The organism is Streptomyces stelliscabiei (assembly GCF_014873495.1).
Classification (GTDB): Bacteria; Actinomycetota; Actinomycetes; order Streptomycetales; family Streptomycetaceae; genus Streptomyces; species Streptomyces bottropensis.
The window spans coordinates 8195592-8655293 of record NZ_JADBGF010000001.1; the positions used below are offsets into that span (position 1 = coordinate 8195592).

Sequence of the window (459702 nt, forward strand, 5' to 3'; positions counted from 1 at the left end):
AGTTATGCAGCGACATCATGCAGTTGACCGACCACGACGGTCAGGAACTGCCCGGCTTTCTGGACAAGAGGATGCATCCCGGCGACGACTGGGAGGGCCGGCTCAAGCACGCCCTGGCCACCTGCCGGGTCTTCGTGCCGATCTACAACAGCCGGTACTTCAGAAGAGAATGGTGCGGCAAGGAATGGGACGCCTTCGCACGGCGTCAGCGGCTGCGTACCGGGCCCTACACGGGCAACGCGATCATCCCCGTCCTGTGGGTGGGCGAGCAGCATCTGACGCTGCCGTCCGTCGCGGCCAAGGTGCAGTACGCGCATTCCGATCTGGGTAAGGATTACCTGCAGTCCGGCCTCTACGGACTGAAGCAGGCGGGCCGCCACGCCAAGTACCGCAGCTCCGTATGGGCGCTCGCCCAGATGATCGTCAAAGTGGCTCAGCAGACCAGCCTGGAACCGTGCGACGTGGAGCTGTTCAGTGACCTCCGGAACGTCTTCGAGGGGGAATAGCGGGATGCCGATGTTCTTCATGAGCTATGCGCGGGTTCCTGCTCCCCGGCACCGGGACATCTCCCAGGACCCCAACCGCCTGGTCTTCCAGTTCTTCGACGAACTGTGCGAAAAGGTGGCCCGCCACGCGAGAGTGCCGCGGGAGGAGGCCGGTTTCGTCGAGCGGCCCGGGGCGCCGGGGGAGAAGTCGATCAAGGCGCTCCTCGGCTGCCAGGTCTTCGTCCCGCTGTACTCCAAGCGCTACTTCAGCAATCCGCAGTGCGGGCGCCAGTGGACCGCCGTCACCCAGCAGACCGCCCAGGGGGTGCGGCCGGGCATCGTCCCCGTGCTGTGGACGCCGTACTCGCCCACGTCCCTGCCCGAGAGGGTCAAGCAGCAGTATCCCGAGGTGCCGGAGGGCTTCGGCGAGGCCGCCGAGAACTACGCCTCCATGGGCCTGCACCGGCTGCTCGACCAGGTGCTCGACCTGACCGAACGGCCGGACCCCGACGACGAGCACACGGCGGCGCAGCTCTCCGCCCAGGTCACCCAGCTGACGGACTGGCTCGCCCGGCGCATCGTCGACGAGGCCGCCGCGGTCCCCCGGCAGACCCCGCCGCTCTCCGGCGGGGGACGGACGGCCGAACCGACGACACTGGCCGGGCTGGACGACGCCTTCGCCGCTCCACCCTTCGCCTCCCCGCTGCACATCACCGTGCTCGCCCCGACCGAGGAGCAGTTACCGGTCGGCCGGGACAACACGCGCTACGGACCCCGCGTCGACGACTGGCGGCCCTACGGGCAGGCGGTGGGACCGCTGGTCGAGCAGATGGAGGCCCTTGCCCGCAACCTCGGCTTCGAGCCCACCGTGCACCCCTTCCACAAGCACCAGGCGGAGCTGAGGAGCGCGGAGATCCCGACGGCACCCTGGATCCTGGTGGTGGACCCCTGGGCCCTGGAGAATCCCCAAATGGCCGCACAGGCACGGGAGTTCGACACGGCCCGCCGACCGTGGACGGGTGTGCTGAGTACCCTGGCGGGGGACGACGTGCAGACCAAGGAGCAGGCCGACCGGCTGCGCGGTCTGCTGCTCACGCACTTCCCCCGCTTCCTCAGCGAGGGGCGGACGGGGGAGCAGGAGGCGGTACGCGGTCTGGCCGGGGCGGATGTCTTCACCCGCTGGTTCAGCGAGCTGGCCGAGGCGACCAAGATCCGGTATCTACGGTACATTCATTCGCAATTGTCCCGGAGCGCCGTTGACGCCCGGGATGTTCCGGAATCCGGTGCGGACCTGCCCCGACGGCCCGACGCCGGCAGGGACGACGGGGCACCGAGCGACGGAGGTCGCGTGGAGGGCAGGCCATGACCGGCGACGACGCGGGCAGGATCATCACGTTCTACTCGTACAAGGGCGGTACGGGACGGACGATGGCGCTCGCCAACACGGCCTGGATCCTGGCCTCGGCGGGCAAGGCCGTCCTGGTCGTCGACTGGGACCTCGACGCTCCGGGCCTGGACCGCTTCCTGCATCCCTTCCTCAGCGAGAACCAGCTGCGCTCCACGCCCGGGGTGCTCGAACTGGTCAGCCGTTCCACCCAGTCCATGCTCCAGTCCTCCGCGGTCGCGGAGCAGAAGCGCCCGGGTGAACTGGATTCCGAATCACCGATCTCGGTCGACATGTGGGCGGCCGACGGCATCCCCCTCAACAGTTGTCTCATCCAGGTCGACTGGGACTTCCCCGAAGGCGGCCAGCTCTACTACCTCCCGGCCGGGACGAAGAACAAGGGCTATCTGTCGGCGTTCTCGCAGTTCGACTGGAAGCCCTTCATGGACGGGCCGCTGGCCACCAGGTTCCTTGAGGCGCTCAAGCGGGAGTTCGTCGGCAACTTCGACTACGTCCTCATCGACAGCCGCACCGGGCTCAACGACATCTCCGACATCTGCACCGTCAACCTGCCACACACGCTGGTCACCTGCTTCACCCCGAGCAGCCAGAGCATCGAGGGCGCGGCCGGCGTCGCCGAGCGCATCGACGGGATGTACGGCAACCGGGACATCCGCATCCTGCCCGTCCCCATGCGCGTCGAGAACGCCGAGGCCGACCGGCTGGACGCCGCCCGCGGACAGATCCAGTACCGCTTCGACCGCGTCGTGCGCAAACACATCCCGCACCAGGACCCGGAGGACTACTGGGGGAGCGTGGAGATCCCCTACCGGCCCATCTACTCCTACGAGGAGACGCTGGCCCCCTTCCGTGAACAGCCCGGGGACCCCAAGAGCCTGCTCGCCGCCTACGAGCGACTCACCGAGGTCATCACCGACGGCCAGGTCACCTCCATGCCGCGCATCGACGAGCCGCTGCGCCGCAAGACCCTGGAGCGGTACACCCGCCACCGCCCGCCGCGCATCTCCGACGTCTACGTCAGTTTCGTTCCCCAGGACCGTAGTTGGGCCCACTGGGCGGGCGCGGTCCTGGAACAGGCCGGCTTCAAGGTGCACCTCGCGCAGGAGGGCACGGTCGAGAGCGCGCAGCGCAGGGACGAGATCGAGCGCGGCGTCGAGTCGGCCTCGCACACCCTGGTCATCTTCTCCGAGGCCTATCTGCGATCGTCCCGCTTCCGCACCACCTGGGAGGCGGTCTACGCGGAGGGCGACCGGCGTGCCCACCAGCTCGTCTCCATGCAGGTCGACCGCAAGCTGTCGCTGGACGCGCCCTTCACGGAGCAGCTGGCCGACATGACCCGCTGTGACACCGGGGAGGCCGGCCGCGAGGCGTTGCTGAGCAGCTTCGGCCGGTCGGCGGAGTCACTGACCCGCAACCACTTCACCGGCGCCGAGCAGAAGCTGCCCCGCTTCCCCGGAGCCGAGCCGCCGATCTTCTCGGTCCCGCTGCGGACCTCGTCCTTCACCGGCCGCACCGAACTGCTGGAAGGCATCCGGGCGAAGCTGTGGCGGGAGGACACCCGGGCCCTCGTCCTCAAGGGCATGGGCGGCGTGGGCAAGACCTTGCTGGCCCAGGAGTTCGCCTACCGCTACCGCAGCGACTACGACGTCATCTGGCACATCCAGGCCGAGCAGCGCATCCTGGCCGTCGAGCGGTACGCGGGCATGGCCGAGTCGCTGGGCCTGCCGGAGCGGACGAACCCCACGGACACCGCCAAGACGGTATACGAGGCCCTCAACCACGGTGAGCCGTACGGCAGTTGGCTGCTCATCCTGGACAACGTGACCGAGGCCGACCACCTCCCCGAGTTCATGCTGGACGGCCGCGGCGGCCACATCCTGATCACCAGCCAGCGCTCCGAGGGCTGGGGCCGCTTCGTGGACACCGTCGACGTCCCCGTCTTCGAGCGGGACGAGAGCATCGCCCACCTGCACAGCCGACTGCCCGACTGCGGCTGGCCGGAGGCCGACCAGATCGCCGAGGCCCTGGGCGATCTGCCGATCGCCATCGAGCGGGCCGCGGCCTACATCGAGCAGACCAGGGTCGACGTCCGCGGCTACATCAAGCAGCTCCAGCCCCAGGCGACCGGCGCCCCAGCCGACAACACGGTCGGCGAGGTCGTCAAGTCCAGCACCAACACCTGGGAGTTCGCGCTCGGACAGCTCAAGGAGAACTTCCCGCCGGCGGTGAAGCTCCTGCAGATCTGTTCCTACTACAGCCCCGAGCCGATCTCCATGGACCTGCTGGAGGGCGTCGAGGTCTCCCGCGCTCTCGGCGGGGCCCGCACGGTCTCCCGCGCCTACAAGGAGCTGAGCCGTTTCTCCCTGGTCACCGTCGACCGCAAGGCCCGCAGCCTGACGGTGCACCGGATGATGCAGATCGCCATGCGCGAGGAGATGACCGAGGCGGAGCGCGAGGACGCCCGGGAGGTGGTCTACCGCTCGCTGATCGCCGCCAGACCCAACGGCGACGACCCGGAGAACCCCAACACCTGGGAGAAGTACCGCATCATCTGGCCGCACCTCGGCACCCCCTGGGCCGAGACGTCCTACGACGAGGGCATCAGGGAACTCTTCGTCGACCGCGTGCGCCAGCTGCGCCGCCGGGGCGAGCTGACCCAGGCCATGGACTACAGCGTGCGGCGGGTGAAGGCCTGGACCGCACTGGGCCCGCCGGACGAGCGCTGGACCCTCCACATGCGTTTCCAGATCGCCAACATCCTGCGCGCCCAGGGCAGATACGAGGAGTCGCTCTCGCTGGACCAGGAGATCCTGGAGCGGCAGCTCGCCGTGCTCGACGACGAGGACGACCAGCACATCCTCATGACCACCAGCAGCATCGCGGCCGACCTGCGCGGTCTGGGCCGGCTGACGGAGGCGCTGCGGTACGACGAGGAGACGTACCAGCGATACGAGCTGATCTACGGGGAGGACCACGCGCGCACCCTCAGCGCGGCCAACAACCTCGCCGTCGCGCTGCGGCTGTCCGGCGACTACTACAAGGCGCGCGAACTGGACCGCAGGACACTGGAACTGCGCGAGGCGATCCAGCTCCACGACCATCCGCTGACCATCGAGTCCGCGGTCAACCTGGGCCGCGACCTGCGTGACTGCGGGGACTACGAGGAGTCCGTCACCCTGCTGAAGCGCGCCTACGAACGCTGTCTGCGCAACCCGCGCCTCACCCAGGGCTCGCCGACCGTGCTCAACACGGCCAAGGGCCTGGCCGGTTCACTGCGCCGCGCGGGCCAGCCGGTGGAGGCCGAGGAACTCGTGCGCCATGTGCTGAGAAGCACGCCCGAGGGGGAGAAGGGATCGTCCTCGGAACGGTCGCTGCTGGAGATGAGCCTGGCGGGCGACATGGCCGCCCAGGGCCGCGTCGACGAGGCGCTGACCCTCATCCGCAGGGTGCTGGACGACCTGCGGGACAACCTGGGGGACGGCCACTCCCAGACCGTGGCCTGCTCGGTCAACTACGCCGTCCTGCTGCTCGACGACGTCGCCTCCATCCGCCCCGAAGCCGCCGACAAGGCATGGGAGTTGCTGCGCCTGGCGCGGGCGACGTTCCGCGAACTGAACGGCGACCACCACCCCTATGTGCTCATCTGCCGCGCGAACCTCGCCGTCGCGGAGGCCGCGCTCGGCAAGTGGGAGGAGGCCAGGAGGACCAGCCACGACGCCTACGAGCTGCTCAAGGAGGTCCTCGGCCCCACGCACCCGTCGACGCTGACCTGTGCCGGGAACCTGGCCGTCGTCCTGAGCCATCTGGGCCGGGCCGAGGAGGCCCGCACCAAGCACCATGACACCCTGGCCGCGCTGAGCAAGCGCATCGGCCGGGACCACCCCCGCGTGGTGGCCCTCCAGGAGTGGAAACTCAGCTGCCTCGACCTGGAGCCGCACCCCATCTGACGGCGACGGGCCCGGATGTGCGGCCGGTGCCGGTGTCGGCGGCCGGCCGCGCACACCGTGCGGGGTGGAGTTGTCAGCGCCCGGCCGCGTCCCGGGTCCAGGCGAGCACCTGGGGCAGGGCCGGCAGCGCCGCGAAGTGGGCGGCGGACGGCTGCAGTACGGCCTTGGCCGAGGGGATCCGCTTGGTCAGCCAGTGGAAATGGGCGACCGGGGCGAACACGTCGCGCTCGCCGTGCCACAGCATCACGGGCACCGAACCGTCGATCTCCTGGAGTTTGAACCCCCAGTGCGTCCGGAACGCGACCAGGTCGTCCACCCAGCCCATCGGCGCGCGCGGATCGACCGACTCCTCCTCGCCCTGCTCCGCCCGGCCCACGGCCGACAGGTAGTTCCGGAGAAGGTGCTCGCGGATCCCGGCGTCCTCGACGATCACCCGGTCGACGCTCGGCATCTCCTCCCGGAGGGAGGCGAGGAACACGGTCGGATCGCGTCGGATGGTCTCGGCGTTACGGGCCAGCAGCGCACCCAGCTCGGTCACGTCGGGGGCGTGGCGGTCGAGCAGATCGTAGGTCGACACATTCGACTCGGACATCTCGCTGTGCCAGTCGAATCCGTCGCCGTCGGCGTCGGGCGGGGCGAGCGAGACCAGCGCGGCGACACTCGCCACCTGGCTGCCGATGTTCCGGGCCGCACAGGCCAGGGCGTGCGGGGCGCCCCCCGATCTGCCCACCACGGAGTACTTCTTGAGATCCAGGTCCTCGGCGATGACACTGACGTCATGGGCCGCGTCGACCACCGTGCGTCCGCCGTGGCGGTCGGAGCCGCCGTACCCCGGCCGGTCGTAGGCGATGAGCCGCACGCCGAGCTTGTGGAGGTCGAAGGTGCGCAGGCGGGGCCCGAGTCGGCTTCCGGGAGTTCCGTGCAGCAGAAACACCGGGTGTGCGTCCGGATCACCCCAGGTCTCGTAGGCGATCGTCCGTCCGCCGGACGGCGTCTTCACTGTCTTGACCACCCGATGCCCTCCCGTGCCAGCGGCTGTGGAGTGAAGCGCGGGACCTCCCAGCATTACGCATGGGAAGCCCCGCTCCTAGTAGCTGCTCAGCCGTTCTGGCTTCATGTGGCAAGAATTGGGTAAACGTGGGCCGCTCGGCTGTTCACGCCCCAAGGTAGTGCACACGGGCACGGGTCGCCGGATCAGGAGGGAATTCGTGGTGACCGAGTGAGTCATGGGGTATGCCCCCTCCTCGCGCTTGTGACGTCCGTTCCGTTCCTTCGTGATGCCCGGCACCTGGGTGAACACACATCCACCCGTACGGAGCATGGCGGACGCTGACGTTCCGGAAAGTGGCCCGCGTCACGCCCCCGGCGCCGGTTCGGGACGGTGCACACCGCGCGGCCGATAACCGAGGAGGTCGGAGCGGCCCTGCAGATCGGCCAGCAGCCAGACGATCGCCAGCCACATCTCCGTCCCCTGCAACCCCGGTTCCGGGCCGGGCCCCGCCGGGCCGGGGCCGAATCCGAACCCCCTGCCATCCTGCCAGCGGGTCAGGACGGCCGAGAGCCGCTGTTCGGCCCAGCCGCGGATCTCGGCCGACCGGTAGCCGTCGGCGCTCGCGCCCTGGCCGCCGATCTGCCCGGTGCACAGCCACAACGGATGGGCGACGTCGAGGACGTTGCAGGCGTTCTCGCGGCCCGCGCCGAAGTGGCGGGTGTCGCGGGCGTGGTCCAGGACCGCGTCCACGACCCTTTCCGGATGCGGCACGGGTACCCCGAACTGTGCGAAGGAACCCCGGGTGAGCCGGTAGTAGCCGTTCACCACCTGCAGGCGCCCGGTGGCGGCCGAGGGGTTGCCCCACATGCCGGTCCAGGGGTCGGCGCGGGTGAGGAGCCAGCCGAAGAGTGCGTCCAGGGTGCCCGGGGTGAGTCCGGTGGCGTCCGGGTGCCGGAGGTTCCAATGGGCGGCGGTGGCCCAGGAGTCGACCCAGGCACCGGCGCCCCATGCCTGGTCCGTCCAGGGCAACTGCTCTAGTCGCGCGATGAGTTGAGGGGCCGTCATGTCGCGGACGCCGCCTATCGGCCGGGGGAACGACGAACCCAGGAGATCCAGCGCGTAGCCCACGGACAGGACGTGGTAGAGCGCCGGACCCTCGCCGACGAACCCGTCGGCGTCCGGGCGCGGCGGCCGGTCACCGAACTCGGGCACCAGACCGGTCTCCCGGTCCTGGAGCCCCGCCAGACGCTCGATGTGCCGCTCCCGGTCCAACTGCTCAGGCACGGAGGCCAGGAGGAGGTCGGCGATCTCCACCGCGTCGCAGTGCGCCCGCACGGTGGGGGCGACTCCGGGGCGGTCGGTGTAGTGGTCGCCGTTCCAGCAACGGGCGATGATGTCGGCGGCCTGGGCGCGGGCGGTGTCGGCGAACCGGGCCAGCGCCTCATCGGCCACCCGGCCCCCGGTCATCCCCTGCTCGGAGCGTCCCCGGCCGCCCGTCTCCCGCCGGTCCCGGATCCGCCGCGCCGGATTTCCCGCCGCCACCGACCACGCGGGCAGGTCCTTCGTCACCACCGCCCCGGCGCCGATGACGCAGTGGTCGCCGACGGTGACCCCGTCGACCACGACCACATGGGAGCCGATCCAGACGTCGTCGCCGACGGTGATGCCCCGGCTGGTCAGGGGCTGCCGGAAGACCGGCCGGTCGGGGGCGGTCGAGTGGTTGAAGCCGAGGAGCGAGGTGTGGGCGCCGATACGGACGCCGCTGCCCAGGCGGACGGTGCCGCGGACCACGGTGAACGGGTTCAGCGTGCAGTCCGTGCCGGTGGTGAGGTCACCGGTGACGTAGGCGTGGGCGGCGATGTACGAGTCGGCGCCGAGGCGGAGCCGGTCGGGGTACACCGCCGCCGACCCGGCCACGTGACAGCGCTCGCCGACCTCGCTGTCACCGCCGAGCAACCGCTGTCGTCCCCGCTGCGCGGCTCGCTGCTCCGCCGTCGCCTCCTTCTCGAACAGCCAGGGGCAGTGGTCGAAGCGGTCGGAGTGCGCCGCGGGCGGCTGCTGTCGGTGGTCGTCCATGGGGCGCACGCTAGGCAGACGGGCGCCCGATGAGGAAGAGGGTCTCGCGGAGGAGGGACGCAGGACCGGCCCGTCGCCCGCGCCACGCGCCCCGGATCAGGAGACGCCCGTCGTCAAGCCGTCCCTAGCCGTGTCGAAGACGGGGCGGTAGGTGTCCCAGTCGAGGTCCGGGGCCGACAGGTAGATGTCGTACTCCCGTTCGCCCTCGCGGCCGAATCCCAGATCGATGGCGCGGAAGGCGCGGGCGCGGCCCTGGAAGGTGAACTCCCAGATGGCGGCGGGCAGTTCACGGAAGGTCGTCTTCTGCAGGCGCAGTCTGCGGTACGAACCGGGGTAGTTGAGCTTGGTGTTCGCCTCGATGTCCTCGAAGTGGGCCATGGGGTGCGAGCCGGCGGGGTCCACGACGCCGATCGTGAGTTCGGCCAGTTTCGTCTGGTCGGTGTAGGTGACCGTCTCGGCCGTCCGCTTGCTGACCTTCCAGCCGTCCGGGACGGGGAGGGAGATGCCGAGCCCCTTCTCCGTGACCAGGCGGAAGCCGTCCGGGACGGGCGGGGTGGAGGACGGGGTGGCGGTCGCCGTCCTTCCGCCGCTCGGTGACACCGTGTTCCCGTCGGGGTCCGCCGTCACGTACAGCGCGGCCCCGACGACCATCGCGGCCACGGTCACCGCGACGGCGACCGGGACGAGGATCCGGCGCTTCTTCCGGCCCTGACGGGACGGTCGGTCGGCGTCGGGGCCTGTCGCCCTTCCCGCGCCGGGATCGGTGTACGACTCCCCGGCGGACCACCCGGCGAGCAGCGTGTCCTCGTCGGCCGGAACCCTGCTGTCGCCGCTGTCCCGAGCCCCGTCGGCAAGGCCGCCCCCGACCCCCGGTATCGGCAGGGCGGTCGTCGGCTGGCCGGCCACCGCGGCTCGCAGTGCCCGTTCCGTCTGGTCGATGGTGGGGCGGTCGGCGGGGTCCTTGGCGAGCAGGGCCTCGATGAGGGGTTCGAGGGCGCCGCCCTGCTTCAGGGGCTCCAGGGGGTCCACCGCGATGGCGTACGCGGCCTCCATCGCGGTGAGGCGGCGGAACGGCGGGCGGCCCTCGACGGCTTGGTAGAGAGTCGCGCCCAGGGCCCACAGATCCGAGGCCGGGCCGGGCTTCTGGCCGCGGATGCGCTCCGGGGCCATGTAGTGGATCGAGCCGACCATCTCGCCGGTTCTGGTGAGGGTGGAGGCGTCGGCGGTCATCGCGATGCCGAAGTCGGTGAGGACGACCCGCCCTTCGGCGGCGAGCAGGACGTTGCCGGGCTTGACGTCCCGGTGCAGTACGCCGGCGGCGTGCGCGGCGCGCAGCGCGGCGACCATGCCCAGACCGATCCGGGCCGCCTCCTCGGGCGGGAGGGTCCGGCCGTCCGTGAGGAGGTCGGCGAGCGTGGGCGCCGGGACGTACTCCATGACGATGCAGGGCCGGCCGTCACCCGTCCCGGCCCCGGCCCCGAAACCGCCCCGCACACCGTCCTCGTGGCCGTCCGGATGGCCGTCCACATGGTCGTCCACGACGTCATGGACGACGATCACGTTCGGGTGGGCGATCCGGGCCGCGCTCCGGGCCTCACGGCGCGTGCGCTCGTACAGGGTGACGAGGTCGTCGGGGGACAGATGCGGCTGCACGTGCAGCCGCTTCACCGCGACCTGACGGCCGAGGACCTCGTCCCCGGCGCGCCACACGGTGCCCATGCCGCCGCGGCCTATCTGCTCCGTGAGCCGGTAGCGCCCGGCGACGAGCCGCCCTACGTCCGACACCACGTGCCCTCCGCCAGCCCTGCATACGTTCGATTCGCCTCGTCACCTTAACCGGCTGTGGGCGAGGGCCGGGAAGGAGGACCACCCGCAGACGTGGTCGACCCCCTGGACGGCGCCGCGCGGGCTGACGGCGGCCGCGGGCCAGCGGTGGGGCGTGGGCGGTGGTTCGGCGTACCGTCGTGACTGTGGACCTCACGGCTGACGGTCTCGTGTCCCGCGTCGCGCGTGAGCTCGTCCCCCGGGCGGACGAGCTGACCGCCGAGGTGGAGTGGTGCCTGCGCCGGGAGATGCCCGAACTGTGGGCGCACCCCGACGCCATGGCCTCCAAGAACGTCGCCGAACACGTCATGGCGGTGCTGTCCGCCCTCCAGTACGGCGTCGACCCGGACGGCATCGAGGTGCCGGACGCCGAGCTGGAGCGCGTCCGTCGCGTCGCCCGGCACGGCATCCCCGTCAGCGCGTTGCTGCGGGCCTTCCGGCTCGGACAGGGCATCATCCTCGACCGGCTGCTGGAGGAGATGGCCCGGCGTACCGACGACGCGGCCCTGATCAGCGAGGCCACGCGCAGCCTGATCGCCACGGCGACCGGGTACGTGGACCGCACCTCCGAGCAGGGCGTCGTGGCGTACGAGGAGGAACGGGACCGGCGGCTGCGGTGGCGCCTGTCGATGGTGAACGAGGCGAGCGTGCGCATCGGCACCACCCTGGACATCGCCCGCACCGCCCAGGAACTGGCCGACTTCGCCACCGAGCACTTCGCCGACCTCGTCACCGTCGACCTGCTCCGCTCCGCGCTCACCGCCCACGACGCCCCGGCGGACGAACCGCCCGCGTCACCCGCGCTCCACCGCCTCGCCCAGCGGTCGGCCACCCACCCGGACCCGGCGCCCTCCCGGCGGCACCCCCACACCTTCCCGCCCGGCTCGCCACCGGCCCGCGCTCTCGCCACGGGCCAGCCGACCAGGCACCGCCTCGCCGACGGCGGCCGGGGACCGCACGACCCGCACGGCCCCGCGGAACCCCCGGCCGACGGCGGCGCGGGGGAGGACGCGGGGGAGGCCGTGAGGGACGACGGCGACGACACGGTGGGGGACAGGGGACGGGGACCGGCGAGCGCGGACGGCAAGCCCCCCGGCTCTGCCCGCACGGTCCACTCCACGCTGGTGGTGCCGTTGCGCGCCCGGGGCGCCACGCTCGGTGTCGCGCAGTTCTGCCGGGACCGCAACCCCGACGCGTTCGACGACGAGGACCTGCTGCTGGCCCAGGAGATCGCCGCCCGCGCGGCGGTCGCCGTGGACAACGCCCGCCGCTACACGCATGCCCGCGCCACCGCCCTCACCCTGCAACGCAGCCTGCTCCCGCGCCGAACTCCGCGCCAGTCCGCCGTCGACGTGGCCTTCCGCTACCTGCCGGCCGATGCCCACGGCGGGGTGGGCGGCGACTGGTACGACGTCATCCCGCTCTCCGGGGCCAGGGTCGCCCTCGTCGTGGGTGACGTCGTGGGCCACGGCATCCACGCCGCCGCCACGATGGGCCGCCTCAGGACGGCCGTACGCACCCTCGCGGACATCGACCTGCCGCCCGACGAACTCCTCACACACCTGGACGACGTGGTGATCCGCCTGGCCGCCGAGGTGGAGGACGACGACGCGGACGATGGGGCGGGCGCGGGGAGCCGGACCGGGGCCGAGGCCGGGGCGGGAGCCGATGCCGGCGGCGGAGGCGGGGACATCGGTGCCACCTGCCTCTACGCGGTGTACGACCCCGTCTCACGCCGCTGCACCCTCGCCCGCGCCGGGCATGTGCTGCCCGCCCTGGCGAGGGCGGACGGCACCGTCGACATCCTGGACCTGCCCCCGGGTCCGCCCCTCGGCCTCGGCGGGCTGCCGTTCGAGACGGCGGAGATCGAACTGCCCGAGGGCAGCCTGCTCGCGCTCTACACCGACGGTCTGGTCGAGGCGCGGGACCACGACATCGGCGCGGGCCTGGACCGGCTCCGTGACGCCCTCGCCCGGCCCGCCGCCTCGCTGGAGGCCACCTGCGACGCCTTGCTCGAAGCCCTGCTGCCCGCCAGGCCGCCCGACGACGTCGCCCTGCTCCTGGCCCGGACCCGCCGCCTCGGTGCGGGCCAGGTCGCCACCTGGGACCTGGAGGCCGAACCCGCCGCCGTGGCCAGGGCCAGGGCCCACGTCACCCGGCAGCTCGGCGACTGGGGCCTCGCGGAGCTGGAGTTCACCGCCGAGCTGGTGGTCAGCGAACTCGTCACCAACGCCATCCGCTACGGCCGGCCCCCGATCCGGCTGCGCCTGATCCGCGACCGCACCCTGCTGTGCGAGGTCTCCGACTCCGGCGGCACCACCCCGCACCTGCGCCGCGCCCGCGTCTTCGACGAGGGCGGCCGCGGGCTCCTCCTGGTCGCCCAGCTCGCCGAGCACTGGGGCACCCGCCGCGTCCGCCGGGGCAAGACGGTCTGGGCCGAGCTGAGCGACTCCGCCACCGTCCCGCTCGCGGCCCTGGCGGCCTTCTAGGGGCCGTCCGGGGGGTGCGCGAAGGCCCCACGCGAGGCAGGGCCGGCCCGGCGGGCCGGGGCTAGCTCGGCGCGACCGTGTCGAGGAGGGCGTCGGCCATCCGCCGGGCGGGCTCCTCGGTCCGGTCCGCGACCCGGCGGAAGGTGTCCTCGGCGGGGCGGGCCGGCCAGTCGGGGGGAAGGTGGCGGGCGGGGAGGCGGGGGTCGGCGCGGACGGTCCGGAGCCAGTCGCTGACCAGCCGCAGACGTGTCGCGATCGGGTCCTCGGCCGAACCGGCGCCCAGGTGGGCCGTCCAGCGCTTGTCGAAGGCGACGTAGCGGGCGGCGATGCCCTCCAGGTCCCAGGTGTCGCGGATCATCAGCTCGATGTCGGTGGCGACGTCCGCCCGGGCGTGGAAGATCTTGACGTGGCCGGTGAGTCCCAGCTCCGCGACGACACCGGTGATGTCGACGTCCCCCGGGGCGATCCACAGCCCGTTGTAGAGGGCGCCGAACCCGGACCAGGTCAGTCGCGAGCGCAGGTCGTGCCGCTGGCGCTTCCAGGAGTCGGGGAGGGAGAAGCCGAGGAGGGTCCAGGTGCCGTCCCAGTCGTCGTTGACCGCGCCCTGCCGCCAGATGCGGGTGCGGCCGTCCAGCAGGACGCGTGTCGCCTGCGGTGTGAGGCCGAAGTACATCCTGCGGCCCTCGCGCCGGCGCCGCAGCAGACCGCGGTTGACCATGCGGGTCAGCGTGGAGCGTACGGCCTGTTCACCGACGCCGACCCGGCCCAGCACGTCGATGATGCTGCCCGAGTACACGCACCGGTCGCGATCGCCCTCCTCCAGCACGTGGTTGCCGAAGAACGCGAGCATCAGCGACTGCGGGCGCGGCTGCGGGCCGCCCGCGGTGTCGCTGTCCGGTGTCTCGCGGTCCGGGGTGTCCAGGATGTCGTAGTCCTCCACGGGGGCCAGCGTACGGCCGCCCGTCGGCGCTCCCGCGGGCGGCCGTACCAGGTCACCGTGCCGTGGACGGACCGGGGGCGTCCTGCCGACGCGGGGGCGCCCTGCGTCACGATGGGGACCGTCGAACGCGTCCCCGGGGCGGGGCCGCACCGCCCCTCGGCCAGGAAAGCTGGAAGCCATGACCACCATCGCCGTCATCGGAGCCGGGCCGGGCCTCGGCGCGGCCGTCGCCCGTCGCTTCGGCCGTGAGGGGTTCGCCGTGGCGCTCGTCGCCCGCGACCCGGAGCGGACGAGGGCGCTCGCCGCCGACCTGGCCGACCAGGGCGTCACGGCCCAGGGCTTCGCCGCGGACGTACGCGACCCGGACGCCCTGACCGCCGCGCTGGAGGCGGCGCACACGGCGCTGGGGCCGGTCGAGGTCCTGCAGTACAGCCCGCTGCCGCACCGGGACTTCATGCTGCCGGTGCTGCGGACGGGCCCCGCCGACCTGGTCGGCCCGATCGAGTTCTCCGTCTACGGCGCGGTCGCCGCCGTCCGGCAGGTGCTGCCCGGCATGCGCGACCTCGGCCGGGGCACGGTCCTCCTCGTCAACGGCGGCACCGCCGTGGTCCCGCACCCCGACCGGGCCGGCACGTCCGTCGCGTTCGCCGCCGAGAGCGCGTACGGCCGGATGCTGCACGACACCCTCGCGGGAGAGGGCATCCATGTCGCCCAGCTGGTCGTGCCCGGCGCGATCGTCCCCGGGCACCCCAGGAAGGACCCGGCCGTCCTCGCGGACACCCTGTGGGGCATCCACCGCGACCGGCACGGCTTCCGTCACTTCGCCGACGACCTCGACGCCTCCTGACCCGACGCCTCGCAGCAGTCCCTCCGCGGTCCGGCGGCGACCGGCCCGCCCGCCCGTGACGCGGCCGACGCGCGGTCGCGCGGGGCGGGTGTCAGGCTGGGATCACCGGATCCGCGAACGCGAAGGGGTATCCCGTGATCACCACCGACCTCACCCCCGGCTCCCCCTGCTGGCTCGACCTCGGCGCCCCCGACGTACCGGCCGCGGCGGCCTTCTACCACTCGGTGCTCGGCTGGGAGTACGAGCCGATGGGCGGCGGCGGGGACGCGGACGAGGGCATGGAGGGTGAGGGTGGAGTCTTCCGCAAGGACGGCAAGATCGTCGGCGGGCTGGGCGAACTCACCGAGAAGGGCGCGCGCCCGGCCTGGATGATCTACTACACCGTCACGGACGCGGACGCCACGACCCGGGCCGTGGAGAGCGCCGGTGGCACGGTGCGCGTGGCGCCGCGGGACCTCGGAGACTGGGGGCGGATGGCGCAGTTCAGCGACCCGCAGGGCGGCCAGTTCGCGGCGTGGCAGCCGGGCGCCAACGCGGGGTTCGAGCTGGCGGACGAGCCGGGCTCACTGTCCTGGACCGAGCTGTACACGACCGACGCCGCGGCCGCCAAGGAGTTCTACGGCGGCGTCTTCGGCTGGCGGTTCGGCGACATGCCCCTGCCGGAGGGCGCGGGCACGTACAGCCTCGTCACGCCCGCCGGACTCCCGGAGGAGCGGATGCAGGGCGGCGTGATGCAACTCCGCCCGCAGGACCTCGCACTGACGGACGGACGGCCCTACTGGCACCCCGTCTTCGCCGTCACCGACTGCGACGCCGCGGTCGCCGCCGTCACCGGGCACGGCGGCAGTGTGCAGATGGGACCCGTGGACATGGAGGGCGTCGGCCGGCTGGCCGTCTGTCTCGACCCGTCCCGCGCGGACTTCGTGCTCCTCGCCCCCGCCGAGAGCTGACCGGCGCGTCCGCCGGACCATATCTCCCGGCTCCCGGCCATTGCGCGAAACAGGATCAGCGGCCATCATCCCATCAACAGGAATCCTGTTAATTCAACGTTGTAGGGATGGGCGGGGCCGATCATGCCGTTCAGTGCCAGTTTCAAGGCCAGAGGGGTCCAGCTGCTGCTCAGCGGCGTCATGACCCGTGTCCACAAGGACCTGCGCTTCACCGATGTCCCGACGCGGACGGAAACCCTTCGCGTCGAGACCGGCGCCGGACCGGTCCAGTGCACGGTCTACCGCCCGCCGGCCGACACCGCCGCCCCGGCCCCCGTGTACGTCAACTTCCACGGCGGCGGCTTCATCGTGGCCCGCCCCGAGCAGGACGACCACATCTGCCGCTCCATAGCCGCCACGGCCGGCTGTGTGGTGATCAACGTGGACTACGCCGTCGCACCGCAGCGAGTCTTCCCCACCGCCGTCACGCAGGCCTACGACGTCACCGAGTGGATCGTCGAGAACGGCTCGGCGCACGGCTGGGACGGTACACGGGTCGCCGTGGGCGGACACAGCGCGGGAGCCAACCTGGCCGCCGGGATCTGCCGTACGGCCCGCGACCGGGGCACCTTCACCCCCCGCCTCCAGATCATCGACTCCGCCCCGCTCGACATGCGCGCCGACCCGGCCACCAAGCGGTCCCGCATCGCCAAGCCGCTGCTCACTCCCCAGCTCATGCGGATCTTCACCGCCGCCTACGTCCCCGACCCGGCCGACCTCACCGACCCTCTGGTCTCGCCCGGCCTCGCCGACGACCTCACCGGACTGCCGCCCGCCCTCGTCATCACCGCCGAGAACGACCGTCTGCGCGACGAGGGCGACGCCTACGCCAAGGCCCTCCAGGCCGCGGGCGTCCCGGTCACCCACCGCCTCTTCGAGGGCGTCGACCACTACTTCACCCACACCGGCCCGGTGCCGGAGGGCAAGGAGGCGATAGCCCTGATGGCCGAGGCCCTGCGCACGGCGCTCGACGCCACGGTCCCCGACGCCGCCTGATCCGGCCCCCGCCGACGGCCCGGCGTCCACCCCTCGCCGGCTCGCCGCGCAGGCCTCCCACGGCCGAACAGACCTCCCCCGCCGCATCGTTGGGCGCGGGAGGTCTCGCCGTGCCGGGAACGGCCGGGTGGCCCGGGGCGCTCGAAGCCAGGGGACCGAGGGCGTTAGCCTGAGGCGCAGCGGGAGGCCGGCGCTCCGTCGGTCTCCGTGGACGAAAGGTGCGATGTGCGGCTCCACACCCGGGAATGGGGCGCGGGTGAGCGGACGGCCCTGCTCGTGCACGGCATCATGTCGGACTCCCGTACCTGGCGACGCGTGGCTCCGGCGCTCGTGGAGCGCGGCTACCGGGTGATCGCCGTGGACCTGCGCGGCCACGGAGTCTCGCCACGCGGTGAGTACAGCCCGGAACTCTTCGCCGACGACCTCGTCGACACGCTGCCCCGCCGGGCGGACCTGGCCCTCGGTCACTCCCTGGGCGGGCTCACCCTGTCCCTCGCCGTGGAGCGGCTGCGCCCCCTGCGGGCGGTCTACTCGGACCCGGCCTGGTCCTCGGCCGACCCCGCCCGGCACATCGGCCCCGAGATCTTCGCCGCCTTCAAGCGCGCCGGCCGCGCGCAGACCGTCGCGCTCAACCCGCGCTGGGACGCCGAGGACGTCGACATCGAGATGGCCACGCTGGCCGCGTGGGACGCCGCCTCCGCGCACTTCCTCGGCGGCCGCCCGCTCACCGGCTTCGTCCCCGACCGCCCCGCCGTGCCCTCCCTGGTCCAACTCGCCGACCCCAGCTTCCTGGTGGGGCCCGAGGACGCCGACCGGCTCCGGGCGAGCGGCTTCGAGGTCCGTACGGTCACCGGCGCGGGACACACCATCCACCGCGACGACTTCGACGGCTTCATGAAGTCCCTGGACGGCTGGATCTGACGTCCGCGCCGCCCGCCGCCCCGCGACCGGAGCGCCCCCGACCGGCTTTCGAGCCGTCCTTCAGGCCGTCCTTCACGCCGTACCGCGCGCCCTCTCCCACAGCACGGGATCGTGCGCGTTGACGATGCGCAGGTCGCTCTCCTCGCGCCGGTGCAGCTCGGCCAGCCGGGCGTGGTTGTCGCGGACCTTCCTCCGGTCGTCCGCCAACAGGTTCTCCACCGTGCGCAGGGCGCGCGGCACCGGGGCGTGTCCGTCGAGCGTCGCGCGGTGGAAGAAGGCGTCACCGGCGTGCAGGATCCAGCCGCTTCCGGTGTCCACCGCGACGCAGGCATGGCCCCGGGTGTGCCCCGGCAGGGAGATCAGCACGATCCCCGGGGCGACGGCGTCGAGTTCCTCGGCGGCGGCGAAACCGCGCCACGCCTCGCCGTCCGGGGTGTGCTCGACGATCTTCGGGCCGTGGGCCCACTGGACCGGCCGGTAGCGCGAACGCTCCCGCCGCGACGGGGAGACCATGGACCCCAGGGCCTCGGCGGCGGTCGTGTGGACCTGCGCGTCGGGGAAGTCGGCCAGCCCTCCGATGTGGTCGAGGTCGAAGTGCGTGACGACGATGTGCCGCACGTCGTCCCGCCGGAACCCGAGCGCCTCGACCTGACACGCGGCCGTCTCCTCCTCCCGGAGCACCGGCCTGAGCAGATGCCGGTCCCGCCCCAGCCGGCGCCGGGGATCGGCGACATCACGCAACCCGAACCCGGAGTCCACCAGCACGAGCCCGCCCGGCGTCTCGACGAGCAGGACGTGGCAGACCAGCGCGCCGGTGAGGGGGAGCATGGTCCCGCAGTTGAGGTGGTGGACCTTCACGGCAGCACCGCTTTCGCGACGTCGACGGGAGAGCGACGTATCCCGCTCCCGGCCCCCTTCCGAGAGGACCGGGAGACAGCGTACGGCCGTCACTCCGGTCACGAGGCGGGGCCGGGGCTCCCGACGGGTGCTGGTGCTCGGGGCCCTCAGCGAGTCACTCCCCCTCTCGATCCCGCAGCCAGGATGCGCCCCGCCGGGGTCGAACGACCTCGTGAAAGGCGGTGTGCTCGCGGCCGAGCAGCGAGCTGAGCCCGACCTCCACGATCGCTTTCGGTCAACGTCACCTGATCGTCGATGTTGCCCGCAACATCGGCGTACAACTCGTGGGTCCGATGTGCACCGGTGTGGGCGTGATGGGAAGGCGACTCGTGCTGTCCGATGAAGTCTGGCGCGACCTGCGCAGTCAAGGCGTGACCAGGACGTTTCCGAAGCGCAGCGTGATGCTGCGGCAGGGATCTCCCGGGACCCACCTCCTGGCCCTTACCTCCGGGTTGGCCAAGGTGGTGTGCCGAGAGCCCAACGGTGCCAACACCTGGCTTGCGTTCCGAGGGCCGGGGGACCTCCTGGGCGAGGTCTCGGTCTTCAACGGAACCGCACGCACGGCAGACGTTGTCGCCTTGACGCCCTGTGTTGCGGTCGTCCTGGACGCCGAGCGCTTCGTGCGGTTCGTCGAGGAGCGCGGACTGGTCATCCACCTGATGCGCCAGGCACTCGCCAGGATGCGCGAGTCGGACCTCCACCGAGGTGAACTGCAGACCCTGCCCTTGGTCGTGCGGCTGGCGCGCACGCTCCTGAGGCTGGCCGTGCTCACCGGGCAGATGGCGGAGAGCAACGCCGTTCGGCTGACCGGCCTGAACCAGGAAGAGGTCGCGCAGGCAATCGGCGTGACACGCAATGCGGTCATCAGCGCGTTGGGGCAACTGCGGGCCGTCGGGCTCATCGAAACGGCGCGGCGGGTGATCGTCATCAGGGACATGGAAGCCCTGCAGCGCTGGGCGGCGGCCGATTGACGACAGTCTGTGACCCGGGCCACACTCCATGCGCCCAGCGCTGTGCACTGAGCGGAGCGGCACGGATGGAACCTCGAAGCAGACCGAATACGGCTGCTCAACGGACCATTCGTCAGGAGATTCCGCGTGCCCGTCCCCATGCCTCATCCGTATGCCGAAAGCCGACCGCTCCCGCCGTACCGTGCCCTGTTCGCCGTTGACGCAAAGGACTTCACCGGCCTGCCTGCCGCTCAACACGGCCCGGTCAGCCAGCTCATTCCCCAACTCGTGGACCAGGCCCTCGAGCGGGCCGGCTTGCACCAGTTGCGCGATGCCCAGAGGTTTCCCGCCAATACGGGGGACGGCGTCGTCTTCGGGTTCGATCCGATGCATCTGCCCTTCGTGCTCTGGCCCTTCCTGGGCGTTCTGGACGACGTGCTCGGTTCGTACAACCGGCAGGCCGTGGGACCGCGGATCAGACTCCGGGCCAGCGTCCACGTCGGCCCGCTGCCCGACGGGGGCGAGCCCGGAGACGGCAACGGTACGGCCCGCAACGACATGCACCGACTCCTGGACGCACGTCCGGTCAAGGCGATCCTCGCCGCGGCGAGCGAGGAGGTGACCCACCTCGCCGCAATCGTCTCGGAACGGGTCTACGAAGACGTCGTGCTGGGCGCCTACACAGGGCTCCACCCCGACCGGTGCGTCGAGGTTTCGGCCACCGTCGAAGGAAAGAACTTCTCGCAGCGGGCCTGGCTGTACGTCCCTTCGCCTTCCGGGAACCTTGTGCGGGCGGGCATCCAGCCGCGTGAGGAACCCGTAGGCGTGGTGCCGACGGCGCCCGCCGCGGCACCGGACAAGGGGCCAGGCGCGGAGTACAGCGGAAACGCCCAGCATGTCGGGGAGGGTGCCGCGGTCATGGGCAACGTCGGTCGTGACTTCACCTATAGCGCGCCCACGACTACGTACCGCGGAACCAACCAGCACTGGGGCAGCGGAGACAACGTCGTGGGTGACAAGCGAGCCGGCGACGGGGACCGGCGGTGAACGCCGGACGGGACTCGGCCGCTGAGCCGGACATCCAGCCGGACACCGCCCAGCCTGATCCGTCGGTCGGCCCGGGCGCAGCTCAGCGCAGTTCCCTCCGTGAGGGCCGGCAACGGGTGGACAGCGGCGTCGCGTTGATGGGAAACGTCGGCGGTGACTTCACCTACCTGAACATCAGTGCGTGGAACGACGAGGCCACCGAGCGAATCCTCAAGCCGCGTCTGCGCGAGGGGCCCTATCCGGCGGAAGAGGTGCGCGACCGGCTGTACGGATTCGTCGAACCGCCGTCGTACGCACGCTGTCGGAAGGCGCTGGACAGCCGGATCGTGCTGCTCAGAGCGAGGGCTGGAACGGGCGTCGCCACGGCGGCGTTTGCCCTTCTCGCTGACAGGCACGGCGAGGGTGGTGTCACGGGCCTGGACGCGATGGTGGATCTGTCGACATGGCGTCCTAAGGCCGACCGTGGGTACCTCCTACAAGGCTTGCCGGCGGCATCCGCCCGATCCCTCGACGACGTGCGGCTGGCGGGCCTGGCCGAGGCCTTGCGCGGCGCCGGGGCGCACCTGGTCGTCACCATGGCGCAGGATGCCTGGTTGCCGTCAGACACCAGCCGGTGGGAAGAGGTGCATGCCGGGCCCGGACCGCACGAGGTTGCTGAGAGGCGACTGAGGCTCGCGGCCGCTGAAGAGAGGCTCGACAGTGCACAACTGGAAGCCTCGCTGGGGCACCTGGCCTCCCCCGAGTTCACCGACTACCTCTCGACGCATCCGCTGCCCGGCGACGCCGTCGACGTGTCGGACGCGTTGCGGCAGTCTGTGGAGACCTCGATACCGACCGGGTCCGTGCTCAAGGACCTCCTGACCGGCACCGAAGCTGCCGCCCGGTCCGCACTCGCTCAGGCTCGGCACAGTGCCGACAGGGTCTCCTTGATGGCGGCCGTCGCCCTGCTTCCTGGACAGGACCGCACGGTGATCGAGCAGTTCGCCACAGCGATGCGCCCCCTGCTCGGTGCGCGTGCGGCCAAGAAGGGACAGCACGAGAGCCCTGAGGATCTGTTGCCGGACGTACTCGGCCCTTCGTTCGAGGACCGACTCGAAGCCATCGGTGCCCGCCCGCTGGCACCTCGTACCTCTACCGCCGACCGGTATCGCTACCCCGTGCAGCCGATCGTCTTCTCCGGCAGGCACCGCTCGGCGACACTCCTGCGGCACCTGTGGCTGGACTTCGAAGGCATGCCGGACGTGCTGTGGGAAGCGCTTGAGCAGCTGCGCTATCAGCCAGGCCTCGATCTGGCCGCTGGAGAGGCCATAGGCCGGGTACTCGCGCACGCCACCGGTCCCGGCGCGCTGACTCAGCTGCACCGCTTCGCCTCCTCGAGCGACCGTTGGCGCCGACGTCTGGTCGCAGTCGCGCTGGGAGAGATCGTCCAGCATCCGCTGGTGTCGGGGGCGGTCAAGGAGCAGATGCGCCGGTGGAGCCGATCGTCCGCCGTTCTTCGCTGCACGGTCGCCGAGACCTGTGCAGGCAGCTACGGTCTCGCCAGGCCGGCCGCGGCCCTCAGGCTCCTGGACACCATTCTCGACGGTTCCTCTCCGGAGCTGGAAGCGAAGCTGCGTGCCGCCGTCGCCTTCGCGCTCGGCGCTCTCCTCACCGAGGAGGGGAACCACGTCGCGGTCCTGGAGACGGTGGCGAGGTGGCTGGAAACCGGCCGGGGAACACCTCGGCACACGTTGGCAGTGCACGTCGTCCACTCCCTGTCGCTTTCGACGTTCCCTCAGCCGGGGGCACCAGGCGCCGTCCGGATGAGCCTGGCCCAAACTTTGGAGCGCTGTCCGGCGCAGGGCTTCGCCATCGTCGTGCTCGGCCTTGACGATCCCACCACGCACGAAGCGGTGGCCCAAGGGCTGGGGCGGATCGAAGCCGAGCCCGACATGATCCAGAGGACGGCCTTTGGCCACGTGTTGAGCGAGCTCTCCCGTACCGCTCGCCATCGGCGGGGAGTCATCCGTTTCCTACTGGGGCGCCACCGAGATCACACGAACGCATCGCGAAAGGTGGGTGTGTCATGAGTAGGCCACTGTTTGCGCCGGTCAAGTCTTCACCGGTTCGGCAGCTGTTGAGGCAGCGGTTCGGATCGCCTTCGGATCGCGCGCTGGTCTTCCTCTCGGATCCGGAGGCGGACTGCCTTGAGCCCCCTCGCGGTGGAGACTTCTGGGGGTACCCCCGACCGTCGTTCCGGACCGCCTTCCGGTGGGAGTTCGACTCGTTCGGATGGGTCTCGCTGGCGGAACGCCGGACCGTGGTGGAGGTGCCACGCCGGGACCCCGCGACATCAACCCCATCGCGAGCACGCTACGAAGTCGCCTGGAAGGTCAGCAACCCGGTAGTCGCGGCGCGGAGTGGCCTCACGGAGGACACCGTGTGCCGACTGATCGACCAGGACGTCCGTGGAAGTGGCGGACTGCCGGGTGCTTCTGATCCCCTTCGACAGCCGCCGATCCTGTACGGGACCTCTCAGGTTGAGCCCCCTGGTCAGCCACGGAGCATCGACGGGTCGGGTCTGACCTACTGGTTCCTTGACCCTCCAGCCGGCCTTCTGCCGGCTTCGAGTCATCCGGCCGAACTCCTCCTTCCGTCGGGCTTCGGTGAGGCCCACCGCGAGGCGTACCGCTTCTACCGCGAGGTGGTCGCCGGTGGGCCGGTCGGTCTGGCGGCGCTCTGGCTGCTTCACCACCCCGACCAGGCCAGGGAGGTGCTCGACTGGACGGTCGCACACGACAAGCTGCTCACCGAGCGGGATGGATGGGAGCGGACGTTGGCCGCAACGCTCCAGGGACTGACGAAGGAGGACCGGGGCTTCGTCGGGGTGAACCTGGCACGCCTCCTCGGCGAAGTCGGTGTACCCCAAGGTGAGGAGGTGTTGCGCAGGCTGGATGACTCGGGTGTACCGCGCAGCGGCGTGAACGGCTTTCGGGGAGGGACGCCGTGACAAGGGGTCTGTCGTCGCGCCTCGCCCGATTGAGGACCCGGCCCGAACGCCATGCCTCGGACACGGACCACGCGGTGGTTCTGTCGCGAGAACTCATCGCGCAGAACTATCTGGAGATCGGGCGAGCTGACGGCAAGGCGGCCGTTCTTCTGGCTACAGGGGGAACACTCTTCGGATTCATTCTCGTACGGCGTCCCCTTGATGCCGTGTGGGCCGTCCCCTTGTGGTGGACGGCAGCGGCCACCGCGACCGGGGCGTTGGTCTTTCTCCTCCTGGCTCTTGCCCCGCGCCGTGGGGCACGAGCCGAAGAAGGGTGCGGCCTCCTTGCATACTACGAAGACGTGGTGCGTGCGGAAACGCGCGCCGATTTGTCGGCTGGGCTCAGGCGGGACGGTTCGGATCCCCAGGCCCGGCTACTCCGTGCGCTGACAGAGACCAGCAGGATCGCCCGAGCCAAGAACCGCTGCGTGCGGCACGCCATAGTCCTGCTGCTGCCAGCGATCACCGCGGCGTTCACGTTGCTTGCGCTCGGTCACTGACCGGCGCATCGTCTCGCAGAAGCTCGGAGGGCCCTCGAAGGAGGGCCTGCTTGCGAGGCCGTCGAAGAGAGGGAACCCGAAGGGTCGATGTGAGGGCGGAGGCCCCTCTGTGAAATGGTCTTCCGCTCCGCAACTGATCCGCGGGCACGGAGGTATCGCCAAGAGGGAGTCTCGCCCGAGTGTGATCAGTCGATGTCGAGGTCACCGGACACTTCGAGGAGACGCGTCGCGAGATCGTCGGCCCATTCCACGGCCCAGGCGCGCAGAGCGGTGATGGCGGCCTCGTCGAGGCCGTAGGCGGTGAAGGCTTCGTCGTCGGTCCACTCGGCGCCGGTCAGGTTCGCCTGGAGGTCCTCACGCTCGAAGCGACCGCGGGCGTGACGTCGGCCGAACTCCTCCAACTCGGCATTCGTCCAGCGGCGGGACGCGGCGAACACGTCGATCAGGTCGCGGGGCGCTCCGCGGTCGGCGAGGGCGCGAACCTTGGTCCCGATCACGTCCTCCTCCGCGAGGACAGGCCCGTAAGGGCTCTGGGCGATGGGCCGCCAGAAGATCTCCTTGAGGATGTCGACTTCGCACTCCTGCCCGGTGGCCGGGTCTGTCACGGTGAAGCGAGCGGACAGCGGGGCAGTTTCCAGCGCCAGCACCTTCCAGCCACGGGCCGATAGACCGCTACGGAGCGCGGCTGCGATGTCGGCCATGGGCGCTGGATTCTCGGTGGCGACATCCAGGTCCTGGCTGGGGCGGTTCACGAGGCGGTGCGCCCGCACCGCATACCCGCCAGTGAGGACCAACGGGTACGACGAGCCGAGTGCGATCACATCCGCCAGGAGCCGCGTGTGCAGCTCCGGCATGTCCGTCACGCGGCTGCCCGGGTGCGGGAGGCGAGGTCGGGGAAGGCGTCCTCCCACACACTGCGCACGGTGCGACCGACGAGGGTGCGCAGTACGGGCCACAGCTGGAGGAGCAGATCCCGGTTGAGGTAGCGGGGCAGGTCGTCGTGCAGGCCCTCGTGCAGGACGGTGCGGTAGAGCCCCATGCGCTGGCGGGGTTTGTTCAGGTCGTACGAGGTCATGCCAGACCAGGCCAGGTGCAGCGGTAGTTCCACCATGCCCTGGGTCGGGCCGTGTAGCTCGTCCAGCGACTCCGGTAGACGGCGCAGGAACTTTTCCCGGTACAGCGCGAGGTCCTCGGCGTCTGCGCCAGAGAGGGGCCTCGGCGCGGGGCCGGTGTGCTGCGAGTGGGAGGCCATGCCTCCATTATGGCGGCCGCACAGGCCCAGGGGCTTGTGGCTCCCATTCATGGGGCCAATGTCACTGTCCGTTATCCATTGCGGATATAGCAGCGACACGGGCGAGATCCTTGGAGGGGAACGGGACGGCGGCGAAGCAGCAGGGACAGGGGCTGTACCGTCGGCTGATTCTCCCCGGATTCTCCCCAACGACTTCAGGAAAGCAAAAGTCGTGGTCAGGGTCCAACGGAGGCAGGTAGACGAGATCCCTCGCATCACTTCTCCCCAGGGACTCCCCAGAGCCGATTCTGGACCGTCCGTGACCGGTGCGGGAGCGAAGGCCGCATCAGAATTGAGCTCGGCAAGAGGAGTTCAGAGCCAGTCCCGCCGCTTGAAGATGACGTACAGGCTGGTGCACACGACCGCCATCAGAACGATCGCGAAGGGGTAGCCGCCCGCCCACTTCAACTCCGGCATGTGCTTGAAGTTCATGCCGTAAATGGTTCCCACCAGCGTCGGAGCGAACAGGATCGCCGCCCAAGAGGAGATCTTCTTGATCTCCTCGTTCTGTTCGAAGCCCGCCTCCGCCAACGCCCGCATCTCCGCGTTCTGTTGCTGGGTGACGAGGGTGGCGTTCACCGTGAGGATGTCGGTGAGGGCCTGGCGGAAGCCGTCGACCCGTTCGCTGGTGTGGGTCACGTGGTCGGCGACGTCGCGGAGGTAGCGCTGGAGTTCGTCGTCCGTCTCGTACTTGGCGAAGCCGGCCATGAGGCCGTGCAGCATGCCGACGAGGGGGCGGGTGGCGCGCTGGAACTCCACCATCTCGCGGGAGAGTTCGTAGATGCGGCGGGAGACCTCCGGGTCGCCGCGGAAGACCTCCGTCTCGATCTCGTCGACGTCGTTCTGCACTCCGGCGACGACGGGCGCGTATCCGTCGACCACCGCGTCGAGGATGGCGTAGAGGACCGCCTCGGGACCCAGCTTCAGCAGCTCCGGGGTCTCCTCCATGCGGCGGCGGACGGCCGACAGGTCCGGTGCCGCGCCGTGCCGGACCGTGATGACGAAGTCCGGCCCCACGAAGACGTGCAGCTCGCCGAAGTCGACCTCCTCGGAGGCGTCGAGATAGCGGGCGGCGCGCAGGACGACGAAGAGGGTGTCGCCGTAGCGCTCCAGCTTGGGACGCTGATGGGCCTCCATCGCGTCCTCGACGGCGAGCGGGTGGAGGTCGAACTCGGCGGCCAGGGAGAGGAGTTCGCCCTCGGTCGGGCGGGCGAGGCCGATCCACGCCATCCCGGCCGGCGCCTCCCGCAGCTCGCGGAAGGTATCCGCGAGCGTTGCGGGGGAGGAGACGCGTACGCCGTCCTGGTAGAGGGCCGCCTCCACCACGCTGGCCGCCCGTTCGGCCGGGGTCGGCGCCGCCGGTTCCCGGCTCGGGGTCGTGGGCCGGGCGGGTGGTGCCGACGCGGGGGGCAGGGCGCGGCGCCAGCCGGACTTCCGGCCGCCCCTCGCGGCAGGGCCGGCGCTCTCCGAGCCCCGGCGTGCGCGTCGATCGGCCATCGTGGATGCCTTCCGAGTTGCGCGTCACGTACGACTGTGCGATCACCGAGCAGGATATACGGGGCAAACGGCGCGGGGGTGGTGAGGGGTGGGCGACGCGACGCGGGAGGTGCGGCGGTGACGGCGTCGCGGACCGGGGACGGGTGCCTCGCGCGCACCGGCAGGGGGGACCGCTCAGCGCTCGCCGCACCCGGTGACGAGCGCACCGCCGCACCCGGTGACGAGCGCACCACCGCACCCGGTGAGGAGTACACCGCTGCCCCCGGTGCGGGGCAGATCGCCGCGAACACCGACCGCGCGCGTCGAGACCGCCGCGGACAGAACCTGTCCGCAACTCCCGCTAGCGTGCGCAGCATGACGAACAAGGCGACCCAGACCGCCCCCCGGCTCGGCACCCAGGCCCTCAACCGCGCGACCCTGGCCCGCCAGCTCCTGCTGCACCGGGCGCCCGTGTCCGCCGAGGCCGCCACCCGGGCGACCGGCGGCCCCACGCCCCCGCCCATGTCCGCCCACGCCGCCATCACCCACCTCCTCGGGCTCCAGGCGCAGAACGTGAGGCCGCCGTACTACGCCCTCGCCGCCCGGCTGGACGGCTTCGCGCCCGAGCAGCTGTCGGCGCTGATGGCCGACCGGGACGTCGTGCGCATCGTCACCATGCGGTCCACGATCCACACGCACACCGCCGACGACTGCCTCTCGCTGCGGCCGCTGGTGCAGCCGGCCCGGGAGCGGGAGCTGAACCTGTTCCGCAAGGGGCTGGCCGGGGTCGACCTGGAGCGGCTGGAGGCGATCGCGCGGGAACTCGTCGAGGAGGAGCCGCGCACCCTGAAGCAGTTGCGCGAGGCGCTGATCGTGGAGTGGCCGGACGCCGACCCGTTCGCCCTCGGCCTCGCCGCACGCTGCCGGCTGCCGCTCGTGCAGGTCACCCCGCGCGGCCTGTGGGGCAGGAGCGGGCAGGTCGCCCTGACCACCGCCGAGCACTGGCTCGGGCGTCCCGCCCGGCAGGCACCCGCGCCCGAGACCGTCGTCCGGCGCTATCTCGCCGCCTTCGGGCCCGCCTCCGTGAAGGACATGCAGGCCTGGGCCGGAGTGACCCGCCTGCGCGAGGCGTTCGAGCGGCTGCGACCGGAGCTGCTCGTCTTCCGCGACGACCGAGGCACCGAACTCTTCGACCTCCCGGACGCGCCTCGCCCCGACCCCGAGACCCCGGCCCCGCCCCGGCTGCTCCCCGAGTTCGACAACCTGCTCCTCTCCCACGCCGACCGCTCCCGCGTGGTCCCTCCGGACCTCAAGGGCCGTTCCTGGCAAGGGAACCAGGCCTATCGCACCTTCCTCGTCGACGGGTTCCTGGCCGGTCTGTGGAAGCTCGACGAGAACCTCCTCACGCTGGAACCCTTCGGCGCCCTCGCCGGGGAACAGCGGACCGGCCTGGTGGAGGAGGCCGAGCGGACGCTCCGCACCCTGCACGGCGACGGACCGTACGACATCCGCTTCGGCACGGTCGTCGCATGAAGCGCTGCGCCAGGGTCGCCACGTGATCCGCTTCGCCATCGCGGCCGGGTGAGCGGGCGCCCGCCCCACGCATGGAGAGGGGGCGCCGCGAACCGCTCGTGGCAGGTTCGCGGCGCCCCCTGGCAGTTCCCGGGGACGTACCCCGGGAGTCTGTCGGCTCGCGTTCGCCTCGACTACGAGGCGATCTGCGCGGCCACCGTGTTGGAGAAGGTGGTCAGCCGGGTGTAGATGCCGGGGTACTGCGCGTCGGCGCAGCCGTAACCCCAGGAAACTATGCCTGCCAGGACGCCCCCGATCATCAGGGGACCGCCGCTGTCGCCCTGGCAGGTGTCGACGCCGCCGGAGGAGAATCCGGCGCAAACCATGGAGCTCGCCACGAACTCGGAGCCGTAGGAGCTGGAGCTGCCGCAGACCGAGTCGGCCACGACCGGGACGGTCGCGGTGCGCAGCTGGTTGGAGGAGGAGCCGCCCGAGGAGGTGGTGCCCCAGCCGATGATGCGGGCGGTGGTGCCGGCCGCGTAGACGCCCGTCTGCGAGGCGCTGACGTAGGACGCCGTGGTGTAGGGCTGCGCGACGGCGAGCGTCAGCACGGCCACGTCGCTGGTCATCGTGGAGCTGTTGTAGTTCGGGTGGATCCAGATCTTGCTGAGCGTGCTGACCGTGCCGTTGGTGCCGTTGCGGTAGGTGCGGCCACCCACGACGCGGGTGTTGGAGGTGGTTCTGCCGACCATGCAGTGCGCGGCGGTGATCACCTTGGTGGGCGACACGAGGGTGCCACCGCAGAACTGGCTCTGCGAGGCGTTCGTGATCTGCATGACGTACGGGTACGCGCTCGCGGTGGTGGTCGTACCACCCACGATGGGCTGGGGAGCGGCGACGGCGCCCGGCGCGGTGAGCAGCGCGGCAGCGGCGGCGGCAGCGGTGGCGGCGGCGGCGACCATCGACTTCTTGACGCGGTTGAACCCGAACATGGTTCTCCTCAGGGGGGAGTTGCCGGTGGGGGACGCGCGGGTGGGGGGTTGGAGCACAGAGCCTGCGGTGCCGCCCCCGCTCGGGGGAGCCGAGCGGGGGCGGCGGGCCGGTCTGTGTGCCCTGGCGTGCGGCACGTCACAAAAAATAGGAGCCGGAGTGATCCCCTCCCAAGGGGGGATCCCCCTAAGGGAGTTGGGAAGGGAAAACCCTCGATGACCCGGGCCGGGGTTTGAGCCTAGGCTGGAGCCGCAAGGTCGCTGCGCGCACCTGGTCCCGTCGAGGCGCGGCGGACGGGGACGCGACGACAGGGCCCAGGTCCCGGGAGGGGCTCGTCAGCCGGTCCCGGGGAGGTCAGTTCGTACGGTGTCCCGCCGCCAGTCGCACGATGTCCACACGCGACCGGATGCCCAGCTTCCGGTAGACGCGCGTCAGTGTCGCCTCGACCGTCTTCACGCTGATGTAGAGCCGGCCGGCGATCTCCCGGTTGGTCGCACCCTCCATGACCAGCTCCGCGACCTGCCGTTCGGTCGCCGCGAGCACGGCGAGGGCGTCCAGCGCCGACGGCGCGATCGCGGGCTGCTGCGGAGGCGCCGGGGCGACGGAGGCCTCCTCCACCCGGCGCAGCCACGGCAGGGCACGGCAGCGGCGGAACAGCCGGGACGCCTCGTCGTACGAACCCGGCCCGGACGCCGGCGCCGCTCCCGGCCGGGCGAGGCCCGGCCCCTGCGGAAGGGCGCGCAGCCCCGCGAGGGCGAAGGCGGCCCGCGCCTCCTCCAGACCGTAGCCGAGCTTGGCCAGCCGGTCCTGCGCGGACGTCAACTGCCGTACGGCGGCGTCCTGTTCACCCCGCGCCGCGCGCACCAGCGCCTCGGCCCGGTCGAGGACGGCGAGCACACTCTCCCGGCCGAGCCGCAGCGCCTGCTGCCGGGTGACGTCGATGACGTCCTGGGCCTCCGTCAACTCGTTCACTCGCACCAGGGCTTCGGCGAGATCGCCGTGCCACCGGCCGCGCGCGGGGTCGTAGATCCCGAGGCCGTCCTCCAACTCCCGTACGCGGCGCAGGGACTGCACCGTGCCCGAAGCGTCCCCGGCGACCAGCTGGGCGTGCCCGAGGGCGCCCAGGGCGCGGGAGAGGTACATCAGGTCGCCGTCCTGCTCCGCGCGGTCGGCGGCCTCGCGGGCGAGCGCCCGGGCCCGCTCCACATCGCCGCCGGCGGCCTCCGCGAGCGAGGTGAGCATGGCGGACGCGCCCTCGCCGATACCGGAGTCGCGGGCGAGGACGTAGCCCTCGCGGGCGAGGTCGAGCGCCCGGCCACAGTGCCCGGAGCGCAGCTCGGTCTCGGCGAGGAAGCGCACGTAGTGCACCTCGCTCTCGACCATGCCGCGCCGGCGCACCTCGCGCAGCAGCGAGGTGATCGTGGCGCGGGCCTCGCCGAGCTGGTCGCTCATCATCAGCCAGCGGAAGCGGGTCGCGCCCGCCCCGTTGTGGTGGCAGGCCAGCTGCGGGTCCTGCGGCTCCTTCAGCGCCCGCTTGATCGTCATGGGCGCGTCCGGGTGGCCCATCAGCATCTCGGTCTGGGCCTGGAAGGAGAGCGCGAGCAGCTCGGTGCGCCGGTCCTCGGCCCGTGCCGCCAGCTCCGCGGCCCGGGCGGCCTCCTCCCGGCTCTGCGCGAAGTCGCCTTCGAGGACCAGGGCGCGCCAGGCCAGCTGGTAGCGGACCAGGCCGAGCAGCCGGGGGTCGTCGCCCGCGTCGGCGAGGACCTGCGGGTACACGGCGTCGACCTCGGCGAGCGACTGCCCGGCCGCGTCGATCACCACCATCCAGGCCCGGACCCGCTCGGCGGGCTCGGTGGCCCGGCTCAGCACCTCACGGGCGATGTCCCGGCCGAGGTCGTTCTCCCCGGCGGTCAGCGCGTCCTCGGCGGCCTGCAGTCGCCGCTCGTCGGGACCCGGTGTCGCGTCCGCCGGGGTGCGCCGGGCCGAGAGGAGCCCCAGCTCGGCGGCGACCGAGGGCGCGCCCCGGTCGCGGGCCACGGCCGCGGCCTCGCCGAGCCGCGCGGCGACCAGCGGATCGGTGCCGTGCGTGGACAGCGCCAGGTGCCGGGCCCGCTCGATGGGGTCGACGGCGGCGGTGGACAGCGCGGCGTGGGCGGCCCGCCGCTCCTGGGCGGTCGCCTCGGCGTACAGCGCGGCCGACACCAGCGGGTGCGCGAACCGTACGCCCGGACCCTCCCGCTCCGGCGCGAGCAGCCCCAGCTCGACGGCCTGCGCGGCCTCCGCCTCGGCGTTCTCCCGCCCGGCGGCGCGCAGCAGCGCCACGGTGGGCCGGGCGCCGGCACTGGCGACGAGCAGGGTGCGGCGGGCCTCGGCCGAGAGCATGTCCAGCCGGTTCAGGACCAGGGTCCGCAGCGAGGTCGGCACGGGCAGCTGCTCACCGGGACGCGGCGGCGTCGGGCTGTCGGCGAGGGCCCGGCCCAGCTCCAGGGCGAAGAGCGGGTTGCCGCCGCTGGTGCGGTGGATGTCGCGCACGGCGGAGCGGGGCAGACCGGTGTGGCCGCGGTGCTCCAGCAGCTCGGCCACGTGCGTCCTCGACAGCGGGGTGAGCCGGAGGGCGAGGGTGTCGGGCGGGGACGCGCGTAGATACCTGTCCTGCTCGTGACCGTGCGGGTCCGTCGAGGTACGCACGGCGCACAGCATGCGCACCGGCAGCTCGCCCAGCCGCCGCGCGGCGAAGCCGAGCAGCTCCACACTGGCCGGATCCAGCCACTGGAGGTCGTCCGCGACGATCAGCACCGGGCCCTTGGCGGCCAGGGCGCGCAGGGTCGACAGCACGGCCAGCCGGAGCGCGAGCCCGTCGCGCTGGAGGGTGGACTCGCCACGGCCGGTGAGCGCGGACTCCAGCGCGGTGCGCTGCGGCGCGGGCAGCTGCTCGGACACCTCGTCCATGACCAGCCCGAGCAGATCGGTCAGCGCGAGGAACGGCAGATGCGACTCGGACTCCGTGGCCGAGCAGCGCAGGACCGTCCGTGCCGATTCCTCGTATTCGGCGGCCAGAGCGCGCAGGATCGTCGATTTCCCGATACCCGCGGAGCCGTGCACGAGCACGCTGCCGCCCCGCGCCAGCTGTTCACGCGCCGCCGTGAACAGCTCCTCCCGGCCAATGACCAGGTCGGGGCGGGGTCTCCCAGGCTCCTTGTACTCCCGTCGCACGGGCCACCGCTCCCCTCGAGTGTCGTGTCCGGGCCAATATTAGGCGTCCGTTCTTTGAATTTCGGAACGTAGACCCGGTGTGGGAAATAACAGGAAGGGTACGGCACAAGGAATTTCACCTGCCCGTTACATGAAAGCCGGGCTCCACAACGCCCCCGTCGGAGCGCGGGACCACGCCCGACGAGCCCCCGCCGGGCCGCCGGGACGGGGTTCTACGGCAGCAGCCCCGCCCGCCGGGCGGCCACCACCGCCTCCAGCCGGGTGTGCGCCCCCAGCTTGCGCATGGCCGACCGCAGATACGCCTTCACGGTCTCCGGACGCAGTCCCAGCCGCCCCGCCGCGACCGCGTTCGTCGCGCCCATCGCCACACAGGCCAGCACGTCCACCTCACGCGCGGTGAGGACGGTCCGCTCACCGCCGCCCGGGGCGGGCACGGCCTGATCGGTTGCGACCTCGCCGGAGGCGGACGCGCCCGCCAGCCGTCCGCACACCCGCAGCAGCTCCGCCCGCAGCGCCGGATCCTCGATGCGCGGGGCCAGCGCGCGCAGCGCCCCGTGCGCCTCCCGGACCTCCTCCCACGCCCCGGCCGAGTCCCCGTGCTCGACGGTCGTCCGGGCCGTGACCAGCAGGTTCCGTGCCTCGTCCCGCACCACCAGCGCCTGCTCCAGGTCCCGCGCCGCGTCCAGCGCGGCACCCACCGTGCGGTCGCCCAGCGGCTGCGCCGCGCGCAGGGCGCCGTACAGCACCCCGCGCACCTGACGCCGTACGACGACGGGGACCGCGAGGACGGAGCGGATGCCCTCGGCGGCGACCGCGGCGTCGTACTCGTGACTGATCTGGCGTGACAGTGAGTAGTCGGTCACCCAGCAGGGGCGGGCCAGGGCCACCGTCTTGCCGCCGAGGCCGTTGCCCGCGTGCACGGCGAGACCGCTGAGCGCGGTCGTCCGGTGGCCCTGGAGTTCGCTGATGCGCAGTTGCCCGGGGCCGGGCTCGACCAGCCCGGCGAAGGCGAGCGGCAGCCCGGTGGACCGCCGCAGGACGCGCAGAGCGCTCCGCAGGTCCGCCTTTTCCGGCCAGACCGTCTTGAGGGGACCCGAGGGATCGGATGCCACGAACTCACCCCTTCCGCGCGGCGCACCCCCGTTCGGGGGTGGTGAGACGTGTATCACGCATTACACGATGTCAGGCAACGGTCCGGCAATGAGGAGGACACATGTCGGCGAGGACGAGCGCCACGGACGAGTTCCGGGTGGCCCGGGACTTCCTGCTGGCCCATCGTGAGGACTACGCCACGGCCTACGAGGGCTTCACCTGGCCACGCCCGGAGTACTTCAACTGGGCGCTCGACTGGTTCGACGTGATCGCACGCGGGAACGACCGCGCGGCGCTGCACATCGTCGAGGAGGACGGCACCGAGACCGTCGTCTCCTTCGCCGAGATGTCCGAGCGCTCCTCCCGGGTCGCCAACCGGCTGCGGGACCGGGGAGTCCGCGCCGACGACCGCATCCTCGTCATGCTCGGCAATCAGACGGAGCTGTGGGAGACGGCCCTCGCCGCGATGAAGCTGCGGGCCGTCGTCATCCCCGCCACCCCGCTGCTCGGCCCCGCCGACCTGCGCGACCGGGTGGAGCGCGGCCGGGTCAGGCACGTGATCGTACGGGCCGAGGACGCCCCCAAGTTCGCTGACGTGCCCGGCCGTTACACCCGTACGACCGTCGGCGGCACGGTGGACGGCTGGCGGCCGTACGAGGAGGCCTACGCGGCCCCCGCCCGGTTCGAGCCGAACGGGCCGACCAACGCCTCCGACCCGCTGATGCTGTACTTCACCTCGGGCACGACCGCCCGGCCCAAGCTGGTCGAGCACACCCATGTGTCGTACCCCGTGGGCCACTTGGCGACCATGTACTGGATCGGCCTCAAGCCCGGCGACGTGCATCTCAACATCTCCTCGCCCGGCTGGGCCAAGCACGCCTGGTCCAACCTCTTCGCCCCCTGGAACGCGGAGGCGACCGTGTTCATCCACAACTACACCCGCTTCGACGCGGGCCGGCTGCTGTCGGAGATGGACCGCGCCGGAGTCACCACCTTCTGCGCCCCGCCGACCGTGTGGCGGATGCTGATCCAGGCCGACCTCACCCAGCTGACGACCCCGCCCCGCGAGGTCGTCGCCGCCGGCGAACCCCTCAACCCCGAGGTGATCGAGCAGGTGCGCCGCGCGTGGGGCGTGGACATCCGCGACGGCTTCGGTCAGACCGAGACCGCCGTCCAGGTCTCCAACAGCCCCGGCCAGGAACTCAAGACCGGCTCGATGGGCCGGCCCGGCCCCGGCTTCAAGGTCGTCCTCCTCGACCCCGTCTCGGGCGCCCCCGGCGCCGACGAGGGAGAGATCGCCCTCGACCTGTCCAACCGCCCGGTCGGGGTGATGACCGGCTACCACGGCGACCCGGACCGTACGGCGGAGGCGATGGCCGGCGGCTTCTACCGCACCGGTGACATCGGTTCCCGCGACGAGGACGGCTACATCACCTACGTGGGGCGCGCGGACGACGTGTTCAAGGCCAGCGACTACAAGATCAGCCCCTTCGAGCTGGAGAGCGCCCTGCTGGAGCACGACGCGGTCGCCGAGGCGGCCGTCGTGCCCGCGCCGGACGAGCTGCGCCTCGCCGTGCCGAAGGCGTACATCGTGCTGGCGGCCGGCTGGGAGCCGGGCCCGGACACCGCGAAGGTGCTGTTCGAGCACTCCCGGACCGTCCTCGCCTCCTACAAGCGGCTCCGTCGCCTGGAGTTCGGCGACCTGCCGAAGACCGTGTCCGGCAAGATCCGCCGCATCGAGCTGCGCGAGGCCACGGCCGCGGGCTCGGACGCGGAGTACCGCGAGGAGGACTTCCGATGAGCGGCGAGCTGTCCTACACCCACGGAACCGGTGGCACCGCCCTGCTCGGCGACACCATCGGCGTCAACCTCGACCGCGCGGTCGCGGCCTGGCCCGACCGCGAGATGCTCGTCGACCTGCCGTCCGGCCGCCGCTGGACGTACGCCCGGTTCGCCGCCGACGTCGACGCGCTGGCGTACGCGCTGCGCGCGAGCGGCGTCGACAAGGGCGACCGGGTCGGCATCTGGGCGGTCAACTGTCCGGAGTGGGTGCTCGTCCAGTACGCCACCGCCCGCATCGGCGCGATCATGGTGAACATCAACCCGGCCTACCGCACCCATGAGGTCGAGTACGTTCTCAACCAGGCGGGCGTGTCCCTGCTCTTCGCCTCGCTCAGCCACAAGGCGAGCGACTACCGGGCGATGGTCGAGGAGGTGCGCACCCGCTGCCCGAGGCTGCGGGAGACCGTCTACTTCGGGGACCCGAGCTGGGACGGGCTGATCGCGCGCGGGACACCGGTGCCGTTCGAGGACCTGTCCTGCGACGGCCCCATCAACATCCAGTACACCTCCGGCACCACCGGCTTCCCCAAGGGGGCGACCCTCTCCCACCACAACATCCTCAACAACGGCTACTTCGTGGGGGAGTCGCTCGCCTACACCGAGCAGGACCGGATCTGTGTGCCCGTGCCCTTCTACCACTGCTTCGGCATGGTGATGGGCAACCTCGCGGCCACCTCGCACGGCGCCTGTGTCGTCATCCCGGCCCCGTCCTTCGACCCGAAGGCCACCCTGGAGGCCGTCCAGCGCGAGCGCTGCACCTCCCTGTACGGCGTACCGACCATGTTCATCGCGGAGCTGAACCTCCCCGACTTCGCCGCGTACGACCTCTCCTCCCTGCGCACCGGCATCATGGCGGGCTCGCCCTGCCCGGTCGAGGTGATGAAGCGGGTGGTCACCGAGATGCACATGAGGGAGGTCTCGATCTGCTACGGCATGACCGAGACCTCGCCCGTGTCCACCCAGACCCGGCGCGACGACGACCTGGAACACCGCACCGCCACCGTCGGCCGCGTCCTGCCGCACATCGAGGTGAAGGTCGTCGACCCGGTGACCGGGGTGACGCGACCACGCGGCACGGCAGGAGAGTTGTGCACCCGCGGCTACAGCGTGATGCTCGGCTACTGGGAGGAACCGGAGAAGACCGCCGAGGCCGTGGACCCCGGCCGGTGGATGCACACCGGCGACCTGGCGACCATGCGCGAGGACGGATACGTCGAGATCGTCGGCCGGATCAAGGACATGATCATCCGGGGTGGCGAGAACATCTACCCGCGCGAGATCGAGGAGTTTTTGTACGGCCACCCGAAGATCGCCGACGTCCAGGTGGTGGGCGTGCCGCACGAGCGGTACGGCGAGGAGGTGCTGGCCTGCGTCATCCCGCACGAGGGCGCCGATCCCCTCACCCTGGAGGAGCTACGGGCCTACTGCGAAGGGCAGTTGGCGCACTACAAGATCCCGAGCGCGCTCCGTGTCCTGGACACCTTCCCGATGACGGTGTCGGGAAAGGTGCGGAAGATCGAGCTGCGGGAGCGGTACGCCGCCGGATAGCCGCCGCGCGCGATCGCCGCCTCAGGCCCCCGCACCCAGGGCGACCAGCTCCGTCGCCGCGCCGTTCACGGGCTGCGGGGTGCCCGTGAGGTCCAGGACGAACAGGCAGACGCCCAGGCCGTCGGCGCGGTCGCGGGCGTCCTCGCCGTACCCGGCGAGGGAGAAGTAGAGGCAGCCGGTGGACTCCGTCATGGCGGTCAGCCACAGGCACTCGACATCGCGCGGCGAGGCCGGGCGGACCGACGGGTCCACCTGGGCCAGGACGCCCCGCGCGGCCAGGCCGATCCCCGACGGCTGGCGCTGGTCGGCGCGCCGGATGTCCCGGTAGCCCAGCCAGCGCAGATAGAGGGCGACGGCGGTGACCGCGTCGCGGGCCGTGCGGATGGTGAAGGGCCGGAAGGCCGCCCGGGGACCGGCGGGCGCTCCGGCGGCGCCGAGGGCGCCGCCCGGGCTCGGCGCGGGCAGGGTGCCGGACACGGGCACGCGCAGCACGGTCCCGCAGGCGCAGCCCAGCTCCGGACGGGGCCACTCACCGGCGCGGCCGCAGCCTCCGCAGCGGACGGTGACCCAGTCCTCGTCCCAGGTGTGGTGGGTGACGGAGGTGGGGGTGGCGCGGCGGTTCAGGGGCGGGGCGACCGGGGTGCCGCACGCGCAGGGGTAGGCCGGCGCGGCGTACCGGTGTTCCCGCCCGCAGTCCGGGCACCGCACCGCCATGCTCTCGCTCATGATTCCCACCCCACCACCCGAGCCGCACCGAGAACGCCTCCTCATCGTCCTCCAGCCGGGGCCGCTCCGGCAGGGAAACACCCCGAGACGCCCGCGTGGATCGGCGCTGCCCGTGCCCTTGACGCTCCCTGCCGCCCCTCTTAATCTGATTCCAGATAGCAGAAAAACTTTTCCGCAATACGGAATAGTGGCGGAAAGGTCACTGACGGAATGACGGAAGTGCTCACCGCGGGGCGCGACGGGAGTGAGTCCGGCAGCTGAAGCAGGAGTGAGCACATGACTCGTATGACCGCTGCCCGCGCGGCAGTCGAGATCCTCAAGCGCGAGGGTGTCCGTGACGCGTTCGGTGTCCCCGGCGCGGCGATCAACCCCTTCTACGCGGCCCTGAAGGCCGCCGGCGGGATCCAACACACCCTGGCCCGGCACGTCGAAGGCGCGTCGCACATGGCCGAGGGCTACACCCGCACCCGTCCCGGCAACATCGGCGTGTGCCTCGGCACCTCCGGGCCCGCCGGGACCGACATGATCACCGGCCTCTACTCGGCCACCGGCGACTCCGTCCCGATCCTCTGCGTCACGGGCCAGGCGCCCACGGCCGTGATCCACAAGGAGGACTTCCAGGCGGTCGACATCGCCTCCATCGCCGGGCCGGTCACCAAGATGGCCGTGACCGTGCTGGAGGCCGCGCAGGTCCCCGGAGTGTTCCAGCATGCCTTCCACCTGATGCGCTCGGGCCGCCCGGGGCCGGTCCTCATCGACCTCCCGATCGACGTCCAGCTCACCGAGATCGAGTTCGACCCCGACACCTACGCGCCGCTGCCGGTCTACAGGCCGGTCGCCACCCGCGCCCAGATCGAGAAGGCGATCGGGCTGCTGAACGCGTCGGAGCGGCCGCTGATCGTCGCCGGTGGCGGTGTCATCAACGCCGACGCGGCCGAACTCCTCCTGGAGTTCGCCGAGTTGACCGGCGTCCCGGTGGTGCCCACGCTCATGGGATGGGGGGTCCTGCCCGACGACCACGAGCTGAACGCCGGCATGGTCGGTCTGCAGACCTCGCACCGCTACGGCAACGCGACCTTCCTGGAGTCCGACTTCGTCCTCGGCATCGGCAACCGCTGGGCCAACCGGCACACCGGCAAGCTGGACGTCTACACGGCCGGACGGAAGTTCGTCCACGTCGACATCGAGCCCACCCAGATCGGCCGGATCTTCGCCCCCGACTACGGCATCGCCTCCGACGCCCGGGCCGCGCTGGAGCTGTTCGTCACGGTGGCACGGGAGGCGCGGGCGGACGGCCTCCTGCCGGACCGCTCCGCGTGGGCGGCCGCCGCGCAGGACCGCAAGGCCCGCCTCCAGCGCCGTACGCACTTCGACGACATCCCGATCAAGCCGCAGCGCGTGTACGAGGAGATGAACAGGGCGTTCGGCCCCGAGACCCGGTACGTCTCCACCATCGGCCTCTCCCAGATCGCCGGCGCCCAGATGCTGCACGTCCACCGTCCGCGCCACTGGATCAACTGCGGCCAGGCGGGCCCGCTCGGCTGGACGATCCCGGCCGCGCTCGGCGTGGCGAAGGCCGATCCGGAGGCGTCCGTGGTCGCCCTGTCCGGCGACTACGACTTCCAGTTCATGATCGAGGAGCTGGCGGTCGGGGCACAGCACCGCATCCCGTACATCCACGTCCTGGTCAACAACGCCTACCTGGGCCTCATCCGCCAGGCCCAGCGCGCCTTCGACATCGACTTCCAGGTCAACCTGGAGTTCGAGAACGTCAACTCGCCCGAGCTGGGCGTCTACGGCGTCGACCACGTGAAGGTCGCCGAGGGGCTCGGCTGCAAGGCGATCCGCGTGACGGACCCGGCCGAGCTGGGCGCCGCCCTCGAAGAGGCGAAGAAGCTCGCGGCCCGGTACCGGGTGCCGGTCGTCGTCGAGGCGATCCTGGAGCGCGTCACCGACATCGCGATGTCCACGACCAACGACATCGGCGACGTGGTGGAGTTCGAGGAGATCGCGACGGAGCCGGGCCACGCGCCCACGTCGATCAGGTCGTTGCGGGTCTGAGAGGTCGTACGCGGCCGGGGGCGGCTCGTCCGGGGGGTGGGCCGCCCCCCTCGGCGGTGCGTGGCCGCGAGCGGACGGTGATGTGAAGCGCGACGAGGGGAGGCCCTGCGGCGGCACGACCCCGCTGGACGCGAGCCGCTTTGTCGTGCCGCCGCAGGGCCTCCCCCTGCCACCCCGGATCTCCCCCGATCCCCGGGCCCCCGTTTCCCCCGTGGTCCCCCGTGCGTTTCCCCCGTGCCTCCGCGTTCCCCCGTGGAGGCTTCCCCCGTGGAGGCCCGCCGCCCCCGTGCCGACGGGCCTCCTGTGACGAGAATGTGCCCTGCCTCACTGGTAGTTGAAGCCCCCACGCACGGGTTCAGAGGTTGATTTGAGGGTTCCGTAGACGGCCTACGCACGCTTGCGTAGGCAGGAGGGCGATGGTGCCGGCCGTGATCGGGTTGTCGGACAGAACCGCTGTCGGCGCGGGCGCGGGCCCGTCGACCACCTGCCGGGCGCCGGCAAGGACCGGCACAGCCTGCGCGGTACCGGTCCTCGCCGGCGCCCACCGGGCCGGTGCGCCGGTGTTCGCCGTGCCGGGCCCGGACCGCGGCGGATGCGTCGGCGCCGGTTCCGCGTCCCTCACGTCGAGACGCGGAACCGGAGCCTTCACCACCGCACTGGCGTGCACACCGCCGCGGTCCGTCCCCTGCCCGCGCGCGTCCGACACGTACCCCTCATCCGGGTCGGTCGGAAACGGTCGCGGGCGGTGCGTCCGGTGGCTGATGGGTGACCATCAGGGACCGGACGCCGTTCGGGAATGCAGGAAGTCGATCGCCGGATCGTGCGGTTGCCGCAGCTCGGCGCGCCCCCGTGGCCTCGGCCAGGCCCTCACCCACCGTCAGGCGGCGTACGCGCCTCATGGCGCGGCGCCTACGCCGCTCAGGAAGTCGGCGTAGGCCGGACGGTGGTTCCGGCCCGCGGCGGTGCCTGGGCGCGACAGGACAGATGTCGGCGCCGCCGCGGACCGGAAGTTCGGGGAGGTGCCGGCCTCAGACCCGGGCGCCGGAGAGGCGCTCCACGCCCCGCAGCAGGGCCGAGTGGTCGAGGCCGCCGTCGCCCTGGGCGCGCAGTGAGGCGACGAGCTGGGTCACCACGGCACCGACGGGCAGCGCGGCGCCCACGGCGCGGGCGGCGTCGGTGACGATGCCCAGGTCCTTGTGGTGCAGGTCGACGCGGAAGCCCGGCTGGAAGTCGCGGTTCAGGAAGTTGTCCTTCTTGCGGGTCAGCACGGTCGAGCCCGCGAGCCCGCCGTTCAGGACGTCGAGCGCGGCCGCCAGGTCCACGCCCGACCTCTCCAGGAAGACCACGGCCTCGGCGCACGCCTGGATGTTCACGGCGACGATCAGCTGGTTCGCGGCCTTCACGGTCTGCCCGGCGCCGTGCGGACCGCACAGCACGACGGTCCTGCCGAGCGCCTCGAAGACCGGCTCGGCCTCGGTGAAGTCGGCCCGCTCGCCACCGACCATGATGGACAGCACGGCCTCGACCGCGCCCGCCTCGCCGCCGGACACCGGGGCGTCGAGCACCCGGATACCCTTCTCCCGCCCGGCCTTCGCCAGGTCGACGGAGGTCTGCGGGGTGATGGACGACATGTCGATCAGCAGTGTGCCGGGCCCGGCGTTCTCCAGGACGCCGTCGGGGCCGTACGCGACGGCCTCGACCTGAGGCGAGGCGGGCACCATCGTGATGACGACGTCGGCGTCGCGCACGGCCTCGGCGACGGAGGCCGCCGCGGTCCCGCCGGCGGCGGTCAGCCGGTCGAGCTTGTCCTGCTCCAGGGTGTGGCCCGTGACGTCGTAACCCGCCTTGATCAGGTTCTCCGACATGGGGGAACCCATGATGCCGAGACCTATCCACGCGACCTTGGGGAGATTGCTCATGGTGAGGGTGCCTCTCTGACTGCTCTGCTGCGTCTTCGGGGAGGGGCCACGACCGCGGGACGGGCCTGCTACGGCGCGGCCCTCAGCGGCCCTCAGCGGCCCTCAGCGGCCCTCAGCGGGCCGCCCCCCGGGCCTCTCGGGGGAGCCATGCGAACGCCTCGGCGCTCGGGCGGTCGCCCGGCTTGTACTCCAGGCCGACCAGGCCCTCGTAACCGGCCTTGGCCAGCTGGTCGAGGAGGTCCGCCAGCGGGACGGTGCCGGTGCCCGGGGCGCCGCGACCGGGGTTGTCGGCGATCTGCACATGGCCGGTCCTCGCGGCGTACTCGGCGATCACCCGCGGCAGGTCCTCGCCGTTCATGGACAGGTGGTAGAGGTCCATCAGGAAGCGCGCGTTGCCGAGGCCCGACGCCTCGTTGACCCGGTCGACGACAGCGACGGCGGCCGGGGCCGACACCAGCGGATACCGCGGCGACTCCACCCGGTTCAGGGCCTCGATCAGCAGGATCGCGCCGATCCGGTCGGCCGAGCGGGCCGCCGCCACCAGGTTGTGCAGGGCCAGCGCGTCCTGCTCGGCCGGATCCACCCCGTCGACGCGGTTGCCGTACAGGGCGTTGAGCGCCGTGCAGCCGACCGACTCGGCGAAGGCCGCGGCCACCTCGATGTTGGCGCGGAACCTCTCCGACTCCTCGCCCGGGACCGACAGCGCGCCCCGGTCCGGACCCGGTAGGACACCGGAGTAGAAGTTCAGCCCGGTGAGTTGTACACCCGCGCCCTGCAACGCGCCTCGCAGGGCGTCCAGTTCGGACGGTGCGGGGGTGGGGGAGTCGACCCACGGCCACCACAGCTCGACCGCGGTGAAACCGGCCGCGGCGGCCGCCGCGGGGCGCTCCAGGAGCGGGAGTTCCGTGAAGAGGATCGACAGGTTGACGTTGTAGCGCTGCTCTGCGAATCCCATGGGGCTTCCGGCGCTCCCTTCCGTTCCAATTTCCATATTGTGGAACTTTGTTTCTGCCTAACGGAAGAGTGCCGTCGGTCTTCGAGGCTTGTCAAGGGGGCTCGGTGGAAAACGGCGCCGCGCGTTAGGTTGTGCCCGTGCGATTGAGAGTGGAGTTCACGACCGAGCCCTTCGACCTCGACGAGGCCCCGGCGCACGCGCTCGTGGCCCGTGAGGTCGTCGAGGCGGCCGCACTGGACGCGGTCGACGTCGGCCCGTTCGGCAACACGGCGGAGGGGGGCGCCGACGCGGTGCTCACCGCCGTGGACGCCCTGCTGCGCCGGACCCTGGAGTCCGGCGCCACCCGGATCTCGCTCCAGATCAATGTGCTCGGGGAGGGCGGCGAGTGACCCGCGCCGGTGACGAACCCTTCGTCGCGGCCGTCAAGCCGCTGGTCGACGCCATGGGCGGGCTCATGCTGCCGCCGGACGAGGCCGGCCCCGACGACGTGGTCCTCTCCTGGGAGGGCGCCGACGTCGTCGCCGTACGCCTGCCGCAGCTCGCCGAGTCCCTGGACCACATCCTCGCCGCGATGGAGCGCCGCAAGGGCCGGCCGCTGGCGGACCTCGACCGCAAGGCCAAGCAGGAGGTCGTACGGACACTGGAGGCGCGCGGCGCCTTCTCCGTGCGCCACGGCGTGGAGACCGTCGCGAGCGCGCTCGGCGTCAGCCGCTTCACCGTCTACAACTACCTCAACCGCGAGAAGGAGGCCTGAGGGCTTCCGGGGCCGGAGAGCTTCCGGGAGCCTCGCGGGCCTCTCGTGAACGCCTCTGCGCAGCGCGTTGGCACCGCGATTTTTCAACAAACTGTTGACGTGATGTCGTCGCGAGGCGTTAGCTTGCCGTAGCCAGTCCAGCACCACGGCTAACGGAGGCACCCGTGATCTCGCGTTCTTCGGCGCCGGGCCTCGCCCGTCTCAACACCCTGGAGGAGCACGCGGCCACCGCGGCGCTCCACGAGGCGTGCGCCTCGGCGGCCTGGGGCCGCAGGCTCCTCGCCGCTCGCCCGTACACCACCGTCGAGGAACTCCTCACCGCCAGTGACGCCGCCATGGCCGAGCTGACCGAGCAGGATCTCGCGGAGGCCATGGCCGGGCACCCGCCGATCGGCCGTCCGAAGCCGGGCGACCCGACCTCCGCCCGTGAGCAGCGCGGGATGGCCGGCGCCTCCGACCGGCTCCGGGCCGAGATGCTCGACCTGAACCTGGCGTACCAGGAGAGGTTCGGCCATGTCTTCCTGATCTGCGCCACCGGCCGCACCGGAGAGCAGATGCGCGACGCGCTCAGGGAGCGGATCGGCAACGCGCCGGAGCGCGAACGCGAGATCGTCCGCACCGAACTGGGCAAGATCAACCGCATTCGCCTGGCCCGGCTCGTCGAAGTGGAAGAGGAAGCCCCGTCATGAGCACCAGCACGACCGCCTCGGTGTCCACGCACATCCTGGACACCTCCGTCGGCCGCCCCGCCGCGGGCGTCGCCGTCCACCTCGCCGCCCGTACGGGACGCGACGGCGACTGGCAGGCCCGCGGCGGCTCGGCGACCGACGCCGACGGCCGCTGCAAGGACCTCCCGGCGCTGCCGGAGGGCACGACCCACGTACGGCTCCTCTTCGAGGTCGAGCCGTACCTCGCACAGACCGTGGACAAGCAAGCCGATGCGCAGCAGGACGCCCCCGCGAACCGGGACAGCGGTGCCGTGTTCTTCCCCGAGGTCGTGATCACCTTCGCGGTGACGCCCGGTGAGCACTACCACGTGCCGCTGCTGCTCAACCCGTTCGGCTACTCCGTATACCGAGGGAGCTAGCACCCATGCCCATCCTGGGACCGAACCAGTACGGCAAAGCCGAGAACCGGGTCGTCAAGATCACGCGGGACGGCGCCACCCACCACATCAAGGACCTCAACGTGTCCGTGTCGCTCTCCGGCGACATGGCCGAGGTCCATCTCTCGGGCTCGAACGCGAACGTCCTGCCGACGGACACCACCAAGAACACGGTGTACGCGTTCGCCAAGGAGCACGGCATCGAGTCCGCCGAGCAGTTCGGCATCCACCTGGCCCGGCACTTCGTGACCTCCCAGCCGGCCATCCACCGGGCCCGCATACGCATCGAGGAGTACGGCTGGGAGCGCATCGAGCACGGCGGCGAGGGCGCGCACTCCTTCGTCCGCACGGGCCAGGAGACCCGGCTGGCGCAGATCACCTACGACGGCTCGTCCTGGGAGGTTCTCTCCGGCCTCAAGGACCTCACCGTCATGAACTCGACCGACTCCGAGTTCTGGGGCTACGTCAAGGACAAGTACACGACCCTGCCCGAGGCACACGACCGCATCCTCGCCACCGAGGTCTCCGGTCGCTGGCGCTTCAACTGGACGGACGACGCGGAGGAGATGCCCGACTGGGAGACGTCCTACGAGCAGGTGCGGCAGCACATGCTCCGGGCGTTCGCGGAGACGTACTCGCTCTCGCTCCAGCAGACCCTGTACCAGATGGGCGCGCGGATCATAGACAACCGGAGCGAGATCGACGAGGTCCGCTTCTCCCTGCCCAACAAGCACCACTTCCTGGTCGACCTCGCCCCCTTCGGCCTCAAGAACGACACCCCCGACGGAGCCGTGTACTTCGCCGCCGACCGCCCCTACGGCCTGATCGAGGCCACGGTCCTGCGGGACGGGTGCGAGGCGAGGATCCCGGCGGACCTCACCAACCTGTGAGGCGACCTCCGCAGTGACCTCCGCAGTGACCTCCGAAGAGACCTCCGAAGGACGGACCATGGCAGCAACCCAGCGCATCGTCATCGAGAACGCGGCGATCGCGACCGTGGACGCGCAGGACACCGAGTACGCGTCCGGTCACGTGGTCGTGGCGGACGACGTCATCGAGTCGGTCGGCGCGGGCCGGGCCCCCGAGGGCCTGACGGACGTCGTACGCCGGATCGACGCGAGCGGCCACCTCGTGACCCCGGGCCTGGTCAACACGCACCACCACTTCTACCAGTGGATCACCCGGGGCCTGGCCACCGACCACAACCTCTTCGACTGGCTCGTCGCGCTCTACCCGACCTGGGCCCGCATCGACGAGCGCATGACGTACGCGGCGGCCCAGGGCTCGCTGGGCATGATGGCCCGCGGCGGTGTGACCACGGCCATGGACCACCACTACGTCTTCCCCAAGGGCTCCGGCGACCTGTCCGGCTCCATCATCCGGGCCGCGCGCGAGACCGGCGTCCGCTTCACCCTCGCCCGGGGCTCCATGGACCGCAGCCAGAAGGACGGCGGCCTGCCCCCGGACTTCGCCGTCGAGACCCTGGAGGGCGCGCTCGCCGCCACCGAGGAGACCGTCCGGCAGCACCACGACGCCTCCTTCGGCGCGATGACCCAGATCGCCGTCGCGCCCTGTTCCCCCTTCTCGGTCTCCACCGAACTGCTCCGCGAGGGCGCCGAGTTGGCCCGTCGCCTCGGGGTGCGGCTGCACACCCACGGCTCGGAGACGGTGGAGGAGGAGAAGTTCTGCCACGAGCTGTTCGGCATGGGCCCCACCGACTACTTCGAGTCGACGGGCTGGCTCGGCGAGGACGTGTGGATGGCCCACTGCGTCCACATGAACGACTCCGACATCGACGCCTTCGCCCGTACGAAGACGGGGGTCGCCCACTGTCCCTCGTCCAACGCCCGGCTGGCCGCAGGGATCGCCCGCGTACCGGACATGCTGGCCGCCGGCGTCCCGGTCGGTCTCGGCGTCGACGGCACGGCTTCCAACGAGTCCGGCGAACTCCACACCGAACTGCGCAACGCGCTGCTGGTCAACCGCCTCGGCACCCACCGCGAGGCAGCCCTCACCGCCCGCCAGGCACTGCGCCTGGGCACCTTCGGCGGAGCCCAGGTCCTCGGCCGGGCCCGCGAGATCGGTTCCCTGGAACCCGGCAAGCTGGCCGACCTCGTCCTGTGGAAGCTGGACACCCTGGCCCACGCCTCGATCGCCGACCCGGTGGCCGCCCTGGTCCTCGGCGCGGCCGCCCCGGTGACGGCGTCGTTCGTGAACGGCCGGCAGATCGTGGCGGACGGCCGCCTGCTGCACGTCGACGAGGACGCGATCGCCCGCTCCACGAGGGACGAGGCCCGGCGGCTGGCGCGGATCGCCGCCGAGGCGTGACCCGCTGAACTCCGGTCGAGGGGGACGGCCCTCGGCCGGAGCCGTGGACCCGGCGAGGTCCACGGCAGCCGTCTCCGGGGCGCGCGTCCACGCGTGCCCCGGAGCGGCCCGCTCTCGTGTGACATCACCGTGGGCCTGCTGTGCCGCGGGGCTCAGGAGAGCGCGGTGAGCCGCTCCCGGACGCGTGTCGCGACCGCGTACGTGTCCCCGGTCGGCTCGGTCGCGAGCGGCCCCGGATTCCGCGCCCAACGGTCCTCCAGGGCGAACCAGTCGATCTTCTTCGGTGCCCGGCCCGCCGCCAGCGCGGCCCGCAGCTCCTCGAAGTACGTCGACCAGCGCAACCGGTACAGCCCGCCGACCAGCCCCGCCCACTCCCGGTTGGCGTAGTCCCGCAGTCCCGCGTCCGCGCCCTCCCGCGTCCCCCACACGGTGAGCAGCGACAGGTTGTCGTAACCCAGCTCCGTCCGCTCGGCCGCGCCCGCACCCCAGGAGCGGGCGTCCGCGACCCAACGCCCCAGCAGATGACGGGAGTCGGTGGCCACCAGCTCGTCCAGCAGGTCCATGAGGGAGAGCCAGTCACGGCTCGCCGTCGCCAGCCGCGTGGCGTCCTCGGCGTCGTACGCGGCCTTGATCTGCGGCAGCATGACCCGGCTGCGGTTGGACAGGGCCTGACGGGCCACGTCGAGCAGGTCGCGGCGGTACGCGGAGGACGCCCGCAGCTCCGGCCGTACCCGCAGCATCTCGCCGAGCGCGGGCTCGAAGTCGGCCGCGTCGTAACGGAGTTGCTTGGGCGACCAGCGGCCCGCCCGTACGGCGTTCAGCGCGGGCCGGGAGCCGAACAGGCCGTCGGCGCCCTCGCTCCAGGAGTCGGCGCGCGTGGTGCCGTACGCGGTGCGGCGCAGGATGTCCCAGGCCGCCTCGGCATGCGGGTCACGGGCCCCGTACCGCGCGTGCGCCCACTCGGCGAACCAGGTCTTGAGGTCCAACTCGCCCTCTCTCCAGGCGAGTTCGGAGAAGAGGGCGAAGGCGGCCGGGTTGTTGTCCGCCGCCTCCGGCATCAGGGCGATCCCGTGCAGCGTGCTGCCGTCCTTGGTGCGCCACTTCTCGTACAGCGCGGCCCAGTCGGGGGTGTTCGCGCCCAGCGCGGTGTGCCCGCCGAAGTTCCAGATCGACCCGAACGCGTACGGGGTGTCGCCCCAGTCGGCCTCGCGGTCGGTGACCGTGGGGAAGCGGTCGGAGAGTCCGTCGACGACGAGCATGTGCTGCTTGTCGACCGCGTCGACGATCGCGCGCGGCGGGTTGTGCTGCCAGCCGAGGATCACCCACGTGGCCCCGGGGCGGGACCGCCGCAGCGCCCGCTCGACACCCTTCGCCGCGTCGGCGACGGGCACGTCACCCGGGTCGCCGCCTTCGTGCAGCAGATCCATCTTGTACAGGGACGAGGGGCCGAACATCTCGTCCTGCACCCGGTAGAAGGCCGCGGCCACCCGCGCGAACTCGTCCGTGCGCGGGTCCAGCCAGTCGGGGCGCGCGAAACCCATCCACTCGCCCTGCGAGACGGTCCGCGCCCCCGGGACCCGCTCCGCGAACCCGGCCGGGACCGTCCCGAAGTAACCGGGGAACACCGGTGTCATCCCCAGCTCACGGGCCCGGTCGGCGATCCGGCGTCCGAGGACGGCCCGCGCGTCCAGGAGCTGCCGGGAGACGGGGGACGGGAAGGCCGACAGGTTCTGCAGCAGCCACCACGGCTGATGGGCCGGGCCCGGCACCCACGTCCGCAGCTCCTCCTCCCCGTACCCGAACTCCTGGAACACCCGGTGGTACAGCGCGTCCGCGCCCGCGTAGACGAGAACCTCGTTGTAGCCGTGCAGCGCCAGCACGTCCAGCTCGCGCTCCCAGTAGGTCCAGTCCAGGTACGCGCCCGTGTAGCCGTCGTTGGTGTCGTTCAGGGCGAAGCGGTGGGTGACGTTGGCCTGCCGGGCGACCGTGCCGTCGAGGCCGGGCAGCTCGCGCGGCAGGAGGTTCGTCTGCTCTCCCGCCCAGTTGATCTCGGCGTACGCGATGTGCCGCAAGTACCAGTTGAGGCCGGTGAGCTGCGTGGCCGGTGTGTCGCCGGCGACGGTGACGCGCCCGGTGCTCCCCGACACGCGGAAGGTGTCGAGCTCCCTGGTGTCCGTGAACGTGATCTGGCGCCAGTGGTCCGGCAGCAGCCGCCGGGCCGCCGCCGAGGCCGTACGCAGCGCCTTGTCGGCCCGTGGGGTGTCGTCCGAGGGGATCGCGCGGGCCGGGGCGCAGGCGACCGCGGGAGTGGCGGCGAGGGCGGCGAGCAGGGCACGGCGGGCGAGCGGCATGGTGTCTCCGGGGTGCGGTGGGGGTACGCCGTGGGAGGAATACCCGCCGAAACCGCACGTGTGCGCAGACACAGGGCCACACGGGGGAGAAACCGGCATGAACGACTCCTTCCGCCGCGCCTGGATCTCGGGGCCGGTGCGACGACCCGACGCTACGTCGATATGAGTAGATTGATACGCGTAGATCTCCTGGTTCGGGAACCCCTCGTCGCGGACGGCGCGTTGTCGGGAAACAGGGATTCATCCGAATGATCGCTTCGCGTCCGGTGGGGGCCGGTACCGACGGAGAGAACCGGTAGATCCGGTTATGACCGTTCGCGGAGCAGGGGGACAGAACGGGGACACCCATGGTGCATCGACACCATCGCGAGACCTACTACGTCGTCGACGAGGGCCGGATCCTGGAGTTCGAGAAGGGGGAGGCGGTCGCGCGCGTACCGAGCGCGACCGAGCAGCAGATGGCCTTCCGCTTCTCCCGGTTCGGCGGGAAGGGGGTCCAGCTCGACGAGGCGCTCCGCGCCAAGCTCGCCGAGGCCATGACCACGGGCACGGGCGGCGTCGACCCCGACTCGGGGGATCTCGGCGGCAAGGCGGTCCCGGCGGGCTTCACCTACCTCGGTCAGTTCGTCGACCACGACCTGACCCTGGACCGCACCCAGGTGGGGCTGGGCGAGCCGGTCCCGGTCGAGGATCTGGTACAGGGCCGCAGCCCCGCCCTCGACCTCGACTCGCTCTACGGTCTGGGCCCGCACCACAGCAGCAGCGCCCGCTTCTACGAGTCCGGCGGGCGGCTGCGGACGGGCACCACGCTCGGGGTGGGCTTCCCGCCCGAGTCGACGTCCAACACCGACCACGAGGGCTTCGATCTGCCGAGGGCCGGCGCGGCGGCCGGCGGCACCCGCGCGGACCAGCGTGCCGCGCTCATCCCGGACGCGCGCAACGACGAGAACCTGGCCGTCGGCCAGATCCACCTGGCGTTCATCCGCTTCCACAACCGCGTCGTCGACCACCTCGCGGAGCGCGGAGTGCCCGAGCACCGGCTGTTCCAGGCGGCCCGGGACCTCGTCGTGAAGCACTACCAGTGGGTGCTGCGCACCGACTTCCTGCCCCGCATCGTCGACCCGGACATCGTCGAGCGCGTCTTCACCCGAGGACGCCGGCACTTCGAACGCCCCGGCTACACCCGGCCGGGAGACCTGCCGACGATGCCGATCGAGTTCTCCGTCGCCGCCTACCGGCTCGGACACAGCATGGTGCGCGGGGCCTACCAGTGGAACAGCGTGTTCCGCGCGGGCGGTCCCGGCCCGATCGCCTCGCTCGGGCTGCTGTTCCGGTTCAGCGGCACGGCGGGCAACCTCACGCCGGGCCCGGGCGACCTGAGCGACCTCGACGACCCGAACTCGGGGGAGAACCTGCGGCTGCCGAGCAACTGGATCGTCGACTTCCGGCGGCTGTTCGACTTCGGTGAGATCGGCCGGGACGACCTGGTCGTGCCCGCGGGCGAGTTCAACACCGCCAAGCGTCTCGACACGCTCCTCGTCGACCCGCTGTCCACCCTGCCGACCGGCACGTTCGACGGTCGTGGCCGTTCGGCCCCGCCGCCGATCCAGCGCAACCTCGCCTTCCGCAACCTCACGCGGGCCGCCATGGTCGAGCTGGCCACCGGGCCGCAACTGGCCGCCCGGATGGGCCTCAAGCAGCTGACGGAGGACCAGATCCTGCGGGGCAACGGCGGCGCCGTGCTGGACGGCCTCACCGACACCGAGCGCGCCCAGCTCGTGGAGCACACACCGCTGTGGTTCTACGTCCTGCGCGAGGCCGAGGTGAACGAGGCCCGCCCCGGCAGGCTCACCGGCGTCGGCGGCACCCTCGTCGCCGAGGTCTTCCACCGTGCGATCGAGGGCAGCCGGAGGTCGATCGTGAAGCACCCGGGCTGGCGACCCAGCCTCCCGTCCCACCGCAAGGGCAGGTTCACGATGACGGACCTGCTCCTCTTCGCCTTCGAGAACGACCCGGAGCTGCTCAACCCTCTGGGCTGAGCGCACACCCTCCGCCACGCGTCCCCTCCGGCACGCGCCCCGTCCGGCGCACGTCCCTTCCGGTACGCGTCCCTTCCGGCACGCATCCCGTCCGGGTGCGGACCGGACGTCGGGACGCGACGGCCGCCGACCGGGCCGCGGGCGACCCCGCCCGCGGCCCGGTCGGCGATGTGCGTCCTCACAGTCCGAACAGCGAGGGATCCTTCGCCAGCGCCCGGAAGTACGCCCGCGGGTCGGCCACCAGCTTGCGGAGCCTGAGGTCCATCAGGCCGCCCACGCCGGCGATCTCGGCCGCGACGGTGCCGTCCGTCCTGCGCACGGTCTGCTCGATGCGGAACGTCCTGCCCTCACCCCAGACGAAGACGCAACTCACCTCGACCTCGTCGCCGGCCAGCAGTTCACGCCGGTAGCTGATGGTCGTCTCCAGCGCCACGGGCCCGACGCCCTTCGCCATCAGGTCGGCCTGGCGAATGCCGGCGGCCTGCAACAGCGACCAGCGCGCGTGCTCGCCGTACTGCAGGTACACGCTCTGGTTCAGGTGCCCCTGCACATCGGTCTCGTATCCCCGCACGGTCACCGGAACGGAGAACGGCTCGGCCATGACTTCCCCCTACTGAGGCTTGCGGCTGAAGCGAACGGAACGCGCGCACCACTTTACTGAGCGCTTGCTCAGCTCCTCGCCCGGCCCGCCGCTAGGCCCGTCTCGGTGAGGCCAGCAGATACCGCTCCCGGGTGCGCGGATCGGTGTGCTCGCTCACCTGCCAGCCGGCCTTCTCCAGCGTCGCCGCGCAGGCCCCCAGCGCCGCCGTGTCCGGCTCCCGCACGGCGACGGCCTCCGGCTGGGGGGTGGCCCGCACGCGGTAACCCCCGCCCGCCGGGTCAGCGCCCGCCGGCCGGTGACCCGCGGCCTCCAGCGCCAGCGCGGCGGCCCGCACCAGATGTGTGCGCTCCCAGTCGCAGGGACGGTCCATCAAGCCGCCCGGACTGGTCATCCGGCGCAGCTCCAGGAGCCCCTGCCAGGCGCTGTGCACCTCACGGTCGCGGGCCGGGCCCCCGGCCGTGGTCTCCTCACCCCCGACCCGCGCGGCGAAGACCCCGCTCTCGGTGGGGGCGGGTTGCTCCGGAGCCGCCCGAGCGGCGTCGACCGGTGCCGTCTCCCGTACCCGGTGGCCGGCCGGCGTCAGGAAGTGGTCGTGCGGCGGGCGCGGATGCCGGAAGGCCAGCCCCCGCTTCACCAGCGCGGCGAGCTGCGCCTGCGTACCCGTCAGCCGCCCGGTCACCGGCTCGGCGGTGTCGATGATCCGCCGCTGCGCGGCGGTCGGCGGTCGTGTCACGGCACCCTCCCTCACCCGAGCCCGCTGGGGTCACCCCACGCGAAGACTACGAGGGGGGTCTGACATTCCAGCCCGCGACGACCGGGCGTCCGTGCTCCGTGCCGAGGCGGCAGACCGTGCCCGTGGCCAGCTGGAACAGCGCGCCGCCGGAGGCGGGCAGGCCGAGATAGCGGGCCGTGAGGACTCGCAGGACGTGCCCGTGCGCCACGAGCACCACGCTCCCCTCGCTGTTGGCCAGCGCCGCGTGCGCCTTCGCCAGCATCCGGTCGGCGCGCGCCCCGACCTCCTCCGGGCTCTCCCCGGGATGCTCCGGTGGACCGGGCGCGACCCCGTCCGTGAACAGGAACCACTCCGGCCGGGTGCGATGGATCTCGACGGTCGTGACGCCCTCGTACCCGCCGTAGTCCCACTCGACGAGATCCGCGTCGACGCGCGCGCCGGTGAGCCCGGCCAGCTCCGCGGTCTCCCGGGCCCGCTTCAGAGGACTCACGAAGACGGTGCCGACGCGGTGCGAGGCGAGCAGCGGGGCGAGACCGCTCGCCTGCTCGCGGCCGTGGTCCGTCAGTGAGATGTCGGTCCAGCTGGTGTGCTGCCCGGACGCCGACCACTCGGTCTCGCCGTGCCGCACCAGAAGAAGATCACCCATGCCCCCAGGCTACGAGCCCGCCGCACCGACGCCATCCCGGCCGCCCCCCAGGGCGTGGGCCCACCGCTCCAGCTCCGTGAACTCCTGCTCCCGCAGCCCCCGGCGCGGATCGATCCGCAGCAGCAGGGCCGGTGTGCCGTGGTGCTCGGCCACGTGCCGTACGTCGAGGTCGGTGATCATGTCGTCGACCCAGACGAACGGCCGTCCCGCCGCCCACTCCAGGACCCGCCGGGTCTTCCAGTACAGCCCGTCGGCGTCCGTGGCGAAGAGGTTGCCGAACTCGATGACCGGCAGATCGCGCGGCAGCCCGATCACCGGCCCGATCATCTCGTTGGCCTCGTGCATCCAGGTCGTGGCCCACGCCAACTCGTAGGGCAGTGCGAGCAGTCGCTCCCCGTGCGCCGGGTTCAACCGGATCCGCAGGCCCCGGCGCAGCCGGCGGGACCCCGGTTTCTGCCGGGAGGACCAGTTCGTGGGATGCACCCGCCGGGTCACATAGCCACGGGGACGCCACAGCCGGGCGCCGAAGGGATTGAGGGGGCCGTCGACATCGAGGAGGAGCAGGGGTCGGCTCGTCATGGGAAGGGTCTACCCAGGTCGAGCCGACGCCTCGCGCGCGCCGTTCGACCGTCTCCGTGACGGGGGCGAAGCGCACCGACGTTCCTCCGGCGCACCGCTGAGCGGGCGACTACTGTCGCGGGCATGGTCGACCACGATGTCCTCGCTGCCACACGCGACGCCTACGACGCCGTCGCCTCGACCTATGCGCGGCTGTTCGGCGACTCGCTGCGGGACAGACCCCTGGACCGCGCGATCCTGGGTGCCTTCGCCGAGGTCGCGCGGGCGTGCGGGGGCGGTCTTGTCGCGGACCTGGGGTGCGGGCCCGGCCATGTCACCGCCCATCTCGCCGAGTCGGGACTGGAGGCGTTCGGGGTCGACGCCTCGCCCGCGATGGTCGAGCTGGCCCGGCGGGCCCACCCCGGGCTGCGGTTCGAGGTGGGCTCGATGGCCGCGTTGGACATCGCGGACGGTGCGCTCGGCGGCGTACTGTCGCGTTGGTCCATCATCCACACCCCGCCGCACGAGGTCCCCGTCCTCCTCGGGGAGTTCCACCGCGTGCTGGCGCCCGGTGGGCACCTGCTCATCGGCTTCTCGGCGAGCGAGGGGCCGTCCCACCCCACGCAGGTCTTCGATCACACCGTCGCGCCCGCCCACCGGTGGTGGCCCGATCACCTCGCCGCGCTGCTGCGCGCGTCCGGGCTGGCCGAGGTCGCCCGGATGGTGCGCGAGCCGCAGCCCACCGACCGCAGGCAGTTCCAGGAGGTCCAGTTGCTGGCCCGCAAGGCCGAGGAATGACGCGGGCGACCGGGGCCGCTACTGCCGGTACCCGCTCAGGAACCGGCCGATCCGGCTGATCGCCGCGTCCAGGTCGTCCGCGTGGGGGAGGGTGAGGATGCGGAAGTGGTCGGGGGTGGGCCAGTTGAAGCCGGTGCCCTGGACGACCTGGATCTTCTCGCGCAGGAGCAGGTCGAGGACGAACTTCTCGTCGTCGTGGATCTTGTGGACCTTGGGGTCGAGCCGGGGGAAGGCGTAGAGGGCGCCCTGGGGCTTCACGCAGGAGACGCCGGGGATCTCGTTGAGCTTCTCCCAGGCCACGTCGCGCTGTTCGTACAGGCGGCCGCCGGGTGTGGTGAGGTCGGTGATGGACTGGCGGCCGCCGAGGGCGGCCTGGATGGCGTACTGGGCGGGCGCGTTGGCGCACAGCCGCATGGAGGCCAGCATCGTCAGGCCCTCCAGGTAGTTGCGGGCGTGCTGCCTGGGGCCGGTGACGACCAGCCAGCCGGAGCGGAAGCCCGCGACGCGGTAGGTCTTCGACAGGCCGCAGAAGGTGAGGACGACCAGGTCGGGGGCGAGCGCGGCGGCCGAGTGGTGCACGGCGTCGTCGTAGAGGATCTGGTCGTAGATCTCGTCGGCGAAGACCATCAGGCCGTGGCGGCGGGCGAGGTCGAGGATGCCCTCGATGATCTCCTTCGGGTACACCGCGCCGGTGGGGTTGTTGGGGTTGATGATGACGACGGCCCGGGTGCGGTCGGTGATCTTCGACGCCATGTCGTCGAGGTCCGGGTACCAGTCGGCCCGCTCGTCGCAGAGGTAGTGGACCGCCTTGCCGCCGGCGAGGGTGGTGACCGCCGTCCACAGGGGGAAGTCGGGGGCGGGGATCAGGATCTCGTCGCCGTCCTCGATCAGCGCCTGTACGGCCATGGAGACCAGCTCGGAGACGCCGTTGCCGAGGAAGACGTCGTCCACGTCCACGTCGAGGCCGCGGTCCTGGTAGCGCTGGGCGACCGCGCGGCGGGCCGAGAGGATGCCGCGCGAGTCCGTGTAGCCGTGGGCCCGGGGGAGCATCCGGATCATGTCCTGGAGGATCTCCTCCGGTGCCTCGAAACCGAAGAGGGCGGGGTTGCCCGTGTTGAGGCGCAGGACGCTGTGGCCCGCCTCCTCCAGTGCGTTGGCGTGCTCGATCACGGGGCCGCGGATCTCGTAACAGACCTCGCTGAGCTTGCTCGACTGCCGGAACTCCATGCGCCCTCGCCCTCCGGTTCGTGTGTTGCTTGGTTTTACCAAGTAGGTGCTTGGAAAGTCCAACGACATGTCTAGACTGCGTTCCATGTCACCTCGCCGAAGCTACGACCAGTACTGCTCCGCCGCGCGGGCGCTCGACCTCGTCGGGGACCGCTGGACCCTGCTGATCGTGCGGGAGCTGCTGGCCGGGCCGCGTCGCTACACGGACCTGCACGCGGACCTGCCGGGGGTCAGCACGGACGTCCTCGCGTCGCGGCTGAAGGACATGGAGCGGGACGGGCTGACCACGCGCCGCCGGCTGCCGCCGCCGGGTGCGGCCTACGTCTACGAAGTCACCCCGCGCGGGCGGGAGTTGCTGCCGGTGCTGCAGGCGCTCGGGGAGTGGGGGGAGTCCGTGCTCGGGGAGCGTCGGCCCACCGACGCCGTGCGGGCCCATTGGTTCGCGCTGCCGTTGCTGCGCGCGCTGGAGGGGGGCAGCGCGGGGCTGGTCGAAGTCCGGCTGGAGGAGGGGGAGTTCCACGTGCGGGTGGGCGCCGGGGACGGGCCGGTGTACGGGGAGGGGGCCGCGCCGGGGGAGGCGGACGCGCGCCTGTCCCTCGACGCGGGCACCTGCGGTGTGCTCGGCCGGGGGGAGCTGGGGTTGCGTGAGGCTGTGCGGCGGGGGTTGGTCGAGGTGACGGGGGAGGGGGCGCTGGCGAAGGAGCTGCGGGACGCCTGAGGTTCATCGTCGACCGCGGGCCCGGCGGGGCTTCTCGCGCAGTTCCCCGCTCCTCCAAAACCCAGGCCCTGCGGGCCTGAAAGCTCAGGCCCGGGGATCTGAAGGGGCCGGTGGGGCCGATGGGCCGATGGGGCCGACGGGAAAAGCACGGGGCGAAGCCTCTGCTTTTCAGGGGCGCGGGGAACTGCGCGAGAAGCCCGGCCGGGCGCGCGGACGGGGGCGAGGGGCAGCGAAAAGCCCGCCGAACCGTGGAACACGGTTCGGCGGGCCTGCAGCCACCGGTCAGGCGCCCGGGGGCGGCGGTACCCGGGTCGGGCGGCCTGTGCCTCGGGTCAGGGTGTAGCCGCCGATACCCGCCAACGCGGCCAGCGCGGCGCCCAGCGCCGTCCAGACCCAGCGGTCGCTCCACCAGCCCGAGGACCAGCCGTCGTCGGGTTCGAGGGAGGACAGGGCGGCCACCGTGGAGGAGTCGTCCTCGGCGTCCTCCCGCGCGGAGGTGACGGCGACCCCGGGCACCAACGGCCGCGCCAGCGAACCGTCGACGGCCGCGGCCCCGCCCATGTCCTTCGACTCGACCTCGACCTCGGTGCCGACGGGCAGCCCCAGATCGGCCGTGGCCACCCGGACCGTGGTGAGGCGGACGTAGTACGTGCCCGGCAGCGGATCGTCGGCCCACGGCTCCGACCAGGCACGCACCGTGCGCAGGGTGCAGGACAGCTCGACGGAGGCCGCCCCCGCCCCGGCGGTCCGGGTCTGCGCACCGTACTGACAGGCCTGGCGGCGCCGCAGCCCGTCGTACACGTCGATCTGCCAGGTGGAGGCGGACCCGGCGCCCTCGGGCAGCTTCACGGTCGCCCGTACGGTGGGCCGTTGGCCGGCGTCGGCCGGGAACGACCAGTACAGGTAGTCGCCGGTCGAGGCGCTCGCCGTCGCGGTCTGCCCCTGCTCGAACTCCGTGGCCGTACGGAAGGAGGTGCCCGCCTTCGTGGGCGCGTCACCGTCCTTCGCGGGGCTCGCGGAGGGGGTGGTGTCGGCGACGGCCGGGGAGACGGCCAGACCCAGCATCAGCAGGGCAGCGCCCAGCACACGTGTGATCCGCATCAGTTGGTCCTCCAGACCGCGAGCCGCCAGCGTGACAGCCAGCCCCACAGCACACCCGCCAGGAACCCGGCGAGCACCAGCACACCGAGCAGCCACCAGCCGCGGCCGAGGCCGAAGGAGGCCACATCGCCCGCCCGGTCGGGGCCTTCGACGACGTCGACGGTGATTTCGAGCGGCAGACCGGGCGTGGTCTTCACACCGGCCGCCGGCGAGTAGGCGTGGGTCACCTGCAGACACACGGTCTCGGCGCCGTCCGTGGCGTCGTCCGCGTCCTCGGCCTCCGCCTTCGGGTAGCGCAGCCCGGTCGAGATGACGTCCGTACGGCCGTTCCCGGCCGACTCACCGCGCACGATCTCGCGGTTCTTGGTGGTCACCGCGCGCAGCAGCACCCCGTAGTCCGGGTTGACGTCACGGTCGGCCGCGACGCTCACCGAGGCGCGCAGCTCCTGGCCGGGCTTCACGTCCACCCGGTACCAGCGCTGCCGGCCGAACTCCTCACGGTCGGTGTACAGCCCCGACGTGAGCGTCGGCGCCTTCGCGCACGCCTCGGCGCCCTCGACGGCCTTCGGCACGACCACCGGGTCGGCGGCGCGGTCGACCAACTGATTGACGCGGTCGGTGAGTTCGTCACCGTGCTCGATCGAGGTGTACGTGCCGCCGGTCGCCTCCGCGATACAGCTCAGCTGGAGCCGCATCTTGGCGTTCGGGACCAGGCCGAGCGTGTCGATGGTCAGGCCGATGCCCTTCGCCGCGATCTCCCGGGCCACCTCGCACGGGTCGAGCGGGGCGCAGGTGTCCTCGCCGTCGCTGATCAGCACGATGCGCTTGGTGCCCTCGCCGCCCTCCAGGTCGTCGGCCGCCTTCAGCAGCGCCGGGCCGATCGGGGTCCAGCCGGTCGGGGCGAGCGTCGCCACCGCCGTCTTCGCCTCGGTACGGTCCAGCGGCCCCACCGGATAGAGCTGCGCGGTGTCCTTGCAGCCCGTCTTCCGGTCGTCCCCCGGGTAGTTGGCGCCCAGGGTGCGGATGCCGAGCTGGACCTCCTCGGGCGTGGCGTCCAGTACCTCGTTGAACGCCTGCTTCGCCGCGGACATGCGGGACTGGCCGTCGATGTCCTTGGCCCGCATCGAACCGCTGACGTCCAGCAGGAGGTTGACCTTGGGCGCGGTGGCCGAGATCTCGTCGGCGACTGCCGTGGAAGGGACCGCGATCCCGGCCGTCAGGACGGCGAGCAGGACGAACGCCCCTGTCGCCAGCCTTTGTCTTGTGATCATCGGCGGATCCTATTGATCCGGAGGGCCACGCTTCAAAACGAGACCGCCTGTTGACGATCCGTTCACCGGGCGGACGGCACGCGAGCACGGCCCCTTTCGGCCCCGCCGCTCACCTCAGCGGACTCGGCATCTCGGCCCAGATGTCGCCGGGCCGCTCCGGCGAAAGGCGCATCAGCGTCAACGCCTTCGTCGGTACGGGCCCCTCCAGCAACGTGCGCAGATCGGGCGTGCGCGGCAGATCCCGTACGGCGGCGGACAGCGCCTCGCGCAGCACGGGCGTCGAACCGGCCGTCGCGCCCAGCGTGCCCGTGATCAGGGCGCCGAACAGCTTGCGGCGCAGTGTGGCCTCGTCGTCCGTGATGATGCGGCCGGTCATGGCCGGGGCGGGGATGCCGTGCCGGGCGAGGCGGGCGGGGCTGACCCGGATGTCCGCGAGGTCCCGGTAGACGAGCCGGCGGGGGGCACCCGAGGGGGACAGGACCACCAGGAGGTTCTGGCCGTGCGCCTCCAGGGCCACGCCCAGGTCGAGGAGCCGGAGGGAGACCGTGAGGGCGAGACGGGCGAAGTCCGCCAGCCAGGACGGCGACCGGGGCAGCCCGGTCGCCGCGAGCGCGGCCACCGGCAGGACCCGCTCGCCGGTCGCCGTGTCCGCGTACGTCTCCGGCGATTCCCGCAGCACGGCCGCGAGATCGGGTGAACCGGCGGTGACCGCGCCGAGGGTGCGCGTGACGTGCAGCAGTCCCTCGGTGCGGGCGGCGACCTCCGTCATGAAGTCCGACACGATCGCGGACGTCTCGATCGAGTAGACCGAGATGTCCCGGACGGACGAGGTCAGCCGGGCGCTCAGCGCGGTCTTGACGTGCGGGCCGCCGTCCGCGAGGGCGAGGGTGCGCAGGGACATCAGCGGATGCGCCTCGATCACCTCACCCGGCATCCCCGGCGGGCACTTGAGCACATGGGCCGCCTGCCACGGATGCACCGGAACCAGCACCCGCCCACCGTCCCGGAACTCGGCCGGCCACTCCCCGACGACCAGCGCGTCCTCCACCGGGGCCAGCCCCAGCCGTACGACCTGCCGGTGCTCGGGCCCGTAGGAGAGCTGGTCGCCGGCCGAGAACCCGGGCCGGGAACGGCAGTTGGGATGGAAGGGGTGGCCGTCGACGATCCGCTGCTCCCACTCCCAACTGGTGACCGGGTCGGCGACGGACTCCGCCCGGTCGGCGCGGGACAGCGCCAACGAGGCCACGCTGTGGTCGAGTTCGACCGCGAAGGCCGCGCTGTGCGGCACCGCCAGGGCGGTCATGAGCCGCGCGGGACGGTCGTAGCACCGCTCGTCGAGCCACACCTCCGCGGTGTGCGCGGCCGTGCCGTACGGGTCCACGGCCGGGCCGTGCAGCCGGCGGCCGTCGGCCAGGTGGAGCGTGACCCCGTCGCCCCCGGCCGCGTCCCGGCGTACCACCCACGGCAGCGGCTCGTGCACGAGGCCGCGCCACAGCCGGGACAGCACCGCCGCCCGGGCGCCGGGCAGGGCGGCGGTGTACGGCAGCGTCAGATCGGGGCGTACGGCGCCCAATTCGGCGCCCAGCGCCGCCTCGGCGTCGGACAACGGGTGACGGTCCACGGACGGGCTCCTCGGTGAGGGACGGGCACGGAACCCGCATCGGCATCGACATAGGCGTACGACCACTGCCCGCCCGCCTCCGCCGCGACGCCGGACGGCAGCGCGGCGCAGCCCCACGTGGACGCTTCGCGACGCCGACGCGCACGGCCCGCCCCCGGACGGGACGGCCCGCGGCAGTCTCCCGCCGGAACCGCACCCGGCAGCGTCGCGAGGCTGCGCGACGGGCAGACATACTGATCACGAGTGCACCGTAAGGAACGAATGGACCCCGTGGACACCGACCCGCCTCGTGGCACCCCCGGCCCGCCCGGCGTCACCCCCGATTCGCCCGACGTCACCCCCGATCCGTCCGCCGCCGCCCCCGATCCGTCCGGCGGCGGTACATGTCCGGTTCGCGGAGGCGACGTCCCGCCCGGCGGCGGGAGCGGCCCGGCGGGTCGCGACGCGGGTGTCCTGTCCCGTGATGGTGTCGGCCGGGCTCACGGCGGCGGCGTCCCGTCCGGGGACGACCCCGATGACGCCCTCGGTCTCGCCGCCGACGCCCATGCCGCCGCTCCGCTGCTCAACTGTCTTCTGCGGGAAGCGGCGGAGCCCGTCGCGTCGTCGGGTGGGGTCATGGTGCATCGTCTCCGGGCCGGGGGGCGGCTTCTGCGGGTGCGCGGTACCCGGCGCCCCACGCACCCCGAGGTGCGCTCGGCGGGTGCCTGGCAGGCGCTCGACCACACCGAACTCGTCGACCTCACCGCCGGGGAACTCCGCGCCCTCACCGGTCTGTCCAACTCCGAACTGCCCGCCGAGATGCTCGACAGCCGCGAGGCGGTGGCCGCTCTCCTCGCCGCGCGCGCCCGCACACCGGCGCCCGAGGACCCGTACCGGCGCTCCGAGCAGTCCCTGATCACCGGTCACCCGTTCCACCCCGCCCCCAAGGCCCGCGGCGGCGGCCCGGTCACCGGCTGGCTGCCCTACGCGCCCGAGGTGTACGCCGCGTTCCCACTGGTCCTCCTCGGGGTCCGTGCGGACACGGTGGTCGAGGAGGGGGACACCAGCGCCCTCGACGCGCTGGGCACGGCCCCGCCCGGCTACCGGCTCCTTCCGGCCCATCCCTGGCAACTGGACCTTTTGGGCGGTGAGTTGACCGACGCCTTCGCCGACGGCCGCCTCGTCCGACTGGGCCGGACGGACGCCGAGGCGTGGCCGACGGCGGCGATCCGCACGCTGTACGTGCCCGAGGCACCGCCCGCATCCGGGCCGGTCGCCCCCGACCTCTTTCTCAAGTTCAGCCTGGACGTGCGGATCACCAACGACATCCGCCGCCTGTGGCGCCACGATCTGCTCAGGCTGCGCCGGACCGACCGTGCGGTCACCGAGGCCTTCGGCGGGGCGCCCGGCGCCTGGCTGAGCGACCGCGGCTACCGCACCGCCGACTTCGCCTTCGAGGAGCTGGCGGTCCTGGTCCGGGACGGCCTGCGCGGCCATGTGCCCCCCGGCACGACCCCTTTCCTCGCCGCCGCCCTCACCGAGGACGCCGACGCCTTCCCGGACAACCCGCTGGCCCGTGCCGCCGACCCCGGCGCCTGGTGGGAGGCGTATCTGCGCGCGGTCGTCCCCCCGGCCCTCGCCGCCTTCCACGACCACGGTGTCGTCCTGGAGGCCCACCTGCAGAACACCCTCATCGCCTGCGACTCCTCGGGAACGGCCGTGCGGGCCCTGTACCGGGACGCCGAGGGCGTGAAGCTCCTCCCGGACGTGACACGCGAGGCGGGCTGGGAGCGGCTGGTCTACTGCCTCTTCGTCAACAACCTCCTGGAGATCGCCGCGGCCCTGGTCGAACACCACCCCGGGATCGACCCCTGGCCCGCCGTGCGGAGGCAGTTGGCGCGCCACGACGACGTGCCCGAGGCCGTCGGCCTCCTCGACGCGCCCACGCTGCCGGGCAAGACGAACCTGCTGCTGAGGTGGACCGGCGCGGACGGCGCGGACGCGCGCTACCTGCCGCTGCCCAACCCGGTCAGGCGGACGCCCGGCCGAGCGGGGCGACCGTCCGTCTGAACGCCCGCCCACCCGATCCGCGGTGACGGGTGTGCTGCGCGCGGTGACTGCTGTGCGATGGACCCCGCTCCGCGAGGGCGGCTCCGTGCGCGGGGTCGTCGAGTCCGACGACCTGGGGACGTATGGCCGCGAGCCGTGCTGTGCGCGGGCTGCGGAGTGGCGCAGCCCTACGCCGTGCTGCCGGTCAACGCCCGGCGACGTCCCGTGTCGACGCGGGCTCGACGTGGACGGGTTCAGGGGGCCGGGCAGGGGCCCCCGGGGCGAGCGGAGCCTCCATGGGGGCTTCGGCAGCCTGGACCGGTGGCGTCGGCAGGATGCGGTCCTCCCACCAGGAAAGGGCCATCACGGCGGCAAGCAGCACGAAGGGGGTCGAAGCGGGAAGGATCAGCGCGTACATGTGTACCGCCTGCGGGATATGTGCGACGCGGCGGGCAGCAGCTGATGCCCGCTTGGAGCACATCGGGGGCGCGCCAGGGTCATACGACGACGGACGCGTGCGGGAGCGACCTCGCTCGTGACGACGCGGGTTCCGGCACCGATGCGCGGAGTGCGCCCCCTCGGGGCGCCTGGGCGGTGCGACGCTGCCGGGGGCCGGGGCGGCAGTTGGCACGCTAGCCCTTGCGGCGGGTTTCCGACAGGTGCCGAGCGGCCATTCACGGAAGGCGGCACGCGTTGACCTCGCACGGTATCCGTGACCCTTGCGCAGGGCTACGCTGTGGGCTGAGGCCCCAGTCCCCGGCGTCGACGCTGTGTTCCGTTCCTGGGGAGGCCCATCGTGTTCGTCGTGCTCTTCGTCCTCATCGCGGTCCTGTTCGGCCTCGGCTTCCTAGAGCCCCTCTGGTGGGTGGCCGCGGCGGTGATGTTGTTCGTCGCCACCCGCCACGGCCGCGAGCGTGGGGGAGGCTGGATCCATGGCGACGGGTCCGATCTCGGTGACTATCGGGACTACGAGAACCGCCGGGATCGTCAGGACCGCTGGGACCGCCGCTACAGCCGTCAGCACCGGGCGCGCCGGCGGCGCGAGGACCGTCAGGACCGCGAACGCCGTGGATGACCAGTCAAGTGGCCCGGTAAGCGGTGGGATCCGCGTGCCGAGGCCCTGTGGAACGCGCCCGCGGCACGGAACGCCGGTGCGGACCGGGCGCGAGCCGCGTCGTGCGCCGCGGCGACGTCCGGTGCGGGACCGGGGGCGCGACTCACGTTCCTCGCCCCTATCACGAACGCGATCGTCGGGCCGGGCCACCTCAGGGTCGGCTACGTCAGAGCGCTCGTGAAGCAGGCCCCTTCGATCGGTACCGACGACGTGCTGCCCGCCGGGCAGGAGGAGGAGATCTTCCACCACTACGGACCGGCCTACAAGCCCCGGCGCGGCCGGAGAACGGCAACTGACACGTCGTTGACCACCTTTGGACGGGATGACTGCGCGATGAGATGCGGACCATGCGCCAGGTGAACCCGCCCGGTGCGGAACAACGGTTGCCGAGGACCGTGCCGTCGGCGGCGCACGCGGTCCTGCTGTCCGAGGTCGCCGAACTGCGCGCCGAGAACCAGCAGTTGGCGCAAGCGATGGAGAGCCGGGAGGTGATCGACCAGGCGCGCGGCATGCTCATGGCCTTGGCACCGTGTTCCCGTGACAGAGCCTGGGACCTGCTGGTGGACGTGTCGCAGCGCAGCAACACCAAGCTCCGGGACGTGGCCGAGGCTCTGGTCGCCACGACCGAGGACCGGAGCCTTCCGGAACCGGTACGGCGGGAGCTGCGCGGAGCACTGCGGCGCTTCCACACGGCGGGAACGGCACTTCCGTGACGAACTCCGGGTCGAGCATGTGTCGCGGCGCGTACGGGAACTGCGCCGCCGGGCACACGACCGTGCGCGGCCGAGCGCAGGCCCGGCGGCCCGTGGCTGAGTCACCGGCTTCCGCTGCGCACGCCTCGGAGGTCCGCCGGAGTGAAGTCTGGTCAGGAACCCGAGAGGTCCGTTCCCCGCCGCCGTCGGTGCACCGCGGACTTGGGCGATTTCGTCCGCCCGTACCCACGCGATCACCTTCGCGCTGCGGATGCTCGTCCAGCGAGGCCCGCCCCCGGCCCGCGGTGCCGCTCGGCGTACGACGGGAGGTGGCCTCCTGCGCGCAGCGGCAGCGGGTCTCCGCAAGGGTACGGGTCAGGACCCCAGGCCGATGAGGGGTTCGGAGTCGTCGATGAGGGCGCGGGCCACGTCGGCCAGGCGCCGGTTGTGGGCGCGGGCGTAGCCGCGCAGCGAGCGGAACGACTGCTCCATGTCGATTCCCTGGCGTTCGGCGAGCTTTCCCTTGGCCTGTTCGATCAGCACCCGGCTGTTCAGCGCTGTCTGCAGCTGCTCGTTGAGCATCGTGCTGCGCTGAGCGGTGCGTTGTTGCAGCAGGCTGATGGTGGCGACGTCCGCCAGCGCCTGGGCGATGAGGGTGGCGGCCGGGTCGAAGGGGCCGGGGGCGGCGCGGAAGAGGTTCAGGGCGCCCACGGTCTCCGCCCGCAGGCGCATGGGCAGGGCCTGCACCGCTCCGAAGCCGCTGCGGTGGGCCGCCGTGACGAAGCGCGGCCAGCGGTCGATCTCCCGGGTCAGGTCGTGGATGACCACCGGTGTGTTGGTGCGGAAGCACTCGAGGCAGGGGCCTTCGTCGTTCTGCAGCTGGAAGAGTTCCAGCAGGCGCACCTGTTCGTCCGAGGCGGCCATGAGTCGGAGTTTGCCGTCCTGGTCGGCGAGCAGCACCCCGGCGGCGCTCGCGTCCAGAATGCCGACGCAGCGGTCGGTCAGCAGGCACAGGAAATCGATGAGGTCGAAGTCGGCGACGAGGTTGTCGGCCAGCTCGACGAAGGTCTTGGCCAGAAGTTGTTGGTCCATGGTGGGCACCCTCGATTGGGACCGGTCCCGGCCCGAAGGGGCGGGAAGGACGGCCTGTTGCTCGGCCGGTAATGCCAGGTCAGGTTTCCTCATCGGACTGCTCCGGCTCCGACTCCGTGCCCGTGGCCGGTGAGAGACGAAGCCGACGGGCCACCACATCCGCGGCCACGTCGGCGAGCCGGCGTCCCCGCGCGTAGGCGTAGGCGCGGAGCCGGACGAAGGCTTCCTCGATGCCGACTCCGAGCTGGACCGTGATCATCCCGCTGGCCTGGTCGATCTCCGCCCGATACGCGCCCAGGTCCTCGAAGCCGCGGCCAGGCATCGGTCCGTCGGTGGGTGCGCCCGTCTCGTCGATCCCTGTATCGAGCAGGAGCAGTGTCGCGAGGTCGGCGAACGCCATGGCGTCGGCCAGTTCCTCCGCGGCCAGTGCGGTCGGAATGCCGGCGTACAGGTCCAGGACTCCCGGGCTGATCGCGCCCTTCCGCAAGGGGAGGGAGAACACCGCGCGGGCTCCTGTTCTCAGGGCCGCATCGGTGAACACGGCCCAGCGAAACGGAAGTTCAGCGGTGAGCAGATCGGGTGTCAGAACGGCCGAGCCGCTTGCGAAGGCGTCCACGCAGGGCCCCTCGCCGAGCGTGAGCTGGAGCTCCTCCAACTGCTCGCTGATGTCGTCGGTGCTGCACAGAGGATGGCTCGCAGCGGTCCGTGACATCGCCGACAGCCCTGCACCGCCGACCGGCAGCGCGGCCACGGCCGCGGTGCACACATCCACGACACCGACGCGGGCGCCTCGCCGGACCGCCTGCTCGGCGACCAGCAGCCGTATGCGGTCCGATCGCCTGTCAGGTCCCACCCGGGTCACCGCCTCGGGGGATGGTGACGAGGCTCTCCAGCTTCGTCGTGAGGGCGATCCCCGAGGGGGTACACCAGCGCGCGCAACGTGGTGGCGGCCAGCGGCCTGCGAAGCTCTCCGATGTCCAGCCACCCCCAGGAGCGAAGCGCGGAGAGAGTCGGGCGATCGGCATGGTCCACCAAGGTGGCGCCGAGCGATGCCTGGCGGTCGGTCAGCAGCCGCTCCTGCACACGACGGGCGATCACCCGGTCCTGCGGGTGGGGCCGGATCATGATGTCGGCGAACGCGAAGACGCCGCCGCACACGGTGAGTTGCCCGACGCGACGCGGCAGTGTCCCCTCGAAGCCGAGCCACCAGGAGCCGTCGCCGCACACCGGGAACCCGAAGGCGCATCCCGTCAGGCCGTCCGTCTCCGCGATCACCATGGTGAATCCCGGTCGGCGCATGTCCGTGGTGAGACGGTCCGAGAAGTCCTGGCGGCCGGGACGGCGGTACGGATCACCCGGTGTCGTCGCGCGGGACGCCCCATACAGATCCATCAGTTCCTCGCGCAGGCTTTCCACCAGACACCGGTCGACTCGGCGCAACCGACTCGGAGCCATGGCGGAGGTCTCGCCGTCCGTCTGCTTCCGTGACCGCCCCCGCCCGGGTGCGGCCGTCATCACGCATCGCCCGAGAGAACGGACGCGCGGTCGATCTCACCGGCCGGGGTGATCGGCGCCCGTGTCCTTCGGTCGTGGCGATGGACGGTGAGCTGTGGCAGGGGCATGACGCCTCGGTTCGGAAAGGCCGGCGGGCAACGGACGCGGGTGTCGGAGTCCCGACTCCCGGAGCGCGCTCCCGGCAGGTGCGATCTACGGCGGAGGCGGGAGCAGCGGCCGGCCCGGCAGCCTGCGCAGTGTGCCGGATACGCCCGGCTCCCTCCGGGGATGGGGCGGGTGACGGACGAAGTCCGCACCCCGCGGGCCATCTCTGTACAGCAACAGCATGCCGCCGGGGTCTGGGGCGTCTCCGCACCATCCTAGCCCTGGCGCCGCGTGCCGGACGGGTCCGAATCAGCCCGATCCCAGGATGTCGATCTCACCGGCCGGGGCAATCAGTGCTCGCCTGTGCCGGTCGTGCCGGTAGATGTTCGGCCGCGGAACAGTCCTGACGCCCCGGTTCACGGGTCCCGGCCGCTCCTCGCGCGGTTCATGGTCCCGAGGGGTTCCCGGGCGTACCCGGTGGTAGGAGCCGGTTCGGCGACCCCTGCGGGGGCATGGCGGACAACCGGCTGGTCACCTGGGGCGAGCGGTGCGGTTGCGGCCTGGCGGGAGACGGCCACGGCTCCCGTCATGCCGGTCCGTCCGCTCGCCGCCGACCGACGACCCGGACCGGTCCGTTCCCACCGCCGGCCGCGGCCTGCCGCGACTGCGCCGGCCGGGCGGTGCGGCGCTGTACCGGCGGGCGGCGATTCTGTCGGCGTGCTGGATGTTGAGCCGATGGATCACGTAGGCCCCCGCTGCGATGAGAACCACGAAGGCGGCGGCCGTCAGGAGGACGTTCACAGCCGCCCCCTCACATACCGATGATCGGACGGCCGGCCCGACCGAGCGGTCCGGTCTGCTCCGGAACGGCCGCGGACACCGTGGAGGCACCGCCTTCGTACTCCCATGATTCGTCCGGGTCCAGTGGTTCGCCGGTCGCGCAGACGCCGTACCGCGCCTCGTCCGCGGCGATGAGCGCGCTCGCGGTCAGTGGCGGGCCGTCGTAGTCGGACGCGGCTGCCATGAGCCGGGCCGCCGACTCCGCCCCTGTCTCGGGCGGGATGACCAGCAGGTCCCAGCGACCGGCGCCGTGGGAGAGCAGCAGCAGCTTGTTCGGGTCTATTTCCGCGGTGAACCAACCGACCTTGACGACGTGGCCGTCCACGGGAACCTTGCGGGGGATGACCGGCCAGTGCGTCGGGTTGACGGCGATGCGGGTGATGCGGCCCCAGAAAGGGTCCAACACGTCGGTCAGTGCGGGCAGTTCCACCAACAGATCTCGGGAGCGGGGCCACCAGGCCCCGTCCAGGAGCCCGCGGGACGCGCCGTCGGTCTTCAACGCGAGACGTGCGGCCGGGGCAGCTGCGTGGTGCGGCGGAGTGGGGAGCAAGGTCGCCGTCATGGTGCGAACCCGTCTCCGGACCGCCTCTGCGGCGGCCCGGGGTTCATCTCTCGCCGAGAGCGACCCGGCGTGGAAGCCGGTGTGCGAAATGCCCTCGGTAGTGACCACACTACTCCGCGCTGTGCCGCGATGCGCACCTACGGCCCTGGTGACGTGAGTCGGAGGCGTCCAACGGGCCGGGGCCGTCCGAGATCCCCTGAGGCCGACGTCCATGGGGGTACCCATCGCGATGCGTCCTCGACCGGGCGAGAGGTGGCCGTCGCCCGCGGTATCCGCGTCCACGGGTACGACCGAAGGCCGGTGGCAGGCTTCGGCGAGACAGCCGGTGCATCGTGGTGGGCTCAGTCGAGGGTGGTGAGGTGAGCGGCGTCGCCGCCTCGCCACTCGACGAGGAAGATGGTCGCGTCGTCGGTCGTGGTGCCGCCGCGTTCGTGTTTCAGGGCGTGGGAGAGCGCTCGCACCACTGCCCGTACCTCTGTGCGGTCGCGGAGGATCCGGTTGGTCCATTCGATGAGCTGCTTCTCACCGAACTGATCCCCGCCGACCTGGTGCTCCTCGATCAAGCCGTCGGTGAAGCACAGCAACCGGTCACCGGGTCGCAGCATCCGCTCGCTGACCACCGGTTCCTCGCCGCCGAAGCCGACCGGCAGCGTGGTCGGACTCTCCAGCCGGTCCACCACGGCGCGGTCCCGGATCAGGAACGGGGCCGGATGACCGGCGTTGACCCACTGCAGCCGGCCGGTGGCGATGTTCAGAATCATCATCTGCGCGGTGACGAAGTGGTCGGGGCCGAACTGCTCGTCGATGGCCCTGTCCATGAACGCGTACACCTGGGACAGATCCGTATGGGCCCGCCGCGTGTGGCGATAGGCGCCGACGGCCACCGTCGCCATGGTCGCCGCGTCGAGTCCGTGGCCCATCGCGTCGAGCATGGCCATGTGCAGGATGTCTCCGTTGAGGGCGTAGTCGAAGCTGTCGCCGGCCACGTCGTAGGCGGGCTCCAGGATCCCGGCCACCTCGACCTGCGGAACGGTCATCGACAGCGGGGGCAGCAACGACCACTGGATCTCCGCGGCCACGCTCATCGGGGCGCTGCGGCGGGCCTGGAAGAACAGGTCGGTGTAGGCGTCCTTGGTGACGATCATGTCCGCGACCAGACCGGCGAGTCTGCGGAGCAGTCGCCGGTCGTTGTCATCGACGTGGTCCAGGGTGACGGCCATCACCCCGATCTGGTCGCTACCGTCCAGCAGCGGCAGATACATCCGCACATTGCCGTTTCTCGGCACCTCCACCGTCGTGCGGCTCAGGAAGGCCTCGCCGGCGGGGGAGTCCTCGACCGGCTCGGGGCCGCCGACCTTCAGCCTCCGGCCCGGCAACGGCACCAGCAGCACCTGTTCGTAGTCCTGCAGGAGGATGGAGACCTCCCGCCCCCCTACCCTGGCCACCTCTTCCGCGACGAGTGGGGCGATCAGATCCGGCGGCATCTCGTGGGCCCGGTCCAGCAGCACCCCGAGCAGCCGTTCGCCGAACCCCTCCGACCGGTCCACCCCGAGCCTGTCCGGCCTGAGCCCATCGTCCGTCATCGCTGTCCGGTTCCCTTCGTCCCCTGGCAGGCAGAGCTCATCGGGGTGACTTCGTCCACGCGGTGTTCGCCTGGCGGCCCTGTGCCGCCCGGAACGGATTCGGCGCCTCCGGCACCTTGCCCGTGTATCCGGACGCCGTCCCCGGCACAACGCACACCCCGTCCCGCTCGGATCCACCAGCAGGCAACGGCGATCAGCGTGGGGCGAGACCGTCGACCGGCACAGGCTCGCATCGCCGACCGCCCAACGAGCCGATTACGCCATGAGCAGCATGTCGCCCCCAAGTTGCCGTTCACCACAGAGGGCTTGGGGAGACGAGGACAGAGGCCCGCCCGTGAGCGGGCCGGGTCTGGGCAACCGGTCCTGACCGGAGGGGCCGACGGTGGCCATGGCCGACCGGTCGGTGGCGGTGTCCGGGTGGACCGCCACAAGCGTCACCAGAGTGCCGACCCTGTGCCCCTTCCGGCCCACGACGTCGTGGACGCGCTTCGGACGCCGGCGGAACGGATCACGCCGTCCGCCAACGACCCCGGCGTCTACACACCGGGGTCGCCCTTCCGGGCCGGTCGCACGTGAGAGTGTGCCGACCCGCTTTCATGCTATGCCTGGTTCACCTTTCGGGCATCCGGCCTTTCGTCGTTCTCTTGCCCCAACAGACACATCTCGGCCTACGACCACAGCCGCTCCCGGACGATGGTGCGGGACCCGCCCGGCCTTCTCCGCGGAGCATCGGACGGCGCACGAGGTCCGGCCACGGACGGCGCACGACGTCCGGCCGCGTCTTCGCGATCACCTGGACCGTTCAAGCCCTGCACGGACGAGCAGGGGCCCTCCCGCCTCCCTCGGCGGCGCCTGCTCGCCGATCGGCACGTCTGGCTGGTGCGAGGCTCGGGCACTCATCACCGGCGATCACCCTCGGTTACTATGCTCACTTCATGCCGGAGACCATGGGCAAGTGGCGGGCGGCCGTCGACGGGCTGCTGGTCAGGCAGTGGGAACCGCTGATGGGCCGATGACGGGGAAGTCCCGCTGTCGGAGGCCCCGTTGTTCGGACGCCTCCGAGATTGTTCATGGATTGCAAGGTCGATGAGGCAGGGTGGTCTGAGAAAGTGTTGAGGGAAGTCAAAGCGACCCGCTATGTCGAACCACTCCGGGCGGGCGGCTCCGTCCCAGGCATCGTCGAGGCCGACGACCTGGGGACGTACGTCGTGAAGTTCACCGGCTCCGCGCAGGGGCGCAAGGCCCTGGTCGCCGAGGTGATCGTCGGTGAGCTGGCGCGGGCGCTCGGCCTGCGCTTCCCCGAGCTGGTCCTCGCGCACTTCGACCCGGCGATCGCCGCGAGCGAGCCCCACCAGGAGGTGCGGGAACTGCACGGCGCGAGCGCCGGCCTCAACCTCGGCATGGACTATCTGCCGGGCGCGCAGGACTTCACCCCGGAGGTCGCGAAGGACTTCCGGGTGGACCCCCTCGAAGCCGGCCGGATCATCTGGCTCGACGCGCTCACCGTCAACGTCGACCGCACCGTGCACAGCTCGAACCTCATGGTCTGGCCCACGCTCGGCGTCGCGCCCGCGCGGCTGTGGCTGATCGACCACGGCGCGGCCCTCGTCTTCCACCACCGCTGGGACGCCTCCGACCCCGCCAAGGCGTACGACTTCCGCCACCACGCGCTCGGCCACTACGCCCCCGACGTGCGCACGGCGAACGCCGAACTCGCGCCGAAGGTGACGGAGGAACTGCTGCGGCGGATCGTCGCCGAGGTCCCGGACGCCTGGCTGCCCACCGAGGACGGCTTCGCCTCGCCCGACGAGGTCCGCGACGCCTACGTCCGCTACCTCCACGCCCGCGTGCGGGCCTCGGCCGCCTGGCTCCCCACCGACTTCCCCACCCGGGAGGAACTCGCCGCCGAGGAGGCCCTCCGCGCGGCGAAGACCCGGCGAGACCGCCCGAACTGGCTCAAACAGGTCCCCGACCTGCACGGCGAACCGGCGGCCGAACAGGATTGGTCGGTGCATCTCGGATGAGCCCCGTCGTACAGATCGAGTACTGCACCCAGTGCCGCTGGCTGCCGCGCGCGGCCTGGCTCGCGCAGGAACTGCTCACCACCTTCGAGACGGAGCTGACCGAGCTGTCGCTCAAGCCCGGCACCGGTGGCGTCTTCGTCGTCCGGGTCGACGACGAGGTGGTGTGGGACCGCCGTGACCAGGGTTTCCCGGAGCCGACGGCCGTCAAGCAGGCCGTACGCGACCGAGTGGCCCCGGGAAGGTCCCTGGGCCACTCGGACAGGTCGGCGGGGGAGTAGAGCGGGTCAGCCCTTGAGCTGCTCGTACGCCGGGAGCGTCAGGAAGTCGGCGTAGTCCTCGTCGAGGGCGACCTGGAGGAGCAGGTCGTGGGCCTGCTGCCAGTGGCCGGCCGCGAAGGCCTCCTCGCCGATCTCGGCGCGGACGGCGGCCAGTTCGCCGGCCGCGACCTCGCGGGCCAGCTCCGGCGTCACCTTCACCGTGCTCCCGTGGTGCTCGAACGCGACGCCCGCGTTGATCCACTGCCAGATCTGGGAGCGGGAGATCTCGGCGGTGGCCGCGTCCTCCATGAGGTTGAAGATGGCGACGGCGCCGAGGCCGCGCAGCCAGGCCTCGATGTAACGGATGCCGACCTGCACGGCGTTGACGAATCCGGCGTACGTCGGCTTGGCGTCGAGGGAGTCGACGGCGATCAGGTCGGCGGCCTTGACGTCGACGTCCTCGCGGAGGCGGTCCTTCTGGTTCGGCCGGTCGCCGAGGACCGCGTCGAAGGAGGCCATGGCGATGGGGACCAGGTCGGGGTGGGCGACCCAGGAACCGTCGAAGCCGTCGTTCGCCTCGCGGTCCTTGTCGGCCTTGACCTTCTCGAACGCGACCTTGTTGACCTCCTCGTCGCGCCGTGAGGGGATGAACGCGGCCATGCCGCCGATCGCGTGCGCGCCGCGCTTGTGGCAGGTGCGGACGAGGAGTTCGGTGTACGCCCGCATGAACGGGGCCGTCATCGTGACCGCGTTGCGGTCCGGGAGGACGAACTTGGCCCCGCCGTCACGGAAGTTCTTCACGATGGAGAAGAGGTAGTCCCAGCGGCCCGCATTCAGCCCCGAGGCGTGGTCGCGGAGTTCGTAGAGGATCTCCTCCATCTCGTACGCGGCCGTGATCGTCTCGATCAGGACGGTCGCGCGGACGGTGCCCTGCGGGATGCCCACGTGGTCCTGCGCGAAGACGAAGACCTCGTTCCACAGGCGGGCCTCCAGGTGCGACTCCGTCTTCGGCAGGTAGAAGTACGGGCCCTTGCCGAGGTCCAGCAGCCGCTGGGCGTTGTGGAAGAAGTACAGGCCGAAGTCGACGAGCGCGCCGGGGACGGGGGTGCCGTCGGCGTCGACGAGGTGGCGCTCGTCGAGGTGCCAGCCGCGCGGACGCATGACGACCGTCGCCAGCTCCTCGTTCGGGCGCAGGGCGTACGACTTGCCGGTGCGCTCGTCGGTGAAGTCGATGTTCCGGGTGTAGGCGTCGGCCATGTTCACCTGGCCGAGGACCACGTTCTCCCAGGTCGGCGCGGAGGCGTCCTCGAAGTCCGCGAGCCAGATCCGGGCGCCGGAGTTCAGGGCGTTGATCGTCATCTTGCGGTCGGTGGGGCCGGTGATCTCCACGCGGCGGTCGTCCAGCGCGGCCGGGGAGGGGGCCACCCGCCAGGAGTCGTCCGCGCGGATCGCCGCGGTCTCCGGAAGGAAGTCGAGCGTGGAGGTGCGGGCGATCTCGGCGCGCCGCTCCGCGCGGCGAACCAGCAACTCGTCACGCCGGGGCGTGAACCGCCGGTGCAGTTCGGCCACGAACGCGAGAGCGGCCTCGGTGAGGACCTCGTCCTGGCGGGGCAGGGGCTCGGCGTCGACGATGGCCAGCGGGGACGGCGCTGGTGCGGACATGAGCGGTCACTTCCTTCGGCGGGCGTGGCACCGGGTGTCGGTCGACCCGGGTGGGGCGGTGAAGACCCGCGGATGAGTCGGGCGCTTCTGAGCAGTGGATACTAGTTTCCTCATGGTGGAAGTTCAATCTTTTGTTGATGTCGAGATTCTTCGGGTCGAGGGGGCGGTGCCGGGTGCCGTGCCCCTCACTCCAGGTGGGCGAGGTCGGCCTCGGTGTCGATGTCGTACGGCCGCGCCACGTCCCCGCACTCGACGAGCGTGAGCGCGTCGCCGTGGGCCCGGAGATAGGCGCGCGCCCCGCGGTCGCCGGTGGCCGTGGCGGCGATCCCCGCCCAGTGGCCGGCGCCGAAGAGGACCGGATGGCCCCGCTCGCCCTCGTACGCGGCCGCCGCCAGCGACTCTCGCGACCCGTACGCGGCGAGGACGCGGGCCACCGCCTCCGGGCCGATGCCCGGCTGGTCGACGAGCGAGACCAGAGCGGCGTCGGCGCCCGTCCCGGTCAGCGACTCCAGTCCGGTCCGCAGTGACGAGCCCATGCCCTCGGTCCAGTCCGGGTTGTCGACCAGGACGCAGCCGGGCAGTTCGGCGCGGGCGCGCACGGTCGCCGCGTCGGCGCCCAGGACCACGTGGATCCGGGTGCAGCCGCCCGCCCGCAGTACCCCGACCGCGTGTTCGATCAGGGGGCGGCCGCGATGGGTCAGCAGGGCCTTGGGGCGGCCGCCGAGGCGCCGCCCGCCGCCGGCGGCCAGCAGCAACCCGGCGACGTGGCTCCCGGGGTGTCGCCGGGCCTCGTGGTGTGTCATGTCTCCTGCATACCCGACCGGACGCGGCTGTCCCGTGCGGCCGGACCGAGCGGGGAGGCGCTTTGCGATGCCCCGGGACTGAATTTCGGTCCCCGTGGTGGCGTTCGCCACACCGTTGGCGTTAACTGTCCCGCGCCACCCCCGGCGCCCGACCGACGCCATGGGTGGCCGGCCGTGCTCGGGCGCGCGGCCAGGCTCGCGCACGAGGGAGTGGGCGAGAGGGGGGAGAGCTGTGTTGCGGAGCTTGGGGCAGAGGCCAGTGACCGGCAGTGACGAGGATCCGAAGGTGGCGGGGCTGCGGTCGGCCGTGTCCCGGTTGCGCCGTGAACTGGCCGCGCATCCGGCCGAGTTCCCCGACCGGGGCATCGCGGAGGACGAGCTGGCGGCGCTCGCGGCGATGGCGGTCACCGGGATGCCCGAGGTGCCGCGACTGCGTCGGTCCCTGCTGCTGATCGCGGGGTCGATCGGGTCGGTGAGCGCGTTGTCGCGGGGGCTGGCCGAGGTGCGTACGGCGGTGGAACTGTTCGGGGAGCCACCTCGGCGCTGACCGAACCGGCCCGAGTCGAACCGGCCCGAGTCGAACCGGCCCGAGTCGAACCGGCCCGAGTCGAACCGGCCCGAGTCGAACCGGCCCGAGTCGAACCGGCCCGAGTCGAACCGGCCCGAGCCGAACCGGCCCGAGCCGAGCCGAGCCGAGCCGGGCCTGTTCGTCGCCCGGCCCCCGCTGAACTCTCGGTCGGACGCCCGCTCCTACTGCCTCAGCCGCCCGTCCCCGAACTCGCCAGCGCCTCCGACAGCTCCACGGCCACCTGGCGCAGCACCGGCACGATGCGTTCGGTCGCCGCCTCGGTGACGCGTCCCGCCGGCCCGGAGATGGAAATGGCGGCGGCGGTGGGGGAGTTGGGGACGGAGACGGCCAGGCAGCGGACGCCGATCTCCTGTTCGTTGTCGTCGACCGCGTAGCCGAGCGTGCGGACGTCCTCCAGGGCGGCGAGGAAGCCGTCGGGCGTGGTGATCGTCTTGTCCGTGGCGGCCGGCATGCCCGTACGGGCCAGCAGGGCGCGGACCTCGTCGGCCGGGACGTCGGCGAGGAGGGCCTTGCCGACGCCGGTGGAGTGGGGCAGCACCCGGCGGCCCACCTCGGTGAACATCCGCATGGAGTGCTTGGACGGCACCTGGGCGACGTAGACGATCTCGTCGCCGTCCAGGAGTGCCATGTTCGCCGTCTCGCCGGTCTCCTCCACCAGGCGCGCGAGGTAGGGGCGCGCCCAGGTGCCGAGCAGCCGGGACGCGGACTCGCCGAGGCGGATCAGGCGCGGGCCGAGGGCGTACCGCCGGTTGGACTGCTGGCGCACGTAGCCGCAGACGACCAGCGTCCGCATCAGGCGGTGGATGGTCGGCAGCGGCAGCCCGCTGCTCGCGGACAGCTCGCTGAGGCCCACCTCGCCGCCGGCGTCCGCCATCCGCTCCAGCAGATCGAAGGCGCGCTCCAGGGACTGGACGCCACCGGAGGACGACTTGGTGGACTCGGTGGCGCTGGCGCTGGAGGTCGGCACGGGCACGGTCCTTTCGGATGGCAGGGAGGTCGCAGCCTACCGGGCAGTTCGTTGACTGCTCGCTTGTGCGTCACTACGTTCTGCTCAGTGGAATTTTAATTCCGTCTTGTGAAAACATCCAGTGTGGATGCGGTCGAGGCAGAGTGGAGGAGTGCGCCCTTGACGGGGCGGAGGCGGGGGTGAAAACTCCTTCAACAGAACGTTGAATTCCGTTACGCGGAAGTAAATACCGTGACGCGGAAGTGAACAGCGGTACGGCGAGAGGGGTCCCGGTGTCCGAGGCTGAACTGGTGGTGCGCTCGACGCGTGTCCTGACCCCCGGCGGATCGCGCCCCGCCGCGGTCGCCGTCGCGGACGGCAGGATCACGGCCGTACTCCCGTACGACGCCGAGGTACCGTCCGGTGCCCGCCTGGAGGATCTCGGCGACCACGTCCTGCTGCCCGGCCTCGTCGACACCCACGTCCATGTCAACGACCCCGGCCGCACCCACTGGGAGGGCTTCTGGACCGCCACGCGCGCCGCGGCGGCCGGCGGCATCACCACCCTCGTCGACATGCCGCTCAACTCCCTCCCGCCGACCACGACACCCGACCACCTCCGCACCAAGCGCGAGGTGGCCGCCGACAAGGCGCACATCGACGTCGGCTTCTGGGGCGGCGCCCTGCCCGACAACGTCAAGGACCTGCGGCCGCTGCACGACGCCGGGGTCTTCGGCTTCAAGGCGTTCCTGTCACCCTCGGGCGTGGACGAGTTCCCGCACCTCGACAGGGGCGGACTCGCCCGGTCCCTGGCCGAGATCGCCGGCTTCGGCGGCCTGCTCATCGTTCACGCCGAGGACCCCCACCACCTCGACGCCGCACCCCGGCGGGGCGGACCGCGCTACGCCGACTTCCTCGCCTCCCGCCCCCGCGACGCCGAGGACACCGCCATCGCGACCCTCATCGCCGAGGCCCGCCGCCTCGACGCGCGCGTCCACGTCCTGCACCTCTCCTCCAGCGACGCGCTCCCGCTGATCGCCGAGGCCAAACGCGACGGCGTACGCATCACCGTCGAGACCTGCCCCCACTACCTCACCCTCACCGCCGAGGAAGTCCCGGACGGGGCCAGCGAGTTCAAGTGCTGCCCGCCCATCCGGGAGTCGGCCAACCAGGACCTCCTCTGGCAGGCCCTCGCGGACGGCACGATCGACTGCGTGGTCACCGACCACTCCCCGTCGACGGCCGACCTGAAGACCGACGACTTCGCCACCGCCTGGGGCGGCATCTCCGGCCTGCAACTGAGCCTCGCGGCGGTCTGGACGGCGGCCCGGGGGCGCGGCCACGGCCTGGAGGACGTGGTCCGGTGGATGTCGTCGCGCACGGCCGAACTGGTGGGCCTCGACGACCGCAAGGGCGCCATCGAGGCGGGCCGCGACGCCGACTTCGCCGTCTTCGCCCCGGACGAGACCTTCACCGTCGACCCGGCCGCACTCCACCACCGCAACCGCGTCACCGCGTACGCCGGCAAGACCCTGTACGGCGTGGTCAGGTCCACCTGGCTGCGCGGCGAACGCATCGTCGAGGACGGCCGGTTCACCGCCCCGAAGGGACGACTCCTCACCCGCACCCCCTGATCCACCCACCGCACCCGCGGCGGACGACCACCGAAAGGCAGACCTGATCATCGTGACGGCGCAGCAGCACTCCCCGTCGGCGAGCTTCACCGGCGACGCGAGCCCGTACGGCGGCGGTGACCCGTACGCGGACTACCGCACCGCCAACTTCCCCTTCACCCGCTACGCCGACCTCGCCGACCGACGGCTCGGCGCCGGTGTGATCGCCGCCAACGACGAGTTCTTCGCCCAGCGCGAGAACCTGCTGGTGCCCGAGCGCGCCGAGTTCGACCCCGAGCACTTCGGGCACAAGGGCAAGATCATGGACGGCTGGGAGACGCGCCGCCGCCGGGGCGCCTCGGCCGACCACCCCTGGCCGACCGCCGAGGACCACGACTGGGCCCTGATCCGCCTGGGCGCGCCCGGCGTGATCCGCGGGATCGTCGTCGACACGGCCCACTTCCGCGGCAACTACCCACAGGCCGTCTCTGTCGAGGCCGCGTGCGTGGCCGGAGCCCCCTCCCCGGAGGATCTGCTCGCCGACGACGTGAAGTGGACGACCCTCGTCCCGCGCACCCCGGTCGGCGGCCACGCGGCCAACGGTTTCCAGGTCTCCGTCGAGCAGCGCTTCACCCACCTCCGCCTGAACCAGCACCCCGACGGCGGCATCGCCCGTCTGCGGGTGTACGGCGAGGTCGTGCCGGACCCCGCCTGGCTGGCCGCCCTCGGCACCTTCGACGTGGTCGCCCTGGAGAACGGCGGCCTGGCCGAGGACGCCTCCAACCTCTTCTACTCACCCGCCACCAACACCATCCAGCCCGGCCGCGCCCGGGTGATGCACGAGTGCTGGGAGACCCGCCGCCGCCGCGACCAGGGCAACGACTGGATCCGCTACCGCCTCGCCGCCCAGTGCGAGATCCGCGCCCTGGAGATCGACACGGCCTATCTCAAGGGCAACGCGGCGGGCTGGGCCACGGTCTCGGTGCGCGACGAGGAGGACGGTGACGACGGCGACTGGACCGAGATCCTTCCCCGCACCCGCCTCCAGCCCGACACCCCGCACCGCTTCGTCCTCGACACCCCGGTCGTGGCCACCCACGCCCGCGTCGACATCTACCCCGACGGCGGCATCTCCCGTCTGCGCCTCTTCGGCTCCCTGACGCAGAAGGGCAGCACCCACCTGTCGACCCGCCACCAGGAACTGGGCGGCTGAGCAGCGCCCCCGCCACCCCGGAGCCCCTCGGCGGGGGTCTTGCCTGGGACGGCAGGGCCTCGAAGGACGCCCGACCCCGCGGCGCGACCCGTCACGGCCGAGGGGTCACCCGGACTTCCGGCTCTCCGCCGCCGCGAACAGGGCGAGGGCCAGGACGATGAGCGCGATGCTCACGTACAGCTCGTAGCCGTCCAGGACGCTCCACCGCTGCGTCACCCCCCACCCCAGCTTGCCGGTGACTTCGTACACGAGACCGCCCGTGCCCTGCAGCAGGGCGAGGAACCCGAAAAGCTCCAACAACCGCTTCATGCCCAGGATCCTCGCCCCGCCGCCTCCCCGCCCGCATCGGCCGCGGGGCCAGGCCTGTCCGACCGGAGTACCGATCCACCGGGCCGGGAACCGACCGAAGTCGCCCGGCCCGCGACTTTCGTCGCGATCCCCGGCGTGAGGGAGGTGGCGGCCGCCGCGCCTGCGTAGATTTGTCGACCGTGAATGGTGACAAGCCGGTGCCGGAGCCCCCGGCCTTCCCCGGGCGGAGCTGGCTGTTGCCGTCGGCCCTGCTCGACGACGACCACGACCCCGGACTCGACCAAGGCCCCGGACCCGGCCCCAGCCCCGGACCAGGGCTGGTGTCCGGCCGCCCCGGACGCCGGTCCCGGCGGACCGCGCGCGACTGGGTCGTCGACTTCACCTGCTTCCTGCTGGCCGTGTTCATCGGCCTGCTGGGCGTGGACGCGGTCAGGAACGAGCCCGACCTGCCGCAGGCCTTCGCCGTCCTCGACCAGGTCATGGGCGCGCTCGCCTGCGCCGCCGTATGGCTGCGCCGCCGTTGGCCCGTCGGCCTCGCCGTGGCGATGGTGCCCGTCTGCTTCGTGTCCAACACCGCGGGCGGGGCCGGCCTCGTCGCCCTCTTCACGCTCACCGTGCACCGGCCCTTCCGTTACGTGGCCTGGATCGGCGGCGCGGGCCTCGTACTGAACCCGCTGTTCTACTTGCTGCGCCCCGACCCGGACATCGCCTACCCGTGGTCGGTCGTCCTCACCGTGCTCCTCACCGCCGCGATCGTCGGCTGGGGCATGTTCGTACGCTCCAAGCGGCAGCTCATGCTCAGCTTCCGGGACCGCGCCCGGCGCGCCGAGCGGGAGGCGGCGCTGCGGGCCGAGCAGGCGCAACGGCTCGCCCGTGAGGCCATCGCCCGCGAGATGCACGACGTCCTGGCGCACCGTCTGACCCTGCTGAGCGTGCACGCGGGCGCACTGGAGTTCCGGCCCGACGCGCCCCGCGCCGAGATCGTCCGCGCGGCGGGCGTCATCCGGGAGAGCGCCCACGAGGCCCTCCAGGACCTGCGGGAGATCATCGGCGTACTGCGCGCCGGTGAACCGGACGACGCGGGCCGCCCCCAGCCCACCCTCGCCGCGCTCGACACGCTCGTCTCCGAGTGCCGGGAGGCCGGCATGAAGGTCGTCCTCGACCAGCACGTCACCGACCGCTCCGCCGTCCCCGCCTCGATCGGCCGCACCGCCTACCGCATCGCCCAGGAGTGCCTGACCAACGCCCGCAAGCACGCCCCCGGCGCCGAGGTCACCGTCACCGTCACGGGCGCCCCGGGCGACGGACTCACCGTCGCCGTACGCAACCCGGCGCCCCCGGGGGAGGTCCCGCCCGTCCCCGGCTCCGGTCAGGGCCTCATCGGCCTCACCGAACGCGCCACACTGGCCGGCGGCCGCCTGGACCACGGCCCCGAGCCGGACGGCGGGTACCACGTGCGGGCCCGGCTGCCCTGGGACTGACGACGGATCGCGACGTGCGCGACGCCATCTCGTCCACCATGATGGCCAGTTGACGCGTGCGTGCCGTGCGGCACGGCACACCTGGTGGGTCTCGGGAGGACAGGTCAGTGAGTTCCGGGGGACACAACCCGTATCAGCCGCCCTGGCAGCCGAACGGAGGGCCGTACCCCCCTCCTCCGGGCGCGCCCCCGGGACCGTACGTTCCACCCCGGCCGGGCCCGCCGCCGTACCCCCACCCCCCGCACCCGTACGGTCCGCAGCCGCCGCCCACCCTGGTGCGGCGGCTGCGGGAGGACGAATGGCCGCCGCTGCGGGAGTTCCTGAGCGGGCTGCGGCTGCACGGCTGCCTGTGGGCGATGGCCGTGATGTGCGCCTGGCCGATGGTGTTCGGCCTGCTGGTCGGCTATCCGCTGGCCCGCTCCGCCCGCCGCCCGGCCCGGCGGATCTTCCCCTCCCGCGCCCGCCACCGCCTCGTGGACGACGACGTGGCGCGGATGCAGAAGCGGCGAGCCTGGACGGCCACCCTCATGTCCCTGCTGATCCTCGCGGTGTACGGCAAGCCCGAGGACGTGGACCAGGCGCAGCAGCAGTTCACGATGCGCCTGTTCGTCACCCCCTGGCTGCTGCTGCTCAGCGCGCCCGTGGTCGTCGCCGCCCTCTTCCACTGGTCGTCGCCGGGCACCCGCCGGGCCATGCGCGCCCCGCTGCGCACCGCCGGGAGATCGGCCCTGTGGTACGTCGGCGCCTTCACGGCGGTGCCGCTCCTCGCGGGCGCGATCTACTACACCCGCACCCACCTGGCGCCGGACATGAACGTGTGGGCGCCGTTCGCCCTCCTCGTGCCCCTGCTCTGGGTACTGCTCTTCATCGCCTTCGCCTCCGGCCCCGCCGTGCGCAGCGCCTTCAACACCGCCGATGTGCATCCGGCGCTCCCGGCGCTGCTCACCGGCGGCCTGGTGTGGGAGTTCGCCGCCCTCAACCTGGCCGTCGGCGGGCCGCCGCCGGGCCCGCCCCTGGTGCAGCTCGCCGCCCTCGTCGGCGGTCCGGCCTCGGTGACCGCCGTGGCGTGGTGGGAGGTACGCCGTCTGCGTACCCGGTACGGGGTACGCCTGCGTGCCTGAGGAGTGCTCCCCGGCGCCGTCACACCGAGCGCGGCACCACCCGCTGTCCCGCCGAGCCGTACACCCACGCCGACGCCTCGTCGATGAAGTCGCCCGGGAAGCCGAGGCGGAAGGCGGTGGTCTCCTCCAGCCGGGCCAGCACCTCCTCGGGCAGGACGAGCCGGGCCGCGCCCAGGTTGTCCATGAGCTGCTCGACACGGCGGGCACCGAGGATGGGGTGCACGGCGGGGGAGTGGGCCATGGTCCAGGCGATGGCGATCTGCGCCGGGGTGGCCCCGAGTTCGTCCGCGGCGCTCTGCACGGCCTCCGCGACCGCCCGCTCGCGCTCCCCGACCGCCTCGGCGGACAGCCGGGTCGCGGTGCCCGGTGCCACCCCGCCCGGCCGGGTGTACTTGCCGGACAGAAGGCCGTTCTGCAGCGGGCTCCAGGCCGCCACCGACATGCCGAACGCCTCCGCCATCGGCAGCAGCTCGCGCTCGATGTCCCGGTTGAGCAGGCTGTACGGCACATGGAGCGCCGACAGCGCCGACCAACCCCGCCACTCCGCCAGGGTGTTGGCGCGTGCGACCACCCAGGCCGGGGCGTCCGAGATGCCGATGTAGAGCACCTTCCCGGACCGTACGGCGTCGTCGAGGGCGCGCATCGTCTCCTCGACCGGCGTGTTCCGGTCCCAGATGTGCACCCAGTAGATGTCGACGTAGTCGGTGTTCAGGCGCCGCAGGCTCGTCTCCAGGGACAGCGCGAGGTTCTTGCGGTGGTTGCCGGCGGCGTTGGGGTCGCTGCCGTCGCGGGAGACGGTGTACTTGGTGGACAGCACGAACCGGTCGCGCCGCCCCTTGAGCAGTTCGCCGACGATCCGCTCGCTCTCCCCGCCCCGGTAGTTGACGGCCGTGTCGATCACGTTGCCGCCGGCTTCCGCGTACACGTCGAGGATCCGCGCGCACTCCTCCCGGGGCGCCCCCACCCCACCCTGCTCCCCGAACGTCATGGCGCCCAGGAACAGCTCGGAGACGCGCAGCCCGGTCCGGCCCAGGAGTCGGTAACGCACCCAAAACCTCCGTCAGTTGAATGCCGTACCGGCCGACACTAACGGGTCGGCCGTGGCGACGCGGCGGTCCGGGCCGGGCGGTCATTACGGTAGGACCCCATGACCGACACCGGGCATGCCCCATGACCGACTCCCGTACGTGCTTCACGACCGACTCCCGAACGGTGGGCCGATGACCGCGATCCGACTGCTCCTCGTCGACGACGACCCCCTCGTGCGCGCCGGGCTCTCCTTCATGCTGGGCGGCGCCGACGACATCGAGATCGTCGGCGAGGGCGCCGACGGCGACGAGGTGGACGCCCTGGTCGAGCGCACCCGCCCCGACGTCGTCCTCATGGACATCCGGATGCCGACCGTGGACGGCCTCACGGCCACCGAGCGGCTGCGCGCCCGCGCGGACGCGCCGCAGGTCGTCGTCCTCACCACCTTCCACGCCGACGACCAGGTCCTGCGCGCCCTGCGCGTGGGCGCCGCCGGCTTCGTCCTCAAGGACACCCCGCCCGCCGACATCGTCGAGGCGGTACGACGGGTCGCGGCCGGCGACCCGGTCCTCTCGCCCGCCGTCACCCGCCGGCTCATGGCCCACGCCGCCGGCAGCGCCCCCGACACCCGCCGCGGCGCCGCCCGTTCCCGGGTCGCCGTCCTCAACGACCGCGAACGCGCGGTCGCCGTCGCCGTCGGCCGGGGTGCCTCCAACGCCGAGATCGCCGGTGAACTCTTCCTGAGCATCGCCACCGTCAAGACCCACGTCTCCCGCATCCTCGCCAAACTCGACCTCAACAACCGTGTGCAGATCGCCCTGTTGACGTACGACGCCGGGCTCTTGGACGACGACGGGCACTCCTGAGCCGGGCGGGGAGTTGGAGGGGCGAGGGGGGAAGTCATGGGGCATGAGCATGTGATCGACCTGGGGGAGTACGGGCCGGGGTTCACCGAGAACCCGCATCCCGTCTACGCCGAACTGCGCGAGCGCGGCCCGGTGCACCGGGTCCGGCTGCCGAAGCACGACGCGCACCACGAGGTATGGCTCGTCGTGGGGTACGAGGAGGCGCGGGCGGCGCTCGCCGACCCCCGGCTGTCCAAGGACGGCTCGAAGATCGGGACGACGTTCCTCGACGAGGAGCTGATCGGCAAGTACCTGCTGGTCGCCGACCCGCCCCAGCACACCCGGCTGCGGGGGCTGATCACCCGCGAGTTCACCGGTCGCCGGGTGGAGCGACTGCGGCCCAGGGTCCAGGAGATCACCGACTCGCTGCTGGAAGCGATGGTGCCGCGGGGCCGCGCCGATCTCGTGGAGTCGTTCGCGTACCCGCTGCCGCTCACCGTCATCTGCGAGCTGCTCGGTGTGCCCGAGATCGACCGGGCGGCCTTCCGCAAGCTGTCCACGGAGGCGGTGGCGCCGACCAGCGGGGAGAGCGAGTACGAGGCCATCCTGCAACTCGGCGTCTATCTGGGTGAGTTGATCGAGGACAAGCGCTGCTCGCCGCCCGCCGAGGACCTGCTGAGCGCCCTGATCCGGACGACCGACGAGGACGGCGACCGGCTGTCCCCCGCCGAACTGCGCGGCATGGCCTTCATCCTCCTCGTCGCCGGCCACGAGACCACGGTCAACCTCATCACCGGCGCCGTCCACGCCCTGCTCACCCATCCCGGGCAACTCGCCGAGGTGCGGGCCGACATGGGCCTGGTCGACGCGGTCGTGGAGGAGACCCTGCGGCACGAGGGCCCGGTGGAGAACGCGACGTTCCGCTTCGCCGCCGAGCCACTGGAGATAGGGGGCACGGCCATTCCGGCGGGCGACTCGGTGCTGATCGGCCTGGCCGCCGCCGACCGCGACGACACCCGGTATCCCGCCCCCGACCGCTTCGACCTCCACCGCGACACGCGTGGCCACCTCGCCTTCGGCCACGGCATCCACTTCTGCCTCGGCGCCCCGCTGGCCCGGCTGGAGGCCCGCGTCGCCCTCCGGGCTCTTCTGCGGCGCTGTCCCGACCTGGCCCTCGACGGGCCGCCGGGGGAGTGGTTGCCGGGCATGCTGATACGGGGGGTACGGAGCCTGCCGCTGCGTTGGTGAGAGGGGGTCTCGCCCCCGCCGCCCTACCCGTCCCATCCCACAGGGGCTGCGCCCCTTCGACCCCCCGGCAGCGGCTGAGCGGGGCTTCTCGCGCGGTTCCCCGCGCCCCCGAAGACCGGCCCTGCGGGCCCGGAAGGCGGCAGCCCGGCCGGGGCGCTGAAAGGCAGGGGCGCGGGGAACCGCGCGACAAGCCCCCACCGGACCCGCAGCCGCGAAACCCACCCAGGCCCACCCGGACGGAGCGGAACCCGCACGCCGGAGGCCGGCCGCTACTCCCGACCCCCCGCGATCTCCCCGAGGTTCACGGGCCGGTGCTCCGCCCGGGACAGCTCGCACGCCTCGGCGACCCGCAGCGCCTGGAGCGCCTCACGCCCGTCGCACGGATTGGCCCGCTCCCCGCGCACCACCTCCACGAACGCGGCGATCTCGGCCTCGTAGGCGGCGGCGAAGCGCTCCAGGAAGCCGGTCCAGGGCTTGTCCGCCGGCGGTGGCCCCTTCGGCTCCGTGGACGCGACCGGCGTACGGTCGTCCAGCCCGACCACCACGGTGTCCAGCTCCCCGGCCAGCTCCAGCCGCACGTCGTACCCGGCACCGTTCACCCGTGCCGCCGTCGCCGTCACGAGCGTGCCGTCCTCCAGCGTGAGCACGGCGGCGGCGGTGTCCAGGTCGTGCGCCTCCCGGAACATCGGGTGCCCGGCGTCCGACCCGGTGGCGTACACCGTGGCGACCTCGCGCCCCGTCACCCACCGCACGATGTCGAAGTCGTGGATCAGGGTGTCCCGGTAGATCCCGCCGGACACCGACAGATAGTGCGCGGGCGGCGGCGTCTGGTCGGCCGTGAGCGCGCGTACGGTGTGCAGCCGTCCGAGCCGGCCCGCGCGTACCGCCTCCCGCGCGGTGACGTAGCCGGAGTCGAAGCGCCGCTGGAAGCCCATCTGCAGCACCGTCCCGGCCGCGTCGACCTCGGTCAGCGCGCTTAACGTGCTCGGCAGGTCCACGGCGACGGGTTTCTCGCAGAACACCGGGAGACCCGAGCGTGCTGCCCGACCGATCAGTTCGCCGTGGGCCGAGGTCGCGGCCGTTATGACCACGGCGTCCACACCCCAGGTGAAGATCTCGTCCACTCCCGGCGCCACCGTCTCGCCGAGGCGATCCGCGAGGTCGTGGGCCCGGGCCGGATCGACGTCCGTGATGATCAGAGAGCCGACATCACGGTGGCGGCTGAGCGTGGTCGCGTGGAACGTCCCGATGCGACCCGCGCCGATGAGTCCGATGCGCATGGGAAACAAAGTGGGGTCGTACCCGCCGCTGTGTCAATGCTTTGTCCGGACAACCGAACCACGCAACTTCCCGTCACCAGGCACCGGGGCTACGCTCGGCCCGTGCCGAAACCAGAAGAGGCTCCGACCGTGTCGCTCCAGCTCAGCGTCGACCGCAGCAGTCCGGTCCCGCTCTACTTCCAGCTGTCCCAGCAGCTGGAGGCGGCGATCGAGCACGGCGAGCTGACTCCGGGCAGTCTGCTGGGCAACGAGATCGAACTGGCCGCCCGCCTCGGCCTCTCCCGCCCGACCGTCCGCCAGGCCATCCAGTCCCTGGTCGACAAGGGCCTGCTCGTACGCCGCCGCGGCGTGGGCACCCAGGTCGTCCACAGCCAGGTCAAACGCCCCCTGGAACTGAGCAGCCTCTTCGACGACCTGGAGGCCGCCGGCCAGCGCCCGGCCACCCGCGTCCTCCTCAACACCACCGTCGCCGCCTCCGCCGAGGTCGCAGCGGCCCTGGCCGTCGCGGAGGGCGGCGAAGTCCACCGTATCGAGCGACTCCGTCTGGCCCACGGCGAACCCATGGCCTACCTCTGCAACTACCTGCCCGCCGACCTCATCGACCTCGACTCCCCCCAGCTCGAAGCCACCGGTCTCTACCGCCTCATGCGCGCCGCGGGCATCACCCTGCACAGCGCCCGCCAGACCATCGGAGCGAAGGCGGCCACCCCGGACGAGGCCGGCCGCCTGACCGAACCCGAGGGCGCCCCTCTGCTCACCATGCAGCGCACCACCTTCGACGACACGGGCCGAGCCGTCGAATACGGCACCCACATCTACCGGGCATCCCGCTATTCGTTCGACTTCCAACTGCTGGTGAGGACGTAGGAGCTGTGAAAGCACGGGGCGCAGCCCCTGCTTTCACAGGGGCGCGGGGAACTGCGCGACCAGCCCCCACCCATCCGCACTCGAAAAAACCACCCATGGCACCCCCGCCCCCACGGCGCACCGAGCGGAGCGCTAAGGCAGAATCGGCCCGATGAGCACTTACCGCGACTTCACCCACCGCGGCTCCGCGCGGGCCACCGTCCTGCGGACCGTGGGAACGCGCGAGCGCCGCTCCCACCTGACGGCCCCCCGCGTCCCCACCGTCGGCATCGACATCGGCGGCACGAAGGTGATGGCGGGCGTCGTGGACGCCGACGGCAACATCCTGGAGAAGCTCCGCACGGAGACCCCGGACAAGTCCAAGAGCCCCCAGGTCGTCGAGGACACCATCACGGAACTGGTCCTGGACCTCTCCGACCGGCACGACGTGCACGCCGTCGGCATCGGCGCCGCCGGCTGGGTGGACGCGGAGCGCAACCGGGTCCTGTTCGCCCCCCACCTGTCCTGGCGCAACGAGCCGCTGCGCGACCGCCTCGCCGGCCGGCTCGCCGTCCCGGTCCTGGTCGACAACGACGCCAACGCCGCCGCCTGGGCGGAGTGGCGGTTCGGCGCAGGCCGCGACGAGGACCACCTGGTCATGATCACGCTGGGCACCGGCATCGGTGGCGCGATCCTGGAGGACGGCCAGGTCAAGCGCGGCAAGTTCGGTGTCGCGGGCGAGTTCGGCCATATGCAGGTCGTGCCCGGCGGCCACCGTTGCCCCTGCGGCAACCGCGGCTGCTGGGAGCAGTACAGCTCGGGAAACGCCCTGGTCAGAGAGGCGCGGGAACTCGCGGCGGCCGACTCGCCGGTGGCGTACGGAATCATCGAGCACGTCAAGGGGAACATCGGGGACATCACCGGCCCGATGATCACCGAGCTGGCCCGTGAGGGCGACGCGATGTGCATCGAACTGCTCCAGGACATCGGCCAGTGGCTCGGCGTCGGCATCGCCAACCTCGCCGCCGCCCTCGACCCGTCCTGCTTCGTCATCGGCGGCGGTGTCTCGGCCGCCGACGACCTGCTGATCGGCCCCGCCCGGGACGCCTTCCGCCGCCACCTCACCGGCCGCGGCTACCGCCCCGAGGCCCGCATCGCGCGCGCCCAGCTGGGCCCCGAGGCCGGCATGGTGGGCGCCGCCGACCTCGCCAGACTCGTCGCCCGCCGCTTCCGCCGCGCCAACCGGCGCCGGGTGGAGCGCTACGAGCGCTACGCGCGGTACGTGGAGGCCCGCCGCACCACCCAGGACACCGCGTGACCACCTCGGTGCCGCGCCAGGGTTCCTCCCCGGAGGAGCCGGAGCGGCCCGCGGAGGACCGCGGGCACCGCAACCGCCGCCGGGCCATCACCCTGGCGATCATCGTGCTGCTCATCGGCGTACCCGCCGGCTACCTGGTGATCTCCGCCAACCAGAGCCGCGACAGCGGCAAGGACAAGGAGGAGAAGTACTCGGCGACCGGCCTCACCGCCCACTGGCCCTCCCGGGTCCAGCAGCGTCTCTACCAGGTGCCGATCCCGCCGTACTCCAAGCACGTGGCGTACTACGAGACGAACAACTGGCGGACCAGCCGTCTCTACGTGCAGTTCTATACGAGCAACGAGGGCCTGGAGAGCTTCCTCGGCCAGGTCGGCGTCAGCACCGCCGACCTGAAGAAGGACAAGATCGCCATCAACGCCCGCGACCGGGGGATCGTCGGCTGGGACTTCACCGGCGTCGGCCCCTGGTACGGCCTCGTCAGCGACCGCAAGAACCCCGCGCCCACCCATGACATCGTCGTGAACCGGACCAACCCGGACCATCCGATGGTGTATGTGGTCTCGCGAACCGTGCCCTGACCAGGGAGAATCCCGGTCCGGACGCGGTCGCCGGCGTCGATTGTCGTACCCCGCCCGTAGAGTCGGAGGCAGTTGATCGGAGCCGCACCCCAGGCGGCTCCCGCGACCGAAGGCGGGTGACCGGACACATGGGGGACAGGGCTGCTCCCGAGGCCGGCACGGCCGTCCCCGCGCGGCCGGCCGTGCCCGTCCGGCTGGCGGCCGTCTTCCTCCCGGCCCCGCTGCCCCGCCACGGCCGGTTCGCGTTCTGGGACCCGGCGGGCGGCGAGCCGCCACCGGGAGACACCGAGGACCTCACGGTCGTACGACAGCACGGCACCGGAGCGCGCAGAGGCACCGTCCCCGCCCGGTACGTGACGGTCGGCGAAGCCCTCCCCCTGCTCACCCGCGCCCGCCGCGACCCCGCCGCCCACCCCGCCACGGCCTGCTGGGGCGCGGCCGCGCTGCACGCGCTGCGCCTGGTCGCCCGGGGGCGGCTGCTGCCGGGCCTGACCGCCGACGGGTACGACGCATGGCGGGCGGGACCGCTCGACCCGGACGACATCGCCCACCTCAGGGCCGTCGCCGCCGCACTGCCGTACGAGGGCCACGCGGTCCCGCTGCCCGGCAGGGGCCCACTGCGGCTGCCCGAACCGGAACCCCTGCTGCGGTCCTTCCTGGACGCGGTCGCCGACACACTGCCGCGTGGCCCGGCGGCGCCGTACGTCTCCGGGAAACCCTTCGCCGCGCACACCGGACAGCGGCTGCCGCAGGCCCGTGACTGGGCCGCCGAGGTCGCCGCCGGCATGGACGCGGGCGTACGCGTCTCCCTGCGGCTGGACCTGGCCGCGCACGACCTCTTCGACGACAGCGAAGGTGCCCTGCGGGCGGGCGCGGCGGTCGTCCAGGTGCACAGCCTCGCCGACCCCACCCTCGTCGTCGACGCCGCCGCGCTGTGGGCCGGGGACGCGGACGCGGCGTTCGGGCCCCGCGCACGCGTGGACGCCGCCCTTGCCGTCCGGCGCGCCGCCCGTGTCTGGCAGCCCCTGGACCGGCTCTGCGAACAGGACGTGCCCGACGTCCTCGCCCTGTCCGAGGACGAGCTGTCCGACCTGCTCGGCGTCGCCGCGACCCGGCTCGGGGCGGCCGGCGTCGCCGTGCACTGGCCCAGGGACCTGGCCCACGACCTGAGCGCCCGCGCCGAGGTGCGCCCCGCGCCCGGCTCCGCCACGGACGGCACCGGCTTCTTCGAGGGCGAGGAACTGCTGCGCTTCCGCTGGCAGTTGGCGCTCGGCGGCGACCCGCTCACCGAGGCCGAGATGGACACCCTCGCCGAGGCCCACCGCCCGATCGTGCGCCTGCGCGACCAGTGGGTCCTCGTCGACCCCGCCCTCGTCCGCAAGGCCCGCAAACGCGAGCTGGGCCTCCTCGACCCGGTGGACGCCCTGTCCGTGGCCCTCTCCGGCACCGCGGAGGTCGACGGGGAGACGGTGGAGGCCGTGCCGGTGGGCGCCCTGGCGGCCCTGCGCGACCGCCTGACGGCCGGCGTCGGCCCGGTCGACCCGCCCCCGGGCCTGTCCGCCACCCTCCGCGACTACCAGCTCCGGGGCCTGGCCTGGCTGGACCTCATGACCTCCCTCGGACTCGGCGGCTGCCTCGCCGACGACATGGGCCTCGGCAAGACGATCACGGTCATCGCCCTCCATCTGCGCCGGGCCCGCCCCGAACCCACCCTGGTCGTCTGCCCCGCCTCCCTGCTGGGCAACTGGCAGCGCGAGATCGCCCGCTTCGCCCCCGGCGTGCCCGTGCGCCGCTTCCACGGCCCCGACCGCACCCTGGACGACCTCCAAGGCGGTTTCGTCCTCACCACCTACGGCACCATGCGCTCGACGGCCCCGCGCCTGGCCCAGCAGGACTGGGGCATGGTCGTCGCCGACGAGGCCCAGCACGTCAAGAACCCCTACTCGGCGACGGCGAAGGCCCTGCGCACGATCCCGACCCCCGCGCGCGTCGCCCTCACAGGAACCCCGGTCGAGAACAACCTCTCCGAGCTGTGGGCCCTCCTCGACTGGACGACACCGGGGCTCCTCGGTCCGCTGAAGTCCTTCCGCGCCCGCCACGCCCGCGCCGTGGAGAACGGCGAGAACCCCGGCCACGACGAGGCCGTGACCCGTCTCGCCCGGCTCGTCCGCCCCTTCCTCCTGCGCCGCAAGAAGTCCGACCCGGGCATCGTCCCCGAACTCCCGCCCAAGACGGAGACCGACCACCCCGTCCCCCTCACCCGCGAACAGGCCGCGCTGTACGAGGCCGTGGTCCGTGAGTCGCTGCTCGCCATCGAGACGGCGCAGGGCATCGCCCGCCGGGGCCTGGTCCTGAAACTGCTCGGAGCCCTCAAACAGATCTGCGACCACCCGGCGCTGTATCTCAAGGAGGAGCCGGACAGCGCCACCGGAGACCGGTTCGCCGCCCGCTCCGGCAAACTGGCCCTCCTGGACGAGCTGTTGGACACGCTGCTCTCCGAGGACGGCTCCGCGCTGGTCTTCACCCAGTACGTCGGCATGGCCCGTCTGATCACCGCGCACCTCGCCGCCCGCGCCGTCCCGGTCGAGCTGCTGCACGGCGGCACACCGGTCAAGGACCGCGAACACATGGTGGACCGCTTCCAGAGCGGGGCGACCCCGGTGCTCGTCCTGTCCCTGAAGGCCGCCGGCACCGGACTGAACCTGACCCGCGCCGGTCATGTCGTCCACTTCGACCGCTGGTGGAACCCGGCCGTGGAGGAGCAGGCCACCGACCGCGCCTACCGCATCGGCCAGACCCAGCCCGTCCAGGTGCACCGGCTCATCACCGAGGGCACCGTCGAGGACCGCATCGCCGAGATGCTGGAGTCCAAGCGGGCCCTCTCCGACGCCATCCTCGGCTCGGGCGAGGCGGCCCTCACGGAGCTGACCGACCGGGAGCTGACCGACCTGGTGTCGTTGCGGAGGTCGGCGTGAGCGGGGAAGAGGAGACACCGGCGGGCGAGGAGAGGCCGGATCGCGCGGCCGGGGCCCGGCCCGCCGACGCGGCCCGCCGGGCCTTGCGGGCGGCGCGGGAGCGGGACAGGTACGGCGCCGAGGCCGAGGACCCGCAAGAGTCGGCGGCGGGCGGTGCGTCCGTGGCCCGGACGGCTCGCGAGGCCGCCGCTCGGCCGGGTGACGCGGCACGGGACGCGTTGCGCCGGGCCGCGCGGTCCCGGGCGGCGGGCCTCGACCAGCCGGCGGTGATGCCGGAAGCGGTAGAGCTGGAAGAGGGGGAGCCGGAAGAGGGGGAGCCGACGGAACGGCCGCGCGAGGACGGGCCGTTGACGCCGGGCGCTGCGGGTGCTCTGGGCGCTGCGGGTCGGCGGCCAGCGGAGCGTGCTTCCGCCGATCCCGGAGACCCCCCGTTCACCGGCGGGCCCGGCCCGGGCGCGTCGACGGGGGAGGGAAGCAGGCCCGCCCCTCGCCCCGGTGACATCGCCCGCGAGGCGTTGCGGGCGGCCCGTGAGGCCACGGACCGGGCCCGGTCCGAGGCCGTGACCACGCGCGCCGAGGCCACCGCCGGGGAGGGCCGGACTCCTCGGCGCGCGGCGACGGGACGCGACCGGGCCTCGGCCGGCCGGGTGGGGGACGTACGCGAACTGCTCGCCGACGCCTTCGAGTTGCCCTCCGAGGCGGCACGCGAACCTGCCGGGACCTCCATGCCGGGTCCGGACACCATGAGCGAGGAGACGGCGGACCCGGGTCCGGAGACGGAGGCCCCGAAGGTGCTGCGAGATGAACCAGGTTGGGCACCTGACGAGTCACCTGAGACTCCTGGGGCACCGTCACCCCGCCCGTCCCCACCGCCGGGCGGCCGTGTCCCCCGCACCATGGCCGCCCCCTCCCGGGACGGTGAACTGCGGCGTACCTTCCGCCCGTTCCCGCCGCGCCCCTCGGCCGGGGAGGCGTTCGCGGAGAGCTGGTGGGGCAACGCGTGGGTGACGGCGCTGGAGGAGGGCGCGCTGGACCCGGCGCGGTTGGCGCGAGGGCGGGCGTACGCCGACAAGGGGCGGGTGGACGCGATCACCGTCACACCGGGGCTGGTGCTGGCGTACGTGCACGGCAGCAGGGCTCGGCCCTACCGGGTCCAGCTGCGCCTGCGGACACTGGACGACGACGAATGGGACCGCTTCCTGGACGCGGCGGCGGAGCAACCGGCCCACATCGCCGCGCTGCTGGACAAGGAACTGCCCCAGACGCTCGCCGGACCCGGACCCGGACCCGGACCCGGACCCGGACCCGGACCCGGACCCGGACCCGGACCCGGACCCGGACCCGGACCCGGACCCGCATCCGGAGCCACCCCCAGGTCCGGACGCGGCGTGCGCCTGCTGCCCGGACCCGGTGAGCTGGAACCCCGTTGCAGCTGCCCCGACTTCGGGCACCCCTGCAAGCACGCGGCCGCGCTCTGCTACCAGACGGCGCGACTGCTGGACGAGGACCCGTTCGTCCTGTTGCTGCTGCGAGGCCGGGGCGAGCGGGAGCTGCTGGACGCCTTGTCGCGGCGGAACGCGGCCCGCGCCGCGCGTGCCGCCCAGGAGCAGGAGCCCATCCCACAGCCGGGGATCCGGGCCCGCGACGCCCTCGCGCCCCGCACCCTCCCTCCGCTGCCCGCCCCGCTGCCCCCGCCGCCGCACCCGGAACAGCCGCCGGTGTACCCGGCCGCGCCCGGCGGCCCGGACCCCTTCGCGCTGGACCAGTTGGCCACCGACGCGGCCGCCCGCGCGCACACGCTGCTCACCACGGGCCGCGACCCGGTCGCCGAACTGACGCTGTGGCAGGACGCGGTACGACTCGCCGCCGCCCGCCCCGGCTCCGGTCTCACCGCCACGACCCGCGCCCTGTACTCGTCCCTGGCCGCCGCCACCGGGCGCACCCCGGCCGACCTGGCCCGCGCGGTCGCCGCCTGGCGGCAGGGCGGCCTCGAAGCGCTGACCGTCCTGGAGGAACCCTGGGACCCGCCGGCCGGCCGCTTCGACCGCGCCCGCCCCCTGCTCCTCGCCGCCGACCTGCCCGCCTTCCGCCCCTGGCGCAACCACCTCACCCATCCCCGCGGCCACGTGCAACTCCGCCTCGGCCGCGACGGCCTGTGGTACGCGTACGAGTCCGAACCGGGCCACGACGACTGGTGGCCGAGAGGCACCCCGGACCTCGACCCGGTGGGCGCGCTGACCGGCCTGGGAGCGACCGACGACTGACGCGTCCCGGCCCGCACGCGATCCGGCGACCCCGAACGTGCCGCGGGCCGCGCGACACGACACGCGACACGCGGGGAAATGTGTTCGACTCCGTGGACCGGGGCTCGGCGCGGACCGCGCGCCCGCCCCGTGACCTGCGCTCAGGTGAAGACGATGTGAGAGTTGCCCGCTGATGTTCGGGAGTCGTCCGGGCCGATTCGGGGGCCCGGGACCGAGCACGGGCCGAGGGACGTTAGCGTGGAGCGGTGAGTGAGACGCAGACCCCCGCCCTCCAGTACCGGTTCGACGGGCCGGACGACGCCCCGGTCCTGATCCTCGGACCCTCGCTCGGCACGACCTGGCACATGTGGGACCGGCAGGTCCCCGAACTGGCCAAGCAGTGGCGGATCTTCCGCTTCGACCTGCCCGGCCACGGCGGTGCCCCCGCGTACCCCGGCGGCTCGGTCACCGAGCTGGCCGCCCGGCTGCTGGCCACCCTCGACGCCGTCGGGGTGCAGCGCTTCGGCTACGCGGGCTGCGCGCTCGGCGGCGCCATCGGGGCCGAGCTGGCGCTGCGTCACCCCGAGCGCCTCGCCTCCCTCGCGCTGATCGCCGCCTCGCCCCGCTTCGGCACGGCCGACGAGTTCCGGCAGCGCGGAGTGATCGTCCGGACGAACGGCCTCGACCCGATCGCCCGTACGTCCCCGGACCGCTGGTTCACCGGCGGGTTCGCGGCGGCGCAGCCCGCGATCACCGAGTGGGCGGTGCAGATGGTCCGCACCACCGACCCCGGCTGCTACATCGCCGCCTGCGAGGCGCTCGCCTCCTTCGACGTGCGCGCCGAACTCGGCCGCATCGGCGTCCCCACCCTCGTCCTCGTCGGCTCCGACGACCAGGTCACCGGCCCCGCCGAGGCCCGCACGCTCGTCGCGGGCATCCCGGACGCCCGCCTCGCCGTCGTCCCCGGCGCCTCGCACCTCGTCCCGGTCGAGCAGCCCGCCGCCGTCACCGACCTCCTGGTCCGGCACTTCTCCACGGCCTGGCAACCCGCCTACGACTCCACCACCGGCCAGGTCGCCGTCCCGGCGACCCCGGTCAAGCCGGCCCTGGCCGCCGTGCCGCCGCAGGCGGGGCCCGTCGCCGCGATCGCCCCGGCCGCCGCCCAGCCCGAGGCGCTGGGGAGACCCGACCCGTACGACGCCGGGCTCAAGGTCCGCCGCGAGGTGCTCGGGGACGCGCACGTCGACCGGGCGCTGGCCACGGCGGACGAGTTCTCCGGCGACTTCCAGGAGTTCATCACCCGCTACGCCTGGGGCGAGATCTGGGACCGGCCCGGTCTCGACCGCCGCTCCCGCAGCTGCGTCACGCTGACCGCGCTCGTCGCCGGCGGCCACCTGGACGAACTGGCCTTCCACACTCGTGCGGCCCTGCGCAACGGCCTCACCCCGGACGAGATCAAGGAGGTCCTCCTCCAGGCCGCCGTCTACTGCGGGGTGCCGGCCGCGAACAGCGCCTTCCGGGTCGCCCAGCAGGTCATCCGTGAGGAGACCACCCCCGACGAGTGAGGCCGGACCGCGGCCGGCCTCCGGGGGCCCGGCACCGGTGGGCGGGGGCAGGATGGACCCATGAAGCTCACGAAGAAGTCGCACGCCTGTGTCCGTCTGGAGAAGGACGGACGCACGCTCGTCATCGACCCGGGCGGGTTCAGCGAGCAGGACGCCGCGGCCGGCGCGGACGCCGTCCTGGTCACGCACGAGCACCCCGACCACTTCGACGAGGGACGGCTGCGGGCGGCCCTGGAGGGCAACCCGGCCGCCGAGATCTGGACGCTGCGCTCCGTCGCCGAGAAGGTCTCCGCCGCCTTCCCCGGCCGGGTGCACACCGTCGGCCACGGAGACACGTTCACGGCCGCGGGCTTCGACGTCCAGGTCCACGGCGAACTGCACGCCGTGATCCATCCGGACATCCCCCGCATCACCAACGTCGGCTACCTCGTCGACGCCGGCCGCGTCTTCCACCCCGGCGACGCCCTCACCGTCCCCGACCACGCCGTCGAGACGCTGATGCTGCCCGTCATGGCCCCCTGGAGCAAGATCTCCGAGGTCATCGACTACGTCCGCGAGGTGAAGCCGCACCGCGCGTACGACATCCACGACGCTCTCCTCACCGACCTCGCCCGCCCCATCTACGACCGCCAGATCGGCGCCCTGGGCGGCGCGGAGCACCTGCGCCTGGCGCCCGGTGCCTCGGCGGACGTCTGAGCCGGGCGCATGTCCCCGCCCGCGAACGGGCGGGACCGGCGCTGTCGGACCCGCCCGGTAGGTTGGGGAACATGCGCATCGCGACCTGGAACGTGAACTCGATCACCGCCCGCCTCCCGAGGCTCCTGGCCTGGCTGGAGAGCAGCGGCACGGACGTGCTCTGCCTCCAGGAGGCCAAGATCGCCGAGGCCGGCTTCCCGCTCGACGCCCTGCGCGAGGCGGGCTACGAGGCGGCCGTGCACGCCACGGGGCGGTGGAACGGCGTGGCGGTGATCTCGCGCGTCGGCATCGAGGACGTGGTCAAGGGCCTGCCGGGCGACCCCGGGTACGACGGCTCGGTGGAGCCCCGCGCGATCTCCGCGACCTGCGGCCCGGTCCGCGTCTGGTCGGTGTACGTGCCGAACGGCCGCGAGGTCGATCACCCGCACTACGCGTACAAGCTCCAGTGGTTCGAGGCCCTCAAGGCCGCCGTCGCCGGTGACGCCGCGGGCAGCCGTCCCTTCGCGGTGATGGGTGACTACAACGTGGCGCCCACGGACGACGACGTGTACGACGTCGCCGCCTTCGAGGGCCTCACCCATGTCACCCCCGCCGAGCGCGCCGCCCTCGCCTCCCTCCGCGAGGCGGGCCTGAGCGACGTCGTCCCCCGTCCCCTGAAGTACGAGCACCCGTTCACGTACTGGGACTACCGCCAGCTCTGCTTCCCCAAGAACCGGGGCATGCGCATCGACCTGGTGTACGGCAACGAGGCGTTCGCGAAGTCCGTGACCGACTCGTACGTGGACCGCGAGGAGCGCAAGGGCAAGGGCGCCTCGGACCACGCGCCGGTCGTGGTGGACCTGGAGGTGTAGACCCACGCCCCCACGCTCAGGCCCCTCACGCTCACAGGAGCGTGAGGTCCACCGACCCGGCCAGCGCCGCCAGCCCCGCCTCGTTCGGATGCAGATGGTCCCCGCTGTCGTACGAGGGGAGCAGCCTGGCCGGGTGGTCGGGGTCGCGCAGCACCGCGTCGAAGTCGAGGACGCCGTCGACGTCCTCGCCGCCCCGGATCCACGCGTTCACCGCGACACGTTCGGCGTCCGCGGCGGCCGTGCAGCGGGCCTCTCCCTCGCACGGCGCGATCGTCGCCACCAGCACGCGCAGGCCCCGTTCGTGCCCCCGGGCCACGATCTCCCGCAGACCGGCGACGACCTCGCCGGCCGTCGTGCCCCAGCGGACGTCGTTGACGCCCTGGAAGACGACGACGGTACGGGCGGAGGTCTGGGCGAGGACGTCCCGGTCGAGGCGGTGCAGGGCGCTCACGCCGCCCGTGTCGGCGGAGACGCCGTCGCCGGGATAGCGGTCGGTGACCACGCGGTTCGCCGAGATCCCCTGGTTGAGGACGCCGTAGCGCGGGACCTCGTCCTGGTCCCGCAGCCGCCCGGCCAGCACGTCCGGCCACCGTCGGTCGGCGTCGACCGTCACCTTCTCGCCGTCGGTGATCGAGTCCCCGAGCAGGACCACGGAACCCGGGCCGCCGCCCACGTCCACCCCGGTCAGCAGCGGCCAGGTGGTCACCGTCGAGGTGTACGCCGCCGCCGAGGTCTCGCCCGCGTGGTCGCCGGGCCCGCTCACGTACGACGTCTGCTGGGCCAGCCGGTGCACGGGCGCGGCCGTCACCGTGTCCGGCAGATGGAAGCTCACCAGGAGGTCGGTGTCCGGGGGCACCTCGAAGCCCAGCGGGTCGCTGAACGCCTGTGCCCCCGCCGGGATCCGGGTGCCCGCCACGCCCCCGAACGACAGCGCCACCGGCGTGCTGCGCGCGGCGGCGCCCTCCGCCCGCAACGCCACCGTCGCGCTCCCCACCCGTACCGGCGTCGACGCGAAGGTGTTGTCGAGCCGGATCCGCACCCGGGGCCCGCCCGCCGAGGTGTGCACCACCAGCCGCAAAGTCCGGTCGGTCCAGGGGCCGACGGCGGTGTAGCCGGAGGTGGACGCGGCCCAACCGCCGGTCCAGCCGCGCGACTCGGGGCGGACGGAGAGGGCGAACACATGCAGGTCGCCGTTGCGCGGCAGCGTGACGGAGGCGACCTCGCGGCCCCGCCCGACCGGCACCGTGACGACGTACAGCCGTGCCTTCTCGGCGAGTTGACCGCCGGGGGTGTTGATGTGGGGGAGCGCGACGGCCTTGGTGGCGAGCGGGCCGGTGCGCCAGTCGGGCGCGGTGAGGCGGTACGCGGTGCGGGCGCCGTTCGCGTACCGGACCGTCCCGGTGCCGGTCGCCTCGGTGCCGCCCGTGGCGGCGACGAGGAAGGCGAGGGCGTCGCCCCGGCCCCGTACGCGGACCGACTGGCCGGCGGCGCGTACGTTGTCGGGCTCGCCCGCCGCGCGGCGCGGCCAGGTCAGACGCGCGCCCTGCACGGTCAGCGCGCGCCCCGGCGTCCACCCGGCGGCCGTCAGGTCGTCGGCGGAGAGTGAACCGCCGCGTCCGTCGAAGTCGGCCTCGGCGGGCCGCGCGTCGTCGCTGACCGCACGGTTGTCGAAGAGACGTTCCAGCGGCGCCGGTTCGCCCCCTCCGGCGTCGGCGGCGCGGGCCGTGGCGGCCGGCGCGGCTGTCGCCAGGAGTGCCAGTACGCAGGCCGTTCCCCAGACGCGTAGGCGCACGCGGGACCCCTCCCGTTCGCTGATGACCATGATGGCGACGATGATGACGGATGTGGCATCGGTACGGTGACGAGGCGACTGATGTGTCATGAACCTAAAGAGGCGTCAGGAACCCGTCAATGAGGCGTGCGTCAACGGCGAACGAACTCCCGACGAACAGGGGGACCCGCGCGCCTGTGGTGCCGGGGGTGAGGTGGATGACACGCTGAGCGCATGAACATCTCTTTCCTGGGCAACTGGCGCAAGAGGCGTGGTCCCGCCTTCGGGGTCGCGGTGTTCACCGGCGACGGTGACGACGACGGTCACGAAGGCCTCGCCGAACTCCTCGCCGAATGCGAACTGCTGCGCGCTCAGGCAGCCCAGGCAGGTGTGCGACTGGACGATTCCGCGTCCTCGTTGGAAGCCCTCGACCAGCTCGTCCCGCGCTGGCGCGACGACGAGGAGACGGCGGCCTGGCTCGGCAACGACGCCGGGCTCTATCTGGGCACGGTCGTCGTACGGACCGTCCCCGGCGCCCGCTGGGAGATCTGGCCCAACGGGCAGCCCGTGGTGCGGCTGGTGTCCGGCCGTGAGATCGACGTGGTCGCGGCCGGCCAGGAGTGGGCCGCGAGCGGCGCGCCGGAACTCTCCCAGCTGTACGCGGAGGTCGCGGAGAGCTGACGGTCCCTCACCATGCCCACGCCGCCGCCGGTCCCCGACAATACGGCTAATCCACGGCCGAGCGTGTCGTGTACGGGGGGCACGGCCGTCCGGATAGTTTGCGGCACCTGCGACACGACACACGCGAGGGCACGACACGCCGGGGCAGGCCACGCCTGGGCACGACACGACATGGCACACCATCGCACGGCCGAGAGCGAGTAGGGCGGGCAGGGCATGGCGGTCGATCCGCTGATCGAGATGCACGACGTGAACAAGTACTTCGGCGAGCTGCATGTCCTGCAGGACATCGACCTCACCGTCGGCAAGGGGGAGGTGGTCGTGGTCATCGGCCCGTCGGGGTCGGGGAAGTCGACGCTGTGCAGGGCGATCAACCGGCTGGAGCCCATTCGCTCCGGCACCATCCTGCTCGACGGGCAGCCGCTGCCGGACGAGGGCAAGGCCCTCGCGGCGCTGCGCGCGGACGTCGGCATGGTCTTCCAGTCCTTCAACCTCTTCGCGCACAAGACGGTCCTGCAGAACGTGTCGCTCGGTCAGGTCAAGGTCCGCAAGAGGAAGAAGGAGGACGCCGACCGACGCTCCCGCCAACTCCTCGACCGGGTGGGCCTCGCCGACCAGGCGGACAAGTACCCGGCGCAGCTCTCCGGCGGCCAGCAGCAGCGCGTGGCCATCGCCCGCGCCCTGGCGATGGATCCCAAGGCCCTCCTGTTCGACGAGCCGACGTCGGCCCTCGACCCGGAGATGATCAACGAAGTCCTGGAGGTCATGCAGCAGTTGGCGCGCGAGGGCATGACCATGGTCGTCGTCACCCATGAGATGGGCTTCGCCCGCTCCGCCGCCAACCGTGTCGTCTTCATGGCGGACGGCCGCATCGTCGAGGACCGCGCTCCGGACGCGTTCTTCACGGACCCGGAGAGCGACCGCGCCAAGGACTTTCTCTCCAAGATCCTCAAGCACTGACCTCCGCCACCGGACCGGGCGCGGGCCTCGACTACGATGAGCGGTTCATCCACTTGGGGTGAGCGAGGCCGTGGACGCCACCCCGGCCGAAACAGGGAAGCCGCTGCCGGACAGGCGGCGGCCAGGGGCCAGGCCCGTCCGGCGGCAGCCGGAGATCACTGCTCGCGCAGCGGGATCGACACGTACGACGGGTCGTTCGGCGGCGAGGAGAAGGTCAGCTGCGCGCCGGTCGGGTTGTGCTCGATGTAGAGCGGGTCGACCGTGTCGACGACCAGGGCGAGACGGTGGCCCGCCGGAACGTCGTAGGCCGTGGAGAGCAAGTCCAGGTCCAGGCCGAAGGACTCGCCGGGCGTCTCGCCGTGGAAGGTGTACGGCGCGTGGCTGACCAGCTTGCCGAGGCCGAGCGGGCCCACGTCGTACAGATAGGCGACGAGGGTGCCGCTCTCCTTGGTGGGGGTCACCGTGGTGTGCAGCTTCGCGGTGCCGCGCACGGCCTGCGTCGTCGCGTACTTCTCCGACTGCCACACGGCCGCCCAGCGGCGCGGCAGCAGCGGGATCGAGGCCACGGGCGGGAGTTGCGCCACCTGGTCCAGGATGCTGGACAGGAAGACGATCCCGCCGTTCGCGCCCGAGTCGACGTTCGCGCGGATCGTGGTGCCGCTCGTCAGGGCGATCTTCTGACGGGTCGCGGTGACCGACTTCCAGTCGGGATAGCCCTCGAAGGCGCCGCCCGTACGGGACTTGAGCCGGACGGGCCGCTCGCGGTCGATGCCGTTGTCGTTGCCCCTGAGATAGCGGTCGAACCAGCGCCGCGTGTCCGTCCACACGTCGTTCGGCAGTCCGAACAGGCCGGTCAACTCCGTGGTCGCGTGGTCGCCGGGGCGCAGCTCCAGCCGCTTGGGGCCGGTGAGCTTCTCGTAGAAATCGGCGTACTGGTTGGGCGGGAAGACAGAGTCGCCCCAGGCGTTGGCGAGCATGACGGCCGTGCCGTTGCTGTTGAGCTGGTCCAGATAGGTCTCGGGGGAACGTTTCTTCCCCCAGGCGATCATCTCCTCCTCCGTCGTCAGGTCGGAGGCGTAGAAGTTCTTGAAGATCTGCTGGATCTCGGGGCCCTGGCGGCCGGTGATCCGTCCCGCGCCGTCCAGCAGGGCGCCGGCCTGGAGGTGCTGGGTGCGCCCGCCGTAGATCGAGTCGATCAGGTCCGCCCAGCCGCTCAGCGCGGCCACCGCCTTGACCCGCTTGTCGTGCGCGGCGGTGAGCAGACTGATGCCGGCCCCGTAACTCAGCCCCGCCATGCCGATGTGCGCGGCGTCGGCCGGGGTGTTGGCGAGGGCCCAGTCGATCACCTTGGAGGCGTCGGCCGTGTCGGGTGGGCCCGCGACCTCTATGTACCCGCCGGACTCCCAGAAGCCGCGGACGTTGTAACTGACCACGACATAACCGGCGTCGGCCAGTTCCCGAGCCTGGGCCAGGTACTCGATCTGCGGGAGGCCCCAGCTCGTGGGCAGCACGAGGAGCGGGTAGGCGCGCGAGGTGTCGGCGGGTGCGACGACATTGGCCTTGAGGACCGTGCCGCCGTCGCCCGCGATGTCCACGAAGCGGGTGGTGGGGGCGGCGGTGGAGCCGGACGCCGCCTGGGCGGCGGGGGCGAGACCGAGGGCCGTGCCGGCGATCAGGGTGGCCGAGACGGCGCCCGCGGCGCTCGTCCGCAGCGCCCTGGCCGTACGCGAGGTGGTGCCGTGCTGGTGTCTCATGGGTCGCCTCACTCGTGTAAGTGCAAAGTGACCCGACGGTAACCGGACGCCCTTACCGGAAGTAACTCCCCGGTAAGTTACGTGACGGTAACGTTCGGCGGTGGACTAGGAGGCGCGGTGCGAGATCTGGGCCGGCGCGGAGGGGGCCGGGGCCTGGGCCGCGCGGGTGACGTCCGCGACGAGTTCGACCAGGTCGGGGCCGTACGCCTGGGAGTTGACGACCTTCAGCAGCAGGACGAAGGTGCCGGTGCCGTACTTGCGGTGCAGGCGCTCGTGGTTGCGGGCGAGGTAACGGGTGGCGGCCTGGTTGGTGATCGCGCGCTGCCCGCAGAAGAGGAAGACGGGCCGGGCCTGGTCGGGCTGGCCGGTGGTGAGCCGGGCGAGGATGACGTGCTCGGTGATGCCGGGGTCGAGGCGGTACTGCTCGCCGCCGATCTGGAAGGCGGCCCGGTGGGGGCCGGGCTCGGGGTCGTTGTTGAAGCTGACGCCGGGCAGCATCGCCGATATGTGCGCCGCCATCCGGCGGTTGGAGACAGGGCCGCCCACGCAGAACTCGGTGCGCTCGCCGAACCCCTGCTGGGCCGCGTCCTGGGTGATCATCTGCGCGTGCGAGCCGCAGTCCTTGATCAGCGCGGACAGCTCCAGCAGCGCGAACACGTCGTACCGGTGGACCGCCAGGTCCGCGCTGGACGGGTCACGGTTGACCACCAGCAGGGACTCGGAGTTGTCGGGCAGCCCGAAGAACGTCTGCTTGCGGCGGAGCTTCCGCTTCCACAGGTACGTCCGGAAGAACCAGCCCAGCGAGGCGCTGAGCCCCGCCGCTATCACGCCGAGGACGATATTGCGCACGTCGTCATTCATGGCCGCGCATGGTAGCGGGCGCGGCCGAACAGCGCTCGAATCCCTGTCCGATTCAGGGCTCGGTGTCCTGGTTCGCCCCGCCGTCGCGGGAGTCGCGCGGGACCGCCGGATGGCCGAGACGCCGCTGCCGGGGCCATGGCACCCGCGTTAGTCTGCGCAAACGGTCCTGACTGGAGGTACGGATGCGTCTGCGTCGTCCTGTCGCGCGGAAACTGGCGGTACTGGCGGCGGCGTCCGCCGTGGTCGCGGTGGGGGCGGCCCCGCCGTCCTCGGCCGCGCCGGACCCCGTGGAGAAGGTCCCGCTCGCCGTCGGCTACGGCGGTGCCGTCTCCAGCGTCGACCCGGACGCCTCCGCCGCCGGTATCGAGGTGCTCCGCAAGGGGGGCAACGCGGTGGACGCGGCTGTCGCCACGGCCGCCGCGCTCGGCGTCACCGAGCCCTACTCGGCCGGTATCGGCGGGGGCGGCTACTTCGTCTACTACGACGCCGGCTCCCGTACGGTGCACACCATCGACGGCCGGGAGACCGCTCCCCTGAGCGCCGACGAGGGCCTCTTCCTGGAGAACGGCACGGCGATCCCGTTCGCCGAGGCCGTCACCAGCGGGCTGAGCGTCGGCACGCCCGGCACCCCCGCGACCTGGCAGACGGCGCTGAGCAGTTGGGGCAGCAAGCCGCTCGCCAAACTGCTGAAGCCCGCCGTGAAGCTCGCCCGCCACGGGTTCACCGTCGACGCGACCTTCCGCGCCCAGACCGCCTCCAACGAGGCCAGGTTCCGCAACTTTCCGGCCACGGCCGACCTCTTCCTCCCCGGCGGGCAGTTGCCGGTGGTCGGCTCGACCCTGAAGAACCCCGATCTGGCCCGCACGTACGCGGAGCTGGGCCGCAAGGGTGTCGGCGTCCTGTACCGGGGCGACCTCGCCGAGGACATCGTCGACACGGTCAACAAGCCTCCGGTGGATCCGGGCTCGGGCTACAACGCCCGGCCCGGCGATCTGAGCGCGGCCGACCTCGCCGGGTACCGGGCCAAGCGCCAGGCGCCCACGAAGGCGTCGTACCGAGGTCTCGGGGTCTACGGGATGGCCCCCTCCTCCTCCGGCGGCACCACGGTCGCCGAGGCGCTCAACATCCTGGAGCGGACCGACCTGTCCAAGGCGAGCGACGTCCGGTATCTGCACCGCTACATCGAGGCGAGCCGTATCGCGTTCGCCGACCGCGGCCGCTGGGTCGGGGACCCCGCCTTCGAGGACGTGCCCACGAAGGAACTGCTGTCGCAGAAGTTCGCCGACTCGCGCGAGTGCCTGATCAAGGACGACTCGGTGCTCACCAGCCCCGTCGCGCCGGGCGATCCGCGTCATCCGGCGGCCTGCGGGACCGGCGGCACCGCCGCGCCGACGACCTACGAGGGCGACAGCACGACCCACCTCACGGTCGCCGACAAGTGGGGCAACGTCGTCTCGTACACGCTCACCATCGAGCAGACCGGTGGCAGCGGCATCACCGTGCCGGGCCGTGGCTTCCTGCTCAACAACGAGCTGACGGACTTCTCCTTCACCCCGGCCAACCCGGCCGTGCACGACCCCAACCTGCCGGGTCCGGGCAAGCGGCCGCGCTCGTCGATGTCGCCGACGATCGTGCTGGACCGGCACGACCAGCCCGTGGTGGCGCTCGGTTCGCCGGGCGGCGCGACCATCATCACGACCGTGCTGCAGACCCTGACCGGCTTCCTGGACCGGGGCCTGCCGCTCGTCGACGCGATCGCCGCGCCGCGCGCCAGCCAGCGCAACCAGACCACCACCGAACTCGAACCGGGCCTGTGGAACAGCCCCCTGCGGACGGAACTCGAAGCGATCGGGCACGGCTTCCGGCAGAACCCGGAGATCGGCGCGGCCACCGCCGTCCAACGCCTGTCGGACGGCAAGTGGCTGGCCGCCGCGGAGACCGTACGGCGCGGGGGCGGCGCGGCGATGGTCGTGCGGCCCGTCAGGTAAGGCCGCCGGAGTCGGGCGGCGTCGTACGGAAGGCGAGCCGTCCGTCCTCCTCCTCCGCCACCACCCGGCTGCCGGACGGCAGCCGGCCGTCGAGGAGGAGGCGCGACAGGGGGTTGTCGACCTCGCGCCGGATCGTGCGGCGCAGCGGGCGGGCCCCGTACTCGGGCTGGTCGCCGTGGCGGGCGAGCCAGGCTACGGCCCGCTCGCCGAACTCGATGGTGACGCCCCGTGCGAGCAGCCGGTCCCGGGTGCTCTCCAGCAACAGGTCGGTGATCCGCCGCAGCCGTTCGTCGGTGAGACGGCGGAACACCACGATCTCGTCGACGCGGTTGAGGAACTCGGGCCGGAAGTGCTCCCGCAGCGGCCGCAGGATCCGCTCGCGCCGGTTCTCCTCGGCCGCCTCCGCGTCGGCCGCCGTGAAGCCCGGCGCGGTCCCGCCGCGGCCGATGGCCTCCGAGCCCAGGTTGCTCGTCATGACGATCACCGTGTGGGTGAAGTCGACCGTGCGGCCCTGCGCGTCGGTGAGCCGTCCGTCGTCGAGGACCTGCAGCAGCAGGTTGAAGACGTCCGGGTGGGCCTTCTCCACCTCGTCCAGCAACAGCAGCGCGTACGGGTGCCGCCGCACGGTCTCCGTCAACTGACCGGCCGCCTCGTGGCCGACGTAGCCGGGCGGGGCGCCGACCAGCCGGCTGACGGTGTGACGCTCCTGGTACTCGCTCATGTCGAGCCGCACCATCCGGTCCTCGGCGCCGAAGAGGGCCTCGGCCAGCGCGCGGGCCAGTTCGGTCTTGCCGACGCCGGTCGGGCCCAGGAAGAGGAAACTGCCGATCGGCCGTTCGGGTCCGGCGAGCCCGGCGCGCGAGCGCAGCACGGCGTCCGCGACCACATCCACCGCCTCGTCCTGCCCGACGACCCGCCGACGCAGCCGTTCCGCCAGTCCGAGCAGCCGCTGTGTCTCCTCCTGGGTGAGGCTGCTGACGGGGATGCCGGTCTGTCGGGAGACGACCTCGGCGATGTCCTCGGCGGTGATCTCCAGACTCTGCCCGTCGTCGGCCCGCCCTCCGGCGTGGTCCGTGCCGATCCGCTGCCGCAGCTCGCCGATCCGGTCCCGCAGCCGGGTGGCCCGCTCGTACTGCTCGCCCGCGACCGCCTGGTCCTTGTCCCTGGTCAGCTGCTCGATCTCACGCTCCAGGGTGCGCAGATCCGTTCCCTTGGTGCGGGCGCGCAGCCGGACCCGGGCACCGGCCTGGTCCATCAGGTCGATGGCCTTGTCGGGCAGCCGTCGGTCGGCGAGATAACGGTCGGACAGGTCGACGGCGGCCGTCAGCGCCTCGTCGCGGTAGCGGACCTGGTGGTGGGCCTCGTACCGGTCGCGCAGCCCGCGCAGGATCTCCAGGGCGTCCTCGCCGCCGGGCTCGGGAACCAGCACCGGCTGGAACCGGCGGGCCAGCGCCGCGTCCTTCTCGATCCGACGGTACTCCTCCAGGGTCGTCGCCCCGACGATGTTCAGCTCGCCGCGCGCCAGGGCCGGCTTGAGGATGTCGCCCGCGTCCATGCCGCCGCCCTCGCCCGAACCGGCGCCGACGACGGTGTGCAACTCGTCGACGAAGACGACCAGTTCCTCGGAGTGCGCGCGGATCTCGTCGACGATGTTCGTCAGGCGCTCCTCGAAGTCGCCCCGGTAGCGGGTCCCGGCGACCACCCCGGAGAGATCCACGGCGACCACCCGGCGTCCGGCCAGCACGTCGGGCACGTCCCCCTCGGCGATCCGCTGGGCCAGCCCCTCCACGATCGCGGTCTTGCCGACGCCCGCCTCGCCGATGAGCACGGGGTTGTTCTTCCCGCGCCGGGAGAGCACCTCGACGGTCTGCTCGATCTCCTCCTGCCGCCCGATCACCGGGTCGATACGGCCCTGGCGGGCGAGGTCGGTCAGATCGCGGCTGTACCGGTCGAGGGTCGGGGTCGGGGTCGCGGTCGGGGTGCGGCGCGGCAGGTCGGGGTGCGGCAGTCCGGAGAGGGGGATCCCGGCGGGCGGGGTGTCCGCCGACGGGTCCGACGCGTCCGGCGGCGGCGCGGCGGCCGACAGCCGTGCCGCGCCGAGGATGTGACCGGCCGCCGAGTCCGGGTTGCCGGCGAGGGCGCTCAGGACGTGTTCGGGACCGATGTGGCCGGAGCCGGTGACCCGGGCCAGTTCGTGCGCGTCCAGGAGCGCCCGTTTGACCGCGGGGGTCAGGGCCAGGGACGCGGGTGCCGGTCCCTGGCCCGGTCGGTGGCGCTCCGGGCCGGACCGTTCGTCGATCTCACCGGCCAGCGCGTCGGGGTCCGCGCCCGCGCGGGCCACCAGACTTCGGGTCGGTTCGGCGGTGAGCGCGGCGCGCAGCAGGTGCTGGGTGTCCAGGTCGGTGCTGCCGTGCCGCGCCGCGTACGCCGCGGCGTCGGCCACCAGCCGGCGGGCCGGGCCGCTCATCAGGCGGCCGATCTCGATCCGCCGGGGGCGCGGGCCGCCGAAGAAACGGGCGAGGAACTCACTGAAGGGGTCCGGACCGTAGCCCTCGGGCCCCGGGAATCCGCTGTTCATTCGCCACCGGGTTCCCTGGTGCGGTGCGGCTATGCGGGGCGCCACGGGAGTTCCGGTGCTCTTGCGACCGCGGGTACGCCGTGGTGGCCCGCGCAGTTCCCCGCGCCCCTGAAATCCGGGACTGCGCCGTGGGTTTTCATCGCTCCGCGCGGCCGAGGGGCGCGCTGCACCGGCGCCTCCAGGCCCCAGGGCCTGGCTTCTCGGGGGTGCGGGGAACCGCGCGAGAAGCCCCGCGCATCCGCAGCCGCAAGAGCACCCGAACCCCGACCCCACCCCCCACCGGTCCCCTAGCGGGCGGTCAGCACGCGGGGGCCCGTCTCCGTGACGGCGACCGTGTGTTCCGCGTGGGCCGCCCGGGATCCGTCGTCCGTGCAGAGCGTCCACCCGTCCGGTGCCGCGTGAAACCCGTCCGCGCCCCCACCGAGGACCATCGGCTCGATCGCCAGGACCATCCCGTGCCGCAGTCTCATGCCCCGCCCGGCCCGCCCCTCGTTCGGCACGCCCGGGTCCTCGTGCATCTGGCGCCCGATCCCGTGCCCGCCGAACCCGTCGGGGATCCCGTACCCGGCGGCACGGCACACGGTGCCGATCGCGTGCGCGATGTCGCCGATGCGGTTGCCGACGACGGCCGCGTCGATGCCCGCCGCGAGGGCGCGTTCGGCCGTTTCGACGAGCCGCAGGTCGGCCGCGCGCGGCTCGCCCACCACGAAGCTGATCGCCGAGTCCCCGGCCCAGCCGTCCAGAACGGCGCCGCAGTCGATGGAGACGAGGTCACCGTCGCGCAGCCGGTACGCGGTCGGGATGCCGTGCACGATCGCGTCGTTGACCGAGGCGCAGATCACGGCGGGGAACGGCGTGGGCGCGAACGAGGGCCGGTAGCCGAGGAACGGCGACGAGGCCCCCGCCTCGCGCAGCACCTCGTGTGCCACCTCGTCCAGTTCGAGCAGCGACACCCCCACGTCGGCGGCCTTCCGCACCGCCGTCAGCGCACGCCCCACGACCTGCCCGGCCTCGTACATCGCGTCCATCGACGCATCCGTCTTCAGTTCCACCATGCCAATTACTATACCGCTCGCTATCCAATTAAAATACCGGTCCATCGACGAGGATCGGTATTAGAATGGGGTCATGGTGCGCACCCCCCTGACCCCCGAAGAGCGCGAACGCGGCGAGCGGCTCGGCCGGTTGCTGCGCGAGGCCCGCGGCGGTCGCAGCATGGCGGAGATCGCCGCTCACGCGGGCCTCTCCGCGGAGACCCTGCGGAAGATCGAGACGGGCCGGGCCCCCACTCCCGCCTTCTTTACGATCGCCGCCCTCGCCCGCGCCCTGGGCCTGTCCATGGATGAACTGGTCACCCGGTGCGCACCGGCCGCCGGGACCGTGCCGACGGCCGCGGTGGCCTGACTCGTTCGCCGTCCTGGCTCGAACCCGTCACGCACAGCCGTCGCGCGACCGCGTACGGCACACCGCGTCCACTCCGAAAACTCCACGTAGCCCCGCCGTAACACAACTGGTGTTTTCTTGCGGGTCGGAGCACTCCAGTCGGCCGGGGAGCATGCGATGACTGTGGATCAACTCCCGGGACAGGTGCGGGAGTTCGCGCAATACCTGAACAAGCTGATGACCAAGCTGGACCAGGGCGGCGGCTGGTGCGCGGTCTTCTGGCAACGTGATCCCGACGGCATGCGCGCCTGCCTGGACGGTCTGGAGGTGCCGCCCTGGGACGTCGTGGAAGCGCTCATGCACGACCTCGACACCGCCTACGGCCCCGCCGCCGCGGCCCAGGAGACCGAGCGGGCCCGCGCCCTGCACCGCGCCTCCCTCGCCGCCCACGACTCCCGGCCCGGCGGCCGGGACGCCCTCGGCGACCGGCTCGACGTCATGCTCCGCGAACAGCGCTACGCCGCCGAACGCACCGCCGAGCTGACTCGCCGGCTCCAGTCAGCCACCACCCAGGTCGAGGCCGACGCCGTCCGCCTCGACCTGGCCTGGGCGCACGACGACCGCGAACGCGCCACGGCCCGCTGCGCAGAGCTGCGCACCCGCATCGAGCACGCCGACCGCCGCGTCCCGCATGGTCCGGCGCAGGACGCGGCACACGTTTCCGGGAACACCGCCGGCGACGTCTTCCGGGTGCACGCGCGGGTGGAGGCACGGGTGGACGCATGGATGGAAGCACCGGAGGCGGGCCAACCCACGGCCGGCCCGGCGGAGCACCCCGGACAGCGTGCGCGCGAGGACCGCTACGGCGCCGCAGACGTGTTCGCCGAGCCCGACGCGGGCGCCCGTGCCACTCCGGTCGCCGGCACCGGCTCCGGCACGGGCTCCGGCTCCGGCACCGCCGAGCCCGCCCCCGGGGCCGCCGACCCCGAACCCGCCGCCCAGGCGCCCGCCAGGCAGCGCGCCAAACGCCGCCCGCGCGGAGGCGCGCGTTTCGCCGGGGCGGTGGAGGCCGAGCAGGATCCGCCCGTCGTACCCGGGGCCGCACCGGCCGCCGACCGCAAGGAGCGTGCTCCCCGGGGCGCCCGGTACGCCGGTGTCGCGGACGGGGGCGAGGCGCCGGCGCCTCGGCAGCCGCGGGCGCGACAGCCGCTGGACGACGACGCGCGGCGCGAGGTCGCCGAGACCGTGGAGCGACTGGTCCGGCTGCGCCGGGAGAGCCGCAGCGGCGAGGCGCACGCCCTCCTCGTGGAGGTCGCGCGCTGGCCCGCCGCCCGCTTCCCGCTGCTCGCGGCCGATCTGCACCGCGCGGGGCTCGGCGCCGACTGGGCGACCCTGCTGTGGGAGGCCGGCTCGCTGCCCGCCGACCGGCTGGTCGCGGTGGCGGACGCCCTCACCGCGGTGGGCCGGGCCACGGACGGCGAGCAGTTGCTGCGGCAGGGTGTCTCGCGGCCCGCCGAGGAGATCGGCGAGGCGGTGCTCGCCTTCACCGCCGAGGGGCGCGAACGGGAGGCGCGTGCGCTGCTCGACGTCTATGTACGCGTGCGCACCCCGGAGGAGGCGGCGCGCACCGCGGAGGCCCATCCGCGACGGCTCAGGCCCCTCGTGCTGGCGGCGGCCCGCGGTGTCTCGGAGCAGCGCTACCGGGACGTCGTGCACGCCCTGCGCGTGCAGGGACTCACCTGACCCCTCGGCCACGGCCGCCCCGCCCGCCCCAGCGGCCCGCGCCCGACGGCGCGGGCCGGTTCCGCGCGCGAAACACGGCCGTGATCACCCACTGGAGTGCGAAACGTGATCGACTCGGCCGGTTGACGACGATGGTCTTGCCCAGCCCGTCGACGGGGCTTAGTTTCAAGCCTCTACGGCCTTCGTCTACGGGCGTAGAGGCTCTCTGAGGTCCCTGTCGAAGGAGCAGCTGAGATGGCCCACGTCGTACGCGCCGCCCTCGTCCAGGCGACCTGGACCGGCGACACCGCATCCATGGTCGCCAAGCACGTCGAGCACGCCCGCGAGGCGGCCCGGCAGGGCGCGAAGGTGATCGGCTTCCAGGAAGTCTTCAACGCCCCCTACTTCTGCCAGGTCCAGGAACCCGAGCACTACGCCTGGGCGGAGCCCGTGCCCGACGGCCCCACCGTCACGCGCATGCGGGAACTGGCCCGCGAGACCGGCATGGTGATCGTCGTCCCGGTCTTCGAGGTCGAGCAGTCCGGGTTCTACTACAACACCGCCGCCGTGATCGACTCCGACGGCACCTACCTCGGCAAGTACCGCAAGCACCACATCCCCCAGGTCAAGGGCTTCTGGGAGAAGTACTACTTCAAGCCCGGGAACCTCGGCTGGCCGGTCTTCGACACGGCCGTGGGCAAGGTCGGCGTCTACATCTGCTACGACCGCCACTTCCCCGAGGGCTGGCGCCAGCTCGGTCTGAACGGCGCCCAGCTCGTCTACAACCCCTCCGCGACGCACCGGGGCCTGTCCTCCCACCTGTGGCAGCTGGAGCAGCCCGCGGCCGCCGTCGCCAACGAGTACTTCGTCGCCGCGATCAACCGGGTCGGCGTGGAGGAGTACGGCGACAACGACTTCTACGGCACCTCCTACTTCGTCGACCCGCGCGGCAAGTTCGTCGGCGAGGTCGCGAGCGACAAGGGCGAGGAGCTGGTCGTACGGGACCTCGACTTCGACCTGATCGAGGACGTACGGCAGCAGTGGGCGTTCTACCGGGACCGCCGGCCCGACGCGTACGAAGGACTCGTCCAGCCCTGACGTGGGCACGTACAGCCGTGACACACGCAGAACCCGTACAGGAGTGAAAGGAGTGGTGCAGCCGTGACCGACGAACTGCTCGGACGCCACAAGGCCGTACTGCCCGACTGGCTCGCGCTCTACTACGCGGACCCGCTGGAGATCACCCACGGCGAGGGCCGGCACGTCTGGGACGCCGGGGGCAACAGGTACCTCGACTTCTTCGGCGGCATCCTGACCACGATGACGGCGCACGCGCTGCCCGAGGTCACCAAGGCGGTGAGCGAGCAGGCCGGGCGGATCATCCACTCCTCCACGCTCTACCTCAACCGGCCGATGGTCGAACTCGCCGAGCGGATCGCCCAGATGTCCGGCATCCCGGACGCCCGCGTCTTCTTCACCACCTCCGGCACCGAGGCCAACGACACCGCGCTGATGCTGGCGACGACCCACCGCCGCAGCAACCAGATCCTGGCGATGCGCAACAGCTACCACGGCCGCTCGTTCAGCGCGGTCGGCATCACCGGCAACAAGGGCTGGTCCCCGACCTCGCTGTCCCCGCTCCAGACGCTGTACGTGCACGGCGGCGTGCGCACCCGAGGCCCCTACGCCGGCCTGAGCGACGCCGACTTCATCACGGCCTGCGTCGCCGACCTGGAGGACCTGCTCGGTCACGGCCGCCCGCCCGCCGCGCTGATCGCCGAGCCGATCCAGGGCGTCGGCGGCTTCACCTCACCGCCGGACGGCCTGTACGCGGCCTTCCGCGAGGTGCTCGCGCGGCACGGCGTGCTGTGGATCGCGGACGAGGTGCAGACCGGCTGGGGCCGTACCGGCGACAACTTCTGGGGCTGGCAGGCGCACGGGCAGAACGGCCCGCCCGACATCCTCACCTTCGCCAAGGGCATCGGCAACGGCATGTCCATCGGCGGTGTCGTCGCCCGCGCCGAGGTCATGAACTGCCTCGACAGCAACTCGATCTCCACCTTCGGCGGCACCCAGATCACCATGGCCGCCGGGCTCGCCAACCTCAACTACCTGGTCGAGCACGACCTCCAGGGCAACGCGCGGCGCGTGGGCGGACTGCTCATCGAGCGGCTCCGGGCGATCACCGCCCAGATCCCCGAGGTGCGGGAAGTGCGCGGCCGGGGCCTCATGATCGGCATCGAGCTGGTCAAACCCGGCACCGACGAGGCGAACCCGGACGCCGCGTCCGCCGTCCTCGAAGCCGCCCGCCGGGAGGGCCTGCTGATCGGCAAGGGTGGCGGCCACAACACCAGCGCGCTGCGCATCGCGCCCCCGCTGTCGCTGACCGTCGCCGAGGCGGAGGAGGGCGCCGACGCCCTCGAACGCGCTCTGCGGAGCATCCAGTAGCGCACGAGCCGAGCAAGGGCGAGTGAACCGAAGGAGCGCACCCCGGTGACACCGGTGGGGGCGCTCCGGAGGCGACCGAGCCGGCAGAAATAAGGGGCACGCCGCATGACCACCGCCTTGGAACCCGCCCTGTCGGTACGCCAGGTCCTCAACCTGGACCGGGTCCTCGCCGGAGAGCCCGAGGTGGTGGCCGGCGCCGGTCAGCTCGACCGGCCCGTGCGCTGGGTGCACGTGGCCGAGGCCCCCGACGTGGGTGTGATGCTCAGCGGCGGCGAGATGGTCCTCACCACCGGGGTCCTGCTCGCCGGGAACGAGGACGCCCAGGCCGAGTACATCCGCTCGCTGTACCGGGCCGAGGCCGCCGCGGTCGTCCTCGGCCTCGGCCGGGCCTTCCCCACGCCGCCCGACGTGATGCGCCGGGCGGCCGAGCGGTGCGGTCTGCCCATGGTGGTCCTGCACCGGCCGTTCCCCTTCGCGGAACTGACCGAGGAGGTCCAGTCCCGGCTGGTCAGGCGCAAGTTCGCGGCCGTCAGCCTGTCGGAGACCGTCCGCACGGCCCTGACCTCGCTGATCACCGCCGGGGCCCCGCTGCAACGGCTCCTCGACGAGATCGCCCACCACGCGGGCTGTCCGCTCGTCGTCACCAATCTCGCCCATCGCGTCCTCGCCACGGCGGGGGAGCGGTCGGCCGTCGACGACGTGCTGCGCGACTGGGAGCGGATCTCCCGGCAGGCGGGCGGCAGCGAGGGCGACGGCTGGGTACGGGCCGAGCTGGGCGGGCGCGGGGAGCGCTGGGGCCAGATCGTGCTGTGCGGGCACCGGGGCGACACCGCCACGGCGCGGCTGCTCGCCGACCGGGCCGCCGAGGCGCTCGTCCTGCACCGCATGCTCGGCGGTTCGGCGCACAGCTGGGAGGAGCAGTCCGCGCAGAGCCTGCTGACGGACCTCGTCTCCGGGGTCGTACCGGCGCGACAGCTGCTGCCGAGGGCACGGGCGGCCGGGCTGCCGGTCAACCGCCGTACCTTCGTGCCGCTCGTCGTGCGGGAGGAGGACCCGGCCCAACTCGACCGCGTGCTGCGGATGCTGGGACTTCCCGGGCTCGTCGCCGAACTGGCGGAGGGCGCCACCGCCGTCCTCCTCAGCCTCGCCCGGGACCAGGACGCGGTCGCGCTCACCGCGCACTTCGCTACCCGGCTGCGGTCGGAGTCGGGGGCGCGCGGGACGGTCGTGGCGGCCGCGGAGGCGCGCACCACCTGGGAGGACGTGCCGGGCGGGCTGCGGGAGGCGCGGCACGTGGCGGACGCCGTCGCCCAGTCCGCGACGACCGGGCTCGATCTGCCCCTCGTCGTACGGCTGCGCGATGTCCATCTGCGCGGGCTGGTCCGGCTGCTGCGGGACGACCCGCACGTCCAGGCCTTCGCCGAACGGGAGCTGGACGGCCTGCTGTGCGGTGACGGGCACGCCGAACAGGATCTGCTGCCCGTGCTGCGCACCTACCTCGCGACCGGCCGCAACAAGTCGCACACGGCCCAGCTGCACCACGTCAGCCGGCCGGCGCTGTACCGCCGGCTCGAAGCCATAGAGGCCCGCCTCGGCGTGGACCTCGACGACTTCGAACAGGCCGCGTCCGTGCACATCGCCCTCCTCGCGCACGACGCGCAACAGAGCTGAAACATGCCGGGACCTGCGAAAACGGCGGTGAAACATGCACCCGCGAAGGGGTGACACGGTGGAACGGAGAAGGCCCGCAGACGTGACACCGTGCAACTCAAACCGGCTTCCCGGACTTTCTACTCTCACTGCACACCGAGTGACCGGAGGTCCCGATGAGCAGAGTCATCCGCGCAGCCATCTTCCAGACGGCCTGGACCGGCGACAAGGAATCGATGATCCAGGTCCACGAGCAGGCGGCCCGCGACGCCGCCGCGCAGGGCGCACAGGTCATGTGCTTCCAGGAGCTGTTCTACGGGCCCTACTTCTGCCAGGTCCAGGACAAGGCGTTCTACGAGTACGCCGAACAGATCCCCGACGGCCCCATCGTCAAGCGCTTCCAGGCGCTCGCCAGGGAACTCGGCCTCGTCCTCGTGCTGCCGATGTACGAGGAGGAGCAGCCGGGCGTCCTCTACAACACCGCGGCCGTGATCGACGCGGACGGCACGTACCTCGGCAAGTACCGCAAGCACCACATCCCGCAGGTCCCCGGTTTCTGGGAGAAGTTCTACTTCCGCCCCGGCAACGCGGGCTGGCCCGTCTTCGACACCGCCGTGGGGAAGATCGGCGTCTACATCTGCTACGACCGCCACTTCCCGGAGGGCTGGCGTGCGCTGGGCCTCGGCGGCGCCGAGATCGTGTTCAACCCCTCGGCCACCTCACGGGGTCTGTCCCGCTACCTGTGGCAACTGGAGCAGCCGGCGTCGGCGGTCGCCAACGAGTACTTCATCGGCGCCATCAACCGGGTCGGCGTCGAGGAACTCGGCGACAACGACTTCTACGGCACCTCCTACTTCGTGGACCCCGAGGCGCAGTTCGTCGGCGAGGTCGCCAGCGACAAGGAGACCGAACTGGTGGTCCGCGACCTGGACCTGGCCAAGCTCCGCGAGGTCCGCGACCGCTGGCAGTTCTTCCGCGACCGCCGCCCGGACGCGTACGGCCCGCTGACGGCGCCGTAGCGATGCACCCCCCGCGCCCTTGGGACCCCACAGGGGCCTTCAAGGGGCGCGGGGCAGCATCCGAACTGCGGCTTCCGCCGCGTGGGCGCGACCAGCCCAAGACAACCGGCACTTTCCCGACAACCGAACGGAGCGTGACCGAATGACCGGCCGTACCCTCATCCGCGGCGGTCTCGTCATCACAGCGTCCGACGAGATCCACGCCGACGTCCTGATCGAGGACGGCCGAGTGGCCGCCCTCGCCGCCGCGGGCACCACCACCGCCGACGCCTGGACCGCCGACCGCACCCTCGACGCCACCGGCAGGTACGTCATCCCGGGCGGCGTCGACGCCCACACCCACATGGAGCTGCCGTTCGGCGGCACCTCCGCCTCCGACACCTTCGAGACCGGCACCCGCGCCGCCGCCTGGGGCGGTACGACGACGATCGTCGACTTCGCCGTGCAGAGCGTCGGCCACGCCCTGCGCGAGGGCCTCGACGCCTGGCACGCCAAGGCGGAGGGCAACTGCGCGATCGACTACGGCTTCCACATGATCGTGTCCGACGTGAACCAGGACACGCTCAAGGAGATGGACCTGCTGGTGCAGGAGGGAGTCACCTCCTTCAAGCAGTTCATGGCCTACCCCGGCGTCTTCTACAGCGACGACGGCCAGATCCTGCGCGCCATGCAGCGCTCCGCCGAGAACGGCGGACTGATCATGATGCACGCGGAGAACGGCATCGCGATCGACGTACTGGTCGAACAGGCACTGGCCCGCGGCGAGACCGACCCCCGGTACCACGGCGAGGTCCGCAAGGCCCTCCTGGAGGCCGAGGCCACCCACCGCGCCATCAAGCTCGCCCAGGTCGCCGGCGCCCCCCTGTACGTCGTGCACGTCTCGGCGATGGAGGCGGTCGCCGAGCTGGCCAGGGCACGCGACGAGGGGCTCAACGTCTTCGGCGAGACCTGCCCGCAGTACCTGTTCCTGTCCACCGACAACCTCGCGGAGCCGGATTTCGAGGGCTCCAAGTACGTGTGCAGCACGCCCCTGCGGCCGCGCGAACACCAGGCCAAGCTCTGGCAGGGACTGCGCACCAACGACCTCCAGGTGGTCTCCACCGACCACTGCCCCTTCTGCTTCGTCGGCCAGAAGGAACTCGGCCGCGGCGACTTCTCCAAGATCCCCAACGGTCTCCCGGGCGTGGAGAACCGCATGGATCTCCTCCACCAGGCGGTCGTCGACGGGCACATCTCGCGCCGCCGCTGGATCGAGATCGCCTGCGCCACCCCGGCCCGCATGTTCGGCATGTACCCGAAGAAGGGCACCATCGCGCCGGGCGCGGACGCCGACATCGTCATCTACGACCCGCACGCCGAGCAGGTCATGTCCGCCGAGACGCACCACATGAACGTCGACTACTCGGCGTACGAGGGCAAGCGCACCACCGGCCGGGTCGAGACGGTCCTCTCGCGCGGCGAACTCGTCATCACCGAGCGGGAGTACACCGGGCACGCCGGGCACGGCGTCTACACCCCCCGCTCCACCTGTCAGTACCTCAACTAGGAGTGGCGCCCATGGACTTCGGACTCGTCCTGCAGACCGACCCACCGGCCTCGCGTGTCATCGAGCTGATGAAGCGCGCCGAGGACAACGGCTTCACGTACGGCTGGACCTTCGACTCCGCCGTGCTCTGGCAGGAGCCCTTCGTCATCTACAGCCAGATCCTGGCCGCCACCACGAAACTGACGGTCGGCCCGATGGTCACCAACCCGGGCACCCGCACCTGGGAGGTCACCGCCTCGACCTTCGCCACGCTCAACGACATGTTCGGCAACCGCACGGTCTGCGGTATCGGCCGCGGCGACTCGGCGATGCGCGTGGCGGGCCGCAAGCCCAACACGCTGGCCCGGATCAGCGAGGCCATGAAGGTGATCCGGTCGCTGGGCAGCGGGGGAGAGGCCGACCTCGGCGGCACCGTGATCAGCTTCCCGTGGATCAAGCCCGGTGCCGAACTCCCGGTCTGGATGGCCGCGTACGGCCCCAAGGCCCTGAAGATGACCGGTGAGGAGGCCGACGGCTTCATCCTCCAGCTCTCCGACCTGTATCTCACCGAGTACATGGTCAAGGCGGTCAAGGAGGCGGCGGTCGCCGCCGGGCGCGACCCGTCCGAGGTGAAGATCTGCGTGGCCGCCCCCGCGTACGTCACCGAGGACGACTCGCCCGAGGCGCTGGCGCACGCGCGGGAGCAGTGCCGCTGGTTCGGCGGGATGGTCGGCAACCACGTCGCCGACCTCGTCTCGAAGTACGGCGAGCACTCCGCGGCCGTCCCCGAGGAGCTGACCGACTACATCAAGGCACGCGAGGGGTACGACTACTCCCACCACGGACGTGCCGACAACCCCGACACCCAGTTCGTGCCGGACGAGATCGTCGACCGGTTCTGCGTCATCGGCACCCCCGAGGCGCACATCGCGAAGCTCGACGCGCTGCGCGCGCTGGGCGTGGACCAGTTCGCCGTCTACGACATGCACGACGCACAGGAGCGGGTGATCGACGTGTACGGCTCGACGGTCATCCCGGCCGTCAACGGCTGAGCCGTTCTCCCTTCCCGGAACCGGTCGGCGACTGCGACAATCCGGCCACCGCAATGAACCGGAATCAGTAGCTCCTCTTCCTGCGCCGACCGCTTCGACCGCTCCACCCGTCGACCCCCCACACCTTGTCTCCCTTCCCTCCGCCGTCCCGGAGGGAAGGGGCCCAAGGCCTCCGCACGGCCTCTCGTTCCCGTCCCGTCTCCCCTGATTGGCCTGCCCATGACCGAAACAGTCCCCACGGGGTCGTCGATATCCCAGTCCGCCGACCCCTCCGGCCGGATCGAGCTGGCCCCCGGGGCCTTCCCCGCCGAAAGCCCCTTCGCCAACGAGGACCTGCGCCCCGTACCCGTCTCCGAGCGCAAGTGGACGACGTACAACTTCGCGGCGCTGTGGATCTCCATGGCCCACTGCATCCCCAGCTGGACCCTGGCCTCCGGCCTGGTCGCCCTCGGCATGGACTGGAAGCAGGCCGTCTTCACCATCGCCCTGGCCAACATCATCGTGCTGCTGCCGATGCTGGCCACCGGGCACGCCGGACCCAAGTACGGCATCCCCTTCCCGGTGCTCGCCCGCGCCTCCTTCGGGCTGCGCGGCGCCAACATCCCGGCACTGATCCGCGCGGCCGTCGCCTGCGGCTGGTTCGGCATCCAGACCTGGATCGGCGGGTCCGGCATCTTCGCGCTCGGCTCCAAGCTGACCGGCGGCGAGTGGGAGAAGGCGGGGCAGATCGCGGGCAACCCCTGGCCGCTGTGGCTCTGCTTCATCCTGTTCTGGGCGCTGCAGATAGCGATCATCTACCGGGGTATGGACTTCCTGCGGCACTTCGAGAACTGGGCCGCGCCCTTCGTGATCGTCGGCGCGCTCGTGCTGCTGATCTGGATCGCGGTCAAGGCCGACGGCTTCGGCGCGCTGCTCGACCAGCCGTCCAAGCTCGGCTGGGGCCCCGACTTCTGGCCGGTCTTCTTCCCGTCCCTGATGGGCATGATCGGCTTCTGGGCGACCCTGTCCCTGAACATCCCCGACTTCACCCGCTTCGGCGCCAGCCAGAAGGCGCAGACCTGGGGCCAGGCCCTGGGCCTGCCGACCACGATGACCCTCTTCGCGGTCCTCGCCGTGCTGGTCACCTCGGGCTCCGAGGTGGTCTACGGCGAGGCCATCTGGGACCCGGTCGCGCTCGCCGCCAAGACGGACAGCGCCTTCGGGCTGCTCTTCGCGCTGATCATCGTGCTGGTCGCCACCATCTCCGTGAACATCGCGGCGAACGTGGTCTCCCCGGCGTACGACCTGGCGAACCTCGCCCCGAAGCTCATCAACTTCCGTACGGGCGCGCTCATCACGGGTGTCGTGGGCATCCTGATCTTCCCGTGGAAGCTGATCTCGACGCCCGAGTTCTACATCTTCACCTGGCTCGGCGTCGTCGGCGGTCTGCTCGGCACGGTGGCCGGCATCCTCATCGCCGACTACTGGATCATCCGCCGGACGGTCCTGCACCTCGCGGACCTGTACACGCCCGGCGGGCGCTACTGGTACGCGTCCGGCTGGAACTGGCGGGCCATAGCGGCCTTCGTGGTCGGCGGTGTCCTCGCGGTCGGCGGCTCCTACTCGACCGTCTCCGAGGACGGCGTGGCCTCGGGACCGTTCCCGCACGACGGCATGATCCCGTTCCTCAAGCCGCTGGCCGACTACGGCTGGGCGGTGGGTCTGGGTACGTCGATGCTGCTCTACGTGGCGCTGATGGCCGGGGAGAGGAAGAAGGTGCGGGAACAGGCGGCGAAGGCGACCGTCTGACGACGGCACCGACCGGGGCGGCGGTGGCCGTGCCGGAGGGACCTACCCCTGGCGGGCGCCCTCCAGTACGGCCGCCGCCTCCTTCGCGGCCTTGATGGCACCCTTGTTGATCACATCGGTGCCGGGCGCCTTCTGGGACTCGAAGTCGCTGCCGTTGTAGGTGACGACCACCAGGGCGTTGGACATGCGGACGTACACCACGCCCTCACGGGTCTGCTGCTTGTCCTCGGTCGTGAGGTTCACCACCGAGTAGGCCTCGTCGCCGAGACCCGGGACGGCGCCGCCGCCGTTCTTCTCCGTGGTGCGGGTCCGGTAGGCGCTTTGTGCCTTCTCGTCCGATTGCTGGATCTCGTACGAGACGTCGAGCCAGCGGTAGTCGAAGCCCTTGAGCGCGTTCCACGAGCAGGTGCGGCGCACGGACTCGTTGGTCGACGCGATCTCCTTGCCGGCCGTCTTCGCGCCCGGGACAAGGGATTTGACCGTTTTCGTCGTGACACCGGAGCAGGGCGACGGCGCCTTCGCGTACGTCTTGGTGGCGGTCACCGTCGACGGCGCGGACCCGGAGGTCGAGACGGGATTCGACGCGGTGTCGGGCGTGGAGTCCTTCCCGGCCGGGCTCACGGACAGCGGACCGGACGACATCGCCCAGCCCGCGGTGGCGAGTACGGCGACGGGCAGCAGTCGCGCGGTGAGGGCGAGCGGCAGGGGCAGATCACGCACAGCGCACTTCTCGGGGTCGAGGCGGCGGTACCGCCGGGCGGTGGGATACGTCAGTGTCACATGACTCTCTGTGGGACGAAAGTGCGAACTCTCTCCGTGCATACGTGGTGACAGGGGTGTCCGGTTCAAGAGAGGCCCGCCGTCTTCGTGTCGGCGGCGGAGTCGCGGCCTCCGCGGAGTGTCCGTGTCAGGATCGGGTCCATGATCCCGATACGCGATCGCGGGGCCTCTCGCTCCCGCATGCTCCTCGTGGCGGCGCTGACGCTGGCCGTGGCCGGCTGCGGGCTCTCCGAGGAACTGGACCGCGAGCGCGACCCCGACCGCGCCGGGCCCCCGGCGCCCGCCTCGTCGCCCGCCTCGCCGACCGGCACGGACGCGCCCGAGGAACCGCGGGACCCGGAGCCGACCGGAACCCCGGCCGCCTGCCCGCCCTCCGGGGTGCGCATGACCCCCGGTCCCGTGGAAGCGGCGATGGGCCTGCGGGCGATGGGCGTCACCCTCACCAACTGCGGCACCGAGCCGTACACCCTCAAGGGCTACCCGGCGATCCAGGTGCTCGACGAACACGGCGAGCCCTACGGCGACATACGTGTCCTGCGCGGCTCCCGGCACATCACCACCGGCGTGCCCGACCTCGGTCCGCACCCGGTCACCCTGAAGCCCGGCGAGTCCGCCAGGACCGAACTGGTCTGGCGCAACACGGTCACCGAAGCGGACGTACCCGCCGTCGACGCCCCGACCCTGAGCATCGCCCCCCGGCCGGGCCGGCCGGCCGAGGTCATCGATCCCGGGGGTGGCATCGACCTCGGCACCACGGGCCGCCTCGGCACGACGGCCTGGGCCCAGGTCGCCGGGGCGGGACGTTAACCGGTTGCGGGGCCTCGCGGGCGATCAGCACCCTGGGTGCATGACGCGGTCACAGGACGCCACGCAAACCCAACTCCCGCCCCTGCCAGGGGAGATAATCGCCTACTACGAACGCGGAGGGGAGCACACCCGCCTCAGGGAGGGCGCGGGGCGGCTGGAGTTCTGGCGCACCCAGGACATCCTGCGGCGGCTCCTGCCGGGCGCCCCCGCGCGTGTGCTCGACGTCGGCGGCGGCACGGGGATCCACGCCGAATGGCTGGCCGAGGACGGGCACGAGGTCGAGGTCGTCGATCCCGTACCGATGCACGTGGAACGGTCCGGGCGCCTGCCCGGGGTCATCGCCCGGCTCGGCGACGCCCGGGCGCTGCCCGCCGAGGATGCCGCGTACGACGTCGTGCTGTTCCTCGGACCGCTGTACCACCTGCCCGAACGCCCGGACCGGGTACGGGCGTTGACGGAGGCCGGCCGGGTGGTCCGCCCCGGTGGCGTGGTGGTCGCGGCCACGATCAACCGCTTCGCGGGGCTCAACGACACCCTCAGGCAGGGGAACTACTTCATCCCGGAGCGCCGCGAGCGCACCGACGCCGTGTCGGGCGACGGCAGGCACCGGTGGTCCCCGGCGGAACCGCACTTCACCACCGCCTACTTCGCCGACCCCGCCGACGTCCCCGGCGAGTTCACCGAGGCCGGGCTCGCCCACGAGGGGCAGTACGGCGTCGAGGGGGTCGCCTGGCTGATGGGCGGGGTGGAGGACTGGCTGGACGATCCGGAGCGCCGGGAGGCGGTCCTCGCGGCGACCCGGCGGATCGAGTCGGAGCCGTCACTGCTCGGGGCGAGCGGGCATGTGCTGACGGTGGGGCGACGGCGTCCCTGAGGGGGCGGCGGTCGTGCCCGATGGGCCGGTGGCCGTCCCCGAGGAGGCGTGGTCGGCCCTGAGGGGGCCGGTCGAGGGCTGCGTACGATCATCGGACGTCCGTCGCGCAGCGAGGAGTCCGTCCGTGTTCACCACCCGCCCCACCCTCCAGGGCACCTTCGGCATGGTCTCCTCCACGCACTGGCTCGCCTCCCAGTCGGCGATGGCGGTCCTGGAGGACGGCGGCAACGCGTTCGACGCGGCCGTGGCGGCCGGCTTCGTCCTGCACGTCGTGGAACCCCACCTCAACGGTCCCGCCGGCGAGGTGCCGATCCTCCTCGCGCCGGCGGACGGGGAGGTCCGGGTGCTGTGCGGCCAGGGGGTGGCGCCCGCCGGGGCGACGGCCCGGCACTACCGGGCACTCGGACTCGAACTGGTCCCCGGCACGGGACCGCTGGCCGCCGCCGTGCCGGGCGCGTTCGACGCGTGGATGCTCCTGCTGCGCGACCACGGCACCAAGGACCTGGCCGACGTGCTGAAGTACGCCATCGGGTACGCCGAGCACGGCCACGCGCCCGTGGAGAACGTGGGGGCGACGGTCGAGTCCGTGCGGGACCTCTTCGAGGAGGAGTGGCTGTCGTCGGCGGAGGTGTACCTGCCGGGCGGACGGGCGCCCCGCCCCGGCGAGCTGTTCCGCAACCCGGCACTGGCCGCGACCTGGCGCAGGCTCCTCGCCGAGACCGCGGGGGCGGGGGACCGGCAGGCCCGTATCGAGGCGGCCCGCGAGGTCTGGCGCGCCGGATTCGTCGCCGAGGCCCTCGTCCGCCAGTCCGGGCGGCCCACCCTGGACACCAGCGGCGAACGGCACACCGGGACGCTCACTCTCGCCGACCTCGCCGGCTGGTCCGCGTCCTACGAGGCCCCGGTGACGTACGACTGGAACGGCTGGACCCTGTGCAAGGCGGGTCCCTGGAGCCAGGGCCCGGTCCTGCTCCAGCAACTCGCCCTGCTGCCGCCGGAGCTGCCCGCCCATGGATCCGCCGCGTACATGCACCTCCTCATCGAGGGCTGCAAGCTCGCCATGGCGGACCGGGAGGCCTGGTACGGGGACGCGGCGCCGGTCCCGCTCGACGAGCTGCTGTCCGACGAGTACAACGCCGCGCGGCGGGCGCTCGTCGGTGACTCGGCGTCGTACGAGCTGCTGCCGGGCGCCCCGGGTGGCCGTACGCCGCGACTGAGCGCGCACGCCGGCGTGGTGGCCGGCGACGAAGCGGGCGGCGCTGCCCCGGGGGCCGGTGAGCCCACCGTCGCCAAGGGGCCCCGGTCGCCGGTGCCGGGGGAGCCCGAGGTCGCGGCCGACGGGAGCACCCGGGGCGACACCTGCCACCTCGACATCGTCGACCGCTGGGGCAACATGGTCGCGGCCACGCCCAGCGGCGGCTGGCTGCAGTCCAACCCCGTCGTCCCCGAGCTGGGCTTCCCGCTCGGCACCCGGCTGCAGATGGCCTGGCTGGAGGAGGGGCTGCCCAACTCCCTCACCCCCGGCCGCCGCCCCCGCACCACCCTCACCCCCTCGCTGGCGCTGCGCGACGGCGTGCCGGTGATGGCCTTCGGCACCCCCGGCGGCGATCAGCAGGACCAGTGGCAGCTGCACTTCTTCCTCGCCGTCGCCCTGCGCCCGCCGGTGCGCGGCGGACCCGACCTCCAGGGCGCGATCGACGCCCCGAACTGGCACAACGACAGCTTCCCCGGCTCCTTCTACCCGCGCGGCACGCGCCCCGGCAGTGTCACCGTCGAGTCCCGGACGCCCCCGGAGGTCGTCGAGGAGCTGCGCCGGCGCGGCCACGACCTCGTGATCGGCGAGGCCTGGTCCGAGGGCAGGCTGTGCGCGGTCGCCCGCGACCCCCGCAGCGGGGTGCTGTCGGCGGCGGCCAACCCGCGCGGGATGCAGGGGTACGCGGTCGGGCGCTGAGCGCGGGGCGCGTCGCGGATCCTGCTCGCGGCGGCACCGTCCGCCCCCGGTGTTCACGGCGATTCCCTACCGAATACACCGAGCGGGAGGGGATTGTCAGTGCCACGTGCTGTCATGGAGACATGATCGAAGACACCGAAACCATCGACGAGTTTCTCGCCCGGCACGCCTCGGACGTCGAGGAGGCGATCCGCAAGGCCGCCGCGGCGGAGATCATGCCGCGCTTCCGGCAGCTCGCCGCGCACGAGGTGGACCAGAAGGCCGGCCCGCACGACCTGGTGACCGACGCCGACCGCAAGGCCGAGCTGTATCTGACGGAGGCGCTCTCCGCGCTGCTGCCGGGCTCGGTCGTGGTGGGGGAGGAGGCGGTGCACGCCGACCCCGCGTCGTACGGGGCGCTCCAGGGCGACGCGCCCGTCTGGATCGTCGACCCGGTGGACGGCACCCGCCAGTTCGTCAACGGCGACCCCGGCTTCTGCACCCTCGTCGCCCTGGCCCGGGGCGGTGTCCTGCACGCCTCCTGGACGTACGCCCCCGCCCTGGACCGGATCGCCGTGGCGATCCGCGGCCGGGGTGCCACCGTCGACGGCGTACCCCTGCGCGCCGGTTCGCCCGACCCGGGCCGGGACCTCGACATCGCCACCTCGCACCCGGACTACACCACGCCGGAGCAGAAGCGGGCCCTGCTCGGCCTCTGGACGGACGGCGTGGCGCCGCGTGCCTGCGGTTCGGCGGGGCTGGAGTATCTCGCCGTCGCCGAGGGCCGGCTGGACGCGACCGCGTTCTCCTGGGAGGCCGCCTGGGACCACGCGGCCGGGCTGCTGCTCGTCGAGGAGGCGGGCGGTGCCCACCTCACCCTGGCCGGCGAGCCCTTCCGTATAACCGGCGGCAACGCCCTGCCCTTCACCGCGGCCCGGGACGCGGCCACGGCCCGCCGGGTGGTGGGGCTGCTGGCGGGCGGCGCTTGACGCGACAGGCGGAAGCGCCACCTCCGCCGGTTGGCCGTGGCCGCCTCCCGGGCCCGTCGGTGGCCGGGCATATCCTGAGCGCAGGTCTGTCCGCGGGCGGGGATTGCGTCGGCGGAGTACGGCCATCGGCTGACGAAGGGGTCCGGACGTGCCGTCGATGCTCGACGCGGTGGTGGTGGGGGCGGGGCCGAACGGCCTGACGGCTGCCGTGGAGCTGGCTCGCCGCGGCTTCTCCGTGGCCGTGTTCGAGGCGAAGTCCACCGTGGGCGGGGGCTCCCGCACCGCGGAGCTGACCCTGCCGGGGTTCCGCCACGACCCCTGTGCGGCCGCGCACCCGCTCGGCGTCAACTCTCCCGCGTTCAAGGCGATGCCGCTGCACCGCTACGGCCTGGAGTGGCTGCACGCCGAGCTGCCCATGGCGCACCCCTTCCCCGACGGCTCGGCGGCCGTGCTGTCGCGCTCGGTGGGGGAGACGGCCGCCTCGTTCGGTCCGCGTGACGCCGGCGCGTACCGCAGGCTGGTCGAGCCGTTCCTGCCCAAGTGGGACACGCTCGCCCGGGACTTCATGTCGCTGCCGCTGTCCGCGCTGCCCCGCGACCCGGTCACCCTCGCCCGGTTCGGACTGGCCGGGCTGCCGCCGTCCACCTGGCTGATGCGCCGCTTCAAGGACGAGCGGGCCAAGGCGCTGTTCGCCGGCCTCGTCGCCCATGTCATCGCCCCGCTCGGCGGCCTCGCCACCGGTGCGGTGGGGCTGGTCTTCGCGCTGGCCGCGCACGCCGCGGGCTGGCCGGTCGCCCGGGGCGGCTCGCAGGCCATCGCCGACGCGCTCACCGCCTATCTGAAGGACCTCGGCGGCACCGTCCACACCGACTACGAGGTCAAGCGCCTCGACGACCTGCCGCCCGCGCGCGCGTACGTCTTCGACACCTCGCCCACCGCGCTGGCCCGGATCGCGGGCTTCGGCGGTCACTACGAGCAGTACCGCTACGGTGCGAGCGTCTTCAAGCTCGACTACGCGCTCGACGGCCCCGTGCCGTGGACCGCCGAGGAGGCGCGCCGTGCCGGGACCGTGCAGGTCGGGGCGAGCCGTGCCGAGATCGGCGCGGCGCTCGACGCGGCCTCCCGGCACGGCCGGGCGCCCGACAGGCCGTTCCTGATCACCGTGCAGCCCAGCCTGGTCGACCCGAGCCGGGCCCCCGAGGGCAAGCACGTCTTCTGGGCCTACGGCCATGTGCCCAACGGCTGGACGGGCGATCTGACCGACGCCGTCGAGCGGCAACTGGAGCGGTTCGCCCCGGGGTTCCGCGACCGTGTCCTCGCGCGCGCCACCGCCGGCCCGCCCGAACTCGCCGCGCACAACGCCAACTACGTGGGCGGTGACATCGCCTGCGGCGCGGCTTCCGGACTCCAGTTGCTGCTCCGCCCCAAGCTCTCGCTCGCCCCGTACAGCACCCCGCACCCGGCCGTCTTCCTCTGCTCCTCGGCGACCCCGCCCGGCCCCGGCGTGCACGGCATGTCGGGACACAACGCGGCCAAGGCGGTCTGGCGCAGGCTGCGCCAGGAACGCTGAGACGCGCCCGGCGCGCTGGGCATGTCACGAACGGACAAAGATCTTCACGTTTTCTCCATGTGAATGTTCAAGTCACCTGGGTAAGTTGCCGCCATGAATGATCGGAGTGCGTTACCGGACTCCGGCTCGCGGCCTGCCGTGGGCCTCGCCGACCTCGCACAACTCGTGCGCGCACCCGCCGCCCTGAGCGTTCCGGGCGACGTGCTCGCGGGTGCCGCCGCGGCGGGACACCCGCTCGGTGCGCGGACGTTCGGTGTGATGGGTTCGTCCGTCTGCCTCTACTGGGCCGGCATGGCCCTCAACGACTACGCCGACGCCACGATCGACGCGGTAGAGCGTCCCGAACGCCCCGTCCCGTCGGGCCGGGTCCCGCGCCGCACCGCCCTCGCCGTCGCCGGCGCCCTGACCGCCGGGGGCCTCGCGCTCGCCGCCGCCTCGGGGGGCCGCCGGAGTCTGCTCGGGGCGCTGCCCCTGGCCGGCGCCGTCTGGGCGTACGACCTGAAGCTCAAGTCCACCCCGGCGGGCCCGGCCGCCATGGCCGGCGCACGTGCCCTGGACGTCCTCGCGGGCGCCCTGGCCGCCGGGCGCGGCAGGGAGCGTGCGGCCTCGACCGGTACCGCCCTGCTGCGCGGTGCCGTCCCCGCGGCGCTGATCGGTGCCCACACCTACACGTTGACCGCGCTGAGCCGTCACGAGATCTCGGGCGCCCCCGCCCGGCTGCCGGCCACGACCCTCGCCGCCTCCACGACCACCGCCCTCGCGGCGGCCCTCCCGGCCGTCCGCACGGCCGTCGCCCACCGCGCGGAGCGCGAGGGGACCGCCGACGTGTCACCCTCGGCCGCGGCCCGGGCCGTCGTGGTCACCGCCGGAGCCCTCGCCTACCTCGGCAGCTACGGCACGGCCCAGGCCCGCGCCGTACGGGAGCCGTCGGGCGAGAACGTACGGCGGGCCGTCGGGGCCGGGATCCTCGGTCTGATGCCCCTGCAGGCCGCGCTGACCGCACGGAGCGGAGCCACGGCCGCGGCGGCGGCCCTGGGTGTCGTCCACCCCCTCGCGCGACGGCTCGCGCGACGCATCTCCCCCACCTGAGAAGCACGGACCTCTACGGAGGAAAGCCGACATGACCCCGCCCCCCACCCCCCTCAGATTCGGCTACGGCACCAACGGCTTCACCAACCACCGGCTCGCCGACGCCCTCGCGGTCCTCGCCGACCTCGGCTACGACGGCGTCGCGCTCACCCTCGACCACGGCCACCTCGACCCCTACGCGCCGGACCTGCCCCGACGGGTGGACGCCGTCGCCCGGGACCTGGCCCGGCACGGACTCGACGTGACGGTCGAGACCGGCGCCCCCTATCTCCTGGACCCCTGGGGCAAGCACCACCCGACCCTCATGGCGGACGGGGCCGAGCGCAGGATCGACCTGCTGCGGCGGGCCGTCCGCATCGCCGCCGACCTCGGCTCGCCCACCGTCCACCTGTGCAGCGGCCCCGCGCCGGACGACGGACTGCCGGAGCGGGACGCCTGGAAGCGGCTCGCGGCGGGCGTCGAGACCGTCCTGGACACGGCGGGGGAGTGCGGCGTCTCGCTGGCCTTCGAACCCGAGCCGTACATGTTCGTCGACACCGTGGAACGGTGCCTGGAACTCGCCGAGTTGACCGGCGGACACGAACTGTTCGGGATCACCCTGGACGTGGGGCACGCGCACTGCGTGGAGGACCGGACGGTTCTGGAGTGCGTCCGCCTCGCCGCCCCGCGCCTGCTGAACGTGCAGATCGAGGACATGCGCCGGGGCGTCCACCAGCACCTCGAACTCGGCGCCGGCGAGATCGACTTCCCACCCGTACTCGCCGCCCTCCAGGACCTCGACCACCGTGGACTGGTCTCCGTGGAGATCCAGGGCGGCTCCCTCGACGCCCCCGAAGTGGCCCGTCGCTCACTGGACTTCCTCCGCGCGGCGACGGCCTGACCCCGACCCGGCCCGACGACCACCCCCCTCAAGTCCTCCCACCCCACAAGAGGTCGTTCCGTCATGCTCTCCACCGGACTGCCGAACGCCGCGTCACCCGATCCGGCCGAACCCCCCGACCCCCCCGATCCCCGAACCCTCCTCGCCCGGCACCCGCTGGACGCGGCGGCCCGCGCCTGGCTCGACGAGGCCGTGGCCCGGGTCGCCGACCGGCCCGCCGCGATCCGCGCCCTGTTCCCCGCCGTCCGACGACGCTGCGGCCGCGCCCCGCTGGACGCGCGCCTCACCGTCGACGAGGCCGCCCGCGCCGTGCTGCTCACCGCGCTGCCGCTGGGCGGCCAGCCGCTCGCCGACGAACTGGCGGGTCTCTTCCGCCACGGCGACCCGGCCGAACAGCGGGCCGTCCTGCGCGCCCTGCACCTGTTCACCGACGCCGAGGGCGGCGGCACGGGCCGCGAACCCCTCGGCGACCTCGCCCTGCCGCTCGTCCGCGAGGCGCTGCGCGGCAACGACAGCGGCGTCGTCGAGGCCGCCCTCGGCCCGTACGGAGCCGCGCTCCTTCCCCAGGCCGAGTACCGGCAGGCCGTGCTCAAGTGCGTCTTCCAGGAGATCCCACTGGACCGGATCGCCGGTCTCACCACCCGCGCGGACGCCGAACTCGCCCGCATGCTCGCCGACTTCGCCCACGAGCGGGTCGCCGCCGGACGGGACGTACCGGCGGACATCTGGCCCGTCGTCGTCGCCTTCCCCGCCGCCGGGCGCCCGGCCGGCCGGCTCACCGCCGAGACGCGCGCCGCCGCGCCCGGCCGCCGGGAGGCCGCCGAGCGCGCCCTGCGGGCTCTGAACCGCGCCGCGGCCCACGCCCGGACCACCACCGCCCCCTGAGCACACCGCGTCGTACCGCCCCCTGAGCACACCGCGTCGTACCGCCCACGGAACACCCCGAGACAGAGGTCCGCACGTGCGCATCTTCGACCCCCACATCCACATGACCTCCCGCACCACCGACGACTACGAGGCGATGCACGCGGCCGGAGTGCGCGCCGTCGTCGAGCCGGCCTTCTGGCTCGGCCAGCCCCGCACCTCGCCGGAGAGCTTCTACGACTACTTCGACGCCCTGCTCGGCTGGGAGCCCTACCGGGCCGCCCAGTTCGGCATCCAGCACTTCTGCACGATCGCGCTCAACCCCAAGGAGGCCAATGACCCGCGCTGCCGGCCCGTGCTGGACGAACTGCCGCGCTATCTCGCCAAGGACCGGGTCGTCGCCGTCGGCGAGATCGGCTACGACTCGATGACGCCGGAGGAGGACGAGGCCCTCGCGCTCCAGCTCCGGCTCGCGATCGAGCACGAACTGCCCGTCCTCGTCCACACCCCGCACCGCGACAAGGCCACCGGCACCCGCCGGACCCTGGACGTCGTACGGGAGTCGGGCATCGCCCCCGAACGCGTCGTCCTCGACCACCTCAACGAGCTGACCGTCGGCATGGTGCTCGACAGCGGCTGCTGGGCCGGGTTCTCGGTCTACCCGAGGACCAAGATGAGCGAGGACCGCATGGTGACCATCCTCCAGGAGCACGGCACCGAGCGCGTGCTCGTCAACTCGGCCGCCGACTGGGGCCGTTCGGACCCTCTCAAGACCAGGAGGACCGCCGACGCCATGCTCGCCGCCGGGTTCGACGACGACACCGTGGACCGGGTGCTGTGGCGCAACCCCGTCGCCTTCTACGGGCAGAGCGGCCGGCTGGACCTCGACGAGCCCAAGCCGGACGAGGAGTCGAGCTTCCAGGGCAACTCCGTCCGGCGCGGCGGCGAGTGAGAGGACGGACCATGCGCTTGCGGCACCCGGACGGCACCGCCGTCCACCTCGGCTACTGCAGCAACGTCCATCAGGCGGAGGACCTCGACGGCGTCCTCGCCCAGCTCGCCGACCACGCCGAACCGGTGCGCGAGCGCCTCGGCGTCGACCGGCTCGGCGTCGGCCTCTGGCTCGCCCGCGACGTGGTGACCGAACTGGCCGCCTTACCGGGCGAGTTGAAGCACCTCAGAGACGAACTCGCGGTTCGTGGACTGGAGACCGTCACCCTCAACGCCTTCCCCTACGCCGGGTTCCACCGGGAGGTGGTCAAGAAGGACGTCTACCTCCCCGACTGGGCGGACGAGGCCCGGCTGCGCCACACCCTCGACTGCGCCCGCCTCCTCGCCGCCCTCCTCCCGGACGACGCCGCGCGCGGCAGCGTCTCCACCCTGCCGCTGGCCTGGCGCACACCGTGGCCACCGGACCGCGCCGACACCGCGCGCCGCGCCCTGGACCGGCTCACCGCCGGGCTCGCCGAGGTCGAGGCGGACACCGGCCGCCGTATCCGGGTCGGCTTCGAACCGGAGCCCGGCTGCGTCGTGGAGACCACCGCCCAGGCCGTACGGGAGCTGCGCGGCCTCGACCCCGAGCGGCTCGGGGTCTGCCTCGACGCCTGCCATCTCGCCGTACAGTTCGAGGAACCGGGCGCCGCCCTGCGCCGCCTCGCCGACGCCGGACTGCCTGTCGTCAAGCTCCAGGCGTCCTGCGCGGTCGAGGCCGCCGACCCGGCCGACCCCGCCGCCCACGCGGCCCTGCGGCGCCTCGCGGAGCCCCGGTTCCTGCACCAGACGCGCACGGCGACGTGGCAGGAGGCGCCGGACGTGCGGGGCGTCGACGATCTGCCGGACGCGCTGGACGGGGGTCTGCCCACGGACACCGGCCCCTGGCGCGTCCACTTCCACGCCCCGCTGCACGCCGACCCCGAACCGCCGCTGCGCACCACCGCCGACCAGCTGACCCAGGTCCTGGCAGGGCTGCTCGGCGGGACATCGGCCGACTGCGACCACATCGAGGTCGAGACCTACACCTGGTCCGTCCTCCCCGAACCGCCCACCGACCTGCCCGGCGGTATCGCCGCCGAACTCGCCTGGGCCCGCGACCGGTTGACCGGTCTCGGCCTTGAGGAGGACCACAAGTGAGTGTCCGGACCAGCACCCGACCCCACCGGCTCGTCGTCCTCGACATCGTCGGTCTCACCCCCGCGCTGCTCCGCCACATGCCCGCCCTGGCCGCCCTCGGCGAGCGCGGCTTCCGCGCCCGGCTCGACCCCGTCCTGCCCGCCGTGACCTGCGCGGCGCAGTCCACGTTCCTCACCGGCGAACCACCCTCCGGGCACGGCGCGGTGGGCAACGGCTGGTACTTCCGGGACCTCGGCGAGGTGCTGCTGTGGCGCCAGCACAACGCGCTCGTCGGCGGCGAGAAGATCTGGGAGACCGCCCGCAGGGCCGACCCCGACTACAAGGTCGCCAACATCTGCTGGTGGTACGCGATGGGCGCCGACGTCGACCTCACCGTCACCCCACGCCCGGTCTACTACTCCGACGGCCGCAAGGAACCCGACTGCTACACCTGGCCGCCCTCCCTGCACGACGAACTCACCGACCGACTGGGCCCGTTCCCCCTGTTCACCTACTGGGGCCCCAACGCCGGCATGCCCTCCACCCAGTGGATCCTCGGCGCCGCCCGCCAGGTCTTCGACGAACACCGACCGGACCTCACCCTCGTCTACGTCCCCCAACTCGACTACGAGCCGCAGCGCTCCGGCCCCGACTCCCCGGCCACGCTCCGCGCCGCACGCCGACTCGACGACGCCCTGCGCCCGTTGATCGACCACTTCCTGAGCGAGGGCGCCACCGTGGTCGCCCTCAGCGAGTACGGCATCACCCCCGTCTCCCGCCCCGTGGACATCAACCGCGCCCTGCGCCGGGCCGGTCTGCTCCAGGTGCACACCCAGGACGGCATGGAGTACCTCGACCCCTGGACCTCACGGGCCTTCGCCGTCGCCGACCACCAGATCGCCCATGTGTACGTACGGGACCCGGCCGACACGGCGGAGGTCGCCAAGCTCCTCGCCGAACTCGACGGCGTGGACGAGGTGCTGGACGACGCGGGCAAGGCGGCCCACGGCCTGGACCACGAACGCTCCGGCGAACTGGTCGCCCTCGCCGACCCCGACGCCTGGTTCACCTACTACTACTGGCTCGACGACGCACGCGCCCCCGACTTCGCCCGCCAGGTCGAGATCCACCGCAAGCCCGGCTACGACCCCGCCGAGCTGCTGTACGACGAGACGGTCCCCGCGGTGAAGCTCCGCGCCCTCGGCCAGGTCGCCCGCAAGAAGCTGGGCTTCCGCTACCGCCTGAGCACGGTGCCGCTGGACCCCTCCGGCGTCAGCGGCAGCCACGGGCGCCTCCCGGCCGACCCGCGGTACGGGCCCGTACTGCTGTGCTCCGCAGGCGAGTCGGCCCGTGAGGCGTACGCCGCCACCGAGATCAAGTCCCTCCTGCTGGAGCTCGCGGGACTGCGCGACGAAGGGCGATCAGCATGACCACCCACCCTCCCCTGCCCACCCTCCGCCCGCTCCTCGACCCCGCGCCCGAGTACGCCAAGTGGCGTGCCGAGGAGCCGATCCGCCGGGTGACCGTCTGGGGCGACACCACCCCCTGGCTGGTCACCCGGCACGAGGACGCCCGCACGGTCCTGGCCGACCCGCGGTTCAGCGCCGACTCCACCCGCGCCGGCTTCCCCGGCTTCCGCCCGCAGTCGCCGCCGCGGGCGCCGGGACAGTTCTTCATGATGGACCCGCCCGACCACACCCGGCTGCGCCGCGTCCTGATCCCCGACTTCACCTTCCGCCGCATCGGACAACTGCGGCCGGCGATCACCCGGATCTGCGGCGAACTGCTCGACGCGATGACGGCCGCCGGCGCCGGCGGGGCGGATCTGGTCGAGGCGTACGCCATGCCGCTGCCGTCCCTCGTCATCTGCGAGCTGCTCGGGGTGCCGTACGAGGACCACGACTTCTTCCAGCGGCAGGCACGGTCCTTCAGCAGCCTCGCCTCGGGGCCGCAGGAGATGATCGCCGCCCGCAAGGCCCTCCACACCTACCTGGGCGAACTCCTCGTCCGGCGCACCCGCGAGCCCGCCGACGACCTCGTCTCGCGGCTGGCCCGGGACCGGGTGGCGACCGGCGAGGTGAGCGCGGCCGAGGCCGTCGGGATCGCCTCGCTGCTGCTGGTGGCGGGTCACGAGACGACCGCCAACATGTTCCCGCTCGCGGTCGTGGACCTGCTGCGCCACCCCGGACAACTCGCCGCCCTGCGCGCGGACCCCGGCCTGTGGCCCGGCGCGGTGGAGGAACTGCTGCGCCATCTGACCGTCGCGCACTCGGGGCTGCGCCGCATCGCCACCGAGGACGTGGAGGTCGCGGGCGTCCGCATCCGCGCGGGCGAGGGCGTGATCGTGGCGGTCCACGCCGCCAACCGCGACCCGTCCGGCTTCGCCGACCCCGACACCCTGGACGTCCGCCGTGACACCACCGGCCATCTGGCCTTCGGCCACGGGCTGCACCAGTGCATCGGCCAGTCGCTCGCCCGGGCGGAACTGCAGGTGGGCCTGCCCGCCCTGTTCGACCGCCTGCCGAACCTGCGCCTGACCGCACCGCCGGAGCACTTCGCGTTCACGAGGAGCACGACCCACGGGGTGCGGTCGTTGCCGGTGAGCTGGTAGGTCGCCGAGCAGGTGGGCCGAGGGGCCGGTGGTGCGCCGGGCCGACAGGGCGGCGAGCCGGTCGTCGGCCGGGTCGCGGGCCCGTCGGGGCACCGCCGAATCGGGAGGCTCGTACGGCCCCGCGGCTGATATAGAGGCGGGCATGACCACCATCACCCTCGTCCGGGGCGACATCACCCAGCAGTCCGTCGACGCCATCGTGAACGCCGCGAACTCCTCCCTCCTGGGCGGGGGAGGAGTGGACGGCGCCATCCACCGGCGCGGCGGCCCGGCCATCCTGGCCGAGTGCCGCAAGCTCCGCGCCTCCCACTACGGGCGGGGCCTGCCCACCGGCCAGGCCGTCGCCACGACGGCGGGCGACCTGGACGCGCGCTGGGTCATCCACACGGTCGGCCCGGTCCACAGCCAGAGCCTCGACCGCTCCGCCCTCCTCGTCTCCTGCTACCGCGAATCCCTCCGCGTGGCCGACGAACTCGGCGCCCGCACGGTCGCCTTCCCCGCCGTCTCCGCCGGTGTCTACGGCTGGCCGATGGACGACGCGGCCCGTATCGCCGTGGAGACCGTCCGCACCACGGAGACCTCGGTCGAGGAGGTCAGGTTCGTCCTCTTCGACGACGAGGCCTACGCGGCCTTCGCCGCACGGACGGGCTGACATCGGCTCACATCGACGCGCCCGAAGCGGCGCCGAGCGCGCGGCGGGGTGCATCGCACGGACCGGCGTGCCGTCCTGCCGCACTCCGACGGACGAACGGCCGGAGTGGTTCGAACGGAGTCGTACGCAGCCGTACGCCGGAAGAAAGACGCTGGTCAGCGTCGTCGGCGTGGCACGTTGACAGACCGGGCCCCGGCGCCGTGATCGGTTGCGGCGGGCCGTGCGGCCTTCCACGGTGAGCGCAAGGACAGCTGCTTCGAAAGGAACGTGCATGCGCGCCCTCGTCTCCCGTGGTCTCCTCCTCTCGCCCCTGGTGTGCGGGGCACTGGTCTTCGGTCCGGTCGGCACCGCCACCGCGGCCGTCGACGCGGGCCGCACCGCCTCGGACCGCACCTCGACCGGGGCCGCGGCGGTCCCCGAACCCGATCTGGACGCCCTCTTCGACGCGTTGGACGCGGAGATCGACGCCCTCCTGGCGAAGGAGGAGGCCGACGCGGACGCTCTCATCGCCCAGGAGATCGCCGACGTGGACGCGCTGCTCGCACGGCTCGACCTCGACATGGACGGGCTGCTGGCGGACATCGAGGCCGACGTGGACGCCGCCACGGCCACGGCGACCGAGACGGAGACGGTGACGGTGACGGAGACGGCTACCGAGGCCGACACCGTCGCGACCGACACGGACGTGCTCCTGGACCAGCTGGACCTGCTCGACCGCATGGACCAGGGCGATGTCCTCGCCCCGCTGCTGGACGAGCTGACCACCATCGCCAAGTTGGACTCAGACAGGCTCGACGCGGCCGAGGCCGCCCGGCACGCCACGGCCCTGCGGACGGCCCACACCACCGTGCAGCAGCGGCTGCAGAAGCTGAAGGCGGCGGCCCCGGCCGGCACCGACCGCACCACCGCGGCGGCCGACCCGGTGGCGGATCTGCTCGCCGCGCTGCAGTCCGCGGTCGACGGCCTGCTCAAGGCGCTGGCCTCGCTCGACCTGGGTGCCGTCCTGGGCGCGGTGACCGGTCTGCTCGCCCCGGTCCTCGGGGTCGTCACCGGCCTCCTGCAGCCCGTGCTCGGCCTGGTCACCGGCCTGGTCGGGGGGCTCCTCGGCGGTCTGCCGGCCGTCACGCCGCCGGCACTGCCGGCGGCGTGAGCGCCTCAGTCCCCGTCGGGAGCGTCGCTGAGGCCCAGCCTCAGGTGCTCCACGTGGAAGACGGCCTGGTCCAGCAGCTCGGCGACATGGTGGTCGTGCAGCGCGTACACCACCGAACGTCCCCGCCGCTCGCCCACGACCAGGCCGAGGTTGCGCAGCAGACGCAGCTGGTGGGAGCAGGCCGACTGCTCCATCCCGACCTCGGCGGCCAACTCGGTCGCCGGGAGCGGGCCTTCGCGCAGCCGGGCCAGGATCAGCAGGCGGGAGGGGGTGGAGAGGGCCTGGAGGGTGGTGGCCACCTTGGCGACGTTGCCCCCGTCCAGGCGCACGCGAGGGGTGGCGTCCTGCGCTGAGGTGACGGCTCCATGACCCATGGTCCGTATCCTACCCATCTCACATGAAGGCATGAATGAGTCTTCATGTGTTCCTGTATGGTGTGCCGCGTGTCTGCCACCCTCGCCCCGTCACCGGCCCCCCGTTCGTCCCTGCCGACGGCCCCCCGCCGCCGCACCCGGGTCCTCGCCCTGCCCGAGGCCCGCTGGGCGCTGGCCTCGACCGTCGCCTTCCTGCTCGCCTTCCCGCTGGACCTCGCCGGGGCCTCCGCCTGGCTGTACGGCCCGCTCTACGCGATCGCGTACGTGGCCGGCGGCTGGGAGCCCGCGCTCGAAGGGCTGCGGGCGCTGCGGGACAAGAGCCTCGACGTCGACCTGCTGATGATCGTCGCGGCGCTGGGCGCGGCCGCGATCGGCCAGGTCCTCGACGGCGGTCTGCTGATCGTCATCTTCGCCACCTCCGGAGCCCTGGAGGCTCTGGCCACCGCCCGCACCGCCGACTCGGTACGGGGGCTCCTCGACCTCGCGCCCACCACGGCCACCCGGCTGCCGGCGGACGGCTCCGCCGAGGAGACCGTGCCCACCGACCGGCTCGCCGTCGGCGACGTGGTGCTGGTCCGCCCCGGCGAGCGCATCGGCGCCGACGGGCGGGTCCTGGAGGGGGACAGCGAGGCCGACCAGGCCACCATCACCGGCGAACCCCTGCCCGTGCCCAAGGCCCCCGGCGACGAGGTCTTCGCGGGCACCCTCAACGGCACGGGAGTGCTGCGCGTCCGCGTCGAACGGGACCCGGCCGACTCCGTGATCGCCCGCATCGTGAGCCTCGTCGAGGAGGCCTCGCGCACCAAGGCGCCCACCCAGCTGTTCATCGAGAAGGTCGAACAGCGGTACGCCGTCGGCGTCGTCGTCGCCACCCTCGCCGTCTTCGGCATCCCGCTGGCCCTCGGCGAGGACCTCACGGCCGCGCTGCTCCGCGCCATGACCTTCATGATCGTGGCCTCGCCCTGCGCGGTCGTCCTCGCCACCATGCCGCCGCTGCTCTCCGCCATCGCCAACGCCGGCCGCCACGGTGTCCTCGTCAAGTCCGCCGTCGCCATGGAGCGGCTGGGCGAGATCGACCTCGCCGCCCTCGACAAGACCGGCACCCTCACGGAGGGCGCGCCCGAGATCGCGGCCGTACGGCCGCTGCCCGGCTCCGGGCTCGACGAGGACGGGCTGCTGGCACTGGCCGCCGCCGCCGAGCACCCCAGTGAGCATCCGCTGGCCCGCGCCGTGGTGGCCGCGGCCGGCGCCCGCGGGCTGCGGGTGGCCGCCGCCGGGGACTTCACCGCCCTGCCCGGACGGGGTGTGCGGGCGACCGTGGAGGGGCGCGTGGTGACGGTGGGGCGGCCCGGGGAGAGCGAGGGTGCCGACTCCGGCGCGGCGGCCGAGGGGACGACGGTCGTCGTCACGCGCGACGGGGAGGCCGTCGGGACGCTCACCCTGGCCGACCGGCTGCGCCCCGACGCACCCGGCGCCGTGGCCGCGCTCGTGGCCGTGACCGGTGTGTCGCCGGTCCTGCTCACCGGGGACAACGCCGGTGCCGCGGCCCGGGTGGCGGCGGACACCGGCATCGCCGACGTGCGGGCCGGGCTGCTGCCGCAGGAGAAGGTGGCGGCGGTGCGGGGCCTCCAGGACGAGGGCCGGAAGGTGCTGTTCGTCGGGGACGGCGTCAACGACGCACCCGCGCTCGCCGCCGCCCACTCCGGGCTGGCGATGGGCCGGGCCGGGTCCGATCTCGCCCTGGAGACGGCGGACGCGGTGGTGGTGCGCGACGAGCTGGGCGCGATCCCGGCGGTGGTGCGCCTGTCGCGGGCGGCCCGGCGGCTGGTGGTGCAGAACCTCGTGATCGCCGGGGTGTGCATCGCGGTGCTGGTGGTGTGGGACCTGGTGGGTCATCTGCCGCTGCCCCTCGGGGTGGCGGGGCACGAGGGGTCCACGGTGGTGGTGGGGCTGAACGGGCTTCGCCTGCTGAGGGAGTCGGCCTGGCGCAGGGCCGCGCGCGACTGAGGGGGCGGCTCGTCCGAGGGGGAGGGCGGCTCGTCGGGTGCCGACGGGCACGCATCCGCACAAGCCGGTCGCACAAGCCGGTCGCACAAGCCGGTCGCGCAGGCCGGTCGCGCGGTTCTCCGCGTCCTCCGACGGGCCTGAAGCCGGCGGGACGCCCGCACCTCGATGTCGGATTCTCGCCAGCCCTCCTCGCTCCCCTCCCCGATGCTGGTGTCATGCGGAACGGGATGCACGAAGACACGGAGCGGTGCGTGCGGGCCGTGCGGTCGAAGGACGCGCGGTTCGACGGGTGGTTCTTCACGGCCGTGGTGACCACGCGGATCTACTGCCGGCCCAGCTGTCCGGTGGTGCCGCCGAAGGCGGAGAACATGACGTTCTATCCGAGTGCGGCGGCCTGCCAGCAGGCCGGGTTCCGGGCCTGCAAGCGGTGCCGACCGGACACGAGCCCCGGATCGCCGGAGTGGGATCAGCGGGCGGACCTCGTGGCGCGGGCGATGCGGCTGGTGGGGGACGGCGTGGTGGACCGCGAGGGCGTGCCGGGGCTGGCGCGGCGCCTCGGGTACAGCTCCCGCCAGGTCGAGCGGCAGCTGCTGGCCGAGCTGGGGGCCGGGCCGCTGGCGCTCGCACGGGCGCAGCGGGCGCAGACCGCGCGGCTGCTGATCGAGACGACGGCGCTGCCGATGGCGGAGATCGCGTTCGCCGCCGGGTTCGCGTCGATCCGGACGTTCAACGACACCGTGCGGGAGGTCTTCGCGCTGTCGCCGAGCGAACTGCGCGGGCGCGCCACCCGCTCGGCCGGGCAGCGCGCCGACTCCCCCGGCACCTCCGGCGCGCTGAGCCTGCGGCTGCCGTTCCGGGCCCCGCTCAACCCCGACAACCTCTTCGGTCACCTCGCCGCGACCGCCGTGCCCGGGGTGGAGGAGTGGCGGGACGGCGCGTACCGGCGGACCCTCCGGCTGCCGTACGGTCACGGCATCGTGGGCCTCACGCCGCGCCCCGACCACATCGCCTGCCGGCTCACCCTCGGTGATCTGCGCGACCTGCCCGTCGCCATCAGCCGCTGCCGCCGCCTGCTCGACCTGGACGCCGACCCGGTCGCCGTCGACGAGCAGCTGAGCGGTGATCCCGTGCTCGCGCCGCTGGTGGACAAGGCGCCGGGGCGCCGGGTGCCGCGTACCGTCGACGAGGCCGAGTTCGCCGTACGGGCCGTGCTCGGCCAGCAGGTGTCCACGGCCGCGGCCCGCACGCACGCGGCCCGGCTGGTCGTCGCGCACGGTGAGCCGGTCGACGACCCCGAGGGCGGCCTCACCCGTCTCTTCCCGACCCCCGAGGCGCTGGCGGCCGTCGACCCCGAGACACTCGCGATGCCCCGCACCCGCCGGACCACCTTCTCCACCCTGGTAGGCGCTCTCGCCGACGGCGAGTTGCACCTGGGCGTCGACAGCGACTGGGCCGAGACCCGCGCCCGCCTCCTCGCCCTCCCCGGCTTCGGCCCCTGGACCGTCGAGGTCATCGCCATGCGCGCCCTCGGCGACCCCGACGCCTTCCTCCCCGGCGACCTCGGAATCCGGCGCGCGGCCCGGGAGCTGGGCCTGCCCTCCACCCCGGCGGCGCTCACGGCCCGGGCAGCGGCCTGGCGGCCCTGGCGGGCCTACGCCGTCCAGTATCTGTGGGCGACGGACAGCCACCCCATCAACTACCTTCCCGTATGAGCCCGTTCAGGGCGGACGCATCTTTCAAGGACCCTTCATGAAGCACCAGGCGTCGCGGAAGCGGCACACGGTCGTCGACAGTCCCTACGGCCCCCTCACCCTCGTCGCCGACGACGACGGTGTGCTGTGCGGGCTCTACATGTCGGAGCAGCGGCACCGCCCGCCGCAGGAGAACTTCGGCCCCCGTGACGACTCGCTCTTCGCCGGGGCGGAGGAGCAGCTGACGGCCTATTTCGCCGGCGAGCTGCGGGAGTTCACCCTCGAACTCCGACTGCACGGCACCCCGTTCCAGCGGCTGGTCTGGGAGCGGCTCGTGTCGATCCCCTACGGCGAGACCCGCGCGTACGGCGATCTCGCCGACGACCTCGGCAACCCCAAGGCGTCCCGCGCGGTCGGCCTGGCCAACGGCCGCAACCCCGTCAGCATCATCGTGCCCTGCCATCGGGTCGTCGGCTCCGACGGCAGCCTCACCGGCTACGGCGGCGGCGTCGAACGCAAGCGGCGGCTGCTGGACTTCGAGCGGGGGGCGGCCCTGTTCTAGCCCGAGGACGCGGGAGAACGGAGGAACGGGGGCGCGTCGGGCGCGGGGGCGCGGATCACGACAGCAGACGGCGTTCCTTCGCCACGGCCACCGCGCCGGCCCGCGTCTCCACGCCCAGCTTGGCGTAGATACGGCCGAGGTGGGTCTTGACGGTCGCCTCGCTGATGAAGAGGGCCCGCGCTATCTCCCGGTTGCCCAGACCGCGGGCCAGCTGGCCCAGGATCTCGTGCTCGCGCTCGGACAACGTGGGCCGGGGGCTGCGCAGTTGGGCCATCAGCCGGTCGGCCACCGGTGCCGACAGCGCGGTACGGCCGGTCGCGGCGTCGCGGATCGCCGCGAACAGTTCGTCGGGCCGCTCGGCCTTGAGGAGGTAGCCGGTGGCTCCCGCCTCGATGGCGCGGCTGATGTCGGCGTCGGTGTCGAACATGGTGAGCACGAGAACGCGGGGCACCGGCGCGGCGGGTGCCTCCGCGTCCTCGGCCGGGCGCGCCGTCAGCCGCCGGGTGGCCGTCACCCCGTCCATGCCGTCGCCGAGTTGCAGGTCCATCAGCACCACGTCGGGGCGCAGGCGGGCGGCCAGTGCGAGCGCCTCCTCGCCGGTGCCCGCCTCACCGACCACCTCGATGCCGTCGGCACTGGACAGCAGCGCGCGCAGCCCGGCGCGTACGACGGCGTGGTCGTCGCAGAGCAGGAGCCGCACCGGCGGCCGGTCGACGGGCGGCGACCCGGCCGGCCCCGAGGACACCGGCCCGCTCATCGGACGTACCCCCCGGCGGTGTCGCGGACGATCGGCGTACGGGGGACGGCCGCCGACACCACCGTGCCCTCGCCCGGAGCGGACTCCACGGTGAGGGTGCCGCCCGACTGCCGTGCCCGGATGCGCATGGCCGGCAGCCCGTGCCCGCGCTCCCGCCCCGGCACCGCCCCGTCCGTCCCGGTGGCCGTCCGGCGCTCCGCGTCGAAGCCCCGCCCGTTGTCGGCGATGTCCAGCGAGACCTGGTCGTCGAGGCAGGTCAGGGTCAGTGCGGCCCGGGTCGCGGCGGCGTGTTCGCGGACGTTGGCCAGGGCGCCCTGGGCGATGCGCAGCAGGGCCGCCTCGGCGCGTTCGGGGAGCGGGCCGGGGGTGCCGTCGAGGCGGAACTCCACCGTCAGGCCCGGCCCGCTCTCCCGTTCGGCGAGGGCGCCGAGCGCGGCGGGCAGCGAGCGCTCCACGAGGTCGGCCGGAGCCAGGTCGTGCACGAACCGGCGTGCCTCGGCCAGGCTGTGGGAGGTGATCTCGGCCGCCCTCCCGATGTGTCCACGGGCCGCGTCCGGGTCCGTGTCCCAGACGCGTTCGGCGGCCTGGAGCAGCATCCGCTGGCTGGACAGCCCCTGGGCGAGGGTGTCGTGGATCTCCGTGGCCAGCCGCTGCCGCTCCGCGAGGACCCCCGCCCGCCGTTCGGTGGCCGCGAGATCCCGTCGGGTGCGGACCAGGTCGCCGATGAGGACGCGCTGCCGGGCCGCCTGCCGCCGCAGATGGACGAAGAGGGCGGTGGCGACCGCCGCGATGGCCGGCGGGGCGGCGACCATGTTGGGGTTGACGGTGCCCTCGGACACCCGTATCTCGGCGGCGACCACCAGCGTGGTCAGCAGCACCGCCAGCGGTACGGCCAGCCGCGGCGGCAGCGTGTGGAGCCCGGCGAACAGCAGCGGCATGGCACACCAGGTGGCACTCGGCGCGAGCGCGAGCAGGACGACCCAGACCGCCGTCACCGACCCCAGCCAGGCCAGATGCCGGGTGGAGGGCCGGCTGCCGGGAGGCGGCGCGGGAGCCAGCAGATGCCCGACGGCGTAGAGGAGCCCGAACACCGCGAACAGCGCCATCACCCAGCCGGCACGCGTCCCGCCCTGATCGCGGGTCAGGAACCGGGCGAACGAGGAGCACAGCAGCAGGAAGAACGCGGCGTGCACGACGGCGGCCAGCCAGCGGCCGTCCGGGTCCGTGCGCTCCTGCTCCGGCCAACTCATCGCCCCACCGGCTCTCTTGTCGTGCTCCTCGGGTACTTCACAGGTCGCCCTCCTGTGTCTAACGTGACCGGCTCCCGGCCGCATCAACCGATCGGCTGATACGAGGATCGCCCGAACCGCCCGCGGACCGGAGCCGGTCGACCGAACCGCACACCCCGCCGCAGCCCCGAGGCTGGCAGCACGACCCGAGCCGCCTCGGGACGCGACCCCCGAGTCCTCAGGGAAGGAAGCCCCGTGCCGCCGACCGAGAAGAACCTCACCGTCAACCGGGCCGCCCTCGGCCACCGCGTCACCTACGCCCTGCGCCACCCCGGCCGCGTGCCGCGCCATCTGATCCGCGTCACCCGCGACATGTGGCTGCGCCACCGCCACCCGGACCACATCGACTACTACCGCGCGGTGATGCGCTCCGACACCCGCGCCGACCCGGACGCGGCGGTCGGCAGCCGCAGCCGGGAGAGATGGCTGGCCCTGGGCGCGATGCAGTTCGACTACCTGCTCGGCCACGGCCTGCGTCCCGAGCACCGGATGCTGGAGATCGGCTGCGGCAACCTGCGCGGCGGCTGGCGGTTCATCCGGCACCTGGAGCCCGGCCACTACTACGGCCTCGACATCTCGCCCGACATCCTCGCCGCCGCCCAGGACACCATCGTCGAGATGGGGCTGCAGTCACGCCTGCCCACCCTGACGCCCGTCCGCGACCTGACCCTGAAGTTCCTCCCCGACGCCCACTTCGACGTCGTGCACGCGCACAGCGTCTTCTCGCACTCGCCGCTCCACGTCATCGAGGAGTGCCTGTCCCACGTCGGCCGGGTGCTGACCCCGAACGGCTGGTTCGACTTCACCTTCGACCGCACCGAGGGCACGGAACACCACGTCCTGCGGGAGGACTTCTACTACCGCACCGAGACGCTCGTCGCCCTCGCCGAGAAGCACGGACTCCAGGCCCGCTTCATGGACGACTGGGAGGAACTGCCGCACGGCCAGTCCAAGCTCCGCGTCAGCCGCCCCGCCGCGGACTGAAGCGCGGGGGCCCGGCGGCCCGGTCAGCCGCTCGCGGCACCGAGCCCCCGCAACAGCTCCGGCAGCGCGGTCCCGATCGGCTCCCGTACGACCTCGTCCGCCCGGTCGTCGTACGGGGTCGGGTCGGCGTTGACGATGATCAGCCGTGCCCCGTGGTCGGCGGCGACTCCGGCGAGCCCGGCGGCGGGCTGGACCTGGAGGCTGGTGCCGACGGCGATGAAGACCTGGCTGGCCTTGGTGATGGCGACGGCCTCGCCGAGCACCACCGGGTCCAGGCGCTCGCCGAACATGACGGTGGCCGACTTCAGGATGCCGCCGCACGCCAGGCACGGCGGATCGTCCTCACCGGCCTCGACCCGGGCGAGGGCGTCCTCCATCGGCGTACGGGCGTGGCACGCGACGCACACCACGGACCGCGCGCTGCCGTGGAGTTCGAGGACCTTGCGGGTGGGCATCCCGGCGAGCTGGTGCAGCCCGTCCACGTTCTGCGTGATCACCCGCACCGGCACCCCGGACCGATCCAGCTCGGCCACCGCCCGGTGCGCCACGTTCGGCTCCGCCCGCAGCGTCCGGTTCTGCCGCCGCATCCGCCACGCGCGCCTGCGGATCTCGGGATCACCCATGTAGTACGCGTACGTCACCAGCTTCTCGGCCTCGGGATCGCGACGCCACAGCCCGTTCGGGCCCCGGTAGTCGGGGATGCCGGAGTCGGTGCTGATGCCGGCGCCGCTGAGGAGGGCGACGAGGGGCTTGTTCATGGGGTGAGGGTAGGTCGGGGTTCCGGCCGGGGCGAGCGGATATCGGGGCGGCGCCCCGGCCGCGTGGTGTCAGGGGGCGGGCAGCCCGTACGTGCGGTCGTAGTGCTGGGCGACCAGGACGCCGCTGTGGTCGCAGGCGAGCTGCCAGTCGTTGACTCCGGTCTCCACGCCGTCGGTGAAGTTCCACAGGAGCCGGCCCTTGGCGGCGCCGATCGCGTAGATGCCGTCCCTGTTCTGGTAGGCCGGGACGTAGACGGCGCCCGGGCCCGCGGTGACCGGCTGGTCGATGTTGAGGCGGGGGGTGGGGCAGAACCAACGGCGGGCGCCGGTACCGGCGTTGAAGGCGTACACACCGGCGGGGTCGGTGCCGGTGACGTAGACCGTGTTGCCGTAGCCGCCGAGGGAGGCGAACATGCCGCGCTCGGGCTTCACCCGCCAGCGGAGCTTGCCGGTGGTCAGGTTCAGGGCCTCCAGCTGCCGGCCGATGGCGAACACCGTGCGGTCGAGGACGGCGAGGCCGGGCCGGAGGTCGTAGCCGACGGGGTGGCGCCACACGACGCCGGAGTCGATCAGGTTGCGGGCGGTGACATTGCGCAGGCCGTCGGCGTAGACGAAGAAGCCGGGGACGATGACCGGCGCCAGCCGGACCCCGACGTCCTCCGGGCTGATGGGGATGACCTCGGCGCGGCGGCCCGCGAGGTCGACGCTGAACACCGTGTCCGTGGAGGTCGCGACGCCCTGCTCGTCGGACTGTCTCCTGAGGCGGACGCCGATGACGGAGATGGCCCGGTCGTCGGTGGCGCCGAGCAGCGTGTCGAAGCGGAAATCCGGCCCGAAGTCGATGGTGAAACGTTTCGTTCCGTCGACCGGGTCGACTCCGATCACCGTCGCCCCCTCACCGAGCGCGACCGCGGCGTCGAAGGCCAGCACGGTCGGGGTCGGCGACGGGCTGATGCCCTCGTAGACCCACCGGGGCCGGGTGCCGTCCCGGAGATCGAGGCTGAGCATGTCACCCGGGCGGGTCTTCAGCAGGGCCGTGCCGTCCTTGAAGACGGCGGGCGCCTGGACCAGCGGGCCACCCCGATAGGTCCACAGCGGCTTGGGAGGCGGGCCCGCGGGCTTCGTGGAGCGTGTGGCCGGCTTCTCCGGCCGGCCGAGCACCACGGCGGCACCGACGGCGGCGGCCGTGGCGGAGCCGGCCGACACGCCCAGGACCATACGCCGGGAGGGGCCCCGCCGCGACACCGCGCGGCGGTGCCCGCCGGAGGCCCGGTAGGGCTCGGGCTCCTCGGGAGGGGAGAACGGCTCCGCACCGGTGCGGGGCCCGGTCCCCGAGCGCGGTTCGCCGCCGGCACCGCCGGGCGGCGGCTCCTGCGCGGCCCGGCCGGGCTGTCCGGAGCCGTCGTACGGGCGGCCGGACTCCGTCGCCGACGGGCTCCGGGTGTCGCGGGCCCCCTCGTCGTCCCGCTCGAAGTCGTACGCGGCCCGGCTGTGCCGTGCGGTGTGGGCGTCCGGCTCGGTGCCGGTCCCGGCCGAGGGGAACGTGACCTCCGTGTACGGCGCGGTGTCCAGGCTCCGCACCGCCGCCGCGCGCAGCGCGATCGAGGAGGCCACCGACGCGGGCAGCCAGCCGTCCCCCGTCAGCTGCTCCACACCCCCGGGCGCGCAGGCCGCGGCCAGCTTGTCGGGAGTGATGCGCAGCCGGGGGTCCTTGGTGAGACAGAGATTGATGATCTTGTCCAGGGGCTCGGGCACCCCGGTCAGATCGGGGGTGCTGTGCACGACCTGGTAGAGGAGCGTGGCCGCCGCGGTGCCGCTGAACGGCGCGTGTCCGGTCGCGGCGAACGTGAGCACCGAGCCGAGCGAGAAGACGTCGCCCTCGGGCCCCAGCGGCTCGCCCGTGGCCTGCTCGGGGCACATGTACTCGAAGGAACCGAAGAGGGCGCCGGAGCGGGTGAGGTCGTAGCCGTCGCTCGCCCGGACGATGCCGAAGTCGATGACGCGCGGGCCGTCGGCGGCGAGCAGCACGTTGGAGGGCTTCAGGTCGCGGTGCACCAGCCCGGCGGCCTGCACCGAGATCAGCGCCTCGGCGATGCCGGCGCCCAGCACGAGCACCGACTCCACCGGGAGCGGGCCGTGCGCGGCGATCGCCTCGGCCAGGGTGGGACCGGCGATGTAGTCCGTGGCCAGCCACGGGACGGGACCGTCCGGGTCGGCGTCCACCACCGGCGCGGTGTAGCGGCCGCCGACCGCTCCGGCGGCCTCCACCTCCCGGCGGAAGCGGATACGGAAGCTCTTGTCCCCCAACAGCTCGGGACGGATGGCCTTGACCGCGACGGTCCGCCCCTCGGGGGAACGCGCCAGGTAGACCCGCCCCATCCCTCCTGCGCCGAGCCGGGCCACGAGACGGTAGGGACCTAGCTCCTCGGGATCGTCTGAGCCCAGTGGTTCCATGACCTCAGCTGCCTGTTCGGTGAGGACGGGCGACAATCGGCCCGCGGGCGGGGGAGACGCACTGCTCCGGGCGGCTCCCGGTGACCGTTCCCCCAGGTGCTCCGGGTCTCCCGGAGCCACGGCCCGCGCCCGGGCCGCCGATCACGGTGTCCCGAGTGCTGCCCCGGTTCCTGAGCGGGACGCGAGGCGCCATTGCTCGGACGGGGGTGATGTCAGCCTAGATGCTGGAGTGACGAACGGGCAGCGTTTTCGGCCAGCGCTTTAAAGTTGCATTAAATGTCCCCTCCACCCTTCTCACGTTCTGTGCAAGGGCAGTTGACCCGACGTCAGGTGACTCCTGTCAATAACCGAGCGCCCCCGCCGTGGCCGGTCGTCGTCGGTTCAGCCGACCCGGCAGCCGTTCTCCAACTCGACCGGACCCGTGCCGTCCGCCAGCACGTCGAGGGCGGCGAGCACCCGCGGGCCGAGCGCCCCCGGGAGGTACCCGGCGAGTTCGGCGCGCGGGACGAGCCGCCACGACAGCAGCTCCTCCTCCTGCAGACGGATCCGCTTCAGATCCTCCTCGCCGAGCACCCCGCCGTCGTACAGGTACGCCACCAGCGGCGGCCGTCCCACCCCGCGCACCCAGTCCACGGCGAGCAGCCGCCCCGGCTCGACGTCCAGCCCGATCTCCTCCAGCGTCTCGCGCCGCGCCCCCTGCCGCGGGCTCTCCCCGTCGTCCGACTCGATCGTCCCGCCCGGGAGCGCCCATCCCTCGCGGTAGTTGGGCTCGACGAGGAGGATCCGCCCCTCGGCGTCCCGGAAGAGGGCGGCGGCGCCGGCCAGGACACGGGGCAGGCTCGCGATGTACGCGGCGAAGTCCGGAGTGCTCATCCAGGCAGGGTAGACGGCCCGCGGAAGGCGGGAGATCGGCGCTCGGGGAGCACGACGACCGGCGCTCAGGAGCCGGCGGCCTCGGCCAACCGCACCGTGCGCTCCGCGAGTTCACTGATGCGCACCCCGTCGAAACCGAACACGGCGCTGCGCACGGTGTCCTCCAGGGGGTCCTTCCACCGGTCCGGGATCGCCGCGGCCCCGCACAGCACCCCCGCCACCGACCCGGCGGTGGCCCCGTTGGAGTCGGTGTCCAGGCCACCGCGGACGGTCAGCGCGATCGTCCGGGTGAAGTCGCCCCCGCCGTACAGCAGCCCGGCGGTCAGCACCGCCACGTTCGGCACGACATGGATCCAGCCCAGCCCGGCCGTCTCCTCGCCCACCGTCGTCAACGTGTCCGCCCAGTCCAGCCCGGCGTCGTGCAGGGCGACGACCCGGCGCACGATCCGGGCGAGGCGGCTGCCCGCCGGGATCACCGCCTGCGCCTCGTCCACGGCCGCCCGCACACCCGTGGCCGTGAACGCCGCCGCGACCAGGGCCGCCGCCCACATGGCGCCGTACACCCCGTTGCCGGTGTGCGAGAGCACCGCGTCCCGCCGGGCCAGCGAGGCCGCGCGCCGGGGCAGACCGGGACACGTCCAGCCGTGGACGTCGGCGCGGATGAGGGCGCCGATCCACTCCTGGTACGGGTTGTCGTACGTCGCGGTCACCGGCGGCTTCAGACCCCGGGCGAGATTGCGGTAGGCCGCCCGCTCCGCCGTGAACGTCTGCAGATACGGCAGCCGCAGCAGCCACAGGTCGCCGACCTGCTCGGTGCTGAAGCCGAAACCGTGCGTCTCCAGCAGGTGCAGCCCGAGGATCGCGTAGTCGACGTCGTCGTCGCGGCAGCTGCCGTGGATCCGTCCCCGCACACAGCTGCGCCACTCCGGCCGCAGCGCGCGCCGGTCGCTCTCGGTGGCCGGCTCCGGGAGGTAGTCCGTCAGGGGGAGGGCCCCGGCCTCGCGGAGGTACCGGTCGATACGCTCCCGCGTCCACAGCTCGCCCTGCTCGACCGGTTTGCCCAGCATGTTCCCCGCGATCCGGCCCAGCCAGCCCCCGAGGACACGGTCGCCGAGTTCGGCCCCCACCGGGGGCGTGAGGGTCGCGGGGCTCGTGGGCGTCATGGTCCAGGTCTACCCACTTCCGGGCACGGCGGCCCGTCCGGCGGTGTTCGGTGGTCGGGACGGGGCATGACGTACGGGTGCCCGGCCGGTTAGGGTCGCAGCGGCGCGACTGCCTTGACGTGCGCAAGGCCCGACGAGCGAGGGGAACGCAAGGTGGCGAACGCCGCAGTGGACGGGATCGGTACGTCCATCGACACGGACACGGCAGTCCCGCGGGTGCTGATCGCCGCGGACAAGTTCAAGGGCACGCTGACGGCGGTCCAGGTCGCCGAGCGGGTCACGGCGGGCCTGCGCCGGGTCCGGCCCGAGCTGGCGGTGGAGGCCCTGCCGGTCGCCGACGGCGGTGACGGCACCGTGGCCGCGGCGGTCGCCGCCGGCTTCGAACAGCGCGAGGTACGGGTCGCCGGTCCGCTCGGTGAGCCCGTCACCGCCGCGTACGCCCTGCGCGACGGCACGGCCGTCGTCGAGATGGCGGAGGCGAGCGGCCTGCAGCGGCTGCCCGCCGGGACCTTCGCCCCGCTCACCGCCTCCACCTACGGCTCCGGGGAACTGCTGCGCGCCGCTCTCGACGCGGGCGCCCGGACGATCGTGTTCGGCGTGGGCGGCAGCGCGACGACGGACGGCGGCGCGGGCATGCTCGCCGCGCTCGGGGCCCGCTTCCTGGACGCGGCGGGGGAGCCCGTCGGGCCCGGCGGCGGAGGTCTGCGCGACCTGGTGACGGCGGACCTGTCGGGCCTCGACGAGCGGCTCGCGGCGATCGACCTCGTCCTCGCCAGCGACGTCGACAACCCACTGACCGGGCCGAAGGGTGCGCCCGCCGTGTACGGGCCGCAGAAGGGCGCGAGCCCCGAGGACGTGGCGACGCTCGACGCGAACCTGGCCCACTTGGCGGCCGTCCTGGCGAAGACCCTCGGCGGACGGGCCGCCGAACACTCCCTCGCGCCCGGTGCGGGCGCCGCCGGCGGCATCGGCTTCGGCGCCCTCGTCCTCGGCGCCCGGTTCCGCCCCGGCATCGAGGTCATGCTCGACGTCCTCGGCTTCGCGGCGGCGCTGGAGAAGGCGACCCTGGTGATCACCGGCGAGGGGTCCCTCGACGAACAGACCCTCCACGGCAAGGCCCCCGCGGGCGTCGCGGCGGCCGCCCGCGCCGCCGGCAAGGAGGTCGTGGCGGTCTGCGGCCGCCTGGCCCTCCGGCCGGAGGCGCTGGGGCGCGCGGGCATCCGCCGGGCGTATCCGCTCACGGAGGTCGAGCCGGACGTGGCGCGCTGCCTCGCCGATCCCGGCCCGATCCTGGAGCAGGTGGCCGAACAGATCGGCCGGGACTTCCTCGCCTGACGGCTACGGCAGGGGGATCAGGTTGCCGTCCAGTTCCCTGAAGTACTTGCCGCTGCTCAGGCCCTCCACCTTGCCGTTCTTGAACCAGTGCTTCGAGAAGTGGTGGATGGCCTGGGCGGTGGTCTCCCAGACCAGGGAGTGGCTGGATCCCTCGAAGCAGAACATCAGCTTCTTCGTGCCCCCGATGGCCGCGTAGAGATCCGGGACTGAGAAGTACAGGTCGTCGGGCATCGACGTCGAGCTGTTGGCCGTCCGGTCCAGTTCCCCATAGGCGATGAGCACGGGGACCCTGTCGCCGAGCACGTACCGGCCCTCGCTCTTGTGCGGCGCGGTCTTGCTGTTCCAGCCCCACCAGTAGGTGTTCCGGTACCGCAGGACACCCTCGTGTTCGCCGTTCGTGAGGGGGCCCCACTTACTGGCGACGGGGTCGTCCTCCATGCAGGCCGCCCAGGCCAGCTCGTCGATGCCGGGCTCCCACAGGGACGGGGTGCCGGTCAGCGATTTGGCGAATCCGCTCTTGCTGGTGACGTGCATCGGGAAGCCGAACTGGTTGGCCGGCTTGCCCACGGGCAGTGACGTGACCCCCGGCGGGCGTCCGAAGGGCGCCTCGGGCTTGCCCGACCACCGTCCCCGTGGCGGGAACATCGGAGCGAGCAGGAACATGCTCTCGACGTCCTCGGGGTGTTGGAGGGTGTAGGGGCCCATGACGAACGAGGCAGCGGACCAGCCCACGAAGCGGATCCGCCGGCCGGGTCCGACCTGGGACTTGATGAACCGCACCACCGTCGCCAGCTCCGCCGCGTCACTCTCCGCGTTGCCGAGCTCGGACTTGTACGTCGGCTGGCCGGGCGTCGGGATGGTGTGGTCGACGAGGACCGGCTGCTGCTGCGCCGGGTTGGTGTTGTACGGATCGTCCATCTGGCCCGGACGGGGCGACCGACCGGAGCCCTGGAGATCCACGAGGAAGACGTCGTATCCGGCCGCCGCCAGTTCCTGTGCCCAGCTGTACCGGTCGGGGTCGCCGCCGGGTACCGGCGACAGGTCGAAGCCCGCCAGCTCCGGCACGCTCCTGCCATGCAGCATCAGCACCGGTTCACGGTCGTGCGCGTGTCCGTTGCCGGGGGTGCCGTCGTACTCCCGGACGGGCAGCTCGATCTCCACGCCGTCGGTCGCCGGCATCGTCGACCTGTGCTTGACCTTGTGCTCGTCGTATCTGGTCATGACCATCTCCTGACGGTCCAAGGCGGACAAGTGGTGGGAAATCTCCCTTTCCACCGTCCACCTCTTCCTCACCCCCAGCAACTCGGCCCCCACACCAGGTAGTTGACCCGTCAAGGGCACACCGCGGACGCCCTTGAACCCGAAACGGGTGTGGCCCGAGCCAAAGAAGGCTCGGGCCACACCCGTCGGTGCTGAAGCGAAGGTCAGGGCAGCTGGGCCGCGCGGGCCTCGCGTCGGTTGCCGCGGAAGTTGTTCACCCGGCGTGCCGTGGCGAACAGCGGGATCACCGCGCCCAGGACGAGCTGCAGGGCGCAGCCGGTCTGGAGGAGGAACTGACCGCCGGGGGCGTCGAACGCCCAGGCCAGCAGCAGGCCCATCGACAGGACGATCCAGGAGAGCATCGCCACCGCGAGCGGACCTCGCGGCTTCGGGTACTCGACCCGGCTCACCATCAGCCACGCCGTGCCGATGATCGCCAGGAGGGTCGCCTCGAAGGGCAGCTCCAGGAGCACGATCGACACGACGGTCAGCGCGCCGAACGGCGAGGGCATGCCCTGGAAGGTGCCGTCCTTCACCGTCACGCAGGAGAATCTCGCGAGCCTCAGCACCACGGCCAGCAAGACGACGATCGCCCCCACCGCCGCCACCCGCTGGTGCGCGTCGTTCGCGACCATGCCGTAGACGAGGACGAAGTACGCCGGCGCCAGGCCGAAGCTGATCAGGTCGGAGAGGTTGTCCAGCTCCGCGCCCATCGGCGAGGAGCGGAGCTTGCGCGCCACCAGCCCGTCGAAGAGGTCGAAGATCGCCGCGCACAGCATCAGGATCACGGCGGTGGCCGCGCTGTGGCGGGCCATGCCCGTCTCCTGGCTGCCGGTGAGGTGCGGGATCAGGATGCCGGTGGTCGTGAAGTACACCGCCATGAAGCCGCACGTGGCGTTGCCCAGGGTGAGGGTGTCCGCTATCGACAGCCGGAGCGACAGCGGCATCTCCTCCGCGTCGTCCTCCACGTCGACCTCGGGCACCCAGCCCGCCCCGGTCTGGCCGGGTTGGGTCTCAGGATCAGTCACGGTCAATGCGAGTCACCCCAGCCACGGTCTTCTGCCCCACCTCGACGTCGATCTCCACACCCTCGGGCAGGTAGATGTCGACGCGCGAGCCGAAGCGGATCAGCCCGATCCGGTCACCCTGCTCGACCTTGGTGCCCTCGGGGATGTACGGGACGATACGGCGAGCCACGGCGCCGGCGATCTGGATCATCTCGATGTCACCGAGTTCGGTGTCGAAGTGCCAGACGACGCGCTCGTTGTTCTCGCTCTCCTTGTTGAACGCCGGTACGAACCCGCCCGGGATGTGCTCGACCGACGTCACCGTGCCGGACAGCGGTGCCCGGTTGACGTGGACGTTGAGCGGGCTCATGAAGATCGCGACGCGGGTGCGGCCGTCCTTCCACGGCATGATGCTCTGCACCACTCCGTCGGCGGGCGAGATGACCCGGCCCTGGGCGATCTCACGCTCGGGGTCGCGGAAGAACCACAGCATGCCCGCCGCCAGCGCGGTGGCGGGTACGGCCACCGCCCGCGCGGCACCGGAGCGGCGCGAACGGGCGAGGCTGAGTGCTGCGGTGGCGACGGTCGGGAGAAGCCACGGCGATGCTCCGCGCGCGAGCCGTACACCGGCAAGGCTGTCGCGAGGTGCAGAGGTTTGGCTGTGGGGCATGGATGACCTTCGTAGCGGATGATGCCGCGCGGTGACTGGGGACGGCGGCTTTCCTGGGAATCGTACCGGTCGCGGACCGCAACTGGGCAAGCCAGGAAGCCGAGTCGACAGCCGGAACGTGCTGACGGGGTGTGATCTTCTTCTCGAAGAAAACACCCCCAAGCGGACAACCGGCCCTCGACCAGCCCTTGACTAACCCTGGAACCGATACTCCTCGAGCAGTCGACGACCGATGATCATTTTCTGGATTTCGGCGGTACCTTCACCGATCAGCAGCATCGGTGCCTCTCGGTAGAGGCGCTCGATCTCGTACTCCTTGGAGAAGCCGTAACCGCCGTGGATCCGGAAAGCGTCCTCGACGACTTCCTTGCAGTATTCGGAGGCGAGATACTTCGCCATCCCTGCTTCGAGGTCGTTTCGTTCACCCGAGTCCTTTTTGCGCGCTGCGTTCACCATCATCGCATGCGCGGCCTCGACCTTGGTAGCCATCTCGGCCAGCTTGAACTGGATCGCCTGGTGCTGGGCGATCTGCTTGCCGAAGGTGTGGCGCTGCTGGGCGTACCGGACGCCGAGTTCGAAGGCACGCTGAGCGACACCGCAGCCACGTGCGGCCACATTCACCCGGCCCACCTCGACGCCGTCCATCATTTGGTAAAACCCTCGGCCGGTGGTGCCGCCCAGTACACGATTGGCCGGAATGCGCAGTCCGTCCATGATGAGCTCGGTCGTGTCGACGCCCTTGTAGCCCATCTTGTCGATCTTCCCGGGAATGGTGAGGCCGGGGCGGACCTCTCCGAAGCCGGGCTCCTTCTCGACCAGGAAGGTCGTCATCGACTTGTGGGGGGCCGTGCCCTCCGGGTGTCCTTCGTCACTTCGGACGAGAACGGCGACGAGTGTTGACGTTCCGCCGTTCGTCAGCCACATCTTCTGACCGTTCAGGACGTACTCGTCGCCGTCCTTGACCGCCTTGGACGTGATCGCCGACACATCGGAGCCGAGACCCGGCTCCGACATCGAGAACGCGCCCCGGACGTCACCGGCCGCCATCCTCGGCAGGAAATGGTCCCGCTGCTCCTGCGTGCCGTGCTGCTTCAGCATGTACGCGACGATGAAATGCGTGTTGATGATGCCGGACACCGACATCCAGCCCCGGGCGATCTCCTCCACGCACAGCGCGTAGGTGAGGAGGGACTCGCCCAGACCGCCGTACTCCTCGGGGATCATCAGGCCGAAGAGGCCGAGTTCCTTGAGTCCGTCGACGATCTGCTGCGGGTATTCGTCCCGGTGCTCCAGCTCGGTCGCGACCGGGATGATCTCCTTGTCCACGAAGTCACGGACGGTGGACAGGATCTCCTGCTGGACGTCCGTGAGGCCGTGGGTCTGGGCGAGTCGTGCCATGGCTACTTCTCCTGCTCCCTGAGCTCGGGGCGGCCCGGCTGCTCGCCGCCGCGCTCCTTGATGTACGTCTCGGTCGGCACCATGACCTTGCGGCGGAACACGCACACCAGCGTGCCGTCCTGCTTGTAGCCCTTGGTCTCGACGTGGACGATCCCGCGGTCGTTCTTCGACCTGGACGGCCACTTGTCGAGCACGGTCGTCTGGCCGTAGATCGTGTCGCCGTGGAAGGTCGGCGCCACGTGCCGCAGCGACTCGATCTCCAGGTTGGCGATCGCCTTGCCGGAGACGTCCGGCACGGACATGCCCAGCAGCAGCGAGTACACGTAGTTGCCGACCACGACGTTCTGGCCGAAGTCGGTCGTCTTCTCGGCGTAGTTGCTGTCCATGTGGAGCGGGTGGTGGTTCATGGTGAGGAGGCAGAAGAGGTGGTCGTCGTACTCCGTGACCGTCTTCCCGGGCCAGTGCTTGTAGACCGCCCCGACCTCGAACTCCTCGTAGGTGCGTCCGAACTGCATCGCGCTCAGGCCTCCGGGATCTCGAACTTCGACGTCCGCCGCATGCCGGCGGCCCGCCCCTTGCCGGAGATGACCAGGGCCATCTTGCGGCTCGCCTCGTCGATCATCTCGTCGCCGAGCATCGCCGAGCCCTTCTTGCCGCCCGCCTCGGACGTGCAGTAGTCGTAGGCGTCCAGGATCAACTCGGCGTGGTCGAAGTCCTCCTGCGAGGGCGAGAAGATCTCGTTGGACGCCTCGACCTGGCCCGGGTGCAGCACCCACTTGCCGTCGAAACCGAGCGCGGCGGCGCGCCGCGCGACCTCGCGGTAACCGTCGACGTTGCGGATCTGCAGGTAGGGGCCGTCGATCGCCTGGAGGTCGTTGGCGCGGGCGGCCATCAGGATCTTCATCAGGATGTAGTGGTAGGCGTCCGCCGGGTAGCCGGGCGGCTGCTCGCCCACGACAAGCGACTTCATGTTGATCGAGGCCATGAAGTCGGCCGGGCCGAAGATGATCGTCTCCACGCGCTGGGAGGCCGTCGCGATCTCGTTGACGTTGTTCAGGCCCTGCGCGTTCTCGATCTGCGCCTCGATGCCGATCCTGCCGACCTCGAAGCCCATGGTCTTCTCGATCTGCGTCAGCAGCAGGTCGAGGGCGACGACCTGCTGGGCCGTCTGCACCTTCGGCAGCATGATGCAGTCGAGGTTCTGCCCGGCGCCCTCCACGACCGTCACGACATCGCGGTACGTCCACTCCGTCGTCCAGTCGTTGACCCGCACGACCCGCGTCTTGCCGGTCCAGTCGCCCTCGTTCAGGAACTTGACGATGGTGTGCCGCGCCTCGGGCTTGGCGAGGGGGGCGCAGGCGTCCTCCAGGTCGAGGAAGACCTGGTCCGCCGGGAGGCCCTGCGCCTTCTCCAGGAAGCGGGGGTTGCTTCCGGGGACCGCGAGACACGAGCGGCGCGGACGCAGACGGTTGACGGTCATGCGGGGACCTCCAGGGGGTCGAGCTTGTTGGCCTTGCGGATCTCGTCGACGATACGGCCGATGATCCCGGTGATGTCGAAGTCCTTCGGGGTGAACACGGCGGCCACTCCGGCGGCCCTGAGCTGCGCGGCGTCCGCGTTCGGGATGATCCCGCCGGCGATCACGGGTATGTCGTGGGCGCCCGCCTCGCGCAGCCGCTCCAGCACGTCCGGGACCAGCTGGGCGTGCGAGCCGGAGAGGATGGAGAGCCCGACCGCGTGCACGTCCTCGGCGAGGGCCGCGTCCACGATCTGCTCCGGGGTGAGCCGGATGCCCTGGTAGACCACCTCGAAGCCCGCGTCGCGGGCCCGTACGGCGATCTGCTCGGCCCCGTTGGAGTGCCCGTCCAGACCCGGCTTGCCGACCAGGAAGCGGAGCTTGCCGACGTTGAGGTCCTTCGCGGTCAGCTCCACCTTGCGGCGGACCACCGACATGGCCGAGCCCTCCTCGGCGGAGACGGCCACCGGGGCCGACGACACCCCGGTCGGCGCCCGGAACTCCCCGAACACCTCCCGCAGGGCACCGGCCCACTCGCCGGTCGTGACCCCGGCGCGGGCGCACTCCAGGGTGGCCTCCATGAGGTTGCCGGTGCCCTTCGCGGCCTCCTTCAGCCGCTCCAGCGCCTTGCACGGGCGCGGGTGGTTGAAGGGCGGCTGGTAGCGGGTGTCACGCCAGTTCCGCAGCGATGTGATCACCCGGGCCTCGACCGCCGGGTCGACGGTCTGGATCGCCGCGTCCAGGTCGGCGGTCAGCGGGTTCGGCTCCGTCGACTCGAAGACGTTGACGCCGACGATCTTCTCCTGGCCGGACTCGATCCGGGCCCGGCGTTCGGCGTGCGAGGAGACCAGCTGCGACTTGAGGTAGCCGGACTCGACGGCGGCCATCGCGCCGCCCATCTCCTGGATCCGCTCGATCTCGGCGAAGGACTGCTCGACCAGCTCGGTCACCTTCGCCTCGATGACGTGCGAGCCCTCGAAGATGTCCTCGTACTCCAGCAGATCGCTCTCGTGCGCCAGCACCTGCTGGATCCGCAGCGACCACTGCTGGTCCCACGGCCGGGGCAGCCCGAGGGCCTCGTTCCAGGCCGGCAGCTGGACCGCCCTGGCCCGCGCGTCCTTGGAGAGGGTCACGGCCAGCATCTCCAGGACGATCCGCTGGACGTTGTTCTCCGGCTGCGCCTCGGTCAGACCGAGGGAGTTGACCTGGACGCCGTACCGGAAGCGCCGCTGCTTGGCGTTCTCGATGCCGTAGCGCTCGCGGGTGATGCGGTCCCAGATGCGGCCGAACGCGCGCATCTTGCACATCTCCTCGACGAAGCGGACGCCCGCGTTCACGAAGAACGAGATACGGGCGACGACGTCACCGAACTTCTCGGCCGGGACCTGCCCGGAGTCCCGCACGGCGTCCAGCACCGCGATCGCCGTGGACATCGCGTACGCGATCTCCTGCACCGGCGTGGCCCCGGCCTCCTGCAGGTGGTAGCTGCAGATGTTGATCGGGTTCCACTTCGGTATGTGGGAGACCGTGTACGCGATCATGTCCGTCGTCAGCCGGAGCGAGGGTCCCGGCGGGAACACATGGGTGCCCCGCGACAGGTACTCCTTGACGATGTCGTTCTGGGTCGTGCCCTGGAGCCGGGTGATGTCCACACCCTGTTCCTCGGCGACGACCTGGTAGAGCGCCAGCAGCCACATGGCGGTGGCGTTGATGGTCATCGAGGTGTTCATCTGGTCCAGGGGGATGTCCTGGAACAGCCTGCGCATGTCACCGAGATGGGCCACCGGGACGCCGACCCGGCCGACCTCGCCGCGGGCGAGGATGTGGTCGGAGTCGTAGCCGGTCTGGGTCGGCAGGTCGAAGGCGACCGACAGACCCGTCTGCCCCTTGGCGAGGTTGCGCCGGTACAGCTCGTTGGACGCCTCGGCCGTGGAGTGACCGGCGTACGTGCGCATGAGCCACGGCCGGTCCTTGGCTTGCCTGCCCTCGGCGGGCTGACGCTCGCTCATCGTGGACCTCAGATGTTCCGGAAGCGGTTGATGGCGTCGATGTGCCGGGCGCGCTTGTCGTGGTCGCGGACGCCCAGGCCCTCCTCGGGGGCCAGCGCGAGGACGCCGACCTTGCCCTGGTGGAGGTTGCGGTGCACGTCGTACGCGGCCTGCCCGGTCTCCTCCAGGGAGTAGACCTTCGACAGCGTCGGGTGGATCTTGCCCTTGGCGATGAGGCGGTTGGCCTCCCACGCCTCGCGGTAGTTCGCGAAGTGCGAGCCGATGATCCGCTTCAGCGACATCCACAGGTAGCGGTTGTCGTACTCGTGCATGTAGCCCGAGGTCGAGGCGCAGGTGGTGATGGTGCCGCCCTTGCGCGTGACGAAGACGCTCGCCCCGAAGGTCTCGCGGCCGGGGTGTTCGAAGACGATGTCGATGTCCTCGCCGCCGGTGAGTTCGCGGATGCGCTTGCCGAAGCGCTTCCACTCCTTGGGGTCCTGGGTGGTCTCGTCCTTCCAGAACTTGTAGTCCTCGGCGGTGCGGTCGATGATCGCGTCGGCGCCCATCGAGCGGCAGATGTTCGCCTTCTGCTCGCTGGAGACGACACAGATCGGGTTGGCCCCGCCGGCCAGCGCGAACTGGGTGGCGTACGAGCCGAGGCCGCCGCTGGCGCCCCAGATCAGCACGTTGTCGCCCTGCTTCATGCCGGCGCCGTTGCGGGAGACCAGCTGCCGGTAGGCGGTGGAGTTCACCAGCCCCGGGGCGGCGGCCTCCTCCCAGCTGAGGTGGTCGGGCTTCGGCATCAGCTGGTTGGACTTGACGAGCGCGATCTCGGCGAGCCCGCCGAAGTTGGTCTCGAAGCCCCAGATCCGCTGCTCGGGGTCGAGCATCGTGTCGTTGTGGCCGTCGGAGGACTCCAGCTCGACGGAGAGGCAGTGCGCGACGACCTCGTCACCGGGCTTCCAGGCGTTGACGCCGGGGCCGGTGCGCAGGACGACGCCCGCGAGGTCGGAGCCGATGATGTGGTACGGCAGGTCGTGGCGCTTGGCCAGCTCGTTGGTGCGGCCGTAGCGCTCCAGGAACCCGAAGGTGGACAGCGGCTCGAAGATCGAGGTCCACACGGAGTTGTAGTTGACCGAGGAGGCCATGACGGCCACCAGGGCCTCACCCGGGCCCAGCTCCGGGAGCGGGACCTCGTCGAGGTGGATCGACTTGCGGGGGTCCTTGTCGCGGGTGGTGAGCCCCGCGAACATCTCCGTCTCGTCCTTGTGCACGGTGATCGCGCGGTACGACTCGGGGAGCGGCAGAGCGGCGAAGTCGGCCGACGTGGAGTCCGGCGACTGGATCGCGTCCAGGATTTCCTTCACGGTGGTGCCTCCGGCGACGAGCGTCCTGAGGGAAGACGCTGTTGAGGGTTACGTCGGGTGCTGCTGGTGGGAGTGGTGCCGTCGGTTCGGCGGAGGTGGTGCTACGGCGGCGCTTTGTGGCGCGGAGGGTGCCTGTGACGCAGGCGTCCGGGCGCGCGGACCGTGGTCTGCGGGGACAGCCGGCGTACGGGAGTTCTCTGCACGCCGGCCGCCCGGACTCCTTCAACGTATGGCACGCCGTGTCACCCCGCAAGGCACCGAGTGCCAGAAAGTTCGCTCAGGTGAAATCTTTACGTAACACGTGAGCGATGATCGATCAGAGGGCAGGCCAAAAGGGCCTCTGACATGGCAAAACGGCCACCCCGCAGGGTGGCCGTCCTCACAGTTACCGATGAGTAGAACGTGGTCCGGATCGGGTTCAGCGGTCCCGGAGTGCCTCTTCGATCGTCCGCATGACCTCGTCGAGGGGGGCGTCGGTGCGGGCGACCGTCACCAGGACCTCGCCGTGGGCGGAGGCCGTCGCGGCGGCCGGCTCGGGTGCCAGGGTGCGGCCGGCGCCCGTGCCCGTGCCGAACGTCCTGCGCACGATGGCGAAGGCGTGGTCGAGATGGGTCTCCACGTCGCCCTGCCCACCTGAGCGGAGCCACCGGCGCAGTACGTGGTTGTGCGCGGTGACGACCGCGGAGGCGGCCACCTCGGCGAGCAGCGGATCGTCGTTGCCGGCGTCGTGGTGGGCGTTCTCGTCGAAGTGACCCAGCAGATAACGGGTGAACAGGCGCTCGTAGCGGGCCACGGAGGCGATCTCCGCCTCCCGCAGGGTGGGGACCTCACGCGTCAGCTTGTAGCGGGCGACCGAGATCTCCGGCCGGGCCGCGTACATCTTCATGACTTCCTTGATGCCGCGGCACACCGTGTCGAGCGGGTGCTCGTGCTGGGGTGCCGCGTTGAGCACCGCCTCGGCCCGGATCAGGGTGTCGTCGTGGTCCGGGAAGATCGCCTCTTCCTTGGAGCGGAAGTGGCGGAAGAAGGTGCGGCGGGCGACCCCGGCCGCCGCCGCGATCTCGTCGACGGTGGTCGCCTCGTACCCCTTGGTCGAGAACAGCTCCATGGCCGCGGCCGCCAGTTCCCGGCGCATCTTGAGGCGTTGGGCGGCGGCGCGACTTCCCGCGGCGCTCTCCGGAGCGTCGGGCGCAGCTGGTGTACGTGAGGACTTGGCGGGCTGGGACATGCCCCGAACGTACTGCATCCGTGCAGGAGAGCGCGCGTGTCCGGCCATCCCCCCGTCCCGCTCGGACGAGGAGGTGACCAGGTGGGCGGGCGGGGGAGCGGCGCAGGGGCCGGACGCGGAGGCGGCGGAGCGGGCCGGCGTAGAACGGCTGCCCGGGACGAGCAGCCCGCCCCAGTCCGTGCCCGCCCCCGACGGACCCGGAGGACCGGTCCCGCCGACTGCGGGGCGGTCGGCGGGAGCGGTCTTGGACCTCGGCCGGTCCGCCGGGCCGTCGGCCACCGTCGGCCGGCGCACCGGATCGGCGTCCGCCGTCGACCGGCCCGCCCGGGGCACCCCGGGCGGGCCCGACCAGGACGCCGGGCCCGGGGGCGCTCCGATCCCGTCGTCCGCCCGCTCAGCGCTTGGCATGTTCGCGGAAGCCACGGCCCGTCTTGCGGCCGAGGCAGCCCGCGGCCACCAGGTGCTCCAGCAGCGGCGCCGGGGCCAGTCCGGGATCGCGGAACTCGCGGTGCAGGACCTTCTCGATGGCCAGCGAGACGTCCAGGCCGACCACGTCCAGGAGCTCGAACGGGCCCATCGGGTAGCCGCCGCCCAGCTTCATGGCCGCGTCGATGTCGTCCAGCGTCGCGTAGTGCTCCTGGACCATCTTGATCGCGTTGTTCAGGTACGGGAACAGCAGCGCGTTCACGATGAAACCGGCCCGGTCCCCGCAGTCCACCGGGTGCTTGCGGACCTTCGCGCACACCTCGCGGACGGTGGCGTGCACGTCGTCGGCGGTCAGGACCGTGCGGACCACCTCGACCAGCTTCATCGCGGGCGCCGGGTTGAAGAAGTGCATCCCGATCACGTCCTGCGGGCGCGAGGTGGCGCGGGCGCAGGCGACCACGGGCAGCGAGGAGGTGGTGGTGGCCAGGATCGCGCCCGGCTTGCAGACCTTGTCGAAGGTCGCGAACAGCTGCCGCTTGACCTCCAGGTCCTCGGCCACGGCCTCCAGCGCCAGATCGACGTCCGCGAAGGCGTCGTAGGAGCCGGCCGGGGTGATCCGGTCCAGGGTCTCGGCGGCGGCCTCGACCGTCATCCGCCCCTTGTCGACGGAGCGCGCCAGCGACTTGCCGATACGGGCCTTCGCGGCCTGCGCCTTCTCCTCGGTGCGGGCGGCCAGCACGACCTCGTACCCGGACTTCGCGAACACCTCGGCGATCCCGGACGCCATGGTCCCGGAGCCCGCGACGCCCACCGAACGGACGGTACGGCCCGGGACCGTGACGACCCCGTCCAGCGGCGTCAGCGCGTCCCTCACGACGGTGGCGGAGCCGGGGGCCTCGTAGGAGTAGAAGCCGCGCCCCGTCTTGCGGCCGGTCAGGCCCGCCTCGCTGAGCTGCCGCAGGATCGGCGCCGGGGCGTGCAGCCGATCGTGCGAGGCCGCGTACATGGCCTCCAGGACCGTGCGCGCGGTGTCGACGCCGATCAGGTCCAGCAGGGCCAGCGGGCCCATCGGCAGGCCGCAGCCGAGCCGCATCGCCGCGTCGATGTCCTCGCGGGAGGCGTACTTGGCCTCGTACATCGCGGCTGCCTGGTTGAGGTAGCCGAACAGCAGTCCGTCGGCGACGAATCCGGGCCGGTCGCCGACCGCGACGGGCTCCTTGCCCAGGTCGAGGGCGAGATCCGTGACCCGGGCGACGGCCTGGGGCGCGGTCAGCACCGAGGAGACGACCTCGACCAGCTTCATCGCCGGCGCCGGGTTGAAGAAGTGCAGGCCGAGCACCCGCTCCGGGCGCGCCGACTCGGCGGCCAGCCGCGTCACCGACAGGGCGTTGGTGCCGGTGGCGAGGACGGCGTCCGGACGCACGATCGCGTCCAGCTCACGGAAGACCTGCTGCTTGATCTCGTACGACTCCGGGACCACCTCGATCACCAGGTCGGCGTCGGCCGCGGCCTGGAGGTCGGTGAAGGTGCGGAAGCGGGCGAGGGCGTCACCACGCTCCTGCTCGGTGAGGCGCCCACGGGCCACGGCACGCTCGGTGGCGGTCTCCAGCGCGGCGACGGCGCGGGCGGCGGCGGCCTCGCTGAGGTCGATGCCGACGACCTCACGGCCGGCCCGGGCCAGCACTTCGGCGATACCGGTGCCCATGGTGCCGAGGCCGACCACGGCGATCGTCTTGAACGGGGACTGCGGGGACAGCGACGAGTCGGAAAGGGGAGTGGCCATCGCGGGACTCCAGACGAGGTGACGACTGAGGGAAACGCCGCGGGTGCGCGAAGAGCGCGCAACCGGCGCGTGGCGTGCGGGTGTGGGTGGTGCCGGGCTGATGAACGCACACGCCCGGTGCCGTCGCCCGGGGCGTGCACACGCCCGGGGGAACGGCTGAACCGACCGGCCCTGTCCCGAGGCCGAGCCGTACTGGTACTCCAGGTACCGAACCGACTGTGCTCACGACGGCTGCGTCACCAAACCGTCGGGAGCGAACACGAGTGGGTAACTCGCTCGTCTGAGCTTAACCGGCGGGTAACGAGCGCGCCAGCCCCCGTGTGTTGTGACGTACGTCCCCCAAGTGCGCCGGGCGCCCGTACGCTCGACGGCATGGACGAGGAGTTGCGATCACTCACGGAGCGTGTGCGGAGCGAGTCGGGCGGCGCGGCGGGATACGAGCGGCTCGTGCGGACCGAGTCCACGGACGAACTGGCGGGCGTGCTCGTCGAGCAGGGGCAGCCGCTGTGGGCGCGGGAGCTGGCCGCGTTCCGGCTCGGCGTCGCGGGGGACCGCCGGGCCTTCGAGTCCCTCGTCCTCCTGCTCAACCACCGCGACCCACCGCGCTGCGCCTCGGCCGCCTACGCGCTCGCCCGGCTCGGCGACCCGCGCACGGCGCGCGCGGCGGCCGCCCTCGCGACCAACGAACTCCGGGTCGCCTACGCCCTGCACCCGGTGCGCCTCCTCGTCGAACTGCGCGCCCCCGAGTCCGTCCCGGCGCTGATCACCACACTCCGGCGCCGTCTGCACCCGCACGATCCCTACCGCCGGGTGGCGCTCGCGTGCGTGGACGGGCTGGGCGCCCTCGGGGACGCCCGCGCCAGGACCGTACTGAACGACGCCCTCGCGCATCCCACGCTCGCGGAGGCGGCGGTGCGGGCGCTGGCACGCATCCCCCGGCAGCGTTAGGCGCCGAGTTCCCGCACGTACCGGACCTCGGGCACCTCGGTTCCGTCCACCTCGAACGGCTCCTCGGCGCCGTCCGCGGTGAAGCCGTGGTGGGCGTAGAAGCGGCGGGCCCGCACGTTCTCCTTCAGCACCCACAGGCGCACCGCGGCGTGGCCGGCCGCCTCGCAGCGCGCGGCGGACTCCCGCAGCAGCGCGGTGCCCACTCCGGTGCCGTAGTGTCCCGGGCGGGTGTAGAGGGCGTACAACTCGGCCTCCCCGGTGCGGACTTCGCCGTCGCGGTAGGGGCCGTACGCGGCCCAGCCGACGATCTCGCCGGCCCGCTCGGCGATCAGGTTCACCACGGGGTTGCCGGCCTTCGCCAGCATCACGCGGCGCCTCTCGGCGTCCTCCTCCACGTCCATGGCGTCGAGGTGGGACGAGGGGACGAGGCCTGCGTACGCGGTCCGCCAGCCGCCCACGCGGATCTCGGCGACGGGACGGCAGTCGGCCGGGTTCATCTCGCGGACGCGGAGTTCGCCGCGGTCGTGGGGGGTGTCGTTCATGGCGGCACCCTAGGCGGGGCGGGCTGCGGGGGTCCCGTGCTTTTCCGGCGGGACCCCCACGGCCCCGGCTCAGCCGCGGAAGCCCAGCAGACCGTGCAGCGTCGTGCCCCGGGACGAGGCGGACGCGGCCTTGCTCTTCAGGGGCTCGGGGTCGGCGAGCTTCGCGCAGGTGGCGTCGATCTCGCCCTGGCCGCGCGGCACCCTGCCGTCGGTCAGATAGGCCGCCAGGTGCTTGTCCAGGCAGGCGTTGCCGCTCAGCGAGATGCCGTGGTTCCCGCCGCCCTCCTCGACGACCAGGCTGGACCCGCGCAGCAGCTGGTGGGTGACGATCCCACCCTCGTAGGGAGTGGCCGCGTCGTCCGTCGCCTGGAGGATCAGCACCGGCGGCAGCGCGGTGTTGGAGACGTCCACGGGGTCCAGGGACGCGGTGGGCCAGAACGCGCAGGGCGCGTTGTACCAGGCGTTGTTCCAGGTCATGAAGGGTGCCTTCTCGTACATCGCCCAGTTGTCGTCGCGCCACTCGTCCCAGTCGCGGGTCCAGCGCGCGTCACGGCACTGCACCGACGCGTAGACGCTGTAGCCGTTGTCACCGGCCGCGTCGACGGCGCCGAAGTTCTCGTACGCCTCGACCAGCGGATCGTCGTTCTTCTTGTTCACGAAGGCCGCGAACGCCTCGGCGAGATAGGGCCAGTAGCCGTCGTAGTAACCGCCGGGCATGAACGTGTCCTCCAGTTCGGAGGCGCCCACCTTGCCGTCCGCGGGGCGCGCGGCCAGCGCCGACCGCATCGCGTACCACTTGGCCTCGATCTTCTCCGGATCGGTGCCGAGCCGGTACGTCCGGTCGTGCCGGGCGATCCAGGCCATCAGCGCCCGGTGGCGGTCGTTGAACGCCTGGTCCTGCCCGAGGTTGCCGTCGTACCAGACCCCCGTGGGGTCCACGACGGAGTCCAGCACCACGCGTCGTACCCGGTTCGGGAAGAGCTTGGCGTACACGGCGCCCAGGTAGGTGCCGTACGAGTACCCGAAGTAGTTGATCTTCTTGGCGCCGAGGGCCGCGCGGATGGCGTCCAGGTCCCGGACGGTGCTGACCGTGTCGATGTACGGCAGCACGTCCGCGTACTTCTTGGCGCATGCCTGGGCGAAGGCTTTGGCACGTGCGAGGTTGGCCCGCTCGGCCTTCGGGGTGCTCGGCAGGGAGTCGGGGCGCACCGCCGCGAAGTGGCCCGGCCTGCAGTTCAGCGCGGGCTTGCTGGCGCCGACGCCGCGCGGGTCGAAGCCGATGACGTCGTACTGCGCCGCCACCTTCTTCGGCAGCGACGACGCGACGAAACCGGCGAGGGTGCGGCCGCTGCCACCGGGGCCGCCCGGGTTGACCAGCAGGGGGCCCTGGTAGGTCTTCGCGGTGTGCGGGACACGGGAGAGGGCGAGCGTGATCTTTCTGCCGTTCGGCTTTCCGTGGTCCAGCGGCACCTTCAGGGTGGCGCACTGGAGCTTGGGATGGTCGGCGGTGGCGCACTTCTTCCAGGCCGGCTTCGCCATCGGGGCGGCGGCCATGGCGCCGCTCGCGCCGGCCGGGACCGCCGTGACCATTCCGGCCAACAGGGCGACGGCACCGCACAGAGCAGCTGTGCGTTTCTTCATCGTCAGGCCTCCCAGGACGGAGGATTTCGGGCCGTGCACGCCACGGCCTTCGTCGCATCGTCCCGAACCGGGCCCCGCGAAGAACGCGTTCCCCCGAGACTTGACCCGTTCGGGGCGGGAGAAGCGCCCGGATGCTCTCCGAGGGGCCGGAGGAGGCCGCGGAAGGTTCGGAGAGTGTCGGAAGCGTCGTGGACGGGTCCGAGGAGGGTCAGAGGAGAGTCAGCTGGGTCGGTTCCGTGTCCCGGGCCGTCTCCGGCGCGGGCCGCTCGCGTACCGGCGGCCGTCGCAGCCCCTCCGTGCGCCGGGGCCCGATGCCGTACTCCTCGGCCAGTTCGTGGACCTGACGGGTGATCTGCCGCTGATACCACTTCGGGGCGTAGGCGCCCTCCGCGTAGAGCAGCTCGTAACGCCGTACGAGACGGGGGTGGTGGCGTTCCAGCCAGGCCATGTACCACTCGCGCGCGCCGGGCCGCAGATGCAGCACCAGCGGGGTCACGGAGGTGGCGCCGGAGGCCGCGACGGCCCGCACGGTCTCGCGCAGCCGGTCGGGGTGGTCGCTGAGGAAGGGCAGCACGGGGGCCATCAGCACCCCGCAGCCGATCCCCTGCCCGGTGAAGGCCCGTACGACGTCCAGCCGGCGCTCCGGCGCGGGCGTGCCGGGCTCGACCGTGCGCCACAGCTCGGGGTCGGTGAAGCCGACGGAGACCGACAGGCCGACCTCGGTGACCTCCGCCGCCTGCCGGATCAGCTCCAGGTCGCGCAGGATCAGCGTGCCCTTGGTCAGGATGGAGAAGGGGTTCGCGTGGTCGCGCAGGGCCGCGATGATGCCCGGCATCAGGCGGTAGCGGCCTTCCGCGCGCTGGTAGCAGTCGACGTTGGTGCCCATCGCGATGTGCTCGCCCCGCCAGCGCGGCGAGGCCAGCTGCCGGCGCAGCAGGTCGGGCGCGTTGATCTTCACGACGATCTGCGAGTCGAAGTCGAGGCCCGTGTCGAGGTCCAGGTAGCTGTGGGTGCTGCGGGCGAAGCAGTAGACGCATCACTACTTCAACGCATAACCCCATTGAAGTAGGCAGCCCCCGGCGGTGTTGGAAGCACCGACCGAGGGCCTGACGGATCAACCTGACTTCACCAGGAGCCCGCTGTGCTGAACCTTCTCATGTCCCCCCGTGCCGTCCGCAACATCCGTGGCCTGCTCGGTACCGTCTCGGCCGCCGTCCGCTCCGTCGTCGCCCCCGCGACGCTCGTCGAGCAGACCGCCACCGAGACGCCCGTCGTCGAGGCCCCGGACCCGGCCGGCCTGTACGAGGCCGACGAGCTTCCCGCCACCGAGACCATCGAGTCCGCCGCCCGCGAGTACGACCGCGCCGCCGACCAGGCCCGCCGCGCCGACAGGGCGAAGCGCGCCAGCAAGAAGATCCTCGACCGGCTCCCGGCCGGCGTGTACGGGATGTACCGCGTGTTCCGTACCCCGTCCTCGCGGCAGACCCCGGACCTCGCCGAGATCACTCGCATCTTCAAGGCCAACAACCTCGGCCCCGTTCCCATGAAGGCCTGCGCCCCGTCGCTGAAGGTCGAGCTGGTCGAGGTCGCCCCGGCCTCCGTCGAGGTTCTGGCTGGGGTGGCTGTCTGATGGAGAAGACCACCACGCCGGGCGCCCTGCCCCCGGCCACCGACCTCGCCTCCGCCATCCGCGTCGGGCAGAAGATGCTCGCCCTCTACGGCGACTCCAGCGGCTTCGACGTGTTCGCGTTCGCCCAGGCCCACGGCGGCCTCGCCGAAGCCCTGCGGATTCTGTTGCGCGCCCTCGACGTCGAGCCGGACCCGAAGCCGATCCCGCCGGCCGTCGCCGACCTGCACCGCCTCTGCCGCGACGACTACACCAGCAACGCCGACCGCCGCGCCCAGCACCACCGGGACGACGCCCACCTGATCGAGGACGCCACCGAAGCCGTAGCCGCGACGATGGTGTTGACGGTCCGCTGCCCGGCCGCCCACGGCGACGACCCCACCCCGTGCGACGGCCCGCCGGTCGTGACCGTCCTCGACGCCCAGAACGCGGGCGCCGACGGGTGCGCACACCACGGCGCCCGGCTCCTCGCCTCCCTCGACGGCGGACGCGTCTACGCCCTCCCCGACGCCCCGGCCGGTACCGCGATCCGCGTCTTCAAGGCCGCCCAGGACATCCGCCCGTTCCCGTGGATCGACGGCCCGCGTACGCGGCCGTCGCAGCTGTCCCGCGCCGAGACCCGCGGCAGGGGTGAGGGCCAGTGAGCACACCCCGCACGATCACCCTGCCCACCGCCGACTACGGGCCGGTCACCCTCGCCTGCCCGGCATGGTGTGACGGTCACGCCGACCACGACCCCCAGGCCGAGCGCGCCGACATCCTGCACTGCGGCCCGGACGCCGTTCTCGCCTTCCACGGCGCCGAACTGTTCACCGCGTGCCTCGTCCAGTCCCCCTACTCGACGTCCACCAACCCCGAGCTGGGCAGCAGGACGCCCGGGGTGTCGGTGTTCCCGCCCGGCCGGACCCTCACCCCCGTCAGCCTGTACAGCCTCGCCGCCGCCCTCGACGGATACGCGGACCAGCTGCGCGGCCTCGCCGACCAGCTCGCCGCGATCCTCGCCGGGGGTGCCCGGTGATCTCCCTGACCGACACCGAGCGTGCCGCGCTGTCGAAGAAGGTCGCCGACGCCAACAAGCGCTCCGAGAGCAGGCCCCGCTGATGGCCGGCCGCTCCCGTATCGCCCGCCCGACCGAGGTGGCCGCCATTCGCGCGGCCGCCCGGTCGGCCCGGCGCCTGCCCCCTGTCCCGAGCCTCATGGCTGCGCTGCTCGTCGCGAACGAGCGCCGTGACCGTGAAGGCGTCCAGCTTGCCGCGCACCTCGTCGTGCGCGCCGCCGCCCCGGAGGTGGGCGAAGCATGAACCGTCTGAAGAAGGCTGGCACGTGGGCTCTCCCCGTCCTGCTGACCGTCATCGCCGTCGTGTGGGCCGTCGTCGCCATCGGCGGCATCCTCACCGCCACCGCGCACCCCGTCCTCGCGTACGGCACCGCCGTCCTCTACGACGCCGTATGGCTGTACGCCCTCGCGCAGGAGACCGCGCACCGCCGGCAGGGAACCAGCGCCCGACTCCCGAAGGTGATCGGCTGGCTGTTCCTGCCGCTGACCGTCGCCGTCCTCGCCGTCCACGGTGTCCTCGCCGCCGACCTGCTGGCCGCGGTCGTGGGCGCCCTGGTCCCGGTCCTCGCGAAGATGACCCTGATCATGGCGATCGACCGGGATGCGACCCGGATCACCGCCCGCGCTCAGGCCGCGATCGACCGGACCCGCGCCACCACCCGCGACAAGATCGCCGTCTCGCGTGCGATCGCACGGGCGCGCACCGACGAGACGAAGGCCGCCGCCGACATCGTCAAGCAGTCCCGGAAGGCGGAAGCGGAAGCCACCACTACCGTTCACCAGGCGTTGGAAGCACACGCCGAGATCATCGACCAGCACCCCGTGCCGGACTGGCACACCAGCCTGCCCGCCCTCGTCTCCGACCACGAGCTTGACGCCCTCCTCGCCGGGGGTGTGCCGGACGACGAAACCGCAGGCGGCACGGGGGGTTTCGCCCTCACCGAGACCCCCGTGACGGTCACACCGTGCCAATCCGGCACGCCCTCCCTGGAAGGCGCGCAGAACGCGAACCTGCGGGCGGTCGCCATGCTCGCCGCGGAGATGTACGCCACCACCCCACCGCCCTCGAAGCGGAAGTTCCGGGAGGCGATGCGGGAGGCGATGAAGGCCCGCGGCCTGACCGGCGGATGGGACGTGGTCGACGCCCTGTACGACCGCGAGAAGGCTCTCGCCGAGGGAGGTGAGCGCTCATGAGCGACGCCCTCGACAAGGCCGAGCACGCGGTCCGCGCCGCCGAGACGGACACGGCCGCCGTACAGCTGGCCATGGCCGCGATGGAGTTGGCGAAGCTCGCCACCCAGCAGCAGGCACAGGCGCCGGCGCAGCAGTGCCAGCACGACCACGGCAAGGCCCGCCGCAGCACCGGGGAGTGGGTGGGCATCGCGTGCGCGGTGTGCGTCGGCTCCATCGGCGTGGCGTTCGCCTCCCTCGCGCTGGCCATCCTCGGCGGCGTCGCCGCGATCGTCGTCCTCGTCCTGCGGGACATGTGGCGCGACACCCAGAAGGGCCGCCGCTGACGGTCCCTCCGTCCTCCGCCAGTTGTGGCTCTCCTGACCACAACTGCGGGGGTGCGGTGGGGCCGGACCAGCCGAGCCCGCAACCCGAGAGGACCCCGGCATGGGCATCTTCAGTCGCAAGCCGCACGTCAACTCCAACGGCATGACCGACGCCGAACTGCACGCGTCACTCCGCGGCGACCTGGAACGGCGCGAGCGCCAAGCCGAAGCCGACGCCCACATCGCCCGGCAGCAGGCCGCCAAGTGGGACCGCATCGTCCGCAACATGACCAGCCGCGGCGAAGACCACGAAGGCCGCGACTACGCCATCCGTAACCGCACCCGCGCCCAAGGCGACCTCGCCGCAGCCGAAACCGAGCAGCTCACCGCCAAGGCAGAACGCTCCAACTACCGCCGCTGACCAGCCGCAACCCACGGAGGATCCCGTGACGACCCGCCAGGAACAGATCACCCTCGCCGCCGAGGCCGCCACCCGCGCGGACTACCTCGCCAAGGAGACCGAGAGGGCCGCCAACCACCCCGACAAGCGCAGCCTCGTGCAGAACCTCTCCGCCGCCAGCACCGCATGGTCGGACGCCGCCCAGGCCCACGCCGCGATCGCCGCGCTCCTGCCCGAGACGGAGGCCTGACATGGCCGACAACCCCGACATCCGCTTCGGCGACTTCACCACCGGCGAGAAGCTCCGCGTCATCGGCCTGACCGCCCGCATGGCCAAGCGCGGAGCAGGCGGTGACGGCGTCGACATCTCCGACCTGAAGGCCCGCGTCGAGCGGATCGAGCGCCAGGCGCTCAAGCGCAAGAAGAAGTAGCCACGCCCCGGGGGCGGTCCATCCCGCCAGGTCAGCGACCACCCCCGGGCCCCGGACCGCCATACAGAACGACCGGAGAGACCAGCATGACGGACACCGTCGTACCCGCCAGCACCGACGCACCCGAGGCGCCCACCGCCCCGGTGCCCGTCGACAACCCCAAGCTCCCGGCGCCCGGCGTCACCGAGGAGAAGCGCCGGCCGATCCTCCCCGCCTGGCTGAAGGACCGCACCGAGTTCGCCACGGCCACCCGCCACACCAGTGGCCGCCTCGGGTACGCCAGCCTCTACCACGGGCTCCGGCTGCCCTGGTACGGCGTCCAGTTGACCGCCATGGCCCCGCGCGGCGCCTGCCGCTTCATCGCCGAGACGAACCGGTGGCTGTGGGACCGCGAGGCCGCCCCCCTACGCGGGCACGCCGTCCGCACCGAGGACGTCGACGAATACCTGCACCTCGCCCGGCTGCGCGGCAACCGCGTCCGGCTCCGCGGCCTGGTCACCGTCGTCGCCACCGTGTTCGGACTCGGCTTCGCGATCTGGCTGTACGTCATGGCCCCCGCGTACCTGTGGGCGTTCGCCGCCGGCGGCGTCCTCACCCTTGGCTACTTCGGGCAGCAGCCCGACGCCCCCGTCATCGGCCCCGCCGTCATGCGCACCGAGCTGCAGAAGCTCACCGGCACGATCGTGCTGCGCGCCCTGGACTCCATCGGGAACTCGAAGATCTCCGCCGCCGTGAAGAAGGGCGGCGACATGAACGGCATGCGCTTCACCAGCGAGATCACCCGCGACGGGCCCGGCTACCGCGCCGACCTCGACCTGCCGTACGGCGTCATCCCCGAGGACGTCATGGAGGAGCGGCAGGCCCTCGCCTCCGGCCTGCGCCGCAAGCTCGGCTGCGTATGGCCGTCCGGCGACCCCACCGAGCACGAGGGCCGGCTGATCCTGTGGGTCGGCGACAAGCCCATGAACGAGACCACGAAGCCCCCGTGGCCACTGCTCCGCGAGGGCGAGGTCGACCTGTTCAAGCCGGTCGTGTTCGGCAACGACCAGCGGATGCGGGCCATCGTCGTCACCCTCATGTTCGCGTCGGTCGTGATCGGCTCCATCCCCAGGATGGGGAAAACCTTCCTGCTCCGCCTGCTGCTGCTCGTCGCCGCCCTCGACCCGCGCGCCGCCCTGTACGCGTTCGACTTCAAGGGCACCGGCGACCTCGGCCCGCTGGAGCCCGTCTGCCACCGCTACCGCTCCGGCGAGGACGACGACGACCTGCTGTACGTCCTGCACGCGATGCGGGAGCTGAAGGAGGAACTGCGGCGCCGCGCCAAGGTGATCCGCAACCTGCCCAAGTCCCGCTGCCCGGAGTCGAAGGTCACCCCGGCTCTGGCCAGCGACAAGAGCCTCGGCCTGCACCCGATCGTCGTCGGCTTCGACGAGTGCCAAGTCCCGTTCGAGCACGAGAAGTACGGCGCAGAGCTGGAGTCCATCTGCACGGACGTCGCCAAGCGCGGCCCTGCCCTCGGCATCGTCGGCATGTTCGCCACCCAGCGGCCCGACGCGAAGTCCCTGCCGCCCGGCATCTCGGCGAACGCCGTGCTCCGCTTCTGCCTGAAGGTCATGGGGCACACCGCCAACGACATGGTCTTGGGCACCGGCGCCTACAAGGCCGGCATCCGCGCCACCATGTTCACCCGCTCCGACCGCGGCATCTGCTGGATGTCCGGCGAGGGCGACGACCCGCTGATCGTGGCCTCGGCCTTCGTGGACGGCCCTGGCGCCGAGGGAGTGGTAGCCCGCGCCCGCCAGCTGCGCGAGGACTACGGCAACATCACCGGCCACGCCCTCGGCGAAGGCCCGGCCGCCACCGTCGGCATGGACATCCTCGGCGACGTCCTGAAGGTCATGGCCACGACGGAGAAGGCCGTGTGGTGCGAGCGCCTGGCCGCCCGCCTGGCCGAGCTGCGGCCGGACGTCTACGGCGAGTGGAAGGGCGAGAACGTCACCGCCGCGCTCAAGCCCTGGAGCATCCGCACCGGGCAGGTGTGGGGGCAGACCGACGAGGGCGAGGGCAAGAACCGGCGCGGTATCGAGCGGGCCGACGTGGTCGCCGCGATCGCCCGTCGGGAGGCCGACAGGCTCGCCGCCTGACCCCCGAAACGGCCACTAGACCTAGCACCCTGCCCCGCTAGGTCTAGCAGGCCCGCTAGCACCGAATACGGCCCCTGAGCAGGCACCTAGCGTCTAGCAGGGGCGCCGCTGAACCCCCGGGAAACGCCCGGAATCGAGGAGGAGAGACCTCATGCTGATCGCTATGGCCGCGGCCGTCCTGTGGCTCGGCGGGTACGCCGTGCTGTGCGCCGTCCGGCCGTTCGCCCCGTGCCGCAGGTGCGACGGGCTGGGCGAGATCGAACGGTTCGGGAAGACGAAGATGTGCCCGCGCTGCCTCGGCAAGAAGCTCCGGCTCCGCGTCGGCCGCCGCGCCCACAACGCCTGGCGACGCACCCACCAGGCCGGCGCCCGCTGAGTACGACAACGGCCCCCGCCTCAGTCGAGGACGGGGGCCTTTGCCATGCCCGAGCGCGGAGACGCGTACGCGCCCGGATAGGGCCCGGTCCGGCCGTCAGGAGCGGCGGGGCGGGGGGTTGCCCGGGTGACAGCTGCACCCGCAGCGCAGGACCTCGACGGGCGCCTCCCACACGGGCGCCCCCGCCCGCCGTACGACACCCGGGCCGGGACAGTACCGGTGCGCCCCGAGCCCGCATTCCGGGGTCTTCGCGTCCAGCGTCACGGCTGGTCTGCCAGCGGGGCGAGGCCATGCTTCAAGCGGCAGCCCCGGCAGGCGAACAGGCGCCCGGCTTCACCGGTCTGTACGAGCCGCGCGGTGTCGGACAGGCCGTTGTGCCAGGAGCAGTAGGCGATCGTGCGAGGTTCCTCGGCCTGGTTCACGCCGCGCCCTCGCGGTGCCTCGGGTGGCGGCGCATCTCCACCTCGAACATCGTGGCGCGACGGACGTCACCGTCCTGCTCCGCCTCGGCACGCTGCTTGTCGAGGGCCTGGCACACCCCGCAGCCGGGCGCCGGGCTCGGCGGGCGCGTCGGGTCGGGCAGCGAGATGGGCGGCTCTGACGTGGTCTGACGGCTGGTCATGGTCGGCTCCATGGACAGGCAGTGTGGATACCGTCACATCGTGCCGACCTGGCAAGGCCCCGGCGTTGACCAACTGTCAACACCCAGACCCTTGACCAGCCATGACCAGCGCGCTACACGCCGCACCAGCCCGCGAACTCCAGCAGATCCCCCGACGCCTTCGTACGGGCCCGCAGCAGCGTCGCCACCGTCTCGTGCACCCCCGGGTGATACCGGGTCTGCTGCGGGGCCACCTTCCGCGCCTTCGCCAGCGACACGAACGCGTCCTCGTGCCGCGCGGTCCACGTCTCCGCGCGCGCCCGGTCCACCCAGTAGTGGCCGGCCCTCGCCTCCGGGTAGTCCTCCGGCAGGCGCACCTTCCGCGCCTTCTCCAGTGCGCGAGCGTGCTTGTCCCGGTCGCTGGACGCCGACATGCCGTGAATCACGACGTTGACCGGGCCGAACACGAGCCCGTAGTCACGGGTCTCCCCGGTCTCCTCGGCGATCTCCCCGGCCGCCCCCAACCAGTCGTCCGCGCCAGCCGTGTCCCCCTGCCGGCTGGAGAGGATCGCTCCCTTCAGGTGCAGGGCACCGCGGACTGCCTTCGTGGCCTGCTCCCCGTCGTCGTCGAGATCCTTGAGCGCCTGGCGGACGAGGAGGACCCCGCGGTCGTGGCGGGCGGCGTCCGCCATCAGCTGCGCCCTGTCCCACCGTTCGATGGCCACCTGCCGGGGGTCACCGGACTGCGGGGCCGCGGCAGCCATCCGGGAGAGGGCCAGCCGGGCAAGGTCCAGGAACCCGATCTGACGGCCGACGACGTACACGGTGCGGCATAGCTCCGCCTGGAGCCACGCGGCCCGCTCAAGGGCGCGCCCTGGCCGTTCGGTGAGGACGTGGGCGCCTACCTCGGCGAGCAGCGCGGGGAGTTCGTGGGCGATCTCGATGTACTCGGCGCGGGCGCGCTGCTGCTCCAGCCCGGTCACCACGGCTTGCAGGTCGGCGAGCGTACGGGGCGGCGGGTCGCCGTCCCCGAGGGGGATGTCCCAGTCGTCGAGGGCGACGCTGATCGGCGTTATCAGCCGGTCGAGCTGGTCGGCCTGGAGCTGGTGAATGTAGGGCTGGCCGTGCAGCACGGAGATGCTGACGGACAGGGCGCGGGCGACGGCGGAGACGATGGCGGGGCTGGCCTGGCGCTGGCCGGTGATGATGCGGGAGAGCATCGACGGGGAGACGTTGGCGCGGCGTCCGAGTTCCCTGAGGGAGTAGCCGCGCAGGGCGCTCACTTCCTCGATACGCGCCCCGATTCCGCCGGTGTCTCGGCGAGTTGGGTATGGCATGCTGACACTCCGTTCTGACCTCGACACTCAGAACGTACCCCCGGTCGGCTCCGGGGATATACGGCCTCCGTGAAGCTTCGGCCCACGGAGGCCGTCGCCTTAGTTGCCGCCGGAGATCGCGGACCAGTCGAGGGACTCGGGCCGTGTCTTCTCGACCAGGGCCAGGAACTCGGCGCCCATCCGGCGCGGGAAGCGCGGCTCGGCCCACTGGTGGGAGTCGTCGCACTTCATGAACGACGGCGTCTCGGTGAAGTCGTCCGAGTCGATGATCAGCGTCAGGCCGTCGTCCTGGCCACAGACCGGGCAGGCGATGACCACGCCGCCCTTCGTAAGGACGGGCATCTCCGCCTCGGCGATCTTGTTACGCATCCCGCTCCCCGTGCACGTCCCGCAGCTCGTCGAGGTGGGCCAGAAGGCTCGGGGCGATGTCGAGGGCGTCGGCGAGCAGCAGCGCCCCGAGACGGCGCGGCATCCGTGGCTCCGCCCACGAGTGCCCGCTACCGCAGCTCATGTACGAGGGGGCGTCGGTCTGGTCGTCGAGGTCCATCCCGAGCAGCAGACGATCCACCGCGCCGCACGTCGGGCAGGCAATGAGCCGGCCTGCCTCGTCGACGGCTCGGCCGGGTATCGGCCACCGCAGAACCGGCGGTGTACTCACTGGGCGCGCCCCCTGTTCCAGCGGCGGACGGCTTCGTTGATGTCGCCCGCCATGGCGTCGGCGAACCGCTTGCGCTCGGCGGCGCTCGGCATGGTCAGGCTGTTCACGGTCATGTTGACGACCACCTCGCCCACGCCCGGTATCCCGCTGTTGCGGACGATGGCCCGGAACGCCGCGTGCTCCTCGGCCGTGAGGACAGCTTCCGGCTTCCCCGTGTTGTTGATGGCCATCGTCGCGCCCGGCTGGAGCAGGCCACCCGAGTCGAACTTCGCGGCCGGCGCGAACCCCCAGCGGCTGGTGAACATCGAGTCCCTGTAGGAGCGGGCGCGCTTCCCGATGACTACGCCATCGCCGCCCCTCGACTCGACGTTGACGCCTGCGATCGTGCCCGCGGTGTGGCCGACGCCGCTGTTCGTGATGCCGATCATGTACGGGGAGTTCAGGTTCCGGACCCAGCCGGCGGGCCCGTTGTTCCCGACGAAGCTGCCGGTGGCCCACCGGCGGTGCGGGCGTTCCCCGCGGATGACGGACTCGATCGCGGAGGTCAGGCCGGAGCAGTCCCACGAGGGGTTGCCGTTGCCGCCCCACTGGTACTTCTTGCCGTGCTGCGTTTTCGCCCACGACAGGGCCTTCTGCACTGCCGGGCCGCCGACGGCCTTCTTGTCCTCCCTGCCGAACCAGCCCATCATCCCGTCGACCGCCTTGTTGGACAGGCCGCGCATCAGGTTTCCGATGCCGGTGTTGGGGATCTTCCCGATGAGCGGGCGCACCAGCGAGGAGAGGGCCTTCTTCGCGGCGTCCTTGAGGCCGCCGACGACGAGGTCTTTCGCCCAGGAGGTGACGTCGCCGACGACGTTGCTGATGCCGCCGGTGACGTTGCCGACGATGCCGCCCACGTCGAAGTGCTGCACGGGCTGCTGCTGTCGGCGGCGTTCCTGCTGCCGGGTGGGGTTCCCGCCGGTCTTCGTCGGGCGGTCCTGGCCGAGCATGGCGTCGATGCCGCGGTGGCCACCGAGGGCGGTGACTTGGCTGGTGGAGAGGACCCGTTCGCCGGGGGTGAGCATGGCGGGGACGGTGTCGCGGTTGCCCTGGCCGGGGACGACGCCGCCCTTGTTGAAGCCGAGCTTGATCGCGGGGAGGGTGATCCCGGAGTTGATCTTTCCGGCGATGGCGTTCCACATGCGGCGGATGCCGTTGTTGTAGACGGTGCCAACGACGTACCGCACCGGCGAGGCGAACTTGCTCTTGATGCCGTCCCAGATCCGGCCCAAGCTGTCCCGGAGATTGGTGAACGCGTCCTTCATGGACGTCTTGAAGCTGCCGACCCGGTCCTTGATCGTGGAGAAGATGCCGGTGACCTTGTCCCGGGCGCCGTTCCACAGGTTCGTCCAGGTGTTGGAGACCGATGTCTTCAACCCCGTCACGCTGTCCCGGAGCGACTTCCACGCCCCGGAGATCGCACCCCGCAGGCCGGACCAGAACGAGTCCCAGCGCTGACGCACGGCCGACCACAAGTCCCGCCAGGTCTTGACCAGCCAGTCCTTCAGGCCCGTAAAGATCTTCTTGGTGGAGGTCCACAGCGACGTGAACCAGGCCACGATCTCGCGGACCATGTCGGGGATGATCGAGTTGCCGACGAGCTTGTTGTAGAGCATCTGGAACTTCTCGACGATCCAGCCGACGACCTCCGTCACCTTGTTCGTGAACGTGGTCAGTGCGCCGACGATGGTCGTGATGACGGGAATGAGGATGTTGAACGCCCCCGCCAGAACGCCAGACATGAAGCCGGCGAGACGGACGATCAGCGGCAGCATCGGCTCGATGACGCCCATGGCGAGGTTGATGAGCGCCGACGCCATCTGACCGAGGACCGGAATCAGCGGGGTGACGGCCGCGTACACCGGCTTCAGCAGCGGAGCTATCTGCCCGATCGCACCACCCAACGTCTTCACCGCGGGGATGAGCGCGGCGATCACCGGACGCAGACCGGTGACGAGCGACTGGACGAGCATCGTGACGATGTCGCCGACGACGGGCAGCACCGGGGCGATTGCACTGATGACGACGCCGAGGAGGTCACCGATGGGCTTGAGGAGCGGCATCACCGCCTCGACGAGGTTGACGATGATGTCGCCCAAGTCCCCGACTACGGGCAGCAGGGCGTCCATGATCGGCATGAGGGCTTTGCCGAGGGTGTCGGCGAGCGTCAAGAGGATCGGCGCGAACTTCCGGGCCAGCTCAGATACGACCGGGGCAAGGGCGGCGAGCAGCGGGAGTGCGGCCTGGAGGACGGCGCCGAAGGTGACGGCGAGCAGCTTCCCGACGTCGTTGAGCGCCTTGAAGATCGCGGTCAGCGATTCCTGTACCTCGGGCATCGCCGTGATGCGCCGCAGCTCTTTGAAGACACTGCCGAGCCCGCCGAGGACGTCGCCGGCGCCCGTGCTCGCGGCCGACATGATGTTGCCGACGGTCCCGAACACGTCCCCGAGGACCCGGCCGAACGCGACCGCCAGGTCGAGGGCCTTCTCAATCGCCTTCTCAAGCCGCCCGGACTTGAAGGCCTCGTCGAGTTTCCCGCCGACCCTGGTGAACGCACTGCCGAGCGCTGTCGTGATCCGCTTCATGGCGGGCGCGGCGGCGATGGACAGCTTCACGAACATCTCGCCGAACTGGCCGGGCACCTTCTCCAAGGGCCGCATGCCCTCGGTGAACCCGTCGAACATGCGCTTGAGTAGGCCCTGGTCGGCGAGGCGGGTGAAGGTGTCCATGAGCCCGCGGCCCATACGGTTGAGGACGTCGGCCATGCCGCCGAGCCCCGACCGCAGTGCGGGCAGTGACGCCGTCGCCATCCGGGTGAAGGACTCCCCGAGCCCGGCGAACAGTCGGTCCTGGACTTCGAGGCGCAGGGCCGAGAATGCCGGGCCCATGCTGCGGACCGCGTTGACGAAGTTCCGGGCGTTGGGCGACAGCTTCGCCATCGCCTCGTTCAGCTTGTTCGCCGTCGTAGCGCCCTGCTCCTGCGCCGCGGTCACCGCCCGCTGCGCGTCCGCGAGGGCTTCCTGCGCGCCACGGACCTGCCGGGCAGCAGCGAGCTGGGCGTCCGCCACACCCTTCTGCGCGTCGGCGAGACGGTCTTGGGCGTCGCGTACGGCTTCGGCGCCGTCCTTGGCGACCTGCGCCGCCTCACCCTGTGCGTCACGGACGTCGCGGGTGCGGTCGCCGACGTTGCGCTGCGAGTCCGCGACACGGTCCTGCGCGTCCCGCACCGTGTCGGAGCCCTCGACGCCGGCTCGGTTCGCTTCCGAGGTTTCCTCGCGGAGGCGTTCCGTCTCCGTCTGCTGGTCCTTCAGGCGTTGGACAGCGCGGTCGTAGTCGAGCTGGGCCTGCTCCAGTTCCTCGGCGGTCGCCTTGGCGCCCTTGGCCTTGACCGCCGCCAACTCCTCCTCGGCGTCCTGGAGGTCGAGAACGGCTTGCCGCTCGTCGAGCTGCGCGCCCGCCATGCGGCTGTTGAGGTCTTCGAGCTGGTCGGCGGCGTCCTTGCGGGCTTCGTTGAGGTCTTCCTGCGCCTGCTTCGCATCGTTGACGGCGTCAGTGAGGTCCCGCTCGGCATCGGCCACCCGCCGCAGCGCGGCCTTGCGGTCGGCGGCAGCCCGGACCTCGGCGTCGCGTACGTCCTCAGCCGCGTCCTTCACCTGCTGCTGCGCGTCGGCGATCTGCCGGGCGGCATCCGTCTCGGCTTCCTTCAACGCCCTCGCGGCGCGCGACACGTTGAGGTGCGCGGACTCCATGGCGCGGGCTGCTGCGGCGACCGAGGCGCCGGTCTGGCTGCTGGCGTCCGATGCGGCCCTGAAGGCGCCGCCCACGCCGCGAAGGCCGACGGCGAGCGTTGCACCCATCGTGATCAGCGAGCCGAGCGCAGGCACCGCGACGGCGGCGGCCGGCCCCATCTGCACGATGGCCTGACCGAGGGAGGCGACGGCAGGGAGTGCGACGAGTGCGGCAGCCGCGAGGGCGGCGAACCGGGATCCGAGCATGCCGGCGCTTCCGGCAGCGCCGCCGAGGCTGCCGAGCATGCTGATCGCGGACCGGTCGACGTTCATCCGTACGTCGATCCGCCGGTCGCGGGTGAGCGTGGCGATTCGTGCGGAGGCGGCGGCGGTGTCGGCGTCTGCGGTGACGCGGACGGTGCGACGGCGGGTCAGGTTGGCGATGTCGTCCGCTGCGACGCGGGTGTCGACGTCGACGCCGATACGGACCCGGCGGCGTTGGGTGAGGTTGCGGAGTTCCTCGGCTGCGACGCGAGTGTCGACGGTCGCGCGGATGTTCACGACGCGGTCTGCGGTGAGCTTGTCGAGCTGTCGCTGAACGATCCGGAGGGCGGCGTTCTGGAGCTTGGGGACAAGCTTGACCGTCAGGTCCTGCATCCGCAGTCGGGACAGGGCGGTCTGGTCGAGGTCGACCTTGACCTTCAGGTCGCGTTCGCGGAGGAACCTGTCGAGTGCAGTGCGGGCGGTCTTGTCGTCGAGGTCGACCTGGACGCCGACCTTGTGCTTCTTCGCCCTCAGCCGGTCCATCGCGCGGTCATAACCGGACTCGTCGGCTGTGACCTCGACAAAACCCTCCGCGATCCTAAAGCTGCCGGCCATCAGGCGACCGCCTTCTCGGCGGTGCGCAGCAGCTGTTCGAGGCGGAGGTCGAGGGCGTCGGCCAGGTCCGCGGCGACATCGACGGACGGCCGGATACGGCCCGTCTCGTAGCTCCACACCGTCCACTCGGTGCGGCCTATGGCGGCGGCGAGTTGAGCGGCTGGGATTCCGGCAAGCCGGCGCGCATCGCGCAGCGCGGCACCGTCGAAGGCGCGGGCCATGGGTGCTCCAGACGAGAGCGGCAAAAGGGGGAGGTACTGGCCCGACCTGGGCGAACTGTGAGCTACCTGCTCGAACCCTGTGAGCTGCTGCTCGACTGCCCTGGTGCTGCCCATCACGGGCGTCCTACGGCCCCATCACGGGCTCCGCGACCTGACTTGAGTCTAACTCCAGTCGCCTACGATCCGTAAGTCTGGAGTACTAGCCACCTTTGAATCGAAGGTCATTGTCGGCGGCTGGCGCTACGCTGATGTCTGGGCGATCCGCGCGGGTGAGGCGGAAACGCAAGGACCCCCGGCCACCTGCCCGGCCGGGGGTCCTTGTGCGTCTGGGGTCAGAGGCCCGTGCCTGCCACGGGGTTGTCCTCCCACTTGTCGGAGTCTTCGAAGTAGCCGAGGAGGGCCTTGCTGCCGTCGGCCCATCCGCCGTGCCGGCCGATGCGTACGAGGTCGTGCCCGGCCTTCCTGGCGGCTGTCGCGAATCCCCGGCGGAGACTGTGTCCAGTCCACTGGCCTTCAAGGTCGGCCGCCCCGGCGGTCCGCTCGACGACCTGGGCGGCGGCCTGGGCCGTGAGGCGCCCGGCAGGATCGCCGATCGGTACGCCACGGCGGTACATCGGAGGCGCGATACGCCCGTGCCGGTCGATCCGGACGAACAGCGGACCCTCGGTCCGGCCCACTTCCGCCAAGGCTTCCCGCAGGGCACGGACGGCGCGCACCGGGCAGGTGGCCGGGTTGGATCCGTACGGCACGGCGGAGTCCGTGAACGCCTTGATCTTCCGCCGGTAGACGGAGGCCTCGATGCCCCGCTCGGTCTCGGGGGCGTCCGCCAGGTCGAGGGCCGCCAGCTCGGAGACGCGGGCGGCCGTGGCGTAGCCGAGCAGCAGCAGGGCGGCATCGCGCTTGCCGATGAGCGTGTCCCGGTCGAGGGTGGCGAGCATCGCCCGGAGCGCCGAGGGCACGGCCGGCTGCGCCTTGCGGGCTTTGGCGGCCGGGTCCTTGGCGCGGGCGAGGCGGTCGCGGTAGCCGCGCAGCACGATGCGGGCACCCTTGGTCGACGGGGGTACGACGTTCGCCGCGGCGTGTGCGGTGCGGATGGCGGCGACGGCCCGCTCGATGGAACTCGGGGAGTACGGGCGTCCAGTCTTCGGGCGCGGGGTGGTCGTGAGCGCGGTGACGTACTCGACGACCGTCTCGGGTGCCGCGGGAAGCGGCCGGTGTCCGGTCGAAGCGCACCACGCGGTGAACGTCCCCCAGTCCGTGGAGTAGGCGCGGCGGGTTGAGTCGGCGGTGCCGGCGGCGAGCGCGTCACGGGCGGCACCGGACAGCGGCTGACTTTCGTTCAACATGCCTGCGGGAGGTACTTCGTCCCGGACGGCGACCTCGTAACTCTGGCTCATGAGAAGGAACATTATCGTGAGTCAGGAAGTCAAGGGCGGCATTCGTCAGGCTGTAGCCCAGCCGTTACGGCTACGCGTGACAGACGCTCCCTGCCCGAGTAGCGTTACGGCTATGAGTGAGGAACAGTCCCCGGCCGTCTGCCCCATGTGCGATGCCGAGTTCAACGGCGCCGGCTTCCTCGTCGAGGGCGGCCGATCTAAGGGGCGTCGACGGTGGGGCGTACGGGAACTGATCTGTGAGCCCTGCTACCGGCTTGGCTGGCCCACCGTGGACGGCCGGTCCGTCACGGCCGCCGCGACAACCCGCCAGCGCCCCAACTTCGAGTGGCACCGCCTCGTCGGCCGGGGCACCGAGCAGGCACCCGCCCCGTGCGAGGCGTGCGGACGGATGATCGTCCGGGCCAGCGACCCGCTACTGAAGCGGGTGACGTGCTCGCACTCCTGCTCTACGTCCCTCACGCGTACCCGTAACGGGGGTAAGGGGAGCGGGCGACCATGTGAGTCCTGCGGGGAGCCGGTGACGACCGGGCGGGCCGATTCCCGGTACTGCGGCTCAGCCTGTCGACAGAAGGCGTACCGGCAGCGACAGTCTCACGCACAGCCGTAACGCATAAATGCGCCCGGCCGCCGTGGAGGCGACCGGGCGCAAATTCAGCAGGCGATGATTTACGACGCGGTAGGCCAAGGGGTCGTCCGCCGGTACTGCTGCGCCACCCGCTCCGTGTACTGGTGCACCTGCGACGGCGCGGCCGCCTGCCCGACGCTCCTGTGAGCCGCCAGCGTCGCCGCATGCTCAGCCTGCTGCCGCTCACGCTCCCGGCGGGCGTACAACTCGGCCGTCGTCACCGGCACCTCGTCACCCTCCTCCTCGTCGACGAGAACCTCCTCGTCGTACTCCTCATCCTCGTCGACAGGCTCGTCCTCGGCCGCGATGACGCCGCGCGCCCGAAGCTCGCCCAGCCGCGCCTGCTGGCGCAGAGCCTCGTCCGCGCGGTAGCCGGGCAGGATCCGGGCCGCGATCCGCTCGGCGGTCGACTGCCCGCCCCCGGTGCCGGCCTGCTCTGCGGGCCGCCCTTCCGTACTCGCCCGGATCCGTTCGGCGTGCGCGACGGCGGTCGGTGTGGCCGGCGGGCCCATTCGATTCGTCATGTTCTTCTCCTCAGCTTCTTCTCCGGGGTGGGGTACGGACTGGCCCGTACCCCCGTCAGGTCATGCGGCGTCGGGCGGTCCGTCGTCCTCGGGGCTGTGCCCGAGCCGGTCGAGGAGCCGCTGTTCCCACGGCTTCCTCGGCGGTCGTACGGCCGTGTGCGCCTCGCGAACGGTCTCCGGGTCGGGCGTACGGCCCTGGGCCCGGTCGATGACCGCACGCGCCCACGGCGCCCGTACTGGCTCCTCGGCGTTCTCCTCGACGGGCGCGGGCCGGCCCGCCGCGCGGGCCGCCACCCGCTCCGCCCAATCCTGTCCAGCCATGCGGTTACCTCTCTCGCTTCCGGTGGTCACTCGACGTCTTCGGGCAGCGCGTCGGCGGCTTCGCGGACCTGGCCGACGGCGAACATCGCGCGCAGCCGCCCCGGGGTCTGGTCGCCGCGCTCGGTGTTGACCGTCGGCCGGCCCGGCCGCACGCTGCCCCATACCGCGGCGTGCCTGGCCGCCGCCCGCAGCTCGGCCTCGGCCTGCGCCAGATGCTCACGGGCCTTCTCGACGCACGCGGCGAACGCGGCGTTGGAGTGGTCACGGATCGCGGACGGCTGCGCCCTGGTGGCTTCGCACAGTGCCGTGTGCGCGGCCTGGGCGTCGGCGACAGCCTTGTCCGCGACCGGCTTCAGGGTGTGCTTGTCGGCGACGGCCGCGACGTTCACCGCCCGCCGCGCCTCACCGGCTGCGAGCTGCGCGGCCTCGTACTCCTTGAATGCCGGGCGGAGCGCTTCCGGCAGTTGTTCGGCCTTGATCGTGACGGTGGTGGACATGGGTCTCCTTCGGTTCAGGCGCCGGAGGCGCTGAGGGTCTGGTTGCTGAGGGAGTCGGCAAGGTTGCGGAGCTTCTGGGCGTGCCGATACGCGAGGCCCTTCCGCCGGGCCGCAGCAAGTTCCGCGCGGCGCTGCTTCTCCGCCTCCGCCTTACGACGGGCCTGCTCGATCCGCTCGCGTACGACGTCGTTCACGTCCACGGCTGCACCCCCGCATTCAGCCCCGCCTCGATGGCCGCGTTCCGGGCCTTCAACTCCGCGAGGAGAGCCGCGTACTCCTCCGCGTCACGGGCCCGCTCCTCCCGCGTCATCAGGCGGTGCTCGTCCAGCGGCGGCACCGGCATTCCCGCCCGCCGCTTCCCCTCGATGGCCATCACGTACAGCTCGGGAAGCGGCTGCGCACCCATGGCGCACGCGGCCCTGTGATGCACACACATCGGCTCGTCGTCCTCGCCCGGCCGCCCGAACTCCAGCCACTGCGCCGCAACGTTCAGGAAGTCGCCCATCAGCTCGGCCCGTCCACGAGACGCAGATGCTGGGCCGCCGCGCGCCGCGCATCGATCATTCGGTCCCCGCTCACACCGGCCGCGGTGAGCCCGGCCTCGATCGCGCCGATCACCGCCTCCGCCTGCCGTTCCGACACGGCCGTCAGCCGTTCGTCGATGTTGAGACGGGCGATCGTCGCCAGCACCGAGCACGCGCGGTCCGTTGCCCGCTCGAACAAGGTGACCTCGGCGCGCAGCTGCTCCGTGCCGTTCGCCGCACGGAAGCGGATGCTCTCCAGTTCGTTCACGAGGCGGGCGGTCGCCTCCTGCCAGGCGAGGACCTGCCCGCCGAGCTTCAGCAGGGCGGCGAGCGGGTCGCCGACGGGGGTGACGTCGAGGTCGGCGAGGAGCTTCTGCACGTCGGCTTCGGTCTGTCGGCGCACGGCCGCGGTCTTCGCCTGAGGTGAGGCGCCGCCGTGCATGCGGCAGCGGGTGGCCGCGTTCATCGGCGGGTTGGAGCAGGGCAAGCCGTCTCGGCAGCGGGCCCCGCATGTCGTCGGCATGGGTTCCTCCGGGGTGGTTGGTGGTCGGGGGTTGTCCATGGGTCTCCGGTTTTCGGGGGGTTCCATGGGTCGGTGGCCGGGTGATGCATGGGGTCGGACCGTTTCGGGGCGTTGCATGGGGTGGGGGCCCGGCCGCCGCGACGACGACCAGGCCGGAGACGGGTCAGCCGGCCTGGCCGACGCTGGCGAGGAACTCGGCGTTCTTGACGGGATCCTGGAGTTCGCGGGCGTCGGCCTCCCACACGGCGCGCGTTCGAAGGACGTTGTCCCGGTGGTCGGCGCACGCCACGGCCCGGAGGGTGCTGACTTCCGTCGGGCGCTGCTGGTCCACGGTGTTGCGCACAGCGATGACCGCAGGCTTGCGGCAACTGCCGTGTCCGTGGCTGCACTCGCCAGTACGGACGGGGATGGTCTGCACGATGAACGTGGTGTCGCGGTCGTCGCCCAGCGGGATGACCGTGACCTGGTCGGTGCGGGTAAGGAGTTCGTCGACGTGGCACGGCTGGTCGAGCGGGCATCGGCACGCGAAGCGCACGTCGGCCTCGACGACGGCGGCCAGGCAGGCGAGGTCGGGGTTCTCGTCGAGGTGTTGGCGGTAGAGGCTGAGGGATTCGGCGAGGGTGTGCCGTACCCCGCAGATGGGGCATGGGGTCTTGCGGCCGTTGTCGACGGGGTGCGGGTTCGCGAACGGCGACTCCGCCAGGTGTGGGCGTCGGCGTCCGGCCCAGTGGGCGCGGTCGGGCAGTTGGGGGTGGAACGTGTCGCCGGTCACCTGCACGCGGCGGGGGTGCGGGGTGTGCATCGGGTTCTCCTCCGTGGTGTCCTTGGGGGTGGCCGGCCCGGTTCCCGCGGGCCGGCCGTTCTCATGTGCGGGTCAGGCGCTGGGGAGTGGCAGCAGCGGCATCTCCATGACGTCGGCCGCCTTGATCAGGTCGGCGGCGATCCGTCGGGCCTGCTCTGGGGTGAACAGGAAGACGGGCGCCTCGGCCTCGATGCGGATGGATCGCTCGCTGGTCTCGGTGTCGATGACGGAGGCGACGTCGAGCGGGTCGCCGTGCCGGTCGGTGTGAGTGCTCACGGTGCTGCTCCTTCGGGTTGGTTGGGCGTCGCGTTGGTTGGCCGGCCGCCGGGTGACGGCCGGAAGTCAGGGGTCAGGGTTCGGGAGGATGCCGATCGCCCTGTACGTAAAGGGGAATGAATGACATACATGGCAAACATGGGGATGACCTGCGGTTTTGAGGTGACATTTATGGGTGACACGCGGTGACACGGATGGCATGAATGGCTGTCCATGCGTGTCACCATGCGTGCCATGTTTGTCACCTGACCCGTATGGCATCGCCGCAGGTCACGGCCATGTCTGTCATTCGTGCCATGTGTGCCATGGGGGTAATGGGGCGGGCGTTCACGACTCGTTTCCGTCCTCGGCGAGGGCCTCCGGAAGGCTCCACGTGGAGCGCCGGTCCTTGCCGAATCCGGACTGCTGCATCGACACCCCGAGCTTCCGGCGGGCGCGCTGGAGACTGGACTCGCTGATGCCGTCCTTCTTCGCCGCGATCTTGACGTCGGCCGCGAGGTCGGAGCCGCCCTGATCAGTGAGGTAGGCGCGCAGCCATACGACGGTTTCGTTCGTCTCACCGCGGTTGGTGTCCGGCATGGACTCGTCCCGCATGACCTCGCGCACGCTGGTCGTCGTCTCGCCGCCGAGGACGAACCGGGAGACGTGCGACGGACCCTCGTCGGTGTCGATCGTGACGGGCTGGATCGCGTACTCGTACGAGGGGAGCCCGAGCCGCCCGAGGTTGTTCTTCTCCAGCGACATGACGAACCGGTCGGGCTCGTCACGCTCGCCCTCTTCCTTGGCGAACGCGATCAGGCTGCGGATGAGCTGGCCGAAGGCGCCGGATCCTGCAACGCGGGCGAGCGGGTCCGCTGCCCCAGACTTCGTGAAGTGGGCCAGGCCCAGGATCGTGAAGCGGTGCCGGTCGGCCGCCTCGACGAGAGGCTCCAGCGCCTGCCGGACCTCGGCGGCCCGGTAGTCGTTGACGCCCTTGTCGATATACGACAGCAGCGGGTCCATGACGAGCAGGGCGACGCTGTGCCGCTCGGCTTCCTTCGCCAGCAGGGACGTGTCGATCGGGAGCGTGAGCCGGGCGTAGACCCGTTCTTCGTCCCGTACGGAGACGTGGAACACCATCTCCATGTCCGCTCCGGCGGCCAGCAGGCGGGGAGCGATGGTGAAGGACCATGAGTCCTCGGCAGCGGCGTAGATGACCGGGCGCGGCTTCCCGTACAGCTCGCCGGGCAGCGTGCCCGTCGTGATGCGCGCGGTCATCCACACGGCGAACTGCGACTTCCCGAGCCCCGGGCCCCCGGCTGCGATCGCCAGGGAGTGCAGGGGGATCCGGCCGTGGCTGGTCGGCGGCGCCCCTTCCGGGGTCGTGTCCCACAGCCAGCGGACCGGCCGGATCCGGATCCCCGAGGCGGGCCGCAGCAACAGGGCCCGCGGCTGTGCCTCAACTTCGGCATCGGCCGGACCGCTGCCCACAGGTGTGGAAATGGGTCCGGCCTGACACTGCACGTGCTGGCACGGCAGGTATTGCCCGTGCGACTCGCACATGCCGAGCGCCGCGCCCATAAGGTTCGCGGCCAGGTCGAAGGTGTCGGTCACGCGGCCACGTCCGTCCGCTGGACGTCGACCTGACGGCCGTCCACGTGGCACCGATACCAGCCGGGCCGTCCCGGTAGCGCGATGGGCGGCCATCCGGGCGTGGCCTGAACGGGCTTGGCCGGCTTCAGCCGGGCCAGGGCATCGAGTTCGGCGAGGGTCCTCCGACCGGCCAGGGGCTCCCGGTTTCGGTATGCATCGCGGAACCAGGTCATCAGCTCTTGTTCGTCTCCGTAGCGGCGCCACATTTCGGCGGCCGTGATCATGGCGGCGGCCTTGCGTGGGTCGCCGTTGGGGAGTTCCTGCCACTCGCGATTTCCGTACTTGGGCGGGTCGCCTTGGCCGTCGAGGAGTTCGCTGACCCTGGCGGATGCCCACAGGCTGACCGGGTCGGCGTCGCGGGAGATCTGGCTCATCGCTGCACCTCCCGCTCGTTGATGACCTTGTCGGCGGTCATCTGGACCTCTGCGGAGATCCGGCGGGCGGTGGTCCGTACGAGGTGCGGAGAGGGCTGCTCGCCGAGAATCTGCTGTACGGCTTCGCGGAGTTGGGTCCAGGGTGCGCGGGCAGCGGCGAGGGCGGAGCGGAGGGTTTCGGTACCCGCAGGGGTGCCGTCGGCGGCGGCCGCCGGCTGGTCGTTCTTCACGGTGCGTCCTTGGTCGCGAGGCGAAACCGGCCGGTGCGGGTTGGGTTTCGGAGATGAGGCGGCTTCGCGATGGGCGGATGCGGTCGTGCGGGTTGTGGGGCCCGGTCGCCGCACCCTCGCGCCAACCACGAGCAGGCGGCGGATACGGCGACCGGACGGCGGGTCACTTGCCGGCGACCTGCTCGGCGGCAACGACGGCGACCTCGACCTGATCGGCCAGCGCGTCCATCTCGTCGGCGAACTTCCGCAGATGGACCGCCTTCTCGCGAGCCTGGGCCGGGGTGAGGGTCTCGCCCATGAACCCGATGTGCGGGGTGCCCGCGGAGACGTGTACGAACTCGGCCCAGATCTCCGGGTCTTCCCGCCGCGTGGCGCTGGGGACCGTGTATGAGTGGCCAGCGTGGTCGTAGTGCCGGCCGTGCTCGTCGACCGCGTCGCCGCTCTCGCCGTCCTCGACGATGCAGAGGCCGGGGTAGACGTGGCAGGCGTTCGGGGCGCTCTTGGCGCGCTCCCGGGCGAACACCTGCATGAGCCGGTCGAGGGTGGCGGCGGGGTTGGGGGCGACGGCCAGGAGGAGCGCCATCTCGTCGTGGAAGCGCTCCACGGCCGGGGTGTGGACGCCGCGGGCCTTGGCGAGGTCAGCGACCTCGTTCCACGTGTCGAGCATGCGGCGCCGGGTGGCTTCCGCCCCGTCCTCGTTGATGAACTCCGCGACCTTCACGCCCTGCTCGGCGAGCTGGGTGCTGACCCACTTCTCGGCGTCAGCGAGGCTGATCCGCTTCGGGTCGTAGACCGCCTCGTAGCCGTACCCATAGTCGAAGTCCGTGTCCGTGGTGGCCCAGTACTCGCAGGGCACCGCCATGCCGGTGGTGCGGCCGATGGCGACGTTGACGGTCTTGGTCACGGCCTTGAGCCGGGGCTTCGATGCCTGACCCGCGAGCATGCACGGGATGCCGTCGGCGGACGCCTGCCCGGCAGGGGCGATGGCGGTGACGGTCCGACTGGTCTTAAGCTGAGTCACAACGTTCTCCGTTCTGATGCGGGCCCCGGGTAGCTGGCGAGCTGATAGCCCGGGGTTTCGTCTTGCGGTTGATCGTTTGAGGCCCCCCTCTCGTCGGCACCTCTAATGCCGGCGCGAGAGGGGTCGTTTCATGCGGCAGTCGACTGCCTGCCGGGCCGCTTCCCAAGGAGGGCCTTGATGCGGTCCTGCTGCTCGGGGGAGAGCGGCGGCGCTTCGTCGGCGAGGGCCTGGGCGTATTGCCGGATAGCCTCGCGCTCCTGCTCGGAGACGGCCATCAGGTCGCGTCCTTGCAGGCTTCGAGGGCTTCGGCGTAGTCGTCGAGCCGACTACCGTCCGGGGTTCGGCGCCCCGCTTCCCAGTGGGCGATGGCCGTCCGGTCGACTCCGAGGATCTCCGCGAGTTCCTTCTGCGTGAGTCCCGCGCGCTTCCGAAGAGCAACGCGTAGCGCTGGTTCGGGCAGCGAACGGCGCACGTGAATACGGGCCTTAACCCGCTCTGTCACCTTCACGTCACCATCTTCCCGCCTGGCTTAGTGACGTGTCAAGCCACCATCCAACATGGTTAATCGGTCATTCCGGCGGCCCGAGATTGACGTCAATTCACCAACTCGGGAACCTAGGGGTATGACCCCCAACCCCCCACCGACGATGGGCGACCTGCTGAAGGCGGCAGAGCGCGCTTACCAAGGGTTTCCGATCACATTCGAGGAACCGACTCCCCAAGAGTTGGAGGCGCACGAGCGGCGCTTCGCCTACGAGGGCCCCGAATGGGCCGTGAGCGGCCGCGTGCGGGACGAGGAGGGGGGCCCGAGGCTCCTCAGTCTGGAGATCCGGCCGACGGATCCTGACGGCGCGGTGAGCGCCGCGCTCGTGCGCGGCATTCCCGTGGGGAAGATCGTCGGTTCGCTGCGCACCCGGCTGGTCCTGGACAGGTCCTATCGCGAGGGAGTCCGCTACGACTCACCGTCTGGGTTGCCTTCCGGCTACGAGTACACGCCACTCGTTGAAGGCCCGCCGAAGCCACAGCGACGCGGCGGGAAGCCCGCCGTAACTGATGAGCGACTCCGTGCGGTGGCAGAGGCGTACCTCGCTGAAACGGCGCCGGGTCAGCCGGCGCGGCCCTTGCCGCGGCTCGCCGAGAAGTTCGGGAGCCCGGAGGAGACCGTCCGTACCTGGATCGCCCGAGCCCGCAAAGAAGGATGGCTCGCCCCTGGCGTAAAGGGGCGAGCTGGGGGCGAACCGGGGCCGAAGCTGCTTGCGGCGCAGCTAGCCGAGCTTGAGCAGGAGAATCCAGGGCTCATCTCGCATGTCGAGGTAGACCAGGACGGGAACGTCACGGACATCAGCAATTCGAGTGAGTAGCCTCCGCTCGACTACTCCATGCCGCGCTTCGGAACGATCTGAACCGTACGAGGATCGAACGGAGCGCGGCCCGGTTGGCCTGGCAGGATCGTCACGGTGATGAGTGTCTCGACCACGGCGCGGCGGCGGTCCAACGGCAGGTCCTCCCATGCCTTGTTGGGGTCCTCGGCTGTCACGATGTCGACCAGCGTCCGCGCGCGCTGCGGGTGGTGCATCTGCCCTTCGACCTCCGCCAGCCGCTCCTTGATCCGCCGTGTTGCACGACGGAACTCGACCGAGTCGGCGTCGTCGTCCTCCGCGAACTCGTCCGCCAGGCCGCGGAGTCGTGCCCGCAGCGAGACGGCTTTGGCGCGCAGCTGGGCTGCATCCGGCGCTTCAGCGTCCAGGAGGAGGCCGATCGCGTCCGAGCGTGAGAGACGGCGGACGACGTACTCCTCGACCGTGAGATCGATGGGTTCCGTGCCCCGGGCCAGATGCTTGGTCCTTCGGCAGCGGTAGATCGGCTGCGTCAGCGTCGGGTTCTTTTTCGTGCCGCCGCGAGACCCTGACGTCACGGTCGTCCCGTCGTCGCACACCCCGCACCGCGCGATCCCGGACAGCAGCCACCGCCGGCCAGGACCGGGGCTGGTGGCGCGTCCGTCGTCCTCAAGAACGTGCTTTGCTGCGCGCCACGTTGCTTCGTCAACGATGGTCGGCCAACTGCCTGGGAACAGTTCGCCGCGGTACTCGCGCAGCGCCGCGTACCGCTCGTTCAGCAGTAGGTTCCGCACGGCGTTGTGCGTCCACGGCCGACCGTTGCGGTTCGGCCGCCCCCGCTCGTTCAGGCCCGCAGCGATGCCGGACAGGCTCGCGCCCGCCAACAGATCGTCGAACATCTGGCGCACGTCGTCGGCCTCGTCGGGCACGATCTCGTTGCCCTTGCTGGTGTAGCCGTAGCAGCGTGGCCCGGTCGGGGGGACACCCTTCTCGACGCGCTGACGCATCTCCCGCTGCTCGCGCTCGGACATCTGCTCGACCTCGAAGGTGTCGACCTCCCCGAGCAGACCGGCCAGCAAGCGACCCGAGGCGGTTGTGAGGTCCAGCTCGGGGCCCTTGACGCACAGCACGCTGACTTCGTGCCTGCGCAGGATCTCCATGCCCTCGGCGCGCTCCCTGCGGTTCCGCCAGAAGCGGCCGAGCGCGTAGACGATGATGACGTCCACCTCGCCGCGCTGCACGGCATCCATGAGTCGTTCGTAATCGGGGCGGTGCTTGCCGTGGGTGGCGGACTTGTCGTTGTCCTGGAAGCGGCGCTTCTGGAGGGGGATTCCGCGCTGTCTGGCCAGCGATTCCGTGTCCTCGCCCTGCCGGATTACGCCGTCCTCGTCGCCTGTGTCCGCCTTGCTGATGCGGGTGTATGTGGCGCCCTTGCTAAACGGGGTCATGCAGTGCAGTATAGGCACGCGTGCGTGCAGCCCCGGTAGGGGTTCACCGTCCATTCGAACGGCATCCGGGAGGCGCCCGGCACCCGGTTCACGATCGTCCTCGCCCGGACCTCGTGGAAGGTCATGCCGCGGAACTCGGGCGTGTCGAAGGTCCGGCTCGTCACCATGTCCGCGCCGAACAGCGCGGCGTCCCGGGCCGTGGCGGGGTTCTCGGCCAGATGGTCCCAGCGCATGGACGCCTCCTCGGTTGCTCTCCCGCCAGAATAGAACACATGTTCCCTTGATCGTGCGAACTGGTTTTCGAACATCGTGTGGAGGTCTCGTCGGTGGTCCTCCGGGCGGACCCCCGGGGTACCTTGGGGCACCCCGATTTGGGCCCTCCGGCCGGGGGGTGGTTGGCTTTCCGCACATCCCCGAGTTACCAAGTGCTGGAGGAAGTGCAATGGCGCAGGTCGAGGCCACGACTGAACGAGTCGTCGCGGCGGACGCGGAGACGGTGTTCGACACCCTGGCCGACTACAGCGGCGCGCGCGGGAAGCTGATGCCGCAGCACTTCAGCGAGTACGAGGTGCGCGAGGGCGGCGACGGCGAGGGCACCCTCGTCCACTGGAAGCTCCAGGCCACCAGCAAGCGCGTGCGCGACTGCCTCCTGGAGGTCACCGAGCCCTCCGACGGAGAACTCGTCGAGAAGGACCGCAACTCCTCCATGGTCACCGTCTGGCGGGTCACCCCGGCCGGCGAGGGCGGCTCCCGCGTCGTCGTCACCACCACCTGGCAGGGCGCCGGCGGTATCGGCGGCTTCTTCGAGAAGACCTTCGCCCCCAAGGGCCTCGCCCGCATCTACGACGCCCTGCTCGCCAACCTCGCCGCCGAGGTGGAGAAGTAGTCTCCTGGCCGGGGGAGCCGCGTCGCCGGCGGTGCCCGGCCCAACGAACGCACCTCGGGGGCGCGTTGCCGCCCTCACCGGTTCGAGTGGATCTCCATGACGGGCGCCGGAATGCCGTAACTCGTCGCACTTGCCGACAGTTCCCGCTTATCGCGGGAATTGTGCGGTAAGTGCGACGAGGGGAGCGGTACGCATGAGCGCGATCACACTGGTGAAGGACGATCCGGCCACCACACCCGCGACACCACCACCGGCGGACGAAGCTCCCCCGCACGGCCCGCACCGCGTCCGGCTCGTCTTCTTCGCCCTGCTCCTCGTCCTGCTCCTCGCCGCGCTGGAGCAGATGGCCGTCGCCACCGCCCTTCCCGAGATCGTCGGCGAACTGCGCGGCGCCGACCGGATGTCCTGGGCGATCACCGCCTATCTCCTCACCGCGACCGTCACCCTGCCCGTCTACGCCGCGCTGAGCGGACTCCGCGGCCCCAAGGGCGTGTTCCAGTGCGCGCTGGTGCTCTTCGTGACCGGCTCCGCCCTCGCCGGACTCGCCCGGGACATGGACCAGCTCATCGCGTTCCGCGCGCTCCAGGGCGCCGGCGCGGGCGGCCTCATGATCGGTGCGCAGGCGATCGTCGCCGCCGTCGTGCCGGCCCGGAGACGCGGCCGCCATCTGGGCGCCGTCGGCGCCGTGTTCGGCCTCGCCTCCGTCACCGGGCCGCTCCTGGGCGGCTGGCTCACCGACCACCTCTCCTGGCGCTGGTGCTTCTACGTCAACGTGCCCTGCGGGCTCGTCGCCCTGGCCGTCGTCACCTTCGCGCTGCGGCTGCCGAGGACCTCCGCCAGGGGGCGGCTCGACGTCCTGGGCACGCTGCTGCTCGCCGCCGCCTCGACCTGTCTGGTTCTCCTGGCCGGTTGGGGCGGTACCTCGCACGCCTGGAACTCGCGGCTCGTCCTCGGTCTCGCCGCCGGCGCGGTCCTGGCGACCGCGCTCCTCCTCGTCGTCGAGCGGTTCGCGATCCAACCCCTTTTTCCTCTGCGGCTGTTCAGGAACCCGGTCTTCGTCGTGAGCGGCCTGGTCGGGATCACCGTCGGTCTCGCCCTCTTCGGCACCGCCGGTTACCTGCCCACCCAGCTGCGGATGGTCGGCGGGATCTCGGCCACCGAGTCCGGGCTGCTCATGCTGCCGATGACGGCCGGCATCGTCGGCGCGTCCGTCGTCTGCGGCCGGCTCATCGCCCGCACCGGGCACTACCGGACGTACCCGGTCCTCGGCAGCGCCCTGACCACCCTCGGTGTCTGGCTGCTGTCCCGCCTGGAGCCGGACACGCCCCGGCTGCAGTTCGGCATCTGGACGGCCCTCCTCGGCGCCGGTATCGGCATGGTGATGCCCGTCCTGGTCCTCGCGGTGCAGAACTCCGTCCGCCCCGCCGACCTCGGGGCCGCCACCGCCGCCGGCGACTACTTCCGGCAGCTCGGCGGCAGTGTCGGCGTGGCCGCCTTCGGCGCGCTCCTCACGACCCGCCTCGCCGAGCGCCTGCCGGAACGTGCGGGCGGCGTCCTCCCCGACCCCCGCTCCCTCACCCCAGGACTCGTCCACGCCCTGCCCGCCCCGCTGCGCGACGCCCATGTCGAGGCCTACGCGCAGACCGTGCCGCGCCTCTTCCTGTACCTCGTGCCGGTGCTCGTGCTCGGGGCGCTCGTGGCCTGCTTCCTCCGGGAGAGGGCGCCGTTGGCGGCCCGCGACGACGCCCCCGGCGGCCCCGCGCCTGCGTCGGCCCCCGCCCTGGTGCCCGCCGCCCGGGTGCCGCAGACACGGGCCCCCTACGAGCCCGGGGTCCCCGTCCGCGGCACGGTCCGGCAGTCCGACGGCACCGTCGTACCCCGCGCCGCGCTCACCCTGATCGACGGCACCGGCCGGCAGACCGGGCGCGGCGCCGTCGGCGAGGACGGGCGGTACGCGCTGTCCACCCCCGGGCCGGGGGCGTACGTGCTGATCGCGGCCGCGGGCGGCCACCAGCCGCAGGCCGTGAGCGTCACCGTCGGGGACGGCCCCGTCGACGTCGACATCGTGCTCGGCGGCGCGGGGCGTCTGGCCGGGACCGTACGGACGGCGGACGGGCGGGCGGTCGGCGACGCGACCGTCACGCTCACCGACGCGCACGGCGAGGTCGTCGTGACCACCCGCAGCGGGGCCGAGGGCGCCTACCTCATCACCGAACTGGTCGCCGGGGACTACACCCTCGCCGTGAGCGCCCACTCCCACCGCCCGGCCGCGCTCCCCGTCACCGTCCGGGCCGCCCGCGAGACCCGCCGGGACGTCGAACTCGCCGGGGGCGCCGTCCTGCGGGGCACGGTCCGCGCCGGGAGCGGCAGGCCGGTGGAGGAGGCGCGCGTGACGCTCCTGGACGCCACCGGGGACGTCGTCGACACGATCACCACCGGCGTCGACGGAACGTTCCGGTTCGCCGACCTCGCCCCCGGCGAGTACACCGTCATCGCCACCGGATATCCCCCCGTCGCGACGGTGCTCCAGGTCGCCGGCGGCGGCACGGAGCGGGACCTGCGGCTGGGGTACGAGGACTGAGCCCACGTCCTCCGGGGAGGCCGGTGACCGGCCTCCGGGCAGCCGGTGATCGGCCGACCGGGGGGTGATCAACCGGTGTTCCTGCGACCGCGCGCGCATGATCGTGCGCCGCCCGTGCGGCCTGCGCGTGCGCCGGAGCCTCCCCGGGAGCAATTCGCGTATTGCCACACATCGCGACGCTACGCGGTCGTACGGTAGTGGGGGCGGCGCAGATCTTGGGAGCCGTGGGGAGAGAGGGCCTTGGCCATGGACCGTGGCACCGACACGGGCGCGACCACCGGCCACGGAGCCGGTGACGGCACGGCCGAGGGGGCCGCGGTCGGTCGTATCCCCCTGGGCGTGGTCGTCGTCGACCGCGCCGGCCTCGTGTCGCACTGGAGCACCGGCGCACGCCGTCTCTTCGGCACCACCAAGGACGAAGCGGTGGGCCGGCCCGCCCTGGACCTGCTGCCCGTCTCCGGCGCCCTCCCCGACGAGGACGACATCCCGCCCCATGGGGCGTACGGCGCGTACGACGCGCTCGGCCACGACCTGGAGACCTCGCTCGACGGACACCTCTCCTACCCGGCGGCCGGCCGCGCCCGGCTCACCGTGCCCGGCCGCGACCGGATGGACGTCCTGTGGTGGGCGTACCCCCTGGTCGGCCCCGGCCGGGAGCGTCTGCTCGTCCTCGCGGCCGACGCCGAGACGCTGCGTCGAAGGGACGACGAGCCGGTCGTCGCCGTCGAGCGCATCGCCCCCGGCTTCGCCCTGCACACCGACTTCCCCGGCGCCGAGGAACTCGCCCGCAGACTCCCCGAGATCCTGCCCAGCATGAGCGTCGGCGAGAGCGCCCGCATCGTCGCCCAGGTCCTGGAGCTGGGCTATCCGGTGCTGGAGTTCAGCCAGAACGACCGGGTGCCCGTCACCCCCGACTGGGGCGTGCCCCGGCGCGCGGAGCGCCGGGCGCGCCGCGAGCGGGCCGCGCGCGCCGTCGCCGAGGGGCTGCCGGTCCCCCCGGACGCGCGGGAGGAGGACGAGGACCTCGAATACGCGGCCGTACGCGAGCGCCTGGAGTTCCTCAACGAGGTCAGCGGACGCATCGGCACCTCCCTGGACCTGTCGCAGACCATCGTCGAGGTGAGCCGGGCGGTCGTGCCCCGCTTCACCGACGTCGCCGGCACCTATCTGCGCGAGCAGGTCGTCGCCGGCGAGGGCTTCCCCGAGGGCGTGCCGGACACGACGACCATGTGGCACCGGGTGGCCCTGGAGCACACGGACGAGCCGGGCCGCTGGGACGACGTCGTCCCCGTCGGCGAGGCCATGCCGTTCCCCGCGCACACCCCGTTCTTCCGGTGCATGACCACCGGCGAGCCCGTCCTCGTGCCCCGCATCAGCGAGCAGATGGGGCACGCGATCGCCGCGCAGTTCGAGAAGCGCGACATCCGGCCGCTGATCACGGGCCGCTCCATGCTGGTCGTCCCCCTGAAGGCCCGCAACGTGGTGCTCGGCTTCATGATCCTGCTGCGCCACCCGGAGCGCGAGGTCTTCGACGACATGGACCGCGTCACCGGCGCCGAACTCGCCGCCCGCGCGGGCCTCGTCCTCGACAACGCCCGGATGTACACCTACCAGGAGAACGTCGCCGAGACGCTCCAGGACAGCATGCTCCCGCAGATCGAGGCCCACATGACGGGCTGCGACATCGCCACCCGCTATCTGCCGGGCACCCTGCTCGGGCGGGTCGGCGGCGACTGGTTCGACTCGGTGAAGCTGCCGGGCGCCCGCACCGCCCTGGTCGTCGGCGACGTCATGGGGCACGGGCTCAACTCCGCCGCGATGATGGGGCAGCTGCGCACGGCCGTGCAGACCATGGCCGCACTCGACCTGCCGCCCGCGCAGCTCCTGCGCAACCTCGACGACCTCGCCCAGCGCCTCGGCGAGCACTACCTCGCGACCTGCCTCTACGCCGTCTACGACCCCGTCGTGGGCGAGCTGCACCTCGCCAACGCCGGGCACATCCCGCCCGTGCTGGTCCGCGCGGTGGACGGTCGCACCGAACTCCTCGACCTGCCCACGGGCGCCCCGATCGGTGTCGGAGGGGTGCCGTTCGAGGCGGTACGCGTGCGCGTGGAGCCCGGCGACCGGCTCGTCATGTGCACCGACGGCCTGGTCGAGGTGCGCGGCGAGGACATCGGCGTGGGGCTCGCGACCCTCTGCGAGTCCGCCGCCCACCCGGCCGCCTCCATGGACGACGCCTGCGACACGATCATCCGTGCCCTCAACACGCGCGGCGGCCGCAAGGACGACGTGGCCCTGCTGATGGCCCGGCTCAACGGCATCGCACCCGAGGACGTCGCCGAGTGGCGTCTCGCCCCCGACCCGGTGGAGGCGGCCCGCGCCCGCGCCGCCGTCCGCGAGCAGCTGTACGTCTGGGGTCTCGACGCCCTCGCGGACACCACCGCGCTTCTGGTCGGCGAACTCGTCACCAACGCCGTACGGCACGCGCGCGGGCGCCGCATCGAAGTGCGCCTCGTCCGGGGCGACACCCTGCAGTGCGAGGTCTACGACGACGACCCCACCCTGCCGACCCTGCTCAGCGCGGCGCCCACGGACGAGTTCGGCCGCGGACTGCGCGTGCTCACGACCCTGGCGCGCGAGTGGGGGACCAGCCGCGCGGGGGCGGGCAAGACGGTGTGGTTCGAGCTGACGCTGCCGAGGCGGCGCTGAAACACCCGCGGGAGCGCGTAGGGCCGGGGCGCTGACGCCCGGGTCGCTGACGCGCGAGTTGCCGACACGCGGGTTCTGGACGCGGGGTGAAGGTGCGTGCAGGGTGCTTGCCCGCGCGTGCCGGGCGCGGTAGACCGATCTGGGCCCGCCGCGGCGGCGGGCCACGACGCGTTCAACGGGGGGTTGCGCATGAGTGTGACGAGTCGGTACCGGGAGGCCTGGGAGGGGTTCTGGCGGGAGGTTCCCGAAGGACCGGGAGAGGTCTTCTGGGACGCCGGGCCGGAGCGGACCGCCGCCGTCCACCTCGCTCTGTTCGAGCCCCACCTGACGGCCCCCGGCCTGCCCCTGGTCGACCTCGGCTGCGGCAACGGCACCCAGACCCGCTACCTGGCCGACCGCTTCTCGCAGGTGATCGGCGTCGACCTCTCCACCGCCGCCGTCGACCGGGCCCGCCGCGCCGACCCCGGCGGCCGGGCCGCCTACCGCGCGCTGGACGCGGCCGACCGCACGGACGCCGAGACCCTGCACGCCGACCTCGGCGACGCCAACGTCTACGTACGCGGGGTGCTCCACCAGTGCGAACCCGACGACCGGCAGCGGCTCGTCGACACCGTCGCCACGCTGGTGGGCGAGCGCGGCCGGGTCTGTCTGGTCGAACTCGCCGAGGCCGCCAAGCCCGTGCTCATGGGCCTCGCGCAGAGCCCCGCCGGCCCTCCCGCCAAACTCGCCCCCGTCTTCCGGCACGGCATCGCCCCGGGCGAGGTCAGCGACGCCGCGGTCCCGCGGTATCTGCGGGCGGCCGGCCTCACCCTCGTCGCCGAGGGCGAACTCCCGCTGATCACCACGGAGCACACGGCCGACGGCACCCTGATCGAACTGCCGTCGAGGTGGTACGTGGCGGGGCGCCCGGCGTAGGGGGCTCGGGCGGTCCGTGAGCCGTCCCGGGGGTGTCCGTGGGCCGCGGCGGTGAGAGTTATCCACAGGTCTGCCACGGATCGGCGCGACCGCGTACGGTTTCGAGCCATGAAGATCCTCATCAGCGCCGACATGGAGGGCGCCACCGGTGTCACCTGGCCGGCCGACGTGCTGCCGGGGACACCGCAGTGGGAGCGGTGTCGTGCGATGTTCACCTCGGACGTGAACGCCGCCGTGCTCGGCTTCCTCGACGGCGGCGCCGACGAGGTGCTGATCAACGAGGCGCACTGGACCATGCGCAATCTGCTGCTGGAGGAGCTGGACGAGCGCGCGCAGATGCTGACCGGCCGGCACAAGGCGCTGTCCATGGTGGAGGGCGTGCAGCACGGCGACGTGGACGGCATCGCCTTCGTGGGCTACCACGCGGGCGCCGGTATGGAGGGCGTCCTCGCCCACACCTACCTCGCCAACTCGATCACCGGCGTGTGGGTGAACGAGGAGCGGGCCAGCGAGGGGCTGCTCAACTCGCATGTCGTGGCCGAGTACGGGGTACCGGTGGTGCTGGTGACTGGCGACGACGTGGCGTGCGAGGACGCCCTCGGGTATGCGCCCGAGGCGCTCAAAGTGGCGGTCAAGGACCATGTCTCGCGGTACGCGGCGGTGTGCCGCACCCCGGCGAGAACGGCCGCCGACATCCGCGCGGCGGCGAAGGAGGCCGCCTCGCTCGCCGTGCGGCACACACCCGTCAGGGGCGGGCCGTTCACCGTGGCGCTGGAGTTCGACGCCGAGCACCTGGCGATGGCCGCGACGGTCGTACCGGGTGTGACCCGTACCGGTGAACGCAAGGTCGCGTACACCAGCCCGACCATGTACGAGGGAATCCGCACCTTCAAGGCGGTCACCACGATCGTCTCTGCCGCGGTGGAGGAGACATATGGCTGAGTCGGCGAAGCTCCCGCAGGCGGCGGAGACCTCGCGGCTGCAGGCGCTGGACGAGGTCGTCCGGTTCACCTCCGACCTCATCCGCATCGACACCACCAACCGCGGCGGCGGGGACTGCCGGGAGCGGCCCGCCGCCGAGTACACCGCCGCGCTGCTGGCCGAGGCGGGCCTGGAGCCCACACTGCTGGAGCGCACCGAGGGCCGGACCAACGTCGTGGCGCGCATCGAGGGCACCGACCCGTCGGCGGACGCGCTGCTCGTCCACGGTCATCTGGACGTGGTGCCCGCGCAGGCGGCGGACTGGACCGTGCACCCGTTCTCCGGTGAGATCCGCGACGGCGTGGTCTGGGGCCGGGGCGCGGTCGACATGAAGAACATGGACGCGATGATCCTCGCGGTCGCCCGGCACTGGGCGCGCTCGGGCCTCAGGCCCCGCAGGGACGTGGTGATCGCGTTCACCGCCGACGAGGAGGCGAGCGCCGCGGACGGCTCCGGCTTCCTCGCCGACGCGCACCCCGCGCTCTTCGAGGGCTGCACCGAGGGCATCAGCGAGTCGGGGGCGTTCACCTTCCACGACGGAGCGGGGCGGCAGATCTACCCGATCGCGGCCGGGGAGCGCGGCACCGGCTGGCTGAAGCTCACCGCGCACGGCCGGGCCGGCCACGGCTCCAAGGTGAACCGCACCAACGCGGTGACCCGGCTGGCGGCCGCGATCGCCAGGATCGGGGCGCACGAGTGGCCGCTGCGGCTCACCCCGACCGTCCGCGCGGCCCTCACCGCACTCGCCGCGTTGTACGGCGTCGAGGCCGACCTCGACGACCCCGGCGGCGTCGACCGGCTCCTCGACAAGCTCGGTCCGGCCGCCGCCCTGGTGGAGGCCACCGTCCGCAACAGCGCCAACCCGACGATGCTGGACGCCGGTTACAAGGTCAACGTGATCCCGGGGGAGGCCGTAGCCCGCGTGGACGGGCGGTACCTCCCCGGTGGCGAGGACGAGTTCCGGCAGACCCTCGACCGGCTCACCGGACCGGACGTGGAATGGGAGTACGAGCACCGGGAGGTGGCCCTCCAGGCGCCGGTGGACTCGGTGACGTACGCCCGGATGCGGGCCGCCGTCGAGGAGTTCGCGCCCGAGGGGCACGTGGTGCCGTACTGCATGCCGGGCGGCACGGACGCCAAGCAGTTCTCGCGCCTCGGCATCACCGGGTACGGCTTCTCGCCGCTGAAGCTGCCCGAGGGCTTCGACTACGCGGCGATGTTCCACGGGGTGGACGAGCGTGTCCCGGTCGAGGCGCTCCACTTCGGCGTCCATGTGCTCGACCGCTTCCTGCGGACGGCCTGAGCGATGACACACGGGGGACCAAGGCAGATGGGGAACAAGGTGCAGACCCTGGCGTACGGTTCGTGGCCCTCGCCGATCGACGCGGCGCTCGCCGCCGCGCACGACGGGCATCCCGAGTTCGTGGGCTTCGTCGGCGACGAGGCGTGGTGGACCGAGCCACGCCCCGCCGAGGGCGGCCGGCGCGCCCTGGTCCGGCGCACGGCCGACGGCACCCAGGAGTCGGTGCTGCCGGCCCCGTGGGACGTGCGCAGCCGGGTCATGGAGTACGGCGGGCGGCCCTGGACCGGCGTCGTGGGGGACAACGGCCCCCTGGTGGTCTTCGTCAACCACGCCGACCAGCGCCTCTACGGCTTCGAACCGGGCGGCGAGCCCGTCCCGCTCACCCCGGTGTCGACGGTGGGCGGCGGCCTGCGCTGGGCGGACCCGCGCCCGCACCCGGAACGCGACGAGGTGTGGTGCGTCCTGGAGGAGTTCACCGGGGACGGGCCCACCGACGTCCGGCGGGTCGTCGCCGCGGTGCCACTGGACGGCTCGGCGGCCGAGGACCGGAACGCCGTACGCGAACTCACCGACGACAGCCGCCGGTTCGTCACCGGCCCCCGCCTGTCGCCCGACGGCCGCCGTGCCGCCTGGCTGGCCTGGGACCATCCGGCCATGCCGTGGGACGGCACCTCACTGCTGGTCGCCGACGTGACCGGGGACGGACTGCTGGGCGAGCCCCGGACCGTCGCGGGCGGCCCGGAGGAGTCGGTCGCGCAGGTCGAGTGGGCGGCCGACGGGACCCTCGTCCACTCCAGTGACACCACCGGCTACTGGAACCTCTACCGGCTCGACCCCGACAGCGGCGACCGCACGGCTCTCTGCGCGCGGGAGGAGGAGTTCGGCGGACCGTTGTGGAAGATCGGCCATCGCTGGTTCGCGCTGCTGGACGGCGGACTCGCCGCCGTGGTGCACGGGCGGGGCGCCACCGCGCTCGGCATCCTCGACCTGGACACGGGTCAGGTCGTCGACGCGGCCGGACCGTGGACCGAGTTCGCCCCGTCGCTCGCCGTGCGCGGCAGCCGGGTCGTCGGCATCGGGGCCAGCCCCCGCAGTGCCTACGAGGTGGTCGAGCTGGACGCGGCCACCGGCGACGCCCGTGTGATCGGGGCCGCGCACGACGACCCGGTCGACCCCACCTACTACCCGGAACCCCAGATCCGCTCCTTCCTCGGCCCCGCCGGACGCGAGATCCACGCGCACGTCTATCCGCCGCACCACCCCGGCTGCGTCGCCTTCAGCACCGAACTGCCGCCGTACGTGATCTGGGCGCACGGCGGACCCACCAGCCGGGCGCCCCTGGTCCTCGACCTGGCGATCGCCTACTTCACCTCACGCGGCATCGGGGTGGCGGAGGTCAACTACGGGGGGTCGACCGGATACGGGCGGGAGTACCGCAACCGGCTGCGCGAGCAGTGGGGTGTCGTGGACGTCGAGGACTGCGCGGCGGTGGCCCTCGCCCTCGCCGACGAGGGCACCGCCGACCGGACCAGGCTCGCCATCAGGGGCGGCAGCGCCGGTGGCTGGACCGCCGCCGTGTCCCTCACCACGACCGACGTCTACGCCTGCGGAACCATCCTGTATCCCGTTCTCGACCTCACGACCTGGGGGTCGGGGGAAACCCACGACTTCGAGTCCCAGTATCTGGAGAGCCTGGTGGGGCCGCTCGCGGAGGAGCCGATGCGGTACGGGGAGCGGTCGCCGAGCCAGCACGCCGACCGGATCACCGCGCCCTTCCTGCTGCTCCAGGGCCTCGACGACGTGATCTGCCGGCCCGCGCAGTGCGAACGTTTCCTGGCCGGGATGGAGGAGCGGCGGGTGCCGCACGCGTACATCGCCTTCGAGGGGGAGGGGCACGGCTTCCGGCGGGCGGAGACGACGGTGCGCGTCCTGGAGGCGGAGCTTTCGCTGTACGCGCAGGTCTTCGGGTTGAATCCTCCGGGTATCCCTACTCTGGAGCTCACCAAGTGACACCACTGACCCGACCCGCCCGTCTCGCCCCCGGTGCCCGTGTGGCCGTCGTCGCCCCCAGCGGGCCGGTGGCCGAGGAGCGGCTCAGCGCCGGGCTGGACATCCTGCGCGGCTGGGATCTCGACCCCGTCGTCGCCCCGCATACGCTCGACCGGCACCCGGATTTCCCCTACCTCGCCGGTACGGACGCCGACCGGGCCGCCGACCTCCAGGCCGCCTGGTGCGACCCGTCCGTGTCCGCCGTGCTGTGCGCACGCGGCGGCTACGGCGTGCAGCGCATGGTCGACCTGCTCGACTGGGACGCCATCCGCGCGGCGGGCCCCAAGACACTCGTGGGGTTCAGCGACATCACCGCGCTCCACGAGGCGTTCGCCACCCGTGCCGGGCTGGTCACTCTGCACGGCCCGATGGCGGCGGGCGTCGACTTCATCAAGAACACCCGATCCCAGGAGCATCTGCGGGCCACCCTGTTCGCCCCCGAGACGGTACGCACGATCCGGGCCGCCGAGGGCAGCATCGCCCTGGTGTCCGGCCGCGCCCGGGGCGTCCTCCTCGGCGGCTGCCTCTGCCTGCTCGCCGCCGAACTCGGCAATCCGCACGCCCGCCGGTCCGCCCGGGGCGCCCTGCTGTGTCTGGAGGACGTGGGCGAGGAGACCTACCGCCTGGACCGCTACCTCACCCAGCTGCTCCGCGCGGGCTGGCTCGACGGCGTCGCCGGCATCGTCCTCGGCTCCTGGGCGGAGTGCGAACCGTACGACAAGGTGCGGGCGCTGCTCGTGGACCGGCTCGGCGGGGCCGGGGTGCCGGTGGTGGAGGAGTTCGGCTTCGGGCACGGAGAGGGCGCGCTGACGATCCCGTTCGGGGTGACGGCGGAGCTGGACACCGAGGCGGGGACGCTGACGCTGGACGAGCCCGCGCTGATCTGAAGGCCGCATGCCGAGGCAGCCGGAAGGGCTCCCACCGGGCGGGACCCGGCAGCCCGCGTCATCCTGGAGTCATGAGCCCGAAGACATCGGAACGGGTCGGCACGCACCGGCGGAAGCGGTGGGGTGATCTGCTGACACCCGGCAGGGTGGTCGTGGGGCTGCTGGCGGCCCTGGCGCTCGTCTTCGTCTTCCAGAACACCCAGAGCACCGAGATCCGGCTGCTGGTCACCGAGGTCACCATGCCGCTGTGGATGGCGCTGCTGGGGACAGGCCTGGTGGGGGCGGTGTGCGGGGCGTTCTTCATGAGACGGCGCAGGTGACACCTGGCCCGAAGTACCGTGGCGGGATGTCCGGACATGTTCGTCACCTCATCGCGGGCTCCCGCGTCGCCATCCGGCACTTCACGCCCGAGGACGGCTCCGAGTTCACCGCGCGGGTGCGGGAGAGCGGGGATCTGCACCACCCGTGGCTCTTTCCGCCGGCCACCCCCGCCGCGTACGCGGCGTACGCGGGGCGGCTGATCGGGGATCCGACGAAGGCCGGGTTCCTGGTGTGCGAGCGGGACGGCGGGGGGATCGCCGGATTCATCAACATCAACAACATCGTGGAGGGCGGCTTCCGCAGCGGAGCGCTCGGCTACGGCGCCTTCGCGCATGCCGCCGGACGGGGGCTCATGGGGGAGGGGCTCGGGCTGGTCATCGATTACGCGTTCGACTTCATGGGGCTGCACCGACTGGAGATCAACGTCCAGCCCGGCAACGCCGCCTCCATCGCGCTGGCCCGGCGCTGCGGGTTCCGGCTGGAGGGGTTCTCGCCGGACTTCCTCTTCATCGACGGGGCGTGGCGGGACCATCAGCGGTGGGCCCTGACCGTGGAGATGGGGCGCCCGGGATCCGCTCGGGAGTCCTGAGCCGGCCGGCCCGCGAGTCAACGCAGCCCGACCCCGACGGACTCCTTCCCGACGAACTGGCCGCGCTGCCGGGTCCCTTGGTCGCCTCACCGCACTGCGTCGGCCTCGACGCCACCGTCTACGACCCCGATCTGGATCCCGACGGCACCGCGGGCGCGCTGCTCACGGACATCGTCGTGCGCACCTTCGCCGAACCGGCCCCGCCGCACTGACCGGCCGCCGGGGACCCGGCCGGCACCCACCTCCGTGCACCGAACGGCTAGCCCGTCGCCCGGCGGTCGGCGTACTCGTAGACCGAGCCGTCGGGATGGACCGCGATGAGGTTGCGGCCGACGGGGGTCGGGATCGGACCGGCCAGCACCTTGGCGCCGGAGGCGGTGAGGATCCGGCCGGCCTCGTCGACGTTCTCGACGGCGAGGGTGGCGGTGACCTTCCGCAGGATCTCCAGCTCGGACTCCGGGCCGCTCATCAGCAGGAAGCAGCCGACGGCGGCGACCTGGACGCCACCGCGTTCGAAACGCATCGCCGGTGCGCCCGAGAGTCTCTCGTAGAACGGGACCGCCGCCTCCAGGTCGTCGACGCAGATGCGGAGCGTGGTACCGAGAATCTCCATGCGCACGAGCCTAGTTGGGGCCGGGCGGCGACGGTGATCGAAACGCGGATCACCGCACGCGTGTCCGCGCCGCCCGCGTGCGCGGTGCCGTGGTGCCGCGTTACGGGCGCAGGGGGCCGGGTACTCGGCCGCGATGGACCGCTTGGATCATCTGGAACATCTGGACAGGCACCTGGTCGACGAGTTGGCGCAGGTGGCCCGCGAGACCATCCGTGAGGAGCTGCGGCAGCAGACGCGTAAGCAGCGGCGCAAGGCGGCGCTGTACGCGGCGTCCGGGGCGCTCGCCCTGTACGCGGGTGCCGCCGTGGCGCTCGCCGTCGGGCTGGCGCTCTGTCTGGTCCTGCCCGACTGGGCCGCCGCGCTGATCACCGCAGTGGTGCTCGGTGTGGCCGCGTACCTGCTCAGGGGCGCGGCGCGGCCCTCGGCGGACCGTGACGGGGCCGTCGGCGGAACGGCGCCGGGGACACCCCCGGGCGGCCGGGGACCGGCCGGGTATCCGCCGCCTCCGCCCGTCGCACCCGGTGTCGGGACCGCGACCGACGGCGTGACCGGGGCCGCGGGCGGCGCCGCGTCGACAGGGGCGGACTTCGAGGACCGGCGCCACCGGGGCCTGTGAGTCCCTGTGAGCCAGGGCCGCCGAAAAGGCGGTACGTGTACGTGCGGCGGGGCCGGGACGGTACGACCGTCCCGGCCCCGCCGCACGTGCTCGCCCGAACCCGCTCAGCGCGGGAGTCGCGGCAGCACCTTCGTGCGGTAGAAGTCGAAGAAGCCGCGCTGGTCCGGGCCGATCTGGCTGACGTAGACGCGGTCGAAGCCGGCGTCGGCGAACGCCCGCAGTTCGGCGACATGTTCGTCGACGTCGTCGCCGCAGACCGTGTTCTCGCCGACCATCTGCTCGGTGACCAGCGGTTCCAGCTGCTCGAAGTGGCTCGGGGTGGGCAGGATCTGGCCCATCTCGCCGGGCAGGAGCTGGCTCGACCAGAGGTGGCGGACGCGGCGGACGGCCGCGTCGCGGTCGGTCCCCCAGCACACCTTCGTCCCGCCGCTGACGAGGTTCGCGCCCCCGCCGCCCTTGCGGTACTGCGTGACCAGCTCCTCGTCGGGGCCCATGGTGATGAAGCCGTCGCCGACGCGGGCGGCGAGCGCGGTGGCCTTGGGGCCGAAGCCGGAGATGTCGATCGGGACGGGCTGGTCCGGGAGCGTGTAGAGGCGGGCGTTCTCCACGGTGAAGTGGGGGCCGCGGTGGGTGACCTCCTCGCCGGTGAACAGCCGCCGCATCACCTGGACCGACTCCTCCAGCATCTCCAGGCGGATGTCCGCCGAGGGCCAACGGGTGCCGAGGATGTGCTCGTTGAGCGCCTCGCCCGAGCCGATGCCGAGACGGAACCGGCCACCGGTCAGCACCGCGCTGGTCGCCGCGGCCTGCGCGACGATCGCCGGGTGGATCCGCACGGTCGGGCAGGTCACCGCCGTCTCGATGGGCAGCGACACGGCCTCGGAGAGCGCCCCGATCACCGACCACACGAACGGGCTCTGGCCCTGGGCGTCGTTCCACGGGTGGAAGTGGTCCGAGATCCACAGGCAGTCGAACCCGGCCTGTTCGGCCATCCTCGCCTGCTCGATCAGCTCCGCGGGACCGAACTCCTCGGTCGCCAAGAAGTATCCGTACTCGGGCATGGGGGGTACCTCCGCGACATCTGCGATCGGGCTGGGGTCGGGTCGCGTTCCGGGTACCCGGGGGCCGGGGCGGAAACCCGTGGACGGGCGGGGCCCAGGCGGTTTGGGCACCCTGACCAGGGGGACGCGGAAGGTTCGCACGCACAGGAACCGACCCGTACGTCTTGAGGACGCTGAGGACTCCGTATGCGCGACCCCGCCGGAGGCGAACCCGTGAGTCGACCCCGCATCGTGATCGTCGGTGCCGGCTTCGCCGGCTACCGGACGGCCCGCACCCTCGCGCGGCTGACCCGGAACAAGGCCGACATCACTCTGCTCAACCCGACCGACTACTTCCTGTATCTGCCCCTGCTGCCCCAGGTCGCCGCCGGTGTCCTGGAGCCACGCCGGGTGACCGTCTCCCTCACCGGCACCCTGCGTCATGTGCGCCTGGTGCTCGGGGAGGCCGAGGACATCGATCTCGACGCGCGCACCGTGCGGTACACCGACCCCGAGGGCGGGACCGGCACGCTGACCTACGACCGGCTGGTGCTCGCGGCCGGCAGCGTGAACAAGCTGCTGCCGATCCCCGGTGTCGCCGAGCACGCCCACGGTTTCCGGGGGCTGCCCGAGGCGCTGTATCACCGGGACCACGTGACCCGGCAGGTGGAGCTGGCGGCCGGCAGCGAGGACCCCGAGAGCTGTCGCGCGCGCTGCACCTTCGTGGTGGTCGGCGCCGGCTACACCGGGACCGAGGTCGCCGCCCAGGGCCAGATGTTCACCGACGCACTGGTCCGGCAACAGCCGCTGCGAGGCGGCGTACGACCGCGCTGGATGCTGCTCGACATCGCCGAACGGGTGCTGCCCGAGATGGACGAGAAGCTGTCGCGGACCGCCGACAAGGTGCTGCGGCAGCGGGGCGTCGACGTGCGGATGGGAACCTCCGTGAAGGAGGCCACGCCGGACGGAGTGCTGCTGAGCGACGGGGAGTTCGTCGACACCCGCACCCTGGTGTGGTGCGTGGGCGTACGGCCCGATCCGCTCGCCGAGTCGCTGGGGCTGCCGATGGAGCGCGGCCGGCTGCTGGTGGACCCCACGCTGCAGGTGCCCGGCAGGCCCGAGGTGTTCGCCTGCGGGGACGCGGCCGCCGTGCCCGATCTGACCAAGCCCGGCCAGTACACCCCGATGACCGCGCAACACGCGTGGCGGCAGGGCAAGGTGGCCGCGCTCAACGTCGCCGCCTCCCTCGGCCGCGGCGAACCCAAGCCCTACCGCCACAGCGACCTGGGCTTCGTGGTGGACCTCGGTGGAGCCAAGGCCGCCGCCAACCCCCTCGGCGTACCGCTGTCCGGCCTCGCCGCCGGCGCCGTCACCCGCGGATACCACCTCGCCGCCATGCCCGGCAACCGCGTCCGCGTCGCCGCCGACTGGCTCCTGGACGCCGTACTGCCGCGCCAGGGCGTCCAGTTGGGGCTCGTCCGGTCCTGGTCGGTCCCCCTGGACACGGCGTCACCGGAGCTGGCGAGGATGCCGGGAGGACGGTCGAGTACGGACGCCGACCGGGCCTCCGCAAAACCGCCCGAGCCCGCAGAACGTTCGGAAGGAGCGTCATGAACAGCCGTCGACTCAGCGAGCTGGCACAGCAGTTGAGGGTGGACAGCGTACGCGCGTCCGGCGCCGCGGGCTCCGGGCACCCGACCTCGTCCATGTCGGCCGCCGAACTGATGGCGGTGCTGCTCGCCAAGCATCTGCGCTACGACTTCGAACGCCCCCAGCACCCCGGCAACGACCGTTTCGTGCTCTCCAAGGGGCACGCCTCGCCCCTGCTGTACTCCGCGTACAAGGCGGCCGGCGCGATCAGCGAGACCGAGCTGATGACCTTCCGCAAGCTGGGCAGCCGGCTCGAAGGGCATCCCACGCCCCGGCGGCTGCCGTGGGTGGAGACGGCCACCGGCTCGCTCGGCCAGGGCCTGCCCGTCGGCGTCGGCATCGCGCTGGCCGGGAAGCGGCTGGACCGTACCGGCTACCGGGTGTGGGTGCTGTGCGGCGACAGCGAACTCGCCGAGGGCTCGGTGTGGGAGGCCGCCGAGCACGCCTCGTACGAGCATCTGGACAATCTGACGGCGATCGTGGACGTCAACCGGCTCGGACAGCGCGGACCCACCCGGCACGGACACGACCTGGACGCCTACGCCCGCCGCTTCGCCGCCTTCGGCTGGCACACCGTCGAGATCGACGGACACGACGTGGACGCCGTCGACCGGGCGTACGCCGAGGCCGAATCGACCAAGGGGCAGCCCACGGTGATCCTCGCCCGCACCCTCAAGGGCAAGGGCGTCGAGGCCGTCCAGGACCGCGAGGGCCTGCACGGCAAGCCCCTCAAGGACGCCGACGGCGCGATCGCGGAACTCGGCGGCGTACGCGACCTGCGCGTCGAGGTCCGGCAGCCGCCCGCCGCCCGGATGCTGCACGCCGTACGGACCGGGCATCTGGAGCTGCCGCGCTTCGAGATCGGCGACGAGGTCGCCACCCGGGACGCCTTCGGACAGGCGCTCGCCGCGCTCGGTGACGCGCGCGGCGACATCGTCGCCCTGGACGGTGAGGTCGGCGACTCCACGCGCGCCGAGTTCTTCGCCAAGGAACATCCCGAGCGGTTCTTCGAGTGCTACATCGCCGAACAGCAGCTGGTGGCCGCGGCGGTCGGGCTCGCGGCGCGCGGCTGGGTGCCGTACGTCTCCACGTTCGCGGCGTTCCTCAGCCGGGCCCACGACTTCGTCCGCATGGCGGCGGTCAGCGGGTCCGGGCTCAACCTCGTCGGCTCCCACGCCGGGTCCGCCATCGGCCAGGACGGGCCCTCACAGATGGGTCTGGAGGACCTGGCGATGATGCGGGCCGTGCACGACTCGACGGTGCTGTACCCGTGCGACGCCAACCAGACCGCCAAGCTCGTCTCCACGATGGCCGGTCTCGAAGGCATCCGTTATCTGCGTACGTCCCGGGGCGCCCTGCCCGTCCTCTACAGCCCCACCGAGGAGTTCCCTGTCGGCGGCAGCAAGGTGCTGCGCGCCTCGGACACCGACCGGCTGACGGTCGTCGCCGCCGGGGTCACCGTCCACGAGGCCCTCAAGGCCGCCGAGGCGCTGGACGCCGAGGGCATCCAGGTCCGGGTGATCGACCTCTACTCGGTCAAGCCCGTGGACCGCCGCACCCTGCGCGAGGCCGCCGAACGCACCGGCTGCATCCTCACCGTCGAGGACCACCACGAGGAGGGCGGCCTCGGGGACGCGGTCCTCGACGCCTTCCTCGACGGCCGCCCGGTGCCCCGCCTGGTGCGCCTCGCCGTCCGTACGATGCCGGGCTCGGCCTCCCCCGAGGAGCAGCTGCGCGAGGCGGGCGTCGACGCGGAGGCGATCGCGGTGGCCGGGCGGCTGCTGGTGGAGCACGCGATCGCGCCCTGAACCCGTGTCCACAGAAGGGAGTCGGTGATGGGGGACACGCACCCGATGCGGGTCGGCCGCCGGACCGTCGAGATCCACCGGCCGGACAAAGTGCTGTTCCCCGCCGACGCGGACGGCGGCGGCAAGGAGTACACCAAGGGCGATCTCGTCGCCTACCACCGGGCCGTCGCCCCCTTCATGCTGCCCCATCTGCGCGGGCGCCCGCTGATGCTGGAACGGCACCCCGACGGCGTCGACGGGCCCATGTTCATGCAGAAGAACACCCCCGAGCACTACCCGGACTGGATCGAGCGCGTCGAGGTGCCCAAGGAGGGCGGCACGGTCGTCCACCCCGTGTGCGAGGACGCGGCCACCCTCGTCTACCTCGCCGACCAGGCCTGTCTCACCCTGCACCGCTGGCTCTCCCGGACCGGCGGCATCGACCGGCCCGACCGGCTGGTCTTCGACCTCGACCCGGCGGTGGACGACTTCGCCGAGGTCCGGGACGCGGCCGGACGGGTACGTGAGTTGCTGGACGAGCTGGGACTGCCGTCCGTGCCGATGACCACCGGCTCCAAGGGCCTGCACGTCGTCGTACCGGTGAACGGGCACGACGACTTCGACGAGGTCCGCGCCTTCGCCGCGGAGGTCGCCGGAGAACTGGTCCGCGCCCACCCCGAGCGGCTCACCACCGAGGCCCGCAAGAAGGACCGCGGCGACCGGCTCTACCTCGACATCCAGCGCAACGCCTACGCCCAGACCGCCGTCGCCCCCTACTCCGTCCGCGCCCGGCCCGGCGCGCCCGTGGCCACCCCCCTGACCTGGGAACAGCTCGACGACCCCGCGGTCGACGCCCGCCGCTGGACCCTCGCGGACGCCGTCGAGCAGGCCCGCACCAACCCCTGGGCGGGGGCGATGAGCAGGGGCCGGGCGCTGGGGCCGGCCCGGCGGCGGCTCGCGGCGCGGCGCCGCTGAGACCGGCGGCGAGGGCGCGCGCGCGCCACCCGGGAAATGTTTGGCCAACGGACGCGGGGCCACTCGGTGTTCGAGGTGGCCATGTCGAACACATCCAACACATCCAACACATCGAAGACACAGAGTTCACGGAAGTCCCGAGAACCGGACGAACCGGACGAGGTGCAGGAGTCGGAGGAGGCGCAGGAGCCGGCGGACGACCGGCCCAGCCCCATGCAGGTGCTGCGTCATGCGCGGACCCAGCTCGCGGAGCTGACCGGCATGGCGCCCGAGTCCGTGTCCTCGTTCGAGCAGACCGAGGGCGGCTGGACGCTGGAGGTCGAGGTCCTGGAGATCGCCAGGGTCCCCGACACGATGAGCCTGCTCGCGAGCTATCGCGTGGAGCTGGACCCCCGGGGCGAGCTCACCGGCTACCGGCGCGTCCGCCGCTACGAACGCGGCAGGGCCGACCCGCATCGCCGGTAGGCCCTCGTCGCGCCCGGGCAGTCCGCGCCCGGGACCCACCGTCCGTGGACGAGATCCACACAGACATTCACAGACACGTTCCACATTCGAGGAGGATCGGCCGGCATGACCGTAGTACCGGCACAGCAGTCCGGCGGCGGAGGCGGCAGCAGCGGCCTGTACGACGTCCTGGAACTCATTCTCGACAGGGGGCTCGTCATCGACGCCTTCATACGAGTCTCCCTGGTGGGCATCGAGATCCTGAAGATCGACGTCCGGGTCGTCGTCGCCAGCGTCGACACCTATCTGCGCTTCGCAGAGGCGTGCAACCGGCTCGACCTGGAGGCCGGGCCGCGCAAGAACCCCGGCCTGCCGGATCTCGTCGGTGAGATGACCGAGTCCGGCGCGCGCGGCAAGTCCAAGGGGGCGCTGTCCGGCGCCGCCGAGACGATCTCCGACGCGTTCAAGCAGTCCCGCGAGGAGAGCCAGTCCGAGTCGCGCCCGCGGGCCCGCAGGACCACGAGCTCGCGCAAGAAGGAGGAACAGGAGTGAGCACGTACGTCTACGGCATCACCGCCGGCTCACATCCCGCCCTCCCCGAGGGCATGGGCGGCGTGGGCGACCCCGCGCGCCCGGTGCGCATCCTCAAGGAGGGCGAGCTGGCGGCGATCGTCAGCGAGGCCCCCGAGGGGCTGCGCCCCAAGCGCAAGGACCTGCTCGCCCACCAGAACGTCCTGAGCGAGGCGGGCGCGGGCGGTTCCCTGCTGCCCATGCGCTTCGGGAGCGTCGCGCCGGACGACGCGTCCGTCACCGCGGTGCTCGCCGAACGTGCGAAGCACTACCTGGAGCGGCTCGGCGCCCTCGACGGCAAGGTCGAGTACAACGTGAAGGCCAGCCACGACGAAGAGGCCGTGCTGCACCGCGTGATGGGGGAGAACCCCGAGCTGCGCGCCATGACCGAGGCCAACCGGCAGGCGGGCGGCGGCACCTACGAGGACCGGCTGCGGCTCGGCGAGATGGTCGTCGCCGCGGTGCAGGCCCGTGAGGCGGAGGACGCGGCGGAGCTGCGGCGGACGCTGGAGCCGGCCGCGGCGGACGTCAGCGCGGGCCCCGACTCCACCGGCTGGCTGGCCAATCTGTCGTTCCTCGTGGACCGGGAGTCGTCCGCGGCGTTCGTCGACGCCGTGGAGGAGGTCCGCAAGAGCCATCCGCATCTGGAGGTGCGGGTGAACGGGCCGCTGCCGCCGTACAGCTTCGTCGAACCGGGGCCCGCGCAACCCGCGGAGACCACGCACTGACAGCGCGTTCCGCATACGTCCACGGCGCGCCGCAAGGCACGGCGTTCCCAGGCCGAGGAGGCGAGTACATGGGACTGATCACCGAGGTGCTGCTGCTGCCGTTCGCACCGGTACGCGGCAGCCTCTGGACGGTGCGACAGGTGCTCACCGAGGCCGAGCGCCAGTATTACGACCCGGCGGCCGTCCGAGCCGATCTCGCCCGCCTCGAGCAGCGGCTGGAGGCGGGCGAGATCGACGAGGAGGAGTTCGACCGTCTGGAGGACGAACTGCTGGACCGGCTGGAGATCAGCACCCAGAGAAGCACAGGAACCGGCAACGGGACGACACAATGAATCGAATCGGGCTTGGCCTCGCCGTAGGGGCCGGATACGTCCTCGGACGTACGAAGAAGATGAAACTCGCGTTCGCGGTCGGCACCATGGTGGCCGGCAAGCGGATGCAGCTGAGCCCGCGGGCGCTCGCGGACCTGGTCTCGCAGCAACTGCAGAACAACCCGCAGTTCAAGGAGATAGGCGACCAGCTCCGCGGGGACCTGCGCGGTGTCGGCAAGGCGGCCACCGGGGCGCTGGTCGAGCGGCAGATCGAGGGGCTCGCCAGCCGGCTGCACGGACGCACCTCGCAGGTGCGCGACCAGCTCGCGGGCGTGGCGCCGGATCTGCCGGGACGCGGCGGGAAGGACGACGACGCGTACGAGGAGGACGAGGACGAGTTCTCCGACGACGAGCGCGCCGACGCGCGTGACGAGGACGCGGAGGAACCGCAGGACGAGCCCTCGCGGAGGCGCCCGGCGAAGAAGACCTCGCCCCGGGCTGAGGGCAAGCCGGCCGCGAAGAAGGCGGCCCCCGCGAAGAAGACCGCCGCTCCCGCGCGCAAGACCGCGAGCAAGAGGGCGGCGGCGAAGAAGTCCGCCCCCGGCAAGGCCCCGGCCAAGAAGACCGCGCGCAGGGCCACCGGGTCGCGGGCGACGAAGGGAGGCGGCGACGATGACTGAGACCCTCGGAGCATCGAACGGCCGCGCGACGGACCGGGTGAAGGACGCCACGAAGAGCAATCCGCTCAGCGAGGTGGTGCACGGCGAGGCCGTCGACCGCCTCAAGGAGGAGGCCCGGGAGTACCTGGCCGCCCAGGCCCAGCGGATCCTGGTCGGCGCCGGGCGCAAACTCGGCGAGACCACCGGCAAGCTCAACGACATCGCCGAGGGCAACAGCCCCGGCTTCGCCCAGCTCGCCCTCGACGGCGGCCGCAAGCTCGCCGAGGGCAAGGGGCCACTGCGCACCGCCCTGGAGGTGGGCGCGGGCCGCGCCAAGGACAACGTGCTCGGCGCGCTGAAGAACCTCGGCGGCGGCAAGGGCAAGCGCAAGGGCGGCTCGGGCAACAAGCCCACGGTGATCATCGAGTCCATCGACGTCGGGGTGCCGGTGCGCACCGCGTACGACCAGTGGACCCAGTTCCAGAGCTTCAGCACCTTCGCCAAGGGTGTGAAGAGTGCGAGCCAGGCCGACGAGACGCACTCCGACTGGCAGATGAAGATCTTCTGGTCCAGCCGGAGCTGGAAGGCCCACACCACCGAACAGGTGCCCGACCAGCGGATCACCTGGACGTCGGAGGGCGCCAAGGGCACCACGAAGGGCGCCGTCACCTTCCACTCGCTGGGGGACAACCTCACCCGGGTGCTGCTGGTCCTGGAGTACTACCCGAAGGGTCTCTTCGAGAAGACCGGCAACATCTGGCGCGCCCAGGGCCGCCGGGCCCGGCTCGACCTCAAGAACTTCGCCCGCTTCATCACCCTCCGTGGTGAGGCCGAGGACGGCTGGCGCGGCGAGATCCGCGACGGCGAGGTCACCGTCAGTCACGAGGACGCCCTCGCGGAGGAGGAGCGGGACCAGCAGGACGACGAGGGGCCGGAGGACGAGTACGCGGACGACGAGCCGGAGCCGGACGAGGACGAGCCCCGCGACCTCGACGAGACGGACGAGGTCGACGAGCCGGACGAGACCGACGAGACCGCGGAGTACGACGAGGAGGACGACGAGGGCGAGCCGGAGGACGCGGACGAGGTCCCCGAGGACGAGTACGAGGACGTTCCCGAGGCGGAGGACGACGCCGAGGAGGACATCGAGGAGGAACCGTACGAGGATGAGGTCGAGGAACCGGCCCCCGCGGGCAGGGGCCGTCGATGACGTTCCCGAGCCGGGTACCGGAGCCGTACGGTCAGAGCGGCGCGAGCGCCAATCTGGCCGACATCCTGGAGCGTGTACTCGACAAAGGTGTGGTGATCGCGGGTGACATCCGCATCAACCTGCTCGACATCGAACTGCTCACCATCAAGCTGCGCCTGATCGTCGCCTCCGTCGACAAGGCCAAGGAGATGGGGATCGACTGGTGGGAGTCCGACCCGGCGCTGTCGTCCAACGCCCGCCGCGACGAACTCTCCCGAGAGAACGCCGAGTTGCGCGCCCGGCTCGCGGAGCTGGACGAGGGCGGGTACCGGCGGGAGCCGGAGCCGGCCGTCGAGCGCGGCCGCGCCAGAGAGGAGCCCACATGACCGGTCTGCGGTACGTGTACGCCGTCTGCCGCCCCTTCGACGCGGCGCTCCAGTCCCAGCTCACCGGGGTCGCGGGCGCGCCGCCCCGGCAACTGCGCCACCGCGACCTGATCGCCGTCGTCAGCGAGGTGCCCGAGAGCGATTTCGCGGAGCAGCCGCTGCGCGCCCATCTGGAGGACCTGGACTGGCTGACCGAGACCGCCCGTGCGCACCAGAGCGTGATCGACGCCCTCACGGTCGTCACCACGCCCCTGCCGCTCCGGCTCGGCACCGTCTTCCGCGACGACAGCGGCGTCCGGGTCATGCTGGAGGCCCGCGAGGCGGGCTTCCGGCGGACCCTGGACCGGCTGGCGGGCCGCGTGGAGTGGGGCGTGAAGGTGTACGCGGAGTCCGAGGAGCAGGAGCGGCCCCAGGAGCCCGCGAAGGTCTCCAGCGGGCGCGACTATCTGCGGCAGCGGCGGCGCAGTCACCGGGCCCACGAGGAGATGTGGGAGAACGCCGACCGGTTCGCGCGCGCCCTGCACGGCACCCTCTCGGCCTTCGCCGAGGACACCCGGCTGCACGCCCCGCAGAATTCCGCGCTCTCCGGCGCTCCGGGACGCAATGTGCTGAACGCGGCCTATCTGGTGCCGCGCGCCCATTCCGAGGAGTTCGTGGAACTCGTGGACCGCACGAAGGGCGAGGAACCGGGACTGCGGGTGGAACTCACCGGGCCGTGGGCGGCCTATTCCTTCAGCGGAGAGAGCGCGGAGAACCCGGAGGACACCCCGTGACCGTGATCGAACGCCGTGAGGTGGCCCTGGTGGACCTCCTCGACCGGCTGCTCGCCGGCGGGGTCGTGATCACCGGCGACCTCACTCTGCGCATCGCGGACGTCGATCTCGTCCGCATCGACCTGAACGCACTGATCAGCTCCGTGAACGAGCAGGTTCCCTCACCCTGGGGAGGCATCGAGTGACCGGCCGCAACCGCGTCGAACTGGAGCCCGACACGGTGGAGAGGGACCTGGTCAAGCTGGTCCTGACCGTCGTCGAACTGCTCCGTCAGCTCATGGAGCGGCAGGCGCTGCGCCGCTTCGACACCGGGGAGCTGTCGGAGGACCAGGAGGAGCGGATCGGGCTCACGCTGATGCTGCTCGACGACCGGATGACCGAGCTGCGCGAGCGCTACGGTCTGCGGCCCGAGGACCTCAATCTGGACCTCGGGCCGCTCGGACCGTTGCTCCCGCGGGAATGAACGGAGCGTCGCCCCCGCGGGGATGAAATCACCACCTGTACCAGCGTCCCCTTCCTCCGGAGGCGGACGTGCCGCGCACCAGGAATCCGAGGAGCCACAGCACCAGAACGACCAGTGCGACGTACCAGAGAACCTCGACCGCGAATCCGGCGCCGAAAAGAATCAGCACCAGAAGCAGTACCAGCAGGATGGGGACCATTTCGCGAACCTCCTGCTGGTTCGAGTTTCCTGAATGTTGCTTTTCAGGCCGTTTTGCGGCAGAGAATCTCTCCGTGGAGCACGGCGAACCAGCCGTCCTCCCGCCGGCCCCATTCCCGCCAGGCCGATTCGATCGCGCGGAGCCGCTCCCGCGTGGCGTGACCGCCCTCCGTAGCCCGTTCGGCGTACGTGGAGGCGACCGTGCGGTCCGCCCACAGTCCGCTCCACCAGGCCCGCTCGTCCGGCGTGGCGTAGGTCCAGGTGGCGGAGCCGGCCGTGATGTCGGTGAGCCCGGCGCGCAGGGCCCAGGACTTCAGCCGGCGCCCCGCGTCGGGCTCACCGCCGTTGGCCCGGGCCACCCTGCGGTACAGGTCCAGCCAGTCGTCCATGCCGGGGGACGCCGGGAACCAGGTCATCGCCGCGTAGTCGGAGTCACGGACCGCGATCAGGCCGCCCGGCCTGGTCACCCGTCGCATCTCGCGCAGCGCCTGCACCGGATCGCCGACGTGCTGGAGCACCTGGTGGGCGTGGACCACGCAGAAGGTGTCGTCCGGGTAGTCCAGTGCGTGGACGTCCGCCACCGCGAAGTCCACGTTGTCAAGGCCGCGTGCGGCGGCCGTGGCGCGGGCCTGCTCCAGAATCCCGGGGGCGTGATCGACGCCGGTGACCCGCCCTTCAGGGACCAGGGCGGCCAGGTCCGCGGTGATGGTGCCCGGACCGCAGCCGATGTCCAGGATCGTCATGTGGGGCTTCAGCGAACCGAGGAGATAGGCCGCCGAGTTGGCGGCGGTCCGCCAGGTGTGAGAGCGCAGCACCGACTCATGGTGTCCGTGCGTGTAGACGGCGGTCTCCCGTGCCTTCGACATGGCCGTTCCCCTTCCACGAGGTCCGTGAGGTCCACGAGTTCGTGCTCGAACGGTACGCGACCGTGCCGAATATTGAGACCGCCGTCTTGAATTGTGGACGCATCCCGCTGGGTCAGCGCATCGGCACCGGCCGGTAGACCGTCAGCGCCTCCGGCAGCTTCCGGAGCGTCAAATCCCCTTGCGCCTCGGTGACTTCGCCGTCGTACGCGAGCAGGGTGCCCGGCGCGATGCCGTCCACCCGGAGCCTTCGGACGCGGACCGCCGCGTGGGCCGGGGTGCGCGTCAGCGGGCCGGCGAGGGCCGCGGCCAGCAGCCGCAGGGCCGGGCGGCGGCCGCCGTGCACGACCCGGACGTCCAGCAGGCCGTCGGCCAGATCGAAACGCCGGGCCGGCGCGAGGCCCAGCCGGTGGTACGTGCCGTTGCCCGCGAACAGCAGCCAGATCGGGCGCGGCCGGCCCTCGAAGGTGGCCTGGAGCGGATGGCGGTCGGCGCGCAGGACCCGCAGGGCCGCGATCACCCCCGCCGGCCAGCCGCCGACCGCCTTCTCCCAGCGTTCGCGCTCTCGCACCAGCTCGGGGTAGACCCCCAGGCTGAAGGTGTTGACGAAGTGGCCCTCCGTGTCACCGCTCCTGAAGTGTCCGAGGTCCACCCGGACGGCCTCGCCCTGGCGCACCGCGCGGCCCAGGTCCCGCACGTCCTCCACACCCAGGTCGAACGCGAAGTGGTTGAGCGTGCCGCCCGGGAGTACGGCGAGGGGGAGGCCGTGACGCAGGGCCACCTCGGCGGCGGCGTTCACCGTGCCGTCGCCGCCGCACACGCCGAGGACGCGCGCGTGGGCCGCGGCCTTCTCCAACTCGGCCCGCACGTCCTGCGGTTCGCACTCCACGGTCTCGGCGCCGGGCAGCACGTCCCGCAGCACGCGCACCCGGTCCGAGGTCCCCGAGGCCCGGTTGGCGACCACGACCAGGCCGTCCCCGTCAGGCAGCGCGGGCGCGTCCACGTACGGACGGCCGGGCGGCGGGAGCTGGTCGCGGGTCGGCACCATGCCCCGTACGGCGTAGGCGGCGCCCACGCCCAGGGCGGCGCCCACCAGGACGTCGCTCGGGAAGTGCACGCCCGTGTACACGCGGGACAGCGCCACGGCCGTCGCCAGGGGTGCCACCGCCGCGCCCCAGCCGCGCGACTCCAGGGCGACGCCGGCCGCGAAGGCGGCGGCGGAGGCGGAGTGGCCCGACGGGAAGGACGTGGTGATCGGCTGCCGCTTCAGCTGCCGGGTCAGCGGGACGTTGTCCAGCACCGGGCGGGGGCGGCGGACGGTCCGCTTGCCGAGCGTGTTGATCGTCGCCGAGGCGAGTGCGAGCGAGGCCACGCCCCGCACCGCTGCCCGGCGGGCCCTCGGACTCCGGGTCGCCGCGATCGCCGCCGCCGTGGCGAACCACAGCACACCGTGGTTCGCGGCGCGGCTGAGCTTCGGCAGGAGGGGGTGCGCGCCCGGCCAGTCGCGGGTCGCCACCGCGTTGAACAGGCGGCTGTCGGCGGCGAGGAAACGGTCGCGGAGGATGTGGTGGCCCGGGGGGCGGACGGTGAGGTCGACGTCTGGGGTCATGCTCCACGGGTACCCCATGCGTGCGGAAGCGTGTCGGGCGGGGTGGGATCGGCGGCAGGGGGCGAATCCACCGGGGGCAGGTCCGGGCAGGTCGGGGCAGGTCGGGCCGGTGTGCGGGAAATGGATTTGCCCGCTCGTTCCCCCGGCTCGGACAATGCGCCCCATGGGACATCTCGAAGCCGCTCATCTGGAGTACTACCTGCCGGACGGGAGGGCTCTGCTCGGGGACGTGTCCTTTCGGGTGGGGGAGGGGGCCGTCGTCGCGCTCGTCGGGCCCAACGGCGCCGGCAAGACGACCCTGCTGCGGCTGATCTCCGGGGAGCTGAAGCCGCACGGTGGGTCGGTGACCGTGTCCGGGGGGCTCGGGGTGATGCGGCAGTTCGTGGGGTCCGTGCGGGACGAGTCGACCGTGCGCGACCTGCTCGTGTCGGTGTCACAGCCGAGGATCAGGGAGGCCGCGAAGGCGGTCGACGCCGCCGAGCACGGGATCATGACCGTGGACGACGAGGCGGCCCAGATGAAGTACGCGCAGGCCCTGTCCGACTGGGCCGAGGCGCGCGGCTACGAGGCGGAGACGCTGTGGGACATCTGCACCACGGCCGCGCTCGGGGTGCCGTACGAGAAGGCGCAGTGGCGGCAGGTGCGCACGCTCTCCGGCGGTGAGCAGAAGCGGCTCGTGCTGGAGGCGCTCCTGCGCGGCACCGACCAGGTGCTCCTGCTCGACGAGCCCGACAACTACCTCGACGTGCCCGGCAAGCGCTGGCTGGAGGAGCGGCTCGCGGAGACCCGCAAGACCGTGCTCTTCGTGTCGCACGACCGGGAGCTGCTGTCCCGCTCCGCCGAGAAGATCGTGAGCGTGGAGCCGGGACCGGCCGGCGCGGACGCCTGGGTGCACGGCGGCGGGTTCGCCACGTACCACGAGGCGCGGTCGCGGCGTTTCGAGCGTTTCGAGGAGCTGCGCAGGCGCTGGGACGAGAAGCACGCCCAGTTGAAGAAACTGGTGCTGACTCTCCGTCAGATCGCCGAGAACAGCCCGGACATGGCCTCGCGCTACCGGGCGGCCCAGACCCGGCTGCGCAAGTACGAGGAGGCCGGGCCGCCCCCGGAGCCGCCGCGCGAGCAGGACATCACGATGCGGCTCAAGGGCGGGCGCACCGGCGTGCGGGCGGTCACCTGCGAGGCGCTGGAACTGACCGGGCTGATGAAACCCTTCGACCTGGAGGTCTTCTACGGCGAACGGGTCGCCGTCCTCGGCTCCAACGGGTCGGGCAAGTCCCACTTCCTGCGGCTGCTCGCCGGCGGCGACGTGGCCCACACGGGGGTGTGGAGGCTCGGCGCCCGGGTCGTGCCGGGGCACTTCGCGCAGACGCACGCCCATCCGGAGCTGGAGGGGCGGACGCTGCTCGACATCCTGTGGAAGGAGCACGCCCAGGACCGGGGCGCGGCGATGTCCCGGCTGCGCCGGTACGAGCTGACCGGACAGGCCGAGCAGTCCTTCGACCGGCTCTCCGGCGGCCAGCAGGCCCGCTTCCAGATCCTGCTCCTGGAGCTTCAGGGCGTCACCGCTCTCCTCCTCGACGAGCCCACCGACAACCTCGACCTGGAGTCGGCGGAGGCCCTGCAGGAGGGCCTGGAGGCCTTCGAGGGCACCGTCCTGGCGGTCACCCACGACCGCTGGTTCGCTCGTTCGTTCGATCGCTATCTGGTCTTCGGCTCCGACGGCCGCGTACGGGAGACACCGGAACCCGTCTGGGACGAGCGGCGCGTGGAGCGCGCCCGCTAGCCCCCTCGCCCCCTCGCCCCCCCCCGCGCACGAGGGCCCGGGACCCGGGATCTTCGTACAGTGGAGGGAGGAACGCGAGATCCATGGCTCCCTCCCGGACACCCGTCGGGGTAACGCCCGGCGGACGGGTACCCGGACCCCCTGGAGGAAGACGACGATCGGGGTACCACCATGACCGGAGTGCACCCGGACCAGCTGGACGACCAGCAGCTGATGAAGGAGCTGGAGTCGATCCACCGCACGCGTCACGACACGCTCCTGCACGGTTCGACCGAGGCGCTGCGCACCCACAACGAGCGGATGGCGCAACTGGAGGGCGAGTACCTGCGCCGCCACCCGCGCCGGCCGGTCGTCCCGGGCCGCACCCGCGACGGCGCGCGGGATCGGGGACCGGCGGTGCCATGACACCTGACGCGACCGCGCGTGGCGGCGCCGCGACGCCCGACGCGACCGCGCGAGCGCTGCTGGCCCGGCACGCGCAGGCGCAGGACCTGTTCGGCGCGCGCGTCCGCGCCGTGCGCGAGGACCAGTGGGACACGGGTACGCCCTGCGCCGAGCGGTCGGTCCGTGACCTCGTCAACCATCTCGTCTCGGAGCAGCTGTGGGCGCCGTCTCTGGTACGGGACGGCTGCATGATCGAGGAGGTCGGCGACACCTTCGAGGGGGACCTGCTGGGGCCCGACCCGGCGGCCTCCTGGGACACGGCCGCGCGTTCCGCGCGGGAGGCGTTCGCCGCGCCCGGCGCGCTCGACCGTACGGTCCACCTGTCCTACGGGGACACGCCGGCGGTCGCCTACTGCGGGCAGATGGTCGCCGATCTCGTCGTGCACACGTGGGATCTCTCGCGGGCCATCGGGGCCGACGAGCGTCTGCCCGACGCGCTGGTGTCGTTCACCACGGACGAGATCACGCCGTACGCGGGGGAGCTGGAGAAGACCGGGCTGTTCGAGGCCGCGGTGGCACCGCCGGCGGGGGCCGACGCGCAGACCACGCTGCTGTGTCTGCTCGGGCGCAGGCCGTAGGACGTCCCGCCTCGGGCTCGTGCCGTCGCGAGGGAGGGTGCCGCTCGGACTCGTGCCGTCGCGAGGGAGGGGTGCCGCTCGGGCCGTATCGTCGCGAGGGAGGGGTGCCGCTCGGGCGCGTATCGCTGCGAGGGACGGGTCCGCTCGGGCTCGTGTCGTCGCGTCGCGCTCGCGGAGGCCGGGTAGCCCTGTCGGACCGCCCGGCCTCCTTCCGCCGCCCTCAGCAGCGGGCCGGCGGGCGGTCCCAGTGGCGGTGGGCCGCGATCGCCGCCAGGAACTCCCTGGTGAACTCGTCGCCCACCCGGCCCTGGGCCGTGTCCGTCACGACACCCCGGTCCGCCACCACGTGATGGAACTCCGAGGAGAGGCGTACCCCCTCGGGTCGCAGGGCCGCGACGACGCCCACCCCGGAACCGAGCGCGCCGATCGGCTTGCCGTGGCGGTAGGCGTCGCGGACGAAACGCATGGCGTCGGGGTCGGCCGCGGAGGACGGGGTGGCCACGGGGCCGCCGGGAAGCAGCACCGCGTCGTAGAGGACGGACGCCATCGTCGGCAGGGCCCGGTCCACGGTGTACTGCGCGCCGTCCGCGCCGCGCACGGTACCGTCCTCGGCCGCCAGGGCCTCGACGACCGCCCCCTCGGCCGCCAGCGCCTCCCGCACACCGGTCACCTGCTCGGCGTCCACGCCGTCCGCGACCAGGACGGCGATCCGGCGGGTGCGGAGGGAACCGGGGCCGCGCTGGGACTCCAGGCTGAGCGCGGGCGAGGTGAGCTTGTGCGGCGGCGGCTCGGCGTCCGTCGGGGTCGGAACGCCGATGCCCTTGGCCACCTCGGCCGCCAACCGCGGGTCCACCTTGGTCAGTTGCTCCACCGTGCGGGCCCGGACGGTGAGGGCGCCCACCTTGCCGAGTTCGAAGCGGAAGGCCGCCACGATGTGCTCCTGCTCCCAGGGGGCCATGCTGTTCCAGAACAGGGCGGGCTGGCTGTGGTGGTCCTTGAAACTCTCGCTGCGGCGGCGGATCTTGGCGCCGTCGACGCGCTCGGCGTGGTGGCGGTAGGCGTGCGGGTCGCCGCCCGCGTGGGCCGGGCAGCCGCCGCCGAGGGAGTTGGGGTAGTAGTTCGTGCCCCCGTGCACCGCCGACTGGTGGTAGCCGTCACGGTGGTTGGTGCGCACCGGTGCCACCGGGCGGTTCACCGGCAACTGGGAGAAGTTGGGGCCGCCGAGGCGGATCAACTGCGTGTCCAGATAGGAGAAGTTGCGGGCCTGAAGGAGCGGGTCGTTGGTGAAGTCGATGCCCGGGACGACATTGGCGGTGTGGAAGGCCACCTGCTCCGTCTCGGCGAAGAAGTTCTCGGGGTTGCGGTCCAGCACCATACGGCCGATCGGCCGGACCGGCACCTGCTCCTCCGGGATGAGTTTCGTGGCGTCGAGCAGATCGAAGTCGAAGGCGAACTCGTCCTCCTCCGGCACGAGTTGGACCCCAAGCTCCCACTCCGGGTACTCACCGGCCTCGATCGCGTCCCACAGGTCACGGCGGTTGAAGTCCGGGTCCCGGCCCTGGCACTCCTGCGCCTCGTCCCACACCAGCGAGTGCGTGCCCAGCTTCGGCTTCCAGTGGAACTTGACGAACGTGCCGCGCCCGTCGGCGGTCACGAAACGGAACGTGTGCACACCGAAGCCCTGCATCATGCGGTAGCTGCGCGGGATCGCCCGGTCCGACATCAGCCACATGATCGCGTGCAGGGTCTCCGGCTGCAGCGACACGAAGTCCCAGAGGGTGTCGTGGGCGGACGCGCCCGTCGGGATGTCGTTGTGCGGCTCCGGCTTCACCGCGTGCACGAAGTCGGGGAACTTGATGCCGTCCTGGATGAAGAAGACCGGGAAGTTGTTCCCGACCAGGTCGTAATTGCCCTCCGACGTATAGAACTTGGTGGCGAAACCGCGCACGTCCCGCACGGTGTCGGCCGAGCCGCGCGGCCCCTGCACGGTCGAGAACCGTACGAAGACCGGGGTGCGGACCGAGGGGTCCTGGAGGAACGCGGCACGGGTGAACTCCGCGCAGGACTCGTACGGTTCGAAGTACCCGTAGGCGCCCGCGCCCCGGGCGTGGACCACCCGCTCCGGGATCCGCTCGTGGTCGAAGTGGGTGAGCTTCTCCCGGAAGTGGAAGTCCTCCATCAGGGTCGGCCCGCGCTCGCCGACGGTCAGGGAGTCGTCGGTGTGGTCGACGGCCACACCCTGGTCGGTGGTGAGAGGCCCCGACGCCGGGTCGTCCGGGTGGGCGGCCTCGCGCTGCTCCCGCTTGCGGTCCATGGGTGAGGTCATCGGGCGGCCCCCTCGGAGAACACGTCCAGGAACGCCTCGCAGAACGCCTTGAGGTCGTCCGGTTTGCGGCTGGTGACGAGCTTGTTGGGGCCGTGGTCGCAGATCTGCACCTGCTCGTCGACCCAGGTGCCGCCCGCGTTGCGGATGTCCGTCCGCAGGCTCGGCCACGAGGTCAGAACCCGGCCCCGGACCACGTCCGCCTCGATCAGCGTCCACGGCGCGTGGCAGATCGCGGCGACCGGGCGGCCCCGCTCGAAGAACTCCCGGACGAAGGAGACGGCCTGTTCATCCGTGCGCAGGAAGTCCGGATTGGCCACTCCGCCGGGCAGGACCAGAGCGTCGAACGACTCGGCCGGGATCTCGCCCACCACGGCGTCCACCGGGAACGTGTCCGCCTTGTCGAGGTGGTCGAAGCCCTGGACCCGCCCGGACGCCGTCGACACCAGCACGGGCTCGTGCCCGGCGTTCTTCGCCGCCTGCCACGGCTCGGTCAGCTCGATCTGCTCGACACCCTCGGGTGCGGTCAGGAATGCGATACGCATGGCTGCTCGATCTCCTCTCGTCACGTGTGTCCGTCGTTCATGTGTCCGTCGTTCACGTGGGTACGTCGTTCATGTGTGTCCGTGGTTCATGTGCCTCCGTCGTTCATCGGGCCACCACCCGCAGGGTGCGCAGCTGCGGGTCCGAGGGGTCCGGCACGTACATGCCGTGCTCCACCCCGGACGCCAGGTACTCCACGACCGCCCGGTTGATCCGCTCGCCCGGGCAGTCACCGGCACCCCGGGCGGATAGGGACTCGCGGGCTCGGCGGCCACCCGGCCCACCGCCTCCTCCAGCGGTACCTGCTCCACCGGGCCGAAGAACACGTCGCGGGGGAGCATCACCGCCCTCCAGCTCCAGTTCCTCCGGTTCGGGCAGCCGGACGGGCGGAGGCAGCGGCAGCGACTCGCGCCGCTTCACGAGATCCGTGAGGTGGGCGTGACGAGCAGCATGCCCTTCGTGTCGGGTGCCCGCTCGAAGGCCTCGGTGACCTCCTCCGGGCCCGGCGGATGCGACAGACGGTGCTCGGCGTCCCAGCGCGGCCGTACCCACACCGGCTCGATGCCGGTCAGGATCACGCCCGCGATCACCGACTTGTGCGCGTTGCGGGCGACCAGCAGCTTCTCGCCCGGCCCGGCGACCGCCAGCATGGACGCCTTGACCGACAGGGAACTGCCGCAGGTGGAGACGTACGCCCGGTCCGCGTCCACCGCGTCCGCCATCAGCTCCTCGGCCCGCTCCAGGACCCGGCCCGACATCCGCCGGTCGTCCAGCCCGTTCAGGGCGAGCACGTCCGAGGCGAACACATCGGGGCCGAGCGTCAGGGCTACCCGCGCGTCCACTCCCGGGCCGCCCTTGTGGCCGGGCGGCGAGAACGGGTGCCGACCGGAGCGCCGGTAGCGCTCCAGGGCCTCCAGGACGGGGGTGCGGGAGTGGTCGGGTCGTCGGTCCGTGGTCACACTGTCGTCGTCCATGGTCTCCCTGCCCTCGCTGTCCGTCGTGTCGGGCCCCGGGGCGGAGCCCCGAGCCGCCCGCTGGGGCCGGGAACCGGGCTCGGGCCGGCCGTTCAGGTCGGGGTGGAGCCCGGCCGGGTGTCCGGCTCCGCGCGGCTGATGTGGGCGAGTGCCGACTCCGGTTGCCGGGAGACGGCCAGGTCGCCGAGGCTGACCATGCCCACCGGGTGCCCGTCCTCCACGACGGGAAGCCGGCGTATCGCGTGCTCGCGCATCAGCTGCTCGGCGACGGACACCGCCTCGTCCGGGCCGACCACGACCGGGTTCGGGGTGCAGACGGCCTGGGCGCTCACCGTCAGCGGGTCCGCGCCGGCGGCGACCGCGCGCAGGGCGATGTCGCGGTCGGTCAGGACCCCGACGACCTGCCCGTGCGCCGCGACCAGAACGTCCCCGACGTCCTTGGCCCGCATCAGCCGTGCCGCCTCGACGAGCGAGGCGGCCGGGCGGACCGCCACCACCCCTGCCGTCATGACGTCCCTCACGAACTCGGCCATGGGCCCTCCGGGCCTCTCGTCGCTCCGCCCCGACTGCGGGGGCGCACGCACACACCGGCGTGACCTTGCCCGCAGTACCCGTGCGCGAGGGGCCTATGTGTCCCGCTCGTGTGCGGATTCCGTGCCCTCGGCCGAGGGCCGCGCCGCGCCGCCCCCGGTCTCGTCACCGGTCTCCTCCCCGGCGTCGACCACCGCCTGCGCGAGCCGGTGCGCCGAGTCGTAGCGCGCGTCCCGCGGCAGCCGCTCCAGGGGCTCCACGAGCGCGTCGGGAGCGTGCCGGTCCCGCAGGACCCCGATCAGCTCGGCGGGCCCCGCCGGGAAGGACGTACGGCCCAGGACCCGGGCCAGCTCCAGTTGCAGCGCCGCCACCCGTGTGGGCGCCCGGCTGGGCGTCACCGGCCCGTACGCGACCTCCGGGTCGTCCTCGGCGTAGGGCTCGGGGTCGTTCCACTCCTCCGTCCGGGTGGGATGCCCCGAACGGAGCAACCCCTGGAGTTCCTGCTTCATCTCGTCGTCGCGGTGGGCGCTCAGCCTGTCGCTGCCTCGCTGCATGACTCCCCTTGGATCGTCGGTGGCCCTCGCGTACCCGAACACCCCGGGGCGACACGGACGCATCCCGTCCGGTTCCGCGCGGCGCCCGGGTTTGCCCGTCCGCGCGGCGGAGACCCGGCCCGACGCCCCCCACGACACGTGTCCCGGGAAGGACCGGACCCATGACGGCTGTCGCTGTGATCATTCCGCTGCTCATGCTCGGCGTCGTAATGGCGCTCGGCCGCTACGAGGAGCTGGTGCTGCCACCCGTCGAGCGGGCCGACCGGCCGGAACAGGCCGTGCCGGTCCGCTGATCGGCGACGCGAACGGCGCCCGGTGTCCAGGGCCACCTGGCAGGCCACCGGGCACGGCGCACGGACCGCTCAATCCTCCTTGCCGCTGTCGGACGAAAGGAAAGAGTTCAGTCCCCGTGGCCCTGACCTGGGCACTGAACTCTTCTCTGCATGGAAGGAAGTAGCGACCTGTCAATCCCCTGGTTCCGTAGAGACTTTGGTTATGCGGTCTGATCTTTCTGGCCGTGTCGCTCGCGCGCTTCGGCGATGATTCTTTCGAACTCCTCGGGCGGTAGGCCGCCGGCCGCGCTGTGCCTTCGTCGCGGGTTGTACACCCAGTGATCCATGTGGCGATCCTCAGGCGGGCCTCGGTCCGGGGCGCGAATGGTCGGCGGTGGATGTACTCGACCTTGACCAGCGAGTTGAAACTCTCCGCGGCGGCATTGTCCAGCGCGGACCCCACCCGTCCCATGGACTGCACCACGCCCAGTCGGTCACAGAGCTTGTTGTACGCCTCGGACGTGTACTCCGCGCTGTGGAAGATCGTCGCGGCCAAGCTCCACCTCTCGGAGTCCACGGTCCGCAACCACCTCTCCTCCGCGATCGGCAAGACAGGCACCCGCAACCGGATGGAGGCGATGCGGGAGGCGCGGCAGCAGGGGTGGTTGTGACCCTGCTGCCGCGGCGGGGGTTGTGACCCCTGCCGCCGCCCTGCCCGCATCGCTCACCTCACCCCGTGACCTGCGCCTTCTTGTAGTTCGCTCCGTCCGGCCCCAGGCACACGAACCAGTCCTTCGGGGAGCCGTCCACCTCGCGGATCAGGTTCTTGAAGTCGCCGGCCCCCGCAGGGGCCCGTTCCACCCGGGTCTTCGTGCCGTCGTCCCAGGTGCAGGTGACCTCCTGGACGGTCCGGAAGACCTGGCCGATCACCAGGCGCTGCGGGGCGTCGCTGCCCGGGTCGGTGTCCAACGGCCTCGAGTACGCCTCCATTCTGCGCGTGAACTGGCCGTCCTTACTGACTAGTCTCAGGATCACCGTCGACGACTTGCCCACGGTCAGGTGCACGAAGTGCCAGCTGCTGCCCACCAGTTCCGAGGCCTTCTCCAACGCGACCGGCTCGTCCCCGTACAGGGCCATCTCGGCGAGCTGGGCGCGTGCCTTCGCCGTGGTCTTCGGCGCGGTCCAGACGACGGCGTCGACCTTCCACTTCCTGCCGTGGTCCGTGCCCCTGGCCAAAGTCGTCACCCGCCGTTCAGGACTCTGCTTCACCGTCCCCGCCGAGGGCCGCGCGGCCACCTGCCCCGCCCCGTGCCCGCCGCCCGTGCCTCCCGCCAGCGCCAGCGTCGTCCCCGTGGACCCCGCGATCACCGCCGCGGCCGCCGCGGCCACCGCCCAGCGGCGCGTCTTGCGGCGCCTCCCTCCCCGTACCACCGCCTGATAGGGGGCCGCGCGGACCTCCACCTCGTCCGCCGCGTCCGCCAGCAGGAGGGCGATGTCCGTGTGCGCCTCGTCGTACGTCATGTCGTGGTTCGTCTCCCTGTCCCCGCTCATCACTTCCGCCCTCCGCTCGTGAGTGCCTCGGCCAGTCCCGGCAGGGCGCGGAGCTTCGCGATCCCCCTCGCCGTGTTGCTCTTCACCGTGCCGACGCTGCATCCCATGGCCTCCGCGGCCTGCTCCTCGCTCAGGTCCTCCCAGTACCGCAGGACCACCGCCTCCCGCTGGCGCACGGGCAGTGCGGCGAGCACCGTCAGCAGCGCGCCGCGGTCGTCCGCCCGCGCGATGCGGTCGTCGGCGTCGGGCAGCTCGTGGGTGGGGCCCGAGTAGTCCTTCGGCGCCAGGAACTCCTTGAGGCGTCTGCGGTGCCTGCGGGCGTGCGCGTTGATCATCACGCGCCGTACGTACGCGTCGGGGTCGTCGGCCGCGCCGACCCTGCGCCAGGCCACATAGGCCCGTTCGAGCGTCGACTGGACCAGGTCCTCCGCGGCATGCTGCTCCCCCGTGAGCAGGAAAGCCGTGCGCAGCAACCGTGGCCAGCGGCCGACGACGAAGCTCTGGAACTCCGCGTCCCGAGCCTCTTTCCGATCCAACATGGGCACCTCCTAGATGGTTGAAGGAGTCCATGAGGATCGGATTTCGTTGCACCGCCGCGCGGAGGATTTTTTTCGAGCCTCGGGCCCGGAGATTGTGCGGCAGGCCCGCGCGGCCGTGGCCTCACGCCTGCCGCACCGGCACCTTCCGCGGCAGCCACAGCAGATCAGTCAATCCCCTGGTTCCGTAGAGACTTTGGTTATGCGGTCTGATCTTTCTGGCCGTGTCGCTCGCGCGCTTCGGCGATGATTCTTTCGAACTCCTCGGGCGGTAGGCCGCGGGCCGCGCTGTGCCTTCGTCGCGGGTTGTAGAACCCAGTGATCCATGTGGCGATCCTCAGGCGGGCCTCGGTCCGGGGCGCGAATGGTCGGCGGTGGATGTACTCGACCTTGACCAGCGAGTTGAAACTCTCCGCGGCGGCATTGTCCAGCGCGGACCCCCACCCGTCCCATGGACTGCACCACGCCCAGTCGGTCACAGAGCTTGTTGTACGCCTCGGACGTGTACTCCGCGCCGCGGTCGCTGTGGAAGATCGTCCCATCCAGGCTGCCGCCACGTGTCACGGCCGCCATCTTCAACGACGCCCCGACCAGGGCCGCGTCGTGATGCTCGCCCATCGCGTAGCCGAGACAGCGCCGCGAGAACGCGTCGATGACCGTCGCCAAGTAGATCTTGCCCTCGCCGGTCTCGATCTCGGTCATGTCGCCGTACCACAGCAGATCCGGAGCGACAGCGTCGAACCGACGACGCACCAGGTCAGGGGCGGCTTTCCGCTTGCCCTGCCGGGTCAGTGACTTGCGCTTCGACCTGCGGCGCGGCGCCGAGGGCATGGCGTTCATCACCGACTCAGGCGGCTCGAACGGCATCATCGTGGTCGACCTCGCCACGGGCCGCTCCTGGCGGCGGCTGGCCGGGCATCCCTCAGTGCTCCCCGACGAGCAGTTCCTTCCCGTCATCGAGGGCGAACCCCTCATGATCCGCCCCGCGGACGGCGAACCCACCTATTAGACCGTCTCCGACGGCATCGCTCTCAGCGCCGACGGCCAGCGCCTCTACTACTCAGTATCGGGCTCGGTGGCGGTGAGGGGGAGCAGCACCTGGAAGCGGGTGTCGCCGGGTACGGACTCGACTTTCAGGTCACCGTGGTGCTTGTTGACGACGATCCGCCAGGAGATGTCGAGCCCCAGCCCGGTGCCCTCGCCCACCGGTTTGGTGGTGAAGAACGGGTCGAAGATCCGGCCGCGGATCTCGGCGGGCACTCCCGGGCCCGTGTCGCGGAACTCCACCAGCAGCCGGTCGTGCACCAGAGCGGTGCGTACGGTCAACGTCCCTTCGCCGCCCGCGCTGTTGATGGCGGAGACCGCGTTGTCGATCAGGTTGGTCCACACCTGGTTCAGTTCGGCGGGGTAGGCCGGGATCCTCGGCAGCGAACGGTCGTACTCCTTGACGACCTTGACGAGTGAGCCCATCTTCCCCGACAGCATCAGCAGGGTGCTGTCGAGGAGTTCGTGCACGTCGGCCACCTGGTAGGGGGCGCGGTCCAGCTGCGAGTACTGCTTGGCGGCGTCGACGAGGTGTGAGATGCGGGTGGTGGAGTCCTCGATCTCGGACATCAACAGCTCGGTCTCTACCGTGTAGTTGAGACACTCGATGGCACTCTGCAGGATCTCCTGCTCGTCGACGGCCACCGCGATCTGCTCCAGCCAGTCGACGTCGAGACCGCCCTGCACGAAGGTCGGCGCGATCTGCCAGCCGTTCTGGACGCCGTGGTCGTCGAGCCAGTCGGCGAGGTCGTCCTCCCGGTCGGACGCTTCGAGCGGGCTCAGTGCCGGCGCCTTGGAGACCCGCTCGGCCGTACGCTCCTGGAGGTCGACCAGGGTCTTCAGGGCGTCGCCGTGGTAGGGGTCCGAGGCGATGACGGCGAGCTTGTTGCGCATGTGCGCGACCCGGTCCCTGAGCGAGGAGGTGGCCCGTACGGCGGCCGCGGCCGGGTTGTTGAGCTCATGGGTGAGACCCGCGGACAACGAGCCCAGCGCCAGCAGCCGTTCGCGCTGCCCGACGGCCCGCTGAAAGGTCTGCGAACCGAGGAAGAGCCCCTCCAGGAGATGGACCGCCATCGGAAACCACTCGTGCATGAAGTTCGCGAACGATTCGGCGGGCAGGACGAAGAACCGCGTCGGCTCCGGCACCCGCACCGAGTTCATGTACCGCTGCGGTTTCCCGTCCCCGACGTACGCCCGCACGGCCCCCGCGTACACCCCTGGCTGGGACGTGCGGCTCACCTCGATGTCGTCGCCGCCCACCCGGCGCGACATGACGACCGCGCCCTCGATCATCACGTAGAAGCAGGTGGCCGGGTCACCTTCGGTGAACACCGGCCCGGGGTCGAACAGTTCGACCCGTCCCTCGCTGCACAGCCTGTCGATCTGCTCGGCGCTGAGCTTCTCGAAGAGGAACAGCGAGCTGATCTCCGCCGGGCTGCACGGCATCGGCCGCCCGCTCATGACTGCTCCAGATAGCGGTGGACGAGCATCACGGCCATGGCTCCCTCTCCGACGGCGGACGCGACCCGCTTGGCGGACTCCGCGCGGGCGTCCCCGGCGACGAACACGCCGGGGATGTTGGTCTCCAGGTGGTACGGCGGCCGGTCCAGTTCCCAGTCGGCCGGTGGCCGCCCGTCGGCGGTCAGATCGGGCCCGGCGAGGATGAACCCGCGCTCGTCCCGCGACACCGTGCCCTCCAGCCAGTCGGTCAGCGGGGCCGCGCCGATGAACACGAACAGCCACTGCGCGTCGACCAGTTCGGTCTGCCCGCTCGTCGTGTCGCGCAGCGTCAGCTGTTCCAGGTCGTTGTCGCCGTGCGCGGTCTCGACGACCGTGTGGGCCCGCACCGAGATGTTCGGCGCCTCGGCGATCTGCTGGATCAGGTAGTGCGACATCGACGCGGTGAGGTCCGCTCCGCGCACCAGCAGGGTGACCGACTTGGCGCCCCTGGACAGGTACATCGCCGCCTGCCCGGCCGAGTTGGCGCCGCCGACGATGTACACGTCGTGGCCCTGGCAGGCGGCGGCCTCGGTGAGCGCGGACCCGTAGAACACCCCGCGGCCCGCCAACTCATCGGCACCCGGCGCCTCCAGCCGCCGGTACGACACACCGGTCGCCAGGATCACGCTGTGCGCCGCGATCGCCGACCCGTCCGCGAACCGCACGAGCCGCGCCGCCCCGTTGCTCTCCAGACCGGTCACCTCCCGCGCGGAGAGGATCTCGGCGCCGAACTTCGTGGCCTGGCGTCGCGCCCGGTCGGTGAGCTGGCCACCGGACACCCCGTCCGGGAAGCCCAGATAGTTCTCGATCCGCGAACTCTGCCCGGCCTGCCCGCCGGTCGCCGACCGCTCCACCAGCACCGTCCGCAGCCCCTCCGAGGCCCCGTACACGGCCGCGCCGAGACCGGCCGGCCCGCCGCCGATGACGACCAGGTCGTAGAAGTCCGCCGTGGGTGTCGTCGCCAGCCCCACGCGCGCGGCCAGGTCGGGCACCTCCGGCTCGACGAGCGCCGTACCGTCCGCCGTGATCACCACTGGCAGCCGCTGCCCGTCCTGACCGCAGGCGGCGAGCAGCCGCTGGCCCTCGGGCTCGTCCGTGGAGTACCAGCGGTACGGCACCTGGTTGCGGGCCAGGAACTCCCGTACGTCCGACGAGCGGGCCGACCACCGGTGACCGACGACCTTGGTGCTCGGCACCGGCCGGAAGTCACTGCATCGCCACGCCTCCAGCAGGTCGTCGAGGACCGGGTAGAGCTTCTCCTCCGGCGGGTCCCAGGGCTTGAGGAGGTAGTGGTCGAGGTCGACGACGTTGATCGCGTCGATCGCCGCGTTCGAGTCCGCATACGCGGTCAGCAGCACGCGCCGGGCGCCCGGATAGACGTCCAGGGCCTGTTCGAGGAACTCGATGCCGTTCATCTGCGGCATCCGGTAGTCGGCCAGGATCACCGCCACCAGATCACCGCGCAGCTTCAGCTCCCGCAGCGCGTCCAGCGCGGACTCCCCGGACTCCGCGCGCACGATCCGGTACGACTCGCCGTACCGCCGCCGCAGGTCACGGGCGATGGCCCGGGACACCCCGGGATCGTCGTCCACGGTCATGATGACGGTCCGCGCAGCGTCCGGGGCCTGTGCCATACGTCCCCCACTCCGAGTGATGTGATCCGCTACTTGGCCCATGCCGCGATCCGTTCCGCGATCGCCCCGGGGGCCTCGATGTGCAGGAAATGACCGACGTCGGGGACGACCTCCCTCGCGTGCGGGGCGGCGAACCGATGTCGGTCGTCGACCTTCGGGGGGAGGAAGCAGCCGTCGTCGGCACCGTAAAGCTGCAGCAGGGGCACCGCGATCGGCTGAGACAGGCGGCGCGTCGCCCCCATCATGCCGGGTCGCAGCATCGCCCGGTAGTACTTCAGAGGCGCGGGCATGCTCGCCCGCAGGTGCTCGTGCAGCTCCGCCTGCAGAGCTGGATCGAGCGAGAGGCTGGGCGACCACTGACGCCAGAGGCGGTCGATGAAGGCGAGATCGCGGGCGGTGGCCACCCAGCCGCTTCCCGGCAGTTGAAAGAGCCCCATGTACCAGATCCGGCGTAGCTGAGCGAGACGCGGCCGGCTCAGGAACGTGATGGGGTGGGGGACTGCGAGCGTGACCGCGCGTTCGATCCGCTCCGGCGCGGTGACGACGGCATCGTAGGTGATCAGGGCGCCCCAGTCGTGTCCGACCAACTCCACGGCTCGCCCCGGAGACCAGCGGTCGATCAGCGCGAGCACGTCGCCGGTGAGGGATGCGAAGTCGAACGGCCCCGCGGTCGGGGAGGGCGCGTAACCGCGAAGCCAGGGTGCGAGGACGTGACGTCCGCGGCGGCCGAGCTCGGCGAGGAAGGGCTTCGCGGTCGGTGGATGGTCCGGGAAGCCGTGCAGGACGAGCGTCGGTTGACCATCGGGATCACCACCCTGCAGCGCGTGAAAGGTGCCGTGTGGCAGGTCGAAGGTGACGTGTTCGAATTCCACGGGTGTCAGCCATTTCCAGGAGCGGTCGGACAAGAGAGGCTGATGCCGGCTTCAGTGTCTCTGGTTTTGGACATGTGCGTCTTTTCGGGCGCCGGGTGTAGTGCGGGGTCAGCCGGCCAGTCGGTTGAGCTTGCGGATCTGGCTGTCGAAGGCGCGCGAGGGCACGATCCGGCGCAGGAGGCTGACGCGTGCGGCCATCGGGCCGGCGGTGTACCGGAGCTTGGGCTTGGAATCGGTGGCGGCCGCGACGATCACCTTCGCGACAACGGCCGGGGCGTCGGCGTTGCGCACGGCCGTGGCCAGCACGTCTCGGGAGACCTCCCGCTGTGCGGCGTAGATCGGCAGGGGCGAGTCGGGTGCCATGCTGCTCGCCTCGAAACTCGTGCTTGTGTAGGCCGGCTCGACCAGCAGCATCCGGACGCCGTACTCGCGAAGCTCGTGGTCGACGGACTCGGCGTAGCCCTCGACCGCATGCTTGGTGGCGGCGTAGACGGCCATGAAAGGGGCTGGGATCAGACCCAGTACCGAGGAGACGTTGACCACGCGGCCACGGCGCTGGGCGCGCATGTGGGGCAGCACCGCGTTGGTCATCCGCATCAGACCGAAGACGTTGATGTCGAAGACCTCCATGGCCTGGTCGATGGAGCTCTCCTCGCCGGCGCCGACCGCGCCCACGCCTGCGTTGTTGACCAGGACGTCGATCCGGCCGAACCGATCGATCACCTCCCCGACCAGGGAGCGGACCGACTCGTCGCTGGCCACGTCGAGATCGAGGAACGTCACCCCGGCGAGCGGCTTGGCGTCCGCCGCGTTGCGGCTCGTGCCGACCACCGCGAAGCCGGCGCCCACGAGGGCGAGCGCCGCCGCCCGCCCGATCCCGGAGGAGGCACCCGTCACGAGGGCCACTGGGGAAGCTGTCTGCATGGTGGTTCCTTCGGTTGTGGGCATGTCTTCGTCGTGCCCTGTGTGGGGTCGCCTGTGCTCAGGTCGACACGGTCGCACCGGCCTGCAAGCCCGGACCAAGCCTGTCCGGTGAGCCCAGGATGGTTGTGTACTGAACAGTCAGGAACCTAGATGGTTCTGTACTGACTTGTCAATAAGGGCGGGACGGCTTTACCTTCTATGTATGGCGAGACCACGAAGCTTCGACCCCGACCACGTCCTGCATGCCGCCGAGCGGCAGTTCCGCACCTCGGGCTACAACGGCACGAGCGTCGACGACATCAGCACCGCCACCGGCCTGGGCCGCGGCAGCCTCTACGCCGCGTTCGACGGCAAACACGGCGTGCTGCTGCAGGCCATGGCCGGCTACTTCGCCCGGCTGGGGCAGGGTCCGCGGAAGATGCTCGCCGGACCGGACGAGGGCGCCCTGGAACGACTGCACGCCTACTTGCTCCGCGCCGTCCACGGGGTGCCACTCGCCCCCGACGTACCCCCCGCCCCCGACCGGACGGCGGCGGCCTGCTTCGCCGCCAAAATGGCCCTGGAGATCGGCGCCTCCGACCCCGAGGTACAACGCCTGGCCCACGACTGCTTCTCCGTAGTCCGGACGGCGGTGGCCGAGTGTGTGCGAGCGGCCCAGCGCAACGGCGACATCGACCCCGATGCCGATCCCGACGACCTCGCGTACCTTCTGCTGACCATCATCCGCGGGACCGATGTCGTAGGCGCGTACGGCCACAGCCCCGACCGCCTGACCTCGATCGCGGAGAGCGCGTTCGCCCTGCTGCCTCGCCCGCGCCACCCCTGAGAAGGGCACGGCCGGCCTCGTTGCACAGGCACCTGATGCGGCCGGCCCACTTCGACGCCGCGGAGACACGGCCCGAAGGTTTACACGCCGCCGTGACCTCGTGTGTTGGCGCGTGCCGTGGTGTTCCGAGGATATGCGGGGTGGGCACTGCTCGGCGCTTCGGACGTGAGGCGGTTCCATGGATGCTGCTGCCCAAAATGAGGGCCAGGATCCGCTTGCCGACCGTCTGATCAGGGCCGGTTCCGCGTTCGAGGGCAGCGGGGAGATCGCCGAGGCCCGTGGCATGGCCCGCGACTTCCTCACCACGGTGCAGGCCGTGCACGGGCTGCCGGTGTCGGAGCGGGCGATGAGCAGGTGCAGCTGGTCGTCAGCGAGCTGGTCACCAACGCGCGGATACGCGCCCGGCCCGTGCCTGCTGGACCTGGAGATCATCGAGGGCGCCGTCCAGATCAGCGTGTGGGACAGCAGCACCACGCTGCCGTCCATCCAGGCGGCCGACCCGGAACGGGTCGGGCAGCACGGCCTGGAGTCGCCATGGCCGTGTCCCAGACGTTCTGTGTCCAGCGGGAACCGGTGGGCAAGCGGATCACCGCGGCCATCGAGCCGGCCGACGACCCCGGTGGACCCGGCCGGACGGCAGCCCTCCTGACCCGCGCCCGGCCAGCGTGGCACCTCCTGGAGGACCGGCTCAGCCGCCGTGCGTCTGTGATAGCAGCCTGGGGAAGCGGCCAACGTCGTGACCGCCTCGGGCGTCAGGTCGCGCTGGCAGGGAGGCTCCGGACGGAGCTGCGCTGGGTGCTGTTGTCGGTGCGCCGGTGCAGCTCGGTGCGGCGATGGCAGCAAGAAGGTGCGTGGGAGCGGATGTTGACGGCGCTGCGCGAGCGCGAGCGGGTGCAACTCGGCCGTGATCCCACGCCCAGCGCGGCCATCGTGGACGGTCAGAGCGTCCGAGCCAGTGAGCGCGGTGGCCTGCACGGGGACGACGGCGGCGAGAAGGTCAGCGGCATCAAACGCCACCTGCGCGTCGATACCCGCGGCACGGTCCTGGTGGCCTGTGTGGGCCCGGCGAGCGTCGGCGATCGCGCCGGCGCCGTGGTGCTGTTCTCCCGGGCTGGCGATGCCTTTTCGCGTCTGCGGCACGTGTGGACGGACCAGGGATACCGCGGCGCCGACTTCCACGCCTGGGCCCAGGAGGCCACCGGCATCACCGTGGAGGTCGTACAGGGCCGCGACGGAGGATTCCGCTCGACCTGGACTCGGGTGGGGGCACCGCCTCCGGCAGTGCCCCTCTTCTCGGTGGTCCCGCGGTGTTGGGGGGGTAGAGCGGACGTTCGCCTGGCTGGGACGGTGCCGTCGCCTGTCGAAGGACTATGGACTACGAGTACCTGCGCATGTGTTCGGAGAACGCCATCTACCTCGCTATGGCCATGCTCCTCGTGCGACGCCTCGCGAGATCGGCCCACTGACAGGCTTCTCAGACGCCCTCTAGCGGGAAGAACTTGGCTCGTCCGCCGGTCCGCGCTCCCATGCCCTGGTAGCCGGCATCCGCGAGGATCTCCAGGAACGGGCCCTCGGCCAGGAGCTGGGCCAGTCCCAGATGTCTCGCGTGGGTGATGGCGGCGCAACTGCCCGGCCTACGTAGGTACGGTACTGAACAGTTCACCGCGCTACTGAACTGGCCACTGAACTGTTTCGTGCGCAACTGAACTCTTCAGTGCCGTTCAACACCGCCCCTGTCCTTCGCCTGGTTGCCGGGCAGGAACTCCTGCAGCTTCGCCTTGAAGCCCTGCTTGACCATGGACGCCCGGTCGGCGTCGCCCTTGAGGATCGAGGCGGCCGTGGCCTCCATCTGCTCCCAGGTGGCGTGCGGCGGGATCGGCGGCACCGCGGGGTCGGTGACGAACTCGACGACCGCCGGGCCGTCCGCCGCCAGGGCCGCGCGCCAGCCCGCCTCGACGTCCTCGGGCTTCTCCACCCGGATGCCGGTCAGCCCCAGGGAACGCGCGAAGGCGGCGTACTGGACGTCCGGCAGCTCCTGCGAGGGCAGGAAGGACGGCTCCCCGCCCATCGCCCGCAGTTCCCACGTCACCTGGTTCAGGTCGTGGTTGTTCCAGACGCCGACCACCAGCCGCGGATCCTCCCAGCGGTCCTGGTACTTGGCCGCCGTGATCAGCTCCGCCATGCCGTTCATCTGCATCGCGCCGTCTCCGACCAGGGCGATCGCCGGACGGTCCGGGTGCGCGAACTTCGCGCCGATCGCGTACGGCACCCCGCAGCCCATCGTCGCCAGCGTGCCCGACAGCGAACCGCGCATGCCGTCCCGCATCGTGATGTGCCGGGCGTACCAGTTCGCGGTCGAACCGGAGTCCGAGGAGATGATCGCGTCGGCCGGCAGCAGCGCGTCGAGGGCATGGGCCACCAGCTCCGGGTTGATGGGGTCGGCGGACAGCTGCGCCCGGCGCGCCGTCACCTCGCGCCAGCGCGCCACGCCCGCGCACACCTCGTCGTACCACTCGCGACCGCGCTCCGGATCGATCAGCGGGATCAGCTGCTCCAGCGTCGCCTTCGCGTCCCCGATCAGGTTCACCTCGTACGGGTAGCGCATCCCGACCATGTGGGGGTCGATGTCGATCTGCACGGCCCGCGCCTTGCCGAAGTCCGGCAGGAACTGGGAGTACGGGAACGACGAGCCGATGGTCAGCAGCGTGTCGCAGTCGCGCATCAGCTCGTACGAGGGGCGGGTGCCCAGCAGACCGATCGAGCCGGTGACGTACGGCAGTTCGTCGCTCAGCGCGTCCTTGCCGAGGAGCGCCTTGGCGACGCCCGCGCCGAGCAGTTCGGCGATCCGCGCGACCTCGGCGCGGGCCCCGGCGGCGCCCTGCCCGACGAGGATCGCGACCTTGTCCCCGGCGTTCAGGATCTCGGCGGCCCGCTCGACCGACTCCCTGGAGGGCACCGCCGTCCAGGAACCGCGATCCAGGCTGGAGGGGACCATCTTGAACTCGTGGGTGGGCGGCGAGTACTCCAGTTCCTGCACGTCACCGGGGATGATGACGGCCGTCGGCGCGCGGCGGGAGTACGCGGTGCGGATCGCCCGGTCGAGCACGTTCGGCAGCTGCTCGGGCACGGTCACCGTCTCGACGAAGTCCGAGGCCACGTCCTTGAACAGGGTGTGCAGGTCGACCTCCTGCTGGTACGAGCCGCCCATCGCGCTGCGGTGCGTCTGGCCGACGATCGCGACCACCGGCACATGGTCCAGTTTGGCGTCGTACAGGCCGTTGAGCAGGTGGATCGCGCCGGGGCCCGAGGTCGCCGCGCACACGCCGAGCCGACCGGAGAACTTCGCGTAGCCGACCGCCTGGAAGGCGGACATCTCCTCGTGCCGCGACTGGATGAACCGGGGCCGGTCCTCGGCCCGCCCCCAGGCCGCGAGCAGCCCGTTGATGCCGTCGCCCGGGTAGCCGAATATCTGTTCGACTCCCCATTCGCTCAGCCTGCGCAAGATGTGATCGGCGACCGTGGTGCTCATACTGGAACCTCCCGGAGTGTGAACTCCCGAGCGAGTCACCCGCCGGCGGAATGAAAAACTTCGAATGTGTTTGCTCGACATGATCCGGGGCAGGCGCATAACAGTGCTTCGGACAGGAGGCACGTCCGTGGAAGAGGCGATTCCCCTCACGGGTGTGTCATTCCTGTCACGTCCGCGCCCCCCACGGTGACCGTCCATCCCAGAAGCACCATCCAGGGAGTTGCGACGCACCATGCGTACCCAGGCGAAGCCCCACCCCCACGACGACGCACCCGACACGGCGGAAGCCTTCCGCACCCTTGCCGCGCTTCCTCCCGGTCAGCAGCGGGACACGCTGCGCGACCGGATCATCGAGGCGTGGCTCCCCATGGCCGAACGGCTCGCGGGACGGTTCCGCAGCCGCGGCGAGAGCTACGAGGACCTCCGGCAGGTCGCGTCGCTCGGCCTGGTCAAGGCCGTCGACCGCTACGACCCCGAACTCGGCAACGCCTTCGAGAGCTATGCCGTACCCACCATCACCGGTGAGATCAAGCGGCACTTCCGGGACCACATGTGGACCCTGCACGTGCCGCGCCGGGTCCAGGACCTGCGCAACCGCGTGCGGTTCGCGACCCAGGACCTGTCCCAGACGATCTCCGGACGACGGCCCACCGTCGCCGAGATCGCCCAGCACGCGAACATGAGCGAGGAGGACGTCCAGGTCGGACTCGAAGCCCTGGAGAGCTTCACGGCGCTGTCGCTGGACGCGGAGCTGCCGGGGAGCGAGGACGGCTACTCCCTCAGTGACGCGCTGGGGGCCGCCGACCCCGCGCTGGACACCGTGGTGGACAGGGAGGCCGTGAAGCCGCGGCTGGCCGCGCTGCCGGAGCGGGAGCGGGCCATCCTGTACATGCGGTTCTTCGGGGACATGACGCAGAGCCGGATCGCCGAACAGCTGGGGATCTCGCAGATGCATGTGTCCCGGTTGATCAGCCGGTGCTGCGACCGGCTGCGGGACCAGGTGATGCATGACATCGCCTGACGCGGCGGGACGTGGGGGCGTGCGTGGGCGGTCGGCCGATTCGCGGCCGGCCGCCCACGTGGTGCGCCCACGCGGAGCGTGCGGCGCGGCGGGGGAGCCGCAGGGCGGCGGAGCGGCCTCGCGCGGCCGCGGTGGAGCGGCCCTGCCCGGGTGACGTGCCCGGCCGCGCGGGCGCGGCCGGCTCCCCGGCGGGCCGGCGCTCCGACACGGAGCCGGCGCACCGGCGGCGCACCGCGGCCGGACCCCGGCGGAGCGCGGCGTCACCCACTCGGCGGCCCCATGTCCCGCGAATGGTGCCCGGCCGCGCGCGCCGCGCCGGGCCCGGCGCTCTGATGGAGCGGGGCACGGCGGTCGTGCCCCGTCCGCCGGAGCCGGCCGAAGGAGCCCCACCCATGCGCCGCAGAGCCCGCGTCCTGTCCGCCACCGCCCTGATCGGTGCCGTCCTGGGCCTCGCCGCCCCACCCTCCTTCGCGGATCCGGCGGCCGAGGTGAACCCGCACTCCGTCGAACCGGGCGGCACGCTCACGTTCTCCGTCTCCTGCGACCCGACCGGCGGCCCCGCCCCCGAGACCATCGACGCCAGCTCCCAGGCCTTCGAACAGGGCACCGTCACGCTGCAGCGCCTCCCCGGCAACGACGACTCCGCGGGCGGCCCCTCCTACCAGGGCACCGCCAAGATCGCGCCGGCCGCGGACTTCGAGACCGGTGCCGACGCGGCGAACTCCGCCACCGAGTGGGGTGTGGACGGCCTCTGCCCGGCGGCCCCGGGCGGCGAGGGCAAGCAGTGGAGCGCCACCTTCGACGTCGCTCCGGCCGGCGACGCCCCGCTGTACGACATCGAGCGGTACCCCAGTCATCCGCCGACGCACCAGCCGACGAAGGACCCGACACAGCTGCCGTCCCACCGGCCCACCCACTCCACCGGCCACCCGACCGCCCCCGTCCAGCGGGGCGTCCACGCGGGCGGCGGCGGTGCCTTCACCGACTCCGTCCCGGCCATGGTCGCGGGAGGCCTCCTCATCGTGGGGGCCCTGGGCGCGGCCGCCCACCGACTGCGCCGCCGGGAGCGGGGGGCGCCGCCGTTGTGACCGGCGCAACGCGTGCGGGCGCCCTTGGAGCGCGCGAGCCTGGGTACTGACACGCCGAGGGCGCGTACGGCGCCGCCCCCGGCACGACGGCGAGCACTTGCGGCATGACGGCGAGCACTCGCGGCACGACGCACCACGACTGCGCGGAGGCACCCATGCGGGGGACGGATCCGGAAGGGCACGGCCCGGTCCGCTACGGCCCGCCCCTTCCCGCCCAGGGTCTGCCCGTGCTGCCCGAACTGGCCGCCGTGCTCTCCGCCGCCGCGAGCCGCCCCCACGCCGTACCGCCCGGCGGCGATCCGGCCCTCCTGGACGCCGCCTGCGGCTACTGGGACCGCCGTGGACTGCGCACCACACCGGACAGGGCCGCCGCCGCCCCCGGGGCCCCCGCCCTGCTGCTCGCGCTGACCGCCGCGATCGGCGGGGACGTCCTGCTCCCCCGCCCGTGCGCCGCCTGGTGGGAGCCGCAGGCACGGGCGCTGGGCAGGTCCGTCTTCCCGGTGGCCACACCCGCCGAGTGCGGAGGCGTGCCGGACCCGTACGCGCTGCTGGAGACCGTGCGCAGGATCCGGGCCGAGGGCGGCGACCCCCGGCTGCTCGTGCTGTGCGTCGCCGACGACCCGACCGCCACCGTGGCCCCGCCCGAACTGGTGCACGAGGCCATGGAGGCGGCGGTGGGGGAGGGGCTGCACCTGGTCAGCGACGAGACCTGGCGCGACACGGTGCACGATCCGCACGACACGGTGCTGCTCAGCCCCGCCGAGATGCTGCCCGACCGGGTCACCGTCGTCACCGACCTCGCCGGACCCTTCCTGCCGCCGGGCTGGCCGGCCGCGATCGCCCGGTTCCCCGCGAACGGGGAGGGCGCGGGGCTGCGCGACCGGGTCCTGGACGTACTCACCGCGATGGGTGCCCGGGTCGCCACCCCGGTCGCCGCGGCCGCCGCGTACGCCCTCGACGAGCCGGACCCCGTCACCGAACGACTCGCCGCCGCCGTACGCCTGCACGCCCGCCTCGCCACCGCCGCGCACCGGGCCGTGGTGGCCGCCGGCGCGCTCGCCCTGCCGCCGCGCGCCGGACGGCATCTGTACGCCGACCTCGCGCCCCTGCGCTCGTCGCTCGCCGCGCACGGGGTCGGTGACGCCCAGGAGGCGGAGGACTTCCTCGGCGCCCGGCTCGGGATGCCCGCGCCCGGCGGCCACCGGTTCGGCGACGACCTCGGGGAACTGCGCGTCCGGCTGTCCACCGCCGCGTTCCTCGGCGCGACGGACGCGGAGCGCGCGCAGGTCCTCGACGCGGCCGACCCGCTGGAACTACCGCACGTGGACAGCGCGTTGACACTCTTCGGAGCGGCTTTCGAGGGTCTGCGATGACGAGGAACGGGGGGCGTGCGCGCTCCGGCGGCCGGCCGTCGAGGACCTTGCCCCACGACCCCTGACGACGATCCCGGCGATGCGGACAGCCTCGGCGACGTGGGCGACCACGGCGGCTCGTGGCCCCCGGCGTCGCCGCCGGCCACCGCGATGCCGGCATCGCCGGGCCCCGCACCGCCCTTTGACGACCTCCACCCACCCCTAGCGACCTTCAGCGACGACGATTCTTCGTGACGACGCTCAGTGACGGGAGCATCCTCGATGACGCAGCGGTCCGAGTCGACCACCTCCGCCACGACCTCCTCCTCCTCCGCCGCCTCCTCCTCCACGACCTTCACGACCACCGCCGAGGACACCGGTGGTCCGGGGTCCAGGGGCCTTTTCGAGCGGACCTTCACCCGCCCGCTCACGCCGCACCCGCTCACGCCGCACCCCCTGGCACCTCCGCCGCTCGCCGAGCCCCGCCCGCTCGGTGAGCGGCGACGCTGGCCCCGTTCCTTCGCCGACCGGCTGACCACGCCCCTGCCCGGCCTGAAGGCCCTCGCCCGGTTCGCCCGCGAGGGCTCGGTCCGGCCGGGGCCCGACGGGCTCGCGGACATCCCGCGACTGCCGTACCGGCCCGGCCCGTTGCCCCGGGTGGACGCGCGTACCGTCGCCGTCTCCTGGGCGGGGCACGCGAGTTGGGTGGTGCGGATCGGCGGGCTCACCGTCCTCACCGACCCCGTCTGGTCCCGTCGCATTCTCGGCACCCCGGCCCGGATCACCCCCGTCGGCCTCGGCTGGGACGCGCTGCCCCGGGTGGACGCGGTCGTCATCAGCCACAACCACTACGACCACCTCGACGCCCCCACCCTGGCGCGACTTCCGCGCGACACACCGGTCTTCGTGCCCGCCGGGCTCGGCCGCTGGTTCCGGCGGCGCGGGTTCGTCCGGGTCACCGAGCTGGACTGGTGGGAGGCGGCCGAACTGGACGGCGTCCGCTTCGACTTCGTACCGGCCCACCACTGGTCCAAGCGCACCCTCACCGACACCTGCCGCTCGCTGTGGGGCGGCTGGGTCCTCACCGCGCCGGACGGCAGGCGTCTGTACTTCGCCGGCGACACCGGTTACGGCCACTGGTTCTCCCTCATCGGCCGTCGTCATCCCGGCATCGACCTCGCCCTGCTGCCGATCGGCGCCTACGACCCCCGCTGGTGGCTCAGCGACGTCCACTGCGACCCGGAGGAGGCGGTCCGCGCCTTCCAGGACCTCGGCGCCCGTCGCATGGCCCCCATGCACTGGGCGACCTTCGTCCTGTCGGCGGAACCGGTCCTGGAACCCCTCACGCGGGTGCGGGCGGCATGGCGGGCGGCGGGCCTGCCCCGGGAGGACCTGTGGGACCTGCCGATCGGAGCCTCCCGGGTGCTCGGCTGACCCGGCCGGGGCACCCCCGCGCTCCCGGAGGGGTGAGGCCCCCTCCGGGAGCGCGGGGAACCGCGGTCTCAGCGGACCAGCCGCCGCCACACTCCCGGCACCACGCTGAGCAGCAGGGTCAGCACCACCGCCGCCAGCACCCCTTCCCACGGCTCCTTGAACAGCGACCCGCCCAGAACGCCGATCAACTGGTACGTCACGGCCCACGCCAGGCACGCCGGCAGGTTCCCCCGCGCGAACCGCCGCAGCGGCATCTTCGCCAGCAGACAGGCCAGCATCACCGGGATGCGGCCGGCCGGCATCAACCGGGACAGCACCAGCACGGCCACCCCGTGGTCGTCGAGCTTCGCCTGCGCCTGCGTCAGCCGGTCCTCGGGTGCCCGGCGGCGGATCGCCTCCAGCCAGCGCGAGCCGTTCTTGGAGCCCATCCCGCGCCGCCCCAGCCAGTACAGGGCGATGTCCCCGAGGAACGCGGCGACCGACGCGACCACGAACACCAGCAGCATGGAGAAGGGCGCCGACTGATGGAACGCCACCACCGCCGCCGAACTGACCAGCGCCCCGGTCGGCACCACCGGCACCAGCGCTCCGACCAGCACCAGCAGGAACAGCGTCGGGTAGCCGATCGCCTGCTGGGTGGAGGCGTACGGCACCGTGGTGCTCACGGCGGCCAGGAAGATCACCGTATCTCCTCCACGCACCGTGCGGCCCGCGTCGGCCGGAGTCTCATCGCGCCACCCCCGGTCGAACGCTTTCCCCGTGTTCCAGCCGGTGCACCTCCACACCGGGAGCGCGTGCCGCGGCGAGGCGGACGAACTCCTCACCGGGGGCATGGAATTCATGGGGGCGCACGGCGTCCATCCCGATCGGCCAGTACGTGCCGTAGTGCACGGGAACCGCGCTCCGGGGCGCGAGCAGCGCAAGCGCCTCCGCCGCGCGCCCCGCGTCCAGATGGCCCTCGCCGAGATGCGGTCCCCAGCCGCCGACCGGCAACAGCGCCACGTCGACCGGCCCGACCTCCTCGGCCATCTCCCGGAACAGCCCGGTGTCCCCGGCGAAGTACGTCCGCGCGTCGCCCTCGATGACGAAGCCGAGCGCCGGCGAGCGGTGCGGACCGACCGGCAGCCGCCGTCCGTCGTGCCGGGCGGGCACGGCGCGGACGACCAGGTCACGAATGCGCAACTCGTCCCCGGCCGCCACCTCGCTCAGGCGCAGATGCGCCAGCCTGCGCAGCCCCGGAACCTGGCGCGACGCGCCCTTCGGGAGCACCAGCCGTGTCCCCGGGGCGAGTCGGGCCAGTGAGGGAACGTGCAGATGGTCGGCGTGCAGATGTGACACCAGCGCGACGTCCGCGACCGCCGCCTCCGCCGGGGGAGGCGCACCCCGGCGCCTGCGCAGATGCGCGAGCCGGCGCGCGAACAGGGGGTCGGTCAGCACTCTCGTGCCCGAGTCCTCCACGGTGCAGGTCGCATGGCCCCACCAGGTGATCTCCACCGGCACTCCGTTCGCCTCCTTCGCGCTACTCCCCCGAGCCTACGGGCTGGAGTAGGGTCTGCGGCCTGGGCCTGTCCGGCGGATCATGCCGGGGACAGGCGTGCCGGGCCCGTGTCCGCGGCGCGTTCCGCCGGAGGGGCTACGGGACCCGGAGGGTGAGGGGGACACCATGGGAGACGAGGGAGCCGCGAGCGGCGCCTCCGGCGTGGCCCGTCAGGACGTGGTGCGCGGCGGCGGGCCGGCGGGATGCGGGACCGTGGTGCGGGTCGCGGCCATAGCGAGCCTCACGCCCCTGGAGGAGCTGGAGGCCGATCCCTTCCTGGTCGACTCCCGCAGCCAGCACGCCATGTGCGCCCGCTGGGCCGCCGAGCGCGGCTATGTGGTGACCCGCGAACTGCTCGTCCGCGCACTGCGCCCCGACCACTGCGCCCTGTGGGCCGATGTCGACGCCGGTCTCGTCGACCTCTTCGTCGCCCCCAGCCGCCGCGTCCTCGAACGCGCCCTCGCCTCCGTCGACGACTTCACCGCCGAGTGCGCCCGCCGCGGCATCCGCGTCGAGACCGTGGGCCGCGCCGAACCCGCCTACGACGCCCAGATGAAGGCCCGGGTCCACCGCCGTCTGTCCATGCCGACGGCGGGGTACGACGGCCGCTGAGCGGGAGCGCCCGCACCCCGGGAGTGCCCGTACCCCGCGAGCCCCGTCCCCCCGGGGGCGCCGGACCGCACCCCGCCCCTGCCCCCGTGCCACCCCGGAACGCCACCCCGGCGCCCCCGCCCCCTGTGACAGGCTGGGCCCAGGACCGGGACGGGTAAAGGTGGCCAGAACGTGGGCGGTGGTCGATGGCGAAGAGTGCTGAGCGGCGTCTGGCGGATGCTCGCCGTGTGGGCGGTGTCCACCCTGACGATGCTCGTGCTCGCGGGCGCGCTTCCCGACTTCCGGCTCCAGTCCGAGAGCGGTGAGAGCGCCACCCAGATCGCCGTCACCGCGGCCTTCGGCGCCGGCGCGTTCGGTCTGCTCTCCGCCCTCGTGTGGCCGCTGCTCGTGCGGGCCCTGCTGCTGGTGCCGGCGCTCGTCCTCGGCCTGCTCGTCTTCTTCCTCAACGGCTCGCTGCTCCTGCTCGCCCTGCGGATCAACCCCTCCGGCCAGGGGGAGGCCGCCCCCGAGACCGCCGTGGTGGTCGCCGCGGTGATGTCCGCCGTCGCCTCCGCCACCGGCGGCGCTCTCACCGTACGGGACGACGACGCCTACCGGCGCCGCCTGTACCGGCTGGCCGACCGCCGCCGCGGGCGCGCCGACGGCGGCCCGGGGCCGGCCGGACCCGGCACCGTCTTCCTCCAGCTCGACGGCGTCGGCCACGACGTGCTGGAGGCGGCGGTGGACAAGGGCCTGATGCCGACCGTCGCCGGCTGGCTCGGCCGCCCGGCCGACGGCAGCGCCCGCCCCCGGCCCACCCACCGGCTCACCCCCTGGCGCACCGACTGGTCCAGCCAGACCGGCGCCAGCCAGCTGGGCATCCTGCACGGCACCAACCACGACGTGCCGGCCTTCCGCTGGTATGAGAAGGACACCCGGGAGGTGATGGTCTGCAACCGGCCCTCCGGTGCCGCCGAACTCCAGCGCCGGGCCATCGACCGCACCGGCGACGGCGGTCTGCTCACCGTCGACGGCGCCAGCCGCGGCAACCTCTTCAGCGGCGGCGCGGAGCAGCTCGCGCTGGTCCTGTCGATGGCCGCCCGCCGGGGCCGGCGCAACCGTTCCCGCGCCGGGTACTTCGCCTACTTCTCCGACCCGGCCAACGCCGTCCGCACCGCCATGTCCTTCGTCGCCGACGTCCTGCGGGAGACCGGCCAGTCCATACGCGCCCGGTTCGCGCGGCAGCGGCCCCGGGTCAAGCGCGGCGGCCTCTACCCCTTCATCCGCGCCTTCGCCACCGTCGTCGAGCGCGATGTCGTCGTCTCCGCGGTGATCGGGGACATGTTCGCCGGCCGCGCGGCGATCTACGCGGACCTCGTGGCCTACGACGAGGTCGCCCACCACTCCGGCCCGCACAGCCGCGACGCCGCGAAGGTCCTCGAACGCCTCGACCGCTCCCTCGCGCTGATCGCCCAGGTCGCCGAACACGCCCCGCGCGCCTACCGGATCGTCCTCCTCTCCGACCACGGCCAGAGCCCCGGCGAGACCTTCCTCGGCCGCTACGGCCTCACCCTCGGCAACCTGGTCCGCGCCGGCTGCGGCCTGCCCGTGCCGCGCCGGGCCCGGCGCACCCACAGCGGCTCCGAGGCACGCACGGCGGTACGGGCCGCGCTGCGCATCCCCGTCGAGGAGCGCGTCGAGGAGCACCGGACCACGCGCCGCTCCGAGCCGGTCGTCCTCGCCTCCGGCAACCTCGGCCTCGTCTCCTTCCCGGACGTCCCCCACCGGATGAGCCGCGAGGAGATCGACGCCCGCCACCCCGCCCTGCTCTCCACCCTCGCCAACCACCCCGGCATCGGATTCGTCCTCGTCCGCAGCGAGGAGCACGGCGGCGTCGTGCTCGGCGCCCACGGCGCGGAGGTCCCCATCGGCGAGCTGAGCGACGAACACCCCGGCCCCCTGGCCGACTTCGGCCCCGGCGCCGCCGACGCCGTACGCCGCACCCACGGCTTCCCGCGCACCGCCGACATCATGGTCAACTCCTGGTACGACCCCGACGAGGGCGAGGTCCTCGCCTTCGAGGAGCAGATCGGCTCCCACGGCGGCCTCGGCGGCTGCCAGTCCCGCCCCTTCCTCATGTCCCCGCTGGCCCTCACGGAGCCGGTGGAGGAGGACGGGGAACTGGTCGGCGCCGAACACATCCACCGCGTACTGCGCCGATGGCTCCGCGAGGCCGACGGCCCCCAGGTCCCCGTGGCCGAACCGGAGCACCCCGAAGGGGCGCGGGGAACCGCGCGACCGGCCGCGAACCCGTCCGCACCCGCCAGGCAACAGAACCCGGCGGACGCCTAGGCACCCCGAACAATCGGCTGCGGCGAGCACGAGACCGGCCCACACTGTCCGCCGCCAGCCGCGCACACCGGCGCACCCGGCTCGAACACCCCACTGGAGCCCCCGCCTTGCAGGCAGCCGTGACCGTCACACCCTCCCGCTCGATCTGTTGAGAGGGCCGACGACTTCCCGCCGGGCGCTCCCGTCCTGGTGATCACGGAAGGCCGGGGCGAGGCGCTGCGGGTGCGGCGGGAGCACGCCTGTCTGATTCCACAAGGTGCTCGTCCGCCGTTCACCGCGCGGGGGCCGGTGTTCAGGGTGAGATGAGGCTCGGACCGCCCGGAGTGTGATCGGATGGGGGGCACGGAACCCGGCAACGGGACCCCATCGAAAGGACTCATCGTGGCAACCACGCGCACCGCACACACGGTCTGGGAAGGCGAGCTCCTCAAGGGCACCGGCACCGTCACCTTCGACTCCTCCGGCATCGGTTCGCAGCCGGTGTCGTGGCCGTCGCGCGCGGAGCAGGCGAACGGCAAGACCAGCCCCGAGGAACTGATCGCGGCCGCCCACTCCAGCTGCTTCTCCATGGCGCTCTCGCACGGCCTCACCGGCGCGGGCACCCCGCCCACCCGTCTGGAGACGAAGGCCGACGTGACCTTCCAGCCCGGCGAGGGCATCACCGGCATCCACCTCACCGTCCGCGGCGAGGTCCCCGGCCTGGACGCGGCCGGCTTCCAGGAGGCGGCCGAGGGCGCCAAGAAGAACTGCCCGGTCAGCCAGGCCCTGACCGGCACGACCATCACGCTGACGGCCGAACTGGCCTGACGTACGACCCCGTACGCCCCATTGACGAAAACCCTCTCGGGTTCTGTGCTGGTGTGGGGAACACCGGGCGGAACCTTGGGGAAGGGGACGGCGATGGGGCGTGCGGTCGGGGTCGATCTCGGTACGACGAACTCGGTGGTGGCCGTGCTGGAGGGCGGCGAGGCGACGGTCGTCGCCAACGCGGAGGGGCAGCGGACCACACCGTCGGTGGTGGCGTTCGCCAAGAACGGCGAGGTCCTGGTCGGCGAGGTCGCCAAGCGGCAGGCCGTGACGAACGTGGAGCGCACGGCACGCTCCGTCAAACGCCACATGGGTGACACGAGTTGGCGCTTTCCCGAGCAGGGGTCCGTGGACGGCACCCGTCTCCGGGCCCAGGAGCTGTCCGCGCGCGTCCTGCAGAAGCTGAAGCGGGACGCCGAGTCGTACCTCGGGGAGGACGTCACCGACGCCGTCATCACCGTGCCCGCGTACTTCGACGACGCCCAGCGGCAGGCGACCAAGGAGGCGGGGGAGATCGCGGGCCTGAAGGTCCTGCGGATCATCAACGAGCCCACGGCCGCGGCCCTCGCCTACGGCCTGGACCGGGGCGAGGAGCAGACCGTCCTCGTCTTCGACCTCGGCGGCGGCACCTTCGACGTCTCCCTCCTGGAGATCGGCGACGGGGTCATCGAGGTGAAGGCCACCAACGGCGACACCCGCCTCGGGGGCGACGACTGGGACCAGCGGATCGTCGAGTACCTCGTCACACGCTTCCAGGGGCAGTACGGCGTCGACCTCGGCAACGACAAGATGGCACTCCAACGGCTGCGCGAGGGCGCCGAGAAGGCCAAGATCGAGCTGTCCAGCTCCTCCGAGACGTCCGTCAACCTGCCGTACATCACCGCCTCCGACCAAGGTCCCCTCCATCTGGAGGAGAAGCTGACGCGCGCCCAGTTCCAGGAGCTGACCGCCGACCTGCTCGACCGCTGCCGGACCCCCTTCCACCAGGCCGTCAAGGACGCGGGCGTGAAGCTCGCCGCCGTCGACCGTGTCGTCCTCGTCGGCGGTTCGACCCGGATGCCCGCCGTGAGCGACCTGGTGAAGGAACTGACCGGCAAGGACCCGCACAAGGGCGTGAACCCCGACGAGGTGGTGGCGGTGGGCGCCGCGCTCCAGGCGGGTGTCATCCGGGGCGACGTGAAGGACGTGCTGCTGCTCGACGTCACCCCGCTGTCCCTGGGCATCGAGACCAAGGGCGGCATCATGACGAAGCTCATCGAACGCAACACGACGATCCCGACCCGCCGTTCGGAGATCTTCACGACGGCCGCCGACAACCAGCCCTCGGTCGGCATCCAGGTCTACCAGGGCGAGCGGGAGATCGCCGCGTACAACAAGAAGCTGGGCGTCTTCGACCTCACCGGTCTGCCGCCCGCGCCGCGTGGCGTCCCCCAGATCGAGGTGGCCTTCGACATCGACGCGAACGGCATCATGCACGTGTCGGCGAAGGACCTGGCGACCGGCCGCGAACAGAAGATGACGGTGACGGGCGGCTCGGCCCTCCCCAAGGACGACATCGACCGCATGATGCGGGAGGCCGAGCAGTACGCCGACGACGACCGCCGGCGCCGCGAGGCCGCCGAGACCCGCAACCACGCCGAGCAGCTCGTCCACCAGACGGAGAAGTTCCTCCGCGAGAACACCGACCGCGTCCCCGCCGACGGCCGTCCCGAGGTCGAGTCGGCCGTCGCCGACCTGAAACGCCTTCTGGAGACCCCCGAGGACACCGCCGCCCTCCGCGCCGCCACCGAGCGCCTGGCGACCGTCAGCCAGCGCATGGGCCAGGCCATGTACGCGGCGGCGGCCTCCGCCGCCCCGGCCGGCGGCCCGCCGCCCGGCCCCGCCGACGAGGAGGGCGTCGTCGACGCGGAGATCGTGGACGACGAGAAGGGGCCCACGGGGGGAGGGGCGTAGAGCGGGCGCGGACCGTCGATGCGGCGAGCGGCCGAAGCTCAGTACCGCTCGCGGTATTGCCTCAGCAGCGTCCTCGTCCGCTCGGCCGACGCCGCGTGCGCGGCCATGTGGTCGAGGACTTCGAGGTGGAGCGCGACCTCGGTGCGCGAGTCGAGGTAGAGGGCGCCGGTGAGGTACTCGGTGTACACCATGTCGGGGAGTTCCGGTTCGGCGAAGCGGAAGAGCGAGAAGGGGGCGTAGGTGCCCGGGTGGGGCCCGTCGGCGAACTCGCAGACCTGCAGGATGACGTGGTCCTTCTCGGTGCTCTCCAGCAGCCGGTCGATCTGGTCGCGCATCACCTCGGAGCGGTTGCTCACCGGACGTCTGAGGGCCGTCTCGTCCATGATCACCCAGAGGTGCGGCGGCGTCTCCCGGGTGAGGAGCTTCTGTCTCTCCATCCGCAACGAGACATGGCGTTCGATGGTCTCGGGACCGGTCCGGCCGACGGTCCCGGCCTCCATCACGGCGCGCGCGTACTCCTCGGTCTGCAGCATCCCCGGCACGAAGTGCGGCTCGTACTGCCGGATCAGATGCGCCGCGCCCTCCAGGCTGACGTACACGCTGAACCAGTCGGGCAGCACGTCGTGGAACCGCTGCCACCAGCCCGGCTTGTTCGCCTCCTCGGCCAGCTTCACGAACGCGGCGGCGTCGGCCTCACCGACGCCGTACGTCGACAGCAGGACCTGGACGTACGGGATCTTGAGCGCGACGTCGGCCGTCTCCATGCGCCGTACGGTGGCGGGGGCGACGTGCAGGACGCGCGCGGCCTCCTCGCGCTTGAGCCCGGCGGCCTCGCGCAGTTCCTGAAGACGCCTGCCGAGCACCACCTGACCGACGGTCGGGGCGGGCCGCCGCTCACTCACGTCACGCCTCCCCACGCGCCGAGGTACCTCACCAGTCTGTCATGTTCCGGTGTCCATCTCACAGGGGCGGCCGGAACGGTCGCCCCTGGTTCCGGATGACGACAGGGCCGGGGCGCCGACTCCGGCGGGCGACCGCCGCGACGACGCCACAGGACAGGGGCTCGCCCACGTCAGGACGGCCGTGCGTGCAGGTACGCGGCCGTCGCCGGGTCGGCCGGCAGGAACGTCTCGATGGCCAGTTCGGCCACGGTCACGTCCATGGGAGTGTTGAACGTGGAGACCGAGGAGATGAACGACAGCACCCGGCCCTCGTGCTCGATCCGCAGCGGCAGCGCGAGGCGGGCACCCGCGCCCGCACCGGGGTCCTCGCCGGGATCGCCGTCGGGCGTGCCCGGCGGCAGCGGATACGCCGCCACCTCCTCGTAGAGCGCGCGCAGCGGCTCCGAGCGGAGCAGTGCCAGCTGCCGTCCCATCTGCTCCAGCAGATGCCCCCGCCAGGCGCGCAGGTTCCGGATGCGCGGCGCCAGGCCCCGCGGGTGGAGGGTCAGCCGCATCGCGTTGAGCGGCGGCACGAGCAGCGACTCGGGGACGCCGTCGAGCAGCATGAGGATGCCCCGGTTGGCGGCCAGCACCTCGTACGTCGCGTTCATCACCAGCGCGGGATACGGCTCGTAGCCCTGGATCAGCCGTTCCACGCCCTCGCGCAGGGCGGCCATCGACGGGTCGTCCAGCGGGGTCTGCGGGTAGTGCGGGGCGTATCCGGCCGCGAGGAGCAGGGCGTTTCGCTCGCGCACCGGTACGTCCAGGTGCTCGGCCAGCCGCAACACCATCTCCTCGCTCGGCCGGGACCGGCCCGTCTCGACGAAGCTGATGTGCCGTGCCGAGGACCCGGACCGCAGCGCCAACTCCAGCTGGCTGAGCCGGCGTTGCTCCCGCCAGGCCCGCAGCAGCGGGCCCACGCCCGGGTCGGAGGCGGCGGGAGGCCGCCGCGGGGCGCCGGTCGGGACAGTGGTCATGCGGAGAACGTAACCGAGACGGTCGAGGGGCGGCTCGCGTTCCACCCGCCAGCGCGGCCCCGAACGTCGTTCGCGCGGCTGAATGTGCACGCCTCGGCCCGCGAGCCGACCGTCTGACCTGGGAATCGGCCGCGCCGCTGTGGCACGCTGAGAGGGATCGCACGTCATGGAGGGGCGTCCCGGAAGGAGTGGGTCATGTCCGTCGCAGCCCTGTCGCAGAAGGAGATCGAGGACCGGCTGGCGGAGCTGCCCGGCTGGTCGCTGGCCGGGGACCGGCTGGCCCGTACCTACCGTCTGGGCTCGCACTTCGCCGCGACCGCGCTGGTCGTGCACATCGCCCGGACGCAGGAGGAGCTGAACCACCACTCCGACCTCACCCTCGGCTACGACACCGTCTCGCTGACCATCAGCACGCACAGCGCCGGCGGAGCCGTCACCGAGAAGGACTTCGAGCTGGCCCGCAGGGTGGAGGCGCTCGCGCCCGGCCACGGGGCGGGCTGAGGCGGATGCTGGACTACGACAAGGAGGCCGGCGACTACGACGCCCTGCGCGGCGGCGAGCCCCGGGCCGAGGCCGCCGCCCGCGCCGTCCTGGGACTTCTCCCCGAGGGCACCCGGCGGCTGCTCGACATCGCCTGCGGCACCGGGATCGTGACCCGGCACCTCGCGACCGCGCGGGACGGGATGCGGGTCACGGGCCTCGACCTCACCCACGCGATGGCGAGCCGGGCCGCCGCGCGGCTGCCCGGCTCCGTCGTGATCGGCGACGGGCGGCGGCTCCCGTTCCGCGACGGGGAGTTCGACGCCGTGACCAGCGTGTGGCTGCTGCATCTGCTGAGCGCCCCCGAGGACGTACGGGCCGTGGTCGGCGAGTGCGCCCGGGTGCTGCGCCCCGGTGGTGTCTACGTCACCACCGTCGACAAGGCCGCCGCGCACAACGTGGGCAGTGACATCGATGCCGTGCTCGCCCCGCGCCCCCGGGCCCCGGCCATGGACCCCGCGCCGGTCGTCGAGAAGTACGCCGGCGAACACGGTCTGCGCACCGCCGGGCACGCCCGCTTCCCGGGCCGCGGACAGGGCCGCAGCCCCCGCCGCACCGTCGCCGACCTGCGCCGCGGCTGGTTCGTGACCCTCCCGCCCGGCGATCCGCTGGCCGACGACTACGCGGTACGGCTCGCCGCCCTCCCCGACCAGGACCGGCCGCGCCCGGACCCGGAGTTCAGCCTGCGGGCGTTCCACAAGGACTGACCGGGAGCCTCGGGTGCGCCGCCCGTGCGTCAGGCCTGCCCCTGCCGTGGCCGAACTGGCCGAAACGTGCGGCAACGGAGCCGGGTCCGGCGGCGACGGACAGTGCGGAACCCGTCCGTCCCCTCTGGAGGTTCGTCACGTGCAGCACCCGCACAGGCATCACAGACGCCGAGCCGTACGCTCACTGGTCACCGTGGCCCTCGTCGCCGCCGGACTGACCACGTTCACCGGCCCGCCCGCCGAGGCCGCCACCGCCCGCCAGGTCGAGGCCCTCGACCGGGGCGTGGTCAGCGTCCACGTGGACAGCGGCAATCTGGTCAGCTGGCGCTGGCTGGGCACCGACCCGGACACCGTGTCGTTCAACGTCTACCGCGCCGGCACGAAGGTCAACACGGCCCCGGTCACCGGCTCCACGAACTACTTCCACTCCGGCGCCCCCGCGCAGGCCGACTACACCGTCCGCGCGATCGTCAACGGCGTGGAGCAGGGAGACTCGGTGCACGCGATCCAACTGCGCACCGGCTACAAGGACGTGCCGATCAGCGCACCGGCCGGTGGCACCACCCCGGACGGCGTCGCGTACACCTACGAGGCCAACGACGCGTCCGTGGGCGACCTCGACGGCGACGGCGCCCTGGAGTTCGTCCTGAAGTGGCAGCCGACGAACGCCAAGGACAACTCGCAGTCCGGGTACACCGGCAACACGATCGTCGACGGCATCAAGCTCGACGGCACCCGGCTGTGGCGGATCGACCTGGGCCGCAACATCCGCTCGGGCGCGCACTACACGCAGTTCCAGGTGTACGACTACGACGGCGACGGCCGCGCCGAGATCGCCATGAAGACGGCGGACGGCACGGTCGACGGCGCCGGCACGGTGATCGGCAGCTCCACCGCCGATCACCGCAACTCCAGCGGCTACGTCCTGTCCGGCCCCGAGTACCTGACCATGTTCGACGGCCGGACCGGCAGGGCCCTGCAGAGCGTCGACTACGTCCCGGCCCGCGGCACGGTCTCGTCGTGGGGCGACTCCTACGGCAACCGCGTGGACCGCTTCCTCGCCGGGACGGCGTATCTGGACGGCGCCCGGCCCTCGCTGATCATGGCGCGCGGCTACTACACCCGTACGGTGATCGCGGCCTGGGACTGGCGGGGCGGACAGTTCACCCGCCGCTGGACCTTCGACACCAACTCGTCCGGCAACAGCGGCCGGGGCTACGACGGGCAGGGTTCGCACAGCCTCTCCGTCGGGGACGTCGACAACGACGGCAGGGACGAGATCGTGTACGGCGCGATGGCCGTGGACGACAACGGGGGCGCCCTGTGGACCACGCGGACGGGCCACGGCGACGCCCAGCACCTGGGTGACCTCGACGCGTCCACTCCCGGCCTGGAGTACTACAAGGTCTCCGAGTCCGTGTCGCAGCCCGCCGCGCTGTACATCGACCCCGCGAACGGCGCCGTCCGCTGGCGGCTCGCCGCCTGCTGCGACAACGGCCGGGGCGTGGCCGGTGACATCCACGCGGGCAACGGCGGCCCCGAGATGTGGTCCGCCTCCGACTCCTCCGTCCGCGACAGGGCCGGGGGGACCAAGGGCCGCGAGCCCTCCTCCGTCAACTTCCTGTCCTGGTGGGACGGGGACCCGGTCCGTGAACTCCTCGACGGCACCCGGATCGACAAGTACGGCAGCTCCGCCGACACCCGTCTGCTGACCGGCTCCGGTGTCTCCTCCAACAACGGCACCAAGGCCACGCCCGCGCTCTCCGGTGACATCCTCGGCGACTGGCGCGAGGAGGTCGTCTGGCGCACCAGCGACAACACGGCCCTGCGGATCCACTCGACGCCCGTCGAGACGAGCACGAGGATCACGACCCTGCTGCACGACCCGATGTACCGCACCGGCCTGGCCTGGCAGAACACCGCCTACAACCAGCCCCCGCACCCCAGCTTCTTCATCGGCGACGGCATGCCGACGGCGCCCCGGCCGACGGTCCACACCCCGTAGCGGACCGGTCCGGGGGCCGGCCCGCCCCCGGACTCCGCCGCGTCGCTCAGCCCAGCGTCAGCGACACCTGGATCGGCAGATGGTCGCTCGGGAACTGGCCGCCGGAGGAGAAGGTGTTGATGGCCGCCCGGTGGGCGGTGACGCCGGGTGTGGTCAGGATCCAGTCGATGCGGTCGCCGCCCGGGGTGAGGGGACGGTAGCCGTGGAAGGTCGCGTACAGGTCGCCCCGCTCGGCCGCCGTGTCCCAGGTGTCGACGAGTCCGGCGCCCAGCATCGTGCCGTAGACGGAATTCCGGTGGGCGGCCACATTGAAGTCGCCGGTGACGACGAGGGGGAGCGCGGGGTCGAACCCGGCGATCCGCCGGGCGATCAGGGCCGCGGCGCGCTCGCGGGCGTACTGGCTGGCGTTGTCGAGGTGGGTGTTGAGGACGTGGAACTCTCTGCCGCCGTCCCGCAGGTCCCGGAACCTGACCCAGGTGACCATCCGGATGGAGCCGCCGCCCCAGGTGTTGGAGCCGGGCACGTCGGGGGTGTCGGAGAGCCAGAAGTGCTGGTACTCGACGGGCGCGAGCCGACGGGTGTCGTAGAAGACCGCCATGAACTCGTCGCGGTCGCCGCCCGCCCGGCCGGTGCCGATCCAGCGGTAGTCCGGTCCGAGGTCGGTCTCGATGTCGAGCAGTTGCCGGTGGAGGCCCTCCTGGGTGCCGATGACATGCGGTGCCTCCTGCCGCAGCAGTGCCCGCATCACGGGCCGGCGCTCGGCCCAGCTGTGGGGCCGGGTGGTGTTCGCGTAGCGCAGGTTGAACGACATGGTGTCGAGACGGGGGCTGACGGCGGGCTCCTCTTCCGCCGCGGCGGCGGCGGGTCGGGCGGACAGTCCGGCGTTCGACAGGGGCAGCAGGACGGCCGCGGCGAGTGCGGTCCGGAGGCTGAGGCGACGCGTGACCCGGGTGTGTTTCGGCACTTTGGCTCCTTCTGCGGCGGCTTCCGGGCGAGTCGTGCGCACACCAGTGTGGAATTGCTTTCCATGGTAGGCATGAACATGTCGATGTATCGAGATGTACGCGACCCGAAAAGATCAAAGCACCCGAAGCGCACGAAGAGGGCGCGCGCCCGACCCAGGCGCGCGCCCTCTCCTCGTCCTGCCCGGGGTGTCAGGTCACCGCGCAGGACTGGTCACCGAGCTTGAACGCGGTCGGTCTGCCGTTCGTCCCCGACCAGCTCCCCGTGAAGCCGAAGCTCACCGACGAACCGGCCGCCACATTGCCGTTCCAGGTGATGTTCCTGGCCGTGACCGCCGACCCGGACTGCGTATGGGCGGCGTTCCAGATCTGGGAGACACTCTGGCCGTCGGGGAAGGTCCAGCCGAGGGACCAGCCGGTCCACGCGCTCGTGCCCGTGTTGGCGAGGCGCACGTCCGCCTGGAAGCCGCCCGCCCACTCGTTGGTGACCTTGTACGTCACCGCGCAGGGCCCCGTCGGCTGGGGCCCGGGGTCCGGATCGGTGCCCCCGCCGCCCCCGCCCCCCGTGTCGGAGGAGTCGCCGTAGACGACCCCGCGCCCGTTCGTCGAGACGTAGACCCGCCCGTACACCCTCGGGTCACCCGTGATCGCCTCGCCCGTCCAGCCCCACTGGTGGGCGTCGTCGTTGATACGGGTCCAGCTCGCGCCCTTGTCCGTCGAGCGGAAGATGCCGCGCACCCCGCCGATCCTGGCGCTGGTGTAGAGCGTCTGGTACGAGGCCCCCGAGGCCGCCTTGCCGAAGCCGATCGTGTCGGCCTGCTCGACGCCGGAGACCTTGGTGAAGGTGGCGCCCGCGTTCGTGGAGTGCCACAGGCCGTACGCCCCGTCCGTCGCCCCGCCCGCCAGCCACACGTCACCCTTCACCCCGGGCAGCGCCTTGAAGCGCACGCTGTCGCCGCTCGGCAGGCCGGTCGCGTTCGACGCGGTGAAGGTCGCGCCGCCGTCCGAACTCACGTAGAACTTCCCCGACTTGAAGCCGTAGAAGGTCTTCGGGTCCACCCGGTCGGACTCCACGATCGCGTCGGCCGGGATGCCGCTCGACGCCGACCACGAGGTGCCGAAACCGGTCGTGTACCGCACGCCCGTGCCCGCCGGGCTCCACACGAACCGGCTGCCGTCCGAGGCCGCCGCGACCGTACCGCCGCCGCTCACACCCGAGGGGTCACTCCCGGCGAACCAGTTGGCCCCGTTGTCCGTGGAGAAGGCGATGTGCGGGCCGGAGTCCAGGTCGCCGACCCGCACGACCGTGTTCGGCTGGGACTCGGCGTAGTCCAGACTCGTCGTCGTCGTGAAGTTCGGCTGGGTGAACATCATCGACGGGACCTTCGTCAGATCCGTGTGCCGGAAGCCGCCGATGTCACCGAGCGCGCTGAGCAGCGGGGCCCCGGACGGGGGCGAGGCCAGGTCGAGGACGGCCGTCTCCTCCAGACCCCGCACCATCGGCTTGATGGCGAACTGGCCGCCGCTGTCCCAGTTCCCCAGGTTCTCCGTGCCGTAGATCGTGGCGCCCGTCCCGTACATCATCCGGTTCGAGTCGAACGGGTCGATCTCCAGCGCCTCGGTCATCCAGCCGAGTTTGGGGCTCTGCTCCGGCGGCGAGGGGTTGGCGCCCCAGGTGAGCCAGGGAGAGGACGAGACGTCCATGGTGAAGCGGTTCGAGCGGTTCGGATAGGAGGAGTAGTCCCACGCCTTCGTCCAGGTCGCGCCGCTGTCCGTCGAGCGGAAGATCTGCGTGTCCGGCCACCAGGAGCTGTACGCCGTCGCCATCACCGTGCCCGGATCCTGCCGGTCTACGGTCAGCCCGCTGAAGCCGTAATAGGTGTCGGCCTCCGCCACCGGACTGATGTTCGTCCACGCGCCCGTCGCGGTCGTGTACCGCCACAGCTGGCCCTTGCCGCCGTCGTAGGGGCCGCCCTTGTCGCTGTACGACAGGTACAGATGGCCGTTCGTCGCGTCGAGCACGCCCTTGTGGGCCAGATAGCCGGTCGGCTGCCCGGCCACCCGCGACCAGGTCGCGCCCGCGTCGGTCGAGCGGTAGACGGCGTTGTCCTTGTCGGCGACCCCGACGTAGACGGTCTTCGTCGCGTTCCCGGACGTCCCCGTGGTCTCGTCGAAGGTGACCCAGACGATGCCCTGGTTGTCGCTGGAGTACCCGCTCGTGTCGGACGGATCGGCCACGTAGTTGCCGACGTTGGGGAAGTTCGTCACCTGCGACCAGCTGGCCCCCGAGTCGGTCGAGCGCCACAGACCTTTGCCGCTGGGCGCGCCCAGGTACAGCACGCTGTTCTTGTTCGGATCGACGGCCAGCCGCTCGCCCATGCCCCGGCCGGGCATGTTCCCGCCCAGCTTGAACGGCAGGCCGGCCTTCCGCCAGCTCGCGCCCCGGTCGGACGACCGCAGGATCGCCCCGTTCCCCGGGTCCCAGCTGTTCGTGTACGTACCGGCCGCCACGTACACCTTGTCGGGATCGACCGGGTCGGAGGCGAGACTCACCACCCCCGTGTGCCCCCAGTCGTCCCAGCCGACGGAATCGAGGAGCGGGGTCCAGGTCTTCGAGGACTGCACCCAGCGGTAGGCCCCGCCGATGTCGGTCCGGGCGTAGGCGAGGTTGCGTTCCTTGCGGTTGAAGACGATCCCGGGGACGAAGCCGCCGCCGTCGATGCGGGCGTTCTTCCAGGTGTAGGTGTCGGCGGCGACGGACACCGACCGGTCGGCGCTGCCTGCCTTCTCGGCGGCCATCACGGGTGGGGAGCCCGCGAGCAGGCCGGCCGCGAGGGCCAGGACGGTGGTGAGGATGCGGGTTCTTCGCAACGTGGGGGGTCCTCTCCTGACGAGTGGGGGGAAGTTCTCAGAAAAGGGCACACAGACCCCGCGCCCGTGAGGGGCGCGGGGCTGTGCGCGGCGCTTGGTGCTTGGTGTTCGGTGCTCGATGTGCGGTGCCTACTCCAGGAGTTCCGCGTACGCGCCCATGGCCAGGGCGATGTCGGCCTGGGCCCAGAACCGGTGGTAGGTGAAGGAGGGCGCGGCGCCACCGGCCAGGTACGCCTCGATCTTCGACCACGCGGGGTCGTCCTCGTAGAACGACCGGATCGACTCGAACGTCGACGACGAGTTGATCGTGTCCCCGTTCGGCATCGTCCCGGTCCATCCGCTCGGCACGTACACCCGGTCGTCGAACCGGTTGTAGTCGGCCCGCGTCTCGGGCACGGCGATCCCGAGCCCGTCCTGGTGGTGGTCCCACATCCCGTCCAGCAGCGCCTTCGCGACCCGGGCCGCGTCGGCGTCACCGGAACGATCGGCGTAGTACGTCAGCGTCTTGGCGTACGCGGCCGCCACACCCACGTCGTCGGTGTAGTCGGCGACGGTGACGTGAAGCCCCGCGTTGGCGCCGGGACTTGACGCGCTCCATGTATCGGGCGCACCCGACCACTGGAGTGTCGACGGAATCCGGTAGGTCCCGTCCGGGTTGATCGTCGTCTTCGACAACGCCCAGTCGACCCACTTGTCCAGCACGGTCTTCGCGGCCGCGTTGCCCGTCTGCTGGTAGTACTCGGCGACCCGCTCCATGGACCACGCCTGGAAGCCGAACCACTGGTTGGACGGCGGGTCGTGGTACACCGGCTTCTCGTCGTAGAACATGCCGTAGAAGGTCGGCGTCCCGGCCGGGGGAGTGGCGTAGCGCCCCGCCCAGCTGTTGGTGGCGCCGCCCGCGATGCCGCCCTCGTCGGACTGCAGCCAGCGGTAGAACTCGATCTGCCGGTCGAGGGACTTGGCCCAGTCCGCCTGCCCGGTCGCCGACTTCGGCTTCAGCGGGGCGTAGTTGGCGAGAGCGTAAGCGGCCAGCGGGTTCTGGTAGCCGCCGTGCGTGTGGCTGGAGCCGATGCGCCAGGCCCAGCCGGCGCTGGTGTCCGTGGCGCCGCCCCACGCGTAGTACCAGGAGAGCAGGTAGAAGGAGGAGTCCTTGCCGGTGCCCGCGGGGCAGCTGGTCGGACCCACACAGTTCCCGATCTTCTTGAAGTACTTGTCGTACATCGCGTAGCGCAGATAGTCGCCCATCTTCGCGGCCTTGCCGATGGTCGCGGAGACGTCGCCGCCCTTGCCCTGCGCCTTGGCCCACTTGTCCGCCCAGTACGCGGCCTGCACGGCCCGCGCGTCGGCGTCCGGGGCGTTGGTGAACTTCCACTGCTTGGCGTAGGAGGCGTCACCGGTGAACAGGTCCAGGTAGCCGTTCCTGCCGCCGTACTTGAACTGGTCGCAGGTGGGCTGCGGGACGGTCTCCCACACGGACTCCTGCGGCCCGCGCTGGAAGGTGTTGATGTACGACGGACCCGTGTCGGCCGGCCCCGCCTCGCACTTGCCGGGCGAGTTGCCGTAGCCGTAGACGTTGTCGACGTCCTGCAGCCAGTGCATGCCGTACACGTCGTCCGTGCCGTAGGCGCTCTTCAGCTCCGCGGCGATGGGGTCCGGGCCGACCGAGACACCGGTGTTGAGCTGTGCCGGGTACTCGTTGGGGGTGTCGTGCTCGGGGGCGTAGGTCGCCGGCTTGGAGGCGTTGTAGAAGGAGTTGGTGGGCTGGTCGGGCTTGGTCGGGATCATGTACTTCTCCATGATCTCCCAGGCCCCGTTGAACTTGGACCAGTCGCCCGTCACCTTGCCGTACATGGCCTGCAGCCACAGGAGGTAGCTGTACGCCTCCGACGTGGTCTCATGGCCGTGGTCCGGCGCCTCGACGATCAGCGTCTCCACCGAGTGGTACGGGATGCCCTCGGGGGAGAAGTAGCCGTTCGCCGGATTGGTGATCTTGCCGTACATCTCCAGGAAGCGCTCGTCGTACGTGCTCGACGCGGCCAGCTGGGTCACGGTCACCGAGGCCTTGGCGTGGCCGGTGGCCGTCGAGTCGAAGACCGCCGAGCCGGTGCCCGAGGCGTTCGCGCCGATGGTCACCTTCTGCGCGGTGTTCCAGTTCGACGGCGTGAAGGTCAGCGACCCGCCGCCCGTCACGGAGAGCCCGGTGTTGCCGGACGCCCGCGCGGTCGTGACCGTCACGTTCCCGGACGGCTGGGTCGAGAGTTTCACGTCATAGGTGCCCGACTGGCCCTGGCGGACGCCCAGTTGGGTCGGCGAGACCACCACGGCGGGACCCGAGGCGACCGTGATGCCGACCGGTGTGGAACTCGCCGAGGCGCCCAGGCTGTCGTACGCCTTGGCCACCAGCGAGTGACTGCCCACGCCCAGCCCGGTGGCCGAGTGGGTGTACGGCGCGGTCGTGTCCGTGCCCAGCAGCGTGGTGTCGTCGTAGAACTCGACCTTCGTGACCGTCGCGCTGTCCGCCGCGGCGGCGGTGGCCGCCATCGGCACCGCGGTGCCCTGCGAGTACACCGCGCCCGGCGCCGGGCTGGTCAGCACCGTGATCGGCGGCTGGTGCGCGCCCACACACGTGGTGCCGTTGATCGCGAAGCCGGTCGGCGCCGCGTTCGCGCCGCTGTACGTGAACTGGGCACCGGTGGTCACGGCGGCCCCGACGGCGATCCTGCCGTTCCAGGAGGCGTTCTTCGCCGTCACCGCCTTGCCGGACTGCGACCAGGTGCCGCTCCAGCCGTTGCTGAGTGTCTGGTTGCCCGCGTAGGCGTAGGTCAGGGTCCAGCCGTCGATGGCTTCGGTACCCCGGTTGGTGATCGTCAGCTCGGCGGTGAAGCCCGAGCCCCAGTCATTGGTCTTGTAGTCGACGTTGCAGGCGACCGCGGCCGCGCTGGCGGAGGTCGACCCGGTGCCGAGCATCGTCAAGGGGAGGGCGAAGGCCGCGACCACGGCCGTCCACAGACGCCGCGAGGCACGACGTCTCCGTCTGGGGTGCATGCTCTGGTTCCTTCCGTGCGGCTCTGGCGAAGGTGGGGGCGGAGCGGCAACAACAAGCCTTGAACCAGTGGGAGCGCTCCCATATTGAGGAGGAGGGCGCAAGGGGTCAAGGCGTTTGAAGAGTCGAAATGATTCGATCAGGCCGAAACAATTCATCGATCGCAATAACGCAAGACCTCTGTCTTTTACCGTGACTTGGCGCTACCTTCACGAGCACCAGTGGGAGCGGTTCCACCAGTCGACGCGTTCGTCCCAGACGCGTCCGAGCTGCGAGGGACGCTCGAAGAACCCCCAGCGTTCAGGTCTTTTACTCGCCTCGGCGACAGCGCGACGACTCCTCCTCGTACACCCCACTACGGAAGAGGAAACCCGCACTCATGAGCCGTACCACAACAGCACTCCTGGCTGCGTTGGCGCTGGTCGCCGGCGCGACCGGGACCGCCATGGCAGCCGTGCCGGACGACACCGGCGTCCAGGCGGTCCCCTGCACGGTCGACTACAAGGTCCAGAACCAGTGGTCGACCGGCTTCACCGCCGCCGTCACGATCACCAACAACGGTGCGGCCAAGTCCTCATGGGCCGCGAAGTGGTCGTACGCCGGGAACCAGCAGGTCACCAACGGGTGGAACTCCCGGATCACCCAGAGCGGTTCGTCGGTGACCGCCGCCAACGAGACGTACAACGGCACGCTGGCCACCGGCGGTTCGGTCAGCTTCGGCTTCCAGGCCTCCTACAGCGGCACCAACGCCCTCCCGGCGACCTTCACGCTCGACGGCGTGACCTGCAACGTCGACGACGGCGGCGGTGGCCCCGGTGAGCCGGGCCCCGGCACGCCGGGCAGCAGGGTGGACAACCCCTACGCCGGGGCCAAGGTGTACGTGAACCCCGAGTGGTCCGCGAACGCCGCCGCCGAACCGGGCGGCAGCCGGATCTCCAACCAGCCGACGGGTGTCTGGCTGGACCGGACCGCCGCCATCGCCGGTGCGGGCGGCAAGATGGGCCTGCGCGCCCACCTCGACGAGGCGCTGCGGCAGAAGGGCTCGGGCGAACTCGTCGTCCAGCTGGTGATCTACAACCTGCCCGGCCGTGACTGCTCGGCCCTCGCCTCCAACGGCGAGCTGGGCCCGACGGAGATCGACAAGTACAAGACGCAGTACATCGACCCGATCAAGGCGATCCTCGCCGACTCCAAGTACGCCGGCCTGCGGATCGTCACCACGGTCGAGATCGACTCGCTGCCCAACCTCGTCACCAACGTCGGCAGCCGCCCGACGGCCGTGCCCCAGTGCGACGTGATGAAGGCCAACGGCAACTACATCAAGGGTGTCGGATACGCGCTCAACAAGCTGGGTGACGTCCCCAACGTCTACAACTACGTCGACGCAGGCCACCACGGCTGGCTCGGCTGGGACGACAACTTCGCCCCCTCCGCCGCCATCATGAAGGAGGCCGCGACCGCCGAGGGCGCCACGGTCAACGACGTCCACGGCTTCATCACCAACACGGCCAACTACAGCGCCCTGAAGGAGAACAACTTCACCATCAACGACACCGCGGGCGGCAAGTCGGTCCGTGAGTCGAAGTGGGTGGACTGGAACCGCTACGTCGACGAGCTGTCCTTCGCCCAGGCATTCCGTGCCCAGGCGGTCTCGGCGGGCTTCAACTCGAACGTCGGCATGCTGATCGACACCTCCCGCAACGGCTGGGGCGGCGCCGCCCGGCCCACCGGACCGGGTGCGACGACCACCGTCGACACCTACGTGGACGGCGGGCGCTACGACCGCCGCTTCAACACCGGCAACTGGTGCAACCAGGCCGGAGCCGGTCTCGGTGAACGTCCGAAGGCCGCCCCGGCGACCGGGATCGACGCCTACGTGTGGATGAAGCCGCCGGGTGAGTCCGACGGGGCCAGCTCCCTCATCCCGAACGACGAGGGCAAGGGCTTCGACCGCATGTGCGACCCGACGTACACGGGCAACCCGCGCAACAACAACAACATGTCCGGCGCCCTGGGGAACGCACCCCTCTCCGGGAAGTGGTTCTCCGCCCAGTTCCAGCAGCTGATGCAGAACGCGTACCCCGCGCTCTGAGTCCGCTCCGATGAGCCGGTCCGCCAGGGGTCAGTCACGCTTCCCCCACCCCCTGGCGGACCGGTGGCATGTCCGTGTGAGCCGGGTCACGATGAGGGAGGTGGGCGGGTGCGATGAGTTCCGGGCGGTGCGGCGGTCTTCATCGCCGTAAGCCCGTGACGGTACGAGGAAAGAGAACCCCATGCGCATCGTGATCTGCGAGTTCATGAGCCTGGACGGTGTCGTGCAGGCGCCCGGCGGTCCCGACGAGGACACCGAGGGCGGGTTCGCCCACGGCGGCTGGACGCACCCGTTCTTCGACCCGGAGGTCGTGGGCGGCGCCTGGGACGCCGCGCTGGGCCGGGCGGACGCGCTGCTGTACGGCCGCCGCACCTGGCAGGCGATGGCCGGGGCGTGGCCGGACCGGGCGGGCGACCCCTTCGCCGACCGGATGAACTCCCTGCGCAAGTACGTGGTGTCCGCGACGCTCACCGACTCCGAGCTGACCTGGGAGAACAGCACGCGGATCCCGGGCGGGGAGGCCGTCGCCCACATCCGTAAGCTCCGTGAGGCCGAGGGTGGCGACCTGCTCGTCATGGGCAGTCCGACCCTCGCCCGTACCCTCCTGAGCGTGGGTCTCGCCGACGAACTGGTCCTGATCGTCATGCCGGTCGTCCTCGGCGGCGGGAAGACGATCTTCCCGGGCGACGGTGCCAAGCACACCCTGGAGCTGGTCTCCACGACCACCAGCGGCACGGGTGCGCAGGTGTGCGTCTACCGGGCGGCGGATCAGGGCTGAACCGGCACCCTGGCCGCACCGCACCGCACGCACCGCACCGCACCGGCACGGCGTCGTCGGTCCGCCGGCCCGGTCGGCCCGTATCGGCACAGCGGATTTGCCGATACGGCAAGGAAAGTGGCCGTTCTCCAGTGCCTCTGAGCAAGCTGGCGGCACCCGGCAGAGAGGCTCACCGTCATGGGACAGCACCACCACGACCACCAGGGGCATGGCGGCCACCATGGTCATCACGACCACGGTGACATCGACTGGGGCGAGCAGGCCGAGCATCTGGAGGAACAGGCCGAGCTGTTCGAGCCGCTGAACCGGCAGGCTGCCGCCTGGGTCGCCTCGCGGCAGCCGGAGCCGCAACTGGTCGTCGACGTCGGCAGCGGACCGGGGGTCGTGAGCTGTCTGCTGGCCGACGTGTTCCCCGGCGCCCGGGTCGTCGCCCTGGACGGCTCCGCACCGATGCTGGAGCGGGCCCGCGCCCGCGCCGAACGCCTGGGCCTCGCCGACCGGTTCGACACCCTGGAAGCACAACTGCCCGGCGGCCTGGCCGACTTGGACTACCCGGCCGACCTGCTGTGGGCCAGCCGCAGTCTGCACCACCTCGGCGACCAGCGCGCGGGCCTCACCGCCTTCGCCGACCGCCTGGCGCCCGGCGGCACGTTGGCCCTCGTCGAGGGCGGGCTGCCCAGCCGGTTCCTGCCGCGTGACATCGGCATCGGCCGCCCTGGACTGCAGTCCCGGCTCGACGCGGCGGAGGACCGGTGGTTCGGCGAGATGCGGGCCACGCTGCCCGGCAGCGTCCCGCAGACCGAGGACTGGCCGGGGCTGCTCACCGCCGTCGGACTGCGCGAGGTGACGTCCCGCACCTTCCTGCTGGACCTCCCGGCGCCCGTCCCGCAGGCCGCCCGCGCCTACGCCGTGGCCTCGTTCCAACGCGGCCGGGGAATGCTCGCGGACCTCCTCGACGCCACCGACCTCGCGACCGTCGACCGGCTCCTCGACCCCGACGACAGGGCGAGCCTGCACCACCGCACGGACCTGTTCGTCCTCGCGGCCCAGACGGTGCACGTGGCCCGGCGCTGACGTCGTCCCGGCGTGCCCCGGCGGAGCGGCCCTTGACTTCGAGAGCGCTTCAAGTGGTGGACTCCACCCGTCGGCCGGGGTCCAGTCCGCCGACGCGACACGAAGGGGGAACAGTCATGTCCGAAGCACCGGTCGCGCTCATCACCGGCGGCGGCAGCGGTATCGGCGCCGCGGTCGCCCGGCAACTGCTCGACCACGGCCACCGGGTGGCCGTCACCGGGCGCAGGGCCGAGCGGCTGCGGGCGTTCGCCACCGAACTCGGTGACCCCGAGGGGCTGTTGACCATACCGGGGAACGCCGCCGAGTACGCGGACGTCCAGGCGGCGGTGGATGCCACGCTGAAGGAGTTCGGGCGGATCGACACCGTCCTCGCCAACGCCGGGTTCGGCACGCACGACACGGTCGCCGAGGGTGACCCCGCCGGGTGGACGGAGATGGTGCTCACCAACGTGCTGGGCCCGGCCCTGCTCATCCGGGCCTCCATCGACGCCCTCAAGGAGACGCGGGGGCGGATCATGCTGGTCGGCAGCGTCGCCGGGTTCATCCACGGTCCCGGCAACATCTACGGGGCGACCAAGTGGGCGGTGACCGGGCTCGCCGAGAACACCCGGCGGCAGGTCACCGAGTGGGGCGTCGGCGTGACGCTCATCGCGCCCGGCCGCGTGGAGACCCCGTTCTGGGACGCCTACGGCAGCCTGCCGCCCGGCCATCTCCTCACCGCCGACCAGATCGCCGACTCGGTGGTCTGGGCGATCCGGCAGCCGCCCGGCGTCGACGTCAACACGGTGGTCGTACGCCCGATCGGTCAGCCGGTCTGAGAACCGCGCCAAGTCCGGGCGAGGGTGCGTCCGGACGCGGCGCGGACACGCGGGACCGCCCGCCGGACGAGATCCGGCGGGCGGTCCGTCGTCTTCGCGCGCCCGGCGAGCGGGCGCCGAGCCGCGGCTTTCGGCTCAGGCCTGGTTGAACGTCGCCGGGTCGGGGCCGATGCGCCGGTCCTCGTTCAGCGCGCTGATCGCCGCGATGTCCTCGGTGTCCAGGGAGAAGTCGAAGACCTCGATGTTCTCCTTGATGCGGGAGGGGGTCACGGACTTGGGGATGACCACGTTGCCCAGCTGGAGGTGCCAGCGCAGGACCACCTGGGCGGGGGTGCGGCCGTGCTTCTGAGCGATCGCGACGACCGCCGGGACCTCAAGGAGCCCCTTGCCCTGGCCGAGGGGCGACCAGGCCTCGGTGGCGATGCCCTGCTCCGCGTGGTACTCGCGGGAGGCGATCTGCTGGAGGTGCGGGTGCAGCTCGATCTGGTTGACCGCCGGAATGACGCTCGTGGCCTCGATCAGCGTCTCCAGGTGCTCCGGAAGGAAGTTGGAGACACCGATGGCCTTCGCGCGGCCGTCCGCGTAGAGCTTCTCGAACGCCTTGAAGGTGTCGACGAACGTGCCCCGGGCCGGCATCGGCCAGTGGATCAGATACAGGTCCACGTACTCCAGGCCGAGCTTGGCCAGGGAGTCGTCGAAAGCGCGGAGGGTGGAGTCGTAGCCCTGGTCGCTGTTCCAGAGCTTGGTGGTGACGAAGAGATCCTCGCGGGGCACGCCGGCCGAGGCGATGGCCTTGCCGGTGCCCTCTTCGTTGCCGTAGATCGCGGCGGTGTCGATGCTGCGGTAGCCGGCCTCCAGTGCGGTGGTGACCGCCTGCTCGGCCTCGTCGTCCGGCACCTGCCACACGCCGAAGCCCAGCTGGGGCATCTCGACGCCGTTGTTCAGGATGATCGGGGGGACCTTGCTGCTCACGAGCTCTCGATCCTTAAGTCGTCGGGTGGTACTTCCCATCGTCAACGATCACGGAGCGCGATGCATTCCTGAGCGGGCCGCTCGCGCTCCCGATCGCAGATTGGCCGGAAATGGATCCGGCGGTTCAAGAGTATCGGTCTGGACCATTGACCGAACACGGTCATGAGTGGACTCTGTCCCTGCCGTAACGCACGTCGGTGAATGATGGTCACATACGTGAATGGATGGCTCATGACCCCCACACGAAGGAACGTCCTCGGCGCCGCGCTCGGCGGCGCCGCCGCGGCCACCGTCGGGCTGCCCGCCCCCGCCGCGCACGCCGCCTCCTGGCAGGTGAAGTGGTCCCCCTCGGCGAGCGCCGACGGGCTGCGCGCCTTCGAGACCCTGGAGGACGACCGCGCCGACTCGCACACCTCCGCCTCGCCGCACATCCGTGCCGTCGGCGACACCTGGCGGTTCGACATGCACACCGTCGACCGGGACACCTCCACCGACCGCCAGCGCCACGAGGTCACCGGCCTGCGCACCGGCAGCGGCTTCCTGCGCTGGACCGAGGGGCAGACCTGGCGCGTCACCTACGGGATGTACATCCCGAGTTCGCTGAAGGCGACCACCAGCTTCACGCACATCATGCAGATGAAGCAGCCCGGCGCCGGCACCTCGCCCCTCGTGGTGCAGTCCCTGCGCCGGGTGAACGGCGCCCAGGCCATCGAGCTGAAACTGCCGATCGACGACGTCCTCGTCGGCCGCACCGATCTGGCGCCCCTGCACGACGCCTGGGTCGACGTCGACTTCCAGGTCAAGGTCGGCAACGGTGCGGCCGGTTCGGTGCGCTGGATCCTCAGGAAGGGCCCGACCACCCTCATCGACGTCTCCCGCTCGGGCGTCGACACCTTCCTCGCCGACCGCCTGCGCCCCAAGTGGGGCATCTACCGCTCCCTCGGCGACACCTCGGGCTCCCTGCAGAACTGTCACCTGCTGCTGCGGAACATGAAGGGCTACCAACTGGTCTGACCAGGAAGGGGATCGGGGCAGGCGGGCGGGCCTCACGCCCGGTACAGCGCCTCCACCTCCTTCGCGTACGTCTTCTCGATCGCCTTGCGCTTCAGCTTCAGCGACGGCGTCAGCAGCCCGTGCTCCTCGGTGAACTGGTGGGCGAGGATGCGGAACGTGCGGATCGACTCGGCCTGCGAGACCAGGGTGTTGGCGGCGACCACCGCCCGCCGCACCTCGGTCTCCAGTTCCGGGTCGCGCACCAGCTCGGCCGGAGACAGCTTCGGTTTGCCGCGCATCTGCAGCCAGTGCTCGACCGCCTCGCCGTCCAGGGTGACCAGGGCGGCGATGTACGGACGGTCGTTGCCGACGACGATGCACTGGGCGACCAGCGGATGGTCGCGCACCCGCTCCTCCAGGATCGCCGGCGAGACGCTCTTGCCCCCCGATGTCACCAGGATCTCCTTCTTGCGCCCGGTGATGGTGAGATAGCCGTCCTCGTCGAGGGAGCCCAGGTCGCCGGTGGCGAGCCAGCCGTCGTGCAGGGTCTCGTCGGTGGCCTTCGGGTTGTTCAGATAGCCCTGGAAGACATGGGGTCCGCGCAGCCAGATCTCGTTGTCGTCCGCGATGTGCACGCTCGTGCCCGGAATGGGCTGGCCGACCGTGCCGTACCGGGTGCGCTCCGGCGGGTTGGCGGTCGCGGCCGCCGTACACTCCGTCAGGCCGTACCCCTCGAAGATGTGGACGCCGGCGCCCGCGAAGAACAGCCCGAGCCGTCGGTCCATCGCCGAGCCGCCGGACATCGCGTACTTGATGCGGCCGCCCATCGCCTCCCGGATCCTGGCGTAGACGACCTTGTCGAAGAACTGGTGCTGCATCCGCAGGCCCGCCGACGGGCCGGGCCCGGTGCCCCAGGCCCTCGCCTCCATCGCGTCCGCGTACTTCACGGCGACCTCGACGGCCTTCTCGAACGGCCCGGCCCGTCCCTCGCGCTCGGCCTTGCGCCGGCTCGCGTTGAAGACCTTCTCGAAGATGTACGGCACCGCGAGGAAGAAGGTCGGCTGGAAGGCGGCGAGGTCGGGCAGCAGGACGGCGGCGTTGAGCTGCGGCTGGTGACCGAACTTGACCTTTCCGCGGATGCCGGCGACCTGCACCATCCGCCCGAAGACATGGGCGAGCGGCAGGAACAGCAGTGTCGCCGCCGCGTCGCCCTTGCGGGACTTGAACAGCGGAGCCCAGCGCTCGATGACCGTGTCCGCCTCCACCATGAAATTGGCGTGCGAGATGACACAGCCCTTGGGGCGGCCCGTCGTGCCGGAGGTGTAGATGATCGTCGCGATCGACTCCGGGGTCACGGCGAGGCGGTGCCGGTGCACCACCTCGTCGTCGAGATGCGCCCCCGACTCGTACAGCTCCTGCACCGCGCCGACGTCCAGCTGCCAGAGCCGGCGCAGCTGCGGCAGCCGGTCGATGACCGTGGCGATGGTCATCGCGTGGTCCTCGTGTTCCACCATGGCCGCCGTGCACTGGGAGTCGTACAGCATCCAGAAGACCTGCTCGGCGGAGGAGGTCGGGTAGACGGGGACGACCTGGGCGCCGACCGTCCACAGCGCGTAGTCGAACAGGGTCCACTCGTAGCGGGTACGGCACATGATGGCGACCCGGTCGCCGAACCGGATGCCCTGCGCCAGCAGCCCCTTCGCCAGCGCGAGGACCTCGTCACGGAACTCGGCGGAGGTCATGTCGCGCCACTCGCCCTGCTCGTCCTTGCGGCCGAGCGCGATGTACGACGGGTCCTCCTGGGCGTGCTCGAAGACGACGTCGGCCAGACCGCCCACCGGCGGCGCCGACGCCAACGGGGGGTTGGTGAACTCGCGCAAACCCGCTCCTCGTGGCGCTCCGAACAGCGCGTGAAAGCTACCTCACCGCGAGAGGGGACGGGAGGGTTGTGGAGGGGGCGCATAGGGATGCATGACGCGAGTCGGTGCCGAAAAACGACCGCAGAAGAGGAGGTATCCGGCATAGTGCCGGACCTCGCGGTAAGTCCCGTGAGGCCAATCTCCACTGAACCCGCACGCCCCGGTCACGGCGGGCGTCCTGACGAACAGCGTCCGCCCTGGTCAGACGCGAACATCCCTCACCTCCGCGGGCCGGCCGGCCCGCGCCGAGCCCCGACACGAGGGCGGGGGCGGGGCGCAGCGTGCGTCTGCCGCCGGGCCTGCCGCCAAGCCCCTCGTGCCCGGCCGTGCGGCAGGTCTTGGCGGGGAGGAAGGCTGTCGGAAGGGGGCGCGTCGGACCTGTGCCGCGTCGGCCTTCGTCGTAGGGGGACCGCTTGCCGTCGGGCCGGCGGCCGGGTTTCCGCCCGGCCGCCGGTCAGATCTCTCGCACCCGTCCGGACAACCGGTCTCCGCCGGAGAGGGAGGCTGTCGTGAGGGGCCTCTTGCCGTCGGGCCGACGGACCGTCGGGCCTGGGCCGCCGTTCCGCCCCGCCCCCGGTCAGATCTCCCGTGCTCGGCCGTGCAGGCGGTTTCCGCCGGAGAGGATGGATGCCGCGAGGGCGTCCGCCGCGCCGGCCGCCGTGCCGGGGCGGCGGCCGTGGACGAGGACGAAGTCGACCTCGCCCAGCTCCGGCAGTCCGGCCCGCTCCGGGACCCGGACCAGGCCGGGAGGCACCAGGCGGCGAGAGTGCGCCATCACGCCGAGGCCCGCGCGGGCGGCGGCGATGAGCCCGTTGAGGCTTCCGCTGGTGCAGGCGATGCGCCAGGAGCGGCCTTCGCGCTCCAGCGCCTCCAGCGCCAGGGCGCGCGTGATGCCCGGCGGCGGGTAGGCGATCAGCGGGACCGGACGGTCGGGGTCGACTCGGAGCCGCTCCGCGCCGATCCACACGAGCCGGTCCGTCCACACGGGTTCGCCGCGCGGGTCCTGTGGGCGCCGCTTCGCCAGCACCAGGTCGAGCCGGCCGGCCGCGAGCCGCTCGTGCAGCGTGCCCGACAGCTCGACCGTCAGCTCAAGGTCCACCTCGGGATGGTCGTGCCGGAAGGCCTCCAGGATCTCCGGGAGCCGGGTGAGCACGAAGTCCTCGGACGCGCCGAACCGCAGCCGCCCGCGCAGCCGGGTCCCGGTGAAGAACGCCGTCGCCTGCTCGTGCACCTCCAGCAGCCGCCGGGCGAACCCGAGCATCGCCTCGCCGTCCTCCGTCAGCTCCACGGAGTGGGTGTCCCTGGAGAACAGCTGCCGCCCGGCCGCGTCCTCCAGACGGCGGACATGCTGGCTGACCGTGGACTGACGCAGCCCCAGCCGCCGGGCGGCCTGCGTGAAGCTCAGCGTCTGGGCCACGGCGAGGAAGGTGCGCAGATGGGAGGGTTCGTACACGATCGCCACCCTACTCGGTCATCGCGAAACATGATGACAGTCAGAACGGTATGACGGATTCCCGATCAAGGGGTCGAGGGGGACGATGGAGAGGGGCCTTCCGGTCCCGGACACCACCCTCGCCGACAGCACGTGGAGCACCGTGAAACGCCTGAAGTGGCCGAGCCGGCTGCCGATCGACCCCTACATCCTGCTGCTGCTCGCGACCGTGGGCGTCGCGGCGCTCCTCCCGGCACGGGGAACGACCGCCGAGGTGGCGTCCGGCGCGTCCACCGTCGCGATCGCCTTCCTCTTCTTCCTCTACGGCGCCCGGCTCTCCACCCGCGAGGCCCTCGACGGTCTCAAGCACTGGCGGCTGCACGGCACCGTCCTGGCCTGCACGTTCGTCGTCTTCCCGCTGCTGGGTCTGGCGGCCCGGGGCCTGGAACCGGTGTTCCTGAGCCACTCCCTCTACACCGGGCTCCTCTTCCTCACCCTCGTCCCCTCGACCATCCAGTCCTCGATCGCCTTCACCTCGATGGCCCGGGGCAACGTGCCCGCCGCGATCTGCGCGGGTTCCTTCTCCTCCCTCGCCGGCATCGTCCTCACCCCGCTGCTCGCGGCGGCCCTGCTCGGCGGCAGCGCCGGCGGGTTCTCCGCCGACTCGCTGCTGAAGATCGTGCTCCAGCTGCTGGTCCCGTTCGTCGCCGGGCAGCTCACCCGCCGCTGGATCGGCGCCTTCGTCACCCGGCACAAGCGGATCCTCGGCCTCGTCGACCGGGGCTCCATCCTCCTCGTCGTCTACGTCGCGTTCAGCGAGGGCATGGTGCGCGGGATCTGGAGCCAGGTCAGCCCGCTGCGGCTGGCCGGACTCCTCGTCGTCGAGGCCGTCCTGCTCGCGGTGATGCTGCTGCTCACCTGGTACGGCGGCAAGGCCCTGGGCTTCGACCGGGCGGACCGGATCGCCATCCAGTTCGCCGGCTCCAAGAAGTCCCTCGCCTCCGGACTGCCCATGGCGAGCGTCCTGTTCGGCCCCGAGGCCTCCCTCGCCGTCCTGCCGCTGATGCTCTTCCACCAGATGCAGCTCATGGTCTGCGCGGTCATCGCCAAGCGCCGCGCGCACGACCCGGTGGAGCCGGCCGTCACGGAGGAGCGAGACGAAGCGATACGAACCGCGGTCGGTACAGGGACACGTCCCGCGTGATGTTCAGCTGCGCCGCCGCCGCGTCGGCGTCCAGCCAGTTGACGTCGTAGCTGAGCACCAGGCGCCCGTCGTCCGCCGTCCGGTGCGCCTGGGGGTTGTACGCCGCGACCCCGCTGTTCGGCAACGGGGGACTGAACCCCTTGGTGGGCCCGTGCCACGGCCCGGTGGGGGAGCAGGCCCAGTACGCGGTCACGGTCGTCAGCCCCGCCGTCCCGGCCGCCATGGTGAGCAGCACATAGGTGCGCCCGTCCCGTACGACGGTGAAGGCGCTGCCCACCCCCTTGTCCGCCCCGTTCCCGAGCACGGGCGCCCGCCGCCCCCGCACCTCCCAGCGCGCGCCGTCCCAGTACTCCCACGCCCCCGGCTCCCCGAGCCTGCCGCGCGGCACCCGGGCGACGTACGCGTGCGAGGTCGGCCGGGAGGCGGCCTGCGCGTCGGTGCCGCCGTAGACGTACGTCCATTCGCCCGCGTCGACGGCCGTCGTGCCGAACAGCACCCGCCGGGCCGGATCGGCGACCGACGCCTGGTCCAGCACCGTCGTGATCCCCTCCAGCCGCAGACCGGGCAGCGACAGCGTGGCCACCTCCGTCGAGGTGGGCACCCCGTAGATCCACGGCGCTCTGCCGGCCGTACGCGTCCACAGCAGCACCCGTACGACCTTCTCGTCCGAGCCGGGGGAGCGCGGCTCGACCCGGGCGGCCACCGGCCAGCGCCAGTGCTGGGGGGCCGGGTCCGGGAAGACGGGGGCCGGGAGCGTGGCTTCGAGACGCCCCGAAGAGGACATCACCACGGCCGAGTTGCGCACCAGCGGCGTCGCCGTGTCCCGCCACGCCACGGACTCGCCCGCCGGGTTGGGCGGGGGGTGCACCTGGCCCAGATACGTGTCCGAGAACAGCCACAGCAGCCGTCCGTCCGGGAGCCGCACCGAGTGGGTCCCGTCGCCGCCGGTCCAGTCGTCGGTACGGGTCGCGTCGTCGCCGTACCGGGTGAACTCGCCGGTCAGGGCCGGGTCCGGGTCCCAGTCCCGGACCGTACGCGCCGTGCAGGCGCCGCCGCCCTCCCGGTCGTCGTCCGGGAGGGCGGTGAGCAGCACGGCCGCGAGGGCCAGGACCAGGGCCAGGATCAGGACCGGTCCGGCCCCCGTCCGCTGTCGTGCTCCTGCGTCATCGGGCACGGGAGGGACGTTAGTTGCCCGTGTCCACCCGGTCCATGGGCAGGCGCGGGATCTCGCCCCCGGTCGGCACGTCCCGTGTGGCGAGCCCGGCCGCGGGCTCCCCGCGCACCCACACCTGCGGCTGGGTCGTCCCGACCCCGCCCATCCACAGCATCGGCTGCTCCCCGGAGGCCGCGGTGTACCGGAACCGGAGCGAGGCGGTGAAGTCCTTGGTGCCGAGCGGGAGCCGGGGCCGGTAGGGCAGGCGGACGGCATCGTCGACGCCGTCGAACTCGATCGCGCCGCCGGCCGTCCCCTCCGTCGGCCGGGCGCCACCGAGGACGGCCGCCGGACGGCCGCCCGGGGCCCGGTCGGGCGTCCTCGGGCGGGGCCCCGGCGCGGCTTCAGCCAGCCCTCGGTGAACCGGGCGAAGCGGATCTCGTCCCGGGCGTCGACCGCGCCGCCCTCGTCCAGCAGCCCCACGACACCGTCGCCATCGGTCCCGGGACCGATCCGGACCCAGGTCCGAGTAGCCGGACCAGTCCGTGGTGACGACCGTGCCCCCGGTCCACGCTCTCCCAGGTGCGTCTGTTGTACGTCTCCGTCGGCACGACGCGGCCGGTCTCGCGGTCCACGACCGGCGCGGGGTTGCCGTGGGTGTCGCCCACCAGCCCTTCATCCGGCTGGGGGACGGGACATCGGACGTCCCACGTCCGATGTGCGGCCCACGACGGTACTGGGGGGTTCTGGGGCTCACAAGAACCGTGCGGGTGGTCGGGCGTGTTTTCGCGGGAGGGGGGTGGGGGTTCGGTGCGTCGGCGGGCGCCGGCGGGTGGGGGCTGGTCGCGCGGCCTCTGCTTTTACAGGGGCGCGGGGAACTGCGCGATCAGCCCCCACCCAGCCGCACCCGGCATCGAGACCGGTGGACCGACGGCGCGTACCCGGCCGTGCCGAACGCGGAGCGAAAGGCGGGGCCCCCGGGGCGCAGGGGGCGCTCCCCGCCACCAGGGGCCCCGCCGTCGTGGAGGCGGGCCCCGTCAGCCCCGGTCGGCCGCGGCCCGCAGAGCGATCCGGTGCTCGCCCGCGTACACGTTCATGGAGGACCCCCGCAGGAACCCCACCAGCGTCAGCCCGGCCTCCGCCGCCAGATCCACCGCGAGGGACGACGGCGCCGACACCGCGGCCAGCACCGGTATCCCCGCCATCACCGCCTTCTGCGCCAGCTCGAACGAGGCCCGCCCGGACACCAGCAGCACCGCCCGGGACAGGGGCAGGGCGCCGTTCTGCAGGGCGCGGCCGACCAGCTTGTCGACGGCGTTGTGCCGGCCCACGTCCTCCCGTACGTCGAGCAGTTCGCCGTCCTCGCCGAACAGGGCCGCCGCGTGCAGACCCCCGGTCCGGTCGAAGACCCGCTGCGCCGCGCGGAGCCGGTCGGGGAGGCTCGCGAGGAGTTCGGGGTCGAGCCGGACCGGGGGAGCCTCACCCCCGTGGGTGTCGTCGACGGCCCAGCGGGCGGTCGTACGGACGGCGTCCAGCGACGCCTTGCCGCACAGCCCGCAGGACGAGGTCGTGTACACGTTCCGTTCGAGCGTGATGTCGGGGACGACGACCTCCGGAGAGGTCCGCACGTCCACCACGTTGTACGTGTTCGCACCGTCCTCCGTCGCGCCCGCGCAGTAGACGATGTTCTGCAGGTCCGACCGTTCGGCGAGCACCCCTTCGCTGACCAGGAACCCCGCCGCCAGCGCGAAGTCGTCCCCCGGGGTGCGCATGGTGATCGCGAGCGGCTTGCCGTTCAGCCGGATCTCCATCGGCTCCTCCGCGACGAGCGTGTCCGGGCGGGTGGAGACCGCGCCGTCCCGGATGCGGATCACCTTGCGTCGTTCCGTGACTCGTCCCATGTCGTGTCTCAGTCCCGGTTCTGTACGTGCTGGTAGCCGAAGCGGCCCTTGATGCAGAGGTTGCCGTGGGTCACCGGGTTGTCGTGCGGCGAGGTGACCTTCACGATCTCATTGTCCTGCACATGGAGGGTGAGGTTGCAGCCCACTCCGCAGTACGCGCAGACCGTGGTCGTCTCCGTCTGCGCCGACTCGTCCCAGGTGCCCGCCGCCCGCATGTCGAACTCCGACTTGAAGGAGAGCGCGCCCGTCGGGCACACCTCGACGCAGTTCCCGCAGTACACGCAGGCCGAGTCGGTCAGCGGGGCGTCGTGCTCCACGGCGATCCGCGCGTCGAAGCCGCGCCCGACGACCGAGATCGCGAACGAGTTCTGCCACTGCTCCCCGCAGGCGTCCACGCACTTGTAACACAGGATGCACTTGTCGTAGTCCCGTACGTACAGCTCGTTGTCGACCCTCGGTTCCTCGTTCAGCCGGGCCGCGTCCGGGCCGAAGCGGTCCGGTTTCGCCTCGTACTCCTTGATCCACCCCGCGGCCCTCGGGGTCGTCGAGAGGTCGACCGACGACGCGAGGAGTTCCAGGACGACCTTGCGGCTGTGCCGGGCGCGCTCGGTGTCCGTCCGCACCCGCATACCGGGCTCGGCCCTGCGGGAGCAGGCCGGGACGAGGGTCCTGGCCCCCTCGACCTCGACGACACAGACCCGGCAGGCGTTCTTCGGCGTGAGCGTGTCGCCCTCGCAGAGGGTGGGCACGTCCTTGCCGACGGCCCGGCAGGCGTCCAGGATCGTCGAGCCCTCGGGCGCCCGCACCGGCTCACCGTCGAGGGTGAACTCCAGCAGACGACGCGGCACTCCCAGCGGGATCACGGTCATTCGTACGCCCCCAAGCGGTCGATCGCGGATTCCACGGCGTTCCACGCGGTCTGCCCGAGACCGCAGATCGAGGCGTCCCGCATCGCGCGGCCGACCTCCCTGAGCAGCGCGATGTCACCGGCCGCCGCCGCGCCGGTCCGCTCGGCGATCCGGTGCAGCGCCTCCTCCTGCCGTACGGTCCCGACCCGGCACGGCACGCACTGCCCGCAGGACTCGTCGCGGAAGAACTCCGCGATCCGCAGCAGCAGCCGGGGCAGCGGCACGGTGTCGTCGAAGGCCATCACGACCCCCGAGCCGAGCGTGGTGCCCGCCTCCCGCGTCCCCTCGAAGGTGAGCGGGATGTCCAGCTCGTCGGGCCGTACGAAACCACCGGCCGCACCGCCGAGGAGCACGGCCCGCAGCCGCTCCCGCACCCCGGCGAGGGCGAGCAGGTCGCCGAGGGTCGCACCGAAGGGCAGCTCGTAGACGCCGGGCCGGTCCACGCTGCCCGACACGCAGAACAGCTTCGGTCCGGTGGAGCCGCCGGTGCCGATCGCCGCGTACGCCGGGGCGCCCATGGTCAGGACCGGCAGGACGTTCACCAGGGTCTCGACGTTGTTCTCCACGGTCGGCTTGCCGAACAGGCCCTTCTCCACCGGGAACGGCGGCTTCGAGCGGGGCTCGCCCCGGTAGCCCTCGATGGAGTTGAACAGGGCCGTCTCCTCGCCGCAGATGTAGGCGCCCGCGCCCCGCCGGATCTCGATGTCGAAGGCATGCCCCTGGCCGAGGACGTCGTCGCCGAGCAGGCCGCGGGCGCGGGTCTGGGCGAGGGCGTTCTCCAAACGGCGCAGGGCCCGTGGGTACTCACCGCGCAGATACAGGTAGCCCCGGTGCGCGCCGGTCGCGTACGCGGCGATCGTCATCGCCTCGACCAGGGAGAACGGGTCGCCCTCCATGAGCACGCGGTCCTTGAAGGTGCCCGGCTCGGACTCGTCCGCGTTGCAGACGAGGTAGTGCGGACGGTCGGGCTGCGACGCCGTGGCCTGCCATTTGCGGCCGGTGGGGAAGGCGGCGCCGCCGCGCCCGACCAGGCCCGAGTCGGTCACCTCGCGGATGACCCCGGCGGGGCCCAGCTCGAAGGCCCGCCGCAGGGCCGTGTAGCCGCCGTGGGCGCGGTAGTCGTCGAGGGAGGTCGGATCGACGACGCCGACGCGGCTCAACAGGGTCAGCGAAGGGTCCCCGGCCTGGGGCACCGCCATGACGGCCGGCGGCTCCTCGTCCGCCGAGTCGGGCGCGCTCGCCGCGAGGACGGCCGCCTCCACGGTCGTGGGCGCCGCGACCGCCGTACGCACCGGAACCCCCGCCTTGATCGCGAGCGCCGCCGGGGCCCGCTCGCACAGCCCCAGACACGGGCTGCGCTGCACGCTCACCCCGCTTCCGGGGCCGAGACGGGCCTCGACCCCGGCGCACAGGTCGGCCGCCCCGGCCGTCGCGCACGCCAGGTCCGTGCAGACGTGCAGCACGGTGGCCGGGCGCGGCTTGACCGAGAACATCGCGTAGAAGGTGGCCACGCCGTAGGCCTCCGCCGGCGGCACGGTCAGCCGTCGGCAGAGATGGTCCAGCGCACCCTCACTGATCCAGCCGATCCGGTCGTTGAGGGCGTGCAGCCCCGGTAACAGCAGGTCACGGCGGTCCCGGGCCTCCCGGCCGCCCCGCGCCCACCGCAGATCCTCGGCCCTCATCGCGTCGCGGGCCGCGCCCTCCCAGGAGGATTCCGGCGGGCCGAGCAACGCGTCGACGGCCGCCCTCTCCTCGTCGGTGGGCTTGCTGTCACCGAAGTGCAGGTCCACTTGACATCACCTCACGATGGTCGCGACGGGCAGCTTCTCGATCCGGATCGCCGACGCCTTGAACTCCGCCGTGCCCGCGATCGGGCAATTGGCCTCGATCGTCAGCTGGTTGGTGTCCACCTCGTCGGGAAAGTGCATGGTCATGAAGGCCAGGCCGGGCCGCAGGGCGAGGTCGATCCACACGGGCGCCACCACCGATCCGCGCCGCGAGGACACCTGCACCTCCTCGCCCACCGCGACCCCGTAGCGCTCCGCGTCCTCCGGACACAGCTCGATGTACTCCCCGCGCCGCAGCGGCGAGGCGTAACCGCCGCTCTGCACTCCGGTGTTGTACGAGTCGAGCCGCCGCCCGGTGGTGAGCCGGATCGGGAACCGCTCGTCGGTCAGGTCCACCGGCGGATCGTGCTGGACGATCCCGAAGGGCGCGAGCCGGCCCCTGTTCGCCGGGTCGGGGTCCCACAACCGCCCGTGCAGATAGCTCGGTTCGAGCCGGTCCGGGTCCGGGCAGGGCCACTGGATGCCCTGCTCCCGCGCGAGGCGCTCGTACGTCATCCCGTAGTGGTCCGGCGACACCGAGCGCAGCTCGTTCCAGACGGCCTCGGCGTCGGCGTACTTCCACTCGTGCCCGAGCCGCGAGGCCAGGTCGCAGATGATGTCGATGTCCTCGCGGGCCTCCCCGGGCGGGGTGACGGCACGGCGTACCCGCTGCACCCGGCGTTCGCTGTTGGTGGTCGTGCCGTCCGTCTCCGCCCACCCGGCGGTCGCGGGCAGGACGACGTCCGCCAGCTGGGCCGTCCTGGTCAGGAAGAGGTCCTGGACGACGAGGAAGTCCAGCTCCCCCAGCCGTCGTACGGCCTGCTCGCTGTCGGCCTCGGACTGCGCCGGGTTCTCCCCGATGCAGTACACGGCCTTCAGCGAGCCCTCCTCCATGGCCTCGAACATCTCCGTCAGGTTCAGCCCGTAGTGCGGCTGGATGACGGTGTCCCACGCGGACTCGAACTTCAGCCGGGACTCGGGGTCGAGGATGTCCTGGAAGCCGGGCAGCCGGTTGGGGATGGCGCCCATGTCGCCACCGCCCTGCACGTTGTTCTGGCCGCGCAGGGGCTGCAGGCCCGAGGCGTAGCGGCCCACGTGGCCGGTGAGCAGCGAGAGGTTGATCAGCGCGCGGACGTTGTCCGTGCCGTTGTGGTGCTCGGTGATGCCGAGCGTCCAGCACAGCTGGGCCCGTTCGGCCCGGGCGTACGCGTGCGCCAACTCCCTGACGGCGGCGGCCGGTACGCCCGTCACCTTCTCGGCCAGCGACAGCGTCCACGGTTCGACGAGCGCCCGGTACTCCTCGAAGCCGGTGGTCGCCCGCGCGATGAACGCCTCGTTGGCGAGGCCCGCGTGGATGATCTCCCGGCCGATCGCGTGGGCCATCGGGATGTCGGTGCCGACGTTCAGCCCCATCCAGCTCTCCGCCCACTCGGCGGTGGAGGTCCGCCTCGGGTCGACGGCGTACATCCGGGCGCCGTTGTGGATGCCCTTGAGGACGTGCTGGAAGAAGATCGGGTGCGCGAAACGGGCGTTGGAGCCCCACATCACGATGACGTCGGTGTGCTCGATCTCCTCGTACGAGGAGGTGCCGCCGCCCGAGCCGAAGGCGGCCGAGAGGCCGGCCACGCTCGGCGCGTGGCAGGTGCGGTTGCAGGAGTCGACGTTGTTGGTGCCCATGACCACGCGGGCGAACTTCTGGGCCACGTAGTTCATCTCGTTCGTGGCGCGGGCGCAGGAGAACAGGCCGAACGCGTCGCGGTTGCGGGCGAGGCCCCGTGCGGCGCGGTCCAGCGCCTCCTCCCAACTCGCCCGCCTGAAGGGCTCGTCGCGGGAGTCGCGGACGAGGGGATGGGTGAGCCGGGTGTAGGTCTTCGGGGTCCGGTCGCGTTTCCTCATACGACGCTCCTCATGCCGCGCTCCTCAGCGCGAGCAGATCCGAGATGGCGTGGACGGTGCGCAGGGTGGGCACCTCGACACCCGTGATGTCCGCAAGCTCGACGACGGCGGCCAGCAGGACGTCGAGTTCCAGCGGTCTGCCGCGCTCCAGGTCCTGGAGCGTGGAGGTGCGGTGGTCGCCGACGCGTTCGGCGCCCGCCATCCGCCGTTCGATGGAGACACCGACCTCGCAGCCCAGCGCCCGGGCGACGGCCAGGGTCTCGGCCATCATCGTCTCGATGACCTGGCGAGTGCCGCCGTGCAGACACATCTGCCGCATGGTCGCCCTGGCCAGGGCACTGATCGGGTTGAACGAGATGTTGCCGAGCAGCTTGATCCAGATGTCGCCCCGCAGATCGGGCTCCACCGGACACTTCAGGCCACCGGCGACCATGGCCTCACTGAACGCCCGGCAGCGCGGCGAGACCGTACGGTCCGGCTCGCCGACGGAGAAGCGGGTGCCTTCCAGGTGCCGTACGACACCGGGCCCTTCGAGCTCGGTCGCCGCGTAGACGACACAGCCGACGGCCCGTTCGGGCGCGAGCACCGCGCTGACCGCGCCGCCCGGGTCGACGCTCTCGACACGGCGGCCGTCGTGCGGGCCGCCGTGCCGGTGGAAGTACCACCAGGGGATGCCGTTCTGGGCGGCGATCACCGCCGTGGTGCTGTGGAGCAGGGGCTCGATCAGCGGCCCGCACGCCGCGTACGAGTGGGCCTTCAGGCCCAGGAAGACGAAGTCGACCGGGCCGATCTCGGCCGGGTCGTCGGTGGCGTGGGCGCGGGCGGTGAAGTCCCCGCGCGAGCTGAGCACCCGCACCCCGTCCCGCCTCATGGCCGCGAGATGCGGTCCACGGGCGACGAGGTGCGTGTCCGCGCCGGCGCGGTGGAGCGCGGCGCCGACGTAGGCGCCGATCGCACCGGCGCCGAGAACTGCGACTTTCATGGTGAGGGAGCTCCGTTCGGTCGAGGGATACCGCGGAGATGGCACGCTGCCGAAATCTGTCGACGAAATATTGTCTACAGTATGGAAGTTGGAGCGGCAAGGGTTCAGGCGACGGCCGGGCAAGGCATTGCCCGGACACGACGGTGGCCGGCCCTCCGACGCGGCGGTGCCCGGTGCCCGGGAATGTGGGTGGCCGAGGAACGACCGTTCGGCGCGCGGTGCATACCGCTCACCGCATACGGTCGACGCGCCGCCTTTCCAACTCCCCTCGGCACTCCCTACCGTCCGGGATCATGAGTCCCCCCGTCGCACCCCCGGGCTGGAGCCGCTGGCTCGTCCCCCCGGCCGCGCTCTCCGTTCATCTCTCCATCGGGCAGGCCTACGCCTGGAGCGTCTTCAAGCCGCCGCTCGAATCCGCGCTCGGCCTCAGCGGCACCCAGAGCGCACTGCCCTTCCAGCTCGGCATCGTCATGCTGGGCCTGTCCGCCGCGTTCGGCGGCACCCTCGTCGAGCGCAACGGGCCGCGCTGGGCGATGACCGTGGCGCTGCTCTGCTTCTCCTCCGGCTTCCTGATCGCCTCGCTCGGCGCCGCCACCGAGCAGTACTGGCTGATCGTCTTCGGCTACGGCTTCGTCGGCGGGATAGGCCTCGGCATCGGCTACATCTCGCCCGTCTCCACCTTGATCAAGTGGTTCCCGGACCGGCCCGGCATGGCCACCGGCATCGCGATCATGGGCTTCGGCGGTGGCGCGCTCATCGCCTCGCCGTGGTCCGCCCAGATGCTGGAGTCCTTCGGCTCCGACTCCTCCGGCATCGCCGTCGCCTTCCTGGTCCACGGACTGACGTACGCCGTGTTCATGCTGCTCGGGGTGCTGCTGGTACGGGTGCCGCGCACCGAGAAGCCGGTCGACACGGGACCGGGCGTCCTGGCCGGTCCGCAGGTCTCGGCCCGCAACGCCATCCGCACCCCGCAGTTCTGGTGCCTGTGGGTCATCCTCTGCATGAACGTCTCCGCGGGCATCGGCATCCTGGAGAAGGCCGCCCCGATGATCACGGACTTCTTCGCCGACTCCTCCACCCCGGTCACCGTCACCGCGGCCGCCGGCTTCGTCGCGCTGCTCTCCGCGGCCAACATGACCGGCCGGATCGTCTGGTCCTCGACGTCCGACCTGATCGGACGCAAGAACATCTACCGCGTCTACCTGGGCGTCGGCGCGCTGATGTACCTGCTGATCGCCCAGTTCGGCGACTCATCCAAGCCGCTGTTCATCATCTGCGCCCTGGTCATCCTGTCCTTCTACGGCGGCGGCTTCGCCACGATCCCCGCCTACCTGAAGGACCTCTTCGGCACGTACCAGGTCGGCGCCATCCACGGTCGGCTGCTCACCGCCTGGTCCACGGCCGGTGTCCTCGGACCGCTGATCGTCAACTGGATCGCGGACCGGCAGGAGGAGGCGGGCAAGTCCGGCCCCGACCTGTACGGCACGTCCTTCTTCATCATGATCGGCCTGCTCGTGATCGGCTTCGTCGCGAACGAACTGGTCCGGCCCGTCGACCCTCGCTTCCACGTCCCCGCCCCGAGGGAGGCCACCGATGTCGTCCAGCGACAGCAGTCCGAATCCGCCTGACCGGCGCCCCCTGATCGTCTTCGCGTGGATCTGGGTGGGCGTACCGCTCGCCTACGGACTGTACGAACTCGTACGGAAGGCCACGCAACTGTTCACCGGGTGAGCGCCGCGGCCGTGCCGATGCCGATACCGAGGCCCCGGCATCGGTATCGGCACACTCACGTCGCGGACCGGTCCTCGGGGGCCGTCGGCCGATGTGCCGTCACGGCGGTGGGGAGGGTGACGGCGGCGCTGTCGCGCCGGACGCCGGAGCCGGCTGTGGGCCGGTCGGGGGCGGCGCGGTCCAGCCAGAGCAGCAGGAGACCGAGCGCGCAGGCGAGCGCCGGCCAGTAGACGTAGCGGTAGTTCGTCGCCGGCACGATGGGCAGGTAGCCGAGCACGTAGGCCAACGAGCTGATGCCCAGCGCCCGGATCGGCAGGGAGAACCTCCCCCGGCCCGGCCGGACGGTGAGCACGAGCGCGACGGCGAGCCAGAACCACCCCCGGAAGAGCGGCCGCAGATCGGTGGCCGCGCCGACGACGTACGAGGCGAGGGTGGCTTCGAGCCGGGGGCGGGCCACTTCGATACCGAGGTCGTTGGCGAAGACCCCTTGCTGGTACACGTAGCCCGTCTCGAAGAGCAGGGCGGTGAAGAGCCGCAGCCGGTACTGGAGGTAGCCGGAGGCGTGTCCGGGCATCTCGCGCAGCCACAGGGAGGAGAGCTGGTCCGCGTCCCGTGCCAGTCCGTCCGGCGAGCGTTGGTAGCAGGCCCAGTAGGCGTCCGACACGGCGCCGACGCGGTCGCACTCCTCGGCGGCGGCCACCAGGCGGTCCCGCAGCTCCGGCCGGACGTCGGCCGACCGCAGTTCCTCCACGGTCAGGACGTGGACGAGATCGTCGAGCAGGATCTGCGCGCCCTGATCCGTCTGCACGGGCCGCGCGAACATGGAGATCGCCGCGGCGGGCAGCACGACGGCGGCCACCAGCGCCGCCGTGCACGCGGCCCACGTGCGGCGCCCGGGGGAGTGCCACAGCGCGAGGACGAGCAGGACGAACATCGGAATGGCGGCGAGGAAGGCGTTCTTGCGCACGAGCACGGCGTAGGCGAGGAAGAGCACGCCGAGCCAGAGCAGAGCCCAGCGCGTTCGGGTGGACAGGCCGCGGTCCCGCAGCCGCAGCCCGACGAACGCCACCGCGCAGGCCGCCAGCAGCGCGCAGGCCGCGTGCACGTCCTTCCACACCACGCCGACGAACGTGACTACGGGGGGAGTCAGTCCGAGGCCGAGGACGGCGAGCGAACCGGCACGGCTCGCGGTCATCTCCCAGACGCACCGGGCGAGCACCCACAGCGCGCCCCACAGGACGACGGACTGGAGGACGGCCATGGACGCGGGCGTGCCGGTGACGGCGATCAGCGCGCGCCACAGCAGGCTCAGCACGGGTGGATGCCAGTCGGTCAGCGGCGTCCTGCCCATGGCCTGCCGGAGCTGGTCGATGCTGTCGGGACTCATGAACCCGGGGGTGAAGACGATGGTCGTGGCCACGCAACACGCCACGGCGACAGCGGTCAGCCACCAGATCCAGTGCTTTTCGCCCCGAATATGCACCTTTCGTCCCATGTGGCGGATGCTAACAGCGTCGACGGGACCGTACGGGTCAGGGCGCGACGCGGAACAGAGTGCGGCGCGGATCGGAGTACGGCGAGGATCGGAGCGCGGCGCGGATCGGAGCGCGACACGGATCAGGGTGCGACGAAGACGTAGCGCCGGTAGGTGAAGAAGCGGAACAGGGTGGCGAGGACCCAGCCGAAGACGCGGGCCGCGTTGTCGCTGCCCATCGATTCCAGCCCGAGCAGTTGCCGCGAGGCGAAGACCGTGCCCGCGGTGACGGCGACGCCGACCACGTTCACGAACAGGAACAGGGCCAGTTCCTGCGTCATGTTCGAGCGATGCCGGCGGCGGTAGGTCCAGTAGCGGTTCCCCGCCCAGCTGAAGAGCGCCGCGGCGGCCGTCGCCACGACGGAGGCCCGCACGGGGGCCGCCCCCATCACCCCGCCCTCCGTGCCGCCGGGAAGGCCGAACACCAGCAGGTTGTAGCCGCCGTTGTCCACCACGAAGGCCAGCGCCCCGACCACCCCGAACTTGGCGGCCTCGCGCCAGACGCCCCGGATGGCGTCACGCGCACGCAGCGCCGTGGATACGAGGACCAGCACACGGCGAGAGTAACGACCCGGCGCGTCCCGGCCGTCCGGACGCGCCCATAACGCATTATTTCCTATCATCATCCGAAAATCTGTCGTCATCCGACGCCGGGTCAGGTAGGGAGTGGCCGTGCAACCGACGATCGCGTGTGTCGTGCCGTGTCACAACGAGGAGGCCGCTGTCGGCAAGGTGGTGCGCGACCTGCGGATGGCGCTCCCCGAGGCGGACATCTACGTGTACGACAACGCCTCGACGGACCGCACGGTGCAGGTCGCCCGGGAGGCGGGTGCGATCGTCCGCGAGGAACCGCGCAAGGGAAAGGGCAACGTCATCCGGCGGGCCTTCGCCGACGTCGACGCCGACGCCCTGCTCCTCATCGACGGTGACGACACCTACGACGCGTCCCGGGCGCGCGAGCTGGTCAACCTGCTCTTCGAAGGGCCGTACGACCAGGTGGTCGGCGCCCGCCGCGAGACGGTCAGCGCCGCCTACCGGGTGGGGCACGCGACCGGCAACAGACTGCTCACCGGCGCGGTGCGGTCCCTGTTCGGCAACGACGTGACCGACATGCTGAGCGGCTACCGCGTTTTCTCACGCCGCTTCGTCAAGTCCTTCCCGGCGCTGGCCCGCCAGTTCGAGACCGAGACCGAGATGACCATCCACGCCCTCCACCTCCGGCTCCCCACGGCCGAGATGGAGGTGGACTACCGGGTCAGGCCCGCCGGGAGCGAGAGCAAACTGCGCACCTTCCGGGACGGCTGGCGCATCCTGCGGGTCATCCTCGATCTCGCCCGGCGCGAGCGGCCCTCGCTCGTCCACACCGTGGTCGCGGGAGTCCTGGCCTTCGTCTCGGTCGTCCTCGGCATCCCCGTCATCGCCGACTTCATCCGCACGGGCACCGTGCCGCGCATCCCCACGGCGATCCTCGCCGCCGCGATCATGACGATCGCGGTGCTCGTCCTGCTCGTCGGATACATCCTGGAGTCCCTGATGCGCATGCGACAGGAACACTCCCGCCTCGTGCACCTCGCCTACGCGGCGCCGGGCCGGCCACCGCGCTACACGGGCCACCGGCCCGGCACCGGTCCCGTCCCCGCCAGGAACATCTCGGGCCGTCCTTAGCCCGATCGGCACCGCCGTACCGGCCGCGTGCTGCCGTCGTCGTTCCGGCCGGACGGTACGTCGACGTCGGCGGCCCACCCCGAGCCCAGGCCGAGCACCCGGTACCGGCCGCCGACGGTCGGGCCACCGGGGAAACTCCCACATGGCGCGGCCCCAGCAGGTTCCGCCACCGACGCGGCAGCAGGTCCCGGAATGCGCCGCCGGCCTGGTGATCGGGCGGACGTGGCACACCCGGATGCGGTGGGCGCCGGTGCAGGCCGCTGGTTCCTGGACGTCACCGGGGACCCGAGGAACCCCGGCCACCACCCCGGACGACACGGCCGCCGAGTTCCCCGGGCCGTGCGCACCACCGGCGGGCGGTCGCGTGGTCGGGCGTACCAAGACGGTCACCGGAAACAGAATCGCCACGCGGCCGGTGCTCATCGGGGCTCTGACGGAAGCCCACAACTTGGGCCGCTCTTTACTGTCGCCTCGGCCGCCCTCATACCCGTGAGTCACTGATCAGACTGGTGGATCCCGCTGACCACAGGCTACGAGGGGAACCACTCATGAACGGCTCGCGCATCGTCGCCGTCGGCCACTACCAGCCCGCCAAGGTGCTCACCAACAAGGACCTGGCGGGTCTGGTCGAGACAAGTGACGAGTGGATCACGAGCCGGGTGGGCATTCGCACACGGCACATCGCAGGACCCGACGAACCGGTCGACGAGCTGGCCGGTCACGCCGCCGCCAAGGCCCTGGCCTCGGCCGGTCTCGGCCCGGAGGCCATCGACCTGGTCGTGGTCGCCACCTCCACCGCCATCGACCGCTCCCCGAACATGGCGGCCCGGGTCGCGAACCGGCTCTCCATCCCGAACCCGGCCGCCATGGACGTCAACGTCGTGTGCGCCGGGTTCACCCACGCCCTGGCCACCGCCGACCACGCGGTGCGCGCGGGGGCCGCCACCAGGGCCCTCGTCATCGGCGCCGACAAGATGTCCGAGGTCACGGACTGGACCGACCGCACGACCTGCGTCCTCGTCGGGGACGGGGCGGGCGCGGCCGTCGTCGAGGCCGCCGAGGAACCCGGCATCGGGCCGGTGCTGTGGGGATCGGTGCCCGAGATGGGCAACGCCGTGCGGATCGAGGGCACCCCGCCGCGCTTCGCGCAGGAGGGCCAGAGCGTCTACCGCTGGGCCACCACCAAGCTGCCGCCCATCGCCCGCGCGGCGTGCGAGAAGGCCGGACTCACGCCCGCCGATCTCGCCGCGGTCGTCCTGCACCAGGCCAACCTGCGGATCATCGAGCCCCTCTCGACGAAGATCGGCGCGGTCAACGCCGTGGTCGCGAAGGACGTCGTCGACTCGGGGAACACCTCGGCCGCGAGCATCCCCCTCGCCTTCTCCAAGCTCGTCGAACGCGGCGAGATCTCCAGCGGCGACCCCGTGCTGCTGTTCGGTTTCGGCGGGAACCTGTCGTACGCCGGACAGGTGGTCCGCTGCCCGTGAGCCGCTGAGCAGGGCGTTCGTGGTGCCGTCGTGGTGCCGCTCGCGGCGGTGTGACGAGGCATACGCGTCGGTCCTCTGGCCATCGCGGGTCGTAGACTGTAGACGAAAGACAATCCATACTGGCCGTTGACTCGGACTTTCCAGTTCTTTCCAGTACGGGCCGTTGACTTTCCGTGTGCAGTACACCCAGTGGTGCTCTGGAGGGGGACCCGATGTTGTCGACAGGACTTCCGCAAGGGGCGGTGCCCAAGCTCGAACGCCCCGGCCCGCTGCGCGACCGCGTCTACGAGGCCCTGCTCGAACTCATCACCACGCGTGCCCTGCGCCCCGGCCAGCACCTCGTCGAGAGCGAACTCGCCGGGCACCTCGGGGTGTCCCGACAGCCCGTGCGCGAGGCCCTGCAGCGCCTCAACACCGAGGGCTGGGTCGACCTCCGGCCCGCCCAGGGCGCCTTCGTCCACGAGCCGACGGAAGCGGAGGCCGACCAGCTGCTGACGGTCCGTACCCTGCTGGAGGCCGAGGCCGCCCGCCTCGCCGCGGCGAACGCCGGCACGGCGGGCATCACGGCCCTGGAGGAACTCTGCGCGCAGGGCGAGGGGGCCGTCGGTGCCGACGACGTGGACGCCGCCGTCGCCCTGAACGCCCGCTTCCACGCCAAGGTCATGGAGCTGGCCGGCAACACGGTCCTCGCCGAACTCGCCGCCCAGGTCGACCGCCGGGTCCGCTGGTACTACACGCCCGTCGCCCGGCAGCGCGGCCACCAGTCCTGGATCGAACACCGCGAACTGATCGCCGCCATCGCCGCCCGCGACGAGGCCCGCGCGACGCAGGTCATGCGAGCGCACACGGAGCACACGCGCAAGACGTACCACGAGCGGGAGAAGTAGCGGGCGGGAAGGCCAGCCGGCGGCTAGGTTCGTCCGATGGCCGTGTACATCGAGTTCAATGACCAGAGTCGTCCGGCGAAGCACTTCTCCGACGAGTCGTTCGACAAGGACAAGGTGGCTCACACCTACAGCTACGAGCTGCTGCCGCATGGCGTCGTGGCCGTGTACCGGGCCGTACGCCCGGTGAAGCGGAACCAGATGGGCGAACCGACGAGCTTCGAGGAGATCGGTGTGTTCGGTCCGTCCGCCTGGTTCTCGATCCAGGGTGACCGCTTCACTCGTTGACCGGCCCCCTCGCGTCCCCTCGGTGTCCCCACACGGCTTCCTTTGTCCTCTCGGTGGAGAAAGTCTGCACTCATTGCTGCGCTACTTCTTCCCAGGCCCGGCAGCCGCTGCTACGTTCCCCTCGAAAGCCAAGCACGGCGGTGCCGATGAGGCGGGGAGGGGCTTGTGAGACGTATGACGGCTCGACCTGCCAACGCGCACCAGGCCAAGCTGCTGCGGCTGTTGCGGGACGGTGGGCCCAACTCCCGGGCGCAGCTGGGCGACCGCATCGACCTCTCGCGGTCGAAGCTGGCCGTGGAGGTGGACCGGCTGCTGGAGACGGGGCTCGTCGTGGCGGACGGACTCGCCGCCTCGCGCGGCGGGCGCCGCTCGCACAACATCCGACTCGCCCCCCAACTCCGTTTCCTCGGCGTCGACATCGGCGCCACCTCGATCGATGTGGCCGTCACCAACGCCGAGTTGGAGATCCTGGGCCACATCAACCAGCCCATGGACGTACGGGACGGCCCGGTCGCCGTCTTCGAGCAGGTGCTGTCCATGGCCGCCAAGTTGCGCGCCTCCGGGCTCGCGGAGGGGTTCGACGGCGCCGGTATCGGCGTCCCCGGACCGGTCCGTTTCCCCGAGGGCGTCCCCGTCGCCCCGCCGATCATGCCGGGCTGGGACGGGTTCCCGGTGCGCGAGGCGCTCAGCCAGGAACTCGGCTGCCCCGTCATGGTCGACAACGACGTGAACCTGATGGCGATGGGCGAGCAGCACGCGGGCGTCGCCCGTTCCGTGGGCGACTTCCTGTGCGTCAAGATCGGCACCGGCATAGGCTGCGGCATCGTCGTCGGCGGCGAGGTCCACCGCGGGACGACGGGCAGCGCCGGCGACATCGGGCACATCCTCGCCGTACCGGACGGCCGCCCCTGCGCCTGCGGCAACCGGGGCTGCCTGGAGGCCCACTTCAGCGGCGCCGCCCTCGCCCGCGACGCCAACGACGCCGCCCAGCAGGGACTTTCGGCGGAACTCGCCTCCCGGCTGGAGATCAGCGGCACCCTGACCGCCGTCGACGTGGCCGCCGCGGCCGCCGCCGGCGACGCCACCGCCCTCGACCTCATACGCGAGGGCGGCAACCGCACCGGCCAGGTCATCGCCGGACTCGTCAGCTTCTTCAACCCCGGCCTGGTCGTGATCGGCGGCGGGGTGACCGGCCTCGGCCACACCCTGCTCGCCGCCATCCGCACCCAGGTCTACCGCCAGTCACTTCCCCTCGCCACCAACAACCTGCCCATCGTGCTGGGGGAACTCGGGCCCACCGCCGGAGTCATCGGCGCGGCCCGCCTCATCAGCGACCACCTGTTCTCACCCGCGTAGGCCGTTTCCCACCACAAGGCCTCACCGGTCGGCGCCCCGCTCCGCCCTGCCCTGCCCTGAACACGCCTGCCCACGCACGCGCAACGCCCTGTAACCGGCCCGCACGCCCGCCAAGGGGAACTCATGGCACCAGAATTACCGCTGCTCACCATGTCCGGCATCACCAAGTCGTTCCCCGGAGTCCGGGCCCTGGACGGTGTCGACCTCGACGTCCAGGCCGGAGAGGTCCACTGTCTGCTCGGCCAGAACGGCGCCGGGAAGTCCACCCTGATCAAGGTCCTGGCCGGCGCCCACCAGCCCGACGACGGCACCATCACCTGGCGGGGAGAGCCCGCCACCCTGAAGTCCCCGATCGCCGCCATGCGCCTCGGCATCGCCACCATCTACCAGGAACTCGACCTGGTCGAGGGCCTGTCGGTGGCCGAGAACGTCCACCTCGGCCATGAACCCACGGCCGCCGGTTTCGTCGTACGAGGGAAAGCGGCGCGTGCGTCGACGGCCGCCCTGCTCAAGCGACTTGGGCACCCGGAGGTCGATCCGGCGAGGCTCGTGGGTGAGTTGTCGGCGGCGCAGCAGCAGATCGTCTCCATGGCGCGGGCGCTCTCCCACGACGTACGGCTGATCGTGATGGACGAGCCGTCGGCCGCGCTCGATCCGGACGAGGTCGACAACCTGTTCAGGATCGTGGGGGACCTGACCGCCGACGGGGTGGCCGTCGTCTACATCTCGCACCGTCTGGAGGAGATCCGGCGGATCGGCGACCGGGTGACCGTCCTGAAGGACGGGCGGGCCGTGGCCGGCGGGCTGCCCGCGAAGTCCACGCCGACGCGCGAGGTCGTGGCGCTGATGACGGGACGGAACGTCGAGTACGTCTTCCCCGACCGGCCCGTCGCGCCGCCCACCGGGAGCACACCCGTGCTGGAGGTGCGGGGGCTGGCGCGCGCCGGTGAGTTCGAGCCCCTCGACCTGGAGGTGCGGCCCGGCGAGATCGTGGGCCTCGCCGGCCTCGTCGGCTCGGGGCGGTCGGAGATCCTGGAGACGATCTACGGCGCCCGGAAGCCCACGGCGGGCCGGGTGAGCGTCGACGGGCGGGCGTTGCGGCCCGGCAGCGTACGCGCCGCCGTACGGGCCGGGCTCGGGCTCGCCCCCGAGGAACGCAAGGCGCAGGGGCTGCTGATGCTGGAGTCCGTCACCAGGAACGTCTCTGTGTCGTCGATGGGCCGCTTCGCGCGCGTCGGCTGGATCGACCGGAGCGCCGAACACCGCGCCGCGCGGGCCGCGACCCGCGAACTGTCCCTGCGCCCCGACAACCCCGACGTGCCGGTCCGCACGCTCTCCGGAGGCAACCAGCAGAAGGCCGTCCTCGCCCGCTGGCTGCTGCGCGGCTGCCGGGTGCTGCTGCTCGACGAGCCCACCCGGGGCGTCGACGTGGGCGCCCGCGCCGAGCTGTACGCGGTGGTGCGCCGGCTCGCCGACGAAGGGCTCGCCGTGCTGCTGGTCTCCAGCGAGGTGCCCGAAGTCCTCGGCCTCGCCGACCGGGTGCTCGTCCTGCGCGAGGGCCGGGTCGTGCACACGGCGCCCGCCCGTGAGCTGGACGAACACCGCGTCCTCGACCTCGTGATGGAAGGAAGCCCGGTGGACAGTGTGGCAAGTCCGGCGGCCCGTGCGGGAAGTCCGGCGGCCGGTGCGGGAAGTCCCGTGACCGGTGAAGGGAGCCCGGCGTCATGACCCAGCCCGTGTCCCCGCCCCGGGGGGCGGACAAGGTGACACCCGTCGACGCACCGCCCGCCTGGCGGGCCCGCGTGTTCCGCGCCGACGTCCGCACCCTCTCGCTCCTCGGTGTTCTCGCCGCGCTGATCCTCATCGGCGGTTTCACCAGACCCGACGAGTTCCTCGACACCCGCAACCTCCAACTCGTCCTCACCCAGGCCTCGGTGATCGGTGTCGTCACCGTCGGCATGACCTTCGTCATCACCTCCGGCGGCATCGACCTGTCCGTCGGCGCGATCGTCGCCCTGGCGTCCGTGTGGGCGACGACCGTGGCCACCCAGGAGTACGGGTTCGCCGGCATCCTCTTCACGGCGATGATCGTCGGCGTCGGTTGCGGACTGGTGAACGGACTGCTCGTCGCCTACGGCGGGGTGGTCCCCTTCATCGCCACCCTCGCCATGCTCGCCTCGGCCCGCGGACTGGCCCTGCAGATCACCGACGGCAGCACCCAGGTCGTCACCGTCGGCTCCGTCCTGGACCTCGGCGAGCGCGACGCGTACGTCCTCGGGATCCCGCCGCTCGTCCTGGTCTTCGCGGTCGTGACGATCATCGGCTGGCTGGTGCTGAACCGCACCACCTTCGGCCGGCGCACGGTCGCCGTCGGCGGCAACGCGGAGGCCGCCCGGCTCGCGGGCATCGACGTCCGCCGCCAGCGGCTCTACCTGTACCTGCTCTCCGGACTGTGCTGCGGTATCGCCGCGTTCCTGCTGATCGTGCTGTCCGGCTCGGGCCAGAACACCAACGGCAACCTCTACGAACTCGACGCCATCGCCGCCGTGATCATCGGCGGAACCCTGCTCAGCGGGGGACGGGGCACCATCACCGGCTCCGTCATCGGCGTCCTGATCTTCACCACGATCACCAACATCTTCGCGCTCAACAACCTGCAGAGCGACGTCCAGCAGATCGCCAAGGGCGTGATCATCGTCGCCGCGGTCCTGGTCCAACGACGTACGGCAAGCACGACCTGAGACACCGAAGAGCCGACACGGGAAAGGTCCACCGCCATGCCTGACATCACCAGCCGCAGAAGACTGCTCTTCGGAACCGCCGCCGTCTCGGCCGGCGCCCTCCTCGCCGGTTGCACCAGCAACGAGTCCGACAGTGACCCGGCCGCCGACAAACAGCCGGCCGCCGACGACAAGCCCGGCAAGGCGGTCACCATCGGCTTCGCCGGACCGCAGGCCGACCACGGCTGGCTCAACGCGATCAACCAGAACGCCAAGAGCCGCGCCGAGCGGTACGAGGACGTCACGCTGGAGATCACCGAGGGCTCCAACGACACCGCCCAGCAGATCGGGCAGATCGAGACCCTCATCAACAAGAAGGTCGACGTCCTCGTGGTGCTGCCCGCCGACGGCAAGGCGCTCACCCAGGTCGGCCTCAAGGCGATGCGGGCCGGCATCCCCGTCGTCAACCTCGACCGGATCTTCAACTCCCCGCAGGCCTACCGCTGCTGGATCGGCGGCGACAACTACGGCATGGGACTCAACGCCGGGCACTACATCGGCGAGCAGCTCAAGGACAAGGGTGACGCCCGGGTCATCGAGCTGGCCGGGCTCGACAACCTGGAGCTGACCAAGCAGCGCACCAAGGGCTTCGACGACGCGCTGAAGAACTACCCGAACATCAAGAAGGTGGCACGTCAGGCCGCCGAGTTCACGGTCGAGTCGGGCCAGGCCAAGATGGCCCAGCTCCTCCAGGCCCAGTCGGACTTCGACGCCCTGTGGAACCACGACGACGACCAGGGCGTGGGTGCCCTGCGCGCCATCGAGCAGGCCGGGCGCGACGACTTCCTGATGGTCGGCGGCGCGGGCGCGCTCTCCGCGTTCCAGGCGATCAAGAAGGACGACGGGGTGCTGAAGGCCACCGTCCTCTACCCGCCGACCATGGCCGCCTCCGCGATCGACCTCGCCCGCGCCCTCGGCCAGGGCAAGGGCGTCGGCGGCCTCGCCGAGTTCGAGATCCCGTCCTCGCTGACCCTCTACTCGGCCGTCGTGGACAAGGCCAACGTCGACCAGTACATGTCCACGGGCTTCAAGTGACGAGACCTGCCGACGGGGTCTGACCGCCGGCGGGGACCCGAACCCCCGACCCCCGCACTCACGGTCAGGCCCCACCCCCACCGCGCCGCCACCACGAGGAGGACACACGCATGGGACAGCCGCAGCAGCCCGACCAGGCCGAGGCGGAGGAGTCAGGAAGGCCCCGGCCCGGGGGAGGGGTCTGGCCCGCCGGGCACGCCGGGGGGCTCGGCACGCCGCCGCTGCGCGTCGGCATGGTCGGCTACGCCTTCATGGGGGCCGCCCACTCCCAGGGCTGGCGCACGGCGGGCCGGGTCTTCGAACTGCCGCTCAGCCCCGTGCTGGCCGCCGTGTGCGGGCGGGACGCCGACGCGGTGCGGACCATGGCGGACCGGCACGGGTGGGCGTCGACGGAGACCGACTGGCGGGAGCTGATCGCCCGGGACGACATCGACCTGGTCGACATCTGCACCCCCGGCGACAGCCACGCCGAGATCGCCCTCGCCGCCCTTGCCGCGGGCAAGCACGTGCTCTGCGAGAAACCCCTCGCCAACACGGTCGCGGAGGCCGAGGAGATGGCGGCGGCGGCCGAAGAGGCGTACACGCGGGGCCAGTTGGCCATGGTCGGCTTCAACTACCGTCGCGTACCCGCCACCGCGCTCGCCCGCCGGATGGTCGCCGAGGGCCGGCTGGGAGCCCTGCGGCACGTGCGGGTGACGTACCTCCAGGACTGGCTCGTCGACCCGGAGTTCCCCCTGACCTGGCGTCTGCGCAAGGAGTCGGCCGGCTCCGGGGCGCTCGGCGACCTCGGCGCCCACATCGTCGACCTCGCGCAGTACATGGCCGGCGAGCCGGTGGTCGGCGTGTCCGCGCTGATGGAGACCTTCGTCCGCGAACGCCCCCTGCCCGCGGGCGCCTCCGCGGGCCTCGCGTCCACCGGCGGCACGGCGGGCCGGGGCGCGGTCACCGTCGACGACACGGCCCTGTTCACCGGCCGCCTCGCCTCCGGCGCCGTCGCCTCCTTCGAGGCCACCCGCTTCGCCACCGGCCGCAAGAACGCCCTGCGCATCGAACTCAACGGCGAGCGCGGCTCGTTGGCCTTCGACCTGGAACGCCTCAACGAACTCGCCTACCACGACCACACCGAACCCGCCGCCCACGCCGGATTCCGCCGCATCCTCGTCACCGAGCCCGACCACCCCTACCTGGACGCCTGGTGGCCGCCGGGCCACGGCCTCGGCTACGAGCACACCTTCGTCCACCAGGCCCGTGACCTGGTCCACGCCGTCGCGGCGGGCCACCGGCCCGAGCCGTCCTTCGCCGACGGGCTCCAGGTGCAGCGCGTGCTCGCGGCGGTCGAGGAGAGCGCAGAGAAGAACTCCGTCTACACCCCGACCCACACCCCCACCACGGTCTGAGGAGACCCGGACATGCCGCGCGACTTCACGCTGTTCACCGGCCAGTGGGCCGACCTGCCCCTCGAAGAGGTCTGCCGCCTCGCCCGCGACTTCGGCTACGACGGCCTCGAACTCGCCTGCTGGGGAGACCACTTCGAGGTAGACAAGGCGCTCGCCGACCCGTCCTACCTGCACTCCCGGCACCAGCTTCTGGAGAAGTACGGCCTGAAGTGCTGGGCCGTCTCCAACCACCTCGTGGGCCAGGCCGTGTGCGACGCCATCATCGACGAGCGCCACCGCGCCATCCTGCCCGCCCGCATCTGGGCCGACGGCGAGCCCGAGGGCGTACGCCGGCGGGCCGCCGCCGAGATGGCCGACACCGCGCGGGCGGCGGCCGCCTTCGGCGTCGACACCGTCATCGGTTTCACCGGCTCCGCCATCTGGCACCTGGTCGCCATGTTCCCGCCCGCCCCCGAGTCGATGATCGAGCGCGGCTACGACGACTTCGCGGCGCGCTGGAACCCGATCCTCGACGTCTTCGACGCCGAGGGCGTGCGCTTCGCCCACGAGGTCCACCCCAGCGAGATCGCCTACGACTACTGGACGACCCAGCGCGCCCTCGAAGCCGTCGACCGCCGCCCGGCGTTCGGTTTGAACTTCGACCCCTCGCACTTCGTGTGGCAGGACCTCGACCCGGTCGGCTTCCTGTGGGACTTCCGCGACCGGATCTACCACGTGGACTGCAAGGAGGCCCGCAAGCGCCTCGACGGCCGCAACGGCCGCCTCGGCTCGCACCTGCCCTGGGGCGACCCCCGGCGCGGCTGGGACTTCGTCTCGGCCGGCCACGGCGACGTCCCCTGGGAGGACGTCTTCCGGATGCTCCGCTCGATCGACTACCGGGGACCGATCTCCGTCGAGTGGGAGGACGCCGGCATGGACCGGCTCCAGGGCGCCCCCGAGGCCCTGACCCGCCTCAAGGCGTTCGACTTCGAACCGCCGTCGGCCGCCTTCGACGCGGCGTTCGGCGGCAACGACTAGGCCCGCGCACCACAGGGCCACCTGTTGACCGGGCCCCCACGGCCCGGTCGTGTCTCCGGGGTGACGGCGCACTCCGGCGTACCGCACACACCCGTACACCTCCGTACGACCAGCCCCTCCCTGGAGGCATTTCGTGCACCCGTACGACGACAACAGACACCCCACCAGCCCCTTCGGGCGCCGCCGAGTGCGCGGGCCCATCGCCCTGCTCAGCGGTCTGCTGCTCGCCGGCGCCTCGCTCTCGCTGACCGCGCCCGCCGCGGGCGCGGCCGACGCCCCGAAGGCGGGCGCCGCCGCGGCCGAGGACTTCCAGCAGGTCACCCTCGCCAAGGGCGAACCGGAGGTCGGCGAGCCCATGTCGCTGGCCGTCCTCCCGGACCGCTCGGTCCTGCACACCTCGCGCGACGGCGAACTGCGGCTGACCGACGCGGCGGGCAACACCAGCCTCGCCGGCAAGCTCGACGTGTACGCGCACGACGAGGAGGGCCTGCAGGGCATCGGAGTCGACCCGGACTTCGCCGACAACCGCTTCATCTACCTCTACTACGCGCCCCCGTTGAACACCCCGGCCGGCGACGCCCCCGAGACCGGTACGGCCGCCGACTTCGCGCCCTTCGACGGCGTCAACCGGCTCTCCCGCTTCGTCCTGAAGACCGACGGCACGCTCGACAAGGCCAGCGAGAAGAAGGTCCTCGACGTCCCCGCCTCCCGGGGCATCTGCTGCCATGTCGGCGGCGACATCGACTTCGACGCGGCGGGCAACCTGTACCTGTCGACGGGCGACGACAGCAACCCGTTCCAGTCGGACGGCTTCACCCCCATCGACGAACGCGCCAACCGCAACCCCGCCTTCGACGCCCAGCGCACCTCCGGCAACACCAACGACCTGCGCGGCAAGATCCTGCGCATCAAGGTCGGCGCCGACGGCTCCTACACCGTCCCCGACGGCAACCTCTTCGCCCCGGGCACGGACAGGACCCGCCCCGAGATCTACGCGATGGGCTTCCGCAACCCCTTCCGCTTCAGCGTCGACAAGAAGACCGGAGTCCTCTACGTCGGCGAGTACGGCCCCGACGCGGGCGCCGCCAGCCCCTCGCGCGGCCCGGCCGGGCAGGTCGAGTTCGCCCGCGTGACCAAGCCGGGCAACTTCGGCTGGCCGTACTGCACCGGCAAGAACGACGCCTACGTCGACTACGACTTCGCCACCGGCACCTCGGGCGCGGCCTTCGACTGCGCGGCCCCGAAGAACACCTCGCCGAACAACACCGGCCTGACCGACCTGCCCCCCGCCGAGCCCGCCTGGATCCCCTACAACGGCGCCAGCGTCCCCGAGTTCGGCGACGGCTCCGAGTCGCCCATGGGCGGCCCGGTCTACCACTACGACGCCTCGCTCGACTCCCCGGTGAAGTTCCCCGAGGCCTACGACGGCGACTTCTTCGCCGGTGAGTTCGGCCGCCGCTGGATCAAGCGCATCACCAGCGACGGCGACGGCACCGTGCGGTCCATCAGCGACGTGCCCTGGACCGGCACCCAGATCATGGACATGGCCTTCGGCCCGGACGGCGCGCTGTACGTCCTCGACTACGGCATCTCCTGGTTCGGCGGTGACGAGCACTCCGCCCTCTACCGCATCGAGAACGCCACCGACGGCCACTCCCCGGTCGCCGCCGCGTCGGCCGACCGCACCTCGGGCCAGGCGCGACTGCGGGTCCGCTTCTCCTCCGAGGGCACCAGCGACCAGGACGGCGACGCCCTGACCTACAGCTGGGACTTCGGCGACGGCGGCACCTCCACGGCCGCCAACCCCCGGTACACCTACCGGACGAACGGCACCTACACCGCGACCGTGACCGCCAAGGACAGCACCGGCCGCACCGGCAGCGCGAGCGTACGGATCGTGGTCGGCAACACCGCGCCCGAGGTCGAACTGCGACTCCCCGAGGACGGGCAGCTGTTCGCGTTCGGTGACGCAGTGCCGTTCAGGGTGAAGGTGAGCGACAAGGAGGACGGCACCCCCATCGACTGCGCCAAGGTCAAGGTCACCTTCGTCCTCGGCCACGACAGCCACGGCCACCCGGTGACCTCCGCCAACGGCTGCACCGGCACCATCCGGACCAGCGCCGACGGCGGCCACGACGAGAACGCCAACATCTTCGGGGTGTTCGACGCCGAGTACACCGACGGCGGAGGCGGCGGCCAGGCCCCGCTGACCACCCATGACCAGAACGTCGTCCAGCCCACCCACCGCCAGGCCGAGCACTACAACGACTCCTCGGGCATCGCGGTCCAGTCGAAGGACACGGCCCACGGCGGCAAGACCGTCGGCAACATCGACGACGGGGACTGGATCTCCTTCGAGCCGTACGTCCTGTCCGACGCCAAGAAGATCACCGCACGTGTCTCCTCCGGGGGCGCCGGCGGCACGCTGGAGGTCCGCGCCGGCTCGCCGGCCGGCCGTCTCCTCGGCAGTGCCACCGTGCCGGTGACCGGCGGCTGGGACACCTTCCAGGACGTCACGGCCGACCTGGCCAAGGGCCCGCGCGGCAGCACCACGCTCTACCTGGTGTTCAAGGGGAGCGGCGGCGGACTGTTCGACGTCGACGACTTCACCTTCACGAAGCGGTGAGGGGGCGCCATGCCGACGAACCGACGACTGCTGACCGCGCTGGCCGGCGCCGCCCTGCTGATCGGAGGCGTGTCGGGACCGGCCGTGTCCGATGAGGCGGGCCGCTCCGGGGGGCACGTGGACGAACGCCGGGTGCTGGTCTTCTCCAAGACCGCCGGCTTCCGGCACGACTCGATCCCCGAGGGCGTCACGGCCGTACGGGAACTGGGCGCGGCCCACGGCTTCGCGGTCGACGCCACGGAGGACGCGGGCGCCTTCACCGCCCGCAACCTGCGTCGCTACGACGCCGTGGTGTTCCTCTCGACCACGGGTGACGTCCTCGACCCGGGCCAACAGCGCGCGTTCGAGCGGTACATCGAGCGCGGGGGCGCCTACGTGGGCGTCCACGCGGCCGCCGACACCGAGTACGACTGGGCCTTCTACGGCGGACTCGCGGGCGCGTACTTCCAGTCGCACCCCGCGATCCAGCCCGCCACGGTCGATGTCGAGGACCACGCCCACCCGGCCACCGCCGGGCTGGGCGCGACCTGGAACCGCACGGACGAGTGGTACAACTACCGCTCCAACCCCCGGGACCGGGCCCATGTCCTCGCCTCGCTCGACGAGTCGTCGTACAGCGGCGGCACCATGAACGGCGACCACCCCATCGCCTGGTGCCAGGACTACCAGGGCGGCCGAGCCTTCTACACCGGCGGCGGCCACACCAAGACGTCCTTCGCCGAACCCGCCTTCCGCCAACACCTGCTCGGCGGCATCCGGTGGGCGATCGGCGAGTCCCAGGCCGACTGCCGCCCGGAGAACGGCTATCGGCCGCTGTTCGACGGTGCCTCTCTGGACGGCTGGCGGCAGGCGGGTCCGGGCTCGTTCACCCTGTCCGACGACGGCACGCTCACGTCGTCCGGCGGGATGGGCATGCTCTGGTACGCCGACCGGAGCTTCGGGTCGTACTCCCTGAAGCTCGACTGGCGGATGTCCGGCGCCTCCGGCGACGACAACTCCGGGGTGTTCGTGGGCTTCCCGCCCTCGGACGACCCCTGGTCGGCCGTGAACAACGGCTACGAGATCCAGATCGACGCCACCGACGTGCCCGAGAGGACCACCGGGTCCGTGTACGGCTTCCGGTCCGCCGACCTCAGGAAGCGCGACCGCGCCCTGAATCCGCCGGGGGAGTGGAACACCTACGAGATCCGCGTGGAGGGCGAGCGCCTGCGCGTCTGGCTCAACGGCGTGAAGATCAACGATTTCACCAACACCGATCCGGTACGGAGCCTGCGCGAGGGGCACGTCGGCCTCCAGAACCACGGGGCCGGGGACCAGGTGTCCTTCCGTGACGTCCGGATCAAGGAACTGCCCGCACGGGCCGCCGACCGGGCGGACTCGCCGCCGGGCGACTGAGCGACGGCGGGCGGGGGACGCCGGACCTCCGCCCGCCGTCCTGTCCCTTCTCCCTGTTTCTGTTCCCTCTTCCCCCACGGAGGGTTCCCGGCCCTTCCCACCCCTGGCCCGACGAGGAGACTGCCCATGTCCGCGTCCGTGTCCGTCACCCCACCGCGCGTCGGCGTCTGGCTGATCGGAGCACGAGGTTCCGTCGCCACCACCGCCGTCGCGGGCTGCGCGGCCGTCACGGCGGGCCTGCACGCCCCGACGGGCATGGTCACCGAGACCCCCCTCTTCGCCGGGACGTGCCTTCCGCCCCTGTCCGCCCTCGTCTTCGGCGGCCACGACACGGTCGACTGCCCCCTGCCCAAACGGGCCGAGGCCCTCGCGGCCGGGGGAGTCCTGCCGCACGGCCTTCCGGCGGCCGTCGCAGCCGAACTGGCCGCCGCCGACAGGGAGATCAAGCCCGGAGGCCCCCTCCCGGGCGACACCAGGACCCCCGACGAGCTGATCTCCTCCCACGCCGCCGACATCCAGGACTTCGTACGCCGCCGGAACCTGACCCGGGCCGTGGTGGTGAACGTCGCCTCCACGGAACCCGCGCCCACCGGCGCCGCCCTTCCTCCCAGCTCCCTCTACGCGGCGGCCGCCCTCCGCGCGGGCTGCCCCTACGTCAACTTCACCCCCTCGACCGGTCTCCGCCACCCGCTACTGGCCCCGCTCGCCGTCTCCGCCGGCCTCCCGTACGCGGGCCGCGACGGCAAGACCGGTCAGACCCTGCTCCGGTCCGTCCTCGGCCCGATGTTCGCCCAGCGGGCCCTGGCCGTCCGGGCCTGGTCCGGCACCAACCTCCTCGGCGGGGGCGACGGCGCCGCCCTCGCCGACCCGGCCGCCGCCGCTGCCAAGAACGCCGGCAAGGAACGTGTCCTGACCGACAGCCTGGGCGCCACCCCCGAGGGCGAGACCCATATCGACGACGTCCCCGCCCTCGGCGACTGGAAGACCGCCTGGGACCACATCGCCTTCGACGGTTTCCTCGGCACCCGGATGGTCCTCCAGACCACCTGGCAGGGCTGCGACTCCGCCCTCGCCGCCCCTCTGGTCCTGGACCTCGCCCGTCTCCTGGCCGGGGCCCACGCGGCGGGCCTCACCGGGCCCCTCGCCGAGCTGGGCTTCTACTTCAAGGACCCGGTGGGGGACGGTCCGACGGCCCTGGGGGAGCAGTACGCGGCGCTGGCCGGGTTCGCGGAGCGGCTGCGGCCGGGGGCGCCATCCCGGACGCGGCCCCGGCGCGACCCGGAAGCCGACGCGGGAGCCGAAGCGGGCGCCGACCCGGAAGCCGACCCGGAAGCGGGGCGTGCGGCCGAACCGCGCGAGGAGACGCGATGAGCCGCCACGACACCCCCCTCTCCTTCGGTTACGGCACCAACGGCCTCGCCGACCTCCGACTGGACGACGCCCTCGCCCTCCTCGCCGACCTCGGCTACGACGGCGTCGGTCTGACGCTCGACCACATGCACCTCGACCCGCTCGCCCCCGACCTCGCCGCCCGCACCCGACGCCTCGCCCGCCGACTGGACGCCCTCGGCCTGACCGTCACCGTGGAGACCGGCGCCCGCTATGTGCTCGACCCGCGCCGCAAACACGGCCCCACGCTGCTGGACGCCGACCCCGACGACCGTGCCCGCCGGGCCGACCTGCTGCTCCGCGCCGTACGCATCGCCACCGACCTCGGCGCCCACGCCGTGCACTGCTTCAGCGGCGTCGCCCCGCCCGGCACGGACGAGGACACCGCCTGGAAACGTCTGCCCGACGCGCTCACCCCCGTCCTCGACGCCGCCACCGCCGCCGGCGTCCCCCTCGCGATCGAACCCGAACCCGGTCACCTCCTCGCCACGCTCGCCGACTTCCACCGCCTGCGCGAGACCCTCGGGGACCCCGCCGCCCTCGGCCTCACCCTGGACATCGGTCACTGCCAGTGCCTCGAACCCCTCCCTCCCGCCGACTGCGTCCGCGCCGCCGCGCCCTGGCTCCGCCACGTCCAGATCGAGGACATGCGACGTGGCGTCCACGAACACCTCCCCCTCGGCGAGGGCGAGATCGACTTCCCCTCCGTCCTCACGGCGCTGGCCGCCGTCGACCACCGAGCCCTGACCGTCGTCGAACTGCCCCGCCACTCCCACGCCGGCCCGCACTTCGCCGAGCAGTCCCTCGCGTTCCTCGAACGGTCCCTCGGCCTCCGCCTCGGCGCGACCGGCCGCACCACCCTTCCCGGGAGCACCCCGTGATCCACCACCACACCCCGGCCGGACCGAAGGCCCACCCGGCGCACACCACCCCCGCCGACCTGCACCGCCACCTCGACGCCCATCTCACCGCCGGCGCCCGCACCTGGCTGGCACGGGCGCTCGACGAGGCCGCCGACCATCCGGGCACCCATGGCCCCCTCGCCGTCTGGGAGCTGCGCCTCGCCGAGGCCGGCCGGCGCTGCGGAACCGAACACGCCGACGCCGTCCGCGTCCTGATCCTGCACGCGGCCCGCGCCGACGCCGACGCCCTCACCCGGGTCTACGACCAGGGCACCGCCGACGAACGCAGAGCGGTGCTGCACGCGCTGCCCCACCTCGTGCCCGGCCCCGAGGCGCTGCACCTCGTCGAGGACGCCCTGCGGACCAACGACACCCGTCTCGTCGCCGCCGCACTCGGCCCGTACGCCGCCCACCGTCTGGCCCCGCACCACTGGCGGCACGCCGTGCTCAAGTGCCTGTTCACCGGAGTGCGCGTCGACGAGATCACCGACCTGGCCCGCCGCTCCCGCGGAGACGGCGAACTCGCCCGCATGCTCGGCTCCTTCGCCGAGGAACGCACCGCCGCGGGCCGTCCCGTACCCGAGGACCTGCACCGCGTCCTGGCCCTGACCGCGCCCCCACCGGCCGACGAGCACGACCTCGACAGCGCCCACGGCATCCACGGCACTCACGGCAAGGAGTCCTGATGCGCATCTTCGACCCCCACATCCACATGACGTCACGCACCACCGACGACTACGAGGCGATGCACGAGGCAGGCGTGCGCGCGGTCGTCGAGCCGGCCTTCTGGCTGGGCCAGCCCCGCACGTCGGCCGCCTCCTTCGTCGACTACTTCGACTCCCTGCTGGGCTGGGAGCCCTTCCGCGCCGCCCAGTACGGCATCGCCCACCACTGCGCCCTCGCCCTCAACCCCAAGGAGGCGAACGACCCGCGGTGCACACCGGTGCTGGAGCGGCTGCCCCGCTATCTGCTCAAGGACGGGGTCGTCGCCGTCGGAGAGATCGGCTACGACTCCATGACCCCGGCCGAGGACCACGCGCTCGAACACCAGCTGCAACTGGCCGCCGACCACGGCCTGCCCGCCCTCGTCCACACCCCGCACCGGGACAAGCTCGCCGGGCTGCGCCGCACCCTGGACGCCGTACGGGCCTCGGCCCTGCCCGTCGAGCGGGTGCTGCTCGACCACCTCAACGAGACCACCGTCAAGGAGGCCAGGGACAGCGGCGCCTGGCTCGGGTTCTCCGTCTACCCGGACACCAAGATGGACGAGGAACGCATGGTCGCCGTCCTCAAGGAGTTCGGCCCGGAGAAAGTCCTGGTCAACTCCGCCGCCGACTGGGGCAGAAGCGACCCCCTCAAGACCCGCAAGGTCGCGGACGCCCTGCTCGCCGCCGGGTTCGACGAGGACGACGCCGACCTCGTGCTGTGGCGCAACCCCGTCGCCTTCTACGGACTCAGCGGCCGCCTCGCCCTGGACGTCACCGCCACGGACGCCACGCACGAGGGCAACAGCATCCTGCGCGGCGGTGAGTGACCCGTGCGCTTCCGCCACCCCGACGGCTCCACCGTCCACCTCGCCTACTGCACCAACGTGCACCCCGCCGAGACCCTCGACGGCGTCCTCGCCCAGCTGCGCGACCACTGCGAGCCCGTACGCCGCAGGCTCGGCCGCGACCGCCTCGGCATCGGCCTGTGGCTGGCCAGGGACGCCGCCACGGCCCTGGTGACCGACCCGTCCGCCCTGCGCGGCCTGCGCGCCGAACTCGACCGGCGCGGCCTGGAGGTCGTCACCCTCAACGGCTTCCCCTACGAGGGCTTCGGCGCCGAGGAGGTCAAGTACCGCGTGTACCGGCCCGACTGGGCGGACCCCGAGCGCCTCGACCACACCACCTCCCTCGCCCGTGTCCTCGCCCGGCTGCTCCCCGACGACGTGACCGAGGGCACCATCTCCACCCTCCCCCTGGCCTGGCGCACCGCCTACGACGACACCCGAGCCGCCCGCGCCCACGCCGCCCTGCGCACTCTCGCCGAACGCCTCGACGCCGTGGCCGAGCTGACCGGCCGCTCCATCCGCGTCGGCCTGGAACCCGAACCCGGCTGCACCGTGGAGACGACCGCCGACGCCATCGGCCCGCTGACCGCCCTCGGTCACGACCGCATCGGTGTCTGCGTCGACACCTGTCACCTCGCCACCTCCTTCGAAGACCCGCACACCGCCCTGGACGCGCTCACCCGAGCCAGCGTCCCCGTCGTCAAATCCCAGCTCTCCGCCGCCCTGCACGCCGAACACCCGCACCTCCCCGAGGTCCGCCAAGCCCTCGCCGCCTTCGACGAGCCCCGCTTCCTGCACCAGACCCGCACCCACCCCGCCGCCGGTCTGCGCGGCACCGACGACCTCGGCGAAGCACTCACGGGCGACGTGCTGCCCGACGCCTCCCCCTGGCGCTCCCACTTCCACGTCCCGCTCCACGCGGCCCCCGCCGCACCCCTCACCTCCACGCTCCCGGTCCTCAGGACCGTCCTCGCCCACCTCGTCGGCGGCCCCCACCCCCTCACCCGCCATCTGGAGGTCGAGACCTACACCTGGCAGGCCCTGCCACCGGAGCTGCGCCCCGGCACCCGCGCCCAGCTCGCCGACGGCATCGCCGCCGAACTCGCCCTCGCCCGGGACCTGTTGACGGACCTCGGCCTCAAGGAGCTGCCATGAGCCGGGACGGCACCGCCCCGCACCCCAACACCGCTTCCGCGCCCGCGTCCGGCCCTGCCCCTCTCCTCGTCCTGGACGTCGTCGGCCTCACCCCCCGTCTCCTCGACCACATGCCCCACCTCAAGGCCCTCGGACAGTCCGGCTCCCGCGCCCCGCTCGGCACCGTGCTGCCCGCCGTCACCTGCGCCGCCCAGTCCACCTTCCTGACCGGCACGCTCCCCGCCGAGCACGGCATCGTCGGCAACGGCTGGTACTTCCGCGAACTCGGCGACGTCCTGCTGTGGCGCCAGCACAACGGCCTCGTCGCCGGCGACAAACTCTGGGACGCCGCCCGGCGCGTCCACCCCGGCTACACGGTCGCCAACATCTGCTGGTGGTACGCCATGGGCGCCGACACCGACTTCACCGTCACCCCCCGTCCCGTCTACTACTCCGACGGCCGCAAGGAACCCGACTGCTACACCCGGCCCCCGGCCCTCCACGACGAACTCACCGACACACTGGGCACGTTCCCCCTGTTCCACTTCTGGGGCCCCGGCGCCGATCTCGTCTCCAGCCGCTGGATCATCGAGGCGACCCGCCACATCCTCCGCACCCGCCGCCCCGACCTGGCCCTGTGCTACCTCCCCCACCTCGACTACGACCTGCAGCGCCACGGCCCCGACGACCCGCGCTCCCTGAAAGCGGCCGCCGACCTCGACCGGGCCGTGGCACCCCTGCTCGACGACGCCCGCGCGCAGGGCCGAACCGTCGTCGCGCTCTCCGAGTACGGCATCACCCGCGCCGACCGCCCCGTCGACATCAACCGCGCCCTGCGCCGCGCCGGCCTCCTGGAGGTGCACACCCAGGACGGCATGGAGTACCTCGACCCGATGGCCTCGCGTGCCTTCGCGGTCGCCGACCACCAGATCGCCCACGTCTACGTACGCCGCCCCGAGGATCTGGACGCCACCAGGGAAGCACTCGCGGTCCTGCCCGGCATCGGTCAACTCCTCGACGACGAGGGCAAGAAGGCCCACCACCTCGACCATCCCCGCTCCGGCGAACTCGTCGCCGTCGCGGAGCCGGACGCCTGGTTCACGTACTACTACTGGCTCGACGACGACCGTGCGCCCGACTTCGCGCGCACCGTCGAGATCCATCGCAAACCCGGCTACGACCCGGTCGAGCTGTTCATGGACCCGCGCGACCCGTATGTGAAGCTCAAGGCGGCCACGGCACTGGCCCGCAAGAAACTGGGCCTGCGCTACCGCATGGCGGTCGTGCCGCTGGATCCCTCGCCTATTCGCGGCAGCCACGGCCGCCTGCCCGCGAGCGACGACGACGGTCCGCTCATCATCTGCTCCACCCCCCGAGCCGTCGGTGACCGTGTCGCGGCCACCGATGTGAAAGCACTCCTGCTCCGACTTGCCGGTCTCTCCTGACCGGTACTCAGGACCCCCAGGTCCTGACTGGTCACAAGTGAAGCACTCACCACTGACAACGCCCGCCCGTCCCAAGGAGTTCCAGCATGAGCCGCACCTCCCAGCCCGATCCCGAACTCACCCACCGCCTCAGCAGACGAGGCATGCTCGGCGTGGCCGCCGGCGCCACGGTCGCCGCCCTGCTGGGCACGGCCGCCCCCGCCCAGGCCGCGGGCGGCACCGAGGCGGCCGCCTCGGACCAGGGCGGCCGCCCCGTCCTCCCGCCCGGCCGCCTCGGCATCCAGCTCTACAGCCTCCGCGACAAGGTCTCCACCCTCGGCTTCGCCCCCGTCTTCGCCGAGCTGGAGAAGTACGGCTACGACGAGGTCGAGTTCGCCGGCTACACCCAGGGCTCGGCGGGCGCCATCACCCTCACCCGGCTGAAGCGGCTGGCCCGCGACCACGGCCTGAACCCGATCGGCAGTCACGTCGGCTACTACGCGAGCGACCCGAACGCGTACACCTTTGCCCAGAACCTCACCAAGGTCCTCGATGACGCCCAAACCCTCGGCCTGAAGCACATCGGCACCGCCGCCGGCCCCTTCCGCTACGGCACGACCGTCGACGCGGTGAAGCGGGCCGCCCACGAGTTCAACACCTACGGCGCGGCCGCCAGGGCGCGGGGCATGAAGTTCTACCAGCACAACCACTCCGAGGAGTTCTCCTTCGCCACCGACGACCCCAAGGTCCGCCTCTACGACGTACTGCTCCGCGAGACCGACCCCGACCTCGTCTTCCTGGAGATGGACATCTTCTGGGCGTACGTGGCCCAGTTCCGTTTCTCCAAGCGGCCCGACGGCACCGCCGCGCCCTTCGAGCCGCTCGACTACGTCACGCGCCGCCCGGACCGCTACCCGCTGTTCCACGTCAAGGACGGCGAGAGCGACCCGTCGAACCCGTACGGCTACCGCATGACGGACGTCGGCGACGGCGACATCGACTACCGGAAGTTCATCTCGGCCGTCAACGATCTGAAGGGGTCCCGCCGCGCCCACCACTGGCAGGCCGAGCACGACAACCCCGCCGAGTCCTTCACCTTCGCCCGCCGCTCCAGCGAGCACCTGCACTCGCTGCGGGAGAAGTGCGGCGAGTAGAGGTCGAGAACGAGGACGCAACGCCGACGCCCGGCTGGGATCTCCCAGCCGGGCGTCGGCGGAAACACTGCAGCGCTAGTCCGTGTCCCGGCTGATCGGCATCGGGTTGGCCGTCAGGCTTTTCGCCTTCGGCCGGCCCGGTGGGGTCAGGAAGAGGGCGATGAACGCGGCGAACAGTGAGATCGAGCCCGCCAGGGTGAATGCCCCGTTGTGGCCCCAGTTGTCCACCACGACCTTTCCCATACCGGCGCCGAGCAGGCCGGACACGAGCTTGGAGCTGTAGACCAGCCCGTAGTTGGACGCGTTGTTGTTCTCGCCGAAGTAGTCCGCCGTCATCGCCGCGAACATCGGGAAGATGGCGCCCCCTCCGAACCCGGAGATGCTGGAGAAGAGCAGGAACAGCGGCAGGTTCTTGAGGTCGGCGGACCACAGGATTCCGTACTGCGAAAGGCCGAGGACGATACAGACGAAGATCAGGCAGCGCTTGCGTCCGTAACGGTCCGACAGCCAGCCGATCACACCCCGGCCGGTGCCGTTGACGATGGCCTTCATCGACATGGCCGTCGCGACGATGCCGCCGGCGAAGCCGGCCTCCTCGCCTATGTCGACCTGGAAGGCGATGCCGAAGATGTTCACGCCCGAGGTGCACAGCAGGCAGAACCACATCAACGCGACGCGCCCGGTCCGCCAGGCCTCCCCGGGGGTGTACTGCCTCACGGCCGGCGGGTTCATCGCCAGTGCGCGACGGGCCCGCGGGTCGTCCGGCGGTCGCAGCGGGTCGACCTCGGCAGGCCACCAGTTCTTCGGCGGGTCCCGGAAGAAGTAGCCGGCCACGGCCACCGTCGTGGCCAGGAGAAGGCCGACCGAGACGAGGACCCAGCGGAAGTTCGTCAGGTCCATGTAGTTGGTGAAGAGGAAGACGAACGGCACGGAGCCGTAGGCGAAACCGCCGTTGACGAAGCCGGTCTTGCCTCCCTTGCGCTCCGGATACCACTTGCCGACCATGTTCACGCAGGTCGCGTACACCATGCCCGCACCCATACCGCTGAACATGCCGAACCCGACGTACGCGACGATCACATGCGGCGCGAACGCGAGGGACAGATAGCCGAGCAGCGTGCCGAGTGCGCCGAGCATCATCGCCCAGCGGGCGGGCAGTTTTCCGCTCTCCCTGAGCTTTCCGGCGGGGAAGGCCACGGCCGCCTGGAAGAACACCCAGACGCCCAGCATCCAGAAGATGTGCCCGTCGTTCCAGCTGTGTGCGATGTGCAGCGTGTCCTCGGCCGACGCGAACGCGTACTCGGCCGAGCTGATGCCCATCATGCCGATCCACGGCAGGATGACCATCCACTTGCGCCGACGGCCCATGATGTCGATATCGGTCTCACCGAGCCGATACACACGGCCGTTCCGGTCCGTCACCTCCCTGTAGGGGACGGGTGTCGAGATGTCGGTGGTAGTCATGACGGATTGCACCCCTTGTGTCGAAAGAGCTGGCCAGCGCCCCCTGTCCCATTCCTTTCGTGCTTTCGGGGTCGGGGGCGGTCCCAGGCCGCCCCCTCCTCGATCACCTCATCGCCCGCCCCCCAGCAACCCCGCGGCCCGCGCCCACCGAGCTGTGTCGTGCCCGGGGGCAACCCCCGGACCCCCGGCCGGGTGCCGGTGCGCCCGTGCCGCTCACAGCAACCCCGCGGCCCGCGCCCACCGAGCTGTGTCGTGCCCGGGGGCAACCCCCGGACCCCCGGCCGGGTGCCGGTGCGCCCGTGCCGCTCACAGCAACCCCGCGGCCCGCGCCCACCGATACTTCGCGCCGAGGACGGCCACCGGCTTCTCGGTCGTGTATGGGTACGCCACGACCCCGTGCTCGAAGAGGTACTGGCACGCCTCCTCGACCTCGACGTCGCCCGCGAGCGACGCGACGACCGGCTTCTCGATGCCCCGCTCACGGAACTCGGCCACCACGCGCGCGGTCAGCTCGGCGAACGCCATGGGCGGGGTGACGATGGTGTGCCAATAGCCGAGGACGAGCGCGTGGATGCGCGGGTCCTCCAGGCCCAGCCTGATCGTCGCCTCGTACGTCGACGGGGGCTCGCCGCCGGTGATGTCCACCGGGTTGCCGGCGGCCCCGAACGGCGGGATGAACGCGCGGAAGGAGGCGTCCAGGTCCGGCGGGATCTCCATCAGGGTCAGCCCGTTGTCGGTGACCGCGTCCGACAGCAGTACGCCGCTGCCCCCGGCTCCCGTGATGATCACGACGTTGTCGCCCTGCGGAGCGGGCAGCACCGGCAACGCGCGCGCGTACTCCAGCATCTCGTTCAGCCCCGGCGCCCTGATGACACCGGCCTGCTTCAGGATGTCCTCGTACACGGCGTCGTCGCCCGCCAGCGCGCCCGTGTGCGAGCCCGCCGCCTTCGCCCCGGCCGCCGTACGGCCCGCCTTGAGGACCACGACCGGTTTCTTCGGGACGGTCGCCCGCGCGGCCTCCACGAAGGCCCGCCCGTCCTTCAGGTCCTCCAGGTGCATCGCGATGCACTCGGTGCGCGGGTCCTCGCCGAACCAGGTCAGCAGGTCGTCCTCGTCGAGGTCCGACTTGTTGCCGAGCCCGACGATCGCCGACACACCCGTCTTCGTGGTCCGCGCGAACCCCAGGATGGCCATTCCGATGCCACCGGACTGCGAGGTCAGGGCGACCCCGCCCTTGACGTCGTAGGGCGTGCAGAACGTGGCGCAGAGGTCGTGCCACGTCGAGTAGTAGCCGTAGATGTTCGGCCCGAGCAGCCTTGTGCCGTGCCGCTCGGCGATCGCCACGATCTCGTCCTGGAGTTCGTGCTCGCCGGTCTCCGCGAAACCCGACGGGATCAGTACGGCGTTGGGGATGCCCTTGCGGCCCACCTCCTCCAGCGCCGCGGCCACGAACTTGGCGGGGATCGCGAAGACCGCCACATCCACCTCGCCGGGAACGTCCGTGACACTCTTGTACGCCTTGCGGCCCAGAATGTCATCGGCCCTGGGGTTCACCGGATGGATCTCGCCGGAGAAGCCGCCGTCGACGAGGTTGCGCATCACCGAGTTGCCGATCTTGCCCTGCTCGTTGGAGGCGCCGATCACGGCCACCGCCGAGGGCTGCATCAGCCGGCGCATCGACGTGAGGATCTCCTCGCGCGTGTACCGCCGCCGCGGCTTCGGCACCGACTCCGCGAGGATCACCCGGATGTCGGCCGCGACCGCGCCCTGCGGGGTCGCGATCACCGGGTTGAGGTCCACCTCGGCGATCTCCGGGAAGTCCGTGACGAGTTCGGAGACCCGGCGGATCTGCTCGGCGATCGCCCACCGGTCCACGGCGGGCGCCCCGCGCACCCCGCGCAGGATCTCCGCCGCGCGGATCGAGTCCAGCATGGACAGCGCCTCGTCCGCGTCGACCGGCGCGAGCCGGAACGTCACGTCCTTGAGGACCTCCACCAGCACTCCGCCGAGCCCGAACGCGACGACCTTCCCGAACGTCTGGTCGGTGACCGCGCCGACGATGACCTCCTGCCCCTGCGGCAGCAGCTCCTGCACCTGGACGCCCTCGATCCGGGCGTCCGGCGCGTACGCGCGCGCGTTGTCGACGATCCGGTGGAAGGCGGCCCTCACGTCCGCCGCGCCCTCCACCCCGACGATCACACCGCCCGCGTCGGTCTTGTGCAGGATGTCCGGCGAGACGATCTTCATCACCACCGGCCCGTCGAAGCGCGCCGCGAACGACACCGCCTCCTCGACGTCCCGCGCCAGCTCCTCGCCGGGTACGGCGATCCCGTACGCGTCGGCGATCACCTTGCCCTCGGGAGCGGTCAGCGCGCCGCGGCCCTCGGCCCGTACGGCGTCGAGGAGGCCACGCACCCTCAGCACCCGGTCTTCGGCCATCAATCAGATCACTCCGTTCGACTTGAGCAGGCGCAGCTCCTCGTCGCCGAGCCCCAGCTCGCCGACGTAGACCTCTTCGTTGTGCTCACCGAGCAGGGGTGAACTGGTGACGTCCACGGGGGAGTCGGACAGCTTCAGGGGGCTGCCGACGGTCACGAAGTCGCCGCGCTCGGGGTGCGGCACGGTGACGACCATCTCGTTGGAGACCAGGGACTCGTCCTCGATGATCTCCTTGGTGGAGAGGATCGGCCCGCACGGGATGTTGTGGGCGTTGAGCCGCTCCAGCACCTCCCACTTGGGCAGGGTGGCCGACCACTCCTCGATGAGCTGGAACATCTTGCCGAGCTTGGGCAGCCGGGCCTCCGGTGTCGCCCACTCGGGGTCCTCCGCCAGTTCGGGCCGGCCGATCAGCTCGCTCATCGGCCGCCAGCCGACGGGCTGCACGATGACGTACACGTAGTCGTTCGGGCCGCCCGGCGCGCACTTCACGGCCCAGCCGGGCTGGCCGCCACCGGAGGCGTTCCCGGACCGGGGAACCTCGTCGCCGAAGTCCTCGTTGGGATATTCGTGGAGCGGGCCATGGGCCAGCCGCTGCTGGTCCCTCAGCTTCACCCGGCAGAGGTTGAGGACGGCGTGCTGCATGGCCACGTTGACCCGCTGGCCGCGCCCGGTCGACTCCCGCTGGTACAGCGCGGCGAGAATCCCCGCCACGGCGTGGACGCCCGTGCCCGAGTCCCCGATCTGGGCCCCCGTCGCCAGCGGCGGTCCGTCCTCGAAGCCGGTGGTCGCCATGGATCCGCCCATGGCCTGCGCGACCACCTCGTACGCCTTGAAGTTGGTGTACGGACCGTCCCCGAACCCCTTGATGGAGGCATAGACGATCCGCGGATTGATCTCCTGGATGCGGTCCCAGGTGAAGCCCATGCGGTCGACCGCGCCGGGGCCGAAGTTCTCGACCATCACGTCGGAGCGCCGGATCAGCTCGGTGAGGATCTCCTTGCCCCGCTCGGTCTTGGTGTTGAGGGTGATGCTCCGCTTGTTGCAGTTGAGCATCGTGAAGTAGAGGGAGTCGACGTCCGGGAGGTCGCGCAGCTGCTTGCGCGTGATGTCCCCGCTCGGCGCCTCCAGCTTCACCACGTCCGCGCCGAGCCAGGCGAGCAGCTGGGTGGCGGACGGGCCGGACTGGACGTGCGTCATGTCGAGGACGCGGACGCCTTCGAGGGCCTTGCCGGGCGGGGCGGTCCTGACGGTCTCGGTGGTCACCGGGGTCACCTCACTTGTACATCGTCTGGTTCATGGTTCCGGGGGCGTACGCGTCCGGGTCGACCCAGACGTTGATGAGCGACGGCTTGCCCGACTCCCGGGCGCGCCGCAGCGCGGGGGCGATGTCGGCGGGGTCGCGGACCTCCTCGCCGTGACCGCCCAGCATCTGCGCGAACTTGTCGTAGTGGACGTCGCCGAGGGTGTTGCCGATCCGCTCGCGCTCCTCGCCGTACTTGGCCTTCTGGCCGTAACGGATCTGGTTCATGGAGGAGTTGTTGCCGATGATCCCGACGAAGGGGAGGTCGTAGCGGACGAGGGTCTCGAAGTCCCAGCCGGTGAGGGAGAAGGCGCCGTCACCGAAGAGAGCCACCACCTCCTTGTCGGGCCGTGCCTTCTTCGCGGCGAGCACGAAGGGGACGCCGACGCCGAGGGTGCCGAGGGGGCCCGGGTCCATCCAGTGCCCGGGTGACTTGGGCTGCACGACCTGACCGGAGAAGGTGACGATGTCACCGCCGTCGCCGATGTAGATCGAATCCTCGGTCAGGAATTCGTTGATCTCGCTGACCAGCCGGTACGGGTGGATCGGCGAGGCGTCGGACTTCAGGCTGGGCAGCCGCTTCTCGATGGCGCTCTGCTCGGCGGCGCGCAGCTCGTCGAGCCACTCCTTGCGCCTCGACGCGCCCCCGTCGACGCGCCCGGAGGCCGCCTCCGTCACCGACTTCAGCACCAGGCCCGCGTCGCCGACGATCCCGAGGTCGATGTCGCGGTTCTTGCCGACGGTCCGGTAGTCGAGGTCGATCTGTACGACCGTCGCGTCCGGCGACAGCCGCTTGCCGTAGCCCATGCGGAAGTCGAAGGGCGTCCCGACGATCACGATGACGTCGGCGTTGGAGAAGGCGTACCGGCGGGAGAGCTGGAAGTGGTGCGGGTCGCCGGGCGGCAGGGTGCCGCGGCCGGCGCCGTTCATGTAGGCGGGGATGTTGAGGGCGCGTACGAGGTCGATGGCGGCCTCGGTGCCCCGGGTCGTCCACACCTGGCTGCCCAGCAGGATCGCGGGCTTCTCGGCGTGCACCAGCAGGTCGGCGAGCTTCTCGACGGCCTCGGGGTCGCCGGCCGAGCGGGTCGAGGCCCGGTAGGCACCGGCCTTCGGCACGCGTGCCTTCTCTACGGGCACCTTGGCGTCCAGGACGTCGCGCGGGATCTCCAGGAAGGAGGGGCCGGGGGCGCCGTGGTAGCACTCGCGGAACGCCATCGACACCATGTCGGCGGCGCGGGCCGTGTCCGGCACGGTCGCCGCGAACTTGGTGATCGGCGTCATCATGTCGACGTGCGGCAGGTCCTGCAGCGACCCCATCTTGTGCTGGGTGTGCGCTCCCTGGCCGCCGATCAGCAGCATCGGTGACTCCGCGCGGAAGGCGTTGGCGACCCCGGTCACGGCGTCGGTCGTACCGGGGCCGGCGGTGACGACCGCGCAGCCGGGCTTGCCGGTGATCCGGGCGTAGCCGTCGGCGGCGTGGGCGGCGACCTGCTCGTGGCGGACGTCGACGACCTCGATGCCCTCGTCGACGCAGCCGTCGTAGATGTCGATGATGTGGCCGCCGCACAGGGTGTAGATGACCTCCACACCCTCGGCCTTGAGCGCCTTGGCGACGAGGTGACCACCGGAGATGAGGTCCTGGCTGTTGCCGTCGGGCATGGCGAAGTCCTGTCCCTTCGTAGGGGTTTTCGTGGGTCTTCGTTGAGCGTCGGAGCGCACTCGCGGTTGATTGCATACAGTCGACGAATACTGTATGAACCTTGTTATCCCGCATCCCATGGGTGGTGTCCAGGGGGCGTGCGGCACTTTTGAGTCAGGAGCCGGAATGGACCTTTTCGAGCACCAGGCAAGGGAACTCTTCGAGGAACACGGCATCGCGGTCCCGCGGGCCGAGGTCACCGACTCGCCCGAGGAGGCCCGCGAGATCGCCCGCAGGCTGGGCGGACGCGTCGTCGTCAAGGCACAGGTGAAGACCGGCGGACGCGGCAAGGCGGGCGGGGTGAAGCTCGCCGCCGACCCCGCCGCCGCCGAACTGACGGCACGGCAGATCCTCGGCATGGACATCAAGGGCCACACCGTCCGCACGGTGATGGTCGCCGAACCCGTCGCCATCGAGAGCGAGTTCTACGTCTCCTACGTCCTCGACCGCGCGGCCGGCCGTTTCCTCGCGATCGCCTCGGCCGAGGGCGGCACGGACATCGAGGACGTCGCCGTGAGCCGGCCCGAGGCCGTGGCCCGCATCCCCGTCGACCCCGCCGAGGGTGTCACCTCGGCGAAGGCGTCCGAGATCGCCGAGGCCGCCGGCCTGCCCCCGCAGAGCGTCGACGTCCTCATGCGGCTCTGGCAGGTGCTGACCCGCGAGGACGCGCTCCTCGTCGAGGTCAACCCGCTCGTCCGCACCGAACAGGGCCGGATCCTCGCCCTGGACGGCAAGGTCACCCTCGACGACAACGCGGGCTTCCGGCAGACCCGCTGGGGCGACGAGGGCTTCGCGCCCGACGACCCGCTGGAGGCGGCCGCGGCCGCCAAGGGCCTCAACTACGTGAAGCTGGACGGCGAGGTCGGGGTCATCGGCAACGGCGCCGGACTCGTCATGTCCACCCTCGACGTGGTCGCCGGCTGCGGCGCCCGCCCCGCCGACTTCCTCGACATCGGCGGCGGCGCCTCCGCCCAGATCATGGCCGACGGTCTCTCCGTCATCCTCTCCGACCCGGACGTGAAATCCGTCCTCGTCAACGTCTTCGGCGGGATCACCGCCTGCGACGCGGTCGCCGACGGCATCGTGCGGGCCCTGGACAGCGTGCGGTTGACCAAGCCGCTCGTCGTCCGCCTCGACGGCAACAACGCCGTACGTGGCCGGGCGATCCTCGACGACCGCGACCACCCGCTCGTCCACCAGGCCACCACCATGGACGGTGCCGCGCGCCGCGCCGCCGACCTCGCCCACGCGAACTGAGGAGTCCGGACATGGCCATCTACCTCACCCACGAGAGCAAGGTCCTCGTCCAGGGCATGACCGGCGGCGAGGGCATGAAGCACACCCGCCGCATGCTCGCGGCCGGCACGAACGTCGTCGGCGGCGTCAACCCCCGCAAGGCCGGCCGCACCGTCGACTTCGGCGACCGCGCCGTCCACGTCTTCGGCTCGGTCGCCGAGGGCATCGAGGTCACCGGCGCCGACGTCACCGTGGTCTTCGTCCCACCGGCCTTCGCCAGGGCCGCCGTCGTCGAGGCGGCCGACGCCGGCATCGGCCTCGCCGTCGTCGTCACCGAGGGCATCCCCGTCCACGACTCCGTCGCCTTCACGGCGTACGCGCGCTCCCGGGGCACCCGGATCATCGGGCCCAACTGCCCCGGCCTGATCACCCCCGGCCAGTCCAACGCCGGCATCATCCCCGCCGACATCACCAAGCCGGGACGCATCGGCCTGGTCTCCAAATCCGGCACCCTCACCTACCAGCTCATGTACGAACTCCGCGACACCGGCTTCTCCACCTGCGTCGGCATCGGCGGCGACCCCGTCGTCGGCACCACCCACATCGACTGCCTGGCCGCTTTCCAGGACGACCCCGACACCGAACTGATCGTCCTCATCGGCGAGATCGGCGGCGACGCCGAGGAGCGGGCCGCCGCGTACGTCCGCGACCACGTCACCAAGCCCGTCGTCGGCTACATCGCCGGCTTCACCGCCCCCGAGGGCAGGACGATGGGCCACGCCGGCGCGATCGTCTCCGGCTCCTCGGGCACGGCGCAGGCGAAGAAGGAGGCGCTGGAGGCGGTCGGGGTGCGGGTCGGCAGCACGCCCACCGAGACGGCAGGGCTGGTGCTCGCGGCCCTGGAGACCGAGGTCTGACCTCCTCCCGCACCGCACCCGTTCGCACCGCCCCGCATGCGGCCGTCGACGCGGCCCCCGCCCCCGACCGTGCACCGAGAGCGGAGAACCCCATGACACCACCCACCCTCGCCCCCCTCACCCTGAAGTCCGGCACGACCTGGACCGATGCCTGGCAGCGCTGTCTGACCATCGCCCCCGAGGCCTTCCGGGACGACCGTGTCCTCAACCACTGGGGCGCCGCCTGGCGGGCCGACGGCCGGGCCCTGCCCGCCACCAGCCCCGTCGACGGACGTCCCGTCGCCGGCCCGCCCCGCCTGGACGGGGTCATCGCCCACCAGGCGGTCAGGGCCTCCCTCGACCAGCACCGGGCCTGGCGCCACGTCCCCCTCGACGAACGCCGCGCCCGGGTCGCCGCCACCCTCGACGCCCTCACCCACCACCGCGAACTGCTCGCCCTGCTCCTCGTCTGGGAGATCGGCAAACCCTGGCGGCTCGCGCAGGCCGACGTCGACCGGGCCATCGACGGCGTCCGCTGGTACGTCGACGGAGTCGAACCCATGCTCGAAGGCCGGGTCCCCCTCGACGGGCCGGTCTCCAACATCGCGAGCTGGAACTACCCGATGAGCGTCCTCGTCCACGCGATGCTGGTCCAGGCGCTGGCGGGGAACGCGGTGATCGCCAAGACCCCGACCGACGGCGGCGTCGCCTGCCTCACCCTGGCCACCGCCCTCGCCGCCCGCGAGGGCCTGCCCGTCGCCCTCGTCAGCGGCAGCGGGGGCGAGCTGTCGGAGGCGCTCGTGCGGGCCCCGGAGATCGGCTGCGTCTCCTTCGTCGGCGGCCGCGACACCGGCGCCGCCGTGGCCACCGCCGTCGCCGACCTGGGCAAACCGCACGTCCTGGAGCAGGAGGGGCTGAACACCTGGGGCATCTGGAACCACACCGACTGGGACACCCTCGCCGCCGTCGTCCCCAAGCTCTTCGACTACGGCAAGCAGCGCTGCACGGCGTATCCGCGCTTCGTCGTCCAGCGGGAACTGTTCGACGAGTTCCTCGCGGCCTACCTCCCGGCGGTCCGCACCCTCAGAGTCGGCCACCCGCTGGCCGTGGAGCACCCCGACGACCCGTACCCGAAGCTGGACTTCGGGCCCGTCATCAACGCGGCCAAGGCCAAGGAGCTGGCCGACCAGGTCGCCGAGGCCGTCGACCGGGGTGCCGTCCCGCTGCACCGGGGCCGGCTCACCGACGCGCGCTTCCTGCCCGGCCAGGACGCCGGCGCGTACGTCCAGCCCGTCACTCTCCTCAACCCGCCCCCGTCCTCCCCGCTCCACCACGCGGAACCCTTCGGCCCCGTCGACACGATCGTCCTGGTCGACACAGAGGCCGAACTGCTCGCCGCCATGAACGCCTCCAACGGAGCGCTCGTCGCCACCCTCTCCACCGACGACCGGGCGACGTACGAGCGGCTCGCCCCCCAGATCCGGGCGTTCAAGGTCGGCCACGGCACACCCCGCTCCCGCGGCGACCGCGACGAACTGTTCGGGGGCTTCGGCGCCTCCTGGCGGGGCGCCTTCGTCGGCGGCGACCTGCTGGTGAAGGCCGTCACGCGCGGTCCGGCGGGGGAGAGGCTGCCGGGGAACTTCCCCGGATACCACCTCATGCCGCCCGCGGCCTGAGACGGCCGCGACGTGATCGTCCGATCACCGCGGGTGAGGTCGTGCGGGTCCGCGTGAGGAGGCCCGCACGGCCCCGTCCGGGGCCCGGATATGCAGGTGAAGGGCACTCCGAAGTCTTGGTATTGTTGTCCGTGTCGCCGCCGGGAGCACTCCTGGCAAGGCGACGGACACCTGGTCCGGGTGGCGGAATGGCAGACGCGCTAGCTTGAGGTGCTAGTGCCCTTTATCGGGCGTGGGGGTTCAAGTCCCCCCTCGGACACTCGCTACGGCGATGAGCATGCGAAGGGCCCCGACCGGTAGGTCGGGGCCCTTCCCGTTCTCGTGGCCCAGGTGATGCCCCAGGTGATGTCACACCTGCAGGGTCCCGTGATCCTTTCAGGCAACCCGCTCGCGCTCAGGCTCTTTCCTTTCCTCTCAACCTCTAGTCAAATAGCGGCACTTGAACCACACGCGTGTCACGTGCCGGTGCTGTCCCCGACCAGGACGCCCTTCTCGGCCGGCCGACCGCGTCACGGGAAGGACCCCCACACGTGCCGGAGAGACACATGCCCATTTCCCCCCTGAAGCGTCGCGCGTTCATCCTCCTGGGTGCCGCGGTCGCCGCGGCGGCCGGCACCCGGACATCCGTGGCCGCCACGGCCACCTCCCCCTCGGAGCCGCCCGGCACGCCGACGCCGGTCCGGATCGTCGACGACAGGGCGACTCCCGCCACCCGCGCGCTGTTCGCGTACCTGAAGCGGCAGCAGGGCAGAGGCATCCTGTTCGGGCACCAGCACGACCTGACCTACGGCTTCACCTTCACCACACCCGACGGCAGGGCGTCCGACACCAGAGCGGCGGTGGGCGACTACCCCGCGGTCTTCGGCTGGGACACCCTCGTCCTCGACGGCGACGAACGCCCCGGCGCCGAGAACGGCACCGACGCCGAGAACATCGCCGCGCTCAGCCGGTGCATCCGGCAGGGGGACGCGCGCGGTGGGATCAACACCCTCAGCGCCCACATGCCGAACTTCGTCACCGGCAGGGACTTCCGCGACACCTCGGGCCGGGTCGTCGGCCAGATCCTCCCCGGCGGCGCGCGGCACGCGCGCTTCAACCGGTTCCTCGACCGCGTCGCGAAGGCCGTCAAGGGCGCGCGGCGCCCGGACGGCACCGCCATCCCCGTCATCTTCCGGCCCTTCCACGAGAACAACGGGGGCTGGTTCTGGTGGGGCGCCGGTCACACCACCTCGGGCGAGTTCATCGAGCTGTTCCGCTACACCGTCGAGTACCTGCGCGACACCAAGGGCGTACACAATCTCCTCTACGCCTACTCGCCCAACTCCAGCCTCGGTGGGGACCCGGCCGGCTACCTCAGGACCTACCCCGGCGACCGCTTCGTCGACGTCCTCGGTTACGACTCCTACGACGAGGGCGCCGGACCGACCCCCTGGCTCGACGGCCTGGTGCGGGACCTGGCGATGGTGGTCCGGCTGGCCGACGAGCGGGACAAGGTGCCGGCCCTCACCGAGTTCGGGGAGAGCGGCACCGAGGTCCGCGACCCGCAGTGGTTCACGCGGCTGCTGCGGGCCGTCGAGGCGGACCCGCTGGCCCGCCGGGTGACCTACATGCCCACGTGGGCCAACTTCGGAGGCACCAAGCGCGCCTACGTGCCGTACCCGGGTCACGCCCTGCTGCCGGACTTCGTCCGGTTCCACCAGGATCCCTACACTCTCTTCGCCTCCGATCTGCGGGGAGTGTTCGCCGCCCGCACCACCGCCGTCAGGAACGGCCCGTCCGTGCATCTGGTGACACCCACGGACCGGCAGCGCGTGACGGCCGCCAGGACCACCGTCCGGGTGCGGGTCACGCCCGCGCGGGCGAGCCGGGTCACCTACTCCGTGGACGGCGGGCGGGCCCGACCCCTGTGCCTGGACGCGGACGGCTACCACTCGGCCACCTGGTCGATCGGCGCGGCCTCGCGCAAGAAGGGCTCGGCGACCCTCACCGTGCGCGCGCGGGTGGGCGGTGAGACCCTCACCGACTCCGTCGTCGTCCTCCTCGGCGAGGCCGCCCCCCTGCCCGCCGGCTGGATCGACGACTTCGAGGGGTACGCCGGGGACGATGTCGCCCTCGGCGAGGCGTACACCCACCTCAACACCCACACCCTCACCCTGTCGCCCGACCACAAGTCCTCGGGCTCCTACGGACTGGCCTACGCCTACGACTTCACCGGCGCCGCCTTCACCGGCATCGGCCGGCCGGTCGTCGCGGACTGGTCCGGCTTCACCTCCCTGGCGTTGTGGCTGCGGGGCGACGGCTCGGAGAACGCCGGGGCGCTCGAGATCGTCGCCGACGGAGTCGCGTTCCAGTACAGGTTTCCGCTGGACGACACGAGCGGGCAGGAGATCAAGGTCCCCTTCGGCGAGTTCGAGCCCGCTCCCTGGGACACCGAGCACGCCACCGCCGTGCTCGACGCGGCCCGTCTGGCCAAGGTGACGGCGTTCAATCTGTATCTCGGCAGGGGTGGCGGGACGGTGACCAAGGGCGTCGTCCACGTGGACGACATCAGGGCCGAGTGAGGCACCCGGCGGAAAATGCGGTGACCCGGCCCCGTCGCCGTCCCTAGACTCACCGCACCAAGTGACGAGAGAGGGGAGCCCGGCCATGTGCGACCGCACCGCCGTCGTCGTTCCCCGTTCCCTGTACGAGGTGATCCTCGTGTCCTCGTCGGTCCGGTGCCCGCTGCGCGGCCGGTACCGGATGCCCGTGACGCACGTCTGACGTCGAACCCCTGTGCGCGTGACGGAGCGACAGCTCCGTCCGCGCACACCTTCCAGGCGTCCGCCGTCCCCGTACGGGAATCGCGCTGCCCCGAAACAGCTCAGCTGAAAGGGCCACGGGCCATGCGCAGCACCGTCACCACCCACGCCGACCCTCTGACCGCCGTCCGCAACCTGGGCATCCTCGCCCACGTCGACGCCGGCAAGACCACCGTCACCGAGCGGTTCCTGTACGCCACCGGGACCACGCACAAGCGCGGAGAGGTCCACGACGGCACCACCGTCACCGACTTCGACCCGCAGGAGCGCGACCGCGGCATCACCATCTTCGCGGCGGCCGTGAGCTGCGCCTGGGACGGGCACCGGATCAACCTGATCGACACCCCGGGCCATGTCGACTTCGCCGACGAGGTGGAGCGTTCGCTCAGGGTGCTCGACGGCGCGATCGCCGTGTTCGACGCGGTCGCCGGGGTCGAGCCGCAGAGCGAGTCGGTGTGGCGGCAGGCCGACCGGCACGGCGTCCCGCGTATCGCCTTCGTCAACAAGCTGGACCGCGCGGGCGCCGACCTCGACACGGCCGTCGACTCGATCCGGCGACGGCTCCATCCGGTGCCGCTGGTGGTGCAGTTGCCGATCGGCCGGGAGGACACCTTCGTCGGAGTGGTGGACCTGCTCCGGATGCGGGCGCTGGTCTGGGCGGACGGCGACGACACGGCCGCGGAGGTTCCGATGCCGGACGACCTGCGGGAGGAGGCGCGAGGACGCCGACGGCTGCTGGAGGAGGCGGTGGCGGAACTGCATCCCCTGGCGCTGGAGGAGTTCTGCGCCGAGTCCACACTGAGCGCGCGGACGCTGGCCTCGGCGCTGCGCGACCTGACCCGCACGGGTGAGGGCGTGGTCGTGCTGTGCGGCTCGGCCTACCGCAACCGTGGCATCGAACCGCTGCTCGACGCGGTCGTGGCGTATCTGCCCTCGCCGCTGGACGTACCGCCCGTGCGCGGTACGCACGACGGGACGGAGCGGGAGCGCCCGGCCGACGCGACCGTGCCGCTCGCGGCGCTGGCGTTCAAGGTGAGCGCCACGGCCACGGGACGGCTGACCTATCTGCGGCTGTACTCGGGAACGATCCGGAAGGGGGACACCGTGCTGGACGCGGGCACGCGGCGCACCGAGCGGATCGGCCGGATCCTGCGGGTGCGGGCCGACCGGCACGCCGAGCTGGACCACGCGGTGGCCGGTGACATCGTCGCGGTGGTCGGGCTGAAGTCGGCCCGCGCGGGCACCACCCTGTGCGCGCCGTCGGCCCCGCTGCTCCTCGAACCCCCGTCCGTCGCCGACCCGGTGGTGTCGGTGGCCGTCGAGGCCCGCAGGAGCACCGACACCGACCGGCTCGCGACGGCCCTCGCGCGGCTGGCCGAGGAGGACCCCTCGCTGGTCGTGCGGACCGACCCCGAGACCGGGCAGACCCTGCTGTCCGGCATGGGCGAACTGCATCTGGAGGTGGCGGTGGAGAAGGTCCGGCAGAGCCATGGGCTCGACGTCGCCGTCGGCCGGCCTCGCGTCGCCCATCGCGAGACGGTCGTGCGCGGGGTGTCCGGGCTGGTCTACCGGCACGTCAAACAGGACGGCGGGGCGGGGCAGTTCGCCCATGTCGTCCTCGACGTGGCACCCCTGGAGGCGGAGGGCGACGGTGCCGCGACGGGCTTCGTGTTCCGCTCGACCGTCGTCGGTGGGCGGGTGCCGCAGGAGTACGTCCGCGCGGTCGAGGCCGGCTGCCGGGACGCCCTCGCCGAGGGGCCCCTCGGCGGGCATCGGGTGACCGGGCTGAGCGTGACGCTGACGGACGGGGCGACCCACTCCAAGGACTCCTCGGAGATGGCGTTCCGTACCGCGGGGCGGCTCGGGCTTCGGGAGGCCATGCGCGTCGCTGTGATGGGGCTGCTGGAGCCCGTCGCCGATGTCACGGTCACCGTGCCCGCCGATGCCGTGGGTGGGGTGCTGGGGGATCTGGCGGCTCGGCGGGGGCGGGTCACGGATTCCGTGACCCGGGGTGGCTCTGTGGTCGTCACCGCGGTCGTGCCGCTCGCCGAGCTGTTCGGGTACGCGACGCGGTTGCGTAGCCGGACGCAGGGGCGGGGGACGTTCACGGCGCGGCCTGCCGGGTATGCGGCGGCGCCGGGGGCTGTGGCAGTGGGTTAGGGGGAGGGCGGGGGCGAGTTTTTCTCGCCCCCGCCGCCCCTACCCGTCCCATCCTCAAGGGGCTGCGCCCCTTTGACCCCCATTCGCGGGTCCGGTGGGGGCTTGTCGCGCAGTTCCCCGCGCCCCTGAAAACCGGGGCGCGGGGGGCTCAATGAGGTCAGGCCCAGGGGCTCACCGCTGTGAAGCCGCTGTCGGTGCGGAAGGTGTCCGTGGCCTCGTAGGTGTCCAGGCGCAGTTCGTAGTTGTAGTGGCGGATGTAGCGGCCGGGGTAGTTGTACGACTCAAGGCGGACCGAGCCGGAGGCCGTGCCCGGGCGGGCGCAGTACGTGGCGTCCTTGTCGAACACGGCCGTGCCGTCGTCCGCGTCGGAGCGGATCCGGTAGTCCCAGTGGCGCAGGTAGCGGCCGGTGGGGGTGCGGAAGGAGTAGCAGTTGGCGTCCGCGAGGCCGGGCACGACCGTGAAGGTGGCGCTCTGCTTGACGGCGGTGGTGCTGGAGGACGTCACCGGGTCGACGTAGCCGAGGTTGTCGGACCGGGTCACGGCGTAGCGGCCGGTGTAGTTGACGGACTGCAGGGAGCGGGTGGTGTTGGTGGGGAGGGTGACACCGCCGGACACGGTCTCCTTGAGGACCGTCAGATGGCGGACGAAGCCGGTGAGGCCCGGGAGCTGTGTCGGGGTCGACCACGTGGCGAAGCCGTCGTAGCTGTCGCTGTACCAGTACTGCCCCGCGCCGTAGGCGTCGTAGTAGATCCGCCAGCCTCCGTTGTCGAGCTGGACGAGTGCCGGGCCCTCCATCCCGGAGCCGAAGCCCGCCCAGTTGCCCGTCTTGCGGATGGTGTACGGGCCGGTGAGGCTGGAGGCGGTGGCGTACTCGATGTACTTGGTCGTCTCGTTCTTGGTGAACGCGTGGTAGGTCGAGCCGACCTTGACGACGAAGGTGTCGATGTAGTTCGGGCCGATGCCGGAGAGCACGGTGGGCGCGGACCAGGCGGTGAGGGCGGAGTTGGTGGCCGTCAGCTTGTACGGCTTGAAGATGTACTCTCCGTCGGCCGCGACGGACGCGGACAGGATGATGTTGACGCTGCCGTTGGTGTCGACGAACCACTCGGGCGCCCAGGCGCGCTGCAGGCCGCTGATCGGGACCGTGTAGTCGTACAGGAAGGTCCAGTTGAGGCGGTCGGTGGAGCGGGCGAAGCCGATGGTGGTGGAGAGCGCCGACCAGGTGCGCGTGGTGTAGGTCAGGTAGTAGTAGCCGTCCGTGTGCTTGAAGATGCTGGGGTCGCGGATCAGGCCGGAGGGCGGGGTGTAGGCCGGGCCCTTGCGGAGGGTGAAGCCGGTCGCGTCCGGCGAGTCGTAGACGTACATGTTCGACTCGCTGCTGTTCGTGAACGCGGTCATCGTGTACCGCGTCACCTGCCCGGCAGCCGGGTGGGCGGCTCCGGCCGGGGAGGCGAGGGCGGTGGTGAGGCCCAGCAGGGCGGCCACCGAGGTCAGGAGGGCGAGGACCGCCCTGCGGGTTCTGTTCAACGCTCGTCCCGTCTTTGCGCGAACTGCCCTGAGGCGTGGGATGTTGTTCGATATATCGGCTCTTGTGCGGAAGTTCGATCAGAAGATAAGAGGGGGGCATGTTCGCGTCAATGGGTTGGGCGCGGATTGTGCGAGACAGGGTTCCGCTTGTCCGTCCCAGAGATCACCGGCGTTGCCTCCGGCCGGTATCACCGCAGCTCATGGCCGGTTTCCCGGGCGGCTCACAGGAGGGCAACAGGAAACCCGTCGACCTCGGTCGGTGGCCGGGGCAACTCTGATGTCGACAGCACACAGCAGGACCCACGACCAAGGGGGAACGATGCGCAAGCTCAAGGCGATGCGGACCGCGGCGGCACTGGTACTGGCAGCCGGCGCGGTGATGACCGCCACCGCGACCCAGGCGCAGGCCGCCACCAGCCACGGCTGCCCGGACGGGTACGTCTGTATCTACCCGGAGAACGCGGGCTGGAACAACGACGTGCCGTCGCACAAGTACTACACGTACGGCTACCACAACCTCAGCAACATGGTCGGGACCCACCGCATCATCAACAACCAGACCGGCGGCGCCACCCTGCAGACCTGCACCGGGTACAACGGCACGGGCTGCGAGGGCTACCTCCCCGGCGGCGGCTGGTCGATCGACAAGTACATGACGCCGATCAACTCGATCCGCCTCAACCCGTAACCCTCGGGCGCCACGGGGGACGAGGCGCCGAGGCACGGGGGAGACGACGTCCGGAACCGCATCTGCCCGCGGTTCCGGGCGTCGTGTTTTCGCCACTCCGGGTGAATGATTTGGTCGCTCTCACCACCCCGACAGTAACCTGGGCATCCGCCGTCTCACGGCCGCACTGCCTTGGGGGACACCTTGGGGGACCCGCAGCTCGGAGTCGAGCCAGATCCTCGCGACGACGCGGACGGGACCGCGCCGACCACGCTGTCCTTCCCCGCCCAACTGCGCCGACTGCGGCGCGAACGCGGACTGTCACTCACCGACCTGGCCCGCCGCACCCACTACAGCAAGGGCTACCTCAGCAAGATCGAGACCGGTACGAAACGCGCCACTGTCGACGTCGCCCGCCTCTGCGACCAGGTGCTGGGCGCCGAGGGCGAACTGCTGCGCCTGGTACGCCAGACACCGCACCGCGAGCCCGGCTCAGACACCACACCACCCCCGTCCGACGGAGTGTGTCCGTACCGCGGCCTGTCGGCGTTCACCCCGCAGGACGCGGAGTGGTTCTTCGGCCGCGAGCGTGCCACGGCCGCACTGGTGGAGCGGATCTTCGAACGGGTGGGCAGCGGACCGCTGATGCTCGTCGCCCCGTCCGGTGCCGGCAAGTCGTCCCTGCTCAACGCCGGTCTCGTCCCCGCGCTCGGACGCGGCGACCTCCCCATGCCGGGTGCCGACCGCTGGCCGGTCATCCACCTCACCCCCACCGCCCGCCCCCTGGACGAACTGCTGGAACGCACCGCGAAGGCGCTGGGCAGCGACCTCGGCCTCACCGCCGAGGAGGTGCGGGACGACCCGGGCGCCCTCCTCGGCGCCGTACGGGCCAGATCGCACGCCCCGCCGGAGGCACCCGGCGAGCGGCGGCCCCCACCGCCCCGACCGGTCCTGATCGTCGACCAGTTCGAGGAACTGTTCACCCTCTGCACGGACGAGGACGAACGCCGCTCCTTCGCCCGTGTGCTGTGCGCCCTCGCCACCGCCCGGCCGGCGGAGTGTCCGCACCCGCCCGCCGTCGTGGTGCTCGGGGTCCGCGCCGACTTCACCGGCAGCTGTCTGGGCCTGCCCGAGCTGGCCCCCGTCTTCACCGACGGACTGTTCGTCCTGTCCCCGATGACCGTGGCGGAACTCCGGGAGTCCGTCACCCTCCCGGCGGAACTCGCCGGGCTCACCCTCGAACCCGGCCTGGTCCCGCTGCTGCTGCGGGACGCGGGACTGCGCGACGACCCGGACCCGCGCCCCCGGGGTTCCGCGATCGGCTCCGACGAGACGCCCTCCGGCGCGCTCCCGCTGGTCTCCCACGCGCTGCTCGCCACCTGGCAGCGGCGCCGGGACTCCGCGCTGACCGTCGACGGGTACGAACGGGCGGGCGGCATCCAGGGAGCGGTCGCCCGCACCGCCGAGAACGTGTTCGCGCACCTGTATCCCGCCGAGCAGAAGACGATCCGCCGCATCCTGTCCCGGCTGGTGCTCGTCATGGACGGGGCCGGGGCGACCCGCCGCCGGATGAGCCGGGACGCCCTGATGGCGCGGCTCGGCGACGCGGACGGGGCCGCCGCCGCGCTCGACGCCTTCGTCCGGGCCCGGCTCATCACGATGGACAGCGACACCGTCGAGATCACCCACGAGGCGCTGCTGCACGCCTGGCCCCGGCTGCGCGGCTGGATCCACGCCGACCGGGCCGGACTCCTGCTGCACCAGCAACTCGCCCACGCGGCCGCCGAATGGGAGCGCGAGGGCCGCGACCCGTCCGCCCTCTACCGGGGCACCCGCCTCGACACCGTGCGGGCGTGGGCCGAGGAGTCGGACGGCTGGAGCAGGCTCGGCCCCGACGAGGAGGCGTTCCTGAGGGCCAGTCAGGCCGAGGAGGACGCGCGCCGCGGCCAGACCCGGCGGCAGGTACGGCTGCGGCAGTCCATGCTCGCCACGCTCGCCGTGCTGCTGGCCCTCGCCGTCACCGCCGGAGGATTCGCCTACCAGCAGCGCGAGAGCGCCCTCGACCAGGAACGCGTCGCCCGCTCCCAGGCCCTCGCCGCGCGCTCCGCGTCGCTCGCCGGGGGCCGGCCGGAGGCGTCGATGCTCCTCGCGGAGCAGGCCTACCGGACCGCGCCCACCGCCGAGGCCCGCGGCGCCCTGCTCAGCACCCAGTCACAGCCCTTCTCCGCCCGGCTCGACGGACATCGCGGCCCGGTCAACGCGGTCGCCTTCGCGCCCGACGGCCGCAGCCTCGCGACAGCCAGCTCCGACGGCACGGTCGTCCTGCGCCGCACGGCCGGCGGCCACCGCGTCCTCGCCCGGATCACCGTCGCCGGGCGCGTACGCTCGGTCGCCTTCGGCGCGGACGGCCGCACGATCGCGGTGACGTCGACCGACGGGCCGGTGACCCTGTGGAGCACCACCGGCGGCCATCGCAGGACGGGCACGCTCGGCGGCCGTACCCAGGGCGCGCGCTCGGTCGCCTTCGACCCGCGCGGAGGAACCCTCGCCGTCGCCGCCGCCGACGGGACCGTCCAGCTGTGGGACACCGGCCCCCGCCCCCGGCTCACCACCGCCCTCCCCGGCCACAAGGGCGGCGTCAACGCGCTGGCCTACGCCCCCGACGGCCGGATGCTCGCCTCCGCCGGCACCGACCGCGCCGTACGGCTCTGGGACACCGGCCGGGCCCGGCTCGTCGACGCGCTCAAGGGGCACGCCGACGACGTGCTGGGTGTCGCCTTCTCGCCGGACGGCAGGACGGTGGCCTCCGCCGGCGTCGACCGGACGGTCCGGCTGTGGGACGTCGGCGACAGACGGCTGACCGACACGTTCACGGGGAGCAGCGACGACATCAACGCCGTCGCCTTCACCCCGGACGGGACCACGGTCGTCGGCGCGGTCGGCGACGGGACGACCCGGCTGTGGGACGTGCGCGGCGGCCGGCAGACCCTGGTCCTCGCCGGACACACCGACTACGTCCTCGGGGTGGCCGTGACCTCCGACGGCGCCCTGCTGGCCACGGCCGGTTTCGACCAGTCGGTCGTCCTGTGGGACCTGCACGGGGCGGTCCTGACCTCGCGTCCGTTCACGGAGGTCTGGCAGACCGCCTACAGCCCCGACGGGAAACTGCTGGCCACCGCCGACGCCGACCACTCCGTACGGCTGTGGGACGCGCGGACGCACACCCTCGTGGCAGCCCTGGAAGGGCACACCGAGACCGTGTTCTCGGTGGCCTTCTCTCCCGACGGGCGGACCCTCGCCTCGGCGGGCTCCGACGGCACGGTCCGGCTGTGGGACGTCGCGGGGCACCAGGCGCTGAAGAAGCTGACCGGGCACGGCGGGCAGGTCTTCTCCGTCGCCTTCTCTCCCGACGGGCGGACCCTCGCCTCGGCGGGCTCCGACCACACGGTGCGCCTGTGGGACGTGGCAAAGCGTCGGCAGCTCGCCGTGCTCCGCGGCCACAAGGACTTCGTCAACGACGTCGCGTTCAGTCCCGACGGCCGCACCCTGGCCGGCGCCGGCGACGATCTGACCGTACGGCTGTGGGACGTCGCCGGACACCGCGAACTCGCCGCGCTCACCGGCCACTCGGGCGCGGTGCGGGGGGTGGCCTTCAGCCCGGACGGCCGCACCCTCGCCAGCAGTGGCAATGACGGGACCGTACGCCTGTGGGACGTCCGGAGCCGCCGCTTCGAGTCCGCGCTGAGCGGCCACTCGGGCGCGGTGCGGGGGGTGGCCTTCAGCCCGGACGGCCGCACCCTCGCCAGCAGCGGCAACGACCGTACGGTACGCCTGTGGGACATCGCCGGACGGCGGCCGTGGGCGACGCTCACCGGTCATACGAACGCGGTGTGGAGCGTCGACTTCGCCCCCGACGGGCGGACCGTGGCCAGCAGCAGCACGGACGGCACCGTACGGCTGTGGGACCTCGACCCCGGCGCCCGGCTGGCGGACATCTGCCGGTTGCGTACCGGCATCGGGCCCGAGGAACGCGCGAGACTGCTGCCCGGGGTGCCCGTCCCGGCGGACTCGTCACCGTGCGGGCCGCGTTGAGCGACAGGCCGGGGCGATTCGTTGCCGCTCGGCAACCGCCCTGCTCGCGAGGGGTTTCCCAGGTGTTTCCCGTTGCCCGTCGGCAGGGGGCGACACCCGGATCTCGACGAGCGGGGCGCGGGTCGAGCAGGCTGCTGTCCGACCACCACCACCCAGTCCATCGAAACCTTCAGGAAACGGGGGTTCCGGCATGGTGAGCCGGACCAATGTCATCCGCACACTGATCACACTCATGGCCCTGCTCCTCTGGGCACCGGTGTCCACGGCCTCGGCGGCACCGGCCGCCCCCGCCGCCGGCTGCGGCGTCCTCGCGCCCGGCGCCTCGGCCGCCGCCGAGCGGGCGATCGCCGCGGCCTGCGCCGAGGTCGCCGCGGGCACCTGGTACTCGTGGGGCGGCGGCCACGGCGCCCAGCCGGGGGCCACCTACGGGCAGGTGGACCCCACCGACCCGGCCAGTGAACACGACCCCGAGCGGCGCGGTTTCGACTGCTCCGGCCTCGTGCGGTACGCGTACGCCCAGGCCGCGGGCGGCACGGACATCCTCAACGGCGTGGCCAGCCAGCAGTACTACACGCACCGCGCCGCCGCCCGCTTCACCGCCGCCCAGGGCCTCGCCCCGCTCGTCCCGGGCGACCTGCTGGCCTACGGCACCAAGAAGGACCTGCACCACATCGCCATCTACCTCGGCGCGGGCAAGATGGTCGAGGCCAAGCAGTCCGGAACCCGGCTGATGGTCAGTGACGTCCGCCTCGGCGGCGACTACTTCGGCGCGGTCCGTGTCAACACCGGTCAGGTCACCGGTCACATCCACCAGACGTGGGGCACCGACGTCTGGACCAAGGAGGAGCCCCGCATCGGGTCCGGCCGTGTCTACGCCTTCCCGTACTCGACCACCATCCGCGTGTACTGCCAGAAGCACGCGGAGCTGGTGAAGGCGGAGGGCTACGAGAACGACGTCTGGTCCTACCTGCCCGACTACAAGGCCTGGGTCACCAACATCTACATCAAGGGCCCGGCCTGGCTGGACGGCGTACCCGACTGCAAGGACGTGCCCCCCGTCTCCTGACGGACGCGCGCCGGTGACCGTCGGGGGGCGGCCACCGGCGCGAGCGCTGATCCCGTACGCCCGCGAGGGGGTCCGGGATCAGTAGCCGTAGATCATCTTGTAGGCGACCTCGGGCAGGAACTGGCCCGCCGAGGAGCCGGATCCGACGCCGCAGTTGCCGTCGGACTCACCCGGGACCTTGATCCACAGCAGCATCTCGGCGCCTCCGCCCTGCTGGGTGGCGGGGCCGATGCGGCGGCCCGAGGGGTTGCACCACTGGCCGTTGGAGCCGTTGCCGTTGCGGCTGGTGTCCACGACGAAGGGCTTGGTGTAGCCGTAGCGGGCGCTGAGCTGACTGTTGACGGCGTTGCCGTAGGCGGTGTTCTCGGCGGTGGTGAGGTAGTTGGAGACGTTGAGCGAGAAGCCGTGGGCCTGCCGGACGCCGGCCTCGTGCAGGCGCCGGGCCATGGTCCCCGCGTCCGTCCAGGCGGGGTTGCCGGCGTCCATGTAGACCCAGGTGTTGGGGGCCTGGCGGGCGAACTGGGAGACGGCGCCGCTGAGCATGTTCTGGCGTTCGGTGATCTGGGCCTGGTTCATGCAGCCGTAGTCCCCGAGGGAGTCGGGCTCCAGGACGACCAGGGCCGGGCGGTTGCCGATCCCGCCCGCGAACTGGGCGATCCAGCTCGCGTAGGCGGACGGTGAGGCGGCCCCGCCGGCGGAGTGCCCGCCGCAGTAGTCGCGGTTGTAGATGTTGTACGCGACCAGGAGGGGCAGCTTGTCGCGGCTGTCCGCGGCGCCCGTGTACGCGCCGGTGGCGGTGCCGACGGCCCCGCTCCAGGAGCCGAACCAGCGGGCCGTCGGGGTGTTGGCGACGGAGGCGTTGATCGCGGACGCCCGGCCGTCGCCGGGATTGGCCGCCACCCACCTCTTCGCGCTGGAGTCGGGGTCCACGTAGAACCCGCTGGTCATGGAGGTCGGGTCGGCCGCGTGGGCGGACGGCGCGACGGTGAGCGCCAGCGGCAGGGCGAAGAGCGCTGCCGTCAGGACGCGGAGTCTGCGGCGCATGACATCACCTCGAATTCCTGGGAGGGACACGTCACGCGCTCTCGTCCCGAGCGGGTGACGCGCTGAGGAAGTGCGGTGGTGCGGCGTTCCCCGGATGTTGGGAGCGCTCCCACTGGAAGCGCTCCCAGTGGCGCTGAGAACCTTCGGGGTGTGCTGGGTATCGTGTGGCCGCCTGGGAGAACTGTCAAGGGGCGAGGTGTGAACCGCCGTCTGTACAGGGCGAGTTCGAGGCTCTACGGTCTTTGGGACCGGAAGCGCTCCCAGCTTTCGGACCCGCGGCGGCCGATGGATGTCCATGAGGCTGACGGGGGCCGACGGGGCGACGGGAAGGGGCTCGTGGTCATGGTGGCGGATCCGGCGCGTCGGCGGCCCACCCTCGACGCCGTGGCCGAACTCGCCGGGGTCAGCCGGTCCGTGGCCTCCCGTGTCCTCAACAACGCACCGCACGTCAGCCGTTCGAAGCGCGAGGCGGTCGAGCGGGCCGTCCGGCAGCTCGGTTACGTACCCGATCCGAGCGCCCGCGCCCTGGCCACCCGGCAGACGGGCGCGGCCGCTCTGGTCATCTCCGGAGAGGAACCGTCGATCTTCGCGGATCCGTTCTTCGCCCAGGTGATCGTGGGGGCGTCGGCCGCTCTGGAGGAGGCCGACCTGCATCTGATGCTGTGCCTGGCCGCCTCCGACCGGGGACGCAAACGGGTGGCGGAGCTGCTCCGCTGCAAGGGCGCCGACGGCGTGATGATGATGGCGCTGCGCGAGGACGATCCGCTGGCCCGGGCGGCCGAGGAGTCGGACCTGCCGGTGGTGTTCGGCGGACGCCCGGTCGGGACGGTCCCGCGCTGGTACGTGGACGTCGACAACACCGGCGGAGCCCGCGCGGCGACCGAGCACCTGCTCGCACGCGGCAGGACGCGGGTGGCGGCGATCTGCGGGCGCATGGACACCGAGGCGGGGCGTGCCCGGTACCGCGGCTACCGGGACGCCGTGCTGGCGGCCGGGCTCGATCCGTTCCCCCCGCGCGAGGGCGACTTCACCGAGGCCGGGGGAGCTGCCGTCATGGCCGCGTTGCTGGCCGAACACCCGGACGTGGACGGCGTGTTCGCGGCCAGCGACAACATGGGGGCGGGGGCGCTGCGCACCCTGCGTCAGGCGGGCCGGCCGGTCCCCGGGGACGTGGCGGTGGTCGGTTTCGACGACCTGGCCGTGGCCCGGATCGCCGATCCGCCGCTCACCACCGTCCACCAGCCCATCGCGGCCCTCGGGCGCGAGATGGCGCGCATGCTCGCCGCGATCGTCGACGGCCAGGATCCCACCCCGCTGATCCTGCCCACCCGGCTGGTCGTGCGTTCCAGTTCCTGATGCGGTGGGGCCGTGTGGCCGGGCGGGACCTCCACCCGGCCGCGCGGCCCCGCTCGTGCCGGGCTCGGACCCTCAGCCGACCTGTCGGCGCACCTCGTCCAGCCGTACCGGCCGGTGCTCGGCCACCGACAGGGTCGCCGCCTCGGCGATCCAGCTGGCCTCGATGGCGTCGGCGACGGTGCAGGGGGAGGTGCGGGTGCCGGCGACGACCTCGGTGAAGGCGGTGAGTTCGGCGCGGTAGGCGGGGGCGAAGCGGTCCATGAAGAAGTTGTGCGGGGGACCGGCGGGGAAGGTCACGCCCGGCTCGGCGGAGCGCAGCGGCAGCTGGGTGTCGAGGCCGGCGGCGATGCTGTCCTTCATGCCGTGGAGCTCCAGGCGGACGTCGTAACCACGGGCGTTGTGACGGGAGTTGGAGATGACGCCGATCGTGCCGTCGTCGAAGGTGAGGAGCGCGGAGGCGGTGTCGACGTCGCCGGCCTCCTCGATGTACGCCGCGCCGCGGTTGCCGCCGGTCGCGTAGACCTCCACGACCTCCCGGCCCGTGACCCAGCGGACGACGTCGAAGTCGTGCACCGCGCAGTCCCGGAAGATGCCGCCGGAGGACGCCACGTAGCCGGCCGGCGGGGGCGCCGGGTCCAGGGTCGTCGAGCGGACGGTGTGCAGATCGCCGAGTTCGCCGTCCAGGAAGGCCTGCCGCGCGGTCACACAGCCCGCGTCGAAGCGGCGGTTGAAGCCGATCTGGACCTGCACGTCGCCGCCTTCGACGGCGCGCAGCACAGCGAGGCTCTCCTCGATGGTCTTCGCCACCGGCTTCTCGCAGAAGACCGGGATGCCCGCCTCGACCGCGGCCAGGATCAGCCCCGGGTGCGCGTCGGTCGCGGCGGTGACCACGACGCCGTCGATGCCGGAGGCGAAGACGGCCTCCGGCGAGTCGGCCACGGTGGCGCCGTACTTCTCGGCGGCGGAGGCGGCGGCCGCGGCCAGCGGGTCGGAGACCACCAGCTGCTCCACCACGTCGAGCCCGGCGAGAGTCCCGGCGTGGAAGGCGCCGATGCGGCCCAGCCCCAGGATGCCAATGCGCATGATCGAGTGTCCCTTTCGGATGTGCTGAAGAAGCGGGAGAAGCAGGGGAAGCAGAAGGAGGCGAGGGGGAAGGAGAGGGGCGGGAGCGGTCAGTCCTGGGCGCCGAAGACGTTCTGGTCCCAGTCGATCACGGAGCCCGTCACCACGCCGCTGCGGTCGGACAGCAGGAGGACGACGAAGTCGGCGATCTCGTCGACCTGGCCGAGCTTGCCCATCGGCAGGCGCTCGGCGGCACGCTCCCGCCAGTCGTCGCCCGCCCCGTGGAACTCCCGCTGGATCGCGTCCTCGCCCTCGGTCTCCGTCCAGCCGATGTTGAGGTCGTTGATCCGGATCCGGTCCCAGCGGTGGGCGTGGGCGGCGTTGCGGGTCAGGCCCGCCAGGCCGGCCTTCGCGGCGGAGTAGGGGGCCAGGTTCGGGGGGCCGCCGTGCGCGCAGTTGGAGCCGATGTTGACGATCGTGCCGGGCGCCGAGCGGCCCACCAGGTGCTCGACCACGGCCTGCATCGCGAAGAAGGGGGCGCGCAGGTTGATCGCGATGTGCGCGTCGAACAGGTCGGGGGAGGTGTCGAGGAGCGAGCCGCGGGAGGTCAGACCGGCCGCGTTGACCAGGCTGTCGACCCGGCCGTGGGCGGCGACCACCCGGTCCACGGCGCCGCGCACCTGCGCCGGGTCCGTCAGGTCGGCCCGGACGAACGTGGCGCCGGTGTCCGCCGCCAGCTTCTCGCCGATCTCGGCGCGACGGCCGGTGAAGGCGACGGTCGCGCCCTCGCCGAGGGCCGCGCGGACGATGCCCGCGCCGACGCCCTGGCTGCCGCCGTTGACGAGGACGACTCTGTCCTCCAGTAGTGCCATGTGGGGTGTGTCCTTTCGGTCCGCTCCCGGCGGGTGCCGCCGTACCCGGTGGTGGCCCGCTCGCGGGCGAGCTTTCGCGGCGTCCTCGCCTCTGTCAGTCTTGGGGCGCGGGGCCCCTCGTACAACCCGCAGCAGACCATCAAAAACCCATCATCCCGTTCCCCGCGGCCCACCGGGCGCCGGCGCCGGGAGCGTCGACATCCGGGACACATCGCCATGACACACCCCTACACGATCCGTGAGATCGCCCGTCAGGCCGGGCTGAGCCAGGCCACGGTCGACCGGGTGCTCAACGGCCGGGGCGGGGTGCGGGAGAGCACCGCCCGCGAGGTGCACCAGGCCGTCAAGGACCTGGACCGGCAGCGGACGCAGGTGCGCATCGGCGGCCGTACGTTCATGGTCGACATCGTGATGCAGACCCCGGAGCGGTTCTCCACGGCGGTCCGGGAGGCGCTGGAGGCCGAGCTGCCGTCCCTGCATCCCGCCGCCGTGCGCTCCCGGTTCCACTTCCGGGAGACGGGGTCCGCCTCGGAGATGGTCCGGGTGCTCGACCGGATCGGCCGGCGCGGCTCACAGGGCGTGATCCTCAAGGCGCCCGACGTCCCGGAGGTGACCGCCGCCGTCGAACGGCTGGTCGCGGCCGGGACACCGGTGGTCACCTACGTGACGGACCTGCCCGGCAGCGCGCGCGGAGCGTACGTCGGGATCGACAACCGGGCCGCCGGGGCGACCGCCGCGTATCTGGTCCGGCAGTGGCTCGGCGACCGGCCGGGTGCCGTGCTGGTGACGATCAGCCGCGGCTTCTACCGCAACGAGGAGGAGCGCGAGATGGGCTTCCGCGGGGTGATGCGCGCCGTCGACCCACGGCGGACCCTCGTCGAGGTCACCGACAGCGACGGCCTCGACGCCACCCAGCGCGACCTCGTCCTCGACGCGCTGCGGCGCGAGCCGGGGATCGCCGCCGTCTACTCGATCGGCGGCGGCAACACCGCGACGCTCGACGCCTTCGCCGCGCTCGGCCGGGAGCCGCACGTCTTCGTCGCCCACGACCTCGACCACGACAACACCCGGCTGCTGCGCGAGCACCGGCTCTCCGCCGTGCTCCACCACGACCTGCGCCAGGACGTCCGCCGCGCCTGCCAGATGATCATGCGCGCCCACCAGGCCCTCCCCGACGAGGGCCCCTTCCTTCCGTCGGCGATCCAGGTGGTGACGCCCTACAACATGCCGCCCGGGGCCGGGGCGGTCGTCAGCGGCTAGCCGGTGCGGGAGCCTCGGCCCCCGCCCGGAACGTACGCCGGTACGTCAGCGGCGACACCCCGATCGCCGCGTGCAGGTGCTGGCGCAGCGACGTGCCCGTGCCGAAGCCGACGTGGCCGGCGATCTCGTCGACCGGGAGGTCGGTGGACTCCAGGAGGTGACGGGCGCGGGACACACGCTGCTGGACGAGCCAGCGGCCGGGGCTCATGCCGACCTCGTCGCCGAAGTGGCGGGCGAAGGTGCGCAGGCTCATCCGGGCGTGCCGGGCGAGGTCGGCCAGCGCCAGCGGGGCGTCCAGGTGTTCGAGCGCCCACTGCCGGGTGGCGGCGGTACCGCTGGCCGGGTCCTGGGGGACGGGCTGCTCGATGTACTGCGCCTGGCCGCCCTCCCGCCATGGTGGCACCACGCAGCGGCGGGCGACCCGGTTGGCGACCTCGCTGCCGTGGTCCCTGCGCACGAGGTGCAGACAGAGGTCGATGCCGGAGGCGGCACCGGCCGAGGTGAGGACGTCACCGTCGTCGACGAACAGGACGTCCGGGTCCAGGTCGACCTTCGGGAAGCGTTCCCGGAACGCCTGGGCCAGCGCCCAGTGCGTGGTGGCGGGCCGGCCGTCCAGCAGTCCGGCCGTGGCCAGCACGAAGGCGCCCGTGCAGATGGACACCAGCCGGGTGCCGGGCCGGATCCGGGCGAGCGCCGCCGCCACGGGCTCCGGCAGCTCCGGCGACAGCAGGTGCGCCGCGGCAGGGGTGAGCCCGAACGAGGCGACGATCACGGTGTCCGCCGTGTCCAGTACCTCGGGGCCGTGATCGACGGCGATGGCGAAGTCGGCCGCCGAACGCACAGGCCGCCCGTCCGCGGTGCAGGTCAGCACCTCGTACAGGCCCTCGGTCGCGTCGAAGATCCGGCTCGGGACGCCCAGTTCGAAGGGGTAGACCCCGTCGAGGGCGAGGACGACCACACGGTGCGGGGATGTCATGCCGACCAGTGTGGCACGATCCCATCGAAGGATGGCCATCCTGCCATTGCCGTGATCGTCGGCCCGTCGCAGGCTGGACGGCATGACGGAAACCACCGAGAAGAACAGCGGCGCCGCCGGCATGCGCGCCATGACCCAGGACACCTTCGGCGGCCCCGAGGTGCTGCGGGAGACCGAACTGCCGCGTCCCGCCCCGCTCATGAGCGAGATCCTCGTCCGGGTGCACGCGGCCGGCGTCAACCCCACCGACTGGAAGAACCGCGCCTTCGGACTGTGGCACGCGGAACCGCTGCCCGTCCTCGGCTGGGACGTCTCGGGGGTCGTGGAGCAGGTCGGCCTCGGGGTCACCCTCTTCAAGCCGGGCGACGAGGTCTTCGGCATGCTGCCCTACCCGCACCGCGCGGGCGCCTACGCCGAGTACGCCACGGCGCCCGCCCGGTCCTTCGCGCACAAGCCGGCCGGCCTCGACCACGTCCGCGCCGGAGCCCTGCCGCTGGCCGCGCTCACCGCGTACCAGGCGCTCGTCGACACCGCGGGCGTCGGGCCGGGGCAGCGCGTCCTGATCCACGCCGCCGCCGGGGGAGTGGGCCACCTCGCCGTGCAGATCGCCAAGGCGCGCGGCGCGTACGTCATCGGCACGGCCAGCGCGGGCAAGCACGAACTGCTGCGCGAGCTGGGCGCGGACGAACTGATCGACTACCGGACCACGGACTTCACCGAGGCCGTCGCCGACGTCGACGTGGTCCTGGACACCCTCGCCGGTGACGTCCGCAGCCGTTCCCTGGACGTCCTGCGCACGGGCGGCGTCCTCGTCACGATCCTCCCGCACGGCTACGAGGAGGACCTGAAGCGGGCCGCGGAGCTGGGCGTACGGCTGGAGCCGATGCTCGTCGAGGCCGACCACGCGGGGATGCGGGCCGTCGCCGAACTGGTGGAGAAGGGGCAGCTGCGCCCTCTCGTCGACGCGACCTTCCCGCTCGCCGAGGCGGCCGAGGCACACGCCCACGGTGAGACCGGCCGGACCACGGGGAAGATCGTCCTCACGGTCCGCTGAGTCGCTGCCGCGATTCCCCTCGTGCGAAGGGCCCCTGAGCCGGGCCCGCACGGGCTGGGCTCGCGGTGAGCCCGTCGGCCGGCCGTCCGTCAGCTCGTGACGAGTTCGGCGGTCCGGCGCGCGGCGGGGGCCACCACGGCCACGGTCACCGTCGCGCCGGCGGTCGCCGTGGCCGCCGTCGGCTCGACGTCGGCCGTCCGGTTGCGGAACAGCCAGGCGATGTCCCGCCCGAAGGACCAGAGCAGCGAGCCCAGCGCCAGCGCGACCAGGGCGAAGCCCGCCGCGTAGGGCAGCAGACCGGAGGCGGCGACCAGCAGGAAGACGCCCTGGACCGCGGCGACCGTCTTGCGGGCCATGCTGTGCGGGAGGGAGTTGTTCAGCCAGGGCAGGACCTTGGCGGCGGCGACGAAGCCGTACCGCATGAGACCGATCAGCAGCACCCACGGGCCCATCGACATCGCCACGTACACGCTCAGCACCAGGATCAGGAACGCGTCGACCTCCATGTCGAAGCGCGCGCCCAGCGCGGTCGAGGTGTTCGTGCGCCGGGCCACCTGGCCGTCGACACCGTCGAGGATCAGGGCCACGGCCGTCAGGCCGACGAACAGCGAGACCGGCGGCGAACCCTGGAAGGAGTCGGCGACCAGGGCGGTCACGGCGCCGACGAGTATCGCCCGGCCGAGGGTCACGCGGTTGGCGGGTCCGAAGGTGCGGGTCCGGGTGCGCAGCAGGGCGCGGTTGAGGACGGCCCAGGTGGCGAGCCCGAAGGCCAGCCCGGTCAGCCAGCCCGCCGGGCCCAGTCCGATCGCCGTGCCCAGGAAGGCGAGGAGCAGCACCTGGGCGCCCGCGCCCACAGTCGTCTCCGAGAGCAACAGCCGGCCGTCGTATGTGTTGATCAGGGCCACCGCATACCTTCCGAACGTGTGACAAGTGGATCATCGCCGCGTACCGTGTCCGCGAACTTCCACCGCTGCGTACGTGGCGAACCGCTCGACCGTTCACGGAGACGCACATGAAACCGACAGCCCGAGCCTTCTGGCTACGCTCCCCCGAAGTGGGTGAGATCCGCGAGGAGACCCTCGCCACACCCGCTGACGACGAGGTTCTCGTCCGCGCGCTGTACTCGGGAGTCAGCCGGGGCACCGAGACGCTCGTGTTCCGCGGCCAGGTGCCCGAGAACCAGTACGCGACCATGCGCGCGCCCTTCCAGGACGGGGACTTCCCCGCCCCCGTGAAGTACGGCTATCTCAGCGTCGGGCGGGTGGAAGAGGGGCCGGACGCACTGGTCGGCAGGACCGTCTTCTGCCTGTATCCGCACCAGAGCCGCTACGTCGTTCCCGTGAGCGCCGTCACCGTCGTTCCGGAGTCGGTGCCCGCCGCGCGGGCCGTCCTGGCCGGGACCGTGGAGACCGCCGTCAACGCCCTGTGGGACGCGGCCCCGCTCATCGGGGACCGGATCGCCGTCGTGGGCGGCGGCATGATCGGCTGCTCGGTCGCCGCGCTGCTCGCCCGCTACCCGGGCGTCCGCGTCCAGCTCGTCGACGCCGACCCCGCGCGCGCCGACATCGCCCGCGCCCTCGGCGTGGACTTCGCGCTGCCCGAGGACGCGCTCGGGGAGTGCGACCTCGTGGTGCACGCCAGCGCCAGCGAACAGGGACTCGCGCACTGTCTCGAACTCCTCGCCGCCGAGGGCACGGTCATCGAGCTGAGCTGGTACGGCGACCGCCGCGTCGCCCTGCCGCTGGGCGAGGCCTTCCACTCGCGCCGCCTCACCCTCCGCAGCAGCCAGGTCGGAACCGTCTCCCCGGCCGCCCGCGCCGGACGTACGTACGCGGACCGGCTGGCGCTCGCCCTCGAACTCCTCGCCGACGCCCGTTTCGACGCGCTCGTCACCGGAGAGTGTGCCTTCGAGGAACTCCCGGACGTCCTGCCGAAGCTGGCGAGCGGAGAGCTGCCGGGCATGTGTCATCGTGTCCGCTACGAGGCCGAGTGAGCCCGAGGTCGACCGTTCCGGGTTGTCCCACCCGCCCCTGAACTGCCCGAACGGAACATCGACCTCCAAAGAAACAGCAAAACTCGGCTGAACAACGGGTAGGGAGCAGCCGTACTACACGGCATGCCCCGGCCCGGGGGCAGACGTACCGCACTGGAGGGTCGTCCGTTGTTCAGCATCACCGTCCGCGATCACATCATGATCGCCCACAGCTTCCGCGGGGAGGTCTTCGGACCCGCGCAGCGCCTCCACGGCGCCACCTTCCTCGTGGACGCCACCTTCCGGCGCGCCGAACTGGACGACGACAACATCGTCGTAGACATCGGGCTGGCCACGCAGGAGCTGGGTGCCGTGGTGAGCGAGTTGAACTACCGCAACCTCGACAACGAGCCCGCCTTCGCCCACACGAACACCTCGACGGAGTTCCTGGCGAAGGTGATCGCGGACCGCCTCGCCGAGCGGATCCACAAGGGGGCCCTGGGGGAGAACGCCAAGGGCATCGCGGGCATCACGGTCACCCTGCACGAGTCGCACATCGCCTGGGCGAGTTACGAGCGTGCCCTGTGACCGACGTGACCATCGACCGGGCGGTCGTCGGCACCGCCCAGGCATACGGCAGCGCTGTCCAGGCAGACGGGGGAGAGCAAGTGCGGCTCGGCTATGTGCCCGTGCAGAACGCGGTGCTGAAGAACGCCGCGATCGTCCCCATGTCGCTGCGCTCGATGCACTTCGTGATGCCGGGCGGCGTGGACGACCTGGCCCGCCCGAGCGGCGGCAACGCCTACGACCGCCGGATCTGTCTCGATCTGCCCGGCTTCGGCTGGCAGGTGCACAAGCACACCGTCGCCGGCAGCTGGCCCAGCCCGTCGGAGCCGGCCCGCGCCGAACTCGCCCGTACGCTGCGCGAACTCCCCGACGGCACGGTCGTCCTGCTGGACGGTCTGGTCGCCTGCGGTGTCCCGGAGATCATCCTCCCCGAGGCCGAGCGCCTGTGCCTCGCCGTGCTGGTGCATCTGCCGCTCGGTGACGAGACGGGCCTGGACCCCGTGCTCGCCGCCGAACTCGACGCCAAGGAGCGGGCCACCCTGCGGGGCGTGTCCGCCGTGATCGCGACCAGCGAATGGGCCGTCCGCAGACTCGTGTCACACCACGGGCTCGCCCCCGAGCGGGTCCATGTCGCCGCCCCGGGCGCCGACATCGCGCCTCTCGCCTCCGGCACCGACGGCGTCTCCCGGCTGCTGTGCGTGGCCGCGGTCACCCCCCGCAAGGGCCAGCACCGGCTGGTGGAGGCCCTCGCGACCGTCACCGAACTGCGCTGGAGCTGCGTCCTGGTGGGCGGCCTCGACCAGGAGCCCGAGTACGTCGACCACATCCGCACGCTGATCGCGAAGTTCGGCCTGGAGGACCGCTTCCACCTGGCCGGACCGCAGGCGGGCGCGGAACTCGACGCCAGCTACGCCGCCGCCGACCTCATGGTCCTCACCTCCTACGCCGAGACGTACGGCATGGCGGTCACCGAGGCCCTCGCGCGCGGGATCCCCGTGCTGGCCACGGATGTCGGCGGACTGCCCGAGGCCGTCGGCCGCGCCCCCGACGGCGGGGTCCCCGGCATCCTCGTACCGCCGGAGAACCCCGCGGCCATCGCGGCGGAGCTGCGCGGCTGGTTCGGTGAGGCCGACGTGCGGCGCCGGCTGAAGGCCGCGGCGCGCGGACGCAGAGCCGCGCTGGACGGGTGGGCGACCACGGCCCGCAGCCTCGCCCACGTACTGGGACGGCTGCGGCACGACCCCCGGAGGGCGGCATGACCACTTCCGCCGACATGACCGCGTCCGCGGGCGGCCCGCTGTCCGTGGGCCCCACCGCCGCGACGGCCGGTACGTCCGCCGCCGGGGCCGCGCTGAGCATGGCAGGGCGCGGCGGTGACACACCCGCGCCCGAGGGGCACCAGTACGCGCCGCAGTGGCTGGAGCTGCGCGAGAGCGCCGACGCCGACGCCCGCGCGGCGGAGCTGCTGGACCCGCTGCGGATCCGGCTGGCGAACCTGCCCGGGCGGGCCACCGCGCTGACCGTCCACGACCTGGGCTGCGGCACCGGCTCCATGGGCCGCTGGCTCGCGCCCCGGCTCGACGGCGCCCAGCGCTGGGTCCTGCACGACCAGGACCCGAACCTGCTGCGGCTGGCCGTCGCGCGGGCGCCCCGCGCGGCCGCCGACGGCAGCCCCGTCACGGTCACCACTCGGCGCGGCGACATCGGGCGGCTGACGGCGAGCGACCTGGCCGGTGCCTCGCTGGTCACCGCGTCCGCGCTCCTCGACGTGCTCACCCGCGAGGAGATCGAGGCGCTCGCCGCGGCCTGCGCGGGCGCGGGGGTCCCCGCCCTGCTGACGCTGTCGGTCGTGGGCCGGGTGGACATCGCCCCCGCCCACCCCATGGACGCCGAGTTCGCCGAGGCGTTCAACGCCCACCAGCGCGCGAGCGATCTGCTCGGCCCGGACGCCATCACCGTGGCCTGCGAGGCCTTCGCCCAGCAGGGCGCCACGGTGCGCGTCCACCCGAGCCCGTGGCAGCTCGACACGCGGTACACCGCCCTCACCGAGGAGTGGCTGCGCGGCTGGGTCGGCGCCGCCTGCGAACAGCGCCCCGAACTCACCCAGCGCGCCGAGGCGTACCTCCGCGACCGGCTCGCGGCCGGCGCGGCCGGCGACCTCCGCGTCGTCGTCCACCACAGCGACCTGCTGGCCCTGCCCCGGCCCACGGGCGGGGTCTCATGACGGCGCCGGTGGAGGAGACGGTCGAGGCCCGCGCGCTCACGCCCGGCGCGGGCCCGCGCCGGGCGGTCCCGGAGCCGAGCGCCACCCCCGCGACCGTCTCCGACCCCACCGCCCAGGACGGGCCCACCGCCTCGAAGGCCGGCGGCTCGGCGGTCACCCGCGCCCTGCGCACCCACTTCGGCACGCTCGCCGGAACGGTCATCCTCGTCGTCGTGTTCTGGCGGATGGGGACCGGCGTGTTCGTGGACGGGCTGCGGCGGATCGACGGCGGGACGCTGGCGGCGGCCGTCGCGATCGGTGTGTTCACCACGGTGTGCAGCGCGTGGCGCTGGTGCGCGGTGACGCGGGCGCTCGGCATCAGGCTGCGGCTCGGGCCCGCCGTCGCGGACTACTACCGGGCGCTGTTCCTCAACGCGGCCCTGCCCGGCGGTGTCCTCGGCGATGTGCACCGCGCGGTGCGGCACGGCCGGAGCTCCGGGGACATGGGCCGGGGCGTGCGCGCGGTGGTCATCGAGCGCACCGCGGGCCAGTTGGTGCTGGCGGTCGTGGGCGTAACGGTTTTGCTGGTGCTGCCCTCGCCGGTGCGCGAGCAGACCCGCCACGCGGTGGGCCTGACCGCGCTCGTCGCGCTGGGCGTGTCGGCGATCTGGGCCGCGACCCGGACGGGCCGCGGGCCGGGCGAGGGCCGGGGCCGCCGGGTCCGGGCCGCTCTCGCCGAGGCGCGCGGCGCGCTGCTGGACCGCGACAGCGGCCCCGCCGTGCTGGTCTCCTCGGTGGCGGTCCTCGCCGGGTACGTGGCGACGTTCCTGCTCGCCGCACGCGTCGCCGGTTCCGGCGCGACCACGCCGCAACTCCTGCCCCTCGCGCTGCTGGCCCTGATCGCCATGAGCCTGCCGCTCAACGTCGGTGGCTGGGGCCCCCGCGAGGGCGTCACCGCCTGGTCCTTCGGCGCCGCCGGTCTGGGCGCCTCGCAGGGCCTGACCGTGGCCGTCGTCTACGGTGTGCTCAGCTTCGCGGCCGCCCTCCCGGGGGCCCTCGTGCTCGTCGGACGCTGGTACGGCTCCCTGCGGGCCCGCCGTCAGCCGGCGGACGAGGCGGCTGCCGAGGACGTCCCGGGCGGAACCGTTCCCGTGTCCCAGGCGTCCGAGGTGACCAACGAGAAGTACGCGCCGAAGGAATGGACGAACCCTGCCAGCAACTCCTTTCCCTTCGCGGCGGATGCCAGGGACGGACGGCCGATGACACCGGAATCGGTGTAGGCCGACATACCGAGGGAGAGGAGATGACGGCGGTCGTCGGCAAGGAAGTCGGTGGTCTCGTGACCGGGCCGGACCAATTCGGGATGGCAATGCAGAAGTATGGAGGTCTCTATTTCTCCCGCATGCATATCACTGAGCAACGAGGTCTGTACGCCCGCCCGTTCGCGGGCGGCTTCCCAGTCCTCCATCGCCGGGAAAAGCGCCATTCGATGTCCCGCCGCGGTGGATTCCTGGACGACGTTGCCCAGGACATAATTCCCGCCGTGACCGTTCACCACCACCAGTGCCTCGACGCCCGAGCGGCGCAGCGACGCGGCGATGTCGCGGACGATCGCGTGCAGGGTCGTCGCGGAGATGCTGACGGTGCCCGGCCAGGCCGCGTGCTCGTGCGAGCAGGCGATGGTCACCGGCGGCAGGAGATGCACCGGATACACGGCCGCTATCTCCCGGGATATGGCGCAGGCGACGAGGGTGTCGGTGGCCAGCGGCAGATACGGGCCGTGCTGCTCGTAGCTGCCGACGGGGAGCACCGCGACCTGAGGACCGGCCGCCCGCTCCCCCCGCGCGCGGACGTCCGCGGTGGTGTCCGTCGGAACAAGACTCGAACTGCTCATCTTTACACGGCCTTTCGTCTCTGCTGATGCTCCGTCATTTTCGCATGACGCCAGGGCTTACCAGATTGGAACAGATCATGACAGAAAATGTTGGTGTACTCGGCACGAATGCCCAGTCCTCCGGCGCCGTACGTGTGGTGAACGCCCCCCTGCCCACGACCTACGGCGACTTCGAGGCCGTAGGTTATCTCGACCAGGACCGCGGCGAGGAACAAGTGGCACTGGTGTACGGCGACATCAGCGACGGTGAGGGAATTCTCATACGGCTGCACTCGGAGTGCCTGACCGGTGACGCGTTCGGTTCCCAGCACTGCGAATGCGGTGAACAGCTGGACAGCGCGCTGCGGGCGATAGTCGCCGAGGGCCGCGGCGTGCTCGTCTACCTGCGCGGCCACGAGGGCCGCGGGATCGGCCTGCTCGCCAAGCTCCAGGCGATGAAGCTCCAGGCGGAGGGCCTGGACACCGTCGAGGCGAACCTCGCCCTCGGACTGCCGGTGGACGCCCGCGACTACCGGGTGGCCGCCGAGATGCTGCACGACCTCGGCATACGGTCGGTCCGGCTGATGTCCAACAACCCCCGCAAGCGGGAGGCGCTGCTGCGCCACGGCATCACGGTCTCCGAACAGGTGCCGCTGCTGATCACGCCGTGCGAGGACAACATCACCTACCTGCGCACCAAGCGGGAGCGGCTCGACCACTACCTGCCGCACCTGGACGCGGTGGTCCACTCGTCCTGAGCGCCGGGGTCCGCGCGGCGGCCGTCCCGGAGGCGTGCCCACGGCTCCGACACCGGCCGCCGCGCCCGCCCGGAGCGCCCCACGCGCCGCCCTCGCACGAGCCGGTACGCGGGCGCTCCGCATGAACGTTCGCCCGTGGTGGAAGACCTGATTCGGTCGGGCCGTCCGACCGGGGTCGGGCGAAGGGAGCGTTCGTGATCCGCAGCGCACGGGTCGTCGTCATCGGCGGAGGCGTCATCGGGACGAGCATCGCCTACCACCTCGCCGCCGCCGGAGTGGAGGACGTCGTCCTCGTCGAACGCGACGAACTGGCCTCCGGATCGACCGCGAGGGCCGCCGGCGGGGTCCGCGCGCAGTTCTCCGACGAACTCAACATCCAGCTCGGCGCCCGCAGCCTGGAGGCGTTCGGCCGCTTCCGGCAGGAACTGGGCCACGACATCGGACTGCACCGGGTCGGCTACCTGTTCCTCCTGACGACCCCAGGCGAGGTCGCCCAGTTCGAGGCCGGGGTGCGGCTCCAGAACGACCTGGGCGTCCCCAGCCGCATGCTCGACCCGGCCGAGGCCCAGCTGCTCTCCCCGCTGATCTCCACCGAGGGCCTGCTCGCCGCCGCGTTCTCGCCCGACGACGGGCACTGCACCCCCGAGTCCGTGGTCCACGGCTACGCCGCCGGGGCCCGCCGCCACGGGGCGACCGTGCTGCGCGCCTGCGAGGTCCTCGGCATCGAGACCTGGCGGGACACGATCACCGCGGTGGTCACCAGCAAGGGACGGATCGTCACCGACACCGTCGTGTGCGCGGCCGGAGCCTGGTCCCGGTCCGTCGGCGCCATGGTCGGCGTGGACCTTCCCGTGGAGCCCCTGCGCCGCCAGATCGCCGTCACGGAAGCCGTCCCCGGTCTCCCGCCGAACCTCCCCATGACGATCGACTTCACCAGCAGCCTCTACTTCCACACCGAGGGCCCCGGCCTCCTGGTCGGCATGTCCGACCCCGACGAGCGACCCGGCTTCTCCACCGACACCCACGACCGCTGGATCCCCCGCCTGTACGAGGCCATGGAGCGCCGCGCGCCCGGCCTGCTCGACCTGCGCCGGACGGGCGGCTGGGCAGGCCTGTACGAGATCACTCCGGACCACAACGCCCTGATCGGCGAAGCCGGTTCGTGCTCCCGCTTCCTGTACGCCACCGGGTTCTCCGGCCACGGGTTCCTCCAGGGCCCGGCGGTCGGCGAGGTGGTCCGTGACCTGTACCTCGGGCGCGTACCCTTCGTCGACATCAGCCCGCTGAGCGTCGACCGGTTCACGGCCGACACCCTGCGCCCGGAGGCCAACCTCGTATGACCGATCTCCACTTGTGGCTCCGTCACGAGACCCGCACCACCGAACGCCGCACCCCGATCGTGCCGTCCGACGCCCGGCGGCTCGTCGAGAGCGGAGTACGGATCACCGTCGAGAAGTCCCCACAGCGGATCTTCCCCCTGGAGGAGTACGAGAAGGCCGGCTGCCAGGTCGCCGACCCCGGCTCCTGGGTCTCGGCGTCGGCGCGCGCGGTGATCGTGGGCCTCAAGGAACTCCCGGACACACCGGACGAGTTGACCCACCGCCACATCTTCTTCGGTCACGCCTACAAGGGGCAGCCCGGTGCACGGGCGCTGCTGCGCAGGTTCGCGGCCGGGGGCGGTGCGCTGCTGGACCTGGAGTACCTGGTGGACGACCGGGGCCGCAGGCTCGCCGCCTTCGGCTTCTGGGCGGGTTATCTGGGCGCGGCCCTCGCCGTGCTGCACCACCGGGGCGCTCTGCGAAGCCCTCTCCAGCCGACCACCAAGGAGGCCATGGAGGCCGAACTCCGGTCGTCGACGGGTGACGTGCGCGCGTTGGTGATCGGCGCCCTCGGCCGCAGCGGCCAGGGTGCCCGGGTGGCGTTCGGTGAGGCGGGCGTCGAGCCGACCTGCTGGGACCTGGCCGAGACCCGCGACCTGGACCGGCCGGCCCTGCTCGCCCACGACCTGCTGGTCAACACGGTGCTGACGACCAGCCCGGTCCCGCCGTTCCTGACGGACAAGGACCTCGACGGCCCGGACCGCCGCCTGCGGACCCTCTCGGACGTCACCGTCGACGTCGGCTCCCCCATGAACGTCCTGCCGGTCTACGACACGACCACCGAGTGGGACCACCCCGTACGGCGGTTGCGCGAGCACCCTCCGCTCGACCTCATCGCCATCGACAACCTGCCCTCCCTGCTGCCCCGGGAGGCGAGCACCGACTTCTCGGCCGCGCTGCTGCCGCAGCTGCTGGACTTCGGGACCGGTGGGGCGTGGGGCAGGTGTCTGGACCGATTCCGTCAGGTGAGCGCCGAATCGGGGCTCACGGAGAGGTAGGTGCCCGATGACCGCCGAGGTGGTTCCCGCGAGCGGTACCGTCCACTGGGTCGGTGCCGGCCTGTCCACGGGCAGCGGCCTGGCGGCGCTGTGCGACAGCGCCGCCAGGGTGCGGCTGTGGCACCGCAGCGAGGAGCGCGCCGGGCAGGCCCTGGCCGCTCTGGGCCTGACGGGCCGCGCCGAGCCCCGCGCGTACACCCTGCCGGCCCTCGCGGCCGAGCTGGCACCGGGCGACGTCGTGGTCTCGATGCTCCCGGCGCCGGACCACGGGCCGCTGCTCGGGGCGTGCGTCGGCGCGCGGGCCCACTTCGCCTGCTCCAGCTATGTCTCGGACGCGGTCCTGAAGCAGGTCCCGGCGGCCGAGGCCGCCGGGGTCACCGTGCTCACCGAGGCCGGCCTGGACCCCGGCATCGACCACCTCTTCGCGCACAGCCTGATCGCACGGGCGACCCGCGCGATCGGGCCGCAGACAGCCGCCTCCTACACCTTCACCTCGTACTGCGGCGGTGTGCCGGCCGTGCCCAACGACTTCAGGTACCGCTTCAGCTGGGCCCCGGCCGGGGTGCTCAACGCGCTTCGCTCGCCCGCCCGTTACATCGAGGACGGCGCCGAGACGACGGCCGACCGGCCCTGGACGGCCACCCGCGCCCATGTCATCGACGGCGAGACCTTCGAGGTCTACCCCAACCGCGACAGCGTCCCCTTCGTCGCCCAGTACGGCCTCCCGCCGGCCTGGAGACCGCGGACCTTCGTCCGGGGCACCCTCCGCCTCGACGGCTGGCTGGCGGCCTGGGCGCCGGTGTTCGCGGAGCTGGAGGGCGGTGACGACCGGCGTATCGCCGCGCTGGCCCGCGAACTGGCGGCCCGCCATCCGACGACCGACGCCGACCGCGACCGGGTGGTCCTGGCGGTCTCCCTCGACGTGCGGACCGGTACGGGAGAGCACTGGTCCGGCCGCCACCTCCTCGACGCCGTCGGCACCGAGGAGGAGAGCGCGATGGCCCGCCTGGTGTCCCTCCCGCTGGCCCTGGGGGTGGGACACATCCTGGACGGATCACTTCCGGCGGGCCTGAGCCGGGCCGCGGAGACGGGAGAGCGGTCGCGGGCCTGGCTGGCCGAACTGGCCCGGACGGGCGTGGAGTTCACCCAGTGAGGCCACCGACAGGGGCCAGGCACTACGTGACGGGCCCCTGTCGGAGCGGCGGCTGGATCACCGCCTCGTGCACCCACCGCTTCAGGTCGGGATAGACCGAGAACGACGACCGCCGCCGCACCTGCGTCATGAACTGCACCGTCAGATCCCGCGCCGGGTCCACCCAGAAGATCGTGGTCGCGGCCCCGGTCCACCCGAACGTGCCGAGGGAGGAGGGGTGCTCGGTCCGGGCAGGGTCGATGACCACGGACACCCCGAGCCCGAATCCGACGCCCACGTTGCCCGGCTGCCGGTGGAAGGGACTGCCGTGCGTGTGGATGTCGACGCCCCCCGGCAGCTGGTTCGTGGTCATCATGTCGACGGACCCGGCGGAGAGCAGCCGTACGCCGTCGAGTTCGCCGCGCCGGCGCAGGAACTCGGCGAAGCGGTGGTAGTCCCGGGCGCTGGCGGCGAGGCCCCCGCTGCCGGAGAGGAAGCGCGGGCGGCCGCCGCGCAACGGCAGCCCGGGCACGGGCGCGATCGAGCCGTCCTCCTGCTCGCCGTACAACTCGGCCAGCCTGCCCGCCCTTTCAGGACCGACCTGGAAGCCCGCGTCCGTCATGTCGAGCGGGCCGAGGATCCGCTCGGCGAAGAACGCGTCGAGGTCCTGCCCCGACACCACCTCGACGATCCTCCCGAGGACGTTGGTGGAGACGGAGTAGTTCCACTGCGAGCCCGGCTCGAACTGCAGCGGCAGACGCGCGTACTCCGCGCACGTCTGCGCCAGGGTGGCCCCCGGCCGGACGGAGTTCTCCAGGCCCGCGTCGCGGTAGAGCGCGTCGACGGGGTGGTCGTAGTAGAAGCCGAACGTCAGACCCGAGGTGTGGGTCAGCAGATGGCGCACGAGGATCGGCTGCTCGGCCGGCCGGGTCCGGACGTCGGCGCCCGCCCCGGACTCGTACACGCGCGGCTCGGCGAACTCCGGGAGGTAGCGGGAGATCGGGTCCGTCAGTGACAGCCGGCCCTCCTCGACCAGTATCAGCGCGGCGACCGAGGTGACGGGCTTGGTCATGGAGTAGACCCGCCACAGCGTGTCGGTCTCGACGGGGAGCCCCGCCTCGCGGTCGCGGTGTCCGTACGTCGTCAGGTGGGCGACGCGGCCGCCGCGGGCCAGGGACAGCAGATAGCCGGGCAGCCGGCCCTCGTCGACCTGCCGGGCCAGATGGGCGTCCAGGCGGGCCAGGGTCTTCGGGTCGAGGCCCGCCTCGCGCGGCTCGACCTCTCGGCGCAGTCGTTCCATGGTGGTTCTCCTCCGGTGGCCCGGCTCACGGCTCTCGTTCAACGTCGTCGTCCTCATCGTTCCGTACTGATCGCGTTCCATCCCTCGTGGGGCGGGCGGGTCGAGGCATTCGTACGGCGAGCGGCGCACCGAGCGCGGCCACGCCGGCCAGGAGCAGCAGGGCGGGGCCCGTGCCGAACGGCATGAGCGTCGTCGCGGCCGCCACCCCCAGCGCGGGGCCGACGTTCAGCGCGGTCTGCTGCAGCCCGCCCGCCACTCCGGCCGACTCGGGCGGCGCCTGTCGTACGACGACGGCGGTCGCGGTGACCATCAGCGCGCCGAAACCCGCTCCCAGCAGCAGGAACCCCGCCCCGATCACCGGCGTCGAGGAGCCCGGGCCGAGGCGGGACAGCGCCAGCACACCGGCGGTCAGCAGCCCCACGCCCATCAGGGCCGTGGGGCGGGCCCCCCACCGGCGCAGCAGGACGGCCGACAGCGGCGCCCCGAGCACCATCGTCACGCCGCCGGGCAGCGCGACGAGGCTCGTACGCAGCGGGTCCATGCCGAGGACGTCCTGGAGGACGAAGCTGCACACGAACAACGCGCCGAGCATCGCCGCGGAAGCGGCCACCAGTACCCCGAGCGCGGCGCGCACCGGCGGCGAACCGAGCACGGCGGACGGCACCAGCGGGTTCGGCGTGCGCCGTTCGTGCCGTACGAGGGCGAGGGCGGACGCGGCGGCGATCAGCAGACCGAGCGCACCGGTGGCCGTCCAGCCGTGCTCCGGCACCCCGACCAGCGTGTGCACGAGAGCCGCGAGGGTCACGGCGAGCAGCGCGGCGCCGGGCAGGTCGAGCCGGGGGCCCGGAGCCCTGTTCGCGGGCCGCGCCGCAGGGGTGCGCACCGCCAGCGCCGCCAGACCCATGACCAGCGCCGGTACGACGTTGAGGAAGAACACCGCCCGCCAGCCCAGTTGGGCGACGAGCACACCGCCGACCAGCGGACCGGCGGCGACGGCCACACCGATGGCGCTGGTCCGCAGCGCGATGGGCATCCCCAGTCTGTCGGGCGGGAACGCGGCCCGCAGCATTCCGAGCGTGGCGGGCTGCAGCAGCGCCCCGAAGACACCCTGGACGACCCGCAACCCGATCACCCAGCCCACCCCGGGCGCGCACCCGATGCCGGCGGAGGCCGCGCCGAACCCCAGCACGCCCCAGGCGAAGACGCGCCGATGGCCGAACCGGTCGCCGAGCCTCCCCGCGAACACCAACAGCCCCGCGACCGCGATCAGATAGCCGGTGCTGGTCCACTGCACCTCGGTGAGGGACGCGCCCAGATCCTCGCGCAGCGCCGGCTGGGCGATCATCAGCACGGTTCCGTCGAGGGCGACCAGCACGGCACCGAGCACGCTGTTGGCGAGGGTCAGCCGGCGGTGGCGCGCGGATGCCGGTGTGCTCCCCTCGACGCCGGCCTCGGTCGTGGACGCCGTCATCGCCCTTCGCTCCCCAGGTGCGCGTCCAGCGCGGTGCGCAGCAGGGGCGCGAAGTCGGCGGTGCCCGTGGTGAGCTGGAGACTGCCCCAGGTCCACAGCTGGGCGATGCCGTAGAGGTTCGCCAGCAGGGCGCCCGCCACGAGCCGGGCGTCGGCGTCGGGGCGGGCCCGCGCGACGAGGTCCACCAGCAGGCCGAAGATCGGCAGGCTGGCGTCCCGCAGCCTCAACCCGTCGCTCTCCAGCAGGTCATGACGGAACATCAGCTCGTGCATGCCCCGGTGGGTGAGGGCGAAGTCGAGGTACACGCGCCCCAGCGTCGCGATCTGCTCGCGCGGGCTCGCCGTAGTGTCCCCGAGTGCGGACGCCCCCCTGGCCGCCAGATCCTCGAAGCCCCGGCGCGCGATGGCCGAGAGCAGCTCCAGATGGGTGGGGAAGTAACGGCGCGGCGCCCCGTGCGACACCCCCGCCCGCCGTGCGATCTCCCGCAGGGACAGTGCCTGGACCCCCTCCGCCGTCACCAACTCGACGCCTACGTCCACCAGCCGGGACCGCAGCCCCGTGTTCGGCTCGCTCATGGACACTGTCTACCAAGGAGAGGTAGACAGTGTCTACTCGATGTTGGTCCTTGGTCTGCTCGCCCGTCGGTCTGCTCGCGCGTCCGTCTACCCGCCGCCGCGGCCGGCCGTCTTCCTCAGTACGCACAGGTCGCCTTCGTCGGGGTCGCCGACGTAGTCCCACAGGAGAGGGTTCTTCGCGGTGCCCCGGGCGTCGTACTGGGTCCAGATCCCGCCCGGCGTGAACGTGAGACGGATCTGTGTTGCGGGGTCCCTCGTGTCGACGTCCGGCGTGATGTCGTGTGTCCAGGTGCCCACGCCCGGGTTCGGCGCGACGGCGGTATCGAGGTCGGCGTCGTTGAAGTCGCCGCAGATCCCGCGCGCGGCGAACGTTCCGTCCGCCTTCAGCTCCAGCCGTCCGCCCTGCCCGTCCGCCCAGGTGCCCGCGACCTCGGCCGGGCGCATGGCCCGGGGCTCCCCGTCGGGAACGGGGACCGACAGCCGGCTCACCAGGAGCAGCAGCGCGAACGCTCCGAACAGGAAGATCAGCCCGCATCCCGCCAGGCCGACGAGCGGGACGAGCAGGGCGATCCGCCAGCGCCGTCTGCTCGTCTCCGGCGAAGGCCACCCCTGCCACGGAGGCGGAGTGGTTCTGTAAGGGTCCTCGGCGCGCTTCACATCGTCCCCCCGACGCGGTGCCGCGTTGTGGCGGCGGTGTGCGGTCATCCTGCCGCTGAGCTGCGCCGCCCTTCGCATCGGGGTCGCTCGCGTGAGGGCCGCCGCGACGCACGGGTCCCCGGACACCTCGCGGGTGTCCGGGGACCCTGAGCGCGATGCGGCCGGGGTTTCAGGCCGCGACGCGCTCCCGGTCGTTCTTCTCGCGCGGTGTGCGGACGCCGAGGAGCTCGGTCGGGATCCTGTGGGTCTCGCGGGCGGTGAGCGCGGCGATGACCGGCGGGACGCACAGGGCCGTGGTGAACAGGGCCACGGCGAACCAGTCGTCGCCGTCCGGGCCGGCGATCTGCGCGGCGAAGGTGACGGCGAAACCGGCGACGGCGAAGCCGATCTGGGTGCCGATGGCCATGCCGGACAGCCGGACGCGGGTGGAGAACATCTCGCCGTAGAAGGAGGGCCAGATGCCGTTCGCGGCGCTGTAGACGACACCGAAGGTGACGATGCCGAGGACCAGGACCAGCGGGTAGGCGCCGGTGGAGATCGCCCACAGGTAGACGAACATCATCACCGCGCTGCCGCCTGCGCCGATCGCGAACACCGGGCGGCGGCCGATGCGGTCGGAGAGCGTGGCCCACAGCGGGATCGCGGCGAGCGCGACCAGGTTGGCGAGCGCGCCCACCCACAGCATGGAGGAACGGGACAGGCCGACCGACTCGCTCGTGCCGTACGCCAGCGCCCACACGGTGAAGATCGTGGAGACCGAGGCGACCAGCGCGCCCGCGATCACCCGCAGCACGTCCGCCCAGTGCTCGCGCAGCAGGACGGCCAGCGGCAGCTTCGCGACACCCTCGGACTCGGTCTGCCGGGTGAAGGCCGGGGTCTCCTCCAGCGTGCGGCGGATGACGTAACCGACGACGGCCACCGCGATGCTCATCCAGAACGGCACGCGCCAGCCCCAGGACAGCAGCTGGTCCTCGGGGAGCGCCGCGATCGGGATGAAGACCAGGGTGGCGAGCAGCTGGCCGCCCTGGGTGCCGCTGAGGGTGAAGCTCGTGAAGAACCCGCGCCGGTCCGACGGCGCGTGCTCCAGCGTCATGGAGTTCGCGCTGGCCTGCTCACCGGCCGCCGAGATGCCCTGCAGCACCCGGCAGAGCACCAGGAGGACCGGGGCGAGCGAGCCGACCTGGTCGCGCGTGGGCAGGCAGCCGATCAGGAACGTCGACACGCCCATCAGGATCAGGGTGAAGACCATGATCTTCTTGCGGCCCAGCCGGTCGCCGAAGTGCCCGAGGAACAGTGCGCCGATCGGCCGCGCCGCGTACGCGACACCGAAGGTGGCCAGGGAGAGGAGGGTCGCGGTGGCCGGGTCGGACTCGTCGAAGAAGACCGTCGGGAAGATCAGGGCGGCGGCGCTGCCGTAGATGAAGAAGTCGTAGTACTCCAGGGCGCTGCCGATCCAGGCGGCCGTGGCGGCCTTCCTGGGCTGGCCGGGCGGTGCGGCGGGGACGGACACGGCGTGCTCCTTCGAGGGGTCTCCACCGTAGGCGGAGTGTGGCGGAGGGAGGCAGGGGGTGCTGCCGGGGGAGAGGTGCCGGAACCCTGGGGGTGATCGGGGCGGCCGTGCCGGGTGCTGCCCGGCTAATTAACCCACTGGATAGTTAGTAGCGGTTGGCTACGGATGTTGCGCCGACGTTTCCCGGGTGTCAAGAGGTCATGCCGAAGGATCTCCGGCGGCGCGGGGCGGCGCGGCGCAGGGCGGCCGGGCCGAGGGCGACGCGGCCGGACGGCCGCGCGTCCCGCCGCCGTGTTCCCCGTGTTCCCCGTGTTCTCCGCGTGCTCAGTCCGCCGCGCGGTCCGCCGTCAGATACGCGATCACCATGTCGCCGAGCATCGTGCGGTAGTGCTCGCGCTGACCGGGATCGACCAGGTCGCGCCCGAAGAGGGCGCCGAAGGTGTGGCGGTTGGCGACCCGGAAGAAGCAGAACGCGCTGATCATCGCGTGCAGGTCGACGGCGTCGACCTCGGCCGTGAACAGGCCCGACCGGCGGCCCGACGCCAGGATCCGGCGGATCACGTCCAGCGCGGGCGAGCCGATCCTGCCGAGCATCTCGGAGGAGGCGATGTGCTCGGCCTCGTGGATGTTCTCGATGCTCACCAGACGGATGAAGTCGGGGTGCGCCTCATGGTGGTCGAAGGTCACCTCGGCGAGCCGGCGGATGGCCGCGACCGGGTCCAGATGCTCGACGTCCAGCTCCTGCTCGGTCTGCCGGATCACGGAGTACGCCCGCTCCAGCACGGCGGTGAACAGCTGTTCCTTGCCGCCGAAGTAGTAGTAGATCATCCGCTTCGTGGTGCGGGTCCGGGCCGCGATCTCGTCGACGCGGGCACCGGCGAACCCGGAACGGGCGAACTCCCTGGTCGCGACGTCGAGGATCTCGGCCTTGGTGCGGGCGGCGTCACGGATGCGCCCGTTCGGTCGTGCCGGTTCTTCGACGCTGGTCATCGCGTTCCTTCGGGCAAGGGGCCAGTGTCGGCGATTGTAGAAGCCCCCGCCCGGCGGCCGGGCGGGGCGTTCCCGTGCCGGTCCTGGTCCGGGGTTCGATCCCGGTCCTGCTCCGGCGCCCGATCCCGGTCGTGCTCGGGCCGTGTTCGCGGCCGTGTTCAGGCCGGGGCCTTCCCAGGTCCGATGCCCGGATGCTATGACTAACGTACTAGTTCGTACATTAGTGAGCCGCTCAGGAGGCCCCGTCGTGCCCCAGGTCTCGAACCCCGCCTCTGCGCGGGACTCGTATCTCGTCGGCCTCATCGGCTCCGGTATCGGGCCCTCGCTCAGCCCTGCCCTGCACGAGCGGGAGGCCGACCGGCAGGGCCTGCGCTGTCTGTACCGGCTGATCGACATCGACGACCTCGGGGTCGCGCCGGAGGCGGTCGGCGACCTCGTACGCGCCGCCCGTGACCTGGGCTTCGACGGGCTGAACATCACGCACCCGTGCAAGCAGCTCGTCATCGGGCACCTCGACGGACTCGCCCCGCAGGCCGCCGCGCTCGGCGCGGTCAACACCGTCGTCTTCGAGGAAGGCCGGGCCGTCGGCCACAACACGGACGTCACCGGCTTCGCCGCGTCCTTCGCCCGCGGGCTGCCCGACGCCCCCCTGGAGCGGGTGGTGCAGCTGGGAGCAGGGGGCGCGGGCGCGGCCGTCGCGCACGCCACGCTCACGCTCGGCGCGGAGCACGTCACCGTCGTCGACGCGATGCCCGACCGGGCGACCGACCTCGCCGCCTCCCTCACCCGGCACTTCGGTCCGGGGCGGGCCGCCGCGGCGACGCCGGAGGCGCTGCCGGCGCTGCTGGGGGCGGCCGACGGGGTCGTCCACGCGACGCCCACCGGGATGGCCGCGCACCCGGGACTGCCCTTCGCCGCCGAGCTGCTGCACCCCGGGCTGTGGGTGGCGGAGGTGGTGTACCGGCCGCTGGAGACGGAACTGCTGCGCGCGGCCCGGGCGGCGGGGTGCGCCACGCTGGACGGGGGAGGGATGGCGGCGTTCCAGGCCGCGGACGCGTTCCGCCTGTTCGCCGGGCGCGAGCCGGACACGATGCGGATGCTGGCCGACATCACCGAGCTGGCCGGGATCGCGGGCGCCCGCAACTGACCGCCGTCGGGCGCGCGGCGTCACCTCATTGAGCCTCGATGAGCCTCCAAGGAGCACCACCATGCGTACATCCATCGCCACCGTCTCGCTCAGCGGGTCCCTCACCGAGAAGCTGACCGCCGCCGCGCGGGCCGGCTTCGACGGGGTGGAGATCTTCGAGAACGATCTGCTCGCCAGCCCGCTCGCGCCCGAGGAGGTGCGGGCCCGCTGCGCGGACCTGGGCCTGAGCATCGACCTCTACCAGCCGATGCGGGACATCGAGGCCGTACCGGCGGAGGTGTTCGACCGGAATCTGCGGCGGGCCCGGCACAAGTTCGAGGTGATGGGGCGGCTCGGCTGCGACACGGTGCTCGTCTGCTCCAGCGTGCATCCGCTCGCCGAGGACGACGACGCGCTCGCCGCGTACCACCTGCGGCAACTCGCTTCCCTTGCACAGGAGTTCGGCATCCGGGTCGCGTACGAGGCGTTGGCGTGGGGGCGGCACGTCAGTACGTACGACCACGCGTGGCGCATCGTGGAGGCGGCCGACCACCCGGCGCTCGGCACCTGCCTGGACAGCTTCCACATCCTGGCCCGGGGCTCCGACCCCAAGGCGGTCGAGGACATCCCCGGCGAGAAGATCTTCTTCCTGCAGCTCGCCGACGCGCCGCTGATGGCGATGGACGTGCTGCAGTGGAGCCGGCACTACCGCTGTTTCCCGGGACAGGGCGGCCTCGACGTCACCGGGCTGGTGCGGCACGTCATGGCGGCCGGATACGACGGACCGCTGTCGCTGGAGGTCTTCAACGACGTCTTCCGGCAGGCCGAGGCCGGCCCCACCGCCGTGGACGCCCACCGCTCGCTGCTGATGCTCCAGGAGGCGGCGGGCATCGCCGCGCTGCCGGAGCGGGTGGTGCCCACGGGTGTCGCCTTCACCGAGCTGGTCACGCCCGACGCCGAACCGGTGGGCGCGCTGCTCGGCGCGCTCGGCTTCGCCCGCACCGCCCGGCACCGCAGCAAGCCGGTCGACCTCTGGCAGCAGGGCGAGGCACGCGTGCTGGTCAACACCGGCCCGGCCGCCCGGCGCGAGGGCACCCAGCTCGCGGCGATCGGACTGGAGTCACCGGACCCGGCCGGGGCCGCCCGCCGGGCCGAGGCCCTGCTCGCACCGGTGCTGCCGCGCCGCCGCGCCGCCGAGGACGCGGCCCTGGACGCGGTGGCCGCCCCCGACGGCACGGAACTCTTCTTCTGCGCCCCGGACCGCCCCGGACTCCCCAGCTGGACCGCGGACTTCCGGCCCGTCGACCACACCGGGCCGGCGGACCACGTCCGCGGCGTCGACCACCTCGCCCTGACCCAGCCCTGGCACCAGTTCGACGAGGCCGCCCTCTTCCACCGCACGGTGCTCGGCCTCCGGGCCAGCGGCAGCGTCGACGTCGCCGACCCCTACGGCCTGTTCCGCAGCCGGCCGGTGACCAACGAGGACGGCAGCGTCCGGATCGCCCTCGGCGTCGGCCCCGCCCCGACCGACGACACCGCCCGCCCCCAGCACATCGCCCTCGCCACGGACGACGTGGTCGCGGCGGCCCGCGCCTTCCGCGCGGCCGGGGGCCGGCTGCTGGCCGTCCCCGCGAACTACCACGACGACCTGGCCGCACGGTTCGCGTTCGCCGACGGCGAGCTGGAGACGTACCGCGAACTCGGGATCCTCTACGACCGTGACGAGGACGGCGAGTTCCGCCACTGCTACACCGAGACCGTCGGCCGGGTCTTCTTCGAACTCGTCCAGCGGGACGGTGGCCATCAGGGCTACGGCGCGCCGAACGCGCCCGTGCGCCTCGCCGCCCAGCACGCCGGGCGGCCGGTCGGCTGAGGGGAGTCACTGACGGCTGACGGTGCGTGTCACGCCGGTGACGACCGTCGTCGCCAGGATCCAGCCGGTGATGACGAGAACGTACGACAGCCACTGACCCGGCCCCTCGGGCGCGTAGGCCCGCTCCTGTCCGAAGTCGATGATCGGCAGAAGGAGGTCGAGGGTGTAGAAGACCGCGTTGAACGGCGGGGCCTCGTCCGCCTTCAGCGGGCTCGGCGGCTGCGCCGCATACGCGACCGACCCCACCGCCATCAGCGACAGCATCCAGACCGCCGCGCGCAGCGGACGGAAGCCGTAGCCGACGGTGGCGTCCTGGGCGTAGCCCCAGAGCCGCCCGTACCAGCGGAGCGTGGCCCGGTGCCGGCGCTGCTTCGCGAGCTGGACGCGCCGGGCCGCGTCCTCGTCACCGATCCGGCGGTACGAGGCCGTCAACTGCTCGTAGGCGTACGGCAGATACGCCTCCCCGTCCCGCTCCAGCATGGGCAGCCGCCGCTGGGCGGGCTCGTGCGGGATGAGGGAGGTGTAGGTGAGGCTGTTCAGCAGAACCGTGTCCGGCAGCATGTCCGGCTCCGCGAACAGCACCTCTATCTGGGCGCGCCGCATGTTGAGGATGCCCTCCATCGGGGGGCCGTTGCGCAGCCACAGTTCGCTGATGACGGAACTGCTCACCCGCAGCGCCGTGCCCCCGGGATTCGACAACCGCGCGTACGACAGCTCCAGCCAGCCGCCCACCCGGGCACCGCGCAGCTCGACCCGGCCGCGTACGTCCGCGTGGCGCAGCACGATGTCGGACTCGGTGGCGAGCGCCTCCGCGCCGAGGGCGGTGCCGCCGGGCCGGTGCAGCCGTGCGCGCTTCAGATCGACCGCGCCGGCGACATGGGCACCGCCGAGCCGGACCTCACCCTTCGCGCGCAGTCCGGGGGCGCACAACTCCTCGCCGATCTCCGCCTGGTTGAGCCGCAGGGCGGGCTCGTCGTCCGACCCGGTGAACTCGGCGCGCTCCATGAACAGGGTCCCGGAGATCTGCGCCCCGGTGAGCCGGACCGGGCCCCGGAACCGGCATGCGGTCAGCCGCAGGCCGCCGTCGACCCGTACCCGGGCCGAACGCAGGCCGGGCAGCACGGACCTGCTCAGATTGAGATAGGTGAACCGCGCGCCCGAGAAGTCGGGGACCTCGTCGAAGCGGCAGCCGCTCAGCCGGACGACGCTGCCGACCGAGGCGTACTTCAGCTCCAGTCCGCCGGTGATCCGGGCGCCCTCGATCTTGAGGGCGGCGACCTCGCCCTCCTCCTGGGGAGCGGTGAGCAGCAACGCCCGCAGCACCCGGGCCCGGACGGTCCGCTCGGGTCCCCAGCCGGAGCCGTCCGCCGCGCTCCCGCCCTCGGCCGTTCCCGGACCGGCGCTCGTGAAGTCCACCGCCGCGCCGAGCGGAAAGGCGTCCCACACCCGCCGCTCGGCCGCCGTCAGATCGTTGATCATCATCAACGCGCATCTCACCCGCAACGCCTGTACCTGTCAACCACGCCTAGTGGCCGCAGACTTCGGCAGCGTGCCCGCTACGAGGCGAGTTCCTTGGTGATGCGGTCCAGCATGAACGCGGAGGACTCCTTGGCGCGTTCCTCCCAGGCGAAGACGCAGGCCGTGGCGACGCCGTCGAAGTCCAGCTCGCGCAGGGTGCCGAAGAAGACGTCCCAGTCGACCTCGCCCTGGCCGATGTCCAGGTGCTGGTGGATCCGGGCGGTGGTGCCGGGCGGGTTGAGGATGTAGCGCAGCCCGCTGGATCCCTTGTGGTTGAAGGAGTCGGCGATGTGCACGTGCCGGAGCCTGTCACCCGCGTACCGCATCATCGCCGCGATGTCCGCCGTCGGATCGGCCCCCGAGAGGTGGAAGGAGTGCGGCGCGCAGTAGAGGTAGTTGACCCAGGGCTTGTCGATCGCCCGGACCAGGTCGACGGCGGGGGTGTTCTCCTCGCAGAAGTCGTCCGGGTGCGCCTCCAGGTTCAGCGCGATGCCCTCCCGCTCGAAGAGGGGGAGCAGTTCCTCCAACGAGCGCCAGAACGCCGCCTCGCTCTCGGCCGCGCGCTCGGGACGGCCGTTGAACTCCGAGTTCATCAGCGGGCATTCGAGGTCGGAGGTGATCTCGATCATCCGCTTCCAGTAGCGCACCGCGGCCTGCCGTTCGGTCTCGTCGGGCGAGGACCACTTGTACAGGGGCAGTACCGAGGACAGCCGCACACCGTGGGTGCGCAGGGAGGTCTTCAGCTCGGCGACGCGCTCGTCGTCCGCCCGCGGGTGCAGGAAGAACGGCATGAAGTCGTCCCGCGGCGACAGTTCGATGTATCCGTAGCCGAGTTCGGCGACCGTGCGCACCATCTCGTCGATCGGCAGCGCGCGGAACATGTACGGGTCGAGGGCGATCTTCACGCGGTGCCTCCGTAGAGAGTGGGGCGGGGCTTGAGGTCCGTGGCGACGACGCGGCCCGTCTCCAGGGCCTCGACGGTCGCGGCGGTGATGACGGTGGCGGCGTAGCCGTCCCAGGCGGACGGGCCGGTGGGTTCGTCGCCGGCCGCCAGGGTCGCGATCCACTCGCGGAACTCCGTGTCGAAGGCGTCCCGGAAGCGTCCCACCCAGTCCGTCAGCACCTCCGTGGTGTGCTGGGCCGATGTGCGTACGCCCACCGCGGCGGGGTCGGGCAGCCGGACCAGACCCTCCTCGCCGACCGCCTCGCACTGGATGTCGTATCCGTACTGGCAGTTGACGAAGACCTCCAGATCGATACGGACGCCCTTGGCCGTCTCGAAGAGCATGATCTGCGGGTCCTTGAGGTGCGCGAACCGCTTGCCGGTGGCACGCGGGGTCACCACCTGCGTGGAGACGATCTCGTCGTCCAGCAGCCAGCGCAGCACGTCCACCTCGTGCACCGCCGTGTCCAGGGCGGCCATCGCGGACGTGTACGACTGCGGGACCGTCGGGTTGCGGTGCGCGCAGTGCACGATCAGCGGCTCGCCGATGCGGCCGGAGTCGATGACCTGCTTCATCTGGCGGTAGCCGGCGTCGTAGCGGCGCATGAAGCCGACCTGGACCAGGCGGCGCCCGTGCGCCGTCTCCGCCTCGATGATCCTCAGACAGTCCTCGGCGGTGGTGGCCAGCGGCTTCTCGCAGAAGACCGGCTTGCCCGCCGCGATCGCGTTCAGGACGTGCTCGGCGTGCGTGGGCCCCCACGACGTCACGAGAACGGCGTCGACGTCGTCCGACGCGACCACCGCCGCGCCGTCCGACAGGACCCGCGCGCCGAACGGTGCCGCGGCCGCCTCGGCGCGGGCAGCGTCGATGTCGGTGACCGCGGTGACCCGGGCACCGGTGACGGTGTGGGTGAGGCGGCGGATGTGTTCGTGGCCGATCCAGCCGGCGCCGATGACGCCTACACGTACAGTCATGGTCAATCCTTCTGGGAGAACGGGGAGAAGCGCGCCCGGAGTTCGGCAGCCCGCCGGCGGCGCGCGGTCCGTGACGGATGTGGCCGGGTGGCGGGCGTTGCGTCCCTGACATCCATGGGGTCCCTACCGGCGGGTGCCGGGGCGCCGGGTCCCGGCCAGACCGCAGCCGGCCAGGTGCTCACGGGTGCTCACCGCGATGGGCAGCGGCACCTCGGGAGCGCACGGGTACAGGTCCTGCTCGACGATGACGAACAACTCGGCGTCCAGCTTGGCCAGTTCGGCGACCACGTCGGCGGGCCTGGGCACCCCCGCGGGCGGCGACACGCACACCCCGCGCTTGACGGCCTCCCCGAACGACAGCTTCTCCGCCGCCACCTGGGCGAGGATCTCGGGGTCCATCTGCTTGATGTGGACGTAGCCGACGCGCTCGCCGAACCGGCGGATCAGGTCGAGGTTGTCGCCGCCGCCGTAGGCCACGTGCCCGGTGTCCAGGCACAGGTTGGTCCAGCGCGAGTCGGACTCGTCGAGCAGCCGCTCGATCTCCGGCTGGGTCTGGATGTGGCTGTCGGCGTGCGGGTGGAGGACCAGACGGATGTCGTACTCGTCGAGCAGCAGCCGGCCGAGCCGGTCCGCGGCCCTGCCGAAGCCCGCCCACTGCGCCGCGGTCAGCTCGGGCGACTCGGTGAACTCACCGGTCTTCTCGTCCCGGTACATGGGAGGGATGAGGACCAGGTGGTGCGCGCCGGCCGCCGCGGTCAGCGTGGCGACCTGCCGGACGTGGGCGAGCATCTCGTCCCACGCCTCGGGCCGGTGCAGCGCGCCGAACGCGGTGCCGCCCGACACCTGCAGGCCGCGCGCGTCCAGCTCCTCCTTCAGGCGCTGCGGGTCGGTCGGGAGATAGCCGTACGGGCCCAGCTCCAGCCACTGGTAGCCGGCCTGCGCGAGTTCGTCGAGGAACCGGGTGTACGACACCTGGTGCTCGTCCTCGGGGAACCAGACGCCCCAGGAGTCGGGGGCGGAGCCCAGGCAGAGGTTGCCCGCGACGGTGCGGAGGGGGGATGGCGCCGTTGCCATGGCGTGTCCTTAGGGGTGAGGGGACTGGGTGTCAGTCGGAGGTGGGGAAGGTGAAGCCGGCGGCGACGTGGTGGTTCTGCCGGGGCCAGCGGGAGGTGACGACCTTGGGGCGGGTGTAGAAGCGGATGCCCTCGGGGCCGTGGACCGGCGAGTCGCCGATGAGGGAGTCCTTCCAGCCGCCGAAGGAGTAGTACGACATCGGCACCGGCACGGGGACGTTGACGCCGATCATGCCGACCTTGACGGAGCGCTGGAACCGGCGCGCGGCCTCACCGGAGGCGGTGAAGACGGCGGTGCCGTTGCCGTAGGGGTTGGCGTTGACGACGTCGATGGCCTCGTCGAGGGTGTCGACGCGGACGACGGCGAGGACCGGGCCGAACAGCTCCTGCCGGTACGCCTCCATCTCGGTGGTGACGTGGTCGAGCAGGGACGGGCCGGTGAAGAAGCCGTCCTCGTGGCCGGCGACCTTCAGCCCGCGTCCGTCGACGACGACGGTGGCGCCCTGGGCGGCGGCGGTGCCGACGGCGTTCTCCACCCGCTCCTGGGCGGCCCTGGTGACCAGCGGGCCCATCTCCGTGCCGGGGGCGTCGCCCGGACCGACCCTGACCTCGCGGGCCTTGCGTTCGAGCACCTCCACCAGTCCGTCGGCGGCCTCACCGACCGCGACGGCGACGGAGAGGGCCATGCAGCGCTCGCCCGCGGAGCCGTAGGCGCCGGCGGTGATGTGGTTGGCGGCGAACTCCAGATCGGCGTCCGGGAGGACGACGGCGTGGTTCTTCGCGCCGCCCAGGGCCTGGACCCGCTTGCCGGTGGCGGTGGCCCGCTCGTGGACGTACCGGGCGATGGGGGTGGAGCCGACGAAGGAGACGGCCTCGATGCCGGGGTGGGCGAGGAGGGCGTCGACCGCGTCCTTGCCGCCGTGGACGACGTTGAAGACGCCGTCGGGCAGGCCCGCCTTCCGGTACAGCCCGGCGACGAAGTTGGCGGCGGACGGATCGCGCTCGGACGGCTTGAGGATGAACGTGTTGCCGGTCGCGAGGGCGATCGGGTGCATCCAGAGAGGAACCATCGCGGGGAAGTTGAACGGTGTGATGCCGGCGACGACGCCCAGGGGCTGACGGAAGCTGTGCACGTCCACGCCGCGGGAGACCTGGTCGGAGAAGTCGCCCTTGAGGACGTCGCCGAGCCCGCAGGCGAACTCGACGACCTCACGGCCGCGGACGATCTCGCCGCGGGCGTCGTCGACGGTCTTGCCGTGCTCGGCGGAGATGATCCGGCCCAGTTCCTCCTCGTGCTCCACGAGCAGCTGGCGGAAGGCGAACATCACCTGCGTGCGCGTGGTGAGGGAGGACTCCGACCAGGTCTCGAAGGCAGCGGAGGCGGCCCGTACGGCGGCGTCCACGTCCGCGGGGCCGCCCAGGACGACACGAGCCCGCTCGACGCCGGTGGCCGGGTTGTGGACCGGCTGGGTGGCGGTGGTGGAGCCCTCGGCGGGCGAGCCGTTGATCCAGTGGGGAATGGTGTTCACGACAGCGGTGTCCTTAGAGGTAGTGGCGCTGGTTGTGCTTGTGGGCGGCGTACGTGGCGTAGGCGGCCCGGGTGGACTCCAGGGCGGAGACCTCGCCGACCGGGACGTCCCACCAGCCGTGGCCGGGCGGGTTGGGGCCGTGGAGGTCGGTCTCGACGTGGACGACGGTGGTGCGGGTGGCGGCCTTCGCCTTCTCCATCGCCGAGCGGAACTCCTCGACGGTTCTGGCGTGCAGCACGTCCGCGCCGAGGCTGGCGGCGTTGGCGGCGAGGTCGACCGGCAGGACGCCGCCGTCCAGGAGCCCCGAATCGCCGTCGCGATAGCGGTACTCGGTGCCGAAGCGCTGCGAACCCAGCGACTCCGACAGGGCGCCGATGGAGGCGAAGCCGTGGTTCTGGACGAGGACGACGACGACCTTCAGTCCCTCGGAGACCATGGTGACGATCTCCTGGGCCATCATCAGGTACGAGCCGTCGCCGACGAGTACGACGACCTCGCGGGAGGGGTCGGCCATCTTCGCGCCGACGCCGGCGGCGACCTCGTAGCCCATGCAGGAGTAGGCGTACTCGACGTGGTAGGCCTTCGGGTCCCGGGCCCGCCACAGCTGCTGCAGATCGCCCGGCATGGAACCGGCCGCGTTGATGACCACCGCGCGGTCGTCCAGGACGTCGTTGAGCGCGCCGAGGATCTCGGTCTGGGCCGGCAGCGGACCATGGCCGACGGTGAAACACCGCTCCTCGATCTCCCGTGTGCGGGCGATGAGTTTACGGGTCCTCGCCCGGTACGACGGGTCCACCTCCCAGCCGTCCAGGGCCTCGGCCAGGGCCTGGACGCCCAGGCGGGCGTCGGCCACCAGCGGCTCGGCGGAGTGCTTGACGGCGTCCAGGCGGGCGACGTTGAGGTTGACGAAGGCGACGTCCGGGTTGCCGAAGACGGTGTGGCTGGCGGTGGTGAAGTCCGAGTAGCGGGTGCCGATGCCCAGCACCACGTCCGCGTCCCTCGCCAGTTCGTCGGCCGCGTAGGAGCCGGTCGAGCCGATGCCGCCGACCGCGCAGGGGTGGTCCCACGGCACCGCGCCCTTGCCGGCGTGGGTGTCGGCGACGGGGATGCCGGTGGCCTCGGCGAACGCCCGGAGCGCGGTCTCGGCACCGGAGTAGACGGCGCCGCCGCCGGCCACGATCAGCGGCTTCGCGGCGCCCCGCAGCAGCCGGACCGCCCGTTCGACGGCGGCCGGCTCCGGCACCGGGCGGCCCACGTGCCACACCCGGCGCCGGAAGAAGTCCACCGGCCAGTCGTGGGCCTCGGCCTGCACGTCCTGCGGCAGCGCGAGGGTGACGGCACCGGTCTCGACCGGATCGGTCAGCACCCGCATCGCGGCCAGCGCGGCCGGGATCAGCTGCTCGGGACGCGAGACGCGGTCGAAGTACTTCGACACGGCCCGGAAGGCGTCGTTGACGGTGACGTCCCCGCCGCGGGTGTCCTCCAGCTGCTGCAGCACCGGGTCGGCCGCGCGGGTGGCGAACATGTCCGAGGGAAGGAGAAGGACCGGAAGCCGGTTGGTGGTCGCCAGCGCGGCACCGGTGATCATGTTGGTCGAGCCGGGGCCGGTCGAGGCGGTGCAGGCGAACGCGGCCAGCCGGTCGCGCATCTTGGCGTAGGCGACGGAGGCGTGCACCATGCCCTGCTCGTTGCGGGCCAGGTAGTACGGCAGGTCGGCCTCGCCGGTGGTGGCCGCCTGGAGCAGCGCCTGGCCGAGGCCGGCCACGTTGCCATGTCCGAAGATGCCCCACACGCCGGGGATCAGGCGGTGTTCCTGGCCGTCGCGCTCGCTGTACTGGTTGGCCAGGAAGCGCACCAGGGCCTGCGCGGTCGTCAGTCGGACGGTGTTCATCGGTTCTCTCCGAAGGGCAGCCGGTCGTCGACGTCCTGGGCGTCCCACGTCGCACGCACCCAGCCGTGCGCGGGGTCGTCACAGATCAGCCAGGCGCGGTCCTGCCCGGGACCGGCCATGACGTTGAGGTAGTAGAGGTCGTATCCGGGGGCCGCGACGGACGGGCCGTGCCACCCGTGCGGGATCAGCACGGCGTCGCCGGAGCGGATCTCCGCCAGTACGTCGATGGGCCGCCCGGGGGTGCCGTAGACGCGCTGGTAGCCGAAGCCGTTCTCGCCGGCCACCTGGAAGTAGTAGATCTCCTCCAGCTCCGACTCCTCGCCCGACCGGGCCTCGTCGTGCTTGTGCGGCGGGTACGACGACCAGTTGCCGCCCGGCGTCAGCACCTCGCACACCAGCAGCTGTTCGGCGTCGAAGGTGCCGGGCAGGCAGTAGTTGTTCACCTGCCGCGAGCAGGCGCCCGCGCCCCGCAGCTCGACGGGGACGTCCTCCTTGCGGCCGTACCGGGCGGGGAGGCCGCCCCGCCCGGTACGGCCGCTGGGCAGCGCGTACGTTCCGCCGGCTGCGCTGCTGAGGGTGGCCTCCGACGCGCGGGGGAGGTACGCGAAGTCGGTGACCGAGGCGAACACGCCGGTCCGGCCTTCGAGTGCGAAGGTGCCGCCGTCCGTGGTGACGGTGCACGAACCCGTCAGCGGCAGCACCAGGAACTCGGACTCTCCGGTGGACAGGGTGTGCGCCTCGCCCGGCCCCAGGGTCAGGATCCTGAGGCCGGAGTGTCCCCAGCCCGCCGATTCCGGCGTGACCAGGAGGTCGTAGGGGCCGTGGGCCGAGGTCCCCTTCGGCAGGTGGTACTCGCTCGCCGGGGTCACAGCAGGCTCACCGCCTTGTCGACGGCGCCGGCCACATCACCGCTGGACGGGTACAGCAGCGACCGTCCGACGACCAGACCCTGCGCGGTGGGCTGCTTCAGGGCCCTGCCCCAGGAGGCGAACGCGGCTTCGGCGTCCCTGACCTCGCCGCCCAGCAGCAGGGCGGGGAGCGTGGAGGAGGCCAGGACCCGCTCCATGTTCTCGACCACCGGCAGCTTCAGCCAGGTGTAGGCGGTACGCCGGCCCAGTCCCGAGGCGATCGTGACCGACTTGACGACCGCGTCCGTCGACAGGTCGTTGCGGATCCTGCCGTCCCGCCACTCGGAGATGAACGGCTCGACCATCGCGATCAGCCGGCGCTCGTTGAGCTCGTCGACCGCCCGGGCGGTGTTCTCCAGGGCCGAGGGCGTCGCCGGGTCGTCCAGGGCGACACGGGTGAGCATCTTGCCGCCGTCGAAGCCCATCGCCGCGATGGTGGCCGCGTCGTAGCCGGTGAACCGGTCGTCGATCTCGAACACCGATCCGGCCAGGCCCGCCCGGTTCATGGAACCGAAGACGCTCTTGCCGTCCAGCACGCCGAGCAGCAGAAGGTCTTCGAGGATGTCGGCGGTGCCCAGCACCCCGGTCACTCCCGGGCGTTCCAGCGCGACGCACAGCCGGTCGAGGAGATCGGAGCGGTCGGCCATGGCGTTGGGGTCGCCGCCGACGCCGTTGGCGCCGCGCGCGGGATGGTCGGCGGCGATGATCATCGCCTTGCCGTGCTCGCCCAGCAGCGAGGTGGCCCGGACCCGGCGGGCGGCGGCGGACGCGATGGCGCCGGGGTCGCCCACCCGGGCGGACACGATCCGGCTCAGCTTCTCAGACACTGGTCACCTCATCGAGCTTGGTGTGGACTTCGTCCTCGGTCGGCATGGCGTCCGAGCAGGGCAGGCGGCCGGCGACGAGGGCGCCGGCGGCGTTGGCGAAGGACACCGTGCGTCGCATGTCCCAGCCCGACAGCAGCCCGTGGCACAGGGCCCCGCCGAAGGCGTCACCCGCTCCGAGTCCGTTGACCACGTCCACCGGCACGGGGGCGATCTCGGCGACCTCACCGCTTCGGTGCACGGCCAGTACACCCTTCGGGCCCTGCTTCACCACCGCCAGCTCCACACCGGCCGCGAGCAGTGCGTCCGCTGCCCCATAGGGGTCACGCTCGCCGGTGGCGACCTCGCACTCGTCGAGGTTGCCGACCGCGACCGTGGTGTGGCGCAGCGCCTCGGCGTAGGAGGCGCGGGCCCGCGCGGGGTGGGCCCAGAACATCGGCCGCCAGTCCAGGTCGAACACCGTCGTGCCCGCCTTGGCCCGGTGCCGCAGCGCGGCCAAGGTGGCCGAGCGGCTCGGCTCCTCGCTCAGTCCCGTGCCCGTCATCCAGAACACGGCCGCCTCCCGGACCGCGTCCAGGTCCAGCTCGTCGGCGGTGATGTCCAGGTCGGGCGCCTTGGGCAGGCGGTAGAACCAGAGCGGGAAGTCGTCCGGCGGGAAGATCTCGCAGAACGTCACCGGGGTGGGCGCGATGTCCGACGTACCGACGTAACGGCTGTCGACGCCGTAGCCGTTCAGAGCGGCGCGTACGAAGTCGCCGAACGGGTCCCGGCCGGTCTTCGTGACCACCGCGGCCATACGGCCGTACCGGGCCGCCGCCACCGCGACGTTGGTCGGGCTGCCGCCCAGGTACTTGCCGAACGAGGTGACGTCGGCCAGCCCCACGCCGGTCTGGAGCGGATACACGTCCACTCCCACGCGGCCCATGGTCAGCACTTCGAACGGCATATCGCTGGTGTCCCTTCGATCCGGAGACTCGGGTGAAGCCCCGGAAGCGTCTCGGGAGAGATTCTGTCGCGCTCTACTAGTGCGCTCTAGTCCGAGTACGATGACCCCAGTCCAAATGTCATGTCAATAGACTGTTGCCGGAAGATTTCAAGATCGCCGCCCCGGTGGGCGGTGTCGGAGGGTGGGGCACGGGTGGATGCACCAGGCAAGCAGCGGCCCACGATGGCGGACGTCGCCGAGAAGGCGGGCGTGTCGCGGGCGCTCGTCTCGATCGTGTTCCGCGGCCAGCCGGGCGCGAGCGAGGAGACGCGGCAGCGGGTGCTGCGGGTCGCCGACGAGATCGGCTACCGCCCCGACAGCGCGGCCCGCCTCCTGGCCCGCGGCCGCAGCCGCACGCTCGGCGTGATGTTCACCGTCCAGCAGGCCTTCCACACCAATCTCATCGAGGGCATCTACCCCGAGGCCGAGCGCCTCGGGTACGAGGTCCTGCTGTCCGGCGCCACCCAGGGCCGCAGCGAGAGGAAGGCCGTCGAGGCGCTGCTCAGCCACCGCTGCGAGGCGGTGCTCCTGCTGGGCTCCTTCGCCGAGCCGGCCTTCCTGGAGGAACTGGGAGGCCGCACGGTCGCCGTGTCCGTCAGCCGTCGCGTCCCGCACGCGCACGTGGACTTCGTGCACTCGGCCGAGGGCAGGGGCGTACGGCAGGCGATGGACCATCTCGTCGAGCTGGGGCACCGCAGGATCGTGCACCTGGACGGCGGCCGGGGCCCCGGCTCGTCAGAGCGCCGGCGCGCCTACCGCGCGGCGATGCGGCGCCACGGGCTGGAGGCGGAGGAGCGGGTCGTCCCCGGCGAGCACACCGAGCGCTCCGGCATCGAGACCGGGCGTCTGCTGCTGACGGAGCGCGACGGGGGGCGGCCGCTGCCGACGGCGGTGCTCGCGGGCAACGACCGCAGCGCGATGGGCCTGCTGATGGCCCTGACCCGGGCCGGCGTCGAGGTTCCGCGCGACATGTCCGTGGTCGGCTACGACGACAGTCATCTCTCCCACCTCATGCCGATCGGACTGACGACCGTGCGCCAGGACGCGGGCCTCATGGCCGAGCACGCGGTGCGGTTCGCGGTGGAGCGGCTGGAGGACCCCCGGCGCGAGCCACGGGAGGCCGTGGTGGAGCCGAAGCTGGTGGTACGGGGGACCAGCGGGCCGCCGCCGAAGCGCTGACGTCGGCCGGCGGTCACGCCGTGGGCGGGAGCGATGCCCCGTGCCCCGGGCCGCCTCGGGGGAAGGAGATGCCGCACAGCCGGCGGATCTCGTCCATCACCCCCAAGGTGGCCACGGAGTCGGACAGGGGCCGCAAGGGGGTCTGGAGCCGTCCGTCCTGGATGCACCGGGCCACCTCCGCCGCCTCGAAGTACAGGGCGTCGTGCCCGCACAGCGGCTCGGTGTACGACAGCGGTGCGCCACCGCCCGCCGGGGCCAGCAGAACCTCGCCGGGCTGGGGGAAGGGACCGGGCAGGCTCAGGGTCGCGTGTGTCCCGGCGACCGCCGCCGAGGTCGGTGTGTCGCTGAACAGCGTGGTGTGCACGATGCCCTGAGCGCCGACGGCGTTGCGGAGCAGCGCGGCGGTCTGGCCGTTGACTCCCGAGGGATGCGGCTGGGCGCACGCCTGCACCTCCACCGGCTCACCGAGGACCGACACGGCGAGGGAGACCGGGTAGGTGCCCAGGTCGAGAAGGGGACCGCCGGCCAGGTCGGCCCGGAGGATGCGATGACCGGCGGTGAAGTGCTCGCCGTGCTCGGCCCACACGGTGCGGACCTCACCGAGGACACCTGAGCCGAGTACCTGCCGGACGACATCGAACCTGGGCAGGAAGAAGGTCCACAGCGCCTCCGCGCAGAACAGGCCGCGCTCTGTGGCCAGTCGGGCGATCTCGGCGGCCTGGGTGGCGTCGAGGGCGAGCGGCTTCTCCACCAGGGTGTGCTTGCCCGCCGTGAGGGAGATCCGGGCACAGCCGAGGTGGGCCGTGTGTTCCGTGGCGACGTACACGACGTCGACGTCCGCCGACGCGGCCAGCTCCTCGTAGGAGCCGTACGCGCGCGGGACGCCGTGGCGGTCCGCGAACCCCTTGGCGCGGGAGGCGTCGCGCGACGCGACGGCGGTGAAAACCTGGCGGGTGTGGCGCCGCACCGAGCCGACGAAACGCTCGGCGATCCAGCCGGTGCCCATCACGCCCCAGCGCAGTGCGGGCGCGTCCATCGGGTCCGGGGTGCGCGGGGCGGGCAGAGAGGTGGGGAAGACCGGCATGCTCAGACCTCCGGGACCTGGACGGCGACGGTCCGGCCACCGTTCCTCATGGACGTGATGACGGCCTCGGCCACCGCGCTCGCCACCAGACCGTCCCCCGCGGTGGCCAGCGGCGACGGCGTGCCCGAGACCATCGCGTCGGTCCACGCCTGGAGTTGGAGGCGGTAGGCGTCGGCGAACCGGGGGCGCCAGTCGGCCGGATAGCCGCAGGACCGGGCACGGGCCGCGTCGGTGATCACCCGGGCCGGGGTGGCCAGCGCCAACGCGCCGCGCTCACCGGCCACTTCACAACGGATGTCGTAGCCGTAGCCGGCGTTCAGGAACACCTCGACGGTGGTCAGCGCGCCGTCGGCGGTACGCAGCATCATCAGCTGCGGATCCCGCAGGCCGGTCGCCGCGCCGGTGGAGCGGGGCGCATGCCAACTCACCTCTGTGATCGGTGAGTCGAGCAGCCAGGGCACGGTGTCGAACTCGTGAACGGCGGAGCCGGTGATGCTCAGCTCGTCGGTGGCACCGGGAGCGGCGGAGACCCCGCGGCTGACGCAGCGCAACAGCAGCGGTGCCCCGCAGACACCGGCCGCCACCGCGTTCTTGAGCTCCTGGTACGCGGGGTCGAAGCGACGCATGAAGCCGAGCGAGATCCCCGGCCCGGCCACCCGTCGCTCCTCGCGCACGACACGGACGCATTCCTCCAGCGTCGGAGCGAGGGGCTTTTCGCACAGCACGGGCTTTCCGGCGCGCACGGCCGCGATGCTCAGATCGGCATGGGTCGTGTCGTGCGAGGCGACGACGACGGCGTCGACCTCCGCATCGCTGATCAGGGCGTACGGGTCGCCGGTGGCGCGGGTGTCGGGGAGGGCGCCGATGACGGCGGCGGCCCGCTCCTCGTCGATGTCGGCGACCATGGTGACTACGGCGCCGGATACAAGGCGATGCAGGGTGTTCACATGATCGGCGCCCATGATGCCGGCGCCGATCACTCCGATGCGTACGGTGCTCACGCCAGGGTCTCTCCTGTGGTCGAGATGACGCCGGTGGGCGCCGCGGGTGCCGAGCGGCACCTTCGCGGCACCTCCTGGACCGGGTGCCCCGGTGCCGGACCACGGACGCCCACCGGCAGGGGGGGGTGGGGGCGGTAGATGCCTGCGCCGCCCGTCAGGGCGCGGCCGCGCCTCCCTTGGCCGCCACCGGTGCGGTGAGGTCGGCCTCTTCGGGAAGCTCCTCGACGTCGACACCGCGGACTTGGGCCAACTCGTGCTTGAGAGAGGCCAGTTCGGCACCACCGGCCATGTGATTGGTCAGTTCGTCCAGGCTGACCTCGTCGCGGGAGGCGTTGAGTTCCATGGTGCCGAGGCGCAGGACGCTGAAGTGGTCGCCGACCATGTAGGCGTGGTGGGGGTTGTGGGTGATGAAGATGACGCCGAGGCCGCGGTCGCGGGCGGCGGCGATGTACTTCAGCACCACACCCGACTGCTTGACGCCGAGGGCGGCGGTGGGCTCGTCGAGGATGAGGACGCGGGCACCGAAGTAGACGGCGCGGGCGATGGCCACACACTGGCGCTGACCGCCGGAGAGAGTGCCGATGGGCTGTTCCAGGTCGTCCAGGACGATGCCCATCTCGCGCAGCTCGTGGTCGGCGGTCCTCTTCATCTTCTCGATGTCGAGACGGCGCACGGGCCAGGGGCCCTTGGTCGTCTCGGAGCCGAGGAAGAAGTTGCGCCACACCGGCATCAGGGGGACGACGGCGAGGTCCTGGTAGACGGTGGCGATGCCGGCGTCCAGGGCCTCGCGCGGGGTGGTGAAGCGCACCGGCTCGCCGTCGACGAGGAAGTCGCCCTCGGTGTGCTGGTGCAGCCCGGAGATGATCTTGATGAGGGTGGACTTGCCGGCGCCGTTGTCGCCCAGCACGCACGTGACGCGGCCGGGGTGGACGGTGAGGCTCACGCCGTGCAGGGCACGGATGTTGCCGTAGGACTTGCCGGCGCCGCGCAGTTCGACGATCGGCCGGTCCTCGCCCTCGGGCGGGGCGTCGGGGAGGGTGGCCCCCTGGGTTCCGGATTCGCTCTTCGTCATCGGGTCACCTCCGGGTCGCCGTGCGCTGGATGTACTGGTTGATCAGGACGGCGCCGAGCAGCATCACGCCGAGGAAGGCCTTGAACCAGTCGGGGTTCCAGCCGGCGTAGACGATGCCCTGCTGCACCATGCCGAACATGAAGGCGCCGAAGACCGGGCCGATCGCCGAGCCCGCGCCGCCGGTCAGCAGGCAGCCGCCGATCACGGCCGCCGAGATGTAGATCAGCTCCTGTCCCACCCCCTCGCCGGACTGCACGGTGTTGAAGGTGAACAGCTGGTGCATGCCGACGAACCAGGCGCCGAGGCCCACCAGCATGAACAGTGAGATCTTGGTGAAGTTCACGGGCACACCGACCGCCCGCGAGGACTCCTTGTTGCCGCCGACCGCGAAGATCCAGTTGCCGTACCTGGTGCGCAGCAGCATCCAGGTGGCCAGGGCGGCGAAGACGAGCCAGTAGACCACCGTGATCTTGACCTGGACGCCACCGACGTCGAAGGTCGACGCGAAGACCTTCTTGGCCTGGGCGAAGCCGTCCATGTCGCTGATGTCGTCGGTGGCCACGTTGCCGGTGACCAGCTTGGTCACCGCGAGATTGACGCCCTGCAGGCCCAGGAAGCTGCCCAGGGTGATCAGGAAGCTGGGCAGTCCGGTCCTGACGACCAACCAGCCGTTGAAGAAGCCGATCGCGAGGGACACGACGAGCGCCAGGACGGTGCCGACCCACACGTTCACACTGAGCTGATAGCTCAGCATGCTCGCGGTCAGCGCCGAGGTGATCACGGCGACGCCGGCCGACAGGTCGAACTCCCCGCCGATCATCAGCAGGGCCACCGGAATCGCCATGATGCCGATGGTCGACGACTGGTAGAGCACGTTCGCCATCGAGGCGCCGTCGCGTACCGGAGGCGCCGCGACGAGGAAGAACACGTACACCGCCAGGGCGCCGAGGAGGACACCCACCTCGGGGCGGGCGAGCAGCCGGAGGGCCAGGGGCCGCGCGGTGGTGCGCCCGTCGGTCTCCTCGGGGCCGGGGGCCGGCGGTGTGGTCACCGCCGGCTCGGCATGCTGGGTCACGCTCATCACCGCGCTCCCTTGGCGGCGAACTCGGCGACGGCGTCCACGTTGTCCTTGGTGATGAACGCGGGGCCGGTCAGGACGGGGGCCGTGCCGCCGCCGCTGAAGTTGCCGTTCGTCCTGTACAGCCACAGCGAGTCGACCGCCAGGTAGCCCTGAAGGTACGGCTGCTGGTCGACGGCGAATTCGACCTGACCGTTCTGGACGGCCTTGACGAGGTCCTTGTTGAGGTCGAAGGTGGCGACCTTCGCCTTGCCGCCGGCGTCGGAGAGGGACTGGACGGCGGTGAGGGCGATGGGGGCGCCCAGGGTGACGACCTGGTCGATCGAGGAGTCCTGCTTGAGCTTGGCGGTGATCGTCGACTTCACCGAAGGCATGTCGGTGCCGTTGACGTAGAGGACGTCCGTCTTGCCGTTGAAGCCCTTCTTCAGACCGGCGCAGCGGGCCTCCAGCGCCACCTGTCCCTGTTCCTGGATGACGCACAGGGCGTGCTTGGCGCCGAGGTCGTTCAGCCGCGCGCCGAAGGCCTGGCCGGCGATGTTCTCGTCCTGGCCGAAGTACTCCAGCATGCCGAGCTTCTTCCAGTCGTCGACGCCGGAGTTGAAGCCGACGACCGGGATGCCCGCCGCGGTGGCCTTGGCGACGACGTCCTTCAGCGCGTCGGGCTTGGCGGCGGTCAGGGCGATGCCGTCGACCTTCTGGTCGATCGCGTTCTGCACCAGGTTGGCCTGGTTGCCGGCGCTGGGGTCGGAGGAGTAGACGAGCTTGATGTTGTCCTTGGCGGCCGCGGCCTGGGCGCCCTTGCGCACCAGATCCCAGAAGGTGTCGCCGGGGGAGGCGTGGGTGACCATGGCCACGGTCATACGGGGGGTCGTGGCCTTGCCTGCGGAGGCCGCCTCGCCGCCTTCCTCGGCCTTCTTGCCGCCGCTGCCACTGGAACAGGCGGCGAGCGTCAGGGTGCCGGCGAGGAACGCGGCGGTCAGGGCGGCGGCTCGGTGGTTTCTGTGCATGTCCCTTGCACCTCACTGTGCTGGTCAGGGTGGGAAATGGGATGACGGCCTCGAAGAAGGGCCCGGCCCGGCGTGCTGGGTGGGGCGCGTGACCAGGGGTGCCGTGTGCGGCGGAAAGGTGTCGTCGTCGGCAGCGGTGGGTGTGTGCGCCGCCTGTTCTCGGCCGTCTAGAGCGCGTTACTAGCGCGCTCTAGAGCACGTACTATGAAACGCCCCCGAGATGATGTCAATAGCTTTGTCAGGACGTATCGACAAGGTTGCCGGGTGGTCACGACACGGTGGAGAAGCCGCTCGTCCCGTGGACGGCGGCCGGGGCGAGGCGATAGGCAAGGGGCGGTTCCCGCCGGTGGCCTTCGGTGGTCACGCCGTCGTCCCCAGGCGTGTCCGGGGACTCCGCGCGGGCTGCCGGACGGACCCGGGCGGGGCGGTTCGGCCGCCGTACGGTCTCGGGGTCGCGATGGCAGCGCACACCTCCGCATATTCAGGCGGCCGTCCCACCGGCCTGGTCGGACGACCGCGCTGACGTCCCGGCGCCTGTGGGCGGACGGCAGGGGTGCAAGGGCGCGGGCGCGCGGGGGTGCAGGTGCGTGATCGGCGGGTCCTCCGGCGGCGGTCACCCCCCCCGTGGGCTCTCGGGGCGAGCCGGTGAGCCGGGACGCCGGCCGGGACCACCTCCGGGTGCCGTCGACGGCTCACGGGTCAGCCGTGCACGGGCTGCCCGGCAGGGGCCGCGTCTTGGGGCAGGGCCCGCCGCAGCGCATGGGTGCGGACGTCCAGAAGGCGGGTGCGGACGTCCAGGAGAGGGACTCGACCGCGCCTTCCTCGCGAGGTTCCCCGCGCCCTGGCGGGGGCGCGGGGAACTCTCCGGTCGGCGTCGCGGGACGCTGTCGCCTACTTGTTCGACTCCACCGCGTGCCCGCCGAACTGGTTGCGCAGCGCGGCGATCATCTTCATCTGGGGGGAGTCGTCCTGACGGGACGCGAAGCGGGTGAACAGCGACGCGGTGATCGCCGGCAGCGGCACCGCGTGGTCGATGGCCGCCTCGACGGTCCATCGCCCCTCGCCCGAGTCCTCGGCGTAGCCGCGCAGCTTCGCCAGGTGCTCGTCCTCGTCGAGCGCGTTGACGGCGAGGTCCAGCAGCCAGGAACGGATGACGGTCCCCTCCTGCCAGGAGCGGAACACCTCGCGCACGCTCGTCACCGAGTCGACCTTCTCCAACAGCTCCCAGCCCTCGGCGTAGGCCTGCATCATGGCGTACTCGATGCCGTTGTGGACCATCTTGGAGAAGTGCCCGGCGCCCACCCTGCCCGCGTGGACATAGCCGTACGGCCCCTCCGGCTTGAGGGCTTCGAAGATCGGCTGGAGCCGTTCCACGTGCTCCTCGTCGCCGCCCACCATCAGGGCGTAGCCGTTCTGGAGTCCCCACACGCCTCCCGAGACACCCGCGTCGACGAAGCCGATGCCCTTCGCGCCCAGCTCGGCGGCGTGCTTCTCGTCGTCCGTCCAGCGGGAGTTACCGCCGTCGACGACCGTGTCGCCGGGCGACAGCAGCTCCGCCAGCTCGTCGACGACGGACTGCGTGGCGGCGCCGGCGGGCACCATCACCCAGACCGTGCGCGGGCCGTCGAGGCGCTCGACCAGTTCGGCGAGGCTGCCCACGTCGGAGACGTCGGGGTTGCGGTCGTAGCCGACGACGGTGTGGCCGGCGCGGCGGATCCGCTCGCGCATGTTGCCACCCATCTTGCCGAGCCCGATCAGACCGATCTGCATGTCAGTTGGCTTCCTTCTGTGCGTCGGGAGTGGGGGCCTGCCGGTCGCCGCCGCGCAGGGCGACGGCGTACATCTCGTCGGCGTCGAGACGCCGCAGTTCCTCGGCGATCAGCTCGGAGGTGGGGCGCACCTTCAGGGCCAGGGTGCGGGACGGCTGTCCCGGCAGCGTGAGGGTGGCCAGCGGACCCTCGGGGCGGTCGATGACGACCTCGCCCCGAGCGGTGCCGAGGCGCACGCCCGTCACGACCGGCCCGGCGGTCAGCACCCGCTCGACGGACACGCCGAGCCGGGCCTCCAGCCAGCGGGCCAGCAGTTCGGCGCTCGGGTTGTCGGCCTCGCTCTCCACGGCGGCCGAGGTGATGGTCTCCTTGGCCTGGTCGAGGGCGGCCGCCAGCATGGAACGCCACGGCGTCAGCCGGGTCCAGGCGAGATCGGTGTCGCCGGGGGTGTAGGAGGCGCTGCGCTGCTCCAGCGCGGCGAGCGGGGACTCCACGGCGTACATGTCGGTGATCCGGCGCTGGGCCAGCGCGCCCAGCGGGTCCTTCGCCGGGTTCTCCGGCGCGTTCACCGGCCACCACACGACCACCGGCGCGTCCGGCAGCAGCAGCGGCAGGACCACGGAGTCGGCGTGGTCGGACACCTCGCCGTAGGTCCGCAGTACGACCGTCTCGCCGGTGCCCGCGTCGGCGCCGACCCGTACCTCGGCGTCCAGGTGCGACTTGGTGCGGTCCTTCGGGGTCCGGGCGTGCCGCTTGATGACGACCAGGGTGCGCGAGGGGTGTTCGTGCGAGGCCTCCTCGGCCGCCTTGATCGAGTCGTAGGCGTTCTCCTCGTCCGTCACGATCACCATCGTGAGGACCATGCCCACGGCGGGCGTGCCGATGGCCCGGCGGCCCTTCACCAGGGCCTTGTTGATCTTGCTTGCCGTGGTGTCCGTCAGGTCGAATTTCATGGCCTGCGCCAGCTCCGTCCGTCTCGTGCGAGCATCTCGTCCGCTTCCTCGGGGCCCCAACTGCCCGAGGCGTACTGCGCGGGCCTGCCCTGTTTGGCCCAGTACTCCTCGATCGGGTCGAGAATCTTCCAGGACTCCTCCACCTCCTGGTGGCGGGGGAAGAGGTTGGCGTCGCCGAGCAGCACATCCAGGATCAGCCGTTCGTACGCCTCCGGGCTGGACTCGGTGAACGACTCGCCGTACGCGAAGTCCATGGTGACGTCCCGGATCTCCATCGAGGTACCCGGCACCTTCGAACCGAAGCGCACGGTCATCCCCTCGTCCGGCTGCACCCGGATGACGACCGCGTTCTGCCCCAACTCCTCGGTGGCGGTGGAGTCGAACGGGGAGTGCGGCGCGCGCTGGAAGACCACCGCGATCTCCGTCACCCGGCGGCCCAGCCGTTTGCCGGTCCGCAGGTAGAAGGGCACCCCCGCCCAGCGCCGGTTGTCGATGCCGAGCTTCACCGCCGCGTACGTGTCGGTCGTCGAGGAGCGGTCGATGCCCTCCTCCTCCAGATAGCCGGGCACCCGCTCACCGCCCTGCCAGCCCGCCGCGTACTGCCCGCGCACGGTGTGCCGACCCAGGTCCTCCGGCAGCCGTACGGCCTTGAGCGCCTTCAGTTTCTCGGTCAGCAGCGACTCCGCGTCGAAAGCGGCCGGTTCCTCCATGGCGGTCAGGGCCAGCAGCTGCAGGAGGTGGTTCTGGATGACGTCACGGGCCGAGCCGATGCCGTCGTAGTACCCGGCGCGACCGCCGATGCCGATGTCCTCGGCCATCGTGATCTGCACGTGGTCGACGTAACTGCGGTTCCACAGGGGCTCGTACATCTGGTTGGCGAAGCGGAGCGCCAGGATGTTCTGGACGGTCTCCTTGCCGAGGTAGTGGTCGATGCGGAAGACCTGCTCGGGGTCGAACACGTCGTGCAGGACCGCGTTCAACTCGCGGGCGCTGGCCAGGTCGTGACCGAACGGCTTCTCGATGACCGCGCGCCGCCAGGATCCCCCGGGCGGACTGGCCAGCTTGTGCTTCTTGAGCTGCTTGACGACCTTCGGGAACATCTTCGGCGGCACCGAGAGATAGAACGCGAAGTTGCCGCCCGTGCCCCGGGAGCTGTCCAGCTCCTCGACGGCCTCGCGGAGCCGCTTGAACGCCTCGTCGTCGCCGAAGTCGCCGGGGATGAACCGCATCCCCTCGGCGAGCTGCTGCCAGACCTCCTCGCGGAACTCGGTGCGGGCGTGCTCGCGGACCGCGTCGTGCACGATCTGCGCGAAGTCCTCGTCCTCCCAGTCCCGGCGCGCGAAGCCCACCAGCGAGAAGCCCGGCGGCAGCAGGCCCCGGTTGGCCAGGTCGTACACGGCCGGCATCAGTTTCTTGCGGGACAGGTCACCGGTCACCCCGAAGATGACGAGCCCGGACGGGCCCGCGATCCGGGGCAGCCGGCGATCGTCCGCGTCCCGGAGCGGGTTGTGCCACTCGGCGGTCATTCCCCATCAACTCCCTTGCTGTTCAGCGACTTCGCCACCATGTCCGACAGCTCCTGCCACGCCGCTTCGAACGCGGCGACACCCTGGTTCTCCAGCAGACCCACGACCTCCTCGTAGGAGATGCCGAGCGCCTCCACGGCGGCGAGGTCGGCACGTGCCTGTGCGTAGCCGCCGCTCACCGTGTTCCCGCGGATGTCGCCGTGGTCGGCGACGGCGTCGAGCGTGGCCTCGGGCATGGTGCTGACGGTGCCGGGCGCGACCAGCTCGTCCACGTACAGGGTGTCCTTGTACGCCGGGTTCTTCACGCCGGTCGAGGCCCACAGCGGGCGCTGCTTGTGGGCGCGGGCCCCGGCGAGGGCGGTCCAGCGGCTGCCGGGGTGCGCGGTGTCGCCGGCCTCGCCGAACACCTCCTCGTACGCCTCGTAGGCGAGCCGCGCGTTGGCGAGCGCGGCGCGGCCCCTGAGGGCGAGTGCCTCCGGTGTGCCGAGCAGCGTCAGCCGCTTGTCGATCTCGGCGTCGACGCGGGAGACGAGGAAGGAGGCCACGGAGTGGACGGCGGACAGGTCGAGGCCCGCCGCCCGCGCCTTCTCCAGGCCCGCCAGGTAGGCGTGCATCACCTCGAAGTGGCGCTCCAGCGAGAAGATCAGTGTGGCGTCGACGCTGATGCCGAGCCCGATGACCTCGGTGATCGCCGGGAGGCCCGCCCTCGTCGCCGGAATCCTGATCATCACGTTGGGGCGGTCGACGAGCCGGACGAGCCGCCTGGCCTCGGCGACGGTCGCGGCGGTGTCGTGGGCCGGCCGGGGGTCGACCTCGATGGAGACCCGGCCGTCCCGGCCCGCCGTCGCCTCGTACACCGGGCGCAGGACGTCGGCGGCGGCGCGCACATCGGCGGTCGTCATCATCCGGACGGCCTCGTCGACCGTCACCCCGCGCACGGCGAGGTCGGCGAGCTGCTCCTCATAGCCCTCCCCGGAGCCGATGGCGGCCCGGACGACGGACGGGTCGGTCCTCACGCCGACCACGTGGCGCTTCTCGACGAGCTTGGCGAGGTGGCCGGAGGAGACGCGGGTGCGGGAGAGGCCGTCGAGCCAGACGGAGACGCCCTCGTCACCGAGGCGCTCCAGGGGGTCCGCGGCGGTGTCCGCCACGGCTGTTTCGGTGGTCACAATGATCATCTTCCTTCAGGCGCTCGCGTCAACCGCGCACGGCGGTGAGTGATTCCCTCGCGGCGGCGACGACGTGCTCGGAGGTGAAGCCGTACTCGGCGAACAGCGTCTTCGCGTCGGCGGAGGCGCCGAAGTGTTCGAGGGAGACGATGCGGCCGTGGTCACCGACGTAGCGGTACCAGGTCAGACCGATCCCCGCCTCGACCGCCACGCGGGCCTTCACGGACGGCGGCAGCACGTGCTCGCGGTATTCGCGCGACTGTTCCTCGAACCACTCCACCGACGGCATCGACACGACCCGCGTCCCGACCCCCTCGGCCTCCAGCCGCTCCCGGGCGCCGACGGCGAGCTGCACCTCGGAACCCGTGGCGATCAGGATCACCTCCGGGGTCCCGGTCGAGGACTCCTGGAGCACATAACCGCCCTTCGCCGCCCGGGAGTCGGGCGCGTACGTCGGCACGCCCTGCCGGGTGAGCGCCAGCCCGTGCGGGGCCGGGTCGGTGGCGTGCCGCCTCAGGATCTCGGCCCAGGCGATGGCCGTCTCGTTGGCATCGGCCGGACGGACGATGTTCAGGCCCGGGATCGCGCGCAGCGCGGCCAGGTGTTCGACCGGCTGGTGGGTGGGTCCGTCCTCGCCGAGACCGATGGAGTCGTGCGTCCACACGTACGTCACCGGCAGCTGCATCAGCGCCGAGAGCCGCACGGCGTTGCGCATGTAGTCGGAGAAGACCAGGAACGTGCCGCCGTAGATACGGGTGTTGCCGTGCAGCGCGATGCCGTTCATCTCCGCGGCCATGGAGTGCTCACGGATACCGAAGTGGACCGTGCGCCCGTAGGGATCGGCATCGGGCAGCGGGTTGTCCGCGGGGAGGAACGACGACGTCTTGTCGATCGTGGTGTTGTTGGACCCGGCGAGGTCGGCGGAGCCGCCCCACAGCTCCGGGATCACCGCGCCGAGCGCCTGGAGGACCTTGCCGGACGCGGCGCGGGTCGCCACCGACGTGCCCTCCTCGAAGACGGGCAGCGCCCGCTCCCAGCCCTCGGGCAGCCGGCCCGCGACCACCCGGTCGAACAGTCCGGCCCGTTCGGGGGAGGCGGTACGCCACTCGGCGATCCGCCCGTCCCAGGCGGCGTGCGCCTCGGCGCCCCGGTCGAGCGCCCGCCGGGTGTGGGCGAGCACGTCGTCGGCGACGTCGAAGGTCTTCTCCGCGTCGAAGCCGAGGACGCGCTTGGTGGCCGCGACCTCGTCCGCGCCGAGCGCCGAGCCGTGCGCCGCCTCGGTGTTCTGTGCGTTCGGGGCCGGCCAGGCGATGATCGTGCGCATCGCGATGATCGAGGGGCGCGAGGTCTCCTCCCGCGCGGCCAGCAGCGCGTCGTACAGGGCGTGCACGTCGACGTTGCCGTTGAACGCGGGTTCGATCCGCTGGACGTGCCAGCCGTACGCCTCGTACCGCTTGAGCACGTCCTCGGAGAACGCGGTGGCCGTGTCGCCCTCGATGGAGATGTGGTTGTCGTCGTACAGGAAGACCAGGTTGCCCAGCTTCTGGTGGCCCGCCAGCGACGAGGCCTCCGCCGAGATGCCCTCCTCCAGGTCGCCGTCGGAGACGATCGCCCAGATGGTGTGGTCGAACGGAGACGCCCCCTCGGGCGCGTCCGGGTCGAACAGACCGCGCTCGTAGCGGGCGGCCATCGCCATGCCCACGGCGTTGGCGACGCCCTGGCCCAGCGGGCCGGTGGTGGTCTCCACACCGGCCGTGTGCCCGTACTCGGGATGGCCCGGCGTCTTCGAACCGTGCGTCCGGAACGCCTTGAGGTCGTTCAGCTCCAGCTCGTACCCGGCGAGATAGAGCTGGGTGTAGAGGGTCAGCGAGGTGTGGCCGGGGGAGAGGACGAAGCGGTCGCGGCCCGTCCACTCGGGGTCGGCGGGATCGTGTCGCATCACCTTCTGAAAGAGCGTGTACGCGGCGGGCGCGAGGCTCATCGCCGTACCCGGGTGCCCGTTGCCGGCCTTCTGCACGGCGTCGGCGGCCAGCAGGCGGGCGGTGTCGACGGCGCGCCGGTCGAGTTCTGTCCAGTTCATGTTCAAGAAGTCCTCGATGAGACGGCGGAATTGATCCAGCGCATTCAAAGGTAAAAGTCTGACTTTTGATGAGGTAGGTCGTCGTGTGCCAGCCTTCGGTGAAACTGGGACACCGACGACGCGGCGGCGAGGACATGACGGAGAGACACTTCCCGCACGGCGACCGGATCAAGACCTTCCCGTTCCCCGTCGACGACGGCCTCTCCGGCATCGGGATGCGAGTGGGCCCGATGGACGACGACGAGCTGTGGCGCGCGGACATACCCCTGGAGGGGGTCCACCGCATCGACTTCCACGTGGTGCTGCTGTTCGACGACGGTCCGGTGCGCCACATGGTCGACTTCACCGAGTACGAGGTGGGCGCGGGCGACCTGTTGTGGATCCGTCCGGGGCAGGTGCATCGATTCTCACGCGTGAGCGAGTACCGCGGGAGGGCCCTCACCATGCAACCGGGCTTCCTGCCCCGCGCCACCGTCGAGGCGACCGGCCTCTACCGCTACGACCTGCCGCCGCTGCTTCGCCCCGGCGAGAGCCAACTGGCGGCCCTGCGCGCCTCGTTGGCACAACTGGAGCGCGAGTACGCCGACGCGACCGCGCCGACCGCCACCCTGCCGCTCGTTCTGCACGCCGCCGTGCTGCGGCACTCCCTGACGGCCTTCCTGCTGCGCCTGGCCCATCTCGCCGCCCCCTCGGCCGAGTCGGCTCGCCGGCCCGACGACACGACCTTCACCCGCTTCCGGGACGCGGTCGAGCGGGGGTTCGCCGCCAACCACAGCGTCAGCGCCTACGCCGACGACCTCGGCTACTCCCGCCGCACCCTCGTCCGCGCGGTCCGCGCCGCGACCGGCGAGACACCCAAGGGGTTCATCGACAAGCGGGTCGTCCTGGAGGCGAAACGGCTGCTCGCTCACACGGACCTGCCGATCGGCCGCGTCGGCGCGGCCGTCGGTTTCCCCGACGCGGCCAACTTCTCCAAGTTCTTCCATCTGCACACCGGGACCACGCCGGTGGTGTTCCGGGCGGAGACGCGGTGACGCGCGACGAGGGGCGGGCTCCACGCCGTGGAGCCCGCCCCTCGCCCGAGCCGTTCGTCAGCGGCCGAAGTTGAACCAGTTCACGTTCACGAAGTCCTGCGACTGCCCGCTCGTGAAGGTCAGATAGACGTCATGGGTGCCGGTGACCCCGCTGATGTTCGCCGGCACCGTCCGCCAGGACTGCCAGCCACCGGTGTCGGCGATCGAGAAACTGCCCACCGGCGCGTTCGACCGGCTGTCGAGCCTGACCTCGACGAGGCCGCTCACCCCCGAGTTGGCGCCGGAGGCCACGCGGGCGACGAACTGCCTCGCGGCCGTGGAACCGAAGTCGACGTCTCGGAACATCGCCCAGTCGCCGTTGGCCAGCGCGCCGATGTTCTGGCCGCCGCCGGAGTCGGTCGTGGTCTCGGTGAGGGTGCCGCTCTGGCTGTCGTACGACTCGGCCTGGATGGCGCTGTACGCGTCACGGGTGCCCGTCGGGGGCGGGGTGGTCGTGCCCCCACCGGCCGACAGCACCTGTACGTAGTCGACGACCATGGGGACACCGGAGCGGGTGTCGCCGTCCAGGCCGCCGCCGAACGCGTCCGGGAAGGCGCCGCCCATCGCCACGTTCAGGATGATGAAGAAGCCGTGGTCGGTGGCGTTGGACCAGGTGGTCGCGTCGACCTGGTTGGCGTTGACCGCATGGAACCGGGTGCCGTCGACGGAGAACCGGATCGTCTCGGGGGTCACCGAGCGGTCCCACTCCATGGTGTACGTGTGGAAGCCGGACTGGCAGGTCGTGCCCGGGCACGCGGTGGAGTTGCCGATGCCGGTCGTCTCGTTGCACGGGCCGCCGGGGTTGGTGCCGCAGTGGATCGTGGCCCAGACCTGGTTGCGGCCCTGCACGTTCTCCATGATGTCCAGCTCGCCGACGCTCGGCCAGTTCTGGTAGTTGCCCCGGTAGGGAGCGCCCAGCATCCAGAACGCCGGCCAGTAGCCCTCGGCGGCCGTCCCGGTGACGTTCGGCATCTGGAGCCGGGACTCGACCCGCAGCTTGCCGCCCGCCGGGGGCCGGAAGTCGGTGCGGTTGGTCTCGATCCGGCCGGACGTCCACCTGCCCGCCGAGTCGCGGACCGGGGTGATGCGCAGATTGCCGTTGCCGTCGAGGGACACGTTGTTGGTGCTGTTCGTCATGGTCTCGACCTCGCCGGTGCCCCAGTTGGCGGGCCCGCCGGGATACGAAGTCCCGGTCGCGTACTGCCAGTTGGAGGTGTTGACGCCGGTTCCGGCCGTGCCGTTGAAGTCGTCGACGAAGACCTGGGTCCATCCTGCGGGCGGTGTGGGGGCGGCGCCCTGCGCGGTCGTCGCCCACGCCGTGGCCAGCGCCAACGCGCCGGCCATGGCGAGGAACGCGCGCCTGAGCGTGCGGCGACGTCCGAGGGGTGTGCCGGAGGGTTCACTCATAGCGGCCTCTTCGGGTGTACGGAGTGAATGCGCGGGTGGGGGAGCGCTCCGTGGAGTCCCGTCCTGAGAGCGCTCTCAAGAGAAGAGCGTGCGGTCAATGTGCGCTGTGGCGCTCCGGTCGTCAAGAGTTGAAGCGGAGAAAGTCTTTACGCGAGGGGTGAGTTCACCTCTTCTTCGCGAGGAGGCCCCGGTGTTCACGCCGGGGAGGAATCGCATCCGGGCGCCACGACACGGAGCGTCGCCGCACGTGGTTCAGGGCGTGGAGCACCCGTACCGCCTGTCCGGGTGGCGCTTGTTCGGCACGGCTTCGATCAGGTGCTTCTCGTCCCGTCGACAGCTGTTATGACGTCCCGGGCGGCGGGCGGCGGGCGGCGGGCGGCGGGCGGAGGGTGGTGGACCGCGGGCGCAGACGGGTTCGGGTTCGGCATCGGCGATCCCCGACGGCGGCGGAACAAGGCCGACGCGGGATACCGGGCCCATGTCGTCTCCCGCTGTCGCTGTCGCTGTCGCTGTCGCTGTCGCTGTCGCTGTCGCTGTCGCTGTCGCCGTCGCCGTCGCCGTCGTCGCTTTCGCCTCCGCCTATGCCTGCGTCTGCGCCTTGACCCGGATCGTGTCGATGACCGCCTGGACGGCGGTGACGAAGTTCTCCGGGTCGTCCAACGCCCGGAACCGCGGGGCCAGTCGGGCGATGTTGGGGAACTTCTCGGGCGGCAGGGTGAGGTAGTCCGTCTTCCACGCCCGCAGATCCGCGTCCCGGATCTCGGGGGACAGGGACGCCAGACTCGCGTCCATGGCGCTGTAGGACAGCACCAGATCGGCGAAGACACGGTAGTAGCGGGCCGCGTCGTCGTCTCCGAGGCCCGCGCGGCGCATGCAGTCCAGTTTGCGTTCCACGGTCCGGAACTCGTTCTCCCGGCGGGCGGTACGCGCGGCCGCGAGGGCGCCCACTCGCGGGTGCCGGAGGAACGCCCGGTGGGTGTGGACCGCGATCTGCATCAGGTCGTGGGCCCAGTCGTCCGTCGGCGCCGGGGTGTTCGCCAGCGCCTCTTCGTGCAGGGCGTCGATGAGGGCCAGCAACAACTCGTCCTTGTTCCGGAAATGCCGGTAGATCGCCGTCGGATGAGCGGTCAGCTCGCGGCCGAGCGCCGAGAACGTCAGCTTGTCCATGCCGGACGAGTCGGCTACCCGGAACGCGGCCTCGACGATCGACTCCTGGCTCAGCGTGCCGCGGGGCAACCGGGGTCGGCGCGTGCCCTTGGCCGTACCGGCGTTACTGGTGGTCATATGTCCTTCCTCGTATCGGTCGTCTTCCATGGTGGTGCACCGACGCCGCCGGGTCAGCCCGCGACGGCCGAGCCGTCCGCACGAGGGTCGGTGGCGGCGACCAGGCGCGGTCCGTCGGCGCCGCCTGCCCGGCGGACCAACTGGCCGTGTCCGACTCCGTCGTCGTGTGCGTCGATCAGGTCGACGGAGAATCCCGCACCTTCGATCGCACGGACGCCGGGAAGGGGCACGTCCCGCTCCGCCCTGACGGTACCGGTGCCCTCCGTCACCCCGGCCTCCATGGCCCCGAGGACCCAGCGCGGCGCCGACACGGCACGCCCCACGGAGTCGCCGGCGGCGAGACGCAGGGCCAGGTGGGTGTGCACCTGCGGCTGCGCGCGTCCTCCCATGACGCCGTGTGCTCCGACCAGTGCGCCGGCCTCGCGGACCAGGACGGGCATCAGTGTGTGCAGGGGGCGCTTGCCGCCGGCGAGCCGGTTCGGCGACGCCGGGTCGAGGGAGAACGACGCGCCCCGGTTGTGCAGGACGACACCGGTGCCGGGATCGAGCACCGCGGCACCGAAGCAGTGGAACACGCTCTGGATCAGGGAGACCCAGGTACCGTCCCGGTCCGTCACGACGACGGCGACGGTGTCGCCGGAGGCCTTGCGCTGTCCGACCATGTCGACGGGGGTGCCCGCCAGGGCCCGCTCGGCGATACGTCGTACGTACGGGGCCGACAGCAACTCGTCGGCAGAGGCAGCCTCCCCCCACTCCGGATCGCAGCAGAAGTTGTCGCGATCGGCGGCGGCCTGGGCCAGCACGGATGCCACCACGCCCGCGTCGCGGCCCAGCGGGTCCAGCGTCCCGCGGACCGAGCGCACCACGTCGAGCGCGCGCAGGCCCTGGAGGAAGTACAGGCCCTGCGAGTTGTCGCCGCCCGAGAGGTATTCGACGCCGTCGTACACCGCGCCATGAGTCCCCGACAGCCGTACCGTGTGCTCGGCGAGGTCCTCGACCGTCATGGCCGAGCCCCGCTCGGCGAGCAGTTTCACCAGGCTCACGCCCACGTCTCCGCCGTACAGGGCGGACGGACCCTGTGCGGCGATCGACGCGAGCGTACGGGCGAGGGCGGGCTGCCGCAGGCTCTGACCTGCCCGGAGGACGTCTCCGTCGGCGAAGAACACGCCGAGCATCCCGGGGTCGCGGGCCAGGGTCCGCCGTTCCCTGCGCAGGTCCAGGGCCAGCCCGGGGGCGACGGGGACGCCCTCGCGGGCGGCTGCTTCCGCGGGGGCGAGCGCCGCCGCGAGCGGACGGGTCCCCCAGGTGTCGGCGAGCGCTGCCCAGCCGGCCACCACGCCGGGGACGGTGACCGGGAGCGCGCCGAGGACGGGCATCCGCTCGTACTCGTCCGCCATCGCCCGGACGTCCACGGCCCGCGGGGCCCGGCCGCCGGCGTTGACGAAGCGGACCTCCCCGTCGGCGGTGCCCACCAGCGCCAGGAGGTCGCCGCCGACCGAACACTGATTGGGGTAGACGACGGTCAGCATGGCGGCGGCCGCGAGTGCGGCGTCCACCGCGTTGCCGCCGCCGCGAAGTACGTCGGCCGCGACGTCGCTCGCCGTCGAGTGCGGTGTCGCGACGGCCCACTCGCCGCCCGTGGCGGAGAGCCGACGATCAGTGAATACGGACATGGTTCCCTTCCCCAGCACCAACGCGGATCCTCTGAGGGGTCTCGTGCGCATCCCGGCCGGGATGCGGCGGACGGGACCTGCTCCCCGGGCAGATGGTCGTTAACCGCCCTGTTACGGGAGATTCCTTGACAGTTTCGGAGCCCCCGCCCTAGCTTCCCTCATAGTCAACGACATCGACTATCGCATTGACTATGAGTCCACGCAACCACGGAAACCTCCTGAAGGAGGCCGGCAATGGCAAGATCGTTCCGTCGTGCCCGTCCTACGACACTCCCGGTGGCCTGTGCCGCCGTCGCGGCCGCGGCCATGCTCGCCGGGTGCGGCGGCTCCACGGAGGCCGCGCCCTCGTCCGCGGCCTCTCCCGTGGTCGACCTGCCTGCGGGGACCCTCGTGAAGGACGGGCAGATCACCTACTGCTCGGACATCAGCGCACCGCCGCTGACGTACTACGACGCCGCGCAGAAGCCGGTGGGCGCCGAGATCGAGCTGGGCGACGCGCTCGCGGACCGGCTCGGTGTCAAGGCGGTCTGGGCCAACACCGCGTTCAACGGCATCATCCCCGCGCTGCAGGCCAAGCAGTGCGACGCGATCATCACCCAGCTCTACATCAAGCCCGAGCGGGAGAAGGTCGTGGACTTCGTCCCGTACATGTACGCCTCCAACACCCTCATGGTGTCCGCGAAGAACGAGAAGGGCATCGAGAGCGCGTCCGACCTGTGCGGTAACAAAGCCGCGGCGCAGACGGGCACGACTGTCGCCGACTACCTCGCCGACCAGTCGAAGAAGTGCCAGGCGGACGGGAAGCAGAAGGTCGACATCCGGCTGTTCACCAAGGACTCCGACGCCCTTCAGCAACTGCGCCTCGGGCTGGTCGACAGCTACGGAACGACCCTGGAGACCGCCGCATACGTGCTGAAACAGCAGCCTGACACGTTCGCGCTCGCCGGAGAGCCCTTCAACCGCATCAAGGTGGGCGCCGCGACCCGCAAGGACGACACCGCTCTGCACGAGGCGCTGACCAAGGCGTTCGCCGCGGTCCGGAAGAGCGGCGAGTACGCCGCCATCCTCAAGAAGTGGAACCTGACGGGCGACGACATCGCCGGTTAGCACCCCGCCCGTACGACCGGTGGGGCCGTTCGACCGCCGTACATCCCGGCGGGCCGTGGTCCGGCCCGGCCGCATCCGCACATACGCAGGGAGAGGATGACGTGATCGACACGTCCTTGCTCGCCGACTCGGCACCGGTGGCCGGCTTCGACTGGCCGTTCTTCTGGCACTATCTGCTGTCCCCCTCGGGGATCTTCCTGGAAGGGCTGTGGCGCACCGTCTACATCTCGGTCGTCGCACAGACGCTCGGGGTGCTGCTGGGTCTCGTCATCGCGCTGGCCCAGCGCAGTCGCTTCGCCGCGCTGCGCTGGTGCGGCCGGACGTACGTCTGGCTGATCAGGGGCACGCCCCTGCTGGTCCAGCTGGTCCTCGTCTACAACGGCCTCGCGGCGGCGGGCGTCTACCGGTTCGGCGACGTCCAGGTGGGCGGCCTCGTCCTTCTCGGCGTCGTACAGGCGGCCGTCCTGACGCTCGCGGTGAACGAGGCGGCCTACATGGCCGAGATCATCCGTGCCGCGCTCGACGCCATCGACCGGGGACAGACCGAGGCGGCGCAGGCCCTCGGTATGACTCCCTCGCTGACCATGCGCGTGGTGCTGCTGCCCCAGGCGCTGCGGATCGTCATTCCGCCGCTGGGCAACGAGTTCAATCTGATGATGAAGTCGACGTCGCTGCTGTCGGTCATCGGACTGCAGGAGATGTTCCTGACGGCCCAGTCGATCAACTCGGCCACCTTCAAGACGTTCGAGATCTTCCTCGTGGCCGCGTGCTACTACCTCGCCCTGACGACGATCTGGTCGTTCGTCCAGCGGTTCATCGAGCGCGGACTCGCCGACCCCGGGACCGTCCCGCCTCCCGGCCCCTCCCTGCGGGAGCGATTCGTCGGCGGTGGCGGCAGGGGCGGCGGATCCGCACACCGGGAGATCGAGGTGGCGGGCAAGGAACCCACGCTCACGGGCAAGGAGGCGTACTGACGTGGAACCGATCGCGAGGGCAACAGCGGTGAACGAGCCACACGACCGTGCCACCACGCGACGCACGGGCCCGGCCGGACCCGCGGATCCGTCGGCGGTGCTGTCGGCGCGCGGGATGGTCAAGGCGTTCGGCGACGTACGGGTGCTGAACGGTGTCTCCATGGACGTCCGGGCCCGCGAGGTGGTGGTCGTCATCGGGCCGTCCGGCTCGGGGAAGACGACGTTTCTGAGGTGCCTCAACCACCTGGAGAGCATCGACGGGGGAGAGATCCTCGTCCACGGACGCCGGGTCGGATACAAGGACGGCCAGGACCGGCTGGTCGAGGAGCGACCGAGGACCATCGCCGAACGCCGACGCAACATCGGCTTCGTCTTCCAGCGCTTCAACCTCTTCCCCCACCTCACGGCCCTGGACAACGTGGCCGTCGCCCCGATGAAGGTCCTCGGCGTGCCGAAGGCCGAGGCACGAGAACAGGCGCACGCGCTGCTGACCAGGGTCGGCCTCGCGCACAAGGCGTCCTCGCGGCCGTCCGTCCTGTCCGGAGGCCAGCAGCAGAGGGTGGCCATCGCGCGCGCCCTCGCCATGAAGCCGGAGCTGATGCTGTTCGACGAACCCACGAGCGCGCTCGACCCCGAGATGGTCGGCGAGGTCGTCGCGGTGATGAAGGAACTGGTCGAGGACGGCCTGACGATGATCGTCGTCACTCACGAGATGGGTTTCGCACGGTCGGCCGCGGACCGGCTCGTCATGTTCGACCAGGGGGTGATCCTGGAGGAGGGGACACCCGAGAAGCTCATGACGGACCCCGAACACCAGCGCACGCGCGCGTTCCTGCGGCGCATCGACGGGCACGGCTGACTGACGGGCACGGCTGTACGACGGGCACGGCTGTGCGACGGCCTCGCCGGACGGGCGTCCGGGCAGTCGTGAACGATCGGCCGGTCGGTCGGCAGGCGTGGCGCGACGTGGCGGTTCGGCCGGGCGCGACCTGCCGGTCGGCGTCTTCCTCCCCGCCCGCCGTCACTCGGCCCCGCCTGGCGCGCGTCCCGGCACCGACGCCGCCCGCGAGATCCGCGGCGACGTCTCCTCGTGGGCGCCCCGGTTTAATCGATGGCTCCGCCCGGGGACGCCCCGCTACCGTCCCCTCATGGCGATGACTCATGGCACGTGCACGGACAGGTTCGCCGGAGTGCGCGAGGCGCTGTCGGCCTCGCTGGACGACAAGGACGTGGGCGCGTCGGTCGCCGTGTTCGTGGACGGTGAGCCGGTGGTCGACCTGTGGGGCGGATACGCCGACGCGGCGCGCACCACACCGTGGGAGCGGGACACGCTCACCCATGTGTGGTCCACCACCAAGACGATGACCGCCCTGTGCGTGCTGACGCTCGCCGACCGGGGCGTACTGGACCTGGACGCGCCGGTGGCGACGTACTGGCCCGAGTTCGCGGCGGCGGGCAAGGAGAACGTACGCGTCAGCCATGTGCTCGCGCACACGGCCGGCCTGCCCCGCTTCGAGGCCCCCACGACGCTGGAGGACCTGTACGACTGGCCGACCGTCACCTCGCGGCTCGCCGCGCAGGCACCGGCCTGGGAGCCCGGCACCCGGGCCGGCTATCACGCGGTCACCCAGGGATATCTGCTCGGGGAGATCGTCCGCCGGGTCACCGGCCGCAGCCTCGGCACCTTCCTCGCCGAGGAGGTCACGGGCCCGCTGGGGGCGGACTTCCACATCGGGCTCGCCGCCGGACACGACCACCGGGTGGCGCCGATCATTCCGCCGCCCTCCTCCCCGCCCCGGAGCGGTCCGCCGCCCAACCCGGAGATCCCGGAGGGCGCCGCCAACACGACCCCCTGGCGCCGCGCCGAGATCCCGGCCGCGAACGGTCACGGCAACGCCCGCTCGGTCGCCGCCGTGCAGTCGCTGCTGGCCTGCGGTGGCGCGGCACGCGGGGTGCGGCTGCTGTCGGAGAAGGGGTGCGAGCGGGTTCTGGAGGAACAGTTCGACGGCGTGGACGGCGTCCTGGGCGTGCCGATGCGCTACGGCATGGGTTACGGGCTGAACGGCGGCCAACTGCCCAACCCCCGCACCTGTTTCTGGGCCGGCTGGGGCGGCTCGATCGTCCTGGTCGACTTCGACGCCCGGATGTCCGTGGCGTACGTGATGAACCAGATGATCGACGAAGGGCTCTCCGACGACCGGGCCTTCATGCTTCTCGCGGCCGTCTACGAGGGCCTGTCGGCCTGAGTCCGACGCCCCACCCGCACACCCCTCACGAGGGGTACGAGCCCCGGCCCGGGATCAGTGACCCCCGGCGGGGCTCGTCCGGCTGCCAGCCCAGGGCGCGGGAGATCCCGCGTGCCGCCACCCGTACCGCGGGCGTCAACACCGGTACCTGGGCACCCGCCTGGGGCACCACGACCGAGACGGCCGCGACGACGCCACCGCCGGGGCCGCGTACCGGCGCGGCCACCGACAGCGCGTCCTCGGTGACCTGACGACTGCTCACGGCCACGCCCGTGCGCCGCACCTCGGCGAGGACGCGCCGCAACCGGGGCCCGTCGGTGATCGTGTACGGCGTGAACGAGGCCAACGGCCCCTGACAGTAGGTCTCCTGGGCCACGGTGTCGCCGTGGGCGAGGAGCGCCAGGCCCACCCCGGTGGCGTGCAGGGGCCAGCGGGCGCCGACCCGGATGTGGACACCGACGGCCGAGCGCCCGGAGAGCCACTCGATGTAGACGACGTCGTCGCCGTCGCGCACCGCGAGCTGCACGTTCTCGTGCGTGGCCTCGTACAGGTCCTCCAGGTACGGCAGTGCGATCTGGCGCAGCGCGAGCCCGCGCGGGGCGAGCGCGGCCAGCTCCCACAGGCGCAGGCCGACGTGGTACGTCCCGGAGGCGTCCCGCTCCAGGGCGCCCCACTCGGTGAGCGCGCCGACCAGCCGGTGGGCCGTGGTGAGGGACAGCCCGGCCCGGCGGCCGATGTCGCTCAGGGAGAGCGCCGGGTGCTCGTGGTCGAAGGCGGCCAGGACGGCGAGGAGCCGGTCCGGCGCGGAGCGGGCGGCTCCCGTGGACGCGGGCGCGGCCGTCCGGGGCGCGGTCCCCGGCGGCATCGGCTGCCGGGGCGCGGGCCCCGGCCACGGGAGCGCGTCGGCGGTCATCGGCATGGCGTCACCCCAGTCCGGCCTCGGCGACCTTCTGCAGCAGTACGTGGAGGGTCTCGCGCTCGTCGGCGTCGAGGGGTTCCAACAGCTCGTTCGTGACGCGTTGTCCGGCCTCGTCGGTGTCCCGCAGGAAGGCGCGGCCGTTCTCGGTCAGGACGACGATCCGGCTGCGGCGGTCGTCGGGGGCGGGGCGCCGCTCGGCGAAGCTCAGCTTCTCCAGGTCGTCCACCAGGCCGACGATCGCGCTCGGGTCGTACCCGAGCGACGCGCTCAGCTCACGCTGGAGCGCCCCCGGGGACGTGGCCAGGAAGCGCAGCAGCGCGTAGTGCCGCAGCCGCAGCCCCGACTCCTGGAGGGAGGAGTTGAACAGCTGCCCGGACCGCATCCCCAGGCGGTACAGCAGATAACCCGTGTCCGCGTGCAGGGCGCGCATCCAGGGCTCGCGCGCGTCGATCGGGGCGGCGTTCTGCGTCTGCTGGCGGGCGATGGCGGGCTCCCGTGGTCGAGGCCCCGTTGGCAGGGGGCGTGCCGGTGTTCCGCCCCAGCATGACGCAACGCCCGGGGAACAACAACTATTGACGTCAACAACTATTGCTCTTAGCTTCGATCTCACAGCCGCAGTCGGCGGGCGTTCGTCAGCGCCCGCCGTCGCACCCCCACCGAAGGGATCCCCTCGTGCCCAGCATCGATCTCACCGGCAAGGTCGCCGTCGTCACGGGCAGTGGCCGTGGCCTCGGTCTGGCCTACGCACAGGCCCTCGCCGCCGCCGGCGCCTCCGTCGTCGTCAACGACATCGACGAGGCCGTGGCCGAAGCGGCCGTGAAGTCCCTCACCGAGGCGGGCGGCAGGGCCGTGGCCGAGGTGGTCCCGGTCGGCACGACCGAGGCGGCCGACCGGCTGGTGGGACGCGCGGTGGAGGAGTTCGGGCGGCTCGACATCCTGGTCACCAACGCGGGCATCCTGCGCGACAAGGTGCTGTGGAAGATGTCCGACGACGACTTCGACGCGGTGATCACCACCCACCTCAAGGGCACCTTCACCTGCGCCCGCGCCGCCGCGATCCGCATGCGCGAGCAGGGCGAGGGCGGCTCCCTGATCCTCGTCGGCTCCCCGGCCGGCCAGCGCGGCAACTTCGGCCAGACGAACTACGCCGCCGCCAAGGCCGGCATCGCGGCCTTCGCCCGTACCTGGGCCATGGAGCTGGGCCGCGCGAACATCACCGTCAACGCCATCGTCCCGGTCGCCGCCACCGCGATGACCGAGACCATCCCGGTCTTCGCCCCGTACGTCGAGGCGCTGCGCGAGGGCAAGCCGTTCCCGGACTTCCTGCGCAAGGGCGAGGGTTTCGGCACCCCCGAGGACTGCGCGGCCCTGGTCCCCTTCCTCGCCTCCGAGGCGGCGCGCGGTGTCACCGGCCAGGCCATCGGCATCGGCGGCGACAAGGTGGCACTCTGGTCGCACCCGCAGGAGATCAAGGCGGCGTACGCGAACGGCGGCTGGACCCCCGAGGCCCTGGCCGACGTGTGGCCGACCTCCCTGGGCGCCGAACCGCAGACCGTGGGCGTCCCCGCCCCGAAGATCCCGGAGGCGTGATGAGTGCCGCGGAACCCGTCATGAACGTGGACGAGCTGGTCGCGATCGACGTCCACACCCACGCCGAGGTGTCCTCCAAGGGCAACGCCTCCCTGGCCGACGACCTGCACGACGCCTCCTCGGCGTACTTCAAGGTCGAGGGCAAGCGGAAGCCGACCCTGGAGGAGACGGCCGCCTACTACCGCGAGCGGAGGATGGCAGCCGTGATCTTCACGGTCGACGCCGAGTCCGCGACCGGCACCGAGCCCGTCCCCAACGAGGAGGTCGCCGAGGCGGCCGCCGCCAACGCGGACGTGCTGATCCCCTTCGCCTCCATCGACCCCTTCCGCGGGAAGGCCGGCGTGAAGCGGGCCCGCCGGCTGGTCGAGGAGTACGGGGTGAAGGGGTTCAAGTTCCACCCCAGCATCCAGGGCTTCTTCCCCAACGACCGCTCGGTGGCCTACGACCTGTACGAGGTCATCGAGGAGACGGGCACGATCGCCCTCTTCCACACCGGTCAGACGGGCATCGGGGCCGGGGTACCGGGCGGCGGCGGCATCCGCCTGAAGTACTCCAACCCGCTGCACGTCGACGACGTGGCCGCCGACTTCCCGCACCTCAAGATCATCCTGGCGCACCCGTCCTTCCCCTGGCAGGACGAGGCGCTGGCGGTCGCCACGCACAAGCCGGGCGTGCACATCGACCTGTCCGGCTGGTCGCCGAAGTACTTCCCGCCGCAGCTCGTGCAGTACGCGAACACCCTGCTCAAGGACAAGGTCCTCTTCGGCTCCGACTACCCCGTCCTCACCCCCGACCGCTGGCTCGCGGACTTCGCGAAGCTGCCGATCAAGGACGAGGTCAGGCCGAAGATCCTGAAGGAGAACGCCGCCCGGCTGCTCGGACTGACGAAGCCATGACCGTGGCCGTCACGACGAAGCCATGACGAGACCGTGAGGGACACCCCCATGTGCAACGACGGACAGGGGCACAGACATGCGCAATGAGGGACTGGGATCCTGGCCCGCCCGCCGTGCCCGCAAGACCCCCCGGCGCACCGCGCTGATCCACGGCGACACGAGCCTCACCTACAAAGAGCTGTACGAGCGCACCACGCGCCTCGCCCACGCCCTGCGCGCCTTCGGCGTGCGCCGCGGCGACCGCGTCGCCTACCTGGGGTCCAACCACCCCTCGTACCTGGAGACGCTGTTCGCCGCCGGCACCCTCGGCGCGGTCTTCGTCCCGCTCAACACCCGCCTCGCGGGCCCCGAGATCGCCTACCAGCTGGCGGACTCCGGGGCCAAGGCACTGGTGTACGGGCCCGCTTTCACCGGGCTCGTCGCCGGACTGCCCGGCGACGGCACCGACGTGCGGACGTTCCTGGAGACCGGCGCGGAGTACGAGGCGCTCCTCGCCGGGGCCGAGACCGAGCCGATCGACCAGCCCGTCACCGCCGACGACACCTGCATCATCATGTACACCTCGGGGACGACGGGCCGCCCCAAGGGCGCGATGCTCACCCACGGCAACATCATCTGGAACGCCGTCAACGTGCTCGTCGACCAGGACGTCATCACCGACGAACGCGCTCTCGTCTCCGCCCCGTTGTTCCACACGGCCGGGCTGAACATGCTCACCCTGCCCGTGCTGCTCAAGGGCGGCACCTGCGTCCTGGTCGAGTCCTTCGTCCCGGACGCCACCTTCGACCTGATCGAGCGCCACCGGATCACGTTCATGTTCGGCGTGCCGACCATGTTCGATCAGATCGCCCGGCACCCCCGCTGGGCCGACGCCGACCTGTCGTCGCTCAGGATGCTGTCCTGCGGCGGTTCCCCGGTGCCGACCCCGCTCATCGCCCGCTTCCAGGAGCGCGGACTCACCTTCCTCCAGGGCTACGGCATGACGGAGGCGGCCCCCGGCACGCTCTTCCTCGACGCCGAGCACGCCGTCAGCAAGGCGGGCTCGGCGGGTGTGCCGCACTTCTTCAGCGATGTGCGGGTCGTACGGCCGGACATGACGCCGGTCGACATCGACGAGCCCGGCGAGGTCGTGGTCCGCGGACCGCACGTCATGCCCGGCTACTGGGGCCTGCCCGAGGAGACGGCCGCCGTCTTCGCCGACGGCTGGTTCCGCAGCGGGGACGCCGCCCGCGTCGACGAGGACGGCTACGTCTTCATCGTCGACCGCATCAAGGACATGATCATCTCCGGTGGCGAGAACATCTACCCAGCCGAGATCGAGGACCAGCTCCTCGCCCACCCCGACATCGTCGAGTGCGCGGTCATCGGCATCCCCGACGACAAGTGGGGCGAGGTGCCGCGCGCGGTCGTCGTCCCGCGCGAGGGCCGCGCCCTGGACGCCGACGAGGTACTGGCCTCCCTGGCCGGGCGGCTCGCCAAGTACAAGATCCCGAAGTCGGTGGTGATCGCGGAGGAGCTTCCGCGCACCGCCTCCGGAAAGCTCCTCAAGGCCCGGGTGCGCAAGCGCTACGGGACCGACTCCTAGACGCACCCACTCCCAGACAAGGAACGCCCCATGAGCATCACCGTGAACGGCATCGACGAGCTGAAGAAGCTCGCGGGCAGCGACCTCGGCACCAGCGAGTGGATCGAGGTCACCCAGGAGCGCATCGACACCTTCGCCGACGCGACCGGGGACCACCAGTGGATCCACGTCGACCCCGAGAAGGCGGCCGAGGGCCCCTTCGGCGCGCCGATCGCCCACGGCTACCTGACCCTGTCGCTGTTCATCCCGCTGTTCACCGAACTGCTGGACGTCGAGGGTGTGTCGACGAAGGTCAACTACGGCCTGAACAAGGTGCGGTTCCCCTCGCCGGTCAAGGTCGGGTCCAAGATCCGCCTCGTCGGCAGGCTGGCGTCGGTGGAGGACGTGCCGGGCGGGGTGCAGATCACCGTCGACGGCACGATCGAGATCGAGGGCGCGGCCAAGCCGGCGGCCGTGCTGCAGAGCCTGTCCAGGTTCTACGCGTAGGGGATCGTGGGGAACCGTGGGACCGTCGTGGCGGCGCGGTTCCCCACGCCCTGTCAGGCCCTGGCCTTCACCGCAGGTCCACGAACACCGGGTTCGAGTAGAACCACGTGTCCTCCCACGGGTTCCCGTCGCCCGGCGCGTGCGGGATCGGGCCGTGCGGGTCCACGGACGCGCCCAGGTAACCCGCCCCGTTGCGCCTGCCGTCGCTGCCCCGCAGGCGGAGGTAGAAGGACTCGTCCCCGGCCGTGACCGGGATACGCAGGGTGTACGTGCCCTTGCGGCCGCTCACGTCCTTCGTGTGGACGACCTTGGTGGCGGGGGCCTGCCAGGCGTCCCGGTCGGTCACCGGGCCGCGCACCGCGCCCCGGATGACGTCGACATGGGCCAACTCGGGCACGACTCCCTGGGCGTTGGGGCGCGACGCGGTCGTCACCGTCACCTCCAGGGTCAGCTTCTCGCCCTTGCGGACCCGCAGCCGGCCGCCCAGGGTGACGCCCCGGCCGGGGCTGCGGTCGCGCTTCACCCGGACGTCGAGGCCGTCGAGCAGATGGCCGTGGTCGACCCAGACGCGGCCCTCGCGCAGGCCCCTCATCACCGCGCGGTACCCGTAGCGGGTCACGCCCACGTGGGTGCGGCTGAACTGGCCGGGCCAGAAGTCGCTGCCGGGCTGCGGGGCGTCGGTGTCCACCGGATCCGGCAGCTTGCCGGTGTTGTCGAAGTTCTGCCCGGCCGGCCAGTCGCCGTTCCGCCAGGTGTCGAAGACGATCCGGTGGGCGTCGGAGTTGGTGGTGATCGAGAACAGCCTGCCCTCGGCCAGCATGGCGTCCCAGAGGCCGCCCACCGTCGCCGTCGCCCAGTCGAAGCCGCCGTACGTGAGGAACGCCTGCGCCGGGTAACCGGGCCAGGACTGGGCCGAGGGCTTGTTCTCGTACTCGCCGCGTATCGAGGTGGCCCCCCGCCAGCCGGGGAGCGCCGCGCCCTGGGCGCCCGGCGCGCCCTCCATACCGATCATGATCTCGGGGGCCGCGTCCCGCCAGTTGCGCAGCTCGTGCGGGGAGTCGATACCGAGGCGCAACGGGTGGTTGGCGAGGACCAGCACGTCGTCCACGTAGCCGGAACGGCGTTGCTCGGCCAGCCACTTGATCGCCTTCACCGCGTGCGCCTCGTTGCGGGCGGTGTCCGCGCCGCCCGCGGAACCGTCCGTGTAGTTCAGCAGCTTGCCGTCGTAGGCGCGCTCGAAGCGGGTGAGGAGGTCGACCTCGTTCGGGCCGGGCGTCGTGAAGACCGTGCAGTGCTCGGCGGCCGGGATGTACCACTCCAGGCCCTGGAAGATCAGCTGCCGGGGGTTCTCGGCCCGTGCCCTCAGGATCTCCTTGTGCTCCAGCGCGGCCCCGAAGTCGGCGTGCCCGAAGTTGGAGTGCTCGGTGAACACCATCCAGTCGAGGCCGTACTTCGCGCCCGCGGCGGCCAGTTGGGAGAACGTGTACTTGGCGTCGTGGCTGTAGACGGAGTGGATGTGGTGGTCGCCGACGAGGTAGGCGAGGCGCGGGTCCTCGCCGCCGTAGGGGCGGGACGCGGCCGAGGCCGGGGCCGCAAGGGCGCCCGTGGAGCCCATCGCGAACGCGGCGCCGAACAGGCCCGCGCCGCGCAGGAGCCCACGGCGCGACACCCCCTGTGCGTCGAGGTCGGCGGCGGAGACGGACGGATCGGCCCAGGTGGGCAGCTGCTGCTCGGGTGTGCCGGAGAGGTCGGACATGATCGGTGTACTTCCTTCGCGTCTCAGTGGTTCATGAACGACTCGACGGGCAACGCCCGTGCGACGATGCGGACGTCACCGAGACGCCCGTGCAGGATCTGGTCGATCTTCCCGGCGTACTCGTAGCCGCCGAGGATCCACGGCAGTCCGACCGAGGTCAGCCCGACGGCCCTCGCCTTCGGGTTGCGCACGACCGGGCAGCCCTGGACGTAGAGCGTGGTGCGCTTCCCGTCGTTGACGATCGCGAGGTGCCACCAGGTCTCCAGCGGGGTCTCCTGCCCCCAGTTGGTCGCGATCCCCTGCTGGTTGAGCGGGCGCACCGCCCACTGCGGCTCCCGGTCGTTCGACAGCGACAGCGTGGCCAGCGGCTCGTCGGGGTCGTCGGCGGTCCTGCCCGCCGCGCCGCCCGTGCCGGTCCGCCCGAGCAGGCCCGCCCAGGCGTGGTTCGAGGGGTTCCAGTCGGCGGGCAGCCGGTAGAACGCCTCGATGGTGTAACCGTCCCTGAACGTCTCGGAGTTCAGCGGCGCTCCGTCGACCGTCCGCAGATAGGCACCCTTCAGCGGGGGCTTGCCGCCGTGGAACTCCAGGCTGCCGTGGCCGGGCTGGTCGGGGTGGTGGTCGGCGGACCAGGTGAGCGTGCCGCCGCCCACGGTGACCAGGGCGAGATCGTTGCCGTGGCCGGAGCGGTCACGGACCGTGCCGCCGACGGCCGCTCCGTCCTCCTGCCCGTCGAAGCGCCAGTACGCGACCGTGCCCGGCACCAGCATCCGCGCGACCGGCCGCGACGGCCGCGCGGGCACCGGCGCGAAGCCGGCGAACCGCTTGTCGAAGTCGATCTCGACCGTGAACCGGTCGGCGTCGCCGGTGAGTTCGCTCTCCTGCCGCTCCAGCTCGTTGAGCCCCTCGGCGGCCCGGCCCAGGATCCACGGGGAGACCGTCTCCACGTCGATGGTGTTGCGGTCGAGGTCGAAACGGTAGAGGCGGATCATCGCCGCACCGCCGAAGTAGCGGTCCTGGTAGTTCGTGAGATGCAGATGGACATCGTTGTCGGCGGTGTTCTTCCGCGTCGCGCGCGCCGCCGGCCAGTAGTGCCCGTTGAGGGTGAGGAAGATCTGGTCGTGGTCCTTGACCAGTTGGTCCCACAGCGTCTGCCCGTACGGGGAGAGGGAGTCGTCCCCGTCCACCAGCTCGTGCGTGGTGAGGACCACCGGGGTCCTCGGGTGCCGGGCCAGGACGTCCTTCGCCCAGGCGAACCCCTTCGCGGACAGCCGCCAGTCCAGGGCGAGCACCATCCACTCCCGGCCGCCCGCCTCGAACAGGTGGAAGGAGTTGTAGCCGTCAGGCGAGGCCCCGCCGAAGGTGGGCCGGCCCTTGAAGCGGTCCGGCCCGAACTCGTTGAGGTACGGGGTCGGACCCCGCTGGTCGTCGGTGGAGGAGCGCACGTCGTGGTTGCCCGCGAGGACGCTGTAGCCGACGCCCTTGCGGTCGAGCAGCCGGAACGCGCCGCCGATCGCCGCGGTCTCCTGCGCGGTGCCGTTCTGGGTGAGGTCGCCGAGGTGGGACAGGAACACGATGTTCTCCTCCTCACCGTGCTCCAGGAGGTACTTCAGGGACGCCTCGACGGGCTTGTCGTCGATGCTCGGTCCGTCGAAGAGGTACTGGGTGTCGGGCATGACGGCGAGCGTGAAGCGGCGGCTTCCCGGGTCGGGCTTGGCGCGCCGGGGCGCCGCCTGTGCCGTGGCGGTGGGCAGCGCGACGGTCGCCGCCGCGCCCAGCAGTGCCGTGGCGCGCAGGAAGTTGCGTCTGCCCGAGTGGGCGTGGGCAGACTCCTGCCCCGGTTCGTGCGAGGTGCACACAGTGACTCCGTAGAGGGTTCGTGGGTCAGAGCGCCCGCAGCGTCCACGACCAGCGGTGGACGCCCGTCGGGACGAGATACGGGGGCGAGGTGTCCGGACCGCAGGAGGCGGTGCCGAGGCCCCGGTGCGCCGCGTCGATGTGGACCACGCAGCCCGGCCGGGGTGTCAGTTCGTCGTGGTGCGCGGCGGCCGCCAGGTCCCGCGCGCGGTGTCGGGTGACCGAGACCTGGCGGGGGCCGTCCAGCCGTACCGACAGGGCGTGACCGCCGCCGGAGAGCGTGAAGTGCCGGACACCGTGCCGGCCTCCGCTCTCCTGCGGACGCAGATAGGGGGTGAACAGCGCGTCCACGGGGGCGACGTGGTGTCCGACGGGCGCTCCGGCCGCCCGGTCCGGGTAGCTCTCCCAGGGGCCCTGCCCGTACCAGGCGAGCTGGTCGAAACCGTCCGCGGTCTCGAACACCGTGCCGACGCGGGCCACGTCCGTCAGCTCCTCGGGCAGCACCGCCGTCTCCTCGACGAGGATCCGGCCGTCCACCAGCGCCGTGCACGCCTGCTCGTGCTCGACGACCCCGGCGCCGGTCGCCCAGCGGGACCGCACCCGCACGGTGGACCCCTTGCGCTCCACGGCGACCAGCTCGCGCTCGGCGCGGTCCAGCCCCCATGCGTGCCAGCGCTCGGCCATGCCGCCGAGGACGTCGTTGTCGGTCGGGGCGCGCCACAGGCTCAGGACCGGCGGGGAGGGCAGCAGCGGGTGCAGCAGCAGCCCGGCCTCGTCCGTCTCCGGCGGGGGGACGTGCCCCGGGTCCTCCTCGGCGCCCACCACCGGCTCGCCCTCCTCCGGCGGGTACCAGCGGACCTGCGGGCAGCACACCTCGGTGCCGCGCGAGGCCCAGGGCTCGTCGGCGGCCGTCGTCACCCGCAGGGTCAGCCAGACCTCGCCGGCCCCGCCCGCCGACTCGGGCCGGTCGATCACCGCCGAGCCGCCGGGCGGTACGTCCGGCAGCTGGGCCGGCAGGGTCCAGGTGCCGCCGTCGGCCGCCGCGAACTCCCACTCGGCGGCCAGCCACGACAGGTCGCGGAAGTGCTGGCGGTTGTGCACCCGCAGCACCCGCCAGGTGCCCTCGCCCTCCACGGACAGCCGCACCGGGGCGGCGATCTCCCGGTGTTCGAACATCACCGGCTTGGGCGTGCGGTCGGGAAAGACCACCCCGTCGGCGATGAAGGCGCCGTCGTGGATCGTCTCGCCGAAGTCGCCGCCGTAGGCCCAGCGCAGGCCGGGTCCGGCGACGCCGTTCTCGTACAGCCCGGCGCCCCCACGCCCGGCCGGTCGTCCGTCGTTCACACGCTGGAGGATGCCGTGGTCCCAGAACTCCCAGATGAACCCGCCCTGAAGACCTGGTGTGGCCTCGATGGCCGCCCACGTGTCGGCGAGGGTGCCGTTGCTGTTGCCCATGGCGTGCGAGTACTCGCACTGGATCAGCGGCCTGGTCTGCTCGCCCGACAGCGCGTGCGCCACACAGTCCTCGATGGGCGCGTACATCGGGCAGGCGATGTCGGAGGCGTCGTCCGTCGCCGCCCAGTCCAGCTTGGCCGCCCCCTCGTACTGCACCGGCCGCGTCGGATCGTGCCGCCGCAGCCAGCCTGCCGCCGCGTCGTGGTTGGCGCCGTAGTCGGACTCGTTGCCCAGCGACCAGACGATCACCGACGGGTGGTTCCGGTCGCGCAGGACCATCCGGGAGACGCGGTCCACGAAGGCGCCGAGATAGCGCGGGTCGTCGGCGATCTCATGGGCGTGGTCGTGGGACTCGATGTCCGCCTCGTCCACCACGTAGAAGCCCAGTTCGTCCGTGAGGTCGTACAGCGCCGGGTCGCCCGGACAGTGGGAGGTGCGGATCGCGTTGAAGCCGAACCGCTTCAGCGTCACCAGGTCCGCGCGCATGTCCTCGTACGACACCGTCCGCCCCGTCAGCGGGTGGAAGTCGTGCCGGTTCACGCCCCGGACGTAGACGCGCTCCCCGTTGACCAGCAGGTCCCGCCCGCTGATCTCGACGTCGCGGAAGCCGATGCGGTGGTGGGAGGTGTCGGCGACCGTGCCGTCCGCGCGGTGCAGCCGGACGGTGAGGCCGTACAGCTCGGGGGTCTCGGCCGTCCAGGTCCGCACGCCGGGGACGACCGTGCCCATACGGGCCTCGCCGAGGAAGTCGGAGACCCGGTCGTCCTCGGCGTTGAGCCGGTCGAACTCCCGGTCCTGGGCCAGCTCCAGGCCGTCCAGCTCCCCGCTGACGTACCACCCGGCGGGCAGCGCGCCGGTCCCCGTCCCCGCCGCCGAGCGCACCCGGCAGTCCACCCGCAGCTCCCCGTCGCGGCCCGCCCGCACGCCCACGTCCGCCAGATACAGCGGATCGGTGGCGTACAGCAGCACCGGGCGGGTGATCCCGCCGAGCCACCACTGGTCCTGGTCCTCGATGTGCGAGGCGTCGGACCACTTCACCACCGTGAGCCGCACGGTGGCCCGGCGACCGGGCCGGACCAGTGCGGACAGGTCGAACTCGGCGGCCAGACGGGAGTCCTTGGAGAGCCCGGCCGGCCGCCCGTCGACATGGACGAGCAGCACGCTCTCGGCCGCCCCGACGTGCAGGACGATCCGGCGTCCGGCCCAGTCGGCGGGTATGTCGACCTCCCGCTCGTACACACCGGTCGGGTTCTCGGACGGCGAGTCGGGCGGGAACTGAGGCCACGGCATACGGACGTTGGTGTACTGCGGCGGGTCCTGCGCCACCTGCAGCGCCCAGGAGCCCGGGAGTTCGGCCCAGGACCAGCCGGGGCCGGGCTCCCGGTCGGGGGAGGGCAGCAGCTGGAACCGCCACCGGCCGTCGAGGGACAGGGCCCGGTCGCGCCGGTCGACGGCGTTCATGGGCAGCCGCCGCCAGGAGGTCACCTCGGGTGCTTCCCAGGGGCGCAGGGCGAAGAGTGCGTCGGTCATGACCGTTCCGGAGTAGGGGGCGAGGAGGGCGAGGCGGCCGGCCGGGGCAGGACACGGCCCCGCAGGCCCCAGGCGGGGTCGACGGGGATGCCGAGCCGGTCCAGGACGGTGGGGGCGAGGTCGACGAGGCGGGGCGCGTCCAGCCGGGAGCCGGCGGGCGTACCGGGCTCGGCGAGGATCACGAACACCTCCCGCTCGGCGCGGGTGTCGCCGCCGTGGCCGCCGGTGTCGAGGTGCCCGTGGTCGGTGGTGACCAGGACCGTCCAGCGCTCGTCCGCGCGGCGGGTGTCGCGGAGGCGGGCCGCGATCGCGTCGAGCAGCCGTCCGAGGTGGGCGTCCTGGGCGAGCAGCGCCCGGTCGTACGCGGGACCGAGCGGGCCCGCCGAGTGGCCGGCCTCGTCGGTGGCGCCGAAGTACACGAACAGGGCGTCCGGGTCGTCCTCGGTGAGCCAGCGCTCGGCGGTGTCGGCGACGAGGCGGTCCGCGTCCTCGTACCCGCCCGACTCGCCGTCGTGCACCACGCGCCTGCCGACGGCCGGGCCGAGGGTGCCCCGGCGCACCAGCTCCGGCCAGGACACCACGGCCGCCGTCCGCAGTCCGGGCCGCGCGGTGGCGGCACGGCCGAGGAAGTCGGGGTGGCGGGCGTAGTCGGCGCCGGCGAAGTCGTTGCCGCTCACGCCGTGCCGGTCGGGCCACACCCCGGTCAGCACGCTGGACCAGCCGGGACCGGAGTCGGTGTAGGCCATGGAGGTGGACGGTCCGCCTTCGGCCTGGCCGTCCACCTCGCCGTAGGGCAGCAGGCTGCTGCCGTGGGCGCCCGCGGCCATCAGGCCGTGCAGCACGGGCGCCGTGGCCGGCGGGCGGGGCGGGCCCGCCGTGGGCCGGGGCAGGGGCAGCCGGTCGTAGCGCAGCCCGTCCATCCCCACCACGAGCACCTTGCCGCGCCCCGGCCCTCCGGCGCCGTCGGGGTCCGCCATCTCGCACCTTCCTCGGGAGCGGTTCAGCTGCCCTGTACGGCGCCCTCGGTGGCGCCCGCGATGAACCCGCGCGCGAAGATCGCGAAGACGGCGACCAGCGGGAGGGACGCCATCAGGACCCCGGCCATGACCATGCTGTAGTCGGTGTTGTGGCCGACGTTGAGCTGGGCCAGCTCCACCTGGAGCGTGACGTGCTGGGGATCGGTGAGCACGATCAGGGGCCAGACGTAGTCGTTCCAGGCGCCGACGAAGGCGTAGATGGCGAGGAAGGACATCGCGGGTCTGATCATCGGCAGCGCGACGTTCCAGTACTGCCGGAAGAAGCCGGCGCCGTCGATGCGCGCCGCGTCGAGCAGCTCGTCGGGCACACCGGTCTCGATGTACTGGCGGAGCCAGAAGATGCCGAAGGCGTTGGACAGGGCGGGCCAGACCAGTGCCTTGAGCATGCCGACCCAGCCCAGCTCGGACATCAGGATGAACTGCGGCAGGACGGCCAGCTGCAGCGGCAGCATCATGAACACCAGCAGCGTGCCGAAGAGCAGCCTGCGCCCGGGGAACTCGAACTTGGCGAAGGCGAAGGCCGCAAGGGAGTCGACGAACAGCACCAGGGCCGTGGTGACGCACGCGATGACGACCGTGTTGAGCATCGACCCGAAGAAGTCGACCGTGTGGAGCACACCCCGGATGTTCTCCAGCAGATGGGAGCCGAAGGTCAGCTTCGGTGGGCTCTTGTAGATGTCACGGGTGGTGTTGGTCGCCATCACGATCGTCCACACGAACGGGAAGACCGAGACCAGGACGGCGACGCCGAGGAAGACGTGCGCGGACAGGCCCCTGGGGCGGCGCGACCGCTTCGCGGCCGGGGCCGGCCGTGGCGTGGCGGCTGTCGTCATGACTTCCTCCCTCGTTGCACGATCCGCCAGTTGACGACGACGAGCACGATGATCAGGACGAAGAAGGCCCACACGATGGCCGCGCCGTAGCCGTAGTCGTTGTCGAGGAAGGCCGACTGGTAGAAGTACAGCAGCGTGGTCAGGCCCGCCTGGCCCGGCCCGCCCAGGTTCTGGTTGGCGGCGTTGCTGGCGAAGAGGACCTGGGGTTCGCTGAAGCTCTGCAGACCGTTGATGGTCGAGATGACGACGGTGAACAGGATGATCGGCCGCAGGATCGGGATGGTGATCTGGAAGAACGTACGGATCGGCCCCGCGCCGTCCATCCTGGCGGCCTCGTAGACCGACTGCGGGATGGCCTGGAGGCCGGCCAGATAGATGATCATGTTGTAGCCGGTCCACATCCAGGTCATCAGCAGCGCGATGACCACCTTGATCAGCCACGGGTCGCTCAGCCACGGCACGGGCGAGATGCCGACCATGCCCAGGATCGCGTTGACCAGACCGAAGTCGTTGCTGAACACCGCGCCGAAGAAGATCGCCACGGCGACGATCGACGTCACGTTCGGCACGTACAGGGCGATGCGGTAGAAGCCCTTGAAGCGGCGCACCGAGTGCAGCAGCGTCGCCAGCACCAGGGCGCCGAAGAGGGTGGGCACGGTGGACAGCACCCAGATCGCCAGGGTGTTGCGGATCGACAGCCAGAAGACCGGGTCGCTCCACAGGAACTCGAACTGCTGCAGGCCCACGAACTGCTTGGTGCCCAGGCCGTCGTAGCGCTGGAAGGACAGATACAGCGAGTACAGGACGGGGACGAAGGAGAAGGACAGGAAGATCAGGTAGAAGGGCGAGATCGCCAGGTACTGCCGCCAGTACGACAGCACCCCGCGACGTGCGGGCCGCGCCGCGCCCGCGGGCGGGGTGCGCCGCGGGCGGAAACGGGCCGGGCCCGGCCCGCCACGGTGCCTCGGCACCGTGGCGGGGCCGGTGACCGGAGGTGACGTCACCTCACTTCACCCCCTGCCGCCTGGCGATCTGCTTGGCCTGGGAGACCGCGTCCTTCCAGGCGTCGTCGGGCTTCTTGCCCTTGGCCTCGATGCTGGTCAGCTCGGCCATGAAGGGGGCCATGACCGCCGAGTCGGCGGGTGCCTCGTAGCTCACGGGGATGGCCTCGGCGGCCGGGCCGAAGACCTCGATGATCTTCTGTCCGCCGAAGAAGGCGTCGGGGCCCGTCATGGCCGGCATCGCGTAGGTGGCCGGGGAGGCCGGGAAGATCGCGGCGTCGGTGTAGCTCTTGGCGTTGTTGTCCGGGCTGAGGATCCAGCTGATGATCTTGAACGCCTCTTCGGGGTTGCGGCACTGCTTGGGCAGGGTCAGGTAGGAGCCGCCCTGGTTGGCCGGCCCGCCCGGCGTCGCGCAGACGCGCCACTTGCCCTTGGTGCCGGGGGCCGCCGACTCGATGTCCAGCGCGTGCCAGGCGGCGCCGAGTTCGGTGGTGAGGCTCTTGCCGACGGCGGCGTTCCAGCTCTGGTCGTTGATCTTGGCGTCGAGGCCGAGGGTGTAGGCGCGGACCGCGGTGTCCCACGCGGCGCGGATGTGGTCCTGGTCGCCGATGAAGTGGTCGTCCTGGTCGATGAACCGCTTGGTGCCCTGGCCGACCGCGATGTTGAACACCGAGCCCATGTTGTTGACCAGGAAGGTGCCGGGCAGCGCCTTCTTCAGCTCGGTGCCGAGCGCGAAGTAGTCGTCCCAGGTCTTGGCCTCGGCCGCGACCTTGGCCGGGTCGGAGGGCAGCCCCGCCTTGTCGAACTGGTCGGCGCGGTAGAAGAGCGCGGTGGGGCCGATGTCGATCGGGAAGCCGATCTGCTTGCCGTCCTCGGTCTGGGCGAGCTTGGTCTTCCACTCCAGGTACTGGGACGAGATCTTCTTGAAGCCCAGGTCGTTCAGGTCGAGGAAGCGGTCGGCGTTGGGCAGGAAGGAGGCGATGTCCTCGCCCTTGATGCCGGTGATGTCCGGCACGGAGGAGCCGCCGGCCGCGAGGGTGGTGGTGAGCTTCTGCTTGAAGTCGCCGCCGATGGAGGAACTGGTCAGCTTGATCTGGCTCTTGAAGTGCGTCTTGGCCTCGGCGACCACCTTGTCGCTGAGGGCTCCGCCCCAGTACCACATGGTGAGGCTCTTGCCGTTCTTGGTGCCGCCGGATTCCGAGTCGCCGCCACAGGCGACGGTCAGGCCGGAGGCCGCCGCGGTGAACACGGCAGCCTGGAGGAAGCCTCTACGAGAAAGGTCCACGGGTCACTCCTGTTTGTTCCTGTTCGTGGTACTTCAGGGCTTTGGTGCGTGGGGTCGGTGGGGCCGCGCGGGCGGGGTGACCGGGGCGTGGCGCACCGGGGGGCCGACGTCGGCGGGGATGCGGTCCGTGAGGAAGCCGTAGGCCTTCTTCAGGCCGGGGTCGGTCAGCGAGCGCCACCAGCGGTCGACGCCGTACCAGCCGGGCGCCGCCAGGCCTCCGCCGTGGTGGCCCACGGACAGGCCGGCGGACAGGACGGCGAACCGCAGCCGCTCCGCGAGCGGCCAGCCGCCGAGGGAGGCGGCGACGAAGCTCGCGCCGAAGACGTCACCGGCGCCCGTCGCGTCGAGCACGTCGACGTCCAGGGCCGGCACCTCCGCGTACTCCCCGGTCGTCTGGTCCACCGCGACCGCGCCCTCGCCGCCGCGGGTGACGACGGCCACCGGCACCAGCTCGCTCAGCGTGCCGAGCGCGGCGGCCGCGCTGTCGGTGCGGGTGTACGCCATCGCCTCGGTCTCGTTGGGGAGGAAGGCGTGGCACAGGGTGAGTTGGTCGAGCAGGTCGCGGGACCAGCGCTGGGTGGGGTCCCAGCCGACGTCCGCGTAGATGTGCGTGCCGTTCGCGGCGGCCTTGGCGAGCCATGCGCGGGGCTCGGCCTCGATGTGCACGAGCGCCGTGCGCGACTCGGGCGGGTCGCCCATCAACACGTCCTGCGAGTACGGCGGTTCCTGGCCGTGGGTGACCAGGGCCCGGTCGTGACCGTGCGCGAGGGAGACGGTGACGGGGGTGTGCCAGCCGTCGGCGGTGCGCGAGAGGGAGAGGTCGATCCCCTCCTGGCCGACGAGGACGTCACGGCAGTACCCGCCGTAGTAGTCGTCGCCGAAGACCGTGGCCAGAGAGGTCCTCAGACCGAAACGGGCGGTGGCCACCGCGAGGTTGGCGATGCCGCCCGGACCGCAGCCCATGCCGTCGGTCCAGATCTCCTCGCCGGGGGTGGGCGGCTTTCCCAGCCCCGTGAGCACGAGGTCGTAGAAGAGCAGCCCGGTCAGCAGCACATCGGGCCGGTCGTCGTCCACGCGTGCACCCTCTCGTCGAGACGTTCGAAGATCACTCTTCAAAAGTCTTCAATTTCGGTGCACAGATCGTGCGCGCCTCCGAGGTGTTTGGCAAGAGTCAAGCAGAAGTGAGCATGGAAATGATTGGGAATGACGAGTACTGTTCAGCGCGTGCTGGCAGAGCGTAGACACCAACTCATCCTGCGGGCCCTGCGATCAGGGGGCCCGGCGGCCGTCACCGACTTGTCCGAACAACTCGGTGTGAGCCCCGCCACCATCCGGCGTGACCTCGTCAGGCTGGAGGAGGAGGGGCTGCTCACCCGGGTGCACGGCGGCGCGGTCGTGGACGAGGGCGATCAGCCCTTCGCCGAGGTCGCCGAGGTGCGGGTGGCCGAGAAGGACGCGATAGCGGCGCAGGCCGCCTCGATGGTCCGCGACGGTCAGTCCGTGCTCCTCGACATCGGGACCACCGCCTACCGCCTGGCCCGGCAGCTGCACGGCCGCCGCCTCACCGTCATCACCAGCAACCTGGTGGTCTACGAGGAGCTGGCCGACGACGAGGGCATCGAACTGGTCCTGCTCGGCGGCATGGTCCGCCGTGAGTACCGTTCCCTCGTCGGCTTCCTCACCGAGGACAACCTCCGACAGCTGCACGCCGACTGGCTGTTCCTCGGCACGAGCGGAGTACGCCCCGGCGGACAGGTGATGGACACGACCGTCGTCGAGGTCCCGGTCAAACGCGCGATGATCAGGGCAGGTGACAAGGTCGTCCTGCTCGCCGACTCCGCGAAGTTCCCCGGTACGGGGATGGCGCGGGTCTGCGGTCCCGGGGAACTCGACGTGCTCGTGACCAACGGGTCCCTCGACCCGGGCACACGGTCGTCGTTCGAGGACGCGGGGGTCGAGGTGGTCACCGTATGACCGCCGGCACGGCCGCCGGGCGGCGGCGGCTGACACGTGTCGGACGCACTGTGCGCCCGGACCGCGCGCGCGGTGTGGGGACGGCCCGCACTCCCCCACTCCCGGCTCCGCTGGAGCGGGAGGGGCCCCCATCACGATCGGCAAAGGTGGTAGTTGCGTGAAGCTGACGATTCTGGGCGGCGGAGGATTCCGGGTGCCCCTCGTGTACGGGGCGCTCCTCGGGGACCGCGCCGAGGGCCGGGTCACCCGTGTCGTCCTGCACGACCTGGACGCCGAGCGGCTCTCCGCCGTCACCCGCGTCCTCGCCGAGCAGGCCGCCGACGTCCCCGACGCCCCCGAGGTGACCGCCACCACCGACCTCGACGAGGCCCTCACCGGCGCCGACTTCATCTTCTCCGCGATCCGCGTCGGCGGCCTGGAGGGCCGCGCGAACGACGAGCGGGTCGCCCTCGCCGAGGGTGTCCTCGGCCAGGAGACCGTCGGCGCCGGCGGCATCGCCTACGGCCTGCGCACGGTCCCGGTCGCCGTCGACATCGCCCGCCGCGTGGCCCGTCTCGCCCCCGACGCCTGGGTCATCAACTTCACCAATCCGGCGGGCCTGGTCACCGAGGCGATGTCCCGGCACCTGGGCGACCGCGTCATCGGCATCTGCGACTCACCGGTCGGCCTCGGCCGCCGGATCGCCCGCGTCCTCGGCGCCGCGAACCCGGCCGAGGCGTGGATCGACTACGTCGGCCTCAACCACCTCGGCTGGGTCCGCGGCCTGCACATCGCCGGCCGCGACGAACTCCCGCGCCTGCTCGCCGACCGCGACCTCCTCGGCTCCTTCGAGGAGGGCAAGCTGTTCGGCGTCGACTGGCTCCAGTCCCTCGGTGCCATCCCCAACGAGTATCTGCACTACTACTACTTCAACCGCGAGGCCGTCCGCGCCTACCAGGCGGTCGAGAGGACCCGCGGCGCCTTCCTCAAGGACCAGCAGGCCCACTTCTACGAGGAGATGCGGCGCCCCGACGCCCACGCGCTCAAGGCCTGGGACCGCACCCGCGCCGAGCGCGAGGCCACCTACATGTCGGAGAACCGGGAGACGGCCGGCGCCGGCGAACGCGACGCCGACGACCTCTCCGGCGGCTACGAGAAGGTCGCCCTCGCCCTGATGCGGGCCATCGCCCGCGACGAGCGCACCACCCTCATCCTCAACGTCCGCAACAAGGGCGCCCTCTCCGCCCTCGACACCGAGGCCGTCATCGAGGTGCCCTGCCTGGTCGACGCCAACGGCGCCCACCCGGTCGCCGTGTCCCCGCTGCCCGGCCACGCCACCGGTCTGGTCTGCGCGGTCAAGGCCGTCGAACGCGAGGTCCTCGCCGCCGCCGAGTCGCGGTCCCGTACGACGGCGGTGAAGGCCTTCGCGCTGCATCCGCTGGTCGACTCGGTGAACGTCGCCCGCCGCCTGGTCGAGGGCTACACGGCGGTGCACCCTGGCCTGGAGTACCTGAAGTAGGCTCCCGCCCGGAAAGCGCTTACCGCCCGCGTGCGGGCTCCTTCCTCCGACCTCTGCTCACCGCTCCGCCCTCTCTGGAGACCTCCCATGCATGACGAACGCCACCGGATCGAGGAACGCGTAGAGCGCGTCCACACCCAGCGCATCAAGCCCGCGATCTACGCGGCCTCCGTGCCCTTCGAGGTCGAGGCCTGGCAGGCCCCGGGCGAGCCCGTCCCCTTCGAGGAGGCCGCGGCCGCCTCGTACACCCCGTTCGCGATGGACACCCCCTGGGGTCCGCCGTGGGGCACGACCTGGTTCCGCATGCGCGGACAGGTCCCCGCCGAGTGGGCGGGCCGCCGCGTCGAGGCGGTCGTCGACCTCGGCTTCGTCGGCGACTGGCCCGGCAACCAGGCCGAGGCCCTGGTCCACCTCGCCGACGGCACCCCGCTGAAGGCGGTCAACCCGCTCAACCAGTACGTACCGATCGGCAACCCCGTACGCGGCGGCGAGACGATCGACTACCTGGTCGAGGCGGCCTCCAACCCCGACATCCTCGCCGACAACTTCTCCAGGATCACGCCGCTCGGCGACATCCTCACCGCCGGCGACAAGCCCCTCTACACCTTCCGTCGCGCCGACATCGCCGTCCTCGACGAGGAGGTCTTCCACCTCGACCTGGATCTCCAGGTGCTGCGCGAGCTGATGGTCCACCTCGGCGAGCACGAGCCCCGCCGCCACGAGATCCTGCACACCCTGGACCGGGCCATGGACGCCGTCGACCTCGACGACGTCTCCGGCAGCGCGACCGCCGTCCGCGAGATCCTCGCCCCGGTCCTCGCCAAGCCCGCCCACGCCAGCGCCCACACCATCTCCGGCGTCGGCCACGCCCACATCGACTCCGCCTGGCTCTGGCCCATCCGCGAGACCAAGCGCAAGACCTCCCGCACCTTCTCCAACGTCACCGCGCTGGCCGACGAGTACGAGGACTTCATCTTCGCCTGCTCCCAGGCCGTGCAGTACGAATGGGTGCGCGACAACTACCCGCAGGTGTGGGAGCGGATCAAGAAGGCCGTCGACAAGGGCCAGTGGGTGCCGGTCGGCGGCATGTGGGTCGAGTCCGACGGCAACCTGCCCGGCGGCGAGGCCATCGCCCGCCAGCTCGTCCACGGCAAGCGGTTCTTCATCGAGCACTTCGGCATCGAGACCAAGGGCGTCTGGCTGCCGGACTCCTTCGGCTACAACGCCTCCTACCCGCAGCTCGCCAAGCTCGCCGGCAACGACTGGTTTCTCACCCAGAAGATCTCCTGGAACCAGACCAACAGGTTCCCCCACCACACCTTCTGGTGGGAGGGCATCGACGGCACCCGCATCTTCACCCACTTCCCGCCGGTCGACACCTACAACGCCCGCTTCAGCGGCGAGGAGATGGACCGAGCGGTCCGCAACTACCGGGAGAAGGGCGGCGGTACGCGCTCGCTGGCCCCCTTCGGCTGGGGAGACGGCGGTGGCGGACCCACCCGCGAGATCATGGAGCGCGCCCGCCGCCTCGCGGACCTGGAGGGCTCACCGAAGGTCGTCGTCGAACACCCCGACGAGTTCTTCGCCAAGGCCCGCGCCGAGTACGAGGACGCCCCCGTCTGGAACGGCGAGCTGTACCTCGAACTCCACCGCGCCACCTACACCTCCCAGGCCCGCACCAAGCAGGGCAACCGCCGCAGCGAGCACAAGCTGCGCGAGGCGGAGCTGTGGGCGACGACGGCCGCGCTGCACGCGCCCGGCTACTCCTACCCGTACGAGAAGCTCGACCGCCTCTGGAAGACGGTCCTTCTCCACCAGTTCCACGACATCCTGCCGGGCTCCTCGATCGCCTGGGTCCACCGCGAGGCGGAGGCCGAGTACGCGCGGGTGGCGAAGGAACTGGAGGAGCTGACGACGGAGGCGGTCACGGCACTCGGCGCGGGCGACGCGCGCGTCTTCAACACCAGCCCGCGCGACCGGGCCGAGGTGGTCCGCACGGCCGCGGGCGCGCCCGTGTACGTCGAGGTGCCCGCGGGCGGCAGCGCGCCGCTGACCGCCGCCGAAGCCCCCCACCCCGTCACCGTCTCCGGCCGCGTCCTCGACAACGGCCTGGTCCGGGTCGAGATCGCCGAGGACGGCACCCTCGCCTCGGTCCGCGACCTGGTCGCCGACCGCGAGGTGCTCGGCGACACGGGCAACCTGCTCCGCCTGCACACCGACCTCCCGAACTACTGGGACGCCTGGGACGTCGACAAGCACTACCGCAACCGCTACACGGACCTGCTGGACGCCGACTCGGTCACCGTCGTCGAGGAGGATCCGCTGCTCGGCGCGGTCCGCGTGGAGCGCTCGTTCGGCAAGGGCTCCCGCATCATCCAGACGATCACCCTGCGCGCCGGCAGCCGCCGGATCGACTTCGCGACGGACATCGACTGGCACGAGGCCGAGAAGTTCCTCAAGGCCGGCTTCCCGATCGACGTCCGCGCGCCGCACTCCTCCGCCGAGATCCAGTTCGGTCACATCCAGCGCCCCACCCACACCAACACCAGCTGGGAGGCGGCCCGCTTCGAGGTCTCCGGCCACCGCTGGGTGCACGTCGGCGAGCCCGGCTACGGCGTTGCGGTGATCAACGACTCCACCTACGGCCACGACGTCTCCCGCACGGTCCGCGAGGACGGCGGTACGACCACCACGGTCCGCCTCAGCCTGGTCCGCGCCCCGCGCATCCCGGACCCCGAGGCCGACCAGGGCAAGCACCGCATCACGTACTCCCTGCTCCCCGGCGCGACCATCGAGGACGCGGTCGCCGAGGGCTACGCCCTGAACCTGCCGCTGCGCGTCGCCGACGCGGCGGGTGCGCCCGAGCCGGTCGTCTCCGTCGACGGCGACGGTGTGACCGTCGAGGCGGTCAAGCTCGCCGACGACGCGTCCGGCGACGTGGTGGTCCGGATCTACGAGTCGAGCGGCGGCCGGGCCCGGGGTGTCCTGCGCACCGGCTTCCCGCTGGCCGGGGCCCAGATCACCGACCTGCTCGAACGGCCCCTGTCCGAGGCGGCCACGGAGGGGAACGGTGTCCCGGTGACCCTGCGGCCGTTCGAGGTGCAGACGCTGCGGCTGGCGGTGGGGGAGCGGTGACGCCGTGACCGGCGGGCAGTGAGAAAGGTTGCGGCGGGCGTCTTGCCCGCCGCGGCCCGGTTCGCCGAGCGCAGGGGTCTGTCCGGCAGGAGGGCGGGTGCGGGTCCGGTGGGGGCTTCTCGCACAGTTCCCCGCGCCCCTATAGGCCCAGTCCCTGGCGGCCTGAAAGCCCAGGCCCTGCGGGCCTGAAGCCACGGCCCCGCGGACCTGAAAGCCCAGGCCCTGCGGGCCTGAAAGACCACGGCCCTTCGGGCCCGAAAAGCACGGGGCGCAGCCCCTGCTTTTCAGGGGCGCGGGGAACTGCGCGACCAGCCCCCACCGGGCCGCGGGGGCGGGACTCCCCGGTCGCCTCAGACCGCCAGCGGCCGGTCCGCGGACGGCTTGCAGGCGACCGGTGCTCCCACCGAGAGCGGTCGCGCCTCCACGGCCTCCGGCTCGGGCAGCGTCACGGCGACCGGCGTCTCGACCTGGTGCGGCAGCACGACCGGCCGCACCGGCCGCGTCCCCGACACCACCGTGTAGTCCTGCCCCAGCCGCGTCGGCACGACGTCCCCGGTCTCCTCGCCGAGCGCCAACTGCACAGCGGCCCAGGGTGCGTTGATGCCGCACAGCGCGAGCTGGTGCAGCCCGCCCGCCGGACGCGTGTTGACGTCCATCAGCACCGGCTCGTCGCCGAACATCCGGAACTGGATGTTCGTCAGGTAGTGCAGCCCGAACCCCTCCGCGATCCGCCGCGCGGGCTCGATCCACGCGGGGTTCTGGCTGAACCCACGACGCCGCCCGTTCTTCGTGCGGCCCACGGACATCCGCACCCGCCCGTCGGGACCGGTGAGGCAGTCGACGGACACCTCCGGCTGCTCCAGACGAGGCATCACCATCCAGTCCACGGGCTCCTCGGCCGCCCGCAGGGCCTCCACGACCATGTCGAGCTGCACGTACGGGCTCGGGAAACCGCTGAGCTGGGAGAGCGAGAAGGGGGCGCGCGAGACGACCCGGAAGCCGACACCACCCGCTCCGGACGCCGGCTTGAAGCAGGCACGGTGCCCGGCGTCCTCCAACTCGTCGACAGCCGCGACGAGTTCCTCGGCGTTCGTCACCCGGAACCACGGCGGTACCGGAACCCCGTGCGTCTGGACCGCCTCGTACGCGGTCACCTTGTCCTCGAAGACCTCGATGGCCCCGGCGGTCGGCGCCAGCAGGACCGTACCGACGGCCGCGAACTCCTCGCGGTGCGCGGCCAGGGTCGCCTGGTGCAGCCGGGGCACGAACACGTCGATGCCGCGCTTGGCGCACTGGTCGAGCGCGTACTCGACGTACGCGGCGGGGGAGAGGCCCTCGGGCTCCAGGTCGGCGGTGTCGGCGGCGGCCAGTACGGGGGAGTCGGCGTCACCGTGCGTGGCATGGATGTCCACCGGACGAGCGTGCGGATTATGCCGCAGCTGATCCATGAAGAAGACGTTCTCCGCGTACGTGCGGTTGAGCCAGACGCGTACGCGAGAGACCATGCAGGCCGCCTTTCAGAGGTTCGCGGGCACGGCGGAGCAGGCCGTGCCCGGCCAGGGGGGATGGAGGTACGCCGAACCGCCGTACGCGAAAGAGAGGGCGTGGCGGTGGTGTAGGAGGGATCATACGGCCACCGGGCCCCAGGTTTCTGTCACGCGCGTGTTAATCCTCGCGCGGCGGGGTCACCGGGACGCGGGCCGGACGGCTCGGCAGGTCGGTCTTGTCCGCCGGCGCGCCCGTGTGTTCTCGTGTTGATGTTCGGTGTCCGGAAGGGAGCACGGGTGGACTCGAAGGCCGACCGGCACGGAAATCTGCTGGCCATCAGCGATCTGCACATCGGCTATCCCGAGAATCGCGCCCTGGTCGAGCGGATGCGCCCCGAGACCGACGAGGACTGGCTCCTGGTGGCGGGTGACGTCTCCGAGAGCGTCGCCGACATCCGCTGGGCCCTGGAGACACTGGCCGGCCGCTTCGCCAAGGTCGTCTGGGCGCCGGGCAACCACGAACTGTGGACCCACCCCGGCGAGACCGTTCCGTACCGGGGCGTCGAGCGGTACGAGCACCTGGTCGCCCTCTGCCGGGAACTGGGCGTCGTCACTCCGGAGGACCCCTACCCCCTCTGGGAGGGACCGGGCGGCCCGGTGGTGGTCGCCCCGCTGTTCCTCCTGTACGACTACTCGTTCCTGCCCAAGGGCTGCGCGACGAAGGACGAGGGCCTGGCGTACGCGCACGGCACCGGCATCGTCTGCACCGACGAGCACGTGCTGCACCCCGACCCGTACCCGAGCCGCGAGGACTGGTGCCGCGCCCGCGTCGCCGAGACCGAACGCAGACTCGCCGAACTGCCGCCCGGCCTGCCGACGGTGCTGGTCAACCACTACCCGCTGGACCGGCACCCCATGGACGTCCTGCACTACCCCGAGTTCGCCATGTGGTGCGGCACCGAACTGACCGCCGACTGGCACCGCCGCTTCCGCGTCGAGGTCATGGTCTACGGTCATCTGCACATCCCGCGGACCACCTGGCTGGACGGCGTCCGCTTCGAAGAGGTGTCCGTGGGTTACCCCCGCGAGTGGCGGCCGCGTCCGGGACCGCCCGGCAGGCTGCGCCGCATTCTGCCGATGGAGGTCGAAGCCGGTGATCGAGGAACTGCTCCCGGGAGCGGTCGTGGTCGTGGAGGCGTACGCCCCTGACACGGACGCGGCCGTCGAGGGGATCGAGCTGTACCCCGAGGAGGAGGCGGTCGTGGCGCGTGCGGTGGCGAAGCGGCGCCGCGAGTTCACCGTCGTCCGCGCCTGCGCCCGGCGGGCCATGGAGAAGCTGGGCGTGGCGCCGCGGGCGATCGTGCCGGGCGAGCGCGGCGCCCCCGGCTGGCCGGACGGGCTCACCGGCAGCATGACCCACTGCGAGGGGTACGCGGCCGCCGCCCTGGTCCGCCAGGACGACCTCGCCTCCCTCGGCATCGACGCCGAGCCGCACGGCGCCCTGCCCGAGGGCGTGCTGGCGGCGATCGCGCTCCCCGCCGAGGAGACCCGGCTGGGGCGTCTGACCGCCGGCGATCCCACGGTCCACTGGGACCGGCTGCTCTTCAGTGCCAAGGAGTCCGTCTACAAGGCGTGGTTCCCGCTCACCGGGCGGTGGCTGGACTTCTCGGAGGCCGACATCGAGATCTCCGTCGAACCCGGCGGCCGCTCCGGCGCGCTGCGCGCCGAACTCCTCGTGCCGGGACCGGCGGTGGACGGCCGACGGGTCGACGCCTTCGCCGGACGCTGGACGGTCCGGCGGGGACTGGTGGCGACGGCCGTGTCGGTTCCCCGTTCCACGGTGCCCCTCGCCGCGGAAGCCCGCTCCGGAGAGGCCCGGGACGCCGGGTGATCGTTCTCGCCTGCGCGGACCTGCACGAACGGGTCTCGCCGGCCGTCGACGCGGAGATCGCGGCCGCCCTGGAGCATCTCGGGCCCTCGTCCACGGCCGTACGAACGTCCATAGCCGGGCTGCTGGTCCACCAGCGGATGACCTACCCGCTCCGCGTCCTCCCGCTCCTCGTGCACGCCGCCGAGACCGGCACCCCGGAACCGGCGATCCCGCTGGCTGCCGTCCATGTCCTGTGGTGGACCTCCGCCTGCTACCTCGACGACCTGGCCGACAGCCACCACGGGCGCCCTCCCGCCGGACTCGGCACCGACGAGGCGCTGTTGGCGGCCGTTCTCGCCGGGCAGGCCCTCCCCCTCCGGATCGTCCAGGCCCAGCCGCTTCCGCACGCGGTGCGCAACGCCCTCGCCGCCGAGATCGTCGACGGCTCGATCGCCGCCGTGGAGGGGCAGTTGCGGGATCTGCGGGGCGACCTGGAGAACGCCACTCCCGAAGCGGTCGTCGCCGTCTACCACGGGAAATCCGGTGTCCCGTTCGGAATGATCACGGCGATGGCCGCGATCCTCTCCGGCGCGGACACCGAACGGACCGAGCGATGGCGGGAGTTCGGCGCGGCCTTCGGCGTTCTCTGGCAGCTGTTCAACGACCAGGAGGACCTTCTCTCCGGCCGCGACGAGGACCTGCGCAACGGCACGGTCACCTATCTCCTCACCTGTGCGATGCGACAGACGCCCCCAGCGGCACAAGGCCGGCTCGCGGAACTCGTGCGTGCCGCCCGCGGTTCCGCTCGGGCCCGCACCGAACTCCGGGCGCTGCTGCTCGCCCCCGCCGTGCTCCGCCGCTACGAGAAGGACCTCGCGGCGTTCCGCGACGAGGCACACCGGGTGCTCGACCGACTGGACGGTGACGCGGCCTACCTGCGGTCCCTGCGACAGCTGGTGGACCAGGCCGCCGCGCCGTATCTGACGAGCCACCACGGCTAGGGGCGCCCGACGACGGCGACGGTCCACCGGGCCCCCGGCGGACCGTCGCCGCACGCCTCAGACCTCCGGACACCAGCTCCGCAACAGCCGGAAGAAATCCTCCTCGTTGCCCGAGAGTCCCGCCGCCGTCAGTGCCTGCTCCGCCTCGGCGAGCACGGCGGGCGGCACCACGGGTGGTCGGCATGACCCCCCGGACCCGTCGAACGCCGCTCGTACGGTCCCCAGCAGCCGTAGATAGGCCTGTACGGCGGCGCGCTCGCGGTCGGTCAGTACGGCGGTCGGCATCGAACGGCTCTCCCCTGGTCGGATCGGCGAAACTCCGTGCCCGCCCCGGCGTACGGGTGGCACACTCCCAGCTTGCCGTCCCCCACTGACAATCCCGTTCTCCCGCGCGCTGAAGTCGCCCGGGGGGCTACCGCGGAGCCGTCCCCAGCACCGTCTGTCGCTCATCCTCCGTCAGCGGCGGTTCCGTCAGCGGGGATCTGACCGGACCGCGCAGCACCGCCAGGAGGACCTCCGGCCTGACGAGGGCGCCGATCGGTGCGCTGAGGGTGACCACACCGAGATACGCCTTGAACACCAGGGGCCGGCCGAGCGCGGTCCGCGCCAGCCGGTCCACATAACGGCCGAAGAGTCGCTGCACGGCGTTCGGCCGCTTGCCGATGGCCTCCGGGTAACGGATGTCGGTGCCGGTGGCCAGGTCCCAGGCCAGGGACACCGGTACCGCCACCGCCTTCTGGACCCGGCGCGCGAGTCCGGGCGCCGTCAGACCGTGCGTGGTGACCCGCTCACGCAGCGCCAGGGCGCTCTGGGCGGCGACGGACATGCCGTGCCCGTATATCGGGTTGTACGTGGCGACCGAGTCGCCGATCGCGACGAAACCGTCGGGCCAGCCGGACACCTTCTCGAAGAAGCGCCGCCGGTTGATCGTGCTGCGGGTGACCACGACGTCCGTCAGCGGCTCGGCGCGGGCGATCAGCTCGCCCACGACCGGGTGCCTGACGTCCCGCGCGAACGCCTCGAACTCCTCGGCACGGGCGCTCGGTTGACCGCCCCGGGTGCCCGACACCGTCACCAGCCAGCGCCCGCCCTCGATGGGCACGAGGGTGGCGCTGCGCCCCGGCACCGGCTGCGACCCGTCCGGCTGCACATTGACCACCGGGTACTCCTCGGTGCCCGCCGGCGCCCGGAAGACCCGGCTGGCGTACACGAGCCCGGAGTCGACCTCCTCCATCGGCGCCGGCGCGACCCCGAGGGAGTCGAGCCAGGCGGAGCCCCGCGAACCGCGTCCGGAGGCGTCCACGACCAGATCGGCGGCGAGGACCCGCCCCTCACCGTCGGCGGAACGGACCCGCAGCCCCGTCACCCGGGAGGCGTCGCCCTCCAGTCCCAGGATCTCGGTGCGGTCGAGAAGGGTGACCCGGGGCCCGGAGAGCAGTCGGGCGCGGACGACCGACTCCAGCAGATCGCGGCTGCACGCGATCATGAACTCCATCTCGGGCCAGCGGCGCAGCCAGCCCTGGGGCGACAGGGAGACCAGACCGGTCGGCAGCGGGATGCGCCGGGCACCGGCCGCCAGCCAGGCGTCCGTGACCCCCGGCAGCAGCTCCTCCATCGCGCGGGCCCCGCCGGACCACAGCAGATGGGCGTGCCGGGCCTGGGGCACGCCCCGGCGGGGGCCGGGCCCCTCGGGCAGCGTGTCGCGTTCGACGACGGTGACGTCGGCGTGGTCGCGCAGCGCGGCGGCGGCCAGCAGGCCGGCCAGGCCCGCGCCGACGACGACGGCATGCCGGGATGTCGTGACCGCGGTGTCGCGCGGGCCGCTAACGGGTTCGCTCATGGAAGTCGCTCTCTGACCTGGTCGCGGCGGCCCATTCACGGGCGGCCGCTACGACGGGTGACTGACGCAGGGCGATGGACATCCGTACGAGGTCACGGGGGTTCTCGGTGGGCGGGACGGCGGCCTCGGCGGTGGCGGAGCTGATGACCCGGCCCTCCGGGTCGTGCTCCCTGGCCCGCACCGCCGCCGTCACCATCGCCGCGTCGGCCTCCGCCCGCGCCTGGGCGGGCTCGGAACCCGCCGCGACGGCGGCGTCGTACGCCTTGGCACGGACCCCGGCGTCGAAGTACGGGTACAGGCTGAGCATGCCGTCGTGGATGTCGGACTCCCGCTGCGTCATCTGCAGCCGGGCGGGCGCCCACCAGGAGATCCGCACCTCGTGGCTCGCCTGGGCCCAGACGGGACGCAACTCCCGCCACAGCGGGCCGAGCCGGCGGTACATCGACCAGATGGTCCAGGAGTCGCCGAGGCGCTCCCCGGCCAGGGGCAGACAGAATCCGACCGCGCAGACCTGCGCGCCGACGGACGACAGCACGGGGGCGACGTACGTGCTCAGGTAGTCCAGGTCGCCGCCCTGCCAGCGGGCGGCCACGGCGATCAGCTTGACCGCCGCGAACGGCACGTTCAGCAGGAAGCCGAAGGCGATGATCAGCAGTCCGGCGCGCAGCCAGCCACGCACCTGGAGCGCCCAGCGCCAGCACATGACGTTCATGGCGACGCCCGCGACGGTGAAACCGGTCAGATACAGCACGATCATCTCGCGCATGAAGGGCGTGCCGGCGTAGTACGTGTCGAAGTCCCGCACGCGCTCCACGGGGGCGTCGCCGAGCACGAACAGCAGCACGATCGCCGCGCACACCGCGCCGTACCCGGCGATCCAGCGGTGCGAGAGGCGGCGGGTCGTCTCGGGCGGGCCGCCCCGCCAGTTGGTGATCAGCACCAGGCAGGAGCCGCTGAACGCGCTCAGCAGGAAGTACACGACGGCCGCCGAGACGTTCGTGACGCCGGTGACGCGGTTGACCTCGCCGATCGTCGGCGGCGCGGCGAAGAAGAAGACGAGGGTGGCCAGCGTCATCAGCGCGCACACGGACCTGATCAGGGGGTCGCCCCAGTTCCGCAGCAGCGCGGGCGTCTTCGAGGCCAGGGCGATCGCCATCGCGATGGCCGGAAGGTAGTAGCTGGACCCGTCCATGTTCTCGGTGTCTCTGCGTCTTCGCGTCGTGACGTCTCGGCGTTTCCGGCCGCTCAGCCCTGCGGTCCGCGGTAGCCCAGCGAGGCCCCGATGCGGCCGGCCAGGTGATCGCGGCGCACGGGCCCGCGCAGCGCCGAACCGGCGAGCCAGGCACGGCACTTGCTCGCCAGCAGCAGCCCGAAGCTCTCGGCGTCCTGCTCGTCCGTCAGGTCGAAACGCGTACGCGCGGCGACCTTCAGCACGGTCGCCCGCAGATCGGCGTCCTGGCTCAGTAAGCGCGCGGCGACCGCGGTGCCCTCCACGTGCCGGCCGCAGTGCCCGGCCTGCATGTGCCACAGCTCGTGGCCGAGGATCACCAACTGGTGGTCGGGCGCGGTGCGTTCCTCGATGACGACCAGATCCTGTTCGGCCATGTCCAGCCACAGCCCGCTGGCCGTGCCCGGCGGGAAGACGGCCGTGCGGTACCGGACCGGTCGGCCGCGGCGCCTGCTCATGGCGTCGCACAGGGCGCTGTAGAGATCGGCGGGGTCCGCCGGTGCCGGCAGGGTGAGTTCGCCGACCAACTCGCCGCACAGACGGCGCATTTCCTTTCCGATGCCCACAGATCTCCCCCGGTCAGGACTCGGGCCGCTTGACGCTCTCCAGCAGCATGTCCAGCCACTCCGCCACCTTGTCGCGGTGCTGGTCGGTGGGCAGCTGGGCCGCCCGCCAGGCGATGGAGCGCACCCCGTGGTTCTGCAGCAGCCGCTGCAACGGGTCGTCCGCGGCCTCGGCCGCCGCGCGTTCGCGGTCGGCGAGCTGCTGGAGAAGCTCCTGCTCGGTCCGCATCAGGGCGCTCGCCAGCGCCTCGGGGTCCTCGGCGGTGAGGAAACCGGCGTGCACCCTGAAGAAGCGCTGGATGGCGTCGCAGTGCTCCATCGTGGGCCGCCGGTCCCCGTTGATCAGGGCGCCCGCCTGCTGGCGGGACATCCCCGCGCCGTCGGCGATCTCCTGCTGGGTGTACTTACGGCCGCCCGGCTTGAGACGGGTGCGTCGCAGCAGGTCCAGGCGCTGCAGAAAGCGGGCCTGGACGTCGGGTTCACCGGCGCGCTGCCCGCTCAGCAGCGCCTTCACCACGGCCTCCGGCACGCCCGAGGCGACCGAGAGCCGTCGGGTGTCGAAGACCTCCGTGTGGCCTACGCGCAGCTTGTCCGCCAGCGCGGTGACTCGGGCCACGACGGCCGGCAGCAGAACCGTCGCCGCGGCGTCCGGAACCTCGAAGCCATCCGTCACCGACAGATCTCCTACGTCTCTCTCAGGCCAATTTCGCGGTACTGCGGAATCCGTGGATGCAAGCCTGGCGCGAGACCCTGGTCCCGGCAAGTACACCGTGAACTGCGGGGAGACTAGCGGTTGTGTCGAACTCACATCCAGGTCTCGCCACAACTGTGGCGAGATTCAGCCGTCAACCGGCGTCGAATGCCACGATAGTTGACACCGATCCGACCGGGGCACCAGGATCAAGGCGCCGCGTGAAGGCCGCATAGGCAAGAGGGGTGACCTCCCGATGGCGTTTCAGGCAGGAGGGGAGCGGTGGGTACCGCGGCCCGTCCCCGACACTCTCGAAGCCCAGGAAGCACAGGCGTACCTCCAGGACTACGCCGTGCTGCTGGATTCCGTCCTGTTCCCGTCCGTCGTCCTCGACCACCGCTGGGACGTCGTTCTGGCCAACGCCGCGTTCCGCGCCCTGTTCAACGGCGTGGGGCCGCACCCGACGGCCATGCCGGGTGACAACTTCCTGCGCTTCGTGCTCTTCCACCCCGACGCCGCCACGGTCCTCGGCGACCACGAGGCGGGCTGGTGCCTGCCGATGCTCGCCCACTTCGCCGCCGCCGTGGAGCACCACCCCCAGGACCGGGGCCTGCAGGCCGTCCGCCGGGAGATCGCCCAGGACCCGATCATGGACGCCGCCTACCGCCACGGACTCCCGCACTGGCTCCGCACGGTAGGCCCGGCGGCCGTGCGTCACGACGGCGCCGTACGCCACGTCGTCCACCCGGACCCGCGCTGGGGCGCCACCGTCTGCCGGGTCGTCGGCGAGACCCCGGACACCCTGCGCGACATGGGCTACCACCGCATGACCCTCGTCCTGCGCGAGGTGGGCCGCCCGGCCGACCCGTTGCGCAGGACGCGCCGCCCCCGGCACGCCGCCACGAGCCATCTGAGTGTGGTGCCCTCTCCCGAGCGGTGAGCCGCGCCCCCTCCGGCGCCGCCGGCGTTCAGGTCGCCGACGGCGCCGGAGGACAACCCCGCCACCCGCGCTCACCCCTGGTCCAGGGACGGCGGGACACCCCGCTTCGCCGCCTGGATCTGCTCGTACACACGGGTCCGCAGCTCCGCGAAGCGGGGCGCCACCCGGGTGTGCAGCTGGTCCCGGTCGACGGGCAGGTCGACCGTGAGCTGTTCCCGCACGACGGTGGGGGAGGCGGAGAGGACGAGGACCCGTTCACCGAGATAGACGGCCTCGTCGATGTCGTGGGTGACGAAGAGGATCGTGACGCCCCGTTCCCGCCACAGGCGCCGCACGAGGTCCTCCAGATCGGCCCGGGTCTGGGCGTCGACCGCCGCGAACGGCTCGTCCATCAGCAGCACCTCCGGCTCGTACGCCAGCGCGCGGGCGATGGCGACCCGCTGCTGCATCCCGCCGGACAGCTGCCAGGGGTACGCGCCCGCCGCGTCGGACAGACCGACCGAGGCGAGCGCGTCGTCGACCAGTTCCCGCCGCCGGGCCCTGCCCGACCTCTTCTGCCGCAGGGGCAGTTCGACGTTGTCGCGGACCCGCATCCAGGGGAACAGGCTGCGCCCGTACTCCTGGAACACGACAGCCATGCCCGGCGGCGGGCCGTTCACCGGCCGTCCCCCGAGGCGGACCTGACCGGCGGTCGGGTCCAGCAGCCCGGCCACGCATTTGAGCAGGGTCGTCTTGCCGCAGCCCGACGGGCCCACCAGACAGACCAGTTCGCCGGCGTCCACGGTGAAGGTGAGGTCCCGCACGGCCTCCACCCGGCGCCCGGAACCCTCGTAGACCTTCCGCAGACCCGCCACTTCCAGCAAGGCGTCCATCGCCGGCTGCCCCTTCTCCAGTTTCACCAGGACCGCCGGGAGGACGCGCGCAGACCGTGGTACCAGCCCAGCACGCGCCGCTCCACCAGCCGGAGGACGACGGACAGCAGGAACCCGAGCAGACCGAGGACGAGAATGCCGGTCCACATGTCGGGGATCGCGAAACCGCGCTGGAACTGGACGATCGTGTGCCCCAGTCCGTCGCTGGACGCGGTCATCTCGCTGATGACCATGAGGATGATGCCGATCGACAGCGCCTGCCGCAGCCCCGCGAAGATCTGCGGACTCGCCGAGCGCAGGACGACGTTCCGCAGCCGGGCCGCGCCCGTGACGCCGTACGACCGGGCCGTCTCCGACAGCACCGGGTCCACCGCCCGTACGCCCTCGACGGTGTTGAGCAGGACCGGCCACACGCATCCGCTCGCGATGACGGCGATCTTCATCGTGTCGCCGATGCCCGCGAACAGCGTGATGACCGGGACGAGGACGGGCGGCGGCACGGCCCGCAGGAATTCCAGGACCGGCTCGCAGACCGACCGCACCCGGCGGTAGGAGCCGATGACCGTGCCGAGCGCGACGCCGACGACGGCCGCCACCGCGTACCCGGCCGACAGGCGCAACAGGCTCGGCAGCACGTCGTCGCGCACCCGCTCGGCCGTCCAGACGTCCGGGAAGGCGGCGAGGATCGTGCGCAGGGGCGGCCGGAACGCATCGGTGCTGCCGTACGAGGCGAACCACCAGACGGTGACCAGGACGAGGGGGAGGGCGACGACGTACACCAGCCGCAGCAGCAGCCGTCTCACCCCGCCACCTCTCCGCGCACCGACGGGTGCCAGGCCAGCGCCCGCCGCTCCACCGTACGGGCGCCCACATTGACCAGCAGCCCCAGCAGCCCGGTGACCACGACCAGGGCGTACATCTCCGGCACCGCCTGCGAGGTCTGCGCGACCGAGATGCGCTGTCCCAACCCCGGTGCTCCGCTGACCAGTTCGGCCGTCACCGCCAGGACGAGGGCCACGGCGGCGGCCAGCCGCAGGCCCGTCATGACGTACGGCAGGGCGGTGGGCCACAGCACGTGCCGGACCCGCGCCCAGGGGCCGAGGCCGTAGGAGCGGGCGGTCTCCTCGGCGACCGGGTCGACGTCCTGGACGCCGTACAGGGTCTGGATCAGGATCTGCCAGAAGGACGCGTACACCACCAGCAGGAGCACCGACCGCAGTTCGCTGCCGTACAGCAGGACGGCGAGGGGGATCAGGGCGACCGAGGGGATCGGGCGCAGGAACTCGATCGTGGAGGACGTCGCCTCCCGCAGATACGGCACGACGGCGATGACGACCCCCGTGAGGATCCCGGCGGTCGCGGCGATCAGGAGCCCGAGCGCCCAGCCCGTCAGGGTGTCACCGAGCGCCGTCCAGAACGCCGCGTCGGCGAGTTCGCCGGCCAGCGCGCCGGCGACCCGGCTGACCGGCGGGAGGTACTCGTCCTCGACGAGGCCGAGCCGCGGCAGCGCCTCCCACAGGGCGAGGAACCCCGTCAGCCCGGCCGCGCCGAGGAGCGTGTCGGCACCCCTCACGGCAGCAGCTCGTCCAGGTCCGGGGTCTTCTCGAACAGGCCGTCCTTCTGGCCCAGTTCGCCGAGCCGCTCGATGGAGGCGCGGTCCGGCTCGGCGGGCCAGTGGGGCAGGACGACCGTCTCCAGCAGGTTCCGCGGGATCTTCGTGTACGTGGTGATGATCTGGCGGACCTCGTCCGGGTGCGCGTCGGCGTACGCCAGCGACTCGGCCGTGGCCTCCTGGAACTTCTTCACCGTCTCCGGGTTCTCGGCTGCGTACTTCTGCGAGGTGAAGTACATCGCCACGGTGAGGTACGGCGACACGTCGACGAAGTTCGAGGCCAGCACCGTGCCGCCCTGGGACTTGATGGCGGCCAGCGCCGGTTCCACGACGCAGGCCGCGTCGACCTGGCCCTTGGCGAGCGCGGCCGGCATCTGGTCGAACGGCATCTCCACGTACTCCACCTCGGACGGATCGCCGCCGTCCTTGCGGACCGACTCGTTGACCGAGGTGTCGCAGATGTTGCCCAGGGTGTTGGCCGCGACCTTCTTGCCCTCCAGGTCGCTGGCGGTCTTGAGCGGGCTGCCCTTCCTGACCATGATCTCCGCGAAGTCGGCGCCGGCCTTGCCGGTTGAGGCGACCCCGTTCACCACGGCCTTCACCGGCACGTTCTTGGACTGGGCGACCAGCAGGGAGGTCATGTTGCTGAAGCCGAAGTCGAACTGGCCGGAGACGACCCCGGGCACGATCGCCGCCCCGCCCTGCGCGAGCGTGGGCTCCAGTTCGAGCCCGCGCTTGCTGTAGAAGCCCTTCTTCTCGCCCAGGTACAGGGGCGCGACGTCGATGATGGGGATGACGCCGAGTTTGAGCGTGGTCGTGCCCCCGGACCCCGCGTCCCCGCCGCCCGGCCCGGAGGAACCGCAGGCGGTCGCGGTGACGAACAAGGCACCGGCCGCGAGACCGATGAGCAGACGACGCATGACTCCCCCTGGTGGGAACGCTCCTCGACAGGCTGTGCGCACACCGCACAGAAGTGCTCAGCGGGAAGGTAGAACGCCGTCGGTTGCGGGTCAATGCCCTTGCCCTGCAAGCCCGTTGACAGTTGCAGAAGTGTGCTCCTAGCGTGCGCACCACGCACCGTCGTGCGTACGGTACGCGGGTGCGGAGCCTCGTTCGTGTGGCGTCCGTGCGGCGTTCGTGCGGTTTCCGTGCGTCTTCCTGGAGGCGACGATGCCCGATCGAGACCGGTTCGGCGCAGCCCGCCGGCCGCACTTCGTCCGGTCCTTCGAGCGGGGCCTCGCGGTCGTCCGCGCCTTCGACGCCGAGCACCCCGCACGGACGCTGAGCGAGGTCGCCCGCGCCTGCGAGCTGACCCGGGCCGCCGCCCGCCGCTTCCTGCTCACCCTCGTCGACCTCGGCTACGTCCACACCGACGGCCGGCTGTTCCGGCTCACCCCGCGCGTGCTCGAACTCGGCTACGCGTACCTGTCGAGCGTCACCCTCCCCGACCTCGCCGTACCCCATCTGGAACGGCTGGTCGCACAGGTCGGGGAGTCCTCCTCGCTGTGCGTCCTCGACGGCGACGACATCGTGTACGTGGCGAGGGTCGGCGTGCGCCGCATCATGACGGCGACGATCACCGTGGGCACCCGCCTGCCGGCCCACGTCACCTCCGTCGGCCGGGTGCTCCTCGCGCATCTGCCGGACGAGGAGACCGACGCCCGCCTCGCCCGCGCCGACCTCGGACCCCTCACCCGGCGCACCCTCACCTCCGCCGACCGGCTCAGGACAGAGCTGCGCCGGGTACGCCGCCAGGGGTACGCCGTGGTCGACCAGGAACTGGAGGAGGGGCTGCGGTCGGTCGCCGCCCCGGTGCGCGACCGGCACGGCGAGGTGGTGGCCGGCGTGAACATCCCCGTCCACGCCGGCCGCACCTCCGTGGCGTCGGTGCGCCGGGACCTGCTGCCCCACCTGCTCGCCACGGCCGCCCGGATCGAGGCCGACCTGTGCGTGACGGGGACCGCCACGGGCCGGGCGCGCGCCGGGGCCGTACCGCTACAGGTCGAGCACCAGCCGTGACCCCTGGCACCGGGACACGCAGATGAGCATGGTCTCCCCGGCCTCGCGCTCCTCGTCGCTCAGCACCGAGTCGCGGTGGTCGGGGGTGCCCTCCAGAACGTCCGTCTCACAGGTCCCGCAGGTGCCCTCCGCGCAGGAGAACAGGACCTCGACCCCGGCGGCCCGCACGGAGTCGAGCACGGAGACCCCCACGGGCACCGTGACGGTCTTCCCGGTCCGCTCCAGCACGACCTCGAACTCGCTGTCGGGGCCCGTCTCCTGCTCCTTCGGCCGGAAACGCTCGACCCGCAGCGCCTTCCCCGGGCACCGCGCCTCGACCGCGTCGAGCAGGGCGCCCGGCCCGCAGCAGTAGACGAGCGCGTCCTCGGGCAGGCCGTCCAGTACGGACCCGAGGTCGAGCAGCCCGGTCTCGTCCTGCGGGGCGACGGTGACCCGGTCCCCGTATACGGCCAACTCGGCCTGGAATGCCATGGATTCACGACTGCGCCCGCCGTACAGTAGGGACCACTCCGCGCCCGCCGCCTCGGCCGCCGCCAGCATCGGCAGGATGGGGGTGATGCCGATGCCGCCCGCCACGAACCGGTAGCGGGGCACCGGCTCCAGGGCGAAGTTGTTGCGCGGCCCGCGCACCCGGACCTTGTCGCCCCGCGCCAACTCCGTGTGCACGTACGCCGATCCACCGCGTCCGTCGGGCTCGCGCAGGACGCCGATCCGCCAGACCCCGCGGTCCGCCGGGTCACCGCACAGCGAGTACTGCCGCTCCAGCTCCGGCCCCAGCAGCACGTCGATGTGCGCGCCCGGCTCCCAGGCCGGGAGTTCGTCGCCGAGCGGATGCCGCAGGGTCAGGGTCAGCACACCGTCGGCCGCGAACTCCCGGCTCTCGACGACCAGTTCGGCCTCGTACGCGGGCGACGCGGGCGACGGCGAGGGGGACGGGGTCATGACGTGGTCCCTTGCGGCTCGTGTCCTTGGGGGTGGGCGAGCATCCACTCCCACATCTCGATGGGGTCCTGCGCGGTGTGCTCGCGCCCGCAGTGACAGGTGCCGTGCAGGATGTCCGTGCCCGGCAGCCAGTCGACGCGGTAGACCTCTCCGGTCCGGTGGGTGGGCGACGTGCTCACTGGACCTTCTCCACCGGCTTCTCGCCCTCCTCGACCAGCCGGGCCAGGATGCGGCGGGCGGCCAGACCACCGGTGTCGATGTTGATGCTCAGCTCCTGGTAGCCGGTGCGCTCGGTGCCCAGCGTCTTCTGGAGCAGGTTCAGCGCGACGACGTCCTGCATGACGACCGTGTGGTTGTTGCCCTTGAGGAACTCGGTGACCTCCTCGCTCTCGGTCGCCCAGTCCCGCGAGACCATCCAGAAGTCGTACACCTTGCCGTCCGAGGACGGGGTGATCGCGTAGGTGATCTCGGTGTGGAAGCCGTTCGGATCGCTGCCGTCCGCCTCGGGGAGCACGCCCACGGGGGCGATGCGGCTGTGCAGCAGGTACAGGCAGGGCGCGAAGTACTCGATGTCCTGCCAGCGGGTGATCCGGCCCTCGATGCCGGTCGACCTCGCGTAGAACGGCGGGCATTCCGCGTCGTCCATGTGCCGGCTCACCCGCACCACACCGGCGCCCTCGTCGACCTCGGTCGTGATCGGCGTCTCGGCGACCTCGGGGGTGCCGATGTAGCCGCCGTGCAGATAGGTCTCGTGGGACAGGTCGAGCAGGTTGTCGACGAGGAGCCCGTAGTCGGCGTCGATCGGCTCCATGCCCCGCACGGTGGTCCAGCCGGGGGCGGCCAGGTGCCGGGCGCGCGGGATGGTCTGCGGGTCGGCTAGCGCCGGGTCGCCGATCCAGACCCAGATCAGCGAGTCCTGCTCGACCACGGGGTACGAGGCCACGCGCGCCGTCCGCGGGATCCGCTTCTGCCCCGGCACGTACACACAGGCGCCCGTCGTGTCGTACGTGAACCCGTGGTAGCCGCACACGATCCGGTCCCCGTCCAGCCCGCTCTCGGAGAGCGGGTAGCGGCGGTGCACACACCGGTCGTGCAGCGCCACCGGCGTCCCCTCCTCCTCGGTCCGGTAGAACACGAGCGGCTCACCGAGGACGGTCCGTCCGAGCAGCTCCCGCCCGACCTCCTCGGCGTAGGCGGCGACGTACCACTGGTTCCTGGCGAAGGCGGTCATGTGAGGCATGGGGTTCCCGTCCCTGTCGGCGGGGCGTCGTCGCCCCGCGTGCCGTGGTTGGACTCAGGGTCCTGACGGCTGGGGTGGCCGCGCAAGGCGGCTTCTGCCAGGCGGAAGTTTCTCTGTAAACGAGCTGGTCAGGGCCTTGTCAGGTGCCTTGCTCATCACTGGCAGGGGCTGCGGAGCACCGCCGCTGGGTGGTTCGCTCCTGAGGCAGCCGCTGATGGATTTGGCGACCACGTCTGATCGTAGTGATGCCGAGATTGTCCGGAAGCGGGACTTACGTTGGTGAACGCACCTTTTTCTTGCCCGTTCTTGAGTGGTACACCGGCAGAATTTGCATTCTCGCAGTTCAAGACTGGTCAACGCTGCCGCAAGGGCGTGCCGGGTCGAATCCGGGTCGAATCGGCCCGCCTTGGCGCACCTGGCTGGGTTATCGCAGGTCAGGAAGGTGGCAGACGGAATCAATCCGCGTGGGGAGAGGTGGACGGCTGCCTGGCACAGCTGTTGGTTTCCTCGCAGAAGCGGGTTGGGCAGCGGGGCGGGGCAAGCTGATGTGGTGAGGACCGCCGTGAACGGGTGGGCTCGCCCCTGTTGGCGGCGGAAATGCGAAGTTCCCTGCAGGTGGTCTGATCGTCTCCCCGCTCGCGGACACGAGATCTCCCCACTGACAGACGCGTGATCGTTCAGGTGTCTTGATCACCCGGCTTGTGCTCTTGGCCGGGTGAGGACCGAGGAGGAGATCATTGGAGTCGATCACCGCACAGGGAAGCGGTGTTCAGGTTGACGTGGGCGAAGCCTTGGAAGAAGTCGCTGCCCTGACGTGTGGTAAGCAGCGCGGCGGTGGATTCGCCGTCGCCGGCGAAGGCCGTGAGGCCGGCGGCGCCAACCCGGGCCAGGGCACGCTGGAACCATTGGTAGTCGTCGGGGCGGACCTGGCATCCGGGCTCGGAGGAGCCGGGGTCCTTGCCCTTACTTGGCTTCACGATGTCTATGGTCGGGTTTTTGTTCTCCAGGGGCAGGCCGATGTCTGTGGCGGGGGTGCCGTCCGGGATGTGCAGCCAGCCGCCGGGGCCGTCGGCGTGCAGGGCGTGAACGGTGAGCGGGTCGCCCAGGGAGATTTCCGTGCTGAACAGCGGGGCCGGGGTCTCGTTCCAGGCTCCGATGTGCACCCCGTCCGCATGGACCGCTGCGGAGGCGAGTTGCCCGTATGCCTTCTGCCGGTCACTGTGGTTGCCTTTGCAGGCGATCGGGAAGACGCGCGAGGATTCGCCTGGCTTCCAGACCTCGGCGAAGAACTGCGGGCGGTAGTGGTAGTCGACGGTCTTGGTTTTTGCCTTGTCCCGGCTGGTCAATGTCCGGATCACCGATGATCAAGGCCCGCCGAGCGCGGAACAGCAGCGGCAGGACCGAAGCGATGGAGCACTGACTGGCCTCGTCGACGACGACCAGGTCGAAGAGCTTCGCGGTCGGCCTCAGGTACCAGGCGACATCCGGGTCGCTGGAGGGCTGTCCGGGGCGAGCCCCTTGGCGTAGGTACCGATGACGGTGGCGTCGACGCAGGCTGAGCCGTCCCAGTGGCCGTCGGAGCCGGCCATGCGGCTTGCTCAGCGCGCGGCGGCCGCGGCTCCGTCCACGCCGATCACCCTCGGGACCACCTGCTGTGGCAGTGGCAAGTGCCGCAGATGGCGCAGCGCGGTGCTGCGGGAGACCGGCACGGCCAGCGGACGCCGTCCTGCATACGCTCAGCATGTCGGGGTAGGCACGGCGAGATACGGCGTGCCCGCGGCCGTTGCCCGGTAGAGGATGACGGGTCATGACGATCGTGTTCCGGATTCCGGCCACTGGTGCGGAGCGGGTGGGGTTCGCCTACTCGCCGACGATGGAAGCCGTACTGAGTCTCCATGTGCTGGTGGAGCCCAAGCACCACCCCGTCCAGCACGGTTGGGTGCGTGCCATGCGCAAGCTGTCCCCGGCGCTGAAGCGGGAGATCGAGGCGTTCTCCTACGCGGTGCGCTCGTACTTCCCTGAGTTCCTCTTTCCGCAGCCGACCGGCGGACTGACTGACTTCGCCGACGAGCTGGCCGCCCTGCGCACGGCGGATCCGGAGCTGGTCCGGCTGGAGTTCGCCATCCCGCTGCTCACGCCCTGGCCGGGCGGCGGCCAGGGCAGGGATCCGCACGTGCTGGACGAACCGGACGTACGTCGGCTGCTGCGGGAGCGGCTCGCACGGGAGAGCGACGACGCCATCGTCGCGATGCTCCTCGACGACCCCCGCGCGCTGCTCGAACGGTTCCTGAGCATGCTGGAGCGCTACTGGCGGGAGGCGTTCGAGGAGGAATGGGCACGGCTCGAACCCGAACTCGCCGCCGGCGTCAGCGAGGCCGGGCACCAGATCGAGCAGCGCGGTCTGTACGGGATGCTGCGCGGCCTGTGGCCGGAGGTGCGCAGCGATCCTCAGACCGAACGCTTCTGGCTGGAGCGACCGCACGATCACGAGGTCGCCATCGGTCCGGACGACACTCTCGTACTCGCCCCCAGCGCCTATGTGTGGCCGCACGTACGCGTCAACTGCGACGGTCCGTGGCCTCTCGGCCTCGTCTTCCCGGTCTCCTCCATCGCCCGGGAAGCCCGCCCAAGGATTCCACCCACCCAGCTCGTCGGCACGTTGCGGGCGCTCGCCGACGACACCCGGCTGCGTGCCCTCCGGCTGATCGCCGAACGCCCACGCAGCACCCAGGAACTGGCCCCGCTCGTCGGCGTCAGCGAGGCCGCCCTGTCCAAGCACCTGCGCGTGCTGGCGGACGCGGGCCTGCTGGAGCGCCGCCGCGAGGGCTACTACGTCCTGTACCGGCTCGTGCCCGGGCAGGTGGCGGGCCTGACCCCGGGCCTGGAGAGCTTCCTGAGGGGCGACGACACCGCGACGTCATAGTGCCCGAGCCCAATCGGAGGGCGCCGAGTTCGTGCCGGCGTCCATATGCCCCAGCTCGTGGGAAGGGCAGCCTCGTGGAGACGCACGAGGAGGAAGCGCAGTGATCCCTGAAACGACGCGCATACGCGCTCCCCGGCCCCGAGTGGCCGCGCTGGGCGAGTACGCCATCGATGCCGTGCACGGGTTCGTGCCCGCCGAGGACCCGGTGGACGCGCTGCCGGCGTACTACGAACCGTGGGAGCGGCTCGCGCGGAACATCGCGGCCCTGATCATGACAGGGCGGATGCGCCCGGCGGTCGAATCGCTGCCCGTCCTCGCACCGGACCGGCTGCACTCCAGCGGGGAGCAGGAACGGGCCATGCTGCTGTTGTGCTCTCTCGCGAACGCGTACGTGTGGGCCACCGACACACCCGCGGACACGCTTCCGGCGCCGTTGGCGCAACCGCTCCACGCGCTCGCCGAAGCCCTGGACCGGGCGCCGATCATCTCCCACGCCTCCATCGTGCTCCACAACTGGCGGCGCATCGACGCCGACGAACCGCTGAGCATGTCGAACATCGACACCCAGGTGACGTTTCTCGGCGGCGTCGACGAGAAGTGGTTCTATCTGGCGACGGTGGGCGTCGAACTCGCCGGCGCTCCCGGGCTGCCCCTGCTCGTGAGGGCCCAGCACGCGGCGGCGGCCGAGGACCAAGGCGGTCTCACCGAGGCGCTGCTCGGTATCCGCGATGTCGTCGACAAGGTCACCGACGCTTTCCTCGACGTCGAGCGCTGGTGCGATCACTACGTCTTCTACCATCGCATCAGGCCGTTCCTCACGGGATGGTCCGCGCCGGGGCTGCGCTTCGAGGGCGTGGACCGGGAACCGCTGGTGCTGGCCGGCGGGAGCGCCGCACAGAGCTCCCTCATCCAGGCCTTCGACGCCGGACTCGACATACCGCACCCGCACGGGATGACGGCGGGATTCCTGACCGGCATGCGCGCATACATGCCCGCGCCGCACCGTCGCTTCCTGGAGGATCTCGAGGCCGGTCCCTCGGTCCGTGAATGCGTCGAGCGCAACCGCGGCACCCACCCACGGCTCGGCGACGCGTACAACGCGGCGGTGGACGCCCTGGTCCGGCTCCGGGCCCAGCACATCGGCATCACCGGGCGCTACATCAAGCGGTTCCAGAGCGACCAGGAGACCGCCAAGGGAACCGGCGGCAGCGACTTCGTCGCCTTTCTGAAGAAGTCGCGGGAGGAGACCACCGATCGGCTGCTGCCATGACAGCACCTGTGTACGGGGACTTCGACCAGGACCAGCTGGACGCCCAGTACTCACCCAGCAGCATGGTGGACGACATCCGGCCGTTCCTGGACGACTACGCGGACCGCAGCCGTCTCGCCCAACAGGAGCTGGCCGCGGTGGCCCGCCGCGACCTGCGCTTCGGACCGGGAGACGACGATCGGCTGGACGTCTACGGTCCCTCGGGACCGGGCCCGGAAAGCCGACCCGCTCTGTTCTTCGTCCACGGCGGATACTGGCAGCAGCTGTCCAAGGAGGACACCGCGTTCCCGGCTCCCGCCATGGTGCAGGCGGGTGCTGTCTACGCCACTCCGGACTACACCCTCGCCCCGCGAGCCCGGCTCTCGGACATCGTCGACCAGGTGCGCAGGGCCTTCGTCTGGCTGTGGCGCCGGGCGGCCGACCATCGCATCGACCCCGAGCGGATCGTGGTCTCCGGATCCTCGGCCGGCGCTCACCTGGCCGCCATGCTGCTCGCCACGCCGTGGCGGCAGTGGGGTCTGCCCGCGGACCCCATCGCGGGCGCGGTGCTCTTCGGCGGGATCTACGACCTGACCCCGGTACGGCAGACCTACGTCAATGACGTCGTGGGCATCGACGGCAGCGAGGTCCAAGACTGCAGTCCGCTGTTGCTGACGCCTTCGGTCCGCTGCCCCATGGTGATCGCCTGGGGAGAACGTGAGACGGACGAGTTCAAGCGGCAGTCACGCGCGTTCGCGGAACATCTGCGCCGGCAGGGCTGCCCGGTCACCGCGTTCGAGCAGTCCGGGCGCAACCACTTCGACTCTCCCGTGGAACTCGCCGTGCCCTCCGCCCGAGTTCATGCCGAGACCCTCCGTCTGATGCGTCTGGCCGCGGCTCGGCGCTGACCGCTTCACTCCCCGCCACCAGAGCGACCAGCCCGCTCATGACCACCTTCGGCCCACGCGCTCCGCTTCGGCGCCTGCGTCGACCCGCATCGGTCATCCGGCTCCATTTCCCAGAAGGGTATTGCCTTGCTCGCGCGATCCACCGCCTCCGAAGCCGAGGCCCACCAGCTCGACGAAGCCCTCCCGGGGCTCCGCGAGCTGTTCCACATACCGCCCGCCGACGGCGGCAGATACACCGAGACCGCGTACCTCGCGGGCAACTCCCTCGGCCTGCAGCCCAAGGCCACCCTCGCGGAACTGACGGAGGACCTCTCCGACTGGAGCCGCTTCGGCGTCGAAGGCCACCACGACGCCGTACGCCCGTGGTTCGGCTATCACCGCCTGCTGACCGAGCCGGCCGCGCGCCTGGTCGGGGCGCTGCCCGAAGAGACCGTCGTCATGAACTCCCTGACGGTGAACCTGCATCTGCTGATGGTCTCGTTCTACCGCCCCCAGGGCGAGCGGACACAGATCGTGATCGAGGACAGCGCCTTCCCCTCGGACAGCTACGCGGTGCGCAGCCACGTGCGCTTCCGGGGCCTCGATCCGGACCAGGCGGTCACCAGGCTGCGTCCGCGTCCCGGGGAGGACTGCCTGCGCACGGAGGACGTCGTCGACTTCCTCGACCGGCACGGACACACCGTGGCCCTGATGCTGCTGGGCGGCGTCAACTACCTCACCGGCGAGCTGATGGACGTTCCCGCCATCACCGCGGCCGGCCACGCCGCGGGCGCGACGGTCGGCTGGGACCTCGCCCATGCGGCAGGCAACGTCCCGCTCCATCTGCACAACTGGGACGTCGACTTCGCCGCCTGGTGCTCCTACAAGTACCTCAACTCCGGACCCGGCGCTTTGTCGGGGGTGTTCATCCACCAGCGGCACGTCACCGACCGCGGCCTGCAGCGCCTGGAAGGGTGGTGGAGCACCGACGCCGCCACCCGGTTCCGGATGGAACCGGTCTCCCAGCCGCCGGCCACCGCCGACGCGTGGGCGATCTCCAATCCGCCGATTCTCGCCATGGGCCCGGTGCGCACCTCGCTGGAACTGTTCGACGCCGTCGGCATGGCGGCGCTGCGGGCGCGCAGCGAGAAGCTGACCGGGTACCTGGAGGGACTTCTCGACGCGATCACCCACACCCGTCCGCTGACGGTGATCACTCCCAGGGACACGCAACGCCGAGGTGCCCAGCTGTCGTTGCGCGTCGGCCGTACGAGCGCGGCTGCCCTGGCCCGCAAGCTGCGCCACGAGCACGGAGTCGTCGCCGACGCCCGCGAGCCGGACATCATCCGGCTGGCGCCGGTGCCCCTCTACTCCACCTTCCACGACTGCTGGCGGGCCGCCGACGCGCTGGCCCACTGCGTACCGGAGGAAAGATGACCCAGACCGGCAACGCGGCCCCCCTCCCGCCTGGGCAGGCGGCCGTCGCAGGCGGGGACCAACGGCCCCCGGGCGAGCTCGTACGCTCGCTCACCCACCGCCAGACCACCATGATCGGCCTCGGCTGCGCGCTGGGCACCGGCCTCTTCCTGGGGTCCGGTTCGGCCATCGGCATAGCAGGCCCTGCCGTGATCCTCTCCCACATCGCGGGCGCGGTACTCGTCGCCATCATCGCCCGGGTGCTGGCGGCGATGACCATCGCCCATCCCGTGCGCGGAACCTTCGGGACCATCGCCCACCTCTATCTCGGCCCCTGGGCGGGCTTCGTCGTCCGGTGGCTGTTCTGGGCCGGAACGACGGTCGCCATCGGCGGCGAGGTGGTGGCCGCGGCGATCTACATCCGCTACTGGTGGCCGCAGGCCCCGATGCTCCTGCTCATCGCCGCCGTCTCCGCGCTGGTACTGGGCGTCAACCTCTTCAGTGTCGGGTCCTTCGGCTTCGCGGAGTTCTGGCTGTCGAGCGTGAAGGTGACCGCAGTGGTGGTGTTCATCGCGGCAGGACTGCTGCTGGTGTTCGTCGGACTGCCGCACACGCCGGCCACGGGCCTGGGAAACCTCACCTCGGGTGGCGGCTTCTTCCCCAACGGGCTGACGGCCGTCTGGACCGCCCTGGCCGTCGTGATGTTCGCCTTCGTGGGATTCGAGACCGTCTCCATCTCGGCGGCGGAGGCAGCCGACCCCGCACGGTCCATCCGCACCGCGATGCGCGCGCTCATCTGGCGCCTGGGACTGTTCTACATCCTGTCCATAGGGCTCATCGTCACCCTCGTGCCGTGGCGGGACGTCGCAGGCGGTGACGGGGGCGTCGACGGCAGCCCGTTCGTCCACGTCTTCACCCAGGTGGGCATTCCGGCCGCCGCCTCGCTGACCAACGCGATCGTGCTGATCGCGGCGATCTCCTCGGCCAACGCGCAGCTCTACGCGGCCAGCCGCTTCCTGGACTCCCTGGGCCACGACAGATGCGCCCCCGCCGCCGTGGCCCGTCTCAGCCGCCGCGGGGTCCCGGTGCGGGCCCTGCTGGTCTCCGCCGTCGGCATCGTCGCGGCAGCCCTGCTGGCCGCTTTCAAGGTCAACAGCGTCTTCAACCTCCTGGTCTCCGTCGCCATCTTCTCCGTCCTCCTGGTGTGGCTGCTGATCCTCGCGTCCTACCTCGCGTTCCGCCGCTCCGCTCAACCGGCCGCACCGCAGGACCTGCGGGTTCCGGGCGGTGCCTGGACGGCCTGGGCCGGCATCGCGGGTGTGCTGGGGGTGGCCTCGACCGCCGCGGTGGTGCCCGTGATGGCGCAGGCCGCCTGGGTCGGCTCCGGCTTCACCCTCGCCCTGCTCCTGGTCTACGCCCTCAAGGACCGCCACGTGATGTGCCGGAACGCACCCGTCGCGCCGAACAAGGAGGCGGGCGAACCCAACCCTCAGGAGGCACCCCATGTCCGCTGAACCGCTGCCCGTCATCCGCAACTTCGTCGGCGGCACCTTCGCCGAACCCGACGAGGAACGCTGTTTCACGAAGACCGACCCGGCCACCGGCACGCCCCTCGCCCAGGTGCACGAGGCGGACCGGCCCCTGGTCGACCGCGCGGTCCGCTCGGCACGCGGCGCCTTGGTGGACGGCTGGGCCCACACTCCCGTACGGGAACGCGCCGCGCTGCTGCGCCGGGCGGCCGACCTGATCGAGCAGCGCTTCGAGGAGTTCGTGGCCGCGGAGGTCGGCGACACGGGCAAGCCCGTGACCCAGGCCCGCGAACTCGACGTCGCCCGCGCGATCGCCAACTTCCGTACTTTCGCCGACATCGTGGCCGCGGCCGGTCAGGACTCCTACCTCACCGACCTGCCGGACGGGCGCCAGGCCCTCAACTACGCGGTGCGCAAACCGCTGGGCGTGGTGGCCGTGATCGTGCCCTGGAACCTGCCGCTGCTGCTGCTCACCTGGAAGGTCGCCCCCGCGCTCGCCTGCGGCAACGCGGTGGTCGTCAAGCCCAGCGAGGAAACCCCGTCCACCGCGGCCTTGCTGGCCGAGGTGCTGGCCGACGCCAGCCTGCCCGCCGGAGCCTACAACGTCGTGCACGGCTTCGGCGCCGGTTCCGCGGGCGAGTTCCTGGTGACCCATCCGGGCGTGGAGGGGATCACGTTCACGGGATCGTCCGCCACCGGGACCGAGGTCATGCGGGCGGCGGCGCCCGGAGTGCGCCCGGTGTCCTTCGAACTCGGCGGCAAGAACGCCGCGATCGTCTTCGACGACGTCGATGTCGACGAGGCGCTCGACGGGCTGTCCCGGTCGGTGTTCACCAACACGGGCCAGGTGTGCCTGTGCACCGAGCGGGTCTACGTCCACCGGGCCGTGTTCACGGACATCGTCGACGGCCTGGCCGAGCGGGCCGGCCGGCTGCGGCTGGACGACCCGTTCAGCGCGCACACCACCACCGGCCCGCTGATCTCCCAGGAGCACCGGCGCAAGGTGCTGCGCTACTACGACCTCGCCGAACAGGCAGGCGCCAAGGTCGTCACCGGGGGCGGCACTCCGGACCTCGGGCCCGGCCTCGACGGCGGCGCCTGGATCGAACCCACCCTGTGGACCGGGCTGACCAACGCCGACCGCCCCGTACGCGAGGAGATCTTCGGTCCCGTCGCCGCGCTCATCCCGTTCGACACCGAAGAGGAGGCCATCGCCCTGGCCAACGACACCGACTACGGTCTCGCCGCCGCTGTGTGGACCAACGACCTGCGCCGCGGTCACCGTGTCGCCCAACGCATGGACGTGGGCATGGCCTGGGTCAACACCTGGTTCCTGCGCGATCTGCGCTCTCCCTTCGGCGGTGCCGGGCTCTCCGGCATCGGCAGGGAAGGCGGCGCCTCCTCCCTCCACTTCTACACCGAGCCCACGAATGTGTGCGTGCAGCTATGACGACCGACACCGACACCGAGCCGAACACACCCGCCCCGCCGACGGGAGGAGACGACGCCGTCGAGGCCGCCGTCTCCCGCCTGACCCGCGCAGCCGCCACCGGAACGCCCTGTGCCCCCGTCCGTGACCTGCTCGGCGACACCGGCGTCGACACCGCGTACGAGGTGCAGAGCCGTCTCGCCTCCGCGCGGCTGGCCGCGGGAGCACGAAGGGTCGGTGCCAAGATCGGCCTGACCGCGCCCGCCGTACAGGAGCAGTTCGGCGTCTTCGAACCCGACTTCGGGATGCTCTTCGACGACATGGTCCTCGCCCATGGCGAGCCCGTCGCCCTGGACCGCTTCATACAGCCGCGCGCCGAGGGGGAGATCGCCTTCGTCCTCGACCGTGATCTCGACCGGCCCGGCGCCACCGTCGCGGACGTCCTGCGCGCCACCGCCTTCGTCCTGCCGGCCGTCGAGATCGTGGACTCCCGCATCGCCGGATGGGACCTGACCATCACCGACACCGTCGCCGACAACGCCTCCAGCGGCGCCGTCGTCCTCGGCACCGTCCCGCACACCCTGGCCGGGCTCGACCTGGCCCGGGTCGGGATGACGCTGTACCGCGACGACGAGCCCGTCTCCTTCGGTGCCGGTCACGCCTGCCTCGGCTCCCCGGTCGTCGCCGTCACCTGGCTGGCGCGCGAACTGGCCCGCCGGGGCCGGCCCCTGTGCGCCGGCGACGTGGTGATGTCCGGTGCCCTGGGACCGATGGCGGAGATCAACGACGGTGGCCGCTACCGCCTGGAACTGGACGGACTCGGCACGGTCGAGGCCCTCATCGAGCCCCGTACGGAGGACAGCGCATGAGCACCGGAACCACCGCCCGGGCCGACGGCGTCAAGGTCGCCGTCCTGGGCTCGGGGAACATCGGAACCGACCTGATGGTCAAGGTCATCCGGCAGTCGAAGAACCTGCGCATGGCGGCCTTGGCGGGCATCGACCCGGCCTCCGAGGGCCTGGCGCGCGCCCGGCGCCTGCACGTGGCCACCACCCCTGCGGGAATCGACGGTCTCCTGGAGATGGACGAGTTCGCCGACGTCCGGATCGTGTTCGACGCGACCTCGGCCGGCGCCCACGCCCGGCACGCCGAAGTCTGCCGCGCCCACGGCAAACTGCTTGTCGACCTCACGCCGGCCGCTTCGGGGCCGCTCACCGTCCCCTCGGTGAACCTGGAGAAGCACCTCGCCGCCGACGACGTCAACATGGTCACCTGCGGCGGGCAGGCCACCGTACCCGTCGCCGCGGCCGTCTCCCGGGTGACTCCGGTGGCCTACGCCGAGATCGTGGCTTCCCTCTCGACCCGGTCCGCCGGGCCCGGCACCCGCGCCAACATCGACGAGTTCACCGAGACCACCGCCCGGGCCCTGCGCGAGGTCGCGGGCGCGGCCACCGCCAAGGCCGTCATCGTGCTCAACCCGGCCGACCCGCCGGTGTCCATGCGCAACACCGTCTACTGCGTCGTCGAGGACGCCACGGCCGGCACGCTGCGCGCCATCGAGGACTCGGTGGGGCAGGCGGTCCGGGACGTCCAGGAGTACGTGCCCGGCTACGAACTCGTGCAGGACGTGCAGTTCGACGCCCTGCGGGAGGTGTGGATCCCGCACCTCGGCCGGCATGTGACGGGCACGCAGGTCACCTGCTTCCTCCAGGTCCGCGGCGCCGGCCACTACCTGCCGGAATACGCCGGCAACCTCGACATCATGACCTCCGCCGCCCTGCGGACAGCCGAGCGCATGGCCGAACTCCGAGGATGGGTGAGCAGCAAGTGAACCTCTACGTCCAGGACGTGACCCTGCGGGACGGCATGCACGCCGTCGGGCACCGCTACACCACCGCCCAGGTCCGCGACATCGTGGCCGCACTCGACCGGGCCGGGGTGGACGCCATCGAGGTCGCCCACGGCGACGGCCTCGGCGGCTCCAGCGCCACCTACGGCTTCGGGGCTCACACCGACGAAGAATGGATCCGGGCCGCGGCCGAGGTGATCGAGAACGCCACCCTCACCACCCTGCTGCTGCCGGGCATCGGCACCATCGCCGACCTGCGCCGGGCCCGTGCTCTCGGCGTGGGCAGCGTGCGCGTGGCCACCCACTGCACCGAGGCCGACATCAGCGCGCAGCACATCGCCTGGGCCCGCGAGAGCGGCATGGACGTCGCCGGGTTCCTGATGATGAGCCACATGGCCGCCCCGGCCCGACTCGCCGAACAAGCCCGGCTGATGGAGTCCTACGGAGCCCACTGCGTCTACGTCACCGACTCCGCCGGCCGACTGACCATGACCGATGTGGCCGAACGCGTCGACGCCCTGCGCCAGGTGCTCGCCGACGACACGCAGATCGGCATCCACGCGCACGAGAACCTGTCGCTGTCCGTCGCCAACAGCGTCACGGCCGTCGAGCACGGGGCACTGCGCGTGGACGTCGCGCTCGCCGGACAAGGGGCGGGCGCAGGGAACTGTCCAGCGGAGCCGTTCGTCGCCGTGGCGGACCTGCTCGGCTGGAGCCACGGCTGCGATCTGTTCGCCCTCCAGGACGCCGCCGAGGACCTCGTACGTCCCCTGCGGGAGCGGCCCGTCCAGGTCGACCGCGACACCCTGACCCTCGGCCGCGCGGGCGTCTACTCCAGCTTCCTGCTGCACGCGGCACGCGTGGCCGCGCGGCACCGGCTCGACTCCCGCCTGCTGCTCCAGGAGGCCGGCCGCCGCGGTCTGGTCGGCGGCCAGGAGGACCTTCTCACCGACATCGCCCTGGACCTGGCCCGCGTGCCCGCCGAGGCAGGAGAAACAGCATGAGCACCCCCGATCGACTGGAACTCGCCCTGCGTCTGCACACGGCTGCTCACCGGCGCACCCCCGTCCCCAGCCTCGCCGACACCCACTCTCTCGGCATCGACGACTCCTACGCCGTGCAGGAAGCACTGGTCGGCCTGCGGCAGACCGGGGGAGAGCGGCTCACCGGCGTGAAGCTGGGCTTCACCAGCAAGGCCAAGATGGCGCAGATGGGTGTCTCCGAGATCATCGTGGGACACCTGACCGACGCCATGCGCATCGGCGACGGCGCCGAGGTGGAACTGTCGGACTTCATCCATCCCCGGGTCGAACCGGAAGTGGCGTTCCGGCTGAGCCGACAGGTCGATCTCGACGACCCCGCGACCGACATCGCATCGTGCGTGGACGCGGTCGCACCGGCCATCGAGATCATCGACTCCCGCTACCAGGACTTCCGTTTCACCGTCACCGACGTCATCGCCGACAACACCTCGGCCGCCGGTTACGCCGTCGGCTCCTGGCACCCGCTCACCGACATCGCGAACAAGGCGGTGCGGCTGCGCACCCCGCAGGCGGAGGCCGTCGGATCCACCGCGGCGATCCTCGGAGCACCCCTGGCCGCCCTGCACGCCCTGCTCGACATCTGCCGCAGGCGCCGTATCCCCCTCGCCCCCGGGCAGATCGTCCTGGCCGGCGCCGCCACTGCGGCCCTGCCGCTCACCCCTGGCGTCACCTTCTGCGACATCGCTGGGCTCGGCACCGTAACCCTGAAGGGCCGCTGATGAACACCGCACGCGTAGTCGACGGGCAGGCCGCCCCCCGAGGACGGTTCCCGCACGTCAAGGTCGTCGGCGACCTCGTCTTCGTCTCCGGCACCAGCTCCCGCAGGCCGGACAACACCTTCGCGGGAGCCGAGGCCGACGCCCTGGGCACGACCACCCTCGACATCCGGGCCCAGACCCGCGCCGTCATCGAGAACCTGCGCGCCATCCTGCGGTCGGTCGGCGCCGACCTGGAGGACATCGCCCAGATCACCGCCTACCTCGTGAACATGAACGACTTCGGTGGCTACAACGAGGTCTACGCCGAGTACTTCGACGCCCACGGCCCCACCCGCACGACGGTCGCCGTCCACCAGTTGCCGCACCCGCACCTGCTCATCGAGATCCAGGCCATCGCCACCCTCAGCCGCTTGGGACACTGACCCGCCATTTTCCAAGGAGACACGTCATGACCGTCCTCCCCGAGGTCATCCATTTCCAGAAGTGGATCGACGACCACGCCCACCTGCTCAAGCCGCCCGTGAACAACCGCACCATGGCCCTGGGCGCGGACTTCATCGTCCAGGTCGTCGGCGGCCCCAACCAGCGCACCGACTACCACGTCGACCCGTACGAGGAGTGGTTCCACCAGGTGCGCGGCGCCATGTACGTCGACGTCATGACCGAGAACGGCCCGCGCACCGTCCACATCCGGGAGGGCGAGAGCTGGCTGCTGCCCGGGAACGTGCCGCACTCCCCGCAGCGCCCGGAAGCCGACAGCATCGGCCTGGTCATCGAACGCGTCCGAGAGCCGGGCACCCTGGAGAAGTTCCAGTGGTACTGCCCCGCCTGCCACGCCCTCGTCCACGAGGTGGAGCTCCAGGTCACCGACATCGTGGCCGACCTGCCCCCCGTCTTCGCCGCCTTCTACGACGACCGGCAGGCCCGGATCTGCGGCTCCTGCGGGGCCGAGCACCCCGGGAAGGGATGACCCCGTGCCCGAGCACTCGCACGAGGCCGACACCATCGACGTCCACACCCACTACGTCCCGCACGGCTGGCCCGACCTCCGCGCCGACGCCGGTCCCCAGGCGCCCTGGCTGCGCGTCGAGTCGGAGGCCGACGCGATGATCATGCTCGGATCCCGGGAGTTCCGGCGAATCGGCGCCGAGTGCTGGGACGCGTCGGCCCGTCTGAAGGACATGGACGCCGACGGCATCGGCATGCAGGTTGTCTCACCCACGCCGGCCTTCTTCCACTACGGCCGCAGCGGTGCCGAGGCGGCACGGATCGCACGGATCTTCAACGACCTGGCCCTGGACATCGTCGCCCCGGCCCCCGACCACCTCGTCCCCTTCTGCCAGGTGCCGCTGCAGGACCCCGACGCGGCCTGCCGCGAACTGGAACGCTGCCTGGCCAACGGGCACCGGGGAGTCGAGATCGGCAACCACGTCGGCGACCACGACCTGGACAGCGCGGGCGTCGTCACCTTCCTCCAGCACTGCGCCCTGCTTCAGGTCCCGGTCTTCGTCCACCCCTGGGACATGGACGACTCACCCCGACTGCGCCGCTGGATGGCGCAGTGGCTGACCGCCATGCCCGCCGAGACCCATCTGTCGCTCCTGGCGATGATCCTCGGCGGGGTCTTCGACCGTGTCGACGACCGGCTGAAGATCTGCTTCGCGCACGGCGGAGGATCCTTCGCCCTCTGGCTCGGACGCATGGACAACGCCTGGCGGGGCCGCCCCGACGTGGTGGGCACCTCCGCACACCCGCCGTCGCACTACATCGGCCGGTTCCACGTCGACTCCGTCGTCTTCGACCCGCGCGCCCTGCGCCTGCTGGTGGACACCTACGGCGCCGGACAGGTCATGGTCGGCAGCGACTACCCGTACCCGCTGGGCGAGCGGCCCGCGGGCCGGGTCGTGCGCGAGAGCGACTTCCTCTCTGCCGAGGAGAAGGCGTCGATCCGCAGGGGCAACGCCGAACGCTTCCTCGGGCTCGCCGGTTGAGAGGCGGCGCCCGGTGCCGGGCCAGGACCAGTGCACAAGCCGCCTAACATGACTGCCGGACCTGCGGAGGTGGTGAGATGTCCCAGCTGGGCCGCGACGGCACGGCCGGTCGGCGTGAAGACCTGTTCTCGGTCATCGACGCCGCCGGGGAACTCCTCAACGTGCCGATCGTCCTGGAGGACACCGAGTTCCGGGTGCTCGCCTGGTCGAAAGGACAGCAGAGCGCGGACGAGGAAAGGGTCTCCGGAATCCTGGAGCGGCAGGCCCAGCCCTGGCTCGTCGAGGTGCTGCGCTCCCGGGGGGACATCGCCCGCCTGATCGCCTCCCCGGAGCCCGTCTTCCTGGACCCGGCCTCCGACCGGGCCAAGCCCCGGATGGCCTGCCGGGTCCAGCACGACGGTCCGCACCTGGGGTACCTGTGGGCCACCACCCAGACCCCGTTCGACTCACAGCAGACGGCGCACTTCCGCGCCGCCGCACGGACGATCGCCGTCCGTATGAGCCATGACGGACAGGGCACCACCGAGCAGGACGACCTGGAGGCCCTCCTGTTCGGGACGGCGGACGCCGAACAGGCCGCCGCGCGGGTGGGGCTGTCCACCACCAAGGCCACTGTCCTGGCCGCCGCGCCGGGCCGGCCGGCGCACGACGCGGCCTTCGGCGAGACCCCGTCGGACATGCTGCGTCTGTACCTGACGACCGCGCACCCCCGCTCCCTCGTCACCCGGCACGACCGCGCCACCTACGCGGTGCTGCCCTGGCCGGCATCCACGGACGACGCCGAGGCCAGGGCCCGCTCGGTGAACGTCGCCCGGGACCTGTGGAACCGTGCGGCGCTGCGGGAGCGCATCGTGCTGGCCGTCAGCTCCGCCGTTGCGGAACCCGGCCGGATCCCGTACGCCAGATCCCACGTCGACCGGATCACCGGACTGCAACAGCAGTACCCGTCGGCCCCCCGCGTCGCCGCCTTCGAGGACGTCCAGCTGCTGTACGCCCTCTCCCGGCTGCGGGGCGCCCTCCGCCAGGACGGCGAGACCCTGGGCGGCGCCGTCTCCGCACTGGAACGCCACGACCGGCACCAGCACACCCAGCTCCTGGCCACACTCCGCTGCTACCTGGACCACTTCGGCGACACCAACGCCGCCGCCGCGCAGCTGCATCTGCACCCGAACACCTTCCGCTACCGCCTCCAACGCATCAGAGAGGTGAGCGGCTTCGACCCGCGTGACGCGCAGACGCGCTTCCTGGCGGAACTGCACCTGCGCATGCGCGATCTGGAGATCCCCGACTGATTAGTGTTCCGACGAATAAGTTGAGCAGTGCGGGGGCCGCCGAGGACCCTTTCGGCATGGCACTGCTCAGCGACCGCAACCTCCTGCTGCTCTTCGTCGGCCAGGGCGTCTCCCGACTCGGCGACGGCCTGTACACCGCCGCCGTCGCCTGGCAGGCATGGGCCCTCACCCACAACCCGTCGGCGGTCGCGCTCGTCACCGTGGCCGCGTACGCCCCGGCGTTCCTGGCCACCTTCGTGGCCGCCTCGTACGCCGACCGCTACGACCGCAGACGCCTGATGATCGGCACCGACATCGCCCGCGCGGCCGTGGTGGCCGCCGGTGTTGGGATGCTGCTGGCAGGTGCGCTGAACCTGACCGTGCTGGTCCTGGGAACGGCCCTGCTGGCCCTCATCGGCGCGCCCTTCGCACCGGCACGGAACGCGATCGTGCCCCAGATCGTGCCGGCCGAACACCTGCAGCAGGCCAACGGCGTGCTCCAGGTCGCCTTCCGAGCCGCGTTCTTCGTCGGACCGCTGCTGCTCGCCCCGCTGCTCGCCTTCGCCTCCTTCCCGCTGGTCATGGCGGTGGACGGTCTCACCTTCCTGCTCTCCGCGGCGGCCCTGTACGCCCTGCGCGTCCGCCGTCCCGCCCCGGCCGGGCCGCGCGTCCGGCTGGGCGCGGACCTCGCCGCCGGCCTCGCGGCCCTGCGGGCGGCGCCCGATGTGCTGGTCGTCATCGCCACCTTCGTCCTCGCGCTCGCCGTGGCCAGTGGGTTCCTGGCCGTCGGTCTGGTGGTTCTGGTCGGCCAAGGCGGTGAGTACGGGCTCATGCTGGGCATCGCCGGCCTCGCCGAGATCGCCGGCGCCCTGGTGCTCGTACGCCTGCCTCTGCCCAGACTCGCCGTGACCGCGGTCCTGGCCTGGGCCCTGCTCGGAGCCTTCCGCCTTCCGCTGGGCCTGGTCCACGCGCCTGCGGCCATCGCCGTGCTCCTCGCCGTCACCGGACTCGCGTCGGCCCTGACCGACATCCCGTTGATCGCCTTCGTCCAACAGCGCATTCCCGAGGCCCACCTCGCCAAGGCTCTGGGCCTGTGGGAGGCCGGTATCGCGGGCGCGCTGGCGGTGTCGCCGTTCCTGGCCTCCAGCGTCATCGGACACATCGGAGTGGATCGCGCCTTCATGGTCTCCAGCGCCGTGCTCATAGCACTCGCGCTCGCTGCCGCGGTCGCGCTCACAGCGATGTCAGGAGCCCGCAGCCGCCCCACCGAGCGCGTCACGGTCCTGTCGCAGCCGTGACCCCTTGGCGACAAGTTTCTCGGCTTCGGCGATGGACCGATGGCCGGGCACGAGCACGCTCCTTCGGGCCGCCTGAGAAGCCATGAGACATTGACGGCACGCAACCCGCTCATGGCCCAATGCGCATGAAAGCCATGGCGACAGCCGACCACCGGCCGAGCGGCGCTCGCGGCGCCGCTCTTCGTGATGCGGCGGAAGCTGTTACGGGCCCTCAGCTGCATCGTGGGAAATGATCTTGAGCGGGATGGCGACGGCTAGGGGCCATTCGTAGCCGCTGGCCAGCGCGTTTCGTCGGTGTCCCTATGCCCCTGGACTTACGAATATGCGAGCGGGGAGGCTGATGCCGCTGCGGTTACCCGCTCAGTCTGGGGGAGATTGCGGCCCGGCACCCGTTTCAACTGATTCACGGTGACCTGAGCTCCGCGCCGGGGCAGCCTGGAATCAGAAGGGGTAGGCGGGGATGTCGCCCCGGACGGTTACCCACTGCTGCTCAGTGAAGGCCTCGAGGTTCGCGGTGGCGCCGCCGTGACGGGAACCGTTGCCGGAGTCGCCGCGCCCGCCGAAGGGCACGGTGGCCTCGTCGTTGACCGTCTGGTCGTTGATGTGCACGAGCCCGGTGGGAATGCGTTCGGCCAATACCAGACCCTTGGCGATGTCCCGGGTCAGCACGCCCAGCGAGAGTCCGTACTCGGTTCCGGTGGCCAGCCTCACCGCCTCGTCCAGATTGTGGAAGGGCACCACGGGTGCGACCGGGCCGAATATCTCCTCCCGGTAGGCGCGTGCGGTCAAGGGGACGTCGGCCAGCACGGTCGGCCGGTACAGAAGGCCATCGTAGGTGCCGCCTGCCACGAGCCGGGCACCTGCCGCCACAGTGTCGGTGACGACGGCGTGCGCGGCCTGCAACTGCTGCTCGTCGATCATGGGGCCAACTGTCACCTCGCTCCTCGCCGGGTCTCCCACTGTCACGGCATTCGCCCGCCGGACCAGCGACTCGACGTACTCCTCGGCGATCGACGCGTGCACCAGATGCCGGCTTGAGGCCATGCAGATCTGCCCCGCATGGTGGAAGGAGCCGAACGCCCCCGCGGACGCCGCCTTCTCCACATCCACGTCGTCCAGGACGATCAGCGCCGAGTTGCCCCCCAGTTCGAGGTGGACGCGCTTCAGATGCCGCGTTGCCGCTGCCGCGATCGCTTTTCCGGCCCTCGTGGATCCGGTGAAGGCGATCACGGGCACCTGGGGGTGATCCACCAGTGCCGCGCCGACGTCAGCGCCCCCCGGCAGTACGTGCAGCAGGCCGCTGGGGAGTCCCGCCTCCTCGAAAACCCTCGCGATCACCACACCGCCGCAGATCGCGGTCCGGGGGTCGGGCTTGAGGACGACGGCGTTTCCCAGAGCCAGCGCCGGAGCCACCGCTCGCATCGCCAGCACCATCGGTGCGTTGAACGGGGAGATCACACCGACAACGCCGACCGGGCGCCGACGGGAGAACGACAGCCGGTCCTCCACGGAGCGGAGCACCTCCCCGAACGGCGCCGCGGACAGCGCCGCGGCTTCGTGGCACTCCTCCGCTGCCCCGTTGGAGGTCTGGAACTCTGCGAACGCCCTGAGCGCCCCCGACTCCCGCACGATCCAGTCGGTGATCTCGGAGTGGTGCTCTTCGAACAGGTGCGCAGCACGCCGCAGGACCTGTGCCCGTTCGACGTACGGCAGCGCCGCCCACTGCTGCTGCGCCCGCACCGCCTGCCCCACGGCCCGGCCCAGATCGTCAGGCGTGGCCGCACCGACACGCCCCAGGGTCTCACCCGTCGCCGGCTCGAGCGCGTCGTACGTCTCGCCCGAACCCTTGATCCACTCACCGGAGAAGATCCTTTCCGACCAGTCGCCTGCTTCCAGAAACGTCATGATGTTCTGCTCCTCGTAAGGTGATGGGGGGTCAGCCGCTGCCGCGATTGACATCGCCGCCCGTCGGTCAAGCCGAAGCATGTGTCCGGGCGGGGGGCTGGGACGGGCCGAGTCGCTCGAAGTGCCCTTGATGGAACACCAGCGGCCTGACCTGCGGAAACAACGCGGTCCCGTGCAGCCGCAGCACGGCGATCACGTGGTCGCCCGCCTCGACTTCGGAGTCCAGCGCGCATTCCAGCCACAGCACCGTGCCCGGCAGGAAGACCGCGCCGGATTCCCCGGCCTCCCATCGGACATCCGCGAAACGATCTTCCGCCGAGGAGGCGAGCGCCCGGCACAGGGTCCCGTGGTCCTCGGCGAGCACGCTGACACCGAGGCTCGGCGCCTGGCGCAGCGCCTGCCACGTGCGGGAAGTGCGTGCCGCGCAGAACGACACCAACGGCGGTTTCAAGGAGACCGGCACGAACGAGCTCGCCGCCATCCCGACGGGCCGGCCACCCACGAGGGCGCAGACCGCCACCACTCCGGACGGCAGGTGACCGAACGCGTGGCGCAGCTCTTCGGGTGTCTCCGGGGATGCTTGCATCGACACTTCTCTCCTCGCCGCCTGAGCGGTTCAGTTGATGCCGCCGTCGATGACCAGGTTGACGCCAGTCACGAAGTCGGCGCGGGGGCTGGCCAGGTAGCAGACGGCGGAGGCGATGTCCTCCGGCCGACCGATGCGGCCGGCGGTCTGGCGGAACACCTCGACGGCGATGTGGCGCTCGTGCGCCTGCCACCCGCCCTCCAGCCGCATCTCGGCAGCGATGGCGGCGAGTTCCGCGGCGGAGCCGGGCGTGTGGATGATGCCGGCACTGATGGAGTTGGCCGTGATGCCGGTTCCGGCCAGGCCGCGGGACAGGCTGCGTGTCATGTTGATCTCCGCTGCCTTGGCCGCCTGGTAGTCGGGGAAATTGGGCGGTTGGTGCAGGGCGATGGCGCTGGCGATCTGGATGACGCGTCCCCAGCAGCGCTCCCTCATGGCGGGGACCAGGCTGTTGACCAGGGCTGCGGTCGAGATCACGTTCAGCTTGTAGGTCTCGAGCCAGTTGTCGGGCGAGGTACCGAACCAGCCGTCGCGCTCCCAGCCTCCGTGGCGTCCGCCCGCGTTGTTGACCAGGATGTCCACGCCGCCGGAGTCGAGCAGTCGCCGGCAGACGGCGTCGACCTGGTCGGCGTCCGTGAGATCGCCGAGCACCTCGTCGGCCTGGCCACCGTTCTCCCGGATCATCGCCGCGATCTTGGACGTGCGCTCCCCGTTCCGGCCGTGCACGACGACGTGGGCGCCCTCGTCGGCCAGTGCCAGCGCGATACTGGTGCCGATGCCCGAGCTGCTGCCGGTGACGAGGACCCGCTTGCCGTTCAGTTCGAGGTTCATGATGTCTCCTGGTCCGGCTCAAGCGACGGGTTCGACGATCCGCGGGGCCTCTGCGGCCTTGGCCACGCCGGGCACGGCCGCCATGCCGTCGCTGAATGGTGTCTGCCCCATGAGATGCCGTCCGCTGATCTCCGCCGCCGGGTCGAGCCGGGTGGAGCCGTGGGTCAACGCCACCCGCGCATCGCGTGCGAAGCGCTGAATCGGGTTGCGCAGACTGACCGTGGACGAGCCGAGCGCGATCTGTATCGCGTCGATGGCGGCACCACAGACATTGCCGGCGTGCACGAAGTCCATGGTGATCTCGGACTCCTCGGCCGCCGTGAACGGCTGTCCGTCGCGCGCCTTGCGGTCGATGTGGTCCGCGCGGCCGAACAGCAGGCTTTCCGCCGCGTTGATCATGGCGCGCGTCTTGCCCGCGACGACCTGCACCGACGGAGTGGCAGCCAGTGTGTCGTAAGGGAGGTTGAAAGGCTTCTTGCGCCGGCTCTGGTCGACGAAGCAGTCGAAGGCGCCCTTGGCCATTCCCAGGACCACGGCCATGGTCTCCATGGCCACGATGAGCATCAGGCCTCGGGCGTCGAGGGCGAAGCCCAGCCCCGCGTAGCGTTGGTGCAGGCCGTCCAGACGCCCCGGCATACCGGCGAGATCCGCGACGCGCCGTTCGGGGACGAAGACTTCCGCAGGTGTCGTGACGCTGTTGCTGGACGAACCGGACAGTCCCATGACGTGCCAGTCGTCGACGATCTCGTACTGGCCCTTCTCCAGCAGTGCCATCGCGCGCGTCGTGGTGCCGGGGGCTGTCTCCACCTCGATGCCGACGACCAGATAGGCGGCGTGCTTGGAGCCGCTGCCGAAGCCCCACTTGTTCCCGGCTTCGATCAGGTAGCCGCCCGGAACCGGGCGGGCCTTCTGAATCCTCTCCGAGAACAGCGAGGCGCTCACCACGACCGGCCCCGGCCACTGCGGAGCGCGTGCGTAGACCTCGGTGACCGTCTCCTGCGGGAAGGTGAGCATGACCCGGGTGAACCCGCTCGCGATCATGGC

399 protein-coding genes, 1 tRNA gene and 13 pseudogenes (2 of these 413 running past the window's edge) are annotated in these 459702 nt (G+C 71.8%); 219 read left to right on the top strand and 194 right to left on the bottom strand.

Annotated features, from left to right (window positions below):
• The 3 genes in view from H4687_RS36045 to fxsT are tightly spaced (at most 4 nt apart) and all read left to right on the top strand, a layout consistent with a single transcriptional unit that may run on beyond the window.
• Positions 1-506: the 3' portion of a TIR-like protein FxsC gene (locus tag H4687_RS36045; RefSeq protein WP_050399332.1), read on the top strand. 145 nt of this gene lie to the left of the window's left edge; only the last 506 of its 651 coding nucleotides appear in the window; its start codon lies off the left edge, out of view; it ends in the stop codon at positions 504-506.
• A gap of 4 nt (positions 507-510) precedes the next feature.
• The gene (gene fsxC, locus H4687_RS36050; protein WP_046918721.1) at positions 511-1851 is read left to right on the top strand and encodes an FxsC protein; all 1341 of its coding nucleotides are present in this window, start codon (positions 511-513) and stop codon (positions 1849-1851) included.
• Positions 1848-5837, top strand: a complete 3990-nt coding sequence (gene fxsT, locus H4687_RS36055) for an FxSxx-COOH system tetratricopeptide repeat protein (RefSeq protein ID WP_046918720.1) — start codon at positions 1848-1850, stop codon at positions 5835-5837. Before fsxC ends, fxsT begins: the two co-directional genes overlap by 4 nt.
• 73 nt (positions 5838-5910) lie before the next feature.
• On the opposite strand, the gene H4687_RS36060 is transcribed toward fxsT, so the two are convergent.
• The 3 genes from H4687_RS36060 to H4687_RS36070 form a co-directional block, all read right to left on the bottom strand.
• Complete coding sequence (locus H4687_RS36060; protein WP_046918719.1) at positions 5911-6849, bottom strand: alpha/beta fold hydrolase; 939 nt, start codon at positions 6847-6849, stop codon at positions 5911-5913.
• A gap of 342 nt (positions 6850-7191) precedes the next feature.
• Positions 7192-8904 (bottom strand): acyltransferase, encoded by a 1713-nt coding sequence (locus H4687_RS36065; RefSeq protein WP_046918718.1) that lies wholly within the window; start codon positions 8902-8904, stop codon positions 7192-7194.
• A gap of 96 nt (positions 8905-9000) precedes the next feature.
• The gene (locus tag H4687_RS36070; protein ID WP_046918717.1) at positions 9001-10692 is read right to left on the bottom strand and encodes a serine/threonine-protein kinase; all 1692 of its coding nucleotides are present in this window, start codon (positions 10690-10692) and stop codon (positions 9001-9003) included.
• A 182-nt stretch (positions 10693-10874) separates the two neighbouring features.
• On the opposite strand from H4687_RS36070, the gene H4687_RS36075 reads away from it, so the two are divergent.
• On the top strand, positions 10875-13217 hold the full coding sequence (locus H4687_RS36075) for a SpoIIE family protein phosphatase (RefSeq protein WP_050399333.1): 2343 nt from the start codon (positions 10875-10877) through the stop codon (positions 13215-13217).
• Positions 13218-13278: 61 nt separating this feature from the next.
• On the opposite strand, the gene H4687_RS36080 is transcribed toward H4687_RS36075, so the two are convergent.
• Positions 13279-14157 (bottom strand): PaaX family transcriptional regulator, encoded by an 879-nt coding sequence (locus H4687_RS36080; RefSeq protein ID WP_050399334.1) that lies wholly within the window; start codon positions 14155-14157, stop codon positions 13279-13281.
• A gap of 178 nt (positions 14158-14335) precedes the next feature.
• Between H4687_RS36080 and H4687_RS36085 the strand changes: the two genes are divergently transcribed.
• The 4 genes from H4687_RS36085 to H4687_RS36100 all read left to right on the top strand — a co-directional run bounded on the left by H4687_RS36085 (position 14336) and on the right by H4687_RS36100 (position 17910).
• On the top strand, positions 14336-15004 hold the full coding sequence (locus H4687_RS36085; protein ID WP_046916120.1) for an SDR family NAD(P)-dependent oxidoreductase: 669 nt from the start codon (positions 14336-14338) through the stop codon (positions 15002-15004).
• A gap of 134 nt (positions 15005-15138) precedes the next feature.
• Complete coding sequence (locus H4687_RS36090; RefSeq protein ID WP_046916121.1) at positions 15139-15954, top strand: VOC family protein; 816 nt, start codon at positions 15139-15141, stop codon at positions 15952-15954.
• 123 nt (positions 15955-16077) lie between these two features.
• Positions 16078-16989, top strand: a complete 912-nt coding sequence (locus H4687_RS36095; protein WP_046916122.1) for an alpha/beta hydrolase — start codon at positions 16078-16080, stop codon at positions 16987-16989.
• Between the two features lie 225 nt (positions 16990-17214).
• Positions 17215-17910: an alpha/beta fold hydrolase gene (locus H4687_RS36100; protein ID WP_046916123.1), complete on the top strand. Its 696-nt coding sequence runs from the start codon at positions 17215-17217 to the stop codon at positions 17908-17910.
• 72 nt (positions 17911-17982) lie between these two features.
• Here H4687_RS36100 and H4687_RS36105 read toward each other — a convergent pair whose 3' ends face one another.
• On the bottom strand, positions 17983-18768 hold the full coding sequence (locus H4687_RS36105) for an MBL fold metallo-hydrolase (RefSeq protein WP_046916124.1): 786 nt from the start codon (positions 18766-18768) through the stop codon (positions 17983-17985).
• A 221-nt stretch (positions 18769-18989) separates the two neighbouring features.
• On the opposite strand from H4687_RS36105, the gene H4687_RS36110 reads away from it, so the two are divergent.
• The 5 genes from H4687_RS36110 to H4687_RS47660 all read left to right on the top strand — a co-directional run bounded on the left by H4687_RS36110 (position 18990) and on the right by H4687_RS47660 (position 24332).
• Positions 18990-19778, top strand: a complete 789-nt coding sequence (locus tag H4687_RS36110; RefSeq protein WP_046916125.1) for a Crp/Fnr family transcriptional regulator — start codon at positions 18990-18992, stop codon at positions 19776-19778.
• A gap of 138 nt (positions 19779-19916) precedes the next feature.
• Entirely contained in the window at positions 19917-20804 is an 888-nt protein-coding gene (locus tag H4687_RS36115; protein WP_046916126.1) for a hypothetical protein, read from the top strand.
• Positions 20801-22873, top strand: coding sequence for a hypothetical protein (locus H4687_RS36120; RefSeq protein ID WP_046916127.1), 2073 nt, complete (start codon positions 20801-20803; stop codon positions 22871-22873). Before H4687_RS36115 ends, H4687_RS36120 begins: the two co-directional genes overlap by 4 nt.
• Complete coding sequence (locus H4687_RS36125) at positions 22870-23793, top strand: hypothetical protein (RefSeq protein WP_046916128.1); 924 nt, start codon at positions 22870-22872, stop codon at positions 23791-23793. Before H4687_RS36120 ends, H4687_RS36125 begins: the two co-directional genes overlap by 4 nt.
• Before the next feature lie 206 nt (positions 23794-23999).
• Entirely contained in the window at positions 24000-24332 is a 333-nt protein-coding gene (locus H4687_RS47660; RefSeq protein ID WP_233443616.1) for a Pycsar system effector family protein, read from the top strand.
• A gap of 185 nt (positions 24333-24517) precedes the next feature.
• Here the strand turns inward: H4687_RS47660 and H4687_RS36130 are convergent, their stop codons facing one another.
• The 3 genes from H4687_RS36130 to H4687_RS36140 form a co-directional block, all read right to left on the bottom strand.
• A complete protein-coding gene (locus H4687_RS36130; RefSeq protein ID WP_046916129.1) occupies positions 24518-25186 on the bottom strand; it encodes a nucleotidyl transferase AbiEii/AbiGii toxin family protein in 669 nt (222 codons plus the stop codon).
• Between the two features lie 5 nt (positions 25187-25191).
• On the bottom strand, positions 25192-25584 hold the full coding sequence (locus H4687_RS36135; protein ID WP_046916130.1) for a hypothetical protein: 393 nt from the start codon (positions 25582-25584) through the stop codon (positions 25192-25194).
• Positions 25585-25935: 351 nt separating this feature from the next.
• Positions 25936-27120, bottom strand: coding sequence for a magnesium and cobalt transport protein CorA (locus H4687_RS36140; RefSeq protein WP_179859981.1), 1185 nt, complete (start codon positions 27118-27120; stop codon positions 25936-25938).
• Positions 27121-27474: 354 nt separating this feature from the next.
• Here H4687_RS36140 and H4687_RS36145 point away from each other — a divergent pair, with 354 nt between their 5' ends.
• Positions 27475-28632, top strand: coding sequence for a winged helix DNA-binding domain-containing protein (locus H4687_RS36145; protein WP_046916139.1), 1158 nt, complete (start codon positions 27475-27477; stop codon positions 28630-28632).
• Positions 28633-28805: 173 nt separating this feature from the next.
• Here the strand turns inward: H4687_RS36145 and H4687_RS36150 are convergent, their stop codons facing one another.
• The 3 genes from H4687_RS36150 to H4687_RS36160 form a co-directional block, all read right to left on the bottom strand.
• Positions 28806-29603, bottom strand: coding sequence for a S1 family serine peptidase (locus tag H4687_RS36150; RefSeq protein ID WP_050399336.1), 798 nt, complete (start codon positions 29601-29603; stop codon positions 28806-28808).
• A gap of 352 nt (positions 29604-29955) precedes the next feature.
• Positions 29956-32814, bottom strand: a complete 2859-nt coding sequence (locus tag H4687_RS36155) for a helix-turn-helix transcriptional regulator (protein ID WP_046920168.1) — start codon at positions 32812-32814, stop codon at positions 29956-29958.
• Positions 32815-33026: 212 nt separating this feature from the next.
• A complete protein-coding gene (locus H4687_RS36160; RefSeq protein WP_046920169.1) occupies positions 33027-33926 on the bottom strand; it encodes a helix-turn-helix transcriptional regulator in 900 nt (299 codons plus the stop codon).
• 101 nt (positions 33927-34027) lie between these two features.
• On the opposite strand from H4687_RS36160, the gene H4687_RS36165 reads away from it, so the two are divergent.
• Both H4687_RS36165 and H4687_RS36170 read left to right on the top strand, forming a co-directional pair.
• Positions 34028-35707 (top strand): AMP-binding protein, encoded by a 1680-nt coding sequence (locus tag H4687_RS36165; protein WP_046920170.1) that lies wholly within the window; start codon positions 34028-34030, stop codon positions 35705-35707.
• A complete protein-coding gene (locus tag H4687_RS36170; RefSeq protein ID WP_046920171.1) occupies positions 35704-37296 on the top strand; it encodes an AMP-binding protein in 1593 nt (530 codons plus the stop codon). The genes H4687_RS36165 and H4687_RS36170 overlap by 4 nt, the downstream gene beginning before the upstream one ends.
• A 21-nt stretch (positions 37297-37317) precedes the next feature.
• On the opposite strand, the gene H4687_RS36175 is transcribed toward H4687_RS36170, so the two are convergent.
• On the bottom strand, positions 37318-38022 hold the full coding sequence (locus H4687_RS36175; RefSeq protein ID WP_179859980.1) for a hypothetical protein: 705 nt from the start codon (positions 38020-38022) through the stop codon (positions 37318-37320).
• A 276-nt stretch (positions 38023-38298) separates the two neighbouring features.
• On the opposite strand from H4687_RS36175, the gene gcl reads away from it, so the two are divergent.
• Positions 38299-40083, top strand: a complete 1785-nt coding sequence (gene gcl, locus H4687_RS36180; protein WP_046920308.1) for a glyoxylate carboligase — start codon at positions 38299-38301, stop codon at positions 40081-40083.
• A gap of 1028 nt (positions 40084-41111) precedes the next feature.
• Here gcl and H4687_RS36185 read toward each other — a convergent pair.
• Both H4687_RS36185 and H4687_RS36190 read right to left on the bottom strand, forming a co-directional pair.
• Positions 41112-42002, bottom strand: a complete 891-nt coding sequence (locus H4687_RS36185) for a 2-hydroxy-3-oxopropionate reductase (RefSeq protein WP_046912735.1) — start codon at positions 42000-42002, stop codon at positions 41112-41114.
• Positions 42003-42114: 112 nt separating this feature from the next.
• Complete coding sequence (locus tag H4687_RS36190) at positions 42115-42957, bottom strand: TIM barrel protein (protein ID WP_046912734.1); 843 nt, start codon at positions 42955-42957, stop codon at positions 42115-42117.
• A gap of 137 nt (positions 42958-43094) precedes the next feature.
• Between H4687_RS36190 and H4687_RS36195 the strand changes: the two genes are divergently transcribed.
• From H4687_RS36195 to H4687_RS36220, 6 genes are all read left to right on the top strand, one after another.
• A complete protein-coding gene (locus tag H4687_RS36195) occupies positions 43095-43346 on the top strand; it encodes a hypothetical protein (protein ID WP_078907511.1) in 252 nt (83 codons plus the stop codon).
• Complete coding sequence (locus tag H4687_RS36200; RefSeq protein ID WP_005482167.1) at positions 43343-43711, top strand: helix-turn-helix domain-containing protein; 369 nt, start codon at positions 43343-43345, stop codon at positions 43709-43711. Before H4687_RS36195 ends, H4687_RS36200 begins: the two co-directional genes overlap by 4 nt.
• A gap of 164 nt (positions 43712-43875) precedes the next feature.
• Complete coding sequence (gene uraD, locus H4687_RS36205) at positions 43876-44400, top strand: 2-oxo-4-hydroxy-4-carboxy-5-ureidoimidazoline decarboxylase (RefSeq protein WP_046912732.1); 525 nt, start codon at positions 43876-43878, stop codon at positions 44398-44400.
• Entirely contained in the window at positions 44397-44798 is a 402-nt protein-coding gene (gene uraH, locus H4687_RS36210; RefSeq protein WP_046912731.1) for a hydroxyisourate hydrolase, read from the top strand. Before uraD ends, uraH begins: the two co-directional genes overlap by 4 nt.
• A gap of 5 nt (positions 44799-44803) precedes the next feature.
• The gene (gene pucL, locus H4687_RS36215) at positions 44804-45706 is read left to right on the top strand and encodes a factor-independent urate hydroxylase (RefSeq protein WP_046912730.1); all 903 of its coding nucleotides are present in this window, start codon (positions 44804-44806) and stop codon (positions 45704-45706) included.
• Between the two features lie 58 nt (positions 45707-45764).
• Positions 45765-47144: an 8-oxoguanine deaminase gene (locus H4687_RS36220; protein WP_046912729.1), complete on the top strand. Its 1380-nt coding sequence runs from the start codon at positions 45765-45767 to the stop codon at positions 47142-47144.
• Positions 47145-47296: 152 nt separating this feature from the next.
• Here H4687_RS36220 and H4687_RS36225 read toward each other — a convergent pair whose 3' ends face one another.
• Complete coding sequence (locus H4687_RS36225; RefSeq protein ID WP_046912728.1) at positions 47297-49495, bottom strand: alpha-N-acetylglucosaminidase; 2199 nt, start codon at positions 49493-49495, stop codon at positions 47297-47299.
• 347 nt (positions 49496-49842) lie between these two features.
• Between H4687_RS36225 and H4687_RS36230 the strand changes: the two genes are divergently transcribed.
• Positions 49843-51534 carry a peroxidase family protein gene (locus tag H4687_RS36230; RefSeq protein ID WP_046912727.1) on the top strand — a complete coding sequence of 564 codons (1692 nt, stop codon included), beginning with the start codon at positions 49843-49845 and terminating at the stop codon, positions 51532-51534.
• Positions 51535-51712: 178 nt separating this feature from the next.
• On the opposite strand, the gene H4687_RS36235 is transcribed toward H4687_RS36230, so the two are convergent.
• The 4 genes from H4687_RS36235 to H4687_RS36250 form a co-directional block, all read right to left on the bottom strand.
• Positions 51713-52135 (bottom strand): acyl-CoA thioesterase, encoded by a 423-nt coding sequence (locus H4687_RS36235; RefSeq protein WP_046912726.1) that lies wholly within the window; start codon positions 52133-52135, stop codon positions 51713-51715.
• A 91-nt stretch (positions 52136-52226) separates the two neighbouring features.
• Positions 52227-52868 (bottom strand): hypothetical protein, encoded by a 642-nt coding sequence (locus H4687_RS36240; protein ID WP_046912725.1) that lies wholly within the window; start codon positions 52866-52868, stop codon positions 52227-52229.
• A gap of 46 nt (positions 52869-52914) precedes the next feature.
• Positions 52915-53514 (bottom strand): histidine phosphatase family protein, encoded by a 600-nt coding sequence (locus tag H4687_RS36245; RefSeq protein WP_046912724.1) that lies wholly within the window; start codon positions 53512-53514, stop codon positions 52915-52917.
• A gap of 9 nt (positions 53515-53523) precedes the next feature.
• Positions 53524-54093, bottom strand: coding sequence for an HAD domain-containing protein (locus H4687_RS36250; RefSeq protein ID WP_046912723.1), 570 nt, complete (start codon positions 54091-54093; stop codon positions 53524-53526).
• Positions 54094-54216: 123 nt separating this feature from the next.
• On the opposite strand from H4687_RS36250, the gene H4687_RS36255 reads away from it, so the two are divergent.
• Positions 54217-54870, top strand: coding sequence for a class I SAM-dependent methyltransferase (locus tag H4687_RS36255; protein WP_046912722.1), 654 nt, complete (start codon positions 54217-54219; stop codon positions 54868-54870).
• Positions 54871-54888: 18 nt separating this feature from the next.
• On the opposite strand, the gene H4687_RS36260 is transcribed toward H4687_RS36255, so the two are convergent.
• On the bottom strand, positions 54889-56097 hold the full coding sequence (locus H4687_RS36260) for a pyridoxal phosphate-dependent aminotransferase (RefSeq protein ID WP_050399338.1): 1209 nt from the start codon (positions 56095-56097) through the stop codon (positions 54889-54891).
• Between the two features lie 85 nt (positions 56098-56182).
• On the opposite strand from H4687_RS36260, the gene H4687_RS36265 reads away from it, so the two are divergent.
• Positions 56183-56815, top strand: a complete 633-nt coding sequence (locus H4687_RS36265) for a winged helix-turn-helix transcriptional regulator (RefSeq protein WP_050399339.1) — start codon at positions 56183-56185, stop codon at positions 56813-56815.
• 282 nt (positions 56816-57097) lie between these two features.
• Here the strand turns inward: H4687_RS36265 and H4687_RS36270 are convergent, their stop codons facing one another.
• From H4687_RS36270 to H4687_RS36280, 3 genes are all read right to left on the bottom strand, one after another.
• Entirely contained in the window at positions 57098-57916 is an 819-nt protein-coding gene (locus H4687_RS36270; RefSeq protein WP_046917526.1) for a hypothetical protein, read from the bottom strand.
• Positions 57916-59187: a VWA domain-containing protein gene (locus H4687_RS36275; RefSeq protein ID WP_046917527.1), complete on the bottom strand. Its 1272-nt coding sequence runs from the start codon at positions 59185-59187 to the stop codon at positions 57916-57918. Before H4687_RS36275 ends, H4687_RS36270 begins: the two co-directional genes overlap by 1 nt.
• Before the next feature lie 109 nt (positions 59188-59296).
• Positions 59297-60808, bottom strand: coding sequence for an IucA/IucC family protein (locus H4687_RS36280; protein ID WP_046917528.1), 1512 nt, complete (start codon positions 60806-60808; stop codon positions 59297-59299).
• A gap of 261 nt (positions 60809-61069) precedes the next feature.
• On the opposite strand from H4687_RS36280, the gene H4687_RS36285 reads away from it, so the two are divergent.
• The 4 genes and pseudogenes from H4687_RS36285 to H4687_RS36295 all read left to right on the top strand — a co-directional run bounded on the left by H4687_RS36285 (position 61070) and on the right by H4687_RS36295 (position 64663).
• A complete protein-coding gene (locus H4687_RS36285; protein ID WP_225966929.1) occupies positions 61070-62857 on the top strand; it encodes an IucA/IucC family protein in 1788 nt (595 codons plus the stop codon).
• A gap of 31 nt (positions 62858-62888) precedes the next feature.
• Positions 62889-62981 (top strand): annotated as a pseudogene (locus H4687_RS48745) (HipA family kinase); the annotation flags it as partial.
• Between the two features lie 651 nt (positions 62982-63632).
• A complete protein-coding gene (locus H4687_RS36290) occupies positions 63633-63911 on the top strand; it encodes a hypothetical protein (RefSeq protein ID WP_046917530.1) in 279 nt (92 codons plus the stop codon).
• Between the two features lie 386 nt (positions 63912-64297).
• Entirely contained in the window at positions 64298-64663 is a 366-nt protein-coding gene (locus H4687_RS36295; protein WP_046917541.1) for an ANTAR domain-containing protein, read from the top strand.
• A 354-nt stretch (positions 64664-65017) separates the two neighbouring features.
• Here H4687_RS36295 and H4687_RS36300 read toward each other — a convergent pair whose 3' ends face one another.
• The 5 genes from H4687_RS36300 to H4687_RS36320 all read right to left on the bottom strand — a co-directional run bounded on the left by H4687_RS36300 (position 65018) and on the right by H4687_RS36320 (position 70318).
• The gene (locus tag H4687_RS36300) at positions 65018-65734 is read right to left on the bottom strand and encodes a GAF and ANTAR domain-containing protein (protein ID WP_046917531.1); all 717 of its coding nucleotides are present in this window, start codon (positions 65732-65734) and stop codon (positions 65018-65020) included.
• 79 nt (positions 65735-65813) lie between these two features.
• The gene (locus H4687_RS36305) at positions 65814-66587 is read right to left on the bottom strand and encodes an ANTAR domain-containing protein (protein WP_046917542.1); all 774 of its coding nucleotides are present in this window, start codon (positions 66585-66587) and stop codon (positions 65814-65816) included.
• A 5-nt stretch (positions 66588-66592) separates the two neighbouring features.
• Positions 66593-67126: a hypothetical protein gene (locus tag H4687_RS36310; RefSeq protein ID WP_225966930.1), complete on the bottom strand. Its 534-nt coding sequence runs from the start codon at positions 67124-67126 to the stop codon at positions 66593-66595.
• A gap of 1018 nt (positions 67127-68144) precedes the next feature.
• A complete protein-coding gene (locus H4687_RS36315) occupies positions 68145-68843 on the bottom strand; it encodes a DUF5994 family protein (protein WP_046917532.1) in 699 nt (232 codons plus the stop codon).
• Positions 68844-69076: 233 nt separating this feature from the next.
• Complete coding sequence (locus H4687_RS36320) at positions 69077-70318, bottom strand: PP2C family protein-serine/threonine phosphatase (protein WP_046917533.1); 1242 nt, start codon at positions 70316-70318, stop codon at positions 69077-69079.
• Between the two features lie 1109 nt (positions 70319-71427).
• Between H4687_RS36320 and H4687_RS36325 the strand changes: the two genes are divergently transcribed.
• Together H4687_RS36325 and H4687_RS36330 are read left to right on the top strand one after the other, a co-directional pair.
• Positions 71428-72342: a HipA family kinase gene (locus H4687_RS36325; protein ID WP_046917535.1), complete on the top strand. Its 915-nt coding sequence runs from the start codon at positions 71428-71430 to the stop codon at positions 72340-72342.
• The gene (locus tag H4687_RS36330; protein WP_046917536.1) at positions 72339-72620 is read left to right on the top strand and encodes a SelT/SelW/SelH family protein; all 282 of its coding nucleotides are present in this window, start codon (positions 72339-72341) and stop codon (positions 72618-72620) included. Before H4687_RS36325 ends, H4687_RS36330 begins: the two co-directional genes overlap by 4 nt.
• A 6-nt stretch (positions 72621-72626) precedes the next feature.
• On the opposite strand, the gene aceB is transcribed toward H4687_RS36330, so the two are convergent.
• The gene (gene aceB, locus H4687_RS36335; RefSeq protein ID WP_046917537.1) at positions 72627-74261 is read right to left on the bottom strand and encodes a malate synthase A; all 1635 of its coding nucleotides are present in this window, start codon (positions 74259-74261) and stop codon (positions 72627-72629) included.
• 185 nt (positions 74262-74446) lie between these two features.
• Positions 74447-75064: a nucleotidyltransferase family protein gene (locus tag H4687_RS36340; protein WP_046917538.1), complete on the bottom strand. Its 618-nt coding sequence runs from the start codon at positions 75062-75064 to the stop codon at positions 74447-74449.
• A 259-nt stretch (positions 75065-75323) separates the two neighbouring features.
• Between H4687_RS36340 and H4687_RS36345 the strand changes: the two genes are divergently transcribed.
• Positions 75324-75611 carry a DUF5955 family protein gene (locus H4687_RS36345; RefSeq protein ID WP_078907495.1) on the top strand — a complete coding sequence of 96 codons (288 nt, stop codon included), beginning with the start codon at positions 75324-75326 and terminating at the stop codon, positions 75609-75611.
• Between the two features lie 211 nt (positions 75612-75822).
• On the opposite strand, the gene H4687_RS36350 is transcribed toward H4687_RS36345, so the two are convergent.
• A complete protein-coding gene (locus H4687_RS36350; protein ID WP_020114243.1) occupies positions 75823-76620 on the bottom strand; it encodes an IclR family transcriptional regulator in 798 nt (265 codons plus the stop codon).
• Positions 76621-76892: 272 nt separating this feature from the next.
• Here H4687_RS36350 and allB point away from each other — a divergent pair, with 272 nt between their 5' ends.
• On the top strand, positions 76893-78233 hold the full coding sequence (allB, locus tag H4687_RS36355) for an allantoinase AllB (RefSeq protein ID WP_046920263.1): 1341 nt from the start codon (positions 76893-76895) through the stop codon (positions 78231-78233).
• A gap of 52 nt (positions 78234-78285) precedes the next feature.
• Positions 78286-79425 carry an allantoicase gene (alc, locus tag H4687_RS36360; RefSeq protein ID WP_046920264.1) on the top strand — a complete coding sequence of 380 codons (1140 nt, stop codon included), beginning with the start codon at positions 78286-78288 and terminating at the stop codon, positions 79423-79425.
• Positions 79426-79530: 105 nt separating this feature from the next.
• Here alc and H4687_RS36365 read toward each other — a convergent pair whose 3' ends face one another.
• Entirely contained in the window at positions 79531-79734 is a 204-nt protein-coding gene (locus H4687_RS36365; protein WP_046920265.1) for a hypothetical protein, read from the bottom strand.
• Positions 79735-79913: 179 nt separating this feature from the next.
• Here H4687_RS36365 and H4687_RS36370 point away from each other — a divergent pair, with 179 nt between their 5' ends.
• Both H4687_RS36370 and H4687_RS36375 read left to right on the top strand, forming a co-directional pair.
• Positions 79914-81215 (top strand): sensor histidine kinase, encoded by a 1302-nt coding sequence (locus H4687_RS36370; protein ID WP_192781760.1) that lies wholly within the window; start codon positions 79914-79916, stop codon positions 81213-81215.
• Between the two features lie 275 nt (positions 81216-81490).
• Positions 81491-82336: a hypothetical protein gene (locus H4687_RS36375; protein ID WP_046918868.1), complete on the top strand. Its 846-nt coding sequence runs from the start codon at positions 81491-81493 to the stop codon at positions 82334-82336.
• Between the two features lie 19 nt (positions 82337-82355).
• Here H4687_RS36375 and H4687_RS36380 read toward each other — a convergent pair whose 3' ends face one another.
• A complete protein-coding gene (locus H4687_RS36380) occupies positions 82356-83384 on the bottom strand; it encodes an aldo/keto reductase (RefSeq protein WP_046918865.1) in 1029 nt (342 codons plus the stop codon).
• Positions 83385-83556: 172 nt separating this feature from the next.
• Between H4687_RS36380 and H4687_RS36385 the strand changes: the two genes are divergently transcribed.
• Both H4687_RS36385 and H4687_RS36390 read left to right on the top strand, forming a co-directional pair.
• Positions 83557-84231, top strand: a complete 675-nt coding sequence (locus H4687_RS36385) for a response regulator (protein ID WP_046918866.1) — start codon at positions 83557-83559, stop codon at positions 84229-84231.
• Positions 84232-84267: 36 nt separating this feature from the next.
• Complete coding sequence (locus H4687_RS36390) at positions 84268-85458, top strand: cytochrome P450 family protein (RefSeq protein WP_046918867.1); 1191 nt, start codon at positions 84268-84270, stop codon at positions 85456-85458.
• Positions 85459-85727: 269 nt separating this feature from the next.
• On the opposite strand, the gene H4687_RS36395 is transcribed toward H4687_RS36390, so the two are convergent.
• Positions 85728-86738, bottom strand: coding sequence for a Gfo/Idh/MocA family oxidoreductase (locus H4687_RS36395; protein ID WP_046918599.1), 1011 nt, complete (start codon positions 86736-86738; stop codon positions 85728-85730).
• A 129-nt stretch (positions 86739-86867) separates the two neighbouring features.
• Here H4687_RS36395 and H4687_RS36400 point away from each other — a divergent pair, with 129 nt between their 5' ends.
• The 8 genes from H4687_RS36400 (at position 86868) to H4687_RS36435 (ending at position 97810) form a co-directional block, all read left to right on the top strand.
• The gene (locus tag H4687_RS36400) at positions 86868-87605 is read left to right on the top strand and encodes a GntR family transcriptional regulator (RefSeq protein ID WP_046918598.1); all 738 of its coding nucleotides are present in this window, start codon (positions 86868-86870) and stop codon (positions 87603-87605) included.
• A 151-nt stretch (positions 87606-87756) separates the two neighbouring features.
• A complete protein-coding gene (locus H4687_RS36405) occupies positions 87757-88902 on the top strand; it encodes an ROK family glucokinase (protein WP_005482226.1) in 1146 nt (381 codons plus the stop codon).
• Positions 88899-89480: a hypothetical protein gene (locus H4687_RS36410; RefSeq protein WP_005482227.1), complete on the top strand. Its 582-nt coding sequence runs from the start codon at positions 88899-88901 to the stop codon at positions 89478-89480. The genes H4687_RS36405 and H4687_RS36410 overlap by 4 nt, the downstream gene beginning before the upstream one ends.
• 128 nt (positions 89481-89608) lie before the next feature.
• Positions 89609-92455 (top strand): DEAD/DEAH box helicase, encoded by a 2847-nt coding sequence (locus H4687_RS36415; protein ID WP_050399359.1) that lies wholly within the window; start codon positions 89609-89611, stop codon positions 92453-92455.
• Positions 92452-94719: an SWIM zinc finger family protein gene (locus tag H4687_RS36420; protein WP_050399341.1), complete on the top strand. Its 2268-nt coding sequence runs from the start codon at positions 92452-92454 to the stop codon at positions 94717-94719. Before H4687_RS36415 ends, H4687_RS36420 begins: the two co-directional genes overlap by 4 nt.
• Before the next feature lie 245 nt (positions 94720-94964).
• Positions 94965-96263, top strand: a complete 1299-nt coding sequence (gene pcaDC, locus H4687_RS36425; RefSeq protein WP_046917933.1) for a bifunctional 3-oxoadipate enol-lactonase/4-carboxymuconolactone decarboxylase PcaDC — start codon at positions 94965-94967, stop codon at positions 96261-96263.
• A 60-nt stretch (positions 96264-96323) separates the two neighbouring features.
• On the top strand, positions 96324-96959 hold the full coding sequence (locus H4687_RS36430) for an MBL fold metallo-hydrolase (RefSeq protein ID WP_046917934.1): 636 nt from the start codon (positions 96324-96326) through the stop codon (positions 96957-96959).
• A 71-nt stretch (positions 96960-97030) separates the two neighbouring features.
• On the top strand, positions 97031-97810 hold the full coding sequence (locus H4687_RS36435; RefSeq protein ID WP_046917935.1) for an exodeoxyribonuclease III: 780 nt from the start codon (positions 97031-97033) through the stop codon (positions 97808-97810).
• A 31-nt stretch (positions 97811-97841) separates the two neighbouring features.
• Here the strand turns inward: H4687_RS36435 and H4687_RS36440 are convergent, their stop codons facing one another.
• Positions 97842-99632: an SGNH/GDSL hydrolase family protein gene (locus H4687_RS36440; protein ID WP_046917940.1), complete on the bottom strand. Its 1791-nt coding sequence runs from the start codon at positions 99630-99632 to the stop codon at positions 97842-97844.
• A 183-nt stretch (positions 99633-99815) separates the two neighbouring features.
• Here H4687_RS36440 and H4687_RS36445 point away from each other — a divergent pair, with 183 nt between their 5' ends.
• Positions 99816-100262, top strand: coding sequence for a DUF6278 family protein (locus H4687_RS36445; RefSeq protein WP_046917936.1), 447 nt, complete (start codon positions 99816-99818; stop codon positions 100260-100262).
• A 216-nt stretch (positions 100263-100478) separates the two neighbouring features.
• Entirely contained in the window at positions 100479-101222 is a 744-nt protein-coding gene (locus H4687_RS36450) for an amino acid ABC transporter ATP-binding protein (RefSeq protein WP_046917937.1), read from the top strand.
• A gap of 155 nt (positions 101223-101377) precedes the next feature.
• On the opposite strand, the gene H4687_RS36455 is transcribed toward H4687_RS36450, so the two are convergent.
• Both H4687_RS36455 and H4687_RS36460 read right to left on the bottom strand, forming a co-directional pair.
• Positions 101378-102976, bottom strand: a complete 1599-nt coding sequence (locus H4687_RS36455) for a CocE/NonD family hydrolase (protein ID WP_050399342.1) — start codon at positions 102974-102976, stop codon at positions 101378-101380.
• Between the two features lie 105 nt (positions 102977-103081).
• Positions 103082-103837, bottom strand: coding sequence for a hypothetical protein (locus tag H4687_RS36460; protein ID WP_046919803.1), 756 nt, complete (start codon positions 103835-103837; stop codon positions 103082-103084).
• A gap of 182 nt (positions 103838-104019) precedes the next feature.
• Here H4687_RS36460 and ggt point away from each other — a divergent pair, with 182 nt between their 5' ends.
• On the top strand, positions 104020-105825 hold the full coding sequence (gene ggt, locus H4687_RS36465; RefSeq protein ID WP_046919802.1) for a gamma-glutamyltransferase: 1806 nt from the start codon (positions 104020-104022) through the stop codon (positions 105823-105825).
• Here ggt and H4687_RS36470 read toward each other — a convergent pair.
• Both H4687_RS36470 and map read right to left on the bottom strand, forming a co-directional pair.
• Positions 105818-108403 (bottom strand): ATP-dependent Clp protease ATP-binding subunit, encoded by a 2586-nt coding sequence (locus H4687_RS36470; protein WP_046919801.1) that lies wholly within the window; start codon positions 108401-108403, stop codon positions 105818-105820. The genes ggt and H4687_RS36470 overlap by 8 nt on opposite strands.
• Before the next feature lie 287 nt (positions 108404-108690).
• Complete coding sequence (gene map / locus H4687_RS36475; RefSeq protein WP_005482249.1) at positions 108691-109458, bottom strand: type I methionyl aminopeptidase; 768 nt, start codon at positions 109456-109458, stop codon at positions 108691-108693.
• Positions 109459-109531: 73 nt separating this feature from the next.
• On the opposite strand from map, the gene H4687_RS36480 reads away from it, so the two are divergent.
• From H4687_RS36480 to H4687_RS36520, 9 genes are all read left to right on the top strand, one after another.
• On the top strand, positions 109532-109807 hold the full coding sequence (locus H4687_RS36480; RefSeq protein WP_046917576.1) for a helix-turn-helix domain-containing protein: 276 nt from the start codon (positions 109532-109534) through the stop codon (positions 109805-109807).
• A gap of 156 nt (positions 109808-109963) precedes the next feature.
• On the top strand, positions 109964-111529 hold the full coding sequence (locus H4687_RS36485) for a hypothetical protein (RefSeq protein ID WP_046917575.1): 1566 nt from the start codon (positions 109964-109966) through the stop codon (positions 111527-111529).
• Positions 111530-111763: 234 nt separating this feature from the next.
• A complete protein-coding gene (locus H4687_RS36490; protein ID WP_046917574.1) occupies positions 111764-112606 on the top strand; it encodes a nitrilase-related carbon-nitrogen hydrolase in 843 nt (280 codons plus the stop codon).
• A gap of 63 nt (positions 112607-112669) precedes the next feature.
• On the top strand, positions 112670-113956 hold the full coding sequence (locus tag H4687_RS36495) for an aspartate aminotransferase family protein (RefSeq protein WP_046917573.1): 1287 nt from the start codon (positions 112670-112672) through the stop codon (positions 113954-113956).
• A gap of 105 nt (positions 113957-114061) precedes the next feature.
• On the top strand, positions 114062-115627 hold the full coding sequence (locus H4687_RS36500) for a PucR family transcriptional regulator (protein WP_046917572.1): 1566 nt from the start codon (positions 114062-114064) through the stop codon (positions 115625-115627).
• A gap of 155 nt (positions 115628-115782) precedes the next feature.
• Positions 115783-116625 carry a nitrilase-related carbon-nitrogen hydrolase gene (locus H4687_RS36505; RefSeq protein ID WP_005482257.1) on the top strand — a complete coding sequence of 281 codons (843 nt, stop codon included), beginning with the start codon at positions 115783-115785 and terminating at the stop codon, positions 116623-116625.
• A 142-nt stretch (positions 116626-116767) separates the two neighbouring features.
• The gene (gene hydA, locus H4687_RS36510) at positions 116768-118171 is read left to right on the top strand and encodes a dihydropyrimidinase (RefSeq protein ID WP_046917571.1); all 1404 of its coding nucleotides are present in this window, start codon (positions 116768-116770) and stop codon (positions 118169-118171) included.
• A gap of 11 nt (positions 118172-118182) precedes the next feature.
• Complete coding sequence (locus H4687_RS36515; RefSeq protein ID WP_046917570.1) at positions 118183-119202, top strand: TIGR03842 family LLM class F420-dependent oxidoreductase; 1020 nt, start codon at positions 118183-118185, stop codon at positions 119200-119202.
• Between the two features lie 219 nt (positions 119203-119421).
• Positions 119422-120990, top strand: coding sequence for an NCS1 family nucleobase:cation symporter-1 (locus tag H4687_RS36520; RefSeq protein ID WP_046917569.1), 1569 nt, complete (start codon positions 119422-119424; stop codon positions 120988-120990).
• Positions 120991-121032: 42 nt separating this feature from the next.
• Here H4687_RS36520 and H4687_RS36525 read toward each other — a convergent pair whose 3' ends face one another.
• Entirely contained in the window at positions 121033-121710 is a 678-nt protein-coding gene (locus H4687_RS36525) for a hypothetical protein (RefSeq protein ID WP_046917578.1), read from the bottom strand.
• Between the two features lie 201 nt (positions 121711-121911).
• On the opposite strand from H4687_RS36525, the gene H4687_RS36530 reads away from it, so the two are divergent.
• The 14 genes from H4687_RS36530 (at position 121912) to H4687_RS36595 (ending at position 137295) form a co-directional block, all read left to right on the top strand.
• Positions 121912-122577 (top strand): DUF4232 domain-containing protein, encoded by a 666-nt coding sequence (locus H4687_RS36530; protein ID WP_225966936.1) that lies wholly within the window; start codon positions 121912-121914, stop codon positions 122575-122577.
• A gap of 40 nt (positions 122578-122617) precedes the next feature.
• On the top strand, positions 122618-123451 hold the full coding sequence (locus tag H4687_RS36535) for a class I SAM-dependent methyltransferase (protein ID WP_046917567.1): 834 nt from the start codon (positions 122618-122620) through the stop codon (positions 123449-123451).
• A 124-nt stretch (positions 123452-123575) separates the two neighbouring features.
• Entirely contained in the window at positions 123576-125402 is a 1827-nt protein-coding gene (locus tag H4687_RS36540) for a gamma-glutamyltransferase family protein (RefSeq protein WP_050399343.1), read from the top strand.
• A gap of 122 nt (positions 125403-125524) precedes the next feature.
• Positions 125525-126370, top strand: a complete 846-nt coding sequence (locus H4687_RS36545) for an inositol monophosphatase family protein (protein ID WP_050399344.1) — start codon at positions 125525-125527, stop codon at positions 126368-126370.
• Between the two features lie 157 nt (positions 126371-126527).
• Positions 126528-127940 carry a phytoene desaturase family protein gene (locus H4687_RS36550; RefSeq protein ID WP_046919278.1) on the top strand — a complete coding sequence of 471 codons (1413 nt, stop codon included), beginning with the start codon at positions 126528-126530 and terminating at the stop codon, positions 127938-127940.
• Between the two features lie 93 nt (positions 127941-128033).
• Positions 128034-129029 carry an SCO3242 family prenyltransferase gene (locus H4687_RS36555; RefSeq protein ID WP_179859979.1) on the top strand — a complete coding sequence of 332 codons (996 nt, stop codon included), beginning with the start codon at positions 128034-128036 and terminating at the stop codon, positions 129027-129029.
• Positions 129030-129060: 31 nt separating this feature from the next.
• Complete coding sequence (locus H4687_RS36560; RefSeq protein ID WP_046919273.1) at positions 129061-129909, top strand: sugar phosphate isomerase/epimerase family protein; 849 nt, start codon at positions 129061-129063, stop codon at positions 129907-129909.
• A 63-nt stretch (positions 129910-129972) separates the two neighbouring features.
• Entirely contained in the window at positions 129973-130794 is an 822-nt protein-coding gene (locus H4687_RS36565; RefSeq protein ID WP_046919274.1) for an EboA domain-containing protein, read from the top strand.
• 76 nt (positions 130795-130870) lie between these two features.
• Positions 130871-131725: a TatD family hydrolase gene (locus H4687_RS36570; RefSeq protein ID WP_046919275.1), complete on the top strand. Its 855-nt coding sequence runs from the start codon at positions 130871-130873 to the stop codon at positions 131723-131725.
• Between the two features lie 11 nt (positions 131726-131736).
• Complete coding sequence (gene eboE, locus H4687_RS36575; RefSeq protein ID WP_046919276.1) at positions 131737-132903, top strand: metabolite traffic protein EboE; 1167 nt, start codon at positions 131737-131739, stop codon at positions 132901-132903.
• Positions 132900-134312: an alkaline phosphatase family protein gene (locus tag H4687_RS36580; protein WP_050399345.1), complete on the top strand. Its 1413-nt coding sequence runs from the start codon at positions 132900-132902 to the stop codon at positions 134310-134312. The genes eboE (H4687_RS36575) and H4687_RS36580 overlap by 4 nt, the downstream gene beginning before the upstream one ends.
• Entirely contained in the window at positions 134309-135493 is a 1185-nt protein-coding gene (locus tag H4687_RS36585; protein WP_050399346.1) for a cytochrome P450, read from the top strand. Before H4687_RS36580 ends, H4687_RS36585 begins: the two co-directional genes overlap by 4 nt.
• Before the next feature lie 142 nt (positions 135494-135635).
• The gene (locus H4687_RS36590) at positions 135636-136145 is read left to right on the top strand and encodes an O-acetyl-ADP-ribose deacetylase (RefSeq protein WP_046913373.1); all 510 of its coding nucleotides are present in this window, start codon (positions 135636-135638) and stop codon (positions 136143-136145) included.
• 271 nt (positions 136146-136416) lie between these two features.
• On the top strand, positions 136417-137295 hold the full coding sequence (locus H4687_RS36595) for a hypothetical protein (RefSeq protein ID WP_046913372.1): 879 nt from the start codon (positions 136417-136419) through the stop codon (positions 137293-137295).
• Positions 137296-137300: 5 nt separating this feature from the next.
• Here H4687_RS36595 and H4687_RS36600 read toward each other — a convergent pair whose 3' ends face one another.
• On the bottom strand, positions 137301-137669 hold the full coding sequence (locus H4687_RS36600) for an ArsR/SmtB family transcription factor (protein WP_046913371.1): 369 nt from the start codon (positions 137667-137669) through the stop codon (positions 137301-137303).
• Between the two features lie 57 nt (positions 137670-137726).
• Between H4687_RS36600 and H4687_RS36605 the strand changes: the two genes are divergently transcribed.
• From H4687_RS36605 to H4687_RS36615, 3 genes are all read left to right on the top strand, one after another.
• Positions 137727-139676 (top strand): heavy metal translocating P-type ATPase, encoded by a 1950-nt coding sequence (locus H4687_RS36605; protein WP_192781839.1) that lies wholly within the window; start codon positions 137727-137729, stop codon positions 139674-139676.
• A 227-nt stretch (positions 139677-139903) separates the two neighbouring features.
• Positions 139904-141388: an AlkA N-terminal domain-containing protein gene (locus H4687_RS36610; protein ID WP_179859978.1), complete on the top strand. Its 1485-nt coding sequence runs from the start codon at positions 139904-139906 to the stop codon at positions 141386-141388.
• A gap of 37 nt (positions 141389-141425) precedes the next feature.
• Positions 141426-141929, top strand: coding sequence for a methylated-DNA--[protein]-cysteine S-methyltransferase (locus H4687_RS36615; protein WP_046913369.1), 504 nt, complete (start codon positions 141426-141428; stop codon positions 141927-141929).
• 55 nt (positions 141930-141984) lie between these two features.
• Here H4687_RS36615 and H4687_RS36620 read toward each other — a convergent pair whose 3' ends face one another.
• Positions 141985-142686, bottom strand: a complete 702-nt coding sequence (locus H4687_RS36620; protein ID WP_046913368.1) for a response regulator — start codon at positions 142684-142686, stop codon at positions 141985-141987.
• A complete protein-coding gene (locus tag H4687_RS36625) occupies positions 142683-143936 on the bottom strand; it encodes a sensor histidine kinase (protein ID WP_046913367.1) in 1254 nt (417 codons plus the stop codon). Before H4687_RS36625 ends, H4687_RS36620 begins: the two co-directional genes overlap by 4 nt.
• 234 nt (positions 143937-144170) lie before the next feature.
• On the opposite strand from H4687_RS36625, the gene H4687_RS36630 reads away from it, so the two are divergent.
• On the top strand, positions 144171-144959 hold the full coding sequence (locus tag H4687_RS36630; protein ID WP_046913366.1) for a class I SAM-dependent methyltransferase: 789 nt from the start codon (positions 144171-144173) through the stop codon (positions 144957-144959).
• Positions 144960-144982: 23 nt separating this feature from the next.
• Here the strand turns inward: H4687_RS36630 and H4687_RS36635 are convergent, their stop codons facing one another.
• From H4687_RS36635 to H4687_RS36650, 4 genes are all read right to left on the bottom strand, one after another.
• Positions 144983-145717, bottom strand: a complete 735-nt coding sequence (locus H4687_RS36635; protein ID WP_046913365.1) for an SIR2 family NAD-dependent protein deacylase — start codon at positions 145715-145717, stop codon at positions 144983-144985.
• Positions 145718-145786: 69 nt separating this feature from the next.
• Positions 145787-148171 (bottom strand): protein kinase domain-containing protein, encoded by a 2385-nt coding sequence (locus tag H4687_RS36640; protein WP_046913381.1) that lies wholly within the window; start codon positions 148169-148171, stop codon positions 145787-145789.
• A gap of 381 nt (positions 148172-148552) precedes the next feature.
• The gene (locus tag H4687_RS36645) at positions 148553-149044 is read right to left on the bottom strand and encodes an NUDIX domain-containing protein (RefSeq protein WP_046913364.1); all 492 of its coding nucleotides are present in this window, start codon (positions 149042-149044) and stop codon (positions 148553-148555) included.
• A gap of 65 nt (positions 149045-149109) precedes the next feature.
• Positions 149110-150207, bottom strand: coding sequence for an ADP-ribosylglycohydrolase family protein (locus H4687_RS36650; RefSeq protein ID WP_046913363.1), 1098 nt, complete (start codon positions 150205-150207; stop codon positions 149110-149112).
• A gap of 153 nt (positions 150208-150360) precedes the next feature.
• Here H4687_RS36650 and H4687_RS36655 point away from each other — a divergent pair, with 153 nt between their 5' ends.
• Positions 150361-151542, top strand: a complete 1182-nt coding sequence (locus H4687_RS36655; RefSeq protein ID WP_306458980.1) for a glycerate kinase — start codon at positions 150361-150363, stop codon at positions 151540-151542.
• 3 nt (positions 151543-151545) lie between these two features.
• On the opposite strand, the gene H4687_RS36660 is transcribed toward H4687_RS36655, so the two are convergent.
• From H4687_RS36660 to H4687_RS36705, 10 genes are all read right to left on the bottom strand, one after another.
• The gene (locus H4687_RS36660; RefSeq protein WP_050399360.1) at positions 151546-152763 is read right to left on the bottom strand and encodes an alpha/beta hydrolase; all 1218 of its coding nucleotides are present in this window, start codon (positions 152761-152763) and stop codon (positions 151546-151548) included.
• 203 nt (positions 152764-152966) lie between these two features.
• Positions 152967-153785 carry a CDP-diacylglycerol--serine O-phosphatidyltransferase gene (gene pssA / locus H4687_RS36665; protein ID WP_046913362.1) on the bottom strand — a complete coding sequence of 273 codons (819 nt, stop codon included), beginning with the start codon at positions 153783-153785 and terminating at the stop codon, positions 152967-152969.
• A gap of 37 nt (positions 153786-153822) precedes the next feature.
• A complete protein-coding gene (locus tag H4687_RS36670) occupies positions 153823-154479 on the bottom strand; it encodes a phosphatidylserine decarboxylase (protein WP_078531507.1) in 657 nt (218 codons plus the stop codon).
• A 192-nt stretch (positions 154480-154671) separates the two neighbouring features.
• Positions 154672-155877 carry an acyl-CoA dehydrogenase family protein gene (locus tag H4687_RS36675; protein WP_046913361.1) on the bottom strand — a complete coding sequence of 402 codons (1206 nt, stop codon included), beginning with the start codon at positions 155875-155877 and terminating at the stop codon, positions 154672-154674.
• 2 nt (positions 155878-155879) lie between these two features.
• Positions 155880-156392 carry a MaoC family dehydratase gene (locus H4687_RS36680; protein WP_046913360.1) on the bottom strand — a complete coding sequence of 171 codons (513 nt, stop codon included), beginning with the start codon at positions 156390-156392 and terminating at the stop codon, positions 155880-155882.
• Positions 156393-156397: 5 nt separating this feature from the next.
• A complete protein-coding gene (locus tag H4687_RS36685) occupies positions 156398-157357 on the bottom strand; it encodes an HpcH/HpaI aldolase/citrate lyase family protein (RefSeq protein ID WP_046913359.1) in 960 nt (319 codons plus the stop codon).
• The gene (locus H4687_RS36690; RefSeq protein WP_046913358.1) at positions 157354-159402 is read right to left on the bottom strand and encodes a protein meaA; all 2049 of its coding nucleotides are present in this window, start codon (positions 159400-159402) and stop codon (positions 157354-157356) included. Before H4687_RS36690 ends, H4687_RS36685 begins: the two co-directional genes overlap by 4 nt.
• A gap of 8 nt (positions 159403-159410) precedes the next feature.
• The gene (gene ccrA, locus H4687_RS36695; protein WP_046913357.1) at positions 159411-160748 is read right to left on the bottom strand and encodes a crotonyl-CoA carboxylase/reductase; all 1338 of its coding nucleotides are present in this window, start codon (positions 160746-160748) and stop codon (positions 159411-159413) included.
• A gap of 418 nt (positions 160749-161166) precedes the next feature.
• Positions 161167-161976: a TetR family transcriptional regulator gene (locus H4687_RS36700; protein ID WP_225966937.1), complete on the bottom strand. Its 810-nt coding sequence runs from the start codon at positions 161974-161976 to the stop codon at positions 161167-161169.
• Positions 161977-162370: 394 nt separating this feature from the next.
• Positions 162371-164185: a 3-hydroxyacyl-CoA dehydrogenase family protein gene (locus H4687_RS36705; protein WP_046913355.1), complete on the bottom strand. Its 1815-nt coding sequence runs from the start codon at positions 164183-164185 to the stop codon at positions 162371-162373.
• A gap of 372 nt (positions 164186-164557) precedes the next feature.
• On the opposite strand from H4687_RS36705, the gene H4687_RS36710 reads away from it, so the two are divergent.
• A complete protein-coding gene (locus H4687_RS36710; protein ID WP_046913354.1) occupies positions 164558-165133 on the top strand; it encodes an adenylosuccinate lyase in 576 nt (191 codons plus the stop codon).
• Here the strand turns inward: H4687_RS36710 and H4687_RS36715 are convergent.
• The 3 genes and pseudogenes from H4687_RS36715 to H4687_RS36725 all read right to left on the bottom strand — a co-directional run.
• Positions 165130-165675 (bottom strand): GNAT family N-acetyltransferase, encoded by a 546-nt coding sequence (locus H4687_RS36715; RefSeq protein ID WP_046913353.1) that lies wholly within the window; start codon positions 165673-165675, stop codon positions 165130-165132. The two genes, H4687_RS36710 and H4687_RS36715, sit on opposite strands and share 4 nt — an antisense overlap.
• 69 nt (positions 165676-165744) lie before the next feature.
• The gene (locus H4687_RS36720; protein WP_046913378.1) at positions 165745-167316 is read right to left on the bottom strand and encodes an alpha/beta hydrolase; all 1572 of its coding nucleotides are present in this window, start codon (positions 167314-167316) and stop codon (positions 165745-165747) included.
• 208 nt (positions 167317-167524) lie between these two features.
• Positions 167525-168352: pseudogene (locus tag H4687_RS36725) on the bottom strand (Rv2578c family radical SAM protein); the annotation flags it as partial.
• Positions 168353-168457: 105 nt separating this feature from the next.
• On the opposite strand from H4687_RS36725, the gene H4687_RS36730 reads away from it, so the two are divergent.
• The 11 genes from H4687_RS36730 (at position 168458) to H4687_RS36780 (ending at position 174847) form a co-directional block, all read left to right on the top strand.
• Complete coding sequence (locus tag H4687_RS36730; protein ID WP_050399347.1) at positions 168458-168946, top strand: hypothetical protein; 489 nt, start codon at positions 168458-168460, stop codon at positions 168944-168946.
• Positions 168946-169587, top strand: a complete 642-nt coding sequence (locus H4687_RS46875) for a hypothetical protein (RefSeq protein WP_050399348.1) — start codon at positions 168946-168948, stop codon at positions 169585-169587. The genes H4687_RS36730 and H4687_RS46875 overlap by 1 nt, the downstream gene beginning before the upstream one ends.
• Complete coding sequence (locus H4687_RS36740; protein WP_046913352.1) at positions 169584-169961, top strand: DUF6907 domain-containing protein; 378 nt, start codon at positions 169584-169586, stop codon at positions 169959-169961. The genes H4687_RS46875 and H4687_RS36740 overlap by 4 nt, the downstream gene beginning before the upstream one ends.
• Positions 169962-170043: 82 nt before the next feature.
• Positions 170044-170244 (top strand): hypothetical protein, encoded by a 201-nt coding sequence (locus H4687_RS36745; protein ID WP_046913351.1) that lies wholly within the window; start codon positions 170044-170046, stop codon positions 170242-170244.
• Positions 170241-171194: a hypothetical protein gene (locus tag H4687_RS36750; protein ID WP_046913350.1), complete on the top strand. Its 954-nt coding sequence runs from the start codon at positions 170241-170243 to the stop codon at positions 171192-171194. Before H4687_RS36745 ends, H4687_RS36750 begins: the two co-directional genes overlap by 4 nt.
• A complete protein-coding gene (locus H4687_RS36755; protein ID WP_046913349.1) occupies positions 171191-171517 on the top strand; it encodes a hypothetical protein in 327 nt (108 codons plus the stop codon). Before H4687_RS36750 ends, H4687_RS36755 begins: the two co-directional genes overlap by 4 nt.
• 100 nt (positions 171518-171617) lie before the next feature.
• On the top strand, positions 171618-171917 hold the full coding sequence (locus H4687_RS36760; RefSeq protein ID WP_046913348.1) for a hypothetical protein: 300 nt from the start codon (positions 171618-171620) through the stop codon (positions 171915-171917).
• Between the two features lie 25 nt (positions 171918-171942).
• Positions 171943-172146, top strand: a complete 204-nt coding sequence (locus H4687_RS36765; RefSeq protein WP_046913347.1) for a hypothetical protein — start codon at positions 171943-171945, stop codon at positions 172144-172146.
• A 1-nt stretch (position 172147) separates the two neighbouring features.
• Entirely contained in the window at positions 172148-172327 is a 180-nt protein-coding gene (locus H4687_RS36770; RefSeq protein ID WP_046913346.1) for a DUF6257 family protein, read from the top strand.
• Positions 172328-172413: 86 nt separating this feature from the next.
• Positions 172414-174471: a cell division protein FtsK gene (locus H4687_RS36775; RefSeq protein WP_046913345.1), complete on the top strand. Its 2058-nt coding sequence runs from the start codon at positions 172414-172416 to the stop codon at positions 174469-174471.
• A gap of 151 nt (positions 174472-174622) precedes the next feature.
• Positions 174623-174847, top strand: a complete 225-nt coding sequence (locus H4687_RS36780; protein WP_046913344.1) for a hypothetical protein — start codon at positions 174623-174625, stop codon at positions 174845-174847.
• A 260-nt stretch (positions 174848-175107) separates the two neighbouring features.
• On the opposite strand, the gene H4687_RS36785 is transcribed toward H4687_RS36780, so the two are convergent.
• The 22 genes from H4687_RS36785 to H4687_RS36890 all read right to left on the bottom strand — a co-directional run bounded on the left by H4687_RS36785 (position 175108) and on the right by H4687_RS36890 (position 191558).
• Positions 175108-175269 (bottom strand): hypothetical protein, encoded by a 162-nt coding sequence (locus tag H4687_RS36785; RefSeq protein WP_167358661.1) that lies wholly within the window; start codon positions 175267-175269, stop codon positions 175108-175110.
• On the bottom strand, positions 175266-175469 hold the full coding sequence (locus tag H4687_RS36790) for a hypothetical protein (protein ID WP_046913343.1): 204 nt from the start codon (positions 175467-175469) through the stop codon (positions 175266-175268). The genes H4687_RS36785 and H4687_RS36790 overlap by 4 nt, the downstream gene beginning before the upstream one ends.
• A gap of 113 nt (positions 175470-175582) precedes the next feature.
• Positions 175583-176785 carry a helix-turn-helix domain-containing protein gene (locus tag H4687_RS36795; protein ID WP_046913342.1) on the bottom strand — a complete coding sequence of 401 codons (1203 nt, stop codon included), beginning with the start codon at positions 176783-176785 and terminating at the stop codon, positions 175583-175585.
• A 99-nt stretch (positions 176786-176884) separates the two neighbouring features.
• The gene (locus H4687_RS36800) at positions 176885-177154 is read right to left on the bottom strand and encodes a hypothetical protein (protein WP_046913341.1); all 270 of its coding nucleotides are present in this window, start codon (positions 177152-177154) and stop codon (positions 176885-176887) included.
• The gene (locus tag H4687_RS36805) at positions 177147-177353 is read right to left on the bottom strand and encodes a hypothetical protein (protein ID WP_046913340.1); all 207 of its coding nucleotides are present in this window, start codon (positions 177351-177353) and stop codon (positions 177147-177149) included. The genes H4687_RS36800 and H4687_RS36805 overlap by 8 nt, the downstream gene beginning before the upstream one ends.
• An 86-nt stretch (positions 177354-177439) precedes the next feature.
• A complete protein-coding gene (locus tag H4687_RS36810) occupies positions 177440-182089 on the bottom strand; it encodes a hypothetical protein (RefSeq protein WP_050399349.1) in 4650 nt (1549 codons plus the stop codon).
• Positions 182089-182310, bottom strand: a complete 222-nt coding sequence (locus tag H4687_RS36815; RefSeq protein ID WP_046917558.1) for a helix-turn-helix domain-containing protein — start codon at positions 182308-182310, stop codon at positions 182089-182091. The genes H4687_RS36810 and H4687_RS36815 overlap by 1 nt, the downstream gene beginning before the upstream one ends.
• A gap of 332 nt (positions 182311-182642) precedes the next feature.
• Positions 182643-183656 (bottom strand): tyrosine-type recombinase/integrase, encoded by a 1014-nt coding sequence (locus H4687_RS36820; RefSeq protein ID WP_225966938.1) that lies wholly within the window; start codon positions 183654-183656, stop codon positions 182643-182645.
• Positions 183657-184373: 717 nt separating this feature from the next.
• Positions 184374-184856 carry a hypothetical protein gene (locus tag H4687_RS36825; RefSeq protein WP_159026220.1) on the bottom strand — a complete coding sequence of 161 codons (483 nt, stop codon included), beginning with the start codon at positions 184854-184856 and terminating at the stop codon, positions 184374-184376.
• A gap of 60 nt (positions 184857-184916) precedes the next feature.
• On the bottom strand, positions 184917-185177 hold the full coding sequence (locus H4687_RS36830) for a hypothetical protein (RefSeq protein ID WP_159026219.1): 261 nt from the start codon (positions 185175-185177) through the stop codon (positions 184917-184919).
• 26 nt (positions 185178-185203) lie between these two features.
• Positions 185204-185674, bottom strand: a complete 471-nt coding sequence (locus H4687_RS36835) for a hypothetical protein (protein WP_046917554.1) — start codon at positions 185672-185674, stop codon at positions 185204-185206.
• 14 nt (positions 185675-185688) lie between these two features.
• Entirely contained in the window at positions 185689-185874 is a 186-nt protein-coding gene (locus H4687_RS36840) for a hypothetical protein (protein ID WP_046917553.1), read from the bottom strand.
• Positions 185865-186179: a hypothetical protein gene (locus tag H4687_RS36845; protein WP_046917552.1), complete on the bottom strand. Its 315-nt coding sequence runs from the start codon at positions 186177-186179 to the stop codon at positions 185865-185867. The genes H4687_RS36840 and H4687_RS36845 overlap by 10 nt, the downstream gene beginning before the upstream one ends.
• Positions 186179-186787 carry an HGGxSTG domain-containing protein gene (locus H4687_RS36850; RefSeq protein ID WP_404819299.1) on the bottom strand — a complete coding sequence of 203 codons (609 nt, stop codon included), beginning with the start codon at positions 186785-186787 and terminating at the stop codon, positions 186179-186181. The genes H4687_RS36845 and H4687_RS36850 overlap by 1 nt, the downstream gene beginning before the upstream one ends.
• A gap of 97 nt (positions 186788-186884) precedes the next feature.
• Positions 186885-187523, bottom strand: coding sequence for a DUF4326 domain-containing protein (locus H4687_RS36855; RefSeq protein ID WP_050399351.1), 639 nt, complete (start codon positions 187521-187523; stop codon positions 186885-186887).
• 72 nt (positions 187524-187595) lie between these two features.
• The gene (locus tag H4687_RS36860; RefSeq protein WP_046917550.1) at positions 187596-187799 is read right to left on the bottom strand and encodes a hypothetical protein; all 204 of its coding nucleotides are present in this window, start codon (positions 187797-187799) and stop codon (positions 187596-187598) included.
• 327 nt (positions 187800-188126) lie between these two features.
• On the bottom strand, positions 188127-189392 hold the full coding sequence (locus H4687_RS36865) for an AAA family ATPase (RefSeq protein WP_050399352.1): 1266 nt from the start codon (positions 189390-189392) through the stop codon (positions 188127-188129).
• Positions 189389-189805 carry a hypothetical protein gene (locus H4687_RS36870; protein WP_046917549.1) on the bottom strand — a complete coding sequence of 139 codons (417 nt, stop codon included), beginning with the start codon at positions 189803-189805 and terminating at the stop codon, positions 189389-189391. Before H4687_RS36870 ends, H4687_RS36865 begins: the two co-directional genes overlap by 4 nt.
• On the bottom strand, positions 189802-190035 hold the full coding sequence (locus H4687_RS36875; RefSeq protein ID WP_046917548.1) for a hypothetical protein: 234 nt from the start codon (positions 190033-190035) through the stop codon (positions 189802-189804). Before H4687_RS36875 ends, H4687_RS36870 begins: the two co-directional genes overlap by 4 nt.
• Before the next feature lie 163 nt (positions 190036-190198).
• A complete protein-coding gene (locus tag H4687_RS36880) occupies positions 190199-191056 on the bottom strand; it encodes a hypothetical protein (RefSeq protein WP_046917547.1) in 858 nt (285 codons plus the stop codon).
• A 128-nt stretch (positions 191057-191184) separates the two neighbouring features.
• The gene (locus tag H4687_RS36885; RefSeq protein WP_159026218.1) at positions 191185-191331 is read right to left on the bottom strand and encodes a hypothetical protein; all 147 of its coding nucleotides are present in this window, start codon (positions 191329-191331) and stop codon (positions 191185-191187) included.
• Positions 191331-191558 (bottom strand): helix-turn-helix transcriptional regulator, encoded by a 228-nt coding sequence (locus H4687_RS36890; RefSeq protein WP_159026217.1) that lies wholly within the window; start codon positions 191556-191558, stop codon positions 191331-191333. Before H4687_RS36890 ends, H4687_RS36885 begins: the two co-directional genes overlap by 1 nt.
• A gap of 121 nt (positions 191559-191679) precedes the next feature.
• Here H4687_RS36890 and H4687_RS36895 point away from each other — a divergent pair, with 121 nt between their 5' ends.
• Positions 191680-192417, top strand: coding sequence for a COG3415 family protein (locus H4687_RS36895; protein ID WP_159026216.1), 738 nt, complete (start codon positions 191680-191682; stop codon positions 192415-192417).
• Positions 192418-192428: 11 nt separating this feature from the next.
• On the opposite strand, the gene H4687_RS36900 is transcribed toward H4687_RS36895, so the two are convergent.
• Entirely contained in the window at positions 192429-193841 is a 1413-nt protein-coding gene (locus H4687_RS36900; RefSeq protein ID WP_046917544.1) for a recombinase family protein, read from the bottom strand.
• Positions 193841-194074: pseudogene (locus tag H4687_RS36905) on the bottom strand (Rv2578c family radical SAM protein); the annotation flags it as partial. The pseudogene H4687_RS36905 and the gene H4687_RS36900, both read right to left, overlap by 1 nt.
• 209 nt (positions 194075-194283) lie before the next feature.
• Between H4687_RS36905 and H4687_RS36910 the strand changes: the two are divergent.
• The 11 genes and pseudogenes from H4687_RS36910 to H4687_RS36960 all read left to right on the top strand — a co-directional run.
• Positions 194284-194727, top strand: coding sequence for an SRPBCC family protein (locus H4687_RS36910; protein WP_005482334.1), 444 nt, complete (start codon positions 194284-194286; stop codon positions 194725-194727).
• Between the two features lie 193 nt (positions 194728-194920).
• A complete protein-coding gene (locus tag H4687_RS36915) occupies positions 194921-197308 on the top strand; it encodes an MFS transporter (protein ID WP_050399354.1) in 2388 nt (795 codons plus the stop codon).
• Between the two features lie 246 nt (positions 197309-197554).
• Positions 197555-200017: a SpoIIE family protein phosphatase gene (locus H4687_RS36920; RefSeq protein ID WP_046912616.1), complete on the top strand. Its 2463-nt coding sequence runs from the start codon at positions 197555-197557 to the stop codon at positions 200015-200017.
• Positions 200018-200206: 189 nt separating this feature from the next.
• Complete coding sequence (locus tag H4687_RS36925; protein ID WP_046912615.1) at positions 200207-200932, top strand: class I SAM-dependent methyltransferase; 726 nt, start codon at positions 200207-200209, stop codon at positions 200930-200932.
• Positions 200933-201040: 108 nt separating this feature from the next.
• Positions 201041-201874: a M55 family metallopeptidase gene (locus H4687_RS36930; protein ID WP_005482343.1), complete on the top strand. Its 834-nt coding sequence runs from the start codon at positions 201041-201043 to the stop codon at positions 201872-201874.
• Entirely contained in the window at positions 201867-203216 is a 1350-nt protein-coding gene (locus H4687_RS36935; RefSeq protein ID WP_046912614.1) for a M20/M25/M40 family metallo-hydrolase, read from the top strand. The genes H4687_RS36930 and H4687_RS36935 overlap by 8 nt, the downstream gene beginning before the upstream one ends.
• Before the next feature lie 27 nt (positions 203217-203243).
• Complete coding sequence (locus tag H4687_RS36940; RefSeq protein ID WP_046912613.1) at positions 203244-205226, top strand: S9 family peptidase; 1983 nt, start codon at positions 203244-203246, stop codon at positions 205224-205226.
• On the top strand, positions 205223-206152 hold the full coding sequence (locus tag H4687_RS36945; protein ID WP_046912612.1) for a S66 peptidase family protein: 930 nt from the start codon (positions 205223-205225) through the stop codon (positions 206150-206152). The genes H4687_RS36940 and H4687_RS36945 overlap by 4 nt, the downstream gene beginning before the upstream one ends.
• Positions 206153-206223: 71 nt before the next feature.
• A complete protein-coding gene (locus H4687_RS36950) occupies positions 206224-206472 on the top strand; it encodes a lipopolysaccharide assembly protein LapA domain-containing protein (protein WP_046912611.1) in 249 nt (82 codons plus the stop codon).
• Positions 206473-206498: 26 nt separating this feature from the next.
• Entirely contained in the window at positions 206499-207062 is a 564-nt protein-coding gene (locus H4687_RS36955; RefSeq protein WP_046912610.1) for a GNAT family N-acetyltransferase, read from the top strand.
• A gap of 5 nt (positions 207063-207067) precedes the next feature.
• Positions 207068-207274, top strand: a pseudogene (locus H4687_RS36960) (arginase family protein); the annotation flags it as partial.
• A 47-nt stretch (positions 207275-207321) separates the two neighbouring features.
• On the opposite strand, the gene H4687_RS36965 reads toward H4687_RS36960, so the two are convergent.
• On the bottom strand, positions 207322-207675 hold the full coding sequence (locus tag H4687_RS36965) for a VOC family protein (protein ID WP_046912609.1): 354 nt from the start codon (positions 207673-207675) through the stop codon (positions 207322-207324).
• A gap of 133 nt (positions 207676-207808) precedes the next feature.
• Between H4687_RS36965 and H4687_RS36970 the strand changes: the two genes are divergently transcribed.
• Positions 207809-208291: a phage holin family protein gene (locus H4687_RS36970; RefSeq protein WP_046912608.1), complete on the top strand. Its 483-nt coding sequence runs from the start codon at positions 207809-207811 to the stop codon at positions 208289-208291.
• Positions 208292-208395: 104 nt separating this feature from the next.
• On the opposite strand, the gene H4687_RS36975 is transcribed toward H4687_RS36970, so the two are convergent.
• Positions 208396-209352 carry an LLM class F420-dependent oxidoreductase gene (locus tag H4687_RS36975; protein ID WP_097249080.1) on the bottom strand — a complete coding sequence of 319 codons (957 nt, stop codon included), beginning with the start codon at positions 209350-209352 and terminating at the stop codon, positions 208396-208398.
• A 186-nt stretch (positions 209353-209538) separates the two neighbouring features.
• Here H4687_RS36975 and H4687_RS36980 point away from each other — a divergent pair, with 186 nt between their 5' ends.
• From H4687_RS36980 to H4687_RS37040, 13 genes are all read left to right on the top strand, one after another.
• Positions 209539-210945 (top strand): NAD(P)/FAD-dependent oxidoreductase, encoded by a 1407-nt coding sequence (locus tag H4687_RS36980; protein WP_046916993.1) that lies wholly within the window; start codon positions 209539-209541, stop codon positions 210943-210945.
• Positions 210942-212789, top strand: coding sequence for a transketolase (locus tag H4687_RS36985; protein WP_046916994.1), 1848 nt, complete (start codon positions 210942-210944; stop codon positions 212787-212789). Before H4687_RS36980 ends, H4687_RS36985 begins: the two co-directional genes overlap by 4 nt.
• A 27-nt stretch (positions 212790-212816) precedes the next feature.
• Positions 212817-213743: a non-homologous end-joining DNA ligase gene (gene ligD, locus H4687_RS36990; protein WP_046916995.1), complete on the top strand. Its 927-nt coding sequence runs from the start codon at positions 212817-212819 to the stop codon at positions 213741-213743.
• A gap of 81 nt (positions 213744-213824) precedes the next feature.
• Positions 213825-214208 (top strand): gas vesicle protein GvpO, encoded by a 384-nt coding sequence (locus H4687_RS36995; protein ID WP_046917002.1) that lies wholly within the window; start codon positions 213825-213827, stop codon positions 214206-214208.
• Between the two features lie 105 nt (positions 214209-214313).
• Positions 214314-214739, top strand: coding sequence for a gas vesicle structural protein GvpA (locus H4687_RS37000; protein ID WP_045556590.1), 426 nt, complete (start codon positions 214314-214316; stop codon positions 214737-214739).
• Positions 214736-215485, top strand: a complete 750-nt coding sequence (locus tag H4687_RS37005) for a GvpL/GvpF family gas vesicle protein (RefSeq protein WP_046916996.1) — start codon at positions 214736-214738, stop codon at positions 215483-215485. Before H4687_RS37000 ends, H4687_RS37005 begins: the two co-directional genes overlap by 4 nt.
• 68 nt (positions 215486-215553) lie before the next feature.
• Positions 215554-215817 (top strand): gas vesicle protein GvpG, encoded by a 264-nt coding sequence (locus H4687_RS37010; RefSeq protein WP_005482365.1) that lies wholly within the window; start codon positions 215554-215556, stop codon positions 215815-215817.
• Positions 215814-216476: a hypothetical protein gene (locus tag H4687_RS37015; protein ID WP_046916997.1), complete on the top strand. Its 663-nt coding sequence runs from the start codon at positions 215814-215816 to the stop codon at positions 216474-216476. The genes H4687_RS37010 and H4687_RS37015 overlap by 4 nt, the downstream gene beginning before the upstream one ends.
• Positions 216469-217665: an SRPBCC family protein gene (locus tag H4687_RS37020; protein WP_046916998.1), complete on the top strand. Its 1197-nt coding sequence runs from the start codon at positions 216469-216471 to the stop codon at positions 217663-217665. The genes H4687_RS37015 and H4687_RS37020 overlap by 8 nt, the downstream gene beginning before the upstream one ends.
• Positions 217662-218030, top strand: coding sequence for a gas vesicle protein (locus H4687_RS37025; RefSeq protein WP_005482368.1), 369 nt, complete (start codon positions 217662-217664; stop codon positions 218028-218030). The genes H4687_RS37020 and H4687_RS37025 overlap by 4 nt, the downstream gene beginning before the upstream one ends.
• Entirely contained in the window at positions 218027-218803 is a 777-nt protein-coding gene (locus tag H4687_RS37030; RefSeq protein ID WP_046916999.1) for a GvpL/GvpF family gas vesicle protein, read from the top strand. Before H4687_RS37025 ends, H4687_RS37030 begins: the two co-directional genes overlap by 4 nt.
• Complete coding sequence (locus H4687_RS37035) at positions 218800-218988, top strand: gas vesicle protein (protein ID WP_005482370.1); 189 nt, start codon at positions 218800-218802, stop codon at positions 218986-218988. The genes H4687_RS37030 and H4687_RS37035 overlap by 4 nt, the downstream gene beginning before the upstream one ends.
• Positions 218985-219266 carry a gas vesicle protein K gene (locus tag H4687_RS37040; RefSeq protein ID WP_005482371.1) on the top strand — a complete coding sequence of 94 codons (282 nt, stop codon included), beginning with the start codon at positions 218985-218987 and terminating at the stop codon, positions 219264-219266. Before H4687_RS37035 ends, H4687_RS37040 begins: the two co-directional genes overlap by 4 nt.
• A 28-nt stretch (positions 219267-219294) precedes the next feature.
• On the opposite strand, the gene H4687_RS37045 is transcribed toward H4687_RS37040, so the two are convergent.
• The 3 genes from H4687_RS37045 to H4687_RS37055 all read right to left on the bottom strand — a co-directional run bounded on the left by H4687_RS37045 (position 219295) and on the right by H4687_RS37055 (position 221936).
• A complete protein-coding gene (locus tag H4687_RS37045) occupies positions 219295-219465 on the bottom strand; it encodes a hypothetical protein (RefSeq protein ID WP_005482372.1) in 171 nt (56 codons plus the stop codon).
• 43 nt (positions 219466-219508) lie between these two features.
• Positions 219509-220330: a class I SAM-dependent methyltransferase gene (locus H4687_RS37050; protein WP_046917000.1), complete on the bottom strand. Its 822-nt coding sequence runs from the start codon at positions 220328-220330 to the stop codon at positions 219509-219511.
• A gap of 112 nt (positions 220331-220442) precedes the next feature.
• Entirely contained in the window at positions 220443-221936 is a 1494-nt protein-coding gene (locus H4687_RS37055) for a bifunctional phosphatase PAP2/diacylglycerol kinase family protein (protein WP_046917001.1), read from the bottom strand.
• Positions 221937-222099: 163 nt separating this feature from the next.
• On the opposite strand from H4687_RS37055, the gene H4687_RS37060 reads away from it, so the two are divergent.
• The 3 genes from H4687_RS37060 (at position 222100) to H4687_RS37070 (ending at position 224741) form a co-directional block, all read left to right on the top strand.
• Positions 222100-223719 carry an ABC-F family ATP-binding cassette domain-containing protein gene (locus H4687_RS37060; protein WP_005482376.1) on the top strand — a complete coding sequence of 540 codons (1620 nt, stop codon included), beginning with the start codon at positions 222100-222102 and terminating at the stop codon, positions 223717-223719.
• 171 nt (positions 223720-223890) lie between these two features.
• Positions 223891-224124, top strand: coding sequence for a DUF6158 family protein (locus H4687_RS37065; RefSeq protein WP_046916070.1), 234 nt, complete (start codon positions 223891-223893; stop codon positions 224122-224124).
• Complete coding sequence (locus tag H4687_RS37070; RefSeq protein ID WP_046916069.1) at positions 224121-224741, top strand: TIGR03086 family metal-binding protein; 621 nt, start codon at positions 224121-224123, stop codon at positions 224739-224741. Before H4687_RS37065 ends, H4687_RS37070 begins: the two co-directional genes overlap by 4 nt.
• 220 nt (positions 224742-224961) lie before the next feature.
• Here the strand turns inward: H4687_RS37070 and H4687_RS37075 are convergent, their stop codons facing one another.
• The 6 genes and pseudogenes from H4687_RS37075 to H4687_RS37095 form a co-directional block, all read right to left on the bottom strand.
• A complete protein-coding gene (locus H4687_RS37075) occupies positions 224962-227067 on the bottom strand; it encodes a catalase (protein WP_046916068.1) in 2106 nt (701 codons plus the stop codon).
• The gene (locus H4687_RS37080; protein WP_046916067.1) at positions 227064-227609 is read right to left on the bottom strand and encodes a type 1 glutamine amidotransferase domain-containing protein; all 546 of its coding nucleotides are present in this window, start codon (positions 227607-227609) and stop codon (positions 227064-227066) included. Before H4687_RS37080 ends, H4687_RS37075 begins: the two co-directional genes overlap by 4 nt.
• A 69-nt stretch (positions 227610-227678) precedes the next feature.
• The gene (locus tag H4687_RS48750; protein ID WP_410176988.1) at positions 227679-227948 is read right to left on the bottom strand and encodes an Orn/Lys/Arg family decarboxylase; all 270 of its coding nucleotides are present in this window, start codon (positions 227946-227948) and stop codon (positions 227679-227681) included.
• Between the two features lie 90 nt (positions 227949-228038).
• A pseudogene (locus tag H4687_RS48755) lies at positions 228039-228581 on the bottom strand (ornithine decarboxylase); the annotation flags it as partial.
• Positions 228582-228673: 92 nt separating this feature from the next.
• A complete protein-coding gene (locus H4687_RS37090; protein ID WP_046916065.1) occupies positions 228674-229114 on the bottom strand; it encodes a CBS domain-containing protein in 441 nt (146 codons plus the stop codon).
• Positions 229115-229207: 93 nt separating this feature from the next.
• A complete protein-coding gene (locus H4687_RS37095) occupies positions 229208-229666 on the bottom strand; it encodes a DUF2795 domain-containing protein (protein ID WP_046916064.1) in 459 nt (152 codons plus the stop codon).
• 161 nt (positions 229667-229827) lie between these two features.
• On the opposite strand from H4687_RS37095, the gene H4687_RS47665 reads away from it, so the two are divergent.
• Complete coding sequence (locus tag H4687_RS47665) at positions 229828-229959, top strand: hypothetical protein (RefSeq protein WP_264086507.1); 132 nt, start codon at positions 229828-229830, stop codon at positions 229957-229959.
• A gap of 376 nt (positions 229960-230335) precedes the next feature.
• Here H4687_RS47665 and H4687_RS47670 read toward each other — a convergent pair.
• A pseudogene (locus H4687_RS47670) lies at positions 230336-230410 on the bottom strand (integrase); the annotation flags it as partial.
• 76 nt (positions 230411-230486) lie between these two features.
• Between H4687_RS47670 and H4687_RS37105 the strand changes: the two are divergent.
• Positions 230487-230609, top strand: a pseudogene (locus H4687_RS37105) (response regulator transcription factor); the annotation flags it as partial.
• 58 nt (positions 230610-230667) lie between these two features.
• Here the strand turns inward: H4687_RS37105 and H4687_RS37110 are convergent.
• The 4 genes and pseudogenes from H4687_RS37110 to H4687_RS48540 form a co-directional block, all read right to left on the bottom strand.
• Positions 230668-231489, bottom strand: a complete 822-nt coding sequence (locus H4687_RS37110; protein WP_225966939.1) for a hypothetical protein — start codon at positions 231487-231489, stop codon at positions 230668-230670.
• Complete coding sequence (locus H4687_RS37115) at positions 231489-232028, bottom strand: SigE family RNA polymerase sigma factor (RefSeq protein WP_046916062.1); 540 nt, start codon at positions 232026-232028, stop codon at positions 231489-231491. Before H4687_RS37115 ends, H4687_RS37110 begins: the two co-directional genes overlap by 1 nt.
• A 197-nt stretch (positions 232029-232225) precedes the next feature.
• The gene (locus H4687_RS37120; RefSeq protein ID WP_159026169.1) at positions 232226-232504 is read right to left on the bottom strand and encodes an integrase core domain-containing protein; all 279 of its coding nucleotides are present in this window, start codon (positions 232502-232504) and stop codon (positions 232226-232228) included.
• 19 nt (positions 232505-232523) lie between these two features.
• Positions 232524-232895 (bottom strand): annotated as a pseudogene (locus H4687_RS48540) (DDE-type integrase/transposase/recombinase); the annotation flags it as partial.
• Here H4687_RS48540 and H4687_RS37130 point away from each other — a divergent pair.
• On the top strand, positions 232822-233034 hold the full coding sequence (locus H4687_RS37130; RefSeq protein ID WP_046916061.1) for an L-dopachrome tautomerase-related protein: 213 nt from the start codon (positions 232822-232824) through the stop codon (positions 233032-233034). The pseudogene H4687_RS48540 and the gene H4687_RS37130 sit on opposite strands and share 74 nt — an antisense overlap.
• 47 nt (positions 233035-233081) lie before the next feature.
• Here H4687_RS37130 and H4687_RS37135 read toward each other — a convergent pair whose 3' ends face one another.
• The 4 genes from H4687_RS37135 to H4687_RS37150 form a co-directional block, all read right to left on the bottom strand.
• Positions 233082-234530 (bottom strand): ATP-binding protein, encoded by a 1449-nt coding sequence (locus tag H4687_RS37135; RefSeq protein WP_046916060.1) that lies wholly within the window; start codon positions 234528-234530, stop codon positions 233082-233084.
• The gene (locus tag H4687_RS37140) at positions 234527-236203 is read right to left on the bottom strand and encodes an FAD-dependent oxidoreductase (RefSeq protein ID WP_046916059.1); all 1677 of its coding nucleotides are present in this window, start codon (positions 236201-236203) and stop codon (positions 234527-234529) included. The genes H4687_RS37135 and H4687_RS37140 overlap by 4 nt, the downstream gene beginning before the upstream one ends.
• 29 nt (positions 236204-236232) lie before the next feature.
• Complete coding sequence (locus H4687_RS37145; RefSeq protein WP_199813415.1) at positions 236233-237108, bottom strand: alpha/beta fold hydrolase; 876 nt, start codon at positions 237106-237108, stop codon at positions 236233-236235.
• 75 nt (positions 237109-237183) lie between these two features.
• Positions 237184-237999, bottom strand: a complete 816-nt coding sequence (locus tag H4687_RS37150; RefSeq protein ID WP_046916057.1) for an oxidoreductase — start codon at positions 237997-237999, stop codon at positions 237184-237186.
• 202 nt (positions 238000-238201) lie between these two features.
• On the opposite strand from H4687_RS37150, the gene H4687_RS37155 reads away from it, so the two are divergent.
• The 3 genes and pseudogenes from H4687_RS37155 to H4687_RS48545 form a co-directional block, all read left to right on the top strand.
• A complete protein-coding gene (locus H4687_RS37155; protein ID WP_046916056.1) occupies positions 238202-238825 on the top strand; it encodes a TetR/AcrR family transcriptional regulator in 624 nt (207 codons plus the stop codon).
• 178 nt (positions 238826-239003) lie between these two features.
• Positions 239004-239449 (top strand): annotated as a pseudogene (locus H4687_RS37160) (ATP-binding protein); the annotation flags it as partial.
• Positions 239450-239686: 237 nt separating this feature from the next.
• Positions 239687-240007 (top strand): annotated as a pseudogene (locus tag H4687_RS48545) (transposase); the annotation flags it as partial.
• Between the two features lie 292 nt (positions 240008-240299).
• On the opposite strand, the gene H4687_RS47675 reads toward H4687_RS48545, so the two are convergent.
• Both H4687_RS47675 and H4687_RS37170 read right to left on the bottom strand, forming a co-directional pair.
• Entirely contained in the window at positions 240300-240488 is a 189-nt protein-coding gene (locus H4687_RS47675) for a hypothetical protein (protein ID WP_143685365.1), read from the bottom strand.
• A gap of 48 nt (positions 240489-240536) precedes the next feature.
• Positions 240537-242354, bottom strand: a complete 1818-nt coding sequence (locus tag H4687_RS37170) for a thiamine pyrophosphate-requiring protein (RefSeq protein ID WP_046920085.1) — start codon at positions 242352-242354, stop codon at positions 240537-240539.
• Positions 242355-242586: 232 nt separating this feature from the next.
• On the opposite strand from H4687_RS37170, the gene H4687_RS37175 reads away from it, so the two are divergent.
• From H4687_RS37175 to H4687_RS37190, 4 genes are all read left to right on the top strand, one after another.
• On the top strand, positions 242587-243375 hold the full coding sequence (locus H4687_RS37175) for an RNA polymerase sigma factor SigF (protein WP_046920084.1): 789 nt from the start codon (positions 242587-242589) through the stop codon (positions 243373-243375).
• Positions 243376-243767: 392 nt separating this feature from the next.
• The gene (locus tag H4687_RS37180) at positions 243768-244463 is read left to right on the top strand and encodes a hypothetical protein (RefSeq protein WP_046920083.1); all 696 of its coding nucleotides are present in this window, start codon (positions 243768-243770) and stop codon (positions 244461-244463) included.
• 155 nt (positions 244464-244618) lie between these two features.
• Positions 244619-245836, top strand: a complete 1218-nt coding sequence (locus tag H4687_RS37185) for an aminotransferase class I/II-fold pyridoxal phosphate-dependent enzyme (protein ID WP_046920082.1) — start codon at positions 244619-244621, stop codon at positions 245834-245836.
• A gap of 261 nt (positions 245837-246097) precedes the next feature.
• Entirely contained in the window at positions 246098-247249 is a 1152-nt protein-coding gene (locus H4687_RS37190; RefSeq protein ID WP_046920081.1) for an MBL fold metallo-hydrolase, read from the top strand.
• A 68-nt stretch (positions 247250-247317) separates the two neighbouring features.
• Here the strand turns inward: H4687_RS37190 and H4687_RS37195 are convergent, their stop codons facing one another.
• Together H4687_RS37195 and H4687_RS37200 are read right to left on the bottom strand one after the other, a co-directional pair.
• Positions 247318-247932: a DedA family protein gene (locus H4687_RS37195; RefSeq protein ID WP_046920080.1), complete on the bottom strand. Its 615-nt coding sequence runs from the start codon at positions 247930-247932 to the stop codon at positions 247318-247320.
• Positions 247933-247975: 43 nt separating this feature from the next.
• Positions 247976-248749, bottom strand: coding sequence for an MBL fold metallo-hydrolase (locus tag H4687_RS37200; protein WP_046920079.1), 774 nt, complete (start codon positions 248747-248749; stop codon positions 247976-247978).
• A 163-nt stretch (positions 248750-248912) separates the two neighbouring features.
• Here H4687_RS37200 and H4687_RS37205 point away from each other — a divergent pair, with 163 nt between their 5' ends.
• The 4 genes from H4687_RS37205 (at position 248913) to dnaK (ending at position 254489) form a co-directional block, all read left to right on the top strand.
• A complete protein-coding gene (locus H4687_RS37205) occupies positions 248913-249398 on the top strand; it encodes a hypothetical protein (RefSeq protein ID WP_046920078.1) in 486 nt (161 codons plus the stop codon).
• Between the two features lie 216 nt (positions 249399-249614).
• On the top strand, positions 249615-251729 hold the full coding sequence (locus H4687_RS37210; RefSeq protein ID WP_097251305.1) for a phage holin family protein: 2115 nt from the start codon (positions 249615-249617) through the stop codon (positions 251727-251729).
• A gap of 381 nt (positions 251730-252110) precedes the next feature.
• Positions 252111-252536 (top strand): OsmC family protein, encoded by a 426-nt coding sequence (locus H4687_RS37215; protein ID WP_012999567.1) that lies wholly within the window; start codon positions 252111-252113, stop codon positions 252534-252536.
• A 93-nt stretch (positions 252537-252629) separates the two neighbouring features.
• On the top strand, positions 252630-254489 hold the full coding sequence (gene dnaK / locus H4687_RS37220; RefSeq protein WP_046919183.1) for a molecular chaperone DnaK: 1860 nt from the start codon (positions 252630-252632) through the stop codon (positions 254487-254489).
• A gap of 38 nt (positions 254490-254527) precedes the next feature.
• Here the strand turns inward: dnaK and H4687_RS37225 are convergent, their stop codons facing one another.
• Complete coding sequence (locus tag H4687_RS37225; RefSeq protein WP_046919184.1) at positions 254528-255391, bottom strand: helix-turn-helix domain-containing protein; 864 nt, start codon at positions 255389-255391, stop codon at positions 254528-254530.
• A 170-nt stretch (positions 255392-255561) separates the two neighbouring features.
• Positions 255562-256407 carry a helix-turn-helix domain-containing protein gene (locus H4687_RS37230; RefSeq protein ID WP_046919188.1) on the bottom strand — a complete coding sequence of 282 codons (846 nt, stop codon included), beginning with the start codon at positions 256405-256407 and terminating at the stop codon, positions 255562-255564.
• A 195-nt stretch (positions 256408-256602) separates the two neighbouring features.
• Between H4687_RS37230 and H4687_RS37235 the strand changes: the two genes are divergently transcribed.
• From H4687_RS37235 to H4687_RS37245, 3 genes are all read left to right on the top strand, one after another.
• On the top strand, positions 256603-256908 hold the full coding sequence (locus H4687_RS37235; protein ID WP_020114277.1) for a 4a-hydroxytetrahydrobiopterin dehydratase: 306 nt from the start codon (positions 256603-256605) through the stop codon (positions 256906-256908).
• Positions 256909-256913: 5 nt separating this feature from the next.
• Positions 256914-257654 (top strand): class I SAM-dependent methyltransferase, encoded by a 741-nt coding sequence (locus H4687_RS37240; protein WP_046919185.1) that lies wholly within the window; start codon positions 256914-256916, stop codon positions 257652-257654.
• A 139-nt stretch (positions 257655-257793) separates the two neighbouring features.
• Entirely contained in the window at positions 257794-259659 is a 1866-nt protein-coding gene (locus H4687_RS37245) for a rhamnogalacturonan lyase (RefSeq protein WP_046919186.1), read from the top strand.
• A gap of 46 nt (positions 259660-259705) precedes the next feature.
• On the opposite strand, the gene H4687_RS37250 is transcribed toward H4687_RS37245, so the two are convergent.
• From H4687_RS37250 to H4687_RS37260, 3 genes are all read right to left on the bottom strand, one after another.
• Positions 259706-260623, bottom strand: coding sequence for an endonuclease/exonuclease/phosphatase family protein (locus H4687_RS37250; protein WP_046919187.1), 918 nt, complete (start codon positions 260621-260623; stop codon positions 259706-259708).
• A gap of 190 nt (positions 260624-260813) precedes the next feature.
• Complete coding sequence (locus H4687_RS37255) at positions 260814-263492, bottom strand: cellulose binding domain-containing protein (RefSeq protein ID WP_050399356.1); 2679 nt, start codon at positions 263490-263492, stop codon at positions 260814-260816.
• Between the two features lie 129 nt (positions 263493-263621).
• Positions 263622-266537, bottom strand: coding sequence for a glycoside hydrolase family 48 protein (locus H4687_RS37260; protein ID WP_046913146.1), 2916 nt, complete (start codon positions 266535-266537; stop codon positions 263622-263624).
• 377 nt (positions 266538-266914) lie between these two features.
• On the opposite strand from H4687_RS37260, the gene H4687_RS37265 reads away from it, so the two are divergent.
• From H4687_RS37265 to H4687_RS37280, 4 genes are all read left to right on the top strand, one after another.
• On the top strand, positions 266915-268627 hold the full coding sequence (locus tag H4687_RS37265; protein WP_046913147.1) for a glycoside hydrolase family 6 protein: 1713 nt from the start codon (positions 266915-266917) through the stop codon (positions 268625-268627).
• 181 nt (positions 268628-268808) lie between these two features.
• Positions 268809-269405, top strand: coding sequence for a dihydrofolate reductase family protein (locus H4687_RS37270; protein ID WP_046913148.1), 597 nt, complete (start codon positions 268809-268811; stop codon positions 269403-269405).
• 177 nt (positions 269406-269582) lie between these two features.
• A complete protein-coding gene (locus H4687_RS37275) occupies positions 269583-270479 on the top strand; it encodes a class I SAM-dependent methyltransferase (protein WP_046913149.1) in 897 nt (298 codons plus the stop codon).
• Between the two features lie 116 nt (positions 270480-270595).
• The gene (locus tag H4687_RS37280; RefSeq protein ID WP_046913150.1) at positions 270596-271297 is read left to right on the top strand and encodes an SDR family oxidoreductase; all 702 of its coding nucleotides are present in this window, start codon (positions 270596-270598) and stop codon (positions 271295-271297) included.
• A gap of 135 nt (positions 271298-271432) precedes the next feature.
• Here the strand turns inward: H4687_RS37280 and H4687_RS37285 are convergent, their stop codons facing one another.
• A complete protein-coding gene (locus H4687_RS37285) occupies positions 271433-272269 on the bottom strand; it encodes an aldo/keto reductase (RefSeq protein ID WP_046913151.1) in 837 nt (278 codons plus the stop codon).
• Between the two features lie 231 nt (positions 272270-272500).
• On the opposite strand from H4687_RS37285, the gene H4687_RS37290 reads away from it, so the two are divergent.
• Complete coding sequence (locus H4687_RS37290; RefSeq protein WP_046913152.1) at positions 272501-273283, top strand: Tat pathway signal sequence domain protein; 783 nt, start codon at positions 272501-272503, stop codon at positions 273281-273283.
• A 32-nt stretch (positions 273284-273315) separates the two neighbouring features.
• Here H4687_RS37290 and H4687_RS37295 read toward each other — a convergent pair whose 3' ends face one another.
• Positions 273316-275142, bottom strand: a complete 1827-nt coding sequence (locus H4687_RS37295) for an AMP-dependent synthetase/ligase (protein WP_046913153.1) — start codon at positions 275140-275142, stop codon at positions 273316-273318.
• Between the two features lie 616 nt (positions 275143-275758).
• Positions 275759-276634, bottom strand: a complete 876-nt coding sequence (locus H4687_RS37300) for a LysR substrate-binding domain-containing protein (protein ID WP_097251304.1) — start codon at positions 276632-276634, stop codon at positions 275759-275761.
• Positions 276635-276719: 85 nt separating this feature from the next.
• Here H4687_RS37300 and H4687_RS37305 point away from each other — a divergent pair, with 85 nt between their 5' ends.
• Positions 276720-277817: a bile acid:sodium symporter family protein gene (locus H4687_RS37305; RefSeq protein ID WP_046913155.1), complete on the top strand. Its 1098-nt coding sequence runs from the start codon at positions 276720-276722 to the stop codon at positions 277815-277817.
• On the opposite strand, the gene H4687_RS37310 is transcribed toward H4687_RS37305, so the two are convergent.
• The 7 genes and pseudogenes from H4687_RS37310 to H4687_RS37340 all read right to left on the bottom strand — a co-directional run bounded on the left by H4687_RS37310 (position 277756) and on the right by H4687_RS37340 (position 286483).
• The gene (locus tag H4687_RS37310) at positions 277756-278991 is read right to left on the bottom strand and encodes a DUF4185 domain-containing protein (RefSeq protein ID WP_050399357.1); all 1236 of its coding nucleotides are present in this window, start codon (positions 278989-278991) and stop codon (positions 277756-277758) included. The two genes, H4687_RS37305 and H4687_RS37310, sit on opposite strands and share 62 nt — an antisense overlap.
• An 88-nt stretch (positions 278992-279079) precedes the next feature.
• Positions 279080-279560: pseudogene (locus H4687_RS37315) on the bottom strand (laminin G); the annotation flags it as partial.
• A gap of 447 nt (positions 279561-280007) precedes the next feature.
• Complete coding sequence (fdhD, locus tag H4687_RS37320) at positions 280008-280871, bottom strand: formate dehydrogenase accessory sulfurtransferase FdhD (RefSeq protein WP_046915789.1); 864 nt, start codon at positions 280869-280871, stop codon at positions 280008-280010.
• Positions 280872-280879: 8 nt separating this feature from the next.
• The gene (locus H4687_RS37325; RefSeq protein WP_046915788.1) at positions 280880-281740 is read right to left on the bottom strand and encodes a 2Fe-2S iron-sulfur cluster-binding protein; all 861 of its coding nucleotides are present in this window, start codon (positions 281738-281740) and stop codon (positions 280880-280882) included.
• Positions 281737-283569 carry an NADH-ubiquinone oxidoreductase-F iron-sulfur binding region domain-containing protein gene (locus H4687_RS37330; RefSeq protein ID WP_046915787.1) on the bottom strand — a complete coding sequence of 611 codons (1833 nt, stop codon included), beginning with the start codon at positions 283567-283569 and terminating at the stop codon, positions 281737-281739. Before H4687_RS37330 ends, H4687_RS37325 begins: the two co-directional genes overlap by 4 nt.
• Positions 283570-283575: 6 nt before the next feature.
• The gene (locus H4687_RS37335; protein ID WP_046915786.1) at positions 283576-285501 is read right to left on the bottom strand and encodes a molybdopterin oxidoreductase family protein; all 1926 of its coding nucleotides are present in this window, start codon (positions 285499-285501) and stop codon (positions 283576-283578) included.
• 10 nt (positions 285502-285511) lie between these two features.
• Positions 285512-286483, bottom strand: coding sequence for a 2-dehydropantoate 2-reductase (locus H4687_RS37340; protein WP_046915785.1), 972 nt, complete (start codon positions 286481-286483; stop codon positions 285512-285514).
• A 293-nt stretch (positions 286484-286776) separates the two neighbouring features.
• Here H4687_RS37340 and H4687_RS37345 point away from each other — a divergent pair, with 293 nt between their 5' ends.
• Together H4687_RS37345 and H4687_RS37350 are read left to right on the top strand one after the other, a co-directional pair.
• On the top strand, positions 286777-288111 hold the full coding sequence (locus H4687_RS37345; protein ID WP_046915784.1) for an OFA family MFS transporter: 1335 nt from the start codon (positions 286777-286779) through the stop codon (positions 288109-288111).
• Positions 288077-288214 carry an MFS transporter small subunit gene (locus H4687_RS37350; protein WP_005482503.1) on the top strand — a complete coding sequence of 46 codons (138 nt, stop codon included), beginning with the start codon at positions 288077-288079 and terminating at the stop codon, positions 288212-288214. Before H4687_RS37345 ends, H4687_RS37350 begins: the two co-directional genes overlap by 35 nt.
• A gap of 55 nt (positions 288215-288269) precedes the next feature.
• Here H4687_RS37350 and H4687_RS37355 read toward each other — a convergent pair whose 3' ends face one another.
• Positions 288270-289709, bottom strand: coding sequence for a hypothetical protein (locus H4687_RS37355; RefSeq protein WP_046915783.1), 1440 nt, complete (start codon positions 289707-289709; stop codon positions 288270-288272).
• Positions 289710-289831: 122 nt separating this feature from the next.
• A complete protein-coding gene (locus tag H4687_RS37360) occupies positions 289832-290302 on the bottom strand; it encodes a GtrA family protein (RefSeq protein ID WP_046915782.1) in 471 nt (156 codons plus the stop codon).
• Between the two features lie 112 nt (positions 290303-290414).
• Here H4687_RS37360 and H4687_RS37365 point away from each other — a divergent pair, with 112 nt between their 5' ends.
• The 19 genes from H4687_RS37365 to H4687_RS37455 all read left to right on the top strand — a co-directional run bounded on the left by H4687_RS37365 (position 290415) and on the right by H4687_RS37455 (position 313233).
• Positions 290415-291413, top strand: coding sequence for a glycosyltransferase family 2 protein (locus H4687_RS37365; RefSeq protein ID WP_046915781.1), 999 nt, complete (start codon positions 290415-290417; stop codon positions 291411-291413).
• Between the two features lie 548 nt (positions 291414-291961).
• A complete protein-coding gene (locus H4687_RS37370) occupies positions 291962-292900 on the top strand; it encodes a beta-ketoacyl-ACP synthase III (protein ID WP_046915780.1) in 939 nt (312 codons plus the stop codon).
• A 212-nt stretch (positions 292901-293112) separates the two neighbouring features.
• On the top strand, positions 293113-293787 hold the full coding sequence (locus H4687_RS37375) for a GntR family transcriptional regulator (RefSeq protein ID WP_046915779.1): 675 nt from the start codon (positions 293113-293115) through the stop codon (positions 293785-293787).
• 36 nt (positions 293788-293823) lie between these two features.
• Positions 293824-294072: a hypothetical protein gene (locus H4687_RS37380; protein WP_046915778.1), complete on the top strand. Its 249-nt coding sequence runs from the start codon at positions 293824-293826 to the stop codon at positions 294070-294072.
• A 174-nt stretch (positions 294073-294246) separates the two neighbouring features.
• Complete coding sequence (locus H4687_RS37385) at positions 294247-295428, top strand: ROK family transcriptional regulator (protein ID WP_046915777.1); 1182 nt, start codon at positions 294247-294249, stop codon at positions 295426-295428.
• 123 nt (positions 295429-295551) lie between these two features.
• Entirely contained in the window at positions 295552-297156 is a 1605-nt protein-coding gene (locus H4687_RS37390; RefSeq protein WP_046915776.1) for a sugar ABC transporter ATP-binding protein, read from the top strand.
• Positions 297153-298169: an ABC transporter permease gene (locus H4687_RS37395; protein WP_046915775.1), complete on the top strand. Its 1017-nt coding sequence runs from the start codon at positions 297153-297155 to the stop codon at positions 298167-298169. Before H4687_RS37390 ends, H4687_RS37395 begins: the two co-directional genes overlap by 4 nt.
• 36 nt (positions 298170-298205) lie before the next feature.
• Positions 298206-299243 carry a substrate-binding domain-containing protein gene (locus H4687_RS37400; RefSeq protein WP_046915774.1) on the top strand — a complete coding sequence of 346 codons (1038 nt, stop codon included), beginning with the start codon at positions 298206-298208 and terminating at the stop codon, positions 299241-299243.
• Between the two features lie 110 nt (positions 299244-299353).
• Positions 299354-300640, top strand: coding sequence for a Gfo/Idh/MocA family protein (locus H4687_RS37405; RefSeq protein WP_046919207.1), 1287 nt, complete (start codon positions 299354-299356; stop codon positions 300638-300640).
• A gap of 12 nt (positions 300641-300652) precedes the next feature.
• Complete coding sequence (locus H4687_RS37410) at positions 300653-301657, top strand: sugar phosphate isomerase/epimerase family protein (protein ID WP_046919206.1); 1005 nt, start codon at positions 300653-300655, stop codon at positions 301655-301657.
• Between the two features lie 133 nt (positions 301658-301790).
• Positions 301791-304283, top strand: coding sequence for a PQQ-dependent sugar dehydrogenase (locus H4687_RS37415; RefSeq protein ID WP_046919205.1), 2493 nt, complete (start codon positions 301791-301793; stop codon positions 304281-304283).
• Between the two features lie 9 nt (positions 304284-304292).
• Entirely contained in the window at positions 304293-305678 is a 1386-nt protein-coding gene (locus H4687_RS37420; RefSeq protein ID WP_046919204.1) for a ThuA domain-containing protein, read from the top strand.
• 126 nt (positions 305679-305804) lie between these two features.
• Positions 305805-307049: an inositol-3-phosphate synthase gene (locus H4687_RS37425; RefSeq protein WP_046919203.1), complete on the top strand. Its 1245-nt coding sequence runs from the start codon at positions 305805-305807 to the stop codon at positions 307047-307049.
• Positions 307046-307948 (top strand): sugar phosphate isomerase/epimerase family protein, encoded by a 903-nt coding sequence (locus H4687_RS37430; RefSeq protein WP_046919202.1) that lies wholly within the window; start codon positions 307046-307048, stop codon positions 307946-307948. Before H4687_RS37425 ends, H4687_RS37430 begins: the two co-directional genes overlap by 4 nt.
• Positions 307945-308655: an EboA domain-containing protein gene (locus H4687_RS37435; RefSeq protein WP_046919201.1), complete on the top strand. Its 711-nt coding sequence runs from the start codon at positions 307945-307947 to the stop codon at positions 308653-308655. Before H4687_RS37430 ends, H4687_RS37435 begins: the two co-directional genes overlap by 4 nt.
• Positions 308655-309503, top strand: coding sequence for a TatD family hydrolase (locus tag H4687_RS37440; protein ID WP_046919200.1), 849 nt, complete (start codon positions 308655-308657; stop codon positions 309501-309503). Before H4687_RS37435 ends, H4687_RS37440 begins: the two co-directional genes overlap by 1 nt.
• A gap of 3 nt (positions 309504-309506) precedes the next feature.
• Entirely contained in the window at positions 309507-310676 is a 1170-nt protein-coding gene (eboE, locus tag H4687_RS37445; RefSeq protein ID WP_046919199.1) for a metabolite traffic protein EboE, read from the top strand.
• The gene (locus H4687_RS37450; RefSeq protein ID WP_046919198.1) at positions 310673-312100 is read left to right on the top strand and encodes a nucleotide pyrophosphatase/phosphodiesterase family protein; all 1428 of its coding nucleotides are present in this window, start codon (positions 310673-310675) and stop codon (positions 312098-312100) included. The genes eboE (H4687_RS37445) and H4687_RS37450 overlap by 4 nt, the downstream gene beginning before the upstream one ends.
• Before the next feature lie 86 nt (positions 312101-312186).
• Positions 312187-313233, top strand: a complete 1047-nt coding sequence (locus H4687_RS37455; protein ID WP_046919197.1) for a sugar phosphate isomerase/epimerase family protein — start codon at positions 312187-312189, stop codon at positions 313231-313233.
• Positions 313234-313308: 75 nt separating this feature from the next.
• Here H4687_RS37455 and H4687_RS37460 read toward each other — a convergent pair whose 3' ends face one another.
• From H4687_RS37460 to H4687_RS37475, 4 genes are all read right to left on the bottom strand, one after another.
• Positions 313309-314697, bottom strand: a complete 1389-nt coding sequence (locus tag H4687_RS37460; RefSeq protein WP_046919196.1) for an OFA family MFS transporter — start codon at positions 314695-314697, stop codon at positions 313309-313311.
• A 306-nt stretch (positions 314698-315003) separates the two neighbouring features.
• The gene (locus tag H4687_RS37465) at positions 315004-317136 is read right to left on the bottom strand and encodes an acetate--CoA ligase family protein (protein WP_050399358.1); all 2133 of its coding nucleotides are present in this window, start codon (positions 317134-317136) and stop codon (positions 315004-315006) included.
• A 3-nt stretch (positions 317137-317139) separates the two neighbouring features.
• Positions 317140-318399: a formyl-CoA transferase gene (gene frc, locus H4687_RS37470; RefSeq protein ID WP_078907516.1), complete on the bottom strand. Its 1260-nt coding sequence runs from the start codon at positions 318397-318399 to the stop codon at positions 317140-317142.
• A 10-nt stretch (positions 318400-318409) separates the two neighbouring features.
• A complete protein-coding gene (locus H4687_RS37475) occupies positions 318410-320095 on the bottom strand; it encodes a thiamine pyrophosphate-binding protein (protein ID WP_046919137.1) in 1686 nt (561 codons plus the stop codon).
• Positions 320096-320261: 166 nt separating this feature from the next.
• Between H4687_RS37475 and sucC the strand changes: the two genes are divergently transcribed.
• From sucC to fusA, 6 genes are all read left to right on the top strand, one after another.
• On the top strand, positions 320262-321392 hold the full coding sequence (gene sucC / locus H4687_RS37480) for an ADP-forming succinate--CoA ligase subunit beta (RefSeq protein ID WP_046919138.1): 1131 nt from the start codon (positions 320262-320264) through the stop codon (positions 321390-321392).
• Between the two features lie 11 nt (positions 321393-321403).
• Positions 321404-322288: a succinate--CoA ligase subunit alpha gene (sucD, locus tag H4687_RS37485; RefSeq protein WP_046919139.1), complete on the top strand. Its 885-nt coding sequence runs from the start codon at positions 321404-321406 to the stop codon at positions 322286-322288.
• A gap of 92 nt (positions 322289-322380) precedes the next feature.
• Entirely contained in the window at positions 322381-323943 is a 1563-nt protein-coding gene (locus H4687_RS37490; protein ID WP_046919140.1) for an aldehyde dehydrogenase family protein, read from the top strand.
• Between the two features lie 174 nt (positions 323944-324117).
• Positions 324118-324202 (top strand) — tRNA-Leu (locus H4687_RS37495).
• Between the two features lie 286 nt (positions 324203-324488).
• Positions 324489-326504 carry a glycosyl hydrolase gene (locus H4687_RS37500; RefSeq protein ID WP_046919141.1) on the top strand — a complete coding sequence of 672 codons (2016 nt, stop codon included), beginning with the start codon at positions 324489-324491 and terminating at the stop codon, positions 326502-326504.
• Between the two features lie 324 nt (positions 326505-326828).
• Entirely contained in the window at positions 326829-328904 is a 2076-nt protein-coding gene (fusA, locus tag H4687_RS37505; protein ID WP_192781763.1) for an elongation factor G, read from the top strand.
• Between the two features lie 157 nt (positions 328905-329061).
• On the opposite strand, the gene H4687_RS37510 is transcribed toward fusA, so the two are convergent.
• On the bottom strand, positions 329062-330432 hold the full coding sequence (locus H4687_RS37510) for a glycoside hydrolase family 43 protein (RefSeq protein ID WP_046917365.1): 1371 nt from the start codon (positions 330430-330432) through the stop codon (positions 329062-329064).
• A gap of 319 nt (positions 330433-330751) precedes the next feature.
• On the opposite strand from H4687_RS37510, the gene H4687_RS37515 reads away from it, so the two are divergent.
• From H4687_RS37515 to H4687_RS37525, 3 genes are all read left to right on the top strand, one after another.
• Positions 330752-331120 carry a hypothetical protein gene (locus tag H4687_RS37515; protein WP_046917364.1) on the top strand — a complete coding sequence of 123 codons (369 nt, stop codon included), beginning with the start codon at positions 330752-330754 and terminating at the stop codon, positions 331118-331120.
• A gap of 183 nt (positions 331121-331303) precedes the next feature.
• Positions 331304-335191 carry a WD40 repeat domain-containing protein gene (locus H4687_RS37520; RefSeq protein WP_046917363.1) on the top strand — a complete coding sequence of 1296 codons (3888 nt, stop codon included), beginning with the start codon at positions 331304-331306 and terminating at the stop codon, positions 335189-335191.
• Positions 335192-335381: 190 nt separating this feature from the next.
• On the top strand, positions 335382-336257 hold the full coding sequence (locus H4687_RS37525; RefSeq protein ID WP_046917362.1) for an NlpC/P60 family protein: 876 nt from the start codon (positions 335382-335384) through the stop codon (positions 336255-336257).
• 78 nt (positions 336258-336335) lie between these two features.
• On the opposite strand, the gene H4687_RS37530 is transcribed toward H4687_RS37525, so the two are convergent.
• Positions 336336-337301, bottom strand: a complete 966-nt coding sequence (locus H4687_RS37530; RefSeq protein WP_046917361.1) for a glycoside hydrolase family 6 protein — start codon at positions 337299-337301, stop codon at positions 336336-336338.
• Positions 337302-337643: 342 nt separating this feature from the next.
• Between H4687_RS37530 and H4687_RS37535 the strand changes: the two genes are divergently transcribed.
• A complete protein-coding gene (locus H4687_RS37535; RefSeq protein WP_046917371.1) occupies positions 337644-338657 on the top strand; it encodes a LacI family DNA-binding transcriptional regulator in 1014 nt (337 codons plus the stop codon).
• A 72-nt stretch (positions 338658-338729) separates the two neighbouring features.
• Here the strand turns inward: H4687_RS37535 and H4687_RS37540 are convergent, their stop codons facing one another.
• Positions 338730-339740, bottom strand: a complete 1011-nt coding sequence (locus H4687_RS37540; protein WP_046917360.1) for a Gfo/Idh/MocA family protein — start codon at positions 339738-339740, stop codon at positions 338730-338732.
• A gap of 89 nt (positions 339741-339829) precedes the next feature.
• The gene (locus tag H4687_RS37545; RefSeq protein WP_005484830.1) at positions 339830-340591 is read right to left on the bottom strand and encodes an SDR family oxidoreductase; all 762 of its coding nucleotides are present in this window, start codon (positions 340589-340591) and stop codon (positions 339830-339832) included.
• A gap of 216 nt (positions 340592-340807) precedes the next feature.
• Here H4687_RS37545 and H4687_RS37550 point away from each other — a divergent pair, with 216 nt between their 5' ends.
• On the top strand, positions 340808-341851 hold the full coding sequence (locus H4687_RS37550) for a LacI family DNA-binding transcriptional regulator (protein ID WP_046917359.1): 1044 nt from the start codon (positions 340808-340810) through the stop codon (positions 341849-341851).
• Here H4687_RS37550 and H4687_RS37555 read toward each other — a convergent pair.
• Positions 341841-342827, bottom strand: coding sequence for a GlxA family transcriptional regulator (locus H4687_RS37555; protein ID WP_225966941.1), 987 nt, complete (start codon positions 342825-342827; stop codon positions 341841-341843). The genes H4687_RS37550 and H4687_RS37555 overlap by 11 nt on opposite strands.
• 82 nt (positions 342828-342909) lie before the next feature.
• Between H4687_RS37555 and H4687_RS37560 the strand changes: the two genes are divergently transcribed.
• Positions 342910-343881 carry an NADP-dependent oxidoreductase gene (locus tag H4687_RS37560; RefSeq protein ID WP_046917358.1) on the top strand — a complete coding sequence of 324 codons (972 nt, stop codon included), beginning with the start codon at positions 342910-342912 and terminating at the stop codon, positions 343879-343881.
• A gap of 89 nt (positions 343882-343970) precedes the next feature.
• Here H4687_RS37560 and H4687_RS37565 read toward each other — a convergent pair whose 3' ends face one another.
• Positions 343971-344786: a CDP-alcohol phosphatidyltransferase family protein gene (locus H4687_RS37565; RefSeq protein ID WP_046917357.1), complete on the bottom strand. Its 816-nt coding sequence runs from the start codon at positions 344784-344786 to the stop codon at positions 343971-343973.
• A gap of 107 nt (positions 344787-344893) precedes the next feature.
• Here H4687_RS37565 and H4687_RS37570 point away from each other — a divergent pair, with 107 nt between their 5' ends.
• From H4687_RS37570 to H4687_RS48220, 5 genes and pseudogenes are all read left to right on the top strand, one after another.
• Positions 344894-345874, top strand: a complete 981-nt coding sequence (locus tag H4687_RS37570; protein WP_046917356.1) for a zinc-dependent alcohol dehydrogenase — start codon at positions 344894-344896, stop codon at positions 345872-345874.
• Positions 345875-346042: 168 nt separating this feature from the next.
• The gene (locus tag H4687_RS37575; protein ID WP_005484824.1) at positions 346043-346441 is read left to right on the top strand and encodes a 6-pyruvoyl trahydropterin synthase family protein; all 399 of its coding nucleotides are present in this window, start codon (positions 346043-346045) and stop codon (positions 346439-346441) included.
• Positions 346438-347679, top strand: a complete 1242-nt coding sequence (locus H4687_RS37580; RefSeq protein ID WP_046917355.1) for a glycosyltransferase family 4 protein — start codon at positions 346438-346440, stop codon at positions 347677-347679. Before H4687_RS37575 ends, H4687_RS37580 begins: the two co-directional genes overlap by 4 nt.
• Complete coding sequence (locus tag H4687_RS37585) at positions 347676-348644, top strand: methyltransferase domain-containing protein (protein WP_046917354.1); 969 nt, start codon at positions 347676-347678, stop codon at positions 348642-348644. The genes H4687_RS37580 and H4687_RS37585 overlap by 4 nt, the downstream gene beginning before the upstream one ends.
• Positions 348641-349657: pseudogene (locus H4687_RS48220) on the top strand (lysylphosphatidylglycerol synthase transmembrane domain-containing protein); the annotation flags it as partial. The gene H4687_RS37585 and the pseudogene H4687_RS48220, both read left to right, overlap by 4 nt.
• Before the next feature lie 65 nt (positions 349658-349722).
• On the opposite strand, the gene H4687_RS37590 reads toward H4687_RS48220, so the two are convergent.
• Positions 349723-350517, bottom strand: coding sequence for a creatininase family protein (locus tag H4687_RS37590; RefSeq protein WP_078907407.1), 795 nt, complete (start codon positions 350515-350517; stop codon positions 349723-349725).
• A gap of 77 nt (positions 350518-350594) precedes the next feature.
• On the opposite strand from H4687_RS37590, the gene ribA reads away from it, so the two are divergent.
• From ribA to H4687_RS37610, 4 genes are all read left to right on the top strand, one after another.
• Positions 350595-351254, top strand: a complete 660-nt coding sequence (gene ribA, locus H4687_RS37595; protein ID WP_046917351.1) for a GTP cyclohydrolase II — start codon at positions 350595-350597, stop codon at positions 351252-351254.
• A 194-nt stretch (positions 351255-351448) separates the two neighbouring features.
• Positions 351449-352594, top strand: a complete 1146-nt coding sequence (locus tag H4687_RS37600) for an NAD(P)/FAD-dependent oxidoreductase (protein WP_046917350.1) — start codon at positions 351449-351451, stop codon at positions 352592-352594.
• Positions 352591-353631, top strand: coding sequence for a saccharopine dehydrogenase (locus tag H4687_RS37605; RefSeq protein WP_046917349.1), 1041 nt, complete (start codon positions 352591-352593; stop codon positions 353629-353631). Before H4687_RS37600 ends, H4687_RS37605 begins: the two co-directional genes overlap by 4 nt.
• Positions 353632-353638: 7 nt before the next feature.
• Entirely contained in the window at positions 353639-354784 is a 1146-nt protein-coding gene (locus tag H4687_RS37610) for a saccharopine dehydrogenase family protein (protein WP_046917348.1), read from the top strand.
• Positions 354785-354806: 22 nt separating this feature from the next.
• Here the strand turns inward: H4687_RS37610 and H4687_RS37615 are convergent, their stop codons facing one another.
• The 6 genes from H4687_RS37615 to H4687_RS37645 all read right to left on the bottom strand — a co-directional run bounded on the left by H4687_RS37615 (position 354807) and on the right by H4687_RS37645 (position 361266).
• Entirely contained in the window at positions 354807-356063 is a 1257-nt protein-coding gene (locus H4687_RS37615; RefSeq protein ID WP_046917347.1) for a serine hydrolase domain-containing protein, read from the bottom strand.
• 25 nt (positions 356064-356088) lie between these two features.
• On the bottom strand, positions 356089-357534 hold the full coding sequence (locus tag H4687_RS37620; protein WP_046917346.1) for an MFS transporter: 1446 nt from the start codon (positions 357532-357534) through the stop codon (positions 356089-356091).
• Positions 357531-358109: a TetR/AcrR family transcriptional regulator gene (locus tag H4687_RS37625; protein WP_046917369.1), complete on the bottom strand. Its 579-nt coding sequence runs from the start codon at positions 358107-358109 to the stop codon at positions 357531-357533. The genes H4687_RS37620 and H4687_RS37625 overlap by 4 nt, the downstream gene beginning before the upstream one ends.
• 87 nt (positions 358110-358196) lie before the next feature.
• Positions 358197-358766, bottom strand: a complete 570-nt coding sequence (locus H4687_RS46890) for a hypothetical protein (RefSeq protein ID WP_225966942.1) — start codon at positions 358764-358766, stop codon at positions 358197-358199.
• A gap of 169 nt (positions 358767-358935) precedes the next feature.
• Positions 358936-360276 carry an MFS transporter gene (locus H4687_RS37640; RefSeq protein ID WP_046917345.1) on the bottom strand — a complete coding sequence of 447 codons (1341 nt, stop codon included), beginning with the start codon at positions 360274-360276 and terminating at the stop codon, positions 358936-358938.
• Between the two features lie 324 nt (positions 360277-360600).
• Positions 360601-361266: a TetR/AcrR family transcriptional regulator gene (locus tag H4687_RS37645; protein WP_046917344.1), complete on the bottom strand. Its 666-nt coding sequence runs from the start codon at positions 361264-361266 to the stop codon at positions 360601-360603.
• Positions 361267-361513: 247 nt separating this feature from the next.
• Between H4687_RS37645 and H4687_RS37650 the strand changes: the two genes are divergently transcribed.
• Together H4687_RS37650 and H4687_RS37655 are read left to right on the top strand one after the other, a co-directional pair.
• Positions 361514-362413, top strand: a complete 900-nt coding sequence (locus H4687_RS37650; RefSeq protein ID WP_046917343.1) for a shikimate dehydrogenase — start codon at positions 361514-361516, stop codon at positions 362411-362413.
• A gap of 61 nt (positions 362414-362474) precedes the next feature.
• Entirely contained in the window at positions 362475-364265 is a 1791-nt protein-coding gene (locus H4687_RS37655) for a bifunctional sugar phosphate isomerase/epimerase/4-hydroxyphenylpyruvate dioxygenase family protein (RefSeq protein WP_046917342.1), read from the top strand.
• Positions 364266-364271: 6 nt separating this feature from the next.
• Here the strand turns inward: H4687_RS37655 and H4687_RS37660 are convergent, their stop codons facing one another.
• From H4687_RS37660 to iolC, 9 genes are all read right to left on the bottom strand, one after another.
• Positions 364272-365747 (bottom strand): pentapeptide repeat-containing protein, encoded by a 1476-nt coding sequence (locus H4687_RS37660; protein ID WP_046917341.1) that lies wholly within the window; start codon positions 365745-365747, stop codon positions 364272-364274.
• A gap of 74 nt (positions 365748-365821) precedes the next feature.
• Positions 365822-366688 (bottom strand): sugar phosphate isomerase/epimerase family protein, encoded by an 867-nt coding sequence (locus H4687_RS37665; RefSeq protein WP_046917340.1) that lies wholly within the window; start codon positions 366686-366688, stop codon positions 365822-365824.
• Positions 366685-367701, bottom strand: coding sequence for a Gfo/Idh/MocA family oxidoreductase (locus H4687_RS37670; RefSeq protein WP_046917339.1), 1017 nt, complete (start codon positions 367699-367701; stop codon positions 366685-366687). Before H4687_RS37670 ends, H4687_RS37665 begins: the two co-directional genes overlap by 4 nt.
• 123 nt (positions 367702-367824) lie before the next feature.
• On the bottom strand, positions 367825-368775 hold the full coding sequence (locus tag H4687_RS37675; protein ID WP_046917338.1) for a TIM barrel protein: 951 nt from the start codon (positions 368773-368775) through the stop codon (positions 367825-367827).
• 31 nt (positions 368776-368806) lie between these two features.
• Entirely contained in the window at positions 368807-370303 is a 1497-nt protein-coding gene (locus H4687_RS37680; protein ID WP_046917337.1) for a CoA-acylating methylmalonate-semialdehyde dehydrogenase, read from the bottom strand.
• 13 nt (positions 370304-370316) lie between these two features.
• Complete coding sequence (gene iolD, locus H4687_RS37685; protein WP_046917336.1) at positions 370317-372194, bottom strand: 3D-(3,5/4)-trihydroxycyclohexane-1,2-dione acylhydrolase (decyclizing); 1878 nt, start codon at positions 372192-372194, stop codon at positions 370317-370319.
• Positions 372191-373063: a 5-deoxy-glucuronate isomerase gene (iolB, locus tag H4687_RS37690; RefSeq protein WP_046917335.1), complete on the bottom strand. Its 873-nt coding sequence runs from the start codon at positions 373061-373063 to the stop codon at positions 372191-372193. The genes iolD and iolB overlap by 4 nt, the downstream gene beginning before the upstream one ends.
• On the bottom strand, positions 373060-373929 hold the full coding sequence (locus H4687_RS37695; RefSeq protein ID WP_046917334.1) for a Cgl0159 family (beta/alpha)8-fold protein: 870 nt from the start codon (positions 373927-373929) through the stop codon (positions 373060-373062). Before H4687_RS37695 ends, iolB begins: the two co-directional genes overlap by 4 nt.
• Entirely contained in the window at positions 373922-374872 is a 951-nt protein-coding gene (gene iolC, locus H4687_RS37700) for a 5-dehydro-2-deoxygluconokinase (RefSeq protein WP_046917333.1), read from the bottom strand. The genes H4687_RS37695 and iolC overlap by 8 nt, the downstream gene beginning before the upstream one ends.
• 222 nt (positions 374873-375094) lie before the next feature.
• On the opposite strand from iolC, the gene H4687_RS37705 reads away from it, so the two are divergent.
• Complete coding sequence (locus H4687_RS37705) at positions 375095-376090, top strand: LacI family DNA-binding transcriptional regulator (protein ID WP_046917332.1); 996 nt, start codon at positions 375095-375097, stop codon at positions 376088-376090.
• Between the two features lie 13 nt (positions 376091-376103).
• Here H4687_RS37705 and H4687_RS37710 read toward each other — a convergent pair whose 3' ends face one another.
• From H4687_RS37710 to tkt, 10 genes are all read right to left on the bottom strand, one after another.
• The gene (locus H4687_RS37710) at positions 376104-377174 is read right to left on the bottom strand and encodes a Gfo/Idh/MocA family protein (protein ID WP_046917331.1); all 1071 of its coding nucleotides are present in this window, start codon (positions 377172-377174) and stop codon (positions 376104-376106) included.
• 2 nt (positions 377175-377176) lie between these two features.
• Positions 377177-378175: a Gfo/Idh/MocA family oxidoreductase gene (locus tag H4687_RS48225; RefSeq protein ID WP_046917330.1), complete on the bottom strand. Its 999-nt coding sequence runs from the start codon at positions 378173-378175 to the stop codon at positions 377177-377179.
• Positions 378176-378329: 154 nt separating this feature from the next.
• On the bottom strand, positions 378330-379247 hold the full coding sequence (locus H4687_RS37720) for an ATP-binding cassette domain-containing protein (RefSeq protein ID WP_046917329.1): 918 nt from the start codon (positions 379245-379247) through the stop codon (positions 378330-378332).
• Between the two features lie 4 nt (positions 379248-379251).
• Complete coding sequence (locus tag H4687_RS37725) at positions 379252-380328, bottom strand: ABC transporter permease (protein WP_046917328.1); 1077 nt, start codon at positions 380326-380328, stop codon at positions 379252-379254.
• Complete coding sequence (locus H4687_RS37730; RefSeq protein WP_046917327.1) at positions 380328-381332, bottom strand: sugar ABC transporter substrate-binding protein; 1005 nt, start codon at positions 381330-381332, stop codon at positions 380328-380330. Before H4687_RS37730 ends, H4687_RS37725 begins: the two co-directional genes overlap by 1 nt.
• A gap of 891 nt (positions 381333-382223) precedes the next feature.
• Positions 382224-383102, bottom strand: a complete 879-nt coding sequence (gene gnd / locus H4687_RS37735; protein WP_046917326.1) for a phosphogluconate dehydrogenase (NAD(+)-dependent, decarboxylating) — start codon at positions 383100-383102, stop codon at positions 382224-382226.
• Between the two features lies 1 nt (position 383103).
• Positions 383104-384054 carry a glucose-6-phosphate dehydrogenase assembly protein OpcA gene (opcA, locus tag H4687_RS37740; RefSeq protein WP_046917325.1) on the bottom strand — a complete coding sequence of 317 codons (951 nt, stop codon included), beginning with the start codon at positions 384052-384054 and terminating at the stop codon, positions 383104-383106.
• Positions 384051-385580 (bottom strand): glucose-6-phosphate dehydrogenase, encoded by a 1530-nt coding sequence (gene zwf / locus H4687_RS37745; protein ID WP_046917324.1) that lies wholly within the window; start codon positions 385578-385580, stop codon positions 384051-384053. The genes opcA and zwf overlap by 4 nt, the downstream gene beginning before the upstream one ends.
• Positions 385577-386758, bottom strand: coding sequence for a transaldolase (tal, locus tag H4687_RS37750; protein WP_046917323.1), 1182 nt, complete (start codon positions 386756-386758; stop codon positions 385577-385579). Before tal ends, zwf begins: the two co-directional genes overlap by 4 nt.
• Positions 386759-386777: 19 nt before the next feature.
• The gene (tkt, locus tag H4687_RS37755; protein WP_192781764.1) at positions 386778-388829 is read right to left on the bottom strand and encodes a transketolase; all 2052 of its coding nucleotides are present in this window, start codon (positions 388827-388829) and stop codon (positions 386778-386780) included.
• Positions 388830-388963: 134 nt separating this feature from the next.
• Between tkt and H4687_RS37760 the strand changes: the two genes are divergently transcribed.
• A complete protein-coding gene (locus tag H4687_RS37760) occupies positions 388964-389863 on the top strand; it encodes a helix-turn-helix domain-containing protein (protein ID WP_046917322.1) in 900 nt (299 codons plus the stop codon).
• Between the two features lie 57 nt (positions 389864-389920).
• Here the strand turns inward: H4687_RS37760 and H4687_RS37765 are convergent, their stop codons facing one another.
• The 3 genes from H4687_RS37765 to H4687_RS37775 all read right to left on the bottom strand — a co-directional run bounded on the left by H4687_RS37765 (position 389921) and on the right by H4687_RS37775 (position 394266).
• Complete coding sequence (locus tag H4687_RS37765) at positions 389921-391309, bottom strand: glycoside hydrolase family 16 protein (RefSeq protein WP_046917321.1); 1389 nt, start codon at positions 391307-391309, stop codon at positions 389921-389923.
• Between the two features lie 579 nt (positions 391310-391888).
• A complete protein-coding gene (locus tag H4687_RS37770) occupies positions 391889-392593 on the bottom strand; it encodes a TetR/AcrR family transcriptional regulator C-terminal domain-containing protein (protein WP_046918760.1) in 705 nt (234 codons plus the stop codon).
• A gap of 53 nt (positions 392594-392646) precedes the next feature.
• On the bottom strand, positions 392647-394266 hold the full coding sequence (locus H4687_RS37775) for a gamma-glutamyltransferase family protein (protein ID WP_046918763.1): 1620 nt from the start codon (positions 394264-394266) through the stop codon (positions 392647-392649).
• A gap of 234 nt (positions 394267-394500) precedes the next feature.
• Between H4687_RS37775 and H4687_RS37780 the strand changes: the two genes are divergently transcribed.
• The 4 genes from H4687_RS37780 to H4687_RS37795 all read left to right on the top strand — a co-directional run bounded on the left by H4687_RS37780 (position 394501) and on the right by H4687_RS37795 (position 398593).
• Positions 394501-395373 carry an ABC transporter substrate-binding protein gene (locus H4687_RS37780; RefSeq protein WP_046918759.1) on the top strand — a complete coding sequence of 291 codons (873 nt, stop codon included), beginning with the start codon at positions 394501-394503 and terminating at the stop codon, positions 395371-395373.
• A 101-nt stretch (positions 395374-395474) separates the two neighbouring features.
• Positions 395475-396347, top strand: a complete 873-nt coding sequence (locus tag H4687_RS37785) for an amino acid ABC transporter permease (RefSeq protein WP_046918758.1) — start codon at positions 395475-395477, stop codon at positions 396345-396347.
• Between the two features lie 115 nt (positions 396348-396462).
• Positions 396463-397206, top strand: coding sequence for an amino acid ABC transporter ATP-binding protein (locus tag H4687_RS37790; protein ID WP_046918762.1), 744 nt, complete (start codon positions 396463-396465; stop codon positions 397204-397206).
• Positions 397207-397495: 289 nt separating this feature from the next.
• Positions 397496-398593, top strand: a complete 1098-nt coding sequence (locus tag H4687_RS37795) for a serine hydrolase domain-containing protein (protein ID WP_046918757.1) — start codon at positions 397496-397498, stop codon at positions 398591-398593.
• Positions 398594-398618: 25 nt separating this feature from the next.
• On the opposite strand, the gene H4687_RS37800 is transcribed toward H4687_RS37795, so the two are convergent.
• Together H4687_RS37800 and H4687_RS37805 are read right to left on the bottom strand one after the other, a co-directional pair.
• Positions 398619-399512, bottom strand: coding sequence for an IclR family transcriptional regulator (locus tag H4687_RS37800; RefSeq protein ID WP_046918756.1), 894 nt, complete (start codon positions 399510-399512; stop codon positions 398619-398621).
• Between the two features lie 4 nt (positions 399513-399516).
• Positions 399517-399942, bottom strand: a complete 426-nt coding sequence (locus H4687_RS37805; protein WP_005484765.1) for a MarR family winged helix-turn-helix transcriptional regulator — start codon at positions 399940-399942, stop codon at positions 399517-399519.
• A 242-nt stretch (positions 399943-400184) separates the two neighbouring features.
• Between H4687_RS37805 and H4687_RS37810 the strand changes: the two genes are divergently transcribed.
• The 4 genes from H4687_RS37810 to H4687_RS37825 all read left to right on the top strand — a co-directional run bounded on the left by H4687_RS37810 (position 400185) and on the right by H4687_RS37825 (position 404069).
• A complete protein-coding gene (locus tag H4687_RS37810) occupies positions 400185-401102 on the top strand; it encodes an SDR family NAD(P)-dependent oxidoreductase (RefSeq protein WP_046918755.1) in 918 nt (305 codons plus the stop codon).
• Positions 401103-401122: 20 nt separating this feature from the next.
• On the top strand, positions 401123-401998 hold the full coding sequence (locus H4687_RS37815; protein ID WP_046918761.1) for an amidohydrolase family protein: 876 nt from the start codon (positions 401123-401125) through the stop codon (positions 401996-401998).
• 76 nt (positions 401999-402074) lie between these two features.
• Positions 402075-403583, top strand: a complete 1509-nt coding sequence (locus tag H4687_RS37820) for an acyl-CoA synthetase (RefSeq protein WP_046918754.1) — start codon at positions 402075-402077, stop codon at positions 403581-403583.
• Positions 403584-403613: 30 nt separating this feature from the next.
• Entirely contained in the window at positions 403614-404069 is a 456-nt protein-coding gene (locus tag H4687_RS37825) for a MaoC family dehydratase (protein WP_005484759.1), read from the top strand.
• A gap of 67 nt (positions 404070-404136) precedes the next feature.
• Here H4687_RS37825 and H4687_RS37830 read toward each other — a convergent pair whose 3' ends face one another.
• From H4687_RS37830 to H4687_RS37865, 8 genes are all read right to left on the bottom strand, one after another.
• Entirely contained in the window at positions 404137-405825 is a 1689-nt protein-coding gene (locus tag H4687_RS37830) for a PHP domain-containing protein (protein ID WP_046918753.1), read from the bottom strand.
• A gap of 23 nt (positions 405826-405848) precedes the next feature.
• Positions 405849-407681, bottom strand: coding sequence for a LamG-like jellyroll fold domain-containing protein (locus tag H4687_RS37835; RefSeq protein ID WP_046918752.1), 1833 nt, complete (start codon positions 407679-407681; stop codon positions 405849-405851).
• Between the two features lie 25 nt (positions 407682-407706).
• Entirely contained in the window at positions 407707-410664 is a 2958-nt protein-coding gene (locus H4687_RS37840; RefSeq protein WP_046918751.1) for a glycoside hydrolase family 2 TIM barrel-domain containing protein, read from the bottom strand.
• Positions 410661-411641, bottom strand: a complete 981-nt coding sequence (locus H4687_RS37845) for an alkaline phosphatase family protein (protein ID WP_046918750.1) — start codon at positions 411639-411641, stop codon at positions 410661-410663. The genes H4687_RS37840 and H4687_RS37845 overlap by 4 nt, the downstream gene beginning before the upstream one ends.
• 23 nt (positions 411642-411664) lie before the next feature.
• Positions 411665-412534 carry a carbohydrate ABC transporter permease gene (locus H4687_RS37850; RefSeq protein ID WP_046918749.1) on the bottom strand — a complete coding sequence of 290 codons (870 nt, stop codon included), beginning with the start codon at positions 412532-412534 and terminating at the stop codon, positions 411665-411667.
• Positions 412531-413415, bottom strand: coding sequence for a carbohydrate ABC transporter permease (locus H4687_RS37855; RefSeq protein ID WP_046918748.1), 885 nt, complete (start codon positions 413413-413415; stop codon positions 412531-412533). The genes H4687_RS37850 and H4687_RS37855 overlap by 4 nt, the downstream gene beginning before the upstream one ends.
• Positions 413416-413539: 124 nt before the next feature.
• Entirely contained in the window at positions 413540-414820 is a 1281-nt protein-coding gene (locus H4687_RS37860; protein WP_046918747.1) for an ABC transporter substrate-binding protein, read from the bottom strand.
• A gap of 33 nt (positions 414821-414853) precedes the next feature.
• Positions 414854-415894: a carbohydrate kinase family protein gene (locus H4687_RS37865; RefSeq protein WP_050398325.1), complete on the bottom strand. Its 1041-nt coding sequence runs from the start codon at positions 415892-415894 to the stop codon at positions 414854-414856.
• Positions 415895-416044: 150 nt separating this feature from the next.
• On the opposite strand from H4687_RS37865, the gene H4687_RS37870 reads away from it, so the two are divergent.
• From H4687_RS37870 to H4687_RS37880, 3 genes are all read left to right on the top strand, one after another.
• Positions 416045-416794, top strand: a complete 750-nt coding sequence (locus H4687_RS37870) for a DeoR/GlpR family DNA-binding transcription regulator (protein WP_005484749.1) — start codon at positions 416045-416047, stop codon at positions 416792-416794.
• Between the two features lie 157 nt (positions 416795-416951).
• Complete coding sequence (locus H4687_RS37875) at positions 416952-418292, top strand: 6-phospho-beta-glucosidase (RefSeq protein ID WP_046917511.1); 1341 nt, start codon at positions 416952-416954, stop codon at positions 418290-418292.
• Between the two features lie 87 nt (positions 418293-418379).
• Positions 418380-421427, top strand: coding sequence for an alpha-mannosidase (locus tag H4687_RS37880; RefSeq protein ID WP_046917510.1), 3048 nt, complete (start codon positions 418380-418382; stop codon positions 421425-421427).
• A 350-nt stretch (positions 421428-421777) separates the two neighbouring features.
• Here H4687_RS37880 and H4687_RS37885 read toward each other — a convergent pair whose 3' ends face one another.
• The gene (locus tag H4687_RS37885; RefSeq protein WP_046914681.1) at positions 421778-422932 is read right to left on the bottom strand and encodes an ATP-grasp domain-containing protein; all 1155 of its coding nucleotides are present in this window, start codon (positions 422930-422932) and stop codon (positions 421778-421780) included.
• 252 nt (positions 422933-423184) lie between these two features.
• Here H4687_RS37885 and H4687_RS37890 point away from each other — a divergent pair, with 252 nt between their 5' ends.
• From H4687_RS37890 to H4687_RS37900, 3 genes are read left to right on the top strand one after another with little or no spacing between them, the layout of a single operon-like run.
• Positions 423185-424123, top strand: coding sequence for a metallophosphoesterase family protein (locus H4687_RS37890; protein WP_225966945.1), 939 nt, complete (start codon positions 423185-423187; stop codon positions 424121-424123).
• On the top strand, positions 424068-424805 hold the full coding sequence (locus H4687_RS37895; protein ID WP_046914683.1) for a 4'-phosphopantetheinyl transferase family protein: 738 nt from the start codon (positions 424068-424070) through the stop codon (positions 424803-424805). Before H4687_RS37890 ends, H4687_RS37895 begins: the two co-directional genes overlap by 56 nt.
• Complete coding sequence (locus H4687_RS37900; RefSeq protein WP_046914684.1) at positions 424802-425785, top strand: polyprenyl synthetase family protein; 984 nt, start codon at positions 424802-424804, stop codon at positions 425783-425785. Before H4687_RS37895 ends, H4687_RS37900 begins: the two co-directional genes overlap by 4 nt.
• Positions 425786-425842: 57 nt before the next feature.
• On the opposite strand, the gene H4687_RS37905 is transcribed toward H4687_RS37900, so the two are convergent.
• The 5 genes from H4687_RS37905 to H4687_RS37925 all read right to left on the bottom strand — a co-directional run bounded on the left by H4687_RS37905 (position 425843) and on the right by H4687_RS37925 (position 430089).
• Positions 425843-426070, bottom strand: coding sequence for a hypothetical protein (locus tag H4687_RS37905; protein ID WP_046914685.1), 228 nt, complete (start codon positions 426068-426070; stop codon positions 425843-425845).
• Positions 426071-426197: 127 nt separating this feature from the next.
• Complete coding sequence (locus tag H4687_RS37910; RefSeq protein ID WP_046914686.1) at positions 426198-427625, bottom strand: FAD-dependent monooxygenase; 1428 nt, start codon at positions 427623-427625, stop codon at positions 426198-426200.
• The gene (locus tag H4687_RS37915; RefSeq protein ID WP_046914687.1) at positions 427609-428817 is read right to left on the bottom strand and encodes an MAB_1171c family putative transporter; all 1209 of its coding nucleotides are present in this window, start codon (positions 428815-428817) and stop codon (positions 427609-427611) included. Before H4687_RS37915 ends, H4687_RS37910 begins: the two co-directional genes overlap by 17 nt.
• A 53-nt stretch (positions 428818-428870) precedes the next feature.
• On the bottom strand, positions 428871-429401 hold the full coding sequence (locus H4687_RS37920; protein WP_046914688.1) for a hypothetical protein: 531 nt from the start codon (positions 429399-429401) through the stop codon (positions 428871-428873).
• Between the two features lie 31 nt (positions 429402-429432).
• Positions 429433-430089, bottom strand: coding sequence for a helix-turn-helix domain-containing protein (locus H4687_RS37925; RefSeq protein WP_005484732.1), 657 nt, complete (start codon positions 430087-430089; stop codon positions 429433-429435).
• A 274-nt stretch (positions 430090-430363) separates the two neighbouring features.
• On the opposite strand from H4687_RS37925, the gene H4687_RS37930 reads away from it, so the two are divergent.
• On the top strand, positions 430364-431047 hold the full coding sequence (locus H4687_RS37930) for an MmyB family transcriptional regulator (protein WP_046914689.1): 684 nt from the start codon (positions 430364-430366) through the stop codon (positions 431045-431047).
• A gap of 71 nt (positions 431048-431118) precedes the next feature.
• Here H4687_RS37930 and H4687_RS37935 read toward each other — a convergent pair whose 3' ends face one another.
• The 4 genes from H4687_RS37935 to H4687_RS37950 are packed head-to-tail and all read right to left on the bottom strand — an operon-like array spanning position 431119 to position 434451.
• Positions 431119-431919 carry an ABC transporter ATP-binding protein gene (locus H4687_RS37935; protein ID WP_046914701.1) on the bottom strand — a complete coding sequence of 267 codons (801 nt, stop codon included), beginning with the start codon at positions 431917-431919 and terminating at the stop codon, positions 431119-431121.
• A gap of 23 nt (positions 431920-431942) precedes the next feature.
• A complete protein-coding gene (locus H4687_RS37940) occupies positions 431943-432722 on the bottom strand; it encodes an ABC transporter permease (RefSeq protein WP_046914690.1) in 780 nt (259 codons plus the stop codon).
• The gene (locus H4687_RS37945; RefSeq protein ID WP_046914691.1) at positions 432719-433492 is read right to left on the bottom strand and encodes an ABC transporter permease; all 774 of its coding nucleotides are present in this window, start codon (positions 433490-433492) and stop codon (positions 432719-432721) included. The genes H4687_RS37940 and H4687_RS37945 overlap by 4 nt, the downstream gene beginning before the upstream one ends.
• Complete coding sequence (locus H4687_RS37950; RefSeq protein WP_046914692.1) at positions 433489-434451, bottom strand: ABC transporter substrate-binding protein; 963 nt, start codon at positions 434449-434451, stop codon at positions 433489-433491. The genes H4687_RS37945 and H4687_RS37950 overlap by 4 nt, the downstream gene beginning before the upstream one ends.
• 250 nt (positions 434452-434701) lie before the next feature.
• On the opposite strand from H4687_RS37950, the gene H4687_RS37955 reads away from it, so the two are divergent.
• Positions 434702-435550, top strand: coding sequence for an IclR family transcriptional regulator domain-containing protein (locus H4687_RS37955; RefSeq protein ID WP_046914693.1), 849 nt, complete (start codon positions 434702-434704; stop codon positions 435548-435550).
• Here the strand turns inward: H4687_RS37955 and H4687_RS37960 are convergent.
• From H4687_RS37960 to H4687_RS47685, 6 genes and pseudogenes are all read right to left on the bottom strand, one after another.
• The gene (locus H4687_RS37960) at positions 435527-436492 is read right to left on the bottom strand and encodes a PDR/VanB family oxidoreductase (RefSeq protein ID WP_046914694.1); all 966 of its coding nucleotides are present in this window, start codon (positions 436490-436492) and stop codon (positions 435527-435529) included. The two genes, H4687_RS37955 and H4687_RS37960, sit on opposite strands and share 24 nt — an antisense overlap.
• Positions 436489-436671 carry a hypothetical protein gene (locus H4687_RS37965; protein ID WP_005484720.1) on the bottom strand — a complete coding sequence of 61 codons (183 nt, stop codon included), beginning with the start codon at positions 436669-436671 and terminating at the stop codon, positions 436489-436491. The genes H4687_RS37960 and H4687_RS37965 overlap by 4 nt, the downstream gene beginning before the upstream one ends.
• On the bottom strand, positions 436668-437732 hold the full coding sequence (locus H4687_RS37970; protein ID WP_192781765.1) for an aromatic ring-hydroxylating dioxygenase subunit alpha: 1065 nt from the start codon (positions 437730-437732) through the stop codon (positions 436668-436670). The genes H4687_RS37965 and H4687_RS37970 overlap by 4 nt, the downstream gene beginning before the upstream one ends.
• A 734-nt stretch (positions 437733-438466) precedes the next feature.
• Positions 438467-439078, bottom strand: a complete 612-nt coding sequence (locus tag H4687_RS37975; RefSeq protein WP_049875665.1) for a hypothetical protein — start codon at positions 439076-439078, stop codon at positions 438467-438469.
• Positions 439079-439082: 4 nt separating this feature from the next.
• Positions 439083-439193 (bottom strand): annotated as a pseudogene (locus tag H4687_RS48550) (AAA domain-containing protein); the annotation flags it as partial.
• A gap of 5 nt (positions 439194-439198) precedes the next feature.
• Positions 439199-439321, bottom strand: a complete 123-nt coding sequence (locus H4687_RS47685) for a hypothetical protein (RefSeq protein ID WP_264086508.1) — start codon at positions 439319-439321, stop codon at positions 439199-439201.
• A gap of 218 nt (positions 439322-439539) precedes the next feature.
• On the opposite strand from H4687_RS47685, the gene H4687_RS37980 reads away from it, so the two are divergent.
• The 15 genes from H4687_RS37980 (at position 439540) to H4687_RS38050 (ending at position 455336) form a co-directional block, all read left to right on the top strand.
• Entirely contained in the window at positions 439540-440655 is a 1116-nt protein-coding gene (locus tag H4687_RS37980; RefSeq protein WP_012999396.1) for an ArsR/SmtB family transcription factor, read from the top strand.
• Positions 440656-440755: 100 nt separating this feature from the next.
• On the top strand, positions 440756-441925 hold the full coding sequence (locus H4687_RS37985) for an indoleamine 2,3-dioxygenase (protein WP_158512230.1): 1170 nt from the start codon (positions 440756-440758) through the stop codon (positions 441923-441925).
• The gene (locus H4687_RS37990; protein ID WP_037729155.1) at positions 441922-442812 is read left to right on the top strand and encodes an alpha/beta hydrolase; all 891 of its coding nucleotides are present in this window, start codon (positions 441922-441924) and stop codon (positions 442810-442812) included. Before H4687_RS37985 ends, H4687_RS37990 begins: the two co-directional genes overlap by 4 nt.
• 126 nt (positions 442813-442938) lie before the next feature.
• On the top strand, positions 442939-444228 hold the full coding sequence (gene kynU, locus H4687_RS37995) for a kynureninase (RefSeq protein WP_012999393.1): 1290 nt from the start codon (positions 442939-442941) through the stop codon (positions 444226-444228).
• A complete protein-coding gene (locus H4687_RS38000) occupies positions 444225-445721 on the top strand; it encodes an amino acid permease (RefSeq protein ID WP_046914696.1) in 1497 nt (498 codons plus the stop codon). The genes kynU and H4687_RS38000 overlap by 4 nt, the downstream gene beginning before the upstream one ends.
• Positions 445711-447186, top strand: a complete 1476-nt coding sequence (locus H4687_RS38005; RefSeq protein ID WP_046914697.1) for a 2-hydroxymuconic semialdehyde dehydrogenase — start codon at positions 445711-445713, stop codon at positions 447184-447186. Before H4687_RS38000 ends, H4687_RS38005 begins: the two co-directional genes overlap by 11 nt.
• Positions 447183-448034, top strand: a complete 852-nt coding sequence (locus H4687_RS38010) for a 2-keto-4-pentenoate hydratase (RefSeq protein ID WP_012999390.1) — start codon at positions 447183-447185, stop codon at positions 448032-448034. Before H4687_RS38005 ends, H4687_RS38010 begins: the two co-directional genes overlap by 4 nt.
• On the top strand, positions 448031-448996 hold the full coding sequence (locus H4687_RS38015; RefSeq protein ID WP_046914698.1) for an acetaldehyde dehydrogenase (acetylating): 966 nt from the start codon (positions 448031-448033) through the stop codon (positions 448994-448996). Before H4687_RS38010 ends, H4687_RS38015 begins: the two co-directional genes overlap by 4 nt.
• Positions 448978-450018, top strand: a complete 1041-nt coding sequence (dmpG, locus tag H4687_RS38020) for a 4-hydroxy-2-oxovalerate aldolase (protein WP_037729158.1) — start codon at positions 448978-448980, stop codon at positions 450016-450018. The genes H4687_RS38015 and dmpG overlap by 19 nt, the downstream gene beginning before the upstream one ends.
• Positions 450015-450776 carry a 2-keto-4-pentenoate hydratase gene (locus H4687_RS38025; RefSeq protein ID WP_012999387.1) on the top strand — a complete coding sequence of 254 codons (762 nt, stop codon included), beginning with the start codon at positions 450015-450017 and terminating at the stop codon, positions 450774-450776. The genes dmpG and H4687_RS38025 overlap by 4 nt, the downstream gene beginning before the upstream one ends.
• Positions 450776-451198 carry a RidA family protein gene (locus tag H4687_RS38030; protein ID WP_012999386.1) on the top strand — a complete coding sequence of 141 codons (423 nt, stop codon included), beginning with the start codon at positions 450776-450778 and terminating at the stop codon, positions 451196-451198. Before H4687_RS38025 ends, H4687_RS38030 begins: the two co-directional genes overlap by 1 nt.
• 26 nt (positions 451199-451224) lie before the next feature.
• On the top strand, positions 451225-451746 hold the full coding sequence (locus H4687_RS38035) for a 3-hydroxyanthranilate 3,4-dioxygenase (RefSeq protein WP_046914699.1): 522 nt from the start codon (positions 451225-451227) through the stop codon (positions 451744-451746).
• 4 nt (positions 451747-451750) lie between these two features.
• Positions 451751-452767 carry an amidohydrolase family protein gene (locus H4687_RS38040; protein ID WP_046914700.1) on the top strand — a complete coding sequence of 339 codons (1017 nt, stop codon included), beginning with the start codon at positions 451751-451753 and terminating at the stop codon, positions 452765-452767.
• 77 nt (positions 452768-452844) lie between these two features.
• Positions 452845-454059 (top strand): PucR family transcriptional regulator, encoded by a 1215-nt coding sequence (locus H4687_RS38045; protein ID WP_012999383.1) that lies wholly within the window; start codon positions 452845-452847, stop codon positions 454057-454059.
• 56 nt (positions 454060-454115) lie between these two features.
• Positions 454116-455336, top strand: a complete 1221-nt coding sequence (locus H4687_RS38050; RefSeq protein WP_012999382.1) for an MFS transporter — start codon at positions 454116-454118, stop codon at positions 455334-455336.
• 441 nt (positions 455337-455777) lie between these two features.
• On the opposite strand, the gene H4687_RS38055 is transcribed toward H4687_RS38050, so the two are convergent.
• The 4 genes from H4687_RS38055 to H4687_RS38070 form a co-directional block, all read right to left on the bottom strand.
• Positions 455778-457241, bottom strand: a complete 1464-nt coding sequence (locus tag H4687_RS38055) for a benzaldehyde dehydrogenase (RefSeq protein ID WP_037729160.1) — start codon at positions 457239-457241, stop codon at positions 455778-455780.
• Positions 457242-457308: 67 nt separating this feature from the next.
• The gene (locus H4687_RS38060) at positions 457309-457827 is read right to left on the bottom strand and encodes a flavin reductase family protein (RefSeq protein WP_037729162.1); all 519 of its coding nucleotides are present in this window, start codon (positions 457825-457827) and stop codon (positions 457309-457311) included.
• Positions 457828-457857: 30 nt separating this feature from the next.
• Positions 457858-458658 carry an SDR family NAD(P)-dependent oxidoreductase gene (locus H4687_RS38065; RefSeq protein ID WP_012999379.1) on the bottom strand — a complete coding sequence of 267 codons (801 nt, stop codon included), beginning with the start codon at positions 458656-458658 and terminating at the stop codon, positions 457858-457860.
• Positions 458659-458676: 18 nt separating this feature from the next.
• On the bottom strand, positions 458677-459702 hold the 3' portion of the coding sequence (locus tag H4687_RS38070; RefSeq protein WP_197696209.1) for an acyl-CoA dehydrogenase family protein. The gene runs 297 nt beyond the window's last position; 1026 of the gene's 1323 nt are visible here — the last part of the coding sequence; its start codon lies beyond the right edge, outside the window; it ends in the stop codon at positions 458677-458679.

Excerpts from the sequence above, each read along its gene's own strand:
- H4687_RS37960 (WP_046914694.1), bottom strand. The coding sequence starts at position 436,492 with ATGACCCCGTCCCCCTCGCCGTCGCCCGCGTCGCCCGCGTACGAGGCC.
- H4687_RS36565 (WP_046919274.1), top strand. The coding sequence starts at position 129,973 with ATGCTCTCCACCGGACTGCCGAACGCCGCGTCACCCGATCCGGCCGAA.
- H4687_RS37135 (WP_046916060.1), bottom strand. The coding sequence starts at position 234,530 with ATGAGCGGGCGGCCGATGCCGTGCAGCCCGGCGGAGATCAGCTCGCTG.
- H4687_RS36455 (WP_050399342.1), bottom strand. The coding sequence starts at position 102,976 with ATGAGACACCAGCACGGCACCACCTCGCGTACGGCCAGGGCGCTGCGG.
- H4687_RS37030 (WP_046916999.1), top strand. The coding sequence starts at position 218,027 with ATGACCGGTCTGCGGTACGTGTACGCCGTCTGCCGCCCCTTCGACGCG.
- H4687_RS37270 (WP_046913148.1), top strand. The coding sequence starts at position 268,809 with ATGCGCATCGTGATCTGCGAGTTCATGAGCCTGGACGGTGTCGTGCAG.
- H4687_RS37845 (WP_046918750.1), bottom strand. The coding sequence starts at position 411,641 with ATGGCGGACCCCGACGGCGCCGGAGGGCCGGGGCGCGGCAAGGTGCTC.
- H4687_RS37500 (WP_046919141.1), top strand. The coding sequence starts at position 324,489 with ATGCCCATTTCCCCCCTGAAGCGTCGCGCGTTCATCCTCCTGGGTGCC.
- H4687_RS36700 (WP_225966937.1), bottom strand. The coding sequence starts at position 161,976 with ATGTCCCAGCCCGCCAAGTCCTCACGTACACCAGCTGCGCCCGACGCT.
- H4687_RS36340 (WP_046917538.1), bottom strand. The coding sequence starts at position 75,064 with ATGACACACCACGAGGCCCGGCGACACCCCGGGAGCCACGTCGCCGGG.
- H4687_RS37950 (WP_046914692.1), bottom strand. The coding sequence starts at position 434,451 with ATGCGTCGTCTGCTCATCGGTCTCGCGGCCGGTGCCTTGTTCGTCACC.
- H4687_RS37150 (WP_046916057.1), bottom strand. The coding sequence starts at position 237,999 with ATGCAGACAGCTTCCCCAGTGGCCCTCGTGACGGGTGCCTCCTCCGGG.
- H4687_RS36430 (WP_046917934.1), top strand. The coding sequence starts at position 96,324 with ATGAAGCTCACGAAGAAGTCGCACGCCTGTGTCCGTCTGGAGAAGGAC.
- H4687_RS37070 (WP_046916069.1), top strand. The coding sequence starts at position 224,121 with ATGACACCTGACGCGACCGCGCGTGGCGGCGCCGCGACGCCCGACGCG.
- H4687_RS37210 (WP_097251305.1), top strand. The coding sequence starts at position 249,615 with ATGCTCGCCGTGTGGGCGGTGTCCACCCTGACGATGCTCGTGCTCGCG.
- H4687_RS37820 (WP_046918754.1), top strand. The coding sequence starts at position 402,075 with ATGCGCAATGAGGGACTGGGATCCTGGCCCGCCCGCCGTGCCCGCAAG.
- H4687_RS37550 (WP_046917359.1), top strand. The coding sequence starts at position 340,808 with ATGACACACCCCTACACGATCCGTGAGATCGCCCGTCAGGCCGGGCTG.
- H4687_RS37065 (WP_046916070.1), top strand. The coding sequence starts at position 223,891 with ATGACCGGAGTGCACCCGGACCAGCTGGACGACCAGCAGCTGATGAAG.
- H4687_RS37140 (WP_046916059.1), bottom strand. The coding sequence starts at position 236,203 with ATGGCACAGGCCCCGGACGCTGCGCGGACCGTCATCATGACCGTGGAC.
- fdhD (WP_046915789.1), bottom strand. The coding sequence starts at position 280,871 with ATGGGACGAGTCACGGAACGACGCAAGGTGATCCGCATCCGGGACGGC.
- H4687_RS36585 (WP_050399346.1), top strand. The coding sequence starts at position 134,309 with ATGACCACCCACCCTCCCCTGCCCACCCTCCGCCCGCTCCTCGACCCC.
- H4687_RS37350 (WP_005482503.1), top strand. The coding sequence starts at position 288,077 with ATGTCGTCCAGCGACAGCAGTCCGAATCCGCCTGACCGGCGCCCCCTG.
- ligD (WP_046916995.1), top strand. The coding sequence starts at position 212,817 with ATGGGGGACACGCACCCGATGCGGGTCGGCCGCCGGACCGTCGAGATC.
- H4687_RS36460 (WP_046919803.1), bottom strand. The coding sequence starts at position 103,837 with ATGAATGACGACGTGCGCAATATCGTCCTCGGCGTGATAGCGGCGGGG.
- H4687_RS37730 (WP_046917327.1), bottom strand. The coding sequence starts at position 381,332 with ATGCACAGAAACCACCGAGCCGCCGCCCTGACCGCCGCGTTCCTCGCC.
- H4687_RS37935 (WP_046914701.1), bottom strand. The coding sequence starts at position 431,919 with ATGGACGCCTTGCTGGAAGTGGCGGGTCTGCGGAAGGTCTACGAGGGT.
- H4687_RS36760 (WP_046913348.1), top strand. The coding sequence starts at position 171,618 with ATGGGCATCTTCAGTCGCAAGCCGCACGTCAACTCCAACGGCATGACC.
- H4687_RS36550 (WP_046919278.1), top strand. The coding sequence starts at position 126,528 with ATGCTCGACGCGGTGGTGGTGGGGGCGGGGCCGAACGGCCTGACGGCT.
- H4687_RS36600 (WP_046913371.1), bottom strand. The coding sequence starts at position 137,669 with ATGGGTCATGGAGCCGTCACCTCAGCGCAGGACGCCACCCCTCGCGTG.
- H4687_RS36640 (WP_046913381.1), bottom strand. The coding sequence starts at position 148,171 with ATGGAACCACTGGGCTCAGACGATCCCGAGGAGCTAGGTCCCTACCGT.
- H4687_RS36950 (WP_046912611.1), top strand. The coding sequence starts at position 206,224 with ATGAGCCCGAAGACATCGGAACGGGTCGGCACGCACCGGCGGAAGCGG.
- H4687_RS37850 (WP_046918749.1), bottom strand. The coding sequence starts at position 412,534 with ATGACGACAGCCGCCACGCCACGGCCGGCCCCGGCCGCGAAGCGGTCG.
- H4687_RS36690 (WP_046913358.1), bottom strand. The coding sequence starts at position 159,402 with ATGAGCGAGCGTCAGCCCGCCGAGGGCAGGCAAGCCAAGGACCGGCCG.
- H4687_RS37465 (WP_050399358.1), bottom strand. The coding sequence starts at position 317,136 with ATGGCCGAAGACCGGGTGCTGAGGGTGCGTGGCCTCCTCGACGCCGTA.
- H4687_RS36850 (WP_404819299.1), bottom strand. The coding sequence starts at position 186,787 with ATGGAACCCCCCGAAAACCGGAGACCCATGGACAACCCCCGACCACCA.
- H4687_RS38055 (WP_037729160.1), bottom strand. The coding sequence starts at position 457,241 with ATGACGTTTCTGGAAGCAGGCGACTGGTCGGAAAGGATCTTCTCCGGT.
- H4687_RS36265 (WP_050399339.1), top strand. The coding sequence starts at position 56,183 with ATGTCACCTCGCCGAAGCTACGACCAGTACTGCTCCGCCGCGCGGGCG.
- H4687_RS37545 (WP_005484830.1), bottom strand. The coding sequence starts at position 340,591 with ATGGCACTACTGGAGGACAGAGTCGTCCTCGTCAACGGCGGCAGCCAG.
- H4687_RS36260 (WP_050399338.1), bottom strand. The coding sequence starts at position 56,097 with ATGGAGTTCCGGCAGTCGAGCAAGCTCAGCGAGGTCTGTTACGAGATC.
- H4687_RS37080 (WP_046916067.1), bottom strand. The coding sequence starts at position 227,609 with ATGCGTATCGCATTCCTGACCGCACCCGAGGGTGTCGAGCAGATCGAG.
- H4687_RS36065 (WP_046918718.1), bottom strand. The coding sequence starts at position 8,904 with ATGGACGACCACCGACAGCAGCCGCCCGCGGCGCACTCCGACCGCTTC.
- H4687_RS37655 (WP_046917342.1), top strand. The coding sequence starts at position 362,475 with ATGCGTACATCCATCGCCACCGTCTCGCTCAGCGGGTCCCTCACCGAG.
- dmpG (WP_037729158.1), top strand. The coding sequence starts at position 448,978 with ATGGGTGAGCAGCAAGTGAACCTCTACGTCCAGGACGTGACCCTGCGG.
- pucL (WP_046912730.1), top strand. The coding sequence starts at position 44,804 with ATGCCCATCCTGGGACCGAACCAGTACGGCAAAGCCGAGAACCGGGTC.
- H4687_RS36450 (WP_046917937.1), top strand. The coding sequence starts at position 100,479 with ATGGCGGTCGATCCGCTGATCGAGATGCACGACGTGAACAAGTACTTC.
- H4687_RS36595 (WP_046913372.1), top strand. The coding sequence starts at position 136,417 with ATGCGCGCCCTCGTCTCCCGTGGTCTCCTCCTCTCGCCCCTGGTGTGC.
- H4687_RS36555 (WP_179859979.1), top strand. The coding sequence starts at position 128,034 with ATGAATGATCGGAGTGCGTTACCGGACTCCGGCTCGCGGCCTGCCGTG.
- H4687_RS37535 (WP_046917371.1), top strand. The coding sequence starts at position 337,644 with ATGGTGGCGGATCCGGCGCGTCGGCGGCCCACCCTCGACGCCGTGGCC.
- H4687_RS36190 (WP_046912734.1), bottom strand. The coding sequence starts at position 42,957 with ATGGGATTCGCAGAGCAGCGCTACAACGTCAACCTGTCGATCCTCTTC.
- H4687_RS36920 (WP_046912616.1), top strand. The coding sequence starts at position 197,555 with ATGGACCGTGGCACCGACACGGGCGCGACCACCGGCCACGGAGCCGGT.
- H4687_RS38005 (WP_046914697.1), top strand. The coding sequence starts at position 445,711 with ATGTCCGCTGAACCGCTGCCCGTCATCCGCAACTTCGTCGGCGGCACC.
- H4687_RS36255 (WP_046912722.1), top strand. The coding sequence starts at position 54,217 with ATGGTCGACCACGATGTCCTCGCTGCCACACGCGACGCCTACGACGCC.
- H4687_RS37805 (WP_005484765.1), bottom strand. The coding sequence starts at position 399,942 with ATGCGCGCCCTGCACGCGGACACGGGTTATCTGCTGTACCGCCTGGGG.
- H4687_RS36310 (WP_225966930.1), bottom strand. The coding sequence starts at position 67,126 with ATGGATCTGTATGGGGCGTCCCGCGCGACGACACCGGGTGATCCGTAC.
- H4687_RS38045 (WP_012999383.1), top strand. The coding sequence starts at position 452,845 with ATGTCCCAGCTGGGCCGCGACGGCACGGCCGGTCGGCGTGAAGACCTG.
- H4687_RS37055 (WP_046917001.1), bottom strand. The coding sequence starts at position 221,936 with ATGACCCCAGACGTCGACCTCACCGTCCGCCCCCCGGGCCACCACATC.
- H4687_RS36485 (WP_046917575.1), top strand. The coding sequence starts at position 109,964 with ATGACTGTGGATCAACTCCCGGGACAGGTGCGGGAGTTCGCGCAATAC.
- H4687_RS37800 (WP_046918756.1), bottom strand. The coding sequence starts at position 399,512 with ATGCCGATGACCGCCGACGCGCTCCCGTGGCCGGGGCCCGCGCCCCGG.
- H4687_RS36125 (WP_046916128.1), top strand. The coding sequence starts at position 22,870 with ATGAGTAGGCCACTGTTTGCGCCGGTCAAGTCTTCACCGGTTCGGCAG.
- H4687_RS37420 (WP_046919204.1), top strand. The coding sequence starts at position 304,293 with ATGCCGACGAACCGACGACTGCTGACCGCGCTGGCCGGCGCCGCCCTG.
- H4687_RS36330 (WP_046917536.1), top strand. The coding sequence starts at position 72,339 with ATGAGCCCCGTCGTACAGATCGAGTACTGCACCCAGTGCCGCTGGCTG.
- H4687_RS37890 (WP_225966945.1), top strand. The coding sequence starts at position 423,185 with ATGTTCGGTGTCCGGAAGGGAGCACGGGTGGACTCGAAGGCCGACCGG.
- H4687_RS36235 (WP_046912726.1), bottom strand. The coding sequence starts at position 52,135 with ATGGCCGAGCCGTTCTCCGTTCCGGTGACCGTGCGGGGATACGAGACC.
- H4687_RS37620 (WP_046917346.1), bottom strand. The coding sequence starts at position 357,534 with ATGACGGCGTCCACGACCGAGGCCGGCGTCGAGGGGAGCACACCGGCA.
- H4687_RS36285 (WP_225966929.1), top strand. The coding sequence starts at position 61,070 with ATGGACCCCGTGGACACCGACCCGCCTCGTGGCACCCCCGGCCCGCCC.
- H4687_RS37235 (WP_020114277.1), top strand. The coding sequence starts at position 256,603 with ATGTCCGTCGCAGCCCTGTCGCAGAAGGAGATCGAGGACCGGCTGGCG.
- H4687_RS37815 (WP_046918761.1), top strand. The coding sequence starts at position 401,123 with ATGAACGTGGACGAGCTGGTCGCGATCGACGTCCACACCCACGCCGAG.
- H4687_RS38065 (WP_012999379.1), bottom strand. The coding sequence starts at position 458,658 with ATGAACCTCGAACTGAACGGCAAGCGGGTCCTCGTCACCGGCAGCAGC.
- H4687_RS36515 (WP_046917570.1), top strand. The coding sequence starts at position 118,183 with ATGGACTTCGGACTCGTCCTGCAGACCGACCCACCGGCCTCGCGTGTC.
- H4687_RS37060 (WP_005482376.1), top strand. The coding sequence starts at position 222,100 with ATGGGACATCTCGAAGCCGCTCATCTGGAGTACTACCTGCCGGACGGG.
- H4687_RS36710 (WP_046913354.1), top strand. The coding sequence starts at position 164,558 with ATGGACGAGGAGTTGCGATCACTCACGGAGCGTGTGCGGAGCGAGTCG.
- H4687_RS36820 (WP_225966938.1), bottom strand. The coding sequence starts at position 183,656 with ATGTTGAACGAAAGTCAGCCGCTGTCCGGTGCCGCCCGTGACGCGCTC.
- H4687_RS36170 (WP_046920171.1), top strand. The coding sequence starts at position 35,704 with ATGAGCGGCGAGCTGTCCTACACCCACGGAACCGGTGGCACCGCCCTG.
- H4687_RS37490 (WP_046919140.1), top strand. The coding sequence starts at position 322,381 with ATGACACCACCCACCCTCGCCCCCCTCACCCTGAAGTCCGGCACGACC.
- H4687_RS37395 (WP_046915775.1), top strand. The coding sequence starts at position 297,153 with ATGACCCAGCCCGTGTCCCCGCCCCGGGGGGCGGACAAGGTGACACCC.
- tal (WP_046917323.1), bottom strand. The coding sequence starts at position 386,758 with ATGATCATTGTGACCACCGAAACAGCCGTGGCGGACACCGCCGCGGAC.
- H4687_RS37930 (WP_046914689.1), top strand. The coding sequence starts at position 430,364 with ATGGCGTTTCAGGCAGGAGGGGAGCGGTGGGTACCGCGGCCCGTCCCC.
- fxsT (WP_046918720.1), top strand. The coding sequence starts at position 1,848 with ATGACCGGCGACGACGCGGGCAGGATCATCACGTTCTACTCGTACAAG.
- H4687_RS37305 (WP_046913155.1), top strand. The coding sequence starts at position 276,720 with ATGGAGAGGGGCCTTCCGGTCCCGGACACCACCCTCGCCGACAGCACG.
- H4687_RS36220 (WP_046912729.1), top strand. The coding sequence starts at position 45,765 with ATGGCAGCAACCCAGCGCATCGTCATCGAGAACGCGGCGATCGCGACC.
- zwf (WP_046917324.1), bottom strand. The coding sequence starts at position 385,580 with ATGACCGCCGAGTGGCACAACCCGCTCCGGGACGCGGACGATCGCCGG.
- H4687_RS37020 (WP_046916998.1), top strand. The coding sequence starts at position 216,469 with ATGACTGAGACCCTCGGAGCATCGAACGGCCGCGCGACGGACCGGGTG.
- H4687_RS36970 (WP_046912608.1), top strand. The coding sequence starts at position 207,809 with ATGGACCGCTTGGATCATCTGGAACATCTGGACAGGCACCTGGTCGAC.
- H4687_RS36750 (WP_046913350.1), top strand. The coding sequence starts at position 170,241 with ATGAACCGTCTGAAGAAGGCTGGCACGTGGGCTCTCCCCGTCCTGCTG.
- H4687_RS36185 (WP_046912735.1), bottom strand. The coding sequence starts at position 42,002 with ATGAGCAATCTCCCCAAGGTCGCGTGGATAGGTCTCGGCATCATGGGT.
- opcA (WP_046917325.1), bottom strand. The coding sequence starts at position 384,054 with ATGAAATTCGACCTGACGGACACCACGGCAAGCAAGATCAACAAGGCC.
- ribA (WP_046917351.1), top strand. The coding sequence starts at position 350,595 with ATGACAGAAAATGTTGGTGTACTCGGCACGAATGCCCAGTCCTCCGGC.
- H4687_RS37670 (WP_046917339.1), bottom strand. The coding sequence starts at position 367,701 with ATGACTGTACGTGTAGGCGTCATCGGCGCCGGCTGGATCGGCCACGAA.
- H4687_RS36800 (WP_046913341.1), bottom strand. The coding sequence starts at position 177,154 with ATGCGTAACAAGATCGCCGAGGCGGAGATGCCCGTCCTTACGAAGGGC.
- H4687_RS37795 (WP_046918757.1), top strand. The coding sequence starts at position 397,496 with ATGGCGATGACTCATGGCACGTGCACGGACAGGTTCGCCGGAGTGCGC.
- H4687_RS36810 (WP_050399349.1), bottom strand. The coding sequence starts at position 182,089 with ATGGCCGGCAGCTTTAGGATCGCGGAGGGTTTTGTCGAGGTCACAGCC.
- H4687_RS36680 (WP_046913360.1), bottom strand. The coding sequence starts at position 156,392 with ATGCAGTTCGGACGCACCTACGAGGAGTTCGAGGTCGGGGCGGTCTAC.
- H4687_RS37280 (WP_046913150.1), top strand. The coding sequence starts at position 270,596 with ATGTCCGAAGCACCGGTCGCGCTCATCACCGGCGGCGGCAGCGGTATC.
- H4687_RS37260 (WP_046913146.1), bottom strand. The coding sequence starts at position 266,537 with ATGCACCCCAGACGGAGACGTCGTGCCTCGCGGCGTCTGTGGACGGCC.
- H4687_RS37585 (WP_046917354.1), top strand. The coding sequence starts at position 347,676 with ATGACCACTTCCGCCGACATGACCGCGTCCGCGGGCGGCCCGCTGTCC.
- H4687_RS36980 (WP_046916993.1), top strand. The coding sequence starts at position 209,539 with ATGCGCGACCCCGCCGGAGGCGAACCCGTGAGTCGACCCCGCATCGTG.
- H4687_RS36365 (WP_046920265.1), bottom strand. The coding sequence starts at position 79,734 with ATGAAGCGGTTGTTGGAGCTTTTCGGGTTCCTCGCCCTGCTGCAGGGC.
- H4687_RS37915 (WP_046914687.1), bottom strand. The coding sequence starts at position 428,817 with ATGGACGGGTCCAGCTACTACCTTCCGGCCATCGCGATGGCGATCGCC.
- H4687_RS36395 (WP_046918599.1), bottom strand. The coding sequence starts at position 86,738 with ATGCGCATCGGACTCATCGGCGCGGGTCGCATCGGGACGTTCCACGCG.
- H4687_RS37185 (WP_046920082.1), top strand. The coding sequence starts at position 244,619 with ATGCGGGGGACGGATCCGGAAGGGCACGGCCCGGTCCGCTACGGCCCG.
- H4687_RS36975 (WP_097249080.1), bottom strand. The coding sequence starts at position 209,352 with ATGCCCGAGTACGGATACTTCTTGGCGACCGAGGAGTTCGGTCCCGCG.
- H4687_RS36560 (WP_046919273.1), top strand. The coding sequence starts at position 129,061 with ATGACCCCGCCCCCCACCCCCCTCAGATTCGGCTACGGCACCAACGGC.
- map (WP_005482249.1), bottom strand. The coding sequence starts at position 109,458 with ATGGTGGAACTGAAGACGGATGCGTCGATGGACGCGATGTACGAGGCC.
- H4687_RS36830 (WP_159026219.1), bottom strand. The coding sequence starts at position 185,177 with ATGGCTGGACAGGATTGGGCGGAGCGGGTGGCGGCCCGCGCGGCGGGC.
- H4687_RS36435 (WP_046917935.1), top strand. The coding sequence starts at position 97,031 with ATGCGCATCGCGACCTGGAACGTGAACTCGATCACCGCCCGCCTCCCG.
- H4687_RS37515 (WP_046917364.1), top strand. The coding sequence starts at position 330,752 with ATGCGCAAGCTCAAGGCGATGCGGACCGCGGCGGCACTGGTACTGGCA.
- uraH (WP_046912731.1), top strand. The coding sequence starts at position 44,397 with ATGAGCACCAGCACGACCGCCTCGGTGTCCACGCACATCCTGGACACC.
- H4687_RS36165 (WP_046920170.1), top strand. The coding sequence starts at position 34,028 with ATGTCGGCGAGGACGAGCGCCACGGACGAGTTCCGGGTGGCCCGGGAC.
- H4687_RS36855 (WP_050399351.1), bottom strand. The coding sequence starts at position 187,523 with ATGCACACCCCGCACCCCCGCCGCGTGCAGGTGACCGGCGACACGTTC.
- H4687_RS36625 (WP_046913367.1), bottom strand. The coding sequence starts at position 143,936 with ATGAGTTGGCCGGAGCAGGAGCGCACGGACCCGGACGGCCGCTGGCTG.
- H4687_RS37590 (WP_078907407.1), bottom strand. The coding sequence starts at position 350,517 with ATGAGCAGTTCGAGTCTTGTTCCGACGGACACCACCGCGGACGTCCGC.
- H4687_RS36775 (WP_046913345.1), top strand. The coding sequence starts at position 172,414 with ATGACGGACACCGTCGTACCCGCCAGCACCGACGCACCCGAGGCGCCC.
- H4687_RS37155 (WP_046916056.1), top strand. The coding sequence starts at position 238,202 with ATGGCGAGACCACGAAGCTTCGACCCCGACCACGTCCTGCATGCCGCC.
- H4687_RS37115 (WP_046916062.1), bottom strand. The coding sequence starts at position 232,028 with ATGTTGGATCGGAAAGAGGCTCGGGACGCGGAGTTCCAGAGCTTCGTC.
- H4687_RS37625 (WP_046917369.1), bottom strand. The coding sequence starts at position 358,109 with ATGAGCGAGCCGAACACGGGGCTGCGGTCCCGGCTGGTGGACGTAGGC.
- H4687_RS36405 (WP_005482226.1), top strand. The coding sequence starts at position 87,757 with ATGAGCACTTACCGCGACTTCACCCACCGCGGCTCCGCGCGGGCCACC.
- H4687_RS37675 (WP_046917338.1), bottom strand. The coding sequence starts at position 368,775 with ATGGCAACGGCGCCATCCCCCCTCCGCACCGTCGCGGGCAACCTCTGC.
- H4687_RS37555 (WP_225966941.1), bottom strand. The coding sequence starts at position 342,827 with ATGACATCCCCGCACCGTGTGGTCGTCCTCGCCCTCGACGGGGTCTAC.
- H4687_RS37830 (WP_046918753.1), bottom strand. The coding sequence starts at position 405,825 with ATGTCCGACCTCTCCGGCACACCCGAGCAGCAGCTGCCCACCTGGGCC.
- tkt (WP_192781764.1), bottom strand. The coding sequence starts at position 388,829 with ATGAACTGGACAGAACTCGACCGGCGCGCCGTCGACACCGCCCGCCTG.
- H4687_RS36755 (WP_046913349.1), top strand. The coding sequence starts at position 171,191 with ATGAGCGACGCCCTCGACAAGGCCGAGCACGCGGTCCGCGCCGCCGAG.
- H4687_RS36245 (WP_046912724.1), bottom strand. The coding sequence starts at position 53,514 with ATGGGTGATCTTCTTCTGGTGCGGCACGGCGAGACCGAGTGGTCGGCG.
- H4687_RS37920 (WP_046914688.1), bottom strand. The coding sequence starts at position 429,401 with ATGCGCCGTCTGTGCGGCGAGTTGGTCGGCGAACTCACCCTGCCGGCA.
- H4687_RS36500 (WP_046917572.1), top strand. The coding sequence starts at position 114,062 with ATGACCACCGCCTTGGAACCCGCCCTGTCGGTACGCCAGGTCCTCAAC.
- H4687_RS36140 (WP_179859981.1), bottom strand. The coding sequence starts at position 27,120 with ATGGCCGATCGACGCGCACGCCGGGGCTCGGAGAGCGCCGGCCCTGCC.
- H4687_RS36670 (WP_078531507.1), bottom strand. The coding sequence starts at position 154,479 with ATGCCCCACAGCCAAACCTCTGCACCTCGCGACAGCCTTGCCGGTGTA.
- H4687_RS37970 (WP_192781765.1), bottom strand. The coding sequence starts at position 437,732 with ATGCCTCACATGACCGCCTTCGCCAGGAACCAGTGGTACGTCGCCGCC.
- H4687_RS36650 (WP_046913363.1), bottom strand. The coding sequence starts at position 150,207 with ATGACGCCCACGAGCCCCGCGACCCTCACGCCCCCGGTGGGGGCCGAA.
- H4687_RS36095 (WP_046916122.1), top strand. The coding sequence starts at position 16,078 with ATGCCGTTCAGTGCCAGTTTCAAGGCCAGAGGGGTCCAGCTGCTGCTC.
- H4687_RS37605 (WP_046917349.1), top strand. The coding sequence starts at position 352,591 with ATGACCGATCTCCACTTGTGGCTCCGTCACGAGACCCGCACCACCGAA.
- H4687_RS36745 (WP_046913351.1), top strand. The coding sequence starts at position 170,044 with ATGGCCGGCCGCTCCCGTATCGCCCGCCCGACCGAGGTGGCCGCCATT.
- sucC (WP_046919138.1), top strand. The coding sequence starts at position 320,262 with ATGGACCTTTTCGAGCACCAGGCAAGGGAACTCTTCGAGGAACACGGC.
- H4687_RS36385 (WP_046918866.1), top strand. The coding sequence starts at position 83,557 with ATGACCGCGATCCGACTGCTCCTCGTCGACGACGACCCCCTCGTGCGC.
- H4687_RS36815 (WP_046917558.1), bottom strand. The coding sequence starts at position 182,310 with ATGGCCCGCGCCTTCGACGGTGCCGCGCTGCGCGATGCGCGCCGGCTT.
- H4687_RS37570 (WP_046917356.1), top strand. The coding sequence starts at position 344,894 with ATGAAACCGACAGCCCGAGCCTTCTGGCTACGCTCCCCCGAAGTGGGT.
- H4687_RS36955 (WP_046912610.1), top strand. The coding sequence starts at position 206,499 with ATGTCCGGACATGTTCGTCACCTCATCGCGGGCTCCCGCGTCGCCATC.
- H4687_RS37840 (WP_046918751.1), bottom strand. The coding sequence starts at position 410,664 with ATGACCGACGCACTCTTCGCCCTGCGCCCCTGGGAAGCACCCGAGGTG.
- H4687_RS36230 (WP_046912727.1), top strand. The coding sequence starts at position 49,843 with ATGGTGCATCGACACCATCGCGAGACCTACTACGTCGTCGACGAGGGC.
- H4687_RS38000 (WP_046914696.1), top strand. The coding sequence starts at position 444,225 with ATGACCCAGACCGGCAACGCGGCCCCCCTCCCGCCTGGGCAGGCGGCC.
- H4687_RS36085 (WP_046916120.1), top strand. The coding sequence starts at position 14,336 with ATGACCACCATCGCCGTCATCGGAGCCGGGCCGGGCCTCGGCGCGGCC.
- H4687_RS36115 (WP_046916126.1), top strand. The coding sequence starts at position 19,917 with ATGCCTCATCCGTATGCCGAAAGCCGACCGCTCCCGCCGTACCGTGCC.
- H4687_RS36320 (WP_046917533.1), bottom strand. The coding sequence starts at position 70,318 with ATGACGGACGATGGGCTCAGGCCGGACAGGCTCGGGGTGGACCGGTCG.
- H4687_RS36720 (WP_046913378.1), bottom strand. The coding sequence starts at position 167,316 with ATGAAGAAACGCACAGCTGCTCTGTGCGGTGCCGTCGCCCTGTTGGCC.
- fsxC (WP_046918721.1), top strand. The coding sequence starts at position 511 with ATGCCGATGTTCTTCATGAGCTATGCGCGGGTTCCTGCTCCCCGGCAC.
- H4687_RS37345 (WP_046915784.1), top strand. The coding sequence starts at position 286,777 with ATGAGTCCCCCCGTCGCACCCCCGGGCTGGAGCCGCTGGCTCGTCCCC.
- H4687_RS36705 (WP_046913355.1), bottom strand. The coding sequence starts at position 164,185 with ATGGCCACTCCCCTTTCCGACTCGTCGCTGTCCCCGCAGTCCCCGTTC.
- iolD (WP_046917336.1), bottom strand. The coding sequence starts at position 372,194 with ATGAACACCGTCCGACTGACGACCGCGCAGGCCCTGGTGCGCTTCCTG.
- fusA (WP_192781763.1), top strand. The coding sequence starts at position 326,829 with ATGCGCAGCACCGTCACCACCCACGCCGACCCTCTGACCGCCGTCCGC.
- H4687_RS37725 (WP_046917328.1), bottom strand. The coding sequence starts at position 380,328 with ATGAGCGTGACCCAGCATGCCGAGCCGGCGGTGACCACACCGCCGGCC.
- H4687_RS36895 (WP_159026216.1), top strand. The coding sequence starts at position 191,680 with ATGACCCCCAACCCCCCACCGACGATGGGCGACCTGCTGAAGGCGGCA.
- H4687_RS36935 (WP_046912614.1), top strand. The coding sequence starts at position 201,867 with ATGGCTGAGTCGGCGAAGCTCCCGCAGGCGGCGGAGACCTCGCGGCTG.
- H4687_RS36825 (WP_159026220.1), bottom strand. The coding sequence starts at position 184,856 with ATGACGAATCGAATGGGCCCGCCGGCCACACCGACCGCCGTCGCGCAC.
- H4687_RS37335 (WP_046915786.1), bottom strand. The coding sequence starts at position 285,501 with ATGAGGAAACGCGACCGGACCCCGAAGACCTACACCCGGCTCACCCAT.
- H4687_RS36870 (WP_046917549.1), bottom strand. The coding sequence starts at position 189,805 with ATGAGCCAGATCTCCCGCGACGCCGACCCGGTCAGCCTGTGGGCATCC.
- H4687_RS36910 (WP_005482334.1), top strand. The coding sequence starts at position 194,284 with ATGGCGCAGGTCGAGGCCACGACTGAACGAGTCGTCGCGGCGGACGCG.
- H4687_RS37390 (WP_046915776.1), top strand. The coding sequence starts at position 295,552 with ATGGCACCAGAATTACCGCTGCTCACCATGTCCGGCATCACCAAGTCG.
- H4687_RS36930 (WP_005482343.1), top strand. The coding sequence starts at position 201,041 with ATGAAGATCCTCATCAGCGCCGACATGGAGGGCGCCACCGGTGTCACC.
- H4687_RS36715 (WP_046913353.1), bottom strand. The coding sequence starts at position 165,675 with ATGAACGACACCCCCCACGACCGCGGCGAACTCCGCGTCCGCGAGATG.
- H4687_RS37000 (WP_045556590.1), top strand. The coding sequence starts at position 214,314 with ATGACCGTAGTACCGGCACAGCAGTCCGGCGGCGGAGGCGGCAGCAGC.
- H4687_RS37230 (WP_046919188.1), bottom strand. The coding sequence starts at position 256,407 with ATGACCACTGTCCCGACCGGCGCCCCGCGGCGGCCTCCCGCCGCCTCC.
- dnaK (WP_046919183.1), top strand. The coding sequence starts at position 252,630 with ATGGGGCGTGCGGTCGGGGTCGATCTCGGTACGACGAACTCGGTGGTG.
- H4687_RS36675 (WP_046913361.1), bottom strand. The coding sequence starts at position 155,877 with ATGGCACGACTCGCCCAGACCCACGGCCTCACGGACGTCCAGCAGGAG.
- H4687_RS37825 (WP_005484759.1), top strand. The coding sequence starts at position 403,614 with ATGAGCATCACCGTGAACGGCATCGACGAGCTGAAGAAGCTCGCGGGC.
- H4687_RS37525 (WP_046917362.1), top strand. The coding sequence starts at position 335,382 with ATGGTGAGCCGGACCAATGTCATCCGCACACTGATCACACTCATGGCC.
- H4687_RS37705 (WP_046917332.1), top strand. The coding sequence starts at position 375,095 with ATGGCGGACGTCGCCGAGAAGGCGGGCGTGTCGCGGGCGCTCGTCTCG.
- H4687_RS37955 (WP_046914693.1), top strand. The coding sequence starts at position 434,702 with ATGCCCGATCGAGACCGGTTCGGCGCAGCCCGCCGGCCGCACTTCGTC.
- H4687_RS36545 (WP_050399344.1), top strand. The coding sequence starts at position 125,525 with ATGATCGAAGACACCGAAACCATCGACGAGTTTCTCGCCCGGCACGCC.
- H4687_RS37265 (WP_046913147.1), top strand. The coding sequence starts at position 266,915 with ATGAGCCGTACCACAACAGCACTCCTGGCTGCGTTGGCGCTGGTCGCC.
- H4687_RS37400 (WP_046915774.1), top strand. The coding sequence starts at position 298,206 with ATGCCTGACATCACCAGCCGCAGAAGACTGCTCTTCGGAACCGCCGCC.
- H4687_RS37430 (WP_046919202.1), top strand. The coding sequence starts at position 307,046 with ATGAGCCGCCACGACACCCCCCTCTCCTTCGGTTACGGCACCAACGGC.
- H4687_RS37885 (WP_046914681.1), bottom strand. The coding sequence starts at position 422,932 with ATGGTCTCTCGCGTACGCGTCTGGCTCAACCGCACGTACGCGGAGAAC.
- H4687_RS36470 (WP_046919801.1), bottom strand. The coding sequence starts at position 108,403 with ATGAACAGCGGATTCCCGGGGCCCGAGGGCTACGGTCCGGACCCCTTC.
- H4687_RS37290 (WP_046913152.1), top strand. The coding sequence starts at position 272,501 with ATGACCCCCACACGAAGGAACGTCCTCGGCGCCGCGCTCGGCGGCGCC.
- H4687_RS37475 (WP_046919137.1), bottom strand. The coding sequence starts at position 320,095 with ATGCCCGACGGCAACAGCCAGGACCTCATCTCCGGTGGTCACCTCGTC.
- H4687_RS37980 (WP_012999396.1), top strand. The coding sequence starts at position 439,540 with ATGACGATCGTGTTCCGGATTCCGGCCACTGGTGCGGAGCGGGTGGGG.
- H4687_RS38015 (WP_046914698.1), top strand. The coding sequence starts at position 448,031 with ATGAGCACCGGAACCACCGCCCGGGCCGACGGCGTCAAGGTCGCCGTC.
- H4687_RS36770 (WP_046913346.1), top strand. The coding sequence starts at position 172,148 with ATGGCCGACAACCCCGACATCCGCTTCGGCGACTTCACCACCGGCGAG.
- eboE (WP_046919276.1), top strand. The coding sequence starts at position 131,737 with ATGCGCTTGCGGCACCCGGACGGCACCGCCGTCCACCTCGGCTACTGC.
- H4687_RS36520 (WP_046917569.1), top strand. The coding sequence starts at position 119,422 with ATGACCGAAACAGTCCCCACGGGGTCGTCGATATCCCAGTCCGCCGAC.
- aceB (WP_046917537.1), bottom strand. The coding sequence starts at position 74,261 with ATGTCCGCACCAGCGCCGTCCCCGCTGGCCATCGTCGACGCCGAGCCC.
- H4687_RS36130 (WP_046916129.1), bottom strand. The coding sequence starts at position 25,186 with ATGCCGGAGCTGCACACGCGGCTCCTGGCGGATGTGATCGCACTCGGC.
- H4687_RS36225 (WP_046912728.1), bottom strand. The coding sequence starts at position 49,495 with ATGCCGCTCGCCCGCCGTGCCCTGCTCGCCGCCCTCGCCGCCACTCCC.
- H4687_RS38035 (WP_046914699.1), top strand. The coding sequence starts at position 451,225 with ATGACCGTCCTCCCCGAGGTCATCCATTTCCAGAAGTGGATCGACGAC.
- H4687_RS37790 (WP_046918762.1), top strand. The coding sequence starts at position 396,463 with ATGGTCAAGGCGTTCGGCGACGTACGGGTGCTGAACGGTGTCTCCATG.
- H4687_RS37990 (WP_037729155.1), top strand. The coding sequence starts at position 441,922 with ATGACAGCACCTGTGTACGGGGACTTCGACCAGGACCAGCTGGACGCC.
- H4687_RS36620 (WP_046913368.1), bottom strand. The coding sequence starts at position 142,686 with ATGAGCGGGCCGGTGTCCTCGGGGCCGGCCGGGTCGCCGCCCGTCGAC.
- H4687_RS46875 (WP_050399348.1), top strand. The coding sequence starts at position 168,946 with ATGGAGAAGACCACCACGCCGGGCGCCCTGCCCCCGGCCACCGACCTC.
- H4687_RS37205 (WP_046920078.1), top strand. The coding sequence starts at position 248,913 with ATGGGAGACGAGGGAGCCGCGAGCGGCGCCTCCGGCGTGGCCCGTCAG.
- H4687_RS37355 (WP_046915783.1), bottom strand. The coding sequence starts at position 289,709 with ATGGGACGAAAGGTGCATATTCGGGGCGAAAAGCACTGGATCTGGTGG.
- H4687_RS37010 (WP_005482365.1), top strand. The coding sequence starts at position 215,554 with ATGGGACTGATCACCGAGGTGCTGCTGCTGCCGTTCGCACCGGTACGC.
- H4687_RS37530 (WP_046917361.1), bottom strand. The coding sequence starts at position 337,301 with ATGCGCCGCAGACTCCGCGTCCTGACGGCAGCGCTCTTCGCCCTGCCG.
- H4687_RS37110 (WP_225966939.1), bottom strand. The coding sequence starts at position 231,489 with ATGAGCGGGGACAGGGAGACGAACCACGACATGACGTACGACGAGGCG.
- H4687_RS37905 (WP_046914685.1), bottom strand. The coding sequence starts at position 426,070 with ATGCCGACCGCCGTACTGACCGACCGCGAGCGCGCCGCCGTACAGGCC.
- H4687_RS36445 (WP_046917936.1), top strand. The coding sequence starts at position 99,816 with ATGAACATCTCTTTCCTGGGCAACTGGCGCAAGAGGCGTGGTCCCGCC.
- H4687_RS37610 (WP_046917348.1), top strand. The coding sequence starts at position 353,639 with ATGACCGCCGAGGTGGTTCCCGCGAGCGGTACCGTCCACTGGGTCGGT.
- H4687_RS36390 (WP_046918867.1), top strand. The coding sequence starts at position 84,268 with ATGGGGCATGAGCATGTGATCGACCTGGGGGAGTACGGGCCGGGGTTC.
- H4687_RS38030 (WP_012999386.1), top strand. The coding sequence starts at position 450,776 with ATGAACACCGCACGCGTAGTCGACGGGCAGGCCGCCCCCCGAGGACGG.
- H4687_RS37090 (WP_046916065.1), bottom strand. The coding sequence starts at position 229,114 with ATGGCCGAGTTCGTGAGGGACGTCATGACGGCAGGGGTGGTGGCGGTC.
- H4687_RS36270 (WP_046917526.1), bottom strand. The coding sequence starts at position 57,916 with ATGCGGATCACACGTGTGCTGGGCGCTGCCCTGCTGATGCTGGGTCTG.
- H4687_RS47685 (WP_264086508.1), bottom strand. The coding sequence starts at position 439,321 with ATGGCCGGCTCCGACGGCCACTGGGACGGCTCAGCCTGCGTCGACGCC.
- H4687_RS38050 (WP_012999382.1), top strand. The coding sequence starts at position 454,116 with ATGGCACTGCTCAGCGACCGCAACCTCCTGCTGCTCTTCGTCGGCCAG.
- H4687_RS36900 (WP_046917544.1), bottom strand. The coding sequence starts at position 193,841 with ATGACCCCGTTTAGCAAGGGCGCCACATACACCCGCATCAGCAAGGCG.
- H4687_RS37645 (WP_046917344.1), bottom strand. The coding sequence starts at position 361,266 with ATGACCAGCGTCGAAGAACCGGCACGACCGAACGGGCGCATCCGTGAC.
- H4687_RS37455 (WP_046919197.1), top strand. The coding sequence starts at position 312,187 with ATGAGCCGCACCTCCCAGCCCGATCCCGAACTCACCCACCGCCTCAGC.
- H4687_RS37370 (WP_046915780.1), top strand. The coding sequence starts at position 291,962 with ATGAACGGCTCGCGCATCGTCGCCGTCGGCCACTACCAGCCCGCCAAG.
- H4687_RS37325 (WP_046915788.1), bottom strand. The coding sequence starts at position 281,740 with ATGACCGTGATCCCGCTGGGAGTGCCGCGTCGTCTGCTGGAGTTCACC.
- H4687_RS38010 (WP_012999390.1), top strand. The coding sequence starts at position 447,183 with ATGACGACCGACACCGACACCGAGCCGAACACACCCGCCCCGCCGACG.
- H4687_RS37410 (WP_046919206.1), top strand. The coding sequence starts at position 300,653 with ATGCCGCGCGACTTCACGCTGTTCACCGGCCAGTGGGCCGACCTGCCC.
- H4687_RS37710 (WP_046917331.1), bottom strand. The coding sequence starts at position 377,174 with ATGCCGGTCTTCCCCACCTCTCTGCCCGCCCCGCGCACCCCGGACCCG.
- H4687_RS37015 (WP_046916997.1), top strand. The coding sequence starts at position 215,814 with ATGAATCGAATCGGGCTTGGCCTCGCCGTAGGGGCCGGATACGTCCTC.
- H4687_RS36925 (WP_046912615.1), top strand. The coding sequence starts at position 200,207 with ATGAGTGTGACGAGTCGGTACCGGGAGGCCTGGGAGGGGTTCTGGCGG.
- H4687_RS48750 (WP_410176988.1), bottom strand. The coding sequence starts at position 227,948 with ATGCTCCCCCGCGACGTGTTCTTCGGCCCGGTGGAGCAGGTACCGCTG.
- H4687_RS37275 (WP_046913149.1), top strand. The coding sequence starts at position 269,583 with ATGGGACAGCACCACCACGACCACCAGGGGCATGGCGGCCACCATGGT.
- H4687_RS37180 (WP_046920083.1), top strand. The coding sequence starts at position 243,768 with ATGCGCCGCAGAGCCCGCGTCCTGTCCGCCACCGCCCTGATCGGTGCC.
- H4687_RS37190 (WP_046920081.1), top strand. The coding sequence starts at position 246,098 with ATGACGCAGCGGTCCGAGTCGACCACCTCCGCCACGACCTCCTCCTCC.
- H4687_RS37770 (WP_046918760.1), bottom strand. The coding sequence starts at position 392,593 with ATGACCACCAGTAACGCCGGTACGGCCAAGGGCACGCGCCGACCCCGG.
- H4687_RS36505 (WP_005482257.1), top strand. The coding sequence starts at position 115,783 with ATGAGCAGAGTCATCCGCGCAGCCATCTTCCAGACGGCCTGGACCGGC.
- H4687_RS36530 (WP_225966936.1), top strand. The coding sequence starts at position 121,912 with ATGATCCCGATACGCGATCGCGGGGCCTCTCGCTCCCGCATGCTCCTC.
- H4687_RS36610 (WP_179859978.1), top strand. The coding sequence starts at position 139,904 with ATGCACGAAGACACGGAGCGGTGCGTGCGGGCCGTGCGGTCGAAGGAC.
- H4687_RS36590 (WP_046913373.1), top strand. The coding sequence starts at position 135,636 with ATGACCACCATCACCCTCGTCCGGGGCGACATCACCCAGCAGTCCGTC.
- H4687_RS37375 (WP_046915779.1), top strand. The coding sequence starts at position 293,113 with ATGTTGTCGACAGGACTTCCGCAAGGGGCGGTGCCCAAGCTCGAACGC.
- H4687_RS37025 (WP_005482368.1), top strand. The coding sequence starts at position 217,662 with ATGACGTTCCCGAGCCGGGTACCGGAGCCGTACGGTCAGAGCGGCGCG.
- H4687_RS36490 (WP_046917574.1), top strand. The coding sequence starts at position 111,764 with ATGGCCCACGTCGTACGCGCCGCCCTCGTCCAGGCGACCTGGACCGGC.
- iolC (WP_046917333.1), bottom strand. The coding sequence starts at position 374,872 with ATGCCGTTCGAAGTGCTGACCATGGGCCGCGTGGGAGTGGACGTGTAT.
- H4687_RS37660 (WP_046917341.1), bottom strand. The coding sequence starts at position 365,747 with ATGATGATCAACGATCTGACGGCGGCCGAGCGGCGGGTGTGGGACGCC.
- H4687_RS36995 (WP_046917002.1), top strand. The coding sequence starts at position 213,825 with ATGTCGAACACATCCAACACATCCAACACATCGAAGACACAGAGTTCA.
- H4687_RS37170 (WP_046920085.1), bottom strand. The coding sequence starts at position 242,354 with ATGAGCACCACGGTCGCCGATCACATCTTGCGCAGGCTGAGCGAATGG.
- H4687_RS37780 (WP_046918759.1), top strand. The coding sequence starts at position 394,501 with ATGGCAAGATCGTTCCGTCGTGCCCGTCCTACGACACTCCCGGTGGCC.
- H4687_RS37425 (WP_046919203.1), top strand. The coding sequence starts at position 305,805 with ATGTCCGCGTCCGTGTCCGTCACCCCACCGCGCGTCGGCGTCTGGCTG.
- H4687_RS36295 (WP_046917541.1), top strand. The coding sequence starts at position 64,298 with ATGCGCCAGGTGAACCCGCCCGGTGCGGAACAACGGTTGCCGAGGACC.
- H4687_RS36685 (WP_046913359.1), bottom strand. The coding sequence starts at position 157,357 with ATGACCGTCAACCGTCTGCGTCCGCGCCGCTCGTGTCTCGCGGTCCCC.
- H4687_RS37075 (WP_046916068.1), bottom strand. The coding sequence starts at position 227,067 with ATGACCTCACCCATGGACCGCAAGCGGGAGCAGCGCGAGGCCGCCCAC.
- H4687_RS37380 (WP_046915778.1), top strand. The coding sequence starts at position 293,824 with ATGGCCGTGTACATCGAGTTCAATGACCAGAGTCGTCCGGCGAAGCAC.
- H4687_RS37045 (WP_005482372.1), bottom strand. The coding sequence starts at position 219,465 with ATGGTCCCCATCCTGCTGGTACTGCTTCTGGTGCTGATTCTTTTCGGC.
- H4687_RS36175 (WP_179859980.1), bottom strand. The coding sequence starts at position 38,022 with ATGAGCGAGAGCATGGCGGTGCGGTGCCCGGACTGCGGGCGGGAACAC.
- ggt (WP_046919802.1), top strand. The coding sequence starts at position 104,020 with ATGCGTCTGCGTCGTCCTGTCGCGCGGAAACTGGCGGTACTGGCGGCG.
- H4687_RS36780 (WP_046913344.1), top strand. The coding sequence starts at position 174,623 with ATGCTGATCGCTATGGCCGCGGCCGTCCTGTGGCTCGGCGGGTACGCC.
- H4687_RS36795 (WP_046913342.1), bottom strand. The coding sequence starts at position 176,785 with ATGCCATACCCAACTCGCCGAGACACCGGCGGAATCGGGGCGCGTATC.
- H4687_RS36885 (WP_159026218.1), bottom strand. The coding sequence starts at position 191,331 with ATGGCCGTCTCCGAGCAGGAGCGCGAGGCTATCCGGCAATACGCCCAG.
- H4687_RS36835 (WP_046917554.1), bottom strand. The coding sequence starts at position 185,674 with ATGTCCACCACCGTCACGATCAAGGCCGAACAACTGCCGGAAGCGCTC.
- H4687_RS37450 (WP_046919198.1), top strand. The coding sequence starts at position 310,673 with ATGAGCCGGGACGGCACCGCCCCGCACCCCAACACCGCTTCCGCGCCC.
- H4687_RS37340 (WP_046915785.1), bottom strand. The coding sequence starts at position 286,483 with ATGAAAGTCGCAGTTCTCGGCGCCGGTGCGATCGGCGCCTACGTCGGC.
- H4687_RS38060 (WP_037729162.1), bottom strand. The coding sequence starts at position 457,827 with ATGCAAGCATCCCCGGAGACACCCGAAGAGCTGCGCCACGCGTTCGGT.
- H4687_RS36845 (WP_046917552.1), bottom strand. The coding sequence starts at position 186,179 with ATGGGCGACTTCCTGAACGTTGCGGCGCAGTGGCTGGAGTTCGGGCGG.
- H4687_RS36915 (WP_050399354.1), top strand. The coding sequence starts at position 194,921 with ATGAGCGCGATCACACTGGTGAAGGACGATCCGGCCACCACACCCGCG.
- H4687_RS37405 (WP_046919207.1), top strand. The coding sequence starts at position 299,354 with ATGGGACAGCCGCAGCAGCCCGACCAGGCCGAGGCGGAGGAGTCAGGA.
- H4687_RS36145 (WP_046916139.1), top strand. The coding sequence starts at position 27,475 with ATGACGAACAAGGCGACCCAGACCGCCCCCCGGCTCGGCACCCAGGCC.
- H4687_RS36940 (WP_046912613.1), top strand. The coding sequence starts at position 203,244 with ATGGGGAACAAGGTGCAGACCCTGGCGTACGGTTCGTGGCCCTCGCCG.
- H4687_RS37760 (WP_046917322.1), top strand. The coding sequence starts at position 388,964 with ATGACGGAGAGACACTTCCCGCACGGCGACCGGATCAAGACCTTCCCG.
- H4687_RS37775 (WP_046918763.1), bottom strand. The coding sequence starts at position 394,266 with ATGTCCGTATTCACTGATCGTCGGCTCTCCGCCACGGGCGGCGAGTGG.
- H4687_RS37540 (WP_046917360.1), bottom strand. The coding sequence starts at position 339,740 with ATGCGCATTGGCATCCTGGGGCTGGGCCGCATCGGCGCCTTCCACGCC.
- H4687_RS36300 (WP_046917531.1), bottom strand. The coding sequence starts at position 65,734 with ATGGACCAACAACTTCTGGCCAAGACCTTCGTCGAGCTGGCCGACAAC.
- H4687_RS37720 (WP_046917329.1), bottom strand. The coding sequence starts at position 379,247 with ATGACGAAGAGCGAATCCGGAACCCAGGGGGCCACCCTCCCCGACGCC.
- H4687_RS37095 (WP_046916064.1), bottom strand. The coding sequence starts at position 229,666 with ATGCAGCGAGGCAGCGACAGGCTGAGCGCCCACCGCGACGACGAGATG.
- H4687_RS37440 (WP_046919200.1), top strand. The coding sequence starts at position 308,655 with ATGCGCATCTTCGACCCCCACATCCACATGACGTCACGCACCACCGAC.
- H4687_RS37385 (WP_046915777.1), top strand. The coding sequence starts at position 294,247 with ATGACGGCTCGACCTGCCAACGCGCACCAGGCCAAGCTGCTGCGGCTG.
- H4687_RS37910 (WP_046914686.1), bottom strand. The coding sequence starts at position 427,625 with ATGAGCGAACCCGTTAGCGGCCCGCGCGACACCGCGGTCACGACATCC.
- H4687_RS47665 (WP_264086507.1), top strand. The coding sequence starts at position 229,828 with ATGACGGCTGTCGCTGTGATCATTCCGCTGCTCATGCTCGGCGTCGTA.
- H4687_RS36480 (WP_046917576.1), top strand. The coding sequence starts at position 109,532 with ATGGTGCGCACCCCCCTGACCCCCGAAGAGCGCGAACGCGGCGAGCGG.
- H4687_RS36415 (WP_050399359.1), top strand. The coding sequence starts at position 89,609 with ATGGGGGACAGGGCTGCTCCCGAGGCCGGCACGGCCGTCCCCGCGCGG.
- gnd (WP_046917326.1), bottom strand. The coding sequence starts at position 383,102 with ATGCAGATCGGTCTGATCGGGCTCGGCAAGATGGGTGGCAACATGCGC.
- H4687_RS37765 (WP_046917321.1), bottom strand. The coding sequence starts at position 391,309 with ATGAGTGAACCCTCCGGCACACCCCTCGGACGTCGCCGCACGCTCAGG.
- H4687_RS37050 (WP_046917000.1), bottom strand. The coding sequence starts at position 220,330 with ATGTCGAAGGCACGGGAGACCGCCGTCTACACGCACGGACACCATGAG.
- H4687_RS37175 (WP_046920084.1), top strand. The coding sequence starts at position 242,587 with ATGCGTACCCAGGCGAAGCCCCACCCCCACGACGACGCACCCGACACG.
- gcl (WP_046920308.1), top strand. The coding sequence starts at position 38,299 with ATGACTCGTATGACCGCTGCCCGCGCGGCAGTCGAGATCCTCAAGCGC.
- H4687_RS36635 (WP_046913365.1), bottom strand. The coding sequence starts at position 145,717 with ATGAACAAGCCCCTCGTCGCCCTCCTCAGCGGCGCCGGCATCAGCACC.
- H4687_RS38025 (WP_012999387.1), top strand. The coding sequence starts at position 450,015 with ATGAGCACCCCCGATCGACTGGAACTCGCCCTGCGTCTGCACACGGCT.
- H4687_RS36965 (WP_046912609.1), bottom strand. The coding sequence starts at position 207,675 with ATGGAGATTCTCGGTACCACGCTCCGCATCTGCGTCGACGACCTGGAG.
- H4687_RS36985 (WP_046916994.1), top strand. The coding sequence starts at position 210,942 with ATGAACAGCCGTCGACTCAGCGAGCTGGCACAGCAGTTGAGGGTGGAC.
- H4687_RS37240 (WP_046919185.1), top strand. The coding sequence starts at position 256,914 with ATGCTGGACTACGACAAGGAGGCCGGCGACTACGACGCCCTGCGCGGC.
- sucD (WP_046919139.1), top strand. The coding sequence starts at position 321,404 with ATGGCCATCTACCTCACCCACGAGAGCAAGGTCCTCGTCCAGGGCATG.
- hydA (WP_046917571.1), top strand. The coding sequence starts at position 116,768 with ATGACCGGCCGTACCCTCATCCGCGGCGGTCTCGTCATCACAGCGTCC.
- H4687_RS36250 (WP_046912723.1), bottom strand. The coding sequence starts at position 54,093 with ATGACGAGCCGACCCCTGCTCCTCCTCGATGTCGACGGCCCCCTCAAT.
- H4687_RS36135 (WP_046916130.1), bottom strand. The coding sequence starts at position 25,584 with ATGGCCTCCCACTCGCAGCACACCGGCCCCGCGCCGAGGCCCCTCTCT.
- H4687_RS36605 (WP_192781839.1), top strand. The coding sequence starts at position 137,727 with ATGGTGTGCCGCGTGTCTGCCACCCTCGCCCCGTCACCGGCCCCCCGT.
- H4687_RS36275 (WP_046917527.1), bottom strand. The coding sequence starts at position 59,187 with ATGATCACAAGACAAAGGCTGGCGACAGGGGCGTTCGTCCTGCTCGCC.
- H4687_RS36790 (WP_046913343.1), bottom strand. The coding sequence starts at position 175,469 with ATGACCAGCCGTCAGACCACGTCAGAGCCGCCCATCTCGCTGCCCGAC.
- H4687_RS36660 (WP_050399360.1), bottom strand. The coding sequence starts at position 152,763 with ATGACCAGATACGACGAGCACAAGGTCAAGCACAGGTCGACGATGCCG.
- H4687_RS36645 (WP_046913364.1), bottom strand. The coding sequence starts at position 149,044 with ATGAGCACTCCGGACTTCGCCGCGTACATCGCGAGCCTGCCCCGTGTC.
- H4687_RS36535 (WP_046917567.1), top strand. The coding sequence starts at position 122,618 with ATGACGCGGTCACAGGACGCCACGCAAACCCAACTCCCGCCCCTGCCA.
- H4687_RS37615 (WP_046917347.1), bottom strand. The coding sequence starts at position 356,063 with ATGGAACGACTGCGCCGAGAGGTCGAGCCGCGCGAGGCGGGCCTCGAC.
- H4687_RS37460 (WP_046919196.1), bottom strand. The coding sequence starts at position 314,697 with ATGACTACCACCGACATCTCGACACCCGTCCCCTACAGGGAGGTGACG.
- H4687_RS36440 (WP_046917940.1), bottom strand. The coding sequence starts at position 99,632 with ATGGTCATCAGCGAACGGGAGGGGTCCCGCGTGCGCCTACGCGTCTGG.
- H4687_RS36150 (WP_050399336.1), bottom strand. The coding sequence starts at position 29,603 with ATGTTCGGGTTCAACCGCGTCAAGAAGTCGATGGTCGCCGCCGCCGCC.
- H4687_RS36615 (WP_046913369.1), top strand. The coding sequence starts at position 141,426 with ATGAAGCACCAGGCGTCGCGGAAGCGGCACACGGTCGTCGACAGTCCC.
- H4687_RS37880 (WP_046917510.1), top strand. The coding sequence starts at position 418,380 with ATGCATGACGAACGCCACCGGATCGAGGAACGCGTAGAGCGCGTCCAC.
- H4687_RS37560 (WP_046917358.1), top strand. The coding sequence starts at position 342,910 with ATGACGGAAACCACCGAGAAGAACAGCGGCGCCGCCGGCATGCGCGCC.